A 461,373-nucleotide genomic window follows, 5' to 3' on the forward strand; every position below is an offset into this window, starting at 1 on the left:
TCTGCTGGCGCTTGCTCAGGCGCTGGAGCGGCTCTCACTGCAGTGGCCTGACGGCAAACTGACACTGCCGCGGGTGGAAGAGGCGGTCAGCGATGCAGCGCACTTCACCCCTTTCCACTGGGTGGATGCGTTACTGGCAGGCAAAAGCCGCCGCGCCCTGCATATCCTCCATCAGCTGGAGAAAGAGGAGAGCGAGGTGGTGATTCTGCTGCGTACGCTGCAGCGCGATATGCTGACACTGCTGCATCTGCAACGTCATCAGGCACAGCAGCCGTTGCGCACGCTGATGGATCAGCAGCGGATCTGGCAGAATCGCCGCGCGCTGTTCACCGAAGCGCTGCAGCGACTCGACGCTGCCCGTCTGCAACGCGCGATCCATCTGCTGAGTCAGATTGAGGTGACGCTGAAGCAGGATTATGGACAGCCGGTGTGGCCTCAGTTGCAGACGCTGACGCTGCTGCTCAGCAGCCGGGCTTTTCCCACGAGTTTTGCGCATGTCTGAGTTGCAGGCGCTGTTTGGCGGCACGTTCGATCCGATTCATTTCGGCCATCTGCGCCCGGTCGAAGCGCTGGCGCAGCAGACCGGTCTGCAGCGCGTGACGCTGCTGCCCAATAATGTCCCTCCCCATCGTCCGCAGCCGGAAGCCAGTGCGGCCCAGCGGGTCGACATGCTGCGCTGTGCCATCGCCGGTTTGCCGCTGTTTGATATTGATACCCGTGAGCTTGCGCGCGATACGCCCTCCTGGACCGTGACGACCCTGGAGGCCTGGCGCGCCGAACGCGGTGCCGCCCAGCCGCTGGGATTTATCATTGGTCAGGACTCCTTACTGAGCTTAGCCAGCTGGCATCGCTGGCAGGATCTGCTGTCACTCTGTCATCTGCTGGTGTGCCAGCGGCCGGGCTATGCCACGCGCTTTGAGGCGCCAGAGATGCAGCAGTGGCTCAATGAACACCTCGCCGGCGATATCCGGCAGCTGCACCAGCAGCCTGCGGGCCATATCTGGCTGGCAGACACGCCGCTGTATAACATTTCGGCAACCGAAATCCGCCGCCGCCGCCATCAGAACCTGCCCTGCGACGACCTGTTGCCCCCGGCGGTGATCGACTATATCGACCGCGAAGGCTTATATCGCGACTGATCCGGGCATGCTATACTGCGCCGCTTAATTTTCTGGCTGCACTTTCCGGGCTCGCAGCCGGCCCGATACCATCAGCTTCAGAGGGGAACCTTTTGCAAGGTAAAGCACTCCAAGAGTTCGTTATTGATAAGATTGATGATCTCAAAGGTCAGGACATCGTGACCATCGACGTTCAGGGCAAATCCAGCATCACCGATTTCATGATCATCTGCACCGGCACCTCTACGCGTCATGTGACCTCGATCGCAGAGCACGTTGAGCAGGAGTCCCGTTTAGCTGGCCTGATGCCTTTAGGCATTGAAGGTAAAAGCGCGGCGGACTGGATCGTGGTTGATCTCGGTGATGTCATCGTGCACGTGATGCAGGAAGAGAGTCGCCAGCTGTATGAGCTGGAAAAACTCTGGGGCTAATCGGTGAAACTGCAACTTGTTGCCGTCGGCACGAAAATGCCCGACTGGGTGCAGACCGGTTTCATGGAGTATCTGCGCCGCTTCCCGAAAGATATGCCACTTGAGCTGACCGAAGTCACCGCGGGGAAACGCGGCAAAAATGCTGATATCAAACGCATTCTTGAAAAAGAGGGTGAAGCGATGTTAGCGGCGGTCGGCAAAGGAAATCGCATCGTCACGCTGGATATTCCCGGTCATCCGTGGGAAACCCCGCAGCTGGCGCAGCAGCTTGAACGCTGGAAACTGGATGGCCGCGATGTCAGCCTGCTGATTGGCGGGCCTGAAGGCCTGGCCCCCGCCTGCAAAGCGGCGGCAGAGCAGAGCTGGTCCCTGTCAGCATTGACGTTGCCCCATCCGCTGGTGCGCGTGCTGGTTGCGGAAAGTCTGTATCGAGCCTGGAGCATCACGGCAAATCATCCTTATCATCGTGAATGACCGATCAGCCCACAGCAGACATGACAAGTAGCGGATGAAATTACAAAGCAACGCCTTTCGCGATTACAGCGCCGAACAGAAACTCTTTGTCCGTCGGGCGTTTTTCGCCTTCGTCGGTATTTTGCTGCTCTCTTCAATCCTGGTGGTGAACCTTTACCATCTGCAGATCCTTCGCTTTGATGATTACAGTACCCGCTCCAACCAGAACCGCATAAAACTGGTGCCTGTCGCGCCCAGCCGCGGCATTATCTACGATCGTACCGGCACGCCGCTGGCGCTGAACCGCACCATCTATCAGGCTGAACTGGTGCCGGAAAAAGTCGATAACCTGCAACAGACGCTGGAAAATCTGCGCCCGATTCTGGAGCTGACGGATGAAGATCTGGAAAACTTCCAGAAAGAGCGTAAACGCTCGCGTCGTTTTACCTCCATTCCGGTGAAAACCGCGCTGAATGAGGTGCAGGTCGCCCGTTTTGCGGTCAATCAGTACCGCTTCCCCGGCGTGGAAGTGAAAGGCTATCAGCGCCGCTACTACCCATACGGCTCCACGCTGACGCATGTGGTCGGTTACGTCTCCAAAATCAACGATCGTGATGTGGCCCGCCTCGATAAAGAGGGGATCTGGCCAAATTACGCTGCGACCCACGATATCGGCAAGCTGGGCATCGAAGCCTATTATGAAGATCTCCTGCACGGTAAAACCGGCTTTGAGGAGGTTGAGGTCAACAACCGTGGCCGGGTCATTCGCCAGCTGCATGAGGAGTCGCCTCAGGCGGGCCGTGATATCTATCTGACGATCGATCTCAAACTGCAGCAATATATTGAAACCCTGCTGGCGGGCAGTCGCGCAGCGGTGGTCGTCAGCGATCCGCGCACCGGCGAAATCCTCGCCATGGTTTCCACCCCCAGCTACGACGCCAACTTATTTGTCGACGGGATTTCCAGTAAGGATTACCGCGGCCTGCTGGAAGATGAAAACCGCCCGCTCTATAACCGCGCGATTCAGGCTGCCTACCCTCCCGCCTCTACGGTCAAACCCTATGTCGCCGTCTCCGCCATGAGTGCCGGGGTGATTAACCGCAACACCAGTGTTTTCGATCCCGGCTGGTGGCAGCTTCCCGGTTCCGAAAAGCGTTTCCGCGACTGGAAGAAATGGGGCCATGGTCGTCTCAACGTCACCAAAGCGCTGGAAGAGTCTGCTGATACCTTCTTCTATCAGGTCGCCTATGACATGGGCATCGATCGCCTCTCTGAATGGATGAACAAGTTTGGCTACGGCAGCCGGACCGGTATCGACCTGCCGCAGGAGAGCGCCGGCAATATGCCGACCCGAGACTGGAAGATGAGACGCTTCAAAAAGCCGTGGTATCAGGGTGACACCATTCCGGTGGGCATCGGCCAGGGCTACTGGACGGCCACGCCGCTGCAGATGAACAAAGCGATGATGATTCTGATTAACGATGGCATCATCCGTGTGCCGCATATCCTGCGCGCTACCCGTGAAGGCCGGACGCTGGTGCCCTATCGCCAGCCGCCTGCCGCCCCGATTGGCGATATCCATTCCGGCTACTGGGAAATCGCCAAAGATGGCATGTATGGCGTGGCAAACCGCCCTAACGGCACCGCGCACAAGAGCTTTGCGGATGCGCCCTACAAAATCGCCGCCAAGTCCGGTACGGCACAGGTCTTTGGCCTGAAAGAGAACGAAACCTATAACGCCCACAGAATTGCTGAACGATTACGCGACCATAAGTTAATGACCGCGTTTGCTCCCTATGACAAACCTCGGGTTGCCGTGACCATTATTCTGGAAAACGGTGGCGCCGGTCCGGCTGTCGGCACCGTCATGCGCCAGATTCTGGATCACATCATGTTAGGTGATAACAATACAGTCCTGCCGGACGCCGCCCCGGTGCCGCCCGGTTATGAAGGTGAATAAACATGTCGATGCAAGATAGTCCGCAGAAACGATCAATCTGGATGCGCATCCACATCGATCCGCTGTTTATGCTGATCATCCTCGGCCTGCTGACCTACAGCGCCGTGGTGATCTGGAGTGCCAGTGGTCAGGACCCGGGCATGATGGAGCGTAAACTGGGTCAGATCGCGATGGGCCTGGTGATCATGATTGTGCTGGCGCAGGTGCCGCCGCGTGTCTATGAAGGCTGGGCACCTTACCTCTATATTGTCTGCGTGATCCTGCTGGTAGCGGTAGATGCCTTTGGTCAGATCAGTAAAGGCGCACAGCGCTGGCTCGATCTTGGCTTTGTCCGTTTTCAGCCCTCGGAGATTGCCAAGATCGCGGTGCCGCTGATGGTCGCGCGCTTTATTAACCGTGACGTCTGCCCGCCGACGCTGAAAAATACCGGTATTGCGCTGGTGTTGATCTTCGTGCCTACCCTGCTGGTGGCCGCGCAGCCCGACCTCGGTACCTCCATCCTGATTGCCGCGTCGGGTTTGTTTGTGCTGTTCCTGTCAGGGATGAGCTGGAAACTGATTGGCGTGGCGGTGCTGCTGGTGGCCGCCTTTATCCCGATCCTGTGGTTTTTCCTGATGCACGACTATCAGCGCGATCGCGTCATGATGCTGCTCGACCCGGAAACGGATCCGCTGGGTGCCGGCTATCACATCATTCAGTCGAAAATCGCCATTGGCTCGGGGGGACTGCGCGGCAAAGGCTGGCTGCAGGGCACCCAGTCTCAGCTGGAATTTTTGCCGGAACGTCACACCGACTTTATCTTTGCGGTTCTGGCCGAAGAGTTAGGGCTGGTGGGCGTGCTGCTGCTGCTGACCCTTTATCTGCTGCTGATCATGCGCGGACTGGTGGTGGCCGCGCGGGCGCAGACCACCTTTGGCCGGGTCATGGCGGGCGGTTTAATGCTGATTTTATTCGTTTATGTTTTCGTTAACATTGGCATGGTTAGTGGTATCTTACCGGTGGTTGGCGTACCGCTGCCGCTGGTCAGTTATGGCGGCTCCGCGCTAATCGTGCTTATGGCGGGATTTGGCATCGTGATGTCGATCCACACTCACCGAAAAATGTTATCTAAAAGTGTCTAAGAGGCTGCAGATGCGTAAGGAATGGCTTGGCGTTGCACTGGCATCACTGGTTCTGGCGGCCTGTACCACGCCGGAACCCCAAAATACGGCGCCGCCGCAACCGGCATACAATGGACCGGTGGTAGAGATTCCGGGCGTTGAGCCACGTTATGAGCCGGTTAATCCGGGCACCAGCCAGGATTACAGCGTCAACGGCAAAAATTATCGCATCGTTAAAGATCCCTCCAACTTCAGTGAAGTCGGTCTGGCCACCTGGTACGGTGAAGAAGCGCAGGGCAATCGCACCGCCATCGGTGAAACCTACGATCCCGATGCGCTGACAGCGGCCCACCCTACCCTGCCGCTGCCGAGCTATGTGCGCGTCACCAATATCGCTAACGGTCGTCAGATTGTGGTGCGGGTGAACGATCGCGGTCCTTATACGCCGGGTCGTATTATCGATCTCTCCCGCGCCGCCGGTGACCGCCTGAATATCTCGAACAATTCGCGGGTGCGGGTCGACTTTATCAAGGTCGCGCCTGACGGCTCACTCTCCGGTCCTGGCACCATCGGCACCGTCGTAGCGAAACAGAGTTACGCCCTGCCCGCCCGTCCGGACCTGAGTGGTGGCGCAGTCATGAATGGCGGCAGCGCAGCGGCTGCTCAGCCGCCAGCGCAGAATGTGGATGCTATCAGTAACAGCACGCTGCAGAGCAGTGACAGCATGGGTGCACCGGTGCAGAGCAGCGGCTTTCTTGGCGCACCCCAGCCTTTAGCGAGCGGCGTACTGGAAGGCAGTGAACCGCCCGCTGCCGCCGTTGCCGCACCGGCAGCTGTTGCTGCTCCCGCCGCCAGCGCCGCGCCTGCGGCCAGCCGGGGAACCGCAGCGGGCTATGTCGTGCAGGTCGGCGCGCTGAACGATCCGGCGCGTGCACAGCAGATGATGAAAAGCCTGAGCCAGCGTTATGGTGTGCCCGGGAAAGTCGAAGACGCAGGCAACAATGTTTATCGCGTGCAGCTTGGCGGGTACGCTACCCGCGCCGAAGCCGCCGCGCTGCAACAGCGCCTGAGCAGTGAAGGCCAGACCGCTTCATTTATTACTAATACGCGTCGCTGATCCGTTTGTCAGACCGCTGCACGTTACGTCTGCTAACAACCCAATCATTTCACCCCATGCCAGCGCCCCTGGCATTGGGTATGATAAGTGACTTTTTTAAACCTCAAACTCACGGATGTTGTAGTCCTACACATGAACACGCTGAAATCCTCTCGTTTGCTGAAACGCCTGACAGTGGGATCACTGATCGCTTTCTCCCTCAGCCATGCTGCTATCGCTGATGACGTCAATCTCAAGACCATGATTCCGGGCGTACCGGACATTGATGCCGAAGCGTATGTCCTTATCGACTACAACTCGGGCAAAGTGCTGGCGGAGAAAAATGCCGATGCACGCCGCGATCCTGCCAGTCTGACCAAGATGATGACCAGCTACGTCATCGGTCAGGCCGTGAAAGCCGGTAAAATTCATCAGGACGATATGGTCACCATCGGTCAGGATGCCTGGGCCACCGGTAACCCGGTGTTTAAAGGCTCCTCGCTGATGTTCCTGAAGCCAGGCGACCGCGTACCGGTTTCTCAGCTGACCCGTGGGATTGTGCTGCAGTCCGGTAACGACGCCTGTGTAGCGATGGCTGACTATGTTGCCGGCAGCCAGGACGCGTTCGTTAATCTGATGAACAACTACGTCAAAGCGCTTGGCCTGCAGAATACCCACTTCGGCACTGTGCATGGTCTGGACGCTGAAGGTCAGTACAGCTCCGCACGCGACATGGCGCTGATCGGTCAGGCGCTGATCCGCGATGTGCCGGAAGAGTACGCCATCTATAAAGAGAAAGAGTTTACCTTCAACAATATCCGTCAGATGAACCGTAACGGTCTGCTGTGGGATACCAACCTGAATGTGGATGGGATCAAAACCGGTCACACCAATTCGGCAGGTTTTAACCTGGTGGCATCAGCGACAGAAGGCCAGATGCGCCTGATTTCTGCCGTCATGGGCGGGCACACCTTTAAAGGCCGTGAAACGGAGAGCAAGAAACTGCTGACCTGGGGCTTCCGTTTCTTTGAAACCGTCGCGCCGCTGAAAGCAGGTAAAGAGTTCGCCTCTGAGCCGGTCTGGTTCGGCGATAATGACCGCGTGCAGCTGGGTGTGGAAAAAGATGCCTACCTGACCATTCCACGTGGCCGCATGAAAGATCTGAAGGCAAGCTATGTGCTGAACAACACAGAACTGCATGCCCCGCTGAAGAAAAACCAGGTCGTCGGCAGCATCAACTTCCAGCTGGATGGCAAAACCATCGAACAGCGTCCGCTGGTGGTACTGAATGAAATTTCCGAAGGCGGTTTCTTTGGCCGTATCGTTGATTACATCAAGCTGATGTTCCATCACTGGTTCGGTTAAGCGTGACGGGTGATTGAAAAATCACCCTTCCGCCCCCATTACACGATATTATGATGCTCCCGCTCAGGCGGGAGCCTGTTTTTTATGCACCGGAGTTAATATGAAAACCAAACTGAATGAGCTGCTCGAATTTCCTACCCCGTTTACCTACAAAGTAATGGGTCTGGCGCAACCGGAGCTGGTTGATCAAGTGGTTGAAGTGGTGCAACGTCATGCGCCCGGCGACTACAGTCCTGAAGTTAAGCCGAGCAGCAAAGGTAACTATCACTCGGTTAACATCACCATCAACGCGACCCACATCGAACAGGTTGAGCGCCTGTACGAAGAGCTGGGCAAGATCGAAATTGTCCGGATGGTGCTGTAATTTACGGGTCGGCAAGGCGCCTGTGCCTGACGGTTTGCCGACATTATCCAGCGATTCTTCTTTAGCGGATTCTCGTTTTGTCAGTTGAAACCCTTCTCGTCCGTCAGTCCGGTCTGCGCGACTGGCAATCTGTCTCCGATGCCATGCACCACTACACCGACCAGCGCGATGAACAGAGTCGCGACGAAATCTGGCTGGTTGAACATCCGCCGGTCTTTACCCAGGGTCAGGCAGGAAAAGCGGAACATCTGCTGATGCCGGGAGAGATTCCGGTGGTGCAGAGCGACCGCGGTGGCCAGGTGACCTATCACGGTCCGGGACAGCAGGTGATGTATGTCCTGATCGATGTCAAACGCCGTAAGCTTGGCGTCCGCCAGCTGGTTACGATTCTGGAAGAGACGGTGATTGCCACCCTGGCGGAATCTGGCGTCAGCGCCCGCGCGCGTGCCGATGCCCCTGGCGTCTACGTGGGTGAAGAAAAGATCTGCTCACTGGGATTACGCATCCGCAAAGGCTGCTCGTTTCACGGTCTGGCGCTGAATGTAGCGATGGATCTCTCCCCCTTTCTGCGGATTAACCCCTGCGGCTACGCCGGCATGAGCATGACCCAGTTAAGTCATTTCCGGCCGGGCGTTACGACAGAACAGGTTCGTTCGCCGCTGGTCAGCGCGTTTGCGCGGCTGGCCGGTTACGACCATGTTGAGTGGACCATGGATGATCTGCCGGTTCAGCCTTAGCGCTGAATGCGAATTTACAAATATGTAACTTTTCCGCGCTGACGGTGGCTGCTTCCCAGGCCCTGAGATGATATAATTTTTGCACTTTTTTCAAATAAAGTTGAAAGCACCCTTCCCGGTTTGAATGGGAACGCTTTCAAATCGCAATCCGACCGGAACCTGCTGATTTATGAGTAAACCAATTCAGATGGAACGCGGCGTCAAATATCGTGACGCAGACAAAATGGCGCTGATCCCGGTGAAAACCGTGGCTGTTGAACGGCAGGAGATGTTGCGTAAGCCGGAATGGATGAAAATCAAGCTGCCAGCTGACTCCAGTCGTATTCAGGGCATCAAAGCGGCGATGCGTAAAAACGGGCTGCACTCGGTCTGTGAAGAGGCCTCCTGCCCTAACCTCGCCGAATGCTTTAACCACGGCACCGCCACCTTTATGATCCTGGGCGCAATCTGTACCCGCCGCTGTCCGTTCTGCGATGTGGCCCATGGGCGTCCCAACGCGCCTGATGCCGGTGAGCCCGCAAAGCTGGCGCAGACCATCGCCGACATGGGACTGCGTTACGTCGTGATCACCTCGGTTGACCGTGACGATTTGCGTGACGGTGGCGCTCAGCATTTTGCCGACTGCATCAGCGCGATTCGCGAAAAAAATCCGACGATCAAAATTGAAACGCTGGTGCCGGACTTCCGCGGTCGTATGGATCGCGCGCTGGAGATCCTCACCGCGACGCCACCGGATGTGTTCAACCACAACCTGGAAAACGTACCGCGCGTCTATCGTCAGGTTCGTCCCGGCGCTAACTACGAGTGGTCGCTGAAACTGCTGGAGCGTTTCAAAGAAGCGCACCCGGATGTCCCGACCAAATCAGGTCTGATGGTGGGTCTGGGCGAAACGAATGCCGAAATCATTGAAGTGATGCGCGATCTGCGTCGCCATGGCGTCACCATGCTGACGCTGGGTCAGTATCTGCAGCCGAGCCGTCACCATCTGCCGGTTCAGCGTTACGTCAGCCCGGCCGAATTTGATGAGATGAAAGAAGAAGCGATGGCGATGGGCTTCACGCATGCGGCATGTGGTCCGTTTGTCCGCTCTTCCTATCATGCCGATATGCAGGCGAAAGGGATGGAAGTGAAGTAATTCCCGTTTTGCTGCTGCATAAAAACAAAAAACCAGACTGCTGACAGTCTGGTTTTTTTATGTGTGCCTGAAATAAAAAGTAACAGTTATTTGCTGCAAATAACCGATTAATCTTTATGAACGACGCGTTCTGCAGGCACGTCTTCAGCCGTATTTCGGGTTGCACTGGTATCTTCATCTTTCATGGCTTTCTTGAAGCCCTTGATTGCGGAGCCCAGATCGCCACCCAGCGAGCGCAACTTGTTGGTACCAAAAAGCAGTACGATAAGCGCACCGATAATCAGCAGCTTGGCAATACTGATACCTTCCATATTTAACCTTTCAACTTTATCGAATAACGGTGACTGTTATTTACGCGCAGATTGCCTGTCACCACAAGCAGAATCTGTAACAGAGTAAGATCTGACACTCCTGCCGTCAGCGTATCCGCCTCAGGCTCTGTTTGTTTCACTCTCCGTCGAGTTCAGGCCGGGCAAAACGCCGGTTCTCCAGCACCGGCAGAACCTGACGGGCATAGGCAAGACGTTCGGGATCGAGGTCGGCAAACAGCAGTGCGGGCGCTTCCGCCGCGTTTGCTACCGCGACCCCCATCGGGTCCACCACCAGACTGTTGCCGATATTCCGTGGACCACACTCGCCCGCCGCCACCATATAGCAGGTGTTTTCCAGCGCACGGGCGCGGGTCAGCAGTTCCCAGTGCATCTCTTTCAGCGGGCCTTTCACCCAGGCGGCAGGCAGCACCAGGACGTCGGCACCGTCCAGCGCCAGCCGCCGCGCCATCTCCGGAAACCGCACGTCATAGCAGGTCATTAAGCCCACCTTCATACCGGCCACCTCAATCAGCGGAGGAATGACCTGGCCGGGATTGACCCGCTGCGACTCCTGCATCGTGAAAGCATCATAGAGATGCAGTTTTTCATAGACGGCGATGATCTCACCCTGTCGGAAGGCAACCAGCACGTTAAGCGCTTTCTGCGCGCCGTCGGGAACATGCAGACAGAGGATCGTCGTCAGGGCACGCTCTTTGCTGGCTGCCAGCAGCTGGCTCAGGAAAGGGCCATCCAGCGGCTGCGCCGCTTTCAGCACGATATCGGGATCGGTAATATCCCGCGCCAGCACGCCTTCCGGCAGGACCAGCAGATCGGCTCCCCCTTCCGCCGCCCGCTGCATCAGATCCAGACAGACAGCGGCGTTTTCCTGCCATTCACGACCGACGGCAAACTGCCCCAGAGCCACTCTCATCATTGTTCTTCTCCTGCTGTCGCCATCAACAGCCTTCCGGCGACCCTGTCAGAGGGATTCCCTCAGGCTGCCCCTGTTCACTGCCCTCATTGATCAACGCCGCGGCACTCTGCTCTGCGGTCGGGCTGAGGGAGCATCGTAACCTGAACACACCGGAAAAGTCTGCCGGAGAGAGCCTGTCAGCTCAGGCGGGCGCCTGAAGGACGTGCGCAGGGCAACCGTTTCTGCTGCCTGTCTGGCGCGGAGAGAGCAGAAAGCACTGACCACCGGCCGCTCTCCTGCGGGAGGCTCACCCGCCGGATGAAAATTAACTCGCCAGGGATTTAATATGATAACGGGGTGATTCGGCAAAGCCTTCACGGCCGTAGAAGAGATTCGCTTTCAGGCGCGACTGGTGGCAATGCACCTCCATGCGATCGCAGCCACGACGCGCGGCCAGCGCCTCAGCATGCTGAAGCAGCTGCTGCCCCATCCCTTTGCTGCGCTCGCCTTCGGCAATGCAGAAGTAGCTGATGCGGGCAAAGTCACCGGCCAGCGCCAGCTGTGGAATGAAATGCAGGGAAAGAAACCCCAGCACCTGGTTATCCTGTTCCGCTACTAAGAGTGCTTCACTGGGATCGCTGCATAACTGCGCCAGGCGCTGCTCAATAAAACCTTCGGTGCCGCCGTAGCCTAATTCGCTGAGCAACGCACTCAGCGCAAAACTGTCTTTTAACTCTGCCTGCCGTATATTCATCCTGCCTCCTCACCCACCGGGATCTGTCACTCTGTTATAACGCGTTGCCCGCAAAAAAGCGGCACTTCAGCTTGTTATAAATATGTTACGAGGATTTATTGTGAAGCGTCGCGCAGTTTGTGCGGCAGACGAGCCAGCAGCGCAGGATAGACAGGAGAAGGTGACGCGCAGATGACAGGCATAAAAAAACCCGCCATCAGGCGGGTTTTTAGAATTCTGACTGTTAACTTACAGGCTGATAACGTTAGCAGCAGATGGGCCTTTAGCACCGTCGGTGATTTCAAACTCAACGCGCTGACCTTCAGCCAGAGTTTTGAAGCCGTTGCTCTGGATTGCAGAGAAGTGTACGAATACATCTTTGCTGCCATCTTCAGGAGTAATGAAACCGAATCCTTTAGATTCATTAAACCACTTAACGTTACCTTTGATCTTAGACATCTATATTACCTTTACATGAAAAATGGACACTAAACTGTGTCGGCATCTAGTACAGCAATTGCGGAGGGATTTGTCCAGCACGATTTGATGAAAAAGTGATAAATATCGACTTTCTGTGCATCCATCACACTTTCCTGCTTTCCGACTTGCGAAATCGGTTTCAGCAGCTAGCGAACGCCTTTCCTCTTCTTCGCGCTAACACGCTGGAAAGTCATGCCTTTTTTGAATTTCAACTTAACAGGCGCTGTGGCTGAAAAAGAAAAATCTTATTGAGACGCGTTCCTGTTCTTTCTGACGATATGGCGCGTAAAAACGCCCTTTTTTTTCTCTGCCGGGTCAGCCAGGCGTCTGACGCTGGTGCAATTTTCAGGCGGCTGAAAGCTATAACAGGATAAAAAATCACTTATTGCAAAAAAATTGCGATTAGTTCACCGCCAGTTCGCCTTTCTTTCCGACAAAATTGAGCCTGCCGTGCCGTTTATCCGCGCCAGGACAGGCCATCTGCGGGCGTTTTAGCCAATAGATGACAATCTTTGATCATGATCAATGAAGTGGTTTTTACAGGCCGGATTCGCATTTGGCAGCAAACATTCATGCTCATAAGACACTACTTTTCTCATCGCAGTCCGGAATAATATTGCATAGCAATAGATTAAGTCTGCTTAACCGGTCAGGGAACGCGATCAGCACAGTGTCAGTCCAAAGGAGGTCATACGCAGGATGGTGATGAAAATACGCTGTAGTCAGTGTGGAAGCGCCCGGTTCGTTTTTGCTGATTACAAAGAGGGCCAGCGCACCTTTCATGGTGCCTGTTGCGCATGCTGTCGAAAACAGCTGGGCTCGCGGGATCTACTGCCGAATACGCCAATGGACCCGATTACACAGTGTCTGTTGGCCAGCCAGAAAACGTTTCGGGCACCTGATTAGGTGCCCGCTGTCGCAGAATCTTTAACAGAAATCAGAAAATCAGTTTGAACACCCCTGTCAGGGTCAGTAAGCCCACGATAAAAATGATCGCGATAATCCACAGAATAATTTTCATTTCCTTTTCCCTCGCTGGTTAAACAGGTTTCCTGTAAGCAGTATAGTCAGAAAACCAGGCTCTGCCGCTTCACTAAGTCGTTAACCGGTTACAGGTTCATCAACTTTTGCTTTTATTTGCATTCTGAGAGTGCGATCGCAACCCCGTCTTTTACCCGCCCTCTTTCTTCGTTTTACAGACGACTCCTGGCTAAAATTCAGGCGGCAAGGCAGATCTCAATCTCAATAGTGAGGAGATTGACATGAGTTGTGAGGAGATCGTATGAGCACGATTAATACCAGTATGGGCCGCTACAGCCTTAAGGCTAAAAACAGCGGTAACCACATTAAAGGTTCTTTCGCCATCAACGATGAGGGTGGCACTCAGCTCACGATGCAGGAGTTTGAAGAGCACTACCTTGATGATGTGGTGAATAATGTCATCTATCCCGTCACTGGCGGCAACCGCGAAATTGCGCGTGCGCTTCGGGAACAGATGGTGAAAGCCGGTTTTGAAGCGCCTCATTAAGCGGGCAGCGTTAACTGTTATCACCCATGGGCCGCATAGCGCGGCCCTCTTTATGAGCACCATCCTCTTCAGAGAGCCAGCAGAGGGCCGCTGGCAGGCGGTGTGCCAGCGGCAGGGGATCAGATTACCCAGGAGAGCAGCAGACAGCCCACCAGGCCGCACACGGAGATAATGGTTTCCAGCGCCGACCAGGAGCGAATGGTCTCACCTATCGTCAGGTTGAAATACTCCTTGAACAGCCAGAAGCCAGGGTCGTTAACGTGAGAGAAGATGACGCTGCCGGACCCTACGGCGATCACCATCAGTTCCGGGCTGGCACCACTGGTGACAATCAGCGGGGCCACAATGCCACCTGCGGTAATCGCCGCCACCGTTGCCGAACCCAGCGCGATACGCAGCACCGCCGCAATAGACCAGGCCATAAAGATGGGTGACAGCTGAGTCGAGTGCATCATGCTGGCGATATATTTATCCACGCCGCTGTCGACCAGTACCTGCTTAAAGGCCCCGCCGCCACCGATGATCAGCAACATCATAGCGATGATTTTGATCGAGTCGGTCAGGGTATCCATTACCTGTTCCATTGAGCGGCCGCGGTTGAGGCCAAACGTGAAGATGGCAATCAGTACGGCAATCAGGGTGGCCATGACCGGGTCGCCAAAGAACTCAGCATACGGCAGCAGCACATGCCCTTTTGGCAACAGCATCTCTGCCACCGCACGCAGGGCCATCAGCACCACCGGCACCAGGGCCGTCCAGACGCTGACCCCAAAGCTGGGCATTTCTGCTTCGGTGAACGTTTTCGGGTTATAGAGTCCCTGCGGAATCGGTTTGTCGATGCCCTTCAGGAAGCGGGCGTAAACCGGGCCCGCCAGAATCACCGTAGGAATACCCAGCAGGGTGCCAAACAGCAGCGTTTTGCCCATGTCAGCATTGAACAGCGTGGCGATGGCGGTCGGGCCGGGATGCGGTGGCAGAAAGCCATGCGTAACGGACAGTGCAGCCGCCATCGGCACGCCGACATAGAGCAGCGGCACGCGCGCCGACGCCGCCACGCTGAACACCAGCGGCAGCATCAGCACAAAGCCAACTTCATAGAACAGTGCAAATCCGACGATAAAACCGGTCAGCACCAGCGCCCACTGAATGTGCTTTGTGCCAAATTTTTCGATCAGCGTGGTCGCGATACGCTGCGCACCGCCGCAGTCGGCCAGCAGTTTACCCAGCATGGCACCAAAGCCCATGATCAGCGCCAGGCTGCCGAGCGTGCCGCCGACACCCGCTTTGATAGACGTAATCACTTTATTAACCGGCATGCCCTGCATCACGCCGACAGCCAGCGCCACCAGGATCAGCGCGATAAATCCATTAAGCTTAAAGCGAATCATCAGCAGCAGCAGTAACGCGACGCCGATCGCCACATAGAGTAATGGCATAGGTTTTCTCCACCTTGCGCACTGAATGGAATCCAGTGTCGGTTGTTATCATGGTCCCCTAAGGGCTGCAAAACAGTGCGCCTGTAAGAATTTTATACATCCGGACAAACGCTGTTACCGATAACATGTTAAGGGTAACATCCGCAGTAAAGCACCACCCCGCCGGGGTGAATTTCTGTTTTGCGAAGATGATCAACTTTTTACCGGGACGTTATCAGAAAGTTTGCCAGTGCCGGCGGCGCGCTTTTCGTTACACTCAGATTTTAGTGAAATGTAAAAAGGATGCGCTGGTGAGTGTGAACCTGAGTGAGCTGTACAGTAATCAACGAACCCTCTTTGGCCGCGGCAGCCTCGATAAACTGGTGCCGCTGCTGGCCGCCCGGTCACAGCCTACTTTGCTGTTTTGCGGGCAATCCTTTCTGCAGGGCGCGGCGTATGAGCGGATTAAAGCTGACCTGAACGCGCAGATTATCGGCTATGAAATTGTCAGCCATGAAGCCTCTCCTGCTGAGATTGATGGCTGGGTGGCACGCTGGCGGGGTCATGTGGATCGGGTGGTGGCCATCGGCGGGGGCAGCGTGCTGGATGCGGCTAAAGCGTTCAGCGCGATGATGCAACATCCATTGCCGACGGCCCGCTATCTGGAAAAGGTGGGCGACAGCGCGGTTCAGCCAGTCACGTTACCGCTGATTGCTATTCCGACGACGGCCGGGACCGGCAGTGAAGTGACGCAGAATGCGGTGGTGACCGACCAGCGCGATATTCAGATCAAAGCCTCACTGCGCCACCCGGTTTTTGTCCCGGAAGTGGCTATTCTCGATCCCGATCTGCTGAAGGGGGCACCTGATCACGTGCTGGCGACCTGCGGGATCGATGCCTTTACCCACCTGTTTGAAGCCTACCTCTCCGCGAAAGGTAATCTTTTCACTCAACAGCTGGCCGTGACCGGCCTGCGTCAGTTTATTCAGGCCTGGCCGGCGCTGAACAGTGAAGAGAGTGCGGGCGATGCGGCAAGAGAGTCGATGATGATGGCATCGTGGCTGGGGGGTGTTGCGCTGAGCAGCGCCGGTCTGGGGGTCATCCACGGTATTGCAGGCGAACTGGGCGCGATAAAACCATTTCACCACGGTGAAGTGTGCGGACGGCTGTTGTTCCCTTTCCTGGATCTGCTGGCCGACAGCGGTCATCCGCTGCAGCAGACACTGATGTCAGCGTTACATGGGCAGCTTTTCAGTGAAGCCACCGACTCACCCGCGCAGTTCCTCAAAACGTGGCTGCAGCAGCAGGCGATTCTGCCGTTCTGGCAGGGGGGTCCCACGCTGACGGGCGAAGAGGTGAAGTGGATTCTGGCGCGCGCCAACAGCAAAAATTCGCTGGTGAATTACAGCCGCGAACAGATGGAGACGATGATCGCCCAGGCCTGGCGCATCACGGCGTGAAGCGAGGCGGGCCAGATGACCCGCCTCTGCCCTGGTGAAAACCGCGTCTGTCCGTTACGCGGGCAGATTTGCGAATGGCCCCTCACCGGCCAGCATCTGCTCAATCACCTGCAGCACGCCCTCTTCGTTATTAGCAGGGGCAGCATAGCGTGCTGCCTGCTTCACCCGCTGTGGCGCGTTGGCCATGGCAAAACTGAAACCAGACTGCTTAAGCATCTCCAGATCGTTGCCGCCATCACCAAACGCCAGCACCTGGTCGTGTGTGATGCCCCAGCGCGTGGCGAGCAGATCCAGGCCGTGCGCTTTATGGTTGCCCGGCACAATCAGGTCAACGGAGCCGTGTCCGCTTGAGGTTGCGGCCACACGACCATGATGCAGCCGTTCGATATCCGCCATCAGCGGCTCGATAGCGTCGTCAGAGAGATTGAGTGCGAACTTGAACAACCGATCATGCTGCACCTCATCCAGATGCTGAATCGGCTTCAGGCGATGACAGTAGTGACGCATCTTTTTCAGCCAGCTCTCTTCCATGCCGTCAAAGTAGTACGCACTTTCGCGTCCACACAGCAGATAACGCAGGCCGGGATAGTTGCCGTTTTGCAGGGTGTTGATGACCGCTTCGACATCGCGGCGGTCAAAGGCGCCGCAGAACAGCTCCTCATCACGGTCGATAATCCATGCGCCGTTTTCCGCCACAAAGGCGATATCGCTGGAGACCTCCGGAAAAAAGGATTTGAGCTGGTAGTACTGATTACCGCTGGCCACGACAAATTTGATGTCGCGGGCGGTGAGTTGCTGGTAGCAGGCGAGAAACCGGGATCGATTGTACTGCTTGTTGTCGTCCAGAAAAGTGCCATCCATATCAACCGCAACCATCTTAACCGTCGTCATCATGACTCCTTACACAGGGAGAATGTCAGTGTGGAGTCTCAGGATAGACGCTGGCGGCGCAAAACGGAAAGAAAGCGGGATGGCCGCCGCCATCCCGTGGGATCAATTCAGTGCGTTGTTCATCAGCAGTGAGGTAATAATGCCGGTTGCCGCCGCAATCAGCACATAGTTGCCGTTGATGTCTGCCCAGTGTTCCCCCTGCGGAGGTTCAGGCAGTCCGCGCGCATCCCAGTCGTCAACGCGGTAACGGTCGTCACAATAGGCTCGCGGGATCGCATGGCCACGGCGAAACTCATGTCCCTGCCAGGCGAATGCGTCGCGCGGCTCATATCGCCCTCTGTCGTGACGGAAGCGCTCGTCATCATGACGCGCATGTTCAATCTCATGGCGTTCCCGCTCCTCATGACGATGGCGGTCGTCGCGGTCACGATCCGGATGCGGGCCGGGCCCCCACGCATCCGGGCCAGGGCCATCATTCTGATGCGGCACCGGCGGGCGGTGCGGATCGCCGCGATCGTCTGCCAGCGTGGTCTGAGAAAAGAGCGTGCTGCATGTCAAAAGTGAAGCGATAAGCGTTAATGTTGTTTTTTTCATGGTACTGCCTCCGAAAATAACGGCTGTCAGGCACCGTTGATCGGCATCATGGCAATAATCCTGTATGGCAACATCTGTATAATTCTTAAAAACCGCCAATTTACAGACCATTACGCGTAATTATCACTTTCTTAACACTGCAGACCGCCCTGCCCGCGGTCTGACCGGCGCATCAGACAAAACGCCGATCATCGCTGCCAGCGAAAACGTGTGTCAGGGTACGAAACCGCACCCTGACAGGGGCCGGTTATGGCGTACTGAGGATCACGGGCGCGTCAGGTAACCCCGTAAAGTGCGTCACGATGTGGTGGTAATCCGCCGTGGGGTCGAGGTCACGGAACTGTTGCGGATAGAGATCTTTCGCCAGAATTTCCATCCCGATAATGTTGTAGGGATGATTGTAGAAGTGATGGTAAACGCCATAGACGCGCTGCTCTCTGACCGGGGCGATCTGCGCCAGCCCCGTGCGGCTCTGTAAGCGCTTAAAGGTCGCGGTTACCTCGGCCTGATTCGCGCCATAACCAAACGGCAGCACATTGCTGTTCGGCCGCTTTGAGCCGGTCATGATGTAGACATCCGGCTTCATGGCGATGATCTTCTCCAGCGAAACAAAGCCGGAACTGCCGGGCAGCAGTGCAGAGCCAATATTTTTGCCGCCGACCGCCTCCACCAGCGCGCCCCAGCCGTTGTGTCCGTGGGTAAAGCAACAGTTGTCGCTGTTACCGGCAATCGGCTCGACAAAAACCGTCGGCTTGTGCGGAACCTGGGCGATCTTCTCCTGAAGCGCCTGCCAGCGCTGCTGATAAAAATCGGCGTAGTCTTTTGCTTCAGCTTCACGGTTCAGCACCGTGCCGAGCACGCTCACGCTCTTGAGGGTGTTCTCTTTCGGATGCAGCTCATCATCGAGGAACAGTACCGGGATGTGCAGATTTTTCAGGGTGGCCAGCACGCCTGATTGTGTCAGCGCGGGTTTAGCACGCAGCTGCGCAATCATCAGATCGGGCTGCTTCGCCAGCACGCTCTCCAGGTTGACCTGGCCCTGATCGTTAAAGCCCATATCCACAATTGAGGTCGCCTGAGGCCAGCGCTGCTTCAGCAGATCCCAGGTCTGGGTGTCCTGCTTTTTCGGCAGATTGTTCCAGGCCACGACCCGCTGAAACGGATTCTGTCGATCCAGCAGTGCCAGCGTCATGACGTCGCGGCCATCCTGCAGAATCACATGCTGAGGCTCTTTCTGCAGCGTAATTTTCTGTCCATCCATATCGGTCACGGTGACCGGATAAGTGGTGGCCGCGCAGGCGGTCGACAGCAAAAGTGTGGTGGCAGCAGCCATCCCGATCTTCATGTTCATCCTGTCCTTTAAAGGAATAATAATTATTCGCGTTAACTCTACCATGTCACTCTGTAACAACTGTAACCATTGCTAACCAGATACTTCAGTCAGGCAGGAGTGAGGGGATGAGCCGGATTCGGACGCGCGGGAGGCATGTATGACAGGGGGAACGGCAGGTGCTTCCCGGAGGAGGCACCTGCCGTGGGCAGGATTACTTCACCAGCGAATAGAAAATAGCGGAGATGGCAATCACTCCGATCAGCACCACAAACAGGTTGCTGAGTTTTCCGCTGTACTGACGCATTGCCGGGACTTTCTGAATGGCGTACATCGGCATCAGGAACAGGATCATGGCAATGACCGGCCCGCCCAGCGTCTCAATCATGCCGAGAATATTCGGGTCCAGCGTTGCCACCAGCCAGGTCGTCAGCAGCATAAAGAGTGACGTCAGGCGATTCAGTCTGGCCGGCGCGATCGCTTTACCGCGACTGCGCAGCGCTTTATTAACCATGCCGTTGAACCCTTCGCGCGCGCCAAGGTAGTGACCCAGGAACGATTTGGTGATCGCCACCACCGCGATCAGCGGGCCCAGCCAGGCAATCATCGGCACCTGAAAGTGGTTCGCCAGATAGGAGAGAATCGTGATGTTCTGCGCCTTGGCCGCATGCAGATCCTCAGGCGACAGGCTCAGCACGCAGCTGAAGACAAAGAACATCACTGTCACCACCATCATCAGGTGTGAGCAGGCCAGAATGCGCGAGCACTTTTTCTCAGCGGCGTCGCCATACTCTTCGCGCTTCGCCAGCGCAAAGGAGGAGATAATGGGAGAGTGGTTAAAGGAGAAGACCATCACCGGGATCGCCAGCCACAGCGTCATCCACAGGCTGCTGCCTGCAGGCTGAACGGTCAGCGTGGAGAGCGCCGCGCCGTGCCAGTGCGGGATCAGATAGCAGGCCATCAGCATCAGCACCGCGACAAAGGGGTAGACCAGCACGCTCATCGCTTTGACAATCATCTTCTCGCCAAAGCGCACAATGGTCATCAGCCCGACAATCAGCAGCAGCGACAGCAGCGCACGCGGCGGCGGCACCAGCCCCAGCTGATTCACCATCAGGCTCTCGACCGTATTGGTAATCGCAACGCTGTACATCAGCAGAATCGGGTAGATGGCGAAGAAATAGAGCAGCGTAATCAGCTTGCCCGCCCCGACGCCGAAATGCTCCTCAACAACCTCGGTGATATCACCGGCCGGGTTTTTGCCGGAGAGGACAAAGCGGGTCAGCGCGCGGTGCGCATAAAAGGTCAGTGGAAACGCCAGTATTGCCATAATGATCAGCGGGATGAGGCCGCCGACGCCCGCATTAATCGGCAGGAACAGGACGCCCGCGCCAATCGCAGTGCCGTATAAACCCAGCATCCACATGGTGTCGGTTTTACGCCATCCCGTATCGACGTCACTTTCAAGCGCGCCCAGCGTGCCAGTTTGCGTGGTTTTCATCAGATATTCCGTGTTAAAAGCGCCAGTACCCTGGACCGCTGAAAGAGGTGTCGTCCCCTGCTTTCCGGCCCGGTCGCAGCGGAACCTGCGCGCGTGATGCTGCCAACGCACATGCACAGGTAATCGTTTGCGTGCGCCACTTTTTACACTACCTGACGATAAAAGTTCAAGCCGCACCGATAAACGCGCACAGATTGCTGAAATAACCGTCAGGTTGTGCAGAGTGACTGCGGGGCAGATCATGCCATCTTTAAGGCCGCTTTACCGCACTAAAAAAGGTGATCCCTGTAACGATTAAGCGTAACGGACTACGCTTTAACTCTGACGGGTCGCGAAGGTGGCGACGCAAACACGGGAGAAGAGAATGAAAATTGCCTGTCTGGGCTGGGGATCGTTAATCTGGAAAACCGGCGCGCTGCCGGTCGCCAGTGAGTGGCATCATGATGGTCCCGCCGTACCGGTGGAATTTGTGCGCATCAGTGATGGCGGTGAGCTCTCCACGGCGATCTGTCTGAATGCCAGTCCGGTGCCGGTGTGCTGGGCCTGGCTGAATACCGCTTCACTGGAGCGGGCCTGCCAGGCGCTGCGGCTTCGTGAGGCCATTCCGGACAACCGCGTCGATGGCGTCGGGATGACCACGGTGACAGATAACGCCACAGGCCCGCTGGCGGCGTGGGCGCAGGCCAGAGGGATTGAAGGTCTCATCTGGACTGATTTGCCCGCCCGCATGGCCGGTGTCGAAGGCCAGATACCGACGCTGGGTCAGGCGCGGCACTATCTGCAGCAGCTGAGCGGTGAAACGCGGGAACACGCTTTCCGCTACATTGAACAGGTGCCGGCGCAAATCGACACGGCTTATCGTCGCGCCTTTGCCGATCTGATGCGGTGGCAGCCCGATGCGCCTCTTGTCACGGTTGCTGACACCCGGACACCCCCTCCCTGCCAGCCCGGCTGAGACGGGGCTTTCTCCTGCACCGCTCTGCTTACTCTTCTGAGGGTGACTACACTTCACGCAGGTTGAGGCTCAGATATCGCAACACTTCCCCGCGAGTGGTCACGGCTCACGGTCTGACCGCCCTTCCCTTATCAGCAGGAGATGAACAGATGAAAGCATTAACCTACCACGGCCCGCATAAAGTCAGCGTGGATAACGTCCCCGATCCCGGCCTGGAAGCCGCAGATGACATTATTCTGCGTGTGACCGCCACGGCCATTTGTGGTTCAGACCTCCACCTCTATCGCGGCAAAATTCCCGGCACCGGCCATGGTGATATCTTTGGCCATGAGTTTATGGGCGAAGTGGTTGAGACAGGCAGTGCGGTCACGGCCGTCGCCAAAGGCGATCGGGTGGTCATCCCGTTCGTTATCGCCTGTGGCGACTGCTTTTTCTGCCTGCTTAATCAGTATGCCGCCTGTGAGAACACCAACAGCGGCCGGGGTGCCATCATGAACCGCAAAAATATTACTCCGCCGGCCGCGCTGTTTGGCTTCAGCAAACTTTACGGTGGTGTGCCCGGCGGACAGGCTGAGTATGTCCGGGTGCCTAAAGCCAACACTGGCCCGTTTAAAGTGCCGCCGGTGCTGTCGGATGAGAAAGTGCTGTTCCTCTCCGATATCCTGCCGACCGCCTGGCAGGCGGTAAAAAATGCCGAGGTCAGACCCGGTTCCAGCCTGGCTATTTTCGGTGCCGGGCCGGTGGGGCTGCTCAGCGCCGCCTGCGCCCGTCAGCAGGGGGCCGAACAGATCTACATGATCGACCACAACAGCTACCGCTTAAACTTTGCCCGTGAACGCTATGGCGTTATCCCGATTAACTTCGATGAAATTGATGACCCGGCAGGCTGGATCATCGAACAGAGCGCTGGCAATCGCGGGGTGGATGCGGTGATTGACGCCGTGGGCTTTGAGGCGAAAGGCAGCCTGACGGAAACCGTACTCAGCAACCTCAAACTGGAGGGCAGCAGCGGTAAAGCGTTGCGCCAGTGTATTGCGGCGGTGCGGCGTGGCGGTATCGTCAGCGTGCCGGGCGTTTATGCCGGTTTTATTCACGGCTTCCTGTTTGGTGACGCCTTCGACAAAGGACTGACCTTTAAGATGGGGCAGACCCACGTTCACGCCTATCTGCCTGACCTGCTTAAGCTGATTGAACAGGGCCACCTGACACCGGAAGAGATTGTGACCCATCATCTGCCGCTGGAGGATGCGGCCCGCGGCTACGATATTTTCAACAAACGGGAAGAGGAGTGCCGCAAGGTGATTCTGGTGCCTGGCCTGTCACCCACGCAGGCCACCCTGTAACCTGCGGGTCTGACGCGTTCAGATTCGGCTCTCTGGTGCCCCGGCAGCGTGCTCTGCCGGGGCGTTATCTTAAAACGGCCTGCGTTGCAGAGTGCTCCGCCCCTCCCGTCCCTCCAGCAGATGTTCATCCGGCGTATCCGCCGTATCCACCTGGCTCCCCTGTTCCAGCAGTCGCGCACTGCGTGAATGGGGATGACTTTCGCTAATCACCTGTTGTGAAAACGCGCCAAACGATAACAGTAAAAAAAGTAACCCACTGGCCAGCCTCACTTTCATACGCACACCTCTTTGATAACGGTGACGCTATGCTGCCCGAAGCGTTTTCATTTTCTGTCAGTAACAGGCAAAGTTATGTGGCAACCGGGAACAAGCTGCAACGCGTTTAGCTGCGGTTCAGCTTTCCAGGCTGAGGCCATCAGTGCAACCGGCGCACGGTCAGCGCCACAGACCAGCGCTGGCGCTGGCAGCGCGGACAGACCGCCTGCTGCTCTGCCTCAATGGTCCGGGTCTGGCCGCAATGGGTGCAGGCATAAAGCCCGCTCGTCGGGACCGTGCTGTAATCCTGCCGGTGCGCGGGAGGCAGCACGCTTAACCCGGCGCGCATCGCATCGTCGTCATAGAAATAGAGGCTGAGCTGGCCATCGACCTCCACCAGCGCCAGGCGGATCTGCCCCAGATGTTCCACGCCGCTCTGCCGCAACTCCATATAGAACTCATCTTCGGAAATATTCAGCCGATCCAGACTTTCCAGCACATACAGCCCGTCTTTAATCAGGGTAATCACATCCCCCTGAATCAGCCGTGAAAAGCGCGGACTGAGCGCCGTCAGCCAGGTGGTCAGACGGTAGAGCGACAGCAGAACCACAAACACCATAATGACCGGCAGCACCGGCACATCATCATAAAACGTCACGTCACCCGAGGCGGAACCCAGCGTCAGGATCACCACCAGTTCAAACAGAGACAGCTGACGCACGCCGCGCCGCCCGGAGACTTTGAGAAAGGTAAATACCACCAGATAAGCGATCAGGACACGCGCCACCACCTCAAACAAAAAGGTGGCGGGCTGATCGTTGAGCATAAAACGGTGCCAGTCGAATGAGAACATAGTCTGCTAAACATCCTGTTTTAAAGGGGGCGTCTCTTCGCCGCCGCCGATTGATTGGCCCGCAGATCCAGGCCAGCGATACGTCAAGCTTGTCGCCTGTTCGCCAAAAGGCAAGCGAAGCTGTAAGCCTGAAGCGGGCGAGTCTGACCGTTCTGCAGGCTGCGGAAAAGGTTAACAAAGCTGAAAAAGGGACAGCCTCGCCTCACGCTGCGCTTATTTTGCTGGCGACTGAAACGGAAGCAAAAATTTCCTGTTTCTGGCTGGCTGCTTTTTGCCGCTGCGTTTTTTCTTTTTACTTCAATAATTTGCCAAGAACATTACCCAGCCTATACTTTCCAGTAAGGCTTCCACCTCATCACTTAACATTCAGAGAAGCCACTCTTTTTCCTGCCGATAGCGCTGTCTGTGAAACCTGCTATCTCACTCGTCCATTTTGCAACAGGTGCTGATGCCTGCCATTCAGCGTCTGTGGCTTATGGCAGGGATCGCCCGTTCGTTGAGAGTGGCCCGACCGGCCAGTCTGCTTTGCATACCCATAACGCCCTGACCCGTTTCACGACGGCGCGTCAGCGGGAAGCGTGTTGCTTTTTTTCGGGAGATGCCATGACGCCTTTTTCCAGTTTCTGGCAGGCGGGTTATGAAGGGGCCGATCATATCAATCCTGCCGGTCTTGCGCTGTCGATGAACGATCTGAATCAGCATCAGAGCCGTGCAGCGGCGGATTATGCCGCCCTGGCCCCCTTTTCCCTTCGCACGGTGCGCGAAAGCGTGGGCTGGCGGCTGTGTGAACGCAATGGACGCTATGACTTCTCGACCGTCGCAGCGCGGATGGTGGCCGCACGTGAGCAGGGTATTCAGCTCAGCTGGACACTCTGTCACTACGGCTGGCCCGCTGACGTCACGCTGTTCAGTGATGACTTTGTCAGCCGGTTTGCCGCCTTCTGCGGCGCTCTGGCCCGCTTTCTCGCCCCCTGGTATTCGTCTGCGCCGGTCTATTCACCGATGAATGAGATCTCTTTCCTCAGCTGGGGCATCTCCGTCGGGGTTTTCCCCTGTGAGGCGATCTCTGAACCCGATCGGGCGGATGCCGCCAAGCGTCAGCTGGTGCGGGCTACGCTGGCGGCCTGTGATGCGATCTGGCAGGCGGATCCGCGCGCCCGCCTGCTGCATTGCGATCCACTGATCCATATCGTGCCCGATCCCGCCGATCCCGACAGCGACGGGCTGGCACGCGCCCTGTGTGACACCCAGTACCAGGCGTGGGACATGCTGAGCGGCAGACGTCATCCGGAGCTGGGCGGCGCGCCCCGCTATCTCGATCTGGTGGGCGTCAACTATTACCACGACAACCAGTGGGAGCAGGGTTCGAACCAGCGACTCTGGTGGCATCTGGGCGACAGCCGCCGCCTGCCGCTGCATCAGATGCTGCAGCAGGTCTGGCAGCGTTATCAGCGGCCGCTGCTGCTGGCAGAAACCAGCCATGTCGGCAGCGGACGCGGAGCCTGGATCGGCGAGATCGCCGCCCAGGTGGCGCAGGCGCAGCTGGCGGGTGTTGAGATGCTCGGCATCTGCCTCTATCCGATTCTCGATCGTCCCCTCTGGGAGGAGACCACCTTCTGGACCCGCAGCGGGTTATGGGATCTGGACCTGTCAGGGCCCGATCCTTACGCCCGCCAGTTACAGCAGCCTTATGCCGACGCCCTGCGCCAGGCGCAGCGCTTTTTGCAGCACATCGTCCCTTCCTCATCCCCCTGTCAGGAGTCTGTCATGAACAAACCCGCTCTTATCGTTTTCAGTCATTTACGCTGGGGCTTTGTTTTCCAGCGCCCGCAGCAGCTTCTGACCCGTCTGGCACAGCACTATCGCGTGCTGTTCGTCGAGGAGCCGGTCTGGCAGGCGGGACCACCTGGCCTGCATCAGAGTTCGCCCGCAGCAAATATCACCGTGATCCAGCCGCATACCCACCACGACGCGCCCGGTTTTCACGACAGCCAGATTGCCCCACTGCTGCTGCTGCTCGCCCCGCTGCTGGAGGAGGATGAGGAGCCGCTGATCTGGTTCTATACCCCCATGGCCCTGCCGCTGCTCACCCCCTTCAAACCCCGGCTGGTGATCTACGACTGCATGGATGAGCTCTCCGCCTTCCACAACGCCCCGCGCCAGCTGCAACAGCGCGAATCGGCGCTGATGACCCGCGCCGATCTGGTGTTCACCGGCGGCTCCAGCCTCTATGAAGCAAAGCGCGATAAACATCATCAGGTTTACTGCTTCCCCAGTAGCGTGGATGCCGTCCACTTTGAGCAGGCGCGCGATCGCAGTAACCATCATCCGCTTCAGGATACGATCCCGGCAAAGCGGCTTGGCTATTACGGCGTACTGGATGAACGTATCGATCTGCCGCTGATTGCCGCGCTGGCGGACAGCCATCCGGAGTGGCAGATCATCATGGTCGGGCCGGTGGTGAAAATCGATCCCACCAGCCTGCCGCAGCGCGACAATATTCACTGGCTCGGCCAGCAGCCCTACCAGGCGCTGCCGCAGTTCCTGGCGGGCTGGGATGTCTGCCTGATGCCTTTTGCCATTAACGCCTCGACGCGTTTCATCTCGCCCACCAAAGTGCTGGAGTATATGGCGGCACAGCTGCCGATTGTCAGTACTGCCATCGTGGACGTGGCGCGGCATTACGCTGAAGAAGTGGCGGTGGCAGAGACCCCTGCCGCCTTTATTGCCGCCTGTGAAGAGGCGATGACCTTCAGTGCGGCTGAGCGACTGGCGCTGGCGGGCCGCATGCAGGTAAGAGTGGACGCGACCTCCTGGGATCGCACGGCAGAACAGATACAGGCCCTGATCCAGCAGGCTCTGACGCATCCGCAGCCTGCCGGTGAACCGGTCACGCCAGCCAGTGCCCAGGCGAACGTGACGCCGTTAACCCCGGCGATGCTGGAGAGCGAAGCGGTGCCCTGCCTGATTGTCGGTGCCGGGCCAACCGGACTGAGCGCCGGTTATCACTATGGTGAAGGCGCGGTGCTGCTGGAGAAAAATGCCACGCCGGGCGGCTGGTGCCGCTCCATCGACGATCGGGGTTTTACCTTCGACTATGCCGGTCACATTATGTTTTCGCAGGACCCCTATGTCCTGCAGCTCTACGAGATGCTGCTCGGCGACAATCTGCACTGGCAGGCGCGTGAGGCCTGGGTCTGGAATGACGGCATCTATACCCGCTATCCCTTCCAGTCGGCACTGCACGGTCTGCCGGTTGAGGTCGTAAAAGAGTGCGTGCTGGGCGCCATTGAGGCGCGCTATGGCGAAACGGCCGCGCCCGCGGTGCCGCTGGATCGGGCGCGGGCGCGACGGGACTGCTGTGCCGATGGCGCGATAGCGGATGAGGGCAGCCTGGCCGGTGAAGTGGAAGGCGAAGAGGATTTTCAGCACTTTATCCTGCGCACCTGGGGGAAAGGGATCGCACGCCACTTTGCCCTGCCCTATAACCAGAAACTGTGGAAAGTGCCGCTGACTGAGATGGAGACCTCGTGGCTGGGCGGACGCGTGCCGCTGCCCGACCTGGCGCAGATTATCGATGGCGCACTGCAGCCGCTGGCAAAACCGGTGGGGCCTAACGCCCGCTTCGGCTATCCGCTGCGCGGTGGCTTCCAGGCGCTGATGTCCGGCTTTCTGCCGCACCTGAAGTGCAAACTGGAAACGGATGCCACCCTGAGCCGGATTTATCCGCAGGCGCATGTCGCGCTGCTGGCGGATGGACGCCACTACCGCTATGAGCAGTTGATCAGCACCATGCCGCTGCCGGAACTGATTAAACTGATGGGCGATGAGGCGCCGGAGAATGTACAGCGGGCGGCACAGCAGCTGCAGTTTGTCTCGGTGCGCTGCGTGAACCTGGGCATCGGCCGGGCTGACCTGACCGAAAAACACTGGATTTACTATCCGGGCGACACGCTGTTTCACCGCATCTTTGTGCAGGGCAATGCCAGCCCGCACTGCAATCCCCCCGGCGGGTTCGGCTTAACCTGTGAAATCACCTACAACGCCGCCCATCCGCTGCCGCTGGCGGGCGATGCGCTGATTGAACGCTGCCGTCAGGATTGCATCCGGGTCGGGATGATCAGCGAGAGCGATCCGCTGCTCTGCGCCTCAGAGGTCGATATGCCCTACGCCTACGTCATCTATGACCATGCGCGCAGTGCGAACGTGGCGCTGATAAGGCAGTGGCTGCTGACGCAGGATATTCATCTGTCAGGCCGCTACAGTGAGTGGGAATATTACAATTCCGACCACGCTTTCCTCGCCGGTAAACGCGCTGCCGAAAATGTCCGGCTGCAGCATGTCAGCGAGCGGACACGCGGCTGACCCGACGCAGCCAGCTACGCAAGAGGCTGGCTGCACTTCGCGGCTTTCAGCGACTGCAACTGGCTGACGCGCCGCGCCACCTTCTGGCTGGCATTGTATTTCGCAATGCCATTGCCCAAGCCAAAATCGCCGACGAAGCCCAGCACGGTCAGGGCGTCAAACCGACCGGTCTGCTCAATATCGCTCTGTACGCCGTGCGCTTTCACCAGCTCCTGATCCAGCGCGCCACAACTGAGCATCGCCGTCTCTTCCGGCGTCACCGCCGTGGCCTGCGGATAGTGCTTGGTGGCACAGCCTGTCAGCGACAGCGCCAGCAGCGCCGCCAGAATTATCCTGTTATGCATTTTTCATCGCCCGATCTTCACCTCATTAACCGGGTTATCGGCAGATTCCGCCGCGATCATGAGTGACTGACCTACCAATAATGGTTGAAACCGCTACGCTAAGGTAGGATCCCGCGCGTGATGGTCAGTTGCCGGACGTGACTGTCCGGGCGCGACGCCGTGAACGCACATCCGCCGTTCCCCGCTTCTGCCCTGAATTTCAACGCGTTAGCCTGCATGAAGCTGCCACCGGCAGCGTTTAAAGAGTAAAGCCTGATCGATATTCAGTGATGAGCGGTCAGTGCAAGCGAAGCCAGACACGGAAAATTCGTGCTTCGGGTTTATCAGAGTATGTTCCAGATGAGGTTTTTCCATGCGTTTTAAAGGATTGAACATCGGATTTTTCATTTTGATTCTGGCGATCGCCACGTTCGCCTTTTTTGAGGTGCTTTCGCCCTATTTCTCGCCGATTTTATGGGCGGCAATTCTGGCGGTCATTTTCCATCCGCTGAAAAGTTATCTGCGGGGCCGGCTGGGGGAACGCAATGGCCTGGCCGCACTGCTCACCCTGCTCTGCATCTGTCTGATTGTGTTTACGCCGCTGGCCATTATCGCCTCATCGCTGGTGGTCGAAACCAATGCGGTCTATCACAAACTGCAGACCAACTCGGCGCAGTTCCCGGCGGTTTTCGCCGACCTGCTGCAGCATCTGCCGCGCTGGGCAAAACACTATCTGGCTGAAAATAATCTCGATACCGCCGGAGAGATTCAGCAGAAGCTCTCCTCGTTTGCCCTCAAGGGCGGTCAGTATCTGGCAGGCAGCGCATTCATCATCGGCAGGGGCACCTTCAGCTTTACCGTCGGTTTTGGCGTGATGCTCTATCTGCTGTTCTTCCTGCTGAAAGATGGCTCCTATCTGGTGCATCTGATCCTGGAAGCGCTGCCGCTTTCGACCTACGTCAAGCATCACCTGCTGGTGAAGTTTGCCGCGGTGGCGCGTGCGACGGTCAAAGGCACGGTTGTGGTCGGCATCGTGCAGGGTATTCTCGGCGGGCTGGCCTTCTGGTTCACCGGCATTGACGGCAGCCTGCTATGGGGGGCGCTGATGGCGTTCCTCTCCCTGATCCCGGCCGTCGGCTCCGCCATTATCTGGGTGCCTGCAGCGGTCTTCTTCTTCGCCACCGGTGCCGTGTGGAAAGGCCTCTTCCTGGTCGGTTTCTTCGTGGTGATTGTGGGGCTGGTGGATAACATCCTGCGTCCGCTGCTGGTCGGTAAAGACACCAAAATGCCTGACTACCTGATCCTGATCGCCACGCTGGGCGGGATGGAGATTTACGGCATCAACGGTTTTGTCATCGGTCCGGTGATTGCGGCGCTGTTCATCGCCTGCTGGAACCTGCTCTCCGGTCGCGATAATCGCGAGAACATCGAAGTCATCGATGAAGAGGTGATCGAAGAGGGCAAGAAACAGTCTGAGACCGCCGCCGAGGCTGCGGCAGAAGCCGCCGCCGTTGCGGCCGAAGCAGCGGCTGACGCAGAGATGAAAGTCTCAGCCTTAGCGGCGGCGGAGAAAGAAAAAGCCGCCGCCAGCAAAGCCTGATTTTCTCTGGAAATGAAAAAACCCACCTTTCGGTGGGTTCTTTTTTATCTGAAATGATAGCGAATCAGTTGGTCGCTTTGTTTTTCAGGTCTTCAGCGCCCTGCTTGGTTTTATCCCAGCCTTTCTCGGCACCTTCTTTCGTTTTGTGCCAGCCCTTCTGGGTACCTTCGCTGATTTTGCTGCCGGTGGTGTGGCTCTTGCCTTCCGCCGCGTGCTCAGATTTCAGCTTCAGTTCTTCGCCCTGATTCTGCGCATGATGCAGTTTTTCTTTAGCGGTATCCGCGCCTTTGTGCGCTTCCGCAACGGTGTTATCGGTAGTGGTAGCAGCAAATACCGGCGAGGCCAGCAAAATAGCAGACAGTGCAATAATTGATTTCTTCATAATTCCCTCTGTATTCATTGTTGCCGTGTAGGTTTTAATCCTGGCATAGCGATTCCAGGAAAGATTTAAGAATAAACCAGGAATGAAAAAGGGCCAGTTTTCACCAGAAAATTCCCTCCGGGGCAGCCTGATCGTCCGCTACCAGAGCGCGAGCTGCGGATCGTCATCCGGCTTCGTCGTCTTTCTGTCCACCCGCGCGGGCGGTGCGGGACGCTGCATCTGATCGCTGATCCACTGCAACAGCACTGACACCACATAGGCCTGCTGCTCTGCGCTCAGGGGCTGCTGCTGAGCAATATTGTGCCATTTGCTCAGACAGCCGCGACAGCAGGTCGCGGTGGCATGCTGGGCGATAAACACCGGATGACCGCGCATCGGCGTCTGTTTGCCATCACGCGCGGGCCGGGCAGGCGCCAGCCGCTGTGCAACAAACTCTGCGGCATGCTCACGCAACACCGGCTCGCCTTTGCTCAGCGCATAATCATACTCCGCGCGCCCCAGTCGAAAGCGCTGGCGGAATGGCGAGCGCGCCAGGCGGGCAAAGAGATCGTCAGAAACCGTCATACTGCCCGCCCGTCACTCATATTTCCGGCCCGCCAGGTAGCGCACGCCCTGCGGCCCGAACGCCTCACGATGCAGCTCATTCGGCTGCAGGTGAAACGTCTCTCCAGGATGGTAAGTGGTCTCGCCCTGTTCTGTACTGATGGTGATATCACCACTGAGGATCAGGGCCAGTGCTTCGAAGGGATGGACATGATTGTCGAGCTCGGTGGCGGGCGCACGTTCTACCAGCAGTGGCTCGTCAAACCCTTCTCCGGCTAATCGTTTTCTGAATTCATCTTCTGTCATTGTCACTCCTCGATATGGAACCGACCCTGGAAGTGTAGACGATTTTTATCGCCATTTATGGCACGCCGGTGGTTACGTAAAGTAGCGCAAGCAGGGTTGTTCACCGCGCATACCGATGCTGTACTTTCCGCCTCGTGCCAGCCATTTTGACATCAGGATGACGGAAAAATATGTCTCACCCTCTGAAAACCGCCCTGCTGCTGATCAATCCGCGTTCGCGTAAAGGCCGTGCGGCGGCCAGCAGGGCCAGGACGCTGCTGACTCAGGCGGGTATCACCCTGCTGCAACCGGCTGAGGAGGAGAGCCGCAGCTACTGCGAACTCATCGCGGCTTATGCCCCTCGCATTGATGCGGTGATCGTTGGCGGGGGGACGGCACGCTTAACGCCGCCGCGCCGGGCGTGATGCAGACCGGCCTGCCGCTGGGGATCCTGCCGCTGGGCACCGCCAACGACTTTGCCCGGACGCTCGGCATCCCCGCCACGCTGGAGCAGGCGGTGCAGATTATCACTGACGGGCAGCTGCGTGCAGTCGATCTGGGGGAGGTGAATCAGCATCTGTTCCTCAACGTCTCCAGCATCGGCTTTTCCGCCGAGCTGGCGCGCAATCTCACCGCAGAATCGAAAAAACGCTGGGGAGTCGGCGGTTATGCTCTGGCGGCGTTGCGGCTGCTGCGTCAGAGCCGTCCGTTCAGCGCCACCCTGATCCATGAGGAGCAGCGCATGCCCATCCGGACCGTTCAGGTTTCCGTGGGCAACGGCCGTTTTTATGGCGGAGGGATGACGGTCGAAGCGCGCGCCGCACCGGACGACGGGCTGCTGGACGTTTACAGTCTGGAGGTCCGGCACAGCTGGCAGCTGATTGCGCTGCTGCCCTTTCTGCGACGGGGTACGCAGGGTCGCTGGCGCAACGTGCGCACCTTCAGCACGACGGCGCTCACTATCGAAACGCGCCGCCCCCACTACATCAATGCAGACGGCGAGATTATCGGACAGACGCCCGCCCATTTCCGCCTGATCGCAGGGGCCATACAGGTTTATGCCCCTGCCGGTCCGACAGCGGAATAGCGGATGTCACATCGCGGGGTTAATGCTGAGTGCCGTTCTTTTCGGCGTCGTTGATCTGCGTGGTGAGAGTGCTGACCAGCTCTTTCGCCATCTCGATGGTCAGGCCGAAAAACAGCGATTCCTGCGCCGATCGCGCGCGCGGGACCTGAGGATCGAGATAGCTGAACTGCAGCACCAGCGCGGCGTGCCCGCTTAACGGGCCGATGTGCCAGCCGGTGACCGGATAGAACGTAAAACGGTTAAAATCATTCACTATATACCTGACTTGTTAAGCATAACGCTGATTGAGTGTCAGGCCAGCTCAGAAAATAAAACACGGTTCGGTTACTCAGCCTGGCGCAGATCGGCTGAATAGCAAGCGAAGCGAGATTCACCCCGCCCGCCAGGCGTGGCATCAGCAGCCCGGCGAATCCTGCCGTCTGAGGCGGTCAGCTGTCCGCGCGGGGGATAACCGAAATATGTCCGTTGACCTCCAGCACGGCATACTTAATCTGATCAAACCGTTCCAGTCCCGGTCCGGAACGCGCCGCCTCCAGCACATCGTCAGGATCAATCCCGGTCATCTTCATGCGTTCGGTCAGCAGGTTGCCGTTTTCCACCAGAATCACAGGACCGCCATCGATCGCCTGCTCCACCACCGGAAAGCGGCTTTTCAGTTTTCCCAGTACGATGTCAATCGTCACCAGCGTGATAATCGTCAGCGCCGCGCCCGTCACCGAGAAATCATCGCCCAGCAGCGCCTGCTGCGTGGCTTCGCTGATAATCAGCAGCAGAATCAGATCGAAAGAGGTCATCTGCAACAGCGTGCGTCTGCCCGCAATTTTGAACACCACCATCAGAACCAGGTAGATCGCTGCAGCGCGTAAAACCGTTTCCATAAAGTGCCTCTGTCAGGGATAGATCCATTGAGTAAATCGGGCCGGCGCGTGATCATCGCCCTGAATCGTGACGTGGATCAGGCCCGCATCGCGTGGCTGCAGGCCGAGCCAGATTGCGTGATCCGCCCCGGTGTCACCGGCGGAAAAGGTCAGCCGCAGATCGCTGCCGATCGTCACGGCTTCCAGCGGCTGCGGCTGCAGCGTCTGGATCTGCAGATTATTCAGCGCGCCGCCGCCAATCGTGATCGTGAAGCGATCGCCGGCGGGTGCGTTGTAGCCAATCCGCATATCCATATTGCTTTCGGTCCGGCCGAACCGTTCATATTCAACCTGAAGTGTGCCGTCTGGCGACCGGCTATGACCCTCGCTCAGCACCCCTTTAGAAAAGAGGCCGCACGCTCCCAGAATCACCAGCAGAATTAACAGATACTCCCCTGCCCGCTGAATCAGCCATTCACGCCGTACCCAGCGAAGATCTTCTTTTATCGGGTAGTCCCGACTCACAATGCGATCTTTCTTCACTCTCATTCCCTCTGGTAAGCGTACCCGCCTCTGCAGCACGCTGCCTGAAGCATAGCGGACGGGCATTATTTCGCGCGTCGCTCAACCCAGAACGACCAGCTGTGGTAGAGCAGCGTGAGCGGCATCGCAATCACCGCTCCCACCAGCACAAAACCCTGCGTGACCGGCGAGGCGGCGCTGTCGCTGAGCGTAAACTGATAGGGCACAAGCCACGGATAGAGGCCACACAATACGCCGCTAAAGAGTGCGCTAATCAGCATCAGCGTCAGAATGAGTTGCAGTAGGGGCCTGGCGCGCCACAAGGCCACCGGCAGGGCGATCCAGAGCAATACTATCGCGCCTGCTGCGATCCTGCCCGGTGGTCGCTGCCAGCTCTGCCGCCAGAGATCGGCATTGAGATAAAGGTCGGCCAGGAAAATAACCAGTGCCAGCAGCCACCACAGCCAGCTCAGTGCCGCCGCCAGCGGCTGTACCCGCTCACCAATGCGCCAGCCAATCCAGCAGCAGGCCATCAGCGAATTGATCGCTATCAGGCCTGCGCCACTGAGCAGCGGCACCAGGCTCAGCCCATCCGGCAGGCCGGTCTGCGGCTGAGCGCTGATGATCATGCCGGCGCACCAGCCCTGAATAAAGGTCGCCAGCGCGGAGCTGCCCGCCATGAGGCGATCCAGCCAGCGACGCAGGCGGGGAGAACTCTGAGCGCGATACTCCAGTGCCATCGCCCGCACCAGCAGCGCCAGCAGCATGGCAAACAGCGGGACACTCAGCTGACTGAACAGCAGCGCATAGACCGTCGGAAACAGCGCCAGCAGCCCACCCGCCGCCAGCACCAGCCAGGTCTCATTCGCATCCCACACCGGCAGAATGCTGTGCGTCATCAGTTCACGCTGTTCATCATCGTGAAACCAGCAGAAAAGCATCCCCACGCCCAGATCCGTGCCATCCAGTAGCAGGTAGAGCAGCAGAGAGAGACAGATAATCAGCGCAGAGAGATCGGCCATGGCACTCTCCTAATGGGGCGTTTTCAGCGCAATCACCACCGGTTCTCCCGATGGCATCTCACCCTTAACCCGGCGCAGCAGATAGCGTAAACCGAGGGCGAAGGTCAGCGCATAGATCAGCAGCACCGCCACGAAGATGCCCAGCGTGCTGCTGAGTGACAGCGGCGAGACGCTTTGTGCGGTGCGTAACAGGCCATAGACCGTCCACGGCTGACGCCCGACTTCGGTCACGACCCAGCCTGACAGCAGGGCAATAAAGCCCGCCGGTGAGAGCCATGTCAGCCAGCGCAGAAAGCGCCCCGACGTGGTCAGCCCTCCCCGCCAGCGCTGCAGATTCGCCGCCAGCGTGGTTACCAGGATAATCACCCCCAGCCCCACCATCAGGCGAAAAGCGAAAAAGACCGGGAGCACCGGGGGGATGGCATCCGCAGGAAATTCGCTCAGGCTTTTAATGTGGCCGGAGAGGTTGTGGCGCAGATAGAGCGATCCGAGTGCGGGCAGAGTGACCTCCAGAATGTTGCGCTGCGCCTGCTGGTCCGGCAGCGCAAACAGCCGCAGAGGCTCCCCCTCGCCGGGGGCTGGCTGGTGCCAGCTGCCTTCCATCGCAGCCAGTTTAGCGGGCTGGTAGTCGCGGGTGTTTTCACCGTGCAGATCGCCGAGAACGATCTGCAGTGGCACCGCAAACAGCAGCAACGTCAGCGCGCTGTTGAGCATCAGACGCGAAGCCGCCTCCCCGCTGAAATGGCGGAGCCGCCACGCCGCCACGCCCGCGATCATCACCGCCACGGCAATCAGCGAACCGACCACCATATGGCTGAAGCGCCACACAAAGGAGGGAGCCTGCAAAAGCGACCGCCAGCTGTCCGCCAGAAAAACCCCGTTCGGATCCCGCGTAAAGCCGACCGGCGTCTGCATCCATGAGTTAGCGGCCAGAATCCAGAAGGCGCTGAGCAGCGCGCCAAACGCCACCAGACAGGTCACAACAAAATGCACGCCGGGCCGGATTTTATTGAAGCCGAACAGCATCACTCCGGTCAGGGCCGATTCGAGAAAAAACGCGACCAGCACCTCATAGAACATTAACGGCCCAATCACGCCGCCGGCCTGCTGTGAAAAACGCGCCCAGTGCGTGCCGAACTGAAACTCCATGACGACGCCGGAGGCGGCACCTATCGCCACCGTCAGGGAAAAGAGCGTCAGCCAGAAGTGCAGCGCATCCCGTGCAGCCTGCTGCTTTCCCCACAGCCAGCGCGCCTCAAACCACACCAGAAAGGGGGCCAGTCCCAGCGTCAGCGCCGCCAGCGTAATATGCATGCCCATGGTCAGCGCAAACTGCGTCCGGGCAATTGCCAGCACCCAGTCGCTGTCAATCATGGCGGTATCGTCCCGAAGCCTCAGATCCGCCGGAGTGCATGAGGGATGAGGAGAGACACGCCGCAAGCCGTTCTTTCATCTGAATCTCTCCTGACAGGAATAGGATCTTATTGCCTCTCATCAGCGTCAGGCTTATTTCGCCAGACGGTAAGTCGCCTCTCGTTTTGTCAGTTTATCGTAGTGAAGAAATAAAAATTCAGCCAGCATCGACCGGGAAGGAATAACAGCACGTGCAGAACCGCGTTAATTGCCATCCGGTGAACAGCGATAAAAAAGATATTATCGCCCTATCGGATGCGCTGCGCTTAAATAACGAAAATAAGCATTAAGCGAGGCGGAGAATTAATTCGTCCGCCTCTGGATTGCCCTACAGCCAGCCGGAGCGACGCAGCCTGGCCCACAATCCGCCGCAGGCCAGCAGCGTCAGACCGACTGCCAGCGGATAGCCATAATGCGACTTCAGCTCCGGCATATGTTCGAAGTTCATGCCATACATGCTGAACACCACGGTCGGGATAACCAGGATGGCGCCCCACCCTGCCAGCTTTTTCACAACCTCATTCTGCTGTACCGTCACCAGCGCCAGATTGACCTGCATGGCACTGGTGAGCATCTCGCGCATATCTTCCGCATCGGTCACCACATGGCGGGCGTGATCCTGCACGTCCCGGATATAGGCGCGCAGCGGGCGCGGGATCAGATCCTCATGCAGGTGAATAAGCTGGTTGCAGATCTCCTCCAGCGGCAGTGCCGCATTGCGCAGCTTCAGCAGCTGCCGCCGCACGGTGTAGACCGCCTGTACCGACCGGCGGTCAAATTCGCTGGTGAAGAGATCATTCTCCATTTGCCCGACGCGTTCGTTCAGCGAGGTGGAGAGTTCGGCATAACGGTCGACAATAAAATCGAGCAGGCAGTAGAGCGGATAACCCGGCCCCAGTTTCAGCAGCGCCGGATTTTCAGCCGCCCGCTCGCGCACCGGACTGTAGCTCTCCGAAGCACCGTGACGGATGCTGATCAGGAAATTTTTTCCGACAAAGAAATGGGTTTCGCCCAGTTCACAGCTGTCATCTTTCGCACGCACCGTTTTCACCACGATAAACAGCGACTCGCCATAATGTTCGATCTTGGGCCGCTGGTGCGCATTCAGCGCATCTTCAACGGCCAGTTCGTGGAGTCCGAACTCTTCTTTGATCTTTGCCATAAACGCCGCGTCTGGCTGCCACAGGCCGAGCCAGATAAACGCCTCCGGCTCTTTAATCACGTCGCTGATATCCTCAACGTCTATCTCTTCGCCCGCGCATCCCGGACGATACACTCTGCTGCTTACGATCATCTTCTGTGTTCCCGTAGTGACAATAGAAGCAGCTTAGCCAATCCCGCGCCCGTAACCGGATAAAAACCGTAAGGATTTGCTGCAACAGTGTGTCGTCAGCGGGTTACCACTTCAGGCCTAATCCGGTGGAGAAGATCCCTTCGTTCAGGGTATCAGGAATGCCGCTGACCAGATTACGATGGTAGCCAACATGCAGGGTCGACCAGGAGGTCAGGCTGTAGCGCAGGCCAACTTCCGCATCCAGCATGAATACGCCGTCGTCATCCAGCGAATGACCGACATCACCGTTGCTGTAGAGCGTGACCGATTTGCCCAGCAGATAGCGCTGATAGTTCCAGCGCAGCGAACCGCCAAAGTGGCGCTCCTGCCGGTCATCGCTGTACCCATACTCAAAGGCGCCACCCAGCAGGGAGAGCGAGAAGCTGCTGAGTTCGGTGTCCCACAGCTGATAGCCGGGACCGGTGCCAATCAGTGCCTGGCGCGACAGATTCTCCACCCAGTCGCGCTTATAGGTGGCGCGGGCCTGCCAGAAGAACTGCTCCCGGAACAGATAGTCAACGGCGTAGCGCAGGCTGTAGTTGTCGGTGTTGACGCTCTCATTTTCCTGCTCGCGATTGTAGGTTGCGCCAATATCATGCCGCCATTTTCCCTGGTTCAGCTTGGTGTTGAGCGCAAAACTGTAGTCGTCCGTTTTGGTAGAGGCCTTTTTGACCTTCATACCGGCGTCGATGTTGCCGGTCCAGGCGAGCTGATCGCTGCGGACTTTGGCTTTCATAAACTCATCGATGCGCCTGACGGAGACCTGCTGCTCCTGCTCGTCGCGTTCCACCCAGACGTAGCCGGGATCAGAGGAGGAGAGCCGCACCTGATAATGTTCACCGGTTTTTTTGTTTTCAACATTCACCGGATTGTCGCTGGCGAGGGTGCTGACCGCATTCCAGTCCAGCGTGACCGTGCCGGCATAATGCGTCTCTAACGCCAGCTTGCCATCACTCAGGTAACGGATGGTGCCGGTGAGCCGGTCGCCATTATTCAGCCAGACGGTATCGGCGGCGGCCTGCTGAGCCCATCCGGCGCAGCAGCTGATAACCAGCAGTGTGGTAAACGAGGTGGCACAGCGCATAGCTTTCCCTGAAAAGGCGTCGTCCTGCATGGACGACGCGTCACCGCAAATTCTGACCTGACAATTAAGCCGATTCCGCGACGATATGCAATGTGCCGCCCCGGTTATGACAGGTCGTGCAGCTCTTTACTGAGGGGAGGCCCCAGCCTGAAGTCGGAAAAACGGATCGCCAGTCCCTGCCGCTCCGGCGAGCAGCCCATCACGCCGACAAAACGCCGCGCCTGACCGGGCCAGGGACAGAGCCGCAACAGTGGCCAGGTCAGGCCGTCGGTGGAGTACTGGATTCGCAATGCCGCCTTTTCCAGCGTCGCGCGCATCCAGAACTGACGCGCATCACCGGGGAAAACACCGGTAGACCAGTCAGAAAACTCGCGCGTGACCACGCTGCCGATGGCAGGCTGGTCATCATTAAACTCAATGCCTGCTTTAACCCAGTGCGTTTCACTGTCCTGAATAAACAGACCGGCCTGGTCATAAAGCTGGCTGAAGTCCGCCCTCACCTGCACCTGAACGGTAAAATCATTTTCCACCCAGAAGCCAAATGCATGGCCGCTGTGCCGTTCGAAGCCGTACCAGGTGCGCTGCCAGAAATCGCTGTTTAACGCGGTTTCAAACTGCAATGTTTCACCATCCAGACTGTGTACCGGCGGCTGATTAATCCAGACGCCGCCTTCGGCCGTTATTGAACTGACTGCTCTCATGGTCACTCCTTTCAGTAAGGTAAAACGCCTGCAGGCTGGCCTGCAGCGAGGTCATCGGTCTGATCATCATCGCCATCAGGGCCAGTCAGCTTAACTATTTCATTTTGTTAATCGCCTGGCTAAAACGGCATTTAACAGCCAGGCTTGTTTTGTCTGACGGCAACTGAACTCATTAAATATAAGGATTAAGCCACCATGGTAGATAAATCAGAAATTTTAGATCACGCCCAGGTTGTTGATGTTAACGGTGAACATGTCGGTATCGTCGATCATTTCGAAGGTGACGACAAAATTAAGCTGGCGAAAAGCGATCCGGAAGCGGGCGGCAAACACCACATTATTCCTTTCAGCTGGGTGAAAGAGGTTGACGATAATAAAGTCATCCTTTCTAAAGCCAAAGCTGACGTTGAAAGCGAGTGGCAGTCTGCATAATATCGTCGCCGTGGCACTCGCCACGGCGTATTTATTTCACGTACCTGTTTCTGCGCCCTGCCCCGCCCGTTCTCTCTGTCCCTTTAAATTTTTTACTGCATAAACTTTTGGCCACTAATAAAAAGTGCGTCTTTTACGAAGACAGGCTGATATTTTCCATTCGCGTTGTTGCGTAGCAGCCGAATACCCCTTCGATGAGTGGATAGCGCCCGGCATCGGGCAGTTCAAAATGCCACCATTCAGTTGCAATGCCGGTAAAGCCGCCTCCCAGCATAATGGCATTGAGCAGCAGCCGGTTGCGCTGCGCCTGCACGGCTACCGCAGGATGATAAGGATGGGAGTGCTCGCTCATCTCATCAAAGCCGGTGCCCATATCCATTATCTCGCCACGCTCGTCGATCAGCGTCACATCCACCGCCGTGCCCCGGCTGTGATTAGAGCCGAGTGCCAGGGGAACAACATAGTCCGGATTCGGGCACGCCTGCCAGAGGATCGCCTGCGCTTCAGGAGGACGGTATGCGTCGAGAATGAGCAGCGTATAGCCCGCGACCTCTGCAATATCGATACTTTTCGCCAGCGCTTTCGCCGCATTAACGTGTAGCAGACAGCGCGCATCGCGGTAGATTGGCTGCCCGGTGAGGTTGTCGGCGGTGGCATATTTGAGATCGATGGCTAACTGAGGAAAGGCGTCAGCGATGTCTGTCAGATGGTTATTTTCCATGGTGGTGAGTTCCCTGTTTATGCGCTAAGTCAGGCTGGCCATGAACGATGATGTTGAGGGGTATCATGGCACCGCGGCAGGGGGAAGGAAAGTGTGTGATAAGGCGTGCTGTGGCAGCGTGATTACTCAGTGTGGTGGCTGGCATATTTAAGGCTTCGCAATAGCTTCAGGATTCACCCACTCAATAGTGTCGACTCCGGTGTATGATGGGGATGCATACTGCCGCATTGATGTTCATCATTTCACAAAGGGTGTCGCGCAATGAAAATAGGGATATTTATGGCAATCCTGTTCACTTCCTGGGTTCTTATACCCGAAGGATTCATCAGCTCATTGATTGCAGGCCAGATCAATGGTGATGGTGAAAGTGCTATGGATAGCTTCGGATTCACAGTGATTCTACTAAAGGCCGTTTTTTCTGTGCTGCTTGCCTTCACTGGCATCTGTTTATATCACAAAGCTAAATGACGCTGTCTGTAAAAAGCGCGTCATCGGCAGCCATCAGAAACCCCGCTGAGCTTCAGGCGTAACCATAAAGACAAAAACAGGATGAGTGTAAGGAACAGCGGCATTTTTGAGAGGGGCTGAAGGCGAATAACACAGATTCATAATATGAATTTCCGCCCAGAACAGATATTACAGATCACATCACAAATAAGAGATAAGCAAAGTGTGAAACGGAAATAATTCATTCTTTCAGAGAGGCATCACAACATTATATTTAAGTATCAGCGCGTTTACCGGGCAGAAGTTGTATATTTAAACAGGTAATAACAGAACGGGAAGCGCGAAAAGAGAGATTTTTGCGCGGCTGAAGCGGGCGGCAACCCGCAGCAGCCGCTGACCATAAGCAACTAAGAAGGAGTTGATCATGGCTGACACGCATTATAAGTCAGAGACACGCACATCCACAACCGCCGCCAGCGAATCGCGGGCGCATTATTACAGAGTGAGATACCGACCCAATAAAGGTCAGCCGAACCCGCTGCCACAGCTCACCATCAAGGGGCGCTGGCTGGAAGCGCTGGGCTTTACCACCGGGCAAAAGATCGAGGTAATCACCGGGCCGGGACGGTTAATCATCCAGCTGGCCACTGAAGGGTAACTGGGTGACACATAATGTAAAATCCCGGCAATAAGGCCGTGATTTACGTACATCACTCAGGATTTGAAGGCGAGGACGGTTTCTCTTTCGACATAAGACATTGTCCTACGCCAATAATCACCCCACATCCAATTGATATTTCAGCTGCTCTGACTAAGTCATTTCGATAAAAATCAAAATCACCTGATAAAAAATAGGATGCCAGAGATATAAATATTCGACCACCTACAAGAATAATGAAAAGGCCCACTACCCATGAAGAAATCAATAATAATAAGAGTTTAATTTTCTTCTTTTGCATCACTCTTTTCTCCAGTTGCTGCTGAACTTTTTCAGCCAGGTTCTGTGCGGAACTTCCAGGATATTCAGAACCAGCAGATTCAGCTACTGCTCCTTTATTTTAGGTATAGAAAGTCTGGTAAGCCTGCCCGCTGATGTCCCCTGCCGTTGGCTTTTTACCCGGATTCGCCCCGCCTCTGCCGTCTTCAGCTGCCCCGGCGTGACATCCTTCACCCGTTCGTTCGCGGCCTTCGTCGCGGCTATCTGCTCCTCTTTCCGTGGGATGTCCGCCGCCCGGTTACTGATTTTACCTATCAGCTGCGTCTCACGCAGCCGGTTCTGCTCACGCTCCTTGTCAAATAGCGGCGACAGCGTCTGGTTCGCGTGCTCTGCGGCTCAGCGCGCCCCCACTCACCCGCCACCTTCGTCACCGAGCTGTCGCTGCTCATAACCGCCCCATCCAGTTGCGTGTGAAAGACTTCCGCTTATATACCCTGAGGCACACCTGGGCGAACTGCTTAATCCAGTCTGGCGTTCCGCTGTCCGCGCTGCAGGAAACAGGCGGATGGGAAAGCATCGAAATGGTGCGTCGATATGCTCATCTGGCACCTAACCATCTGACTGAACATGCGCGCAAAGTTGACTCACTTTTGGAGGAAAACAACACAAATATGACACAAGGAAAAAATCAGGTAGGGTGGAATCTGGCGTAAGCCACTGAAATCGATGCAGGATTATAACTTGCGAGCCAGTCATCTGTTGCATATGTGATTTTTTCATTTAAATTTGTGATCTGCCTCCAAATATGACTCTTTAGAAAATGACTACTCTCACGGCTAAAGTTCATCACTGCATGATCGTGTGGGCGTCGATGACTCTGAACAGAGATAAGAAAATTCTCAACCTACCTTACAAACAGAAAATGTATAATACTCAAACATTTGAATAAAAGGGATTGATTTTAAATGAAAGGAATCGATAAAAAACTGATCATCTTCACTACAAAAAAAGATTTAATGACAGAAATGCTGATGACATGCAAAGTGGCGATATGGATGTTAATTTACTGAGAAAGCATTATCATCTCGGGCAAGTTTCAACTTTCATCGATTGGACTACTTTTGGCCCATCCTATCAGCATCCTACTACTCACTCTATACAGCCGGTCAGTAGAGAAAAAGCTATTGCGATATTATATGATGAGCTACGATCTCAGTCCTATGCTTTTTCTTTCCGAGGACCATACCAAGGCTTGATTATAAATCTTTTCAATCACATGGAACGTAGTAATGGAAATGATTTTCAACATCCTTTTATGAACAATGCCTACAGAAGTCTCATATTGAGTGACAACTCTATCGATAGCACATTATCCATAATTAAAAGCACTATCGAGCAATTTTATTTTAATAAGTCACAATTGACGAAAGAGCATTTTTCAAATGTGTTGTCTAAAAGTCGCCTACCTAAATACACAAGATGGAAAGATTTCGTCAATGGAATGGGCATTACTGTTCACGATATAAACAGCACAGAAATCTCTATAGAAAGCCTGACCTTTCAGGGCAATAAATATAGTGCGACTGTCAAATACAGAGCACAAGATCATTTTGGCTTAGATAAAGAAGATATCTTAAAAGTTAAATTTAACTCTATTGCTTTCTTTAGAATATGGTTCGTTCTACAGAGAGCAAAGCATTTTTCTCAGAAGCCATTTTTCACAAATTTTGAGGCTACTATAACATTGACAGGAGAAAACAATGTTTAAATACAAAAGGATTAGCGTAGTTGTGATTTTTTTAATAACAGCATACTGCGTATGGATTGCTACAAAGCCAGCCAAAATAGTCAGAGTTGATAATGGTGCAGTTTTTGTAGAACATCTACCAATGACTACTGAAGGAAAACTAAACTGGTGGTTGGAAAATAAAGATTCACTTCAGAAAAAATATCATATTATCAGCACCCCCGATAATTACACAGTTATCGTCATGAATTTCGGCGGTTATGAACAATTACCAAAAGGAACCAGAGATGGTTCAATTGATGACTATACCTGCTTTGATGATAGTAATGGCGAGAATAAGAAATGTGTTTATAACAGCATAGCAATTATTGTTAGAGGAAGCCTTAATAGTAAAAGCTATATTAATTTAGACGAGCATACATACACCTTAACGCCAGATGGTAAATTAAAAGCTGAAGAGAAATAATAAAGATGAAACAGGCTTAACTTTCCTCTTTTTCAGCTTTTATCGTCACAGGGTTAAACTTAGTTTTCATCAACCTTTTCATGCGTTGAAACAGATAGTTTCCCTGCACTCATTGTAAGAGCCAGATACAAGAACAGGCCGCAATGTCGGCAACAAGTTTCCGGGAGATGGATCTGAATATATTGTCCGTGGGGTGCTGCATCTTACAGGCAGGGAAAATTATGACCGCTACGGCAAAATTCTACATAAGGATTTGGTCAATCATCCAGATTCCGTTGCCGTTTATCCGGACATTGCAGTCAGAACAGCGTGCGGGTTCTGAGTCTCACGGTTCGTTAATCCACGTGCGGATAAAGACGATTTGAAAGCCGTTACACTGCTTGTTAATGGTGGCCTGAATGGCTTTACTCAAAGGCATCTGGCGTTGGATCGTATTAAAAAGGAAATGGGGATTGCTCAATGAAAAACATTAAAGCTGCTGTCATTCTATCGGGATAACGATGACAGAATCTCTATTGATAAAAAAGTTACCCCGCTGGCAAAGATTAAGAATCCGCAAGGCGGCACCCGAAAATTAGACGCTCTTGAAATTTGGGGATATATCTATAAAGGTAAATACCGTATGCGCTTTATGTATTATTCGAACGTGGATTGTACGCTGATGGGTGAAGAAATACTGGAGTATGCGAACCTGTAAGATTCACATCACCCCAGAATATCGGTCTGAAAGCGGCAGGGATTGAAGACTTCCATTTGCATGAACTGAGGCACACCTGGGCGAACTGATTAATCCAGTCTGGCGTTCCGCTGTGAGCGCTGCAGGAAATGGGAGGCTGGAAGAATATCGAAATGGTACAGCGATACGCTCACCTTGCACCTAACCACTTAACGGAGCATGCACGGCAAATTGATGCGATTTTTGGCAGTCGTGTCCCACATCTGTCCCATGTGGAAAATCAGGTAGTCGGAGGAGGGGGGTAAGTCATTGAATTTATTTGGCACGCCCTACAGGATTCGAACCTGTGACCTACGGCTTAGAAGGCCGGTGCTCTATCCAGCTGAGCTAAGGGCGCATGGAGATGGCACGGATTATACGTCGGGAAGCGGGTACGTCAACGTTTTTGCCGTTTCCCGACAGCGAAGTGCTGATGTAATAACCAATTCACGTCAGTGACGCTTGCGCCATTCGCTGAGCGACACGAGTTTACTGCTGCCGGTGAATTCTCCTTCCAGCTCAATCCCTTGTGAAGTGAAATGCGCATTGTATTGCTCACGAAGTGCGTGCAGCTCCCGGCTATCTGGCTCCAGCTGTCGCAGAAAGCCCAGCGCGAGCAGCAGCTGCTGGCGGCTGATAAGCGGTGGAAAACCGGCATGCCTGAGAATCGCATGCCAGCGCTGGCTGTTCTCTTCGCTGCCGTCAACAATCAATACCTGCCAGATCAGCAGCACTGCAGCACCATTATGCAGATGCGTTTCATTGTCGCTGCTGAGATAGTCGGTAAACTCTTTCGCCGCCTCTTTGCCCATCATAGAGATCATCGATTCCACCTGTACCGGAGGCAGACGCAGCCGTTTGCTGAGCCGCTGGGCGGCGTGGCGTGAGCCAGCGGTGAGCAGCTGAAATCCAGCGACAAATACCACCGCCAGCGTAGCAAGCATTATCCAAATCATGACTTCGTCCCCGGGTTGTCCTGCCGATATCATACGCATGCAGGCTGGCTCTCGTCGCGACGAAAAAGCCGGAAGGCGCATACACGGCTGAAACTGTGACTGACAGCAGCCCGCGCTTCTGACAAAATAGCCCCCTTCCCCGATTCAACACAACACAGTGGATTTCCTCTCTGATGGCAGCAAAAATTATTGACGGTAAAACGATTGCGCAGCAGGTGCGCGTTGAGGTTGCGGAAAAAGTGAAGCAGCGCCTGGCGGCCGGAAAACGCGCCCCGGGCCTGGCTGTCGTGCTGGTGGGTGAAAACCCGGCCTCACAAATCTATGTGGCCAGCAAACGCCGTGCCTGTGAAGAGGTCGGATTCCACTCGCGCTCTTACGATCTGCCCGCCACCACCCGCGAAGATGAGCTGCTGGCGCTGATCGACACGCTCAATCAGGATGACGACATCGATGGCATCCTGGTTCAACTGCCGCTGCCAGCGGGCATCGATAACGTGAAGGTGCTGGAGCGCATCACACCTGATAAAGATGTCGATGGATTCCACCCTTACAACGTGGGTCGCCTGTGTCAGCGCGCGCCCACGCTGCGTCCCTGCACGCCGCGCGGTATCATCACGCTGCTGGAGCGCTACAACATCGACACCTACGGCCTGAATGCCGTGGTGGTCGGCGCGTCCAACATCGTCGGTCGCCCGATGAGCATGGAACTGCTGCTGGCGGGTTGCACCACAACCGTCACCCACCGTTTTACTAAAGATCTGCGTCACCACATTGAACACGCCGATCTGCTGGTGGTCGCGGTGGGCAAACCCAACTTTATTCCGGGTGACTGGATTAAACCCGGCGCGATTGTCATCGACGTGGGGATCAACCGTCTTGAGAGCGGCAAAGTGGTGGGCGACGTTGATTTTGAGAGCGCATCAGCACGCGCCTCCTACATCACGCCAGTGCCGGGCGGTGTGGGACCGATGACCGTCGCAACACTGATACAAAACACGCTGCAGGCGTGTGAAGAGTTTCACGATAAAGAGGTAGATTAAATGGCAACGTTTTCACTGGGAAAATTCCCGCATGTTGATCTGTGTGACCTGCTGAAGCTGGAAGGCTGGGTTCAGAGCGGCGCACAGGCGAAAGTCGTGATTGCCGAGGGTGAAGTCAGGGTCGATGGGGCGGTGGAAACCCGTAAGCGCTGCAAAATCGTGGCCGGTCAGACCGTTGAGTTTGCGGGTTACCGCATTACTGTGGTCGCGTAACCTTCAGGCGTCCCTGCGGGGACGCTGTTACAGCAACGCCTCTCCCCTGACCCTCGTCTCCCCTTCCCGCTGTTCCCATGCAATATGATTCACTGCCGTATGCGGCGCAATCAGCCTCAGGTTACGGACTGAACGGAAGCCGCGGATCTCGATCTGTTCAATCGTCACAATAAAAAAGGGCGATTGCTCGCCCTCTCCGGTTTATTTTCGACGCCAGCTGGAGCCCTGAGGCCCATCCTCGACAATCACGCCCAGCGCGTTCAGTTTGTCGCGGGCGATATCTGCTTCCGCCCAGGCTTTGGCCGCGCGCGCATCGGCACGGGCTTTCACCCAATGCTCAATCTCGGCAACCTCTTCATCATTCACCTGCGCGCCGCTCTGCAGGAAAAGCTCCGGGTCCTGCTGCAGAATACCCAGTACTTTGGCCAGCTCACGCAGCTTCGACGCCAGCCCATGCGCTGAGGCGCCCTCTTCGCTTTTCAGGCGGTTCACTTCACGCGCCATATCAAACAGCACCGAGTAGGCTTCCGGGGTATTGAAGTCATCATCCATTGCGCTGCGGAACCGCGCTTCAAACGCTTCACCGCCGCTGGCTGGCACGCTGCTTTCAGTGTGGCGCAGCGCCGTATAGAGACGCTCCAGCGCCGCACGCGCCTGATTGAGGTTATCTTCGCCGTAGTTGAGCTGGCTGCGATAGTGACCGGACATCAGGAAGTAACGCACCGTCTCCGCGTCATAGTGCTGCAGCACATCACGTACGGTGAAGAAGTTGCCGAGTGACTTAGACATCTTCTCACGGTCAACCATCACCATGCCGGAGTGCATCCAGTAGTTAACGTACGGACCGTCATGGGCACAGCCCGACTGGGCGATTTCATTTTCATGGTGCGGGAACATCAAATCGGAGCCGCCGCCGTGAATATCGAAATGGTTGCCCAGCTGTTTGCAGTTCATGGCCGAGCACTCGATGTGCCAGCCAGGACGACCGTTGCCCCACGGTGATGACCAGGCCGGTTCATCCGCTTTAGACATCTTCCACAGCACGAAATCCATCGGGTTGCGCTTCACGTCAGCGACTTCAACCCGTGCGCCTGCCTGCAGCTGTTCCAGATCCTGGCGTGACAGCGCGCCGTAGTCAGGATCGCTCAGCACATCAAACATCACGTCGCCGTTATCTGCCACATAGGCGTGACCACGGGCGATCAGCGTCTCCACCAGCGCAATGATTTCCGGGATGTGGCGGGTCGCACGCGGCTCCTGATCCGGCGGCAGAATCCCCAGCGCGGCGAAGTCATTGTGCATCTCGCCTATCATGCGGTTGGTCAGGGTTTCGATGCTCTCGCCGTTTTCATTGGCGCGTTTGATGATTTTGTCATCAATATCCGTAATGTTGCGCACATAATTGAGCTGATAACCCAGATAGCGCAGATAGCGCGCCACCACGTCAAACGCCACGAACGTCCGCCCATGACCAATGTGACAGAGGTCATACACCGTGATGCCGCAAACATACATGCCGATTTTCCCGGCATGAATGGGTTTGAATTCCTCTTTCTGTCGACTCAGGGTGTTATAAATCTTAAGCATTGAACGGTTCCGTTTTCGCGTGTGGTTGACACTTTTAAGTATCCAGACATTGTGCCGTATTTTTATCGCTCGCGCGACGCAAAGCAAGCCAACTGCGCCGTGCTGCTGACGCGTCATTGGAAATTATGATATAAGAACGGTCGACAAAAAGGGGGACGCCATCCGACAGAGCGACCCCGGCTACTGATCACAACCTTTACAGGACGACAAAAATGGTAACTTTCCAGACGAACCATGGCGATATCGTAATCAAAACCTTCGATGATAAAGCGCCAGCAACCGTACAGAACTTCCTGGATTACTGCCGTGAAGGTTTTTACGACAACACCATTTTTCACCGCGTAATCAACGGCTTTATGATTCAGGGCGGCGGCTTTGAGCCGGGCATGAAGCAGAAAGCGACCAAAGACGAAATCAAAAACGAAGCGAACAACGGCCTGAAAAACACCAAAGGTACGCTGGCTATGGCTCGCACCTCTGCGCCGCACTCAGCGACTGCACAGTTTTTCATCAACGTGGCTGACAACGACTTCCTGAACTTCCGTGACGAAAGCGTTCAGGGCTGGGGCTACTGCGTATTCGCTGAAGTGGTTGAAGGCATGGATGTGGTCGAGAAGATCAAAGCGGTCTCTACCGGTCGCAGCGGCATGCATCAGGATGTACCGAAAGATGACGTCGTTATCCAGAAAGTGACCGTCAGCGAGTAATGTCGCGCACCCTGTTTATCGCAGATCTCCATCTGTGTCAGGAAGAACCGGCGATTACCGCCGGTTTTCTGCATTTTTTACAGCGCGAAGCGCCCCACTGCGACGCGCTCTATATTCTCGGCGATCTGTTTGAGGCCTGGATTGGCGACGACGATCCCAATCCTCTGCATCAGCAGGTGGCCAGCGCCCTGCGCGCCCTGCCGGTTCCGGTTTACTTTATTCACGGCAATCGCGACTTCCTGGTGGGCCGACGCTTCGCGCGCGCCAGCGGGATGACGCTGCTGCCCGAAGAACAGGTGCTGACGCTGTATGGCCATCGCCTGCTGATCATGCACGGCGATACGCTCTGTACCGATGACGCCGGTTATCTGCGCTTTCGCGCCAAAGTGCACAATCCGTGGATTCAGCGGCTGTTTCTGGCCCTGCCGTTGTGGGTCCGCAAACGCATTGCTGCCCGGATGCGCGCCGACAGTAAACAGGCTAATCAGCACAAATCACAGAGCATCATGGATGTGAATCAGGATGCGGTGGTCGCGACGATGCAGCGCCATCAGGTGCCGCTGCTGATCCACGGGCACACCCATCGTCCGGCGATCCATACGCTGACCCTGCAGAGTGAGACGGCGCAACGCGCGGTACTCGGCGCCTGGCACAGCCGCGGCTCCATGATCCAGCTTGACGCTGCTGGCATTCAGCTTATCGATTTCGACTTTTAACCAGCGGGTAAATCCCCGACATCAGCCCGACGCAACCGTTTTCCTTGCGCCCTTCTCATGCTATTCTCTGTGCCCTTCAAAACCTGTCCGCCCGGCCAGGTCTGTTTGTTCATTCACAGGAGTTGACCGCATGTCATCCAACGCCCCGGCCCGCATCGCCATTGTCATGGGTTCCAGAAGTGACTGGGCCACCATGCAGTTCGCCGCTGAGATCCTTACCAGCCTGGACGTCCCATTTCATGTCGAAGTGGTCTCTGCGCACCGCACCCCGGATAAACTGTTCAGCTTCGCCGAATCGGCAGCCGAAAACGGTTTTCAGGTGATCATTGCCGGCGCAGGTGGCGCGGCACATCTGCCGGGTATGCTGGCGGCCAAAACCCTGGTGCCGGTACTGGGTGTACCGGTGCAGAGCGCGGCACTGAGCGGCGTGGATAGCCTCTACTCGATTGTTCAGATGCCGCGCGGTATTCCGGTCGGTACGCTGGCAATTGGCAAAGCGGGCGCAGCCAATGCCGCCCTGCTGGCGGCGCAGATTCTGGCCCTGCATGACGGCGCGCTGGCGTCACGTCTCGATCACTGGCGGCAGAGCCAGACCGATGAGGTGCTGAACCATCCCGATCCGCGGGTGGATGCATGAAGCCGGTCTGCGTTCTGGGCAACGGCCAGTTAGGCCGTATGCTGCGTCAGGCCGGTGAACCGCTGGGCATTGCGGTCTATCCGGTGGGTCTGGACGCCGACCCTGCCGCGCTTCCTATCGCCGACAGCGTGATCACCGCCGAAATCGAGCGCTGGCCGGAAACGGCGCTGACGCGGGAACTGGCCCGTCATCCGGCCTTTGTGAATCGCGATATTTTTCCACGTCTGGCCGACCGCCTGACGCAGAAACAGCTGCTGGATGAGCTGGGGCTCGCCACCGCGCCGTGGCAGTTGCTGGCGGATAAAAGCGAATGGCCGGCGGTGTTTAACTCGCTGGGCGAACTGGCCATTGTAAAACGCCGCACCGGGGGTTACGACGGGCGCGGTCAGTGGCGTCTGCGCGCCGGTGAGACGCACACCCTGCCGGAGGAGTGCTACGGTGATTGCATCGTTGAGCAGGGCATTAACTTTTCCGGTGAAGTCTCCCTGGTAGGCGCACGCGGCCACGATGGCAACGTTGTGTTCTATCCGCTGACGCATAACCTGCATCAGGACGGCATACTGCGCACCAGCGTGGCAATGCCGCAGGCGGATCAGGCGCAGCAACAGCAGGCCGAGGCGATGCTGAGTGCGATCATGCAGGCGCTGAATTACGTGGGCGTGATGGCGATGGAGTGTTTTGTTACGCCTGCCGGACTGCTGATCAACGAGCTGGCTCCGCGTGTGCATAACAGCGGCCACTGGACGCAGAACGGTGCGTCAGTCAGCCAGTTTGAGCTGCATCTGCGTGCCATTCTGGGGCTGCCCCTGCCGCAGCCGGTGGTGTTTGCCCCGTCGGTGATGGTCAATCTGATCGGCACTGCGGTGAACCTCAGCTGGCTGCAGCAGCCGCTGGTGCATCTGCACTGGTATGACAAAGAGGTACGTCCGGGCCGTAAGGTGGGCCATCTCAATCTGACCGACAGCGATGCAGAACGGCTTAAGGCCGCGCTGGATGCGCTGGTACCGCAGTTACCGGAAGAGTACGCCAGCGGCATCGCCTGGGCCGTTGAAAAACTGTAGTTCCCCGTTATCCGCTCGCGGGTACGGTCCGGATGAAGCTTAAAGGCGGCCTGGTGCCGCCTTTAAGCCATTATCCCTTATGCCGCATCAAACTTCCTGAACAGCGCCTTTCCTTTCAGTAACCGGATCCCCAGCCAGCCGCCGCACAGCGATAACAGCAGGGCACCGCACAACGGCAACGCCAGCCACAGTGTCCAGTCCGGCTGCCACGGGAAGTCGAAAATCTTACGCTGCAATCCCCACAGCGCCGCCTCCGCGCCTATGGCCGCCGCCACACCTGAAACCACCCCCAGCAGTGCAAACTCACACCACAGCGTGGTGCGCAGCAGTCGCCTGCCGGCACCCAGCGTGCGATAGACCACCAGCTCCTGACGCCGCTGGCGCATACCGACCTGAATCTGCGCCAGCAGCAGCAGGATGCCGCAGGCGGTGACCAGCACCACCATAATCTCCAGCGCCTGACTGACCTGCGTCAGCACCTGACCGACCTGCCGCATGATGCCGCCGATATCAAGCAGGCTCAGCGTCGGAAAGGCCCGGTTAAGCGCGGCCAGCAGAGCGGGATCGGACGCCATGCGGAAGCTGGTGAGCCAGGTCTGAGGCTGGCTGTCGAGCGCCCCCGGCGGAAAGATAAAGAAAAAGTTTGGCTTCAGGCTCTCCCAGTCCACTTTGCGCAGACTGCTGATGCGGGCACTGAAGGTCTGCGTATCGCCTTCAAACGTCAGGGTATCACCCAGCTTCAGGCCCAGCCTGTCCGCCAGTTCCACTTCCATCGATACTTCACCCGCGCCAGGCGGCCAGCTGCCGGCCACCAGCGGATTGTGATCCGGGCGCTCCGCCAGGGCCGTCAGGTTAAGTTCACGGTTGAGAGCGTTATCCCGTTCGGGGTCGGCAGGTTTGCCATTGAGCCCGGTGAGCCGCACCCGTGCAATCGGATAAAAGGTTTCGGGCCTGATCTGGTGCGACTGCAGGAAATCGCGCACCTGCGGCACCTGATCGGCCGTCATATTCAGCAGGAAGAAGTTCGGGCTGTCCGCCGGTAGCTGCTGCTGCCAGCGATCCAGCAGATCACCGCGCATCACCAGCAGCAGCGCCAGCAGCATAAACGAGAACGAAAAAGCCGCGAGCTGGCTCAGCGTCATGCCGGGCTGGCGCAACAACCGGTTGATAGCCAGCCGTAACGCCAGATTGCGTACCACCAGCCGGCGCAGCAGCAGCAGGGTTCCCCAGCCGAGCAGGGCCAGCAGTGCCGCCAGCACCACCACGCCTGCCAGCAGCGCCCAGAGCATTTTACTGCCGCCGACCAGCAGAGCGAGCAGCGCAACGACCACGCCGCTCATCAGCGGAATATAGATTTTCAGCGGCCAGAGGCTGGCGACCGCATCACGCCGCAGAACGCGGAGTGGCTGCGTCGCCAGCAGCAGCCGGTAGGGGCGCAGGCCGACCAGCAGCGAAATCACAAACAGCGATCCCACAGCCCAGATCCACGGCCAGAGGCTGGCGGCGGGTAAGCTGGCGGGCAGGACCGGTTTCAGCATCGCCATCAGCATCGCTTCCACGCCCTGCCCCACCAGGCCACCGGCTATCGCCGCCAGCAGCAGCACTGCCAGCCACTGACCGATAATCAGGCGCTGTAATGCGCCCTGCGCAGCGCCCAGGGTTTTCAGCACCGCCACCAGATCGTAGCGGCTGCGACAGTAGTGACTCATGGCGACCGCCACGGCGGCTATCGCCAGCATCAGCGTCAGCAGCGCCGAGAGCAGCAGAAACTGCTGCGCCCGCTGCATGGATCGCCCCAGCGCATCTTCGGAATTGTCGACGCTGATCCAGCGCTGGTCCGTTTTCAGCTGCGGTTCAATCCAGCGGTCATAGCGGGCCAGCGCTTCAGGATTACCCAGAAACTTATAGCGCCAGGTCAGGCGACTGCCGGGCTGAATTGCACCGGTTTTTGCGGCATCCGCCAGATTAATCAGCAGACGCGGCGCCATTTCAAAGGGGTTGAAGCCACCATCCGGCTCCTGGATCAGCTCCCCGGTTATCCGCAGCCGGGTGTCCCCCACGTCCAGCATATCGCCCACTTTCAGATTCAGCAGCGCCATCAGACGCGGCGCGGCCAGGGCGGTGCCCGCCTGCGGTTTCAGCCCTGGCGGGGCTGTCTGCAGCGTGCCAGCCATCGGATAGCGATCGTCTACCGCTTTTACGGCGGCGAGCTGAGGCGACTCACCGGCAAAGGTCATCGTCATAAAGGTCAGCTGACGGCTGACCGTCAGACCGCTCTGCTGCGCTTTCTCCAGCCAGGCTTCCGGTGCCGCATCTGTGCTGCGCAGCGTGCGGTCACCCGCCATAAAATCACGGCTCTGCTGATTCAGCCCTTTTTCCATCCGATCGCTGATCGATCCCAGTGCCAGCACGCAGGCTACCGCCAGCGTCAGGGCCAGCCAGACAATCAGCAGCGAGGGCGACCGCCACTCGCGCCAGAACCAGCGCCAGATCATTGCTCCTCCCACAATTTACCGTCACGCAGCCGGAGACGACGGTCGCAGCGCGCCGCCAGTTGCTCATCATGTGTCACCAGAATCAGGGTGGTGGCAAAGTCACGGTTAAGGGAAAAGAGCAGATCGGCGATGCGATCGCCGGTTTTGCGGTCGAGATTGCCGGTCGGCTCATCGGCAAACAGCAGACCCGGCCGCCCACTGAAGGCGCGTGCCAGCGCGACCCGTTGCTGTTCGCCGCCGGAAAGCTGAGCCGGCAGATGATGCAGACGTTCCCCCAGCCCCAGCAGCGTCAGAAGTTCACGTGCCTGTTCACGGCTCTGACGGTCACTGTCGCCACGCAGCAGCGAGGGCAGCTGCACGTTCTCCAGCGCGTTGAGGGTTGGCACCAGCATAAACGACTGAAAAACAAAGCCGACCTGCCGGGCGCGCAGGGCCGCTCGCTGCTCTTCGTTCATCTGGTGCAGCGGCTGCCCCAGCAGATGGACTTCGCCGCTGCTGCCATCATCCAGCCCGGCCAGAATGCCCAGCAGCGTTGACTTACCGGAACCTGACTCGCCTATCAGCGCAATGGTCTCGGCTGGTTTGACAACCAGCTCAACTCCGGTAAGGATGGTTAACTGATGCTCTCCCTGACCGACGGACTTAGTAAGATGATGAACTTCAACAATGTTTTCCGCTGGCATTATCCCTTCCTGTTATTGGTTCTTCTGCTGGTGTCGCGGTTTGCGGCTGCCGATACCCTGATGGTGCTGGGCGACAGCCTGAGTGCGGGCTATCGTATGTCCGCCACGACCGCCTGGCCCAGCCTGCTTAACAAGCAGTGGCAGCAGCAGCCTGAAGTCATCAACGCCAGTATCAGCGGTGATACCTCCGCTCAGGGGCTGGCACGTCTGCCCGCGCTATTAAAACAGCATCAGCCGCAATGGGTGTTAATCGAATTGGGCGGTAACGATGGCCTGCGTGGTTTCCCGCCCGCGACCATTACGCAGACGCTGAGTAAAGTGATCGAAGATGTCAAAGCCGCCAATGCGAAACCGCTGCTGATGCAGATTCGCCTGCCGGCCAACTATGGTCGCCGCTACACCGAGGCGTTCAGCGGCATCTATCCGGGATTAGCGCAGCAACACAATATTCCGCTGGTGCCCTTCTTCATGGAGCAGGTCTATCTGAAACCTGAATGGATGCAGCAGGACGGCATCCACCCCAATCCCGATGCCCAGCCTTTTATCGCCCGGTTCATGGCGAAAGAGCTGGCCCCTTTAGTTAAGCAGCCGTAGCGCGACCGGATAGGCGAAAAGGGTAAAGAAATGCAAAAAACCATCCTGATTACAGGTTGTTCCAGTGGCATCGGCCTTGTCGCCGCACAGGATCTGCTGGCGCGCGGCTATCGGGTGATCGCCGCCTGTCGCAAAGCAGATGATGTCGCGCGCATGAATTCGCTGGGCTTTACCGGACTTCAGCTGGATCTTGACGATCCGCAGAGCGTGGATCAGGCCGCAGACACGGTCATTGCACTCTGCGATAACCGTCTGTACGCGCTGTTTAACAACGCCGGCTTTGGCCTCTATGGCCCGCTTCGCACGCTGACCCGCCAGCAGCTGGAACAGCAGTTTTCCAGTAACTTTTTCGGTGTCCATCAGCTGACGCTGCGGCTGTTACCCGCGCTGCAGGCCAGCGGCGACGGACGCATTGTTAACACCAGTTCGGTGCTGGGACTGATCTCGACCCCCGGCCGCGGGGCGTATGCCGCCAGTAAATATGCACTGGAAGCCTGGAGCGATGCGCTGCGGCTGGAAGTACGCAGCAGCGGCATCCGGGTCAGCCTGATTGAACCCGGCCCGATCCAGACCCGCTTTACCGACAACGTGACGCAGGGCGAACAGCACAATCCGGTGCGCAATCCCGGCATCGCGGCCCGCTTTACCCTGCCACCGGAAGCCATTCTGCCGAAACTTCGTCACGCACTCGAGAGTCAGCATCCCCGTTTACGCTATCCGGTGACCCTGGTCGCACACGTGATGAGCCTGCTGAAACGGTTGCTGCCTGGCTGGATGCTGGATCGCATTTTGCGCAGCCATTAATCAGCCGCAGGCATTAGCGCTTGAAGCCGGGCCCGTTGGCCCCATATTCTTAGAACACTTTTTGCAAAGAGACTTCTCCATGTCACCACATGCTTCGATCATCGACATCAACGAATCTAACCTGCAGCAGACCCTTGAGCAGTCGATGCAGCTGCCGGTGCTGTTCTACTTCTGGTCTGAGCGCAGCCAGCACTGTCAGGAACTGACGCCGCTGCTGGAGCGACTGGCACAGGAGTATGCGGGTCAGTTTATTCTCGCCCGACTGGATTGCGACAGAGAGCAGCGCGTGGCGGCGCAGTTTGGTCTGCGCTCTATCCCGACCGTCTACCTGTTCCAGGATGGTCAGCCGGTCGACGGCTTCCAGGGTCCGCAGCCGGAAGAGGCGATCCGCGCCCTGCTGGAAAAAGTCCTGCCGCGCGAAGAAGAGCTGAAAGCCCAGCAGGCGATGGCGCTGATGCAGGAAGGGAAACCGCTGGAAGCGCTGCCGCTGCTGAAAGAGGCGTGGCAGTTAAGCAAACAGTCCAGCGAAATCGGCTTCCTGCTGGCGGACGTGCTGATTACGCTGAACCGCAGCGATGAAGCGGAAGCGGTGCTGAAAGTGGTGCCGTTGCAGGATCAGGATACCCGTTATCAGAGCCTGATGGCGCAGATCGATCTGCTGAAACAGGCGGCGGACACGCCGGAGATCCAGCAGCTGCAATCCCAGCTGGAAGCGGAGCCGGCTAACGCCGGGCTGGCTGCTAAACTTGCGTTACAGCTGCATCAGGTGGGCCGGAATGAAGAGGCGCTGGAACTGCTGTTCAGCTTCCTGAAATCCGATCTGAATGCGGCGGATGGCCAGGCGCGTAAAATGCTGCAGGAGATTCTGGCTGCGCTGGGCACCGGCGATGCACTTGCCGCGCGCTACCGTCGTCAGCTCTACTCCCTGCTTTACTGACCGGCAGACCCCGGGCCGAAGCGACTCGGCCCGTTATTCTGACAATGCGGAGGTTGTATGATAACAGTAATTCCTGCCCTGATTGTGCTGGCACTGGTGGCTGTCTGGGCGACAGTCAAGGTCGTGCCACAAGGTTTTCAATGGACGGTTGAACGTTTTGGCCGTTATACCCGCACCCTGCAACCCGGACTGAGCCTGGTGGTGCCGTTCATGGATCGTGTCGGTCGCAGGATCAACATGATGGAACAGGTGCTGGATATCCCCTCCCAGGAGATCATCTCCAAAGACAATGCTAACGTCACCATCGATGCGGTCTGCTTTATTCAGGTCGTTGACCCGGCGCGCGCCGCCTATGAGGTCAGCAATCTTGAGCAGGCGATTCTGAATCTCACCATGACTAACATGCGCACCGTGCTGGGCAGCATGGAGCTGGATGAAATGCTCTCTCAGCGCGACAGCATTAACACCCGCCTGCTGCACATTGTGGATGAAGCGACCAATCCGTGGGGCGTCAAGATTACCCGTATAGAGATCCGCGATGTCCGTCCACCGCAGGAGCTGGTTGGCGCGATGAATGCGCAGATGAAAGCGGAGCGCACCAAACGCGCTGATATTCTGACCGCCGAAGGGGTGCGTCAGGCGGCTATCCTGCGGGCTGAAGGGGATAAGCAGTCGCAAATCCTCAAAGCCGAAGGGGAACGGACCTCGGCCTTCCTGCAGGCTGAAGCGCGTGAGCGTCAGGCGGAAGCGGAAGCCAACGCCACGAAAATGGTCTCTGAAGCGATCGCCGCGGGCGACATTCAGGCCATCAACTATTTCGTCGCGCAGAAGTATACCGATGCACTGCAGAAAATCGGCGAAGGCAATAACAGCAAAGTGGTGATGATGCCGCTGGATGCCAGCAGCCTGCTCGGTTCGATTGCGGGCATCGGCGAACTGCTGAAAGAAACCCGCACTGAGTCGAAACGCTGATGCTGGTCGATATCATTGCGCATCCGCACTGGTTCTGGCTGACGCTGGGAGGATTACTGCTGGCGGCGGAGATGCTGGGCACCAGCGGTTATCTGCTCTGGATCGGGCTGGCGGCGGTGCTGGTCGGTGTCTTTGAATGGTTTGTTCCGCTCAGCTGGACGGCACAGGGGGCAACGTTTGCTGTGCTGACGCTGGTCTGCGTCTTCTTATGGTATCGCTGGATGCGGCACCGCGAAGCGCATCAGGCTCCGAATGCGCTGAATCAGCGGGGGCGTCAGATGATCGGATCGACGCTGACGCTGGATACCGCCTTGCAGAATCGTACCGGACACGTGCGCATCGGAGACAGCAGCTGGCGGGTGCAGGCCGATCGGGATCTGCCGGCGGGCACCCCGGTGATCGTGGTCGGCATTGAAGGCATTACGCTGCGTATTCAGCCACGCTGAGCGCAGCACCCGGCCAGATTGTTGATAATCGGGCATTCGGCGCTCTCATCGCCCGGACAGGCATCTGCCAGTGCCAGCAGACGAGCTCGCATCGCGTGCAGCTCTTCAATGTGCGCGGCTATTTCTTCGGCTTTCTGCAGGGTTCGGGCTTTAACATCGGCACTGTGGCGCGAGGGATTATTAAACAGCGCCACCAGCTCACGGCACTCATCCAGCGTAAAGCCCACCTGCCGCGCCTGACGTAACAGGTTCAGCTCATCAAGGTGGTGTCCGCTGTAGCTGCGGTAACCATTTTCACTGCGCACTGGCGGCGTGACCACCCCCTTCTCTTCGTAAAAACGGATCGCCTTGCTGGTCAGCCCGGTCTTTTTCGCCACATCGCTGATGTTCATTTTCGTCCCCTTGACCTTCCCCTTGATGGAAGGTTTATGCTTAAGCATGAATCGAAACTGGCTTAACGGTCAAATATGTTCACCTGAGGAGCTGATTATGTCACATACCCTTTCTCTGGCCCTGGACGGCCTGTCCTGTGGACACTGCGTCAAACGCGTGAAAGAGGCACTGGAACAGCGCGACGACGTCGACCACGTAGAGGTCACGCTGCAGGAAGCCCAGGTTTCCGGTCATGCGGAGGCCGCTGCGCTGATCGCCACCGTGGAGCAGGCAGGCTATCACGCGACGCTGAAACCGGCGGACACCTTCCCAAAGTCTGAACCGTTGACAGCATCGGAGCCGCCGCCGGAGGCGCTGACAACGGATAATGCCTCGCATCCGGCAGAAAAAACCGCTCCCACTCATGTGCTGCTGATCGACGGGATGAGCTGCGCCAGCTGTGTCAGCCGGGTAGAAAAAGCACTGCAGCAGGTTGCCGGCGTCACTCAGGCGCGGGTTAATCTCGGTGAACGCAGCGCGCTGGTGCTGGGTGATGCTGATCCGCAGTCGCTGGTGGCCGCTGTCGATGCCGCAGGCTATGGCGCGCAGGTGGTTGATGACGAACAGGAGCGGCGCGAAAAGCAGCAGCAGAGCGCCCGCAGCGCGATGCGCCGCTTTAGCTGGCAGGCGGCTGTCGCGCTGGCCTTTGGCGTGCCCCTGATGATCTGGGGCATGGTGGGCGACAACATGATGCTCACCGACAGCAACCACCGCCTCTGGCTGACGCTGGGCTGCCTGACCCTGCTGATCATGGTGCTTACCGGCAGCCATTTTTACCGCAGTGCCTGGCTCAGTCTGCGCAACGGCAGTGCCACCATGGATACGCTGGTGGCACTCGGCACCAGTGCGGCCTGGATCTACTCTTTCAGTGTGGTGCTCTGGCCGGGCTTCTTCCCGCCGCAGGCCCGCCATCTCTATTTTGAAGCCAGCGTCATGATTCTGGGCCTGATCAACCTGGGCCATGCCCTGGAGCAGCGCGCACGTCAGCGCTCGTCAGAAGCGCTGGAGCGCCTGCTCGATCTGACCCCGGCTCAGGCGCGCCAGGTCGGCGAACAGGGTGACCAGCTGATACCGGTCAGCGCGGTGCAGCCCGGCATGCGGCTGCGTCTGGTCACGGGCGACCGGGTGCCGGTCGATGGCGACATCGCCAGCGGTGAAGGCTGGTTTGATGAGGCGATGCTGACCGGCGAAGCGGTGCCACAAAGTAAAAGCCCGGGTGCGGCGATTTTTGCCGGTACCCTGGTGCAGGATGGATCGGTGGAATTCGTTGCGAAAGCCACCGGCGAGCAGACGACCCTGTCGCGCATTATCCGGCTGGTGCGGCAGGCACAGAGCAGCAAACCCGACGTGGGCCGGCTGGCCGATCGCATCTCTGCCATCTTTGTGCCGGTGGTGGTGGTGATTGCGCTTCTCAGCGCAGCCGTGTGGTATCTGTTCGGGCCACAGCCGCAGATTGCCTACACGCTGGTGATTGCGACGACGGTGCTGATTATCGCCTGCCCCTGTGCACTGGGACTGGCGACGCCGATGTCGATCATTGCCGGTGTGGGTCGCGCCGCTGAGCTGGGCGTGCTGGTTCGCGACGCCGATGCGCTGCAACGCGCCAGCCAGATCGACACCCTGGTATTTGATAAAACCGGCACCCTGACCGCGGGTACGCCGCAGGTCAGCGATGTTCAGGCCTGGGGCACAGCCAGCCGGGAATCGGTGATCGCAGCGGCCGCCGCGCTGGAGTCTGCCTCCGGGCATCCGCTGGCCAAAGCGATTGTGGCTGAAGCGAAACTGACACAGCCTCCTGCCGTTGCGCAATTTCGTACAATACGCGGCAAAGGTGTCAGCGGCATACTGGATGGCAGAACGCTGCTGCTGGGTAATGCGGCACTGATGCAGGAGAACGGCGTCGATTGCCGGATAGCGGAAGCAGAGATTGTGCGCCTGACGCAGCAGGGCGCCACCCCTGTGTTGCTGGCTGAACAGGGTGAGCTGGTCGGATTAATCGCGCTGCGTGACAGGCTGCGACCGGAAAGCCGGGCCGCCCTCCAGCGCCTGCATCAGCAGGGTTATCGTCTGATGATGCTGACCGGGGACCACGAAACGACCGCGCGCGCCATTGCTGCCGAAGCGGGCATTGACGAGGTCATTGCAGGCGTTCTGCCGGAAGGCAAAGCGGCAGCGATTACCCAGTTACAGCAGCAGGGGCATCGCGTGGCGATGGTCGGAGACGGTATCAATGACGCGCCCGCGCTGGCGCAGGCCGACGTGGGTATTGCCATGGGCGGCGGCAGTGATGTGGCTGTCGAAACCGCAGGGATTACCCTGATGCGCGCTGACCTTAACAGCGTGGCGGATGCGCTAGCCCTCTCATCGGCGACACTGCGCAATATCCGGCAGAACCTCTTCGGAGCCTTTGTTTATAACAGCATCGGTATTCCGGTGGCGGCAGGCGTGCTCTATCCGCTGACCGGCACGCTGCTCAGTCCGATTGTGGCCGGTGCGGCGATGGCGCTCTCCTCGATTACGGTGGTCAGCAATGCCAATCGCCTGCTGCGTTACCGGCCACCGCGCCCGTGATCGTCGCTCCGGCGCTGTTTTTCCCTCGCTGAAGTCGCTAGCATGGGGTTTTACATCGCAAAGGACCGGGAATGACAGGCAACCTCTGGCGCTCACTGCGCGGCTTTATCGGCCAGCTTTTCCCCGCCAGTTACCGCTGGCCGGCAATGGATGTCCGGCTTGGCGACCGTCAGCTGCATCTGGTTGGCAGCATCCACATGGGGACCCGCGACATGCAGCCGCTGCCCGCCCGCCTGTTGCGTCAGCTGCAGCAGGCTGATGCGCTGATTGTGGAAGCAGATATTACCCAGGGCGGCTCACCCTTTGATCACGCTGGCGATCGCCCTGCCCTCGCCTCCCGGCTCGATGACCAGGCGATGCAGAGGCTCAGCGCACTCTGTCAGGAGATGAGCCTGACACTGAGCCAGTTTGATCATCTGCCTGCGTGGCAGGTGGCGCTGATGTTACAGGCACAGCAGGCGCAGAGGCTGGGATTACGGCCAGATTACGGCATTGATTATCAGCTGTTGCAGGCCGCGAAAGGTCTGAACAAACCGGTGATTGAGCTGGAGGGCGCCGATGCGCAGATCGCCCTGTTGACCGCACTGCCCGATGACGGTATGGCCCTGTTACAGGATACGCTGCTGCACTGGCACACCAATGCCCGGCTGCTGCAGATGATGGTGAGCTGGTGGCTCGATACGCCACCCCGTCAGCCAGATATTACCCTGCCCTCCACGTTCAGCCAGACGCTGAACGATACCCTGATCGGTCAGCGTAATGCGCAGTGGTGTAAAAGCCTGCAGAGTCTGGCGGCGGGCAACTATGTGGTGGCGGTGGGGGCGCTGCACCTCTATGGCGAAGATAACCTGCCTGAGATGCTGAAGAGGCCCTGAAAAAAAAGAGAGCCGATAAGATTATCGGCTCGTCAAAGAGGAATTTGTTTATGATTTTGGTTATCGCTCAGCAACCGAATTGCTGGCGCGCGGCCAATTTTCACTCAAAGAACAAAATTCCGCCACCTTTTTCCATCATTAAGCGTAATAAGATTTTTCTGAGTAAGGAACCCGTATGACGCCCGCCGTAAAATTGCTGGAAAAACAGAAGGTCAGTTTTACCCTGCATCCCTATGAGCATGACAGCAACGAAACCCATTTTGGAGACGAAGCGGTGCGCAAGCTCAATCTGGATGCGCGCCAGGTCTATAAAACGCTGCTGGTCGCCCTTAACGGCGAGGCGAAGCAGCTGGCGGTGGCGATTACGCCGGTTTCGACGCAGCTGGATCTGAAGAAGGTGGCAAAGGCGCTGGGCGCAAAAAAAGCGGATATGGCCGACCCGCAACTGGCACAGCGGGTCACCGGCTATCTGGTGGGGGGGATCAGCCCGCTGGGACAGAAAAAACGGCTGCCTACCGTCATCGATCGCTCCGCCAGCGCGTTCAGCGCCATGTTTATCTCCGGCGGCAAACGGGGGCTGGATATCGAACTGGCACCCGGCGATCTTTCACGACTGCTGGATGCGCCGTTTGCGGATATTGCCCGCCACGATTAAACCCGTGGCTGAGCGCAGAGCTGGTCGATCATCCAGCGCCCCGCCGGACCGGGTGGCGTGCGGCGTGACCAGACCACCTCAACAGCGATATGCTGCGGCCAGCCCGGCAGCGACAGCTCTTTCAACACGCCATGCCCGAATTGTTTCACCAGCCAGCGCGGCAGAATCGTCCAGCCAAATCCCTGTTCCGCCATCTCCAGCAGTAACAGATAGGTGGGCGCAGACCAGATACGCCCCATCGGTTTTGGCTGGTGCGCTTCAACCCAGGTGTTAAGCCGCAGATGCCGGACCGGCTCCAGCTGGCTTTCGCTGAGGATCTCCGCCTGAGCCAGCGGGTGATCGCGATGTAAAAAGATGGCCATCTGTGCTTCAACCTGCAGTCGCGCCACCGCGATATCTACCGGCAGATTGGGTTGCGCCCGCACGACGCCCAGATGGACCCGTCCGGCCTGCAGCAGGTCCAGCACATCCTCATCTTCCGCAATCATGCACTCCAGTTCCAGCTCCGGGTAGCGGGCATCAAGCTGTTTCAGCAGCTGTTCATGATGATCGGTTTGCCAGAAATCGGACATGGCAAAACTGAGCCGGGGCTCAACCCCCTGCGACAGGCGTATTGCCAGCGCATCCAGCCGTTCACTGGCGGCCAGAATCTGCTGAACCTGAGGCAGCACGCGGTGCCCCTGTTCCGTCAGGATGGGCTGACGACCGGCACGGTCAAACAGCGCAAAACCGAGATCGTCTTCTAAACTGGCCACCGCTGCACTGATGGTGGACTGGCTTTTGCCCAGCGCGCGCGCAGCCGCAGAAAAAGAGCCGCTCGCCACCGTCTGCATAAAAGCCTCAAGGGATTCCGGGGAGTATCGCATTCGATCCATCGCTTTTTCCGATAGGTGTTCATTTTATCTTAGCACTCTGCGATGGGAAAATGCGCCGCATGATTGAAGGAGAAAAGACAATGCGTACCCGCTCACTTAAAGAACGTATTCTTCATGCCGTCTGTTTTGAGACGCTGGCGATTCTGACCGTTTCGCCGCTGGCGGCCTGGGTGATGAATAAACCGCTGTTTCAGATGGGATCGCTGGCGATTATGCTTTCAACCGCGGCGATGCTGTGGAACATGATCTACAACGCCGGGTTTGATCGGATCTATGCGCCGGGCGAGAAACGCGGGCCTGTCGTGCGTGCCGTTCATGCGCTGGGATTTGAAGGTGGCTTTATCCTGATCGGTCTGCCGATTGCCGCCCTGATGCTGGATATTACCCTGTGGCAGGCGTTTCTGGTGGAAGTGGCCTTTTTCCTCTTCTTCCTGCCGTTTACCCTCGCTTATAACTGGGGCTGGGACCAGCTGCGCGCCCGCTGGATCAGGCGTCGCCACTGTCGGGCATGACAAAATCGGGAGGCGCAGACGCCTCCCGGTGCGTTCAATGCGTGCGGGCTGTTTCGTTCCCCCACGGCCAGATCCACGCCAGAATCATTTTCGGGTAGTTACGCTTACGCGCTTTTTCGGCCGCCTCATCCCGCGCCCGGATCTGCTCATCGGTCAGATGTACGATCTGGCCTTTGGGCTTATAGTCACTGGCTTTAAGCGGCGAATGGGCGTGAATCCACTCACGCAGTACCTGCGCATCCACCGCTCCGCTGTTGCGATAGCCCGCGTGGTTATCCAGACGCGGATAACCGTCGCCGCCTGCCGCATTAAAGCTGTTGGTCGCCATACGATAGTGCTGCGTCTCCTGCAGCGGCTTGCCGTTGATCATGACGTCGCTGACCTGCTTTCCATCCGCGGTCAGGCTGATCCCGGCAAACTGGGCGTAGCCCCCCGTGTCCGGCTGAATATTGGCAACCACATCCAGATATTTTTTGATCTCCGCGCCGGTCAGGCTGACAGAGACCACCTGATTGCCAAACGGCTGAACCTGCAGCAGATCGCGCCAGCTGAGCTTGCCCGATTTCAGCGAGGTGCGAATGCCACCACCGCTCATCACGGCAAAATCCGCCTGCGTGTGCGCCATCTGGGCGCGCAGAATCAGCTGGCCGAGGTTGGTCTGCTCAAAGCGAACCTGCTCTTTTTCACCGCTGAACTCGCCGTCGGCGCTGCCGACATTGACGGTTAACTTCGCCTCCGCCCGCTTCTGGAACGGCATCAGCAGTTTCATCATCGCGCTGTTTTTAGGGATCTCCTCCTGCCAGGTGAGCCAGGTTTCGCTGCCATCGGCGTTTTTCACCCGGTGTTTAAGATTCACCGGCACCAGCTGATACGCCTCCAGCGTCACCTGACCGTTGCGGAAGGTAAAATCGCCGCGTCCGACATATCTGCCCCACTTGTCGGCCTGCATAATCCAGATGCCATTTTGCTTATCAGGCTGGCATGGCTGGCCAGGCTGATAATTTTTCACGCTGACGTTCTCTTTTTCCATACAGACGGCGTCATGCGAATGCCCGCCGACAATCAGATTGATTGTCCCGGCGGGCAGGCTGCGCGCCAGGGTGACATCGTCAATGCCGTTGCTGCCATGGTTGCCATCGTCATAGTGACCAAGATGGGTCAGCGCGATAATCACATCCGGCTTCTCTGTGGCGCGCAGTTCGGCTACCGCCTTCACGGCTTCAGCAATCGGATCGCGGAAGTCGGTATCTTTCAGTCCTTCAGGGTTAGCCAGCTTCGCCGTGTCAGGCGTGATCAGCCCGACAACCGCGATTTTCAGTCCAAGACGGTTAAAGACTGCCCAGGGTTTAAACATCCGCTGACCGGTGCTTTTCTGATAGACGTTGGCAGCCAGCAGCGGGAAGCGCGCCCACTTCTCCTGCTTGCGCAGCACCGCAATCGGCTTATCAAACTCATGATTGCCCAGCGCCATGGCGTCATAACCAATCAGGTTCATCGCCCGAAAATCAGGTTCTGCATCCAGCTCGTCAGACTCCGGCACCCCGGTGTTCACATCCCCGGCGGAGAGGATCAGTGCGCCGCCGCCTCTGGCCTGTACGTCATAGCGCATCGTGTCCATCAGCGTTTTCTGTGCCGCCAGACCATACTCGCCCTGGTCATTGAACCAGAAATGGCCATGCTCATCGTTTGTGTGCAGCACGCTGAAGCGATAGCTGCGATCGGCCTGGGCGGCCTGTGAAAACAGCGGAAACAGCGCCATCAGCAGCGCGACGCCCGCCCCTGTCCATTTTGAAATCACCACTGACATTCTCCTTAATTTTCCCCTGGCCCGAATTCCCGGCCGCATTGCCCCACTGTGTCGCACATTCTTCCGGCGAACTCAAGGCCAATGCGCATCACGCCAGCTGCACCGGTCCGCGCAATGCCGCCAGCAGAACCGGGGGCGGGCACCGTATCGCAGGCTCCCTGTCTGCCAGCGTCACCTCAACCGACAGTGCGCTCTATTGTTAACTGATTGTTTACTCCTGCAAAAAGAGGGGCTGACGGGTTTTAGCCGCTCTGAGAGGCCATTTACCGGCTATTTGCGTCAGACTGCCGACATTTACTCATGATAATTTTTATTTATCCTGCTCTGGCTGAACCGCAAATTCAGCCAGTATTGCTGATAATGAGCAGAAATGGCCTTCCGATTGTGTAATTGGCTTTTTTCCGGTTTTTTTACGCTATTCCCGCAAATTGCTCAGCGGAAGGTGTGATTTTACATTAAACTCGTTTGTTACAAGCGGATACATTTGCATACAAGGAGACAGGCATGCATCACACCACCCCGTTGATCACTACCATTGTCGGAGCGCTGGTTCTGGCATTTCTCCTTGGGATGCTGGCGAATCGCCTGCGTATCTCTCCGCTGGTCGGTTACCTGATGGCCGGCGTGCTGGCCGGCCCCTTTACCCCCGGTTTCGTTGCCGATACCAATCTGGCCCCTGAACTGGCTGAACTTGGCGTTATCCTGCTGATGTTCGGTGTCGGCCTGCACTTCTCAATGAAAGATCTCATGTCGGTAAAGTCGATCGCCATTCCCGGCGCCATCGCGCAGATCGCCGTCGCGACCTTACTGGGAATGGGATTGTCCTGGACGCTGGGCTGGTCATGGATGACCGGCCTGGTCTTTGGCCTCTGCCTCTCTACCGCCAGTACCGTGGTGTTGCTGCGCGCGTTAGAGGAGCGACAGCTGATCGATAGCCAGCGCGGGCAGATTGCGATTGGCTGGCTGATTGTTGAAGATCTGGTGATGGTGCTGACGCTGGTGCTGCTGCCTGCGATTGCCGGCATGATGGAACAGGGCAACGCCAGCGCCGGCCTGCTGGCCTGGGATCTGCTGTGGACCATCGGCAAAGTGGCGGCCTTTATGGTGCTGATGATGGTCGTGGGACGCCGGGCTGTGCCCTGGATCCTCGCCCGCAGTGCGGCGACCGGTTCACGTGAACTCTTTACCCTGGCCGTGTTAGCCCTGGCGCTGGGTATCGCGTTTGGCGCGGTTGAATTTTTCGATGTCTCGTTTGCGCTGGGTGCGTTCTTCGCCGGTATGGTGCTCAACGAGTCCGAACTGAGCCACCGCGCGGCACGCGATACCCTGCCGCTGCGCGATGCCTTTGCGGTGCTGTTCTTCGTCTCGGTGGGGATGCTGTTTGACCCTTCCATTCTGGTAACGCAGCCGCTGGCCGTGCTGGGTGCGCTGGTGATTATTGTGGTCGGCAAGTCAGTCGCCGCCTGGCTGCTGGTGTCATTGCTCGGCCATTCGCGTCGCACAGCGCTGACCATTTCGGTCAGTCTGGCGCAGATCGGTGAGTTCGCCTTTATCCTGGCGGGTCTGGGTATCTCACTCGGCCTGCTCAGCGATGAGGGGCGCAACCTGGTGCTGGCCGCCGCTATTCTGTCGATTATGCTCAACCCGATTCTGTTTACCCTGCTGGAGCGTTTTCTGGCGAAAACCGAAACCATGGAAGAGCAGACGCTGGAAGAGGCCATCGAAGAAGAGAAGCAGATTCCGGTCGATTTCTGCAATCACGCGGTGATTGTCGGTTATGGCCGGGTGGGCAGCCTGATTGGTCAGAAGCTGCTGGAGGCGAATGTGCCACTGGTGGTGGTTGAAAACTCCCGTCCGCGGGTCGAAGCGCTGCGCGAGCAGGGTATCAAAGCGGTGCTGGGCAACGCGGCCCGCGCTGAAACCATGGAACTGGCACGACTGGACTGCGCCCGCTGGCTGTTACTCACGATCCCGAATGGCTATGAGGCGGGTGAAGTGGTCACCGCCGCGCGTGAAAAACACCAGAACATTGAGATTATTGCCCGCGCCCACTACGACGATGAAGTGGAATACATCATGGAACGCGGTGCATCCCGCGTCGTGATGGGTGAGCGTGAGATCGCCAGCAGCATGCTGCAGATCCTGCAGGATGAGATGACGCAGGGAGAGGATTTACAGCCCTGTGATGTAGTGCGCTGATTGCTGTTCATAAAGGCCCTGCTGTTCAGAAGGGCCTTTTTTATATCCTGTCGCGACCCGCTTTACCGATCCCAGTAGGACTCTTCCAGGCTGTCCTCGCGTTCCGGCAGTCCGCGGGTTAAACGCGGCGAATGCTGGTTCAGCACCTGATAGCTGACACGGTTGGCGTACTTACACACCTGCGCCAGCGACGAGTAGGTCAGATAAGGACGCGCATGTTTACTGGAGTTGGGCACATTCAGACTGTGATAGGTGTTGGCGGTAATATCATGCAGTAACGCCGCCAGCGCCCCATCCCCCGCGCCATTGGTGTTCATGATCTTCTCCGGGCCGCCCATATAAGGCGCGATATGCGAGAAGACACGCAGCGGCTGCTGGCAATCCTGCTGGCGCATCACCCGGCTGAACTCATACTGATTGAACTCCGCAATCGCGCCAGGCAGCAGCGGGTGGTTGGTTTTGCGTTTGAACTCTTCCTCGGTGTACCCCGCCATATAGAGCCCGATTGGGCCAGCGGTACAGAGCACCAGATCCACCCACTCCAGCGCCATATCCGCGGCGAGCAGCGGATCGGACTCCCCGGTCAGCGCCAGCGCTTCCTCTTCATTCATCGCCACGATGCTGACATGGTCACGCAGGAAGTCACGCCAGAACTGAGGGTTGTCGCCAATCACATGTTTGGTGCCCAGCGTCAGCACCACCGGCACATGATGGCGTTTGGCATACTCAATCGCGCGCAGCGTCGCCTGCGGCATCGGCTCACCCTCGGCACAGCGCACCAGATAGGAGGTGAGAACCAGCGCCGAGGCCCCGGCAATTACGTCTTCCGGCACACTATCCGGATGAAGCTGATTCATCTGACCGGGGCTGATAGCAAAGGTGCGCTCGCCATGCTCGCCAATCAGCGTGAAGCAGCGACCGATCGCGCCATCCACCCCCTGAAGGAAGTTGAGATCTACCCGGCTTGAGGTGTTGCAGAGGTAGCGATAGGCGTAGCCGCCAATCTGGATGTTGTTACACATCACGCCCAGCAGGACCGAGCGATCATCGGCCAGCACCGAGAAGTTATGCAGCGTGTTACCGATGGTGCCACCGGCAAACTGATGGGTGATGAGCCCGTCACGCATCAGCTCGCTGTACAGCGCTTCCGCGACAGCATTGTCGATGACCAGTGAGTGCCCGGCACTCAGGCCGTATCGTGACAGAAAAGCGTCATCGACTTTTGCTTCGATATCCACCAGCGTCTGGTCGATACCCACCACCCAGCTGCCCGCATCAACGTCGGTCTGAGTCGGCTGTAACAGGGGATCGCGTGCGCTGACGGGAAAGTAGTGTTTAGATTTGCGTTTGCCGGGAAATTTCATCGGGAGTGCCGTCTGGAAAAACAGGCGGAGAATGATATCACACTCTCCGCCTCTGCTTTAACGACGTGCGTTGACCAGTTGCACCATCATGTCGATGTGCGCGTCATCGGCGTTCAGTGCGGGAATGTACTCAAACTTTTCGCCGCCGGCGTGCATGAAGATTTCGCAGTTTTCACCACTGATCTCCTCCAGCGTCTCCAGGCAGTCTGACGAGAAGCCCGGGCTCATCACCTGAACATGTTTAATCCCCTTCGCAGGCAGGCTTTCCATCGTTTTGTCGGTGTAAGGCATCAGCCAGGGCTCACGACCAAAACGTGACTGGAAGGTCATCATGTACTGATCCTCACGCAGGCCGAGCGCTTTCACCAGGGCCGCTGTGGTATCCGCGCAGCGCTGCGGATAGTCATCACCTTCGTTGGCAAAGCGCTGCGGAATGCCGTGGAAGGATAACACCAGCAGATCGGGCTGGCCGTGCCGCGCAAAGGATTGCTCGACAGAGGCTTTCAGCGCGGTGATATAGGCCGGATGCTCGGCGTAGTCGCGGATAAACTGCACCTCAGGCAATGAGCGATACGCTCTGAAGACGCTGGTCAGGCCATCCCACACCGCCGCCACGGTGGAGCAGGAGAATTGCGGATAGAGCGGCAGCACAATCAGGCGGGTCACGCCCTGCGCCATCAGCTTATCCACGGCGCTTTTCAGGCTGGGATTGCCGTAGCTCATACCGAGTTCAACCGGCATATCGACGCGGGCCGCCAGGGCGTCGCGCTGACGCTGGCTATAGACCAGCAACGGCGATCCCCCTTCCATCCAGACCGAAGCGTAAAGCTTCGATACGCGCGGTGAGCGAAACGGCAGAATGACGGCATTGAGAACCGGCCACCAGAGCCAGCGCGGCGCATCGACCACGCGAGGATCGCTTAAAAACTGTTTCAGATAACGTTTAACAGCAGGTGTGGTAGGGGCGTCTGGCGTACCTAAATTAACCAGTAACACGCCGGGCTTATCTTGCCTCATTGGAGTTCCTTGATAACAACGGGATGCGTGAAAACAGGGAAATTGTAGCGGAATTAGTGGGAGGTAAAAGCAATTACTGCAAAAGGGGCCGGTAATCCCGGCCCCGGTGAGCTTAGCCCAGAATCTTAGCCAGCTCAGCACTCACTTCGGACACCTTACGGGTGCCGTCGATTTTGTGATAGGCGGTGTTGCCCGCTTCCGCTTCTTTGCTGTAGTAAGCAATCAGCGGCGCGGTCATCTCATGGTATTCCACCAGACGCTTACGCACGGTCTCTTCCTGATCGTCTTTGCGCGTGGTGAGCTCTTCACCGGTCACATCATCTTTGCCTTCCACTTTCGGTGGATTGAAGGTGACGTGATAGACGCGGCCTGACGGCGCATGCACGCGACGACCTACGATACGTTCGACGATCAGTTCGTCCGGTACAGCGAACTCCAGCACGTGATCAACGGTGATCCCGGCTTCTTTCATTGCATCCGCCTGAGGAATGGTGCGCGGGAAACCGTCCAGCAGGAAACCGTTTTTGCAATCTTCCTGGGTGATACGCTCTTTAACCAGCGCAATCACCAGCTCATCGGTCACCAGTTTGCCAGCATCCATGATGGCTTTCGCCTGGTTGCCCAACTCGCTGCCTGCTTTCACTGCTGCACGCAACATGTCGCCAGTGGAGATTTGCGGAATGCCGTACTTCTCCATGATGAATTGGGCCTGAGTCCCCTTACCTGCGCCCGGAGCTCCGAGCAGAATAATACGCATTGCGTAAATCCCCTTGCGAATCGCATTGATCTATCTTGAAGGCGAAGAACATACCATTATGACCCGCTCATCACAAGGAAGGGCGCGGATCGCTCAGGGCTACTTTACTGGCTTTATGGCGCGAAACCAGACCCGGCTGGTCTGCCTGACGCTTTTTCAGATTTCATGCCGGTGCCGAGCAAATACTGCAGCCGGCGGCTCAGATAATGGGTCATATTCACGCTTTTTTTACCGCTGCCACGCACGTTGGCATTCAGCTGCAGCCGCGCCTGCTGCGGCCACTTCACCACGTCATCGGCGTCCGACAGCCTGGCGAACAGCGGTGCCGGGAGCGTAAAGCTGGCAAAGGGCAGACCGGGCTGATGGCTGGAGTTGAGCGACAGCGGCCCTGAAAGTGAAAGCGCATCGACGGTGGCGGCATTGTAAGGCCGCCACTGCGGATCGTTGAGGCGATGCAGCGCCTCGTCGATGGCGGGCAGCGTCAGCCCCTGTTCAAACAGACGCAGTTCACTGCGTACCAGGGTGCTGAAGTCGTGCGTTCTTAGCGCCACCAGCACCAGATCGCTGCAGATCTCCGCATGCCGATCCAGTCGGGTCACAAACAGACGGGCTTCGTCGATCAGTTTGTGATGCAGCACGCTGGCGAAGCTCTCGCTCGCTTCCGTCACGCCGTGGCGCTGGCACTCCCGCAGCGGGCGCACCCGGCCATCCGGTAAGTCGACGTGCGGCACCAGCGTGATGTTACCGGCTATCAGGGGGATCGCGGGCAGAACGCTGAGTTCGGTAACCGGATAGTGTGAGGCGTAGCGGGTCTGATTGCGCGTCTGCTCCTGGCGCAGAAACAGCTGAGAGAGCAGCACCTGAGCCACATGCAGTGAGGGGGTAAAGAAGAGGTCAAACTGCTCAAGTTTATAATAACGTGACAGCGCCAGGCGCAACCGATGACGCGCCTCTTCAGACGTTTCAGAGGATAAAGGGCCGTTTGCCATGGCAGTCTCGCTTGAATAATAGTGTGGCGTGAACGCAGGTGAAGCCAGGCGGAATAGCTGTGGAAAGTCACAGATATAAGGATGAGTCAACCCGCCAGAATTTGTCCTGTAGAGTAGGCCAATGCGGCTGGACTTTAAAATGATATAAATTGACAATCCCTGTTAGATTTTTGCACAGGGGATAAGGATGAACGGACTGCCGCCACTGAGAGCGCTGCACTATTTCCACCAGGCAGCCTTGCACAGCAGCTTCAGCGTGGCGGCTGAACATCTGCACGTCACGCACAGTGCTATCAGCCATCAGATTCGCCAGCTGGAGAGCTGGATGGGTAAACCGCTGTTTGTCCGCACTAATGGCCGCGTAAAGCTGACGGCACATGGCGACCGTCTGCTATTGAGCTGTCAGCAGGCATTCAGTGAATTACGCAGCAGCTGTGAAAATATCCGCACCGGTCTGCTTCAGCAGATTCGTATCTCCTGTGCCCCCAGTTTTTTATCGCAATGGCTGATCCCCCGCATCTCCAGCTTCTATCAGCGCTATCCGGAGATTGAGGTTCACTTTCAGCCGCTGGCTCAGGTTCCTCAACTGCGCAGCGAGCATGTGGATGTGCTGATCCTCAGCCATAGCGAGTCACCTGAACCCGATATTGACGCGATGCTGGTGAGCGAGGATGAGATCGGACCGCTCTGCGCCCCGCATTTCGCCTCACAGCTGCGGGTGGGCGAAGATTTATCGGCAATGCCGTTGCTGCATGCGGATACCCGTCTCCACGCCTGGTCAGAGTGGGCCTCAAAGGCAGGGGTCAGCGGCCGCTTCAGCAGCGGTAAGCACTTTGAGACGCTGACGCTGGCTATTCAGGCGGCACGCAGTGGTCTGGGCGTGCTGATGGCGCCGCGTCTGCTGGTTCGGCGGGAGCTGGAGGAGGGATCGCTGATCGCCCCACTCGGCTTTGTCCCGACCGATCGGGCAACATGGATGATGACGAAGCAGAGTCGCCGTGACGACAGCGAGATCACCCTGTTTCGGGACTGGCTGCGGGATGCCGCACAGCCATAAAAAAAGCCGGTGATGATCACCGGCTTGATGTTGTTGACTCTGCTCTGAACTGCCCTGCTCTACTCTGCTCGGCTGTCAGATCGAGCCCGCACAGGGAACACGGTCAGGCAGACGACACCAGAGCTAAAGCGATGGGAGCATACGCCAGGAGCAAAGCATAGCGGGCCATGGATGGCCCGCGCTGAGCCCGCCAGGGATGGCGGCGTTTGCGTCTTTGCGGAGGGCGTATGCTCCCTGAGCCAGCGCTGCACAATCCGCGTCAGGCCATTAAAATCGCCGCCCCGTTAACGTTTAAGCCGTCAGCAGCTGATTCATGCGACGGATAAACTGGTTTGGATCGTCCAGGGTGCCGCGCTCTGCCAGCAGTGCCTGATCCAGCAGCAGCTCAACCCACTCACCGAAGCGTGCTTCATCCTGAGTATCGGCAACCCGTTTCACCAGCGGGTGATCCGGGTTGATTTCGAACAGGTACTTCACTTCCGGTACCTCTTGTCCGGCCGCGGCAAACAGCTTCGCCATCTGCGTGGTCATCTCGTTGGCGTCGGTCGTAACAATGGCGGGTGTGTCAGTCAGACGGTGAGTCAGACGTACTTCTTTCACGCGTTCACCCAGCAGATTTTTCACCCGCTCAACAAACGGCTCCAGCGCTTTTTCCGCCTCTTTCTGCTCTTCAGTCTCTTCATCGGCCAGCTTGCTCAGCGACTCGTCCGCTTTGCTCACTGACTGGAAGGTTTTCCCGTCAAACTCGGTGAGATAGCTCATCATCCATTCGTCGATGCGATCGGAGAGCAGCAGCACCTCAATACCTTTTTTGCGGAACAGCTCCAGATGCGGGCTGCTCTTGGCAGCGGCATAGCTGTCAGCAGTGATGTAGTAAATCTTCTCCTGACCTTCCACCATGCGGCTGACGTAATCTTCCAGCGAAACGGTCTGTGCCGCGCCGTCGCTCTGGGTGGTCGCGAAACGCAGCAGCTTCGCGATCGCTTCCTGATTCGCGTGATCTTCTGCCGGGCCCTCTTTCAGCACCAGACCGAACTCTTTCCAGAAGGTCTGATACTTCTCACTGTCATCTTTCGCCAGTTTTTCCAGCATCTGCAGGGTACGTTTGGTCAGCGCACCGCGCAGGCTCTGCGTGACGCGGCTGTCCTGCAGGATCTCACGGGAGACGTTCAGCGGCAGATCGCTGGAGTCAATCAGGCCACGCACAAAGCGCAGGTAGTTCGGCATAAACTGCTCAGCGTCATCCATGATAAAGACGCGCTGTACATAGAGTTTCAGGCCATGCTTCTGATCGCGGTTCCACATATCGAACGGCGCACGCGCCGGAATGTAGAGCAGGCTGGTATATTCCTGCTTACCTTCCACCCGGTTGTGGCTCCACGCGACCGGATCGCTGAAGTCGTGGGCGATGTGCTTGTAGAACTCGTTGTACTCTTCATCGCTGATGTCAGATTTGTTGCGGGTCCACAGCGCCTGGGCTTTGTTGATCTTCTCCCAGTGCGTCGTGTCGCTCTCTTCATCTTTGCTTTCGATCTCAACCGGCAGCGCGATGTGATCGGAGTACTTGCTGATGATGTTACGAACCCGCCAGACATCCAGGAACTCATCTTCGCCTTCGCGCAGATGCAGGGTGATCTCGGTCCCGCGGTCGGCTTTCTCAATCTCCGCCAGGGTATATTCACCCTCGCCTGCTGACTCCCAGAAGACCCCTTCATCGGCTGAGGCGCCCGCGGCACGGGTGCGCACGGTCACTTTATCCGCCACGATAAAGGCGGAGTAGAAGCCCACGCCAAACTGACCGATCAGCTGGCTGTCTTTCGCCTGGTCAGAACCCAGGGATTCAAGGAAAGATTTGGTGCCTGATTTGGCGATAGTCCCGAGGTTCTCAATCACCTCATCACGACGCATACCGATACCGTTGTCGCTCAGCGTCAGGGTACGGTTGTCCTTATCAACAGAGAGACGAACGTGCAGCTCGCCATCACCTTCATACAGGCTGGAATCTGACAGGGCGCGGAAGCGCAGTTTGTCGGCCGCATCCGAGGCGTTGGAGATCAGCTCACGCAGGAAAATCTCTTTGTTTGAATAGAGAGAATGGATCATCAGGTGCAGAAGTTGTTTTACTTCCGACTGAAAGCCACGGGTCTCTTGTCCTTTCATGGTCATTGCTACCTCAACAAAACAGGTTGAACAAACGTTGAGGTTGATGTGGGGATGGCGGGGGGATTTTCAAGCCGGTGTCTGTCACAACACCGGCAAGTGATTAAAATTTAAACTTCTGGCGACCCGCCAGTGAATGGGAGAGCGTGGTGCCATCGACCATCTCCAGCTCACCGCCCACCGGCACGCCGTGCGCGATTCGGCTGGCGCTGACGCCATACTGGCCACAGAGCTCCGCGATATAGTTCGCGGTCGCCTCACCTTCCACCGTCGGGTTGGTGGCGAGGATCACTTCCTGCAGGGTTTCACTCCCCAGACGCTGCTCCAGACGATCCAGACCGATGTCGGCCGGACCGATCCCGTCGAGCGGCGAGAGATGGCCCATCAGGACAAAGTAGCGACCGCCAAACTGGCCGGTCTGCTCAATGGCGTGGATATCCGCCGGGCTTTCCACCACGCAAATCTGACCGTTCTGCTGACGCCGTGGGTTGGCGCAGATCGTGCAGATTTCCTGCTCGGTGAAGGTGCGGCAATCGGCACAGTGACCAATTTCCGACATCGCCCGGGTCAGCGCCTGTGCCAGCCGCATGCCCCCGCTGCGATCGCGCTGCAGCAGCTGAAACGCCATGCGCTGAGCCGACTTCGGCCCCACGCCGGGCAGACAGCGCAGCGACTCCATCAATGATTCAAGCAGTGGGCTGGTTTGCATCAGAATGGCATCTTAAAGCCTGGCGGCAGCTGCATGCCTGAAGAGACAGAAGCCATCTTCTCTTTCTGGGTTTCGTCAATGCGACGTGCGGCATCGTTGAACGCTGCGGCAACCAGATCTTCCAGCATGTCTTTATCATCTTCCAGCAGGCTGGGATCGATTTCCACGCGACGGCAGTTGTGCGCGCCGTTAATGGTGACTTTTACCAGGCCAGCACCGGACTCACCGGTCACTTCAAGCGCGGCGATCTCTTCCTGAACTTTGGCCATTTTGTCCTGCATCTGCTGGGCCTGTTTCATCAGGTTGCCCAATCCGCCTTTACCACCAAACATAGTTTTCTCTCTCAGCTAAGGCTACAACGCTATCGTGACGATAGCAGCAGCGTGTTCAAACAGGTCGGATACTCTCCTCATCCAGATCGGCATCGAAAAATCGCTGTAGCGTCTGGATGTGGGTATCACAGGTGATCGACTGACGCGCCTGCGCCAGTTTCTCTTCGTAAATGGCCTGACGCCACTCCAGTGGCGTCAACACCGATGAATTATCGTCTTCAACTACCGAGAGTTCAACTCTCTGCCCGGCGTGCTGACTCAGCGCCTCGCTTAACACCTGCTGCGCCGACGCTGAATTAAGATGCCGCTGGCTGCTGCGCAGATGCAGGCAGACGCCGCTTTCGGTCACCTCTTTCCACGCGTTTAAGGCCAGCTGCTGAACCAGCTTCGGCAGCGGCAGGAGAGCGATTTCTGCGGCCCAGGGATCGCGCTGCTGCGCCTCTTCCGCCAGACGCGCCGCCAGCTCAGGGGTTTTCTCATGCTCCAGCGCAGAACGCAAGGCCTTTGGCGTCGCCACCGGCTCCGCCACTTCCTCCGTCTGATTTACCGCCTTCCAGCGGTACGCTTCCTCTTTTAACGGCGCGGCAGGCTCGCGATCGCGGATCCGCTGCTGACTGCGCTCGGTAACGGAAGCCAGCCGCTCCAGCGCGGAGTTGGCCGGCCGCGCACCTGGCGCCGCCGGCTCACTCTTTTTTGGTTTGTTCGCTCCCTGACGCAGCAACTGAGTGCGCGCCTGCAGGAGCTGGCTGGTGGAACTCGACAGCGCGCTGTCCGGTGCGGCATCGGGCGGTGGCGAACGCGGTGGCTCCGCGTCGGGTGCCGCCATCTGTGGCTGCGCGGCAACCGGCTGCGGCGTTGCGGCTGGCTGCGGCTGTGGCTGCGGCTGTGCCGTCTGCGGCGGTGTCGCAGCGGCCGGTGACGGCGTGGCCGGTTGTCGGGCGGCTGGTGCCGCTGATGTCGATCCCGCAGCCGATCTTTGTGCCGGGGCCACTGGCGACATCTGCTCGGTTAATGCGGGACGCGCAATGGGTTCCGCCACGGCGGCTTTCGGATGAAACGCCAGTGCACGCAGCAGCGTCATCTCCACCCCCATGCGGCGGTCGGGCGCAATCGGCAGATCCTTGCGCCCCATCAGCAGGGTCTGATAGTAGAGCTGCAGATCGGCGGGCGGCACCACCCGGGCCAGTTCCCGCAAACGAAGCGCGCTGCTCTCGTCATCATCGTTGAGTGAGGCGGGCAGCAGTTGCACCATCGCAATCTGATGCAGCAGGCGCAGCATTTCTACCAGCAGCGCCTCCCACTCGACGCCGCGAGACGCCGCCTGACTCAGCAGGTTCATCACCTGCTGACCGTCACCCTCGACCAGCGCCTCCAGCAGCCCCAGCGGCTGCTCATCATCCAGCGTGCCAAGCATGACGCTGACCGTGCTGCTGGTCACCGCCCCCTGCCCCATGGCAATGGCCTGGTCAGTGAGGCTCAGCGCATCGCGCATACTGCCATCGGCAGCCCGTGCCAGGAGTTGCAGCGCACGGGTTTCACTCTCAATCTGTTCCTGCTTCAGGACATGCTCAAGCTGCTGACGGATTTGATCGACATCCAGCGCCTTGAGGTGAAACTGCAGACAGCGCGAAAGGATGGTCACCGGCAGTTTCTGCGGATCGGTCGTGGCCAGTAAAAACTTAACGTGTGAAGGCGGCTCTTCCAGCGTCTTTAACAGCGCATTGAAGCTGTGACGTGACAGCATGTGCACTTCATCGATCAGATAGACTTTGAAGCGGCCACGCGCCGGGGCGTACTGCACGTTGTCGAGCAGATCGCGGGTGTCTTCAACTTTGGTGCGTGATGCGGCGTCAATCTCGATCAGATCGACAAAGCGGCCCTGCTCGATTTCCCGGCAGTTGTCACACTGACCACAGGGGGTCGCGGTGATACCGGTTTCGCAGTTAAGGCCTTTGGCCAGCAGACGCGCAATGGTGGTTTTCCCGACGCCGCGGGTGCCGGAGAAGAGATAAGCATGATGGATGCGTCCCAGAGACAATCCATTCGCCAGCGCGGTCAGAACATGTTCCTGACCGACAACATCAGCAAAAGCCTGGGGACGCCATTTTCGCGCAAGTACCTGATAGCTCATGTGGATTCGACGAAGTTGGATGGAAAGATGAGCGCAGACGCTCTGCAACCCCTGTATAAGATTGCAGTAGTCTATCAGCTACGCTTTTGCCTGGCACTCGTTATCTTGACGCCAGGGGCGTGACGGCCTCGCGCGGGAGCAAGGCCGGAAGAGTGGCTTAGTGGCCGGGGAATTTAACCAGGCTGTAGCTCTCAACGCCCAGGGCAGTCAGACGCGATTCACCGGTCAGGTCGAACAGATTAATGATGAACGCCGCGTCTTTCACTTCACCGCCTGCACGACGAATCAGTTTCACTGTCGCTTCGATCGTGCCGCCGGTCGCCAGCAGGTCATCGACCACCAGCACCACGTCGCCAGGCTGAATGGCATCTTTGTGCAGTTCCAGCTGATCGGTGCCGTACTCCAGCTCATAGGCTTCGCTGTAGGTTTCACGAGGCAGTTTGCCCGGCTTACGCACCGGCACAAAACCGACGCCGAGGCCCAGCGCCACCGGTGCGCCAAACAGGAAACCGCGCGCTTCCGTGCCGACCACTTTGGTGATGCCTTTATTACGGTAACGCTCAACCAGCAGCGCAATCGACGCGGCATAGGCTTTGGGATCTTCCAGCAGGCTGGTGACATCGCGGAACAGGATGCCTGGCTTAGGATAATCGGGGATGCTTTTGATGCTGTTTTTAATGAATTCAAGCTGCTGCGCAGTGTCGGTCATGATGATACGCCTGGTAAAAAATTCTGTTTCGCGCAGCTTCAAAAGCGCTAATACCTGGTAAAAGGCTCAGCGGAAGTTAATTCACAAAGGGAAGCCACGCACGAAGACGCCCAAATCTAAGCAAATGACCGGCTAATTGCAACTTTATCCGGGTGGCGGCGGTGCGTCCGCTGTTTCTGCCACCACCGGAATCCGCCACATAAACAGCAGCAGTGCGGCCAGCATGATTAGCAGCATGACGCGAACCCAGACCTGGTGAACCAGAAACAGGGAGAGGCTAAAGGTCGCCACGATCAGACAGATGGCACGCACTTTGGCACCCGGCGGCATGGCGCGATGCTGCTGCCAGTGGCGCAGATAGCGGCCAAAAGGCGATTTCCACAGCAGCCAGTGATGAAAGCGCGGCGATGAGCGGGCGAAACACCAGGCTGCCAGCAGCATGAATGGCGTGGTAGGTAATAAAGGTAATACAATGCCCAGCGTTCCCAGCACAATGGCCAGCCAGCCGAGGGTTAATAACAGAATGCGTTGCATAAATGCCGCCCAGCTCTTTCTTCATCTGCTTACGTTAGCACAGTTGAGCGTGCCGCGATGAGGGCGATCGCTATTCAGCAGCGATTGCAGCAGCGATTGCAGCAGCTTATTCTCACCCTGCGTGAGACCCTGGCACGTCACCCGGACGGCGTCTGCCGCCTGCCACGTTTTGACAGCCAGCTGTTCCACACCAAAGGCACCCGGCTGGCGGATTATCTGCAGGAAGTGGAGCTGAATTTCGCCCGTCTGTGCGACAGCAGCCAGGATCTGTCTCGCAGCCGCTGGCTGGCGGAACGCCTGGTCGATCAGATTGCGGCTCTGCAACGTGAGGTGGGTACCCAGCAGTTGCGTCTGCGACGTGAACAGCCGGTGCAGGGACCCGCCCCGACAAAATATCAGGAGTACCGTGAATTTGAGCGGCGTCTGCTGGCGATGATCGATCAGTGTGAGCAGCGTCTGGCCCTGGCGGAAACCCTGATGATTCAGCAGCAGCTGAAGCAGGAGCTGGAAACGTTAGAGGGTCGGCTGGCTCGCTGCCGTCAGGCGATTCGCTCGGTGGAGTGGGCGGCCTCACTGCGCGGCAGCGAATAAAACGCAGCGCGACAAAAGCGCTTCTATACTGGGTGTGATTCTGCGCGGAGAAGAATAATGGGCTTATTCACCTGGCTGTTATGCGGGCTGCTACTGGGGTTGCTGAAACGTCTGCTGCTGCCGGGACGCCCTGGCGGGCTGGTGGCCACCCTGACACTGTCGATGATCGGCGCCCTGATTGGCGGCTATATTGCGACGTACTTTGAACTGGGTTCACTGGCCACGGTGCACTTCGGCGCGCTGGGGATGGCCATTGCAGGTGCGCTGCTGATGTTGATGGTCGTGGCCCGATTACGTATATAGGAGAAGCGATGTCACTGGAAAATGCTCCTGACGACGTCAAACTGGCCGTCGATCTGATTCAGCTGCTGGAAGAGCATCAACTGCCGGTGGAGACGGTGCTCTCAGCGCTGGCCATGGTGCAGCGCGACTTCGAGAACAAACGCGACCGTCAGCCCGATTAATGGCGGGCGGTCAGCGTCGGGCTGAGGCACAGCATATCGATAAAGGCATTTACCAGCGTCGGTGCGTCGGCGGCTAAATCAAAGCTCTCTGGCGCGAACAGCCAGCTTTCCATCATGCCGTTGACATACCCACGCAGAATAATGGCGGCCTGCCGCGTGCTGAGCGTGCCCGGAAGCTGTTCCGCTTCAATACACTGACGCAGGACATCTTCGATTTTGTCGTAGCACTCCAGCAACAGGCTCTGCTGCATACTCTTCATCGCCGACATTTCGCCAACAAATTCGCATTTGTGGAAAATGATCTCCATTAAGGCGCGGCGCTGAGGATCCTTTGCTGTCGCTTCAAAGATATAGACCAGCATTGCACGCAACACAGAGAGTGGATCACCAGGGTATTTTGTCTGATACTCAAGTTCCACATCATCCAGACCGGCATCACAACGAAGCCATATTTCATGTAAGAGATCGGCTTTATTTTTGAAGTGCCAGTAGATTGCCCCGCGCGTCACACTGGCAGCGGTTGCAATATCGGCCAGAGACGTGGCTGAGACGCCCTGCTGCGAAAACAGAACAAGGGCGGCATCAAGAATTTGATGCCGCGTTTCAAGTGCTTGCGCTTTGGTTTTTCGTGCCATAGGGGGCTTTTTTTACAAACGGGTAAGTTTACATACATTTGTGAATGTATGTACCATAGCACGACCTGCGACTTGACACAGCAATGGGTTTTTCAGTTTGTGATCCATTGACCAATTGATATCGGACACTAGAGGTTTATTTATGAATAAAATCAGAGGATTATCGCCTCTGGCGGCCGTCCTGATGCTATCAGGCAGCTTTTTGTTAACAGGATGTGACAACAATAAATCCGAACAAGCCGCCCAGCAACCGCCAGAAGTGGGTGTCGTGACCCTGAAAACTGAACCCCTGAAAATTTCGACTGAACTTCCAGGCCGTACCTCAGCCTATCGCGTGGCTGAAGTGCGTCCGCAGGTTTCCGGTATCATTCTCAAGCGTAACTTTATTGAAGGCAGTGATATCAAAGCCGGTCAGTCTCTCTATCAGATCGACCCGGCCACCTATCAGGCTGCTTATGACAGCGCGAAAGGCGATTTAACCCAGGCACAGGCCAACGCCCGTATCGCTCAGCTGACCGTTAAGCGTTACAAACCGCTGCTCGGCACGAAATATATCAGTCAGCAGGATTACGACACGGCGGTTGCCACGGCTGCGCAGAATGACGCAGCGGTCCAGGTGGCAAAAGCCAACGTGGAAACGGCCCGCATTAATCTGGCCTACACCAAAGTCACCTCCCCTATCAGTGGCCGCATCGGCAAATCGTCAGTCACCGAGGGTGCGCTGGTTCAAAGCGCCCAGACCACCGCGCTGGCGACCGTGCAACAGCTTGACCCGATGTATGTCGATGTGACCCAGTCGAGCGAGGATTTCATGCGCTTACGTTCAGAGCTGGAGTCAGGTCAGCTGAAGCAGACCGATGGCAAAGCCAGCGTGACCCTGCTGATGCAGAACGGCAACACTTTTGCGCAGAAGGGAACCCTGGAGTTCTCTGACGTCACCGTCGATGAGACCACCGGCTCCATCACCCTGCGTGCCATTGTCCCGAACCCGGACCATACCCTGTTACCGGGCATGTTTGTGCGCGCGCGTCTGGAGGAAGGGACCAATCCGAATGCGTTGCTGGTTCCACAGCAGGCGGTCACCCGCACGCCAACTGGCCAGGCGACGGTCATGGTGGTCGGCGCAGACAACAAAGTTGAATCGCGTCAGGTCACAACCTCACAGGCGATTGGCGACAAATGGTTAGTCACCGACGGCGTTAAAGCGGGTGAACGTGTGATCAGCACAGGTCTGCAGCGAGCCAAGCCGGGCGCACAGGTTACCCCACAAGAAGTCTCAGACGATGCGAAAGCGGCACCCGATTCTAAGCCGCAGTCTGACAAGTCATCGTCATAACAGGAGCCGTTGATTCATGGCTAAGTTCTTTATCGATCGCCCCATCTTTGCGTGGGTGCTCGCCATCATCATCATGCTGGCCGGTGCGCTGTCGATTCTCAAACTCCCGATCGAGCAATATCCCAATGTTGCGCCGCCGGCGATTGAGATTCAGGCCTCTTACCCTGGTGCGGATGCGAAAACGCTGCAGGACACGGTGACCCAGGTCATTGAGCAGAATATGAACGGTATCGATGGACTGATGTATATGTCCTCGAGCAGTGACTCATCCGGTACCCTGACCCTGACCATCTCCTTTGAGTCAGGCACGGATGCAGACATCGCGCAGGTTCAGGTGCAGAACAAACTGCAGCTGGCGATGCCACTGCTGCCGCAGGAAGTTCAGCAACAGGGGATTCAGGTTAAAAAATCCTCCAGCAGCTTCCTGATGGTCGCCGGCTTCATCAGCGACGATGACAATATGACTCAGAATGATATTTCTGATTATATTTCCTCGACCATTAAAGATCCGCTGAGCCGTACCAAAGGTGTCGGTGATACCCAGGTGTTTGGTGCGCAGTATGCGATGCGTATCTGGATGGACCCGCACAAGCTCAATAACTACAACCTGACGCCGGTTGACGTGATCAGCGCGCTGAACACGCAGAACGCCCAGGTTGCCGCCGGTCAGTTAGGCGGGACACCGCCGGTGCCGGGACAGCAGCTTAACGCCTCTATCATTGCGCAGACCCGCCTGACCTCGACCGATGAGTTCGGCAAAATCCTGCTGAAAGTGAATGAGGATGGTTCACAGGTTCGCCTGCGTGACGTGGCAAAAATCGAACTCGGTGCAGAAAACTACGAGATCATTGCCCGTTATAACGGCCGGCCCGCGTCCGGTATCGGTATCAAACTGGCAACCGGCGCCAACGCCCTGGATACCGCGAATGCGGTGAAAGCGGAACTGGCGAAGATGCAGTCCACCTTCCCGGCCGGAATGAAAGTGGTTTATCCGTATGACACCACCCCATTCGTTAAGATCTCTATTTTCGAAGTGGTGAAAACGCTGGCTGAAGCCATCGTGCTGGTGTTCCTGGTCATGTACCTGTTCCTGCAGAACTTCCGCGCGACGCTGATTCCGACTATCGCCGTGCCGGTGGTATTGCTCGGCACCTTCGCCATCATCAGCATTTTTGGCTACTCGATAAACACCCTGACACTGTTCGGGATGGTGCTGGCTATCGGCCTGCTGGTGGATGACGCCATCGTGGTGGTGGAGAACGTTGAGCGCGTGATGCAGGAAGAGGGCTTGCCGCCAAAAGAGGCGACCAGGCGTTCTATGGAGCAGATTCAGGGTGCGCTGGTCGGTATCGCGCTGGTGCTGGCCGCGGTATTTATCCCGATGGCGTTCTTTGGTGGTTCGACCGGTGTGATTTACCGCCAGTTCTCGATCACCATTGTGTCAGCCATGGCGCTGTCGGTGCTGGTTGCCCTGATTCTGACCCCGGCACTCTGCGCCACCATACTGAAGCCGGTGAAAAAAGACGGTCACGGTAAAACGACCGGCTTCTTCGGCTGGTTTAACCGGATGTTCGACAAAAGTACCAATCACTACGTCGACAGCGTTGGCCACATCATTCGCAGCACCGGCCGTTACATGGTGATCTACCTGGTCATCGTGGTCGGCATGGCGTATCTGTTCATGCGTCTTCCCTCTTCATTCCTGCCGGAAGAGGACCAGGGGTTACTGCTGGCTCAGGCGCAGCTGCCTGCGGGCGCTACGCAGGAACGCACCCAGAAAGTGCTGGATCAGGTCACCGACTACTTCCTGACGCAGGAGAAAGACACGGTTAAATCGGTGTTTACCGTTAACGGCTTCGGCTTTGCCGGTCGCGGACAGAACACCGGTATTGCTTTCGTCAGCCTCAAGCCGTGGGATGAGCGAACCGGCAGCGATATGAAGGTACCGGCGATTGCCGGGCGTGCGATGAAGGCGCTGGGTGCCATCAAAGATGCGATGGTCATCCCCTTCAACCTGCCAGCCATTATCGAACTGGGTAACGCCACCGGCTTCGACTTTGAGCTGATTGACCAGGCCAACCTGGGCCACGAGAAACTGACCGAAGCGCGTAATCAGCTGTTCGGCATGATTGCCCAGCATCCTGACACTCTGGTGGGTGTGCGTCCTAACGGTCTGGAAGATACGCCGCAGTACAAGCTGATCATCGATCAGGAGAAAGCACAGGCGCTGGGCGTATCGTTAAGCGATATCAACACCACGCTGGCGGCCTCCTGGGGTGGCTCCTACGTCAATGACTTCATCGACCGTGGTCGCGTGAAGAAAGTTTACGTCATGGGTAAAGCGGACTCCCGTATGCTGCCGGATGATATCGGCAAATGGTACGTGCGCAACAGCAACGGAACGATGGTGCCTTTCTCCGCCTTCTCGACGGCGAAGTGGCAGTATGGTTCACCGCGTCTTGAGCGTTACAACGGTCTGCCTGCGATGGAAATCCTGGGTCAGGCTGCGCCAGGCAAGAGCTCCGGTGCCGCCATGGATCTGATGGAGCAGCTGGCGGAGAAACTGCCTGCGGGTATCGGCTATGACTGGACGGGCATGTCTTATCAGGAACGTCTGTCGGGTAACCAGGCGCCTGCGCTCTATGCCATCTCGCTGATTGTGGTCTTCCTGTGTCTCGCCGCCCTGTATGAGAGCTGGTCGATTCCGTTCGCGGTTATGCTGGTGGTTCCGCTGGGGGTTATCGGTGCGCTGATCTTCACCACCCTGCGTGGCCTGAGTAACGACGTCTACTTTGTGGTGGGGTTACTGACAACCATTGGCCTCTCGGCGAAGAACGCCATCCTTATCGTCGAATTTGCTAAAGATTTGATGGATAAAGAGGGCAAAGGCCTGGTGGAATCGTCGCTGGAAGCCTGTCGTATGCGTCTGCGTCCGATCCTGATGACGTCACTGGCGTTTATTCTCGGGGTACTGCCGCTGGCGATCAGTACCGGTGCCGGTTCCGGTTCGCAGAACGCTGTAGGTACCGGCGTTATCGGCGGCATGGTTACCGCGACCGCGCTGGCTATCTTCTTTGTTCCGGTGTTCTTCGTGGTGGTTCGCCGCCGCTTCAGTAAGCACAAAGAGGAACCGCGCAGCGCTGAGCCGGTTGAGCACAACCAGACTCACTAAGCAGTAACACCTCTGAGGCCGCGCAAGCGGCCTTTTTTTTACCCTTCAGTTTCGCCCTCCTCTCCCCCTCGCCTTTCTGCCATCAGCAGACGTTGCATTCCGTTCCGCGGCGGCGCATAATGTTGTTATATTATAACATTACATAGGTGTGCATTATGAAAGCAAATATCCATCCTCACTATCGCCCGGTGGTCTTCCATGACACCTCAGCTGACGTTTACTACAAGATCGGCTCGACCATTAAAACCGACCGCACCGTAGAGTTTGAAGGTGAAACGCTGCCCTACGTCACGCTGGATGTGTCGTCGGCTTCACACGTTTTCTACACCGGTAAACAGAAAGATTTCGCTAAAGAGGGCAGCACCGCGCGCTTTAACCAGCGCTTCGGACGCTTCCTGGGTCGTAAATAGAGGAGAGGGTCATGCAGGTATTAAGCTCGCTGCGTTCCGCAAAAAATCGCCATCGGGATTGCAGGGTGGTCCGTCGCAAGGGGCGTATTTACGTCATCTGCAAAACGAATCCGCGCTTTAAAGCCGTACAGGGAAGAAAGAAGAAACGCTAGTGTGTGTCGTGATGACTGGCCGGGCTTGCCCGGCCTTTTTTATGCTTACTGCATGCTCTTCAGCATGGCGTTCACGTTGTGCTTAAAGGCAGCCTGATAGGTCGGTGCCGGACCAGAAGCCGGGGACAACGCCTCCGGATAGAGCTCACCGCCTGGCTCCGCTCCCGTAGCGCTGGCGATCTGTTTAACCAGACGCGGATCGGTCTGGTTCTCAATGAAATAGCGGGTGATGTGCTGCTGTTTCAGCTGAGTGATCAGATCACCGACGTTACTGGCACTCGCTTCCGCTTCGGTAGAGAACCCGACGGGCGCCAGGAACGTCACGCCATAGCGCTGGCCAAAGTAGCCAAAGGCATCATGGCTGGTCAGCACCTTCCGCTTCTCCACAGGAATTTTATCAAACGCCGTCTTTGCCCAGCTATCCAGCGCCTGTAACTGCTGAATGTAATTCTGTCCTCGCTGACGGATCGCCGCAGCATCCTCGGGGTCGGCTTTGACCAGCGCATTCATCACGTTGGTCGCGTAGATCACGCCGTTCTGCATGCTGTTCCAGGCGTGCGGATCGGTGATGGTTTTGCCCTCCTCTTCCATGCTGCGTGTGGTGACACCCGCAGAGGCGACTACCGGCTGACCGTGATAACCGGAAGCGCTGACCAGGCGGTCCATCCACCCTTCCAGTCCCAGCCCGCTGACAAAGACCAGATCCGCTTTTGCCAGCGCCTGGCTGTCCTGCGGCGTCGGTTCAAACGTATGGGGATCGCCATCCGGCCCTACCAGACTTTTCACCTTCACATGATCGCCTCCCACCTGGCTGACGATGTCTGCCAGCACGGTAAAGCTGGCGACAACGTCTACGGTTTTTGCCATCGCCAGCGGCGTGGCGAACAGCGCAGCGAGCGCCAGACTAACCGGTAATTTTTTCATAGATACCCCTTAAGATTAATGGCGGCGTAAAATTCCGCCGCACGGTCCTGTCAGAATCGAGAGAAAGAAGAGCATGGCGGCGCTCAGCACCACGGCGGGGCCGGCCGGCAGCGAGAAGTGCCAGGAGAGCATCAGGCCCGCCAGCGCAGAGAGGGTTGCCATGAAGATGGCGATGGCCAGCATCGCCGCAAGATGACGGCTCCAGAAACGGGCGCTGGCAGCGGGTAACATCATTAAACCCACCGACATCAGCGTGCCCAGCACCTGAAAGCCCGCGACCAGGTTCAGCACCACCAGCATTAAAAACAGGCCATGCACCAGCGGCGCGCTCCATTTCCCCTGCGCCCGCAGAAAGTCACCGTCAAAGGCATCGATGACCAGCGGGCGATAGATCACCGCCAGCATGATCAGCGTAAAGGCCGCGATGCCCCCGACCAGCAACAGCGCCGCGTTGTCGACCGCCAGCAGCGAGCCAAACAGAACGTGCAGCAGATCCACGCTTGAGCCGCGCAGTGAAACCAGCGTGACGCCCAGCGCCAGTGATCCAAGGTAGAATCCGGCAAAACTGGCATCCTCTTTCAATGGCGTGTAGCGACTGACTGCGCCAGAGAGCAGCGCGACCGCCAGCCCGGCAATCAGGCCGCCGATACCCATGGCCACCAGTGAGAGGCCGGAGATCAGATAGCCAATGGCCGCACCCGGCAGCACCGCATGGGATAAGGCGTCACCAATCAGGCTCATACGACGCAGTGAGAGGAACACACCGAGTGGCGTGGCACTGACGGCGAGCGCCAGGCAGGCCACCAGCGCTCGCCGCATAAAGCCAAATTCGATAAAAGGCTGAATCAGGGTCACGAGGCTCGACTCCGTGCCAGGACATCGGACCGGAAGGTATCGCTGAGATGATGTTCATCCATCGACAGGACGTTACTGAAGTAACGCGCCACCAGCGGGCGGTCATGCAGCACCACCAGCAGAGTGGTGCCTGCCTGCTGCTGCTGCTCCAGAATCGACATCAGCAGGGTAACCGTCTGGCTGTCTATGCCGTTAAAGGGTTCATCCAGCAGCCAGAGCGCGCTGCGCTGTAGCATCAGCCGGGCAAACAGGACGCGCTGAAGCTGCCCGCCCGAGAGGGTGGCCGGTTGCGCGTCCGCATAATCGCTCATCTGAACCGCCTCCAGCGCCTGCCCGATTTCCCGCCGCAGTGACCGGTTAATGCCGCCAAACCAGCCGCAGCGTGGCCAGCACCCCATGGAAACCAGTTCGAAGACCGTCAGCGGAAAGCGGGTCTCAAGTTCGGTGCGCTGTGGCAGCCAGCCGATATCCCGGCGCGCCACCTGCAGTTCGCAGCGTCCGCTTACCGGCGGCAGTAAGCCCGCAATGGTTTTCAGCAGGGTCGATTTCCCGCTGCCGTTTGCGCCGACCAGCGCAGTCATGGAGCCTGCTGCGAGCTGACCCGTGATCGCCGGGGTGACCCCCTCTCCCTGGTAGCCTGCACGCAGTGCGTAAAATCGGATCATGCGCTGATCCCCCAATATATCGCGACAGCCAGCAGCGCGATGATCAGCAGGGCGACGCCCAGCCGTCCGCCCAGCGACATAAGTAATCCACTCTGACGCATCAGTTCACCAATATGTTATAACATAACAATAAGAATACCGGATGCAGCCTGCGGTTCAAGAGCGGAATGTGTTTCAAAAGGTATCGGGAGTCCGGCGGCCCCGGGGGCGTTTAAGCCACACCCGCCGCACCGCTTTGCTGGCAAAACTCAGAAAATGACAGTTTTGTGCTTTACTGGCTTGCAAACCTGTTGCGTAAAACCAATGATAGGTTTATTAACGGTTAGGAGTAGACAAGATATGCTGTCACGGATTGAATGTGATATTGCGATGGGTGAAACAGACTGCGCAAAAATAGCTGAAGTTGTTCAGCGGAATATTCTCAAAATATCAGATTTGCTGACAGGGGATTTACGCTGGTACGCTCAGAATGCGCAGTTAGTACCAGACAGTTTAAAAATAGTTTCCGTTGAATACCTGGATCTGAATAGTTTTAAATTACTTTACGATTTTCAGTGGAATTTATTTAGTCCCTGTCAGGATCTGAATGAAACGGTGACCCAAACGGAGCGGGTAAACTTTTACATTAAGCCCGGTGCGCTTGAGTTTGATGTGATAGACAACCAGCAACCCTCTCCGGGTGATGAATTGTAATATTTAGTAATTGAGATGAGCAGAACTAATGGTTTTACACTATCTTTAACGTATCCCGTTTAATAACCACCTGAAAGATCGCTTCCTGGCCGCTTTATCCGAACTCGCCGCCCTGCGGCAACTGTGCAAGCTATGGAGGGGAAAAAGATGGACGAATACTCACCAAAACGGCATGATATTGCCCAGCTGAAATACCTGTGTGAGAGCCTGTTTGACGACAGCATGGCAACATTGACTGACAGCCACCATGGCTGGGTAAATGATCCCACTTCTGAAAGCAATCTGCACCTGAACGATCTGATTGAACATATCGCGTCGTTCACCATGAATTACAAAATTAAACACGTTGAAGATGAAGCGCTGATTTCGCAAATCGATGAATATCTTGATGATACTTTTATGTTATTCAGTAACTACGGTATCAATAATCCTGATCTTCTGCGGTGGCAACGTTCAGCAAAACGCTTATTTAATCTGTTCACTGAAGAGTGCGCTTTTCTCCAGCAACCGAGCCATTCATTATAGTACAGACGTGAGAACGCTTTATTTATGAACAAAACACTGACAAAAACTGATTATTTGATGCGACTGCGTCGCTGTCGCTCCCTGGATACCCTGGAGCGGGTGATCGAAAAGAATAAGTATGAATTACCGGAAGATGAATTAGCGGTATTCTATTCGGCAGCTGACCATCGTCTGGCCGAGCTGACGATGAATAAGCTTTACGATAAAGTACCGGGTTCGGTCTGGAAGTTTGTCCGCTAATCTGCTCACCTGCATCTGACGGCATTGTCCCCACATTAAGTACCGGATATTCCTGCCTGCCGGCAAAGGATCGGCCCAGGCGGGTTTTGCCTGTCTGTCATACTGGGGAAGAAGTTCAGGGGGGGAAAGTGGTGGGGGCCCTGCCAGCTACATCCCGGCACACGCATCACCTGCTACGGCTGCTTCCTTCCGGATCTGACCGAGTTCACAAGCTAGCATTGCGGGAGAACCAACAGGGCCCCCATTGACAAGCCCTCTTTACGAGAGCGGGGGCATTATCTGGGAAGGGGCTGGCAATTGCAAGCGTCGTCGGGACAACCGTTGTTTTCTTGAACAACCGCCGCGTTGATGCTTTCACCATCGCCTCTGCATGATAAAGTTAACCCTCTTTTTTCCTGACGAAATAAGCACATGAATCAGCCTGACACTTTCCAGCAACGCATCTGGCAAATTGTTGCCGCGATTCCATCCGGGTGTGTCACGACCTATGGCGATGTGGCACGACTGGCCGGTTCGCCGCGCGCGGCACGTCAGGTCGGCGGTGTGCTGAGCCGGTTACCCGAGGGAACCGCCCTCCCTTGGCATCGTGTCGTCAATCGTCACGGCATGATTTCGCTTCAGGGCGACCAGCTGATACGACAGCGGGATGCACTGGAAGCAGAAGGGATTGTGGTGAGTGATGCCGGTGAGCTGGATCTTGAAACGTATCGCTGGCGATTCGATGGCTGAAAAACGGGGCGGCTCTGCCGCCCCGTTTGCACATTACAGACGGGTGGGTGCAGGCACCGCCGCAGAAGGCGTGACCTGAGTCGGTGATGTCGAAGGCACGGTGGTCGCTGCGCCTGGCTGGGTTGGCATCGCCATTGAAGGCACCGGTACCAGCAGCAGTTCAGCTTTGGTGCCGCCCTGATTGATGACCGGTTTTACGCTGTCAGTGACAAAGGCCAGCTTGCCATCGATAGCGATGGCGGCGCTTAGCAGAATGCGTGCATTTGGCTGGATGTCAGCCGGGTTAAACGGCAGCACAAACTGGAACGGCGCCTGTTTGCCTTCCGTCCGCACCACGCGTTGTGACAGCACTTTTGACGGGGCGTCGGTAACAGACGCATCTGACAGCGTCACGGTTAATACCGCATCCGGCGGCAGCGCGATGCGCTGGCGAATAAAGACTGAACCGCTGACGTTAGGCTGCGCAATCGCCGCCGTCTGTCCGGCTACCGCAGAACCCAACGTTGGTGTTGGCACAGGTTTACTCTTGTCGGCACAGCCCGCAACAGCAACCGCCATAACTACCCCACTGAACACATGCCACAGTTTCATTGATGTCGTCTCCATTTGATCAAAATGATTGTCGGCAGCGAATCCTGCTTACAGCGTTTCACTCGCCGTATGTCCTTAATGTTGGCACAAAAATGAAATTTTGCCTGGCACAGGCAAAGCGGAAAGTCTGATTGACGTCAACTGGTCCGATCTTTCACACTGAGCAGGTCACTATATTGAGGAACGCGCCATGAGTCAGGCACTGCAAAATCTGCTGAATTTATTAAATCTGGAAAAACTGGAAGAAGGTTTATATCGCGGCCAGAGTGAAGATCTTGGCCTGCGCCAGGTGTTTGGCGGTCAGGTGGTGGGTCAGGCGCTCTATGCCGCAAAGCAAACCGTCGCGACCGATCGGACGATTCACTCCTTTCACAGCTACTTTCTGCGGCCCGGCGACAGCCAGAAAGCGATTATCTACGACGTCGAAACCCTGCGTGACGGCAAAAGTTTCAGCGCCCGCCGGGTCAGTGCCATACAGAATGGTCAGCCCATTTTTTATATGACCGCCTCATTCCAGTCACCGGAAAGTGGCTTTGAGCATCAGAATGTGATGCCACAGGTGGCAGGACCGGAAAATCTGGTCACGGAACAGGCGATGGCGCAGAAGATGGCGCACATGCTGCCGGAAAAACTGCGGGAGATATTTATCGCGGAACGTCCGCTGGAGATCCGCCCGGTGCAGATTCACAATCCGCTACGCGGGCATGTGGACAAGCCTGAGCGCCAGGTCTGGATCCGCGCCAACGGTCCGCTGCCTGACGATCTGCGCATCCATCAGTATCTGCTCGGCTATGCGTCGGATCTCAATTTCCTGCCGGTTGCGCTGCAGCCACACGGCAAAGGCTTTTTAGAGGCGGATATGCAGGTCGCCACGATCGATCACTCGATGTGGTTCCATCGTCCGTTCGACTTCAGCGAGTGGCTGCTCTACAGCGTGGTAAGTACTTCAGCGTCAGGTGCCAGGGGGTTCGTACGGGGTGAGTTCTACAATCAGCAGGGGGTGCTGGTCGCCTCTACGGTGCAGGAAGGGGTGATGCGCCAGCGAAGCGAATAAAAAAAGGGGCGATAGCTCGCCCCTTTTTCACTGCTTATACTCTCACGCATTACTGGTTGTAAGCGTTCTCGCCGTGGCTGTTAACATCCAGACCTTCGCGTTCGTGCTCTTCCGGTACGCGCAGACCGACAATCAGATCGGCCAGTTTGAAGCCGATGAAGGCCACCACGCCAGACCAGACGATTGTGACGCCGACGCTGAAGAGCTGAACCCAGACCTGATGGCCCATGGTCACACCCTGCGCATAACCGACGCCGCCCAGTGAAGAGGAGGCAAACACGCCCGTCAGGATACAGCCAACAATCCCGCAGACGCCGTGCACGCCGAACACATCGCAGGGGTCGTCCACACGCAGCCATTTCTTCAGAGAGGTCACACCCCACAGACCCGCCAGTCCGCCAACCAGACCGATAATCAGTGCACCACCGACGCCAACATAACCACAGGCTGGGGTAATCGCGACCAGTCCGGCGATAAAGCCTGAACAGGCGCCCAGCAGAGAAGGCTTACCGCGCACCGCCCATTCACCAAAGGTCCATGAGAGTACGGCACCCGCCGTTGCCACAACGGTGTTCAGGAACGCCAGTGCGGCAATTTCGTTTGCAGCTGAGGCAGAACCGGCGTTGAAGCCGAACCAGCCTACATAGAGGATCGCGGTGCCGGTGAAGACCATCGGCAGATTATGAGGTTTGAAAGCTTCTTTACCAAAGCCGGCACGTTTGCCAACCAGATACGCGCCCACCAGACCCGCTACCGCGGCGTTGATATGCACGACGGTACCGCCGGCAAAGTCCAGCGCGCCATCCTGCGCCAGGAAACCGCCCGCCCATACCATATGCGCGATAGGCAGGTAAGCCAGCGTCAGCCAGACACCGACGAAGATCAGTACGGCTGAGAAACGGATACGCTCTGCAATGGCACCCACAATCAGGCCCACGGTGATGCAGGCAAATGAGGCCTGGAATGCAACGTGGATATACTGATAGAAGCTGCCCATTACCGCGGTCAGCTGGATATTCTTCAGCATGGCCCAGCCAAATCCGCCAAAGAAGGCGTTACCTTCGCTGAACGCCAGTGAATAGCCGTAGACCATCCACAGGACGCACACCAGCGAGAAAGTGACGGCCACCTGCGTCAGCATCGACAGCACGTTCTTACCGCGAATCAGACCGCCGTAAAACAGCGCAATCCCTGGAATTGACATAAACAGCACCAGCGCGGTGCAAATCATCATAAATGCGTTGTCAGCCTTGTCCGCAACGGCAGGCGCAGCCATCGCGAGCGATGGTAACAGTGCCAGGCTGGTCAGGCCCAGCTTAGTCAGAACTTTATTCATTTTTATTCCATCCCATCACAATACTGAGTCGTAATTACAGAGCGGCTTCGTCGGTCTCGCCGGTACGAATACGAATGACGCGCTGCAGTTCAGCCACGAAAATTTTACCGTCGCCAATTTTTCCGGTGTAAGCCGCTTTACTGATGACATCCACAACTTCGTCCAGCTGATCGTCGGCAATAGCGATATCAATTTTGACTTTCGGCAGGAAGTTCACGCTGTACTCTGCGCCCCGATAGAGCTCGGCGTGCCCCTTCTGGCGGCCAAACCCTTTCACTTCGGAGACGGTCAGTCCCTGAATGCCGATAGAGGACAAAGCTTCACGCACATCCTCCAGCTTGAATGGCTTAATTACGACGGTAACCAGCTTCATTGGATCCCCTCCAGCGAGTAAATAGGTAACGTTTACGGACACACAGGGAGATAAGCAAAGGCTGTGCCAGTTAGCAAAAGCGGTGATAATCAGTGGGTCAGGCGGGATGGAGCAAGGAGGGGCTCTGCAGTGGCTCTGAAAAGGGGGAAAAGGAGAAAGCCGGTCAGCGCATCGGGATGCACTCCTTTGGTGCTTCAGGCGTCAAAGGAGTGCATTTATACAGATTAGTCCGATAAAACTGCGCAAAAAAGGTGCAGGTCAGGCTTCCGCGGTGGCAGGCACGCCCGACGCGAGATCATCCCCGGCCTGCTGAAGCTGATACATCTGCCAGTAGCGGCCCTGCATCGCCAGCAGTTGCTGGTGCGTGCCCTGCTCGACCACCCGACCGCGATGGAGGACCAGGATTTTGTCGGCGTCGATAATGGTGGAGAGACGGTGAGCAATTACCACCAGCGTGCTGTGCTGACGCAGTCTGGCCAGCGTCTGCTGAATCGCCTGTTCCGTGCCGGAGTCAATATTGGCCGTTGCTTCGTCCAGAATCAGTATCTGCGGCAGATCGACCAGCACCCGCGCCAGCGCCAGCAGCTGCTTCTGCCCGACCGACAGGTTATTCCCCTGCTCACCCAGCCGGGTGTGAATCCCCTCCGGCAGAGCCTGCGCCAGGGGCGCCAGCCGGACCTGTTCCAGCACCGTCCAGACCGCCTCTTCGCTGATATCACGGCCCAGCCGGACATTGGCCAGCAGCGTATCCGCCAGCACCACCGGGTCCTGCTGCACCATGGCGATCCCGTGTCGCAGCACGCTATGGCTCAGATCCCCAATCGGCCGATCATCAATGCGGATTTCACCGCGCGTCACCGGGTAGTAGCCCATTAGCAGGTTTGCCAGCGTGCTTTTGCCGCTGCCGGTATGTCCGACCAGCGCCACAAATTCGCGCGGCGCCACCTCAAGATTGATGTCACTGAGCACATCGCGGTTTTCACGGTAGGCGAAACTCAGATTGTTCAGCGAAATGCGGCCGGAAGCCAGCGGCTGCTGACTGTCGCCATACTGCTGCTGCGCGGCATCCATGAGTTCGAAGATGCGCTCACCGGAGACCACCGCCTGCTGCAACATCGACTGCTGTGTGGTCAGCTCAATCAGCGGCTCATTCAGGCGTCCCAGATAGGTGATGAAGGCATAAAGCACACCGACTTCAAATACGCCAGGCACGGAGAAGCTGAACAGGACCAGCAGGCCGCACAGCACCATCGCGGAAAAGAGGCTCAGCAACGGGCGCAGCAGAAAGCCGTCGAGACGCAGCGTTTCCATCCGCGCCAGGTAGTGAGAGCGACTGGCCTCGCCCATCCGCTCGCCGAAGCGGGCCTGCTGACGAAACTGCTGGATCACGCTCATGCCGCTGATCACTTCGTTAAAGCCGTTGTTGATATCGGCCAGATAACCGCGAACCCGGCGGGCGATCGGCGTGCTGAAGCGCTGATAGATCACCATCACCATCAGCACCAGCGGGAAGATCATCATCGCCACCAGCGCCATGCGCCAGTCAAGGCTGAACATCGCCACCATCATGGCCCCGACCAGCGCGGCACTGCGCAGCACGGTTGAGACCACCGTGACGTAGAGATCGCGGATGACTTCGGTGTCGTTGGTCACGCGTGAAATAATCTGACCGACCGGCTGGGTATCGAAGGCGCTCAGCGGCTGACAGAGCGCGGCATTCATCACATCGCTGCGTAACCGCTGCACCACGCCGATCGCCGCCCGGTTGAATAACAGCGCCTGCCAGTAGTGGAGCGCGGCGGCCAGTAGCTGAAGCAGAATGAAACTGACCAGCAGGCCGGCGACTAGCCCCCAGGGCATCTGATGTTTCGCCACCAGATTGTCGATAAAGTAGCTGACCAGCACCGGTCCGGTTACCTCAGCAGCGGCCGCGATCCAGAGCAGGCCGACGGCCAGCGACAGGGATTTACGCCAGGGCTTACCGTAGCTCAGCAGGCGCTTCAGGGTAGGCCACAAGCGGGCAGACTTAGCCATGCGGCACTCCTTTCTCATTTTCATCATCATCCAGTGCGGCTTCCAGCTGCTGATAACGGAACATATCCCGATACCAGCCGGGCGTTCCGCTCAGCGTATCGTGGTCACCGCGCTGGGCGACGCTGCCCTGCTGCATCACCAGAATTTCACTGGCTTCCGTCAGCGCCGATAAGCGGTGCGCGCTGATAATCAGCGTGCGTCCCTCTCCCCAGATGCGCAGGTTATGCAGAATTTCATGTTCGGTACGGCCATCCACCGCAGAAAGCGCGTCATCCAGAATCAGGATTTCGGCATTCAGCAGCAGTGCCCGGGCAATGGAAAGGCGCTGCTTCTGTCCCCCGGAGAGCATCACACCCCGCTCCCCGACTTCCGTTTCATAACCCTGTGGCAGACGCAGGATATCGTCATGCACGCAGGCGAGCCTGGCGGCCTGTTCGATCTCCTGCCGGGACGCGCCCGGTTTCCCCAGCGCAATGTTACTGGCCACGCTGTCAGAGAAGAGGAACGGCGTCTGGCTGACCACCGCAAGACGGCTGCGCCAGCTGTCGAGCCGCAGCTGCGGCAGCGGGATCTGGTGGTAGCGGATATCCCCCTGCTGAATGTCAAAGTGGCGCTGAATCAGGCTGAGCAGGGTGCTTTTGCCGCTGCCGGTCGGGCCGCACAGTCCCAGCATCTCACCGGGTTTCAGCTGAAAGCAGACATCGCTTAACACCGGCGCCGTGCTGGCCGGATAGTGAAAGGCTCGAATCGCCACCTGAAGCGTTCCGGGGTCAGGCGGCAGCGTTTTGTCACCATCTTCCACCGCCGGTGCTTCCGCCAGCAGCGCGCCGATGCGGCTCCACGCGGCGCTGCCGCGTTCGACAATATTAAACATCCAGGCCAGCGCCAGCATGGGCCAGATCATCAGGCCGAGATACATCACGAAGCTGGTGAGCTGACCCAGCGTCATCTGATCATGCCACACCAGCCAGCTGCCGCCGCCAATCGCCAGCAGGTTTGAAAAGCCGATGGCGATATAGATAGTGGGATCGAAACGGGCATCAACCCGCGCCACCCGCAGGTTTTTCTCACCGGTATCGCGGGCGATAGCGGAAAACTGCTGTGACTGATGCTGCTCAAGCCCAAAGGCTTTGATCATGCGGATGCTGGTCAGGCTCTCCTGCGTCTGGTCGTTAAGGCTGGAAAAGGCTGCCTGAGCCAGCTTAAAGCGATCGTGCAGTTGATTACCGTAACGATGGATGACGATCGCCATCACCGGCATCGGCACCAGCGAGAGCAGCGTCAGCTGCCAGCTGATCTGGGTGCTCATCACCAGCAGCACGCCACAGCCCATAACCAGCGAGTCCACCAGCGTCAGCACCCCTTCCCCGGCAGCAAACACCACCCGATCCACGTCGTTAGTGGCGCGCGCAATCAGGTCACCCGTGCGATGGCGCAGATAAAATGCCGGTTGCTGACGACTCAGCTGACGATAAAAATCTTCGCGCAGCTCGACCGCCAGCTGGTAGGAGGCGCCAAACAGCAGCACGCGCCAGACATAGCGCAGCAGATAGACCACAACTGCTGTTGCCAGCATGACCCCAATCCACATCATGATGCGACCGGTACTCATAGTGTCGCCTGTCACGCCGTCAACAATGATCCCCACTACATGCGGCGGCAGCAACTGCAGAACAGCAATAACAATCAGCAGGATGACCGCGCCCAGATAGCGTCGCCACTCCCGCAAAAAATACCAACTTAACTGACTGAATAATCGCACAGCGCTGTTCTCAATCTCAGGCCCCCAGAGGGGCAACGGGTAAAGCCGTGGTGTATTTAATCTCTTCCATGGCGAAGCTGGAGGTCACATCGATCAGGCCGGGCACGCCGTTGACTAATCGCTTATAGAAAGCATCATAGCTTTTCATGTCGGCCACCTGAATGCGCAGCAGGTAGTCATACTCGCCTGCCATACGGTAAAAGGCCATCACCTCCGGCATGCTATTGACCACCGAGACAAAGGCCTGATACCAGTCACGGCTGTGCTGCTGGGTTTTAACAAACATAAACGCCGTCAGTGACAGGCCGATTTTGTCACCGTCCAGTAACGCCACCCGCGCGCGAATAATGCCATCATCTTCCAGTTTTTTCAGTCGCTTCCAGCAGGGCGTGGTCGTGAGATTGACGGCATCTGCCAGCGCCTGCAGCGACAGCGTGCAGTCCTGCTGCAGCAGCACAAGCAGCTTAAGGTCAGTTTTGTCTAACATTTGCGTCTCCGGGAGAATCATTTTCTCCATTAACGCGATTTTAGCGGTAATTTTGCAATCTCTTTTTCCTGCACGTGCCATAAAATAGCCGGACTGTTTATAACCGGATGACTGAGATGCAGACCTGCTGGATTCGCCACGCTATCAACGAAATTAACGCCGATTTTCAGCGATCGGCCGAGACGCATCTGATCCGTTTCGATCTGGCGGATTTTCCCGGCATCTGGTTCTACCTGAAAGATGAGAGTACCCATCCCAGCGGCAGCCTGAAGCATCGCCTGGCGCGCTCCCTGTTTCTTTATGGCCTCTCTAACGGCTGGATTAAACAGGATACGCCGATTATTGAAGCCTCGTCAGGCAGCACGGCTGTTTCTGAGGCCTACTTCGCACGGCTGCTGGGACTGCCCTTTATTGCGGTGATGCCAGCCAGTACGGCAAAACGGAAAATTGAGCAGATCGCCTTTTATGGCGGGCGGTGTCATTTTGTCGAGGATCCCTGCCAGCTCTACGCGGAATCTGAGCGGCTGGCGCGAGAACTGAACGGCCACTTTATGGATCAGTTCACCTATGCTGAGCGTGCAACCGACTGGCGCGGCAATAACAACATCGCGGAGAGCATTTTCCGTCAGATGCAGCATGAACCCTATCCGATCCCTCATACGGTGATTATGAGTGCAGGCACCGGCGGCACCTCCGCCACGCTGGGGCGCTACATCCGCTATCAGGGACTCGAAACGAAACTGCTGGTGGTCGATCCTCAGCACTCGGTGTTTTTCGATTACTGGCAGCAGCGTGATGCCACCCTGACCAGCACCCGTGGCAGCCTGATCGAGGGGATTGGCCGTCCACGGGTCGAGCCGTCATTTATGCCCGATGTGATTGACGAAATGATCAAAGTGCCGGACGGCGCAACGCTGGCCGCGATGCTGAAACTGGAAAAGATTCTGGGACGCAAGCCGGGTGCCTCTACCGGCACCAACTTCTGGGGCATGATGCAGGTGGCGAAACGCTTACGGGCGGCAAATCAGTCGGGCGCGCTGGTCACGCTGTTATGTGACAGTGGCGAACGCTATCCCGACAGCTACTATCAGCCGGAATGGGTGGCAAAACATATCGGTGACATCACGCCGTGGCAGCGCGAGCTGGCGTAAAAAACCGGACTTCCAGTCCGGTTCACGGCAATCCTCAGCATTCGGGGGAATACGCGAGGTGGGGTGTCGCCAGCCAGTGATTTAAATAATGGGACACCGCCTGTGTCCCGCAATGCCCTAACACCGGCAGATGCGGAAGCGCCATCTTTAACTGCGCCATCGCATTGCCCATGATGAAACCCTGCCCGGCCTGAGCCAGCATCTCGCGATCGTTCATCGCATCCCCGAATGCCATACACTCAGCCATGGTCAGGGAGAGGTGGTCACACAGCAGCGCCAGCGCGCTGCCCTTATTGCAGTTTGCGGGCAGCACTTCCAGACAATCCTCCGCAGAGAAACAGATGTTGACCTGATCGCCCAGCACGGCATCCAGCTGCGTTTTAAGCTGACACAGGTGCTGATGCCGATCGATGAAGCAGATTTTTGTTACCTGATGCGCGGGCAGCGTTTTAAGGGCGCACAGCTGATAGCCAAATCCGCTCATCTGATGCGCCACCAGCAGTTCAGGCTGCGGCCGGTCGGTAAACCAGCCCTGGTCGTTAAAGATGTGCATCGTGGCAGTCGTCTCCCAGTGACGATGGATCACCTCTTCGGCGACGGCAGAAGGCAGATCGCATCCAAAGAGCCGCGTTCCCTGCCGGTCATGTATGCGGGTGCCATTCCCCGTGATAAGCCAGGCGGGCAGAATCATTTTTTCCCGCAGAATCTGCATCTCCAGCAGATGGCGGCCCGTCGCCAGCGCGAGATGAAGACCCCGTGAATGTAACGCCTGCAGACTCTCCAGTGTCTGCTGTCCCAGCTGGTGATCCGGCAACAGCAATGTGCCATCCATATCGAACGCGGCTAAACGCATCATGACTCTCCTCCTGCTGAAAAGATGAGTCCCACTATTGCCTGTTAATTACGGAACTAATAGTGAATACTTTTAAAAAATTGTTCCGGGTTTATGATGCGCGAACTTCACCGTATTCATCAGTTTCAGCGCCTGTGGCAGCAGAGTCAGGGGGCGCCTCAGCAGACCTGCGTGGCGGAGATGGCCCGTCACTGCATCTGCAGCGAGCGTCATCTGCGCACGCTGCTGTCACACTGGCAGCAGGCGGGCTGGCTCAGCTGGCGGGGTGAAGCGGGCCGGGGTAAGCAGGGCCAGGTCACTTTTCTGCGCACGCCTGAAGCGTTACGTCAGCAGCTGCTGCAACGGCAGCTCGATAGCGGCGCGGCGGCAGACGCCTTGCAGCTGCTGGATCTGCCGCCGGAGCGGCTGATGACTCTGCTGCGCCCGATGATGGGGGGACAGTGGCAGAACGATACGCCGGTGCTGCGCATCCCCTACTATCGCCCGATGGAGAGCACAGCACCGCATCAGATTACCGGTCGGGCTGAACAGCATCTGGTGCGCCAGATCTACTCCGGCCTGACCCGCTTTGAGCAGGATGCGCCGGTTGGCGATCTGGCTCATCACTGGCAGCACGATGAAACGGGATGTCACTGGCTATTCTGGTTACGGCCTCAGCTGAGGTGGCACAACGACGAGCCGGTTCAGGCGGAGCAACTGGTGTCGCAGTTTCGTCAGCTGTTGCAGGAACCGCGCGTCGCACTGCTGCTGGCCGACGTGGAGAGCGTGGAAGCGCCGCATCCGCTGGCCCTGCGTTTTGTGCTGCGGCAACCTGATTTCTGGCTACCGCACCGGCTGGCGCATCTGCTGTGCCTGCTGCCCCATCCCGATCATCCCGCCATCGGCAGCGGTCCGTGGAAACTGCGTCACTTCAGCCCTGAACTGGTCAGGATGGAGAGTCATGCGCAGTGGCACCTGCAGCGTCCACTGTTGCAGGCCGTGGAGTACTGGATTACGCCACAACTGTTCGACCCCCGCCTGGGCAGCAGCTGTCGTCATCCGGTGCAGATCGCCATCGGCGATGCCGCCGAGCTTAAGACGCTGCAACCGGTCAGCAACAGCATCAGTCTCGGTTTCTGCTATCTGCTCTGCCGCCCGCGTGACGGTTTTACTGCCGAACAGGCGCGCTGCGTCTTCCATCTGATCCAGCAAAGCGGCATCGTCAGCCGGCTGCCTCTTGATGAAGGCTTAATTACGCCCAGCAACGAGCTGCTGCCTGGCTGGCCGGTGCCGCCGATCGAGGCAGTGCCTGGCCCCCTGCCCGCCACGCTGACACTCCACTATCAGCTGCCGGTTGAGCTGCATCAGATGGCGCAGGCGTTATGTGAATTACTCAGGCAGCATGGCTGTCACCTCCAGGTGTTTTTTCATCCGGTCAAAAGCTGGCAAACCATTCATCAGCTTGATGAGGCCGACCTGGTGATGGGCGATCGACTGATAGGCGATGCCCCGGTGTTTACACTGGCGAACTGGCTGGCACTGGACCCGCTGTGGCGGCCTCTGTCAGCGACCCTGCAGGGCAAAGCGGTACAGAGACAGCTGCTGGCTATCCAGCAGATTGCTGACGGTGAGGCCCGCTCCCGCGCGCTGCATCAGCTTTATCATCAGCTGATGACGGACGGCATTCTGCTGCCGCTGTTTAACTATCGCTACCAAATCTACGCGCCGCCCGGCGTCGAAGGGATTGAACTCAATGCGCTGGGCTGGTTCGATTTCAGCCGCGCATGGATTCCGCCGCCGATTGATCCGCCGTGCAGCTGTTCAGCGGCGGAATGAGGCATTACCATAAGCGCAAAATTACTTATCAGGGAAATGCCATGAAACGCGCTGTTGTTGTTTTCAGCGGTGGACAAGATTCCACAACCTGCCTGGTTCAGGCTTTAGCACTTTATGATGAGGTGCACTGCGTCACCTTCGATTACGGACAACGCCATCGGGAAGAGATTGAGGTGGCCCGGGAACTGGCTATCAGGCTGGGTGCGCGCGCACACAAAGTGCTGGATGTCACTATGCTGAACGAACTCGCCGTCAGCAGCCTGACGCGCGATAGCATTCCGGTACCCGCCTACAATCCTGACGCCACCGGATTACCGAGTACTTTTGTGCCGGGTCGCAATATTCTCTTTCTGACGCTGGCCTCGGTTTATGCCTATCAGGTAGAGGCCGAAGCGGTGATCACGGGCGTCTGCGAAACCGATTTTTCCGGCTATCCCGATTGCCGCGATGAGTTTGTTAAAGCCATGAACCAGGCGGTCACGCTTGGCATGGCGCGCACTCTCCGCTTCGAGACGCCGCTGATGTGGCTCAATAAGGCGGAAACCTGGGCGCTGGCGGACTACTGGCAGCAACTGCCGCTGATTCGCGAAGAGACGCTGACCTGCTATAACGGTGTGAAAGGTGACGGCTGCGGTGAGTGTGCAGCCTGTCATTTACGGGCCAACGGCCTGCAGGGTTATCTCAGCGATCGTGCGGGCGTGATGGCCGCAATGAAAGCAAAGAGCGGCCTTAACTGAGGCCGACAGTGATGGCGGCAGCGATCGGGTTTGCCGCCTTTTTTTCTCTCATGCCATCAGACGCATCAGTCGCTCCCGCAACGCCCCTTCCAGGGTGACCGCCTTCTGGGTGCGCAAATCGATGCAGACAAAGGTCAGCGCAGCATCGGCAACCACTGTCTCCTGGCCTGCCAGCAGCACCCGCTGTGCGATGACGCCACTCCTGCCATTTAACTGCGTAATCTCACTGTCGATGGTGAGTACGTCGCCCAGTACGGCCGGGCGACGGTAGTTGATGTTAATATTGACCACCACAAACGCCAGTTTCTGCTCCTGCAGCCAGTGGAATGCTTCAGCCTCTTCCAGCCATTGCCAGCGCGCCTCCTCAAGAAATTCAAGATAACGCGCATTGTTAACGTGCTGATAGACATCCAGATGGTAGCCGCGCACTTTTATCGTGGTCTGCATGGTCATGCTCTCCTGCTTTGGGTGAACTGGTTGGACCTGTTCACTTTAGCAGAGCCGCCGGTTCAGCGCGGGTTATGCATCACAGATGCGTACTGCCTCACAATTTCAGCCGGCCTGCATTACGTTCTATCAGCGCATTCCCGATCCCCGGCACTTCGCTGAGTTGCTGGATCGCGCTGAACGGTCCGTACTGTTCGCGATAGCTGACAATGGCCTGGGCCTTTTTCAGCCCCACGCCGTTCATCACGGCAGAGAGCTGTTCCGCCGTCGCATCGTTGATGCTGACCTGACCCGGCTGAGCAACGTCGCTGATTGCTTTTTCCGGCGCAGGCAATGCGTTCTGGCTGATGGACGTGCTGGCAGGATCGGGGGCCGCAGCAACGCTGCTGTGGCAGAACGCGCCGCCCAGCGCGAGTGAGAGATAGAGGGCAACGACTTCATGTTTAGCCATGCTGTGTTTCTCCTTGTGTGTAAACAGCAGCGACAGCGTGTCACGACGGTGCACAAGCCACAAAAGCGGGATTTCAGAAATGGAAAAGGCCGCGAATGCGGCCTTGGATTATTACAGTGGTTTCGCGGTTTCTGCGAGGCTTACTGCATTTGTGCGGCTGCGCCGTACTTGATTTTTGCCTCTTTGCGCAGATTTTGCAGTAACGCTTCAAAGGTCAGTTGGGCATTGTTCTGCGTGACACCTTTGACCATTTCATCAATCTGCGCCTGTGGCATGGTGCCGGTTTTCACCTTATCCACTGCCACCAGCACCACGTTGCCCTGCATATCTTCGCTCACGCCCCACGACGGTTTGTTATCCGCAGGCTGAGGCAGATTAAAGGCAGCCTGTGCCACCGGATCCTGCACGTTGCGATCGACCGTTTTACTGGCGCTCAGCGTCAGGCCTGCTGCGGTCAGCGCCTCCTGCTTACCGGCTTTAAGCGCATCCAGCAATTTGTCCGCCTGGGCTTTCGCCTGCTGCGTCGCTTTATCATGCTTCAGCGTGTCGGTGATCTGCGCCTTAACCTGATCCAGCGGTTTTATCGCTTCCGGTTTGTGATCGCTGATACGCAGCACAAAGGCGCGGTCGCCATCCACTGTGATGATATCGGAGTTATTACCCGGCGCACCATTCTGTCCCACCAGGCCACCGTTGAAGATAGCCTGCTTCACCGGATCAAAGTTAAGCGCGTCTGGCAGTGAATCCTGACTGAACCAGCCGGTCTCCTGCGCCTTCAGACCGGAAGCCTGCTCGGCACCCGCCAGTGACTCATTATCGTTGCTCGCCGCTTCGCTGACTTTCTGCTGCAGTTTGTAGAAGGCATCAACGCCCTTCTCCTGCTTCACTTTCGCGGCAATCGCGCTGTGAACGTCAGCCAGCGGCTTAACCTGCTCTGCCTGGATATCGTCAAGACGCACGACCAGGAAGCCCACTGACGACTTGATCACACCCGACATCTGGCCTTTCTCTGTCAGGCCCGCATTTTTCAGCTCATCCGGTGTGGTTGACGGTTCCAGCCAGCCCATGTCGCCGCCCTTACGCGCGGAGATAGGGTCAATGGATTTGGCTTTTGCCACGTCCGCGAAAGAGGCGCCCGCTTTCAGCTGAGCCAGAACGGCATTAGCATCCGCTTCCGTTTTGGTCTGGATTACGCTGTAGCGAGTACGCTGTGGCTGCGTGTAGTCCGCTTTATGCTGATCGTACCAGGCCTGAATATCCGCCTCGCTGGCATCCTGCTGCATGCTGGCGGCATCCATCAGGATATAGCTGACGCGGAACTGCTCTGGTGCCATAAAGCTGCTTTTATGCAGCTGATAATACTGGCTGATTTCGTCATCGGTGACGGTCTGTTTCGCCGCCAGCGCGTTCACATCCAGCGTCGCCTGACGGATATCACGCTGCTGGGACACCAGGTCCACCAGCCGGCTCGCTTCGCCTTTCAGCGTGAAGTCGGTATTGGCAACGGCATTGATCAGCTGTTGATTGGAGAGCTGTTTACGCAGCGCTTCAGCATACTGGTCAGCACTGAAACCCATGCTGCCGATCAGATTGAGGTATTTCGCATTATCGAATTTACCGTTGGTCTGGAAAGCCTGCTGGTTGAAGATAGCCTGTTTGACCTGATCGTCGCTGATGCTGAGGTGGAGATCTTTGATATAGCTGTCAAGCAGCGCCCGGTCGATTAACTGAGACAGCGCCTGCTGACGCATCTGCTGCATGTAACCGTCGTTGCTGGCCAGCTGCGAGAACTGGTCCCCCAGCATCTGCTGCTGACGGCTGCGTTCGCTGTTGAACGCCTGCTCCAGCTGCGCGCGGCTAATCTCCTGACCGTTTACTTTGGCCGCATAGTCGTTATTGCCGCCAATCAGATAGTTGCCAACGCCCGTCAGCACAAAGGAGAGGATAATCAGCCCCAAAATAATCTTGAGCACGACATGGTTCGACGCCGCGCGTAAATTGTCCATCATGGTATGGCAACACTCCGCTGTAGTGTGAATGTAAAGCCCGGTCGCCCTTCGCCTCTGGCTGGCGACTCACGCAACTGCTGGCTTAGCTGGCAGTCTCAATCCGGTCCAGGTCCATCTAACGGCCCGATTTTCACCGATTAAAACAAAAAAGGCACATCTCATTGATGTGCCCGTATGTTACATGAGAACGCGTTCATCGTCCTCTCATCCACTGAAGAAAATGCGTCAATGAATCTGTTCGTTATTCTTAATTGACTGCGTCTTTCAAGGCTTTACCGGCACGGAAACCTGGCACTTTACCGGCCGGGATCGTGATCTCTTTACCGGTTTGCGGGTTGCGGCCAGTACGCGCAGCACGGTCACGTACAGAGAAAGTACCGAAACCGACCAGAGCCACTTCATCACCGTCTTTCAGCGCATCAGAAACAGAGCCCATAAATGCATCTAAAACACGTCCCGCTGCCGCTTTAGAAATGTCAGCATCAGCAGCAATTTTGTCGATCAATTGTGACTTATTCACTCTCTTCATCCCCTCTTTTATTATTTCACATCGTACCCCGGCTTCCCGCCGGGTACGAACGCGCAGCAAGTTATATCAAGCCTGTGGAGCCGAAACAACGGAATTTCTCTGAGAACGTCATGCCGGCAGCCACCTAAATTAGCGGCACAAAAAAAAGCTGGCAAGCGTCAATTGCCTTGCCAGCTTCGCTTTTTAACGGTTTATGCCGCTAATCACTATTTTGCTGTTGTGACCTGCATACCGTATGGCGCATTTTCCAGTGCCAGATTCAGCACCTCTTCAATGCGTTTCACCGGATGAATCGCCAGATCGGCAATCACGTTCTGAGGAATATCTTCCAGATCACGCTTGTTGTCGTCCGGGATCAGTACGGTTTTAATGCCACCACGGTGCGCGGCCAGCAGTTTCTCTTTCAGGCCGCCAATCGGCAACACCTGACCACGCAGGGTGATCTCACCGGTCATCGCCACATCGGCGCGCACCGGGTTACCGGTCAGACAGGAGACCAGCGCGGTACACATTGCGATGCCGGCGCTTGGGCCATCTTTTGGCGTCGCGCCTTCGGGAACGTGAACGTGAATATCACGTTTTTCGTAGAAGTCACCATTGATGCCCAGCTTCTCGGCACGGGCACGCACCACGGTCAGCGCAGCCTGAATCGACTCCTGCATCACTTCACCCAGCGACCCCGTATAAGTCAGCTTGCCTTTACCCGGCACACAGGCGGTTTCGATGGTCAGCAGATCGCCGCCCACTTCGGTCCACGCCAGTCCGGTCACCTGACCGACACGGTTTTCGCTGTCAGCACGGCCATAGTCGAAGCGCTGAACGCCCAGGAAATCCTTGAGGTTCTCGCCATCGATGGTGATGTGCTTTTTCGTCTTGTCCATCAGCAGTGACTTCACCGCTTTACGGCACAATTTCGACAGCTCACGCTCAAGGCTACGCACCCCGGCTTCGCGGGTGTAGTAGCGAATGATGCCGATGATGGCGCTGTCTTCAACCGTAATCTCACTGGCTTTCAGGGCGTTACGCTCAATCTGCTTCGGCAGCAGATGCTGCTTAGCGATGTTCAGTTTTTCATCTTCGGTGTAACCCGACAGACGAATCACTTCCATACGGTCAAGCAGCGGAGCCGGAATGTTCATGGAGTTTGACGTGGCCACGAACATCACATCGGAGAGGTCATAGTCGACTTCCAGATAGTGATCGTTGAACGCAATGTTCTGTTCCGGATCGAGGACTTCCAGCAGCGCCGACGCCGGATCGCCACGCATGTCAGAGGACATCTTGTCGATTTCATCCAGAAGGAACAGCGGGTTTTTCACCCCGACTTTTGCCATTTTCTGAATGAGTTTACCCGGCATTGAGCCGATGTAAGTACGACGGTGACCACGGATTTCCGCTTCGTCACGCACGCCACCCAGTGCCATACGCACATATTTACGTCCGGTCGCTTTGGCGATCGACTGACCGAGGGACGTTTTACCTACCCCTGGCGGTCCGACCAGGCAGAGAATCGGCCCTTTGATTTTGCTGACGCGACTCTGAACCGCAAGATACTCGAGAATACGATCCTTCACGCGCTCCAGGCCGTAGTGATCGGTATCCAGTGTCTCCTGCGCTTTACGCAGATCTTTCTTCACTTTGCTGCGTGCGTTCCACGGAACCTGCACCATCCAGTCGATGTAGCCACGCACCACGGTCGCTTCCGCCGACATCGGAGACATCATTTTCAGCTTCTGCAGCTCAGCTTCGGCTTTCTCACGCGCCTCTTCCGGCATTTTTGCCGCGTCGATTTTGCGTTTTAACGCTTCATATTCGTCCGGCGCGTCATCCATCTCGCCCAGCTCTTTCTGAATCGCCTTCATCTGCTCATTCAGATAGTACTCGCGCTGGCTCTTCTCCATCTGCTTTTTAACACGGTTGCGAATACGCTTCTCAACCTGCAGCAGATCGATTTCAGATTCCATCATCGCCATCAGATATTCCAGACGTTCGTTAACGTCGGACATCTCCAGCACAGACTGTTTGTCTGCCAGTTTCAGTGGCATATGTGCAGCAACGGTGTCGGCAAGGCGCGCCGCATCGTCAATATTGTTCAGTGAGGTCAGGACCTCAGGTGGGATCTTTTTATTCAGTTTGATGTAGCCTTCAAACTGGTTGATCGCCGTGCGCACCAGCACTTCCTGCTCGCGCTCTTCAATTTCCGGCGAAACCAGGTATTCAGCTTGTGCCACAAAATGGTCACCGTTATCGGCCAGCGTCGTGATATGGGCGCGCTGTAAACCTTCGACCAGAACTTTGACGGTGCCATCCGGCAGTTTCAGCATTTGCAATACTGATGCCACGGTCCCTACTGAAAAGAGATCGTTAATGCCAGGTTCATCCGTTGAAGCCTCTTTCTGTGCGACCAGCATGATTTTTTTATCATGATCCATTGCGGCTTCAAGGCACCGAATTGATTTTTCCCGGCCAACAAACAACGGAATTACCATGTGCGGATAAACCACCACGTCGCGCAGCGGCAACACGGGGATTTCAATGCGTTCAGAACGCTCAGGATTCATAGAGCTCTCTCTTTGTTTAATGTCCGCCAGGTGATGGGAACCGCATCAGGCAGGTATGCAGTTAAACCCACAGGTATCTGAGTATATGGGGATGATTGTCTGACATTCAACGTCACAGAGGCGAGAAAAGCAAAAGGGGAAACATTTTCCCCTTTTTTAAGATAACAATGTGGACGATCTGTTTAATTATTCGCCAGATGCCTGCGCTTCGTGCTTACCGTAAATCAGCATCGGTTCAGACTGACCGTCAATAACTGACTCATCAATCACTACTTTTTCGACGTCATCCATAGAAGGCAGGTCATACATCGTTTCCAGTAACGCACCTTCAACGATCGAACGCAGACCACGTGCACCGGTTTTACGTGACATCGCTTTTTTCGCAATAGCGGTTAACGCCTCGTCACGGAACTCCAGCTCAACGCCTTCCAGGTTGAACAGCGCCTGGTACTGTTTGGTCAGGGCATTCTTCGGCTCACGCAGAATCTGAATCAGGGCTTCTTCACTCAGCTCGCTCAGGGTCGCCACAACAGGCAGACGACCGATGAACTCAGGGATCAGACCAAATTTGATCAAATCTTCAGGTTCACACTGTGAAAGCAGTTCGCCTTCGCTGGCTTTCTGCGATTTCCCTTTCACGGTTGCGCCGAAGCCGATACCGGATCCGGTTTCAACACGCTGCGAGATCACTTTGTCCAGACCGGCGAATGCGCCGCCACAGATAAAGAGAATTTTAGAGGTATCAACCTGCAAAAATTCCTGCTGAGGATGCTTACGTCCGCCCTGCGGTGGAACCGCGGCTACAGTACCTTCAATCAGCTTCAGCAGCGCCTGCTGCACACCTTCGCCTGACACGTCACGGGTAATCGACGGATTGTCAGACTTACGTGAAATTTTGTCGATTTCATCGATGTAGACGATGCCGCGCTGCGCTTTCTGCACGTCATAGTCACACTTCTGCAGCAGCTTCTGGATGATGTTTTCGACATCTTCACCCACGTAACCCGCTTCAGTCAGCGTGGTTGCATCAGCCATGGTGAATGGCACATCCAGCAGCCGCGCCAGCGTCTCAGCCAGCAGCGTTTTACCACTCCCGGTCGGACCAATCAGCAGAATGTTACTTTTGCCCAGCTCAATACCGTTGCTGGTATCGCCATTACGCAGACGTTTGTAGTGGTTGTAAACCGCAACCGCCAGCACTTTCTTCGCTCTCTCCTGACCGATGACATAATCATCAAGGTGATGGCGAATTTCATGTGGGGTTGGCAACGCACTGCGTTCACGATGCGGGGCAACTTCTTTGATCTCTTCGCGAATGATGTCGTTGCACAGGTCAACACACTCATCGCAGATATACACTGACGGCCCGGCAATCAGCTTTCGCACTTCATGCTGGCTTTTGCCGCAAAAAGAGCAGTACAGCAACTTTCCTGAACCGTCTTTGCGCTTATCTGTCATCAGTTAACCTCTTCTTGTTCTCAGGCCGTACCTGCGTACGGCGCAGGCCGTGCAGTGACGGCCGAAATTCATTCAACCCGTAATAGTACCGTTGTCCTGTTAACTATAGACCAGGGACAAGGGTAAGTCGGGTCTTATTGGCGATGCGTCAGAATTGAATCGACTAAGCCATACTCTACCGCTTCACTGGCAGAGAGGAAACGGTCACGCTCGGTGTCGCGCTCAATTTCTTCCAGCGATTTACCGGTGTGCTCAGCCATCAGCTCATTCATACGCTGTTTCACCTTCAGGATCTCGCGCGCATGGATTTCAATGTCTGACGCCTGGCCCTGATAGCCACCCAGCGGCTGGTGGATCATGACGCGTGAGTTTGGCAGGCAGAAACGTTTACCTTTGGTCCCTGCGGTCAGCAGGAAAGCGCCCATGGAACAGGCCTGGCCCATACAGATGGTGCTGACGTCCGGCTTGATGAACTTCATGGTGTCGTAAATCGACATGCCAGCCGTGATCACGCCGCCCGGTGAGTTAATGTAGAGATAGATATCTTTTTCCGGGTTTTCCGCTTCCAGAAACAGCATCTGCGCGACGATCAGATTCGCCATATGGTCTTCGACCTGGCCGGTCAGGAAGATCACACGCTCTTTCAGCAGACGGGAGTAAATGTCGTAAGAACGCTCACCACGCGAAGTCTGTTCAACAACCATTGGCACCAGCGCATTGTGCGGTGCAGTATATTCACGATCGCCACTGTATGACATTACCGTCTCCTGGATAAATTTCATTGGCAACATTCTGTACCGATTCTACGAAAGACGCGCGGGAAACTCCACGCCACGTCTCTTTCCGACACCTTCAGGACGGTTAATCAGCCAGCCTCACTCTTCTTCCTGCATACTCCCTATATCTGGGGATAGTGCACGCCTGTTTCAAGCATAACAATCTTTTCCCTGTTCGCTAACCCGGAAAAAGCGATGCGTGAATAATTTGCTGGTTAATTAAGCAAATAGAGGGGAAGAATCGCGTGCTGCGCGTCAAAACAAAAAAGCCCGCGACTTTTCAGTCGCGGGCTTAGCACATACCGTTAAAGGTCTGATCAGGCCTGAGCGGTCTGGTTCATCAGATCCTGGAAGTTGGTCTCTTTCTCGGTCACTTTCGCTTTCGCCAGGACCGCTTCAACCGCCTGCTCTTCCAGCGCAACGTTGCGCATGTTGTTCATCAGCTCGTTATTCTTGCTGTAGAACTCGATCACTTCCTGCGGATCTTCATACGCAGAAGCCATCTCTTCGATCATGGTGTTAACGCGTGCTTCATCCGCTTTCAGCTCATGGGTACGAATCACTTCGCCCAGCAGCAGGCCGACAACAACACGGCGTTTCGCCTGCTCTTCGAACAGTTCGCGAGGCAGTTCCAGCGCCTGCTGCTCGTTGCCACCAAAACGCTGTGCAGCCTGACGACGCAGAACGTCGATTTCGCTATCAACCAGCGCAGCAGGAACGTCGATTTCGTTAGCCGCAACCAGACCGTCGATCGCCTGAGATTTGATGCGGTTACGGATAGCGCCTTTCAGCTCACGATCCATGTTCTTGCGGACTTCAGTGCGCAGACCGGCAACAGAACCATCTTCAACGCCGAAACGTTTGATGAACTCTTCAGTCAGTTCTGGCAGCTCGCGCGTTTCAACTTTCTTCAGCACGATCTCGAACTTCGCGTCTTTCCCTTTCAGGGTTTCTGCGTGATAGTCGTCCGGGAATTTCACGTCAATGGTGAACGTCTCGCCCGCTTTGTGACCCACGATGCCTTCTTCAAAGCCTGGGATCATGCGGCCCTGGCCCATGGCCAGAACGAAATCAGAGGCTTTGCCGCCTTCGAACTCTTCGCCGTCAACGGAACCGTTGAAGTCGAGGGTCGCGCGATCTTCTGCACCGGCCGCTGCGTCGCTTTCAATCCAGTTAGCCTGCTGCTTGCGCAGGGTATCCAGCATGGTGTCAACGTCAGCATCGGTAACTTCAACCAGAGGTTTTTCGACTTCGATGTTTTCCAGGCCTTTCAGCTCAACTTCCGGATACACTTCGAACTCAACCGCGTAGGTGAAATCCTGACCTTCTTTGTACTCGCCTGGCACGTAGTTAGGTGCGCCAGCCGGGTTGATTTTTTCTTTGATGATGGCGTCAACGAAGTTGCGCGTCATCAGCTCGCCCAGCACGTCCTGGCGGACAGAAGCGCCGTAACGCTGTGCGACGATGTTCATCGGCACTTTGCCTTTACGGAAACCATCGATGCGAACTTTCCTGGCAACGTCAACCAGTTCTTTTTTTACTGCGCTTTCGATGCTGTCAGCAGCGACAGTAATCGTAATGCGACGGCCCAGGCCCTGAGTGGTTTCTACAGAAACTTGCATCTTGTTACCTCAAAAAATCACGTGCTCGGTCAACTTCAGACACCACACATCGTGAAATGCGCCGTATCCAACAACCGGGACGGCTTCCGTGAAGAGAACCTGATCCCTGTTACCAGAAGCGTCCCGAAGACATTCCGGAAAAATAGACGCAGCATTATAGCGGCATCGCTGGAATGAGTCGAGGATGGTAACTCACCACTTTTCAGCAGCTTTGCTGCTTTTTTGAGCCAGGGATCGCGTTTTTCGCTAAATAAACGAAAAAACGGCCCGCAGGCCGTTTCAGAGAAGGGAGATCAGGCGAGGGTTCCGGCCCCACGACAGTTCGGCGAAGCCAGCACGGTATCCTGCAATCCTTCCCACTCTTTCAGTGTGTAGGTGTGCAGGGCTAAGGCATGGACGCTGCCGGCGAGTTCTGCCGCCAGTTCGCCATAAATCAGACGGTGACGCGCCAGAAAGCGCTGGCCTGCAAAGCAGTCGCTGACAATGACCACTTTGAAGTGACTTTCGGAACCGGCAGGCACATTATGCCGGTAACTTTCGTCATGCACTTCCAGATGAGCTGGCTGAAATGCCACACGCAGCTTTTCTTCTATTTGTTCGCGGATCATGGCTATTACTCCTCAATGGCGAGCGCGGTGCCCCATCTCATTCAATCTTAGTCGCTTTTACTGCGCTTACCCGTCAGCCGACACGAAATATTCGCTCAGGCGTCGGCCAGCTTCCGGCGCGCATCATAACGCAGCTGAAACGAACAGCAAACAGACCCGCCAGTGACCCCGCGCAAAACATCTTCAGAGACAATTTCCCCTGGCGCAGGGCTTTTTTCACTGCCGGGCAATGCTATGATGAACGCCATTTTTGCAAACAAACCCCCTGACACCAACGAGAAAAAGTATGTTGAAAAAACTGTTATTCCCCCTGTTGGCTGCGTTCATTTTAGCCGGCTGTGCAACCAGCAATAATACCCTTACCATTCAGCCTAAGATTGAGCTGCCACAGCGCGATCCGGGCCTGATGGCGGTCACCGTCAGCATCAACGGAGCCGATCAGCGTCAGGATCAGGCGCTGGCAAAAGTGAACCGTGACGGTCAGCTGGTGACCCTGACACCATCGCGCGACCTGCGTTTCCTGCTGCAGGAAGTGCTGGAGAAACAGATGACGGCACGTGGCTACATGGTGGGACCGAATGGCGCGGTCGATCTGCAGATCGTAGTGAACAACCTCTATGCTGACGTTACCCAGGGCAACGTGCGCTACAGCATCACCACGAAAGCGGACATCTCTATCATTGCTACCGCCAAAAACGGCAGCAAACAGGTTAAAAATTACCGCCAGACTTACAGCGTAGAAGGCGCGTTCAGCGCAACGAACCAGAAGATTACTAACGCGGTCAACGCCACCATGAGCGATGTCATCGCAGACATGGCACAGGACACCAGCGTCAACGACTTCATCAAACAGAACGCGCGTTAATTTCGTCTCTCCTCTGCCCGGCATGATGCCGGGCATCGTGTTTGTTACCGGCAGGATCCGCATGAACCACTATCTTCGCCTCTTCAGCCAGAAAAATGCCGCCGTACTGCTGCTGCTCGGTTTCGCCTCCGGCCTGCCGCTGGCCCTGACATCCGGCACGTTGCAGGCGTGGATGACAGTGGACAATGTCGATCTGAAAACCATCGGTTTCTTTTCGCTGGTCGGCCAGGCCTATGTCTTTAAGTTTCTCTGGTCGCCGATGATGGACCGCTACACGCCGCCGTTTCTGGGCCGGCGTCGCGGCTGGTTGCTGCTCAGCCAGCTGGCGCTGGTCGGGGGCATTGCGGCGATGGGGTTTCTGCAACCCAGCCGGGATCTGACCCTGATGGCAGCTCTGGCGGTGCTGATCGCCTTCTGCTCCGCCTCACAGGACATTGTCTTTGACGCCTGGAAAACCGATATTCTGCCGCCTGAAGAGCGCGGCAGCGGCGCGGCGATTACCGTGCTGGGTTACCGGCTGGCGATGCTGATTTCAGGCGGGCTGGCGCTGTGGCTGGCTGACCGCTATCTCGGCTGGCAGGCGACCTACTGGCTGATGGCGCTGATGATGGTGCCGGGCATTATCGCCACGCTGATGGCGAGCGAGCCGGACACCCATATTTCCACGCCCCACTCTCTGCGTCAGGCTGTCGTCGACCCGCTGAAAGATTTCTTTCAGCGCAATAACGCCTGGCTGCTGATTACCCTGATTATTCTCTACAAGCTGGGTGATGCCTTTGCCGCCTCACTGACCACCACCTTTCTGATTCGCGGCGTCGGCTTTAATGCTGGCGATGTCGGTCTGGTTAACAAGACGCTGGGCCTGCTGGCGACCATCATTGGTGCGCTCTATGGGGGTGTCGTCATGCAGCGCCTGAGTCTGTTCCGGGCACTGATGATTTTCGGCCTGCTGCAGGCTGCCTCAAACTTCGGTTACTGGCTGCTGGCGGTGACGGATAAACAGCTGTGGAGCATGGCCAGCGCGGTCTTTGTGGAAAACCTCTGTGGCGGCATGGGCACCGCCGCCTTTGTGGCGCTGTTGATGACCCTCTGCAACAAATCGTTCTCCGCGACCCAGTTTGCCCTGCTGTCAGCGCTTTCTGCGGTGGGCCGGGTTTACGTCGGTCCGGCTGCGGGCTGGCTGGTTGAACTCTGGGGCTGGCCAGCCTTTTATGCCTTCACCGTCGTGGCGGGCGTGCCGGGTCTGTTGCTGCTGGCATTTTGCCGTCAGACGCTAAATCAGGTCGAGCAGAGTGGCAAATTCCTGACACGAAGCTACTATCCTCTTGGCTATCGCTGGACGAATCGTCTGTTTGCAGCAGGCTGTGGCGTGCTGGGACTCTGGCTGGTGGCGCTGGCGCTGGATGCGCTGGGGCTCACTGTGCTGGCTGCCCTGCTGTCACCCCTATTTGGTACTGGCATGGTACTCGCGTTGCTGGCCGTATTGTCGGGTCTGCTGCTCGACTACCGGGCACTGAAACGAGCGCCTGCCCTGCCCGCGTCAGATGCTTAAGTGAAATCGATGGGTTAACGGCTGCGGCTTATTTTTTTGTCAACGGACCAGGCCGCCGTCATTTATCATCGTCTGTTATTTTTTGAAAATAAGAATATGGCCTGAGGAGGGGGAGCGGAAATACTAAAAACCGGTGAGCAATTACTTTAGTTAAATTTCATCACACAAATGATGCAGACTTGTTAAATATTTGGGCGTTAAAAGTAAGGGTTATTCCTTTCCCTGATTTTTTTGCGGTTACTTCCATTGGTTTTTGTTATATTGGTGCCAACTGCTTGTCTGCGTTAACTATTTGTCACCTGACGCAACATCTGTGACACCCTTAGCAAAAGGTGTCAACACGCATCTGACACATCCTTAAGCTGGTTTACACTGCATAAACCTTCCCGTAAAATGCGCGCACACTTAAACGACAATAGAGCCCTTTGTCATTGAGGTCGTTAAATGAGACTCAGTAAATACAATAAAAGTTTGGGGATTTTGTCATTAATTGCAGGCACTTTTTTAATGAGTGGCTGCGATAGTGCATTGTTAAATCCCAAAGGACAGATTGCACTGGAGCAACGTTCGCTGATACTGACTGCCTTTGGCCTGATGTTGATCGTCGTTATCCCCGCAGTCCTGATGGCCGTGGTGTTTGCCTGGAAATATCGGGCATCCAACACGAATGCGAAGTACAGCCCTAACTGGTCACACTCTAACAAAGTGGAAGCCGTGGTCTGGACCATTCCGATCCTGATCATTCTCTTCCTCAGCGTGCTGACCTGGAAATCGACCCATGCACTGGAGCCCAGCAAACCGCTGCAATCTGATGTAAAACCGGTTGAGATCGATGTGGTTGCACTGGACTGGAAATGGCTGTTCATTTACCCGGAACAGGGTATTGCAACCGTGAACCAGATTGCCTTCCCGGCAAACACGCCAGTGAACTTCAAAATCACGTCTAACTCCGTCATGAACTCTTTCTTCATTCCAACGCTCGGCAGCCAGATTTATGCGATGGCCGGTATGCAGACCAAGCTGCATCTGATTGCGAATGAGCCAGGGACTTTCGACGGTATCTCTGCGAACTTCAGTGGTCGCGGTTTCTCTGGCATGAAGTTCAAAGCCATTGCAACCAAAGACGATGCGGAATTCCAGCAGTGGGTAGCAAAAGTTAAAGCAGCACCTAACACGCTGACCACCATGGAAGATTTCGAGAAAGTTGCTGTACCAAGCGAAAACCACCCGGTGGAATATTTCTCTTCAGCGAATCCTGAACTGTTCAAGCAAGTTATCGCTAAGTTCATGACCAGCCACGGGAAGATGGACATGCCTGAACATGAAGGTATGGACATGAGTCACGCCGCTTCCGCGGGAGCCGAGGAATAATACGATGTTCGGAAAATTAACACTGGATGCAGTGCCGTACCATGAGCCGATTATCATGGTCACGGTCGCCGGTATCATTTTAGGTGGTCTGGCACTGATTGCCGCCATCACCTATTTTGGTAAATGGCAATATCTGTGGTCTGAATGGCTAACGTCTGTCGACCATAAAAAACTGGGTATCATGTACGTCATCATGGCATTCGTCATGCTGCTGCGTGGTTTTGCTGATGCCATCATGATGCGTACCCAACAGGTAATGGCGTCGGCCGGTGAAGCGGGCATTCTGCCACCGCATCACTACGACCAGATCTTTACGGCGCACGGCGTCATTATGATCTTCTTCGTGGCGATGCCTTTCGTGGTTGGCCTGATGAACATCGCCGTTCCGCTGCAGATTGGTGCACGTGACGTTGCGTTCCCGTTCCTGAACAACCTGAGCTTCTGGTTTACTGCGGTCGGTGTGATCCTGGTTAACCTGTCACTGGGTGTGGGCGAGTTCGCGCAGACCGGCTGGCTGGCTTATCCGCCACTGTCCGGCGCGGAGTACAGTCCCGGCGTCGGGGTCGACTACTGGATCTGGAGTCTTCAGCTCTCCGGTATCGGTACGACCTTAACCGGTATTAACTTCTTCGTGACCATCCTGAAGATGCGTGCACCGGGCATGAGCCTGTTCAAAATGCCTGTCTTTACCTGGACTGCGCTGTGCACCAACGTCCTGATCATCGCTGCGTTCCCGGTTCTGACCGTGACCCTGGCGCTGTTGACCCTTGATCGTTATCTCGGCTTCCATTTCTTCACCAATGAAATGGGCGGGAACATGATGATGTACGTCAACCTGATCTGGGTCTGGGGTCATCCGGAAGTGTATATTCTGGTTCTGCCGGTCTTTGGTGTGTTCGCAGAAATTACCGCGACCTTCTCCAAAAAACGTCTGTTTGGCTACACCTCACTGGTGTGGGCGACCATCGCGATTACCGTACTGTCGTTCATCGTCTGGCTCCACCACTTCTTCACCATGGGTGCGGGTGCGAACGTTAACGCCTTCTTCGGTATCATGACAATGATCATCGCGATTCCGACCGGGGTTAAAATCTTTAACTGGCTGTTCACCATGTACCAGGGCCGCATCCAGATGCACTCTGCGATGCTGTGGACCGTTGGCTTCCTGGTAACCTTCTCTGTAGGGGGTATGACCGGCGTACTGCTGGCCGTTCCGGGTGCTGACTTCATTCTGCACAACAGCCTGTTCCTGATTGCACACTTCCATAACGTTATCATCGGTGGTGTTGTCTTCGGTTGTATGGCGGGCGTGACCTACTGGTTCCCGAAAGCCTTTGGCTTTACCCTGAACGAAACCTGGGGCAAACGCGCCTTCTGGTTCTGGATCATTGGCTTCTTCGTTGCCTTTATGCCGCTGTACGCACTGGGCTTCATGGGTATGACCCGTCGTCTGAGCCAGGATATCGATCCACAGTTCCACCCTCTGCTGGTGGTCGCTGCGGTCGGTGCAGGTCTGATTGCAATGGGTATCCTGTGTCAGCTGACCATGTTCTACGTTTCGGTCCGTGACCGCGACCAGAACCGTGATCTGACCGGTGACCCGTGGGGCGGTCGTACGCTGGAGTGGGCAACCTCTTCACCACCACCGTTCTATAACTTTGCTGTGATCCCGCATGTGCATGAGCGTGACGCTTTCTGGGAAATGAAAGAGAAAGGCGAAGCGTACAAGCAGCCGGAGTCGTATGAAGAGATTCATATGCCGAAAAACAGCGGTGCTGCACTGGTTATCTGTGCGTTCGCGACGGTAATGGGCTTCGCGCTGATCTGGCATATCTGGTGGCTGGCAGGTCTTTCATTCCTCGGCATGATCGTTACCTGGATCGTGAAGAGCTTCGACGAAGACGTGGATTACTACGTTCCGGTTGCTGAAGTTCAGAAGATTGAAAACCAGCACTTTGACGAAATCAGCAAAGCAGGTCTGAAATAATGTCAACTGAAACTCTGATTAAACATCACCACGACGCCCATGCGGAGCATGGGCATCACGATGCAGGAGCCAATAAAGTCTTTGGCTTCTGGATCTACCTGATGAGTGACTGCATTATCTTCGCAACCCTGTTTGCGACCTATGCCGTCATGGTCAACAACACTGCCGGTGGCCCGGCAGGTAAAGATATCTTTGAGCTGCCGTTTGTTCTGGTAGAAACCGCCCTGCTGCTGCTGAGCTCCATCACGTACGGCATGGCTGTTATCTCCATGAACAAGGAGCAAAAAGGTGCCGTTATCGGCTGGCTGGCGCTGACCTTCCTGTTTGGTCTGGGCTTCATCGGCATGGAAATCTATGAATTCCATCACCTGATTGCGGAAGGCTTTGGTCCGGATCGCAGTGGCTTCCTGTCTGGCTTCTTTACGCTGGTCGGTACCCACGGTCTGCACGTGACCTCGGGTCTGATCTGGATGCTGGTGCTGATGTTCCAGATTTCTAAACGTGGCCTGAACGCGACTAACCGCACCCGTATCATGTGTCTGAGCCTGTTCTGGCACTTCCTGGACGTGGTCTGGATTTGCGTCTTCACCGTTGTTTACCTGATGGGAGCCATGTAATGAGTCATTCTGTTAACGAACATGGCGCTTCACACGGTAGCGTGAAGTCCTACATGATCGGCTTCATCCTCTCTATCATCCTGACGGCGATCCCGTTCTGGATGGTCATGGATGGCAGTGCATCTCACGGTACTATCCTCGGTGTTGTTCTGGTCTGTGCGGTTATCCAGGTGCTGGTTCACCTGGTTTACTTCCTGCACTTAGACAGCAAATCTGAGGGTGGCTGGAACATGGTAGCCATTGTTTTCTCGGCCATCATCATCCTGATTGTCGTAGTAGGCTCACTGTGGATCATGTGGAACCTCAACTACAACATGATGCCTCACTAAAGAGTCACGCGTAATGTTTAAGCAATACCTGCAAGTTACAAAACCAGGAATTATTTTCGGGAATTTAATTTCTGTGATCGGCGGATTCCTGCTGGCCTCTAAAGGCAACACGGATTACGCCCTGTTTCTCATCACCCTGGTGGGCGTGTCACTGGTGGTTGCATCGGGTTGTGTTTTCAACAACGTGATCGACCGCGACATCGACATCAAGATGGAGAGAACCAGGAATCGGGTGCTGGTAAAAGGCCTTATCTCCGCGAAAGTAAGCCTGGTTTATGCCACTGTGCTGGGTATTGCTGGCTTTGCGTTGCTCTACTTCGGTGCAAATCCGCTGGCCATGTGGCTGGCGGTGATGGGCTTCGTGGTTTACGTGGGCATCTACAGTCTCTACATGAAGCGTCATTCCGTTTACGGTACGCTGATTGGCAGTCTGTCGGGTGCTGCACCGCCGGTTATCGGCTACTGTGCGGTATCCAATGAGTTTGATGCCGGTGCCTTAATCCTGCTGGCGATCTTCAGCCTGTGGCAGATGCCGCATTCGTACGCGATTGCCATCTTCCGCTTTAAAGATTACCAGGCGGCGAACATCCCGGTACTGCCGGTGGTGAAAGGGATCTCCGTAGCAAAAAATCATATTACGCTCTATATCCTGGCGTTTATGATTGCCACGCTGATGCTGACGCTGGGTGGCTATGCCGGCTACAAATATCTGGTGGTGGCCGCTGCGGTCAGCGTCTGGTGGCTGGGCATGGCGTTATCCGGTTATAAAACCGCTGACGATCGTGTCTGGGCGCGTAAACTGTTTGTCTTCTCTATCGTGACGATTACCGCGCTGAGCGTGATGATGTCGGTAGATTCGATGGCTCCGGCCTCGAAGGACCTGCTGACTTACGTCTGGTAACGGACACCGTAAGAGCATGAAAAGGGCGCGATTTTCGCGCCCTTTCTTTTTGTTACGACTGCTTAAAAACTATTGTTTTACCCGCCCTGCCCCGCCCCCTAGAATAAATGCAGCACATTAACAGAGGTTGGAATGAACGATAATAAAATGACTCCGGTGGAGCTGCGCGCCACATGGGGCCTCGGTACGGTCTTTTCCCTGCGCATGCTGGGAATGTTTATGGTCCTGCCGGTACTGACCACTTATGGCATGGCATTACAGGGCGCGAGTGAAACGCTGATCGGCCTGGCGATTGGTATCTATGGCCTGGCCCAGGCGATTTTTCAGATTCCTTTTGGTCTGCTTTCCGATCGCATCGGGCGAAAGCCGTTGATCGTGGGCGGACTGCTGCTGTTTGTTCTGGGTAGCGTTATTGCTGCCTGCACGGACTCTATCTGGGGCATTATTCTGGGCCGTGCGCTGCAGGGCTCCGGCGCAATTGCCGCGGCCGTGATGGCGCTGCTCTCCGATTTGACGCGAGAGCAGAACCGCACCAAAGCGATGGCCTTTATCGGCATCAGTTTTGGTGTCACCTTCGCGATTGCGATGGTCGTCGGTCCGGTCGTTACGCACGCGTTAGGGCTGCAGGCGCTGTTCTGGATGATTGCGATCCTGGCCTCGCTGGGTATCGTCATCACGCTGCTAGTGGTGCCATCCACCCCGCATCATGTGCTGAACCGTGAATCGGGCATGGTCAAAGGCAGCTTTCGCAAGGTGCTGGCAAATCCACGTCTGGTGAAGCTGAATATCGGTATTTTCTGTCTGCATATCCTGCTGATGTCGAGCTTTGTCGCCTTGCCGGGGCAGTTTGAGCAGGCGGGTTTCCCGGCCCCGGAACACTGGAAAGTCTATCTCTCGACCATGCTGATCGCCTTTGCGGGCGTGGTGCCGTTCATCATTTATGCCGAAGTGAAGCGTCGCATGAAGCGCGTCTTTGTGGGCTGCGTCGGAATGATCGTTATTGCTGAGATCGTACTGTGGGGTGCGGAAGGCCATTTCTGGACGCTGGTCGTTGGGGTTCAGCTCTTCTTCTTCGCTTTCAATCTGATGGAAGCCATTCTCCCTTCGCTGATCAGTAAAGAGTCGCCTGCCGGTTACAAAGGAACGGCGATGGGCATTTACTCCACCAGTCAGTTCCTTGGCGTAGCCGTTGGCGGCAGCATGGGCGGCTGGGTGTTTGGTCATTTCGATGCACAGACCGTGTTTATGGTCGGCGCAATGGTGGCTGCGGCCTGGCTGTTTGTCAGTATGACGATGCAGGAACCCCCTTATGTGAGCAGCCTGCGAATTGTGCTGAGTGACGCGGCACTGGCTTTGCCGAATCTGGAGCAGCGCCTGAAAGCGCAGAAAGGGGTGAACTCCGTGTTTATCGTACCGGAAGAGAAAAGCGCGTATATCAAAATTGATAGCAAGGTCACCAGTCGGCCAGAGCTGGAAGCGCTGCTGGGGAGTTGCTGATAAAAGGCCGGTTTGCCGTGGTAGTGTTGAGATCGGGCTGGCTCAGGGAACAGGGTCAGATCGGAAAGTCGCAAAAGCCGCACCCCTCTTACAGAGGACTCATAAATTCAAAGGCTTAGGGAACCAGAACGTAATCATCCAGACGACATCCGGTTCGATAACAAAAAACCCGGCCTGAGCCGGGTTTTTCATAACTGCCTTCAGGCCCAAAAAACAGCCTGTCCCGCTTAATCGCGGAAGTTTTTAAACTGGAACGGCTGCCCCAGATTGCTGCCGCGCACAATCGCCATTGCGCTCTGCAGATCATCGCGCGCTTTGCCGGTCACTCGTAACGCTTCACCCTGAATCTGGGTCTGTACTTTCAGCTTACTGTCTTTGATCAGCTTCACCAGCTTCTTCGCTACGTCGCTCTCAATGCCCTTCTTCAGTTTGGCATCGACCGCCCAGCTTTTACCGCTGTGCTCAATCTCTTCCGGCACCTCTAAGGCACCGCCTTCAATCCCGCGCTTCAGTAACTTCTCACGCAAAATATCGACCAGCTGTTTAACCTGGAAATCAGACTCGCTGGTGATTTTAATGGTTTCATTCTTTTCGTTGAGCTCAAACTCGGCGCTCACGTTACGGAAATCGAAGCGGGTAGACACCTCACGGTTGGCATTCTCCACCGCATTGCGAATTTCCTGCAGATCGACTTCTGAAACGATATCGAAAGATGGCATCTCTTCTTCTCCTGACGCTAAAGTGACATGCATAATACGCGTCTTACGGTGCTAAATAAAATCAGGCTGTGCACGACGCTATACTCATGGTGTGACAGTAAATAATAAATGGATAGCCCGCCAGCGGGAGGCAGTATGAAAATTACCGTGTTAGGGTGCGGTGCTCTGGGTCAGGTCTGGCTGACAGCGCTCGCCCGTCAGGGACACGAGGTGCAGGGATGGTTGCGGGTGCCGCAGCCCTATTGCTCGGCCAATGTCGTCGACCCGGAAGGCAACATAGCCAACCGCACCTTCATCGCTAACGATCCGCTGTTTCTGGCGGAAAGCCAGCTGCTGCTGGTTACGCTAAAAGCGCCCCAGGTGTCGCCCGCCGTGAAAAATCTGGAAAGCGTTCTGCCGGAAAACTGTCCGGTGCTGCTGCTGCATAACGGCATGGGCACGCTGGAGGAGCTTAAAGGGTTAACACAGCCGCTGCTGCGTGGCGTCACGACGCACGCCGCGATGCGTGATGGCACCGTCATCAAACACATCGCCAGCGGCATCACCCACATCGGTCCCGGTAACCGCAAAAGCGCCGCTTACAGCGATCTGGCCGACATCCTGCACCATGCCCTGCCCGATGTCGCCTGGCATGACAACATCCGTGCGGCCTGCTGGCGCAAGCTGGCGGTGAACTGCGTGATCAACCCGCTCAGCGTGGAATATGAGTGCCAGAACGGCGCGCTGCGTGCGTATCCGGAACAGATTGCGCAGTTATGCGAAGAGATCAGCTGGGTCATGGAGCGCGAAGGTCAGAACGTAGCCAGCGAAAGCCTGCAGGATATTATCTTCGACGTGATTGAAAGCACGGCGGCGAACACCTCTTCCATGCTGCAGGATATCCGCGCGCAGCGGCTCACCGAAATCGACTACATCAGCGGCTTTTTACTGCGCCGCGCCCGGACGCACGGCCTGGTGCTGTCGGAGAACACCCGTCTGTATGACATTGTAAAACGCAAGGAGTCCCATTATGACCGCGAACGCATCGGTGCTGGTTTGCCTGGCACATGGCAGTGAAGAGACCGAAGCCGTCACCACCATCGACCTGCTGGTTCGTGCCGGGCTGAACGTCGTCACCGCCAGCGTCGAAAGCGATGGCAGCCGGGAGATCGTCTGCTCACGCGGTGTCCGCCTGCTGGCTGACGCCCCGCTGGTCGAGGTCGCCGACAACGATTTCGCCGCCATCGTCCTGCCTGGTGGCCTGAAAGGCGCGGAGACCTTCCGTGACAGCCCGCTGCTGGTTGAAACGGTGCGTCAGTTTCATCTCAGCGATAAAATCGTTGCGGCGATTTGCGCGGCGGCAGGTACGGTGCTGGTTCCCCACGATCTGTTCCCTGTCGGAAACATGACCGGCTTTCCCGGCTTAAAAGAGACCATTCCGGCGGAGAAATGGATGGAGCGCCGCGTCGTCTGGGACCCGCGGGTAAAACTGCTCACCAGCCAGGCACCCGGCACGGCCATGGATTTTGCGCTGAAACTGATCGATCTGCTGGTGGGAAAAGAAATGGCACGCGACGTTGCCGCACAGCTGGTGCTGGCACCCGGCATTTATGACTATCAGGCGTGATCAGGTTCATCAGTCAGACCCCGACAGGGTCTGACTGACCGTAAGCCAGCACTACGGGCGGTAGACTTTCACGTTCTTAAAGCCCTGCTCATGCAGATAGAGGGCCTGCAGACGGCTCATCACGCCGCGATCGCAGTAAAGCAGCCAGGTGCGGTTCTGATCGAGATCGCCAAACTGCGTGCTGAGTTTGTAGAACGGCAGTGATTTCACCTCCGTGGCCTTCAGCTCAAGCGGATTCTCTTCCTGCTCGTCGATGGCGCGGATATCCAGCACCACGTCGTTTTCACTCAGCAGCGCGACGGTTTCAACTTCCACCACCTCCTCTTCTGTCTGCTCAGCGATGGTGCGGATATCGACATTGGTCGCCTCTTCCACCACGCGATCCAGAATCGTGAAGTCGAAATTCTGCTCTTCTGCCTCGATCTTCGCTTTCACCGCCTTCACTGTCGGGCTTTTGGAAATCACCCCACAATATTCCGGCATGGTGCTGGCAAAATCTTCGGTGCCGATCTCCCGGGCGACTTTGATGATGTGCTCTTTGTCGTGAGAGATCAGCGGACGCAGAATCAGCGTATCGGAGGCGTTATCAATCAGACGCAGGTTGGTCAGCGTCTGGCTCGATACCTGCCCGACTGCTTCACCGGTGACCAGCGCCTGTACGCCGTAACGCTCAGCCACGCGGGAAGCGGCACGCACCATCATGCGCTTCAGCACCACGCCCATCTGACCGTCATCCACTTTTTCCAGGATCTCGCCGACGACCGGCTCAAAATTGATCGCCACAAAGCGCACCCGGTGCGAACGGCCAAAGCGGTTCCAGAGATAGTGCGCGACCTGACGGACGCCAATCTCATGGGCGGCGCCGCCAAGATTAAAGAAGCAGTAGTGTACGCGGCTGCCGCGGCGCAGCAGCATGTAGCTGGAGACGCCGGAGTCAAAGCCACCGGAAATCAGCGACAGCACATCTTCCTGTGTGCCGATTGGGAAACCGCCCAGCCCCTCATAGCGTGCAGTCACCAGCGTCAGCTGATTCTCGTCCACTTCGAGATTAACCGTTACCTCCGGGTTTTTAAGCTGCACACGGGCGCTTTCGATGTGCTGGTTCAGCCCGCCGCCCACATAGCGCTCCACATCCTGCGAACTGAAGCTATGCTTACCACGACGTTTAACCCGAACGCAGAAGCTCTTTCCTTCGAGGCTGTCGCGATACTGCGCTAAGGTCTGTTCGAAGATGTGATGAATATCTGTGTACTCGCGATCTTCAACCGCTAAAACGTGATGAATCCCCGGAATGCGCGTCAGCTCATCGGGAATAATGTCCCGCAGCGCGTCGTTTTTTGAGCGCACTTCAATGTGATCCCAGTAACGCACAACGGCGATGTCGTCGCTGACGGTTTTCAGGACGTTACGGATATTGCTGGCAAGAATCTTGATAAAGCGCAAACGCACCGACTGACTCTTGATGGTGATTTCAGGAAATAACTTGATGATAAACTTCATGGCGACACAGCTTCGTTGGGCAAATAAGTGCTAAAAGAGGCAGCACTTAGCTGGTAAAATCACAAAATTGCGGGCTGCAAGGCGCAACCGCATCCGAGGCGCGGGAGTATATCACCTTTGTCAGGTGACTGCTTCTTCATCAGCTGCCGCATTGATTATTTTGCTAATCATAGGGTCTCAGCTACCATGACCGATTGCGAGATAATGTCCCAACCGTGAGTCGACACGAAATATGCCGAAAAAAGCCGAACAGCCAGCCAGCTTTGAAACGTCATTGCAGCAGCTGGAGCAGATTGTCAGCCGTCTGGAAAGTGGTGAACTGCCGCTGGAAGAAGCCCTGAACGAGTTTGAGCGCGGCGTGCAGCTGGCGCGGACAGGCCAGCAGACGCTGCAGCAGGCTGAACAGCGTGTCCGTATTCTGCTGAACGATGATAAAAACGCCGACCTCACTGCTTTCACGCCGGAAAATGACTAATGGATTTTGTCCGATTACTCGACGCGTATCAGCAGCAGGTCAACGCCGCGCTGACGCGTTTTATAGCGCCACTTCCTTTTCAGAGTTCTCCTCTGGTTAATGCCATGCATTATGGGGCATTATTGGGCGGTAAACGCCTGCGCCCTTTTCTGGTCTACGCGACCGGTGAGATGCTCCGCGCCGACCCGGCGAGTCTGGATGCGCCCGCCGCCGCGGTTGAATGCATTCATGCGTACTCTCTGATTCATGACGATCTCCCTGCGATGGATGACGATGCACTGCGTCGCGGGCAGCCGACCTGTCACATTAAATATGGCGAAGATACGGCGATACTGGCAGGCGATGCCCTGCAGACGCTGGCCTTCTCAATTCTGACTGACGAGGCGATGCCGGGTGTCAGCGCGGAGTACCGGCTGCGGATGATCTCTGAACTGGCAAACGCCAGCGGCGTGGCCGGCATGTGCGGCGGTCAGGCGCTTGATCTGGCCGCAGAGGGTAAATCGGTGGATCTCGATCAGCTGGAGCAGATCCATCGCCACAAAACGGGCGCGCTGATCCGCTCAGCCGTCCGCTTAGGTGCTTTTACCGCAGGCGATGCGGGCCGTGAAGCCCTGCCGCTGCTCGACCGCTATGCTGAGGCTATCGGTCTCGCGTTTCAGGTGCAGGACGATATCCTGGACGTGGTGGGTGACACCGCCGTTATCGGAAAACGTCAGGGTGCCGATCAGCAACTGGGCAAAAGCACCTATCCTTCACTGTTAGGCTTAGAAAATGCCCGTGCCAAAGCGCGGGATTTGTATCAGGAAGCCCTTGATGCTCTGGAATTGCTCGCCGCGCACTCCTATAACACCACAGCACTGCAGGCGCTGGCGAGCTTCATAATTGAACGCGACAAATAACTTCCATAATGAGTCTCTGATGAGTTTTGATATTGCTAAATACCCGACACTGGCGCTGGCAAACACGGTTCAGGAGCTGCGTGCCCTGCCGAAAGAGAAGCTGCCTGCACTGTGTGATGAACTGCGTCAGTATCTGTTAGACAGCGTGAGCCGCTCCAGCGGCCATTTTGCATCGGGTCTGGGCGTTGTCGAACTGACTGTCGCGCTGCATTATGTCTACAACACTCCTTTTGATCATCTGGTATGGGATGTGGGTCATCAGGCTTATCCGCATAAAATTCTGACCGGTCGCCGCGATCGCATCGGCACCATCCGTCAGAAAAACGGCGTGCATCCGTTCCCGTGGCGCGGCGAAAGTGAATATGACGTGCTGAGCGTCGGTCACTCGTCGACCTCTATCAGTGCCGGTCTGGGCATGGCCGCGGCGGCAGAACGCGAAGGTCAGGGTCGTCGCACCGCCTGTATTATCGGCGATGGGGCTATCACCGCAGGCATGGCGTTTGAAGCGATGAACCATGCCGGTGATATCAAACCGGACATGCTGGTGATCCTCAATGACAATGAGATGTCGATCTCCGAAAACGTCGGCGCGCTGAATAACCGTCTGGCGCAGATCCTGTCAGGTAAAACCTACGCGCGACTGCGTGAAGGCAGTAAGCGCGTACTGACTAACCTGCCCCCGATTAAAGAGCTGGTTAAGCGCACGGAAGAGCACCTCAAAGGCATGGTGGTGCCGGGAACGCTGTTTGAAGAGTTAGGCTTCAACTACATCGGTCCGGTTGATGGCCACGATGTCCTGACGCTGGTCAATACGCTGAGTAACATGCGCAACCTGAAAGGGCCGCAGTTCCTGCATATTATGACGAAGAAAGGGAAAGGCTACGCCCCGGCAGAGGAAGATCCGATTGCCTGGCACGCCGTCCCTAAATTCGATCCGGCCATTGGCGAACTGCCGAAAAGTGCCGAAGGTCTGCCGAGCTACTCTAAAATCTTCGGCAACTGGCTGTGCGAAATGGCCGCCGACGATCCGAAGCTGATGGCGATTACCCCAGCGATGCGTGAAGGCTCCGGCATGGTGACCTTCTCCCGTGAGTTCCCGCAGCAATATTTTGATGTGGCGATCGCCGAGCAGCACGCGGTGACCTTCGCCGCCGGTATGGCGATTGGCGGTTATAAGCCGATCGTGGCCATCTATTCCACCTTCCTGCAGCGCGCCTACGATCAGCTGATCCATGACGTCGCTATCCAGAAACTGCCGGTCCTGTTTGCTATCGATCGCGGTGGTATTGTCGGCGCGGACGGTCAGACTCACCAGGGCGCATTTGATCTCGCCTATCTGCGCTGTGTGCCGGAGATGGTGATCATGACGCCCAGCGACGAAAATGAGTGCCGTCAGATGCTCTACACCGGCTATCACTATCAGGACGGGCCGAGCGCCGTGCGTTATCCGCGCGGCACCGGCGTTGGCACCCCACTGGCACCGCTACAGAGCCTGCCGCTGGGCAAAGGCGTGGTGAAACGTCAGGGTGAAGAACTGGCGATTCTGAACTTTGGTACGCTGCTGCCGGAAGCGGCCGCTGCGGCGGAAGCGCTGAATGCGACCCTGGTCGATATGCGTTTTGTGAAGCCGCTGGATGAGGCGCTGATTGCCGAACTGGCCGCCACCCACACGTCACTGATTACGCTGGAAGAAGGCGCAATCAAGGGCGGTGCAGGCAGCGGCGTCAATGAATTCGTCATGGCAAAACGCCTGGCTGTGCCGGTTCTCAATATCGGCCTGCCCGATGAATTTATCCCGCAGGGCACTCAGGAAGAAGTGCGCCATGACTACCTGCTGGACGCCGAAGGTATCCAGCAGCAGATCACCCGCTGGCTGGCGCAGTAACCTCTCCTCTCTGCGCTCCCTCCGGGGAGCGCAACGCCCTGCTATGCTGAAACCTTTGCACTTTCGCAGGAGCCTCCACCATGAAACTGATTCAACTGGGAACCACCGACCTTCAGGTTTCGCGCCTCTGTCTGGGCTGCATGACCTATGGCGAGCCGACGCGCGGCAACCACGCCTGGACGCTGCCTGAAGCGAGCAGCCGTCCGCTGATCCAGCAGGCCCTCAACGCAGGGATCAACTTCTTCGACACGGCCAACAGCTATTCAGACGGCAGCAGTGAAGAGATCCTGGGACGGGCGCTGAAAGATTTTGCGCGCCGTGAAGAGATTGTGGTCGCCACCAAAGTCTATTTCCCCCTGAGCAACCTCTCACAGGGTCTGTCGCGCAAAAATATCCTGCAATCCATTGATGACAGCCTGCAGCGCCTCGGCATGGAGTATGTCGATCTGCTGCAGATTCACCGCTGGGATTACGAGACGCCGCTGGAAGAGACGCTGGAAGCGCTGCATGATGTCGTACAGTCGGGCAAAGCGCGCTACATCGGGGCCTCATCCATGCACGCCAGCCAGTTTGCTCAGGCGTTGCAGATGCAGTCGCAACAGGGCTGGCATCGCTTTGTCAGCATGCAGGATCAGTACAACCTGATTCAGCGTGAAGAGGAGCGTGAAATGCATCCGCTCTGTCAGAAAGAGCAGATCGCCGTGCTGCCCTGGAGCCCGCTGGCGCGCGGTAAGCTGACCCGCCCATGGGGTGAAAACACCGCTCGCTCCACCTCTGATCAGGTCATGGCGAAGCTCTATGCCACCACCGAAGAGAATGATGCCGCCATTGCGCAGCGTCTGGCGCAGGTAGCAGAGAGTAAAGGCGTGACGCGGGCACAGGTCGCCCTGGCCTGGCTGCTGAGCAAACCTGCCGTCACGGCGCCAATCATTGGCGCGTCGCGTGCTGAGCAGTTTGCGGATCTGGTGAAGGCGGTGGATGTCACACTGAGTGACGACGAGATTACCCTGCTGGAAGAGGTCTATCAGCCGCATCAGGCGGTGGGATTCGAGTAACGCCGTCAGATGACGCCCTTGCCGGGCGTCATCTTATCGCGGGTGAGCGGATCAGCCCGCCAGCCAGACTCCGATGCCATACAGCATGGCAGCCGAAATGACCCCGGCAATGATGTCATCAACCATAATGCCCATGCCACCGTGCACGTTGCGATCAAACCAGCGAATCGGCCAGGGTTTCCACATATCCAGAATACGGAACAGCACAAATCCCCCGAGCACCCACTGCCAGCTGTTGACCGGAATCGCCATCAGCGTAATCCACATGCCGATAAACTCATCCCAGACAATACTGCCATGATCGTGAACGCCCATATCTTTGGCGGTGCGATGACAGAGGTAAACGCCGACGCAGATGCCGACCAGCACGACCAGCGAATAGAGGTCCTGCGGCAGAAACGTCATCAGCCACCAGAACGGGATCGCCGCCAGCGATCCCATGGTGCCAGGCACCACCGGGCTTAACCCGCTGCCAAAACCGGTCGCCAGCAGATGCCAGGGATTGCTCATCCGCAGGCGGCCTTTGGCCACATCGTTATTTCGTATCAAAGTGATCGAATCCTTTATGGCGGAAGGTGGCGGGCTTGCCATTATCCAGCAGCGTTAAGCCTTCCGACTCCGGTGCTATCTGACCGATGCAGGTGTAGGGCACGCCCAGATGACCCAGCGCCACATCCAGCGCGCCGCGATTCAACTCCGGCACGGTGAAGCAGAGCTCATAATCCTCTCCCCCACTCAGCGCCCAGCGCAGAACCTGCTCAGGGTCGAAATGGTCACGCAGCGCGCCAGAAAGCGGCAGAGCATCAAGATTAAGCCGTGCGCCACAGCCGCTGGCTTTCAGCACGTGACCGAGATCGGAAATCAGGCCGTCAGAGAGGTCTACCGCAGAGGAGGCCAGCGCACGCAGGGCCTGTCCCTGCAGAATGCGCGGCATGGGGCGCAGATGGCGTTTGATCAGCGCCTCATGCACCGCCGGATCGCTGATGCGGCAGTGATGCTGCAGCAGCGCCAGGCCCGCCGCGCTGTCACCCAGCGTGCCGGTCACGTAGATCCAGTCACCCGGCTTCGCGCCGGAGCGTTTCAGGGCCCGGCCCTGCGGCACCAGACCGTGAATCGCCAGCGTCAGGCTCAGCGGGCCGCGCGTGGTGTCACCGCCCACCAGCTGCATATCGTAATACTCCAGCAGCTCAAACAGGCTCTCACTGAACGCCGACAGCCAGCTCTCATCGACCTGCGGCAGCGTCAGGGCCAGCGTCAGCCACGCGGGATCGGCGCCCATAGCGGCGAGGTCGCTGAGATTAACAGCCAGGGCTTTGTAGCCGAGATCGGCGGGATGGATATCCCGTAAGAAGTGCACACCGGCAACCAGGGTATCGGTGCTGATCGCCAGCGTCTGTTTTTCCGGCACGCTCAGTAACGCACAATCGTCACCGATGCCGAGTTCGACATCACGGCGGCTGCGTGTTCTGCGGTTGAAGTAGCGTGCGATGAGTTCAAATTCACCACAAGACATAATTACGTTCCGCTTAACCCTCTATGAAAAAAGGCCGGCAAGCCGGCCTTTTTGTTTATTTGCGATGGGGTCGAATCTGTGGACCGGCTTTATCCAGCACGCCGTTAACAAATTTATGACTGTCTTCAGCGCCGAAGACTTTCGCCAGCTCAATCCCTTCGTTGATGGCCACTTTATAGGGCACATCATCACGTTTGCTCAGCTCATACAGTGAGATGCGCAGGATCGCTTTTTCTACCTGGCCCAGCTCTTCAAGCTGACGCGACAGGTAGGGCTTCATCAGTCCATCCAGATACGCACTGTTGGTCGCCACACCGGACAGCAGTTCGCGGAAATAGGTAATGTCGACGTCTTTGACGTCCTGTTCCGCCAGAAACTGGTATTCCACATCGGCAATGTCGTTATTCGACAACTGCCAGGAGTAAAGCGCCTGAACAGCGCACTCACGGGCGCGACGACGAGCAGCAGGTTTCACAAAATTCCCCTTACAAAAATCAGGCTTTAATGGCTTTCAATACGTTGATCATTTCGAGCGCGGTCAGTGCGGCTTCCGCACCTTTGTTACCGGCTTTGGTACCGGCACGTTCAATGGCCTGCTCGATGCTTTCGGTTGTCAGCACGCCAAATGCGACAGGAATATCGCTGTTAATGGCGACGCTGGCGATACCGGAGCTGGCTTCACCCGCCACATATTCGAAGTGGGCTGTGCCACCACGAATCACGGTGCCGAGGGCGATAATCGCATCATATTTGCCGGCGTTAGCCAGCGCGCGAGCTGCCAGAGGCAGTTCGTAGGCGCCGGGAACCCAGACTACGGTGATATTGTCATCTTTGACCTGGCCGATACGTTTCAGGGCATCAATTGCACCCTCCAGCAGGCTGTCATTAATGAAGTTGTTAAAACGCGCGATAACGATGGCAACACTGGCCTCAGGCGTTGCAACAGCAGCTTCGATAACTTTCATACTTATCCTTTCAGGGGTTTATTTAGCCCCGCGCAGGGGGGCGGATTCTATCATACTCTTCGGCGGCGTGCTCTCGCTTTTCCGCCCGTGTTATTGCGGCGTCAGGGTCAGGCGTAAATCGTCTCCGACCTGACGGACATCGCTGAAACGAAAGGCAGGCGCATCAGCCAGCTGACTGAGTCCGGGCAAGTGACACAGGCCGCGGCCTTCATCACCTAACAGCTTAGGTGCCACGTAGACGATCAGCTCATCGGCCAGTCCCGCCTGCAGCAGCGCACCCGCCAGCGTTGCGCCCGCTTCAACCCAGACGCTGTTGATCTGGCGCTGGCCCAGCAGCATCATCATCGCCACCAGATCCAGCTGATGCTCGCGCTGCGGAACGGCAATTTGCGTCACGCCTGCGGGCCAGCTCTGCTGATCCAGCTGATGGCGCATCAGCCAGGTTTCTCCTGGCTGCGAAATCAGGCGATGCCCGGACGTAACGCGATTCTGGCTGTCGATAATCACCCGCACCGGCTGACGCAGCTGCTGCTCATCCAGCAGCGCCTGGGTGTCCGCACTGAGTTCGGACCAGCGCACCGTCAGGGAGGGATCGTCCGCCAGCACGGTTGCGCTGCTGCTCAGGATAGCCGCACTTTGCGCCCGCAGACGCTGCACATCACGACGCGCAGCCGCAGAGGTAATCCACTGACTTTCGCCGCTGGCCATGGCGGTCCGGCCATCCAGCGACGCGCCCAGTTTGAGCTGAATCCAGGGAAACCCGGTGCGCATCCGCTTGAGAAAGCCGCGATTCAGCGCCTCCGCTTCCGGCATCATCAGACCGTGGCTGACCTCAATGCCCGCCTGCTGCAGGCGGTGCAGCCCGCGACCGGCGACCTGCGGATTCGGGTCCTGCATCGCGGCCACGACCCGCTTCACACCGGCGGCGATCAGGGCATCACAGCAGGGAGGCGTACGGCCATGATGACTGCACGGCTCCAGCGTCACATAGGCGGTAGCGCCGCGCGCTTTTTCGCCTGCCATACGCAGCGCGTGGACTTCCGCATGGGGTTCTCCGGCGCGCTGGTGCCACCCCTCCCCCACGACCTCACCATCGCGTACGATAACGCAGCCGACGTTGGGGTTGGGCATGGTGGTAAAACGGCCGCGTCGCGCCAGCTCCAGCGCGCGCGCCATATAGCGTTCATCCATACTTTAATCCTGTAAACGGGCGATCTCTTCGCCAAAATCCCGGATATCTTCAAAGCTGCGGTAAACCGAGGCGAAGCGGATGTAGGCCACCTTATCGAGTTTTTTCAGCTCATCCATCACCAGGTTGCCAATCAGCTTGCTGGGGATCTCCCGTTCACCCGTGGCACGCAGCTGGGTTTTGATATGGTTTACGGCGCTTTCCACCGCGTCGGCGCTGACCGGACGCTTTTCCAGCGCCTTCATCATCCCGCTGGCCATTTTGTCTTCATTGAAGGGTTCGCGCACGTCATTGCTTTTCACCACGCGAGGCATCACCAGTTCTGCCACCTCAAAGGTGGTAAAGCGCTCATGGCACATCAGACACTGGCGGCGGCGGCGCACCGAAGAGCCTTCACTAACCAGACGAGAATCAATCACTTTGGTGTCCACAGCGGAGCAGAATGGGCAATGCATGACGTTTCCTGACGCGAGAGTGATGGGTCAGACAGTGTAGCGCGAACTGCGAATCAACAAAATCTCTTCGTGCCTTTCAGAGGATTCACCTCTCAGGATAAACGATGCTAAATTTCGTCTGCAGCAAAAGGGACTACGCTTTAAGGGCTGCAATTGAAATTTTCCACTAACACACTGGAGGTTGTATGGGTCTGTTTAACTTTGTGAAAGAAGCGGGTGAAAAATTGTGGGATGCCGTGCATGGCGGTGATGACCAGAATAAAAAGCTGCAGGAGCACATCAACAAACTCGGATTACCCGACAGCGACAAGGTTGATGTCAAAGTGAATGGCGATACCGTCACGGTGACCGGCGATGGCCTCTCTCAGGAGCTGAAAGAGAAGATTCTGATCGCAGCGGGCAACGTCGCGGGCATCACCAAAGTGGAAGACAAGGTTACCGTCACCGACAGCGCAGCGGAGTCCGAACTCTACACGGTGAAAAAAGGCGATACGCTGAGCGCCATCTCGAAACAGGTCTACGGCAACGCCAATGAGTACAATAAGATTTTCGAAGCGAACAAACCGATGCTGTCGCACCCTGATAAGATCTACCCGGGTCAGGTGTTACGCATCCCGAAATAACGGACAAGGATAACTTATGAACAGGATGGTTTGGGTTCCGGTGGCGCTCTCTCTGATGACGCTGAGCGGGTGCAGCAGCACCGCCAGCACACCGCAGGTCAGAGAGCTGCATCAGGAAGTGAATCAGCTTAATCAGCAGATGCAGCACCTGACCTCGCAAGCCAGTGCGCTGGAGATTCAGGGACAGCTGAACAGCCAGTCTCAGCAGGGAGCATGGCTGCTGCCACAGGCCAATACGCCCGTGGCGTTGCAGACCCGGCTCGGTACGCTGCGACTGACGCTGTCGCCCGTCACGGCTGAAGCGAGCGGCTCGCGGGCAACCCTCACGGTGCGTTCGATGGATGAACAGCCGTTGCCTGCGCTGAACGCCACGGTGATCTGGGGCGAGCTCGATCCCGCCAGCGGCAAGCCGCTCGGCAATGACACGCTGAGTCAGACCATCACCGTGCCTGCCTCCCTGCTGCCGCAGCATTCGGTCACCGTTCCGCTGCGCCTCAGCGGTCTGACACCGGAGCAGCTCGGCTACGTCCGCGTGCATAACGTGACCGGTAACGTGCCGACCCAGACCCCACCTGCTGCACCGGCATTACCCTGACGGCCGGCGCAAAAAAAACGGGCAGCCCAAGGGCTGCCCGTTTTCATTTCTGTCATGCGATTACGGCAGGATAGAAGGCTGATCTGCGCCCTCTTTCTCAACCTTCTGCACCAGCATATGTTCACGCTTCATGCCCAGCTTCAGCGCCAGCGCCGAAGAGACATAAATGGATGAAATCGTACCGATCGTCACACCAATCAGCATGGTCAGTGAGAAGCCTTTCAGCAGCGCACCACCAAAGATGAAGAGGATGAGGATCATCGCCAGTGTGGTCAGCGAGGTAATCAGCGTACGGCTTAAGGTCTGGGTCAGGGACACGTTGGTAATATCGTAAGCGCTGCCGCGACGGATCTTGCGGAAGTTCTCACGAATACGGTCAGAGACCACGATTTTATCGTTAAGCGAGTAGCCAATCACTGACATCAGTGAGGCAACAATCGTCAGGTCGATTTCAATACGGAACAGCGCCAGCAGACCGCAGGTGATGATGACGTCATGCGCCAGCGCCAGCACGGTGCCCAGTGCCAGACGCCACTCAAAGCGGAAACCGATATAGATCAGAATCGCAATCAGTGCAGACAACAGCGCCATCGCCCCCGCCTGCGCCAGGTCGCTGCCCACGCTCGGGCCTACGAACTCAATGCGCTTAACGGTCGCGTTCTGCTGGGTGGTCTGGTTAATCACCGACACCACTTTATTGCCTATTTCGGTGCCTGCCGGACCGGTAACCGGTGCCATACGCACCATGACGTCACGGCTGCTGCCAAAGTTCTGCACCAGCGGCTCGTCAAAGCCCGCTTTCACCAGATCGCTGCGCAGCGTGTCGAGGTCGGCAGGTTTTTCCAGCGCAATCTCAATCACGGTACCGCCGGTGAAATCGAGGCCCCAGTTAAAACCGCGCACGCCCACGATCGCAATCGCAGCGACGATCAGCAGTCCCGAAATGATGAAGGCCAGCGTATCCCAGCGCATAAAGTCGACGACTTTACGCCCGTGGTTCAACTGCTCAATGTTATATTCCTGTGCCACAACGCACTCCTCAGATAGACAGCTTGTTGATGCGTTTGCCACCGTAAACCAGGTTAACAATGGCACGGGTACCGATAATCGCGGTGAACATTGAGGTCGCGATACCGATAGCGGTGGTAATCGCAAAGCCTTTGATCGAACCGGTGCCGACCGCGTAAAGAATGATCACTTTGATCAGGGTGGTCACGTTCGCATCGACAATACTGGAGAAGGCGCCTTTGTAGCCCTCATGGATTGCCTGCTGAACCGAGCGCCCGTTGCGCAGCTCTTCTTTAATACGTTCGTTAATCAGTACGTTGGCATCAACTGCCACCGCCAGGGTTAACACGATACCGGCAATCCCCGGCATGGTCAGGGTCGCGCCCGGCAGCAGGGACATGATGCCGACAATCAGCACCAGGTTTACCAGCAGCGCACTGGTCGCAATCAGACCAAACTTCTTGTAGAACACCACCATGAACAGGATCGACGCAAGCAGACCCCAGAGGCAGGCTTCCAGACCCTGAGTAATGTTCTGCTGACCCATGGTCGGTCCGATAGTGCGCTCTTCCACGATCTGGATTGGCGCAATCAACGCACCGGCACGCAGCAGCAGCGACAGCTGACGCGCTTCGTTCGGATTGTTGATACCGGTAATGCGGAAGCTGTTCCCCAGGCGAGACTGGATATTGGCGACGTTAATCACCTCTTCCTGTTTCACCAGAATGGAACGGCCATTGGCATCTTTCTTACCGCTGTCTTTGTACTCCACAAACAGGGTCGCCATCGGTTTGCCGATGTTGTCCTTGGTGAAGTTCGACATGATGTTTCCGCCTGCGCCATCCAGTGAAATGTTCACCTGTGGCTGGTTGTACTCATCCATGCTGGAGGTCGAGTCGGTGATGTGGTCACCGGTCAGAATCACCCGCTTGTAGAGTACGACCGGCTGGCCGTCACGCATCTTTTTGACTTCGGAGTCACCCGGCACCCGGCCACTGGCGGCTGCGCTCGGATCCACGGTGGTGTTCACCAGACGGAATTCCAGGGTTGCGGTCGCACCCAGAATCTCTTTGGCGCGCGCCGTGTCCTGAATCCCTGGCAGTTCCACCACGATGCGATCGGAACCCTGACGCTGAACCAGCGGTTCCGCCACGCCCAGCTGGTTCACACGGTTACGCAGAATCGTGATGTTCTGCTGAACCGCATATTCACGCGCTTCGCTGAGACGGGCATCGCTCATGGTGGCACGCAGCGCATCGCTGCCGCTGCTGTTGATCACCAGATCCTGATGACGGGAAGAGAGCCAGGAAATCGCCGCATCGCGGCTGGCGGCGTCACGGAAACGAATTTCCACGCCGTAGTTCGCGATTTTATTGACGTTGGTATAGGGGATATTTTTGGCGCGCAGGTCGCTACGCAGCGTATCAGCATTCTGCTCCTGCAGTTTGCTGAGTGCGGTGTCCATGTCCACTTCCATCAGGAAGTGCACGCCGCCACGCAGGTCGAGACCGAGTTTCATCGGTTCTGCTGACAGCATGGTCAGCCAGCGGGGCGTGGCAGGCGCGAGGTTCAGCGCCACGACGTAGTCTTCACCCAGCGCTTTCATGATCGCTTCACGGGCGCGTAACTGCACATCCGTATTGGCGAAGCGCGCGGTAATCGCACCATTTTCCAGCGCAACAGATTTGCTCTGGATATTGTCCTGTTTTAATGCGGACTGAATCTGATCCAGCGTCTGCTCACTGGCGGCGCTTCCGCGCGCACCAGTGATTTGAACGGCCGGATCCTCACCATAGAGGTTGGGAAGCGCATAGAGCAGGCCGACGATAATCACGACGACCAGCATCACATACTTCCACAAAGGATAACGGTTTAACACGGCAGTTCCCTTAGGGAAGAAAGAATTACAGCGCCTTAATGGTGCCTTTAGGCAGCACGGCGGCAACGAAATCACGTTTAATGACCACTTCGTTGGTGTCATTCAGCGCGATAGCGACGTAGCCCGTGTCAGAGACTTTTGTGACGCGACCGACCAGGCCACCGCTGGTCAACACTTCATCGCCCTTTGAGATGGAATCCATCAGCTTCTTGTGCTCTTTCGCACGTTTCTGCTGCGGACGCAGGATCATGAAATAGAAAATCAGACCAAACACCACCAGCATGATCACCAGAGAATACGGACTTCCCTGAGACGGTGCGCCTGCTGCGGCCACGGCGTCAGAAATGAATAAGCTCATTAAATTTCCCTCATTGATGAATTGTCAGACGTTAAAGGCGGAACTTCTTTACCCGTCCGTTGGTAAAACTCAGTTACAAAGCGCTCTAATCTACCCTCTTCGATAGCCTGGCGTAAACCAGCCATCAGACGCTGGTAGTAGCGCAAATTGTGGATAGTATTCAGACGCGCGCCCAGTATTTCGTTACAACGGTCGAGATGATACAAGTAGGCCCGGCTATAATTGCGACAGGTGTAACAGTCACACTCCGCATCCAGTGGCGCGGTGTCATCTTTGTAGCGGGCGTTGCGGATCTTCACCACGCCCTCGGTCACAAACAGATGACCATTGCGCGCATTACGGGTTGGCATCACGCAGTCGAACATATCGACGCCGCGACGGACGCCCTCAACCAGATCTTCAGGTTTGCCAACGCCCATCAGATAACGGGGTTTATCCTGCGGAAGCTGCGGACAGACGTGCTCAAGAATACGGTGCATGTCCTGCTTAGGTTCACCCACCGCCAGGCCGCCCACAGCGTACCCATCAAAGCCAATCTCTACCAGACCTTTAACCGAGACATCTCGTAAATCTTCGTAAACCGAGCCCTGGATAATGCCAAACAGTGCGTTTTTGTTGCCGAGGCTGTCAAAACGGTCACGGCTGCGTCGTGCCCAGCGCAGCGACATCTCCATTGAACGTTTGGCATAGTCCCAGTCCGCCGGATAAGGCGTACACTCATCGAAAATCATCACGATGTCGGAACCGAGGTCATACTGAATCTCCATCGATTTTTCCGGATCGAGGAAGATCGGATCGCCGTTGATCGGGTTACGGAAATGCACGCCCGCTTCGGTGATTTTACGGATGTCGCCCAGGCTGAAGACCTGGAAGCCACCGGAGTCGGTCAGAATTGGCCCTTTCCACTGCATAAAGTCATGCAGATCGCCGTGCAGTTTCATGATCTCCTGACCCGGACGCAGCCAGAGATGGAAGGTATTCCCCAGAATGATCTGCGCGCCGGTATCCTGTACCTCTTCCGGCGTCATGCCTTTGACGGTGCCGTAGGTGCCAACGGGCATAAACGCCGGGGTTTCCACCACGCCGCGATCAAAAATCAGACGGCCACGGCGTGCGCGCCCGTCTGTGGTATCAAGTTCAAATTTCACAAAGCCTCCATCGGAGAAACAGTCCGATGCAGATAGCCTTCTGTCACGCAGAGCGCGATTCCGGCTATCGGTTGATAAATCAGTCGCCCACTTTTTCCAGCGGCGCCTGCGGATTTTTGCTGATAAACATCGCGTCGCCATAACTGAAGAAACGATATTGCTCAGCCACGGCTGCGCGGTACGCGGCCATGGTGTGCTGATACCCGGCGAAGGCCGAGACCAGCATAATCAGGGTCGATTCAGGCAGATGGAAGTTGGTGATGAGCGCGTCGATCACCTGATACTCATAGCCCGGATAGATAAAAATCTGGGTATCGTCGAAGAATGGCGCGATCAGGGCATCCTGGCTCGCTTTGGCTGCGCTCTCCAGCGACCGGACGGAGGTGGTGCCCACCGCAACCACCTTATTGCCGCGCGCCTTGCAGGCCAGCACCGCATCAACCACCTCCTGCGGTACTTCGGCATATTCCGCGTGCATGTGATGCTCTTCGATGGTTTCGACACGCACCGGCTGGAAGGTTCCCGCCCCGACATGCAGCGTCACAAACGCCATCTCAATGCCCTTCTCTTTCAGCGCCTGCAACAGCGGCTCATCAAAATGCAGACCGGCTGTGGGTGCCGCGACGGCCCCCGGACGGGCGCTGTAGACGGTCTGATAAAGCTCGCGGTCGGCCTCTTCGTCCGGCCGATCGATATAGGGCGGCAGGGGCATATGGCCCACGCTGTTCAGAATATCGAGTACCGCGCGCTCATCATCAAATTCAATCTCAAACAGCGCATCGTGGCGGGCCACCATGGTCGCTTTCACGCTCTCATCTTCGCCCAGCAGCAGCGCTGCACCCGGCTTCGGCGCTTTTGAGGCGCGCACATGTGCCAGCACACGCTTGTCGTCGAGCATCCGCTCGACCAGCATCTCGATTTTGCCGCCGCTGGCTTTGCGGCCAAAGACGCGCGCCGGGATCACACGGGTATTGTTGAACACCAGCAGATCGCCTGGATTCAGCTTATCCAGCACGTCGGTAAAGACCCCGTGCGTCAGTGCGCCGCTGGGACCGTCGAGCGACAGCAGACGGCAGCCGCTGCGCTGCGCCTGGGGATAGTGAGCAATCAGGGATTCGGGCAATTCAAAAGCAAAATCGGCGACACGCATTGAAGTGTTCTTTCTCAGGCAAAAACAGGCGGCACAGTTTAGCGGAAAATCGACCAATTCTGAACAGCTGGCTGCGCAAAGGCAGTTCAGCCTATAATGCGGCATGAACTTTCTTGCTCATCTCCATCTGGCTCAGCTGGCCGACAGCTCCCTGCTCGGCAATTTAATGGCTGACTTTGTGCGGGGTAACCCGCACCAGCACTGGTCTGCGCCTGTCGCAGACGGCATCCTCATGCACCGGCGTCTTGACGTCATGACCGACACGCTGCCGGAAGTGCGCAGCGCCCGTCAGCTGTTCCGTGCTGAAACCTATCGCGTGGCCCCGATTACGCTGGACGTCATCTGGGACCATTTTCTGGCCCGTCACTGGCAGCAGTTCATGCCCGGCCAGACGCTGGCGCAGTTTTCTGCCGCCGCCGAGCGCGAAATCGTGCCGCACCTCGCGGAGACGCCGGTCGATTTTCAGGAACTTAACGCGGTGATGTGGCGCGAGCGCTGGTTTGAGCATTATGCCCAGCCCGCGCGGCTGGAGCGGGTTCTCCACGGCATGGCCAGCCGCCGTCCGCGTCTGGCGGCACTGCGCGACTCCTACCAGGATTTCACTGAACACTACGAACAGCTGGAAGCGCTGTTTTTTGTTTTTTATCCGCGTTTAATGGCGCTGGCGACCAGCCGCACCCTGTAAAACCCGATCCTCTGCTGCCGCACCGGGCGGGCGCAGGCGCCTGCCCGCTGAAAAAGCGCGTCGTCCGCCCCTGCGCCATCTTGCCATTGCCCGCTAACTGCGGCTTAATGAAGCCTTTCTTAACAATAGTTACGTTAACAGCACAGCCAGACCGCCTGTTCAGGCGCGCCTTCCGTTCGTTATGGCACAAAATCATAAGAGGAAAAGATGTCATCCGCTTCGCAATCTGAAATTGACGCGCGTTACCGTTACGCCTGCGACATCGCCCGTGCGGCGGGCAGCCGGGCCCTGTCATGGTATCAGCAGCGTCAGACACTGGTGGTGGAACACAAAAGGGATTTACAGGATGTGGTGAGCGAGGCTGACCGCAACGTGGAAGCGCTGCTTAAAACATTAATCGCTGAACGTTTTCCTGACGATGCCGTCTATGGTGAAGAGAGCGGTGGCGAGGTTCAGGGCGCCCCTTTTGTCTGGGTCATCGATCCCATCGACGGCACCGCCTGCTTCGTCAACGGCCTGCCTAACTGGTGCGTGTCGCTGGCGTTGGTCTGCGAGGGCGAACCGGTGATCGGCGTGATCTGCGACCCCAATCATCAGGAGCTGTTTCATGCCCGCAAAAACCACGGGGCGTGGCTCAACGAAAGCCGCCTGCAGGTCCATGCGGCAGAGCGGCTTAACGAAGGGCTGCTGGGTATCAGCAACTCCAGCCGCACCGGCGGCGAAAGCGTCTCGCGCCTCATCACCGGTCTGATTGAGCAGGGTGGCATGTTTATTCGGGTGGGGTCCGGCGCGCTGACCAGCGCCTGGGCTGCTGCTGGACGCCTGATCGGCTATTACGAAGCGCACATGCATCCCTGGGATAGTCTGCCGGGCATTGTCCTGATGCGCGAAGCGGGCGGCGTCACCAACGACTACCTGCGTAACGACGGGCTGAAAAACGGTAATCCGGTTCTGCTGGCCAATGCGGCCCTCTATCCACAGATTAAAGCGCTGGCGGGTAATCCCGCTCTGGATGAGTAGATGATCCGGTTACGGCTGCGTCGGTGCGCCCTTATTCTTGCCGCTCTCTGTCTGCTGAGCACGACGTCACAGGCGGCTGAGTATCAGCTGGAGAAGGTGGTCGAGCTGAGCCGCCACGGCGTGCGGCCACCGACGCCGGGAAACCGCAAAGAGATTGAGGCGGCCAGTGAGCAATCCTGGACGGTGTGGACCACCGCCGATGGGGAGCTGACCGGACATGGCTACAGCGCGGTCGTGAATAAGGGGCGCTGGCAGGGCGAACACTATCGCCAGCTCGGCCTGCTGGCGGCGGGCTGCCCCGATGCGGCGCAGGTCTACGTGCGGGCCAGTCCGTTGCAGCGCACCCGCGCCACCGCGGCGGCACTGACTGACGGCGCCTTTCCCGGCTGCGGCGTGCCGGTGCATCACGTCGCGGGCGAGGTCGATCCCCTGTTTCAGAGCGACAAACTGCCCCTCACCCACATCGATCCCGCCCGGGCGCTGGCGGCTAAGCAGCAGAAGGCAGGCGATCTGGCACAGCGGCAAAAGCAGCTGCAACCGGCAATTCAGCAGCTCAGAGCGGCGGTCTGCCCGCCTGCCTCCCGCTGCACGTTCTTCGATCGCCCCTGGCAGTTCAGACAGACCCGCAACGGCGGCAGTTACGTTGAGGGGCTGAGCGCGATGGCCAGCATGGTGGAGACGCTGCGCCTGGGCTACAGCGAAAATCTGCCGTCTAATCAGCTCGCCTGGGGACACATCACCTCGGCGGCGCAGATCACCTCGCTGCTGCCACTGCTGACCGCAAACTACGACCTCAGTAACGATATCCTCTATCTGGCTCAGCGGCGTGGCTCGATCCTGCTCAGCGCAATGCTGCAGGTGATTGGCTCCAACACGTCGCCGACCCGCTGGTTAATTCTGGTGGCGCATGACACCAATATTGCCATGGTCCGCACGCTGATGGGCTTTGACTGGGCGTTGCCAGGCTATTCACGCGGGAATATTCCGCCGGGCGGCAGTCTGGTGCTGGAGCGCTGGCGCGACACGCGGAGTGGGGAACGTTTTTTGCAGATCTACTTTCAGGCGCAAAGCCTGGATGATCTCCGCCGGCTGCAACCGGTTGATGAAAAACACCCGTTATTACATCAGGCGTGGCATCAGCCTGGCTGCAGGGATACCAGTGTGGGCCTGCTCTGCCCTTATCAATCCACGCTGACACAACTGCGGAAAAACATCGACAACAGCGCTACGCTGCCGGTTTCCGTTATATTGCCCTGAGTCTGTGGCTAATCATATTCAGGCCGCAACAAAAACGCGGTCTGAATAATGTTAATCCCTGTTAATTAGCGCTATTCCGCCCTTTTCTTAATTAAATCCGGCTGGCTTTCAGCGTCCCGCGTTTTGTTTTACGATAGCCCCGTCAATCATCCCTTTATACATTTTTTCCTATAATATTTAGATTCTTTCGGCGACTGGTTTCGCCGTTTTTTATTTCCTTTTACCCTCCCCTTCTCTGGCCATTCAGGCCTGTCTGCCGGGTAATGACTTTTATTCTGCGCTGACAGCGCGTCCTTTGAGAAATTAAGGCGGGAGGAAAAGAGAATGAAGGCGGGAGATTGCCGGTTCTGCTCCCCCGTGAATCGGGAGAGCAGAACGGAAGATTAGCGTGGCTTGCGCACCAGCTTATAGCCCAGCAGCAGCAGCACAATCCACACCATACCTACGTAGAGTGAAATGCGGGTATCGGGGAAATAACCAATCAGGCCGATAATAAAGCAGAGGAAGGCGACGCCGACGCCAGCGGTCCAGCTGCCGCCCGGCAAGGCGAACAGCAGCTTACCGGCCGCCTCTTTGCCAATTTTGCGGCGGAACGCGATCTGCGACAGCAGGATCATGATCCAGACCCACACCGTAGCAAAGGTCGCCAGCGAGGCGATCACCAGGAAGACTTTCTCTGGCATCAGGTAGTTGAGATAGACCGCGATCAGCATGGCGAACATCATCACCACGACCGTCACCCACGGAATGCCGCGTGCGGAAACCTTCATGAAGACCTTCGGCGCATGGCCCTGCTGCGCCATGCCGTGCAGCATACGGCCCACGCCAAAGACATCGCTGTTAATCGCGGAAAGTGACGCGGTCAGCACCACGAAGTTAAGAATCGAGGCGGCTGCAGCGATCCCCAGATGCTGGAAGGTCAGCACAAACGGGCTGCCCGACGTCCCCACCTGGTTCCACGGGTAGATCGACATAATCACAAACAGCGTGCCGACATAAAAGACCAGAATGCGCCATGGCACAGAGTTGATCGCGCGCGGAATCGACTTCTCCGGCTCTTTCGCTTCCCCGGCGGTGATGCCGATGATTTCGATGCCGCCGTAGGCGAACATCACCATCTGCAGCGACAGCAGCATGCCGACCACGCCGTGAGCGAAGAAGCCGCCGTTGGTCCAGAGGTTATGGATACCGGTTGGCTGCCCGCCGTTGCCAATCCCCCAGATAATCATGCCGAAACCGGCCAGAATCATCACGATAATGGTGGCGACCTTGAAGAAGGAGAACCAGAACTCCACCTCGCCAAACACCCTGACGCTCATCAGGTTAACCGCCCCGATGATCAGCACCACGCTCAGCACCCAGATCCAGTGCGGCACCTCCGGGAACCAGACGCCCATATAGATGCCAAACGCCGTCACATCGGCAATCGCCACAATCAGGATTTCAAAACAGTAGGTCCAGCCGGTGATGTATCCGGCCATCGGCCCCAGATAGTCCTGGGCGTAACGGGAGAAGGAGCTGGCCTGAGGATTATTGACCGACATCTCACCCAGCGCGCGCATGATGATGTAAGCCACTGCCCCGCCGATGATATAGGCGAGCAGCACGCTCGGCCCGGCCATTTTAATCGCGTCAGCGGAACCGTAAAAGAGCCCGGTGCCAATCGCCGATCCCAGCGCCATAAAGCGGATATGGCGCGTGCTCAGTCCGCGTTTGAGCTTATTGGTTTCTTGCATAACAACCTGTACCTGTGAAATGAAAAAACCACGGGCAAGCCCGTGGTTAAAGAAAAAACCGTGCTGACTGTTACGAGTGAGCCGTTACCTGTTCAGGCCCTTTCACCCGATCAACCACAGCGGCAATCAACAGCATCACCAGCGACGGCGGCAGCCAGGCGAGACCCTGGTCAGCCAGCGGCAGATGCTGGCTGAAAGCCGGCAGCAAATCTTTAAACCCGGTCGTTTTAATCGCATCGACAATGCCAAACAGCAGGCTTACCAGCATTGCAGGCGCGATAATCCGGCTGCTCTTGTTCCACCAGTTGAGGGTGAAACTCAGCACCACCAGCACGATACAGGGCGGATAGATCGCCGTCAGTACCGGGATGGAGATCTGAATCAGGTGGCTCAGGCCGAGATTCGACACCACCATAGAGAACAGACCCAGAATAAACACCAGCGTTTTATACGATAACGGCAGGTATTGCGCAAAAAATTCCGCACAGGCACAGGTCAGGCCCACCGCGGTCACCATGCAGGCGACGAAGATCAGGGCGGCCAGGAAGAAGCTGCCCATGTTGCCAAAGGTGTGCTGAACATAGGCGTGCAGAATCGCTGCGCCGTTAGCGTTTTGATCCACCAGCGCGCCGCTGCCCGCCCCCAGTTTAAACAGGCAGAGGTAGACCAGCGTCAGGCCCAGACCGGCAATCAGTCCTGCCAGTACGGTATAACGGGTCAGCAGTGCGGCATTGTCCACGCCACGCGAACGGGCGGCGTTAACAATCACGATGCCAAACACCAGCGCGCCCAGGGTATCCATGGTCAGGTAACCGTTGACGAAACCGCTGGAGAAGGCCGCTCGCTGATAATCAGCCGTGGCGGTGATCGTCCCGCCTGCCGGCCACAACAGCGCGGCGACGCCCAGTATGGTCAGCGCAACGATTTTCAGGGGTGCCAGGAAGTGCCCTACCGTGTCGAGCAGCTTGCCGGGATAGAGCGACACGCCAATCACCAGCACAAAGTAGATCAGGCTGTAGATAAACAGCGGCAGCGCGCCTTCACCGGTCAGGGGGGCGATGCCCATCTCAAACGAGACCGTCGCCGTTCGCGGGGTGGCAAACAGGGGCCCGACCGCCAGATAGCAGACGGTGGCCAGCACGATGCCAGCCACCTTGCCGATCGGGCTGCTGAGCGCATCCACGCCGCCGCCGACACGGGCCAGCGCGATCACGGTCATCACGGGCAGACCCACAGCGGTAAGCAGAAATCCGATAGCGGCAGTCCAGACGTGTTCGCCAGACTGAATACCCACCATAGGAGGGAAAATGATGTTGCCCGCGCCAACAAACAGGGCGAATGTCATAAAGCCCAGCGCGAGAATGTCCTTCGAAGTTAAACGATGTGTCATACGGCCTGTCACTGATGTTGCGGTGGAAGTTGGGTTTGTGTTGTCCCCCTCGCTGCATATAAGCCGCGACCTGACTGAGTGTCTCAGCGCATTATGCTCGTCGCAGGGAAAAGTGCAGGTGATTTGAGCTGCTTTTATTCTGTTCACAGAGGGATGGATCGACAACGGCGCTAAGTAAAACGTTTATAGCGGAGAAAGGCAATACGGGATCGGAAAACCAGAAGCTTATCCCGCCATTTTTTCAAATGACAGAGGATAGCGTTGATTTTTGGCACAGGCACACAAGATGATGTGCCTGAAAAACAGACAGACGGTGGGAAATATCCGCATAAACGCACCGGCAGATACACAAAAGGCGCGTTTTACGCGCCTGTCTGCACAACGTTACAGCCTTACCAGACCTGTTTCGCGATATCGACAACCAGTCGAATCTTCTGCCACTGCTCGGCTTCGCTGAGGCTGTTGCCCTCTTCGGTCGACGCAAAGCCGCACTGCGGGCTGAGGCAGATCTGCTCCAGACTCACAAACTGCGCCGCCTCCTCCAGCCGGGATTTCACCTGCACCGGATCTTCCAGCTCTCCCACTTTCGTGGTGATCAGCCCCAGCACCACCTGCTGATGACCGGGCTTGATGAAGCGCAGGGGCTCGAAGCCGCCGGAACGGGCATTGTCATACTCCAGGAAGAAAGCATCTACGTTAACGCTGCCGAACAGGATTTCAGCGACCGGTCCGTAACCGCCCTCTGAGATCCAGGTTGAGCGGAAATTACCGCGACAGACATGCAGACCCACGGTCAGATCGGCCGGTTTATCCTCCAGCGCTTTGTTCAGCACCCGGGCATAGGTCTGCGCCAGCTGCGCCGGATCGTCACCACGCGCCCGGATATCCCGTTTCTGATCTTCCGAGCAGAGGTAAGCCCAGACGGTATCATCCAGCTGCAGATAACGACAGCCCGCCGCGTAAAACGCCTGAATCGCCTGTTTGTAGGTCTGCGCCAGATCGTCGAAATAGTCCGCCAGATCGGGATAGACCTCCGCGTCGATCACTTTGCGACCGCCACGAAAGTGCAGCACGCTGGGGCTGGGAATGGTCATCTTCGGCACCGCATCACCGGCAATGCTCTGCAGGAAGCGGAAATGGTCCAGCATCGGGTGATCGGCCGGAAAGCCGAGCTTGCTTACCACTTTCACACCGTGCGCTTTGGTCTGCACGCCATTGAACTGAATGCCCTGCTCCGCTTCATAGCTCTCGACGCCGTCCAGGCCGTAGAAGAAATCGAAGTGCCACCAGCCGCGACGAAACTCACCGTCAGTCACGACTTTCAGGCCGTTCTCACGCTGCTTAGCCACCACATCACGGATGGCCTCATCTTCCACCTGACGCAGCGCTGCCGCATCAATCTCGCCGGCCGCAAACTGTTCGCGCGCCTGTTTAATCGCGGCGGGACGGAGGAAGCTGCCAACGGTATCGGCACGGAACGGGGCGGTTTCTCTTTGCATGATCACTCCTGTCTCTCCTGCCAATCATTGCGGCAGGAAATAATTGCACTCTGATATAAATAGCCATCTGGATGGCTATATGTCTGAATGCAGAGTGACATGAGTCGCCTCTGTCTGCAACTGAAGAAAATTCAGCGATGATGAAAAAAATTCAACTTAGAGGATTACTGCAGGGCTGCACGCGCCTGCGCCATCTGCGTGTCAGAGAGCGGCAGGTAGCCCGCTTCACTGACCCGACGCTGTCCCTGCGCGGAAAGCACCTGCTGCAGAAACGCGGCCACCAGCGGCGGCAGCGGCTTACCGGGCGCTTTATTGACATAGAGATAGAGCGGACGCGCCCAGGGATAGCGGCCACTGCGGATAGCCTCCGCATCCGGGGCAATCGCCTGCCCCTGATCGTTCTTCACCGCCAGCATTTTGACGCCGCTGAGATGAAAGCCAAAACTGGCGTAGCCAATGCTGCGCGGGTTCCCGGCTACCGCCTGCACCACCGCAGCCGAGCCGGGAAACTCCGCCACGTCGCGGCGAAAATCGCCCTTGCAGAGCGCCTGCTGCTTGAAGAAACCCCAGGTGCCGGAGGCGGAGTTGCGGCCATAGCGCTGAATCGGCCGTTTACGCCACTCAGCGCCGGTTAAGCCAAGATCGCCCCAGAACCGCGGCACGCTGTGTGCACCGCACAGGCGGGTCACAGAAAAGAGGGCATCAAGCTGCGAGGGCGCAATCTGTTGCAGCGGATTGCGCTGGTTGACCACGACGACCAGCGCATCCATGGCCACCGGCACCGCCAGCGGCGGGTAGCCGTAGCGCGCTTCAAACGCCTGGCGTTCATCCGCCTGCATCGGGCGGCTCATCGGGCCAAGCTGCGCCGCCCCCGCCGCCAGCGCGGTCGGGGCCGTAGAGGAGCCGGAGGCCTGCACCTGCACATTGACGCCCGGAGCCTGACGGCTGAAATCCTCGCTCCAGAGGGTCATCAGATAGCCCAGCGTATCAGACCCGACACTGCTGAGATTGCCGGCGAGCGTGCCGGGCTGAGCCAGCGCCAGACCCGGCAGCAGCGTAATGAGGAAGAGAAGAAGCAGGCGCATGGCAGAGTTCCGGCAGCGGTTAATGAACGGCATTCTCCTGCATCACGCTGCTGACAATCAACCTTGCCGGCAGCGTAAAGGTAAAGCAGGTCTCCTTATGCGGCACGCTGGTGATATCGAGCCGCGCGTTGTGGTGGCTCAGGGCATGTTTCACAATCGCCAGCCCCAGCCCGCTGCCACCGGTGGCGCGTGAGCGCGCCTTGTCAACCCGGTAGAAGCGCTCGGTCAGCCGCGGGATGTGTTCCGGCGCGATCCCCGGCCCGTTGTCACAGACCCGGAAAATCGCGCCCTGTTTGCCGCGCAGCCAGCTGATATCGATCCGCGTGCCCTCTGGCGTGTGGTTCACCGCGTTGTAAACCAGATTGGAGATGGCGCTGCGCAGCTGTTCATCGTTGCCGAACACTTTCAGATGGGGATCGGTGTGGAAATGGATGTCGTGGCGGCCGCCGCTCAGCGTCGCGGCTTCATGCTGTAGCAGTTTCAGCATCACCGGCACATCGACCTTCTCTTTCAGGTCGATCGCCGGGGCCGCTTCGATGCGCGACAGCGTCAGCAGCTGCTTAACCAGACTGTCCATGCGGCGCGTCTGCTCCGACATGGTGTGCAGCGCTTTGCTGCGCGAAGGTTCGCTCATCACTGAGTCGTTCATCATCTCCAGATAGCCCTGCAGCACCGTGAGCGGGGTGCGCAGCTCATGACTGACATTGGCAAAGAAGTTGCGGCGCGCCCCTTCCAGCTGATGCATCTGCGTCACATCGCGCGCCACCAGCAGCCACTGCCCTTCACTGTAGGGCATGACGCGAAATTCCATGTGCAGTTTATTGTTCAGCACCAGCGTCAGGGGTTTATCAAAATCGCGCTGGCGAAGATAGCGGGAGAATTCGGGGTAACGCAGCAGGTTGAGGATATTCTGGCCATTATCTTCCGGCCAGCGCAGGCCAAGGTGCTGCTGCGCCAGTCCGTTGCACCAGAAAATGGTGCCCTCTTCGGTGGTGAGGATGACCGCATCCGGCAGCGATTCGGCACCGCTGCGGAAACGCTTAATCAGATTGCCCAGTTCGCGCCGCCGCCGCCGGTTGCGCAGCTGCATCTGGTAAAGCCCATAGAAGAGCGGCTCCCAGCTGGCACGCCCGGCAGGCGGCGTCATGGTGCGGTCGAGCCACAGCCAGTGTGACAGCCGCATCAGATTATGAAAATGCCACAGCAGCACCAGCAGCACGCTCAGCAGCAGCCACCAGGCCAGCCCGCCAAACAGCAGGCCCGGCAGCAGCGCGGGCAGACAGGCCAGCAGCAGTTCTGTCAGTAATCTCTTCCAGGAGAGGCGTTCCAGCACGGTAAAGGCTCCGTTCAGTAGCGGGCAGAGAAACGATACCCTGTTCCGCGAACGGTTTGTACCATGCGATCGTGGCCGGAGATCTCCAGCGCTTTACGTAAACGGCGGATGTGAACATCAACGGTGCGATCTTCCACATACACATTGGTGCCCCAGACGTGGTTCAGCAGCTGTTCGCGACTGTAAACGCGCTCCGGGTGCGTCATAAAGAAGTGCAGCAGCTTATATTCGGTCGGGCCCATCTCCAGCGGCGTGGTTTCGGACATCACGCGATGCGACGAGGGGTCCAGACTCAGCCCCTGCATCTCGATCACTTCTTCCACCGCCATTGGTGAAATACGGCGCATCACCGCTTTAATGCGCGCCATCAGCTCTTTAGGGGAAAAAGGCTTGGTAATGTAGTCATCCGCGCCCACTTCCAGCCCGCGCACCCGATCTTCCTCTTCGCCACGGGCGGTCAGCATCATGACCGGAATGTCGCGCGTCATCGCCTCACGCTTCAGGTGTTTGATAAACTGAATGCCGCTGCCGCCCGGTAACATCCAGTCCAGCAGAATCAGATCGGGCCAGGGTTCGATCAGCCTGGCCACGGCGCTGTCATAATCTTCCGCCTCGATTGGCTGATAGTCGTTCTGCTCCAGAACAAAACACAACATTTCACGGATGGGGGCTTCATCCTCCACAACCAAAATGCGCTTAGCCATTATTTCTCCTGCTGATTATGACGGCTGTCACTGAGATTCGCGGCGCCATTATGCGTCAGATTTGTGACACTTTTATGAAAAACATAACCTGCCTGTAACCACATAGGTAATCAATTATGACAGTGCAGCGACTCTTTTTTGCTTTGGCCGCAGAGCCAGTATAATCGCCGGGCGAATCACAACGGCAGGGACTCATCATGCGCATTATTCACACTGCGGACTGGCATCTGGGGCAGTTCTTCTACAACAAAAGCCGGGCGGCCGAACATCAGGCGTTTCTCGACTGGCTGTTGATCCAGATTGAACAGCATCAGGTGGATGCGCTGATTATCGCCGGCGATCTGTTTGATACCGGCACGCCGCCCAGCTACGCGCGCGAAATGTTCAACCGTTTTGTGGTAGCGCTGCAGCCCAGCGGCTGTCAGCTGATTGTCCTGGCGGGCAACCACGACTCCGTGGCGACGCTGAATGAGTCACGCGAGCTGCTCGCCTGTCTCAATACCCGGGTGATCGCCACCCCGCAGGACGATGATGTGCTGCTGCTCAACACCCGTCAGGGTGAACCGGGGGCGCTGCTCTGTGCGATTCCCTACCTGCGCCCGCGCGACATCCTGCGCAGCCGGGCGGGTCAGTCGGGACGCGACAAACAGACCTCGCTGCTGGAGGCGATCGCTCACCACTATCAGCAGCGTTTCGCCGCAGCACAGGCACTGGGCCATACGCTACCGGTGATCGCCACCGGTCACCTCACCACCGTCGGCGTCAGCCAGAGCGATTCGGTGCGTGACATCTATATCGGCACGCTGGACGCCTTCCCGGCCAGCGCCTTTCCCGCCGCCGACTACATTGCGCTGGGCCATATTCATCGCGCGCAGTGCGTCGCCGGCAGCGAGCATATCCGCTACAGCGGCTCACCGATCCCGCTGAGTTTTGATGAGCTGAGCAGTGAAAAAAGCGTCTTCCTGCTGGAGCTGACGGCCAGCGGCCTGCAGGCGGTCACCCCGCTGGTGGTGCCGCAGACTCAGCCGATGCAGGCGCTGAAAGGATCGCTGGCGCAGATCGCTGAACAGTTAAACGCCTTCAGCGGGCAGCAGCCGGAGAAACCGATCTGGCTCGATATCGAAGTCACGACCCAGGAGTACCTCAGCGATCTGCAACGGCAGGTGGAAACGCTGACCGCCACGCTGCCCGTCGAGGTGCTGCTGTTGCGCCGCAGCCGTGAACAGCGGCAGCAGAGCCTGGCGCGGCTTGACAATGAAACCCTGAGCGAGCTGAAGGTGGAAGAGGTCTTCGCCCGCCGGCTGGCGCTGGATGAGGGCTTAGAGGCGGAGCAGATCGATCAGATGACCACCCTGTTTCGTCAGACGCTGGCCGCCATGGAAGAGACCCAATGAAGATCCTTACGCTACGTTTTAAAAATCTGAATGCCCTGCGCGGTGAATGGTTTATCGATTTCCGCGCCGAACCTTTTGCCAGCAACGGCCTGTTCGCCATTACCGGTGCCACCGGTGCCGGGAAAACCACCCTGCTGGACGCCATCTGCCTGGCGCTCTACCACCAGACGCCGCGCCTGGGCGCGATCTCCCAGAGCCAGAACCCGCTGATGACCCGCGACTGCGCGGAGTGTCTGGCTGAGGTGGAGTTTGAGATTAAGGGTGAGGCCTGGCGCGCCTTCTGGAGTCAGAACCGCGCCCGCGGTGCCGCCGACGGCAAGCTGCAGGCCCCGCGCGTTGAGCTGGCACGCTGCGCCGACAACACCATCGTGGCCGATAAGGTGGGTGACAAGCTGAAGCTGACGGAAACCCTCTCCGGGCTCGATTTTGAACGCTTCACCCGCTCGATGATGCTCTCTCAGGGCCAGTTCGCCGCGTTTCTCAATGCCAGAGCCAGTGAACGCGCCGAACTTCTCGAAGAGCTGACCGGCACCGAAATCTACGGCCTGATCTCAGCCGCCATTTATGAGCGCCACAAAGAGGCGAAAACCCAGCTGGACCTGCTGCGCAGCCAGGCAGGCGCGATGACCCTGCTGGAGAGTGAGGCGCGCGAGGCGCTGCAACGGCAGCTGACCGGGCTGACCCAGGCGGAACAGCAGCTCAGCAGCCACTATCAGCAGGCGCAACAGCAACAGCAGTGGCAGCAACAGGCGCAGCAGCTGCAGCGGGAGAGTGAGCAGGCGGAGGCGGCGGTGCAGCAGGCCAGCGCGGCCTTACAGGCCGCTGAGCCCGATCGCCAGCGGCTGGCACGCAGCGAACCGGCTGAAAAACTGCGGGGCGCGCTGCAGCAGCGCGACGCCCTGCGTACCGAGCATCAGCAGGTCTCGCATCGCTGTCAGCAGCTCACGGATCAGCAGCAGCAGGCGCAGAGCCAGCATCAGCAGCATCAGCAGCGCTATGCGGCCACCCAGCTTGCCCGCCAGCAGGCACAGCAGGAACAGCAGCAGCAGGAGACCCTGCTGACGGAACAGGTGTTGCCGCTGGATCAGCGCATCAGCGCCCTGCAGCAGCACAATGAGGAGCAGCAGCAGGAAAACGCCCGTCAGCAACAGCATCTTGATCAGACTCAGGCAACCCTGGCGGAGCAGACCCGTCAGGTGACCCGCCTGAAGCAGGCGATGGCTGAACAGCATCAGTTACGTGAGCAGTTGACCGATCTGGCGCACTGGGGTGCTTCGCTGCCGCTGTGGCAGGAGAATTTTGCCCTGCTGGCACAGCGTGAAGCGACGCTGGCGGGACTGACGCAACAGCGCAATCAGCAGCAGCAGCAGATCGCCACGCAGCAGGCGGAACAGCAGCAGCAGGCCCGACAGGCACTGCCGCGCCAGCAGGCGGAGCAACAGGCCCGCGAGTCGCTGTCGCAGGCGGAGCAAGCACTAACTTCGCTTCAGGAGCAGCATCCGCCTGCCGCACTGCGTCAGGCGTTAAGCCAGTTGCAGAGCAGCCGTCCGGCGCGTCAGCAACTGCTGCTGCTCTCAACGCAGTGGCAGCCGCTGCACCAGCAGCTGGACCAGCGCCAGCAAAGGCTAAATGCACTGGAAAAAGCGCATCAGCAGAGTGAAGCGGAATTGCAGACGCTGCGCGAGACGTGGAAACGCGAAAAACAGCAGCTGGATGATGTGGAAAAAATCTGCGCGCTGGAGCAGCAGATTGTCGATCTCAGCGACTACCGCGCCCGGCTCACCGCCGATCAGCCCTGCCCGCTGTGCGGCTCCTGCACCCATCCCGCCGTCGGGGCCTACAGCACACTGGAAGTCAGTGCTAACCAGCAGCGCCGGGCTGCGCTGCAACAACAAACCGAGGCACTGCGCGAAGCGGGCACGGCAAAAAACGAACAGCTGAAGCAGTCTGCGGTACAGCAGCAGACGCTGCGCGAGGAAATCGCCGGGATGCAGCAACAGCTTGAGCAGCTTGAGCAGCAATGGCAGGTTCTGAGCGGTGAGCTGGCACTTACTTTCCCGCTTGCCGATCGCGAGGCCTTAGCCACGTGGCAGCAGCAGCAAAGCGACCGTGAAAGTCAGCTTGAGCAGCAGCGACAGGCTCAGGAAGCCGCTCAACAGGCGCGTCAGGCTGCGAAAGATCACCATCTTCAGCAGCTACAGGCCTGGCAGCAGCAGCAGCAGGCCGAACAGCTGGCGCAGCAGTCGCTGACCAGCCTGCTACAGGCGCTGGATGTGCTGCAACAGCGTCAGCAGCAGGAACAGCAGGCCTGGGAGCAGTTGCAGAGCCGTCTGGAGCAGCAGTTCAGCGCACACCATCTTGTCCTGCCTGCTGCCGCCGATCGCGCTGCGTGGCTGGCGGAGCAACAGCGGCGCTGGCAGCGCTGGCAGGAGAGTGAGCAGTTGCTCGCTAACCTGCAGCCGCAGCTGTTGAAAGGGGAAACCCAGCTCACTGCCCTGCTGCAGCAGGCTGAACAGGAACAGCAGCAGCTCACGACTCGTCAGCAACAGCAGCAGCAGAGCCAGGCGCAGCTCAGCGAAATGCGTCAGCAGCGTCTGGCGCTGTTTGGCGATCGCGAGGTCACCCTCGCCCGTCAGCAGCTGCAGGCCCGCGTTCAGCACGCCGATGAACAGCTGGCACAGCAGCTCACCGCGCTGCAACAGGCGCAGGCCGAGGTCAGTCGCCTGCAGGGTGAGCTGGCGGGGCTGGAAAATCAGCGTCAGACCCTCAGCAGCAAACTGGCAGAGGCGGAAAGCACACTGCAGCAGTCACTGGCGCGCGCCGGATTTGCCGATGAAGCCAGCCTGCGCGCGGCGCTGCTGGATGAGCAGACTGCACTGCAACTGCGCCAGCAGCTGCAGCAGCTCGATCAGCAGTACCAGCAGCAGCAGGCGCGACGGGCGGATCTGCGTCAGCGGCTCAGCGCCCATCAGCAGGCAAAGCCCGACGCGATGCCGGAATCTGCGGAAGCGCTGGCGCAGCAGCTGGAGCAGTTACGGCTGGCGCTGCGCGACAACGCCAGCCAGCAGGGTCAGATTCAGCAGCAGCTGCACAGCGACGCCAGCCTGCGTGCCCGGCAGCAGAGTCTGATGACACAGATAGAACAGGATGGGGTGGCGCTGGCGCAGTGGAGCCTGCTCAACGACCTGATCGGCTCCGCCAGCGGCGATAAATTCCGGCGTTTCGCCCAGGGGCTGACGCTGGATCATCTGGTCGCGCTCGCTAACCGTCAGCTTGACCGGCTGCATGGCCGCTATCTGCTGCAGCGGCGGGCGCAGGATCAGCTGGAGCTGGATGTGGTTGACACCTGGCAGGCTGATGCCGCGCGCGATACCCGCACCCTGTCGGGCGGGGAGAGCTTTCTGGTCAGTCTGGCGCTGGCCCTGGCGTTATCCGACCTGGTCAGCCACAAAACGCGCATCGAATCGCTCTTTCTGGATGAAGGATTCGGCACGCTGGATGCCCAGACGCTCGACACCGCGCTGGATACCCTGGATGCGCTCAACGCCAGCGGCAAAACCATCGGGGTGATCAGCCACGTCGAGGCGATGAAGGAGCGTATCCCGGTGCAGATTAAAGTGCGCAAGATGAACGGGCTGGGTTACAGCCAGCTGGAGCTGCCCCAGGGATAACGGGCGCGTCAGCCGGGAGGTTAAGCGATGCGCGGCGCTGACATCCGGCGAGCCGTTATCCGCAGGCAGCACCAGAATCAAGGCGGGTTTGCTGGCATGGAAGGCACTGCCCGCCGTCAACCAGGAGAGTGCCGCAAAGGCCTGTTTTCTGCCTTTCTCATCCAAAACGTGAAAGAGAGATCGTCCGCACCGGGGCGATAAATTCTGGTTCTGCTGACAGTCGGAGGAATGCCATAGCATTCAGCAGGCCGGTCTGTAGACTGTCGGCAGCAGACCGGAAGATCTTTAAGGGGAGATGGGCCAGTTAAATGAATTTGATTAATGTAATGAGGCGGATATTGCCGGGTGTGATTGTTGCCATCTCGCTCAGCGCTTGCCAGCAAGCTGTGATAAAGCAACGGGATAGCGTGGCAAACCTCTGTCAGCCGGAGAAAGATCCTGACAGCAAATCCTGTCACTGGACGCATCAAATGCAGCCGGTGCTGAACCGGGACTTCCGGGATGCAGCCCGTTATGCGGGCCAGCAATGTCTGGTACGGATGGAGTGGCAACGGAGTGGACGTTATGCGGTGACCCAGACCCAGGGTGATGAAGCGCTCTGCCTGCGCGCATGGCAGCTGGTGGCGCAGACCCGCGGCCTTCCGCCACCGCCGGAGCCCGGACAACCCGCGTGGTTCGGCTTTGCGCCGCGCGGTTAGCTGGCCAGCCCCTCCTGACGCCACTGACGCGGACTGATACCAAACCAGCGACGGAACGCGCGCGAAAAAGCACTGACTTCCGAGTAGCCCAGCAGCAGCGCCATTTCTGAAATCGGCAGCTGCTTCTGTTGCAGGTAGTGTGTCGCCATTTCGCAGCGCACCTGATCCACCAGCGCGGTAAAGCTGCTGCCCTCTTCGCGCAGCCGCCGCTGCAGTGACCAGCTCGACAGCCCCAGCTTATCCGCCACCTCTTCCAGCACCGGCTCTCCCTGCATCAGCGACAGATTGACCTGCGAACGCGCCTGCTCAACCATGCTCTGCTGCGACGTGCCGCGATTAAGCCGCCGGATCGCATCCTGCATCACCGTCAGCAGGATCGGATCGCTCTCCGGCATGGCGCGCAGCAGATCGCGCTTCGGGATCACCAGTGAATTGAAGGGCTGATCGAACCAGACCGGCGCATCAAAGACTTTGCAGTGATCGTGCCACTGGCCGGGGCGCGGATGTTCAAAGTGCACTTCGCGCGGCGCCCAGTGTTTGCCCGCCACGTGGCGGATCAGATTCATAAACATGCCCAGCGTCAGCTCCGCATCCTGACGGCGCGACAGAATCGCCCCGTGGCGCACCTGATAGTCGAGCCGCCAGCACTCCCCCTTATCCACCAGACGCGTCAGCGTGTCGTGCTGATGCCAGGGAAACGCGTTGACCACATTGTGCAGCGCCTGTTCCAGCGTGGTGGAACAGAGACCGATGTAGCCAATCAGGCCTAATGACTGCGGTTTAAACTGCCTGCCGTAGTGCAAACCGAAGTTATCAGAACCGGAGTGTCGGGCCGCCTCTTCCAGTACCCGACAGTAGTTAACCAACCCGAGGCTCAGCGTCGGGCTGGCAAGGCGCTCCGGATCGATGCCGCTGATACCGAAGATGCGGTCCGCGTCGCCGCCCTGAGTATGAATAAAGTCGCTCAGGCCAGTCGCTGCCGCAGCCAGTACGCCGTGATTGCCAGCTTCTGCGGCTGCCGAGCAGGCAGCAAACGCATCGGGCTTGATCAGTGTCGGATTCATGGTCGCCTCTGTGAGTAGAAAGGTGGATCACCCCTGTTACTGACAGCAATTTCCATACCAGTTTCCCGAAGCCAGCCGCAGGCGGCACGGGCGCAACCGCATCCCGCCTCCCGGCCGCCTCTTCCGCTGCGCCACCCGGCTGTCGGGCACTGTGGCGGCGCAGCGACGCCCGTCGCTGGTGCATCAGACCCCTACCGGCAGTCGCTCCCCCTCCAGATAACGGCGGCAGAGACGCACTGAATGGCTCGCCCACTCGGGTCCCAGACTGCGCGCCATTTCCGTTTCGGCATGCGAACCGACCCACGCGGTGAGCTGAATACGACGCTGAACCAGCAGCGCAGGCAGCATAGCCATCTCCGCATCGCTGATGTGCGCCACCTGCTCATAACCGCGGATCCAGTGATCGATCCACTCCGGGGCGCGCGGATGGTGCTCAACAAAACTGATCGCCGCCGCCAGATCGTGCAGATACCAGCCCAGCCCGCAGTCATCAAAGTCGATCACCCGCGTTTCCCCTTTGTGCAGCAGCAGGTTGGTCAGGCGAAGATCGGCGTGGATCAGGCCGTAACGATCCGATCCCTTCCCGAACTGCGCCATCGCCGCGCCCACCTGCGCAATCGCCTGTTCGACCACGCCGTGATCGGCAGGGTTGAGGTTCGGCGCATCCTGCCAGCGTCCCCAGTGACTCTCCGCGCTGGTCATGGTGTGGTGGTCCCAGATAATGCGCTGAAAGCCCGCTGGCTTTTGCCACTGCTTACTCTGCTGGTGCAGCCGGGCGGTGATCTGCCCCAGCTGCTGAAAGGCGCGGGGATCGACATCGGTAGTCGGCATCTCGCCCTCGATCCAGTGAAACAGCACCACATAACGCTCGCTGCCATCCGGCAGCCGCAGCGTCAGCACCTGTTCACCCTCTTTATCCGGCACCGCTTCCGGCACCATGATGCCGGTTTCACGCAGCGCATCGAGCCACTGCAGTTCACTGACGATATCTGCTTTCTGATGGTAATCGCCACGATGCAGCCGCAGCGCATAACGCTGCCCGGCCGCCCTGAGCAGAAACGTGGCGTTCTCCGATCGGCACAGCAGGCTGAGCTGACCCTGCAGCGGATCGGGATAACAGGCCAGCGCCTGCTGCGCCATCAGGGTGAGTTGGGAATCAGTCAGGTTGTCATATTGTTTCGCGCTCATCAGTCCGGCTCCTGGTCACTTGCGTCATTTCAGCATGCGTGGCCAGCGTGTGTGCTGCTTGACTTCAGAGGAGACAAAGTTGACCGCAGCGTGCAACTGGCCCGGTTGTTGCGTGTGAGTTGACTCTGGAGAACAGAAGTCACTGCGCTGGCGTCAAGTCGTGGCGCGCAAGGCAGCGGCATCATCCTTCTACTGTAGCGTAATGGCGGTGTAACGCCGCATAAGACCAACAACGACGGGGATGGCAGTTATGACAAACAGACTCAAGCCCACGCTGGGCACCCTGCATCTGTGGGGGATTGCGGTTGGCCTGGTGATCTCAGGCGAATATTTTGGCTGGAGTTATGGCTGGGCGGTGGCGGGCACGCTCGGATTCCTGGTCACCACCGCGCTGATCGCCACGCTCTACACCTGTTTTATCTTCAGCTTCACCGAACTGACCACCGCGATCCCCCATGCGGGCGGGCCGTTTGCCTACAGTCGCCGCGCCTTTGGCGAAACCGGCGGGCTGATTGCCGGTCTGGCGACGCTGATTGAGTTTGTCTTTGCGCCACCGGCGATTGCCATGGCGATTGGGGCCTATCTCAATGTGCAGTATCCCGACCTTAACCCGAAAACCGCCGCCGTCGGCGCCTACCTGCTGTTTATGACGCTGAATATCCTCGGCGTAAAACTGGCCGCAATGTTCGAACTGGTGGTGACGGTGCTGGCGGTGATCGAACTGCTGGTGTTTATGGGCGTGGTCTCTCCCGGTTTCAGTCTGGCGAACTTCGCCGCACACGGCTGGGCCGGGAGCGACAGCTTCGGACTGCCCGCTTTCTCCGGCATTTTCGCCGCGATCCCTTTTGCCATCTGGTTTTTCCTCGCCATTGAAGGCGCGGCAATGGCGGCAGAAGAGGCAAAAGATCCCACCCGGACCATTCCCCGCGCCTACATCAGCGGCATTCTGACGCTGGTGGTGCTGGCGATTGGCGTGATGCTGATGGCGGGCGGTGCGGGCGACTGGCGCAAACTGGCTGACATTAACGATCCGCTGCCGCAGGCGATGAAAATGATCGTCGGGGAGCACTCAAACTGGATGCATATGCTGGTCTGGATCGGCCTGTTTGGCCTGATTGCCAGCTTCCACGGCATTATTCTCGGCTACTCACGGCAGTTCTTTGCGCTGGCCCGCGCGGGTTATCTGCCTCCTTCCCTGGCAAAACTGTCGCGTTTTCAGACCCCGCATCGCGCCATCATTACCGGCGGCGTGCTGGGCATTGCGGCCATCTACAGCGATGGCGTGGTCAATCTGCAGGGGATGACACTGACGGCGGCGATGATCACCATGGCGGTGTTTGGTGCCATCGTGATGTACATCATGAGCATGCTCAGCCTCTTCCGGCTGCGCCGTAGCGCGCCGGAGATGGCACGCAGTTTCCGTGCGCCGGGCTATCCGATTGTGCCGGGCATCGCCCTGCTGCTGTCGGTCATCTGCCTGCTGGCCATGCTGTGGTTCAACCCGGTGATTGGCGCGCTGTTTGTCGCCATTATGGTGGTGGGCTATCTCTATTTCCTCGCGACCAAAGCGCAGCGCGGACGCGCCCCGCAGGACAGTATGCTGGTGGGCGAGTAAACCGGCACAACAACGCTGACGGATCAACGGCTCAGCGCCTGGTACTTCAGGGGCTGAGCCGCCGCGGTCCGGCAAGCGCATGACAGAGCCAGCTCTCACCGGCATGCCGCATCAGCTCTGCAGCGGCCAGAGCCACGCCGCACCGCGCACGCCGCTGGAGTCGCCATGCTGCGCTTTCAGCACCGGCGTTTCACACTCGCCGCCAAACACCCACTTCTTCATCAGCAGCGGCACGGTCTGATAGAGGCGATCCACGTTGCTCATCCCGCCGCCCAGCACGATCACATCGGGATCGATCAGATTCACCACCTGCGCCAGCGATTTTGCCAGCCGCAGCTCATAACGGCTCATCGCCAGTTCGGCGATCGGATCCTGCTGCGCCAGCAGCGAGACGATTTCCGCCCCTTTGCGATGCATGCCGCTCAGCCGCTGATAGTCGATGCCAAAGCCGGTGCCAGAGACAAACGTCTCAATGCAGCCCTGCTGGCCGCAGTAGCAGGGCACTTCCTGGCGGTAGCGCAGCTCATCCTCATCCATCCAGGGCAGTGGATTGTGCCCCCACTCACCGGCATTGCCGTTGCCGCCAATGCGTGATTCACCGTTGATCGCCACGCCCGCTCCCGAGCCGGTGCCGATGATCACCGCAAACACCAGCGCCTGTCCGGCCCCGGCGCCGTCGATCGCTTCCGACACCGCCAGACAGTTGGCGTCGTTGGCGATACGCACTTCGCGGTTCAGCGCCTGTGCCAGATCTTTATCCAGCGGCTGACCGTTAAGCCAGGTGGAGTTAGCATTTTTTACCCGCCTGCTGTAAGGCGACAGTGAGCCAGGAATACCGATCCCGACCGTGCCGCTCTGGCCGGTTTTCTCTTCAGCCAGCGTCACCAGATCGACAATCGCCTGTACCGTCGCCTGATAGTCATCACGAGGGGTATTTACCCGGTGGCGGAACAGCGCCTGCCCTTCATCTGACAATGCAATCACTTCTGTCTTGGTGCCACCCAGATCGATACCTATGCGCACGGTTTATTCCTCATTATTCGTTCAGATGAGAGATACAGTAGAAGCCGCCAGCCGGAAAGGCAATGAAACCACTCCGATGTTTCGCTATCATGCGCGCTGACTCTAGCAGACTTGTGCGCCCGATCGCGCCACGGTAAGGAATCCCGATGTTGTGGTTTAAAAATATGATGGTTTATCGTCTGAATCGTGACATTCCGCTGTCCGCAGATGAGATGGAAAAACAGCTCGACGCCTTCACGTTTTCGCCGTGTGGCAGTCAGGATTTAAGCAAAACCGGCTGGGTCTCGCCGATGGGCAACCGCAGTGATGCGCTGACCCACGAGAACAACGGCCAGATCGTGATTTGCGCCCGTAAAGAAGAGAAAATTCTGCCCGCACCAGTGGTGAAACAGGCGCTGGAAGCCAAAATCGACAAGCTGGAATCTGAGCAGAGCCGCAAGCTGAAGAAGACTGAAAAAGATTCGCTGAAGGATGAAGTGCTGCACAGCCTGCTGCCGCGCGCCTTCAGCCGTTTCAGCCAGACTTACCTCTGGATCGACACGGTTAACAATCTGATTATGGTGGACTGTGCCAGCGCTAAGAAAGCGGAAGATACGCTGGCGCTGCTGCGTAAAAGTCTGGGTTCACTGCCGGTGGTGCCCCTGACGCTGGAAAGCCCGATTGAGCTGACGCTGACCGAATGGGTGCGCTCAGGCGATCTGCCGGCCGGTTTTGCACTGATGGATGAAGCGGAGCTGAAAGCGCTGCTGGAAGATGGCGGCGTCATCCGTTGTAAAAAGCAGGATCTGGTGTGCGATGAGATCGCCAACCACATTGAAGCGGGCAAGCTGGTGACCAAACTGGCGCTCGACTGGCAGGAGCGTATTCAGTTTGTGCTGGCCGATGATGGTTCAGTGAAACGTCTGAAGTTCAGCGACACGCTGCGCGACCAGAACGACGATATCGACCGCGAAGATTTTGCCCAGCGTTTTGATGCTGACTTTATTCTGATGACCAGCGAACTGGCCGCGCTGACCAGCAACCTGGTGGAAGCGCTCGGCGGCGAAGCCCAGCGTTAATCATCGGCAGGCAGCCCCATGCTGACAGGGGGTGTCTGACCATAAAAAAAGGGCCGCTAAGCGGCCCTTTTTTAATCTTTCAGGTAACGGCAGAGATAGGAGCTCGGCTCGCCCACCTGCAGATGAAATTCGCTGTGACCCGGCACGTTGAACACCGAACCCGCTTCAAACCATTTCCACTCCGTCTCACCCGGCAGTAACACCTTCAGCGAGCCGCTGACCACGGTCATCTCTTCCGGCTGACCGGTACCGAATGTGTATTCACCTTCAGCCATCACGCCCACGCTGGCACGGCCGGTGCTCGCACTGTCAAAACCGATAGATTTAACTTTTCCGTCAAAATACTCACTTACGTTGAGCATAATAGTCTCCAGAGCACATGTTGTGTGTCTGGCAGTGTAGAAGGGAACCCGCTGATCTGTCACGCGAAATCACAGGCGTTTGTGATCGCCTTCGTCAGGGAAGCAGCGCGGCCGCCAGCCGGGCCACCAGCTCATTAGAGAGGAGAACCGGCACGCCCAGCTGCTGCTGTAACGCAGCCCGATGCTGCTGGTGATACCCCATACAGTCCATTACCACCAGCGCCGCACCCTGCGCTTGCAGCGTGCATGCTGCACTGGCGAAGGTCGCCTGATCGCCCTCATAGGGGCTGGCAACCGCATAACAGGGGGTGACGGGCAGATGCTGCCACTTACCCGCCTGCTCGACAATCTGCTCCGTAACCGGCACCACGATCCCGATCTGCTGCTGCTGCACCATGGCGCCGATCAGCGGCGGGATAATACGGTCCGGCTCCAGCAGAAGCGCCTGTCGGGTGCGAAGCTGGCTGAATTCACCGGTGCAGAGCAGCAGGATGGTCTGATAGCCTGCAAGTTCCAGCGCGCTGATTTTGCGCTGCAATCCCTGCTCCACCTTTGACGCCGCCAGCCGCACCTGTTCGCCGCTTTGCAGCCGTGACACCAGCAACGCATCGCCTGCATCCGGCGCAAACTGCGCCTGGATCTCGGTGCTGCTCAGCCCATCCAGCAGTCCGGCGTGATCGGTCTGCGCATCCGGCAGATGCTGACGCAGCAGCGGCAGAATGTCGCTGCGTGGCGACTGACCGATGGTCAGCGTCACCAGGGAGGCCGTCATCTTAGTGGTTCCGGTGACGCAGATGCGCCAGGCTGCCATAGAGCGCGATCAGTCGCGCATATTCGTCGGCGTCGTAGAAGTGACAGGTTTCACGACCAAACTCCTTGGCGACCTCAATGGCAAACTTCGCGGCGGCCGCAATGTCCACTTCATGACTGGCCCCGGTTCCGCAGCCCGGCACCACCGACTCTGCCGTGATCGCCACGCCTACTACCGGGACATCGGTGGCGGTGGAAGGCTGCAGAATACTGTTGAGATGATAAATCCCGTTACCGTACGGCGTAATATCCTGAGTCGTGATCGGGAAGGTCACCGCCGGACGACCGCTGGTCATCTCCATGATGCGCAGCAGATCCTCCGACACCCGCAGGATGTAGCCCTCTTTTACCGTTGGCGACAGAGCAAAACCTTTGTGGTTGATGATGCGGTTGCCTTTGGTGGTGTCGATCGACAGAATCGCATCCACCCCCGCCACCACCTCATTGTCATTCATCGTGACATCATCAATCGGTGAATCCATAAAATCGACCGGCAGATGCGGCCGCGTGGGCGCATCGGGACAGATATGGGTGGTGATGATCACATCCCCCGTCAGCCTGTCGCCTTTACCCTGCATCTGCGCCAGCTTCAGCGCACAGGCGATCGCCGCGACGGCACCATCGGCATCGGAGACCATCCCGATCCGGCCAGGGCGGGCACCGATGCCGCCAAGCCGGCCAATAATTCCCAGCGTTGGCGCACGGCCTCCCGCGGCTTTGCCCTGCACGCCCGGGATATCGATGCGCACAAAGTCGGTCCGGCCTTTGGGACCGGTCACCCGGTTGAAACGGGCCGTGATCTCCGGCCAGGGCGCAAACAGATCCACCACCTGCTGCCCGTCGATATGGGCGCTGTCCAGTAATTCAAAAACCGTCAGGGTCTGCTGCAAACTCATCGTTAATCCTTTTATTTCTTGCTGCTGCTGGCAAACAGCGAATGGAAGAAGCTGTAGAGGGCATCACCGGCAATAAACCCTGCCGCCATGACTTCCATAGGCGACCGGCCCCGCTCGCCCCAGACGCGAATAATGACGATGCGCAGGGCAATCCCGACCATCACAGCCCAGCCCGCCATCGCGTTGTTGATTAACAGACCGGTGGCCAGCAGCACGCCCAGCTGCCGCTTCGGTCCGCCGACCAGCTGAATTATCGCGCCAGGAATCGCCCACAGCAGCAGGTTTCCGGCGATACCCGGCTCCGCGCCCGCCTGAATCGTTTTGGCATAGACCCGCGCCACCGGCGGCAGCAGGTTATCGGTAAAGAACAGGGTGTGGGCGTACCAGACCAGCGGAATCGACACCACAAAGGCGATCATGGCGGCGATCAGCTGAATGCGCCGTCCCCACAGCTCCTGTTGCAGGTCGGCACCGTTGCCGCGCAGGATAAAGCCCGCCTTCAGGTCATAGCCCATATCGGCGAACGCCGGCCCGGTGGCGGCGGTAAAGCCGCACAGCAGACAGAGTGCCAGCGGCGGAAAGCCGAGCAGAATGCCGATAATCAGCGTAATCAGCGCCACGGCAAAGGCCGGGAACCAGCCGGAGTGCATCGCGGCAATCCCGACAATCAGTTCATGGGCAAAGGCCGCAAAGGCGGCGTAGAGGACAAACAGCAGCAGCATCGCGATGCCCATCTCACTCCACAGGCCGCCCGCCAGCGCCAGCATCGCCGAAATCACGATGTAGCCCACGCTGCCGAAGCCCAGCGCCCGCTGCACCTCATTGCCGTTGCGGCTCACCCCCTGCGCATCATTTTTGCGACTGCGGATCACCATCATGACCTGAATCAGCGCCACCAGGCCGGCACCGACCATCACGCCATGCGGAATGTAGAGTGCATTGATATCAATACCGGCCACCGGCTGCGCGTAGGCCCGCAGCAGAAAACCGATGCCGAGCATCGACAGCGCCCAGATATTGCCGATAAACGCGGTGCCAAAGGCGGACATCGGGATCTTCAGCATCGCGCCGACAACGCCACCGACAATACCCGCCACCAGCAGCCAGGCCTGGCGCCCCCCTTTATCCCCTGCTTTGATCGCTTCAGCCGCCGCCACGCCCGGAGGCCAGGCATTGCTGGCCGGAAAGACGCGGGTATCAAACAGACGATAGAGCAGCCAGGCATCAAGCAGCATTGCGGCACTGACGCCACAGAAGAGTGGCAGGACCAGCTGTGGCTCTCCCAGCGCCCAGGGCACCGCAATCGGCATCAGCAGACTGTTGGCTGCCCCGAAGGTGGCTGAGGAGATAGCGGTCTGCGCCAGATTCTGGATTTCAATCGAACGATAGCGGCGGAAAGCCTGCAGCGGAATACGCGCCAGCAGCATGGCAAACAGCGCACCAATAATCGACGTGTTAGGCGTTACGCCAAGGGTGGTGATCAGCTGGATACCAATAATGGCACCCGCGATAGAAAGCAAAATTAAAACCAGTGCCACGCCAGCGTGCCTGATCGGATTTACCCGTTCCATATGTCCCCGCCAGTCCTTGTCCAGAAGAAATAGAAGAATGTCTGCCCGCCTGCTGACGGGTTGACGCCGCTTGTCTTTTTTACGGTTCTGATGCGCGCAGGCGCTGCCCTCCTGCCAGGAACGTCACCCGTGCACAAACACGCGAGGGGACGCACACAGGCAGCCAGGCTGCTGCGTAAAGCATGGCGATCAGATTGAAAGAAAAAGGCCCGAAGGCCCTGGTTTTCCCTGGTGTGGCGAAAGTATTACGCCGATAAAATCGTGGTGACGTTACGCGCCAAACTTTTCGGCCATCTCTGTGGCCGTTGCGCGTAATGCGTCAAGGAGCGCGGGCGGGTATCCCGGTTCCGACTCCTGCGACAGAAACGACAGGCAGAGCGCGACCGTTTCGCCATGATGTTTGTTGTGCACGATGACTGACAGTGAACTGATGCCAGGCAGAGACTCATTACGGGCCAGTGACCAGCCCTGCTGCCGGATTTCCGCCAGACTGGCAAGAAGCGCCTCCGGGCTTTGCGGCGAGTTTGCCGGGCCAGCCTGCCAGTGGTCACGAAAGCGCGCCAGCACCTCGTCATCGCTTAACTGCGCCAGCAGTACCCTGCCGGTTGAGGTGGCGTCAGCCGGCATCCGGCTGCCGGGTGGGGTGACCATCTGGGTAAAGTGACGGCCATGAAACATGCGCATCACTAATATTTCCCGGCCATCCAGCTTTGACACGTAGCCCATGCAGCCCGTTTTTGCGGCCAGCCTGACCATCGCGGCTGAGACGCTGTCCACCAACGGTGCAGACAGATAATGTCCGGCGGCGGCTAACAATACGCGGCCAATATGATAACCGCGCGTGTCGGCATCGCGCTCCAGCAGCCCCTGACTTTCCATCGTGGCGAGCAGACGCGATACCGTGCTTTTGGGCAGGCCCAGCGCCTCAACCACCTCACTGAAGGAGAGACCGACATGCCCCTGCGTCACGCCCTTTTGCTGAAATAACCGGAGTACGGCGGCGGCATTTTCGAGTGTGGTCATGTCACGGGTTCCACTATATGGAACAAAGTTCCTCTGCTGTTCCGACGAAAATAAAACGTGACGCTGAATCGGTCAAGCGACAATTTTGTCGCCGGCAGGATCGGCAGCAGAGAAAATACGGCGATAAAATTGATTAGCGGGGCTTTATAGGGCGACGCCGGGAGTGCGCAGAACAGACGCCCGGACAAAAAGCCAGTCGCAGTAAATCTGCGTAAATTTTGCGTGTTAATTGACCGGATGCGGTCGGGGAAAGAGAAAACTTTATCGCGCAGGGGCGACAGAAGAAGATGTTGCCGGCTATCACAGGATGAAACAGGCTGGCGTCCCTGCCAGCAGCAACGAATTACTCTTTTTCGACGTCTTCGTAGCGCGCTTTGGCATCATGCGCTTCTTCTTCCGTTTCGTGCTCGCTGATTAAGGAATTTGGTTTAGGGTGATCGGCACGTAACTCATAGGACGTGACTTTTTTACCCTCAGGACCCTTTTCTACAGGCACAACTTTCGCTTCACGTGGATACGGTGGTCTGGTCGGCATACTGTGTCCCTCTTCTCTCAATAACATTCCACAGGACAGGCCGCTGCCTGTCATGAGGTAAGTATAGACAACACCCACTGAAGCGGGATCAAAGCGGGAAAAATCTGAGGGTTAGCTGGCGCGCGCCAGGGAGAGGGAGAGCAGGATCTCCTCGACCACACGCTCGGGGGACTGCATGGCATTCACCTGATGATGGGCGGCGGCCTGATAGAGATGCGCGCGTTCGCGCAGGACATCGCTCATCTCATCGGCAATCGGACGGCCGGTTAAGGTCGGACGCTGGGCCGCCTCTGGTTCGCTTTGCAGCCGCTCTGCCAGCACCTCCGGAGAGGCGCTAAGCCAGATCACCTGTCCCTGCTCCCGCATAAAGCGGCAGTTCTCCTCGGCCAGAATCATGCCACCGCCGGTGGCTATCACGGTGCGCGGCGCCGTCACGGCCTGCAGTGATTCGGTTTCACGGGCGCGGAACCCCTCCCACCCTTCTGCCGCCACAATCTCGGCCACGCTGCGCTGCGTGCTGAGTTGCAGATGGTGATCGGTGTCGGTGAAGGCGTAGCCCAGCGCCTGCGACAACGCCACGCCGACTGTGGTTTTGCCGCAACCGCGAGCGCCAATCAAAAAGATGGGTAATGACATCAGGGCCGTTCCTCCGCCTGACCGCGCGATGCGGCTGCATGGTTAGCTGATTAATGCGACGCATCATAACTGGAAATTATTATGGCCTCCACCTGTCAGGCAGGTTTTACGCACTTTACTGCCCTGAATGGCGATAAGTCTCATCTTTTCAAGGGGAAATGCATGCACGATTTGTGCATCAGGGTCTGCGCTGCCCGGCAGAAATGGTGAAAAAGCGGGGCAAAACGGGTCTGGCAATATTTGCTTACCGCCACAGATTTACTTTTCTCTCAGCCGCCCACATATACTGATCACCATCGCCACAGGAGAGTCATCATGCAACGCGAAGAACAACAACTGATCGAAGGGCTGTTCACCCGCCTGAAACAGGCCGAAAGCCAGACCGCGGCACGTGATGCCGCTGCCGAACAACTGATTAACCAGCACCTGCAGGCGCAGCCTGGCGCACCTTACTACATGGCGCAGGCGATCCTGATTCAGGAAGCGGCGCTGAAAAAACTCAATGAGCGGGTATCGGCGCTGGAAAGTCAGCTGGCACAGCAGCAGCAACAGCAGCCCGCGCAGAGCAGTGGCGGATTCCTGTCAGGACTGTTTGGTGGCGGTTCACGTCAGCAGCAGCCTGCTCAGCAACAGCAGCAACCGTCACCTTGGAACAGTGCGCCTCAGCAACCGGCTCAGCCGCAATATGCGCCAGCCCCGGCGTCACGCGGCACCGGCTTCCTCGGCGGCGCACTGCAGACGGCGGTGGGTGTCGCCGGTGGTGTGGTGATGGCCGATATGCTGACCAGCATGTTCCACCACTCACAGCCGGAAGAGATCGTGAACATCATCAATGAGCCACCGCTGCCGGAGGTGAACGATAATCTCAACACCTTTAACGGCGGCGATGACAACCTCAACACCTTCAACGAGGGTAATGACAACGCCTTCCTGGATCAGAACAGCGGCTGGGATAACAATTTTGCCGACAACGGCGACCTTAACGATTTTGGCGGCGACGACTACGACGACGACAGCTTCGTTTAACGTCAGCGTTTCTGCTGTCTGAGCCAGCTATCCAGTTCATTTGCAAACTGCTGGCGGTCACGCGGACTCATTGCCGCGGGGCCGCCGGTCTGCACACCGCTTGACCGCAGGGTATCCATAAAGTCGCGCATCGTCAGCCGTTCCCGTATCGTCGCCGGTGAGTAACGCTCGCCACGCGGATTCAGCGCCGCCGCCCCCTTCTCAATCACCTCGGCCGCCAGCGGAATATCGGCGGTAATCACCAGGTCCCCTGGCTCAACACGTTTAACAATTTCATTGTCCGCGACATCAAACCCGGCAGGCACCTGCAGGGTGCGCAGATAGGGCGAAGGCGGCACACGCAGAAACTGGTTTGCCACAAAGGTGACCGTGGTGGCGGTGCGATCGGCCGCGCGGTACAGCACCTCTTTGATCACATTCGGACAGGCATCGGCATCGACCCAGATAGACATCATCACTCCTTACAGTCAGAGAAGTCTGCGATCTTGCCGGGTTCCCTTTAAATGGCAAATTTAATTTGCGGCACGCTTTCCAGGCTGCACGTGGCTGACTTGTTATTCGGGCTGACTGAAGTAAGCTAGCCGGAAGAAAACGCATAATGTCCTAAGGAGATGGCGATGCTGGCTAAGAAAATCGGGTTTATCGGCGGGGGAAATATGGCGAAAGCCATTATCGGCGGACTGGTCAACAGTGGCAAAATCGCCCCGTCTGATATTTTCGTTTATGACCGCAAAGCAGACACCAACCAGGCGCTGGCAGAGCAGTATGGCATCAGCGCCGCAGAGAGTGCTGACGCGCTGGCGCGCGAGGTGGACATTCTGTTTGGCGCGGTCAAACCCAATGTCATCCTGAAAGTGTTAAAAGAGCTGGCAGGCAGCCTGAAGAAAGAGGCGCTGGTGGTGTCGATTGCGGCGGGTGTGACGCTTGATTCACTCTCTTCGGTGCTGGGTTATGACCGCAAAATTGTCCGGGCGATGCCTAATACCCCCTCGCTAGTGAGTGAAGGCATGACCTCGGTCACGCCTAATGCGCTGGTGGAGTCCGCAGAAACCGACGAAGTGGTCGCGATTTTTGAGAGCTTCGGCAAGGCGGCGGTAGTGGATGAGTATCTGATTCACTCGGTCGTGGGCGTCAGCGGGTCCGCCCCGGCCTACGTGTTCATGTTTATCGAGGCGATGGCGGATGCGGCCGTCTCTGGCGGCATGCCGCGCGCGCAGGCCTATCAGTTTGCCGCGCAGACGGTGAAAGGGGCGGCGCAGATGGTGCTGACTACCGGCAAACATCCGGCGGAGCTCAAAGATATGGTCTGCTCTCCGGGCGGCACCACCATTGAAGCGGTGAAGGTGCTGGAAGAGAAAGGGATGCGTTCGGCGGTGATTGAAGCGATGCAGCAGTGCATGGCGAAGTCAGAGAAACTGAGCCGCAGCTAGCAAGCCACGATGAGCAGGGCGGCCCGTCGGCCCGCCCTGCATTCGGCCTACTCCATCGCTGCCTTGCAGTACGCCACGGCGTCGGCAAAGGTCATGGGTTGCTGCATCCGTTCCACCAGCTCAGCGGTCAGCGTATACATCCCGCACGAGCAGATCGCCGCCAGTTCACCCTGCTGTCCATAACACGCGATAAACTTTTTCTCCTCCAGCGAGCCGAGCAGCTGGAAATTATCCCACTCTCTGGCGTGGCCCAGATACTCATAACGGGTGCCATACTGAGTCGTCCAGAAAAAAGGCACACGTTCAAAGGCGACGTGCTGGTCCAGCATATTTCTGGCGACGGTCTGTCCCTGCTGATGCGCAACACGATAGTGCTCGATGCGCAGCGGCCCCTGCGCCGACGGATACGTCGCGATATCACCCGCGACCCAGATGTTCTCAGCGACCTTCAGCTCTGCATCGGCCTGCAGGCTGCCATCCTCTGCCAGCGGCAGATCGTGGATAAAGTCGGTGGCCGGTTTCACGCCGGTGGCAAACAGGACGACGGTGGCGGGCAACTGCCGCCCCCCTTTAAGCTGCACACTGCTCACCTGCTGATCGCCCTGCAGGGATTCAATTTCGCCCTGCTCCCATTTCACGCCATTTTTCTGATGCAGCTGATAGAAATAGCGGCCAATCTGGTCGCCAAACTGTTTCGCAAAGGGCAGCGTCTGGCGGGCAATCACCGTCACGTCAATGTCACGGTTACGCAGCGCCGACGCCAGTTCGGTGCCGATAAAGCTGTTGCCGATAATCACAATTTTATGGCTGGCATCTACCGCCTGAAGCAGCTGGTCGGTCTGGGCTTTGCTGCGCAGCAGATACACCCCCTCCAGATCGCTGCCGGGTATATCGGGACGAACAGGTGCCGCGCCGCTGGCGATCAGGAGTTTGTCGAAGGCGAGGCTTTCACCATCCTCAAAGATCAGCCGTTGCTGCTGAGCGTCAAGGCGGCTCACACTGGCCTGAATGCGCTCGACGTGATCCATCACATCCGCTTTCAGCAGCTGCGGTACCTCGCTGATATCCATCTTGCCTGATGGCACAAATTTGGTCAGTGCAGTGCGGTCGTAGGGTGCGTCCGCTTCCCGCTCCACCAGCACCAGACGCCCTTTATAGCCCTCATGCCGTAACCGCCACAGCGCAGCACTTCCCGCCGCGCCGCCACCCAGCACCACGAAAACCGGTGCGTCTGCACCGCTGCCAATAGGCGCGGCGGGCGACATCGCCTCAGGATTGACCAGCACACGCCCCTCTTCAATCCGCAGCGGATACTGTTTGAGATCGGCCAGCGCCAGCGGTTCACACATTTTGCCGTCGGCCAGATTAAATGCGGCTTTGTGCCACGGGCAGACCAGCCGGTCGCCACAGATCGCGCCCTGCTCCAGCGGCGCGCCAGCATGCGGGCATTTCGCCTGGTAAGCACGAACGCTCTCCCCCTCGCGGATCAGTAACACTTCCACCTCACCCAGCGTTTTTTTAACCGGCTGACGCTGCGGCAGGTCTTTCAGATCGACGGTAAATTGATAGTTCACAACGTGGCTCCTTTGACTGTTCCGGTTGGGCGCCGCGCCGTCAGACCCTGCGCAGCGCAAATCCCCACAAACAGTAAGTGTGGCAAAGGAAATTAAAAGCCTGACGCGGAATGTTTGTCAGAAGCGTAACGGGCTGTTACAGCAGGGAATTTAAACACAGGCCGGAAGGGAAACGGCCACCTGCGTGGCCGGGAGAAACATCAGCTTTTTTTCAGGCACTGGCTCATAAAGGTTTTACGTGCATCACCCGCCAGCTTTTTATCGCCAGCTTCGCCATTGCAGCTTTTCATTTTCATCTGCTGCGGAGACATCTGTGACAGCTTGCTCTCTTTTTTCAGGCATTCACTCATAAAGGATTTGCGCGCATCTCCCTTGAGATCCTGTGATTTGGCATGCTGGTTACAGATCGTCATTTTCTCCTGCTGCGGGGTCTTCTCCGCCGCATTTGCCAGCCCGCTGACCAGCAGGCCCGCCATCATCATTGCCAAAAAACCGACTTTCATCGTGTTATCTCCCATGTGGATGTGTTCTTTCTTATTCTGGCAGCGAATAAGCAAAGCGGGAAATGTTTCCGGTCAGCGTGATGGAAAGATCCCATTCCAGAGTGGGACTGTACTGCACGTTTAGCGCGGATCAACAAATCCATGGCCTGGCCCGCCACCCGGCCCGCCCCAGCCCCCTCCACCGCCGCCGCCAGGAGGCGGGAAAAGACATCCGCTCAGGATAAAACCTAATGCCACAACAGCAGCCAGCTTAACGATTCGTTTCATATCAACCTCAGGGTGTAAAAATCGGGCTGAGTGTATGAAGCCATCAGCGGGACTGACAAGTGAGATTTCTCTGCATCCTGCCGCTATTCATCTTTGCTGACCAGACTTAACATTTTACAGTCAGTAATCTGCTCTCTTCTCAACATCCCGACCGATTTGCAGACGAAACTATTTGTGCAAAACGGGAGGGCGAACGCTTTACAGCCTGGCATTTTTTGCGCATTGTGAGCGCATCACATTTACAGGATACCGACATGACTCTCTCTCAGGCTGCTCTCAGCGACATCCTCTCCCGGCGTGACTGGGAAAACCCGGTAGTGACCTCGCTGCATCGGCTGGATGCCCACCCGCCCTTTGCCAGCTGGCGCGATGAAGAAGCTGCGCGTGATGACGCCCCGTCCGCCTCACTGCGCAGTCTCAACGGTGAGTGGGGATTCAGTTACTTTGCGCAGCCTGAAGCGATTCCCGCCAGCTGGTTACTGCAGGATCTGCCGGATGCCGGTACGCTTCCGGTGCCGGCCAACTGGCAGATGCACGGCTATGACGCGCCCATTTATACCAACGTGCAGTATCCGATCCCGGTCGATCCGCCGCGGGTACCGGCAGCAAACCCGACCGGATGTTACTCGCTCACATTCAGCATTGAAGCCGCCTGGCTGGAGACGGGACAGACGCGCATTATTTTTGACGGCGTTAACTCCGCCTTTCACCTCTGGTGCAACGGTCACTGGATTGGCTACTCCCAGGACAGTCGTCTGCCCGCTGAATTTGACCTGAGCGAGGTGCTGCGTCCCGGTAAAAACCGGCTGGCCGTGATGGTGCTGCGCTGGAGCGATGGCAGCTATCTGGAAGACCAGGACATGTGGCGCATGAGCGGTATTTTCCGCGACGTCACCCTGTTGCATAAACCCCGGATTCATCTGGCTGACGTTCAGCTGGAAACCCGGCTCAGCCCGGAATTTTGCCGTGCGGATCTGCGCGCGCAGGTGCGTGTCGCGTTTCCTTCCGCTGTTACCTCGCGCTATCAGCTGCGTCTGACGCTGTGGCAGGGCGAGCAGCAGATTGCACAGTGTCAGCAGCCGCTGGGCAGCGCCATCATCGATGAACGCGGCCACTATCCCGAACGCGCCCTGCTCAGCCTGCCGGTTGAGCGGCCTGACCTGTGGAGCGCGGAGACGCCTCACCTCTACCGCGCCACGCTGGCCCTGCTGGATGAGCAGCAGCAGTTAATCGAGGTGGAAGCCTGGGATGTCGGTTTCCGCCAGGTCACTATCGACAATGGCCTGCTGTGCCTGAACGGCAAACCGCTGCTGATCCGCGGCACTAACCGTCACGAGCACCACCCTGAACGGGGTCAGGTGGTGGATGAGGCGATGATGCGCCGCGACATCATGCTGATGAAGCAGCACAATTTTAATGCGGTGCGCTGCTCGCACTACCCCAATCATCCGCTCTGGTACCGTCTGTGCGATCGGTACGGGCTTTATGTGGTGGATGAGGCCAACATTGAGACCCACGGCATGCAGCCCATGAACCGGCTCTCTGACGATCCGCGCTGGTTTGCCGCCTACAGCGAGCGGGTCACGCGCATGGTGCAGCGTGACCGTAACCACTGCTGCATTATTATCTGGTCGCTGGGCAACGAGTCCGGCCATGGCGCAACGCACGACGCGCTTTACCGCTGGGTGAAAAGCAGCGATCCGACCCGTCCGGTTCAGTATGAAGGCGGCGGTGCGGATACCGCCGCGACCGATATCATCTGCCCGATGTACGCCAGGGTGGATCAGGATCAGCCCTTCCCGGCGGTGCCGAAATGGTCACTGAAAAAGTGGATTGGACTGCCGGGCGAAACGCGCCCGCTGATCCTCTGTGAATATGCTCATGCGATGGGCAACAGCTTTGGCGGCTTTGCAAAATACTGGCAGGCTTTCCGTCAGTTTCCGCGCCTGCAGGGCGGCTTCGTCTGGGACTGGGTGGATCAGAGCCTGACCCGCTATGACGATCAGGGAGAGCCCTGGCAGGCCTATGGCGGCGACTTTGGCGATACACCCAACGATCGTCAGTTCTGTATGAACGGGCTGGTGTTTGCCGACCGTACACCTCATCCGGCGCTCTATGAGGCGCAGCGTGCCCAGCAGTTCTGGCAGTTCACGGTCGATCCCGATGATCCGCTGAGCTTTACGGTCAGCAGCGACTATCTGTTCCGCCACAGTGATAACGAAGTGTTGCGCTGGTGCATAGAGCAGGCCGGCCAGGTCGTGGCGCAGGGTGATATCCCACTTGATATCCCCGCCCAGGGCCAGCAGCGGATCACCCTGCCCTCCCCGCCTCCGTTGCAGGGCGAATGCTGGCTGAATGTTGCCGTGCATCAGGTGCAGCCGACCCGCTGGAGCGAAGCTGGCTGGCGTGTCGCCTGGGATCAGTGGGCGCTCCCCTCCGCGCTGGCACTGCCTTCCCTGCCGGAAACCGGTGAGGCACCGCAGCTACACGATAACGGCCGTGAGATTGTCGTCACCCACCGGCAGCAGCGCTGGCAATTTTCCCGTCACAGCGGCGAACTGGAACAGTGGTGGGTGGATGACGAGCCGACGCTGCTGACGCCGCTTCAGGCGTGCTTTATCCGCGCGCCGCTGGATAATGACATCGGCACCAGCGAAGCGGAACGGATCGATCCCAACGCCTGGTCGGAGCGCTGGAAAGCGGCAGGCTATGACCAGATGCAAAGCCAGCGGATAGCGATTGCGGCCGATACGCTGACCCGGGCGGTGCAGATTGAGACGCTGCACAGCTGGCACGCCGGGGGGCAGCTCGCCTTTATCAGCCGGATACGTTTTCTGATCAATGCACAGGGGGAGCTGACGCTGCAGCTTTCCGTTGAGCAGTCCCGCGGTTTGCCACCGCCCGCGCGCATCGGGCTACGCTGCGCGCTGGCGACGATCCCGCAGCAGGTGAACTGGCTCGGCCTCGGCCCGCACGAAAACTACCCTGACCGCCAGCTGGCCGCACAGTTTTCCCGCTGGCAGTTACCGCTGGATCAGCTCTTTACGCCCTATGTTTTCCCGGGTGAGAACGGCCTGCGCGGCGGCACCCATCAGCTTGATACCGGCAGCTGGCAGGTCAGCGGGGATTTCGCTTTCTCGCTGAGTCGCTTCAGCCTGGAGCAGCTGCGGGAGACGTCACACCGCCACCTCCTGCGCCCGGAAGCGGGCTGCTGGCTGCATCTGGATGCGTACCACATGGGGGTGGGCGGCGATGACTCCTGGAGTCCCAGCGTCAGTCCTGAGTTTCTGCTGACTCAGCAGCGCTGGCAGACGGAACTGACGATTTGCCAGCCGACGCGGGCAGCACGGTCTTCGGACGACGGTAAACGCGCTTCAGAAACAGCACATTAATCAGCACCACCACGGCGGTGGCAAAAAAGACCCAGCGGAAACCTGCCATCGCCGACACCGCCCCGCCCAGCAGCGGACCGGCAACGTTGCCGAGATACATAAACGACTGGTTGTAGCCGAAGATCCGCCCCGTAATGTTGTCGCGTGAATGGCGCACCAGCAGGGTCTGCACCGCAGGCATCATCGCACCATCGGCGAAACCCAGCAGAAAGCGCAGCACGCCCAGCTGCGTTGCGCTGGTCACAAAGGACATGGCGATAAACAGCAGCAGCGAGATAGCCATCGTCGCCAGCAGAATACGCTGTGTACCAATGCGATCGCCGAGTCGCCCCAGCCGGGGTGCGGCCAGCAGAGCGGACACGCCGGGCAGCGCGGCGATCACCCCGCTGAGAAACGCGATGTTCTCCGCATGGGGCGCCAGCTCCCGCACAAACAGCGTCAGGATGGGGTTAACCGACCCGTTACACATCTGAATCACCAGGGTGGTAAAGAACAGGCAGAGCACCAGTCTGGGGTTATCCAGCGAGCGGAACACCTCGCGTCCGCTGAGCTTCTCCTTTTTACTCACCGGGGTGTAGCCGGTCTCTTTAATCAGGAAGAGTGTGACCAGAAAACTGACCAGCAGCAGAGCTGCGGTGACCATGAAGACCATGCGCAGCCCCACCCCGTCAGCCAGCAGCCCGCCCAGCATCGGTCCCAGAATCACCCCGCCAATCTGGCCGGTGGAGACACAGCTCAGCGCCCAGCCGCTGCGTTCACGCGGCACCTGAGCGGCCACCAGCGCCATGGCGTTGGGGATATAGCCGGAGGTCAGCCCCATCAGGGCGCGCAGCAGCAGCAACTGCCAGGCTTCGGTGACGAAAGCCTGCAGCAGGATCACGATCCCCATGCCAGCAGCGGCGCGCAGCAGCATCAGTTTCCGCCCTTTGCGATCGGCCAGGCTGCCCCACAGCGGCGCAACCGCCGCTGAGATCACAAAGGTGATGCTGAACGTCAGTCCCGACCAGAGGCTCAATGAGGTGCCGCCGGTGACGCCCAGTTGCTCAAGGTAGAGTGGCAGGAACGGAATAATCTGGCTGATCGCCAGTCCGGTAAAAAAACAGCCAAACCAGACAGAGATCAGGTTTATCTTCCAGGGTTCAATAATGCGTGGCATGGGCAGAGGGCGTGAAGAGAAAGAGGGCTGAGTTTAACCCAGGCCCGCTGCGCGTGACCGCCAGAACATGGCAAAAACGGCAAGCATCTTGATTCTGCGCAATTTATGCCGCCGGACAGGTCGCGGATCTGTCGCCTGTCGATCTCCATCCCCCCCTCAGCAGGATGGAAAAATATGTCATTGTGTTACTGACAACCGTTTGCTTCGCTTCTATGTTTAAAAAACCGCCAGCCACGGCGGTATGGCGATCGTTCCGATCGGTGTGACGCCCTCCGCAAACAACGGTGCAGACCGTCCGGCTATGCTGAGGCGAACCCGCATATTGAGTAGATAAACGCCCCTGCACCCGGGTGTAAGGGAGAGGTCTGGGGTTTAGCGGAGGTGGGAAATGAGAGTGCAACCGAACAGCGCCAGCCGCGCTATCACCGACTATTTCAATGGCCCGAACTGGCGGACGCCGCCCGAGTCCGATCTGCTGGCGGTGATTATGCGCGAGATGATGGAAGCGGGTCAGCCCGCCACCAATAAAGCGATAATTGCCCGGGTAATTGAGAAACTGGAAGTCGAAGGGGACGAAACGCAGCTGCAACGTTATCGTACCCTGCTGGCTCAGTTAATCGACGCCCCGCCCCGGGCCTGAAGCGCTGGCTTATTTCACCCAGCGCAGCTTATCCGCTTCGCTGATGCTGGCCCGCCCGCTGCTGCGCTGAAACAGGCAGAGCTCCCGTCCACGCTTATTGTTCATATGACGCTGAGGATAGCGCCCCTCCAGCAACAGAGCGCTGTATCCTGTGCTGTCGTCATACTCAATCGGCTCGCCCAGCACCCTGACTTTGCTCAGGTGACTGGCGTTAATGCAGGCCTGGGTCATCACCTGACGGCTCTGTTGCCAGGCTTCGGCACTGGAGGCCTGCGCCGCTGCACTGCTGAGTAAGGCTACAGAGATTAGCGCGCCTTTCATCCGTTTCATGTTCGCTCCTGTTACCGCCCGCAGGCGCTAAAAAAATTCCCGCCGGGGCGGGAATAAACAAGACGAGCATTGTCAATCGCGTGACGAGAAGCGCATCGAAATGCAGCACCATTCTCGCCCGCCGTTATGACAAGGCTGTGACACCCAGGCCGTCAGCCGCAATAAACAGAGCTGATGTTGCCGTTTTTATCCGCCAGGAAGTTAAGCCGGTTGAGGTTAAAGTCCATGGTGACGGCAGAGTTATAAGGGATAGGACGCACCAGCTGATCGAAATGCTGTCCCTGCAGCGCGGTTAACGGTTTGCCGACATAGTGCTGAAACTGTGAGGCACCACAGCGATCATTCTCAGGATCCGGCTTCACGCTGGCCGTGTCAGAGTGGGAGGCGGATTGACAGGCGGTTAAGGCAAACAGACCCGCTACCAGCAGCCCTTTTCCATAAAATTTCACGTTTGATCTCCTGTTGGACGTGTAAAACCCTGTCCCCAAGAGTAGCAAAGCGTGCCGGCCAGGCTGAACTCTAAAAAAGTAAAGTTGTTACAGCCGCAGAAAATCGTAAGCGGTGGCGATCACAATTTAGGATTAATCGCACGCACTGCTTAAAAAAGAAACGCCCGGTGGCTACAATTAACTAAGATTATTCTTAGCTCTGGGAGTCCATAATGGAACTGATTATTTTTGTTGTCTGCGCCATGCTGATGACCGCCGTGGCGGTCAAAGTCCGTTAAGCGGACCCAGCCTGATTCTGCGCCGTTCTTTCCAGAAGCGTACTGAACGCAGCCAGCGGCATCGGACGACCGAGGAAGTAGCCTTGCCCCTCTTCGCACGAGAGCTGTTTTAACTGGTTCAGCTGCGCTTCTGTCTCAATCCCCTCTGCCGTGATGGTCAGCGCAAACGCGCGTGCCAGCGCAATAATGCCCGCTACCACTGACTGCGCCTGCTCCGACTCCGGAAAATCTTTCATCCAGGAGCGATCGATCTTGAGGCCGTTAAAAGGGTAGGTTTTCAGGTAACCCAGCGCGGCATAACCGGTGCCGAAATCATCCACGGTTAACCTGACGCCCAGCGCCCGTAAGCCCTGCATCATCTCCAGCGCACGCTGCGGATGTTCAAAGGTAACATTCTCTGTGATCTCCAGCTCCAGACGCGTTGCCGGCAGGCCGCTTCGGGCCAGCGCATCCGCCACCCGCTGCACCAGGTCGCTGGTGCGAAACTCCATCGGCGAGATATTCACCGAGACGTAGCGGTCGCCTCCCCACCCCAGCGCATCTTCACAGGCGCGCATCAGCACCCAGTCACTGATGGTGGCAATCAGTCCGCTCTCTTCCGCCAGCGGAATAAAGTGATCGGGTGTCATCCACTGATCCGGCGCAACCTGCCAGCGAAGCAACGCCTCGGCTCCCGCCAGCTGGCCGCTCAGCAGCTGATAGCGGGGCTGATAGTGAAGGCGAAATTCATTGTTCCTCAGCGCTTTCTCAATGCGGCGTGCCATTTCACGCTTATCCTCGCGCTGGCTGGCCATCTCGCTGGCATACCAGACCCACTGATTGCGCCCCGCTTCACGTGCTTCGGTGAGCGCGATATCGGCCATACGCAGCAGCGTTTCCGGGTGACTGGCATCCTGCGGGACGCAGGCAATGCCCATGCTGACCGTCAGATAGTGGACATGCTGGCCGGTGCTGATCGGCTGCTGAACCTCATGCACCAGCTGAGCACAGCGCTGATCGACCCGCTCGCGGTTCGTTTCACGCAGGACCAGCACAAACTCATCCCCGCCCAGTCGTGCCACCAGCTCCTGAGGCCCCGTGGCGCGCTTCAGACGCTGCGCGATCTGGCTCAGCACCTCATCGCCCGTCGCATGGCCCCAGGTTTCGTTGATCGGCCTGAACTGATCGAGGTCGAGCGTAATCAGCGTCAGCGGCACGATCCCTTCCGGCTGCTCAAGATGCTGTGTCAGAAACTCCTGCAGCTGCACGCGGTTCGACAGGCCGGTTAAGACGTCATGACGCGACAGGAACTGGATACGCGCCTCCGCTTCCATACTCTGCGTGATGTCTGAAACCGTGCCGCGGAATCCGATACGCCGCGTGTCATGCCAGATCGTTTTCGCCACCAGCTGACCAATACGGCGGTTGCCCTGCGCCGACATAAACTGGCAGCGCAACGGCATCTGCTGCCCCTCCTCCTCCTGGCGCAGCAGCCAGGCGACCAGCGAATGGCTGGGATGGGTCAGCAGCTGATCGATGTGTCGCCCCAGCCAGTGTGACATGTCGTGGCCGGTGACATTTTCAAAGCGCGCGGACAGGTAGATCAGGCGGCCCTTCTCATCCGTCTCCCAGATCCAGTCTGACGCCGCCTCAGCGAGATCGCGAAACCGCGCTTCGCTGCTGGCCAGCTCCTGCTGGCTGATCGCCAGCATGGCGAAGCGCCGGTCTGAGAGAATCGCATTCGAAAGCGCATGGCGGCTGACGCGGCGGGTGATCAGACCAATGATGATCGCCATCAGCGTCAGCAGGGGCAGCAGAAACAGGATCAGGCCCATTCCCGGCATCTTCGGTGTCCAGCGCAGGACAATAGGTTCGCCGTGCGGCAACGGCTGCACCATGCGCGGCTCGCGCAGCGCATCCTCTTCACTGTCGGGCAGACGCAGCTCGCGCACATCCAGCGAGGCACCCAGCGCCTGAAGCTTGGCGGGGGTAAACAGATTCACAAACACCATCACGGATGGCGGCCCCGCCTTTGACGGCGTGTTATCCACTCTGCCGCTGCTGATCGGGGCGGCCACCACGATGGCGGGCAGATGATTGATCTCTGCATCCTGCGTCATGGCCCTGTTGTTCAGCTGACGCGCGGCCGCAATCAGGCCGGGCGTCTGCTGACCCAGCCAGGCCTCCAGCGGCGTGTCCGTCAGCTGACCATCAATCACCGTGTAGGTGGTGTGACCTTTGCCATCCACCACGAACACGCCTTCATAGTGATACTCTTCATAAAGACCCGGACCAAAGTTCTCTTCGTCATACGCCCAGGCTTTGTTCACGCTGACGTGAAGATTACGCCACGCTTCGCCCCAGAAGGCATAATCCCGGATATCAGTGGCCATCGCCTCCTGACGACTCTTCCATGCCTGCTGCACCAGCAGCAGATCGTGCTCAGCCGATGTGCTGTTCTGCCGCTGGGCAATGGTCAGCACCATCACCATTGAGAGCAGCAGCACGCCAAACAGCAGCAGCGAAAGCGTACGCAGACTGCGGCGCGTAAAGCGCACAGTGCGGTCTTCAGCAGCCTGTCTGAATGGCGGTGAGGGCGGTGCCGGGGGGTTAAAATTCATTGAAAGTGCTCACTACACAACCAGGTTTTAGTCACGGGCCAGCCCTGTAATACGGGGGGCTGACCAGATAGTTTCCTCAGTTATCGGCCCGCCTGCTCCGGTGTTTAGTCTGCGGCAAAAATAAGCATGCAATATTGTCTCAAGGGCTGACTCGACAGCGATCAGGCGCATTGCTACTATGCGCTAACCTTCGCTGGCAGAGTCGCCTATGAACACCAATTCCGACAGAGTGACCCTGACGCTGTTCTACGTCGGCAGCTTTGTGGTTTATTACCTGGTTACCATGCTGATCACGCTGTTTCCCAACTACAGCGTGCTGCGCAATGACGGACTGCTGGTGCCGGTGCTCTGCCTGTTTGAATTTGCGGTTATCTACCCGCTGTATCGCTTCTACTGCCAGCGCCGCGCCGATCTGCCGCTGGGTGAACTCGGCATGCTGCAAACCCTGCTCTTTACCGGCGCGCTGTTTGTCCTGATGGCGGCCCAGATGCAGTTTATGCAGCCGGAAGGCTGGCTGGTGATGCAGGCCCAGCAGGGACGCAATTCGCTGCTGATTCTGCTACTCACCGCCGTGCTGCTGGCCCCGGTGTTTGAAGAGGTGCTGTTCCGCGGATTCCTGTTGCAGGGCTTTCTGCTGTGGGCGCCGCGCAGCCGCTTTGCCTGTATGCTGCTGACCTCGCTGCTGTTTGCGGTGATGCACACGCAGTATGTTCACTGGCAGACCCTGATCGCCCTGACGCTCTTTTCGCTGCTGCTCTGCTACGCCCGGCTGCGGAGTAACAGTCTTGCCCTGCCTATCTTTCTGCACACCCTGAACAATCTGATTGCGCTGCTGCCCGCCTGGTATTTCGCGGGCTGACGCCTCATCGCCTCTCTGCTGACGCACCGTTTTCCGGCCGTGTCGCGGGCCACCGCTCACACTGACAATGCTGCCCCGGCACGTTTGTCTATACTGGTGGATAAAAAGGGAAAAAAACGTCACAGTCCGGACCAGCAGACCGTGTAAAGGAGAAGAGCGATGTTGATAGGATTTGTGTTGTTAGTGAGCGCGTGTGGATATGATGCCTGTGAGGCGCTACCCGTCTCGGAGCGTATCTATCCGACCAAAGCCGACTGTGAAACGATGGCGCACCGTATTCACAAAGTCAGACCGAACGTGGTCCTGCTTTGCGGTGAGGTTCATCGCTGATTCAGGGCCAGTCGCAATAAAGCCGCGCTGCAACATTGCAAGCTGGCGATTTAGCGTACAAAATATAAGCTGTTGTTCACCATTATCGTTGTGAATCCCATGAAAACATCACGTCCCCGTCGTCCTGCCGGACGCTGGGTTTACTATCTTTTGTATGATGGCATTCTGTGGCCCTGCCCTGTCCGCTGGGAGTGGGAGAGCAGTTATGGCGGCTGGCTGCCGTTTTACTACACGCCTACCTTTGAGTTTGTGGTGGGCGATCCGCGCAAGGCTTATCGCATTGCGCGCAGCGACGTGCGGGTCAGACGGCGCGAAGATGCCTTTGTCTGAGCGAAATCTACCGCCACGGCAGCCATGAGGCTGTCAGCAGGAAGTAAATCGCCTCCAGCACGATAATCACCATCAGTAAGATGCCCAGCGTGTGGCGACCTGTTCCCTTCATCGGTTCAGGCCCAGACCATCGCAGCCCGACGTATCAGCGCAGGGCACCACAGATGCATAACAGCACCAGCCCCCTCTTCCACTGTTTTCTGGCCGCCCGGACTCTCATCATCGCGGTTTCCTCTCTGTCAGAAAGCAAAGATGCGCCTGAAGGCGCATCTGTTTCGGTCAACAGCAGGACCGGTTGTGCATAGCGTCGCGCCAGGGCCGCCAGGGGCGACCCGTTACCGGCATCAGTTATTCAGCGTGTAATCCAGTGTGATTTCCGCATTCAGTAACTGAGAAACCGGGCAGCCCGCCTTAGCGTTGTTGATGATTTCATCAAACGCTGACTCATCAATGCCTGGCAGAGAGACGGTGCTGGTCAGCGCCACTTTGGTGATGGCAAAGCCGTCGCCTTTCTTGTCCAGCGACACATCGGCCGTAGTATCAATGCTTTCCGGCTTGTGACCCGCATTGCCCAGCATCAGCGAAAGGGCCATGGAGAAACAGGCCGCGTGCGCTGCACCAATCAGCTCTTCCGGGTTGGTGCCTTTGCCGCCTTCAAAACGGGTGTTAAAGCCATAGGGCTGCTGGCTCAGCACGCCGCTCTCAGTGCTGACGGTGCCTTTGCCTTTGATATCGCCTTCCCAATGCGCCGAACCTTTCTTATGAATGGTCATCTCATTCCTCCTGTGGGTAAAGAAGCTAAGTATAGACAATGCATTCATTTTCGCAGGCTTAACTCACCGCGCGCGGACGGGGTGAGGCGCTCTGCGGCTCCAGCAGCGCCCCGGCCTGCACCAGCGAATCGCGCGTGATATCCGCGATGGACTTCGCGCCGGTCAGGGTCATGGCAACGCGCATCTCCTTCTCAATCAGGTTCAGCAGGTTTTCCACGCCGCGCTGACCGTGGGTCGCCAGCGCATAGATAAAGGCGCGTCCCAGCAGCACGCTGTCTGCGCCCAGCGCAATCATGCGCACCACATCCAGCCCGTTGCGGATACCGCTGTCTGCCAGAATGGCAAGATCCCCTTTGACGGCATCGGCAATCGCCGGTAACGCCCGCGCAGACGACAGCACACCATCCAGCTGACGGCCGCCGTGGTTAGACACCACAATCCCGTCGGCCCCGAAGCGCACCGCATCGCGCGCATCTTCCGGGTCCAGAATCCCTTTGATCACCATGGGCCCGTCCCAGAACTCACGGATCCACTCCAGATCGCGCCAGGAGATAGAGGGATCGAAGTTGTTCGCCAGCCAGCCGATGTAATCTTCCAGTCCGGTCGGCTTGCCGAGATAGGCAGAGATATTGCCCAGATCGTGTGGACGTCCCTGCAGGCCGACATCCAGCGCCCACTGCGGATGCGTGACCGCCTGCCAGTAGCGTCGCAGCGCGGCGTGTTTACCGCTCATGCCGGAGTGCGCATCGCGGTAGCGGGCACCCGGCGTCGGCATATCGACGGTAAAGACCAGAGTCGAGCAGCCCGCGGCTTTGGCGCGCTCTAGGGCGTTGCGCATAAAGCCGCGGTCGCGCAACACATAGAGCTGGAACCACATCGGGCGGTTAATCGCCGGTGCCACCTCTTCAATCGGGCAGACCGAAACCGTGGAGAGGGTAAACGGAATCCCTTTCAGGGCAGCCGCACGCGCCGCCTGCACCTCTCCCCGACGGGCATACATGCCACACAATCCTACCGGCGCCAGCGCAACCGGCATCGACAGGGTTTCCTTAAACAGGGTCGTTTCCAGGCTCAGTTCTGACATGTTCTTCAGAATACGCTGGCGCAGCGCCACGTCCGACAAATCCTCCACATTGCGACGCAGGGTATGTTCGGCATAGGCCCCGCCGTCAAGATAGTGGAACAGGAACGGCGGCAGGATACGTTGCGCGGCGGCGCGATAGTCACTGGCAGCTGAGATAATCATCAGTCGGATTCCTTAGGGTTGCGTGTGTCGTTATCCGGTAAGCGGGTGATGCGCGCCTGACGCGCTTCATCTTCATGCAGGCTTTTCATGGTGGTGTGAACAAACCCCAGGTGCTGCATCGCTGCCTGCCGGGCGGCGTCGGCGTCGCCCGCGAGAATGGCGTCGAGCAGCGCCTGATGCTGTTCCGTGAGGCGGGCAAAAATCGCAGGCTGGGTATACATCCGCTGACGGCTCTGCATGACCGAGGATTGCAGCAGTTCAAAAAAGCCCCGCATGGTCTGCAGCAGCACCAGGTTGTGCGACGCCTCGGCAATCGCCAGATGGAAGCGCACATCGGCCTGGGCGGCGAGATCGGGATCGTCACTCTCCTTCAGCTTCAGCGTGGCATCAAAGGCGTATTGCAGCCGCTCTCTGTCGGCGTCGGTGGCGCGCAGTGCCGCATGCCAGGCGGTGCTGGCCTCAATGGCGTGACGCGCCTCCAGAATGTCATAGCGGTAGTCGGGATCGTCATGCAGCAGCTGGCGAATCGGCTCCACGATGCGCTGTTCCGACCAGGGGGCCAGCTGCTGCCGGAGCCAGGTTCCGCCGCCACGCCGGCTGATCAGCATCCCGCTGCTGATCAGCTGCTGAATCGCCTCACGCAGCGAGGAGCGTGAAACGCCGAGTTCAGCCGACAGCTGTCGCTCGGCGGGCAGGCGCATGCCTGGCTCAAGTTGATGGTCGGTGATGTACGCCCGCAGGCGCGTCACCAGCGGGTCTGCCGGGTTTGTCATGGGATCATCCAGGGGAAAACGTAGGCCTGAAGCGTGGTAATGAGACCGACCATACAGGTGAAAATCAGGCTGTGTTTCACGGTAAAGCGGAACAGGTCGGACTCTCTGCCCACCAGCCCGACCGCCGCACAGGCGATGGCGATCGACTGCGGTGAGATCATCTTGCCGGTCACGCCGCCGGTGGTGTTGGCCGCTACCAGCAGGACATCGGAGACGCCAATCTGCTGCGCGGTGGTGGCCTGCAGGGCGGCGAAGAGCGCATTGGATGAGGTGTCCGATCCGGTCAGGAACACGCCCAGCCAGCCCAGAAACGGCGAGAAGAAGGTAAACGCGTGACCGGTGTGCGCGAGGGCCAGCGCCAGCGTGGCGGAGAGGCCGGAGTAGTTGGAGATAAAGGCAAAGGCAAGCACCATCCCGATAGAGTAGATGGGCAGCGCCAGCTCCTTCAGCGTAGCCGCAAAGGTCTGCAATCCGGCCCTGGGCTTCATGCGCAGGAAGATCATCGCCGCAATCGCCGCGATCAGAATCGCGGTGCCGGTGGCGGAGATCAGATCGAGCTTATAGAGGGCCGGATAAGGCGTGGTGCTGCTGACCACCGGCGGCACCCGCGCCACCAGCCCATTCAGCAGCGGAACCGGTATGTTCAGCACCCACTCATAGAGCGCGCCGCCCTGGGTGAACAGCGCCTTAAACGGCGGAATACTCCAGAGCGTTACGGTGGCGGTGAGAAACAGGAACGGCATCCAGGCGCGAACGATCTGGCCCAGCCGGTACCTCTGCGGCGGCGTCAGGGTGTCACCCTGCTTCGCCCCGGCATCAGCAAAGCGGAAGATGCGCACCGGCTTCCAGACCCGCAGGAACAGCGTCAGAGAGATCAGCGAGGCGAGCGACGAGATAATGTCAGGCAGCTCCGGGCCCAGAAAGTTGGAGCTGAGAAACTGGGCGACAGCAAAGGAACCGCCCGCCACCATGACTGCCGGCCAGGTCTCTTTTACCCCACGCCAGCCATCCATAATCGCCATAATCCAGAACAGCACAATCAGGGTCAGCAGCGGCAATTGACGCCCGGCCATCTGGCCGATGGCGAAGCTATCCAGCCCGGTGACCTGCCCCGCCACGATAATCGGAATTCCCATCGCGCCAAAGGCGACCGGCGCGGTATTCACGATCAGGCAAAGCCCGGCGGCATAGAGCGGGTTGAAGCCCAGCCCCACCAGCAGCGCGGCGGTAATCGCGACGGGTGCACCAAAGCCCGCCGCCCCTTCCAGAAAGGCGCCGAACGAGAAGCCGACAATCAGCATCTGCAGGCGCTGATCGGGCGTAATCGACAGGATAGAGGCGCGGATAATATCGAACTGGCCGGTTTTAACCGAAATTTTGTAGACGAAAACGGCGGCGACAATGATCCAGGCTATCGGCCACAGGCCGTAGAGAAAACCATACACCACGGCGGCCAGCGCCTGTGCCACCGGCATCTGATAGAGGAACAGCGCCACCAGCAGCGCCAGCACCACAGTCAGGGTGGCCGCCAGATAGCCCTTCATCTTAAGTTTAATCAGTGCAAAGAAGAAAAACAGAATCGGTATCAGTGCGACCAGGCTCGAAAGCCAGATGTTGCCCAGCGGATCGTAGTTTTGTTGCCAGATCTGCATGCCGTTATCTCCAGAGGAAAGATGAGATGGAACACAGTCGCTGTGCTGCATTCCCTCAGCCCGCCGGATTGGTCAGACCACATCCGGCTTTCGCGGGCCTTATGGCTGGAGATAGTTAATGCATTGTTAACCTGTGGCAACAAAAGTTGCGCGATTTTTCTGGTTGTGTGAACCAGGGAAAAATATTGCGCCGATTGGTCTGACCAAAATCAGGAATTTCCTTCGGGAAAGGCGTGCGGATAACTGCGCGGATGGAAACGCAGATTAAGCGCAATCAGCAGCAGCGTAACCGCCGCCTGCAGAACCCACACGCTGGTGAAGTGACCGGTAAGCGTGTGCAATTGTCCGGCGATAAACGGCATACTGCCCGCGATAATAAAGCCGACGCCCTGCATAAAGGCGACCAGCCGTGCACCCGCCTGCGGCTGCGCCAGATGATCCAGGGCCAGTACCAGCGCCAGCGGAAACGCCCCGCCCAGTCCTGCGCCCGCGATCCCCGCCCAGAGCCAGGGAGCCAGCTGCGGGGCAAACAGGAAGCCAAGCATGCCGCAGAGCTGCATCGCCAGCGTCAGCAGCAGCAGCGGACGGCGATCGCGCCCCCGCGCCAGCAGAGGCAGCAGCAGCGCCCCGGTCACCTGACAGCCGATCATCATGCCGAGCAGTGAGCCGCCCGCCTGCGCAGGCCAGCCAAGGTGATGATAGAAGTCGGGCAGCCAGGCGACACAGATGGCGTAACCGCCGTTCACCAGGCCGAAACTCAGCGCCAGTGTCCAGGCGCGCGGTTTACGCCAGAGGGAAGGCAGCGCTGCCCTCTCCTGGCGGGCGACCGGTCTGCTGGCGATAAACAGCCAGAGCAGCATAGCCAGCACCACCGGCAGCGCCCAGCTGCTCAGCGCGCCCTGCCAGCCAAGCTGCCCGGTCAGCCACGGCGAGATTGCCGCACCGATGCCACCGCCGCCCATCAGCGCCGCGGCCCACAGACCGGTGACCCCGGCACTGCGCTGGCCAAAGCGCTGACGGATCACTCCCGGCATCGCCATCTGCACGATGCCGATGCCCGCACCGCCCGGCAGGGTCGTCAGCACCAGTCCTCGCCCCTCCGTCACAAACAGCCGGCTCGCCAGGGCCAGCAGCAACAGCAGCAGCCCGCCCAACAGCAGTTTGCGCACGGAAAAGCGCTGCATCAGTGGCGCACTGACGAGGGCAATCGCGCCCATCATCATCATCGGCAGCGCCGGCAGCAGCGACGCCGCCAGCGGTGACAGGCCAATGCTCTGGCGTAACTGGCCGAGCAGTGGGCTGACGGAGGTCATCAGCGGCCGCATATTCAGCCCGGCCAGTACCAGTGCCGCCAGCAGCAGAACGTTATCTCTCTTCATCGGCAATCCATACGTTTAAAAGTTGTCAGCCTGACAGCAGCCGATACTATTGGGAAATGAAATATTACTCTGCCAGGTAGTGAAAAAATGAATCGTCAGCCGATGTTTACCCCGCAGCAGTTGCTCAGTTTTGTGGCCGTGTGCGAAACCACCAGCTTCACCCGGGCGGCCGACCGGGTGCACCTGTCGCAGTCCACCGTCAGCCAGCAGGTGCGGCGCCTTGAGGAGATGGTGGGAAAGGCACTGCTGGTTCGCTCCTCGCATCAGGTGCAGATCACCGAAGAGGGCGAGAAACTTTTGGGCTATGCCCGCCGGATTATTGCGCTGAACGGGGAAGCCCACGATGTCCTGAGCGATCAGTGGCGCGACGGCGTGCTGCGGCTGGGAGTGCCGGAAGATTTTGCCGCCCCCACCGCCGGTCTGCTGGCGCACTTCAGTCGCGCCCACCCTCAGCTGCGGCTGGATGTGATGAGCGGCATGCAGGTGGAGCTGAGGCGCGCCTGGCAGCGTGAAGAGCTGGATATCATGCTGATTAAGCAGCCCTATGGCGATCGTCCGCTGGCATCGCGGCCGGAACCGCTGCTGTGGCTCGACAGCGCGGAGTGGCCCTGCTTCGAACAGACGCCGGTGCCGCTGGTGTTGTTTCCCCAGCAGGGGCTTTATCGCGATGAGGTGTGTCAGACGCTCGATGCGCTGGGCCGAAGCTGGCGCATCAGTTACAGCAGCGCCAGTCTGGTGGCGCTGGCCGCCGCCAGTGCGCAGGGGCTGGGGCTGACGTTGCTGCCCGCCAGCTGTCGCCTGCCCGGACATCGGGTGCTGGGCCGTGAGCAGGGGCTGCCGGTGATTGATACTTTTGAACTGGCGCTGTTCTGCCGTCATCCACAGGATCCGTTGCAGCGCGCGCTGGCGGAATCACTGGCAGCGTTCGGTCAGCTGCGCTGGCAGTGAAATATCGAATAGTCACCAGTGAGAAATAGCGCAGCAGGGTAAGCCCGCCTTTGTCAGATTAACGGTCTGTTCCCCTGACTGGAGTTTTTATGCCTGTTTCCTCTTCATCGAGCCGCCGTGGCTTTCTCGGACACGGTGTCCGCTGGATCGCCGCAGGCGGCCTGCTCGCTGCCGGTCTCGGCTCGGCCAGTGCCGCGACGACTTCCGCCCCCTCCGTCTCCCATCCTGACACCCCCGCCCCGCTGCCTCAGCAGGATCACTATCTGCTGCGCAATGTGCGGCTGGAGGAGGGGTTTATTCGTGAGGAGGATGAGATCGTCGCCACGCGCACCGGCCGTTACGATATCAGCGTGCGCGACGGCAGCATTGATCGACTGACGCCCGCCGGTCAGGGTGATGCAACTCTGCCGTCATGGGATGCGCAGGATGCACTGCTGCTGCCCGCCACCCGGGATATGCACATCCACCTTGATAAGACCTTTTACGGCGGCCCGTGGCAGGCGCCCCGTCCCCGTCAGGGCAAAACCATCATGGATATGATTGCCCGCGAGCAGGTGCTGATTCCGCAACTGCTGCCGCACTCACAGGCGCGCGCCGAAGCGTTAATCGCCCTGCTGAACGCCAAAGGCACCACCCGCGCCCGCAGCCACTGCAATATCGATCCGGTCAGCGGCCTGCAGAGTCTGGAACATCTGCAGGCGGCGCTGGCGCGGCACCCCGACTTTCACTGCGAGATCGTGGCGTTTCCACAGCACGGCCTGCTGCACTCGCAGGTCGATGGCCTGATGCGCGAGGCGATGCAGCACGGCGTCGCAAAGGTGGGCGGGCTGGACCCCACCAGCGTGGATGGCGCGATGGAGAAGTCACTGGATGCGATGTTCCGGATTGCACTCGATTATCAGCGCGGCGTTGACATCCATCTGCATGAAACCTCCCCGGCTGGCGTAGCCGCGATCCAGTACATGATCGACACCGTCGCCAGGAACCCGGCGCTGAAAGGCAATGTGACACTGAGCCACGGTTTTGCGCTGGCGACGCTGGAGGGGAGCGCCCTGAACAAAATGATTGAAGGGCTGGCAGAGCAGCAGTTCAGCGTGGCCTCAACGCTTCCCCTCGGCAAACTGACCATGCCGATTCCGCAGCTGCAGGCGGCGGGCGTAAAAGTCATGACCGGCACCGACAGCGTTATCGATCACTGGTCACCCTTTGGCACCGGCAGCATGCTGGAAAAAGCGAATCTCTATGCCCAGCTCTATCGCGGATCGGATGAGTTTTCGCTGTCGCGGGCGCTGGGGATTGCCACCGACGATCGGCTCCCGCTTTCGGCTCAGGGCGAGAGACAGTGGCCGCAACCAGGCGATGATGCGAGCATGATGCTGGTAGCTGCCAGCTGCTCCGCCGAAGCCGTGGCACGGATTTCACCGGTAGTCGCAACCTTCTCGCGCGGTAAACCCGTGTTTGCGCTGTCATCGGCCTGAAATCGCAGGGCGGATCGTGGGCGTTTAGCCTGCTTAGTCATAGCGGAGAGATCGAGCCTGCTCAGGGAAGCGACTGCTGGACATAAAGCGAAGGGAGCATACGCCTGTAGCAAAGCATAGCGGGCCAGGGATAGCCCGCGCTGAGCCTGCCAGGGATGGCGGTTTTGCGTCTTTGCGGAGGGCGTATGCTCCCTGAAGCCTGCTCTGAGTGGAAGCTGAGTGGTATCGTGAAATGGATCGAGCCTGCTCAGGGAAGCCAGTCAGATCGGAAAGGCGCTTAAGCCAATCCCTGGCCGCTCGGCCCGCGCGATTACGCACCTCATCCATGAGGTGCGCCCGTAAACGGGCCAACGCGTTGCGTTGTTCAAAAACGCTCCCGGCGTTTTTGTCCCTGGCGCGGGACGCTTTCCTCTTCTGACTGGCTTCCCTGCGCTTTAAGCTTATTTATCGCTGATAGATTTCCGGTGCCCACGGTTTATCAGCAGCAACAGTCCTGAAACGGGAAGCGACTGCCGGACGTAAAGCGAAGGGAGCATACGCCTGTAGCAAAGCATAGCGGGCCAGGGATGGCCCGCGCTGAGCCTGCCAGGGATGGCGGTTTTGCGTCTTTGCGGAGGGCGTATGCTCCCTGAAGCCTGCTCTGACAGGAAGCTGAGTGGTATCTCGAAATGGATCGCGCCTGCTCAGGGAAACGACTGCCGGACATACGCCTCCCAGAAACGACAGAGCCTCCACAGGGGAGGCTCTGCATTTACCTGAGCGGAGTGCGTGTTACGCGCTTTTGGCCCATTGTTGATTCGACATTAATTCCATTGCCAGCGCGTATAAGCGACGATCTTCCTGATCACAGGGCTCATCTTCCGCATAACACCCGATCATCGAAGCGATCTTATCCGCAGATAAGCTCTCTCCATGAACGTGAAGTGTCAGTACGGCGCGGCCTACTATTTTAAGCACATTTTCATGTGGTCCCTGGATGCTATTACTCAATGCAAATACCCTCTACCGGTCGTTGTACCAGGAATATGGCGCGCTAAATATAAAGCAATTAGCTCAGGATTTTTATCGGCACCAGGAGTGATATTTTTTAATGATTAATTCTATTACTGGAGTCATGACAAAGGATTTATCTGATTAACAATGAAATAAATTTTTAAAAACGGCAGCTTATAAACCTATGACTGGCCTCATGAAATACCCTTTTTTGATTAGTCCCCTTCGGCGCCGGCCAATTAATTAAAAAAACCACCATTTTCAGGCAAACTTCAGTCTATTCCTAAGCGATACGGCAGGGATAGATTCACCCTGCTAACCATCGAGGTTCCCGTTGCCGTCTGGCGTGCTTTCTGCCAGACTTGCCCCGCAATCATGCCCTACACTTTCAGCCTCAGAGGCCGCGCCCGTGACCGCTTTTTCTACCCTCAATTCGCTTCCCGACAGCCAGCTCGATAACCTGCGCGAGATGGGCTACACCAGCATGACGCCGGTCCAGGCCGCTACGCTGCCCGCCATTCTGCAGGGACGCGACGTGCGCGCGCAGGCAAAAACCGGCAGCGGTAAAACGGCTGCGTTTGGTATCGGCTTACTGCACCATATCGACAGCACCCGCTTTCAGACTCAGGCCCTGATCCTCTGTCCGACCCGTGAACTGGCGGATCAGGTAGGCAACGTGCTGCGCCAGCTGGCACGCTTCACCCGCAACATCAAAGTCCTCACCCTGTGTGGCGGACAGCCGATGAGCGCACAGCGCGACTCCCTGGTGCATCCGCCGCATATTGTGGTCGGCACGCCAGGCCGTATCCTCGATCACATCCATCGTGAAAACCTCAAGCTCGACCAGCTCAACACGCTGGTGCTCGATGAGGCAGATCGGATGCTGGAGATGGGCTTCCTGAATGATATGGAAACGATCATTGAAGCCACCCCCGCGTCACGCCAGACCCTGCTCTTCTCCGCGACCTGGCCTGACGGCATCACGGCTATCAGCGCCCGCTTCCAGCGCGACGCGCTCAGCGTGGTGACAGAAGATGTCAGCGAACTGCCCGCTATTGACCAGCAGTTCTTTGAAGCGAGCCACAATGAAAAACTGGGCTTACTGATTGCCCTGCTCAGCGAGCATCAGCCCGCTTCCTGTGTGGTCTTCTGTAACACCAAACGTGAATGCGACGATGTTGCCGCGGCGCTCAACGCACGCGACATCAGCGCCCTGCCACTGCATGGCGATCTCGAACAGCGCGACCGCGAACGCGTCCTGATCCGCTTCGCTAACGGCAGCGGTCGTGTCCTGGTCGCTACCGACGTCGCCGCACGCGGACTCGACATCAAATCACTGGCGATGGTCGTCAACTATCAGCTCGCCTGGGACCCTGAAGTCCACCTGCATCGCATCGGGCGCACGGCACGCGCCGGTGAGCATGGCGTTGCGGTCAGCCTGGTGGCACCCGATGAGATGGCTCGCGCCCATGCGCTGGAAGATTTCCTGCAGCAGAAACTGCCGTGGATCGCGGCCAGCACGCTGAAAAAAGGCAGCAGCAAACCGCTGCCTGCGGCCATGATGACGCTCTGCATTGATGGCGGTCGTAAAGCCAAGATTCGTCCGGGCGACATTCTGGGGGCACTGACCGGTGAGGGGTATCGCGCGGAGCAGATTGGGAAGATTGTGCTGACGCCAACCCATGCCTATGTGGCCATTGAAGCCAGTCAGGCGAAAGGCGCGCTGGTGAAACTCAAGCAGGGCAAAATCAAAGGCAAAACCTGCCGGGCGATTCTGCTGAAGGATTGAAAAAACGGGCGAGGATAACCTCGCCCGTTTTTATTACGGCTCTTCGATTTGGGTCACGTGCAGCGTAGTCTTATCCCCTTTACCCTGCACCTTGCCGCTGACCCGCACTTTGTCTTCCGCAGTGTAGGTCTTACCATCAAAGGTTTTCTTCGGCGCGATAATCGGTAACGTCCCGGTGTTGTCGCGGAACTGATAACGTTCACCCTGCTCTTTCTTCACGATGTAGCCTTCCAGCGTCACGTAACCGCCCTGACGGAAGTCGCGGATCTGATCGATATGCGTCTGACCGGTATCTTCAGAGCCTTTATAGCCCGCATCCTGCTTGTGCTGTGGCGGTGGCGTTTCGCCCGCTTTGTATCCACCCTCTTCCGCTGCAACGCCCGCGCTCACCATCACCAGCAATGACGCTAAAATCACTTTTTTCATTTCACACTCCTTTATTGGAAAGGTGTCCATGTTGAACCTTCAGGGTTAAGCCTGGCACATTAATTGGCGATCGTTTTATTTCACCCTTCTCTTCTCACCTTTTTCCGTTTGCTGCCGATAACCTTTACACACCCTATTTCACCAGCTGCGTTAACGCAGAGGCAACCATGGATAATTTTCAAAAAGAGATTGATGAAAGAGCGAACCTCGCGTTATCGAACAAGTTTGAGCTGCTGCTTTTTCGCTTAGGTTCCGATCAGCTGAAAGGCAAGTCCGAGCTGTTTGGCATTAACGTCTTCAAGCTGCGTGAAATTGTGCCGATGCCGGCCATCACCAAAGCCGCTGGCATGCGGTCACCGCTGCTGGGGATGGCGAGTATTCGGGGTCAGTTCATTCCGGTCATCGACCTGCCTGCCGTGGCCGGTTGTGTGCCGGAAACCGGCCTTAACCTGCTGCTGGTGACCGAGTATGCCCGCAACACTCAGGCGTTTGCCGTTGAGTCCGTTGAGAACATCGTGCGTCTCGACTGGAGCCAGGTTCACACCGCGGAAGCGGGTATCGGCGGTCGCAACATCACCAGTATCGCCTGTCTGGACAGTGACAAGCAGAGCAATGAGCTGGCGATGGTGCTGGACGTTGAGCAAATCCTGTATGACATCATTCCGTCGGTGCGCGGCGTTGAGCCGGAAGCGGCGCGACCACGCACGTTCAACTATCGCCCTGGCGCCGTTGCGATTGTGGCAGAGGATTCCAAAGTGGCGCGTCAGCTGCTGGAACAGGGCCTGAAGAGTATGGGCATCCCGGCGCTGATGTATAACACCGGCCTGGAAGCCTGGGAAAAAATTAAGCAGATGAGCCAGGACGCGCAGGCAGCAGGCGAGTCGATCCATGACAAAATCGCTCTGGTGCTGACCGATCTGGAGATGCCGGAAATGGATGGCTTTACGCTGACCCGCAACATCAAGCGTGACCCGATTCTGAAATATCTGCCGGTGGTGATTCACTCCTCCCTCTCCGGCAGCGCCAACGAAGATCACGTGCGCAAAGTCGGTGCCGATGGCTACGTGGCGAAGTTTGAGCTGAACGAACTGTCAGACGTGATTTTCAACGTTCTCGACGCGGCCCGCTAAGCGAACGCGGGCACATTCGCCCGCGTTTACGGCTCACCTGACAAGGAACCGACTATGCACATTGAAACCTTACCCGTTACCCCTGCTCGCCAGAAGCTGCTGCGTGGCCGTTTACGCCAGCTGGCATGGATTACCGCCGTTACCCTGAGCCTCGCATTCTGGGCTGGCCTCTACTTTTTGATTTTCTGACGTTTAAGCCATTGCTTAAACCGGGCTGTCAGCGTTTCTGCTGACAGCCCTTTTTTTTGTCTTAATTTCGCCGCTCAATCATTGTTCATTTTTTCTGATGCTTAGACCCGATTATTTATTCACGCAACGTTATTACTTAAAAAATATTAAAGGTACATCTGCGCACTCCGATAACTGTATGCGCGAGACCCCCTTTTTGTCTGCGGTCCTGGCCTCAGGCATCAGCAAGGCACTGCGCACAACGGCAAGGCACCTGATTGTTGATAACTCATTGATTAATATTAAGACGGGAAGAGATTATGTTCATTATCAGTAATATGAAGGTGGGAATACGGCTCGCTGCAGCCTTTGGTATTATTGTCACGCTGCTGATCGTCATCGGCGTGACCTCGATAACGAGGATTAACAGTATTAATACGGCGATCGCCTCGATCGTTGACGATCGTTATGTAAAGGTCCGACTGGCCTTTGATGTACGCGACGGTGTTAACGATCAGATTAAATATCTGCGCGGCATGGTGATCGACACGCTGCACCCGGAAAAGAATGCGAAACGCTTTGGTCAGCTGGAAGAGGCGACACAACGCACTAACAACGCCATGAAGAAGATCGAGGCCATTCAGGTCACGGCGGTGGGTAAGAAAAAGATCGCCGGTCTTCTCGCTTCATCGCTGGCCTTCGAAAAGGTGAAAGCCGAGCTGATGGCGCTGGTACAGGCGGGTAATTTTGATGCTGCCAGCACCTATGTGCTGCAATCCATGACCGCCACACAGAATAAATTCCTGCAGGACGCCATCAATTTTGCCAACTCCCAGGACGCGCAGCTGCGCAGTGAGGGTCAGGGCATTATGGATAATGGCCAGTCGGCTATTACGGTCACGCTGATTTTCTCCGCCCTGGCGATTCTGGCTTCCATTGTGCTGGGCTACTTCCTGACCCGCTCTATCGTCCGTCCGCTGGTGGCGGCGGTTGACGTGGCTGAACGTGTTGCCGCAGGCGATCTGAGTTCGCAGATGCAGGTCACCTCGCGTGATGAGACCGGCATTCTGATGCAGGCGCTGCAGCGGATGAACGACAACCTGCTCTCTATTGTGACCGAAGTGCGCACCGGCTCCGACACGATCGCGGTGGCCTCCAATCAGATCTCCAGCGGCAACCTCGATCTCTCTACCCGTACCGAACAGCAGGCCAGCTCGCTGGAGGAGACCGCGTCGGCCATGGAGCAGATGACCTCGACGGTGAAGCACAACGCCGATAATGCGCGTGAAGCCAATCATCTGGTGTCGGCAACCTCCAGCGTGGCGCGTGAAGGCGGCGTGGTGATGGAGCAGGTGATTGAGAAAATGGAAGCGATTGCCCTCTCCTCACGGAAAATTGTCGATATCATCAGCGTTATCGACTCCATCGCTTTCCAGACGAACATTCTCTCTCTGAACGCGGCGGTTGAAGCGGCACGTGCGGGCGAGCAGGGTCGCGGTTTTGCGGTGGTTGCGACGGAAGTGCGCAATCTGGCGCAGCGTTCAGCGTCAGCGGCAAAAGAGATCAAAGTGCTGATTGAGGATTCTGTCGCGAAAGTCGATGAGGGCAGCAAGCTGGTCACACATGCGGGTTCTACTATCGGGGAGGTGGTGAACAGCGTGCAGAGCGTGGCGAACATCATGAGCGAAATCACTATCGCCAGCAGCGAACAGAGCAGCGGCATCAGTGAAATCAACCAGGCGATTACCCAGATGGAAGCGGTGACCCAGCAGAACGCCGCGCTGGTACAGGAAGCCTCAGCCGCGTCACAGGCGCTGCAGGATCAGGCAGAGCGGATGGCACAGGCCATGAGCGTGTTTAACACCGGTAAACTCTCCCTGCAGCCGGTACTGCGTTAACGCCCGAAGCGGCCTGCTGCGGCGGGCCTGTTTCCGGGTCGGGCAACAGCAGAAACAAAAAAGGCTGCCAGAGGCAGCCTTTTATTACTGTAAATGCAACAACGCTATATGGCTCACTAGCCTGTCAGAGTGCGCGAGGCTGGCTCTGAATCGCAATCCTTGCCGTGTTCACCTGAACAACAACAGATTTGCAGAAAATGCATTTCGCTCCATGCGGGTTGGCTCTTGTGACATCAAAATGTGATGTACGAAACTGTGAGCCATGACAGTGTGGACATTTAAAAGTAATTTTCAGTCCTTAGAGACCAACAACGTTCGCAGCAGCTGGGCCTTTGGCGCCATTTTCTACTGTGAATTCAACTTGCTGACCTTCGTCTAATGAACGGAAATCGGTGCCCTGGATTGCAGAGAAGTGTACGAATACATCTTTGCTGCCGTCCTGAGGAGAGATGAAACCGAAGCCTTTCTCTGCGTTAAACCATTTAACGGTACCGCGAATTTTGTTAGACATGCTTAAATCCTTAATATATCGAGCCTTCCGGCATAATGGCCTGAGAACAGATTTTAATCAGAACGTAAGAGAAGACTCAAAAAGAAGGGATGTCTCGCGACAAACTTAGAGATGAGAACTGCTTTGGTTACTTACTTTGATAGTGTCTGTTAATCAAACCGACGATTCATTAAGCCACACTTAACCAGGTGGCGCAAGCCGCAATTGAAATTAATCTCAAATTGTGCGGCCGCCCGTTTCAGCGGGCCGGCATGCGGGGAAACGTCTCAGCGATGCGTCCCGCATGCCACTCTTCTGCTCTGTCTGCCAGCGTGACTCAGGGTGTCAGATCGCCATTCAGCTCGCTCAGCAGGCTGTTGCGCATCCCACCCTCATCAATGGGATCGAGGTTAAGCCAGGTCAGCGTCTGACGCCGGCTTTTCTCATCATAATCGGAGTAGACGCCATGAATATCGCCCTTCTCCGGCGAGTAGAGGATGGCAATCGTCTGCGCCGGGCAGTTATGTGGCTTACATCCCGACAGCGCCTGATACTTCACCCCCTTAATGGTGACCTCCGTGGCCGGGGTACTGGTGCCGCCCTGCTTAACCCATGCCGGAAAAGCGTGCCCGGCGATCAGCTTGTGATACGCCTGGCCGGTCTGTTTGTTCTGGATAAAATCATACAGATAGGTTGGGGCCGCGGCACTCGCGAACAGCGGAACGGCAGCCAGCACCGCCGCGATAACACCTCTTTTCATCCTCTTTTTCTCCTCATATCTGGGTTTTTCTGCGCTGACCATGACCTTATCGGTTTTACCGCGCGCTGTCAGTATCGCCGGGGTGCCGTTACGGTTTCTGACGGCCGATCAAAAAAGGGCGAGGCCGGAGCCTCGCCCAAAACATGCCGATCATCAATCGTAGTAAGGGACCTTGCGGTCAACGCCGTTGATATTGATCAGCACAAACCCGGTTGGCGCGGTCTTGTTGGCGGGTGTTCCCGCTGCGGTAGCGAGTGTAACCACGCCTTTTTCGTTGGCCCCGATGCCCGCCAGTCCGTTGTGCATGCCGAAGCGTGCCGCGGGTTTCAGAGAGCCGACTTTGGTGACGTCTGTCACCACGGACATGTCGGACTGGAACAGCGAGCAGGAGCCGGTGTCGAAACGGGTCGGCCCGGTGGTCTTCAGGTTGAACATCGTCTCGCCGCTGTTGGCTTTCAGCTTGACCCAGATAACGGCATAGGTAGTCCCTACCCGGCCATAGCGGATGTCCAGCACCGACGGCTGCCCCATGTGGTACGCATCGGCCCAGACCGTCTCCAGACGCTGCAGGTTGATCAGCGTCTTACCCGTGCCGACGACGTTAACCGGCGAACCGGCGGTGCCGGAGGGCGTGGTGGCGTCCGCTTTCCCGATTAACTCCATCACCCACTGCTGGTTAGGCGCCGGGAAATAGAGCTGACCCAGCCGATACCAGTTATCGGTGTCGGTGTTGTTCACCACTTTATAGCCGCTGTAATAGCCAGCACGCAGCGAACCGGTCAGGAAGGAGCCGTAGTTTTCATCCCGACGATAGCCATATTCAAAGGTCGACAGCCACTTATTGCCGGCCACGTCATTGGTGATTTTCGCCCCGGCCTGCAGGTTAATTTGACGCATCAGGACGCGGGCATTGTTGAGATTGAGCGGCGTACCGCAATCTTCAATGTTGAGCGTATCGATGGTCCAGCCGCCGTCCGACAGATCCCCCGGGTTGGTGGTGTGCTCAATCCAGACGTTGCGCATGATCCCCTGGGTCACGCGCGGCATATAGAGCGTGGCGTCGCCATAGCCTGACTGGAAGTTGGCGTTGCACAACTCAATCGCAGTTGAGTGGTCCCAGTTCCCCTTCAGTGTGTTTGACCAGCCAACATCAAACACGCGTGAGAAGGTGCTTGAGCTGTAGACCTGATCAAACTTACTGTCGAGCGTATCCTGCAGCTTAAAGACGGTTCCGCCGGTGCTTTGCGCCTTGAAGCAGAAGATATTAACGATCTGGCCGCCCACAATCGTGTTTTCAAAGAACGGCTGAACGTTGCTGCACTGCTCTGGCGTGACGGTGACTTTGGCAGTGGTGTCGACGGTTCCGGCATTAGCCTGTCCATGCCAGCAGATGCCTTTGATGACGATCCGGCGCGCATTAACCTTAAACACCGTATTGGCGCTTTTGTCGGAAATGATGGTGGTACGCGGTGACGATCCGAGATCGCTGTCATCACCCTGGATACCAAAAAACGCCGTCTCCGTCGCGCTGAGATCGATGGGTGAAATCAGGAAGCGGCCACCCGGAAAACGCACCGGCAGCGATTTCACATAGGTGTTATAGCTCTGAGTCCATGCCAGCATCCGCATAAAGGCGTCGGTATCATCGGTAACACCATCCCCTTTCGCGCCGAAGTGCAGGATGTTCACTTCAGTGGGATCGTTGATGGTGCGCTTCCAGTAGAAACCGTTCCCCACCGCCACCGTGCCCCCATCATCCTTCAGCGGGGTGGTGCTGAGGAAGCCGACAAAATCAGCGCCGCCACGGAAGCTGGAATCTTTGTCGTAATAACGTTTCAGGCTCGCCACTTCACCTGATTTTGGTGGGACTGTGGTACGCAGTTCAGCAAAAGAGTTAACTTCGATCATAGAATCCTCCTCAGGATTATTGGGATATCGCGCTGACCATCAGCGCACTACTTCGCCGCAGCCGGATGGCCGCAAAGGGTGTCCCACATGTCGTTGTGGGTGTTGATGGCGCGCACCGTACGAACGTCCATTTTTTGCGCGTCATCGCCGTAGGTATAAAGAGGGGAAAAAAGAACGCAGGCAGAGTCGGTGATCGCCACCGGCTCAGGGTTTGTGGTATTTCGACTGCTGCAGCTTGTCGCGAGCAGCAGCGTCATCAAGGCTGTGGTTATCAGTCGCCACACGGTTAGCCTCCTCGCGGTTATGTTGTTGCTGTTGCGCCACCGCAGTCACGCGGGCCGCCTCCTGTTGCGCGTTATCGACGTCGTTCCGCGCTTTTTGCTGCACTTTGCCCACTTTCCTGCCACCAAAATAAGTGGCTCCCAGGGCCGCAATAACGGCGGCCAGCGCGGCAAGCCAGTGCCAGCCGCCTCCCAGTAATGTCGTAATCAGCGTCATGGCTGCGTTCCTCCGGCCTTCTGCTTCTCAATCAGCAGGTTTTTCTGACGAACAAACTGGGCGATGACGCCCATCGCCACCATGAAGGCGCCGACCAGCCCCAGATAGTTGTGCGGCAGAATCGTTTTGACGTCCTCCGGCAGCACGCTCCAGGCATCAACGGCGGCAGAAGGAAAGGATTGCGCCCAGGCGCTGAGCATCGATCCCAGCGACGCCAGCCAGACTGACCAGGTTCTGAAGAGCAGGCGGGCGTGCGAGACAAACTGGAGAGTGGTGAAACGCTGCAACAGCAGCAGGATGATGATCGCCGTCAGCACGGCGACCAGAAACATGAGCCATCTCATAGTAACCCCCTGTAAACCGCATAGGTTCCGCTGCGCATCATCTCGGCGTGACGTCTGGCCCGGCCCGGTGTCTGACGGGCCCACAGGCTGTTCATCATCGCGTCAGCCGCCTCATCAAACTTCTCAGCCACAATGGCGCTGAGCATGTTTTTAAACTGCATGACCCCGTCGACGCCCAGCTGATACGCCATGCTCAGCAACACATCGGTGCGGGCGTCATTGCACTTTGCCAGCGCGTTACGCAGCAGTTCCCGGCTCTGCATCTCCTGAATTTTGTTTTCGAGAATGCACTGCTTCCAGACATCCCCTACGCGCCGTGGCACCCGGAACGCATAGTTGTTCAGCGAGGCGCCCTTGGGTCCGATGCGGATGCCACCGGCTACCGTGGGGAACCCCAGCGTGTCGAGGTAAGGCGCGTCGACATACCCTTCTTCAAAGTTCAGTACTGCGATTATCTGGCTCATAACGACTCCTCAATGGCGGGTTAAACCCATTCAGCCCTGTGAACAGAAATACATAACGCCCACTGATCATTACCCTGTCCGGCGCAGCAGAATGCCCTGCTCACCCTGCAGCAAAACTGAACAGTAATTCAGCAGATTACGCCCAGCGAAAGCTGGAGAACGCAAAGCGTTATCCGGAACGAAAAGGTGTGTTTTTTTGCGCTTCAGCTCACGGCATAGAGATGGACGTGAGGCAGACAGCAGTTGTCGAAAGCGGGAGTCTCTTTGCTGATGATGCGGGGTGCAGTAATCGCGCGATCCACGCGCGGGATAACCTGACGCTGGCAGATTTGTTCTGCGCGCCGCAGGGCAGGTGTTTCAGCTGGAGAGTTCAGGGCCTGGTCAATACTCTGTTTCAGGCTGCTGAGAGGTTGGCGCCGCCGATGGCGACGAGTACGTGCGTTGCCCATAAAAACGCTTTTGCCATAGTGAATTATCGCCATAACTCCTCCTGTGAATGAGTCTTTGGCGATGGGGTGGCAGGCGCGAGCTTTCGGCGAACCGAACGGGCCCGAATGTCGCGATTCACGATCGCACGCTCGCCCCCCGGCTGCGTGAGCAGCCAGGTGGAAAGTAAGCGAAGGGGAAATAAACGGCATCTGACGACGCTGCATTTTGCGCATCCACCCCATCCCAAAGTTCACTGACTTTTGGGTGGTATGATTCGCGCTTGTGCAGCGCCTCAATTGTTTAAGAGCGGCTCATCCCTGAAAGAACGGCGTTGTTCATCCATATCCAAATTATTAACAGGTTCTTATGCATTATCAAACACTGTTGGTTAATTTTTTATTTACCGCTGGTTAAATTTATGAATTTATGCCGATTATTTTTTTGCGGCCCGCCTGAGAAACGCCTTAAAGGCGGGCTCAGCCGAGGATTTGATACTGTCGCGCCTGGCTCATGATCACTTTTGCCAGAACCTTCAGGCTGGTGACGTCATCATGATTGAGATACCAGGTCTCATAACGTTTATTGTCTGAAATCACAGCAATTTTCTTATGCTGAAGTTGCAGACGCTTGAGGTAGAGCTGCTCGTCAAGGGTAAAGATGTAGATGCCGTCGCCATCAAACATCCGCACGCTGATATCGACAAACAGCTGATCGCGCGGCGCAAAGGTGTCCGCCATCGAGTCGCTGTTAATCGCGATTAACCGGATGTTTTCCGCCGGGCGACCGTTGAACAGCACCCGCGCCTCATCCGGACCATATTCGATCGCCTGGATGGTTTCGACAAACTCGTCCCGCGCGGGCAGGCCCGCCGCGCTGCGCTGACCAATGTCCAGACTGTCCACCCGGAACACATTTTTCCGGGCGGCAAACGTGTTCAGCGTCACCGGCTCTGCGGGTTGATCCATCCCATACTGCAGCCACTCCACCCGGACGCCCAGCAGCTCGCTGAGCGCCAGTAAGTTGCCATCATCAGGCACTGACTGCGCGTTAAACCACTTCCACACTCCCGGCGTTGAAATTTTACAGCCCTGCTTCTGCAGGGCGCTGGCAACCTGTTTGTTCCGTCCATGTCCGGCAATGCCGGCACTCTCACAGGCCGCTATCAGCCTGGCGGTGAAAGCTTGTTTTGTACTTTCTTTTTTAACCATTAGTTAATAATCAGCCATAGAAGAGATACTGGATGTTATTTTCGTTATTGCTACCAGTTCATTTTATATTACCGCTCGTTTACTACCTAACCGCTTTATCAAGCGTTCCTGATTATCATTATCCGCTTCAGCCTGCGACGGGACAAAAAATATTGCCTCAGGCCGCATAGCGCCTTGTGTTTCAGGAATGTTCCGTAAGAAATTGCGTGAAATTCAGCCAGCAATCTGGCCTGCGATAAGGTGACCGGAACGGAATTGAAACTGAAGCGCAGAAAATCCTATCTTTCACTGGCCCGAAAAAGAGACGCTAAAAAAAACGGGAGCCTGTGAAAGACTCCCGTTTTGTTAAAAATTATCGCAATTATGAGCGGAGCGTATCGTCGCCCCAGGCTATCCATTTATAGGTGGTCAGCGCCTCTAATCCCATCGGACCGCGCGCATGCAGTTTCTGCGTACTTACCGCCACTTCAGCCCCCAGACCGAACTGCCCGCCATCGGTGAAGCGGGTGCTGGCGTTGACATAGACGGCTGACGAGTCAACCTGGCGTACAAAGCGCATCGCCTTGCGGGTGTCGCGGGTCAGAATGGCATCCGAGTGCTGCGTGCCGTGCGTGCGGATGTGATCAATCGCCTCATCCATATTCGCCACTAACCGGACGTTGAGATCCAGCGACAGCCACTCGTCGTCATACTGCTGCGGATTGACCAGCGAGACCGATGCCGGCCCCTGCTGCAGCTGCGTCAGCACGTTGCTGTCAGCATGCAGCGCGATCGCCTCCTGCGCCATACGCGCGCTGAAAGCGGGCAGGAAACGATCGGCCATAGCCTGATCCACCAGCAGGGTCTCCAGCGAGTTACAGGCGCTGGGACGCTGTTTCTTGGCGTTGACGATCAGATCTAGCGCCGGTTCGATCGCCATCGTCTCATCAATGTAGATATGGCAGACGCCGATGCCGCCGGTGATCACCGGAATGGTGGAGTTTTCCCGGCACAGCTTGTGCAGGCCAGCTCCGCCGCGCGGGATCAGCATATCGACGTAGCGATCCAGCTTCAGCAGCTGATTCACCAGTTCACGATCGGGGTTCTCAATGGCCTGGACAATTGCCGCCGGTAGTCCGTGCTGTTGCAGCGCCTTCTGGATCACCCGCACGGTGGCCGCATTGGTGCGCCAGGTCTCTTTTCCGCCGCGCAGAATCGCGGCGTTACCGGTTTTCAGGCAGAGGCTGGCAACATCCACGGTGACGTTTGGCCGCGCCTCATAAATCACGGCCACCACACCCAGCGGCACACGACGACGTTCGATGCGCAACCCGCTGTCGAGCTGCCCGCCATCAATGAGCTGGCCAACCGGATCGGCGAGCTGGCAGACTTTGCGCACATCGCTGGCAATGCTGCTCAGCCGCTCCGGATTGAGCGTCAGCCGATCCATCAGCGCGGCGCTCATGCCATTCTGACGCGCATCGGCTAAGTCCAGCGCGTTAGCCGCCAGAATCTCAGCGCTTTCCGCCTCCAGATAGTCGGCAATGGTCATCAGCACCTGGTTCTTTTCCGCCGTTGACAGATCGGCCACGGTATACGCTGCGGCACGCGCCGCTTTTCCCATCTCTTCAAGCATTGTCCGCTCCTTAACTGACGATCATGTCGTCGCGGTGAACCGCCACCGGGCCATATTCATAACCCAGAATGTCGCTGATCTGCTGGCTGTGATGCCCGGCGATCATCCGCATTGCGTCGCTGTTGTAGCGTGAAACCCCATGGGCGATGTCCCTGCCCTGCAGGCTGCGAATGCGGATTACTTCACCGCGCGAGAAATTTCCCTGGATGGCGCGGATCCCTTTCGGCAGCAGCGAGCTGCCGCGTTCGATAATGGCCGCCAGCGCACCATCATCGACGGTCAGCTCACCGGCCGGGGGTGCCCCGAAAATCCAGCGCTTGCGGTTTTCCAGCGGCGATTGCTGCGCATGGAAGCGCGTGCCCACCGGTTTCCCCTCAATCACATCGCTGATCACGCCGGTGCGGCTGCCTGACGCGATGATGACGTCGATGCCGGCGCGGCAGGCCACATCCGCGGCCTGAAGCTTGGTTGACATTCCACCGGTGCCCAGCCCGGAGACGCTGCCGCCCGCTAAGGAACGTAACGCGTCATCAATCACATGGACATCACTGATCAGCTCAGCGTCGGGATTATTGCGCGGATCGGCGGTGAACAGTCCCTGCTGATCGGTCAGCAGCAGCAGCTTGTCGGCCCCGCCAAGCATCGCCGCCAGCGCCGAGAGATTGTCGTTGTCGCCCACTTTGATTTCCGCGGTGGCGACGGCGTCGTTCTCGTTGATGACCGGCACAATGTGATTGTCCAGCAGCGCACGCAGCGTGTCGCGGGCATTGAGGAAGCGTTCGCGATCTTCCATGTCGGCGCGGGTCAGAAGCATCTGGCCGATATGGATACCGTAGATAGAGAAAAGCTGTTCCCACAGCTGAATCAGACGGCTCTGCCCCACCGCAGCCAGCAGCTGCTTTGAGGCGATGGTCGGCGGCAGTTCGGGGTAGCCCAGATGTTCGCGTCCGGCGGCCATTGCGCCGGAGGTGACGATCACAATGCGGTGGCCTGCGGCGTGCTGCTGCGCACACTGCCGAACCAGTTCCACCATGTGCGCCCGATTTAACCGGCGCGATCCGCCGGTAAGAACGCTGGTACCCAACTTGACCACTAAGGTCTGACTGCCACTCATATTTCCTGCCGTAGTGAAAAATTTTTACGAAAGGACGTTTTAACAGGAGTCGATAAGGAAGCCAACAGCCAGCGGGGGAAAAGCACGAAATTACGCGGACAGGGGCGTAGACCAAAAGTTCACCGTTAACAAGAAATCAGGAAAAGCGTCATAAAAAGTTCATCTCTGACGGGTAAAAAGTCGGTGCTTTACAAAAACTTTCATTTTTTTACGGCGTTCACACGGCGCTCACATTGGGATTGATAGCAAATGAAGAAAAGCACACTGGCCATGCTCCTCTCTACGCTGATGCTGGCTTCTGCCGCGCAGGCTGCCGAAATCTATAACAAAGATGGCAACAAGCTGGACTTATACGGCAAAGTGAAAGCGGAACATTACTTCAGCGACAACGCCAGCGCAGATGGTGACAAGTCCTATACCCGTATTGGCTTTAAAGGTCAGACACAGATTAATGACCTGATGACTGGTTATGGTCAGTGGGAATATCAGTACAACGTCAATAACTCCGAAGGCAGCGACGCCAACAATGGCAACAAAACCCGCCTCGGTTTTGCCGGTCTGAAATTTTCGCAGTACGGTTCGGTGGACTATGGCCGCAACTACGGTGTGCTGTATGACGTTGAGGCCTGGACCGACGTGTTCCCGGAATTTGGCGGTGACGGCACGGCCCGTTCAGATAACTTCATGACTCAGCGCGCCACCGGCGTCGCCACTTACCGTAATAACAACTTCTTTGGTCTGGTGGATGGACTGAAATTTGCGCTGCAGTATCAGGGCAAAAACGACGCCACCAGCGCCAACAGCCGCACCGATATTAACCGTCAGAACGGCGACGGTTACGGCGCCTCACTGGGCTATGCTCTGGGTGATAGCGGCGTGAGCCTGATGAGTGCCATCACCTCCTCTGACCGCACTAACCAGCAGCAGGCGCGCGCCTATGGCGGCGGTGACCGTGCCGACTCCTGGGGCGCAGGCGTGAAGTATGATGCCAACAGCGTCTACCTGGCGGCGATCTACACCGACACCCGCAACATGACGCCCATCAGCGGCACCAACCGCAACACGGGTGCCTCCGTTGCGGGCGCAGCCAACAAAGCGCAGAACATCGAACTGGTGGCGCAGTATCAGTTCGATTTCGGCCTGCGTCCGTCTATTGGCTATGTGCAGACCAAAGGCAAAGATATCGAAAACGGTATCGGCGATGTGGATCTGGTGAAATATATCGACGTCGGTGCGACCTATTACTTCAACAAAAATATGTCGGCCTTCGTGGATTACAAAATCAACCAGCTGGATGATGACAACGCGCTGTCGCTCAACAACGATGACATCGTCGCGGTGGGGATGACTTACCAGTTCTGATGTGGCGGTTGTGGCACGCCGGTCACAGCATAAAAAGGGCGAGTTTTCACTCGCCCTTTTATTGTTTGCACGATCTGACTCAGGCTGCGGTGAGATCGAGCCCGCTCAGGGAACCAGGTCAGAACGGAAAGTCGCTTAAGCCAATCCCTGGCCGCTCGGCCCGCGCCGTCCCTGGCGCGGGACGCTTTCCTTTTCTGACCCGGTTCCCTGCGCATCAGGTTTCGTTATCGCGGCCAGTTTCACTCTGCTTCAGGCTTCTCAGCACGCTGACGACGAGGTCCGGCCGCCCTTTTCCGCTGACTCAGGCGCTCAGCTTCACCGGTTTCTCATCGAAGTCGCTGGCCGGAATAAGGTCCAGATCTAACTCCTTCAGCATCGCCTTCAGACGGGTATGGAAGTTACGTAAGGTCTCCTCCACGCGCGCCGTGTTCTCTTTGCCCTTGATGGTTGCCACCGACCAGTCACCCTCTTTATCGAACAGGCCGATGTGGTAGACATAGGTAAAGTGGTCAGCCTGCGCTTCCAGTTCCATCCACCAGCCCCAGAACTCACGCAGTTCCGGTGCGGGTTTCACATTAACGCAGGCAGCCAGGCAGTCGAAGAAGAAACGGGTTTCGCCACATTTCCCATCGCGAATATAAGGTCCAAGCTCGGTAAAACGCTTAAGCAGGCGACTGCGGGGATGACCACTTGGTAACGTCATGCTGATTCTCCATTGGTTTTGACCGCTATACAGCCCTGATTTCCGGGCAGCCCGGAAAAATTCCGCTACTAGTTGTAGCAAACAGTGAAAATTTTGCCAGTTACCTTTTTAAACGCTTCTCCAGCCAGTCGCAAATCTCATTCAGCGCTTTGTCGAAACTGGCCATCACCGGCTTCACCGGAATCAGCAGGGCTTTCCCGTCCGATGAGGAGCGGGCGATCAGCCTGCTCTCCTCCTCCGGGCTGAAGAGGTCGTTTTGCCAGTAGCCCGAAAGCATCGGCGTGGGCGTGCGACGTCCCAGCAATCCCTGAGTTTTCAGCGAATAGCGATTGAGTTCGGTGCGCAGTGCGCTGTCAGAGGCGGTGGCCATGCCGAGACGGCTCGCCAGCATGTCCATGTACATATCCGGGATCTTATCCTGCAGCGCCGTCTGCGTCAGCAGCGCGTGTACAATCGGCCCCAGACAGGCAACGCCCCGCAGCCGCTGCGATTCAAGATAGGCCAGCCGAACGGCCACGTTGGCACCAAAGCGGTAACCAAACGCCGCCACACGCGTATGATCGACCCAGGGCACATTGGTCAGGTCACGCAGCACCTGCTGATGCAGGAAGCTGGTGTCCTGATTCAGCGTCCATTTCACCGAGTTACCCACGGACGGCACATCAATGGTCAGCATCGCGATGCCGCGAGGCGCCAGATAATCATGGAAAAGACGGTAGTGATCGCTCTGTAACGAGTCGAGCGCGCCGCAGAACAGCACGGTGGGATAAGGGGCTTCGACGCCGGGCGGCATGTGCAGAAAGCCGGTGACCGGGCTGCCGCCCGCGATGGCGAAGGTCAGGGTCTTCAGTTCACCGGGCAGGCGCTGCGTCGCCTCTTCATAGGCGCGATTGGCCAGCGTCTGTGCCTGATCGGCCAGCTCATCCCCTTTTATGTAGGGATAGGCGGCGACGCTGTAAAGGTGCGCCGCATGCAGCCAGAAGTCGCCTGCCTCACTGTCGTCGCCAGATTCCAGCGCCTTCTGCTGCCAGATCCCCGCCTGTCTGCACCACTCGAAATGCCAGTTGCCGCTGCGAAAACCGATCACCGTATCGAGCAGCGTCTCATCGGTATGCTCAACCTTGCTGATGGCGATACGGGCCAGCACTTCGCTGATCTCCTGCGGCGTCAGGCCGCGCCATGTCCACATCAGCTTATTCAGCATCCGATACCAGCCCCGCTGGCTCTCTCCGTCCAGCGTGGAGTGCACATCCGGGGTGGCATGATGCTGACGACGCACCAGGGAAGAGGTTTCAGGATGTTTGAAGCGGGGTTTGAACAGCTCCTCGCTAAGGTTTTTGCTCGTCATTCTCACTTCTCCTGCAACAGAAACGGCGATGGCTAAGTGTACTGTACGGCAATTCGGGGTGCGAGGCTCAGAAAGCACAACGCCCGGAAAACCGGGCGTTGTGACGTGAGGATGGCGTAATCAGCTTTTTACAATCGGCGGGATGTAGACCACGCCCATATCCCACGGCTGCTCGATCCAGGTATCCTGCGGGATATCGACGATGTAATCGTCAACCAGCGAGCGACCGGCCGGTTTTGCGAAAATGGTGCAGAAACGCGCTTTCGGGTACATCTCACGAATCGCCTGCGCCGTTCCGCCGGTGTCCACCAGGTCATCGATCACGATGAAGCCTTCACCGTCGCCTTCTGCGCGCTTCAGCACTTTCATTTCACGCTGATGATCGTGGTCATAGCTGGAGATGCAGACGGTATCGACATAGCGGATACCCAGTTCACGTGCCAGCAGCGAAGCCGGTACCAGACCGCCACGGCTCACCGCGATGATGCCTTTCCACTGTTCAACAGGCAGCAGACGCTGGGCGAGTTTACGGGCATGAATCTGAAGCATGTCCCAGGTGACGACGTATTTTTCGCTCATAGAATAGAAATCCCAGCCAACCGAAGTGGCTTAAAAATGTGCAACGGGGAAAAGGTTGCGCGAGATTATAAGGAGTTGACGCGCTAAAAACCAGCACCCGCGCGCTGGTTGCGGCTTTTTAGCGCGTCCGGGAGCGCACCCGGTGAAAAACAGTGATATTCTCGGGCCTGGCTCGTCAGATTCTCTGACGGCGATTTTTCACTGGAAACTCGCGATGTCCGGCCTCGCCGGTACACTGACACAGGAGACCTGTCGTGTCTGAATTGTCTCAACTCTCTCCACAGCCGCTGTGGGATATTTTCGCTAAGATCTGCTCTATTCCTCACCCCTCTTTTCACGAAGAAGCGCTGGCGAGCTACATCACCGGCTGGGCTAAAGAGCAGGGCTTCTGGTGTGAGCGCGATCAGGTCGGCAACATCCTGATTCGCAAGCCCGCCACCGCTGGCATGGAAAACCGGACCCCGGTCGCGCTGCAGGCGCACCTCGACATGGTGCCGCAGAAGAATAACGACACCGTGCATGACTTTACCAAAGACCCGATTCAGCCGTGGATTGATGGCGAGTGGGTCAAAGCGCGCGGCACGACGCTGGGTGCCGATAACGGCATCGGTATGGCCTCAGCGCTGGCGGTGCTGGCTGACAACAGCCTGACCCACGGCCCGCTGGAAGTGCTGCTGACCATGACCGAAGAGACCGGCATGGATGGCGCATTCGGTCTTCAGCCCAACTGGCTGCAGGCCGAAATCCTGATCAACACCGACTCTGAAGAGGAAGGTGAGATCTACATGGGCTGCGCGGGCGGTATCGACTTCGTCTCCTCCCTGCCGCTGACCCGTGAGGCCGTGCCTGCTGAGTTCCAGACCCTGAAGCTGACGCTGAAAGGACTGCGTGGCGGTCACTCCGGCGCCGATATTCACATGGGCCTCGGCAACGCCAACAAGCTGCTGGCGCGCTTCCTGGCGGCCCACGCGGCTGAACTGGATCTGCGTCTGCTGACCTTCACCGGCGGCACACTGCGCAACGCCATTCCGCGTGAAGCCTTTGCGACCGTTGCGGTTGAAAGCCACAAAGCGGATGCGCTGAAATCGGCGGCGGCGCAGTTCCTGAGCGCCATCCAGAACGAGCACGGTATCAAAGAGCCGAACATCGCCCTGGTCACCGAGCCACTGGCGCATCAGGGTGCCGCCCTGAGCGCTGACAGCCGCGATCGCTTTCTGAACCTGCTGAACAGCACGCCAAACGGCGTCATCCGCAATTCAGACGTGGCGAAAGGCGTGGTTGAAACGTCACTGAATATCGGTGTGGTGACGATGGAAGAGGATCACGCCGAGATCAACTGCCTGATCCGCTCGCTGATCGACACCGGCCGCGATTATGTGGTGCAGATGCTGACCTCGCTGGGCCAGCTGGCCGGTGCGCAGACCAAAGCGAAAGGCGGCTACCCTGGCTGGCAGCCGGATGCGGACTCCGCCATCATGGCGCTGACCCGTCAGACTTACATCGCCCTGTTCGACAAGACGCCGAACATTCAGGTGATCCACGCCGGTCTGGAGTGTGGTCTGTTCAAGAAGCCTTACCCGAACATGGATATGGTGTCGATTGGGCCGACCATCACCGGGCCGCACTCGCCTGATGAGCAGGTGCATATTGAAAGCGTTGGCCTTTACTGGAAACTGCTGACCACCCTGCTGAATGTGGTGCCAGAAAAGTAATCCGGTCGTCAGAAAAATGAACCAGGCTCCGGCCTGGTTTTTTTATGCCTGCCACTTTCCCCCAGCATAATTCGCTGCCTTCTTTTCGTTTTCCCCCGCTATTCCGCCACGTTCCCGCGCTTCGCTGGTTATAGCCGCCATTATGTCCGGATGTCTGGATGGCTAATAAGATTTCGTGCTAGCTTATGCGCTTTCGGCTGTTGCCGCGCCTGAAGGTTCAGGAAAAAATGCGGCCACTCATTCTTCAGGAGAGTCATCACATGCCAGGGTTAAATTGCCTTGAGATGCGTAACATCTCCATCGCTTTTGGCGGGTTTGCCGCGCTATCGTCGGTGGATTTCCGCAGTGAAGGCCATTCGGTTCATGCGCTCACCGGTGCGAACGGAGCGGGCAAATCCACGCTGATGGCGATCCTGTCCGGCGCGCACAGCCACTACAGCGGCGAGATCCTGCTTGATGGCCAGCCGGTCTCCATTCGCACACCGCGCGAGGCTAAGCAGCTGGGCATTCATCTGGTTCAGCAGGAAGTGGATGTGGCGCTGGTGCCGCAGCTCAGCGTGGCAGAAAACATCCTGCTGGACCGACTGGCCGAGCCGGGTCACCGCTATCGCTGGGGAGAGATCCGCCGTCAGGCGCGGGCGCTGCTGGCTCAGCTCGATGTGGCGCTGGATGTTAACCGGCTGGTGGAGCGCTGCACGCTGGCGGAAAAGCAGCAGATTCTGTTAGCGCGGGCGCTGTCGCACCACTGCCGCTTCCTGATACTGGACGAACCCACCGCCCCGCTGGACCAGCATGAAAGTGAACGACTGTTTGCCGTGGTCCGTCGCCTGCAGGCCAGCGGCATCGGCGTGGTCTTTATCTCTCACCGCATCCATGAACTGAAAGCCATCTGTGATCGTCTGACGGTGCTGCGCGACGGCCGCCTGATTGAAACCGGCCCGATGGCCGCGCTGAGCGGAGAGCAGATTGTTGAGAAGATGCTGGGTCATCAGCTGACCGACATCTTCCCGCCGCGTCGTCCACAGCAGGCGCAGCCGCTGCTGATGGCGGTGGAGGGACTTCACGATGCGCAGCGGCTGCAGGCTATCTCGCTGCGCCTGCACAAAGGGGAGATTCTGGGTATTGCCGGCCTGGCCGGCGCGGGGAAAACCGAACTCTGCAAAGCCCTGTTCGGCGCCACACAAAGTCGCGTCAGCCGGGGTGAATTGCACGGTGAGCCGTGGCAGCCCCGCTCGCCGCACGATTCGGTCAGCCGTCGCATGGCGCTGGTGCCGGAGGAGCGGCGCAAAGAGGGCATTTTCATCGATGAGTCGGTCGCGATGAACCTCAGCGTCAGCGCGGATGACAGCTTTTCGCGCTGGAGCCTGTTTGGTCATCGTCAGGCGTGGCGCTGGGCCGAGCAGATTATCCGGCAGCTGCAGGTGCGCACCACCGGTCCGGCTCAGACGCTGCGCCGCCTGTCGGGCGGCAATCAGCAGAAAGTGGCGATCGGTAAATGGCTGCGCAATAACGCCGACGTGCTGATTTTCGATGAGCCGACCAAAGGCGTCGATATCAAAGCCAAAACCGAACTGTTTACCCTCATCGACAGCCTGGCGCGGGAAGGGAAAGGGATTATCTACGCGTCGGGTGAATTTTCTGAACTGGTCGGCTTATGCGACCGGATTTGCGTGCTCTGGGATGGACGCATTGTGGCTGAACTGGCTGCAGACGACGTCACCGAAGAGACGCTTTTGCTCTATTCCACCGGAGGAACCCCTGCGTGAGCAGCAAAGAGACCCATCTTAAACTGACCGCCACCCCGTGGCATCACCAGCTATTCGACTTTCTCTATAAATGGGGCATGCTGCTCACGGTGGTGATCCTGATCGCCGCTTTTGGGCTGGCTTCCGACAGCTTCCTTGAACCCAATAACATCATCAACATTCTGCGTTCGATCGCGATTGTGACGGTCATTGCCGTTGGCGTCTCCATCTCCCTGACCGTCGGCGGCTTTGATCTGTCGGTCGGCTCGACCGCCTCGCTGGCTAATGCGCTGGTGATTTCACTGTTTGTCTGGTACGGCTTTGGCACCACTACCGCGATTCTGATCACCCTGGCGCTCTGCACGCTGGTCGGGCTGTTCAACGCCTTCCTGATTGTGATCCTGCGCATCCCCGACATGCTGGCGACGCTGGCGACCCTGTTCGTGATTCAGGGTGTGGCGATGACCTACAGCTTCGGCGGGTCGATCACCGAGAACATGGTGCTGCCGAGCGGTGATATGGCGGAAGGCACCATTCCGGCGGCGTTTGGCCTGCTCGGTCAGGTGCCGACCATTGTCATCATCATGCTGGTGGTGACCGTCGCGGCACAGCTGGCGCTCTCCCTGACCAAACATGGTCGCCGGATGTATGCGCTGGGCGGTAATCCGGAAGCGGCGCGCCTCTCCGGCATCCGCACCACCCGCTACCGGGTACTGGCTTACGTCATCGCCTCCCTGCTGGCGGGCCTGGGCGGCATTCTACTCGCCTCGCGCATCGGTTCATCCCAGGTCAACGCCGGCAGCGGCTACCTGATGGACGCGGTCGCGGCGGCGTGGATAGGCTTCTCACTGGCGGGCTCCGGCAAGCCGAATGCGCTCGGCACGCTGGTCGGCGCGGTGATCCTGGGCGTGCTGCAGAACGGTCTGGTCATGCTCTCTGTGCCCTACTACGCCATGGACATCATCAAAGGGCTGGTGCTGGCTTTAGCACTGGCGATCACCTATATCCAGCGCCGCTGAGGCGCGTCTATCGGAGTTGATAACAATGCAAAAAATAACGCTCTCGCTGCTGGCCCTGAGCCTGCTGAACGCCAGCGCCGCCTTCGCGGAGACCGTCACCCCGGTGCCTGCGGCCATCGCGGGTCATGACGGCCCCATCCGCATTGCGGTGATCCGCAATCTCGGCTCCGATGACAACACCACCCAGTTTGTTGCCGGTGCCATTCAGCAGGGTCGCCAGCTTGGCTTTAAGGTCAGCACCTTCCTCAGCAACGGCGACGACGCGCGCTTCCAGGACTTCGTTAATCAGGCGATCAGCCAGAAGTATGACGGCATCGTGCTGTCGCACGGTAAGGCGCCCTACGCCAGCGGGCTGGTGAAGCGGATTGCCGATGCGGGCATCAAACTGTCGGTGTTTGATACCCCGGTGGAGAGCCCGATTCCCGGCGTCACCGTTACCGCTCAGGATGATGCCTCGCTGGCGCAGCTGTCGCTGGGCCAGCTGATCAACGATTTCCACGGCAAGGCGAATATCGTCAAGCTGTGGGTCGCCGGTTTCCCGCCGATGGAGCGCCGTCAGGTGGTATATGAAAAACTGCTGAAAGAGAATCCGGGCATTCATCAGCTGGAGTCGATTGGGGCCGTTTCAACTGACGTGCAGGGCGACACCGCCAACAAGATTGGTGCGATTCTGGCGAAATACCCGAAAGGCAAAATCGACGCGATCTGGGGAGCCTGGGATGCGTTCAGCCAGGGGGCTTACAAGGCGCTGCAGGAGAATGGCCGGACCGAGATCAAGCTCTATAGCATCGATGTCTCGAACCAGGATTTGCAGCTGATGCGTGAGAAAAACAGCCCTTGGGTGCAGACGGTGGCGGTCGATCCTAAAACCATTGGCGCGGTCAATATGCGGCTGGTGGCGAAGAAGATTGCCGGTGAAGAGACACCAGCGACGTATCAGTTTAAAGCGGCGTCAATCTCTCAGCAGCAGCTGAACAGCCAGCCTGGCGCGGTGAACGTCGCCTCGCTGAACAAAATCATTCCGGGCTGGGGCAGCAACGAGGATTTTGTCGCGCCGTGGTTCGCCACCCTGGCCGCGAAATATCAGAAGTAATCTGGCGTCAGCCCTGCCGGCGGGTGAGGCTGACTTATAAACCCAGCAGGAGCTGACGTTCCAGCTGGGGATCTACCATCGTCACGTGCAGTCCCACCAGCCGCACACCGCGCCCGGCGCGGCGCTCATCCCAGGTCTTGCGGGCGATGGCGATCATGTCCTCTTTATTCAGCACCGGCCAGATATGCTCCTGGGTGGTCTGCTGAAAATCACTGAACTTCAGTTTGACGCCCTGACGCGCCACCTGTCTGTCGGGTCGGATCTGCGTCAGCCGGCGGTCGAGTTCGGCATAGAGAAAATCGATGATCTCCAGGCAGGCCTCCCAGTCGCTGATATCTTCCGCCAGCGTGCGTTCGACCCCCAGCGATTTTCGCTCGCGCTCAACGATCACGCCGCGCTCATCAATGCCGTGGCTGCGCTCCCACAGCACCCGGCCAAACTTGCCAAAGCGCTTCAGCAGCAGCGCTAAATCGGCCTTCTGCACGTCGCCACAGGTCACCAGCCCCATCTCTTCGAGCTTCTTTGCAGAGACTTTGCCTACGCCAGGGATCTTCGCCAGCGGCAGCGTCAGTAAAAAGTCAGGCATCTCTGCCGGGGTGATAACACACTGCCCGTCCGGCTTATTCAGGTCGGAGGCGATCTTGGCCAGAAACTTGATCGGGGCGATGCCGGCCGAGGCGGTCAGCCCGGTTTCACGGTAAATCGTGGCGCGGATCGCCTGCGCCATCAGCGTGGCCGAGCCGTGGCAGTGCGGGCTGTCGGTCACATCCAGATAGGCTTCATCCAGCGAGAGCGGTTCAATCAGCGGGGTATAGCGGGAAAAGATTTCGCGGATCTGCGCGGAGGCTTCCTTATAGGCGTCGAAACGTCCTGGCAGAAGGCGCAGATGCGGGCATAGCTTCAGGGCCATGCCGGTCGGCATAGCGCTGCGCACGCCAAATTTGCGGGCCGGGTAGTTGGCGGTGCTGATGACCCCGCGACGTTCGCGGCTGCCACCGATGGCGATCGGGATGTCGCGCAGCCGGGGATTGTCACGCATCTCCACTGCGGCATAGAAGCAGTCCATATCGACATGAATGATTTTACGCATACCCCCCCTCCGGCACTGGATAAGTATACAGCTGACAGGGGTAACTGCAATATTTGTTGCCCGGGCGAATAAAGTTTACAAATTTCTGGCCGAATAACCTTCAGTAAATCGCGAATTTGGCCGACGCCGTCTTGCTAAAAAAACAGACAATGTTTAATGTTGCGCTGCGGTAGCGGATAGTTCCGATAATGCCAACAAAGACGCAAAATTTGTGTCATGTTCTATTCACCTCAAGGTATACACAGCATGGGCAAAATCGCACTCCTGTTTGCGATGATTTTACTGCCAGCCCTCAGCATGGCAATGACACCCGAACCCGTTCAGTCAGCGGCACCGGTCAGCAAAGAATTAAAGAAGCAGTTACTCGGCACGCCGGTCTACATCCAGATCTTCAAGGAAGAACGCACGCTCGAACTCTACGGCAAAATCGGTAACGAATATCGCCTGCTGGATACCTACCGCATCTGCAACTTTTCTGGCGGCCTCGGCCCGAAACGCCGTGAAGGCGATTTCAAAAGCCCGGAAGGTTTTTACAACGTGAAGCTGAATCAGCTGAAGCCCGACAGCCGCTTTTATCGCGCCATCAACATCGGCTTCCCGAATCAGTACGATCGCAATCAGGGTTACAGCGGTAACTACCTGATGATCCATGGCGACTGTAAGTCGATTGGCTGCTATGCGATGACCAACGCCTATATGGATGAGATTTTTACCTATGTGAATGCCGCGCTGCGAAACGGCCAGCAGGATGTCAGCATCAGCATCTATCCGTTCCGCATGACCGACAGCAACATGCAGCGTCACCGCTACTCCACCTATGCCAGCTTCTGGCAGCAGCTGCAGCCGGGATACGCTTACTTTGCGAAGTATCACCAGCCGCCGATGGTCAATGTCGCCAGCGGGAAATATGTGATGAACAGCAGCCCGGCACCGGTTTTAGCCAGTCCCGAAGCCGCTTCCCATTCATTCCTGGCGCTCTCCAAGGCAGAATAACGCCCATTCACCTGGCGCAATCCGCTGCCAGGTTTCATTGGCCGTCAGAGGCTGCGTTGCAATCACCGTCACCACGTCATGCGGCGTGGTGTGCTGCTGAAAATCGACTTCCACATCCTGATCAAGCAGCTGTGCCCGGCCAAACGGGGCGCGACGGGTGATCCAGAAAAGGTTGGTCGAGCAGAAGGCCATCAGATAACGTCCGTCTGACAGCAGCATGTTAAATACCCCCTTCTGCCGCAGCGCGGTGGCCAGCTCGCCAATAAAGCGGAACACCGCCGGCCAGTTGCCCGGCGTGCGCGGATAGCGTGTCGCCAGCTGATGCAGGATCCAGCAGAACGCTTTTTCACTGTCCGTTTCCCCCACCGGCCGGAATGTGCCGGTCTCCAGCTGCTTATAGCCCTTCAGCTGCCCGTTGTGCGCGTAGGTCCAGTTGCGGCCCCACAGCTCGCGGGTGAACGGATGGGTATTCTCCAGCGACACCTGCCCGCGATTCGCCTGACGGATGTGCGCCACCACCGAGTGCGACTTGATCGGGTACTCCTGCACCAGACGCGCAATCGGAGAGTTAAAGCTCGGCAGCGGATCTTTAAACGTACGGCAGCCTTTATCTTCGTAAAAGGTAATGCCCCAGCCATCTTTGTGAGGCCCGGTTCCCCCGCCCCGCTGAACCAGTCCGGTAAAGCTGAAACAGATATCCGTGGGAACATTGGCGCTCATCCCGAGCAATTCGCACATAGCCACCGCCTCTGATTAAGCGGCCTCCCGTCAGACAGGAGGCCAGCGCAGTTACTTCACCATCTCTTTTTCGACCAGCAGCATCAGGATGTGGATCACCTTGATGTGGATCTCCTGAATGCGATCGGCATAACCAAAGTGTGGCACCCGGATCTCAATATCGGCACTGCCTGCCATCTTACCGCCATCTTTGCCGGTCAGGGTGATCACTTTCATCCCCTGCGCACGGGCGGCTTCAACCGCTTTAATGATATTGGCAGAGTTGCCCGACGTTGAGAGGCCCAGCAGCACGTCGCCCGGACGCCCCACCGCTTCCACATAGCGTGAGAAGACGTAGTCATAGCCAAAGTCATTACTGACGCAGGAGAGATGGCTGACGTCAGAGATGGCAATCGCCGGATAGCCAGGACGATTTTCACGATAGCGGCCGGTCAGCTCTTCGGCGAAATGCATCGCATCACAATGGGAGCCGCCGTTACCGCAGGAAAGCACCTTGCCACCCGCCTTGAAGCTGTCAGCCAGCAGCACCGCAGCACGTTGGATCGCATGAATATTGGCGTCATCGCTGAGGAATTTATTCAGCGTATCAGCAGCTTCATTAAGCTCAGAGCGGATGATGTCCTGGTACATAGGGATGTCCTTTATAAGAAGAGGTTAATCGCAGCAAGTTTAACGGAATGGCTGGTCAGCGCAAAGCTTCATGCCACGCCTGACCCGGCGGTAGCGGTGTGGATTCCGACACCGGTTGTCGAATAAAACGGCAAAAATCCGTTTTTGTGAGGCAGGTTGTAATTGCGATGTAAACAAATTGATAAATCCGCCCGGCTGCTCTAAACCTCTCTACATAACAGGTCAGACCTCTTACTACTTGCGGAGTGGTTCACTATGATGGTTGTTTCGATACTTGCCACGGTGGCGCTGATTGGCGCCCTCTTCTATCACCGCCTGTCGCTGCGGACCGCCAGCGCGATCCTGCTGCTGTGGACCGCCGCGATGGCGGTCGCGCATCTCTGGACGCCGTGGCTCCTGCTGCCGCTGGCGATCCTGCTGCTGCCGTTCAACCTGCCGTCGCTGCGTCGCAGACTCTTTTCACAGCCGATGCTACAGCGCTTCCAGCAGGTGATGCCGCCGATGTCCCGCACCGAGAAAGAAGCGATTGATGCGGGCACCACCTGGTGGGAAGGCGATCTGTTTCAGGGCAAGCCGGACTGGCAGAAGCTGCATAACTACCCGCAGCCGCGCCTGACGCCGGAAGAGCAGGCTTTTCTTGACGGCCCGGTTGAAGAGGCGTGCCGCCTGGCGAACGATTTCCGGATTACCCATGAGATGGCCGACCTGCCGCCGGAACTCTGGGCCTACCTGAAAGAGCATCGTTTCTTCGCGATGATCATTAAAAAAGAGTATGGCGGACTGGCCTTCTCCGCTTATGCGCAGGCCTGTGTTCTGCAGAAACTGGCGGGCGTCTCCGGGATTCTGGCGATCACGGTGGGTGTACCTAATTCACTGGGTCCGGGCGAACTGCTGCAGCATTACGGTACCGAAGCGCAGAAAAATCACTATCTGCCGCGACTGGCGCGCGGTGAAGAGATCCCCTGCTTTGCGCTGACCAGTCCGGAAGCGGGGTCAGATGCGGGTGCGATCCCGGATACCGGTGTGGTCTGCATGGGTGAGTGGCAGGGTGAGCAGGTGCTGGGCATGCGGCTGACCTGGAACAAGCGTTATATCACCCTGGCCCCGATCGCCACTGTGCTCGGCCTGGCCTTTAAACTGACCGACCCGGATCATCTGCTGGGCGATAACGCCAGCCCGGGCATCACCTGCGCCCTGATCCCGACCAGCACGCCGGGCGTGGAGATTGGTCATCGCCACTTTCCGCTCAACGTGCCGTTCCAGAACGGGCCGACGCGCGGCAAGGATATCTTTGTGCCGATTGACTTCATCATCGGTGGCCCGGAAATGGCAGGACAGGGCTGGCGGATGCTGGTGGAGTGTCTGTCGGTGGGCCGTGGCATTACGCTGCCCTCCAACTCAACCGGCAGCCTGAAGAGTGTGGCGCTGGCAACCGGCGCTTACGCGCACATCCGTCGTCAGTTCCGGCTCTCTATCGGTAAGATGGAAGGGATTGAAGAGCCGCTGGCGCGCATTGCCGGTAACGCCTATGTGATGGACGCCGCGGCCACGCTGATAACCGCCGGGATTATGCAGGGTGAAAAACCGGCGGTGCTGTCAGCGATTGTGAAATATCACTGCACCCACCGCGGCCAGCGCGCCATTATTGACGCCATGGACATTGCCGGCGGCAAAGGCATTATGCTGGGTAACAGTAACTTCCTGGCACGCGCCTATCAGGGTGCGCCCATCGCCATCACGGTGGAAGGCGCGAATATCCTGACCCGCAGCATGATTATCTTTGGTCAGGGAGCGATCCGCTGCCATCCGTATGTTCTGCAGGAGATGGCCGCCGCCGCCAGCAACGATGTTAATGCCTTCGATGATGCGCTGTTCAGTCACATCGGCCACGTCGGCAGCAGCACCGTGCGCAGCCTGTGGCTGGGATTCACCGCCGGACGCACCAGCGCCAGCCCGACCCGCGATGCCACCCGTCGCTACTATCAGCATCTGAACCGCATCAGTGCCAACCTGGCGTTGCTCTCAGATGTGTCGATGGCGGTACTGGGCGGCAGTCTGAAACGCCGCGAGCGCATCTCGGCGCGCCTGGGCGATGTGCTGAGCCAGCTCTATCTTGCCTCAGCCACCCTGAAACGCTATGACGATGAAGGCCGTAATGAAGCCGATCTGCCACTGGTTCACTGGGGCGTGCAGGATGCCCTGCATCAGGCGGAGGTCGCGATGGACGATCTGCTGCGCAACTTCCCGAACCGGCTGGTCGCGGGTGCCTTACGCATGGCTATCTTTGCGGGCGGACATCACTGCCCTGCCCCGTCTGATCGTCTGGATCACCAGCTGGCAAAACTGCTGCAACAGCCGTCAGCGACCCGCAGCCGTCTGGGCCGGGGCATCTATCTGACGCCGGGCGAGAATAACCCCGCCGGTCAGATGGAACAGGCGCTGCAGGAGGTGATGGCAGCCGAAGTGATTTATGACCGCCTGTGCAAACAGACAAAGCAGCATCTCTCCTTCACCCGTCTGGATGCGCTGGCAAAGCGTGCGCTGGAGCAGGGCTGGATCGATGCGAAGGAAGCAGAGGTGTTGCAGCGTGCTGAAGCCAGCCGTCTGCGCTCCATCAACGTGGATGAGTTTGAGGCAGATGCACTGGCGGTGCCGGTGGCGGAGAAAGCGCCTCAGCCTGCGTCGCGCACCAGCGAGGCGGCGTAGGGTTCAGGCCGGTGTGATAGCCGCACCGGGCTGCTGAACTTATGCTTCCTGAGCCAGCTCTGTTTCAGAGGCCGACATCATGTCGGCCTTTTTTATCCCGCCTGGCGGATGCGGGCAATCAGCGCATCCACATCTTCCACCTGATCGGCAGCCAGGATCAGCGTACGTCCTAAATTAATCGCGTTACCAATGCAGTCCGTGCGCATCGCCGGATCGGCAATCAGCTTCATATCCGCCACGTGGGACATCCCCACCGTGCGCCGAATCAGTTCGGTGCCGCAGTAACCGATGGTGTCCGCCCAGACCTTGCGCAGAAACGCCGCCGCATAGCCGGGCCAGGACAACGCCTCATCGCGGGTTTTCTCTGCCGCCAGCGCCAGAAAATGCGAAGCAAACGTCGACCAGAGACGATGGACATCACTCAGCCGCTGCTCGCGCGCATCGGCTGCCTCACGCGGAGCCAGCAGCCCCGGCAGCGCGCAGTAGTTAATCAGCAGGTTGCCAATCGCCGTTCCGACATCAAACCCAATCGGGCCAAAGTAACCGAACTCCGCATCAATTGCCTTCAGGCTGCCGTCAGCCACGAAAATCGAGCCACTATGAATATCGCCATGCAGCAGCGCTTCGGCATGCGCAAAAAAGCGATGCTTCAGCCCGCCGACGGCAATGCGCAGCGCATCGTCGTTGCGCAGGCTGGCCACCAGCGGCTCAAGCGCTTCAGGGTAGCTGTTACGCTCATGATCGGTGTAGGGATCGTTAAAGAAGAGATCTTCGGTGATTTCACACATTTCCGGATTAATGAAACGCGCCACTTCCGCCTTTTTCTGATGCGGATGCAGAACGAAATCGGAGGTATGAAACAGGGTCTGTGCCAGATAAACGCCTAACTGCGCTGCGGCTTCCGGGTAGTAAGCGCCCTTCACCAGCTCGCCGCGCCAGATACGGTGGCTGGAGAGATCCTCCATCACCATCACCGCCAGCTCCGCATCATAATGCGTCACCTGCACCGTATGCTGCGGACAATATTTATAGTGCTCGACCAGGGTCTGCGCTTCCAGCCTCGCCCGATCCAGCGTCAGCGGCCAGGACTCCCCGACGCAACGCACATAGGGCAATGCCTGCTTGACCACTACCCGGCTCCGGCCCTGATCGTCATAAACTTTGAACACCAGATTAAGGTTGCCATCACCAATCTCTTCAGCGCTGCAGAGCGCGGCAGGATCGTCCACGCCGCTAAATTGCCGGGCATACTCAACAGCATCAGCAGCAGTAAAGGTACGGTATTGCGACATTGCCTGTTCCTCATCAATCGAAGGCGGATAACCCAGGTGTAATAAGCCGTTCAGACGTCTATACATCCGTTCAGCATGTTGGCACAATACGCATCATTAACGCAACATGGATTTCACCCACAATGCAGACACTCAAAACCACCAGCTTAGAGGTTCGTGACAATCAGCTCTGGATTCTGGATCAGCAGGCGCTGCCGCAGCAAAAGAACTGGCTGCCCGCACACAGCGTCACGCAGCTGATTGACCATATTCATGCGCTGCGGGTGCGCGGTGCGCCGCTGATTGGCCTCTCTGCCTCACTGCTGCTGGCGCTGCTGGCTGAACAGGGGCAGACCCGCGCTGAACTGGCACAGGCGCTGGAACATCTGCGTGCCGCCCGGCCAACCGCCGTTAATCTGATGAACAATCTTGACCGGATGAAAGTGGCGCTGGCCCAGCCGGCGTTTGTCACTGCGCTGACGGACGAAGCCTGGCGGCTGGTGCAGGAGGATAAACAGCTCTGTGATGCGATTGCTGAAGCCGGTTGCACGCGGATCAAACCGGGCAGCCAGCTGCTCACCCACTGCAATACCGGCGGGCTGGCCACCGCGGGCGTGGGCACCGCGCTGGGCGTGATTGCCCGTGCGCATCAGCAGGGGTGGATCAAAAATGTCTGGGTGGATGAAACCCGACCGCTGTTGCAGGGCGGCCGGTTAACCGCGTGGGAGCTGGGCGAACTGGCGATCCCCTATACCCTGATCACCGATTCCATGGCCGCCAGCCTGATGGCGCGCGGCGAGGTGGATGCGGTCTGGGTCGGTGCCGACCGCATTGCCGCCAACGGTGACGTGGCCAATAAAATCGGCACCTACAGCCTGGCGGTGCTGGCCCACTATCACCAGATTCCGTTCTACGTCGCGGCTCCCCATACTACGCTGGATCGTCACTGCCCGGATGGCGCCGCCATCCCGATAGAGCAGCGCGCCGCCAGCGAAGTCACGGGCGTGGCGGGCAGTTTTGGCAGCGTGCAGTGGGCACCGGAAACGGCCAGGGTCTTCAATCCGGCGTTCGATGTGACGCCAGCCGCCCTGATCAGCGGCTGGATACTCGACACGGGGGTGGTCACGCCTGACCAGGTGCAGAGCGGCATCTTCCAGCCGCAGTAAGCGATATCAGGGGTTTGCGGCAGCGCGGAGGCTCACCGCAAACCCCTTTCCGGCCGTGGGCCGATCAGGCCAGACGCGGATAGGCATCGGCGATCTTATCGCCGGTGAAGTGCGCCACCCAGCCTTCCTGGTTGTCGAAAATCCGGATCGCCGTGAAGTGCGGTGACGATCCCATATCAAACCAGTGGGGCGTGCCCGCAGGCACCGAGATCAGATCGTTCTTTTCGCAGAGGATCTGCAGGATCTCACCGTCAAGATGCAGACAGAACAGCCCGGCCCCCTCGACAAAGAAACGCACCTCATCTTCGCCGTGCGTATGCTCGGAAAGAAACTTCTCACGCAGCACCGTTTTCTGCGGATTGTCGGCGCGCATACTGATCACGTCCCAGCTCTGATAGCCCTTCTCAGCCACCAGCCGATCAATCGCATGCTGATAGGCCTTAATGACCGTTTCCGCATCCGGGTTCTCACCCAGATCACGATCGGCTTCCCAGCGTTCAAAACGCACCCCTTTCGCGTTCAGGCGTTCCCGAATCGCCTCTGCTTCGGTACTGTGCCAGACCGGCTGGCTTGCTTCGCGGTCAGTAAAAATCGTCAGTGCGCTCATGCTAAATCGACTCCGGGTTAATCTGGGAAAAATCCGTCACCTGACGATGACGGCTCTCGCTGTCCGCCTCGCCACGCAGTAACTGTATCGTCTGCCAGCCCGCCTCCGCGGCGGCATCCAGCTCCTGACGAATATCAGAGAGGAACAGCAGCTGCTCCGCTGGCTGCCCGATCTCAGCGGCGATCGTGCGATAGGCTGTCACCTCGCGTTTAGCGCCGACGTGCGTATCAAAGTAGCCGCTGAAGATGTCAGTAATATCACCTTCGTCGCTGTAGCCAAATAACAATTTCTGCGCCGCAACCGAACCGGAGGAATATACATAGAGTTCAATGCCCTGCGCCTGCCAGCGGCGTAATGCAGGCAGCACATCGGGATAGAGATGGCCGGTAAAACTGCCGTTAAGATAGCCGTCGCGCCAGATCATGCCCTGCAGCGCTTTCAGCCCGGTGGATTTACGATCCTGATCCATAAAATCGGACAGGATCGCGATGACCGCCGCCAGATCGGCCTGCGGCTGCCCCGCTTCTTCCCGCACCGACTGCAGCGCCGCCGCGACCTCTGGCTGATGCTGATGCTCTCGCAGAAAGTCCGCCAGATGCTGACGGGCATAGGGGAACAGGATGTTGTGCACAAAGCGAATATCGCTGGTGGTGCCTTCAATATCAGTAACAATGGCGCGGATCATGCTTTCTCCAGCAGGCGACGTTGACGTTCACATTCAAATAAAAATTCCAGACCTTCCAGATGGCGGCGCGCTTCGCTGACATCCTCGCCCCAGCAGGTCAGGCCGTGGCCGCGCAGCAGGAAGCCGTAACGCAGCGGAAAGCGGGCGGCGTAATCTTCAATCTCTGACGCCAGCGCCACGATATCCTGACTGTTGTCGAACACGGGGATCGCCACCGTGTCCAGATGGGTATGCTGACCGCTTAGCGATTTTTGCATCTCATAGCCGTGCAGCAGCAGCGCCGCGCCCTGCTCCACCCGCGACAGCACCGTGGCATTGACCGTATGGGTGTGCAGCACCGCGCCCGCTTCAGGAAAGAGGCGATAGATCAGCGTGTGCAGGCCGGTTTCTGCCGAGGGCTTACGGCCCGACAGCGACTGGCTGGTGGCGATATCGACCTCGATAAAGTCATCACGCGTCAGCGTGCCCTTATCTTTGCCCGATTCGCTCAGCAGGCAGACATGCCCGTCGCGGCGTACCGACATATTCCCGCCGGTGGCCGGAGCCCAGCCTTTCATGCCTATCCAGTGACAGGCGGCAACCAGCTGATCTAACGGATGACTCTGCGACATAAAGGTTCCTTGCGGTGAAAGGTGATACCTCGTAAGCAGGCGCTGCCAACGCCGCTAACGCGCGAAGCATAAAGCAGTTAAAGGCGAAATGATCCGTGTGTCAGCAAGGCGGCAAGCGCGCTTATCCCGGGGAGCTTACATGAGTAAGTGACCCGGGTAAGCAAGCGCGGCCAACGCCGCTGACGCGCAGAGCATAAAGCATTTAGACGTCTAAGCGTCTTGATTGCCAAATACTACCATCCTGTTTATAGTGGCACAAACCCCGGGTGACCCCGCTTCTCTCTTCGCGCTTAAGGCCTGACATCATGACGCAGCACAACCTGATCCCCGAGAGCAAACTTCCGGCGCTCGGCACCACGATTTTCAGCCAGATGAGTGCGCTGGCGCAGCAGTATAACGCCATCAACCTCTCTCAGGGCTTCCCCGATTTCAGCGGCCCGGACTATCTGCAGCAGCGGCTGGCCTATCACGTCAGCCAGGGCGCGAACCAGTACGCGCCGATGACCGGGGCGCTGCCGCTGCGTCAGGCGATCGCGGAGAAAACCGCGCGGATTTATGACTATCAGCCTGATGTGGAAACGGAGATTACGGTGACGGCGGGCGCAACCGAAGCGCTCTATGCGGCGATTACCGCGCTGGTGCGTCCGGGCGATGAGGTGATCTGCTTTGATCCCAGCTACGACAGCTATGCCCCGGCGGTCACGCTCTCGGGCGGCGTCATGAAACGCATGGCGTTGCAGCCGCCCGCCTTCCGGCCAGACTGGCAGGCGTTTGCCGGGCTGCTGAGTGATAAAACCCGGCTGGTGATCCTGAACACCCCGCACAACCCGTCAGCCACCGTCTGGCAGCAGCAGGATTTTGCCGCGCTGTGGCAGGCGATTGCTGCGCGACCGGTCTACGTGCTGAGCGATGAAGTTTACGAGCATATCTGTTTTGATGAAGCGGGCCACGCCAGCGTGCTGGCCTATCCTGACCTGCGTCAGCGCGCCATCGCGGTGTCGTCGTTTGGCAAAACCTTTCACATGACCGGCTGGAAGGTGGGCTACTGCATCGCCCCGGCGGCGATCAGCGCTGAACTGCGTAAGGTGCATCAGTATCTGACCTTCTCGGTCAATACCCCGGCGCAGCTGGCGATTGCCGATATGCTGCGTGAGCATCCGGAGCACTATCAGGCCCTGCCCGCCTTCTATCGCGACCGCCGCGATCGGCTGGCGAATGCACTGCGTCACAGCCGCTTCAGGGTTTTACCGTGCCAGGGCACCTACTTTTTGCTGGTGGATTACAGCGCGATCTCCGATCTGGATGATGTCAGTTTCTGCCAGTGGCTGACCCGCGAAGTGGGCGTCGCCGCGATTCCTCTGTCGGTGTTCTGCGCCGATCCTTTTCCTCATAAACTGATCCGCCTCTGTTTTGCTAAACAGCCGGCGACGTTGGATGCTGCCGCGGAGCGCTTATGTCAGCTTTAAAAATCACGCTTTTGCAGGAGACGCTGAGCTGGATGGATGGCGAAGCCAACCTGCGTCATTTTGACGAACAGCTGGCCGGAGTCACCGGACGCGATCTGATTATCCTGCCCGAGATGTTTACCACCGGCTTTGCGATGGAGGCTGCGAAAAGCTCCCTGCCGCAGGCGCGGGTGGTGGAGTGGCTGCATCAGCATGCCCGCCGCAGCGATGCGCTGGTGGGCGGCAGCGCGGCGATCCAGACCGAAAACGGCGCGGTGAACCGTTTCCTGCTGGTGGAGCCGGACGGCACGCTGCACCAGTATGACAAGCGACATCTGTTCCGCATGGCGGATGAACATCACCACTATCAGCCCGGCGAAGCGCGTCAGGTGGTGGCGTGGCGCGGCTGGCGCATCCTGCCACAGATCTGTTACGACCTGCGCTTCCCGGTCTTCTCCCGCAACCGCAACGACTACGATCTGGCGCTCTACGTCGCCAACTGGCCAGCGCCGCGCGCCTTACACTGGCAGGCGCTGCTGTTAGCGCGGGCGATTGAGAATCAGGCATATGTCGCAGGCTGCAACCGCGTCGGCAGTGATGGCAATCAGCATCACTACAGCGGCGACAGCCAGATTATTTCGCCGCAGGGCGAGATCCTGAGTGCGGCGGAGCCACATCAGCGCGCCCGGCTGGATGCGACGCTGTCGCTGGAGGCGCTTCACGCTTACCGCGAACGCTTCCCCGCCTGGCAGGATGCGGATCGCTTTTCGCTGTAAACGGCCGGCTCAGCTGCCGCGGTAGGTTGACCAGGACCAGGGGGAAATCAGAAACGGCAGATGGAAATGGCTGCCCGCCTCGGCAATCATAAAATCGATCTGCGCGCTGACGTAGAGCGCATCCCGACCGGCGGCAGCAAAATAGTCGCCGATTTCAGCGGTCAGGCGGTAGTGCCCCGGCGTCAGCGGCTCCGGGGTCAGATCTTTCAGTCGTCCGTCGCTGTCCGTTTCACCCTGAGAGACGGGAAACCACCCCTCCGGGCTGTTCTGCTCCAGCGAGATGGCCACCCCACTGGCCGGTTTTCCCAGCGCCGTGTCGAGAATATGCGTGGTAACGGTACTCATTGAATCGTCTCCCTGAGGCGTAACAGTGTGATTTCACGCAGCTGATCCAGCGCCTCCTGCTGTTCAGCCTGATCGTCATTCTGCAGACGGCGCTGCAACGCTGCCAGCATCTCCTCGCCGCTGCGCCCTTTCGCGCGAATCAGAAAGACCCGGCCAAAGCGCGCCTCATAGGCCTGATTACCCTGCTGCATCGCCTGTTGCAGAGCGTGATCGGCCTGCTGCATGGCGGACTGCTCGCCGCGCGACAGGGTCGCCTCTTTGTCTGCGCCCCGCGCGCGTTCGCCGATGCGCGGATGCGCCGACAGCGCCGCCGCCAGATCGGGCTGCTGCCACTGGCGGGCCAGCGTGTCGGCGCGGGTCAGCAGCGCGTCTGTGGTGGCAAACGGACGAGCGGCCACCAGCGACTGCTGCCAGTGTGGGATCGCCACACAATGCCGGATAGCCGCCAGCGCCTCGTCGGCCGGCAGCTGATTAAACGTCGTTAATTCCATTTTCAGCTCCGTCCGGCGATCAGCGTGACCGCCTGCAGATAGGCCTGCAGCGCCGGTGCCACATCCTGCACCGCGACAGACTCGGCCGGATGATGGCTGATGCCGCGATGGTTTCGCACAAACAGCATACCGACCGGCCAGCGTTCAGCAATGGCGATGGCGTCATGTCCGGCTCCGCTTGGCAGCGACAGGCTGCGCCCCTGCACCGTTTCAACCGCATGGCTCAGCGCCTGCTGCAGCGCCGAGTCACAGGCGGTGGCCCCGATGCGATAAAATTCGTTCGACGTAAACTGCACTCCACGCCGCAGCGCAATCGCTTCGGCCTGGGTTAACAGCGTGGAGAGCAGGGTCTCCAGCGGATGATCGAGCGGGCCGCGCACATCCAGCGACAGCGACACCTCGCCAGGGATGACATTCACCGCCCCCGGGGCACAGCTGAGGGTGCCGACGGTGGCGACCAGCTGCGGGTCCTGCTCACGGGTGGTCTGCTCAATAAACACCATCCACTCGGCGGCTGCGGCCAGCGCATCTTTGCGGTGGGTCATCGGCACCGTGCCGGCATGGCCCGCCTCACCAGTAAAACGGCAGTGAAGACGACGCGCCCCGTTGATGGCCGTGACCACGCCCAGCGCCAGATCCTCCTGCTCCAGGCAGGGGCCCTGCTCAATGTGCAGTTCAAGATAGCCGACGATGTCCTCTATCCGTCGGGCCGCCGCGCCGATTTGCGCACTGTCGAGCCCGACATCCGCCATCGCCTGCGCCACGGTAATGCCGTTGCCATCGGGATGGGTCACCCAGCTTTGCGGCCAGCTGCCGGTAATACCGCGGCTGCCAAGCAGCGTGATGCCAAAGCGGGTTCCCTCTTCATCACCGAAACCGATCACCTCTATCGCCAGCGGCAGACGGCACTGGTGCTCATGAAGCCACTGTACGGTTTCGATGGCGCTGAGCACGCCCAGCATTCCGTCGTAGCGACCGGCGTTACGTACCGTGTCGAGATGCGAACCGAGCAGCAGCGCGGGCGCCCCCGCTTCGGCTGCCTCGTAGCGGCCACAGATATTGCCGACTTCATCCTGCCAGACCGTCATCCCCGCCGCCTGCATCCACTCCCCAACGCAGGCGTTGGCGCGCAGATGTTCCGGCGACAGGTAGACGCGGGTCAGGCCCTCCGTCGTTTCGCTAATCGCTGCCAGCGCATCACAGCGCGCCATGACGCGCTGTGCAGCAGCGAGGGCTTCGCTGGCGCTCATCATCATGCCTGGCTCCCGTAGTGATCCCAGGCGGCCTGAGCCCCCGCGCCCTGCGGCGTGCGATACCCCAGGTGAGTCAGCACCGTTTCCAGCGCGGCCAGCGTCTGCAGCACGCAATCTTTACGCGCGTTATAGCCCATGGTGCCGATGCGCCAGACCTTGCCATGCAGTGGGCCAAACGAGGTGCCGATCTCAATGCCGAAATCCTCCAGCATCAGCTTGCGCACCTGGTCGCCATTTACGCCTGACGGGATCATCACACCCAGCACGTTGTTCATTTTGTTTTTCAGGTCGCCGAAGGTTTCCAGCCCCATCCCCTGAATGCCCTTCAGCATCGCCTCACCATGCAGTTTGTGACGGGCGATGCCGTTGTCCAGCCCCTCCTGCAGGATCAGGCGGGCACATTCACGCGCGCCAAACAGCGCGCTGGTCGCTTCGGTATGGTGATTGAGTCGCTCCGGGCCCCAGTAATCCATGATCATGCCGAGATCGAAATAGTTGGAGTAGATCATCTCCTCCTCGCCATCCTGATGCGCCTCGGTGCGGATCCCCTGCTCCACGCATTTACGTTTGCGGATCACCGCGGCCATCTCTGCGCTCAGGGTGATCGGCGAGGTGCCGGAAGGCCCGCCCAGACATTTCTGCATTCCCGCCGAGACGGCATCCAGTCCCCAGGCATCCGTTTCCAGCGCGTTACCCGCCAGCGACGCGGTAGCATCGGTGTAGAACAGCACGCCATACTGCTTACAGATGGCACCCAGCTGCGCCAGCGGCTGCAGCATGGTGGTGGAGGTGTCGCCCTGCACCGTGAGCAGCAGGCGTGGCCGCACTTTTTTAATCGCCTCTTCAATCTGATCGGGGGTAAAGACCTCGCCCCACGGCACTTCGATGGTGTGGACGTCTGCCCGGCAGCGGCGGGCGATCTCGCACAGCAGATGGCCGAAGCGGCCAAACACCGGCACCAGCACCTTATCCCCAGGCCGGATAGCGGAGAGCAGAATCGCTTCGATACCGGCGCGGGAGGTGCCATCAACCAGCAGCGTCCAGCGGTTTTCGGTGCGAAATACGCCGCGATAGAGCGCCATCACTTCGTTCATGTAGTGGGTCATCGCGGGGTCGTACTGCCCCAGCAGCTGACTCGACATGGCGCGCAGCACGCGCGGATCGGCGTTGATCGGGCCGGGTCCCATCAGCAGACGCTGTGGCGGATTAATTTGCGGGTAATGATTGATATCCATGCGGGTTTCCTTTTTTAAGACTCAGAGACGCACTGAAGAGATAAACTGCTTCAGCTCCGGCGACTGCGGCTGCGCAAACAGCGTTTTGCTGTCGCCCTGCTCCCAGACGCGCCCCTGATGCATAAAGACCACTCGATCGCCCACGTCGCGGGCGAAATTCATTTCATGCGTGACGAGGATCAGCGTCATGCCTTCCGCTGCCAGCTGCTCCAGCACTTTCAGGACTTCGCCCACCAGTTCGGGATCCAGCGCAGAGGTGATCTCATCACAGAGTAAAACTTTGGGCGTCATCGCCAGCGCACGGGCGATCGCCACGCGCTGCTGCTGGCCGCCCGAGAGGCTGGCAGGGTAATAGTTAAGGCGCTCGCCCAGCCCCACCTTCTCCAGCATCTGCGTCGCCAGCGCCCGGCATTCAGCGTCGCTTTTCTTCAGCACGCGGCGCGGTGCCAGCATGACGTTTTCCAGCGCCGTCATGTGCGGGAAGAGGTTGAAGTTCTGAAACACCATGCCAATCGAGCGGCTGATTTCACGCGCCTGCGAGTCACGACTGGTGATGGTCATGCCGCCGAGCTTGATGCTGCCCTCCTGATAGCCTTCCAGCCCGTTCATACAGCGCAGCAGCGTGCTTTTGCCCGATCCGCTGCGACCGATGATCGAGATCACCTCTCCCATGTCGATATCCAGATCCACGCCTTTCAACACATGGTTGTCGCCGTAATATTTTTGCACCTGATTAATGGTGATGAGCGGCATTGAATTTTTTCTCCAGATACTGGCTGTAGCGAGACAGCGGATAACACATCAGGAAGTAGCCCAGCGCCACCAGCCCGAAAACTTTAAACGGCTGGTAGGTCACGTTGTTCAGAATCGTGCCCGCCTTGGTCAGCTCGATAAACCCGATAATCGACGCCAGCGCGGTGCCCTTGATAACCTGTACGGCAAAACCTACCGTCGGGGCGATGCCGATGCGGATCGCCTGCGGTGCAACCACCCGCCACAGCGTCTGACCAAAAGTCAGGCCGAGGCAGCGTGACGCTTCCCACTGCCCTTTCGGCAGGGCACGGATGCTGCCGTACCAGATATCCACCAGAAAGGCGCTGGTGTAGAAGGTCAGCGCCAGCGAGGCGGCCGTCCAGGGTGCCACATCAATGCCAAATAAGCCGACGCCAAAAAAGGCCAGAAACAGCTGCATCAGCAGCGGGGTTCCCTGAAACAGCGCGGTGTAACCCCGTATCGCACGCGTCAGCCATTTGCGCTGCAGCAGACGCAGCAGCAGCAGAGGCAGCGTCACCAGGGTTCCGCCGACAAAGGCCACCAGCGACAGTAACAGGGTCCAGCGCGCCGCCAGCAGCAGGTTGCGCACGATGTCCCAGTCGGTAAAGGTCGTCATCATGAGGGCTGCACTCCAAACCATTTACGGCCTATCGCCAGCAGCAGATGGCGCATCGCAATCGACAACGCCAGGTAGATCAGCGTGGTCACCAGATAAACCTCAAAGCTCAGAAACGTGCGCGACTGAATAAGGTTGGCGGCGAAGGTCAGCTCCTCGTAGGAGACCTGCGACACCACCGACGACCCCAGCATCACAATAATGCACTGGCTCACCAGCGCCGGATAAATCCGCTGCAGCGCAGGGGGTAACACTACCCGCAGAAAGGTCTGGCTGCGGGTCAATCCCAGCACCCGCCCCGCTTCCCACTGCCCTTTCGGGGTCACCTGGATGCCGGCACGGATGATCTCGGTGCTGTAAGCGCCCAGGTTGATCAGCATCGCCAGCAGCGCCGCCTCACCGGCGGTGAGTTTCAGACCCAGATTCGGCAGACCGAAAACGATAAAGAACAGCTGCACCACAAACGGCGTATTACGGATCAGCTCGACATAGAGGCCCCAGAGGCGGCTCAGCCAGCCCGGTTTACCGCTGCGCAGCGCCGCGCCTGCGATGCCAATCGCCACCCCACCGGTGGTCGCCAGCAGCGTCAGCTGAATGGTGACCCAGAGGCCGGAAAGCAGCTCCGGCCAGTAGGGCCACAACGCGGGAAAGTTAAGTTGCCCGGTCATGAATCTGTCCTCATGCGCCCAGGCTGGCGGGCAGTGGCGCTTTCAGCCACTCTTCGGACAGCTTGTTCAGGGTGCCATCTTTAATCCCCTGCTCAATCAGCGCATTCACCTTCGCCTTCAGCGCAGGCTCATCTTTCTTCAGACCGATAAAGCAGGGCGAATCTTTCAGCATAAACTGAGCGACCGGCGCTTTTTCCGGATTCTGGCGGGCAATGGCGGCGACCACCAGGTTGCCGGTGGCGACATACTGCACCTGGCCGGAGAGATATGCCGATAAGGTGGTGTTGTTATCTTCGTAACGTTTCACCTGCGCATCTTTCGGAGCCACTTCGCTCAGCACCATATCCTCCACCGCGCCGCGGGTAACGCCAATCGACTTGCCGCTCAGCGCGCTGGCCGCTTTGATCTCGTCACCTTTCGGTCCGAAGACGCCCAGGAAGAACGGCGCATAAGCGCGGGTAAAGTCGATCACTTTTTCACGCTCCGCATTTTTACCCATGCTGGAGATCACCAGATCGACCTTGTCGGTTTGCAGATAAGGCACCCGGTTGGCGCTGCTGACCGGCACCAGCTGCAACTTAAGTTTCATCTGCTTCGCCAGGTACTTCGCCATGTCGATGTCATACCCCTGCGGCTGCAGATCGGTACCGACCGAGCCAAACGGCGGGAAATCCTGCGGAACGGCCACGCGGATCACACCGCGCTTCTGAATGTCCTGCAGTTGATCGGCCAGTGCGCTTCCCGCCTGTGCCATCAGTAATGCCGCTGTTGCAACCGCCATTAAAACTTTTTTCATTATGCACCCCGGTGAAATGTCATGAAACAAAAGATTCTTTAACAGGCAATCTGCAACTAATGTGCCAACAAGGGCAGCGGCGGAAAAAGGGTTAAGCGGCAAAGAGTTCACTGAAAAAGGGGCGTAACCGGGGAGGATTACGCCGCGGGCGGGCGTGTGCTGAAATGGGGCAAAGCACCAAAATGGTGCCTGTTAACGGTGCTCCAGCTCGTCGAACTGCTGGTAGAGATCGGCGATCTGATGAATACGCTGCCGCCCCTGCGCCAGCATTTCATGCAGCAGCGCATTGGCAATCAGGTTAATCAGACTCATGGCCGAGCCGTAGCTGTCGAAGGCGGAAACGCTGTCGAGCGGCGTGCAGAGTTGCCAGCGTGCCAGCGCAGTGACCGTCTGCGCCTGCGGCTCACACAGCGCCAGCAGCGGTATTCCGGCCGCCTGAAGCTGCTGCATCAGCGGACGGATGATGCGGGTGCGGCGGCGAAACGCCATCACCACCACCATATCCTCCGGGGTGATATCCACCAGCTCCTCTGCCAGCGTCTGGCCTGGCTGCGGCAGGATAAAGACCTGCGAGCGCGCCTGCACCAGCTGCTGTCGCAGATGCAGCGCCACCGGATAGGCGTTGCGCATGCCGATGATAAAGACGCGCTTCGCCTGCGCCAGCTGCTGGATCACATCGTTAAACTGACGGGCATCCAGGCTGTTGACCCACTGTGTCAGGTTCGCCATCTCCTGCTTGTAGTGGCGCGCCAGCAGCGTGTTGCCCTGCACCGCATCCCGGTTATCGGTCAGCGGCATGCCGCTCTGACGCAGGATGCGCAGCTCATCGCGCATATCCTTGTATTTCTCGTAACCCAGACGCTTAAACAGCCTGCTGACCGTGGCTTTCGACACGCCGCTGAGCCGCGCCAGCTCGGCGCTGTTGTAGCTGATCAGATCATCGAAGTGGTCAAACACGAAGTCGGCAATGCGCTGCTCCTGCGGCGAGAGCTGGGGATAGTGACTCCGGAGTCGTTCATCAAGCTGTTTCATATCGCACCCTGTAACTTTTGTTTCAGCAGAAGCTAGCACAATTTACGCCAGGTTAACCGGCGCAATGTCAGCTCAGGCTAAAAACTGGAACAGCTCTTGCTTTGCTATCGGTTCTGTTACCCGAAGAACGAGAAAAAGATGATTCAGAGTAATATGGCGCCGATGGGCATGGCGGTGACGCCGCACCATCTGGCGAGTGAGAGCGCGCTGGCGGTGCTGCGTGACGGCGGCAACGCCATCGAAGCGATGGTGGCGGCAGCCGCGACTATCGCCGTGGTTTACCCGCACATGAATGGGCTGGGCGGGGATGGGTTCTGGCTGATCCTGCCACCCGGCGGCGATCCCGTCGCTATCGACGCCAGCGGTGCCGCCGGTTCGCTGGCGCATCCGGATTTCTATGCCGGTCACCCCAGAATCCCTCATCGCGGGCCGAAAGCGGCGCTGACCGTCGCCGGTACGGTCAGCGGCTGGCAGGAGGCGCTGACCCTCGCCGCAGAATCCGGCAGCCCGCTGCTGCCGCTGGCGCGTCTGCTGCGCGATGCGATTCGCTACGCCGCGGACGGTATTCCGGTTACCGCCTCTCAGACCGCCGCCACGACGAACTTCCGCAGTGAGTTACAGCATCAGCCCGGATTCAGCGCCACCTTTATGCCTGATGGCGAGGTGCCGCAGCCTGGCAGCCGTTTTACCCAGCCTGCGCTGGCACAGACCCTGAGCCAGCTTACCGAACAGGGGCTGGACAGCTTCTATCGCGGCCCGCTGGCGCACCATATGGCTGATGAAATGGCCACGCTTGGCATGCCGGTCACCCTGGCCGATCTGCAGCAGCATCGCGCCCGTCGCACCACGCCCCTGCACCTCGCACACAGCGAAGGCGACATCTGGAATATCGCCCCGCCGACCCAGGGCCTCGTCTCACTGGCGATCCTTGGCATTACCGATCGCCTGGAGATGGCCGGGGCTGACGAGGCGCAGACGGTGCACCGCATCGTGGAAGCCACCAAAAAAGCTTTTGCGCTGCGCGACCGGCACATTACCGATCCGCGTTATGTCACCGAAGATGTGCAGGCGCTGCTGGCTGAGGACGCCCTCGCCACCCTCGCCAGCCAGATCAAAGATGGCGAGGCGGCAAACTGGGGCAGCGGCCGCGGGCCGGGCGATACGGTCTGGATGGGTGTGATGGACAGCAGCGGGCTTGCCGTCTCCTTTATTCAGAGCATCTATCACGAGTTTGGCAGCGGGGTCGTCCTGCCTGGCACGGGCATCACCTGGCAGAACCGGGGAGCCGCGTTCAGCCTCGATCCTGAACATCTGCTGGCGCTGGCACCCGGCAAACAGCCCTTCCATACCCTGAACCCCGCCGCCGCACGGCTGAAAGATGGCCGGACGCTGGTTTATGGCGCAATGGGCGGAGATGGTCAGCCGCAGACCCAGGCAGCGATCTTTACCCGCCATGTGATTCAGGGGTTGCCGCTACAGCAGGCGGTCAGTGCACCGCGCTGGCTGCTGGGGCGTACCTGGGGCCAGTCATCAGACTCGCTGAAGCTGGAAGGCCGCATTGCCGACGAAACCGTCGCACAGCTGCGCCAGTGGGGGCACGAGGTAGAACGCCTGCCGGACTTCAGCGAATCCGTGGGTCATGCGGGTGCCATTGTGCGTCACTGCAACGGCATGTTTGAAGGCGCGAGCGATCCGCGCAGTAACGGCAGCGCCGCCGGTTTTTAAACAGGAGTGAATCATGAATGAACATGAGTGGGCCAGCTACATCGGCCATATGGAGCAGATCCTGCAACTGACGCTGGACGATCCCCGCCGCGCCGAGCTGCTGATCCAGCTGTCGCGTATCGCGGAGATGGCCGCACCGCTGATGGCGTTTCCGCTTGATGACCGGCTGGAAGTGGCGGGAGTGTATCAGGCATGAAAACAGGTGACGTTTCGATTCAGACGCTGCAGCAGGCGATCCGCCAGGGTGAGATCAGCGCTCGCGAGGTGGCCGAACAGACGCTGCAGGCGATTGAGCAGCACAACCCGGCGCTGAATGCCTGGACGGAAATCACCGGGCCTCGCATGTTGAAAGAAGCCAGCGCGGTTGATGCGCAGCGGCAGCGCGGTGAGCCCCTGCCCCCGCTGGCGGGCATTCCCTATGCAGTGAAGAACCTGTTTGATGTGGCGGGTCACAGCACGCTGGCAGGGGCCAGGCTGTTCAGCGACCGCCCCGCGGCGCAGGCAGATGCCTTCGCCATCGGCAAACTCCGCCACGCTGGCGCGCTATTATCGGGCATGCTGAACATGGATGCCTACGCCTATGGTTTCACCACCGAGAACAGTCATTACGGCCCGACCCGTAACCCACGCGATTTAAGCCGCGTCGCGGGCGGCTCGTCCGGGGGGTCGGCTGCCGCCGTGGCCGCCGGGCTGGTTCACTTTTCGCTGGGCACCGATACCAACGGCTCAATCCGGGTGCCCGCGTCGCTGTGCGGCATTTTTGGCCTGAAACCCACTTTTGGCCGACTGTCACGCAGCGGCAGCCACCCCTTTGTTGCCAGCCTCGATCATATCGGCCCGCTGGCCCGGCGGGTGGAAGACCTGGCGCTGGTTTATGACCTGCTGCAGGGCGCAGACCCCGCAGATGCGTTTCAGGCCGTCCGGCCGCCAGAGGCCACGCTGCCCGGCCTGTCGCAGGGCAGTGAAGGGCTGCGCTGTGGCGTGCTGGGCGGTTTTTTTGCCCGCTGGTGCGATGAGGACGCCCGCGCGGCGGTGGCCACCGTCGCAGCCGCGCTGGAGGCGCAGGAGGAGGTGGTGATGCCGGAGGCGGAGCTGGCGCGTTCGGCAGCCTTTATCATGACCGCCGCCGAGGGGGGGAATCACTATCTGCCTGCCCTGCGTCAGAAGCCTGAGGTGTTTGAACCTAACTCACGTGAGCGTCTGCTGGCCGGCGCGATGATGCCCGGCGCCTGGTATGTGCAGGCCCAGCGCTTTCGTCGTCATTTCCAGCAGCAGGTGCTGCCGCTGTTTGATCGCTTCGATGTGCTGATCGCCCCGGCAACCCCCTGCAGCGCGATCACCATCGGTCAGCAGACGCTGTCAATTCAGAGTGAATCGCTACCCGCCAAAGCGAGCATGGGCATGCTGACGCAGCCCATCTCCTTCCTGGGACTGCCGGTCTGTACCGTTCCGCTGGCGACCCGAAGCGGCCTGCCGATTGGGTTACAGCTTATCGCCCGCCCGTTTAATGAAGCGGCGGCATTACGTGCCGCCTGGACACTGGAACAACGCGGCATCACCCTGCCGCAAATCACGATGGCAGGAGCCTGATGAACAGAGAGATTAATTTACCGCAGGTGGTCAGCGAGGTGACGGCGCAGTTCTGGCGTTACGAAAAGGCGCTGGTGAGCAATGACGTGGCTGAACTGGATGCGCTTTTCTGGCACGACCCACGCACCGTACGCCTCGGGGCCGGTGAAAATTTGTATGGCATCGATGAGATTCGCGCCTTCCGGGCTGCGCGCCCCGCTGTGGGCCTCGACCGGAGGCTGCGGAATACGGTGATCACCACCTTTGGCGAGGATTATGCGGTCTGCAGCACCGAATTTACCCGTGCCGGCAGTGATAAAATCGGCCGTCAGCAGCAGACCTGGGTTCGCATGCCGCACGGCTGGTGCATTGTGGCCGCCCAGGTCAGTCTGATGAGCTGATTATCGCCGGTGCGTCGCCTGGCCCGAGGGAGGCGACGCACCGGAACCGGCTTAGGGTGCCGGGTGTGTCGCGATCCAGTGATCGGCGATCTGCTGGCGGGTACAGATCCAGACGTCGTCATGCTGCTGAATGTGGTCGAGGAAATTCTGCAGCGCACGGAATTTGCCCGGACGCCCCAGCAGGCGACAGTGCATCCCGATGGACATCATCTTCGGCGCGGTCTCCCCCTCTTCATACAGCACATCGAAGCTGTCACGCAGGTAGGTGAAGAACTGCTCGGCGGTGTTAAATCCCTGCGGCGAGGCAAAGCGCATGTCATTGCACTCCAGGGTGTAGGGAATAATCAGGTGCGGCTTAACCGTGCCATCCTGACAGGTCACCTGCGTCCAGAACGGCAGGTCGTCGCCGTAGTAGTCGCTGTCGTAGCTGAAGCCGCCCTGCTCCACCACCAGCCGGCGCGTGTTCGGGCTGTCACGTCCGGTATACCAGCCGGTTGGGGCTTTCCCAAACAGATCGGTCAGCACATCCACTGCCTGCTGCATATGCTGACGTTCGGTTTTCGCATCCACGCCCTGATAGTGGAGCCAGCGCCAGCCGTGACTGACCACATCGTAGTCCGCCTGTTTAATCGCTTCGACAACCTCCGGGTGACGCGCCAGCGCCATCGCCACGCCAAACACGGTTAACGGCAGACCGCGCTTCTGAAATTCATTGTGAATGCGCCAGAAACCGGCGCGCGAGCCGTACTCATAGAGTGACTCCATCGACATATGACGGTCGGCATAGCTGGCGGCACCGATGATGTCGGAGAGGAACTGCTCGGAGCCGGCGTCACCGTGCAGCACGCTGTTCTCCGCCCCCTCTTCGTAATTCAGGACAAACTGCACCGCCACCCGGGCGTTGTTAGGCCAGGCGGCGTGCGGCGGATGAGCACCATAACCGATCAAATCGCGCGGATAGTTTTTGTTAAAGCTGTACTCTTTCTTCTCTGCAGCGTCAGTCATTACTCGCTTCCTGTCTTCTGTCTGGAAAGTTCCGTTAGTTTAGATGCTGAAACGCACCTGAGAGAGGTTTCTGCAAAGGCCAGGCCAGATCGCCATGTTTGCTGGTGCCAAAGCCAAGCGCCACCAGCGACTCCACCATTTTTACGGCCGCGCCGACGCCATCAATCACCGGCAGACCCAGTTCCTGCGTCAGGGAAGCGGCCAGCGTCGCCATGCCGCCACAGCCGAGCACAATCGCGCCGCTGCCATCTTCCCGTTTGGCCTGGAGGCAACGCTCACGCACTTTTTCCTGTGCCAGTCCGCTGCCATCCTCCAGCGCCAGCACCGGCAGATCGATGGCATGCAGCGCGGCACAGTGATGGGTAAAGCCATACTGCTGCAGAAGATGACGGGCAATCACCAGCGTGCGCGGCAGCGTGGTGACAATCGAAAAGCGCGTCGCCAGCAGCGTGGCGGTGTGCATCGCCGCTTCTGCGATACCGATGACCGGCCCGCTGGCCAGTTCGCGCGCCGCCAGTAATCCCGGGTCGCCAAAACAGGCAATCACATGTCCGCTCACGCCCTGTTCCCGCCCCAGCCTGACCTGCTCCAGCACCCCGATGGCCGCGATCGCCTCATCAAAATGCCCTTCAATGGAAGGCACGCCCTGCGAGGGGGAAACGGCCAGAATGTCGGTGCCGGGTGCGGCAACCGCACGGGCAGCCTGAGCGATGGTTTCGGTCATCGCCAGGCTGGTGTTGGGGTTAATGACCTGAATCAGGCTCATGAGGCCGCTCCTTTGCCCGTGGCAAACAGACGTGAAAAGTCGGGCAGCGTTTCACCGCTGCGCTCAAAGTGCAGGCTGGAAACAATATGCTCAAAATGGTGCTGCAGCGCCTCAGTCAGCGGCTGCAGCGCACGTGCCCGTAACAGGGTCAGCAGATGCGTGTGATCGTCACAGCGGCAGCCGCGCTGCCACGGCGCGCCATAGGCGGCAATCACCAGCGACGAGCGCTGCGTCAGGCTGGTCACCATGCCGGTGAGCACCTGATTACCGGAAATCGCCTGCAGCTGAATATGAAAGGCTGCCGAAAGCCGGATGGCTGCCGGGCCATCATGCGCGGCGTGGGCCTGATTCTCCTGTGCGATAAGCTGTTCCAGCGCCACCAGATGCGGGGGCTGCAGATGGGCCAGCACGGCGTGCAGATTGGCGCACTCCATTAAACTGCGGGTGGCGAAGATCTCCCGTGCCTCTTCAACGCCAGGGGTGGCGACCTGCGCACCACGTTTGGGCGTCAGGGTGACCATTTGCACCGCCGCAAGGCGCTGCAGTACTTTGCGAATGCCGGTGCGGCTTACTCCAAACACGCCGGAGAGCGCCTCTTCCGGCAGTTTACTGCCCGGCGGCAGCTGATGCTCCACGATGGCAGTCATCAGCGCCTGGTAGATCCCTTCATCTTTATCCTGCGTTCTGGCGGCGTCTCGCTGGCCTGTTTTACTTGTCATTACCTGCTCCGGAAGCTCTCTGTACGCCACATATCGTATACGTGAACAGCAAATATTGTATACAGGAAAAGAAATCTGGCCTGAATCCTGCAATACCCCTTTACCAGATTATTCATTTCACTCTCGGGTAGAGGAGCAGGTTTCATGCCAAATCATTCCACGGTGGCCAGCACGGCCTCTGACGCTAACGCCAGTTACAGCCCACGTCTCTGTAACGACGATCTGGCGCCCACCCGCGACCAGAACTGGTCGTGGTACAACATTTTTTCGTTCTGGATGTCAGATGTCCACAGCATGGGCGGCTATGTGGTGGCGGCCAGCTTCTTCACGCTGGGATTAGCCAGCTGGCAGGTGCTGCTCTGCCTGCTGGCCGGAATCTGCATCGTGCAGATCTGTGCCAATCTGGTGGCAAAACCAAGCCAGATGGCAGGCGTTCCCTATGCGGTGATCTGCCGTCAGGCGTTTGGCGTGTTTGGCGCGAATATTCCGGCGGTCATCCGCGGGCTGATCGCTTTTGCCTGGTATGGCATCCAGACCTACCTGGCGGCGAACGCGCTGATGCTGGTTCTGCTGAAGTTCGCCCCGTCACTGAACTCAATGACCGAGCCACACTGGCTTGGCCTGTCGCTGCTGGGCTGGTGCTGCTTTGGCGTGATGTGGCTGCTGCAGGCGATGGTCTTCTGGCATGGCATGAGCGCCATCAAACGGTTTATCGATGTGGCAGGTCCGGCTGTCTATGTGGTGATGGTGGCGCTGGCGGGCTGGATTGTATACAAGACCGGTTTTGATGGGATCTCTTTTACCCTCGCCAGTAAATCACTCACCCCGGGCGAGCAGACGTGGCAGATGATTACCGCAACCGCGCTGGTCGTCTCCTACTTCTCCGGGCCGCTGCTGAATTTCGGTGACTTCTCCCGCTACGGCAAAAGCATGTCAGAGATCCGTCGTGGCAACCGCTGGGGCCTGCCGTTTAACTTCCTGCTCTTCTCCGTGGTGACGGTGGTCATCGTGTCGGGCACCCAGTCGCTGTTTGGTAAAATGATCACCGATCCGATCGAGACCGTGAGCATGGTCGGCAACGACCTGGCGGTAGCGATTGGGCTGCTGACGATGATTACCGCCACTATCGGCATCAACATTGTGGCGAACTTTGTCTCACCCGCCTTCGACTTCTCTAACTGTTCACCGCAGAAAATCAGCTTCCGCACCGGCGGGATGATCGCCGCGGTGGGCTCGGTGCTGTTAACGCCGTGGAACCTGTTCCAGTCGCCTGAACTGATTCACTACACCCTGGATGTCCTGGGCTCCTTTATCGGGCCGCTGTTCGGGATTCTGCTGACTGATTTCTACCTGATCAAACGCGGACGCATCTCGGTCGACGACCTGTTTAACGCCACGCCAGCGGGCCGGTACTGGTATCGCGGCGGGTTTAACCCTAAAGCGATCGCCGCGCTGCTGCCGTCGGTGGCCATCTGCCTGGTGATCAGCTTTATCCCTTCCCTGCATCAGGTGGCGAACTTCAGCTGGTTTATCGGAGCCGGTCTGGCGGCAGGCTGCTACCGCTTTATCGCCCGTGAAGAGCGGGAAGCGGCAGACAGTGCGCGCTGGCTGGGTGAGGTCGTGGCGCAGAAAGAGTAACCCGCCACGGAATCGCAGACAGCAAAAAGCCGATTCATTTCTGAATCGGCTTTTTTAAAGAGATTGGCGGAACGGACGGGGCTCGAACCCGCGACCCCCTGCGTGACAGGCAGGTATTCTAACCAACTGAACTACCGCTCCGCGCTTTGTTCCCCGTCGAGAACGAGGCGCATAGTAATGGCAGGCCGTTGCGGCGTCAACGCTTTTTCCTGACGACGCGATCGTTTGCCGTTTTTTTCAGCTCGCCGTTGATTTTATCCACAAATTTCCGTCATTCAGCCGCGCCACAGGCAGCTGCCGCCCTTTTTCATGACCAGATCCAGCCGTGACTCATGGGCAACGATCTCCTCGTCGCTGGCCGTCACCACGCGCAGTGCCGAAGCGGGACGTACGATGCGCTGAATGCTCTCGCCCTGCGCCTGACGGGCGCTTTCACTTTCGGATAAAAACGACAGTGAGGTCTGCCCGCCGGTCATGGTCAGGAACACGTCCGCCAGGATCTCGGCATCGAGCAGTGCGCCGTGCAGCGTTCGCTTGCTGTTGTCTATCTCATAACGCGAGCAGAGCGCATCCAGGCTGTTACGCTTGCCGGGAAACATGCGCCGCGCCAGCGCCAGGCTGTCGGTTACTTTGCAGAAGGTTTCGGTTTTCTCAATGCCCCGATTCAGCTTTGAGAACTCATAATCCATAAAGCCGATATCGAACGGCGCGTTATGGATCACCAGCTCGGCGCCGCGGATATAGTCGAGAAACTCATCCGCAATCTCGCTGAACATCGGTTTGTCGGCAAGGAACTCATCTGCAATCCCGTGAACGCCGAAGGCTTCCGGATCGACCAGCCGATCGGGCTTCAGGTACATATGGAAGTTGTTACCGGTCAGGCGACGGTTAATCACCTCGACCGCACCAATCTCAATGATGCGGTGCCCCTCATAATGGACCCCGATCATGTTCATGCCGGTGGTTTCAGTATCGAGTACGATCTGGCGGTTATTTGCAGTGCTCATAAGACCCGTTTTATGTCAGACTTGACGTTTTTGAGAGGAAGTCTACCAGAGATGCGCAAACAGGTAGAAATATTCACCGATGGATCCTGTCTTGGAAATCCCGGTCCCGGCGGTTACGGGGCGATTTTACGTTATGGCCAGCATGAGAAAACCTTCAGCGCGGGCTATCGCCTCACCACCAATAACCGGATGGAACTGATGGCGGCCATTATTTCGCTTGAAGCGCTGACGCAGCCCTGCGATGTGGTGCTCAGTACTGACAGCCAGTATGTGCGTCAGGGAATTACCAGCTGGATCCATAACTGGAAAAAACGCGGCTGGAAAACCGCGGATAAAAAACCGGTGAAGAACGTCGACCTCTGGCAGCGTCTCGACCAGGCCCTCAGCACCCACAAGATTCAGTGGGAGTGGGTTAAAGGCCACGCGGGACATCCCGAGAATGAGCGCTGCGACGTGCTGGCCCGCAGCGCGGCGGAAAATCCCGCCTTTGAAGATATCGGTTACAAGAGCGAGTCCTGATCGTCTGCCTGCCGGAACTGGCGGGTAGCATTGACGGTCTGGCGGATCTGGCTGGGACTCATGCTCTTCTTCGCCCGTGTCGGCAACAGCGGGAAGGTGCGTTTACGTGCCACGACAATATTCAGGCACCCCAGCGCCGGTAAGTGGGCGCTGATCAGTTTCCCCCCCTGCCGATGCCACGGCACCACCTGAAACCGGGTGCGGTAAACCACCTCATAGTTCAGCAGGCTCAGCCAGTCGAGCAGACGCATCTGGCTGAACATCCGTCCGCTCCAGGGCGCCTTACGGCCTAACCCCGGAATCATTTTCGTGACCCCGAGCAGGCTGAAGGGATTGAAGCCGCTGATGATCATCCAGCCGTCGTCAATGAGTACCCTGTCCACTTCCCGCAACACCCGATGCGGGTCCTGGCTCCAGGCCAGCGTATGCGCCAGCAGACAGGCATCAATCGACTTCGACTCAAAGGGAAGCTGCAGGGGGTCAGCCAGCACCTGTAACAGCTCGCCCTCGCTGCCCACGTTGACCTGATGTGAAATAGCACAGTGTTCGGTGTTGATTTCTGCGCTGAGGTTGCCAAGCTTAAGCATATGAAAGCCATAAAGCTTTCCGAGGTAAGGCTGAAGCTGCTGGGTCAGCGCGTCGCGGAAATAGTCTCCCCACGGCATATCGCGCCACGATAGCGGAGCGTTCAGAATCTGGCGTGTTGTCGCGGGCTTCATGCTTTACGCTCTTCCTTATTCCTACGACCTGCTAGAGGTGATGATGAATCTTACCAGTATTCCTGCGTTGCAGGACAACTACATCTGGACGCTGAATAATGATGAAGGTCAGTGTCTGATTGTCGATCCCGGTGAAGCTCAGCCGGTATTAGAAAAAATGGCCTCTAACGGCTGGCAGCCGGTGGCGATTCTGTTAACTCACCACCACAACGACCATACGGGTGGGGTGAAAACACTGTGTGAGCATTTCCCGGCGCTCGAAGTTTACGGCCCGCAGGAAACGGTCGCCAAAGGAGCCAGAACGGTGGTCAGCGAGGGCGATCAGGTAACGGTTCTCGGCCTGACGTTCGAGGTGATTCATACCCCTGGTCACACTTTAGGACATATCTCATATTACAGCTCACCTTATCTTTTCTGTGGCGACACACTCTTTTCGGGTGGCTGCGGACGTCTTTTCGAAGGCACAGCAGAGCAGATGTATGAATCCTTTCAAAAGCTTAATCAGCTTCCGGATGAAACGATGGTCTGCTGCGCGCATGAATATACTTTATCTAACCTGAAGTTTGCTGCGGCTATTCTGCCCCATGACCCGCAAATAATGGCCGAATATCAGAAAATTAAGGACTTACGCGCCGAAAATGGCATTAGTCTGCCCACAAAACTGGGGCACGAACGGTCAATAAATTTATTTCTCCGCACGCAAGATATTGATTTGCAAAGGGCGTTAAACGTTAACGTGAATGATGAACCGGTATGGCACACATTTGCCGTTCTACGCGAGAAGAAAGACGCTTTTTGATTTTTCGGGTTGTGTTGTGAAAAGTCGTCACGTATAGTTGCTCGTCTTTTAAGCGAACTATTGACACACACATGAAGGCTAAAGCGATCTTACTCGCCTCAGTCTTGCTGGTAGGATGTCAGGCGTCGAGGAACGATGCCAATATCCCCGAACAGCATGCACAGAGCCTGTCTTCAGCTGGTCAAGGTGAAAATGGAAAGTACGGAGACGAGTTTTTGTCGCCGCGATGGCAGGAAGATGGAACTGGCCTCGCAGCAGACGCAGATCTCTGGAGTTTCATTAGTGACGAGTTGAAGATGGGGATTCCGGAAAACCCGGCAATCCGCGAACAAAAAAGTAAATTTTTAAAAAATAAGAGCTATCTCCACGATGTAACATTACGGGCAGAGCCGTACATGTACTGGATAGTCGAGCAGATACAGAAACGTAAAATGCCGATGGAACTGGTACTGCTACCCATAGTGGAGAGCGCTTTTGACCCTCGCGCAACCTCATCCGCCAATGCCGCTGGTATCTGGCAGATAGTTGCCTCAACGGGTCGAAATTATGGACTGAAACAGAACCAGTATTACGATGGGCGACGGGATGTTGTCGCATCCACACGGGTTGCGCTGGATATGATGCAGCGTCTTAACACCATGTTTGACGGTGACTGGTTATTAACCATTGCCGCATACAACAGTGGTGAAGGACGTGTACTCAAAGCGATAAAACAGAATAAGGCGCGCGGTAAGCCGACTGACTTCTGGCACTTATCGCTGCCACGCGAAACCACGGTGTATGTGCCGAAAATGTTAGCTCTGAGTGAACTGCTCAAACATAACAAGCGTTACGGTATCAAACTGCCGACACCCAACGAAAGTCGTGCACTGGCACGGGTGGAAGTGGGTCAGCAGATACAGCTGACGCAGGCTGCCGAAATGGCAGGTATGTCGCTCACGAAACTGAAGAGCTTCAATACCGGCTACAAAGGCGGTGCAACCGCGCCAAACGGCCCGCACTATATTATGGTGCCGAAGTCGAACGTCGCCAGACTGCGTAACTCACTGGCGTCCGGTGACATCGCAGCGGTACAGCCAACTCAGCTTGCGAAAGCGAGTGCGAGCGGCGGGTACAAGGTGCGACGGGGTGATACGCTCTCGGGTATCGCCGCGAAGCTTGGCGTTAGCGTCTCCACACTGAAGCAGGATAATAACCTGCGCGGTGCCGATATCCGACCGGGTCAGACGCTGACTATCGGTTCGAATGGCACCCGACTGGCTGATAACGGCAACAGCATCACCTATCGTGTTCGTAAGGGTGATTCTCTTGACAGTATTGCACGGCATCACGGCGTCAATATTAAAGACGTGATGCGCTGGAACAGTGTGCTGGACAGCGCGAAAGATATTCAACCCGGCGATAATTTAACGCTGTTTGTGAATAATAACGCGACACCTGATACCTGATACGTTGAAAAGGCTGACAATTGTCAGCCTTTTTCTTTTATTCATCCGCAGCCGTCTGCGCTGTACCCTCGCTTTACTCTTTTCTGTCTGCCCCGGACTCCCGTCCTGAACTGAACTCCACCAGTAAAGGATTATGGTCGGAAGCCCGCGTCACCAGCACTGAGGCCTCACTCACCCTGAGATCGCGATAAAAGACAAAATCCAGCGGGCGACCAAACGCTTTACGGCGGTGGTCGGCAGTGAACATCACCTCTTCCAGCTTCATGCGCTGGGCAAAGCGGTAGAGCGCGTTAATGCGCTGACGGCTCCAGGCATTAAAGTCCCCGGCCATGATCACCGGACCGCGATGATGCATAATCTGCTCCCCTATCGGGCCCAGCTGTTTGCTGTAGACGTCGACGCCCAGGCTGAAGTTAACGGCGTGGATATTCACGACCATCAGCATTTCACCGGTGGGCAGAGGATAGGCCGTGACCAGTGCCGATTTAGCCAGCCTCAGCAGCGGCTCACGCTCACGCAGCGGGCAACAGTAGACCGGATGAGCAGAAGCGAGCGTCATCACGCCAGAGGGGTGCTGAGGCAGCACAAAGGCGGGAACCTGATCGGCAGCCAGATAATTACTCGTCGCAAACCGTACCAGCTCCGGCGTTGTCTGCGCCTCCTGAAGTAAAACCAGGTGCGCGTCCTTACCAAACCCCTCCAGCACCGACATCCAGTCTGCACGCTGCTGCTTGAAGATGTTCCACACCAGAACCTTAAGATTCGGATGCGCGGGCAAGGGAGCGCCGGGTGGCAGTGCCTGACCGAGATGGAGCATCGCACCCGGTGGAAAGATCTGTTCCACAGGTTGTCCCGCCACATATCGCATTGCATAAGTTTTTTTGCGCACTTTCCCGCCTGGCTGATGATTCAAAAACAGATAACACCTGTCTGTTATAGGGATTTTAGACCGGGGTTTCAATGGATGCAGGTCAATGTCAGAATTCAGCACCCTTTTCCAGAATAAAACAGCGCCTTTGCAGGCGTTGAACAAAACGCGGGGAGGCATGATTCGTGCGGTCATTGCTGACCAGACTTCTATACTGGAACCACAGCACTATCGGCCACCGCGTCGCGCCATCGCCACGTCCATGCAGGGAGGTTAAATGAAGGCATCTTCTGACGAACTGAAAGTGTTTGTCAGCGTAGTAGAAAGCGGAAGTTTCAGTCGCGCTGCTGAACAGCTGCAGATGGCGAACTCAGCCGTCAGCAGAACGATTAAAAAGCTGGAGAACAAGCTGGGCATCGCCCTGCTCACCCGCACCACCCGGCAGCTGGCACTGACGCAGGAGGGAGAGCGTTATTTCCGTCATGTTCAGCGCTTTTTGCAGGAGATGACGACGGCGGAGAGCGACCTGATTGAGAGCCTGCAGGAGCCAAAAGGCCTTTTGCGCGTTGATGCCGCGACGCCGGTAATTCTGCATTTGCTGATGCCGATGATTAAGCCTTTCCGTGCCCGCTATCCAGGGGTGAGGCTTTCGTTAATCTCCTCGGAAAGTTTTATCAATCTCATCGAGCGAAAAGTGGATATCGCTATCCGCGCCGGTAATCTGACTGACTCTACCCTGCGCGCCCGTCTGCTGTTTAACAGCTTTCGTAAACTGGTTGCGTCGCCCGCCTATCTTCGGGAGCATGGCGTGCCGCACACCGTGGCTGAGCTTGATCGTCATCACTGCCTGGGCTTTGAGGACTCGCCCCGGCTTAATCGCTGGCCCGTCGCCCGTGACAGCGGTGAGCTCTATGATATCGACTGGGCTCTATCCTCCAACAGCGGAGAGACGATTAAACAGCTCTGTCTCACAGGTAATGGTATCGCCTGTCTGTCGGAATATATGATCGATCGTGAAATTGCCGAGGGAACGCTGGTTGAAGTGCTGGCAGATCAACGCCTGCCGGTCGAGATGCCGTTCAATGCGGTTTATTACAGTGATACTGGCGTCAGCCAGCGTGTGCGCGCTTTTATTGACTTCCTCAGCGAGTGGAGTGCTGAACAACCGTGGCGCATCTGAGATGCGCCCAGGTCCGGTGAGGATGCCTGCGTTCAGGGAGGGCTTTCCGGGCAGTATTTGCTGCAATGGAAAAAGCCCTGACCGTTAAGTCAGGGCTTTCCAATTAAGTGGCGGAACGGACGGGGCTCGAACCCGCGACCCCCTGCGTGACAGGCAGGTATTCTAACCAACTGAACTACCGCTCCACCGGTTCTTTCACAGCTGTCAGCAGATGGCTGATAGCTGTTTGTTCCTGTTGTTTTCCTTGTCAGGGGAAAAGGAACTAATTTGATGCCTGGCAGTTCCCTACTCTCGCATGGGGAGAGCGGTTCAGATAGCGCAAGTGCAAATTAAGACTTTTTTTCCGTTCGTCTGAAATTTGCACAAAAGCGCCCTTTTATGCCTGTTTAATGCGCGCTGGCAGTGCGGCCAGGCTATCGATGACCCAGTCAGCGGCGGCTTCCCCTTCAGCGGTCACCGGTTTACCGCTACGTACCAGGACTTTGGTACCGACACCGGCAGCCTGCCCTGCCAGCATATCCTCCAGCTTGTCACCCACCATATAAGAAGCCGCCATATCAATATTCAGCTCTTGCTGAGCCATCACGAGCATACCCGGCTGAGGTTTACGACAGTCGCACGCCTGACGATACTCTGCAACGGCGGCGTCGGGATGGTGCGGGCAGAAATAGATGCCGTCCAGATCAACGTCGCGATCGGCCAGCGACCAGTCCATCCATTCGGTGAGCTGCATAAAGGTGTCTTCAGTAAACATACCGCGCGCGATGCCAGACTGATTGGTCACGACCACCAGCGCATACCCCATCGCCTTCAGTTGCTGCAGCGCTTCAATGGTGCCGTCAATAAACTGAAAGTTATCGATCTCATGGACATAGCCATTATCGACATTAAGGGTGCCATCTCGATCAAGAAAAATAGCGGGGACTTTATTCGCCACGTAGAAACTCCTGCTGTAAAAATTGCCGATCAGTATCGCATGATTGCTGTGAAAGGGAGAATGTCAGATTGAATCACTTCCATTGATTCAGACGTCTGGATGCCTTACCATCCATCCAGCTTTTACCCTTAATAAAAGCAACGAGGCTTCCCACACCACGGACAACGCAACACGATAATAAATAACCTAATGATTAAACTCGAAAATATCACCAAAGTGTTCCAGCAGGGTACGCGCACCATTTCGGCGTTGAAGGACGTCAGCCTGCACGTGCCTGCCGGACAGATTTATGGCGTTATCGGCGCTTCCGGTGCCGGTAAAAGTACGCTGATTCGGTGCGTTAACCTGCTGGAACGTCCGACATCAGGCCGTGTGCTGGTCGACGGTGCTGACCTGACCGCACTCAGCGAACGTCAGCTGACTCAGGCCCGTCGTCAGATTGGCATGATCTTCCAGCACTTCAACCTGATGACCTCCCGGACCGTCGCGGGTAATGTCTCCCTGCCGCTGGAGCTGGGAAATCTCTCCCGTGAACAGATCAACGCTCGCGTTAAGGAACTGCTGGAACTGGTGGGATTAGCCGATAAGCACGATGCCTGGCCTGCGAACCTGTCGGGTGGACAGAAGCAGCGTGTCGCGATTGCCCGTGCGCTGGCCAGCAATCCAAAAGTGCTGCTGTGTGATGAAGCCACCAGCGCTCTGGACCCGGCGACAACCCGTTCTATTCTGGAGCTGCTGAAGGACATTAACCGCCGGCTGGGCCTGACGATTCTGCTCATCACCCATGAAATGGATGTGGTGAAGCGCATCTGCGACCAGGTGGCTGTCATCAGTCAGGGTGAGCTGATTGAGAAAGATAGCGTCAGTGAGGTCTTCTCGCATCCTAAGACACCGCTGGCTCAGCAGTTCATTCAGTCTACCCTGCATCTGGATATCCCGGATGATTATCAGCAGCGCCTGTCAGCCACTGCCGCTGAGAACAGCGTGCCCTTGCTGCGACTGGAATTTACCGGTAAATCGGTTGACGCCCCGCTGCTTTCCGAAGCCGCACGGCGTTATAACGTGAATAACAACATTATCAGTGCGCAGATGGATTACGCCGGCGGCGTGAAGTTCGGCATTATGCTGGCCGAAATGCACGGCACTGAAAGCGATACCCGCGAGGCGATAGTCTGGCTGCAGGAGAATCATGTGAAAGTAGAGGTGCTGGGTTATGTCTGAAGCGATGATGTGGTTGCTGGGACGGGGCGTGTGGGAAACGCTGATGATGACCTTTGTCTCCGGCTTTTTTGGTTTTGTACTGGGTCTGCCAGTCGGCGTTCTGCTTTATGTCACCCGTCCGGGACAGATTCTGCAGAATCAGGGGCTCTATCGCGTGCTCTCCGCGCTGGTGAATATTTTCCGCTCCATTCCGTTCATTATCTTACTGGTCTGGATGATTCCTTTTACCCGCGTGATCGTCGGCACCTCCATCGGACTGCAGGCGGCAATCGTCCCGCTGACCGTTGGCGCCGCCCCCTTTATCGCCCGTATGGTGGAAAATGCCCTGCTGGAACTGCCTACCGGCCTGATTGAAGCGTCACGTGCCATGGGTGCCACGCCGATGCAGATCGTTCGCAAGGTGCTGCTGCCGGAAGCGATGCCGGGTCTGGTGAACGCCGCGACAATCACCCTGATTACCCTGGTAGGTTACTCTGCCATGGGCGGCGCGGTCGGCGCCGGTGGTCTGGGTCAGATCGGTTATCAGTATGGTTATATCGGATATAACGCCACCGTGATGAATACGGTATTGGTGTTGTTAGTGGTTTTGGTGTATCTCATTCAGTTCTGTGGCGACCGCATCGTACGTGCTGTGTCCCATAAGTAAGCCAGCAATATCACATTATTAAGGAAAGGATATGTCTTTCAAATTCAAAAAAATTGCCGCTGTGGGTGCACTGATTGGCGCGATTGCGCTGGCAGGATGCGATCAAAAAGAGAAAGATGCGAACCACATCAAAGTGGGCGTGATTGTCGGCGCTGAACAGCAGGTTGCTGAAGCCGCGCAGAAAGTCGCGAAAGAGAAGTATGGTCTGGACGTTGAGCTGGTCACCTTCAACGATTACGTTCTGCCGAATGAGGCACTGAGCAAAGGCGATATCGACGTTAACGCCTTCCAGCACAAACCTTATCTGGATCAGCAGATCAAAGATCGTGGCTACAAACTGGTTTCCGTCGGCAACTCTTTCGTTTACCCGATTGCGGGCTACTCGAAAAAGATCAAATCGCTGGATGAGTTGCAGGATGGCGCTCAGATCGCGATTCCAAACGATCCGACTAACCTGGGACGTTCGCTGCTGCTGCTGCAGAAAGCCGGCCTGATTAAACTGAAAGAGGGCACAGGCCTGCTGCCAACCTCGCTGGATATCACTGAGAATCCAAAGCATCTGAAAATTGTTGAGCTGGAAGCGCCACAGCTGCCCCGCTCACTGGACGATCAGCAGATCGCCCTGGCGGTCATCAATACCACCTATGCCAGCCAGATCGGCCTGACCCCGACTAAAGATGGGATTTTCGTCGAAGATAAAGATTCACCTTATGTGAACCTGATTGTCGCGCGCGAAGATAACAAAGATGCGGAAAACGTGAAGAAGTTCGTTCAGGCTTACCAGTCTGACGAAGTTAACGAAGCCGCCAACAAAGTCTTTAACGGCGGTGCAGTTAAAGGCTGGTAAGTCAGCCAACATTCTCCCCGGGGGCGGCGCTATGCCGCCCTTTCTGTTACGGCCTGCCCTGCCCGACTTGTTATTTATTCCTGTCCTTGTTTCAATAACGCCACTTTTGGAAACCTGAGGATGTTGCCATGCGTTTTTTACCGCTCGGCTTGTTAGCATTGATGCTGACAGGGTGTGTTCATGAGTATCACCCGATAACCAGCGCACCGTCCAGGCCGCAGCACTCCACTGAACCGACCCGCAAACCCGCTGCCCGCCCCGCACCGGTTAAGCTCTACACGGATGCCGCCGATCTGGTCAGCAAACCGTTCCGCGATCTGGGTGAAGTCTCTGCTGAAGATTGCCAGATCAGCAATCAGAACTCGCCCGCTAACATCGCCACGGCCCGTAAACGTCTGCAGATCCGGGCGTCACAGATGAAAGCCAATGCGGTGCTGCTGCACAAGTGTGAAATCGTGACGGGTACGCCAGGGTGCTACCGTCAGGCAGTGTGTCAGGGCTCGGCATTGAAAGTCAGCAATCAATGAGTGAATTCACCTTTGCGCAGATTGGGGTCATCCGCTCGCCGTGGAAAGAGAAGTTTGCCGTGCCGCGCCAGCCAGGCCTGGTGCAGGATGGCGGCGGAGAGCTGCACCTGCTGCCCCCGTACAATCAGCCGGAAGCGGTTCGCGGACTGGAAGCGTTCAGTCACCTCTGGCTGCTGTTTGTCTTTCATCAGACGATGGCAGGCGGCTGGCGTCCCACGGTTCGCCCTCCCCGACTGGGCGGCAATGCGCGCATGGGTGTCTTTGCAACCCGTTCAACGTTTCGTCCCAACCCGATTGGCATGTCGCTGGTCGAGCTGAAAGAGATCAGGCTTGAGAAGCAGCAGGTGATCCTGCAGCTTGGCAGTCTGGATCTGGTCGATGGCACCCCCATCGTGGATATCAAACCCTATCTGCCTTTTGCCGAAGCGCTGCCCGAAGCCCGGGCGGGATTTGCCCAGGCAGCACCGGCGGCCACAATGCCGGTGCGCTTTTCCGTGCTGGCGCAGGCGCAGCTGCAACAGCATGCCCGCTATCCCCATCTGGCGCGTTTTATCCGTGACGTGCTGGCGCAGGATCCCCGTCCCGCTTACCGTCAGGGCCAGGCAGAGGAGCGGGAATATGCGGCCTGGCTGATGGATTTTAATGTACGCTGGCGCATTGACGATGCCGGGACAGAAGTGATCGCTATCGACCCGCGTTAAAACCCGCTTTTGAGCCAGTGATCTCACTGGTACACTAGCCGCCAGCAAATTTCTGTCTGTGACTTTCCGATCAACTGGAACCGTAATCAATGCGTACTACTCAATATCTGCTCTCTACTCAGAAAGAGACGCCTTCCGACGCCGAAGTGATCAGCCACCAGCTGATGCTGCGCGCCGGTATGATCCGCAAACTGGCTTCTGGCTTGTACACCTGGTTGCCGACCGGGGTTCGCGTGCTGAAAAAAGTCGAAAACATCGTGCGCGAAGAGATGAACAACGCGGGTGCGGTTGAGATTTTAATGCCGGTCGTGCAGCCTGCCGACCTGTGGCAGGAGAGCGGTCGCTGGGAGGAGTATGGCCCGGAGCTGTTACGTATTGCCGACCGCCACGAACGTCCGTTTGTGCTGGGCCCGACGCATGAAGAGGTGGTCACCGACCTGATCCGTAATGAGCTGAGCTCTTATAAGCAGCTGCCACTGAACCTCTATCAGATCCAGACCAAATTCCGTGACGAAGTGCGTCCGCGCTTTGGCGTGATGCGTTCGCGCGAATTCACCATGAAAGATGCCTACTCTTTCCACGTGTCGCAGGAATCGCTGCAGGAAACCTATGATGCGATGTACCGCGCCTACAGCCAGATCTTCAGCCGTATGGGCCTGGATTTCCGTGCCGTACAGGCCGACACCGGCTCTATTGGTGGCAGTGCATCACACGAGTTCCAGGTGCTGGCCCAGAGTGGTGAAGACGATGTGATCTTCTCAACCGATTCTGATTACGCCGCCAACATCGAGCTGGCCGAAGCCGTCGCACCGGCCGGTGAACGCGCTGCGCCGTCGCAGGCAATGCAGCTGGTTGAGACGCCAGACGCAAAAACCATCGCGGAGCTGGTTGAGCAATTTGATGTGCCGGTTGAGAAAACCGTGAAAACGCTGATTGTTAAAGGCGCGGAAGAGAGCGGTCATGCGCTGGTTGCCCTGCTGGTTCGTGGCGATCATCAGCTGAACGAAATCAAAGCAGAGAAGTCAGCTATCGTGGCGTCACCGCTGGTCTTCGCGACTGAAGAAGAGATTCGCGCGGCAGTGGGTGCAGGTCCGGGTTCAATCGGGCCGGTCGGCCTGCAGATGCCGATCATCGCAGACCGTACCGTCGCGAAGATGAGTGACTTCAGCGCCGGTGCTAACGTCGATGGTAAGCACTACTTCGGCATTAACTGGGAGCGCGATCTGCCGCTGGCCAGCGTTGCGGATATCCGTAACGTGGTTGAAGGCGATCTGAGCCCGGATGGCAAAGGCACGCTGCAGATTAAGCGCGGCATCGAAGTGGGTCACATTTTCCAGCTCGGCACGAAATATTCGGACGCGCTGAAAGCCTCTGTTCAGGGCGAAGATGGCCGCAACCAGATAATGAGCATGGGCTGCTACGGTATCGGCATCACCCGTGTTGTCGCCGCGGCGATCGAGCAGAACCATGACGAGCGCGGCATCATCTGGCCGGCGGCACTGGCTCCGTTTGAGGTCGCGATTCTGCCCATGAATATGCAGAAATCCTTCCGGGTGAAAGAGCTGGCGGAAGAGCTGTATGCCACACTGCGCGCGAAAGGCGTCGACGTGATTCTGGATGACCGTAAAGAGCGTCCGGGCGTGATGTTCGCTGATATGGAACTGATCGGTGTGCCACACACCATCGTCATTGGCGATCGCAATCTCGATAATCAGGAGATTGAGTACAAATCACGTCGTGCCGGTGAGAAGCAGATGATTAAGCAGGATGAGATCGTCGATTTCCTGCTGAAGGCGCTGAATAAGTAAGTTCTCAGCGCGGGCTGGAACTCTTCGCGGCCCGCCCCTGAAGGTATAAGCACTCAAACGCCCCGCCTGCGGGGCGTTTTTTATTGCACTCTGCCGCGCATCGCTTTGGTACTGCTGCGGCGCGCTTTTCCTTCCAGTCGTCGCTCTTTTGACGCGCGGGTCGGCCGCGTGGCGCGACGCACTTTTTCGACCGTGCTCAGTTCGCGGATCAGATTGAGCAGCCGTTGCAGCGCGGCTTCGCGATTCATCTCCTGACTGCGGTACTCCTGCGCCTTGATCACCACGACGCCTTCAGCAGTGATCAGATGATGGCTGGCGGTAAGCAGCCGCTCTTTATAGAAGGCAGGCAGTGAAGAGGCGGCAATGTCAAAACGCAGATGGATAGCCGTGCTGGCTTTATTGACATGTTGCCCACCCGCTCCCTGAGCGCGTATCGCCGTCAGCTCAATCTCACTGTCCGGGATCTCAACCGAACGGGACAGCATAATCATCGCTCTCCTCTCCCCTGCTTCATGACCTTTACCTCTGATAACCTGTTCATCAACTTAACCTTTTGTGCGATCCCGCGTTGCGCGGCAGCCAGCGGAATCTGTCACTTTAGCAGTGTTTTACGTGCTGTTCCTGCTTTACGCAGGCTGATTTCCTGCAAATGGCTATGGTATAGTCGCCAGTTAATCAGAGTATCTACGCTCTGCCGAGGAGGATCATGTGCAAAATTATTGTGAGTTAGTTCGCCGCAAATATGCCGAAATCGGTAGCGGAGATTTAGGTTACATACCGGATGCGATTGGCTGCGCATTGAAGGCACTTGATGATATTGCCGCAAATAGTGAGCTAAACTCTTCTGTCAGGGAACAGGCGGCCTACGCCGCTGCTAACTTATTGGTGAGCGACTATGTTGATTAATGAAGCGTACCACCCCATCAATTGCGATGATTACGATAACCTGGAACTCGCCTGTCAGAAAAACTGGATGCTGTCACTGGACATGAAAGATGGCGAGCAGCTGAAGGCAAAGGCGAAAGAGATTTTTTCACGTAAGAACGTGGAATATCTGGCTATCGATCTCTCTGGTGAACATCGCGAGTTACGTCTCGACCACATCGCCAGCTTTACCCATCCTGAGCTGGGCACGGTGGTTGTCAGCGCAGAGTAATTCACTCCTTCCGGGCGGGACATCCCCGCCCCTGTCACACTCAGGGCTGCAGCGAACTGTAATACGCCGCCAGATCCGCCATATCGTCATCACTTAATCCCGCAACAAACGCCTTCATGACCTCAGCCTGACCGCCACTGCGCTCGCCCTTTTTATAAGCCTGCAGCGCATGTTCAAGATATGGGGCGTGCTGCCCGGCCAGACTGGGATAAAGCGGCACGGTCGCTTTGCCTTCCGCGCCATGACAGGCCATACAGCTGCCCGCTTTCTCTGCGCCACGCTGCGCATCGCCAGCGGCCCAGGCCGGTAATAAAGCGGCCATCAGGGCGCCGATCAGCCACGTTTTCATTGTTCAGCTCCTGTGCAGGTGGCCCTGTCCCAGACAATCTGCCAGCCCTGCTCATCGCATGCCGCACCCTCCCGGGTGATAAAGAGATCCGGAACACAGACCAGCGTCTGATTATAAAAAATTAGCGGCAGCCGCTCGCGCTGCCATGGAGGAATATGCAGTGCCTGCCAGAGCTTCTTCATCTCCCGTCCGCCTTCCCGCCCCACCAGATGCACCTGGCCCTGCGCGTGAAATCGCACGCTGACCTGCTCATCGGGCTGCGGATGGCGCAACAGGCTCTGCGCCTGGCTGGCACGCAGCGTGCCGAGGCTTTGCGGCAGCGTCAGCGGCTGGCAGCGTTCGGGCCACGTCAGCACCGTATCGCGCAGCGAACTGCGCACCGGCAGCCAGTAGAGCTGCTGCCGGTATCGCCGCAGTTCCGCCTGTCCGAATCGCAGACGAGGCTGCGCATCCTCACGACTCGCCATCACCTCATGGCGGATGCGCTGCAGCGCGTCGCGGGAGGGCATCGCTCCGCCCTGCCCGGCGATCCAGCGACGCAGTAAGGCGTTAGCGCGCGGCTCACTCATCGTCATCAGCGGCGGAAAGTGCAGACTGCCATCCGGCTGGACGCGCTCAGCCAGCTCTCCGGCGAGAAGTTCATCCAGCAGCTGCTCCTGCTCACTGCACAGGGCTGCGCTTCGGGCGGTCGCCTCGGCAAAGTGGGGCCAGCGCTGAGAGAGTTCAGGCAGCAGCCGCTGACGCAGAAAGTTACGGTCGTAGCGCAGATCCTGATTACTCTCGTCTTCGATCCACACCAGCTGATGGGCATGAGCATAGGCTTCAAGCGACTGTCGCGACTGATTAAGCAGAGGACGTAACAGCCGATGGGAACCCAGCCTGCGCACTGCGGGCATGGCCGCCAGCCCTGCCGGACCGCTGCCGCGCTTCAGCGCCAGCATAAAGGTTTCACACTGATCGTCGAGATGCTGCGCCGTCAGTAGCTGCTCGTCCGGCTGCAGGGCCGCACCCAGCGCCTGATAACGGGCGGTGCGTGCCGCCGCTTCAATGCCCTTTTCACTGCCGTCAACGGTGACGTGCAGCACGTCACACGTCAGCTGCCACTGTTCGCATATCGCCTGGCAGTGGGCCGCCCAGCGGTCAGCATTCGGGCTGAGTCCGTGGTGAACATGCAGCGCCCGCAGACGCGACTGAGGATGCTGCTGCTGCCAGTCGCGAAGCTGATGCAGCAGCACGGTGGAGTCAAGTCCGCCGCTGAACGCGACCACCAGGGCAGCGTCCGGTTGCAGCAGTGAGTCAAAAGCGGGCAAAGACATCGCAGAATCCAGAATATCGGGCCACTGAATGTCGCCCGCCGAGCGCGCTAGTTTACGCCTGATAGAGCTCCAGCGGCAAACCATCCGGGTCGGCAAAGAAAGTACAGGCTTTACCGGTGAGTTCATCAATGCGAATCGGCTCGCAGATCACACCTTTTTCAGCCAGCGTCGCCACCGCTGCGGCCACATCCGGCACGGTAAAGGCCAGATGGCGCAGACCGCACGCCTCAGGGTGACTGACCCGTGCAGGGGGTTCGGGAAACGAGAAAAGCTCAATGGTATAGCGATCCCCTAACGCAAGATCGCCTTTCCAGGAGTCGCGCGCTTCGCGGTAAACTTCGCCCATCAGTCGAAAGCCCAGCACATCGCAATAGAAGGCTTTGCTGCGCGGATAGTCAGAGGCGATGATGGCGATGTGGTGAATAGCGTTTAACTGCAACATGTTGAATATCCTGATTCGGGCAGGATGCCTGAGTCAGGCATCCCGCCGCTGATAAGATTTAAAAATTCATGCCGGGTCGTTTTTCAGCACGCGCACACGGTATTCGCCCTCTTCCGTCAGGCTGGCACCGTGAATGTCGGTTTCAAACCCCGGATAGTGCCGGCCAATGCTGCACAGCATCAGCAGGAAATCGAGCACCGCGCGACTCTTCTCAGTGATCATCTCTCCCGGCATCACCAGGGGAACGCCCGGCGGATAGGGCAGAATCATGTTGGCCGAAACCCGCCCGACCAGCTCACTGATATCCACCGTTTCGATGTTGCCCTTCACCTGCTGCTGAAACGCCTGATGCGGTGTCATCTTCATTTCAGGCAGCACGTCGAATGCCTGCAGCATCAGACGCGGCAGATCGTGATGGCGGATCAGCTGATGGATCCCCTGCGCCAGGGTCTGAATGCGCATGTTGCGATAGAAGTCGGGATCCTCTGCGTAGAGATCCGGCAGCATGTTTTTCACCCGCAGATTCAGATCGTAGGCGCGTTTAAATTCGGTCAGCCCGCGCAGCACGCTCATCGCCTTGGTTTTATCGATGCCGATACTGAACAGGAACAGCAGGTTATAGGGGCCGGTTTTCTCCACCACGATGCCGCGCTCATCCAGAAACTTCGCCACCAGCGCCGCCGGGATCCCCTCTTCCGCCATCTCACCCAGCTCGCTCATGCCCGGCGTCAGGATTGTCACCTTGATCGGATCGAGATACATGTGATCGCGATCGGCCTGCGTGAATCCATGCCACGCTTCGTCGCCCGGCTGGATCGGCCAGCACTGCGCTTCGTCAACCTGTTCCGGCTGCCAGATGTCAAAGAACCAGCTGTCAGACTCTTCACGCAGCCGCTGGATCTCACGGCGGAAATGAAGCGCGCGTTCGACCGAGCGATTGATCAAACGTTTACCCGGATTGCCGCGCAGCATGGCAGCAGCGGTTTCAATAGAGGAGACGATGGCGTAGTTAGGTGAGGTGGTGGTGTGCATCATGTAGGCTTCGTTAAACGTCTGCTCGTCGTAGTCGCCTTTAATGTGGATCATGGATGCCTGAGAGAACGCCGCCAGCAGTTTATGGGTCGACTGCGTTTCATAGACCACCTTGCCCGGAATGCGGTCTCCGCTCATGCCGCTTTTGCCCGCATAAATCGGGTGGAAATTGGTGTAAGGCACCCAGGCGGAGTCGAAATGAATCGACGGCACAGCCAGCGTCTCTTTGATGTACTGGGTGTTGTAGAGCAGCCCGTCATAGGTGGAGTTAGTAATGACCGCATGCACCGGCCAGGTGGCTCTGTCAGTCGATGCCACTTTATGCGCTATCGCGTCGCGGGTGAACTCCTGCTTCGGGATGCCGCCAAGGATCCCCAGCGCATTGCGGGTCGGCTTCAGCCAGATCGGGATCAGATCGCTCATCATCAGCAGATGGGTCAGCGATTTGTGGCAGTTGCGATCGATCAGCACGGTGCTGCCCGCCGGAGCGGCATACATCCCGACAATTTTATTTGAGGTCGAGGTGCCGTTGGTCACCATATAACTCTGCTCAGCGCCGAAGGTGCGCGCGATATACTCTTCCGCTTCCAGGTGCGGCCCGGTGTGGTCAAGCAGCGAACCCAGCTCGGTCACCGAAATCGAGATGTCTGATTTCAGGGTGTTAGCCCCGAAGAAATCGTAGAACAGACAGCCGACCGGGCTCTTCTGAAACGCGGTGCCCGCCATATGGCCCGGCGTGCAGAAGGTGTACTTGCCCTCTTTCACATAGGTGAACAGCGCTTTGGTTAGCGGCGGCGTGATGTGGTCAAGATAGTCATCCGTGTATTGCCGGATGTGCAGCGCGATATCCTCGGCGGCATTCAGCGCATACTCAAAAAAGTGCAGCGGCATACGCATCTCATTGATGCTGATATCCATCTGCGAGTGGGTATTGATAAAGGCATACAGAGGCAGGTATTCGTTTAGCTGATTAATCTCTCCGCACAGTTCGGGGCTGTTGTGCGCATCCCAGTCGAAGATAACGCCGCTGATACGCGGGTTGTGTTCGATCAGTTTCAGCAGATCGTCACTGTTTTTCGGGTAAAGCAGCTGGAAGGCCTGCAGATTTAACGCCGCGTCGAGTTCGCGTAACGGTTCATCTTTGTAAAACACGCCGTGCGCGCCCATGATCGCCAGAATATTCAATGCCTGTCTCCCTGATTGTGGTGGAACCGGTCAAGCATAACCGCTAACCCCCATAAGGTGTAGCGAGGCGGTGCCAGGAGGAAACTGAAAGCGGCGAGTGAGCGTGTGGAGGGAAAGTGCAGGCATAAAAAAAGCGGACCGGAGTCCGCTTTTATGGAAGTGCACTTATCAGGCGTAGCCGTAGCTCATCAGGCGCTGATAACGACGGTCCAGCAGCTCTTCAGTGCTTAACCCATCGAGTTCGGCCAGATCGGCCAGCAGCTGCTGCTTCAGAGACTGCGCCATGTCGACCGGACGGCGATGCGCGCCACCCAGCGGCTCCGGGATTACGGAGTCAATCAGCTTCAGCTCTTTCAGACGGTGAGCGGTAATGCCCATCGCTTCCGCAGCCAGCGGCGCTTTATCTGCACTTTTCCACAGAATAGAGGCACAGCCTTCCGGCGAGATAACGGAATAGGTGCTGTACTGCAGCATATTCACTTTATCGCCCACGCCGATGGCCAGTGCACCACCTGAACCGCCTTCACCGATGACCGTACAGATGACCGGTACTTTCAGGCCAGACATTTCACGCAGGTTGCGCGCAATCGCTTCAGACTGCCCGCGCTCTTCCGCGCCCACACCCGGATAAGCACCCGGGGTGTCGATGAAGGTGATGACAGGCATTTTGAAGCGCTCAGCCATCTCCATCAGGCGCAGCGCTTTGCGATAGCCTTCCGGTGCTGGCATGCCGAAGTTACGGCGAATTTTCTCTTTGGTTTCACGGCCTTTCTGGTGCCCGATGATCATCACCGGACGTCCATCCAGACGCGCAATACCGCCAACAATCGCTTTGTCATCCGCATAAGCACGGTCGCCCGCCAGCTCATCGAAATCGTCGAACGCGTTGCGGACGTAGTCAAAGGTATAAGGACGCAAAGGATGGCGCGCCAGTTGAGCGATCTGCCATGCGCCTAAATCGGCGAAGATTTTACGGGTCAGCTCAACGCTCTTCTCGCGCAGGCGCTGAACTTCTTCATCCAGATTAACGTGTTTATCATCCTGACGACCAATTGAAGTCAGCGAATCAATCTTCGCTTCGAGTTCTGCAATTGGCTGTTCAAAATCCAGGTAATTAAGACTCATAATGTTCCTGTTCTAGTCAAACTCCAGTTCCACCTGCTCCGATCCAATCAACGAGCGCAGATCGTTAAGTAAACGATCGCTGGGCGAAATTCGCCACGCTGCCCCAAAGCGCAGCTTCGCTCGCGCGTCGGCTCTCTGATAGTAGAGATGCACCGGAATCGTCCCTGATCGATGAGGTTCCAGGGACTGACGGAGTCGGTTTAATAGCTGGTCATCAATTTGCCTGTCCGTCAGCGAGATAGCAAGTCCGCGCGCGTATTTTTCGCGAGCTTCGTCGATGTCCATAACTTCACGAGCGGTCATTTTAAGGCCACCACTGAAGTCATCAAAGCTGACCTGTCCACTGACGATCAGGATTCGGTCTTTCTCCAGCAGCTGCTGGTATTTATCTAACGCATCGGTAAATAACATCACCTCAAGACGACCAGAACGATCGTCCAGAGTACAGATACCAATTCGGTTGCCGCGTTTGGTGACCATTACCCGTGCAGCGATCACCAGACCGGCCGCCACGGTAATTTTCCCCCGGTCGGTTGGATGCATATCTTTCAGCCGCACCCCGCCAACGTAACGCTCAATTTCTTTCAGATACTGATTAATCGGGTGCCCGGTCAGGTAGAGCCCCAGGGTTTCCCGTTCGCCATCCAGCTGCACCTGCTCCGGCCATCGCGTGACGCTGGCGTACGATTTCTCTACCTGCTCCGGCTCTTCCGCCAGCACGCCAAACATATCTGCCTGGCCAATCGCCTCCGCCTTCGCATGCTGATCGGCCGCTTTTAACGCGTCACCGAGCGCACTCATCAGCGCGGCGCGATGCGGCCCCAGGCGATCAAAGGCCCCGGACATGATCAGTTTTTCCATCACCCGACGGTTGATCTTTTTGGTGTCGGTTCGGGCGCAGAGGTCAAACAGCTCGCGGAAGTAACCGCCTTCGTTTCGCGCATCAATGATCGCTTCGATCGGGCCTTCACCGACCCCTTTTATCGCACCGATACCGTAAACAATTTCACCTGCGTCATTCACATGGAAGGGATAGAGGCCGGAGTTGATATCGGGCGGCAGCACCTTCAGTCCCATCCGCCAGCACTCATCGACCAGGCCTACCACCTTCTCGGTGTTATCCATATCGGCGGTCATTACCGCGGCCATAAACTCTGCCGGATAGTGCGCTTTCAGCCATAGCGTCTGGTAAGAGACCAGTGCGTAAGCCGCAGAGTGTGACTTGTTAAAGCCATAGCCTGCAAATTTTTCTACCAGATCGAAGATCTTCATCGACAGTTCGCCGTCGATGCCCATGCTTTCAGCACCGTCACGGAAAACGGAGCGCTGCTTGGCCATCTCTTCCGGTTTCTTTTTCCCCATGGCGCGACGCAGCATATCTGCGCCCCCCAGGGTGTAACCGGAGAGAACCTGGGCGATCTGCATCACCTGTTCCTGATAAAGAATGATGCCGTATGTCGGCTCCAGCACCGGTTTCAGGCTTTCATGCTGCCACTGGATATCGGGATAGGAGATCGCTTCACGACCATGCTTACGGTCGATGAAGTTATCCACCATGCCGGACTGAAGCGGCCCCGGACGGAACAGCGCCACCAGTGCGATCATATCTTCAAAGCAGTCGGGCTTCAGACGTTTGATCAGATCCTTCATGCCGCGCGATTCAAGCTGGAATACCGCGGTGGTTTCCGAGCGCTGCAGCATATCGAAGCTTTTCTTGTCATCCAGCGGGATAGAGGCGATATCGATCGGCTCCAGCCCCTGCTTTTCCCGGCGCGGGTTGATCATCTTCAGCGCCCAGTCGATGATGGTCAGCGTTCTCAGCCCCAGGAAGTCGAACTTCACCAGGCCGGCATATTCCACATCATTTTTATCGAACTGGGTCACCGGGAACTGGCCGTGCTCATCGCAGTAGAGCGGCGCAAAATCGGTGATCTTCGTTGGCGCGATGACCACGCCACCGGCATGTTTACCGGCGTTACGCGTGACCCCTTCCAGCTTACGCGCCATGTCGATCAGCGCTTTGACCTCTTCATCTGCCTCATACATGGCAGGCAGCTGCGGTTCAGCAATAAAGGCTTTTTCCAGCGTCATGCCGGGATCGGGCGGGATCAGTTTGGAAATGCGATCCACGAAACCATAAGGATGACCCAGCACGCGGCCAACGTCACGAATAACCGCTTTCGCCGCCATGGTGCCGAAAGTGATGATCTGTGAAACCGCTTCACGCCCGTACATGTCCGCGACGTGTTCAATCACCTGGTCACGCTTCTCCATGCAGAAATCGACGTCAAAGTCGGGCATTGAGACACGTTCCGGGTTCAGGAAACGTTCGAACAGCAGGTCAAACTCCAGCGGATCGATATCGGTAATTTTCAGCGCATAGGCCACCAGCGAACCGGCACCGGAACCACGACCCGGCCCGACCGGCACGCCATTATCCTTGGACCACTGGATGAACTCCATCACGATCAGGAAGTAGCCCGGGAAGCCCATCTGGTTGATTACGTTGAGTTCAACCTCCAGACGCTCATCATATTCCGGGCGTTTCTGCAGCCGCTCAGCTTCGTCCGGGAACAGGAACACCAGACGCTCTTCCAGCCCCTCGCGGGATTTCGCGACCAGATAATCTTCCGTGGTCATATCACCGGTCGGGAACTGCGGCAGGAAGTATTCGCCCAGCCGGACCGTGACGTTACAACGCTTAGCAATCTCTACGCTGTTTTCCAGCGCTTCCGGGATGTCCGAGAAGAGCTCGCACATCTCCGCTTCGCTGCGCATATATTGCTGAGGACTGTAGTTGCGCGGACGCTTGGGGTCATCCAGCGTATAGCCGTCATGGATGGCCACGCGGATTTCATGCGCGTCGAAATCCTCTTCATTGATAAAGCAGACTTCGTTGGTCGCGACCACAGGAATGCCTTCGGCAATCGCCAGCTCCACCGCCGCGTGCAGGTAGCTCTCTTCATCCGGCCGGCCGGTGCGGATCAGTTCCAGATAGTATCTGTCAGGGAAATGCTGCTGATAAAAAGAGAGGCACTGTGAAACCAGCGCGCTGTTTCCGCGCAGCAGGCTGCGGCCGACATCTCCGCGGCGTCCGCCTGACAGCAGGATTAACCCTTCCTGCAATTCCATCAGCCAGTCGCGATCGATAATCGGCCCGTCCACGCCATAGCCACGCTGATAGGCGCGGGAGATCAGCAGCGTCAGGTTCTGATAGCCGGTATTGTTCGCCGCCAGCACGGTCAGCTGCGTGAGTTCATCCCCCATCAGCTCGCTGGCAACCTTAAAATCGGCACCAATAACCGGTTTTATCCCTGCGCCGTGCGCCCCGCCGTAGAATTTCACCAGGCCACACAGGTTAGTGAAGTCGGTGATCGCAATCGCGGGCATGCCGAGCGCAGCCGCCTTTTTGATCAGCGGCCCGGTTTTCGCCAGGCCATCAACCATCGAATAGTCACTGTGGACGCGCAGATGTATAAAACGGGGTTCAGCCATATCAGTTTCCGGTTAAAACAGCGTCAGGCTATTAAAGCGTATGGGGCTGGCTGGCGGCCAGTACGTCCGCATCGATCAGCGCGTTGCGGACAGGAGCAAAACTGCGACGGTGGTGCGGGGTCGCGCCATATTGCGTCAGCTTTTCCATGTGCAGCGCTGTCGGATAGCCTTTGTGCTGTGCAAAGCCATATTGCGGGAACAGCAGATCGAGTTCAGCCATTTCACGGTCGCGGGAGACCTTGGCAATGATAGAAGCGGCGCTGATCTCAGCGACCAGACTGTCCCCTTTGACTACCGCCTGCGACGGCATCGGCAGCGCCGGGCAGCGATTACCGTCGATCAGCACATAGTCAGGCTGAATGCAGAGGCCAGCAACCGCACGCTGCATCGCCAGCATAGTCGCATGCAGGATATTCAGCTGGTCAATCTCTTCCGGTTCTGCCCGGCCCAGGCTCCACGCCAGCGCCTTCTCTTTGATTTCGTCAAACAGGGCCAGCCGGCGTTTTTCCGACAGCTTCTTCGAGTCCGCCAGCCCGGTAATCGGGTTGACCGGATCGAGGATCACCGCCGCCGTAACGACCGCGCCAACCAGCGGGCCGCGCCCGACTTCGTCCACACCGGCAATCAGCGTGGCGGCAGGATAGATAAAATCAGGCATTCACCAGCTCCAGTACCGCATCCGCCGCCTGTTCATCGGCGTTCCAGCGGATCTGTTGATGTAATTCATTGAACGTCTGCAGCAGGGTTTCGCGCTCAGGCCCGGCATGCAGCAGCGGATCTAACGCCGCGGCCAGGGCTTCGGGCTGACACTCATCCTGCAGTAACTCTTTCACCAGTTCCCGCCCTGCCAGCAGATTGGGCAGCGAAACATAGGGGGTCTTCACCAGCCGTTTCGCCAGCCAGAAGGTCGCCGGTTTCATACGATACCCCACCACCATCGGGCATTTTGCCAGCATGCACTCCAGCGCAGCAGTGCCCGACGCCAGAAGTGCGGCATCGCTCGCGATCATCGCCTCGCGTCCCTGACCATCCAGCAGATAAACAGGAAGGTCGGGAGCCGTTTCGGCTTTTATCTTCTCAAACTGTTCGCGCCGGCGGGCGTTAACCAGCGGAACGACGATTTCCAGCGCCGGATAGTGACGGCGCAGTAACCGGGCTGTCTTGAGAAAATCGGCGCTGAGCATGTCAACTTCTGCGCCACGACTGCCGGGCAGCAGGGCCAGACAGAGCGCATCATCGGCAATCCCTAGGTGACGACGCGCAGCCTGTTTGTCAGGGTGCAGCGGCATCGCATCCGCCATGGTGTGACCGATAAAACGGCAGGGAACATTGAAGCGATCGTAGAACGCTTTTTCAAACGGCAGGAAGGCCAGCACCAGATTGGTGTTACGACCAATCTTGAAGACGCGCTTCTGACGCCAGGCCCAGACAGAGGGACTGACGTAGTGAATGGTACGGATACCGGCGCGTTTCAGGTTACCTTCCAGCGTAATATTGAAGTCAGGCGCATCGATCCCGACAAACACATCGGGCTGGAGTTCGGTAAAGCGCCGGGTGAGATCGCGGCGGATCGTCAGCAGACGGCGCAGACGTCCCAGCACCTCCACAATGCCCATGACCGCCAGCTCTTCCATCTCATACCAGGCTTCACACCCTTCCGCCTGCATCAGCGGACCGGCTACGCCGACAAAACGCGCGTCGGGATGGCGCGCTTTCAGGGCTCGAATCAGACCTGCACCAAGAATATCGCCGGAGGTTTCTCCGGCGACCAGGGCAATCGTTAGAGGACGCGCTGACATGAATTAACGAATTAATCCACGGGTTGAACGGGCAAAGAAATCGTAGAAAGGCTGCACTTCGCTATGCTGCTGCGCAAGCGCTTCAATCTCCGGCTTCACTTCCTCCAGCGTTCTGCCGCTGCGATAGAGCAACTTGTAGGCGTTGCGGATCGCGTGCAACGACTCTTTGCTGAACCCACGGCGCTTGAGGCCTTCAATGTTGATCCCGAACGGCGTGGCATGGTTGCCCTGCGCAATAACGTAAGGCGGCACATCCTGCGCCACGCCGGAACAGCCACCCACCATCACGTGCGCACCAATAGTGCACCACTGATGCACCGCTGTCATGCCGCCAATAATGGCGAAATCATCGACCGTGACGTGACCACCCAGGGTCGCGTTGTTGGCGAAGATACAGCGGTTGCCGATGACGCAGTCGTGCGCAATATGAACGTTGACCATCAGCAGATTATCGCTGCCCACCGTGGTGACATGGCCACCCTGAGTGGTGCCGCGATGAATCGTCACGCTTTCACGGATGCGGTTGCGATCGCCGATTTCAACCCGTGTTGGCTCACCGGCATATTTCAGATCCTGGTTCACTTCGCCGATAGAGGCGAACTGATAGATCTGGTTATCTTTACCGATACGCGTGTGGCCGTTCACCACAACGTGTGACTTCAGTACCGTTCCTTCACCGATCTCCACATTCGCGCCAATAAAGCAAAACGGGCCAATGTGAACGCGGGCGCCGATAACCGCGCCCTCTTCGATGACAGAACTGGGATGGATAGTGGCGGTTGGATCAATCACGAATTATGCCTCCCGGCTGCGGGCACACATCATGGTCGCTTCACAAACGATTTTACCGTCGACAGTCGCCACGCCTTTGAAGCGGGTCAGACCACGGCGGGTTTTCTCGAAAGTGACTTCCATGATCATCTGGTCGCCTGGTACCACAGGGCGCTTGAAGCGGGCGTTGTCGATACCGGCAAAATAATAGAGTTCACCTGGCTCCAGTTTACCTACGCTTTTAAACGCCAGAATACCGGTGGCCTGCGCCATCGCTTCCAGGATAAGAACGCCAGGAAAAATCGGTTTACCAGGGAAATGCCCCTGGAAAAACGGTTCGTTAACAGAAACGTTCTTCACTGCACGCAGGTATTTGTGCTCTTCAAATTCCAGCACGCGGTCTACCAGCAGAAACGGATAGCGGTGCGGCAGCAGCTCTAAAATCTCTTCAATTTTCAGAGTATGAGTTTCAGTAGTCAAAATACTCTTCCTGTCCTAAAAATCTGATGACATCAATAACACAGCCTGCACAGATCAAAATGATCTTCCGCAGGCCGCAAATAGGTTCTGTGGCGCCGGGCTTCCCTGCTTAACATTTTTATTATGAAAGCCGGTCAGTTTTGGGATGGCGGTCAGTCGTCTTTGCCGACCTTGCGCTCGATGGCTTTTAAGCGTTTGCTCATGTCATCGATGTTCATCACCAGCGCTGCAGTTTTGCGCCAGGTTTTGTTGGGTTGCAGCGGAATGCCTGAGGAATAGACGCCAGGCTCTGTGATAGGACGCATGACCATGCCCATACCGGTCACGGTGACTTTGTCACAGATTTCCATATGGCCGTTAATGACGCTGGCACCGCCAATCATACAGTAACGTCCAATTTTCAAACTACCCGCCATGATCACACCGCCTGCAACCGCAGTATTGTCGCCAATAACTACGTTGTGAGCGATCTGGCACTGGTTGTCTATGATAACACCATTGCCTATCAGAGTGTTATCCAGCGCACCGCGATCGATGGTAGTGCAGGCACCAATTTCCACCCGATCGCCGATAATTACCGCGCCTAACTGCGGGATTTTCACCCAGTTACCGCGATCGTTGGCATAGCCGAAGCCATCAGAACCGATGACGGTGCCTGACTGAATCAGACAATCCTCGCCGATCTGAATCTCATGATAAACGGAGACGTTGGCCCAGAGGCGGGTGCCGCGACCGATGCGGGTTTTTTTGCCCACAAAGCAGCCTGCGCCGATCACCACGTTGTCGCCCAGCTCCACATCTGCTTCGATTACGGCGTTAGCACCAATCGCGACGTTGTTGCCGAGTCGGGCTGAAGGGTCGATCACCGCACTGGGCGCGATATTCTGCGCGGGCTGGGGGGTGGTATCGAGTATCTGTGCCATACGCGCATAGGTCAGGTAGGGATTTTTCACCACCAGCGCTGCCGTATTGCACCACTCCAGATCCGCTTCCGTCAGCACCACGGCTGAAGCCTTTATCAGGGCGAGTTGCTCGCGGTAACGGCTGTTTGCAAGAAATGTGATTTGGCCAGTTGTGGCGGATTGCATAGAAGCAATGCCGGAGATGACGATATCGCCATCTCCGTGCAATTCTGCATCCAACTGCTGGGCTAAATCAGCCAGTCGAATAGATGCCATGAATTATTTAACCTGTTTCAGCACGTCAGCAGTAATGTCTTTTGCGTTTGATGCATAAGCCACCGCGTTCGCGTCGATCACGACATCGTAACCATCGCTGTCAGCGACTTTCTTCACGGCGTCCTGAATGCGGCTCAGCAGCTTGTTACGCTCTTCCATCTGACGACGGCGGTTATCCTGCTCAAAGGCCTGGGCTTTTGAAGAGAAAGCTTCACGCTGAGACATGACATCTTTTTCCATACGGCTGCGTTCGCTGGCCTTCATGGTAGAGCCGTCACGCTGTAAACGCTGCATTTTAGTTTGCAGATCGCGTTCCTGGCTCTGCAGCTCAGTTGCACGGCCTTTGAACTCATTTTCCAGCTGTTTAGCAACAGTCGCACGTTGCGGTAACTGTTGGAAAATGCTGGACACGTTTACCACTGCAATTTTGTCAGCAGCCTGAACACCAGCGGAAACCGCTAAAGCAAGACCCAGACCTGCGGCACACAACAACTTTTTCACTATAAACTCCTTACCATCAACGTTTGTGTCAGCGACACAGTGTTTGCCCCGGAACAGCCTGCGCTGTCCGGCAGCAAGACTTCAGCTATGCATCCATGCTCAGAACATTACCAGGTTTTACCAATGTTAAACTGGAACTGCTCTGACTTGTCTCCATCCACTTTCTTTATCGGCTGGGCGTAAGAGAACACCAGCGGGCCGAGCGGTGACATCCACTGCAGCGCAACACCGCTTGAAACGCGTATATTGTTAGGATCGCTGTAGTCCGGAATGCCCGCCGCACGAGTTTCGGCCGTGTTTTCCCAGTGGGTATCCCATGCGGTACCGGTATCGACAAACACCGAGGTACGTACCGAGTTGGCATACTTCTCGCTCAGGAACGGCGTTGGCGTGATCAGCTCAAGGCTGGCAATCGCCATGGCGTTTCCGCCGACCGCATCGTCAGACTTACAGATGCCATCCGGATCGGCCAGGCGGCAATTCGACGAGTTGTTATTGTAGTAGGCAGCCTTCGGACCAATGGTATTGGACTGGAAGCCACGAACGGTACTGGAACCACCGGCGTAGAAGTTCTCATAGAACGGCATCTCTTTGCCGCCGAGACCATCGCCGTAACCCACACGGCCACGACCCAACAGCACCCAGGTGTGATCCTGGTTAATCGGCACATACTGCTGGGTATCCAGCGTGGCCTTGTAGAAGCTGTTGTCTGAGCCAGGAATCGTCACCTTACCGTTCAGGTTGGTGCGGTTACCCGCCGTCGGGAAGAAGCCACGGTCCAGCGTGTTGTAGGTCCAGCCGTAGTTGAAGGTGAAGTCATCAGCAGAGAATTCGCCTTTATCATCCAGCTGCTGCGGCTTGCCGACTGAATCCAGATAACGCCACATCGCCACCTGCGGCTGCATGTTAGAGAGGTCGTTGTGGACATAGCCCAGACCGACACGCAGAGTGTTGTTTTCGTTAACCGGGAAGCCCAGCGTGCCATCCAGACCATAACTCTTGTTGGTGTAGTCAGAGAGGTCTGCATTGTCCGCTTTAAAGTCGTTATAGAACAGACGACCACCCAGACTCACCCCATCTACGGTGAAGTAAGGGTCAGTCAGCGAGAACTCGGCATAGGTCTGGTAGTCATTTTTGGTGCCGCTGATGCCAACGGTATTACCGGTGCCCAGCCAGTTATCCTGCGTGACCCCGACCTGGAAGCTTACGCCACTCTCGGTGCCGTAACCGACGCCGAAGTTGAAAGTCCCGGTGTTGCGCTCTTTAACCTTGTAGACCACATCAACCTGATCCGGTGAACCTGGCACGCGCTGGGTATCCACATCGACGTTTTCAAAGTAACCGGTGCGGTTAAGACGCTCTTTGCCCTGCTCGACCAGGTCGCTGCCCAGCCAGGCCCCTTCCATCTGACGCATTTCACGACGCAGCACCGCATCTTTTGAGGTGTCGTTACCTTCAAAGCGAACATGACGCACGTAGTAGCGGTTACCGGCATCGACGTTGATGTGCAGTTTGACGGTCTTATCAGCATCGTTGATTTCAGGCTGTGTCACGACGCGCGGATAGGCGTAGCCGTAGCGGCCCAGCAGTTTCTTGATGTCATCTTCCATCTTCGTGACTTTGGCGCCGTTATAGAGCTCGCCTGCCGGAATTTTGGTCAGATGTTCAATCTCTGCTGAGTGGCCTGCCATGCTGCCATTCACGATCACGCCTGCGATTTTGTACTGATCGCCTTCAGTGATGTTGACCGTGATGTAGATGCCTTTTTTATCCGGCGTCAGGCTGACCTGGGTCGAATCGATATTAAAGCGGGCGTAGCCGCGATCCAGATAGAAGCTGCGCAGGGTTTCGAGGTCACCGGCCAGTTTCTGTTTCTGGTATTTACGGTCGCCGACCACGTTCCACCATGGCACTTCATCGCGCAGCTGGAAGCGGGAGATCAGTTCATCAGAACTGAACGCCTTGTTACCGACGATGTTGATCTGCTGAATTTTGGCAGACACACCCTCCGTAAAGACCAGCTTCAGATCGACACGGTTACGCGGCAGTGGCGTGACCACCGCTTTCACGTTGGCCGTATATTTACCGACGCTGTAGTAAAAATCCTCCAGGCCCTTTTCGATAGAAGAGAGCGTGGTACGGTCAAGCGCTTCGCCGACACGCACACCGGAGGCTTCCAGATTCTGTTTCAGCTGATCCTCTTTCACCGCTTTGTTACCGGTGAAGGTAATGCTGGCAATGGTAGGACGTTCTTTGACCTGGACAATCAGCGTTGTACCGTCTCGCAGGACCTGAACATCCTCAAAGTTGCCAGTCGCGAACAGTGAGCGAATGGTGTTTCTGACATCATCGTCATTCACCGTATCGCCAACCCGAACTGGCATGCTCAGCAGAGCCGCGCCGACGGCGACTCGCTGCAGCCCTTCGAAATGAATATCCTTCACCACGAAATCGTCTGCACCGTAAACGGTGGCGCTGCTAAACAGCAGCGACGCTATGAGCAACTTTTTCATCGCCATCGTTATTATGCGTTTTCCTAACACATCCCCTGAATGTTCGCGTTCCAGCGGTTACAAACGGGAGAAATCATTGAAAAGTGCAAGCCCCATTAACAGCACCAGCAAAATCGAACCGATGCGATAACTAAAGTCCTGAACTCGCTCGGACACCGGTCCACCTTTGATCTTTTCGATCGCCAGGAAGAGCAGATGCCCACCATCTAAAACCGGCAATGGGAACAGGTTGATGATGCCCAGGTTGACGCTGATCAGCGCCAGGAACATCAGGTAGTAAATCAACCCATACTCTGCTGACAACCCTGCACCCTGCGCAATCGAGATTGGCCCGCTCAGGTTGTTCAGCTTCACATCACCCGTGATTAACTTGCCCAGCATAGAAACGGTAAGCTTCATCAGCTGCCAGGTTTTTACACTGGCCTCACCGATAGCCGCAAACGCGCCATACTGTCTTACCGTTCTGTACTCTTCCGGCAGCGGGACAATGCGCGGGATAACACCCGCAAATCCTTCGCCTTTGCTGCCCGATCTGGCTTCTGGCGTCATGGTCAGCGTAATTGCATCACCGCCGCGATCCACCTCAAGCGCCATGCTTTTGCCCGGGTTATCCCGGACCTGCGTGACAAAAGTCTGCCACTGCGATAATGGCTGACCATCGACTTTAACGATCCTGTCGCCAGCTTGCAAACCGGCTTCACTGGCTGGCGAGTTCGCCTGCACTTCTGCCAGCGTGGTCTCAATCTGTGGACCACGTGGCCGGATGCCCAGCGCGACAACCGGATCCTGCTTGTCTGGCTCAAACTGCCAGTTACGCAAATCCAGCTGTTTCTCCTGGGTCGCGTCCTCGCCAAATCGTGCCACCGTCAGGGTTGTGCTGCTGTCGCCGATTTTACCCACCAACGCCATACGCACAGCATCCCAGTCAGGCGTTTCGATACCGTCAACCGCCTTAAGTTCCATACCGGGTGCAATTTGCGCTTCCGCCGCGACCGAACCGTTTAAAATTTCACCGATTACCGGGCGCACACCCGGCACGCCGTGAATAAACACAACCCAGTAGGCAAAGATGGCAAAGAGGAAGTTAGCGACAGGACCCGCCGCAATGATGGAAGCGCGCTGCCAGACGGCTTTGTTGTTGAAAGCCTGATGACGCAGTTCGGCGGGAACGCTCTCGACACGCTCGTCGAGCATTTTCACGTAGCCGCCAAGGGGAATCAGCGCGATGACAAACTCGGTGCCCTGGCGGTCACGACGCCGCCAGAGTGATTTACCGAAACCGATAGAAAAGCGTTCAACTTTGACGCCGCAGCGACGGGCGACCCAGAAATGGCCAAATTCATGGACGGTAATCAGCACGCCCAGCGCAACGATAAAGGCGACAAAACTCCAGATTATGCTCAACATCTTTGCCTGTCCTTAAAGGGTGCGAAACACCAGCAGCAATAAACAGGCAAACACCGGCACTGCCGCAGTCAGACTATCAATGCGATCCAGAATCCCGCCGTGACCGGGGATCAGATTACCGCTGTCTTTGATGCCCGCTTCGCGTTTGAACATACTTTCGGTGAGATCACCCAGCACCGACGCCAGGGTCGCAATCACCGCGCAGACCACCAGCGTGCCAGCTGACACCGTCAGAGGGGCCAGCGTTGCGAACAGCAGCGCAATCAGCGCGGAAGAGACCAGACCGCCCAGAAAACCTTCCCAGGTTTTACCCGGTGAGACCTTTGGCGCCAGCTTGTGTTTGCCGAACATCTTGCCAAACATGTAGGCCCCTGAATCCGCGCCCCACACCAGCAGCATGACAAACAGCAGCCACCAGGCCCCGGCAAAGTGATCGGTTTCATAGTGATACTGGCGCAGCGCCATCATGCCCCAGAAAAAAGGCACCAGGGTTAAGAGACCAAACAGCAGGCGAAGCGGACGTGAATGGCGCCAGAAGGCGGCCGAAGCGGGATAGGAGAGAACCAGCAGCAGCGCAACGACCCACCACACCAGCGACGCCCAGAGCGATGTCGCCACCTGCGGCAGATGCACATCATGCTGATAAGGAGGCAGAGTAAACTGCATCAGGGCCAGTAAGAGGCCACAAAGAACCGCCAGCCAGACGCGCTGCTGACGGGATGCCATCCCTGCCAGCTGACCCCATTCCCAGGCGGCCAGCATACAGATAATGATGGTGGTAATTGCGAAACCCACAGGTGGTAACCAGAACAGTGCAGCTATTACCAGCGGAATTAAAATTAACGCGGTAATCAGACGAGACTTCAGCAAAGGTTACCCCCAGATTGCTCAGGCGCCGCCTGGTGCAGCGCCGCCAAAACGACGCTCCCGCAGAGAGAATGCATTCAGTGCACCTTCAAAAACGTGTTCATCGAAATCCGGCCAGAGCACATCGGTAAAATAGAATTCAGCATAGGCAATCTGCCACAGCAGGAAGTTGCTAATCCGATGCTCTCCCCCGGTCCTTATCACTAAATCCACTGGCGCCAGCTCCTGCATACAGAGCTGCGACGTCAGGCTCTCTTCGGTAATCTGGTCAGGACGCAGTAAGCCTTCCTGAACCTGTTCAGCCAGTTTTTTCACGCCTTCGATAATATCCCAACGGCCGCCATAGTTGGCAGCAATGTTGAGCGTCAGGCCACTATTATTTGCAGTCAGCGTCTCAGAACGGCGAATACGTTCCTGAATACGCGGGCTGAATCGGCTGGTATCGCCAATGACGCGTAACCGGACGTTGTGTTTGTGCAGGCTCTTCACTTCACTGTCGAGTGCCCAGACAAACAGTTCCATTAACGCGGTGACTTCCTGCGCCGGACGGCTCCAGTTTTCACTGCTGAAGGCGTAAAGCGTCAGGGCTTCGAGATTGTTGCTGACAGCAAAGCTGACGGCACGACGTACCGACTTGACGCCCGCTTTGTGGCCTGAAATGCGCAATTTTCCCTGATTTTTGGCCCAGCGACCGTTGCCATCCATGATGATAGCGACGTGGCGCGGACCGTTTCCCTGCTGGTCATCAGTGTTGTTGTGATTGTTAGACGACATAACGCTTAACCAATTCCTTTCATCAGAAATGCTGTGGTTTCTGAATACATTGCGCCCGATTCAAATCCCGACAGATTCTCAGTGTCGGGCCACACCGAATTCGGTGACAGACCGTGAAACGCGAGCCAGCGACTATACCATTTTCACCTGAAGCGAACAAATGGCCTCATATCGATCGGCGTCACGACGTGAAGCGCGACAATATTTCTGTTGCCCGCGCGCGCGCAGAGCGATCGATTTCAAGGACAGCGTCCACCGAATCCGGTTCCGCACACACCTGTGCCGCCAGCACCGCACTGTTCAGCGCAGCGATGTCGGTAAAGCGGATCTGGTGATTCAGGAAAGCCGCAACGGCAACCTCGTTGGCTGCATTGAGCGTGGTGGTGGCCGCCTGCCCTGCTTCGCAGGCATCAATGGCCAGCTTCAGACAGGGGTAGCGATTAAAGTCAGGTTCAGCAAACGTCAGCGCCGACATGCGGGTGAAATCCAGCGGCGTCACGCCTGCATTGATGCGCGAAGGCCAGGCCATGCTGTGAGCAATGGGCGTACGCATATCCGGTGAACCTAACTGAGCCAGCACGCTGCCATCGCAGTATCGCACCATGGAGTGAATCACCGACTGCGGGTGAAGTATCACTTCCATCTGCGCTGCGCTGGCGTTGAACAACCAACGGGCTTCAATGTACTCAAGACCTTTATTCATCATGGTGGCCGAGTCGACAGAGATTTTTCTCCCCATCGACCAGTTCGGATGAGCACAGGCCTGATCGGGCGACATGGCGCTGAGATCGGCTAAATCTGTGTCACGAAAAGGACCACCTGATCCCGTAAGGATAATCGACTCAATGCCATTATCCCGCAGGTCAGCGTAACCTAACTGATGCTGGATGGTAGCCGGTAAACTCTGAAAAATGGCGTTATGCTCGCTGTCGACCGGTAGTAACTGTGCGTGATGATGACGCACGGCCTCCATAAACAAACGGCCGCAGGTGACAAGGGACTCTTTGTTCGCCAGCAGCACGGTTTTTCCGGCACGGATGGCTGCCAGCGTCGGCAGCAGGCCGGAGGCGCCAACAATCGCCGCCATCACCTGATCCACCTCATCCAGCGCGGCCAGCTCACAGGCTGCCTGAACGCCGGAGAGCACTTCAGTATTGACCCTGATTGCTCTCAGTCGCTCACGCAACGCAGCAGCGGAGGCTTCGTCTGCCATGCAGGCGTAGCGCGGGGTAAAGGCTGCACACTGTTCGGCCATCAGCGCCACGTTATGACCGGCCACCAGTGCTGTAATCTGATAGAGCGCCGGATTGGCGCGAACCACCGCCAGCGTGCTGGTGCCGATTGAGCCGGTTGATCCCAGCAGAGTTAATCGCTTCATGAAGCTATCCGTGTGAAGTCAGGGTGCACAGTGGCACAATGTAAAACGCCGCCAGATGTCGCATTCATACGAATACCTCTCTGTACGGCGTTTTTTCCGGCAGCGATGGGATTAGAAATCCATCAGCTCCGTCTCTTTTTCTGACAGTGCAGCATCCACTTTCTTGATGTAAGCATCCGTCATTTTCTGGATTTCATCCTGCGCACGACGTTCGTCGTCTTCGCTGATCTCTTTATCTTTCAGCAGCGCTTTGATTTTATCGTTGGCATCGCGACGGACGTTACGTACCGACACACGGCCCTGCTCGGCTTCGCCGCGCACGATTTTAATCAGATCTTTACGACGCTCTTCGGTCAGCGCAGGCAGCGGAACACGGATGTCGCTGCCGGCTGAACTTGGGTTCAGACCGAGATCGGACTTCATGATCGCTTTTTCAACTGCCGCACTCAGGGTGCGATCAAACACGTTGATTTTCAGCGTGCGTGAGTCTTCCACAGTGACGGAAGCCAGCTGACGCAGTGGCGTCGGCGTGCCGTAATATTCGACGACGATGCCGTCAAGCAGCGAAGGGGAAGCACGACCCGTGCGCACTTTGCTGATGGTGTTTTTGAATGCTTCAACGCATTTTTCCATGCGCGTGTCAGCATCTTTTTTGATGTCGTTAATCACGTTGAAACCCTTGGATTCGGTTTGACCTGGCCAGTTCCGGCCTGGCCGGAAGCGGGATCGATAATCATCGATAATCCTGACTGGTGCGCGATGCGTCATCATCGCGCTGACAGAATATACCTTATTTTATCTCGCCTCGGGTATTAATGCGTAATCAGGGTGCCTTCTTTTTCACCCATCACTACGCGACGCAGCGCGCCTGGCTTATTCATGTTGAAAACACGGATAGGCAGTTTGTGGTCACGCGCCAGGGTAAAGGCCGCAAGATCCATCACTTTCAGCTCCTGATCCAGCACTTCAGTATAGGTCAGTTGCTCATACAGGGTCGCATCCGGGTTTTTTACCGGATCGGCAGAATAGACGCCATCCACTTTGGTCGCTTTCAGGACCACATCCGCTTCGATCTCAATACCGCGCAGGCAGGCCGCAGAATCGGTGGTGAAGAACGGATTGCCGGTACCGGCGGAGAAGATCACCACGCGGTTGTTACGCAGCAGGCTGATCGCCTCTGCCCAGCTGTAGTTATCGCAGACGCCATTCAGTGGAATCGCTGACATCAGGCGGGCATTCACATAGGCGCGGTGCAGCGCATCACGCATCGCCAGGCCGTTCATTACGGTAGCCAGCATACCCATGTGGTCACCCACAACGCGGTTCATCCCGGCCTGCGCCAGGCCCGCTCCGCGGAACAGGTTACCCCCGCCGATCACAACGCCAACCTGGATGCCCAGCTCAACCAGCTCTTTTACCTCTTGTGCCATACGGTCCAGCACACTCGCGTCGATACCAAAACCTTCAGCGCCTTGCAGGGCTTCACCGCTGAGTTTAAGCAGGATACGTTGATAAACAGGTTTTGCGTTGGTCGCCATGGTCAGTTCTTCCTGGAAGATAGGGTGTAAAGGAGAAGTAAATTGTGATCGATCATCCGCTTACCGCAATGAAATTGCTATTGGGATGAAACTGAAAATGTGTCTGTTGCGGTTCACAGACAAAAAAGAACCGCCATCTGGCGGTTCTTTCAGAGCATTAAGACTGCTTGGACATGGCTGCAACTTCTGCAGCGAAGTCAGACTCAACTTTCTCGATGCCTTCGCCCACTTCGAAGCGGATGAAGTTGATGACGTCAGCGCCCTGCTCTTTCAGAGCCTGGCCAACGGTTTTGCTTGGGTCGATAACGAAAGCCTGACCAGTCAGAGAGACTTCGCCGGTGAATTTCTTCATGCGGCCTTCAACCATCTTCTCTGCGATCTCTTTTGGCTTGCCAGACTGCATCGCGATGTCCAGCTGAACCTGGTACTCTTTCTCAACCACGTCAGCAGAAACGTCTTCTGGCTTAACGAATTCAGGCTTGCTTGCCGCAACGTGCATAGCGATCTGTTTGATCAGATCTTCGTTAGCGCCTTTCGCTGAAACCAGTACGCCGATACGTGCGCCGTGCAGGTAGCTGCCCAGCTCTGCGCCTTCCAGGATTGCGACGCGACGGATGTTGATGTTCTCACCGATTTTAGCAACCAGTGCAACGCGCTCTTCTTCGAACTGCGCTTTCAGAACTTCTACATCGGTTACGCGATCGGCTGCAGCCGCGTCCAGAACTTTGTCTGCGAATGCCTGGAAACCGCCATCTTTTGCGACGAAGTCAGTCTGGCAGTTTACTTCCAGAATCACGCCGTAGTCGCCAACGATCTTGGTTTTGATCACGCCATCAGCCGCAACGTTACCTGCTTTTTTCGCTGCTTTGATTGCGCCAGACTTACGCATGTTCTCAATCGCCAGCTCAATGTCGCCGTTCGCTTCGGTCAGCGCTTTTTTGCAGTCCATCATGCCAGCGCCAGTACGCTCGCGCAGTTCTTTTACCAATGCAGCGGTAATGTCAGCCATTCCAGAATCCTCGGTTCGTGCCTGAGTACATGTGCACCAGCAGACACTTATTTGCGGAAAATTTACTCTGTCCCGCCGTCCGACTGGGGGCGTTACAGACTTAGATAAAATAAAGGGGCCAGTACAGGCCCCTTACAGATCACATCTGAATACTAAGGGCTCTTATGCAGAGCAAACCTTATTAAGCGTTTTCTAAAGACGCTTCTTCAGCTTGCTCAGCCAGATCCTGAGAACGGCCTTCGCGAACGGTGGTCGCAACGGCATTCAGGTACAGGCTTACAGCACGGATTGCGTCGTCGTTACCTGGGATAACGAAATCAACGCCATCTGGATCAGAGTTGGTATCAACGATAGCAAATACCGGGATACCCAGGTTGTTTGCTTCTTTGATTGCGATGTGTTCGTGGTCAGCATCAACAACAAACAGCGCGTCTGGCAGACCGCCCATGTCTTTGATACCGCCCAGGCTGTTTTCCAGCTTGGCCAGCTCACGCGCACGCATCAGCGCTTCTTTTTTGGTCAGTTTGTCGAAAGTACCATCCTGAGACTGAGTCTCCAGATCTTTCAGACGCTTGATTGACTGACGCACGGTTTTCCAGTTAGTCAGCATGCCACCTAACCAGCGGTGGTTTACGAAGAACTGGTCGCAGCTCAGTGCAGACTCTTTTACCGCTTCAGCAGCAGCGCGCTTGGTACCTACGATCAGGATCTTACCTTTACGGGAAGCGATCTTGTTCAGTTCAGCCAGAGCTTCGTTGAACATAGGAACGGTTTTTTCCAGGTTGATGATGTGAACCTTGTTACGTGCACCAAAAATGAATGGCTTCATTTTTGGGTTCCAGTAACGGGTCTGGTGACCGAAGTGAACACCAGCCTGGAGCATGTCGCGCATGGAAACAGTTGCCATGATTACCTCTGAAATTTGATTTGGGGTTGGGCCTCCATGTATCCCATACGACCGACCTCTTTCAAGGCACCCCGGCGTATGTGTCGATACATGTGTGTTTTATTACACATAATGAGAGTTATGCGTTTCCTGCTGACCAAAACGGCCATACAGAGAATCGTCGGCGCGCTTTATACCACAAACCGCCGGGGGACGCCAATAAATGATCGCTGACGGAAGCCCGCGCGTTCTCTATTTGGCAGCCCATTTTCTGGCTGCTAACATGACAGCACAGAACTTATTATTGTCGAAAATTTCGACAAATGCGGATTAATTTAATGCCAATTTCAATCAAAACAGCTGAAGAAATCGAAAAAATGCGCGTCGCGGGCCGCCTGGCCGCCGAAGTGCTGGAGATGATCGAACCGCACGTTAAACCGGGTGTGACCACCGGTGAACTGGACCGCATCTGCCACGATCACATTACCCAAAAGCAGCAGGCTGTCTCTGCCTGCCTCGGCTATCACGGCTTTCCAAAGTCGGTCTGCATTTCGGTAAACGAAGTGGTGTGCCACGGTATCCCGAGCGACGATCGCCCGTTAAAGGATGGCGATATCGTCAACATTGACGTCACCGTGATCAAAGATGAGTACCACGGCGATACCTCGAAGATGTTTATTGTCGGCAAACCGACCATTCAGGGCGAGCGCCTCTGCCGCGTGACCCAGGAGAGCCTCTATCTTTCACTGCGTCTGATCAAGCCAGGTATCCGTCTGCGCGAGCTGGGCCGGGCTATCCAGAAGTATGTAGAAGCGAATGACTTCTCCGTGGTGCGTGAATATTGCGGTCACGGCATCGGTAAAGGGTTCCACGAAGAGCCGCAGGTGCTGCATTACGATGCGGATGACAGCGGCGTCGTGCTGCAGGCGGGCATGACCTTTACCGTTGAACCGATGGTCAATGCCGGCGATTACCGCATCCGCACCATGAAAGATGGCTGGACGGTAAAAACCAAAGATCGCAGCTTGTCCGCGCAGTATGAGCATACTATTGTGGTGACGGAAAACGGCTGCGAGATTTTAACCCTGCGCAAAGACGACACGCTGCCTGCTGTGCTCGTCGCCGAGGGGTAATTCCCCGGATAGAGATCAAGCCGGCCATGTGCCGGCTTTTTTTTGGCTAAAAAAGAGAAGAGCAGCATGAGCGTGAGCCTGTCGGAAGAGGTAAAAAACGGTCTGGTCGATTCACCGGCCGAATGGGGTGACGATCAGCTGACGCGCGAGCTGCTGAAGCCGCGGCTGGAGCAGTTTCAGCAGCATCTGGCTGCAGCATTCGACGCCGGTGAAGCCGTGGAACAGCTGATTGATGCCCGCACGCTGTTTATCGATCGGCTGCTGCGCCGCCTGTGGCGCTTCTTTGGCTTCGATGCGATGCCCGCCATCGCGCTGGTGGCCGTGGGCGGCTATGGGCGGGCCGAACTCCACCCGCTCTCTGACATCGATGTACTGATCCTCAGCCGTCAGCCGCTGGATGAGCAGGCGGCGCAGCGCACCAGCGAACTGCTGACCCTGATGTGGGATCTCCGGCTGGAAGTGGGCCACAGCGTGCGCACGCTGGAGGAGTGTCTGCTGGAGGGGTTATCTGACCTCACCGTCGCCACCAATCTGATTGAGTCACGCATGCTGACCGGCGACGTGGCGCTGTTCCTGGAGTTGCAGAAGAACGTCTTCAGCGACGGCTTCTGGCCCTCATCCCGCTTTTTTGCCGCCAAAATCGAAGAGCAGCAGGAGCGCCACAAACGTTATCACGGCACCAGCTACAACCTTGAGCCGGATATCAAAAGCAGCCCCGGCGGCCTGCGTGACATCCATACGCTGCAATGGGTCGCCCGACGCCATTTCGGTGCCACCACGCTGGATGAGATGGTCGGCTTTGGCTTTCTCACTGAGGCTGAGCGCAGCGAACTCAACGAATGCCAGGCGTTTCTCTGGCGCATCCGCTTTGCGCTGCACCTCTCCCTGCCCCGCTACGATAACCGCCTGCTGTTTGATCGCCAGCTCAGCGTGGCGCAGCGCCTGAACTATCAGGGCGAAGGCAACGAGCCGGTCGAGCGGATGATGAAGGATTTCTACCGGGGCACGCGACGTATCGGTGAACTGAATCAGATGCTCTTACAGCTGTTTGATGAGGCGATTCTGGCGCTCTCCACCAATGAGAAGCCCAGACCTGTCGATGACGACTTTCAGCTGCGTGGCGACCTGATCGACCTGCGTGATGAAACGCTGTTCACCCGTGAGCCGCAGGCGATCCTGCGCATGTTCTACGTCATGGTGCGCAACGAGAACATCAAAGGCATCTACTCTACCACCCTGCGTCACCTGCGCCATGCACGCCGCCATCTGAAACAGCCGCTGTGCCAGATCCCGGAGGCGCGCCGCACGTTTATGTCGATTCTGCGCCACCCTGGCGCGGTCAGCCGGGCGCTGGTGCCGATGCATCGCCACAGCGTGCTGTGGGCCTATACGCCGCTGTGGGGCCATATTGTCGGCCAGATGCAGTTTGATCTGTTCCACGCCTACACCGTGGATGAGCACACCATTCGCGTCCTGCAGAAGCTGGAGAGCTTTGCCAGCGAGTCCACCCGTCCGCAGCATCCGCTGTGCGTCGAGCTGTGGCCGCGCCTGCCTCAGCAGGAGCTGCTGCTGATGGCCGCGCTGCTGCATGACATCGCCAAGGGGCGCGGCGGTGACCACTCGATTCTCGGCGCACAGGACGCGCTCGACTTCGCGGAAAGGCACGGCCTCAACTCGCGGGAAACGCAGCTGGTGGCCTGGCTGGTGCGCCATCATCTGCTGATGTCGGTCACGGCTCAGCGGCGCGATATTCAGGACCCGACGGTCATCCAGCAGTTCGCAGAGGTGATGCAGAACGAAAACCGGCTGCGCTATCTGGTCTGCCTGACGGTGGCCGATATCTGCGCCACCAACGAGAGCCTCTGGAACAGCTGGAAGCAGAGCCTGCTGCGCGAACTCTTTTTCGCCACGGAGAAGCAGCTGCGTCGTGGCATGGAGAACAGTCCGGATCTGCGCGAGCGGGTGCGCCATCATCGTCTGCAGGCGCTGGCGCTGCTGCGGATGGACAATATAGATGAGGAGCGCCTGCATCAGATCTGGAACCGCTGCCGCGCTGACTACTTCCTGCGCCATACGCCAAATCAGATCGCCTGGCATGCCCGCCATCTGCTGGTGCATGATCTGAAGAAGCCGCTGGTGCTGGTCAGCCCGCAGGCCACGCGCGGCGGAACGGAGATTTTTATCTGGAGCCCTGATCGCCCCCACCTGTTTGCCGCTGTCGCCGGTGAACTGGACCGCCGCAATCTCAGCGTCCATGACGCCCAGATCTTCACCAGCCGCGACGGTATGGCCATGGATACCTTTATTGTGCTGGAACCCGATGGCAGTCCGCTCTCCCCGGATCGCCATCCGATGATTATTCAGGCGCTGGAGCAGGCGATAACCCAGTCGCAGTGGGTGCCGCCGCGCACCCGCCGACCGTCAGCCAAACTCCGGCACTTCAGTGTGGACACCGAGGTCAACTTCCTGCCGACCCACACCGACCGGCGCAGCTACCTGGAACTGGTGGCGCTGGACCAGCCGGGTCTGCTGGCCCGGGTTGGTGAAGTCTTTGCCGATCTCGGCGTTTCACTGCACGGCGCGCGCATCAGCACCATCGGCGAACGGGTCGAAGATCTCTTTATTCTGGCCAACAGTGAGCGGCAGGCGCTGGACGAAGAAATGCGCAAAGCATTGCAACAACGGTTGACAGAGGCCCTTAATCCAAACGATAAAGTGTGACCAGACACGATTTATCATCCTCTATTTTTATTTGTGCCGGGAGAGTGCCCGGCATTGCACATGACCGATCAGGAAAAAAATATGCAACAGTTACAGAGCGTTATCGAATCCGCCTTTGAACGTCGCGCGGACATCACCCCCGTCAGCGTTGACAGCGAAACCCGTGATGCCATCAACCAGGTGATCGCCCTGCTGGACAGCGGCGAACTGCGCGTTTCTGAAAAGATCGATGGCGAGTGGGTAACGCATCAGTGGCTGAAAAAAGCAGTGCTGCTCTCTTTCCGCATCAATGACAATCAGGTCATGGAAGGGGCAGAAACCCGTTTTTACGACAAAGTGCCGATGAAGTTTGCTGGCTGGGATGAGGCGCGTTTTAAAGCCGCCGGTTTCCGCGTGGTGCCGCCTGCGGCAGTGCGTCAGGGCGCGTTCATTGCCCGTAACACGGTGCTGATGCCCTCTTATGTCAACATCGGCGCTTTCGTGGATGAAGGCACCATGGTGGATACCTGGGCGACCGTCGGCTCCTGTGCGCAGATCGGCAAAAACGTTCACCTCTCAGGTGGCGTGGGAATCGGTGGCGTGCTGGAGCCGCTGCAGGCAAACCCGACCATTATCGAAGACAACTGCTTCATTGGCGCACGCTCTGAAATCGTTGAAGGCGTGATTGTTGAAGAAGGCTCCGTGATCTCAATGGGCGTCTATATCGGTCAGAGCACCAAAATTTATGACCGCGAAACCGGCGAAGTCCATTACGGCCGCGTTCCTGCCGGTTCGGTCGTCGTTTCCGGTAACCTGCCTTCTAAAGATGGCAGCTACAGCCTCTACTGTGCGGTGATCGTGAAGAAAGTTGACGCGAAAACCCTGAGCAAAACCGGTATCAACGAACTGCTGCGCACCATCGACTGATGTCAGTGACGGGCTGGAAACCAGCCCGTCATCTTTTCTTTACAGCCATTCCAAATCAACCTGATTCGCGCCGCGAAGGAACGGGTGCGTTTAGATTTCATCCAGGTCATAATCCGCGCCAGTTAAATCCTGTCGCGCAATGTTCATCCCGCTGATTTATGTCTACAGTTGTCTGACGTCATGAACAAGACTGCGCGCTTCTCACTTTTGATGGAAAAAACGCCATGTATGACAATCTGAAAAGCTTAGGAATCAGTAATCCGGACGACATCGATCGCTACAGCCTGCGTCAGGAAGCGAATAACGACATTCTGAAAATCTACTTCCGCAAAGATAAAGGTGAATTTTTCGCGAAAAGCGTCAAATTCAAATATCCGCGTCAGCGCAAAACCGTCGTGGCCGATCACGCGACCCAGGGCTATAAAGAAGTTCAGGAGATCAGCCCGAATCTGCGTTATGTCATCGACGAACTGGACCAGATTTGCCAGCGTGACCAGGTTGAAGTGGATCTGAAACGCAAAATTCTGGATGACCTGCGTCATCTGGAAAGCGTGGTTTCTCACAAAATCAGTGAGATTGAATCGGACCTGGAAAAATTAACCCGTAACGGTCGTTAATTCCCTGCCCGATCGGAAAGGCCAGCACTGCTGGCCTTTTTTATGCCCGCTGTTTGCGTGTTATCCCTGCTCATCCAGCTGCAGCGCCACATAGAGCAGCAGCCTGTCATCAAACTGCCCCAGGTTAAGCCCGGTCAGTTCAGAAATCCGGTTCAGCCGGTACTCCAGCGTGTTGCGATGGATAAACAGCGCGCGCGCAGTGGCGCCCGGCTGCACGTTGTGGGTAAACCAGGCCATCAGCGTACGACGCAGCAGGCCGTTGTTATCCATGCTTTTAAGCTTTGCCAGTGGCCGCGCCAGCTCATTCGCCTGCCAGCCGCCTCGCAGGCTGTCGAGCAGCACCGGCAGCACCAGATCCTGATAGAAGTAGCTGCGTAATCCCGGCATCCGCTGCTTGCCGACCATCATGGTGGTGCGGGCAGTGCGATAGGAGCGCGCAATGCTGCCAGGCCCGGTAAAAACATTGCCGAGTGCAATACGCATCCGCAGATGCCCACGCTCTTTCATCCGCTGCAGCAACTGCTCGATGCGGCGGCGATGATCCTCCTGATCGTGGCGTCCATGCGCATTCAGGGCGGGTTTCAGCACCACCATTTCGGTCAGCGAAACAATGGCGATCAGATTATCGCGCTCCGGCGTGGTCAGCAGTGTCTGCAGCTGCTGCAACTCTGACATGGCGCTGTCCACGCCGAGCTGGCCGCTGTCCACCTCGATGACAGCGGCAACGCGAGGCTGATTGAGGTCGATGCCGAGCCGCTGCGCCCACTCGGTCAGCTGCGGCGACAGCGTGTCACTGCGGATCAGATTCAGCACCAGCTCTTCACGCAGACGGCTATCCTGGGCCAGCATGTGCAGCAGCCGCGCCTGCTCCAGCATCATCTCTGCCGCCATACAGACCAGCTCGCCATAATGACGCAGCGACAGCGGTTCGCCGGTCAGGCCAATTACACCCGCAATATCGCCATCCAGGCGCAGCGGCAGGTTGATGCCTGGCCGCACGCCGTGCAGATGTTTAGCCACGGCGTCATCAATGTCCACCACGCGTCCCTGAGAGAGCACCAGCAGTGCGCCTTCGTGCAACTCTCCAACGCGTTCAGGATCGCCGCTGCCAATGATGCGGCCCCGCGCGTCCATCACGTTGACATTGCTGTCGATAATTCTCATGGTGCGCGCCACGATATCCTGCGCCAGCCGGGCATCAAGGTGATAGGCAGCCATCCATTACTCCTGAAAAAATAGGGGAGCAACAGAATACGCAGGCGTCGCACGCGGAGCATTGTGCAATTGCACAGAGGCGGGCGCTGATTTCCCGGATTTGCGGTCACTATCACACTCTGCCACGGCGGAGAGCGGGCATAAAAAAGGCGGACCGCAGTCCGCCTGAGAGGTTATTACGCGTCGCTTACTGCATCAGCAGATAGAGCGTATTGTCGCCACGCTTCACGTTCAGCGCCAGAACCGATGGTTTGGTGTCGAGGACTTTACGCAGCTCGCCCAGGTTGGTCACCACCTGCTGGTTAACGCCCTGAATCACGTCGCCCTTCTTCAGGCCGATACGCGCCGCGGCACTGCCCGGTTTGACGTTATCCACCCGCACCCCTTTGGCACCCGCTTCGATGTTGCTGAGATCGGCGCCTTCAATGCCGGTGTAGATGGTCGCAGACTGAACTTTCGCCTGGCTGCTCTGCTGCAGCTGGACAGAGACGTCGAGCGGCTTGCCGTCACGCAGCAGGCCCAGCTTCAGCGTAGTGCCCACCGGCAGTGAGCCCACTTCCGCACGTAACGAGGCAAAGCTGCTGAGCGGTTTGCCGTTCATGGAGACGATCACGTCACCGGCTTTGATCCCCGCTTTGGCGGCAGCTGAGTCCGGCAGCACCTGGCTGACAAAGGCACCGCGCTGCGCGTCCACCTTCATCGCTTTAGCCAGCTCGGAGTTCAGCTCTGTCCCCTGCACGCCCAGCTCACCCCGTTTCACCTGACCAAACTCCACCATCTGCGCCGTCAGGTTTTTCACCATGTTGCTGGGGATAGCAAAGCCGATACCGATGTTGCCGCCATCCGGTGCCAGAATCGCGGTGTTAATTCCGATCAGCTCACCGTTAAGGTTAACCAGCGCGCCGCCGGAGTTACCCCGGTTAATCGCCGCATCGGTCTGAATAAAGTTCTCATAATTTTCCACGTTCAGGCCGCTGCGTCCCAGCGCAGAGACGATACCTGACGTCACGGTTTCACCCAGTCCGTAAGGGTTACCGATCGCCACGGTGTAGTCACCCACACGCAGGCTGTCAGAGTCGGCGATCTTCACCGCGGTCAGGTTTTTGGCGTCCTGCAACTGCACCAGCGCAATATCGGAGCTCGGATCTTTGCCAATGACTTTGGCGTCATAGCGACGGCCATCGCTCAGCTGCACCTGAATTTTGGTGGCGTTGTTCACCACGTGGTTGTTGGTGACCACATAGCCTTTTTCGGCGTTAATGATGACGCCCGATCCCAGCGCGCGGAATTTCTCCTGCTGGGTATCCGGGCCTGGCGCTCCGCCGTTACCGCCTGCTCCACCGTCCTGGCACATTGGTGAGCCCTGGAACGGCGAGCCGTCCTGGCAGAAAGGCGAATTGTCGCCAAAGAATTGCTGAAACTGTTGTGGCATGCGGGGAGTTTTAACCGTGGTGGTGCCCTCGACGCTGATACTGACCACAGACGGCATGACCTTCTCCAGCATTGGAGCCAGACTTGGCAGTTGCTGGCTATCTGAAGAGGCCGTTTGCGCAGCAGAAACAGTAACAGGGGCGAGCGCCATGCTCAGGCTTAACGCCAGCGCACTTAATACTAAGGTCTTTTTTTTCATTTTTCATTTCTCTGTAAGATTACTGTTCAGACCATTGCTGTGGTCGAAAGGTGAGATAAATGTTTTAGCGCGAAGTTCCTTAAAAAGTTTCAGGCAAAAGTAAAAATTTATTCGCGCTCTTTACAATTGGCGGCTTATTCTACGGCCATCAGCCGCCGGTACTCATCCCAGGCATAGAGATCGGTCATGCCGCTGATATAATCCTGAATAAGGCGGAAGCGATAATAACGCTCCCACAACAGCCGCTGATATTTATGCTCCACCACCAGGTTACGCATCTTATGTAAATACGCTTTGCGGTGTTTACCGGAGAGCTTATGAAAAAGCCGGGTTTCGATGGGATGCTGACGCAGGAAATCTTCATTTATCAGCGTGGTAAAGGCTTCGTAGTTGAGGCGCATCAGCGGCTGATAGATCTCCAGCAGGCCCCTGATGACGCGGTAACCCTGCAGTTCCAGCTGTTCCACTTCAGAATGGTTAAAGACCTGCTGACGGGCGACGGTCTTAAACAGTTGCAGCAAACGCCCCTCTTCACCCTCATCTTCCAGCAGCGCATGGTTGAAACTACCGTCGAATATGGCCGGCAGATTATCAACAAAACGCTTGACCGCATAGCTGACCAATACACTCTGAACATTTACGCGTAATGACATAAAAAATTGATCGCTGCGGCTGCGGCGTTTTTTATTACAGGCTTCACGCCAGGCTTCGCCAATCGTCCGGCTGAAAGCGTCATTATTTTTAACCGGCCCCCAGGCTTTATTGAGAAATTCATACAAACTCTCAACATTGAAGATATCTTTTTCTACAGCGTCGTCCAAATCGGCAATACAATAGGAGATATCATCCGCGGCTTCCATTATATAGGTGAGCGGAAAGCGGTGGTGCTCTTTCATATTGGTGGCAGCACGCAGCTCGGTAATATAATCCTGTTCAGAGAGATAAAAACCCGGTTTCTTCATCAATACGCTAAATTCGGCGGGTTTTTCACCCTGCCACCAGGCGGGGGCCGTATATTTCAGGATGCAGGCAACCTGAGAATAGCTGAGATTGAGTTGCAGCAGCGTATGCACCATGCGAATGGCCTGGGCGTTGCCTTCAAAATGGCAGAGATCCTGGCGGATGGTGGCGTTGAGCTGATCAAAAGCCTGACGCTGCGCCTCCCCTTCCACACCGGCCACCAGCGGATCGACCAGTTCGGCAGGCAGATTTTCTTCAAACCAGTCGTTGATCGCCGCCTCGCCAAAGTGGCCAAACGGCGGATTGCCGACGTCGTGCAGCAGACACGCCATCTCTATCAGGCTTTCAAACGCCCCCTCTAACTCATCCAGACCATACTGCGCCAGACCGCCCTGCATCTTCAGCGTCTGCAGGATCTCTTTGGTGATGTAGCGGCCGGTCTGCTGGACCTCCAGCGAGTGCGTTAAGCGGGAGCGGACGGCGGCGTTGCGCTCCAGCGGGAACACCTGGGTTTTCTGCTGCAGGCGACGGATAGCGGCGGAGTTGATAATCCGCCCGCGGTCGCTCTCAAAATGGCGGGTAATGTAATATTCGCCTTCCGGATCTTTTCGACTGGTATAAGGGCGCGAGAAGCTGATCTTCTTCCTGAAATTGATCGCCGACATGGATTACCCCTTATTTTTTCGTGAATTAATCCCCTGAATGCCATGCTAAACTATGCCCTAATTTTTCATTTTTTACATTAGCGGGACTCACTATGAAAGCAGGCATTATTGGCGCGATGGAGCAGGAAGTCACACTGCTGCGCGACAAAATTGAAAACCGTCAAACGCTGTCGCTGGCGGGTTGTGAAATTTATACCGGCACCCTGCAGGGCGTTGAGGTGGCACTGCTGAAATCGGGCATTGGTAAAACCTCTGCCGCGCTGGGTACCACGCTGCTGCTGCAACTCTGCAAGCCTGACGTCGTGATCAACACCGGCTCTGCGGGTGGATTAGCGCCGTCGCTCAGCGTGGGCGATATCGTGGTCTCTGAAGAAGTGCGTTATCACGATGCGGACGTCACGGCCTTTGGCTATGAGCCGGGTCAGATGGCGGGGTGTCCGGCCGCGTTCGTGGCAGACAGCACCCTCATCGCCGCAGCGGAAGCCTGCATTAAACAGCTTGATCTGAATGCCGTGCGCGGCCTGGTGGTCAGCGGAGATGCCTTTATCAACGGCGCCGAACCGCTGGCGCGCATTCGCAGTCAGTTCCCGCAGGCGATTGCGGTTGAGATGGAAGCGACCGCCATCGGTCACGTCTGCCATCAGTTCCAGGTGCCGTTTGTGGTGGTGCGGGCCATCTCTGACGTGGCCGACAAAGCGTCGCACCTCAGTTTTGATGAGTTCCTCAGCGTGGCAGCAAAGCAATCTTCACTGATGGTGGAGAACCTGCTGGCGCAGCTGGCGCGTGGCTAAAACCCTGCTCTTCTGCTGGCTGCTGCTGTTGAGCGGCAGCCTGCTGGCTTCCCCACCCCGCGTTATTACCCTTGCTCCCCATCTCACCGAACTCGCCTTTGCCGCCGGGATCACCCCGATTGCGGTCAGCGCCTGGTCCGACTTTCCGCCACAGGCAAAACAGATTGAACAGGTTGCCGACTGGCAGGGCATCAGAACAGAACGGATCCTGCAGCTTAAACCCGATCTGGTTCTGGCCTGGCGGGGCGGCAATCCGCAGCGGCAGATCGCCCAGTTGCAGCAGCTCGGTGTACCGGTTAAGTGGATCGATCCGCGGACGCTGGATGAGATGATCGCGGCGCTGGCCGATCTGGGTCACTGGAGCCCCAGGCCGGAGCAGGCGGCCCGCGCGGCCCGGCAGTTACATCAGCAGGCGGCGGCGCTGCGCCAGCGCTATACTCACCTGGCTGCGGTTCCGCTTTTTTTGCAGTTTGGCCAGCAGCCGCTGTTCACCGCCGCCAGAGAGACGATGCAGAATGAGATGGTTACCCTCTGCGGGGGCAGGAATATCTTTGCTGACAGCCGCGTCAGCTGGCCGCAGGTGAGCCGCGAGCAGGTTCTGATGCGCCATCCTCAGGCGATAGTGACGGGCGGCGATGCGCAGCAGGCGGAGAATATCCGGACATTCTGGCAGCCGCAGCTCAGGGTGCCGGTGATCGCCATCAACGAGGACTGGCTTAGCCGCCCTGGCCCGCGACTGCTGCTGGCGGCGCAGCAACTCTGTGCGGCCCTGCATCCCGATCGATAAATCAGCGAATTGATTAAAGCCGCCGCACTTTTTGCCGTTAATCAATAACAGAGACGAGCGAGCCACGTATGCTCGCCCTCCTTTTAGCGCCCCGGCGCCTTTTTAAACACCAGGAACTTCACATGACCAGAGCACTGCTGCTGGCCATAGGGCTGACGATCGCCGGATCTGCCTGTGCGGGATCGATCACTGGCTCTATAGGCGCCAGGCTTGTCATCTATTCACGCTGTGAAATCAACACGGCACGTGGTCAGCCCGCACCGCAGGTTGACTGTGGCAGACAGGCCAGTGCGCAGCCGCGCATTACAGAGAGCCAGAGCCGGACAGAGGGAAGTCAGAAGCAGGGAATCCGTCTGGTAACGGTAGAGTGGTAAACGAGGCCGTCAGCGTGACGGCCTGCATCATCAGATACTGAAAGAGGAGCCACAGCCACAGGTGGTTTTCGCATTCGGGTTGGTCACGATGAAGCGCGAACCTTCCAGCCCTTCGGTGTAATCCACCGATCCACCCACCAGATATTGCAGGCTCATCGGGTCAACCACCAGCGAGACGCCCTGCTTTTCAATCGTCATGTCGCCATCGTTCAGCTGGTCATCAAAGGTGAAGCCATACTGGAAACCACTGCAACCGCCACCGGTGATATAGACACGCAGTTTCAGCGCCGGGTTCTCTTCATCGGCAATGAGGTTCTTGACCTTGTTGGCTGCGGCGTCGGTAAACTGCAACGGCAGTGCTACTACTTCATCACTCATGTTTTACTCCGCTAAACGTCCAGGTCAGAAAACGACCTTAATTACGCTATTATCAGTCAGCACCTCAGCGCAATCAAGCTCTGCCCTTCGCACTCTGTGCCGCTTTCCCCTCTGTAAGGGGCGCTGCGGGTGAAACCACCTTTCGCAGGCTGCCCCTCTTCCGTAGAATGGCACCCTATTTTTCTGAACCGCTGGAGCCGAAAATGAGTAAGTCCGAACAACTGTTTGCCGAGGCACAACGCCTGATCCCGGGTGGCGTAAACTCGCCAGTACGCGCATTTACCGGTGTGGGCGGCGTTCCGCTGTTTATCGATCACGCTGACGGAGCCTGTCTCTATGACGCCGATGGCAAAGCCTATATCGATTATGTCGGCTCATGGGGCCCGATGGTACTGGGTCACAACAACGCGGCGATCCGCGATGCGGTGATTGAAGCGGCCGGGCGTGGCCTGAGCTTTGGCGCACCGACGGGCATGGAAGTGACCATGGCGCAGCTGGTGTGCGATCTGGTGCCGAGCATGGAGATGGTGCGGATGGTGAACTCCGGCACCGAAGCGACCATGAGCGCTATCCGTCTGGCGCGTGGCTTTACCGGCCGCGACAAAATCATCAAGTTTGAAGGCTGCTATCACGGCCACGCCGATCATCTGCTGGTGAAAGCGGGTTCCGGTGCCCTAACCCTCGGTCAGCCAAACTCGCCGGGTGTCCCGGCCGATTTCGCCAAACATACCCTGACCTGCACCTTTAACGACCTCGACTCGGTGCGCAGCGCGTTTGAGCAATACCCTGAGGCGATTGCCGCCATTATCGTTGAGCCGGTCGCGGGCAACATGAACTGCATTCCGCCACAGCCTGAGTTTCTGCCGGGCCTGCGCGCCCTGTGCGACGAGTTTGGTGCGCTGCTGATTATTGACGAAGTGATGACCGGTTTCCGCGTTGCGCTGGGCGGCGCGCAGGCTCACTACAATGTCCGTCCCGATCTTACCTGCCTGGGTAAAATCATCGGTGGCGGTATGCCGGTAGGCGCATTCGGTGGCCGTCGCGAAGTGATGGCGGCGCTGGCCCCGACCGGTCCGGTTTATCAGGCGGGTACGCTCTCTGGTAATCCGATCGCGATGGCGGCGGGCTACGCCTGTCTGACTCAGCTTGCTCAGCCGGGCACCCATGAGAAACTGGATGCGCTGACCCGTCAGCTGGCTGAAGGTCTGCGTGACGCGGCGAAAGAGCAGAATATCCCGCTGGTGGTGAACCACGTTGGCGGCATGTTCGGCTTTTTCTTCACCGACGCTGACAGCGTGACCTGTTACGCGGACGTCACCCGTTGCGATGTGGAGCGCTTTAAAACCTTCTTCCACCTGATGCTGGAGGAAGGCGTTTACTTTGCTCCATCGGCTTATGAAGCGGGCTTTATGTCGCTGGCCCACAGCGAAGTGGATATTCAGCACACCATCGATGCCGCGCGTCGTTGTTTCGCGAAGCTCTGATTTCGACAGCGTTAATGACAAAGACCGGCCTCTGCCGGTCTTTTATTAATAACGTTTGTCCGGGTTAGCGATAAGATCGAGCCTGCCCAGAAAACAGGGTCAGATCGGAAAGTCGCTTAAGCCAATCCCTGGCCGCTCGGCCCGCGCCGTCCCTGGCGCGGGACGCTTTCCTCCTCTGACCCTGTTCTCTGCGCGTCAGGCTAATCGGTGACTGCCAGAATCACCTTGTTCTGGATGTGTGCGCCGGTCTTATTAAACTGAACGCCGCAACAGCCAGATAAAGTAAGGCGCGCCTAAAAACGTCGCCATCAGCCCGGCTGGGATCTGATCCGGAAAGGCCAGCATCCGACCGCACCAGTCCGCCACCACCATTAACCCCGCTCCCAGCAATCCTGACAGCACCATCTGCGGCAGAGCCCGCCGGAAGCCCAGCATGCGCGCCATATGCGGAGCCATCAGCCCGACAAAGCTCAGCGGACCGATAGTCAGCGTCGCGCTGGCAGTCAGCGCGGCCGCCAGCAGCAGCAGACTCAGCCGCACCGGTGTTAATGCGATGCCGGCCGAGCGCGCGGTGACACTGCCCAGCGGCAGCAGGGTCAGCCAGCGACTGGCGAGCGGCGCCAGCGCGACCAGCACCAGCGCGCAGAGCGCGCTCTGCATCGCCTGACGGCCGCTGATGTTATAGGTCGAGCCGGAGATCCAGCTCAGCAGGTCGCCCATGCGCGGATCGCCACTGGCCAGCAGCAGCATCAGCAGCGTGACAAAGGCGCTGTTCAGCGCCATACCTGCCAGCAGCATCCGCTCCGGCGAGAATCCCCCCCGGCTGGCGAACAGCATAATCACCAGCAGCGTCAGCGCCGCCCCCAGCGCACCGGCAGGCAGCAGCCACGCCAGAGCATCCCCCGGCACGAGAAACATCATGACGACCACACCACAGGCGGCACCGGAACTGATGCCCAGCACTTCCGGGCTGGCCATCGGATTGCCGGTCAGCCGCTGGATCAGGCTGCCCGCCACGCCCAGCATCAGGCCGGTCACCAGCGCAGCCAGCACCCGCGGCGCACGCCACGGCAGCAGTGAATGCAGCATCTCACCTGCTGACCAGCTCCAGCCCTGCGCATCCCGTCCCCCGGCCAGGCCGACCCAGGCCAGCAGGGCCAGCACGGCGATGCCAATCAGCGCCCAGCGCAGCAGGTTCTGCCGCTCGGCGGGCACGTTGTCACCCTGATTCAGGGCGGGCGGCACGGAGCCGGTTCGCAGACGCGGTAGCAGCCACAGCAGGATGGGCACGCCCAGCAGCGCGGTGGCTGTACCGGTCGGAATATCACGCCAGTGCGTGCTGAGCCATAGCACGCCGCTGTCCGCCAGCCAGAGCAGCAGCGCGCCCGTCAGGGGAGCCAGCACCATCCGGGTGATCAGACGTCTTCCCCCCAGCAGCTTCGCCAGCAGAGGAGCGAACAGCCCGATAAAACCGATGACCCCGGCCACATTCACCAGCTGGGCGCTGAGCAGGATGGCCAGCGCAAGGCCGCCAATGCGCGCCACAGAGAGCGCGAGGCCCAGATTCTTCGCCACACTATCATCCAGCCCCATCAGCGTCAGCGGACGCAGCAGCGCCAGGGCCAGCACAAAGGCCAGCAGCAGGCGCGGCCAGAGTTGCTGCACATTGTCCCAGCTCATCTGATTCAGTGCGCCGGTGCTCCACAGAAACATGTTCTGCAGCTGATCGTGATTGAAGATAGCGAAGATTTGATTGACCGAGCCGCTGTAGAGGCTCAGCACCAGGCCGGCCAGAATCAGCGTGACCGGCGACAGACGCTTGCCCCAGGCCACACCCAGCACCAGCGCCCCCACCAGCACCGCGCCGCTGAGCGCGGCAAACTGCTGGGTCAGCGCGCCGCCGGGCAGATGCCAGAGCGTCGCTACGGTGATCCCAAGCTGCGCCCCGGACGAGACGCCCAGCGTGGTCGGCTCCGCCAGCGGATTGCGCAGGATCTGCTGAAACAGCAGACCGGCCAGCCCCAGTCCGGCACCGACCAGCAGCGCCAGTACGGTGCGCGGCAGCAGGCTGTAGTGAAACACCATCTGCGACAGGTTATCGACAGCCGGTGACCAGAGCGCCTGCGCCCAGTCGGCGGGCGGCAGGACCTGTTGCAGATTGACCAGCGTCAGGCTGAGCGCCAGCAGAAACAGCAGGCTAAGCAGCAGGAGAGGAAACAGGGCATGGCGCATCATTGCGTCTCCAGCGCGCGTTCCAGCACGCGAACAAAGTGCAGCGCGGAGAGCGTCGCACCGTAATACCAGACCGCCGGAACGCGCTGAAAACGTCCGGCGCGCACAAACGGCAGCGACTGCCACAGCGGACTGCGCATCAGCTGTGCCATATCGGCATCGTTGTCGTGATCGAAGCAGATTGCCTGCACATCCCCGGCCTGCGCCAGCTGTTCGATGCCAACCACCGCGCTGCCCCAGAAGTTGGTTTCGCCCTGCCAGCCATTTTTCAGGCCCAGCAGCGTCATCACTTCCAGAAACAGACTGTTTTTGCCGAAGGTGATGGCATGACGGCTGTCGAGCAGCGACATCAGCAGGAGGGTGCGTCCGGCATAGGGTGCCAGACGCTGCCGCGCTGCCGCCAGCTGAGCGTCGACCTCGCGCAGATGCTGCTCCGCCCGCTCGCTGACCCCAAGCCGTGCAGCCAGCTGGCGCAGCGATGCCCGGGCGGCGGTCAGGGGTTTGCCGTCGCCGCTTTGCAGGTCAAAGCCCATGATCGGCGCGATGCGCATCAGTTTTTCTTTCGAAGGGCCGTAGCCGTTGGAGCAGAGGATCAGCGACGGCTGCATCTGTACCATCAGCTCAAGATTGGGTTCCGTGCGCAGACCGACATCCGTCACGCCCGCCGGCAGCGGCGGCTCCCCGACCCAGATGTTGTAGTTATGCAGATCGGCCACGCCGTAAGGCGTGATACCCAGCGCCATCAGCAATTCGGTGGGTAACCACTCCAGCGCGATAATCCGGCTAAGGTTCGGCGTCGCGGCACGCAGGGGAAGCGCACAAAAGAGTGGCGAGGCCGCCAGTGCCAGCATCAGGCGGCGGCGAGAAAGATCGGGCATCATCCTTTCCTTAACAGACAAAACTGACCGGTGCGCCACCCTGCGGGTGCGGTAAAATCCCCATCGGGATGCCGTAAATTGCCCCCAGCACCTCAGCCTGCATAATGGCCTCTGCGTCACCTTCGGCAATCATCGTTCCCTGACGCAGCGCCACCAGATGATCGCAATAGCGTGCTGCCATATTGATATCATGCAGTACCGCAATCACGGTTAAGCCGCGCTGCTGACTGAGGTTTTTGATCAGCGCCAGCACCTCAACCTGATGAGCAATATCCAGCGCCGAGGTGGGTTCATCCAGCAGCAGGCAGCGGCTGTTCTGCGCCACCATCATGGCCAGCCAGGCGCGCTGGCGTTCACCGCCCGACAGGCTGTCCACCAGCCGACCGGCAAAGGGTTTAAGCCCCACCTGCGTAATCGCATCCTCCACCCGGTCGCGATCTTCCTGACCAAAGCGGCCCAGCGCGCCGTGCCAGGGATAGCGGCCAATCGCCACCAGCTCACGAACCGTCATGCCTTCGGCTGCCGGTAGCTGCTGCGGCAGATAGGCGACCTGACGGGCAAAGGCTTTACTGTTCCAGCGCCCGACCGGCTGCTGATTCAGACGAACCTCGCCGTGGCTGGCACCATGATGACGACCCAGCATTTTCAACAGCGTCGACTTACCTGAACCGTTGTGACCAATCAGCGCAGTCATTTTGCCTGGTGGAAAAGTCAGTGAAAGTGGCTGGAGGAGGGTTCGGCCCGGGACCTCAAAGCTGGCGTTATCCAGCGTAAAGGTGGCCTCTTCTGCGTGCGGATACGGCATGATAATCCCTGTGAACGGGCGCCGAAGCGCCCGGTTAAATCAGAATCTGAAGGTGGCGGTACCAACAATCTGGCGCTCTGCACCCCAGTAGCAGGCGTATTCACGGTAGCAACTGGCGACATACTCGCGGTTAAACAGGTTGTTGACGTTAACGCCCACCGACGAGCCTGGCAATCCGAAACGGCCCAGATCATATTTCAGCGCCGCATCCACCGTGGTGTAACCGGCAACCTTAAAGTTCTGGTTCTGCTCAGAGCCAGTGCTGTAAAGCCCCTGACTTTCGCCTACATACCGTACCCCAGCGCCCAGCGTCACGCCTGACAGCGCAGTTTCGTGGAAGGTGTAGTCGCTCCAGAGTGAGGCCATATGCTTCGGCACCTGCACCGGCGTTTTGCCTTTCAGCAGGGTGTCTTCGGTATATTCCGCATCGGTGTAGGTATAGGAGGCGGTCAGGTTGACGTTGGCATTCAGCGCCGCTTTGGCTTCCAGCTCAACGCCGCGCGAACGGATCTCACCGCTCTGTACGCTGAAAAGAACATTACCGGGTTCGGCTGTCAGGTTTTTGGTTTTGGTCAGCTGATAAACCGCCGCCGTCACCACGACCGGACGATCTTTCGGCACATATTTCACGCCTGCTTCATATTGCTTAGCGCGCGCCGGATCGAAAGGCTGACCGTCAGACGTTGTGCCTGCCGTTGGTATGAACGATTCGCTGTAGCTGAAATAAGGCGCGATCCCGTTATCAAATACGTAATTAAGGCCACCACGCCAGGTAAACGCCTGATCATGATTTTTAACCTCCGTATCCCCATTACGATTCAGCGCTGATGTCATTGCATAATCGTAACGGCCACCCAGGGTCAGTACCCAGCGATTCCACTCCATCTGATCCTGCGTATACAGGCCTGTCTGCTCCTGTTTATTCAGGTACTGATAAGGGAATGGGGTGCCGATATTCGCATCATTACCGTACTGCGGATTAATGGCATTCAGTGGCGCAGCGCTACCAAAAGCTGCATCAATGTCATTGCGCGTCCGCTGATAATCCACACCCAGCAGCAGCGTATGATCCACCAGGCCGGTGGCAAATTTCGCCTGCGCCTGCGTATCCACGGCAAACTGATTCAGCTTCTCGCTGGAGGCTGCTGACCCACGGGTGATCTCCTGCGTCGCGGCGTTGAAACCATTGCCATAAATACTGCGGTAGTCGGTACGCAGATCGGCGTAGCGCAGGTTCTGACGCAGCGTCCAGGTGTCGTCGACGCTGTGCTCGGCGCTGTAGCCCACCATTTTGGTGGTGCGGGAGATCTTGTTGCTCTGCTCGCCTTCATCGAAGTTGGTCGGCAGCTTATATTCACGGCCATCCGCGCGGGTGATCGGCACGATCGTGCCCTGCCGCGGCAGCCAGCCGTAATAGCCGGTTTCCGGCTCGTTCTGGAAATAGGTCAGCAGGTCAACGCGGGTCCGCTCATCGGGACGCCAGCTGAATGCGGGCGCGATGGTGTAGCGCTTCTCTTTGTTCATCGCCTGCTGCGCATCCTGACTGCGCGCCTGCCCGGTCAGTCGATAGCTGTATACACCGTCATCATCCAGCGCGCCGCCAAAATCAAAGCCGGTGGAGAAGAGATTGTCGTTACCCATCTGGAACTGAACTTCACGCAGGGTCTCCTGCGTCGGACGCTTACTCACCAGCGCGACCACGCCACCAGGGTTACTTTTGCCGTAGAGCACAGACACCGGACCACGCAGCAGCTCGGCGCGCTCCAGGAAGTAAGGGTCGAGGGCAAACTCCGAGTAGTTATCCCCCTGCAGTTTCAGGCCATCCAGATACTGGTTGGTGTTGGTTTCGCTGAAGCCGCGGATCGACAACGCATCAATCACGTCTGAGCTGCCCCGGTTGCCGGTCAGCACGCCAGGCGTGTAGTTAAACGCTCCTTTGACGCTGGTCACGTTGCGCATCTCCATCTCTTCGCGGGTCACCACGGAGACGGACTGCGGATTTTTTTCGATTGGGGTATCGGTTTTGGTGCCGGTAGCGCTGCGCTTCGCGGCGATCGTCGGCGCCGGGCCCCAGGGGCTTTCGGCTTCGACCCCACTGCCGCCTTCTGCCGAGACGACCATCGTCTCCGTCTGCGCGGCATACAGCGAGGTGCTCAGGCTGAGTGAAATCATGACGCCCAGAAGCGGTCGGGAAAATGTTTTTTTGGTGTTGTCGGCAAAACGCGTTCGCGCATTCATAAAAGTGTCTCTTAAAATAGGCTCAGGCGAGCGAATCGAAACGATAATGATTATTATAACGGATTAGATAATATGCGAACTGCAGCGGGCACTGCAAGAACAAATCCCAGCGTTGACGCCGTTTGCGGGGCGATTGAAGAGTAATAAAAGACCACAAAAAAAGGGCGCCGAAGCGCCCTTTTTAACCCATCTGGCCGATTTATTTGCCAAACATATCTTTTATCCACCCTGCTACGCCGTCGCTCTCTTTCTGCTCCTGCGGTTGCTGGGTCGGCTGCTGCTGTTGCTGCTGTTGCTGCTGCTGATCGAACAGCTGTTGCTGCTGCTGAACCTGTTGCTGCTGTTGCTGACACAGCGCATTCGGATCCAGCGCCCAGACCGGCAGCGCGCGCCAGGTACTGCTGCCCGTGCCGCAGACAAAGTTACCGGCAGAGTCGATGTTCATCAGCGAGACATCTTCCGGCGGCGTCAGCTGCAGCGGCATCGGCGCCTGATTATCGAGGTAGCGACGGTAGATCTGCATCGCACCGCTGGCACCGTAGAGTTTGGTCGGCTGGTTGTTGTCGCGTCCCACCCAGGTGATCGCCACTTCTTTGCCATCAATACCGGCAAACCAGCTGTCGATCAGATCGTTGGTGGTCCCGGTTTTCCCGGCCAGATGCGCATTCGGGAAACGCGCGCCCAGCGCACGGGCGGTGCCGTGATCGGCGACCTGCTGCAGGGTATAGAGTGTCAGATAGGCGGCCTGAGCCGGTTCCACGCGCTGCGCCTGCGGATAGCTCTGATAGAGCACGCTGCCATCTTCGGCGATCACCGACCGCACCGCCGAGAGCTCAGCGCGGTTACCGCCGCTGGCAATCGACTGGAACGCCTGCGCTACTTCAACCGGCGTCAGGTTCAGTGCACCCAGCAGCATGGCAGGCACCGGATTGAGCTGATCCTTCGCCACGCCCAGCTTCGTCCAGGTGTCCACCACCGCATCCAGCCCCAGCGTCATACCGAGGTTCACCGTCGGCACGTTCATGGAGTTGGTGAGCGCATCCACCAGCATCACTTTGCCGCTGAAGCGACGATCGTCGTTCATCGGTTTCCAGAGGCTGCCGTTGGGCTGCTTCAGCGCAATCGGCTCATCGGCGATCCAGCTGTTGAGACGGTAGCTGTTAGGCTGGCTCAGCGCGGTCAGATAGGTCGCCGGCTTCGCCAGTGATCCAATTGAACGGCGCGCCTGCAGCGCACGGTTGTAACCGGCGTACTGCGGATCGGCACCGCCGACCATGGCGCGCACTTCGCCACTGAAGCGGTCAACCACCACCATCGCCGTTTCCAGATCCTTCAGGCCGCGCTGTTTTTTCAGCGTCGGAATTCCGTCAACCACCGCTTTTTCCGCCGCATCCTGCGACACCGGGTCCAGCGTGGTGAAGATTTTCACCCCGGAGAGATCTTTGATCTTATCGCCCAGTTTCGCCTGCAGTTCGTTACGCACCATCTGCATAAAGGCAGGCTGTGGCGTGATCACGCCGCCTTTTGGCTGCACGCCCAGCGGACGCGCCGACAACATGTCATATAGCTCCTGATCGATCACCTTCTGCTGCTGCAGCAGGCGCAGCACCAGGTTGCGTCGCTCCAGCGCCAGTTTCGGGTTGCGCCATGGGTTGTAGAGCGAGGCGCCTTTTACCATGCCGACCAGCATCGCCTGCTGATCCAGACTCAGCTCATCGACCGGACGGCCAAAGTAATAGAGGCTCGCCAGCGGGAAACCGCGGATCTGATCGCTGCCCGCCTGGCCGAGATAGACCTCGTTCAGGTAGAGCTCCAGGATGCGGTCTTTGCTGTAGCGCGCATCCATGATCACCGCCATGTAGGCTTCACGCGCTTTTCGCCACAGCGAACGCTCGTTGGTGAGGAACAGGTTCTTCACCAGCTGCTGCGTCAGCGTACTGCCGCCCTGCACCGCTTTGCCGGCGGTGATGTTCGCCAGGAAGGCACGGCCAATCGAGTAAGGGCTGATGCCGTCATGCTCATAGAAATGGCGATCTTCTGTGGCAATCAGCGTATCGACCAGCAGATCCGGGAAACCGGCGCGGGGCACGAAGAGTCGCTGTTCGCCATTTGGCGACTGCAGCATGGTGATCAGCCGGGGATCGAGGCGGAAGAAGCCAAAATCGCGACCGGTTTCGAGGTTTTTAATCTCGCTCAGCTCATCCTTGCTGAAGCTCATGCGTGCATGGATCTGCCCCTCTTTACTGTCGGGGAAATCAAACGGACGACGCAGCAGCTCGATCGTGTTGCCCTTCACCGAAAACTCGCCGGGACGGGTAATGCGCGACACTTCGCGATACTGGGTGCCTTCCAGCAGGGCGACCATTTCACTTTTGTTGTAGGCCATGCCCGGTTCCAGGCTGACCATGCGGCCATAGACGGTGGCGGGCAGTTGCCACACTTTACCGTCGATACGGCTGCGAATTTCCGAGTCGAGGTAGATGCCCCACGCGGCCATAACCACCACAAACACCAGGAACAGTTTAATTACCCATCCCAGCCAACGGCGTTTGCCGCGCGGCGGTTTTCCACCTTTACCTTTACGTGGCACCGGCGCTTCCTCCTCGTCATCATTAAAATCGTCCTGGTCGATATCCTGTTCGATATCCCTGCGTCGTCCCCGCCCCGCACTGCTGCGCGGCGGCAACGCTTTACCTTTGCGCCCTATTGGTTCGCGATCGTTCCCAGACATTACTTTTCTTCTCCAGGCAGTGCTTACGGCAGCGCCGCTACTCTAACTGCTTTCTCGCATAACGCATGGCAGAACCCTCTGAATTCGATCCAGTGGACTCAACCCTGCGGGGACATTTTTTTGGTTCGCCTTGTTGGCAAGGCGGTAGCCGGATCGTCGGGCCAGAGGTGTTTCGGATAACGTCCCTTCATCTCTTTCCTGACCTCCGGCCAGGCACCGCGCCAGAACGCCGCCAGATCGCGGGTGATCTGCAACGGCCGCTGGGCGGGCGATAACAGCTCCAGCACCAGCGGGATGCGGCCTTCCGCTACGGTGGGGTTCTGCGCTTCACCAAACATCTCCTGAATCCGTACCGCCAGCGCGGGCGGCTTCTCCGCATCGTAGCGAATCGGCAGCCGGCTTCCGGTCGGCACAGTGTAATGAGTTGGCAGCGCACTATCCAGCCGCTGACGTTGTGACCATGTGAGTAAATGTAAGAGTGCGGAGGTCAGGTTTACCGCCTGCAGGCTGCGGAGATCGCGCACCGTGGTCATCTGCGGCAGCAGCCACTCCGGCAGACGCTCAAGCAGTGCCGCATCATCGACACCAGGCCAGCCCTCTTCCGGCAGCCACTGCGCCGCACACTGGATACGCACCCGCAGCTGCTCTGCCTCTGGCGTCCAGCCGAGCACGGACAGCCCCTTGTCCGCAATCCAGCGCAGCATCGCCGCGTGCAGTACCGCCGGTTCCGGCTTTGCCATCGGCTGCGTCCGGAGTATCAGTGCGCCAATCTGCTCACGCTTCAGGGCGCGCAGCGTGCCCTTCTCTTCATCCCACTCAACCTCGGTGCGGCGCTCAACCAGGGCGGGCCGCTGCTGGCACAGCGCCTCAATGTCGACCGGCAGAGCCAGCAGCATCCGGGCATCCGGCGCGGCGCTGCTCTGTAACAGGGCAGGCGCGATCAGCCATTCATGACGCGTCAGGCCATCCTGCTCATCCAGTCTGGCCCCCAGCCCGTTGGCGAGCTGATAGCGGCCGCTCTGGTCGCGTCGCCGCGCCAGCCGATCGCCAAACCCCACCGCCAGCAAGCCAGCGAAACGATCCTCATCGACCCGTCCGCCGCGTACCTTCAGTCGCTGCTGCCACTGCTGCGCCCGCCGCTGCCACTGTGCCTGAGGCCGGTGCAGTGCATCGCGCAGATCGGCGCTGCCGCTGCGGGGTGGCTCTTCCAGAATCGCCACCAGCAGTGCGGCGCTGGCGACCGCATCCGCCTCGTCGCCCGCCGCACAGAGCATCGCCGCCAGGCGCGGATCGCTGCCCAGCTGTGCCATGCGCCGCCCCAGGGTATTCAGCAGGCCATGTTCATCCAGTGCCCCGAGACGGGTTAACTGCTGCCGGGCCGCCGCCAGGTTTTTCACCGGTGGCTGATCCAGCCACTGCAGCTGTTGCGGCTGGGTGCAGCCCCACTGCAGCAGATCCAGCCACAGCGAGGAGAGATCGCTGTTCATGATCTCCGGCTCGCTCTGCGCGGCCGCGCGGGCGGCCTGCTCCTGCGGCAGTAAATGCAGGCAGATCCCCGGCATCAGACGTCCGGCGCGGCCTGCACGCTGGATCATCGACGCCTGGCTGATGCGCTGGGTCTGCAGACGCGTCACGCCACTGCGGGCATCGAACAGGGCGCTGCGTTCCAGTGCGCTGTCGACCACCAGCCGGATCCCCTCAATGGTCAGACTGGTTTCGGCAATATTGGTGGCGAGCACCACTTTGCGGCGTCCGGCTGCGGCGGGCTGGATTGCCCGGCGCTGTGCCGCCAGCGGCAGCGCACCGTAGAGCGGCGTCAGATCCACGTCGTCGCTGATGCGCGCTTCCAGTTCACGCTTCACCCGTTCGATCTCCGCCACGCCCGGCAGAAACAGCAGCAGCGAACCGCTCTCCTCCCGCAGCAGCTGGGCAACTTCACGCGCTACCGCCTCTTCGAAACGCACCGTCTGGTTCAGCGACGCATAGCGCCGCTCCACCGGAAAGCTGCGTCCTTCTGAGACGATCAGCGGGGCGTCGGGCAGCAGCGCCGCCAGCCGGGCATTGTCCAGCGTGGCGGACATCAGCAGGATTCTGAGGTCGTCGCGCAGCCCCTGCTGCACATCAAGCAGCAGCGCCAGCGCCAGATCGGCCTGCAGGCTGCGCTCGTGAAACTCATCCAGGATCACCAGCGACACACCCTCCAGCATCGGGTCGTGCTGAAGCATGCGCGTCAGCATGCCTTCGGTCACCACTTCCAGTCGCGTCTCTGGTCCGACGCAGCTTTCGCCGCGCATCCTGAATCCTACCGTCGCCCCCGGCTGCTCGCCGAGCTGCTCCGCCAGCCGTTGCGCTACGTTGCGCGCCGCCAGCCGCCGTGGTTCCAGCATAATGATTCGCCCCGGCAGCGCCGCCTGCTGTAATAGCTGCAGCGGCAGCCAGGTCGATTTGCCCGCCCCCGTCGGTGCGGCCAGCAGGATTTGAGGGGCGTGGCTCAGCGCCGCCAGAATGTCAGGCAGCACCGCGCTGACTGGTAAATCGCTCACAGCAAACTCCGCTTCTGCCTGTGCTAAGATGGCGCGCATTGTAGCATCCATCCGTGATATTTGCCGGAGAGCGCCATGGCGACACAACGCTTATTTTTTGCCATCAGCCTGCCTGACGCGATGCAGCAACAGCTGGTGCGCTGGCGGGCCGACACCTTCCCTGCAGAGGCGGGCCAGCCGGTGGCCGCCGCCAGCCTGCACCTGACGCTGGCGTTTCTCGGCGAGGTCGCGCCGGAGACCTCGCAGCGCCTGCAGACGCTGGCATCGCGCATTGATCAGCCCGGCTTCGATCTCGAGCTGGATGATGCCGGACACTGGCCGCGCCCCGGCGTGGTCTGGCTCGGCTGCCAGCGCGCCCCACGCGGTCTGTTACAGCTCGCCAGCCTGCTGCGGGCCCAGGCTGCCCGACACGGCTGCCACCAGAGCCCGCAGCCGTTTCATCCGCACATTACGCTGTTACGCCAGGCGACACAGCCCGTGGCGCTGCCGCCGCGCGGCTTTCACTGGCGTTTTCATGTCCCGGCGTTTTCGCTGTTTGCCTCGGAGTACAGCCGGGGCCGTACCCGTTATCGCACCCTGGCCAGCTGGCCGTTACGCTCTCAGGATCCCCATGCACTTCTCTCCTCCTCTTAAACCCGCCCGCCTGATCGCCCGCTACAAGCGCTTCCTGGCCGATGTCGTGACGCCCGAGGGCGAGCAGCTGACGATTCACTGCGCCAACACCGGCGCCATGACCGGCTGCGCCACCCCAGGCGACCGGGTCTGGTACTCCACCTCCGGCAGCCTGACGCGGAAATACCCGCACAGCTGGGAGCTGACCGAGACGCAGGCGGGAGCGTGGATCTGCGTCAACACGCTGCGCGCGAATCAACTGGTAGCCGAAGCGCTGGAGCAGAACCGGATAGCGGAACTGACCGGTTATGCCCAGCGTCAGGCGGAAGTCAGATATGGCAGTGAAAAAAGCAGAATTGATTTCCTGCTCAGAGCAGAGGGCCGACGCAACTGCTATATTGAGGTGAAATCCGTAACCCTTTTACATGAAGGTAAAGGTTATTTTCCGGATGCGGTGACGATTCGAGGACAGAAACACCTGCGCGAACTGGCGACGGTTGCGGCAGAGGGTCATCGGGCCGTTTTGTTGTTTGCCGTTCTGCACTCGGGGATTGAGGACGTTTCCCCGGCACGCCACATTGATGCGGCGTATGCAGAACAACTGGCTCAGGCGCAGCGAGAGGGTGTAGAGGTTTTCGCGTATCAGGCAGACTTATCCGCGGCGGGAATAGTTCTTAAAACGCCGGTTAACGTAACCTTGTAATATCTTTTGCAATTTTATGTGGTAAGAATGCTCGGAATCGGGGACCAACTACGCTGTTCCTCACAGGCTTGTCAAGGTGTGTTCACGAAGAATTGCCAACCCTGACTGCTTCTGTTATTTATAGCGGCCTGTTTTTTTCCCCAATGGGGGATCGATGTACCCCGCAGATGTCAAATGCAGGCTGGCAGCAACGCCCCTGCGAGACGCAAGTCGAAGGGTATAGTGCGTGTTATCCAGGAGAAGCAACATGCAAGAAGGTCAAAACCGTAAAACATCGTCCCTGAGTATTCTCGCTATCGCCGGCGTCGAACCTTACCAGGTGAAACCGGGCGAAGAGTATATGAACGACGCGCAGCTGACCCATTTTCGCAAGATTCTGGAAGCCTGGCGTAATCAATTGCGGGACGAAGTCGATCGTACCGTATCGCACATGCAGGATGAAGCTGCTAACTTCCCGGACCCGGTAGACCGTGCCGCGCAGGAAGAGGAGTTCAGCCTGGAGCTGCGTAACCGCGATCGCGAACGTAAACTGATTAAAAAGATCGAGAAGACGCTGAAGAAAGTGGAAGATGACGACTTCGGCTATTGCGATTCCTGTGGCGTAGAGATTGGTATCCGCCGTCTCGAAGCGCGTCCTACCGCCGATCTCTGCATCGACTGTAAGACCTTAGCAGAAATTCGTGAGAAACAAATGGCCGGCTGATGCCGCGTCCAGCCTGTTGCCACGCAGCGGTACACCTGTTGTCCTGTCCGCTGCGTGGTCACTTCTGAAACCTATGTCATCCTCCTGTATCGGTCGCTTCGCCCCCTCTCCTTCTGGTGAACTCCATTTCGGCTCGCTGATTGCTGCGCTGGGCAGTTACCTGAGCGCGCGTGCGCAGAACGGGCTCTGGCGGGTGCGGATTGAAGATATCGACCCGCCACGCGAAGTGCCGGGGGCTGCAGATCGTATCCTGCATCAGCTGGCGCACTATGGACTGGAGTGGGATGGTGAGGTGCTGTGGCAGTCGCAGCGTCATGAAGCCTACCGGGAGGCGCTGGCCTGGCTGCAGCAGCATCGTCAGAGCTATTTCTGCACCTGCCCGCGGCGCCGCATTCAGGAGATTGGCGGTTTCTATGATGGCTACTGCCGCGATCGGCATCGCGGGCCGGAGAATGCTGCGCTGCGTTTACGTCAGCATGCCCCGGTTTTTGCCTTTGAGGATCGGCTGCGCGGTCACGTTGAGGCGGACAGGGGGCTGGCAGAGGAAGATTTTATTATTCACCGGCGCGACGGGCTGTTTGCCTATAACCTGGCGGTGGTGGTTGACGATCACTTTCAGGGGATTACTGAAGTGGTGCGCGGCGCCGATCTCATTGAGCCGACCGTGCGGCAGATTGCGCTTTATCAGCAGTTCGGCTGGGCGGTGCCCGCCTGGCTGCACCTGCCGCTGGCGCTTAATCACGACGGTAATAAGCTGTCGAAGCAGAATCATGCGCCGTCGCTGCCGGATGGCGACGCCCGGCCGCTGTTAGTGGCGGCGTTGCGCTTTCTCGGACAGCCTGTTTCACCCGGCTGGCAGGACTTAACGCAGGACAAACTGCTGTCTGATGCGGTGTCGCAGTGGAATATCGCTTTGATGCCGCAGGAGAACGCCCTGAAACCGGATGCATAGACAACAGCATTCTCAAACGGTTCTCAACAGGCTATGATTAGCCGCTGATTTTACCTACACCCTTTTTATGCCACTGTCGAGGTGTCCCATTTTTACCCGAGTAGCTAATTTTTGCCGGAAAGTCCTGAAGCGTGATGAAGAGGAAGCCCCAGCAGAGGTTGAACCAGAGCGTCTTATGACCATCATCCCTCGTGAAAGCCATACCATCTCACGTAAAGACATCAGCGAAAATGCCCTCAAAGTGCTCTATCGCCTCAATAAAGCCGGTTATGAAGCCTATCTGGTAGGCGGTGGCGTGCGCGATTTGCTACTGGGGCAAAAACCGAAAGATTTCGACGTGACGACCAACGCCACACCTGAGCAGATGCGCAAGCTGTTCCGCAACTGCCGTCTGGTCGGTCGCCGTTTCCGTCTGGCACACGTGATGTTTGGCCCGGAAGTGATCGAAGTTGCCACCTTCCGTGGACATCATCAGGCGGAAGAGATGGCTGAGGATCGCAACAGTTCGCAGCGCGCCCAGAGCGGCATGCTGCTGCGCGACAACATTTTCGGTTCGATTGAAGATGATGCTCAGCGCCGCGATCTCACCATCAACAGCCTCTACTACAGCGTGGCGGATTTCACCGTGCGTGACTACGTGGGCGGCATCAGCGATCTGGAACAGGGCATCATCCGCCTGATTGGCGATCCGGAAACCCGTTACCGCGAAGACCCGGTCCGTATGCTGCGCGTGGCGCGCTTTGCTGCGAAGCTTAATATGCGCATTGCGCCGGAAACGGCAGAGCCGATCCCGCGTCTGGCCTCGCTGCTGCGTGATATTCCACCGGCTCGCCTGTTTGAAGAGTCGCTGAAGCTGCTTCAGGCGGGCTACGGCTACAGCACCTATCTGAAGCTCTGTGAATATCAGCTGTTCCAGCCGCTGTTCCCGACGCTGGCGCGCAACTTCACGGAAAACAGCGACAGCCACATGGAGCGCATGCTGGCGCAGGTGCTGAAAAACACTGATAACCGCATTCAGAATGATATGCGCGTGAATCCGGCGTTTCTGTTTGCCGCGATGTTCTGGTATCCGCAGCTGGAAGCGGCAGAGCGCATTGCGCAGGAAAGTGGCCTGACCTACTTTGAAGCCTTTGCGATGGCGATGAATGATACGCTGGATGAAGCCTGCCGTGCGCTGGCGATTCCGAAGCGCATCACCTCGCTGATCCGCGATATCTGGCTGCTGCAGCTACGCATGTCGCGCCGTCACGGTAAACGCGCCTGGAAACTGATGGAGCATCCGAAATTCCGCGCCGCTTACGATCTGCTGGCGCTGCGGGCGGAAGTAGAAAATAACCCGGAACTGCTGCGTCTGAGCCAGTGGTGGGGCGAATTCCAGGTCGCCGCGCCGCCGCAGCAGAAAAACATGCTGAACAACCTCGGCGACGATCCGGTGCCGCGCCATAAATCGCGTCGTCCGCGCCGCCGTTCTTCCGCGCCGCGTCGTGACAACCAGAACGCCTCATGACCCGGGTTTACCTGGCATTAGGCAGTAACCTGGCCGATCCGCTGCATCAGGTTGATGCAGCGCTTCGCGCCCTGGATGCGTTGCCGCAGACGCAGCGCATTGCCACCTCGCCCTTCTACCGCACGCCACCCTATGGCCCGCCTGATCAGCCCGACTTCCTGAATGCCGCCGTGGCGCTGGAGACCGATCTCAGCGCAGAAGCGCTGCTGGACCACACCCAGCGGATTGAGCAGGAGCATGGCCGGGTGCGTAAGGCGGAGCGCTGGGGACCGCGCACGCTGGATATCGATCTGATGCTGTTTGGCGAGGCGGTGATCAACAATGAACGCCTGACGGTGCCGCACTATGACCTGCTGAATCGGGCGTTTATGCTGGTGCCGCTGCTGGCGATTGCGCCGGATGTTCGCCTGCCGGATGGCCGTGCGCTCAGCACGATTCTGGCCACGCTCGACAGTAGCAGCATCACCCTGTGGCCGCGCTGAGCAGACAAACACAACTCTCTGATTCCGCTCTCTGACGCTATCCAGTAAACTGCGCCCATCAGAATTCCTGAGTTGAGAGCGCCATGAAACCCACCACGATTTCACATCTGCGTCAGGCGAAAGCCAGCGGTAAAAAATTCGCGACGCTGACCGCCTACGATTTCAGTTTTGCCCGCCTGTTTGCCGATGAAGGCATTCAGGTGCTGCTGGTTGGCGATTCGTTAGGTATGACGATTCAGGGGCATGACTCAACGCTGCCGGTGACGGTCAGCGACATCGCCTATCACACCGCCGCCGTGCGCCGTGGCGCGCCGCAGGCGCTGCTGCTCGCTGACCTGCCCTTCATGAGCTATGCCACGCCGGCACAGACCTTTGACAACGCTGCGCAGCTGATGCGCGCCGGAGCCAACATGGTCAAACTGGAAGGCGGCAGCTGGCTGGCTGAAACCGTCCGGATGCTGACCGAGCGGGCGGTGCCGGTGTGTGGTCACCTGGGGCTGACGCCGCAGTCGGTCAATATCTTTGGCGGTTATAAAGTCCAGGGGCGTGATGAAGCGGGAGCCGAGCAGCTGCTGGCCGACGCGCTGGCGCTGGAAGCCGCGGGTGCACAGCTGATGGTGCTGGAGTGCGTGCCGGTCTCGCTGGCCCAGCGGATCACCGCCGCCCTCACTATTCCGGTGATCGGCATTGGTGCCGGTAACGTCACCGATGGACAGATTCTGGTGATGCATGACGCTCTGGGCGTGACCGGCGGCCACATCCCTAAATTTGCCAAAAATTTCCTGGCGGAGAGCGGCGATGTCCGCGCGGCGATTCGCCACTATATCGCTGAAGTTGAAGCCGGCACCTACCCGGCGGCCGAGCACAGTTTCCAGTAATTCGGGAGAATCACCGTGTTGATCATTGAAACGCTGCTGATGCTGCGCCAGGAAGTCCGTCGCTGGCGTCAGCAGGGTAAACGTATTGCGCTGGTGCCGACCATGGGCAACCTGCATGAAGGGCATCTGACGCTGGTGGATGAGGCGCGGGCGCGCGGCGACATCGTGATTGTGTCGATCTTCGTGAATCCGATGCAGTTTGACCGGGCAGACGACCTGGCCCGTTATCCGCGCACGCTGCAGGAAGATTGCGAAAAGCTGAACCGCCATCAGGTGGATGTCGTCTTTGCCCCCTCGCCGGCTGAAGTCTATCCGGAGGGCGCGCAGAATCAGACCTTTGTTGAGGTGCCGGTGCTCTCCTCTCTGCTTGAGGGCGCGACCCGTCCGGGCCATTTTCGCGGCGTGGCGACCATCGTCAGCAAACTCTTTAATCTGGTGCAGCCCGACATTGCCTGTTTCGGTGAAAAGGATTTTCAGCAGCTGGCTATCATTCGTAAGATGGTGGCCGATATGGGCTTTGACATTGAAATTGTCGGCGTGCCTACCGTACGGGCTGCGGATGGTCTGGCGCTGAGCTCGCGCAACGGCTACCTGACGGCCGATGAGCGTCAGCTGGCCCCGGTGCTGAGCCAGGTGATGCGTCAGATGGCGACGCGGCTGGAAAACGGCGAGCGCCATGTTGAAGAGATTATCGAGGCGGCCAGTGAGGCGCTGGTCGCGCAGGGATTGCGTCCTGATGGCCTGGCGATCTGCGATGCGGAAACGCTGCAGCCGCTGACGGTGGACAGTCAGCGCGCTGTCGTACTGATGGCCGCCTGGTTGGGCAATGCCCGCCTGATTGACAACCAAACCGTTGACCTGACGCTGTAAGCACACCCGCTACAGATTATTTTATTTCTCTGACAAGGTTTCTGGCTATGATTCGCACTGTTCTGCAAGGCAAATTACACCGCGTGAAAGTGACGCAGGCGGACCTCAATTACGAAGGTTCCTGCGCAATCGATCAGGATTTCCTGGATGCTTCCGGCATTCTGCAATATGAAGCGATCGATATTTATAACGTCACCAACGGTCAGCGTTTTTCCACCTATGCTATCGCGGCTGAGCGTGGCTCAAAAATCATTTCGGTAAATGGTGCGGCCGCCCGCTGCGCCTGCCAGGGCGATATTTTAATTATCTGCTCCTATGTGCAGGTTGAAGATGCGGAAGCGCGTCAGTGGCAGCCTAAGGTCGCCTATTTTGAGGGTGACAACCAGATGAAGCGTCTGGCAAAAGCGCTGCCAGTACAGATCGCCTGATAAAAAAGGGCCGCCCGTGATACGGCCGGCCCTTTTTCTTTGCGGTTATTTCCGTTAAACCGGTTTGGCCGCCAGCGGCTTCGACGGTTTTTTCATCGTAAAGAGGAAATTAAACCAGCCACGCTTTCTCATCAGGCAGAGCGTCCAGGGTAACGCCAGCGCCACCAGGAAAGCCGAAATAAACTTCAGATCGTTAACCCAGGCGGACGGGCTTTCAAATTTCACAATCTTACTGAAGAACTGAATCGCCAGATAATGCGACAGGTAAAAGACGATAGAATTGACGCCGATATAATAAACCAGTTCAGACTTCAGCTTCAGCGCAATCCAGACAAAGAACGGAACCGACAGCAGTGCCAGCGGTGACAGTAATGCCTGCGAATGACGATCCAGCACAAAAATATTCAGGCAGGAGAGCAGCGCAAAACTGGCCACTGAAATGAGCAGGGTCGGACCGTGCTGCACTTTCTCCGCGATATCCACCTGCTTTCTCACCACGTAATCGCCCAGATAGAAGAAAACAAACAGATAAAGGGATTTATTAATGTGGCTGTTATCGAAACTGGCAAACACGCCGTCCGGGTCAATGGCTGGCAGTGCCCAGCTCAGCGCCATACAGATGCCGAACACCAGCAGGAACGGCAGATGGCGGGCAAAGATAATCACAATAAAGAAGATAAACAGCGAATGCAGGAACCAGGTCATATCGCCGCCACCGGTCAGGTGAGAGAGAATAATATTCATCGGCGATTGCGGCGTATTGGCCATTGAGCTGAACAGAATTTTCAGCCCGCCATATACTGCCACCCAGACCACGAACGGATAGAGAATACTGCGCACCTTGTTATTAAAAAAAGGACCCAGGCCTTTTCTTAATCCGGCATCGACAAATAAGCCCGACACAAAAAACATCAGCCCCAGCCTTACCGGTGCCAGCATCTCATTTAGCAGGCTGCTGAAGGCGGTAAAATGACCGGCATTGTTATGGACAGCGATAGTACTGTGCAAAAAAATGATTGCGAGAATACTCAATCCCCGCAGATTGTCGATCCACGTTATACGATTCATCTTTTCCTGCCTTTGATTAAAAACTGGCCCTGAATGTGCGACCATTCTTCTTATTACAGACACTCCATTCCCGCCCTTTCGTCCCTGAGCAGAGGAATAACCTTATTCGGCGGTATTCTGATCACTCGCGCTGAAATAAACAACAGTCGGGGCTTAAGGCTAATCTTAAAAAAAATTTAACAGTGGAGAATCATTAAGATAGAAACCGGTTCCACTTTAATATCAGATAATGCTTAGGGTTATTTTTTATCAGGAGGGCGAAAAAGGCAGCTATTTTCCGCAATCGCGTGAAAAAAGAGAGGCGGAGCAGAAGAAAGGATCGTTTTTTAAGGCCAGTGACAACCGGAAAAGGCGGCGATTTTTTATCCGATAATAAAAAAGCCACGCGCGTTTCGCTGCGTGGCTTCGGTAAAGGTTTCGTCAGGTGCGTAATCCGCGTCCGCGCTGAATCAGCGCATAGACCAGCCCGTAAAAGACCAGAATAAACGCGATCAATACCGAAAGCGTAAAGGCCAGCGGCACGTCATTAATGCCCAGGAAGCCATAGCGGAACCCGCTGATCATATAGACGATAGGGTTCAGCTTCGAAACGGCCTGCCAGAATGGCGGCAGCAGACTCAGCGAATAGAACACGCCACCCAGATAGGTCAGCGGCGTCAGCACAAAGGTCGGGATCAGGCTGATATCGTCAAAGGTCCGGGCAAACACGGCGTTCAGCAGACCGGCCAGTGAAAACAGAATCGCGGTCAGCAGCAGCGTCACCGCCACCATCGTCCAGGAGTGAACGTGAAACGGCACGAAGAAGAGCGAAATGGCCGTGACCAGAACCCCGACGCAGACGCCACGCGCCACGCCGCCGCCAACATACCCCGCAATAATGATGTGGGTCGGCACTGGCGCGACCAGCAGCTCTTCAATGTTGCGCTGGAATTTGGCACTGAAGAATGAGGATGCGACGTTAGCATAGGCGTTGGTAATGACCGCCATCATGATCAATCCCGGCACGATAAACTGCATATAGCTGAAGCCGTGCATCTCACCAATGCGTGACCCGATCAGGTTACCGAAGATGATGAAATAGAGCGTCATGGTGATTACCGGCGGCACCAGCGTCTGGATCCAGATGCGGGCAAAACGGTTAATCTCTTTGGCCCAGATACTTTTCAGCGCCACCCAGTACAAATGTGTCATGCTTTTGCTCCTGTTTTTCCCTGCGTCGTCAGGCCAACGAACAGCTCTTCCAGACGGTTCGCTTTATTTCGCATACTCAGTACCTGCACCCCCTGCGCACTCAGCTGGCTGAAGACGCTGTTCAGCCCCTGCTCACGCAGCACTTCCACCTCCAGCGTGGAGGTATCCGTCAGGCGATACTGGAATCCTTCCAGCGCGGGCAGCGGACTGCGCGGCGCCAGATCGAGGATAAAGGTTTCTGATTTCAGCTTGGACAGCAGCCCTTTCATCGAGGTGTTTTCCACCAGCTCACCGCTCTGGATGATGCCGATGTTGCGGCACAACATCTCCGCCTCTTCCAGATAGTGGGTGGTGAGAATGATGGTGGTGCCTTTGGCATTGAGATCTTTCAGGAACCCCCACATTGAGCGCCGCAGTTCGATATCGACCCCCGCCGTCGGCTCATCCAGAATCAGCAGTTTGGGCTCATGCATCAGCGCGCGGGCGATCATCAGACGGCGTTTCATCCCGCCGGAGAGCATGCGCGCCCGTTCACTGCGTTTTCCCCACAGATCGAGCTGTTTCAGGTACTTCTCCGCCCGCTGATTGGCCTCACGCCGTCCGACGCCGTAGTAACCCGCCTGGTTAACGACAATCTGCATCACCGTCTCAAACGGGTTAAAGTTAAACTCCTGTGGCACCAGGCCGAGCTGGCGCTTGGCATTCACCACATCTTTTTGCAGGTCGTAGCCAAACACCCGCACGCTGCCGCCGGATTTATTGACCAGCGAACTGATAATCCCGATGGTGGTGGATTTACCGGCACCGTTTGGCCCCAGCAGCGCATAAAAGTCACCCGCTTCAACGTTAAGATCGATGCCCTTCAGCGCCTGTACGCCGCCGGGATAGGTCTTGGTCAGCTGAGAAAGTTCCAGTGCATATGTCATTCTGCATCCATACCCTGTTTTGGTGGCATCGTAATGCCGTTTAAATTTAGTCAGCCCTGGCATATAGTACGCGCGCGCACCTTGCGCAGTAACCGGTCGCTCAACGCCATGACAGACATTAACACCCTGATCAGTAACAACCGCGAATGGTCAAAATTACTGATTGAAGAAGATCCCGGCTTTTTTGAGCGGCTCGCCCAGGCACAAAAACCGCGCTTCCTGTGGATCGGCTGCTCAGACAGTCGTGTTCCTGCCGAACGCCTGACCGGACTGGAACCGGGCGAACTCTTTGTTCACCGCAACGTCGCCAATCTGGTGATCCACACCGATCTGAACTGTCTGTCCGTGGTGCAGTACGCTATTGAAGTGCTGGAAGTTGAACACGTCATCGTGTGCGGCCACTACGGCTGCGGCGGCGTGCAGGCCGCGATGGATAACCCGGAGCTGGGGTTGATCGACAACTGGCTGCTGCACATCCGCGACCTCTGGTACAAGCATAGCGTGTTGCTGGGGGAACTCCCGCCGGATAAGCGCCTGGACAAACTGTGTGAAATCAACGTGATTGAACAGGTCTATAACCTGGGACACTCGACCGTAGTGCAATCTGCCTGGAAACGCGGGCAGAAAGTCTCACTGCACGGCTGGGTTTACGGCATTCAGGACGGCTGCCTGCGTAACCTTGATGTCACGGCAGACAGCCGGGAGATCCTGGAACAGCGCTACCGCAATGGCATCGCCAGTCTGCAGATGAAGGTCGAAGCCTGAACCGATCGCGGCGCAAAACGCGACATAGCCTACACCAGTCGGAGGGTGCAGGCCTTGGAAGAATGTGCGGTTATGTGCTGTCAGGATTCCAGCGGCACCACTTTGCCGATGTAAGGCAGATGGCGATAGTGCTGGGCGTAGTCGATACCAAAGCCCACCACAAATTCATCGGGAATGGCGAAGCCAACATACTCAACGTTAACCTCGACTTCGCGGCGTTCAGGCTTATCCAGCAGGGTGCAGATCGCCAGTGATTTTGGCTGACGCAGCTGCAGGATCTCCCGCACTTTGCTCAGGGTGTTGCCGGAATCAATGATATCTTCGACGATCAGCACATCCTTGCCGCGAATGTCCTCGTCCAGATCTTTCAGGATTTTCACATCACGTGAGCTGGACATGCCGCTGCCGTAACTGGAGGCGGTCATAAAATCGACTTCATGCGGCACCTCAATGGCGCGACACAGGTCAGCCATGAACATGAATGAGCCGCGCAGCAGCCCCACCAGCACCATATCGCTGCCGCTGTCGCGGTAGTGATCGGTAATCTCTTTGCCCAGTTCAGCGATGCGCGTGGCGATTGCCTGTTCAGGGATCATCACTTCAACAGTGTGTTTCATTGCGTTCAGCCCGGTTACGTCAGAAAAGCCCCGAAGTCTATCACAGACGCCGCCACGTCGGCTGCGCCGCAGCGCAGGCAAACGATTACGTCGCGAAAATTGTTCACAGTCGTCTGCGGCTGGCTCAAATGCGCATTACCTTAGAACATTACGGCATTTACCAGCATGATTCGCTGCATGGTAGCCTTTATCCAACATATCGTTACCCTACTCGCGCCGCAGGCCGGAGATCACAATGACTTCACCTTCAAGCAAGAAAACGCATATCGGCGACAGGCCGCTGCACCCTGAAACGCAGATGCTGAACTATGGCTACGATCCCCGCCTGTCAGAAGGCGCGGTGAAGCCGCCGGTCTTTCTGACCTCCACCTTTGTCTTCGACAGCGCCGAAGAGGGACGCGATTTCTTCGATTACGTCTCCGGCCGGCGCGAGCCGCCAGAGGGCAAATCGGGCGGGCTGGTCTACTCCCGCTTTAACCACCCTAACAGCGAAATCGTGGAGGATCGGCTGGCCGTCTATGAGCAGGCGGAGAGCTGTTCGCTTTTCTCCTCCGGCATGGCCGCTATCGCCACCACCCTGCTGACCTTTGCCCGTCCCGGCGAGGTGATCCTGCACTCCCAGCCGCTGTATGGGGGCACCGAAACTCTGCTCAGCAAGACGCTGCACAATCTGGAGATCGGCGCGGTTGGCTTCAGCGACGGCAATGATGAGGCTAGAGTGCGTGAAGCGGCACAGCAGGCGATGGCGCAGGGCCGCGTGGCGATTATCCTGATTGAAACCCCGGCGAACCCCACCAACAGCCTGGTCAACATTCGTCTGATGGCGCGTATCGCTGATGAAATTGACCAGCAGCAGGGCTCCCGACCGATTATCGCCTGTGACAACACGCTGCTCGGCCCGCTGTTCCAGCAGCCGCTGACCCTGGGCGCGGATCTCTCGCTCTACTCGCTGACTAAATATGTGGGGGGGCATTCGGACCTGATTGCGGGGGCGGCGATGGGCAGCAAAGCACTGATGGCAAAAGTGCGCGCCCTGCGCAGCGCCATCGGCACCCAGCTGGACCCGCACTCAAGCTGGATGCTAAGCCGATCGCTGGAAACGCTGTCGCTACGCATGGAAAAGGCCTGGCAGAATGCGGAAGCCGTAGCGGCGTTTCTGCGCGATCACCCGAAAGTGGCGAAGCTGCACTGGCTGCCCTATCTCGACGCGGAGAGCGCGGAGGGCAAAACGTATCGCGAGCAGTGCAGCGGCGCCGGTTCGACCTTCTCGTTCGATATCGTCGGCGGCCAGCCTGCGGCGTTCCGTTTCCTCAACGCGCTGTCGCTGTTCAAGCAGGCGGTGAGTCTGGGCGGCACCGAGTCGCTGGCCAGCCATCCGGGCAGCACCACCCACTCCGGCGTGCCGCAGGCGGTGCGTCAGCGAATCGGTATCACTGACGCCACGGTGCGGCTGTCGATTGGCATTGAGAACGCGGGCGACCTGATTGAAGATGTGAAGCTGGCGCTGGAGCAGGCGTAATCAGCTCACGGTAAAGCCCAGCATCATGCCGGTATCTTCATGCTCCAGCAGATGACAGTGGGCCATATAAGCGTGTTCGGCGGCGGCGACATAGTTGAAGCGCACCAGCACTTCACTGCGCCAGCCGTCGACATTGACCATATCTTTCCAGCCCTGCCGATGGGGCGCTGGCGGTTTGCCATTCTCGGAGAGAATGCGGAACTGCGTGCCGTGAATATGAAACGGATGCAGCATCGCATCGCCTTCGCCGGAGATCGTCCACTTCTCATAGTCGCCCAGCTTCACCGCAAACGACGGTTTCGTCATATCAAACGCCTGACCGTTGATTTTATTGCCGTTTCGGAAATCATAACCCGCTGGCTGCGCCATACCCGCCATACCGTGCATGCTGTGATCCATCGGCGCGGCGGATGAGCCGTGCGCCTGCGCCATCGCCGGATGGTCGCCCGTCTCCCCGGCTTTTCCCTGCCTCTGCGGCATCGCGTGATGCCCGCCTTTGCCCATCGCTTTCTCGCCATAGCGCTGCATCAGCGCCTGCATCCCCTGCTGGTCCAGCTGCGGATCCATCATCAGCTGCAGCCAGCGGGTGTGCAGCCCCTCTGTCGCGGGCAGAGCGGGCAGCGTCGCCAGCCGATCCGGCAGCGTGGCACTGGCCATCACCCGCAGCGGCAGGATCTGCACCAGCGGCAGCGGCTGATCGAATGGCGGCAGCGTCATCCCCATCTGATCGGTGGGCAGCGTCACCAGATCAAAGGCTTTGCCGTCAGAGGTGTCGATCATCACCTCAAAGCGCTCGCCTGGCAGGATCGGCAGCGCCTCGACGCTGACCGGCTCCGCCAGCAGACCGCCGTCGCTGGCGATCACATAGAGAGGACGTTTATCACTGGCGGCAACGTGCAGCGACCGGGCATTACAGCCATTGAGCAGGCGCAGCCGCAGCCAGCCGCGCGGCACCGCATGCTGCGGATAGTGCGCCCCGTTAGTCAGCATCATGTCACCAAACCAGCCTACCGCCGCGCGCATTACGTCGAGCTGATAGTCGATATGGCGGCCATCCTGAGTCAGCTGCTTATCCTGAAAAATCAGCGGCACATCATCCACGCCCCACTGCACAGGCAGCCGCAGTGTGCCGCTCTCTTTATCTTCCAGCAGGATCAGGCCCGCCAGCCCCTGCGCCACCTGATGCCCGGTTTTGCCGTGCAGATGAGGGTGATACCAGCAGGTTGCGGCGGGCTGATCGGGCGTGAAGGAGACCTGACGCGAGCCGCCGGGGGCTATCGCCGCCTGCGGTCCGCCATCCACCGCGCCAGGGATTTCCAGCCCGTGCCAGTGCAGCGTGGTCGCTTCGCTGAGCCGGTTATGAATGTTCATCGTCACCGGCTGGCCGCGCTGTAGCCGCAGTACCGGCCCCAGCAGGCTGCCGTTGTAGCCCCAGGTCGGCACCGCTTTGCCGTTCCACTGCGTGCTCCCCTGCATGGCGGTGAGGCTGTATGTGCCTCTGGCGTCGGGTTCCAGCAGAGAGGGAATCGGCAGCAGCGGACGGGGTGCCGCCATCAGCGAACGGCTCCAGAGCGGTAACGCTCCGGCTGCACTCAGTGCGGCGGTGAGTTTCAGGAAGTGGCGACGTTGCATGGTGATCATCCTTGTGGCATCAGAGCGCACAGCCTAAACCCTGACCTTATGGGAAGGTCAAGCGCTACCCGTGAGAATCTGACGAAAAAAGGCGGCGCAGCGGCTCACCACGGCAAATTAATCGAAAACCTGAGAGCAACTGTGCTAACGTCATTAACAATACCCATTGAAGAGAACGACTATGAAGCAAAGCATCAAGATCCTGCTGCTGACGGGACTCCTTGGCTTCTCCTCCACCAGTTTTGCCCTGAGTGAATCCGAAGCGGAAGATCTGGCGGATCTCACGGCGGTTTTCGTCTATCTGAAAAATGATTGTGGCTATCAGGATCTTCCGGACGCGCAGATTCGCAAAGCGCTGGTCTTTTTTGCTCAGCAGAACCGCTGGGATTTAAGCAACTACAGCAACTACAACATGAAAGCGCTGGGCGAAGAGAGCTATCGCGACCTCAGCGGCATCGCCATCACCAACGACAAAAAGTGCAAGTCTCTGGCCCGCGATTCACTGAGCCTGCTGGCCTACGTCAGGTAACGCCCCCGCCCTCTGCTGCCGGACATTTGACCGTGCAACCACGGTCAGTGTTAGCTATGATGTGCCGCCCATCTTCATGGCGACATCAGAGGAGAGCACCATGGCCCACAATGAAACGTGGCATGAAACCCTTCATGCCGGTTTTGGCCAGTATTTTACGGTAGACAAAGAGCTGTACCGTGAAAAGACTGCGCATCAGGATTTAATCATTTTCGAAAATGCCGCGATGGGTCGCGTCATGGCGCTGGACGGTGTGGTTCAGACGACCGAGCGTGACGAATTTATCTATCATGAAATGATGACTCACGTTCCCCTGCTGGCGCATGGCGCCGCGAAGAGCGTGCTGATCATTGGCGGTGGTGACGGTGCGATGCTGCGTGAAGTGTCGCGTCATTCTCAGGTCGAAAAGATTACCATGGTGGAGATCGATGCGGGCGTCGTGACCTTTTGCCGCCAGTACCTGCCGAACCACAGCGCAGGCGCCTACGACGATCCGCGCTTTACGCTGGTGATCGATGACGGGGTAAACTTCGTCAATCAGACGCAGGAAAAATTCGATGTGATCATCTCCGACTGTACCGATCCGATTGGCCCGGGCGAGAGTCTGTTCACCTCTGAATTTTATGCCGGCTGCAAAGCGGCCCTTAATGAAAATGGCATCTTTGTGGCACAGAATGGCGTCTGCTTCCTCCAGCAGGATGAGGCGGTGAACAGCCATCGCAAACTGGGTCACTACTTTGCGGATGTCAGCTTCTATCAGGCCGCGATCCCGACCTACTACGGCGGCATCATGACGTTTGCCTGGGCGAGCGACAATCCGGCGCTGCGCCACCTGGATACCGCCACGCTACAGGCGCGTTTCGAGGCCGCTGGCCTGGCCTGCCGTTACTACACGCCAGCCATCCATACCGGCAGCTTTGCCCTGCCACAATATCTGTTGAATGCGCTGTCTGCCGCGTGCTGACAGCACATTTCTAAGGGGGTGAATGAAATTGCAAAAGCTAAAACTACATGGCTTCAACAACCTGACGAAAAGCCTGAGTTTTTGTATTTACGATATCTGCTATGCGAATACTGAAGCTGAACGCGATGGGTACATCGCCTATATCGATGAACAATATAACGCGAATCGCCTGACGGAGATCCTGACCGAGACCTGCTCCATCATCGGTGCCAACGTGCTGAACATCGCGCGTCAGGATTATGAGCCGCAGGGAGCCAGCGTCACGATTCTGGTCAGCGAAGAGCCGATCGATCCAAAAGATATCGATAACTCAGAACATCCGGGTCCCCTGCCCAACTCGGTGGTAGCCCATCTGGATAAGAGCCATATCTGCGTGCACACCTACCCGGAGAGCCACCCTGAAGGCGGACTCTGCACGTTCCGCGCGGATATTGAAGTCTCAACCTGTGGCGTGATCTCACCGCTGAAAGCGCTGAACTACCTGATCCACCAGCTGGAGTCAGACATCGTCACCGTCGATTACCGGGTGCGCGGCTTTACCCGTGACGTGAAAGGGATGAAGCACTTTATCGACCACGAGATTAATTCGATTCAGAACTTCATGTCTGAGGATATGAAGGCGATGTATGACATGGTGGATGTGAACGTCTATCAGGAAAACATCTTCCACACCAAGATGTTGCTGAAAGAGTTTGAGCTGAAGCACTACCTGTTTAACACCCGTCCGGAAGATCTCAGCCCGCAGGAGCACAAACGCATCACCGATCTGCTGTGGAAAGAGATGCGTGAGATCTACTACGGCAGAAACATCCCTTCTGTTGGTCTGAAGACGCTGTAACCCTCAGGCGCGCAGCGTTACCGGCGGTAACCTGCGCGTGCTGTCTCTCAGGTCGTCAGCGCGAGCGCAATGCCGCGCTCGCGCAGCGTGCGGCAGACCGCGTCCTCTAAACCGCTGTCCGTCACCACATCGGTCAGCTCATCCAGCGGTGCCGCGCAGAACAGCGACCAGGAACCATATTTGCTGCTGTCCGCCAGCAGAACCCGGCGAGCCGCATTGGCCAGCAGGTCATGTTTCAGCCCCGCTTTCTCCTCGGTCGGCGTGGTGATGCCGCGCTCCAGGCTCCAGGAGTTACAGCTGACGAAGGCGATATCGGGATTGATGCTGCGCAGCAACCGGCGTCCATGTTCGCCCACGCAGGACTGACTGGAGTCATCAATCCGCCCGCCGATAATCGTCACTTCAATCTGCTTAAATTCTGACAGAAACAGCGCAATGTGCAGATCGGCCGTGATCACCCGCAGCGGCAGATGCGTCAGCTGACGCGCCAGTTCCAGCATGGTGGTGCCGGCATCCAGCACGATGGCATCGCCTGCCCGGACAAAGCTGGCGGCGCACTCCGCGATGGCCTGCTTCTCCGCCAGGTGACGCTGCATCTTCTCCAGGGTGGTCGGCTGGGCGGGAATAAACCGATTCAGGGTGACACCACCGTGACTGCGGCTGATCACGCCCTCTTTATCCAGCTTGATCAAATCACGGCGAATCGTGGCGGGTGAGGCGGAGATCGCACTGACCAGTTGCTCAACAGTCACCAGATTATGGCTTTTCAGATAATCCATAATCTGGTCAAGACGGCTCTGTCCCTTCATATTTCCCTATGCGAGCTGCATCGCGAGTTTGATAGAGATCGCCATGCTCTCAGACTTCGCTTTACCTGTCCAGGCGATATCAAAGGCGGTGCCGTGGTCCGCAGAGGTGCGGATAAACGGCAGGCCGGCAGTAATGTTGACGCCGTCATAGAAGCCCAGCAGCTTCAGCGGGATATGCCCCTGATCGTGGTACATCGCGACCACCATGTCATAGTGTCCCTCCTGGCATTGCAGGAACACCGTGTCCGGCGGGCACGGTCCGGCGACATCAATCCCCTGCGCTTTCATCGCCTGAATGGCAGGTGCAACGGTGGTGATCTCCTCATCGCCAAACAGTCCGTTCTCTCCGGCATGGGGATTGACGCCCGCCACGGCGATGCGCGGAGCCTGATAACCGACGCGCCGCAGGAAAGTGTCCGCCATACCAATGACCGTTTTAATGCGCGGCTGGTTCAGCGTGTCGAGGAACTTACGCAGGGCAATGTGAGTGGTGACGTGAATCACCTTCAGCTTATCGGTGTAGAGCACCATGGCGTAATCCCGGGTGTCAGTGAGGTGGGCCAGCAGCTCCGTATGCCCCGGGTAGAGATGACCGGCCGCATGCATCGCCTCTTTGTTCAGCGGCGCGGTGGCAATCGCCTGCACGTCGCCCGCCAGCGCCAGCGCCGTGGCACGTTTCACACAGCGCCACGCCAGATCGCCCGCCTCTTTCTGCACCACGCCGGGTTTCAGCGCGTCGGGGTCAGCCAGCGGCTCGTCAATCACGTTGATGATGCCGGGAGCAAAGCGTGCATCCTGCACCCGGTCAAGGACCCGCAGCTCGGCCTGGGGCGTAATGTTCATCGCCAGAATACGGCGCAGCGTACTGGCGCAGCCAATCACCACGGCAGGAATGCCATTCAGCTCACCTTCAGAGAGCGATTTAATGATGATTTCCGGACTGATGCCCGCCGGGTCGCCCATGGTGATCGCAATAATTTTACTCACTCGACTTCTCCTCAATAAAATCAATGGCTGCTACCAGGGTGTTTTCATCACCAAAGCCACCCGCTTTGGTCATCACCGGCAGAGTAAATTCACTGTTAAGCAGAACCCCGTGCGGCACACAGCCCGCCACCAGACCCTGAATGGTAAAGCCGCTGGCACCCAGTGCCCGGGCGACGGCCATCGCCACATCCCCTCCCGACAGATAGAGCGCATGCGGCTGCGCAGTGCGGCAGAGCCGGTAGGTGATCTCGCCAAGAAACTGGCAGATCGCCTCCCCCAGCTGCTGGCGCGTCATGCTGAAGTGCTGACAGAGCTGCGCAATCTCGTGCCGCTGCGCCTCGTGCTGGCAGGTGGTGATCACCGTATGGCGACCGGCCCGCAGTGCCGCAGCCGCCTCGTCGATCCAGCGATCCCGATCGGGCCAGGCGGGCTGCCGGAACAGCTGCCGGATATCGACATCCACTCTCGCTGCGTCACGCCGGCTGATCAGCGTGGCAACCTGCTGCTGCCCGCTCTCGCTCATCGATCCCACCACCGCCAGCACCGGCCGGGGCGTTCGCACCCGGAGCGCGGCGCCCAGCGCATCGCTTAATCCGGCGGCACCGACCAGCAGCGGCGTCTCGCGCAGCCGCGCAGCCGCGGCGATCAATCGCGCCAGGTCCGCCCCGGTTTCGGCATCCACGACGACGATGCCGTGCGCCGCCGCCAGCACCGCATCAAGCCGGTCGCTGCGCAGCGTGGCAAGATCGAGCACGCTGCCGGCGATCTGCATCTGTTCGAGAACGCTGGCGCTGGCGATCGGGGTTTTCGGATCGCTGGCAAATTCGGTGTCCGTGAGCAGACGCTGATGGACCCGGACGTGACCTCCGCACGTGGTGCGGCCCAGTCGTGGCACCGCCGGTGCAACCAGCGCCAGCGTTTTCGCACTGGCCTTCAGTGCCGCCACCGTTTCAGCGCCGATATTGCCGCGCAGCGTGGAGTCGATCTTTTTGAACAGCCAGCCGTGCTGAAACTGCGCCGCGAAGTGCCGCACCGCCTGCGTGACGCGCTCTGCCGCCTGGGTGGCGCTGATCGCCCGACTCTCCGTGCTGACGACCAGCACATCTGCCGTCTCTGGCAACGCGCCCCGGGTGTCGAACAGCACCTGAACGCCTGCGCCGGCCTGCGCCAGTCCGCTTCCCGCATCGTTGGCACCGGTAAAGTCATCGGCGATGACCAGTACCGGCGTTTTCCATAATGATGAGCCCATCCTCACTCCTGTCAGGCGATTGCTGCTGCCATTGATTATATTCAATCATAATTGATTATATTTGAGCAACTTCAAATTAATCGAAATCGATATGCCCTATAAAATGAGCCATACAGAGTGACTGACCTCGCATTGAGATGAGCAAAGTTAATCATCGTCTCAGACGCGATCGACATAAGGGTATGAAATGAACATTAACAGCACGGTGATAAGCGGCTATCAGGCGTTAAACGACATGCGCTATCTGCTGGAGGGGGTTTCATCCGCGGTAGTGGTAACTGACCGGAACATTGAAGCGATTCCGGCTGTGCAGGCGCTGCTGGGGCAACTCCGGGAGCAGATCCCCCACATCAGCGTGGTGAACAGTGTTCCCCCCGAGCCGAGCCAGCATGATGTGGCCGCCCTTCTTGCCGCACTCACGTCGCGCAGGGCTGACATGGTGATCGGTATCGGCGGTGGCAGCGTGCTGGATGTGGCAAAGCTGCTGTCGGTGCTGTGCGTGGATGCGGCCCCGTCGCTGGAAGCCCTGCTGGCGGGGGAGAAACCGCAGCACCGCACCCGCTCCATGCTGATTCCGACCACTGCGGGTACCGGCTCAGAAGCCACGCCCAATGCGATTCTGGCGATCCCGGAGAAGGAGACCAAAGTCGGCATTATTTCCCCGATCATGCTGCCCGATGTCGTCGCGCTGGTGCCGGAACTCACCACCAGCATGCCCGCACACATCGCCTCCTCAACCGGTATTGATGCCCTCTGCCACCTGATCGAGTGCTTTACCGCCTGCGTTGCCAATCCGGTCAGCGATAACTATGCGCTGATCGGGATGAAGAAGCTGTTCGCCAATCTCGAAACCACCCTGCGGGAGCCGGAGAATCTGCAGGCACGACTGGAGATGTTGTGGGCCTCGTATTATGGCGGCGCGTCGATTGCCCATGCCGGCACGCATCTGGTGCACGCCCTCTCCTACCCGCTCGGCGGCAAATATCATCTGCCGCACGGCGTGGCGAATGCCATTCTGCTGGCCCCCTGCATGCGCTTTGTCCGTCCGGCGGCGGTGAGTAAATTCGCTCAGGCCTATGACCTGCTGCCCGATGCTGACCACCGTTTAAGTGATGAAGCGAAGTCCCATGCGCTGGTCGACTACTTCACCGCACTGGTGGCGCGTCTGCAGCTGCCTGCCAGTCTGGAAGCGCTGGGTATCGGCCCGGATCACCTGCCCTATCTGGTGGAAGCCGCGCTCGACGTGCAGCGCCTGATGAAAAATGTCCCGATGGCGGTCACCGCTGACGATGTGCGCGCGGTCTATCTGACCCTGTTTCCTTCCTGCCAGGCGTAATGAGGATTGTCATGAATAAGAAAATAAGCGGCGTACTGACCGCCATCGTCACCACCTTCGATCGTGACGGCGCTTTTGATCCGGTGAGACAGCGGGAGCAGGTCAGACGACAGCTCCGGTCCGGTAACGGCATCTTCTGCGGCGGCACCAACGGCGAATTCTTTGTGCTGAACGAGCAGGAAAAGCTCGCCGTCACCGCCACCTGTGTGGATGAAGTCAGCGGCCGCGCGGCGGTGGTGGCGCACATCGGCGAAATCTCGACGCGTGAAACGATCCGGCTCGGCACACAGATCGCCCGCCTGGGCGTGGATGCCGTCTCCGCGATCACCCCCTGGTTTGTGCCGCTGAAACAGCAGGAGCTGATCGATCACTACCGGCGCGTGGCTGACGCGCTGACGGTGCCGCTGTTCCTCTACAACATCCCGGCGCGCACCGGCAATACGCTGCAGCCGGAGACGGTGCGCACGCTGGCCGCCCATCCCAACATCATCGGCATCAAAGATTCGGCGGGCAGTTATGACAGCCTGCGCGGCTTCCTGCAGGCCACCGCCGACTGTGACGGTTTTGATGTGCTGAATGGCCCCGACTCGCTGATCCATCAGGGGTTTGTTGAGGGCTGCTCCGCCGCCATTTCCGGGCTGGCCAACGTGGCCCCGGAGGCGATTAACGCTATCTGGGCGCGCTTCGCTGCCGGCGATATTGCCGGTTCGCAGCAGGCTCAGGAGAACGTCACCGCTCTGCGCACGGCGCTCTACAGCATCGGTTTCTCACCGGCCGCCGTGAAAAAAGCGGTCAGCCTGCTGGGCTTCGAGGTGGGTGAAAGCCGCTATGCGGTGCAGTTCAGCGCCGAAGAGCAGCAGCAGATCCGTCAGATCGTCACCCACTACCTGCAATAAACGCCATCGCCTTTGTCTCCTACCGGTCAGATGAGAACGAACCTGATGGTCGCCATCTGCCAGCACAATCGAGGTTATGATGAACGCATTTTCAACTGAGAGCACCTTACTGATCGTAGGCATGGTGGTCGCCTATATCCTGTTCACCACCTGGCTGACCTGGCGGCTGCGCAGTAAAAGCAGCGGTGACTTTATGGAAGGCTCCCGCGCCATGCCCGCCTTTATTGTCGGCATCATGCTGATGTCGGAATATATCGGGGCAAAATCCACGATCGGCACTGCGCAGGCCGCCTTTGAAAATGGCTTCGCCGCTTCCTGGTCAGTGATCGGCGCGGCGATTGGCTTCCCGCTGTTTGGTCTGATCCTGGTGAAGCGCATCTACAACACCGGTAAGATCACCATCTCCGGGGCGATTGCCGAAAAATATGGCAGTTCGACCAAAAACATCATTTCGCTGATCATGATCTATGCGCTGCTGCTGGTGAACGTCGGCAACTACATCAGCGGCGCAGCGGCGATCTCTACCGTGCTGAAGATCGACCTGACCCAGGCGGCCTTTATTACCGCGGTGGTGAGTACCTTCTACTTCGCATTTGGCGGCATGAAAGGGGTGGCCTGGGTGACGCTGCTGCACAGCGCCATTAAGTACATCGGGATCCTGATTATCCTCTACGTAGCGCTGAAGATGACCGGCGGCGTGGCCCCGATGATCGAGAAAATGCCCGCCTTCTACTGGACGTGGGACGGACACGTCGGGGCCAGTACCATTGTGGCCTGGCTGATCGGAACCGTGGGCTCGATCTTCTGCACCCAGTTTGTGATCCAGGCGATCTCCTCGACCAAAGATGTCAAATCCGCTAAGCGTGCCACGTGGGTCGCCTTCTTCTTCTGCCTGCCTATCGGCCTGGCGATGGCACTGATCGGCGTGGCGGCGAAGTTTGCTCATCCCGACATCAAGAGCCTCTATGCCCTGCCGGTGTTTTTGCAGGATATGTCACCCTGGCTGGCGGGCATCGTGACGACCTCGCTAGTGGCATCGATTTTCGTCAGCGTCGGCACCGTGGCGCTGGCGATCGCCTCGCTGGTGGTGAAAGATTTTTATGTTCCTTACCGTCACCCTACGCCAGAGCGCGAGTTCAAAGTGACGCGCTGGTTCTCGATTGCCATCGGCTTCTTTCCGCTGCTGTTTGTGCTGTTCTTCCCGGAAGTGCTGAAGCTCTCCTTCTTTACCCGCGCGATTCGCCTGTCGATCACCGTCGTGGCGATCATGGCGTTCTATCTGCCCTGGTTTAAGAGCACACGCGGTGCCAACGCCGGTCTGATTGGTTCCTGTCTGGTCACCTCCGTCTGGTTCCTGATGGGGAATCCGTTTGGCATCGATAATATGTATGTGGCGCTGGCCACGCCGGCGATCATTATGGTGATTGACCGCTGCATCCCGTCACGCCAGTCTCAGCCTCAACCGCAACGCAATGCACAAAAGAGTGGAGCCTAATATGACTCAGGAAACCGTCACCGCCGAACGCACCGGCCAGCTTGCGCCGCATCCGCAGGATAGCGCGCAGCAGGTTGCGATGCTGCCCTCCTCCTGCCCGCAAAACCATGCGGCTAACCTGCTGCCGCTGCCGGATGGCGATCTGCTCTGCGTCTGGTTTGGCGGCACCCAGGAGGGGATCGCCGATATCTCTGTCTGGTGTTCACGGCTGCAGAAAGGCAGCGATCGCTGGAGTGAGGCGCAGAAACTCTCTGAGGATCCGACGCGGTCCGAGCAGAATCCGGTGCTGTTCCTCGATCCCGATCAGGTCCTGTGGCTGCTCTGGACGGCGCAGAAGTCCGGTAATCAGGACACCGCCATCGTGCGCTATCGTCAGTCTCACGATCTGGGCCGGAGCTGGGGCGCGATCGACACCCTGCTGGATAAGCCTGGCACCTTTATTCGTCAGCCGATCGTGGTGCTGCCGAATGGCAACTGGCTGCTGCCGGTCTTTTACTGCCTGACGCCGCCCGGTGAAAAATGGGTGGGTAACTATGATGTCAGCGCCGTGAAGATCTCGGAGGATAAAGGCCGGAGCTGGCGCGATGTCAGCGTGCCTGACAGTACCGGCTGCGTCCATATGAACGTCACCCTGCTGGAGGATGGCTCGCTGCTGGCGCTCTACCGCAGTCGCTGGGCCGATCACATCTACCAGAGCCGCTCGTTTGATCAGGGAGAGAGCTGGAGCGCACCCGAAGCGCTGTCGCTGCCAAATAACAACTCCTCTATTCAGGTCACGACGCTGCGCAACGGTCATCTGGCGCTGGTGTTTAACGCCATGAGCGCTGAAGGTGCCAGCGAACGTCGCCTGTCGCTCTATGACGAAATTGAAGATGATGAAGAGGACGGTGAGGTGGCGGTGGCCGCCGAAGCGGTGGTACACAGCGGCCGTACCGCCTTCTGGGGTGCGCCCCGAGCGCCCATGACGCTGGCGATCTCAACAGATGGCGGCAAAAGCTGGCCGCTGCAGCGCAATCTGGACGAAGGCGATGGCTACTGTATGACCAATAACTCGCAGCAGAAGTTAAACCGTGAGTTCTCCTATCCCAGCATCAAAGAGGGTCTGCATGGCGAACTGCATATCGCCTATACCTGGTATCGTCAGGCGATCAAATATGTGCGGATTGAGGAGTCATGGGTGCAGGGAGGTGACGCGTGAATGAACGGATGGCGCTGGTGACCGGTGCCAGCTCCGGCATCGGTCAGGCGATTTGTGACCGCTTACTGAGTGACGGCTGGCAGGTGATCGGCCTGAGCCGTTCGGCGGTCTGCCGCACAGAACCGGGCTGGCAGAGTCATCAGATCGATATCAGTGACAGCGCTGCCCTGCAGGTGCTGCTGGAACAACTGCCTGTGCCGCAGGCGGTGATCCATGCCGCGGGTATGATGCAGGCCGCGCCGCTGGGGGAACTGGATTTGGCGACCAGCGCCCGTCTGTGGCAGCTGCACGTGGCCGCTGCGGAACAGCTGGCGAACCATTTTGCGCCGCGGATGGCGGCAGGCGGGAGAGTGCTGCTGCTGGGGAGCCGTACGTCAGGCGGTGCCGCAGGCCGCAGTCAGTACGTGGCGACCAAATCAGCGATGATCGGCATGGTGCGCAGCTGGGCGGCAGAACTGGCTCCGCGTGGCATTACCGCCAATATCGTGGCCCCCGGTGCGACCGAAACACCGATGCTGCACCAGCCGGGCCGCGCCAGTTCACCGCCGCGCCTGCCGCCGATAGGCCGCTATATTCAGCCGCAGGAAGTGGCCGATCTGGTGGCGTTCCTGCTCTCTCCCTCAGCAGCGGCAATCACCGGGCAGCAACTAGTGATCTGCGGTGGCGCCTCGCTGAGCTAACCTGCCCCGGCCGCCGGGCGGTTTCACATCCCGGCCAGACATGAAGTGCCACCTGTCCGGCATTTAGCGCCGGACGGGATTGCCATACTGGTTCACAAACTGGCGGTACGCGGCGATGACCAGCAGAAAATCTTCAATGCCGCAGAATGAGAGGCTCTCTTCGTCGTAGTAGTTCATCCCCTCCTCCATGCCGTCATCTTCCAGCGCCAGCAGGTTGGCGCGAATCATCACCTCCTCCTCATCCACCAGGATGGTGTATTCGCTGCCGATGCGCTGCCACTGTCGCACGCTGCCCTTGACGTCTTCGATAGCAGCTTCGACTTCATCCAGCAGACCCGGATCGTTTTTCACCTCTTCGTTGAACCAGTGGCCGACCGCTTCATGATCCATCGACATGCGGACCTTAATCTGTCCGGTCACATCGCGTAAAAATTCATATTCCATCGCCCGTTCCTCTCAACGTCGTCGCGTCACTCAATGAGTGTCACGGCTGGCTTTGCAGCATAATGTGACACGTCGCGCATTATTACAGGCTGTCAGGCGAAATCCAGCTTTTGATCGTGCCGGTGACCGGCGCGAAGACGAAAAAAAGGGGCGAATCATCGCCCCTTATGCATGCTTACAAGGTGAAGGATCAGACTGCGGTCTGGAAAATCACGCCTTCCGCTTTGTCGGTGTACTGCGCCAGCTGGTCGAAGTTGAGATAGCGATAGGTGTCGCTGGCCGTTTTATCGACCTGCGCCATAAATTGCTGATACTCATCAGGCGTGGGCAGCCGGCCCAGCAGTGACGCAACGGCAGCCAGCTCGGCAGACGCCAGATAGACGTTAGCGCCGGTACCGAGACGGTTCGGGAAGTTACGGGTCGAGGTGGAAACCACTGTCGAACCGTCTGCCACACGTGCCTGGTTACCCATGCAGAGTGAACAGCCCGGGATCTCGATACGCGCACCGCTTTTACCGAAGACGCTGTAGTAGCCCTCTTCAGTCAGCTGTGCGGCATCCATCTTGGTTGGCGGTGCCACCCACAGGCGGGTTGGCAGCTGACCTTTGTGGCTGTCCAGCAGCTTACCGGCAGCACGGAAGTGACCGATGTTGGTCATGCACGAGCCGATAAACACTTCGTCGATCTTCTCGCCCTGAACGTCCGAGAGCAGACGGGCATCGTCAGGATCGTTAGGGGCACAGAGGATCGGCTCTTTGATATCAGCCAGATCGATCTCGATCACGGCGGCGTATTCCGCATCCGCATCGGCTTCCAGCAGCTGAGGATCGGCCAGCCATTTCTCCATGCTCTCCACGCGACGCTCCAGCGTACGACGATCGCCGTAACCTTCTGCGATCATCCACTTCAGCAGCACGATGTTGGAGTTGAGATATTCGATGATTGGCGCTTTATCCAGCTTAATGGTACAGCCCGCCGCAGAACGCTCTGCTGACGCATCGGACAGTTCAAACGCCTGCTCAACTTTCAGATCCGGCAGACCTTCAATCTCCAGGATGCGGCCAGAGAAGATGTTTTTCTTACCTTTCTTCTCAACGGTCAGCAGGCCCTGTTTGATGGCATAAAGCGGAATGGCGTGAACCAGATCGCGCAGGGTAATACCGGGTTCCATCTTGCCTTTGAAGCGCACCAAGACCGATTCCGGCATATCGAGCGGCATGACGCCCGTTGCCGCGGCAAACGCCACCAGGCCCGAACCGGCCGGGAAAGAGATGCCGATAGGGAAACGGGTATGGGAGTCGCCGCCGGTTCCTACGGTATCCGGCAGCAGCATACGGTTCAGCCAGCTGTGAATAATGCCGTCACCCGGACGCAGTGAGACACCGCCACGGTTCATGATGAAGTCTGGCAGCGTGTGGTGCGTGTTCACATCGACCGGCTTAGGATAGGCGGCGGTGTGGCAGAAGGACTGCATCACCAGATCGGTAGAGAAGCCCAGGCAAGCCAGATCTTTCAGCTCGTCACGGGTCATCGGACCGGTGGTATCCTGCGAGCCCACGGAGGTCATCTTCGGTTCGCAATACGCGCCCGGACGCACACCGGTTACGCCACAGGCGCGGCCGACCATTTTCTGCGCCAGTGAGAAGCCACGGGTGCTCTCCGCAACATCTTTCGCCTGACGGAATACGGTGCTGTGCGGCAGACCCAGCGACTCGCGCGCTTTGGTGGTCAGGCCACGGCCGATGATCAGCGGAATACGGCCACCGGCGCGCACTTCGTCAATCAGCACTTCGGTTTTCAGTTCGAAGCTGGCCAGCAGGTCGTTGGTTTCGTGGTTACGCACTTCCCCTTTGTAAGGGTAGATGTCGATCACATCGCCCATGTTCAGGTCGTTGACGTCCACTTCGATAGGCAGTGCGCCCGCATCTTCCATGGTGTTGAAGAAGATAGGCGCAATTTTGCTGCCCAGCACCACGCCGCCGCCTTTTTTGTTTGGCACGTTCGGGATGTCGTCGCCCATGAACCACAGCACCGAGTTGGTGGCGGATTTACGGGATGAGCCGGTTCCGACTACGTCACCGACGTAAGCCAGCGGATAGCCTTTGGCCTGCAGCGCTGCGATCTGTTTGATCGGGCCGATATTGCCCGGCTCATCCGGCTCAATGCCTTCGCGGGCATTTTTCAGCATCGCCAGGGCGTGCAGCGGGATGTCAGGACGTGACCAGGCATCCGGGGCCGGAGAGAGGTCGTCGGTGTTGGTTTCGCCCGTTACCTTGAATACCGTGACCGTGATCTTTTCGGCCAGCTCAGGACGTGACAGATACCATTCCGCATCGGCCCAGGATTGCATGACCTGCTTCGCGTATTCATTGCCCGCTTTAGCTTTCTCTTCGACATCATAGAAGTTGTCGAACATCAGCAGGGTGTGTGAAAGGGCTTTGGCCGCGATGGGGGCCAGTCGGCTGTCGTCCAGCGCCTCGATCAACGGATGAATGTTATAACCGCCCTGCATGGTACCGAGCAGTTCGACCGCTTTTTCAGGAGAGATCAGAGGAGAGGTTGCTTCGCCTTTGGCAACAGCCGCCAGGAAACCGGCTTTGACATACGCCGCTTCATCGACGCCAGGTGGGACTCGGTTGACCAGTAAATCGGTCAGAAATTCTTCTTCACCCGCAGGTGGATTTTTCAGCAGTTCAACCAGCGCGGCCATCTGGGAAGCCTCTAAAGGCTTAGGAACAATTCCCTGGGCAGCACGCTCGGCAACGTGCTTACGGTATTCTTCTAGCACGACGTTATCCTCGCTCTCATTATGTAGGGCTTTCCGACCACCTTGCTCACTTATGGAGAACAACCTTCCCTTTTCTTGTCCAGGTTGAGGTGCCCGGTTTCGCGGAGGGCAGAATAGCAGGATTTCGTCTGTTTGTTAATCTGTTTACAAAAATACAACATAATCGACTACGCCCATTCTGCCCGTCCGGTTCGCCGTCTGCGCGGGCTGACTGTGCGTAAACGGACGGTCCCGAGCGTACCGCATGCCGGGGAAATTAGCCCTGGAAAATGTCTGGTTTATCGCGGTTTAAGAGAAGTATCAGTGCGGAATCGATAACGGACAGGAATAGAAAGGTGCGGTTTGTGGGACTGGCCATCGATGCCACCGGCCAGACACAGCGGTGCAGAAGAGGCCTTAATGGCCTCTTCTGCCTGCTATCAGTTTTTCAGATTTTCCGGGAAGTCAGCGGGCAGCTGATCGGGCGGGCAGTCGATCACGCTTTCGTTATTTTCGCCCACATCGCGGATCACGGTCAGCGTCGCGAACTCGTCAATGACTTCGGTTGGGTAAGCCGGACCTGCTTCGCGGAAGGCGGCCATCTCTTCCAGATGGTCATTCTGGAAACAGACGGTTTTTTCCGGATTGTTCATTACCCAGCGCGGGAAGAAGATGGTGCCGTGGAAGATTTTATCCGCCAGGTTGACGGCCAGGCTGACATCGGTGCCGGTAGGTTCAGTCCAGGAAACTTTATAGACATCCTGCGCCAGACGGACGACATAGACATGCTGATTTTTAACCCAGCGATTACCCACCATGCCGCTGTGGATGCGATAGTCGATCGTGCTGGCATTTTTGATGTAGAGCTCGTAATTCCAGCCGTTGTCGTAGGTGTAAACCAGGTGTTTGCCAACGATGCCTGACAGATCATGTTTATCAAAAGTGCTCATGGTCAATTCCTCATTTATTTGCCTTGAGGAGATTATTACGCGTTACAGATGAGATGAATAACGCTATTTTTAGCACTGAATAATCCAATTTTTCGATGAGTTGCCATGTATAAAACGACACTGGAACAGTGGGCGCTGCTCGACGCGGTGGTGAATGAAGGGAGCTTTGCGCTGGCCGCAGAAAAGCATCATCGCAGCCAGTCTTCACTGAGCTATCAGCTTAGCCTGCTTCAGCAGCGGCTGGGTCTGACACTGCTGCAACAGGAGGGGCGTCGCGCCGTCCTCACTGCCGAGGGACATCAGCTACTGGCTCAGATTCGTCCATTGCTGGAGGGGTTCGGCGCGCTTGAAGCTAAGGCGCATGCGCTGCAGCGGGGCGAACGTTCGCGCATCGATCTGATGGTGGACGCGACGCTGCCTAAACCTCTGCTGTTTGATGTGCTGCAGACCTTTCAGCAGCACTACCCCCATGTCCGCATCTGGTTCAGCGAAATCGTTCGCAGCGAAACGCCGGAAAGGCTGGCTGAGCAGCAGGCTGACCTCTGGCTGGTTGCGCAATATGGCGATGCCCCTGTTGCCGGCGAGAGCCTGATGAGCGTCGATTTCGTGGCCGTTGCCCATCGGGATCACCCCCTGCACAGTGAACCCGCCCCGCTGAGTGTTGCCACGCTGGCTCGCTGGCCCTGCATCACCATCCTGGATCGGCAGCAACAGCACCAATCCGAGGTCAGTGGCGATCAGGCGGAGAACTGGTCCTTCACGACGCTCTCCGCCGCGATTGAAGCAGTCCAGCATCAGCTGGGCTATGGCTGGTTACCGGAACAGAATATCGCCGGGCTGCTGAAGAGCGGTGAACTGCGCCCCCTGCCGCTGTTGCAGGGCCGCCGACGCAGCAGTTCGCTGGTGATGTATATCAATGAAGAGAGGCTGCCCGGCAACAGCGCCATTGCGGCCCTGGCGCAGATGTTTGTGGAGCGGGTGGCGGTATGGGAAGCGCGTCGCTGAGCGGTGATCAGAAGGTTTACAGGACGCCGTGGAGGAGAGGTGATGGGGTTATTTCCACTGACGCAGGGAACACAGATATAAGCAATGACACCTGCCTGCTAACCCCGCTTTATCCCCGCTGGCGCGGGGAACACGCGCACAGCAGATGATCGAGGGTATCAGATACCCTTGTTAAAACCTCTGTTACCGAACTGATGCCCGAAGCATCTGCCGGTGTTCACATCGACGTAAATATTCACGGGAGTAGAGGTCTCGATTTCCATCCATGATTTGTTTTCCGCATCTTCGCTCGATGTTTCGACGATATAGCATTCAACGCCGTCAAAAGAGGACGTTTTAATGAAAGTGAATTTCTCACTCCATCCCAGTTTATGTCGGAATGCGTAGTCGCGTGCGGCATCCTTTGCATCTTCTGCGTTGATCATTGCTGAATTCCATAATAGACATTGTACATTGCCCCGCCGACAACAACCGGCCCCAGAAGCACGCCAGCTGCTTCATGTCGCAGAGCGGTAAAGGTGATCTCATAGTTGTTGGTCAACGGGAATTTGAAACCGTCAATAACATAACGGGGTGACATCCCTTTCGCTCTCATTAACCCAACCAGCTCTGCAAATGCCTCTTCCAGATACCGTAAGATATATGATTTGTGATAGGCGCTAACATGCATGAAAGCTCTAAGCTCGCGAAGCAGATAAAACTTCGGCGCAATGGATGAATGCACCCGCTCATGATATAGGGTCACCAGAACATCCTCAGCAGCCTGCTCTGCTGTTTTTACCGTACGGTCGTAGGCACGGCCAATGGTAATGTCACCCCACATGTTAGTTGAGCCTAATCCGGCACTTTGCTTATCAGTAAAGCGAATTTTAGGGCGATACCGCCAGGATGGAGAACTGTTCCGGGGGCCATTCATTGCGCGTCCCACTGATGCGCTGTATCTGGGCATACGAATATTTCGGTATGAATGCCTGAAGGCGTCACGAGGGTTCTTTTTCAGTAAAATCGCCATCACAGTATCGACGCCAATTAGAGTGATAGCTGCCGCTAAACAGGTCGCTGCTTCATCCAGGTCACTTTCAGTTCTGGCGCTGTATGTGGTCTTAACGAATTCATAGAGTTTTTTTGAAGCCTCAACAGCCACACCACCAACGGCAACCCAACCCGCCACTATCAGAATGAGATCGGCTAACTCTCCAATGCCAAAAAAGTGTGCGCCTGCCCATACCCCCGTGATCGCGGCCATTGTGGCCAGAGCTGATGGGGTTAGCATTGCCAGCAATTGTTCACCAACATCACCTGGCAGTAGTTTTGCAGCCTTAGTTATGGCAAATTCAAGTTTCTGATGCATATCCATATTTGCAACATTCATCTAATCACCTTAGAGGGCTATTTAGGTCCATGTAGTTCAGGATTGTATTGCTCCTGGCAGGTTAGGGGTATAAGAAATGACTGTCAGACCTGTTACCTTCAAAAATCTGATGTTCCTGGATCTGGCGAGATATCCTGACGGCATGGTCGGCTGATTGTAGGGATGCCTTTTAACACGGACTCAGGTAAGTGCTGGCTCTGCCTGCCGGTGTACGGGCAGTCCTGACATAGACATTCACAATCCCACTATTTAAGCCTGCTGGCACAGCAGTTTTCTATGAAATCCTTCTTCATCACGCCGGTATCGGTAATTTGCAAAATTAGCATCATGTGACTTACTGTTGATCCGGGTCTTAAATGCGATCTACCAGATTTTTACCCTGACTTACCCCAAATGCATACTTAATATACTGCCCATAATCCAGACCAAAAAAAAGCCTCCATATCGGAGGCTTTTTCGTCAGCAGCGGAAACTTACTTCTTCTTCGCTTTCGCGTTAGGCAGATCGGTGATGCTGCCTTCGAAGATTTCTGCTGCCAGACCGACTGACTCATGCAGGGTCGGGTGAGCATGGATGGTCAGCGCGATATCTTCCGCATCACAACCCATCTCAATCGCCAGACCGATTTCGCCTAACAACTCGCCGCCGTTAGTGCCGACAATCGCGCCACCGATGACACGGTGCGTCTCTTTGTCGAAAATCAGTTTGGTCATACCGTCTGCACAATCTGAAGCGATAGCACGGCCAGAGGCAGCCCACGGGAAGGTGGAGGTCTCGTAGCTGATGCCCTTCTCTTTCGCTTCTTTCTCGGTCAGACCGACCCAGGCAACTTCTGGCTCAGTATAGGCAATGGATGGGATCACTTTCGGGTCGAAGTAGTGCTTCAGACCGGAGATCACTTCCGCCGCAACGTGGCCTTCGTGCACGCCTTTGTGCGCCAGCATCGGCTGACCGACGATGTCGCCGATAGCATAGATGTGTGGCACGTTGGTACGCATCTGCTTGTCGACACGGATAAAGCCGCGATCGTCCACTTCCACGCCCGCTTTACCGGCATCCAGACCTTTACCGTTCGGCACACGACCGATAGCCACCAGCACGGCGTCATAACGCTGCGCTTCACCCGGTGCCTTTTTGCCTTCCATTGAAACGTAAATGCCATCGTCTTTTGCTTCAACGGCGGTCACTTTGGTTTCCAGCATCAGGTTGAATTTCTTGCTGATTTTCTTGGTAAAGACTTTGACGACATCTTTATCCGCAGCCGGGATAACCTGGTCAAACATCTCAACCACATCGATCTCTGAACCCAGCGCATGATACACCGTCGCCATTTCCAGACCGATGATACCGCCGCCCATAACCAGCAGACGCTTCGGCACTTCTTTCAGTTCCAGCGCATCGGTTGAATCCCAGACGCGGGGATCGTCATGAGGAATGAAAGGCAGTTCGATTGGGCGTGAACCCGCAGCGATGATGGCATTATCGAAGTTGATGGTGGTCGTGCCGCCTTCACCTTCCACCACCAGGGTGTTAGCACCGGTGAATTTGCCGAGGCCATTAACCACTTTGACTTTACGACCTTTTGCCATTCCTGACAGGCCGCCAGTCAGCTGGTTAATCACCTTCTCTTTCCAGCTGCGAATCTTGTTGATATCAGTAGAGGGCTGACCAAACACAATGCCGTGCTCTTCAAGGGCTTTCGCCTCTTCGATCACTTTGGCAACGTGCAGCAGCGCTTTAGAGGGGATACAACCGACGTTCAGACACACACCGCCAAGGGTGCTGTAACGCTCTACCAGTACGGTTTCCAGACCTAAATCCGCACAACGGAAGGCTGCAGAGTAACCTGCAGGACCTGCCCCAAGTACCACGACCTGGGTTTTAATCTCTGTACTCATCATGACCTCTTATTTGATATCCGGCGGGTCAGACGTTCTTATAATGCCCTTGTTCCACCGGGACTTTCACCGCAAGAGTTTACAGAATTGTTAACAAACTGCCAACCGTGACGCGACGAAACGTTAAAGGAAGGCCGGCATCCGCCGGCCTTCTTCACATTTACATAACTAAACGACGTATGTCTGAGAGCATATTGCCAATAATGGTGATGAATCTTGCACCATCAGCTCCGTCGATCACGCGGTGGTCGAAGGAGAGAGAGATTGGCATCATCAGACGCGGCGCAAACTCTTTACCGTTCCACACCGGCTCCATCGCCGATTTAGAGACACCCAGGATAGCCACTTCCGGCGCGTTAACAATCGGCGCGAAGTGCGTGGTTCCCAGGCCGCCCAGGCTGGAGATGGTGAAACATCCGCCCTGCATGTCGCCCGCAGTCAGCTTACCGTCACGCGCCTTCTTCGACACCGCCATCAGCTCACGCGACAGCTCGGTAATGCCCTTTTTGTTCACGTCTTTGAAGACCGGAACCACCAAGCCATTTGGCGTATCGACCGCCACACCGATGTTGATATATTTCTTCAGCGTCAGCTTCTGCGCATCTTCGGAAAGCGAGCTGTTGAAGCGTGGCATCTGCTCAAGCGCGGCAGCGACAGCTTTCATGATGAACACCACCGGGGTGTACTTCACATCGAGCTTACGCTTCTCTGCTTCGGCATTCTGCTGCTTACGGAACGCTTCCAGATCGGTGATATCGGTTTTGTCGAAATGCGTAACGTGGGGGATCATCACCCAGTTACGGCTCAGGTTCGCACCCGAAATTTTCTGGATACGACCCAGTTCGACTTCTTCAACTTCACCGAACTTGCTGAAGTCCACTTTCGGCCATGGCAGCATGCCTGGCAGGCCGCCACCGCTTGCCGCAGCCGGTGCCGCTTCAGCGCGTTTCACCGCCTCTTTCACGTAAGTCTGCACGTCTTCTTTCAGAATGCGACCTTTACGGCCGGTGCCTTTGACTTTCGCCAGATTCACACCGAACTCACGCGCCAGGCGACGGATCACCGGGGTGGCGTGAACGTACGCATCGTTCTCGGCAAACTCACCTTTGCTGTCCGCTTTGGCTGCCGGAGCAGGCGACGCAGATTTAGCTTCAGGTTTCGCAGCCGGGGCCGGTGCGGCTTCCTGCTTCGCTGCCGCCGGGGCCGGTGCGGCACCTTCGACTTCAAACACCATGATCAGTGATCCGGTGCTGACTTTGTCGCCGGTCGCCACTTTCAGCTCTTTGACGGTACCCGCGAATGGCGCAGGCACTTCCATTGACGCTTTATCGCCTTCCACCACGATCAGTGACTGCTCAGCGTCAACTTTGTCGCCCACTTTCACGAGGATCTCGGTGACTTCTACTTCATCACCGCCGATGTCCGGGACGTTAACCTCTTTTGCGCCCGCCGCTGCGGCGGGTGCCGATGCCGCTTCTTCTTTCAGTTCTGGCTTCGCATCAGCGGCCGGTGCAGCCCCTTCCGCTTCAAAGACCATGATGGCAGAACCGGTGCTGACTTTGTCGCCAGTCGCAATGGTGATTTCTTTAACCACACCCGCGAACGGAGCCGGCACTTCCATTGACGCTTTATCACCTTCCACCACAATCAGTGACTGTTCGGCTTCAACTTTATCGCCAACCTTCACCAGAATCTCAGTGACTTCGACTTCGTCACCGCCGATATCCGGCACAGCCACTTCTTTGCTGGCGGTGGCTGCTGCCGCGGCGGGTGCAGGTGCCGCGTCCGCTTTCTTCTCTTCGGCGGCGGCAGGTGCCGCTTCTGCGGCCCCTTCTGCGTCAAACACCATGATCAGCGAGCCGGTTTCTACTTTGTCACCGGTGGCGATTTTGATCTCTTTCACAACGCCAGCCTGCGGGGAAGGCACTTCCATTGAGGCTTTGTCGCCTTCCACGGTGATCAGCGACTGCTCGGCTTCCACCTTGTCGCCAACTTTCACCAGAATCTCGGTGACTTCAACTTCGTCAGACCCGATATCCGGTACCTTAATTTCGATAGCCATTACTCTCTTACCTCTTAAGCCAGACGCGGGTTAACTTTATCGGCATCGATGTTGAATTTGGTAATGGCATCCGCCACCACTTTCTTCTCGATCTCGCCGCGTTTAGCCAGCTCACCCAGCGCAGCAACCACCACATAAGATGCATCAACTTCAAAGTGATGACGCAGATTCTCACGGCTGTCAGAGCGACCAAAGCCATCGGTACCCAGCACGCGGTAATCGCTGGCTGGAACATAGCTGCGAACCTGTTCAGCGAACAGTTTCATGTAGTCGGTTGAGGCAACCGCTGGCGCGTCATTCATCACCTGAGCGATGTAAGGCACGCGTGCTTCTTCTGTCGGATGCAGCATGTTCCAGCGCTCACAATCCTGGCCATCACGCGCCAGTTCGGTGAACGAGGTGACGCTGTAGACATCAGAGCCGATACCGTAATCTTTCGCCAGGATCTGTGCCGCTTCACGTACGTGACGCAGGATAGAACCTGAGCCCAGCAGCTGCACTTTGCCTTTGCTGCCTTCTACCGTTTCCAGCTTGTAGATACCCTTACGGATACCCTCTTCCGCACCCTGCGGCATGGCTGGCATATGGTAGTTTTCGTTCAGCGTGGTGATGTAGTAGTAGATATTCTCCTGCGCTTCGCCATACATACGCACCAGACCATCATGCATGATGACAGCCACTTCATAGGCGTAAGACGGGTCGTAAGAGATACAGTTCGGGATGGTCAGCGACTGAATATGGCTGTGGCCATCTTCATGCTGCAGGCCTTCGCCGTTCAGTGTGGTACGACCGGAGGTTCCGCCGACCAGGAAGCCGCGCGCCTGCTGGTCACCCGCCAGCCACATCAGATCGCCGATACGCTGGAAGCCGAACATCGAATAATAGATGTAGAACGGGATCATCGGCAGGTTGTTGGTGCTGTAAGAGGTCGCCGCTGCCAGCCAGGATGAACCTGCGCCCAGCTCGTTGATCCCTTCCTGCAGAATCTGGCCTTTCTCATCTTCTTTGTAGTAAGCAACCTGCTCACGGTCCTGCGGAGTGTACTGCTGGCCGTTCGGGCTGTAGATACCAATCTGACGGAACAGACCTTCCATACCGAAGGTACGCGCTTCATCAGCGAGGATCGGAACCAGACGATCTTTGATCGACTTGTTCTTCAGCATCACGTTCAGGGCACGAACGAAGGCGATGGTGGTGGAGATCTCTTTGTTCTGCTCTTCCAGCAGCGCACCGAACTCTTCCAGCGCTGGCATTTCCAGCTTCTCGGTGAACTTCGGCTGACGCGTTGGCAGGTAGCCACCCAGCTTCTCACGCTGACCGTGCAGGTAAGTGTGCTCTTCTGAGCCTTTTTCGAAGGTCACGTACGGCAGATCTTCGATTTTATCGTCAGCAACCGGCACGTTGAAGCGATCACGGATATAGCGCACGCCATCCATGTTCATCTTCTTCACCTGGTGAGCGATGTTTTTGCCTTCCGCGGTGTCGCCCATACCATAACCTTTGATGGTATGCGCCAGGATCAGCACCGGCTTGCCTTTGGTGTCCTGCGCTTTTTTCAGTGCCGCGTAGATTTTCTTCGGATCGTGACCGCCACGGTTCAGTGCCCAGATTTCATCATCGGACATGTCTTTAACCAGCGCGGCGGTTTCCGGATATTTACCAAAGAAGTGCTCACGCACATAGGCGCCATCACGGGATTTAAAGGTCTGGTAGTCGCCGTCGACAGTTTCGTTCATCAGCTGAATCAGCTTGCCGCTGGTATCTTTGCGCAGCAGCTCATCCCAGCGACCGCCCCAGATGACTTTGATCACTTCCCAGCCAGCACCGGCAAAGATGCCTTCCAGCTCGTTGATAATCTTGCCATTACCGGTGACCGGGCCATCCAGACGCTGCAGGTTGCAGTTGATGATGAAGACCAGGTTATCCAGTTTTTCACGGGTCGCGATGGTGATCGCACCTTTGGATTCTGGCTCATCCATCTCACCATCACCCAGGAAGGCGTAGACGGTCTGAGCAGAGGTATCTTTCAGGCCACGGTGTTCCAGATATTTCAGGAACTTCGCCTGATAGATCGCTGACAATGGACCCAGACCCATAGAAACGGTCGGGAACTGCCAGAACTCCGGCATTAATTTCGGGTGCGGATAAGAAGAGAGACCTTTACCGTCAACTTCCTGACGGAAGTTGTTCATCTGCTCTTCGGTCAGGCGACCTTCAAGGAACGCACGGGCATAGATGCCCGGAGAGATGTGGCCCTGGAAATAGACCAGATCGCCGCCATCTTTGTCATTACGCGCGCGGAAGAAGTGGTTGAAGCACACTTCATAAATGGTCGCAGAAGACTGGAAGGAGGACATATGGCCGCCGAGTTCCAGATCTTTCTTCGATGCGCGCAGCACCGACATGATGGCGTTCCAGCGGATAGCGGAACGGATACGACGTTCAAGAGAGGTGTTGCCCGGATAGTCGGGTTCATCTTCAACGGCAATAGAGTTGATGTAGTTGCTGATAGCAGACGAACCTGCAGCAACGTTCACGCCGCCTTTGCGGGCTGCACCCAGTACCTGATCGATCAGATACTGTGCACGTTCAACACCTTCTTCACGGATGACCGATTCGATCGCCTGTAGCCAGTCACGAGTTTCAATCGGATCCACGTCATTGTGTAAACGTTCTGACATGGGTGTGTTCCTTATCTGTGTCTAATACGTTGAATAATCGGGAGCCTGTCAAAGCACAAGCAGGCAGGCTCGTCGCACATGTCCGTACGATCTTTGTCGCACGTTATTCCTTACGTTGCTGTAAACGACGCAGGGAGCGTTCTCGACGGCTCTGCTCCCGACTTCTGTCCAGCAAGATTTCCTCTATGAACGCCAGGTGACGGTGTGAAGCCTCGCGCGCTTTTTCTGGCTCACGGGCCACAATCGCCTCAAAGATTCTGGCGCGGTGACCGCTCACTTTTGCCAGCATTTCCCGGCGAGAGTAGAGCAATTCGAAATTCTGACGGACGTTTTGTTCCAGCATAGGGCCCATTGAGCGTAGCAAATGCAAAAGCACCACATTATGGGCCGCTTCTGTGACAGCGATCTGATACTGCATCACGGCGTCCGCTTCAGCGTCTAAATCGCCGCTGTCCTGCGCCTGCTGGATGTGAACATGGCAGTCACGAATGCGCAGCAGATCTTCTTCTGTGCCGCGCAGCGCCGCGTAATAGGCGGCGATGCCCTCTAAGGCATGACGCGTTTCCAGCAGGTCAAACTGTGATTCCGGATGGTCTGCGAGAAGCTCAACGAGTGGATCACTCAGGCTTTGCCAGAGATGCTCCTGTACGAATGTTCCGCCGCCCTGACGGCGCAGCAACAATCCTTTCGCTTCTAAGCGCTGGATCGCTTCGCGGAGAGACGGACGTGAGACATCGAATTGTTTGGCGAGTTCGCGCTCAGGGAGCAGCTTCTCTCCCGGACGCAGTGTCCCTTCCATAATCAGGGATTCGAGCTGTTGCTCGATAGCATCTGAGAGCTTGGGTTGGCGAATCTTACTGTAAGCCATCATCCCTTCTTATTAAGCCAGTCGTCCGGAGTAAATTGGTAATACCAATTGTACAGAGGTGGCGGTAAAGTAACAAAGTATTCACCTTGTGTCTATATGGTGTCTGTGACATTCCCCTGCCTCTGAAGCCCGCCCTGACGCTAACTTGCGGTTAAAAAAATGAAAAATTCGCGTTGGGCTGAATGTTAAATAAATTCACTTTTACCAAACCTTACACCTGCTTAGCCCCGAAGCGCAGCGGCATCCATAAGTGAAAGCTATTCGTCATGAACCGCATTTCATGGCAGAAATTTCTCTGGCCTGACGTGACCGGGATGGCGTTTTTTCAGTCAACTCTCAGCACGAAAGGCGAAAGCAGGTGCAAAGCGATTCGCTTATCACTATTCTTGTCGCCAGGGTAGCGCATGGCAGCACTCAGCACGCCAGATACCGTAAAATAATCAATACGTTAATGTAACTACTTCCTTACAGCGAACCGCGCTGGGAACGAAGAATAAAAACATCACGAGGTTTGTATGGAACAACAGCAAGGCGAGGCGCTGAAACGTGGTCTTAAGAACCGCCATATTCAGCTCATCGCGCTGGGTGGAGCAGTAGGAACCGGCCTGTTTCTGGGCAGCGCATCGGTCATCGAATCCGCCGGTCCGGCCGTTATTCTGGGCTATGCCATTGCCGGTTTTATTGCCTTTTTAATCATGCGCCAGCTGGGCGAGATGGTCGTTGAGGAGCCGGTTGCCGGCAGCTTCAGCCACTTCGCCTATAAATACTGGGGCAACTTTGCCGGCTTCGCCTCGGGCTGGAACTACTGGGTACTTTACGTGCTGGTCGCCATGGCAGAGCTCACTGCCGTCGGCAAATATATTCAGTTCTGGTGGCCCGACTTTCCGACCTGGGCCTCGGCAGCCATCTTCTTCGTCATGATTAACGCCATCAACCTGACCAACGTGAAAGTCTTTGGTGAGATGGAGTTCTGGTTCGCCATTATTAAAGTGGTTGCGGTCATTGGCATGATCCTGTTCGGCGGCTGGCTGCTCTTCAGTGGCAACGGCGGCCCGCAGGCGACGGTACGTAACCTCTGGGAACAGGGCGGCTTTTTCCCGCACGGTATTGGCGGTCTGGTGACGGTCATGGCGATCATCATGTTCTCATTCGGTGGGCTGGAGCTGGTGGGGATCACCGCCGCTGAAGCCGATAATCCGGAAGTCAGCATCCCGAAAGCGACCAACCAGGTGCTGTGGCGCATCCTGATTTTCTACATTGGTTCACTGGCGGTGCTGCTGTCACTGATGCCGTGGAGTCGTGTCACCTCTGAAGTCAGCCCGTTTGTCTTTATCTTCCACGAGCTGGGCGATGCCATGGTGGCGAATGCGCTGAACGTGGTGATCCTGACGGCCGCCCTGTCGGTCTACAATAGCTGCGTTTACTGCAACAGCCGTATGCTGTTTGGTCTGGCTCAGCAGGGCAACGCGCCCAAATCGCTGCTGAAAGTTGACCGTCGCGGCGTTCCGGTCTTAACCATTCTGGTTTCTGCGGTCGCCACGGCGCTCTGCGTGCTGATCAACTACCTGATGCCCGGTGAAGCGTTCGGCCTGCTGATGTCACTGGTGGTCTCTGCACTGGTCATCAACTGGGCGATGATCAGCCTGGCGCACCTTAAGTTCCGTCGTAAGAAAGATCAGCAGGGCGTGACCACCCGCTTCAAAGCGCTGCTCTATCCGGCCGGTAACTGGATTTGCCTGATCTTCCTGGCGGCAATTCTGGTGCTGATGGCAACCACGCCGGGCATGGCCATCTCTGTCTGGCTGATCCCGGTCTGGCTGGTGATTCTGGCGCTGGGTTACTTTATTAAGAACCAGACGCAGAAAGTCTGATCCCTTCTCATATCCGGTGCGCCTGCTCAGGCGCACCGTCCACTTTCGTTCTGTTACTATTTTTATTGCTGACGGGTAGTGATAATTTTTTCCTGCTTCTCACCCAATAAAGGAAAAAATAACTATGCGTGAACTCGCACCTTCAGAAATTATGGCCGTCAGCGGATGTGGCCTGATTCAGGATATCACCACCGCCGTCGGCCAGCAGGCCGGTTCGCTTTTGGGCAGCGTGATGGGTTCCCTGATACCGATTCCCTTTCTCAACGGCGTGATCTCCTCGGTGGCTAGTACGCTTTTCAGCACCATTGGTGGCTGGATTGGCAGTCTGCTCGGTGGCCTGGTTGAAGGACAGAATAACAGCGCAGCTTAACGATTCTCTGCCGTCCTGCCCCGCTTAATGTGATGTGAACGGGCCCGCGCCTGCGTGCCAGTTCACATTTTTTTGCGCCCGCCCGTTTTGTCCATCTCTGTGACTCAATACTGCCACGCCGTGAGTGACTTAAGCGCTGATAATCATTAGCTTCATGGTTTGCAGGAGAAGCACAATGAAGCCCGCGGCACTCACATTCAAAGAAAAACTGGGTTATGGCATGGGCGATGCCGGATGCAACATGATTGGCGGTGCCATCATGCTATTCCTCAACTACTTCTATACCGACGTGTTCGGCCTGGCTCCGGCGCTGGTGGGCACACTGCTGCTCTCGGTCAGGGTGCTGGATGCGGTCACCGACCCGATTATGGGCGCGATTGCCGATCGCACCCAGAGTCGCTGGGGCCGTTTTCGTCCCTGGCTGCTGTGGGTCTCCGTTCCCTACGTGCTGTTCAGCGTACTGATGTTTACCACGCCAGACTGGACCTATCACAACAAGGTGATCTGGGCATTTGTCACCTACTTCCTGATGTCACTGACCTACACCGCCATTAATATTCCTTACTGTTCACTGGGCGGCGTGATTACCAGCGATCCCGGCGAGCGCGTCTCCTGCCAGTCCTACCGCTTTGTTATGGTGGGCATCGCTACATTGACCCTCTCCCTGTCACTGCTGCCGATGGCGGAGTGGTTTGGCGGCGCGGATAAGGCGCGCGGCTATCAGATGGCGATGGCGGTGCTGGCCACCCTGGGCCTGGCGATGTTTCTCTTCTGCTTTGCTACGGTGCGTGAACGCATCCGCCCTGCCGTTCCCAGCAATGATGACCTGAAAAAAGATCTGCGTGATGTCTGGAAGAATGACCAGTGGGTCCGGATCCTGCTGCTCACCTTCTGCAACGTCTGTCCCGGCTTCATTCGCATGGCGGCGACCATGTACTACGTAACCTGGGTCATGGGTCAGTCAACGCACTTCGCCACCTTGTTTATCAGCCTGGGGGTAATCGGCATGATGGTGGGCAGCACGCTGGCGAAAGTGCTCACCGACCGCTGGTGCAAACTCAAAGTCTTTTTCTGGACCAATATCGCGCTGGCCCTTTTTTCCAGCGGCTTTTACTGGATCGATCCGCACGCCACCCTGATGGTCGTGGTGGCTTATTTTGTGCTGAATATTCTGCATCAGATCCCCTCTCCCCTGCACTGGTCGCTGATGGCCGATGTGGATGACTACGGCGAATGGAAAACCGGTAAACGCATTACCGGCATCAGCTTCTCCGGCAACCTCTTTTTCCTCAAGGTGGGTCTGGCTGTCGCAGGGGCGATGGTCGGTTTTCTGCTCTCAATGTATGGCTACAACGCGGGCGCAAAACAGCAGTCAGCCGAGGCGATTAACGGCATCATGCTGCTGTTTACCGTTATTCCGGGCGTCGGCTACCTGATCACCGCCGGTGTGGTACGGCTGATGAAGGTTGACCGCAAAATGATGCTCACCATCCAGCAGGATCTGGCGCTGCGTCGCGAAAACTTCCACGACTTACACACTGTTCATCTGCACAACCGTGCTGCCACGCCAACCGGAGATGTAAAATGAGCCCAACCTGGCCGAATCCTTTTATTGAGCAGCGCGCTGACCCGTTTATTCTGCGCCATGAACAGCACTACTATTTTGTCGCCTCAGTACCGGAATATGACCGGCTGGAGATTCGCCGCGCCACCACGCTGGCTGACCTGCGCAGCGCAGAACCGGTGGTGGTCTGGCACAAGCCGGAGAGCGGCCCCTGCAGCGAACTCATCTGGGCACCCGAGCTGCACTATATCGACGGGCTGTGGGTGATCTATTTCGCGGCGGCACCGACGCGCGACATTAAAGAGGGATTATTCCAGCATCGTATGTACGCACTGGTGTGCGAGGCCGGCGACCCGCTGCAGGGCGAATGGCAGCCCTGCCGGCGCGTCTTCAGCCAGCTTGACAGCTTTTCACTGGATGCCACCCACTTCGTGCATCAGGGTAAAAACTGGTATCTCTGGGCACAGAAAGATCCCGCCATTCCCGGTAACTCCAACCTCTATCTGGCGGAGCTGCTTAATCCCTGGACGCTGAAAGGCACGCCGGTAATGCTGAGCCGGCCTGAATATGAGTGGGAGTGTGCAGGATTTAGCGTGAATGAAGGACCGGCGGTCATTCGTCATGGTGACAGGCTGTTTGTTACCTACTCCGCCAGCGCCACCGATGAGAATTACTGCCTGGGCATGCTGTCGATTGCCGCAGAGGCGGACCCGCTCGATGTGACCGCATGGCAGAAATCGGCGCGGCCGGTGTTTGTGTCCAGCTGGGACAATCATCAGTATGGGCCGGGGCACAACAGTTTTACGCAGGATGAGTCGGGGCGGGACGTGCTGGTCTACCATGCGCGAAACTACACGGAGATTGAGGGCGATCCGTTATGGGACCCGAACCGCCATACCCGACTGAAATATTTCAGCTGGCGCAGCGATGGCACGCCCGATTTTGGCGTGCCCCCTGCTGATCACACCAGCGTGCCATAAATCGTCAGCAGCGCTACGGCCACCACCAGCACCAGTGAGGTCCGTTTCGCCAACGCCACGGCCACCCGTGGCGTTTCAACTTTATCCGTGTGCGGATCGCGGGACAGCGAGAACTGCGCCAGGGTGGTCAGCACCTGATACTGAGAACGGTGACGATCGGTCAGTGAGACAAACCAGGCGGGCAGCGCCTTTTCACCGTGGCCCAGCAGAGCGTAAGCCACCCCCGCCAGCCGGACCGGTATCCAGTCGAGCAGATGCAGAATACCGTCGACCCCCGATTGCGCCCGCGCCATCGGTGTGCCGTGCTTTGCCAGCCAGCCCTGCCAGGCTCGCAGGAAGGCGTAACCCACCAGCAGCACCGGTCCCCAGGGACCACCCACCACCAGCCAGAACATCGGTGCCAGATAGAAACGGAAGTTTATCCAGATCAGCGCATTCTGCAGCTCGCGCAGAAATTCGCGTTCGCTGCACTCCACCGGCACACCATGAATCAGCGTCAGCTCCGCCGCCATCGCCTGATGCGCCGCATCGTCGTCATGACTGGCCGCCTTCAGATAGTGATGGTAGTGCTGCCGCACTGAACCGGCCCCGATACAGAGCAGCCCAACCACAATCCAGAACAGCAATAGCACCACGCCAAACAGCACGCCTTTCAGCGTCACCAGCACCAGTGCCGTCAGCGCCATCGCCAGCATGGTCATCAGCAGCGTCCGCATCATGGAGAAGTGGCGGCGATGGCGAAAAATCGGCTCCAGCCGGTGTTCGAGCTGCCAGTGCTCGCCCAGTTTAAACAGGCGCTCCCAGCCCAGAACCAACAACAAGGTAAACAACGTCATACTGACCCCGCAAAAATCAGGATTTTTGCTGCGTTAACAGCTCTCTGTAGTACTCCCAGTCAAAAGCAGGACCAGGATCGGTTTTGCGCGCCGGAGCGATGTCGCTATGCCCGGTAATACGTGCAGGCGTGACCGGATAGTGCTGCAGCAGCAACTGCGTAACCTGCTGCAAAGCCCGATATTGCGCCCCGGTATAAGGCTCGCTGTCAGTTCCTTCCAGCTCGATGCCAATAGAGAAGTCATTGCAGTTTTCCCGGCCCTCAAACTGCGAAACCCCCGCATGCCAGGCGCGCTTATCAAAGGGAACATACTGCACAATCTCGCCGTCACGGCGAATCAGGCAGTGTGCCGCCACTTTCAGTGCCGCGATATCGGCAAAATAGGGATGCGCATCCGGCGGAAGCGTACCGGTGAACAGCTTATCGATCCACGGTCCGCCAAACTCTCCCGGCGGCAGGCTGATATTGTGAATCACCAGCAGCGACGGCGCCTCATTGTCAGGTCGTTCATTGCAATGTAATGAGGGCACCTGACGTACACCGGTCAGCCAGCCCTGTTTGATTTTCATACCGGATTTCCTTGTTCTGCCTGGCTGAGAATAGCATGAATAATAAAGGATTCTTGCCCCTTAGTGTGTCGGCAGCGTGACATTATCTGATTCCTTGTTAAGGATACTAAACAAAATACGGTTTATGGCTGGCACCGCGTGGCAGTTCAGGCTATTGTGACCGCCTCAGACATCCCCTTTTCTGGAGTGTAAGCCTATGTCTTCTCGTGGTTATGATCCCGACAGCCGCCGTCAGGCGCTGATTAAACGCATTGAAAGTGACATCCCGGATGCCGTTGCGCTGGCGTTAAAGGAGGATCTCGGTGGGGAGATCGACGCCGACCGCGATATCACCGCACAGCTGTTACCGGCCGACACCCAGGCCCATGCGCAGGTCATTACCCGCGAAGCCGGTGTTTTCTGTGGTAAACGCTGGGTCGAAGAGGTGTTTATTCAGCTGGGCGCGCACGCCACCCTGAACTGGCACGTCAGTGATGGCGATCCGATCAAGGCTGACCAGCTGCTGTTTGAAATTGAAGGCCCGGCGCGCCTGCTGCTGACCGCCGAGCGGACGGCGCTCAATTTTGTGCAGACGCTCTCCGGCGTGGCGACCGAAGTCAGCCGCTATGTCGCGCTGCTGGCAGGCAGCCAGACCCAGCTGCTGGACACGCGTAAAACCCTGCCCGGCCTGCGGACGGCGCTTAAATATGCCGTGCTCTGCGGTGGCGGCAGCAATCACCGGCTCGGCCTCTCTGACGCCTATCTGATCAAAGAGAATCATATTATCGCCAGCGGGTCGATTGCTCAGGCGGTGGAAAGAGCGCAGTGGTTACAGCCAGACGTGCCGGTTGAAGTTGAGGTGGAATCGCTGGAGGAGTTACGCCAGGCGCTGGAGGCCGCCGCTGACATTGTCATGCTGGATAACTTCAGCCTGGAGGAGATGCGTACCGCCGTCGAACTGAATCAGGGGCGGACGCTGCTGGAAGTTTCCGGCAACGTTACCGAAGCCACCCTGCCGCAGATCGCCCTGACCGGCGTGGACTACGTTTCGGTTGGCGCACTGACCAAACATGTCCGGGCGCTGGATCTCTCGATGCGTTTTCAGCAAAAGTAAACCGCAGCGGCACGGTCAGTGCCGCTGCCTCTGTCCGCGCACTCTGCTGACCTGCCCGCGCGGCCACACGTTTTGCGACCTCGCTTACAGCGCCATTGCTACTGCGCTGTAACGACGCACATTCTTTCGGTGATCCTTTCCAGCCTGAAAACTCGCCACTGTTTTTCATTGCCCCCGCTTTCTACCCTGTCGACTTCTTAATCAGGAGACGATGGAATGAACTATCAACGTGGATTTACGCTGGTTGAACTGATGATTGTGGTCGGCATTGTGGCGATTCTGAGTGCCATCGGCCTGCCCGCCTATCAAAACTATCTGCAGCGCGCCGCGCTCACCGACATGCTGCAAACGATGGTGCCCTATAAAACCGCCGTCGAACTCTGTGCCATGGAGCGCGGCGGCCCGACGCAGTGTCAGGCCGGACAGGCTGGTATCCCTGCTGCGAAAGGATCGCGCTACGTTTCGGCACTGAGCGTCACTAACGGGGTGATTACACTGACCGGCCAGGAGAGTCTGAATGGCCTGAGCGTTGAAATGGTGCCGATTCATGATGCCACGGATGGCAGTATCAGCTGGCAGCGCAGCTGCACCAGCAGCAACAACAATCTGCGCGACAATTGCCTGGAACAGTTCCGCTTTGCGGATAAAGGGGCCAGCGATGAATCCGCCTGACGACGCAATAACAGCACTCTGCCAGCGCTATCGCGCGCTGATTTTGCAGCATGATGCCGATCGGTTACGCGTTGCCGTAGCGGAGAGCGTTCCGCCCGGCCTCTCTGAAGCGCTTCACTTTGCCAGTCAGTGTCAGATTGACATTGAATGCTGGCCGCAGGCCCGCCTGGATCAACGTCAGCATGCCGACACGGGGCGGGTCGCGCGCGAAGAGACACCCGCTGAATCGGCGATTGAAGCCGCCGAGCTGATTCTGCGTCAGGCGCTGGAACGTCGCGCCTCGGATGTGCATATCGAACCCGGCGCTGAGGGGATGCGGGTGCGGCTGCGCATTGACGGTGTCCTTCACCCGCTCTCTTCCCTGCCTGTGACCCAGCCTGCGGCGCTGCTGGCGCGCCTGAAAATCCTCGGCGGACTGGATATTGCCGAACGCCGGTTGCCCCAGGATGGTCAGTTCAGTCTGGCGATCGCCGGTCAGTCAGCCTCCTTTCGTCTGGCAACGTTACCCGTGTATGGCGGTGAAAAAGCGGTCATCCGGCTATTGCAGAGTGAAAGCGCGGCGCTGTCACTGGATAAGCTCGGTCTCCCCCCTGCGCAGCTGCGCCTCTTCACGGCGGCGCTGGCCCAGCCGCAGGGGATGATCCTGGTCACCGGGCCGACCGGCAGCGGCAAGACATTTACCCTCTACAGTGGACTCAGCGCCCTGAACCGGCCAGAAAAAAACCTGTGCAGCGTGGAAGATCCGATTGAGATCCCGCTGTCCGGCATTAATCAGACGCAGATCCATAACCGCAAGGGGCTGGATTTTAACCGTGTGCTGCGGGCGTTACTGAGACAGGATCCGGATGTCATTATGGTCGGAGAGATCCGCGATGCCGAAACGGCAGAGATTGCAGTGAAGGCAGCGCAGACCGGCCATCTGGTGCTTTCAACCCTGCACACCAACTCCACCGCCGAGACGCTGACGCGGCTGCGGCAGATGGGCATCCCCGGTTATCTGCTGGGCCCGGCGCTGAAGCTGATCGTGGCTCAACGCCTGGTCCGGCGCCTCTGCCCCCATTGCCGTCAGCCGGCCCAGGCGGTGGCGCACTACCCCACAGAAATCTGGCCCGGCACGCTGCAAACCTGGCGGGCACCCGGTTGCGATCACTGCTTCTCCGGCTACTTTGGCCGGCTGGCGCTGTTTGAACTGCTGCCGATCAATGCCAGGCTACAGAATGCCATTGCTGCTGAGATGCCGCTGGAGAATCTGCTCACGCTGGCAAAACAGCAGGGATTGCGCCCCCTGCTGGTTTCCGGTCTGGAAGCCGTAAGCCGGGGCGACACCTCGCTGGAAGAGATGCAGCGGGTCATCGGGCTGGACGATGGCTGATGCAGCGCTGTTCCGCTGGCAGGCGGTAGATAGCCAGGGGCAGTTGCGCAGTGGTCAGCTGCTGGCGGTTGACAGTGAAACTCTGCTGCGGGTGCTGGCGCAGCGCGACCTGCTGCCCGTGAGCTGGAAGCGGGAAAAGGGCTGGCGTCAGTCGGAATGGAAGTGGCAGCAGAAGAGCGATCTGATACGCCAGCTGGCAACCCTGCTCAAAGCCGGTCTGCCGCTGGCAGAGAGTCTGGCGTTGCTGGCAGAGGGGCATCCGCATGCAGGCTGGCGGGCATTGCTGCTCGCCCTGCATTATCGGGTGCTCAGCGGCACCCCTTTTTCTCAGGCATTACGTGAATGGCCACAGATTTTTCCGGCGCTCTATCCGGCACTGATGGAGGTGGGTGAACTGACCGGTCAGCTTGATGTCTGCTGCGATGAGCTGGCCCGTCAGCAGATCCGGCAACAGCAGTTAGGTCACCAGGTGGTGAAAGCGTTGCGTTATCCGCTGTTCATCCTGCTGGTGGCCCTCGCTGTCACCTGCGGCATGCTGCTGTTTGTGCTGCCTGAGTTCGTTGCCGTCTATGACGCCTTTGACGCGCCCCTGCCCGCCTTTACGGCAGCGGTGATGCAGCTATCAGCCCAGCTTCAGGCATGGGGAGGCGTCCTCGCTTTCGGCGTAACGCTGATACTGGCGATTGTGTTTCAGTTGCGACGGCGCTCTGCGGACTGGCAGCGCCGCGAACAGGCGCTTTTGCTGCGCCTCCCCCTGCTTGCCGGATTATGGCAGGGGATGCAGCTGACGCAGATCTATACCATCCTGACGCTGACGCAGCGTGCCGGGTTGACCCTGTTGCAGGGACTGGCCGCCGCAGAAGTGACGCTCTCTGCCCTGCTCTGGCGGGAGGCCATGGCCGCCCTCCAGCAGCACATTGCTCAGGGTCATCCCCTGCATCAGGCATTGATGCATCATTCGCTGTTCACGCCGTTATGTGGTCAGCTGATTCGGGTCGGCGAAGAGGCGGGAGCACTGGATGTGATGCTGGCGCGTCTGGCGGAGTGGCACGAGGCAGAGACCCGCAAACGTGCTGATACCCTGGCGGCGTCGCTGGAGCCGGTGATGATGGTGGTCATTGGCGCTATCGTCGGCTCGCTGGTAGTCGCGATGTATCTGCCCGTATTCGGTCTGGGTGATGCGATGCATTAAGGGGCGCCGGATGCGCCCCGGACGATTACCGGTTGAATACGCGGTTTTCCTGCTCATTGACCCGGATGAAGGTCGTGCGTTTGGTCAGCTCTTTCAGACGCTCAGCCCCGACGTAGGTGCAGGCGGACCGCAAACCTCCCAGAATATCCCGTGCAGTATCAGCCACCGGGCCACGTAATGGCAGCTTCACCGTTTTACCTTCGGCGGCCCGATACTGGGCGACACCGCCGACATGACGTTTCATCGCCGATTCAGAACTCATGCCGTAAAACAGCATGAAGCTTTCGCCATTTTCTTCGACGACCTGCCCTTCACACTCATCGTGTGCCGCCAGCATGCCTCCCAGCATCACAAAGTCCGCTCCGCCGCCAAAGGCTTTCGCAATATCGCCTGGCACCGAACAGCCGCCATCACTGACAATCTGTCCACTTAAGCCATGGGCCGCATCGGCACATTCGATGACGGCAGAAAGCTGCGGATAGCCCACGCCGGTTTTCACCCGGGTCGTGCAGACTGACCCCGGACCGATGCCAACCTTGACGATATCCGCGCCCGACAGAATCAGCTCTTCCACCATTTCCCCTGTCACCACATTACCGGCACAGATGGTTTTCGCCGGGAACATCTCACGAGCGCGCTGCAGAAAATCAACAAAATGCTGCGAGTAGCCGTTGGCCACGTCGATGCAGATAAACTGTAAATCGTCGGACAGCGCCATAATGGCGACCAGCTTGTTCAGATCGTTTTCAGAGGTGCCGGTTGACACCATCACATGCTTCAGAACCGTGGCGGGGACGCGCTGAATAAACGCCCGCCACTCCTCCACGCTGTAGTGCTTGTGAACGGCAGTGAGAATAGCAAAACTGGCCAGCGCCTCAGCCATTAAAAAGGTGCCGACGGTATCCATGTTAGCCGCGATAATCGGGACGCCGCTCCAGCTCAGGCGGGAGTGGCGGAAGGTGAAGCTGCGTTCCAGCTCGACCTGCGAGCGGCTTTGCAGCGTGGAGCGTTTGGGCCGGATTAAGACATCTTTAAAGCCCAGTTTCAGATCTTCTTCAATACGCATAAACAGTGTCCTGGTAGGTGGCAACAACTCGCCGTTCGCGAAATAAGCACGGTTCCAGTGACGTTATATTACGCGCCTCTGGCGACGCGACAAGACTGCGAATTTCACTTTATTTACGCTACAATCCGTAAAATTTATTGCTGCTTTATTGGTGTGATCTGTCGCTCATTTTTGCGTTTTTTGTTCAGATCATTACCCTGAACCTATGTCCATATGAGAAGCCAGGTGAGAAACATGCCCTATACCGTCGCGCTCACAGGAGGAATCGGCAGTGGTAAAAGCACGATAGCCGGAGCCTTTGCTGCGCTTGGTGTGGAAATTATTGATGCTGACCTGATCGCACGCGAAGTGGTCGAGCCAGGCACTCCCGCTCTGCAGGCCATTGAGGCGCGCTTCGGCGCATCGATCGTGACCGGACAAGGAACGCTTGACCGTGCTCGCCTGCGCGAAATTATTTTCCAGCAGCCCGAAGAGAAAAGCTGGTTAAACGCGCTGCTGCACCCGCTGATTAACGCCCGGACGCGACAGCTGATCGCCCAGGCGGCCTCACCTTATGTGCTCTGGGTGGTGCCACTACTGGTAGAAAATCAGTTACAGCACCAGGCTGATCGGGTGCTGGTCGTGGATGTTGATGAGGAGACGCAGTTAGCCCGTACCCGACAGCGCGATGGGCTCTCCCTGGAGCAGGCGCAACGTATTCTTTCCGCGCAGGCGACGCGCCAGCAGCGCCTCGCCTGTGCCGACGATATTATTGATAACAGTGGCGAGCCCGATGACGCCTTGCCACAGGTTGCCGGACTTCACCAGCGCTACCTCCGGCTGGCGGCAACGAAACAGGATTAATAACATGAGCACACCCGTTCTGTTTGAACACCCACTGAATGAAAAAATGCGGACCTGGCTACGGGTTGAGTTTTTAATTAATCAGTTAGACGAAACGACCCCGCTGGATAAAACCGTCAACGCGCTGACCTTTTTCCGCCTCACTGGCGAGTTGCTCGACATTTTCGAGCGGGGCGATATTCGCACAGAGCTGCTGAAAGAGCTGGAGCGTCAGCAGCAGAAATTACGCGCCTGGGCGGATGTGCCGGGTGTCGATATGACGCGGGTAGATGCCCTGAGCGATAAACTCAAAAGTCAGTCAACCCGGTTGATGAATGCGCCACGGATGGGGCAGCAACTCCGCGAGGATCGTCTCATTGCCCTGGTGCGCCAGCGTCTGAGCATTCCTGGCGGCTGCTGCAGTTTTGATTTGCCGGGTCTGCACATCTGGCTGCATCTGCCACAGGAAGTCCGCGATGCGCAGGTTGAAGCCTGGATGCAGACCCTGGAGCCACTCCATCATGCCCTGGCGATGGTGCTGGATTTGATCCGCCAGTCGGGTTCGTTCCATACGCAGACCAGCCTCAATGGCTTTTATCAGGATAATGCCGAGGATGCCGATCTGCTGCGACTGCAGCTGTCGCTGGACGATGCGCTCTATCCACAGGTGTCCGGCCACAAAAGCCGCTACGCCATTCGTTTTATGCCGCTGGACAGCGAGCGCGGCGAAGTGCCCGCCCGTCTTAACTTCCAGCTGGCCTGTTGTTAGAGGTAACTATGCAGCAAGAAGTCATGACCGTCTCCTGTCCGCAGTGTGGCAAAGAGGTGATCTGGGACGAACTCAGCCCGTTTCGGCCGTTTTGCAGTAAGCGCTGTCAGCTTATCGATTTAGGGGAATGGGCTGCCGAAGAGAAACGCATTCCCAGCAGCGATGATATGAACGACAGTGAAAACTGGAGCGAAGAAGATCGCTGACAGAAGGATGGGGCGCACTGCCCCATCTGCTCAGAGCTCGCCGGCGACCAGACGCGCAATCAGCTGATGATTCGCGGCCGGAAATTCGTCGGCGACCAGCGCCTGCTGATCAACCCAGCGCTGCGGCTGCCCCTCTTTACCCCACGGCTCTCCCTTCCAGCCTTCGACCAGAAAGAAATGCAGCGTTACGCGCAGATCGTCATAGGTGTGGTCGGCATGACCAATCGGGCGCGCATCGGTCACTTCAATACCGGTTTCTTCATGGAGTTCTCTGACGAGCCCCTCCTCCGCGCTTTCGCCCGCTTCAATCTTACCGCCGGGAAACTCCCATTTGTTCGCCATGTAAGACGTTGACGCGCGCTGGGCAAGGAAAATTTGTTTACTGGCATTGCGAATGATGCCAACCGCAACCTGCAGGTGCTTCATGGAAACTGTCCGGTCGTAATGAGTGAGGGCTGATTTTAGAACATGCTATAGCGGAAGTTAACCGCTTTACGTCTGCTCTGGCGAGATGGGCCGCGGGCATAAAAAAAGGAGCCAGCGGCTCCTTTTTCATCAGCATTGCGTATCAGGCGATACGGCCATGACACTGCTTGTATTTCTTACCGGAACCACACGGGCAGGGATCGTTGCGGCCGACTTTACGTTCACCGCTCTGCTCTGCCGCCGGTTCTGCCAGCGCATCCTCTTCTACGTGGCTCAGCTGCTGCTGCTGCGCCAGACGCTCGGCTTCTTCACGACGCTGCTGCTCCATCGCTTCAACCTCTTCAGGCATACGCACCTGAACCTTGCTCAGGGTACTGATCACTTCATACTTCAGTGATTCCAGCATCGCAGCGAACATGGCGAAGGATTCGCGCTTGTACTCCTGCTTAGGATCTTTCTGCGCATAGCCACGCAGATGGATACCCTGACGCAGATAGTCCATCGCAGCCAGATGCTCTTTCCACAGCGAATCCAGCGTCTGAAGCATCACGCCTTTTTCGAAGTTACGCATCATCTCGGCACCGACGATCTCTTCTTTGGCAGCATAGCTCTCGGTCGCGTGGGTCATGATGCGCTCACGCAGCACTTCCTCGTGCAGATCCGGCTCTTTATCCAGCCATTCCGCTATCGGCAGGTTAAGATCGAAGTCGGCGCGCAGACGCTCTTCCAGCCCTGGCACGTCCCACATCTCCTCCAGTGACTGCGGCGGAATGTAGGTATCGATGGTCGCTTTGTAGACATCGTGGCGAATACTGTTAATGGTTTCGCTCACATCAGAGACATCCAGCAGCTCATTACGCTGGCTGTAGATAGCGCGACGCTGATCGTTTGCCACATCATCATATTCCAGCAGCTGCTTACGAATATCGAAGTTACGGCTTTCAACTTTGCGCTGAGCATTGGCGATCGCTTTGGTGACCCATGGATGCTCAATCGCCTCGCCAGGCTTCATGCCCAGTTTACGCATCATATTCGACACGCGATCGGAGGCAAAAATACGCATCAGCGCATCTTCCATTGAGAGGTAGAAGCGTGAGGAGCCGGCATCACCCTGACGACCTGCGCGACCACGCAGCTGGTTGTCGATACGGCGGGACTCATGACGCTCGGTACCGACGATGTGTAAACCCCCTGATGCCAGAACCGCATCGTGACGAACCTTCCAGGCCGCTTTGATCTCTTCGATCTGCGCTTCGGTCGGATTCTCCAGCGCCGCCACATCGGCATGCCAGCTGCCGCCCAGCATAATGTCTGTACCACGACCCGCCATGTTGGTGGCGATCGTTACCGCACCCGGCTGACCCGCCTGCGCCACGATATCCGCTTCGCGGGCGTGGAACTTGGCGTTCAGAACGTTGTGTTTAATACCCGCACGGGTCAGTTCGTTAGAGACCACTTCCGATTTTTCAATCGAGATCGTCCCTACCAGCACCGGCTGACCGTTAGCAGTACGCTCACGGATATCTTCGATAATCGCATCGATCTTCTCTTTCTCGGTCATGTAGACCAGGTCAGCCAGATCTTTACGTACCATCGGACGGTTGGTCGGCACCACGATAGTGTCGAGTTTATAGATGGAGCTGAATTCGAACGCTTCAGTGTCTGCGGTACCGGTCATACCGGCCAGCTTCTCGTAAATACGGAAGTAGTTCTGGAAAGTGATAGAGGCCAGCGTCTGGTTCTCGTTCTGAATCTCTACCCCTTCTTTGGCTTCAATCGCCTGATGCAGACCATCGGACCAGCGACGACCCTGCATGGTACGGCCGGTGTGTTCATCAACAATCACGACCTCGCCATCTTTGACGATATAGTCCACGTCGCGGGTAAAGAGCGCATGAGCACGCAGCGCCGCCGTAACGTGATGCATCAGCATGATGTTGGTCGGTGAATAGAGTGACTCACCCGCTTCCATGATGCCCTGGCTGACCAGCAGCTCTTCCACCTTAACCAGACCGCGCTCGGACATGTGAGCCTGACGCGCTTTCTCATCGACCCAGAAGTCACCTTCACCCTGATGAGTTTCGTTATCTTCCTTATCCTGACGAACCAGATGAGGGATGATTTTGTTCACTTTGGTGTAGAGGTCAGAACTGTCTTCTGCCGGACCGGAGATAATCAGCGGCGTACGCGCTTCATCGATCAGGATGGAGTCGACCTCATCCACCAGTGCATAGTGCAGTTTACGCTGTACGCGCTCTTCCGGGCTGAAAGCCATATTGTCGCGCAGGTAGTCGAAGCCATACTCGTTGTTGGTGCCGTAGGTGATGTCTGCAGCGTAGGCTTCGCGCTTCGCTACCGCAGGCAGGCCCGACATGTTGATACCAATGCTCAGGCCAAGGAACTCGAACAGTGGACGGTTGTTTTCCGCATCGCGCTGAGCCAGATAGTCGTTGACGGTCACCACGTGAACGCCTTTGCCGGAGAGTGCGTTCAGGTAGGCTGGCAGGGTCGCGGTCAGGGTTTTACCTTCACCGGTGCGCATCTCAGCGATGCAGCGGTCGTTCAGCACCATGCCGCCAATCAGCTGAACGTCGAAGTGACGCATGCCAAACACACGTTTACTGGCTTCACGCACTGTCGCAAAGGCTTCAGGAATCAGGCTCTCCAGCGATTCGCCTTTTTTCAGGCGCTCGCGGAACTCGTCCGTTTTGGCTTTCAGTTCATCATCAGAGAGCTTCTCGAAATCAGGCTCCATCTTATTGATGACATCTACCACTTTGCGCATGCGGCGCAGCGTACGATCGTTGCTGCTGCCAAAAACCTTGGTCAATATTTTGCTTAACATAATCAATAGTTTCTCAATTCAGCCGGCGCTTGCCGGACTGCGAAATCTTAACAGAGTGAATAAAACCAAAAATATTAGCAGAACAATCGGGCAGGTCCGGCGCGAATGCCATGCACGCTGGCATGCCACTCAACCCATGAGCGGGTTACGGCGGTGAAAAGCGGGGGTGCCGTCATCAGCTGCGGGGCGGTATGCTGCGCAGAATGGGACGTCAGTAAGTTATGCAGTGAATCAATCAGCGCCAGCTTTTGTGCCGCCAGCGGTAAAATCTGTGGCTCCGCCTGGGCCTGTGGCGCCAGCGTGAACGAAAGATGACGGATAACCGTACGGATGGCATGCTGATGCCAGTAATCCACGCTGAAGCTGGGACGGCGGGACGCTTCCTGAAGCCGTATCAGGTGGTCAAAACGTGCGGCACTGCCCAGAAAAAGGCTGCTGGCCGGAGATTCTGAAGAGGTGCTGAGTTCGGAGTTTTGCGCACAGGCTGGCAGGCCAAAGCTGGCCGCGACCATCCCTAACAGGAGATGGGGCCAGAAATAGCGTCTACCCAATTGTCGCCAGCGCTGAAGAATCCCGATCACACCCTTTCCATTGCGCATGCTCCTGCGCCTTTGTTTTCGTTCAACCGCCGCATGCTGCAACGGATTTCGGCCTGTAAAAGCGCCACAGATAGTATCATTAATGTGGGGCATCCACACCTGAGATTAAAGTGGCGGTGTGAGAAAAGGCGAGCGATTGTTCAGCAATTCAGCAGAACAGACAAGGCGTTACGAGAGAGGTCACACAATTGCGACGGAGAACAGGAGGGCAATAAAAAACGGCTGGTGCCGCTGACCGGAGAGGGTGTCAGCATAACCAGCCGTTTCGCGTTCCGGGGTAATTAAGCCAGAACCAGATTCGGTGCTTTGAATGCCAGCGGCAGTTCAGCTTCGTCTTCGAAGGTTGCCCATTCCCAGGCTTCCTGCTTAGCCAGAACCGCTTGCAGCAGCTTGTTGTTCAGTGCGTGGCCTGATTTGAATGCAGTAAATGCACCAATGATGTTGTGACCACACATAAACAGGTCGCCGATAGCGTCCAGCATTTTGTGACGGACAAACTCGTCTTCAAAACGCAGGCCTTCTTCATTCAGTACGCGGAAATCATCCAGACCTATCGCACAATCTAAGCTACCGCCCAGGCACAGGCCTTTAGACTGCAGATATTCGATTTCACGCATAAAGCCAAATGTACGCGCCCGGCTGATCTGACGAACAAAGGCATCAGCAGAAAAGTTCATCGCATAACGCTGTGAGCTGGAATCGATAGCCGGGTGTTTGAAGTCGATGGTGAAATCTAGCGAGAAACCGTTATACGGTTTGATCTCGGCCCATTTATCACCCTCTTCCACACGCACGGTCTGCTTAACGCGCACGAATTTCTTCGCGCTGTTGAGCTGTTCGATACCCGCATCCATCAGCAGATAGATAAACGGTGCTGCGCTGCCATCCATGATCGGAATTTCCGGAGCATCGACTTCAACAATAATGTTATCGATACCCAGACCGGCCAGGGCGGCATTGAGGTGTTCGACCGTTGAAATACGCACGCCGTCATCATTCACCAGGCAGGTACTCAGCATGGTGTCGCGCACGTATTTTGCATCAGCCGGAAAATCTACCGGTGGATTCAAGTCGGTGCGACGATAGATGACCCCGGTGTTAGCCGACGCAGGGCGTAATGTCAGGGTGACTTTTTTGCCGGTATGCAAACCGACACCCGTCGCCTGAACAATACGTTTTAATGTCCTTTGTTTGATCATCGCATTATCTCGCAATATTACCTTTCCGACCGCCAGTATACTTTACCAGCGGGCAGACACTTTAGCACAAAGAGCGGAGAACCCCAATTATAGGGTTAATCCTAATCGGCCTGCTTGCGTAAAAAGGCCGGAATATCAAGATAGTCGGGCTCTTTGTTCGACTGCGCAGCCTGGTCGTTAACCACTTTAGCAGCGGGTTTCTGCTCCTGCGGCAGCGGTGACATACCGTGCTGCTGATAGCGGTGATCCATCACAGGCTGGCTGGCTGGCTTGTTAGTGACCAGCGTGATTTCCGGACGCTTGTCCATGCCGATACCGGTTGCCACCACGGTGACGCGCAGTTCGTCGTTCATTTCCGGATCCAGCGAGGTGCCGATAACCACGGTTGCGTTGTCAGAGGCGAAGGCGCGGATGGTGTTACCCACGGTTTCGAACTCATCCAGACGCAGATCGAAGCCTGCCGTAATGTTGACCAGCACGCCACGTGCACCAGACAGGTCGATATCTTCCAGCAGTGGGCTGGAGATCGCCATTTCAGCCGCTTCTTCCGCGCGATCTTCACCGCACGCAACGCCTGAACCCATCATCGCATAGCCCATTTCAGACATGACGGTACGCACGTCAGCAAAGTCGACGTTCATCAGGCCCGGACGGGTGATCAGCTCGGCAATACCCTGGACTGCGCCTTTCAGCACGTCGTTGGCTGCGCCAAACGCATCCAGCAGGGAGATTCCGCGACCCAGCACTTTCAGCAGCTTGTCGTTAGGAATGGTGATCAGTGAATCGACATGCTTAGAGAGTTCAGCGATCCCCTGCTCGGCAAACGCCATGCGTTTTTTGCCTTCGAAGTTGAACGGCTTGGTGACCACGGCCACCGTCAGGATGCCTAAATCCTTTGCCACTTCAGCCACGACAGGCGCTGCACCGGTACCGGTACCGCCGCCCATGCCGGCTGCGATGAACACCATGTCTGCCCCTTCCAGCGCAGAACGCAGTGCTTCGCGATCTTCTTCTGCAGAGTTACGGCCCACTTCCGGGTTCGCACCCGCACCCAGACCTTTGGTAATGTTGTTACCGATCTGGATCGTCTGGCCAACCGCTGTTTTACGCAGCGCCTGAGCGTCGGTATTCACAGCAAAGAATTCCACACCTTCGATACGCTCGCGTACCATGTGCTCTACGGCGTTACCGCCGCCGCCACCGACGCCGATGACTTTAATCACCGCGTCGTTGGTTAATTCCATAGGTTCAAACATGATTTCTCTCCGTTATGTGCCTGTCGCCTGGAGATCACTAAAGAAAACAGCATGATCTCCTTTCACAAAAATTAAAACTCTTTTTTTAACCAACTGTTAAAACGCTTGAACCAGTTACCTACTGAGACACGCTTTTCGGTCTCTGCATCACCGTTCATGTGCGACTCTTTGCCATAGTGCAGCAGTCCCACCGCGGTCGAGTAGTACGATTCCTGCGCATAATCAGTCAGGCCAGTAATATTCAGCGGCTGTCCGATACGCACCTGCGTATGGAATACGCGTTGCGCACAGGCCGCCAGTCCTTCAATTTGCGCGGCGCCACCGGTCAGGACAATGCCTGCGGCTAAGTGGTGCTTCACGCCCTGCTGACGCAGTTGTTCCTGTAACTGCAGAATCTCGTCGTTGACCAGATTCAAAAGTTCGGTATAACGCGGCTCAATCACCTCTGCCAGCGTCTGACGCTGCAGGCTGCGCGGTGGACGTCCACCCACGCTTGGCACTTCAACGTTCTCATCTTTGCCGACAATCGATCCCAGCGCACAGCCATGGCGCACTTTAATCGCCTCCGCATCGGTTGGCGGTGTGCCAAACGCATAGGCGATATCGCTGGTGACGACGTTGCCCGCATACGGAATAACCTTAGTGTGCCGTAAAGCGCCGCCGGTATATACGGCAATGTCCATTGTACCGCCACCAATGTCGACAACACACACGCCCAGCTCACGTTCGTCTTCCGTTAAAACGGCAAAACTGGAGGCGAGACCGGCAAAAATCAGCTGATCGACTTTCAGCCCGCACCGCTCAACGGCTTTTACGATGTTCTTCGCCATGTCGTTGTGACAGGTGATCAGGTGCACTTTCGCCTGCATACGCACGCCGGAAAGGCCGACCGGGTTCTTAATCCCTTCCTGATAGTCGATGGCATATTCCTGAGGAATCACGTGCAGGATGCGATGCTCATCACGCACACGCACCGATTTGGCGGTATGCACGACGTTCTCCACATCATCCTGAGTCACTTCCTCTTCCGAAATCGGAACCATCCCGATTTCGTTCTGACAACTGATATGTTTGCCCGATAAAGCAAGGTAGACAGAGGAGATCTGGCAATCTGCCATCAGCTCAGCCTGGTCGATGGCACGCTGAACGCATTTCACCACCGACTCAAGGTCGTTTACGCCACCTTTATCCATACCGCGGGAGGGACAGCTGCCCACCCCAATAATGTTGACCATACCATCGGGCAGAATTTCCCCAACCAGGGCGGCGACCTTCGCAGTGCCGATTTCGAGTCCAACTACCAGTTTTCTGTCCGTTGCCTTGATCATTGTTGTTTAGCCTGTGCCTGGTTCTGTTGCTGATTACTGTCCTGTGGCTCCATCACAACCGGTGTCCAGCCAACAGAAGCGCCCGAGTCGTATCGCAAATCCACGTAGCTGATACGTTTGCTCTCGTTCTGACCTTGCTGTTCCAGCACCGGGTAGAGCTCAATAAAGCGATTCAGTCGTTTCATGGTGTCGCTGCGGCCCAGCTCGATACGAACATCATCGCTGGTGACCAGCTGCCATGAACGCCGGGCCGTCATCGACGCCACCTTCAGAGTAAACTTCCGGGCTTTCAGCACATCATCCATGCTGTGATAGCCCGCCAGGACCTCTTTCTCACTCCCTTCAGGTCCATACAGCATTGGCAACGTCTCTTTACCAATGTGGCTGGCAGGCACACTGAAGGAAACCCCATCAGCATCCACCATATGCACATCGTTCCAGCGCGCCACTGGCGTGTACTCCACCAGATGAATCTTCAGCTCGTCCGGCCACTGTTTACGCACGCTGACCTGCTTGATCCACGGCAGCCGCTCGATCTGCTGCTGCAGGATGTCGACATTCTGCGACATAAAGGTGCCCGGTGGGCCAAGCGACAGGATCGCCTGGCGGATATCATCGTGCGTGGTGTAGTGCGTCTGCCCCGTTACCACCAGTCTGGATAACGGCAACCGGGACGCATCATTCATCCACTTCAGCACCACCAGCCCGCCGGAAATCATAATCCCGATGACAATCAGCAGGAAAACAATACCGAACAGTCGGGCTCCGTTACTGCGCCCGGTGCGAGTACGCTCCTGCGGTTCACGGTTTCGAACTCTCATCGCCGCCTGTGACATATCAGTCGGCCAGCTCCAGAATATGGGCAACCAGCTGCGGGAAACGCATACCCGCCTGTTTCGCCGCCATCGGCACCAGACTGTGGCTGGTCATGCCCGGTGAGGTGTTGGCTTCCAGCAGCTGAAAGTTCCCCTCTCCGTCGGTCATCACATCAACCCGTCCCCAGCCACGGCATCCCAGCGCACGCCAGGCTGCCAGCACCAGCTGCTGCAATTCTGCTTCCCGTTCGGCACTTAAATCGGCCGGACAGAGATACTGAGTATCGTCAGAAATGTATTTAGCTTCATAGTCATAGAACTCGCTGGCGCTCTTAATTTCAATGGCAGGCAGAATACGATCGCCCACAATCGCGACGGTATACTCCGCGCCGCTGAGAAACGCCTCGACCAGCACGTCATTGTCGTGCTTAAACGCCAGTTCCAGTGCAGCAGGCAGCGCGCTCAGATCGTTGACCCGGCTGATGCCCACGCTGGAGCCTTCACAGGCTGGCTTAACAAACAGTGGCAGGCCAAGCGCCGCAATCGCCGCGTCGCTCTCGGCATCCAGCCCGGCATCAAATTGCTGACGCGTCAGCCAGACAAAGCGTCCTGAAGGTAAGCCGCGCCCCTGCCACAGCAGTTTGGTGCGCAGCTTGTCCATGGTGACGGCTGAGGCCATCACGCCGCTGCCCGTGTAGGGTAGTTGCAGAAACTCCAGCACCGCCTGCAGCGAGCCATCTTCGCCACCCCGGCCATGCAGAGCGATAAAGGCTTTGGTAAAGCCCTGCTCTTTCAGCGTGAGAACCGAAACATCACGGGTATCGATGCCATATGCATCAATGCCCATTTCCCGTAATCCGGCTAACACAGCCTGACCCGAGTTGAGTGACACCTCACGCTCTGCCGAGGTACCGCCCATTAATACGGCAACTTTATCCGCCATGACGATCCTCCGCTTTCTGCTCCGGCTGGAGCTTCGCGTCAGCCAGCTTGCGGGCAACCTTACCGACGTTACCGGCCCCCTGCACCAGAATCAGATCGTTGCCTGACAGCAGCGGTGCCAGCATCTCCGGCAGCGCGTCATGTTCCGGCACCAGAATCGGATCCACTTTGCCCCGATTGCGAATCGCACGGCAGAGCGAACGGCTGTCTGCGCCCGGAATGGCCGTCTCACCGGCAGAGTAGACATCCAGCATCAGCAGGACATCGACATGTGACAGCACGTTGGCGAAATCATCGAAGAGATCGCGGGTTCGGCTGAAACGGTGCGGCTGAAATACCATGACCAGTTTTTTGTCCGGCCAGCCTGCACGTGCCGCTTTGATCGTCGCCTCAACTTCAGTCGGGTGATGACCATAGTCATCCACCAGCATTGCGCTGCCCGGCTGCCCGTTTACCGGTTCGGTCGGGAACTCACCCAGCAGATCAAAGCGACGGCCCGTGCCCTGGAAGCTCTCCAGCGCGGCCAGAATGGCGTTGTCTTCAATGCCCTCTTCGCTGGCGACGGCAACCGCGGCGGCCGCATTCAGTGCGTTGTGGCGGCCCGGTGCGTTCAGCGTAATCTGCAGCGGCGCTTTATCCTGACGGATCAGGGTGAAATGTCCCTGCGCACCACTCTGCTCATAATTCTCAATGCGCAGGTCAGCGTCATCACTGAAACCGTAGGTGGTAATGTGCCGTCCTACACGTGGGATCAGATCGCGGATCACCGCATCATCCACGCACATCACTGCGCGACCATAAAACGGCAGGTTGTGCAGGAAGTTAATAAAGGTCTGCTTCAGGTTCTCAAAATCGCCCTGATAGGTGTCCATGTGGTCCGCTTCGATGTTGGTTACAATCGCCACCATCGGCTGCAGATGCAGGAACGACGCGTCACTCTCATCCGCTTCGGCAATCAGATAGCGGCTGTTGCCCAGACGGGCATGGGTGCCTGCTGCTTTGACCAGTCCGCCGTTCACAAAGGTCGGATCCAGCCCGGCTTCCGCATAAATGCTTGAGACCATCGCCGTGGTGGTGGTTTTGCCATGGGTGCCCGCAACGGCGATGCCGTGACGGAATCGCATCAGCTCCGCCAGCATCTCCGCGCGACGAATGACCGGAATGCGCTGTTCACGCGCCGCCACCAGTTCAGGGTTGTCCTGCGAGACCGCGCTGGAAACCACCACCACGCTGGCATCGTTCACGTTTTCAGGGCGATGGTTAAAATAGATGGTCGCACCCAGCGCTATCAGGTTCTGCGTCACCGGGTTAGGGGCCAGATCTGAACCGCTGATATGGTAGCCTTCATTTGCTAACACTTCGGCAATACCGCCCATGCCAGCACCACCGATGCCGACAAAGTGGATGTGCCGGACGCGACGCATCTCGGGCACGATAGAACGCAGTTTTGCCAATTGTTGTGTATTCATCGCTCTCAATTACCTGCTCTTTCAGTTTGTACCCGGCCCGGGTACAGGTCAGACACGCTGACCGGAATGATTACTTTGCGGCGCGAGCCACTTCCTGTGCGACCCGATCGGTCGCATCGGGGATCGCCACCTGACGGGCCTGCTCAGCCATCGTCAACAGGGTTGCGCGATCCCAGTGGCGTAGCAGATCCGCTACGGCCTCCGCAGTAAACTGCGGCTGCTCAAAAATTCTGGCGGCGCCCGCTTTTTCCAGCGGCAGCGCGTTCCAGTACTGCTGGCGATCCTTGTGCTGAAACGGCACGAAAATCGCCGGTAAACCAGCGGCAGCGACTTCACTCACGGTTAACGCTCCGGAGCGGCAGACCACCACATCGGCCCAGGCATAGGCCGCCGCCATATCATCGATAAACTCGGTGACCCTGTGCTGCGTCTGACCCGCCTGCTGATAGGCTTTCTCCGTTTCGGGCAGCGCCCCTTTACCGGTCTGATGCCACAGGGTGATCTCATCACCCACCAGCGCCGCAATCTGCGGCAGCGTCTGATTCAGTATCCGCGCGCCCTGACTGCCGCCAATCACCAGCACCCGGATCGGGCCTGACCGGTCGGCCAGCCGTTGTGCCGGCAGAGGCAGCGCCAGCACATCCGTACGCACCGGATTGCCCACCACATCGGCAGCAGGAAAAGCCCCCGGAAACGCCTGCAGCACTTTGGTGGCGATTTTCGCCAGCCATTTGTTAGTCAGTCCGGCAATCCCGTTCTGCTCATGCAGTACCACCGGAATGCCGCAACTCCAGGCCGCCAGGCCACCCGGACCGGAAACGTAGCCGCCCATGCCCAGCACAACATCGGGCTGCCAGGCTTTCATAATGCGGCGCGCCTGACGCCATGCATTGAAGATGCGCATGGGCGCCAGCAGCAGCGCTTTCAGGCCTTTACCGCGCAGTCCGCTGATGCGGATAAAGTCGATCTCAATGCCGTGCTTCGGCACCAGATCGGCCTCCATGCGGTCGGCGGTGCCTAACCAGCGAACCTGCCAGCCCTGTTCCATCAGATGATGGGCGACAGCCAGACCGGGAAAAACATGTCCGCCGGTTCCGCCTGCCATCACCATCAATCGCTTACCGCTCATCGACCACCTCGGGTAAACGCCTGCGCTTTCGCCAGGCGCGTTTCATAATCTATGCGTAATAAAAAGACGATGGCGGTCGACATAATGATCAGACTCGAACCACCGTAACTGATCAGCGGCAAGGTCAGGCCTTTAGTCGGTAACATACCGGCTGCAGCCCCGACGTTAACCAGCGCCTGGAAGCTGAACCAGACGCCAATTGAACAGGCTAAGAAGCCGGAAAAACGCTGATCCAGCTCCAGCGCGCGTCGGCCAATCGACATCGCACGAAAAGCGACGAAGAATACCATTAAAAGTGCCAATACCACACCGATGTAACCGAGTTCTTCCCCTATGATGGCGAAAATAAAGTCGGTGTGCGCCTCCGGCAGATATTCCAGCTTTTGCACGGAGTTACCGAGTCCCTGCCCCCAGAACTCACCGCGGCCAAAGGCCATCAGCGACTGGGTCAGCTGGTAGCCACTCCCAAACGGATCTTCCCAGGGATTCCAGAACGACGTCACGCGGCGCATACGGTAGGGTTCTGCAATGATAAGCAGGATCACCGCAAAGATACCGGAGCCGATAATCGCCATGAACTGCCACAGCTTGGCCCCCGCCAGGAAGAGCATCGCCAGCGTCGTAACAAACAGCACCACCACCGTTCCCAGGTCGGGCTGCGCCAGCAGTAACACCGCCAGCACGACCATGACGCCCATCGGTTTACAGAAGCCCCAGAAGTTATTACGCACCTCTTCCACTTTGCGCACCAGGTAACTGGCGAGATAGCAGAACAGGGAGAGCTTCGACAGCTCCGCAGGCTGGATACGCAGCGGACCCAGCGCAATCCAGCGCGATGCACCGTTAACCGAGCTGCCGACCACCAGAACAATCAGCAGCATAACGATCGTGACCATCAGCATCACGTTGCTGTAGCGCTGCCAGAAATCCATTGGCACCCGCAGCGTGACCAGCGCCATGCCCAGCGCCAGCGCAATGTAGAAGGCGTCACGCTTGGCAAAGTAAAAGAGATCGTCATTCAGACGCTGACCGACCGGCATAGAGGCCGAAGTCACCATCACAAAACCAATCACTGCCAGACCGAGCGTCAGCCATAACAGCGTGCGGTCATAGAGCACCAGTGAAGTGTCATCACTTTCACGCGCTCCCATGACCCAATCTTTCAGGCGTCCTGAGAAATAGTGAGCCAGTCCGGCGCCAGGAATACGCATCAGCTCAGCTCCTTCGCCAGCTGCGCGAACTGATCGCCGCGCTGCTCAAAGTTACGGAACTGGTCCAGGCTGGCACAGGCGGGCGACAGCAGAACCATATCGCCGGATTTAACCTGAGGCGCGATCTGCTCCATTGCCTGACGCATCGTCTCCGTGCGTACGGCGATCTCAGGACGCAGCGCCGCCAGTGCATCGCCATCGCGGCCAAAACAGTAGAGACGCACATTGTCACCCTGCAGCCAGGGGATCAGCGGCGTAAAGTCGGCTGATTTGCCATCGCCGCCCATCAGCAGCCATAACGTGCCGTTCACCTGCAGACCATTCAGCGCCGCTTCGGTGCTGCCAACATTGGTGGCTTTAGAGTCGTTAATCCAGCGCACGCCCTGATGCTCATGCACCAGCTGGAAGCGATGTGCCAGACCGTTAAAATGCGTTAAAGCGGCCAGGCTGGAGGCGCGTGGCAACCCTACGGCGTCAGCCAGGGCCAGCGCCGCCAGTGCATTGGTGTAGTTGTGCTGGCCGGTCATTTTCATTTCAGCGGTGTTCAGCACCTTCTCACCCTTCACCCGCAGCCAGATACTGCCCTGCTGCTTGTTAAGGTGATAGTCACCGAAATCGATGCCAAAGCTGACACAACGGGTGTCCGCCCCGCGAACCGGCATCGTCAGGGCGTCATCGGCGTTAACGATGCAGGTCTGCGCATTCTCGTAAACCCGCAGTTTGGCGGCACGATACTGCTGCATCCCCAGCGGATAGCGATCCATATGATCTTCGCTGACGTTCAGCACGGTTGCCGCCGCGGCTTTCAGGCTGTGCGTAGTCTCAAGCTGAAAACTGGAGAGCTCCAGCACGTAGAGCTGCGCCGGAGACTGTAACAGGCTCAGTGCGGGCAGGCCGATGTTGCCGCCCACGCCCACCTGCCAGCCTGCGGCTTTGGCCATCTCGCCCACCAGCGTCGTCACCGTGCTTTTGCCGTTAGAACCGGTAATCGCCACGACAGGCGCCTGCGCCTCGCGGCAAAACAGCTCGATGTCGCCGACGATTTCGATACCGGCATCTGCTGCTTCGCTGAGAAGCGGATGCGCCAGCGCGATACCCGGACTGGCAACAATCAGATCGGAGGTCAGCAGCCAGTCGCCGTTAAGACCGCCCAGATGGCGTTCAACCTGCCCGGGCAATTTATCCAGCCCCGGCGGCGAGACACGGGTATCCATCACGCGAGGCGTTACGCCCTGCGCCAGAAAGAAATCAACACAGGAGAGCCCGGTCAGGCCCAGCCCGATGATGACGACTTTTCTACCCCGATAGTCAGCCATGATTAACGCACCTTCAGCGTGGCCAGGCCAATCAGCACCAGCATTAGCGAAATAATCCAGAAGCGCACAATCACGCGCGGTTCCGGCCAGCCTTTCAGTTCATAGTGGTGATGGATCGGCGCCATGCGGAAAATACGCTGACCGCGCAGCTTGAACGATCCCACCTGCAGGATCACCGACAGCGTTTCAACCACAAACACGCCGCCCATGATCACCAGTAAAAATTCCTGACGCAGTAACACCGCGATGGTTCCCAGCGCGCCGCCCAGTGCCAGCGAGCCCACATCCCCCATAAAGACCTGTGCCGGGTAGGTGTTAAACCACAGAAAGCCCAGCCCTGCCCCGACGATAGCGGTGCAGACAATCACCAGTTCACCGGCATGACGCAGGTAAGGGATGTGCAGATATTCTGCGAATTTCACGTTACCCGTTGCCCAGGCAACCAGCGCGAAGCCGGCCGCCACAAAGACGGTCGGCATAATAGCCAGACCATCCAGGCCATCGGTCAGGTTGACCGCATTACCCGTTCCGACAATCACAAAGTAGGCCAGCAGCACATAAAAGAGGCCGAGCTGCGGCATGATGTCTTTGAAAAATGGCACCACCAGCTGGGTCGCCGGCGTATCTTTGCCTGCCGCATACAGCGCGAACGCCACGCCCAGCGAAATCACCGACATCCAGAAATATTTCCAGCGGGCGATGAGTCCCTTCGTGTCTTTACGTACGACTTTACGGTAATCGTCGACAAAGCCGATGATGCCAAAGCCGATTAACACCACCAGCACACACCAGACATACGGATTCGACGGATAGGCCCACATCAGCACCGAAATGGTGATGGAGGTCAGGATCATGATGCCGCCCATAGTCGGCGTGCCGCGCTTGCTGAAGTGAGACTCCGGGCCGTCGTTGCGGACAACCTGACCGATCTGTAACTTCTGCAGCCAGGCGATCAGGCGCGGTCCCATCCAGAGCGAGATAAATAACGCGGTCAGCAGGCTGACAATGGCGCGAAACGTCAGATAGGAAAAGACGTTAAAACCGGAATATAAAGCGACCAGATGCTCGGCCAGCCAAACTAACATGTTCCTTTCTCCTGTAAGCTCTGTACTACCTGCTCCATGGCGGCACTACGCGAACCTTTTATCAAGACAGTAATTTCTGAGTGTTCGGACAACAGCTGGCGTAAACGTTCAGTCAGCGCCGTCTTATCGCTGAAATGTTCGCCAGCTTTGCTGCTTTCGCTGATGAAATGGCTGAATCTGCCGGTCGTCAGCACGCGATCGATGCCTGCGTCACGTGCCGCCTCGCCGACTTCGCGGTGACACTGTTCGGTCTCGTCGCCCAGCTCGGCCATATCCCCCGCCACCAGCACCCGATAGCCCGGCATCTCGGACAGCACCTGAACCGCTGCGGTCATTGAACCGACGTTAGCGTTGTAACTGTCATCCAGCAGCAGCTGCTGCGCAGAGAGGCGCACCGGGAACAGACGGCCAGGCACCGACTGCAGGCTTTTCAGCCCCTGCTGAACGGCGCTCAGCGGCGCGTCCACTGACAGGGCCAGCGCCGCAGCGGCCAGAGCATTAGCGATGTTATGGCGACCCGGCAGCGGCAGAACGATCTCCACTTCGCCACGCGGAGTCACCATGACAAAATGGGTGCCGTCCTGAGCAATGCGGATATCGCGGGCGGAGAAGTCGCACCCTGCCGCCTGTGGTGCAAAGCGCCACACGGTTTTATCCTGCAGATTCGCCTGCCACTTTGGCCAGTCATTGCTCTCGGCATTCAGAATCGCAATGCCGTGCGGCGGTAAGCCCTGAAAAATTTCGCCTTTAGCTTTGGCAACGCCCGCCAGTGAACCAAAGCCTTCCAGATGTGCTGCCGCCAGGTTGTTAACCAGCGCACTCTCCGGCCGAACCAGATCGGTGGTATAGGCGATTTCGCCCTGATGATTCGCGCCCAGCTCGATCACCGCATACTGATGTTCAGGTGTCAGGCGCAGCAGCGTCATCGGGACGCCATAGTCGTTATTGAGATTACCGGCGGTATAGAGCGTTTCACCGCACTGACGCAGAATCGCCGCGGTCATCTCTTTCACCGAGGTTTTTCCGGATGAGCCGGTCAGCGCCACGACGCGGGCGGTGGACTGCTGGCGAACCCAGGCCCCCAGTCTGCCAAAGGCGAGACGGGTATCCTCAACGACCACTTGCGGTACAGCGACAGGTAAATGCTGACTGACCAGCAGCGCCTGTGCGCCATTCGCAATCGCATCGCCGACAAAGTCATGCGCATCAAAACGCTCACCCACCAGCGCGACAAACAGGCTGCCAGCCGTCACCTTGCGGGTATCTGTGGTGACCTCATTCAGAGTGAGGTCGCTGCCATAAAGCGTGCCGCCGGTGATCTGTGCCAGGGTCTGTAATGAAACCGGAATCATGCTGTGCCTCCCAGCAGAGCCGCGACCGTTGCACGGTCGGAGTAATCAAGCCGGTGTGTACCGATGATCTGATAATCTTCGTGGCCCTTGCCCGCGACCAGCACGATGTCGTCAGGCTGCGCCTGCATAATGGTGTTAGTCACCGCCTGCGCACGACCGGAGACCACACGGGCGCGGCCCGGGTCCAGCAAACCGGTCAGAATATCGTTGACGATGGCCTGCGGATCTTCACTGCGCGGGTTGTCATCGGTAATCACCACCACATCGGCAAACTGCTCGGCAATCGCCCCCATTAACGGGCGTTTCCCTTTGTCACGATCGCCACCGCAGCCAAACAGGCACCACAGTTTCCCTGTGCAGTGCAGGCGTGCCGCTTCCAGCGCTTTTTCCAGCGCGTCTGGCGTGTGAGCGTAATCGACCACGACCGTGGGTTTACCTGCGGCACTGAACACTTCCATACGCCCGTTGACCGGCTGTAACCGGGGGGCGGCGTCGATCAGCGTCGCCAGCGGATAGTCGAGCGCCAGCAGGGTCGCCAGCGCCAGCATCAGATTGCTGACATTGAATGCGCCCATCAGCGGGCTGGCAATGTCGCCATTGCCCCAGCTGGAGCTGAAACGGATATGGGCGCCGTTGTCGTGGTACTCCACCGTGTCGGCTTTCAGCCAGCGGCCATGGCAACCCGGCTGGAGGTTATTCTCCATGGTGACTGCGACCGCATCCGGTAAGCGCGCGAGCCAGCGACGCCCCACTTCATCATCCGCGTTGAGGATCGCCTGACCGACCTGATGCTCAGAGAAGAGCAGCCATTTGGCGGACTCGTAGCTCTCCATGTCACCGTGATAGTCGAGGTGATCGCGGCTGAGATTGGTGAAGACCGCAGCGGCAAACGGCAGTGCCGCGACGCGATGCTGAACCAGCCCGTGTGAGGAGACTTCCATGGCGGTCAGGGTCGCCCCTTTTTCAGCCAGATCGTGCAGCAGATGCTGTACGTCTACCGCAGAGCCGGTAGTATTTTCGGCGGCGGCCAGCTGGCCTACCAGGCCATTGCCGACCGTGCCCATGACCGCGCTGGTTTCACCCAGCAGCATTGCCCACTGCGCCAGTAACTGCGTGGTGGTGGTTTTGCCGTTGGTACCGGTCACGCCGATCAGCTTCTGTTTTTCACCTGGCTGCTGGTAAAAGCGTCCGGCTAATGCCGAAAGACGCTGATGCAGCTGCGCCAGATAGATAACCGGCACACCGTGCATTTCACGGATTTCACCGTCGGCGGCTTCGCCTTCGGCTTCCGCAACAACGGCAGCGACGCCCTGCGCAATCGCCTGCGGGATAAAGCGGCGTCCATCAACCTGATGGCCTGAAACAGCGACAAACAGATCGCCAGAAGCCGCAAGGCGGCTGTCCAGGGTCATGTCACGCAGTGGGCGCGCCGGCGCGCCTGGCACCCAGGGGCCGAGTAAGTCGCGCAGGTTACGATCTGTCACTTGATTCCTCACTTCTGTTAGTCACCAGCTCGTTTCTGTCATTGGTCGGTAACGCATCCGGTTCGATGTTCATGGTGCGCAGTACGCCGCCCATGATGGCACCAAACACCGGAGCAGAAACCGCACCACCATAATATTTGCCGGCCTGGGGATCGTTGATCACCACCACCAGCGCGAACCGAGGATGACTGGCAGGTGCAACACCTGCGGTATAGGCGATGTATTTGTTGACGTAGCGACCATCCGGTCCGACTTTTTTCGCCGTACCGGTTTTTATCGCAATGCGATAGCCCTTGATGGCCGCTTTGACACCGCCGCCACCGGGCAGCGCCACGCTTTCCATCATATGCATCACGGTTTTCACCAGCGACTCATCGAAAACGCGCTCTCCCGCGACGGGCGGGTCGACTTTGGTAATCGACAGCGGGCGATTAATGCCATAGCTGCCAATGGTTGCGTAGACTCGCGCTAACTGTAACGGCGTTACCATTAGCCCGTAGCCGAAAGAGAAGGTGGCCCTCTCTATGTCAGACCACCGTTGTTTTTTAGGGTATAAGCCACTGCTTTCCCCGACCAGCCCCAAATTGGTCGGTTTGCCCAGTCCAAAACGCGAGTAAGTTTCTACCAGCGCTGAGGAGGGCATCGCTAACGCCAGACGTGAAACCCCGACGTTACTCGACTTCTGCAGAACCCCTGTCAGGGTCAATTCGTTGTAGCGCGCCACATCTTTGATCTCATGACCATTGACGCGGTACGGCACGGTATTCAGAACGCTGTTCTCTCTGACCACGCCGCGTTGCAGCGCCGTCATCACCACCATCGGCTTCACGGTTGAGCCAGGCTCGAAAATGTCGGTGATGGCGCGGTTGCGCATCAGATCTTTGGAGGTATTACTGAGATTGTTCGGGTTGTAAGCCGGGCTGTTAGCCATCGCCAGCACTTCACCGGTGTTCACATCCACCAGCACCGCCGTGCCCGACTCCGCTTTGTTGAACGCCACGGCGTTATTCAGTTCGCGGTAAACCAGCGCCTGCAGACGTTCATCAATGCTCAGGGTCAGGTTGTGGGCCGCCCGGCTGTCGACGGAAGAGATATCTTCGATGACCCGACCGTAACGGTCTTTACGCACCGTTCGTTCGCCCGGCGCACCGGTCAGCCACTTATCAAAGCTCTTCTCGATGCCTTCAATGCCCTGTCCGTCGATATTGGTAAAACCAATCAGATGGGAGGTGACCTGCCCGGCAGGATAGTAGCGGCGCGACTCTTCGCGCAGATGAATACCGGGAAGTTTGAGTTTTTTAACGTACTCGCCGATAGCCGGATTGACCTGGCGCGCCAGATAGACGAAGCGGCCTTTCGGGTTGGCGTTAACACGCGCCGCCAGCTGATCCAGCGGAATCGAAAGCGCATCGGAGAGCGCCTTCCAGCGGCTGTCCAGTGTGACGCCGCCGCCGGCGTGGAGCTCTTTGGGATCGGCCCAGATGGCATTTACCGGGACACTGACGGCGAGCGGGCGTCCGGCTCGATCGCTGATCATCCCGCGCGACGTCGGCACCGCCTGCACGCGCAGCGAGCGAAGATCGCCCTCTTTGACCAGCTTGCCTGGATTGATCACCTGCAGCCAGGCAACGCGTGACAGCAGTCCACCCAGCGCCAGCAAAATACAGCCGCACAGCAACGCAAAACGCCAGCTTACAAAGCTGGCCTTATCTTCCGGTTTCTTTAACTTCAGCGTTCTGCCTGTACCGCTCATTCGCTATCTGAGGTCCTTATTTCTGCACCACGATATTTTCTTGTGAAGGATCAACGTGCTGCAGCTGCAGCTTCTCGGTGGCGATGCGTTCGACACGGCTGTGATCGCCCAGCGCATTCTCTTCCAGAATCAGGTTGCGCCATTCGATATCCAGCGCGTCGCGCTCCAGTACCAGCTGTTCACGCTGTGCGGTTAACAGTCGGGTTTTATGGGTGGTGGTGACCACCAGCACGGCAGAAACCACCACAGCGATCAGCAACAGCACCGGGATCTTGCCCTTTCGCAGCAGATCCCCGCCGATAACGGCGGGCAGACTGTGACGCTCATTACCGATCATGCGTCGGTTTTCTCCGCAATACGTAATACCGAACTGCGCGCGCGCGGGTTCTCAGAAACTTCGGCATCGCCCGGCGACATTTTGCCGAGTAATTTCAGTTCACGACCGCCCAGGGCACGCAGCTGATGTTCCGTCATTGGCAGCCCGGCTGGGACCTGCGGCCCGCGACTCTGATCGCGCATAAAGCGTTTCACCAGCCGATCTTCCAGCGAGTGGAAGCTGATCACCGAAAGGCGCCCTTGTGGTGCCAGCACCTCAACTGCCCCTTTCAGCGCAATATCGATCTCTTCCAGTTCACTGTTAATCCAGATACGGATCGCCTGGAAACTGCGCGTCGCCGGATGCTTGAACTTATCTTTAACCGGCGTGGCAACGGCGATCACCTCAGCCAGCTCCCGTGTCCGGGTCATCGGCGCTTCGCGATTGCGCTCAACAATGGCGCGGGCGATACGTTTGGCGAACCGCTCTTCACCGTAGGTTTTCAGAACGAAAGCGATGTCTGCCTCTTCCGCCTGCAGCAACCACTCGGCGGCGGAGTGGCCGCGCGAAGGATCCATACGCATATCCAGCGGTCCGTCACGCATAAACGAGAAGCCGCGCTCTGCGTCATCCAGCTGCGGTGAGGAAACCCCCAGATCCAGCAGGATGCCGTCAATTTTTCCGACCAAATCCCGCTCAGAGACATACTCTGCCAGGGCGGAAAAAGGGCCATGAATAATAGAGAAGCGGGGATCTGTAATCTCAGCGGCAGCGGCGATAGCTTGAGGGTCGCGATCGATGGCGATCAGTTGTCCCTTCTCTCCCAGTTGCGAAAGAATCAGACGTGAATGACCACCACGACCAAACGTGCCGTCGATGTAGATACCGTCTTCCCTGATATTGAGGCCGTTAACCGCCTCATCCAACAGCACGGTGGTATGTTTGAAATTTTCCTGCATAGCTATAGCGACAAGTCCTGCAACCGCTCAGATAAAGGCTCCTGAGCTGACTGTTCTGCGTCAATATCGTCCCTGACCTGTTGATACCAGGTCTGTTCATCCCACAGCTCAAACTTGTTGAACTGTCCGACCAGCATCACTTCTTTGGTTAATTTTGCGTGCTGCCGAAGCGTATTCGCCAGCAGCAGGCGTCCTGCATTATCCATCTGACATTCACTGGCATGTCCCAGCAACAGACGCTGCACACGGCGCTCAAGTGGATTCATACTGGATAAGCGGGCGAGCTTTTTTTCAATGATTTCCCATTCGGGCAGGGTATAAAGCAACAGGCATGGCTGGTGGAGGTCGATGGTACAGACCATCTGCCCCTGAGATTCCCCGATCAGCAAATCGCGATATCGCGTGGGTACGGCAAGCCGCCCTTTACTGTCGAGATTGACTAACGTTGCTCCGCGGAACATGCCAGTCTCTCCCCCTGGTCACCCGTTTGCACCACTTTATCCCACTTTTTACCACGAAACGAGTTTAAGGATTCGATGAAATCCTTGTCAAGCCGGAGCGGCAGTTGAATATCACTATTTACAGAGCGCCGAATTAATGGCTGCCGACGCCCTGATCGAATAAAAAGAGAAAGAAAAAATTAAACCAATGAATACCTGAATAAAAAAAACGGGCGCGGAAAAAACGATTAAAAATGAAACAGCATCACACGCTGAATATTTCTCATGGTTTCTGAGACAGCGGCGGCATTTTAAGGGATTTCCGAAAAAAAGCCCAGCGGCTCAGGGCGGACAGGAAAGCGGCATTTGTTGAAGTTGTAAGCAGATAATAAAAATAACCCTTTCTGCTTTGTTAGAATTGATGAGCAGAATTTACGCTTTTTTACGTCGACCTGTTTATTTAATCAGTAATTCGGAAAAAAATAAACGTGGTGGGCAGCGTAATACTGCCCTTCCCTCATTTAACTCTTCGGCTTAATTGTCCGCGACGATATAAATTACGGCGGATACGGGTTAAACCGGGTTTAGGTTTTCTTGGCTCATCCAGCGAGGCTAAAACTAATTCCAGTACCCGTTCGGCGACGTCACGATGGCGTTGTCCTACGGCCAGCACCGGGCACTCAAGAAAGTCCAGTAATTCGTGGTCGCCAAAGGTGGCAATCGCCAGCTCGGTAGGCAGCCGGCCGTCTCGTTTCAGCGTGACATCCATGACGCCCTGCAGCAGCCCGAAAGAGGTAGTAAAAAGCGCCTCCGGCATCGGATGCTCTTCAAGATAACGCTCAAACAGCGCGGCGGCAGCGGTGCGTTCGAAGCTGTTGCAGTAGATGTAATCTATCGGCCGCGGGTCATCTTTCCACGCATCACGGAATCCCATCTCACGCAGGAAGCTCACTGACAGCTCAGGCAGGGCGCCGAGGAACAGCACGTTTTTGACCTCAAGCTGACGCAGTTCAGCCGCCAGCGTATGGGCATCGTCCTGGTCGGCGCCCACGACGCTGGTGAAATGTTCACGATCCAGCGCACGGTCTAACGCAATGATCGGCAGCGGATCGTTGACCCAGCGCTGATAAAAGGGATGCTCAGGCGGTAACGAGGTGGAGACGATGATCGCGTCGACCTGACGCTGTAGCAGATGCTCAATGCAGCGCATCTCGTTATCAGGCTGATCTTCTGAGCAGGCGATCAGCAGCTGATAGCCTCGCTGACGCGCCTGACGTTCAAGATAGTTTGCAATACGGGTGTAACTGGTATTCTCCAGATCGGGAATCACCAGCCCAATAGAGCGCGTTCGCCCGGCGCGCAGCCCGGCGGCCACCGCATTGGGGTGATAATTATGTTCACGCACGACCGCCATCACTTTCTCAACGGTTTTGTCGCTGACACGATACTGCCGCGCTTTACCATTGATCACATAACTGGCCGTGGTGCGCGACACGCCTGCCAAACGCGCAATTTCATCCAGCTTCACGATAACCCCACCATCAAATCCGCTTTTACGGCAGAAATAGCCGCAGTTAAGCTATGGATAACTCATGGCTATCATCTAACAGCAGAAAAGTGCGCGGAGCAACCGCTTTTCTGAATGTAACCAGCCTGGCGCATAAAAATAAAAAAACCCGGCATTTCGCCGGGTTAGGTGAGGTTCGATGGTGACGCAGCGTGATTAACGCATGATGCGATCGCCGCGTGATACGCCCACAATACCGGAGCGGGCCACTTCAACGATTTCGGCAACCTCACGTACGGAATTGAGAAACGCGTCCAGTTTGTCACTGGTGCCTGCCAGCTGAACCGTGTACAGCGTGGGCGTTACATCAATAATCTGACCACGGAAGATCTCAGCGTTGCGCTTCACCTCTTCACGGCCATAGCCACTCGCCTGGATCTTCACCAGCATGATCTCACGCTCAACGTAGGCACCCTGCCCCAGTTCGGTCACGCGCAGCACATCCACCAGCTTGTGCAGCTGCTTTTCGATCTGCTCCAGCACCTTCTGGTCGCCTACCGTCTGAATGGTCATCCGCGACAGGGTGGGATCATCGGTAGGCGCAACGGTCAGGCTTTCGATGTTGTAGCCGCGCTGCGAAAAGAGACCGACGACACGGGATAATGCGCCAGATTCGTTCTCCAGCAGAACTGATAAAATGCGACGCATAATTATGTCCTCTCCGTTTTGCTTAACCACATCTCATCCATGCTGCCACCGCGAATCTGCATCGGGTAAACATGCTCGCTACCATCCACGGCGACATCCACAAACACCAGACGCCCCTGTGCCAGTTTCTCCAGCGCCAGCGTCAGCTTCTCTTCCAGCTCAGCCGGATGCTCAATGGCAATCCCGACGTGGCCGTAGGCCTCAGCCAGACGCACGAAGTCAGGCAGTGATTCCATATAGGACTGCGAGTGGCGGCCGGAGTAGATCATATCCTGCCACTGTTTCACCATGCCCAGAACCCGGTTATTCAGGCTCAGTACCAGCACCGGCAGATTGTACTGCAGTGCGGTTGAGAGCTCCTGAATGTTCATCTGGATACTGCCATCGCCCGTCACGCAGATAACGGTTTCGTCCGGCAGAGCCATCTTGACACCCAGCGCAGCGGGCAGGCCAAAGCCCATCGTGCCCAGCCCCCCGGAGTTGATCCAGCGACGCGGTTTATCAAACGGGTAATAGAGCGCAGCAAACATCTGATGCTGGCCCACATCGGACGTGACGTAGGCGTCGCCGTGGGTCAGACGGCTGATGGTTTCAATGACGGCCTGCGGCTTGATTTTGTCGCTGGTCCGATCAAACTCCAGGCACTGACGACTGCGCCAGCCCTCAATCGCGCTCCACCACGCCTGCAGACTCTCAGAGCGCGGCTCGCTGTCGTTTTGCGCCAGCAGCTCCAGCATCTGCTGCAGCACCTGCTTCGCATCACCCACGATCGGGATATCCGCCGCTACCGTTTTGGAGATAGAGGTCGGGTCGATATCAATGTGCATGATGGTGGCGTTGGGGCAATACTTCGCCAGATTATTGGTGGTGCGGTCGTCAAAGCGAACGCCGATACCAAAAATCAGATCGGTGTTGTGCATCGTCATGTTGGCTTCATAGGTGCCGTGCATGCCAAGCATCCCGACGCACTGACGATGCGTCCCAGGAAACGCGCCCAGTCCCATCAGCGACGTGGTGACCGGAATGTTCAGGCTTTCGGCCAGCTGTAACAGTTCTGCTTCACAGCCCGCGGTGATGGCACCGCCACCGGCATAAATCACCGGCTGTTTTGCGGCCAGCAGTGTCGTCAGCGCACGCTTAATCTGACCTTTATGGCCCTGGATGGTCGGATTGTAGGAGCGCATGCTGACAGCGTCCGGCCAGTGATAAGGGAGCTTATTGGCCGGGTTGAGAATATCTTTCGGCAGATCGATAACCACCGGTCCCGGACGTCCGCTGGCGGCGAGCCAGAACGCCTTTTTCAGCACGGTGGGGATCTCTTCGGTGCTTTTCACCAGAAAACTGTGCTTCACCACCGGCCGTGAAATGCCGACCATGTCGCACTCCTGAAAGGCATCATAGCCAATCAGCGAGGTAGGCACCTGGCCCGACAGAATCACCAGCGGAATAGAGTCCATATAGGCGGTGGCGATCCCGGTGATCGCATTGGTCGCGCCGGGGCCTGAAGTGACCAGCACGACCCCGACTTCACCCGTGGCGCGTGCGAGGCCGTCAGCCATATGCACCGCAGCCTGCTCGTGGCGTACCAGAATGTGATCGATACCCCCGACGGTTTGCAGCGCATCATAGATATCTAATACCGCGCCACCCGGATAACCGAATACCTGCTTAACGCCCTGATCGATTAACGAACGGACGACCATTTCGGCTCCTGACAACATCTCCATCTTCTGCCTCCAGGCTTCAGGACCGGGCGCCATGAATAGGGCCGTTTGCACATATCGCGTCACGCCGGTGCCTGCTCTGCCAATCAAAATCTTATGTTTATGCACGACAGCGGAAACCTGTGCCGCTGTCCGGTTACAGAGAAATCTGTCGAGTTCATTGTTCTGAGAGTAGGTCGATTACCATAACCGCACTTCAGCGGGCAGGCAAACCGCAAAGCCGTGTAAATTAAATGGCAGGGACGTAAAGGCTCTGCCCGATAAGAATTGGCTGCGCGGATTAAACTAATTACGCCGCAGAACCGCAGAGGAAAATGCTGACTAAGAAATTATTTTTAGCGTGATCTAAGAAATAACGAAAACTTATTGTGACCTGCCCCAGCCCACAATCGCCCCGCCGTTTTATTTTCTGGGTTAATTAACCAGAAAATCGCTAAAGTGCATACGATTATGCTAAGCAAGCGGACATAAATTCTGCGTCACGCCTGAGAAGCATAAAAATAAAATTATTATTTTTCAAATAGATAAGACAGTCACCACACTGCAACAGCGTACTTATCCTGCCTGACCGGCGCGGCACTCACTTCTGCGCTATTCATTACGCTGTCAGGCCGTAAAATAACAGACGATCTTCCTTTTACTCGCTGGAGAATAACCCTGCACAGAAGGTTGACATCCCTGAGTGATTGCAGTACCAATATAGGCAGCACAACAATTTATAAGGTTTGAATCCATGTTTCGTTTTGCTCGCCTTCTCGGTCTACTACTAAACGCATACAGCTTGCGCGGTAGACTTGTGGGCGGAATCAAACACTGATTCAAACCTGCTGAAAGTTAAAAACCCGCGCCTGTCGCGGGTTTTTTTATGCTCGTTGCCAGGCCAGAAAATGCATAAGGATGAATACGATGAGTCAGCAAGTCATTATTTTCGATACCACTCTGCGCGACGGTGAGCAGGCATTACAGGCCAGCCTGAGTGTGAAAGAAAAATTGCAGATTGCATTAACGCTGGAGCGTATGGGCGTGGATGTCATGGAAGTGGGTTTCCCGGTCTCCTCACCTGGCGATTTTGAATCCGTACAGACCATCGCGCGCACCATTAAAAACAGCCGGGTCTGCGGTCTGGCCCGCTGTGTGGAGAAGGATATTGATGCGGCATACGAATCACTGCGCGTTGCCGAAGCCTTCCGTATTCATACCTTTATCGCCACCTCACCGATGCACATCGCCACCAAACTGCGCAGCACGCTGCCCGAGGTGATTGAGCGCGCGGTTCACATGGTGAAACGTGCCCGTAACTACACCAATGACGTTGAATTCTCCTGCGAAGATGGCGGCCGCACCCCGATTGATGACCTGTGCCGGATGGTTGAAGCCGCAATTAATGCCGGTGCCAATACCATCAATATCCCGGACACCGTGGGTTACACCCTGCCAGGCGAATATGCTCACATCATCAGCCAGCTGATCAACCGCGTACCTAACATCGACAAAGCGATTCTCTCTGTCCATACCCACGATGACCTGGGTATGGCGACCGGTAACGCCCTGGCGGCTGTCCAGGCGGGTGCACGTCAGGTTGAAGGCACGCTGAATGGTCTGGGTGAACGTGCCGGTAACTGTGCGCTGGAAGAGGTGATCATGGCGATCAAAACCCGCCAGCAGATCATGAATGTGCACACCAACATCAATCATCAGGAGATCTACCGCACCAGCCAGATGGTGAGCCAGATCTGCAATATGCCTATCCCGGCTAACAAGGCGGTGGTCGGCTCCAACGCTTTCGCCCACTCCTCCGGTATTCATCAGGATGGCGTGCTGAAGAATCGCGAGAACTATGAAATTCTGACGCCGGAGTCGATCGGCTTACACAAGATTCAGCTGAACCTGACCTCACGTTCTGGCCGCGCGGCGGTAAAACATCGTATGGAAGAGATGGGCTATGCAGAGCAGGATTACAATCTGGATGCCCTGTATGACGCCTTCCTGAAGCTGGCTGACAAAAAAGGTCAGGTGTTCGACTACGACCTGGAAGCGCTGGCCTTCATCAATAAACAGAATGAAGAGCCGGAGCATTTTCAGCTGCATGAATTTAACGTTCAGACCGGTTCCGGCATCACCGCTACCGCCTCTGTCAAGCTTGGCTGCGGCGATGATGCCAAAGCGGATGCGGCCACCGGCAACGGCCCGGTTGACGCGGTCTATCAGGCTATTAACCGTATTACTCAGTTCGACGCAGAGCTGGTTAACTACAAACTGACCGCCAAAGGCCACGGCGAAAACGCGCTGGGTCAGGTCGACATTGTGGTGAGCTACAACGGCCGTAAGTTCCACGGCGTCGGTCTGGCGACCGATATCGTGGAATCGTCCGCCAAAGCGATGGTGAATGCGCTGAACAATATCTGGCGTGCCCGCCAGGTTGAACAGGAATTGCAACGCAAATTTAAAGATCAGAAGGAAACCGTATAACTATGTCCAGCTCTTCTCATATCGCAGTTTTACCCGGTGACGGCATTGGCCCGGAAGTGATGGCACAGGCAATGAAAGTGCTGGACGCCATTCGCCAGCGCTTTGATATGCAGATTACCACTCAGGAATATGCGGTCGGCGGCATCGCTATCGATCAGCACGGCGAACCCCTGCCTCCTGCGACCGTGGCGGGCTGCGAGCAGGCGGATGCGATCCTGTTTGGTTCGGTTGGCGGACCGAAGTGGGAACATTTGCCACCGGCCTCGCAGCCGGAACGCGGTGCCCTGCTGCCCCTGCGCAAACACTTCAGACTGTTCAGTAACCTGCGCCCGGCGGCACTCTACAGCGGTCTGGAAGCTTTCTGCCCGCTGCGCGCCGACATCGCGGCGAAAGGCTTCGATATCCTGTGCGTGCGTGAACTGACCGGCGGCATCTATTTTGGTCAGCCTAAAGGACGCGAAGGCAGCGGCCCGGAAGAGCGGGCATTCGATACGGAGGTTTACCACCGCTTCGAGATCGAGCGCATCGCCCGTATCGCGTTTGAGTCTGCGCGTAAACGCCGCAATAAAGTGACCTCAGTAGATAAAGCCAACGTCCTGCAGACCTCAGTCATGTGGCGTGAAATCGTTAATGAGGTCGCTAAAGAGTATCCGGACGTACAGCTGAGCCACATCTATATCGACAATGCCACCATGCAGTTGATCAAAGATCCGTCACAGTTTGACGTGCTGCTCTGCTCCAACCTGTTCGGCGACATTCTCTCTGATGAGTGCGCCATGATCACCGGTTCGATGGGGATGCTGCCTTCCGCCAGCCTGAATGAAGCGGGCTTTGGCCTGTTTGAACCGGCAGGCGGCTCCGCACCGGATATCGCCGGACAGAATATTGCTAACCCGGTCGCGCAGATCCTGTCGCTGTCCCTGCTGTTACGCTACAGCCTGAATGCCGATGAGGCTGCCGACAGTATCGAACGCGCCATCAGCCGTGCGCTGGAACAGGGCTACCGCACTAAAGATTTAGCCGGTGATGGCCCAGCGGTCAGCACAGATGAGATGGGCAGCATCATTGCCCGCTTTATCGCCGAGGAAAAATAAAAAATGAAAACCTTATACCAGAAGTTATTTGATGCACATGTCGTCCACGAAGCGCCGAACGAAACGCCGTTACTCTATATCGATCGCCACCTGATCCATGAAGTCACCTCGCCACAGGCTTTTGATGGTCTGCGCGCGCATGGACGCAAGGTGCGTCAGCCGGGCAAAACCTTTGCCACCATGGACCACAACGTCTCTACTCAGACCAAAGACATCAATGCGTCGGGCGAGATGGCGCGGATTCAGATGCAGGAGCTGATGAAGAACTGCGCTGAATTTGGTGTACAGCTCTATGACCTGAACCACCCGTATCAGGGAATCGTGCACGTTATCGGCCCTGAGCAGGGCATGACGCTGCCAGGCATGACCATCGTGTGCGGTGACTCGCACACGGCGACGCACGGTGCCTTCGGCTCACTGGCCTTTGGTATCGGCACCTCCGAAGTAGAGCATGTGTTTGCCACCCAGACCCTGAAGCAGGGCCGGGCGAAAACCATGAAAATCGAGGTACTGGGCCAGGCTTCAACCGGCATTACGGCAAAAGATATTGTCCTGGCGATCATCGGCAAAACCGGTAGCGCAGGCGGAACCGGCTATGTGGTTGAGTTCTGCGGTCCGGCCATTCAGGCGCTGAGCATGGAAGGTCGTATGACGCTGTGCAACATGGCGATTGAAATGGGCGCGAAAGCGGGCCTGGTGGCACCGGACGAGACCACCTTCAGCTACCTGAAAGGCCGCCAGTTCTCCCCACAGGGTGAGAAGTGGGAGCAGGCCGTAGAGTACTGGCGCACATTGAAGTCAGATGAAGGCGCAACCTATGATGCGGTGGTCACGCTGCATGCAGAAGAGATTGCGCCACAGGTCACCTGGGGCACCAACCCGGGTCAGGTGATCGCCGTTGATCAGGTGATCCCGAACCCGGCCTCATTCGCCGATCCGGTAGAGCGCGCCTCAGCGGAAAAAGCGCTGGCGTATATGAATCTGCAGCCGGGCATCCGACTGACCGATGTCGCGATTGATAAAGTCTTTATCGGCTCCTGCACTAACTCACGCATTGAGGATCTGCGTGCCGCCGCCGCTATCGCCAAAGGCCGCAAAGTTGCGCCGGGTGTGGTTGCGATGGTGGTGCCCGGTTCCGGTCCGGTAAAAGCACAGGCGGAAGCGGAAGGTCTGGATAAAATCTTCCTGGAAGCGGGCTTTGAGTGGCGTCTGCCAGGCTGCTCCATGTGTCTGGCGATGAACAATGACCGCCTCAACCCCGGCGAGCGTTGCGCGTCAACCAGCAACCGTAACTTTGAAGGTCGTCAGGGCCGCGGTGGACGAACCCATCTGGTCAGCCCGGCAATGGCCGCAGCGGCAGCCGTCACCGGCCACTTTGCCGACATCCGTGAACTGACGACAGGAGCATAAGTCATGGCGAATAAATTTACTCAGCACACCGGCATCGTCGCGCCGCTGGACGCCGCAAACGTCGATACCGACGCGATCATCCCTAAGCAGTTTTTGCAGAAGGTGACCCGCACCGGTTTTGGTCAGCACCTGTTCCATGACTGGCGTTTTGAAGATGACGCCGGCACGGTCCCGACTCCCAGCTTTGTGCTGAACAAGCCAGAGTTTAAAGGCACCAGCATTCTGCTGGCGCGCGAGAACTTTGGCTGTGGCTCCTCTCGTGAGCATGCGCCCTGGGCGCTGACCGATTTCGGTTTTCACGTGGTGATTGCGCCAAGCTTCGCCGATATCTTCTACGGCAACAGCTTCAACAATCAGCTGCTGCCGGTGAAGTTAAGCGAAGAGGAAGTGGATGAGCTGTTCCGGCTGGTTGCGGCTCAGCCAGGCATCAGCTTTACGGTCGATCTGGAAGCGCAGACGGTGACCGCAGGCGATAAAGTCTACCCGTTTGAACTCGACAGCTTCCGTCGCCACTGCATGATCAACGGCCTCGACAGCATCGGTCTGACCCTGCAGCATGAAGCGTCAATTTCGCAGTATGAGCAGAATCAGCCCGCCTTCCTGCGCTGATTGCGTTAAGACAGGGCTAATCTGACAGCAACAATTAAGCTTAACGCGCAGGGAACACGGTCAGAGGAGGAAAGCGTCCCGCGCCAGGGACGGCGCGGGCCGAGCGGCCAGGGATTGGCTTAAGCGCCTTTCCGATCTGACCGTGTTCCCTGAGCAGGCTCGCTATCACAGCGACCGGTCCAGATTCCTCGATCGTTAAAAAAAGGGCGACATCCTGTCGCCCTTCTTCTTTATACGTCGCGCACCCGCGCCGACATCACCAGCGCCACAATCGCCAGCCCGAATGCCAGCCAGTAGACCGCCTCATGTCCCAGCCGCTCGCTCAGCGTACCCTGAATCACCCCGGCCAGAATCATGCCGGTTGAGATGGAGTTGGTGAACAGGGTGGTTGCGGCGCCAGGCCGTCCCGGCATCAGATCCTGGAACCACAACATCCCAATCCCGGCAATAATCCCGACAAACACCGCATTAAACAGCTGCAATACCATCAGTGACGTGCGGGAGTTAAACAGCATCAGCCCCAGATAAAACAGGACTCCGGCGGCCACCGCCACCAGCATTAACCGGCGCTTGCCCATGCGGCGGGCGTAATGCCCGGCCAGCAGCATCACCGGGATCTCCAGCCCGGCGGCCGTGCCCATCAGCAGACCCGCCAGCTTTTCCGGCAGGCCAAGCGTCGTACTGATATAGAGCGGCATATCAATGATATACATGGTATTGCAGGTCCACATCACCACCGAGGCAATAAACAGCAGGCGCACATCCCGGTCGCGCCAGCCGCTTAGCGGCAGACCGCCGCTTTGCAGCAGAGGCTGCGCACGGGGCACTGACGGCAGGGTAAACCAGACCAGCAGGATACAGATCAGAAACAGCGCGGCGGCCACCATAAACAGCGTGACAAAACCATAGTTCAGCGCCAGCGCAAATGAGAGCGGTGGCCCGATGACCCACGCCAGTGACAGCTGCGCGCGCATCACCGAACTGAACATGACCGCTTCACGCGCCGACTGATCGGCATATTCCCGGGCCAGCGCAAAGAGCTGAGGCATTGAGACGCTGGCGAGCGCCGACAGCAGCACACCCAGCGTAATCAGCGTCAGGTAGTGGCGACTGAAGGCAAACAGCAGCGCATTAACCAGCGCCATCAGGCAGCAGAACAGAATGATATTACGGCGGTCCCCCACGCTGTCCGAACGCTTCGCCACCAGCATGCTCACCAGGATACCGGCCACCGCATTGATGGTAAAAAACAGTCCGACCCAGAAAGGGCGGGCCTGCACTTCGCGCGTCAGAAACAGGCTCAGCGTCGGTGCCTGCAATGCGCCCGCCACGCCCAGCATGAACGAGGCAACCATAAAAGCGAGGTAAACCGGATTGATGCGGCGCTGCCGCGTTAACAGCGATTTCATAGCGAAATCCCTTAGAGGCTAAACAGAGAGGAAAAAAAGAAGGGTAGACCATACCGCGCACGATGAAAAAAGCCAGCAGAGATCCTCTGCTGGCGGTGTAAATGCACCCTACTCAGAAAAGCACTCCGCTGAACAGCGAAGTCAGGGTTGAACGCCATTCCAGACTGAATGCCTCCCGCTCTTCCCATAGCGCAAAGTTTGCTCTTAAAATGAGGCAGAAAAAACAGAGCGCTTTTCAGCAGGAGTTCCTCTTTTATGTCCTCGTCACGTCTGAAGCAGCAATTCATTCGCCTGTGGCAGAGCTGCCAGGGCCAGTCGCAGGCCATTACCCTCAGCGAACTGGCTGACCTGCTGCACTGCTCGCGCCGCCACATGCGCAATCTGCTCAACCGGATGCAGGCGGCAGGCTGGCTGGTCTGGCAGGCAGAAGCGGGACGCGGCAGGCGGTCACATCTGACGTTCTGCTATACCGGGCTGGCTTTACAGCAGCAGCGTGCCGAAGATCTGCTGGAGCAGGATCGCATCGATCAGCTGGTCCAGCTGGTGGGCGATAAGGATCAGGTGCGGCAGATGATCAGTGCGCATCTCGGCCGCAGTTTCCGGCAGGGCAAGCATATCCTGCGGGTGCTCTACTATCGTCCCCTGCTCAATCTGCTGCCTGGCTCGCCGCTGCGGCGCTCTGAAACGCACATCGCCCGGCAGATTTTTAATGGCCTGACGCGGATAAATGAGGAAAACGGGGAAATCGAGCCCGATATCGCGCATCACTGGCAGCAGACCTCCCCGCTTCACTGGCGCTTCTTTCTGCGTCCGGCTATTCGTTTCCATCACGGTCGGGAGCTGGAGATGGCGGATGTCATCGCCACCCTGGAGCGTCAGCGCCCTCATCCGCTCTTTTCCCACATTGCAAAGATCTCCTCACCCGCCCCCTGGACGCTGGATGTGCATCTGAGCCAGCCCGACGACGGCCTGCCCTGGCTGCTGGGCAGCGTCAGCGCGATGATCCTGCCGCGCGAGTGGCCGACGATTCAGGATTTTGCCCGCCAGCCAGTCGGCACCGGCCCCTACCGGGTGATCCGCAATCATGAGAGCCAGCTGAAGATTGAAGCCTTTGATGATTACTTTGGCTTTCGCGCCCTGATCGACGATGTCTCTATCTGGGTGCTGCCCGACATCAGCGATGAGCTGGTCTATGCCGGTGTGCGCCTGCAGGGGGACGCTGCGGATGAGATTCAGGAGGAGAGCCGCCTTGAAGAGGGCTGCTACTATCTGCTGTTTGACCAGCGTTCAGAGCAGGGCCGCAGCGAGGCAGTCAGGCGCTGGGTCAGTTATCTCTTCAACCCTATCGCCCTGCTCAACCACGCGGGCGTCGGCTATCAGCGATACTGGTTTCCGGCTTATGGCCTGCTGCCGCGCTGGCACCACCGCCGGGACCTGACCCCGGTCGAAAAGCCGCCCGGCCTGACCCATCTGACGCTGACCTGGTACAGTCAGCACGTGGAGCATGAGGGCATCGCCAATGCGCTGCGTCCCCTGCTGGCCCAACAGGGCGTCACCCTGGAAACCCGTGAGATCAGCTATGAAAGCTGGTATCAGGGCGACGCGGAGAGTGATATCTGGCTCGGCAGCGTCAACTTTACCCTGCCGCTGAACTGGTCGCTGTTCGCCCAGCTGTATGAGATCCCGCTGCTGCATCACTGCCTGCCGATTGACTGGCACAGTGACGCGGCCCGCTGGCGCGAGAAAACGCTGCCGCTGGCCGAGTGGAGCAAACAGCTGGTTGAAGAGGCGGGTCTGCATCCGCTGTTTCATCACTGGCTATTGCTGGAGGGCCAGCGCAGCATGCGTGGCGTGCGGATGAATACCCTGGGCTGGTTTGATTTTAAATCGGCCTGGTTTGCGCCGCCGGCACTGTGACGCTTTCGCCACGGCGCTGAAATGACTAGAATGTGACGTTCTCAACGGGGTGCCGCCTGCCACCAGCAAGCAGCTGAGAGAGACCCGTCGAACCTGATTCGGTTAATACCGACGTAGGGATTTGAGAGGCCGCTGTGCTCAGATCCTTTGCGACTCATCCCCTATTCTCCTGAAGGAGCGCAAAGTGTTAAACAAAGTTCTGCCGGTATTGCTGTTACTCTCCGCCCCCGTTCTGGCGGCTAAGCCGGTCCTCACGGTCTACACCTACGACTCCTTCTCTGCCGACTGGGGCCCTGGCCCGGCGGTAAAAAAAGCCTTTGAGGCGCAGTGCAACTGTGAGCTGAAATTCGTCACGCTGGAAGATGGCGTCTCGCTGCTGAACCGCGTGCGGATGGAAGGCAAAAACAGCAAAGCGGATCTGGTGCTGGGGCTGGATAACAATCTGGTGCAGGCGGCGCAGAAAACCGGTCTGTTTGCTGAAAGTCAGGTCGACACCGCAAAACTTACCCTGCCTGGCGGCTGGCACAACACCACCTTTGTGCCGTTTGACTATGGCTACTTCGCCTTTGTCTATGACAAAACCCGGCTGAAAAACCCGCCCAGGAGCCTGAAAGAGCTGGTCGACAGCCCGGAAAAGTGGCGGGTAATCTACGAAGATCCGCGTACCAGTACTCCCGGCTTAGGCCTGCTGCTGTGGATGCAGAAGGTCTACGGCGACCAGGCTCCGCAGGCGTGGCAGAAGCTGGCGCAGAAAACCGTGACGGTGACCAAAGGCTGGAGCGAAGCCTATGGCCTGTTCCTGAAGGGCGAAGGCGATCTGGTGCTGAGTTACACCACCTCTCCGGCTTATCACATCATCGAAGAGAAAAAAGAAAACTACGCCGCCGCCCCGTTTGCCGAAGGACACTATCTGCAGGTGGAAATGGCCGCACAGTTAGCCAGCAGCAAACAGCCTGCGCTGGCACAGCAGTTCATGCAGTTTATGGTCTCGCCTGCGTTCCAGCGCACCATTCCCACCGGCAACTGGATGTACCCGGTGATCGATACGCCGCTGCCTGCCGGTTTTGCCAGCCTGACGGTGCCGTCCACCGCCCTGCAGTTCTCGCCTGAAGAGGTGGCCACACAGCGTTCAGGCTGGATCAGCCAGTGGCAACGCGCCGTCAGCCGCTGATGCCGCGCTGGCTGATCCCCGGATCGCTCGCCACGCTGCTGTTAACCGGCGTGGCGCTGCTGGCCTTTGGCGCGCTCTGGATGGCCGCGCCAGGCCTGGAGTGGCGCAGCGTGCTGCAGGATGCGTATCTGCGGCATGTGATCGGCTTCTCTTTCGGTCAGGCGCTGCTCTCCGCCCTGCTCTCCCTGCTGCCTGCGGTGCCGCTGGCGCGGGCGCTCTATCGACGCCGTTTTCCCGGCCGTCAGCTGCTGCTGCGTCTCTGTGCCATGACCCTGGTCCTGCCGGTACTGGTGGCGGTGTTTGGTCTGCTGACCGTCTATGGCCGCGTTGGCTGGCTGGCCCAGCTCTGTCAGCTGCTGGGCATCGGTTATCACTTCTCACCCTATGGTCTGCCGGGCATTTTGTTGGCGCACGTCTTCTTTAATCTGCCGCTGGCGACGCGTCTGATGCTGCAGGCGCTGGAGAGCATTCCGGCCGAGCAGCGTCAGCTCGCGGCGCAGCTCGACCTGCGCGGCTGGCACCATTTTCGCCTGCTGGAGTGGCCGTGGCTGCGGCGTCAGTTGCTGCCGACCGGCGCGCTGATCTTTATGCTCTGCTTTGCCAGCTTTGCCACCGTGCTGTCACTGGGGGGCGGGCCGCAGGCTACCACGCTCGAACTGGCGATTTTCCAGGCGCTGAGTTATGACTACGATCCGGGCCGTGCCGCGCTGCTGGCGCTGATTCAGCTCGGCTGCTGCCTGACGCTGGTGCTGCTCAGCCAGCGCTTCAGTAAGGCGATCCCCGCCGGAACCCGTCAACTGAAGGGCTGGCGCGATCCGCAGGATTCATGGGTCGCACAGCTCAGCGATGCGCTGCTCATCCTGCTGGCGCTGCTCCTGCTGCTGCCTCCGCTGGCGGCGGTGATTGTGGAGGGCCTGCATGGCGGAGTGCGCGGTGCGCTGGCTCAGCCTGCTCTCTGGCGGGCAACCCTGACCTCATTACGCATCGCCACCGGGGCCGGATTGATCTGCGTGGTGCTGACCATGATGCTGCTCTGGAGCAGCCGCGAGCTGCGTCTGCGCCAGCATCTGGCGGCGGCCACGCTTATCGACACCAGCGGAATGCTGATTCTGGCGATGCCGGGCATTGTGCTCGCCACCGGCTTTTTCCTGCTGTTCAACGCCACCATCGGCCTGCCCGACTCCGCCGAAGGGCTGGTGATGTTTACCAATGCGCTGATCGCCATTCCCTATGCGCTGAAAGTGCTGGAAAACCCGATGCGCGACACCGCAGAGCGTTACGGCAGACTCTGCGATTCACTGGATATTCAGGGCTGGAACCGGCTGCGGCTGATCGAGTTGCGGGCGCTGAAACGTCCGCTGGCCCAGGCCCTGGCCTTTGCCTGCGTGCTGTCGATTGGTGATTTTGGCGTGGTGGCGCTGTTTGGCAGCGCCGACTTCCGCACGCTGCCGTTCTACCTCTATCAGCAGATAGGTGCCTATCGTGGCGCTGATGGTGCGGTTACCGCCCTGCTGCTGCTGCTGCTCTGCTTATTGCTGTTCACGCTAATGGAAAAATTACCGGGCCGCCATGCTGACTCTTGATAACCTTACCTATCTCTACCAGCATCTGCCGATGCGCTTCAGCTTCAGGGCCACACGCGGTGAACGCATCGCGATTCTCGGCCCCAGCGGCGCGGGTAAAAGCACCCTGCTGAGCCTGATTGCCGGTTTTCTGCCGGTGAATCAGGGCACCCTGCTGATTGACGGTCAGGAGCACACCCACACTGTCCCGGCCCGACGACCGGTTTCCATGCTGTTTCAGGAGAACAACCTGTTTCCGCACCTCAGCGTGCAGCAGAACATGGCGCTGGGGCTGCACCCGGGGCTACGACTCAGCGCGGAACAGCAGCGGCAGCTGACTGCGCTGGCTGAACAGGTGGGATTAGGCGATCTGCTGTCACGCCTGCCAGGCGAACTGTCGGGCGGCCAGCGCCAGCGCGTGGCGCTGGCCCGTTGCCTGCTGCGTGACCGACCGGTGCTGCTGCTGGATGAGCCCTTTTCCGCGCTGGACCCCGCCCTGCGCGGCGAGATGCTTCAGCTGGTGCGTTCGGTGTGTGAGGCGCGCAGCATCACGCTGCTGATGGTGTCACACAGTCTGGAAGATGCGCAGCAGATCGCGCCGCGCAGCGTGGTGATTGTGGATGGCCGGGTTTACTGGGATGGCGAAACCCGACAGCTGCTGTCGGGCGACACGCGGGAGGCCGACGTACTCGGCATCCCGCGTCGTTAAGCGGCTCAGGCGATGAAAACCTGCCACAGCAGATGGCGGAAAACCGGCATCATCGGATGGAACTGGATCGCGACGAACGCCGCCACGGCGATCGCCAGCCCCAGCGGGCCAGCCCAGCGCAGGCGCGCCGGGGGCAGCCAGGCGGTGGCCCAGTCGCGGCTCTTGCCACTGCGCCACCAGCGCCAGCCTAACCAGCCGCCAAGCCAGATCAGCAGCGCTGCGCCGAGTAACAGCCATTTAAAGCTGCCGCCCTGCGCCGCTTTTGGCACGTCAATCGCCACCCCGGCCAGAATGCCGGGCAGCAGATAGATCGGCGGCCAGAGAAGACAGCCGATGAGATTAGGCGGCAGAAATTTACGTACCGGCAGCTCCAGCATACCGGCCGCCAGCGGGATTAGCGGCCGCGTGGGGCCGACAAAACGTCCGACCAGGATGGTAAACATACTGTGCTGATGCAGGGCATGCTCGGTTTTATCCAGCAGACCTTTGTACTTTTGCAGATACTTCCAGCGGTGCAGCGGCCCCTGAAATTTCCAGCCGATACCGTAGGAGACCCAGTCACCGATCAGGCAGCCCGCAAAGCCCGCCGCCCAGGCAGGATAAAGACCAAGCTCGCCACTGCCGACCAGCGCGCCCAGGCTGGCCATCATCACCGTACCTGGCAGCAACAGCCCGACCAGCGCCAGCGACTCCAGAAACGTCACCAGCGCAACGGCAAACAGCGCCCACTCCAGGGACTGCGTAATCAGTTGTTGAATCCAGGCTTCCATAGTGGTCCTTAGTCAAAGCAGAAGGCTGGATTGTCCAGAGCCAGCCACACAGCGTCAAGGCAAGAATTGTAGGACAATGTTGACAAATCGTGGCGACAGGAACTGTATAAATATCCATGATATACTCAGGTTGTTTACTTATCCCTGAAACACGGCGTCCGGAGAACATCTGACTATGCCCCGCACAGGTTTTCTGCTCACCCGCCACTGGCGGGACAGCCCGAATGGCACCGAAATTATCCTCTGGCTCGCCACCGATGCGGGCGCGCAGCGCGTGGTGCTGCCTGTGCAGGAGTCTGTCGCTTTTGTGCCTGCGGAATATCAGCCGCAGATCAGCGAGTTGCAGAGAGAGGAACGCCAGCTGCGTATCCAGCCGCTGGCGCTGAAAGATTTTCGTCACCGTCCGGTGCTGGGCCTCTACTGCCAGCAGCATCGTCAGCTGCAGCGCATCGAAAAACGGCTGCGCGAACAGGGGATTCCGATCTACGAGGCAGATATCCGCCCGCCGGAACGCTATCTGATGGAGCGCTTTATTACCGCCCCCGTCTGGTTTGATGGCGAGCAGCAGGGCGACACGCTGGTCAACGCGCGGCTTAAGCCCCATCCAGACTATCGCCCGCCGCTGAAATGGGTCTCGCTGGATATTGAAACCACCCAGCATGGCGAGCTCTACTGCATCGGACTGGAGGGCTGCGGTCAGCGCCAGGTCTATATGCTCGGCCCGGCTAACGGCGATGCCAGCACGCTGGATTTCGACCTGATCTATCTCGACAGCCGGCCACAGCTGCTGGAAGCCCTGAACCAGTGGTTTGCAGAGCATGACCCGGATGTCCTGATTGGCTGGAACGTGGTGCAGTTTGACCTGCGGGTGCTGCAGAAACATGCCGACCGCTACGGCATTCCGCTGCGTCTTGGCCGCCAGCAGACGGCGCTGGAGTGGCGGGAACATGGCTTCAAGCCAGGCGTTTTTTTCGCGCAGGCCAGCGGCCGCCTGATCATTGATGGCATCGACGCACTGAAATCGGCGTTCTGGGATTTTCCGTCGTTCAGCCTGGAGTCGGTGTCGCAGCAGCTGCTGGGTGAAGGCAAAGCGATCGACAATCCCTGGCACCGCATGGAGGAGATCAACTGGCGGTTTGCCAACGATAAACCGGCGCTGGCGCGCTACAACCTGAAAGATTGTGAACTGGTGACGCGCATCTTCCACAAAACGGCGATCATGCCGTTTCTGCTGGAGCGCGCGGCGGTCAATGGTCTGGCCGTGGACCGCCATGGCGGTTCGGTGGCGGCGTTCAGTCACCTCTATATTCCGCGCATGCACCGTGTCGGGTTTGTCGCGCCCAATATGGGTGAGGTGGCCCCGGAAGCGAGTCCGGGCGGTTATGTCATGGATTCGCGTCCCGGTCTCTACGACTCGGTGCTGGTACTGGATTACAAAAGCCTCTATCCGTCGATTATCCGCACCTTCCTGATCGACCCGGTGGGTCTGGTGGAGGGTCTGGCCCATCCTGATGATGCGGATTCGGTTGCCGGTTTCCGGGAAGCGCGCTTCTCTCGCCACACCCACTGCCTGCCGGCGATGGTTGAACAGATCTGGCTGGGGCGCGAAGCGGCGAAAAAACAGAACAATCAGCCGCTGTCACAGGCACTGAAGATCATCATGAACGCCTTTTACGGAGTGCTGGGCACCAGCGCCTGCCGCTTCTTCGATCCGCGACTCGCCTCCTCAATTACCCTGCGCGGTCACGCCATCATGCAGCAGACCCGCGCGCTGATCGAAGCGGAAGGCTACGACGTCATCTATGGTGACACCGACTCCACCTTTGTCTGGCTGAAGTCGGCCCACGATGAGGAGCAGGCCGCTGCCATTGGTCATCAGCTGGTGCAGAAAGTGAATGCCTGGTGGCGCGATCACCTGCAGCAGACGCTGGGACTGACCAGCGCACTGGAACTGGAGTATGAAAACCACTTCTGCCGTTTTCTGATGCCGACCATTCGCGGCGCGGAACAGGGCAGCAAGAAACGCTACGCCGGACTGATTCGTGACGCCGACGGTGCGCGCATGGTCTTTAAGGGGCTGGAGTCGGTGCGAACCGACTGGACGCCGCTGGCCAAAACATTTCAGCAGCAGCTCTACCACCGTATTTTCCACCGCGAGCCGTGGCAGGATTACATCCGGGAGACCGTGGCGCAGCTGCTGGCGGGCGAGCTGGACGATCAGCTGATCTACAAAAAGCGCCTGCGGCGTCCGCTGAAGGAGTATGAACGAAATGTGCCCCCGCACGTGCGCGCCGCCCGGCTGGCTGATGAGCAGAATCGCAAACTGAACCGGCCACTGCAGTATCAGAACGGCGGCCGGATTCGTTACGTCATGGCTACGGCTGGCCCCGAACCGCTGGAGGCGCGCAGTACGCCGCTCGACTATGACCACTATGTGACGAAGCAGCTGCAGCCGGTGGCAGAGGGGATCCTGCCCTTTGTCGGAGGAGATTTTGCTACACTGATTACGGGGCAGCTGGGGCTTTTTTGACAGGTGACGAATGCCCTGCCATCCAGTACCATAGCGCCCTTCCTGAAACTCACCGCTCTTATGCACGCTCCAGACCTTGTTGTCTGGCGGTAACGCTATTGCCTGAGATTCGGGAACACCTCTAAAAACGTTAAAATTCGAGCTAAAAATATATGGTTTTTACATTAGGTCAGCGCTGGATTAGTGATACGGAAAGTGAACTGGGACTGGGCACCGTGGTGGCGATCGATACCCGCATGATCACCCTGCTGTTTCCGGCCACGGGGGAAAACCGCCTCTACGCCCGCAACGATTCGCCGGTTACCCGCGTCATCTTTAACCCGGGTGATACCATCACCAGTCACGAAGGCTGGCAGATGCGCGTCGATGAAGTCCGCAACGAAAATGACCTGATGACCTATATCGGTACCCGACTGGATACTGAAGAAAGCGATGTGATCCTGCGTGAAGTGATGCTCGACAGCAAGCTGGTGTTCAGTAAGCCGCAGGATCGTCTGTTTGCCGGTCAGCTCGACCGTATGGACCGCTTTGCCCTGCGCTTCCGCGCACGCAAATACCAGAGTGAGCAGTACCGTCTGCCGATCAGCGGGTTACGCGGCATGCGCACCAACCTGATCCCTCATCAGCTGCATATCGCACACGATGTGGGTCGTCGCCACGCGCCACGCGTACTGCTGGCCGATGAAGTGGGCCTGGGTAAAACCATTGAAGCCGGGATGATCATTCAGCAGCAGCTGCTGGCGGGTCGTGCCGAGCGGGTACTCATCGTGGTGCCTGAAACCTTACAGCATCAGTGGCTGGTCGAGATGCTGCGCCGCTTTAACCTGCGTTTCGCCCTGTTTGATGATGACCGCTACACCGAAGCGCAGCACGACAGCGATAACCCGTTTGAAACGGAACAGCTGATCATCTGTTCGCTCGACTTTGTTCGCCGTAACAAACAGCGCCTTGAACTGCTGGCCGATGCCGAATGGGATCTGCTGGTGGTGGATGAAGCGCACCACCTGGCCTGGTCCGAAGGCGAACCCAGCCGTGAATATCTGGTCATCGAAAAACTGGCTGAGAAAACGGCCGGGGTGCTGCTGCTGACGGCGACGCCGGAACAGCTCGGCATGGAGAGTCACTTTGCCCGTCTGCGTCTGCTCGATCCGGACCGTTTCCACGATTTTGCTGCCTTTGTTGAAGAGCAGCAGCATTTCCGTCCGATTGCCGATGCGGTAACAGCGCTCCTGGCTGACCAGGCGATCTCCCAGGAAGAGATGAACCGGATCAACGATCTGGTGGGCGAAGAAGATATCGAGCCGCTGCTGCAGGTCGCCAACAGCGATCGTGAGGGCAAGCTGGAGGCGCGTCAGGAGCTGATCGCCATGCTGATGGATCGCCACGGCACCAGCCGCGTCCTGTTCCGCAACACCCGTAACGGTGTGAAAGGTTTCCCGAAACGCGAACTGCATCAGATCCGCCTGCCACTGCCTGCGCAGTATCAGACGGCCATCAAAGTCTCCGGCATTATGGGCACGCGCAAAAGCGCCGAGGAGCGGGCGCGTGACCTGCTCTACCCGGAGCAGATTTATCAGGAATTTGAAGGCGACAGCGGCACCTGGTGGAACTTCGATCCGCGCGTGGAATGGCTGATGGGCTATCTCACCAGCAACCGTAAAGAGAAAGTGCTGGTCATCTGCGCCAAAGCGGCCACGGCGCTGCAGCTGGAGCAGGTACTGCGCGAGCGCGAAGGCATCCGGGCGGCGGTGTTCCACGAAGGCCTGTCGATCATTGAGCGTGACCGGGCTGCCGCGTGGTTTGCCTCGGAAGAGAATGGCGCGCAGGTGCTGCTCTGCTCTGAAATCGGTTCTGAAGGCCGTAACTTCCAGTTTGCCAGCCGCCTGGTGATGTTCGACCTGCCCTTTAACCCGGATCTGCTGGAGCAGCGTATCGGCCGTCTGGACCGTATTGGTCAGGCGCACGATATTCAGATTCTGGTGCCGTGGCTGGAGCAGACCGCTCAGGCGGTGCTGCTGCGCTGGTATCATGAAGGTCTGGACGCGTTCGAGCACACCTGCCCGACCGGTCGTACCATCTACGACAGCGTGCATCAGCAGCTGATCGGCTATTTAGCCGCGCCAGAAAACAGTGAAGGCTTTGACAGCTTTATCGCGGAGTGCCGTAAACAGCACGAGGCGCTGAAATCGCAGCTGGAACAGGGCCGCGATCGTCTGCTGGAGCTGAACTCTAACGGCGGCGAATCGGCTCAGCTGCTGGCGAACGCCATCAGCGAGCAGGATAACGACACCGGTCTGGTGAACTTCGCGCTGAACCTGTTTGATATTGTCGGTATCAATCAGGAAGACCGCAGCGATAACCTGATTGTGCTGACCCCTTCCGACCACATGCTGGTGCCCGATTTCCCTGGCCTGCCGGAAGATGGCTGCACCATCACGTTCAACCGCGATCAGGCGCTCTCCCGCGAGGATACCCAGTTCATCACCTGGGAACATCCGCTGATCCGTAACGGCCTGGATCTGATCCTGTCGGGTGACACCGGCAGCTCCGCGCTGTCACTGCTGAAGAACAAAGCGCTGCCGGTGGGCACGCTGCTGGTTGAGCTGATCTACGTGGTGGAAGCGCAGGCACCGAAGCATCTGCAGCTGACCCGCTTCCTGCCACCGACGCCTGTCCGTCTGCTGCTCGATCGCAACGGCACCAACCTGGCCGGGAAAGTGGAGTTCGAAAGCTTTAACCGCCAACTGAATGCGGTTAACCGCCATACCGCCAGCAAACTGGTCAATGCGGTGCAGCAGGATGTGCATGCGATCCTCACCCAGGGTGAAGAGAGCGTGGTCAGCGAGGCACGTGCGGTGATTGAAGCGGCGCGGGCCGAGGCGAATGAAAAGCTGGGCGCAGAGCTTTCCCGTCTTAACGCGCTGAAAGCGGTGAACCCGAACATCCGTGAAGATGAGATCGAGGCGCTGGAAAGCAACCGTGAACAGGTGCTGGAAAGCCTGGATCAGGCCAACTGGCGTCTCGACGCGCTGCGCCTGATTGTGGTGACTCACCAGTAAGCTCAGGGGCCTTCCGGCCCCTTATTTTTGGAAAGCCCTATGGAACCTTACAATCCACCGCGTGAACCCTGGCTGCACATCCTTTATCAGGATGCGCATATCATGGTGGTGAATAAACCCAGCGGTCTGCTCTCGGTACCCGGTCGGCTGGATGAGCACAAAGATAGCGTGATGACGCGGATACAGCGTGATTTCCCGCAGGCGGAATCGGTTCACCGGCTGGATATGGCGACCAGTGGTGTGATGGTCGTCGCCCTGACCAAGGCGGCTGAGCGTGAGCTGAAACGGCAATTTCGCGAGCGGGAACCCGCCAAGACCTACGTGGCCTGCATCTGGGGTCATCCGGAGAAGGAGGAGGGAGTGGTTGATCTGCCGCTGATTTGCGACTGGCCTAATCGTCCGAAGCAGATGGTCTGCTTCGAGAACGGCAAAGCCGCGCAGACGGAGTATCAGGTGCTGGAATATCGTGCGGATAACAGTGCGCGCGTTTCGCTGAAGCCGATTACCGGCCGCTCGCACCAGCTGCGGGTGCATATGCTGGCCCTGGGCCATCCGATTCTGGGCGACAACTTCTATGCCCATCCGGACGCCAGGGCGATGGCACCGCGCCTGCTGCTGCACGCGGAGTCACTGACTATCACCCATCCGGCATTCGGTAATGCCATGACGTTTCGTCAGCCCGCCGATTTTTAAGGGAGGCGGTACGCCTGGCCGCCTCCTTCTGAGAGGCGGAGAGAGGCGCGATTACTTAAAGCCTTTTTCTTTGCGAATCAGATCGTACGCCGCCTGAATTTCCTGCGCCTTCTGCTTCGCCATCTCCATCATCTCTGGCGGCAGCCCCTTCGCCACCAGCTTGTCGGGATGATGCTCGCTCATCAGCTTGCGGTATGCGCGCTTGATGGTGGTGGCGTCATCGCTGCTCTTCACACCCAGCACGCTGCAGGCATCTTCCAGCGTTGGTCCACGTTGCGCCTGCTGAAAGCCACCATTGCCACTGCGCTGTCCGCCGCCGAACTGCTGGCCGCCTTCCATCATGCGCAGGAACTGATCGAACTGAACGCGTGAAATGCCCAGTTCCTCGGCGATGACATAGAGCACCTGCCGCTCATTGGGATGCAGGGAACCATCGGCAAAGGCAGCCTGAATCTGAATTTCCAGGAACATGCGAATCAGATCGAACCGGCCAAAACAGGCGCTGCGCAGTTCCCGCAGTTTGCTGCGTAACGGGTAATCTGCCTGCTTGCCTTCGCGAAATGCGCGCTGGGCGGCGGTGCGCGAGTCACCGTGCAGCTGCATCCGCTCCATGAGCAGCGACGCAATCTGAATATCCGCTTCGGTAACGCGCCCTTTTGACTTGGTCAGATGGCCCATGACCTGAAAGGTGGTGCTGAAAAACAGCGTCTGTCGGGTCTGATTATTTGAGAAGTAAGCCTTGCCTTGTGCGCCGCGCACTTTGTCAAACATATGGCCAATGATCAAACCGATCACAATACCCCAGAAGCCTGCACCGGAAAGTAATCCCAGCGCCAGACCCACAACTTTTCCCCAGTAGCGCATAAACTCCTCAATTCGCCATGCTTGCGGCTGAAAATTGCATTATCATACCTGTCATTTATCTCAGCGCCTAACGGCAACGCTGACTGACCAGGATTAACACTGGCGCAACGCCGGGCAGTAAGTTAGTCTCTGACCCGATTGTCGGCATGATGCCAGTTTTCATGGAATTCTCGATACCGCGTATGAAAAAACATATACCTACCCTGCTGGCCACACTGATCGGCGCAGCCATTAGCCAGCAAGCCGTTGCCGACGATCTGATGTCGCAGTGTATGTTAGGCGTGCCGAGTTACAACCGCCCGCTGGTGAATGGCGATACCAATCAGCTGCCTGTCACCATTCACTCCGACGCTGCCAAAGGGAACTATCCCGATGATGCGGTCTTCACAGGCAATGTGAATATTGAGCAGGGCAACAGCCGTATGCAGGCCGATGAAGTTCAGCTTCATCAGCGTCAGCAGGAGGGCCAGACCACGCCGGTTCGTACCGTCGATGCCCTGGGTAATGTGCATTACGATGATAACCAGGTCATCCTGAAAGGTCCGAAAGCCTGGTCAAATCTGAACAGTAAAGATACCAACGTCTGGAACGGTCAGTACCAGATGGTGGATCGTCAGGGTCGCGGCACCGCCGATCAGATGAAACTGCGCGGTGATAACCGCTACACCATTCTGGAAAATGGCACCTTTACCTCCTGTCTGCCCGGCTCCAACAGCTGGAGCGTGGTCGGTTCTGAAGTGATTCAGGACCGCGAAGAGGAAGTGGCCGAGATCTGGAACGCCCGCTTTAAACTCGGTTCCGTTCCGGTGTTCTACAGTCCCTATCTGCAGTTACCGATTGGCGACCGTCGTCGCTCCGGCTTCCTGATCCCGAATGCCAAATATGGCAGCAACAACGGCTTTGAGTTCATCCTGCCCTACTACTGGAACATCGCGCCGCAGGCCGATGCCACCATTACGCCGCACTACATCAGCAAGCGCGGCATGAAGTTTGAGAATGAATTCCGTTATCTGACAGAGCTGGGCGCAGGTCTGATGGAGTTCGACTACCTCGGCTCAGACAAGCAATACGACAAAGATAAAGCGCTGCGCGGCATCGCCGAAGATGACAGCTCCGATCGCTGGCTGTTCTACTGGCGTCATGCAGGTGTTTACGATAAACACTGGCGTTTCAGCGCGGACTACACCAAGGTCAGCGATAGCTACTACTTCAACGACCTCGACTCGAAGTACTACAGCTCGACTGACAACTATGCCACGCAGAAATTCAGTATTGGCTACGCGGACACCAACTGGGATGCGACGCTCTCCAGCAAAGATTTCCAGGTATTTGGTAATACCAGTAATAGCAACGTTTACCGCGCCATGCCGCAGCTGGACGTCAATCTCTATCAGAATGACATCGGTCCGTTTGATGGCCGGATATATGCGCAGGCGGTGAAATTCACTAACGTCAGCGATCGCTATCCTGAAGCGACCCGTTTGCACGTTGAGCCAACGCTGAACCTGCCGCTGTCTAACGGCTGGGCCAGCCTGGATACCGAAGCGAAATTCCTGGCAACCCACTACCAGCAAACCAATGTTGATTACTACAACAACAACTTTGCGAACCGCAACGGCAAAAGTGGCGATCTGGATGAGTCGGTAAACCGCACCCTGCCGCAGTTTAAAGTCGATGGCCGTCTGGTCTTTGACCGCGATATGGACTCAGCGGCGGGCTACACCCAGACGCTGGAGCCGCGGGTGCAGTACCTCTATATCCCGTACCGCAATCAGAGCAACATCTATCCATACGACTCAACGTTGCTGCAGACCGACTACACCGGCCTGTTCCGCGACCGCACGTATAGCGGCCTGGATCGTATCGCCTCGGCTAACGAAGTGGCCACCGGTGTCACCACACGCATTTATGATGCCGATCTGGTTGAACGTTTTAACGTTTCTGTAGGTCAAATCTACTCGTTTACCCCTTCTCGTACTGGTGTGAATCAAACCAGTAAAGAAGATGATACCGGCAGCCTGATCTGGGCTGGCGATACATACTGGAAAATCAGCGATCGCTGGGGTGTCCGGGGTGGGTTGCAGTATGACACCAAACTCGACAACGTTTCCCAGGGCAATACCGTACTGGAATATCGTCGTGATGCCGATCGCATGGTGCAGCTGAGCTACCGTTACAGCAGCCCGGAATATGTCGCAACCGCGCTGAACGACAGCAGCCTGGTGACCAATCCTATCTTCAAAAATGGGATTTCACAGGTAGGCACCACGGCCAGCTGGCCGATTGCGGATGCATGGTCCGTAGTAGGCGCGTACTACTACGATACCCGCAACAGCCGTCCGGCTTCGCAGCTGGTAGGCCTGCAGTACAGCTCATGCTGTTATGCCATTCGGGTCGGTTACGAACGCAAAATTAACGGTTGGGAAAACGACGACAGTAAATATGACAACCAAATCTCATTCAACATTGAGCTGCGTGGTCTGAGCTCCAACTATGGCTTAGGCACCAACGATATGCTGCGTCAGGGAATTATCCCTTACCAGCCCGCTTTCTGATGTTGTGATGTTTGACAGGCAATCCCGCAGTGCGGAACCAACAATGGATAAAGTATGAAGAACTGGAGAATGCTGATTCTTGGTGTGGCAATCAGTGCCAACACCGCGTTCGCAGCACCACAAGTCGTTGATAAAGTTGCCGCCGTCGTCAATAACGGCGTGGTTCTTGAGAGTGACGTGGACGGCATGATGGGCACGGTGAAATCTCAGGCCCGGCAGGCAGGTCAGCAGTTGCCAGATGATAAAACGCTGCGCCATCAGATTCTGGAACGCCAGATCATGGACAATATCATTCTGCAGATGGGTGAAAAAGCGGGGATCCAGATCAGCGATGAGCAGCTGGACCAGGCGATTAAGAACATCGCCGCACAGAACCGCATGACGCTGGATCAGCTGCGCAGTCGTCTGGCTTATGACGGCATGAACTATGGCGTCTATCGCTCACAGATCCGCAAAGAGATGATGATTGCCGAAGTCCGCAACAATGAAGTGCGTCGTCGCGTGACCATCCTGCCGCAGGAAGTGGATACGCTTTCAACCCAGATTGCTGCCCAGAACAGCCAGGGAACCGAGCTGAATATCAGCCACATTCTGCTGCCGTTGCCGGAAAACCCGACGCAACAGCAGGTCGATGAGCAGGAAACGCTGGCGAAACAGCTGGTTGGCGAACTGAAAAATGGTGCGGATTTCGGCAAGATGGCCGTGACCTACTCCGCCGACTCGCAGGCGCTGAAAGGCGGCAACATGGGCTGGGGTAAAATCGAAGAGTTACCGACCCTGTTTGCCCAGGCGCTGGCAACGGCGAAAAAAGGCGACATCGTCGGGCCGGTGCGTTCAGGTGTGGGCTTCCATATCCTGAAGGTGAACGACCTGCGTGGCGAAAGTAAGAACGTCTCGGTCACTGAGGTGCACGCTCGTCATATTCTGCTGAAACCATCGCCGATTCTCACTGACGATCAGGCCAGGGCGCAGCTGGAACAGATCGCGGCCGATATCCGCAGCGGAAAAACCACCTTTGCCGCCGCAGCAAAACAGTACTCTGACGACCCGGGATCGGCGAATCAGGGTGGCGATCTCGGCTGGACCTCTCCGGAAGTCTTTGATCCCGCCTTCCGCGATGCGCTGCTGCGTCTGCAGAAAGGCCAGACCAGCCAGCCGGTGCACTCCTCTTTCGGCTGGCATCTGATTCAGCTGCTGGATACCCGCCAGGTGGACAAAACCGACGCGGCCCAGAAAGAGCGCGCTTATCGCATGCTGTTTAATCGTAAATTTGCTGAAGAAGCGCAGACCTGGATGCAGGAACAGCGCGCCAGTGCCTATGTGAAGATTCTGGATGGCAATGCACAGTAACCAGCGTGTGGTGATCACTCCCGGCGAGCCCGCCGGGATTGGTCCCGATCTCACCGTTCAGCTGGCTCAGCACGCCTGGCCGGTGGAACTCGTCGTCTGCGCCTCCCCTGCCCTGTTGCAGCAGCGGGCAGCGCAGCTCGGTCTGCCGCTGACCCTGCGTCACTACCAGCCTGAGGCGGACCCCGTGCCGCAGCAGGCGGGGACGCTGACCATTCTGCCGATTGAGACGGCACAGCCGGTCACACCAGGCGAACTCTGTGTCGCTAACGGTGATTATGTGCTGGCCACGCTGGCCCGCGCCTGTGACGGCTGTCTGCAGGGTGAATTTGCGGCGCTGATTACCGGTCCGGTGCACAAAGGCGTGATTAACGATGCCGGTATCGCCTTTACCGGCCATACCGAATTCTTCGCCGACCGCGCAGGCGGTCATCGCGTGGTGATGATGCTGGCAACCGAAGCGCTGCGTGTGGCACTGGCCACCACGCATCTGCCGCTGAAAGAGGTGCCTGCGGCGGTCACCCGCGAATGCCTGCATGAAGTGATCACCATTCTTCATCGTGATCTGCAGCAGAAGTTCGCCATTGCCGAGCCGCATATCTATGTCTGTGGTCTTAACCCCCACGCCGGTGAAGGCGGTCATATGGGACGGGAAGAGATTGAGACGATTACGCCGGCCCTCAATGAACTGCGTCAGCAGGGCATTAAACTGACCGGCCCGCTGCCTGCGGATACACTGTTCCAGCCCAAATATCTGCAAAACGCCGATGCGGTGCTGGCGATGTATCACGACCAGGGCCTGCCGGTACTGAAGTTTCAGGGGTTTGGTCGCGCGGTAAATATTACCCTGGGCCTGCCCTTTATCCGGACCTCCGTTGACCACGGCACCGCGCTTGAACTCGCCGGGCTGGGTCAGGCGGAACCGGGCAGCTTTATCACGGCGCTTAACCTCGCCATCACTATGATCAAGAGCAGTAATGAATAATCGCGTCCATCAGGGGCACTACGCCCGTAAACGTTTCGGGCAGAACTTCCTGAACGATCAGTACATTATCGACAGCATTGTCTCCGCCATTCATCCCCAGCGCGATGAAGCGCTGGTGGAGATCGGCCCTGGCCTCGGCGCCTTAACCGAGCCGGTGGGCGAACGCCTCGATAGCTTAACGGTGGTGGAGCTGGACCGCGATCTCGCGGCGCGTCTGCAAACGCATCCGTTCCTTGGCCCGAAACTGACCATCTTCCAGCAGGATGCCATGACCTTCGACTTTGCCGCGCTGGCACAGGAGAGAGGCCAGCCGCTGCGGGTATTTGGTAACCTGCCTTACAATATTTCGACCCCGCTGATGTTCCACCTTTTCAGCTATACTGGTTCGATCAAAGATATGCACTTCATGCTGCAGAAAGAGGTGGTTAACCGTCTGGTTGCGGGCCCGGGCAGCAAAGCGTATGGTCGCCTGACGGTGATGGCGCAATATTACTGCCAGGTTATTCCGGTGCTGGAAGTGCCGCCACACGCCTTCACCCCGCCACCGAAAGTGGACTCGGCTGTCGTGCGTCTGGTGCCGTTTGCCGAGCCACCGCATCCGGTCAGCGACGTGCGTATCCTGAGCCGTATCACGACAGAAGCCTTTGGTCAGCGCCGTAAAACATTGCGCAACAGCCTGAACCACATGGTGGCGGCAGGTGCGCTGGAAGAGTTATCCATTGATCCTGGTCTGCGTGCTGAAAACGTCTCGGTCGCGCAATATTGTCAGCTGGCTAACTGGCTGGCGACGCATCAGGGAAAATCGCAGGAGTAAGTCATGAGTGAAACGGCCCGCGTCTCCGTTCATGTGCAAAGCCAGTACGTCGCCTCCCAGTCCTCGCCGGATGAGGATCGCTACGTCTTCGCCTATACCATTACGATACGCAATCTGGGCCGTTCCGCCGTGCAGCTGCTGGGGCGTTACTGGCTGATTACCAACGGTAACGGCCGCGAAACAGAAGTTCAGGGCGAAGGCGTGGTCGGTGAGCAGCCGCTTATCCCGCCGGGCAACGAATTCCAGTACACCAGTGGTGCTGTCATCGAAACGCCGATGGGCACCATGCAGGGACACTACGTGATGGTCGACGATCAGGGCGACACCTTTCACGTTGAAATCCCGGTGTTCCGCCTCGCCATCCAGACGCACATTCACTGATTTTCACGCCTTTTGCCCGATACGTCGGGCACATTCCCGATGGATAAAACGTTATGAGCACATACCTGATTGGCGACGTCCATGGTTGCTACGATGAATTACGTGCCTTGCTGCAGCAGGTCGATTTCAATCCCGAGCATGACACGCTGTGGCTGACCGGTGACCTGGTGGCGCGCGGTCCCGGCTCACTGGAGGTCCTGCGCTATGTGAAGTCACTGGGCGACGCCGTGCGCCTGGTGCTGGGCAACCACGATTTACATCTGCTGGCGGTCTACGCCGGAATCAGCCGTAACAAGCCTAAAGATCGCCTCACCACCCTGCTGGAAGCGGACGATGCTGATGAGCTGATCAACTGGCTGCGCCGGCAGCCGCTGCTGCAGGTGGATGAAGAGAAAAAGCTGGTCATGGGACACGCCGGTATCACGCCTCAGTGGGATATCGACACCGCGAAAAAATGTGCGCGGGAAGTGGAAGCGGTGCTCGCCAGCGACAGTTATCCGCTGTTCCTGGATGCGATGTATGGCGATATGCCAAATAACTGGAGCGAAGATCTGACCGGTCTGGCCCGACTGCGCTTCAGCACCAATGCCTTTACCCGTATGCGCTACTGCTTCCCCAATGGTCAGCTGGACATGATCTGCAAAGATGCCCCTGAATCGGCGCTGCCACCGCTGAAGCCCTGGTTCAACATCGACGGACCGGTCGCCCGGGACTACACCATCGTTTTCGGTCACTGGGCTTCACTGGAAGGCAAAGGCACGCCAGAGGGAATTATCGGCCTGGATACCGGCTGCTGCTGGGGCGGCGCGCTGACCCTGCTGCACTGGGAAGAGCAGCGCTATGTGGTTCAGCCCTCTAACCGCGAGAAAGCGCTCGACTCCAGCGAAAGTCTGGCGCCTCCGGCGCTATAACCCTGAGGCTGGCCTGGCGGCCAGCCTGCTGTTTTATGCGCCGATAATGCCGCCATCCTCCCGGGTGATCATGATCACCGACGAGCGCGGGCGCGGACTGTTGTCAGGAAAATGTGAATCCCCCTCTTCGCCAGGGTGCTGCACGTTCACGAACAGCGTTCTGTAGTCAGGCGTAAAGGTAATGCCGGTCAGCTCGCAGGATTTAGGGCCGACCATAAACCGGCGAATCTCGCCGCTGTCCGGGTCTCCTGCCAGCATCTGATTATTCCCCTGCCCCTGATAATCCTCTTTGTTGCTGTATTTGCCATCAGTAAGGATCCAGAGCCGCCCCTGCGCATCAAACCCCAGGCCATCCGGGCTGTTAAAGGTGTTTTCAGCAGTGATGTTCGGTGTGCCACGATAGATGCCTTCGGGATGGGCAATCGGATTGCCGCATAACGCGTAGATGTCCCAGGCAAACGACGTGGCCGTGGCATCGCCCTTCTCATCCCAGCGGATAATCTGGCCATAGATATTTTTAGGGCGCGGGTTGGCGGCATTAACCGGCATCCCCTCATTGCCGCGCTTGTTGTTATTGGTCAGCGTACAGTAGGCGCGGCCATCATGCGGGTTAACGGCGATCCATTCCGGCCGATCCATCCGCGTGGCGTTAACCACATCGGCAGCAGCACGCGCATTGATCAGGACATCGGCCTGGCTATGAAATCCTTTCTCAGCAGTGAGTCCATTTTCCCCCCACTTCAGTGCCAGCCAGCGACCACTGCCTTTCAGGGGTGTGCCCTGTTCATCGCCGTTAAACTGCGCCACATAGAGCGTGCCCCGATCGAGCAGTCCGTGATTCGCTTTCGCGTCGTCCGGGTTAACCTTATCGTCCGAGACATATTTATAAATGTACTCGCCACGCTCATCGTCGCCCATGTAGACCACCAGCTGGCCGGTTTTAGCAACCGTCACCGCAGCATTCTCATGCTTGAAACGTCCCAGCGCGGTTCGTTTGACCGGCACCGATTGGGGATCGAAGGGATCGATTTCGACTATCCAGCCGTGGCGGTTAAATTCGTTAGGATTTTTTGCGATATCGAAGCGGGGATCAAAATCGGACCAGTTTCGCTCCGGCTCGGTGGCGTTCAGGGTGTAGCGCTTCTGCTGGGCGGTCGGCGTAAAATTCGCGTCATGCGTGCCAAAGTAGGTGTCGTAGTTCTCTTCGCAGGTCAGATAAGTGCCCCAGGGCGTTTTACCGTTGGCGCAGTTACCAAAGGTGCCGAGAACCTGCAGGCCCTGAGGATCGGCGGCGGTCTGCAGCGCTTTGTCGCCTGCGGCCGGACCGGAAAAACGCATCGGGGTATTGGCGGTAATGCGGCGGTTGTAATCTGAAGGACGGACAACCTGCCAGCGATTGCCTTCGCCGCGTTTAATCTCAACGACAGAAACGCCGTGCGCCGCCTGTGATTTCTTCACATCCTCCAGGCTGGTCGCTTTGCTGCCGCCATGGGCGAATAGCGTCGGCTCATTCACATACTCATTGTTGATTGCCATCACGCCACGATGCTCATCAATGGCGAAGAAGCTCATCCCGTCATTGTTGTCACCGAACTGCTTTTCCTGATCCTCCGCGCTGTTGTTGCCATGCGGATCGAACTCAGCCGCGCCATTAACCAGCGGATCGCCCCAGGAGATCAGTACTTCAGCGCGATAGCCTGGCGCCACAACAATCTCATCCGCGGTCGAAGCGGCAATCGCCTGAAAGCCCAGCAGCGGGCTGCCGGCGGGTTTTTCCTGCGCCAGTGCGCCGGAGGAGAAAGTCAGGCCGCCGCTGAGAAAGCCGGTCAGCCCGAGTGCGCCGGAACCGGCAAGGAACTTACGTCGCTGCGAATCGGGCAGGCGGTCTGTGCTTAACGCGGAGAGTTCGATCTTCATCAGTGATTGCTTCCTTTATGTCGGTCCCGGAAAAGAAGCAATGCTAATGAATAAAGATGACAGCCAGGTTACAGGCGGGCGGACAAGGAATCAGCGACGGCGATCCAGGATCTCAAAGCAGTAGCTGTGGGAGTTATGCTCATCAGCGTCGTGGAACTCGCTGAACGTTGACTGCCACTCATCCGGCTCGTAATCCGGGAACTGCGTGTCGCCTTCTACTTCTGCATCGATGTGGGTCAGATAGAGACGATCGGCACGCTTCAGCATCTGCTCATAAACGCGTCCGCCACCGATCACCATGATCTCTTCGGCTTCACCGGCAGCCTGAACCGCCTCATCCAGCGAAGTGACCCAGGTGACGCCTTCGGCGGTGCCGGGCTGGCTGCTGACCACGATATTCAGTCGGCCAGGCAGCGGGCGACCAATGGATTCAAAGGTCAGCCGGCCCATAATCACCGGTTTTTTCAGGGTGTTACGCTTGAACCACGCCAGATCTGCAGGCAGGTCCCACGGCATGGCGTTCTCCATTCCAATAATGCGATCTGCTGCTAATGCCGCGATAAGACTAATCATGTTAACTACTCACAGGAAAAAAATTGGCGCCATGATACGAGAAGGTGAAACTTTCGTCGATAGGGGGGAAGGTCTAATTGCGTAAAGCTTTTTATGATGTCGCATTTCACTGCCTGCGCAGCGTTTTTCACCGCGAAATCGCGTCTGTTAGCCGCAGCTCGCCAGTAATCTGACGCCGGCTGGCACAAAACCGGGCGAATAAGAAAACGGCTCCCGCAGGAGCCGTCGGGGTTATCAGAAGTCGTAGCGCAGACGCACCAGATTCATATCACCCAGGTTATCGGTGCTGGAGGTAAAGACATGTTCGTAATCGACACGGAAACCGTAGTCGAGGAACAGCGTCACGCCCAGACCGTTGTCGATGCGCTGATAATCACGGCCGGTCGCATACTCAATGCGATCGCCCATGACATATGGCTGCACCGCTTTCAGGCCATACTGCGCCACCGGGATTTTATAACCGGCAAAGTATTCCACGCCCCATGCATCGCCAGCAAAGTAGTCATGCACATCTTTGCGTTTGGTGGTCATGAAGTTCTGATACCAGCCGCCGCCCGCTGACAGCGTCCAGTTGCCCGGGGTCCAGCTCAGCGCGGTGCCATAAATGTTCTGATCGTAATCGCCGCTGTCGCCGTTGTTCGGGTTACGCATCGTCGCGCGGGTGTAGTTCCACGCCGTGCCCCAGCTCAGATCGTCGGTAATGTGATAATCCACACCCAGCGAACCGCCGCCTTTGCGCTTGTAGCGCAGGCCGTTGCCTGGCAGGAACTCATTATCGTCGAACAGATAAGAGGCGTAGAGATCCAGATCGCCGAAGGTGTTTTTATACTTCAGTTGCTTACGCGAACGGTAAGAGCCATCGTAGTCGCCATTGATCCCGTTGCCTGGTGCCTGACCGATCATGTCGTAGTCCCAGATATCGGTCTTGGCGCCTACGGTGTCGTAGTAAACGCTGTTCTGCTGACCAAAGGTCAGCTGGCCCCAGGTCTTGCTTTTCAGACCGGTGTAGAGCTGGCGGCGCGTGGTGTTATTCGCACCATCTGCATAGTGACGATCCCAGCTGAATACCGCCGGAATATTCACGCCCAGCTCGTAGTAGCTGATCCAGCTGACGTCATCGAACAGATAGTAATCCGCGCCGAAACGGAAACGGGTGCCGCCATCGAATCCGTCACGTTTGTACGATTTGTCATCCACGCCGGTCTGGTGATTGACCTGAGCACGGATGCTGCCGCCAAAGGTAAAGTTGAGGCGGCTAAGCGGATCGCCAGCCTGTGGGTCCTGTTTTAACAGGGTGATTTCCGCCTGGCTGGCGAAAGGAAGAATAGCCATCAGTGCAGCCACTGCACTCAGAGAAAAAGTACGCATTTTCATTTTTATAGGTGTCCTTGCACGCTCCGGTGATGAGCGGCAGGCATATTACTGGCGAAAAATCCGGACAGGAAGTGTTTATCTTATAAATTTGTGCGAACGGGGCTGATTCGCACCTATAGCTAAAAAACTAAGTCAAATCAGTGACTTTAAGGCAAATCCGTTGCTTTACGCGAGCCTGATTTTCAGATTATCGCCAGGTGAGAGGCAAAAAAAGCGGCTCCCGCACGAGCCCTTCAGACAGCTGACAAATTCAAATTCCGGGGGGGACCACAACGTATCAGCACAACGCGCAGGGAGCACGGACAGAGGAGGAAAGCGTCCCGCGCCATGGACGGCGCGGGCCGGGCGGCCAGGGACTGGGTTGAGCGACTTTCCGATCTGCCCGTGTTCCCTTCGCAGGCGCGATCTCACCGCTGATATGGCCAGAATATAAAAAAAAACGGCTCCCGCAGGAGCCGCTTTTCACACTACTTTGTCTTACATCGCCTTAATCTGCGCGTGCATCTCCTGAACGGAGATGACCTGCTCCGTCGGGTCAGCATTCAGCGCCATCGCAGTGGCGAAACCGCCATTCAGCGTGGTGTCATAGTGCACTTTATACTGCAGAGCACTGCGGCGAATCAGCTTCGAATCTTCAATCGCCTGACGTCCTGCCGTGGTATTGACGATATAGCTATATTCGCCATTCTTCAGACGGTCCTGAATGTGCGGACGACCTTCATGCACCTTGTTCACCAGGCGTGGGTTAATTCCCGCCTCGCCCAGCACAACCGCCGTGCCGTGTGTCGCATCCAGCTCGAAACCAAACTTCTGCAGCTTGGCAGCCAGGTCGACGATACGTTTCTTGTCGCCTTCACGTACCGACAGCAGTGCACGGCCTGACTTCTTCATGTTGCTCTGTGCGCCCAGCATCGCTTTAGAGAAGGCCTCAGCAAAGGTGCGGCCCACGCCCATGACTTCACCGGTCGAACGCATTTCCGGTCCAAGAATCGGGTCAACGCCCTGGAACTTGTTGAACGGCAGTACGACCTCTTTCACGGAGTAGTAAGGCGGAATCACCTCTTCGGTAACGCCCTGCTCTGCCAGCGTTTTGCCTGCCATCACGCGTGCGGCCACTTTCGCCAGCGGCACACCGGTCGCTTTCGAGACGAACGGCACGGTACGCGCGGCGCGCGGGTTAACTTCGATCAGGTAGACTTCGTTGTCTTTGACCGCGAACTGGACGTTCATCAGGCCGCGGACGTTCAGTTCGAACGCCAGCTTCTCAACCTGCTGACGCATCACATTCTGAATCTCCTGATTCAGAGTGTAGGCCGGCAGTGAACAGGCGGAGTCACCGGAGTGAACGCCAGCCTGCTCGATATGTTCCATGATGCCGCCAATCAGCACCCGCTCACCGTCGCAGATCGCATCCACATCCACTTCGACCGCATCATCCAGGAAGCGATCCAGCAGCACCGGCGCATCGTTAGAGACGGAGACCGCTGTCTGGAAGTAGCGCTTGAGGTCGGTTTCGTCGTAGACGATCTCCATGGCACGGCCGCCCAGTACATAAGAAGGACGCACCACCAGCGGATAGCCCAGGCCAGCGGCTTTCTCAACGGCCTGCTCCAGCGTTGCGACCGTGGCATTGGCTGGCTGTTTCAGGCTCAGACGATCGACAGCCTGCTGGAAACGTTCACGGTCTTCAGCACGGTCAATAGAGTCCGGGCTGGTGCCGATAACCGGCACACCTGCCGCTTCCAGCGCACGCGCCAGCTTCAGCGGGGTCTGACCGCCATACTGCACGATTACGCCTTTAGGCTGCTCGATACGGACGATTTCCAGCACATCTTCCAGCGTTACCGGCTCAAAGTAGAGACGGTCGGAGGTGTCATAATCGGTCGACACAGTTTCCGGGTTACAGTTGACCATAATGGTCTGGTAACCATCTTCACGCAGCGCCAGCGCGGCGTGAACACAGCAGTAGTCGAACTCAATACCCTGACCGATACGGTTTGGCCCACCGCCCAGAATCATGATCTTATCGCGATCCGTCGCCGGGTTGGCTTCGCACTCCTCTTCATAGGTGGAGTACATGTAAGCGGTATCGGTGGCGAACTCGGCGGCGCAGGTATCCACACGCTTATAGACCGGGTGCAGGTTAAACTGCTGACGCAGCTTGCGAATTTCGCTCTCAGCCACGCCAGCCAGCGCAGCCAGCCGGGCGTCGGCAAAGCCTTTACGCTTCAGCGCACGCAGGAAGGTCGCATCCAGGCTGTTTACCCCTTCACGAGCCACCTGGTCTTCCAGCCGGATCAGCTCTTCAATCTGCACCAGGAACCAGCGGTCAATGTTGGTGAGATTGAAGACGCCATCGACCGACATCCCGGCGCGGAACGCGTCAGCGATATACCAGATACGGTCTGAACCGGCATCTTTCAGCTCGCGGCGGATGCGGGTCAGGGCTTCCGGGTCGTCCAGATGCACTTTCGGATCGAAGCCGTGCGCGCCCACTTCCAGGCCGCGCAGCGCTTTCTGTACGGACTCCTGGAATGTGCGGCCAATCGCCATCACCTCACCGACCGATTTCATCTGGGTGGTCAGGCGGTCGTTGGCACCGGCAAATTTTTCGAAGTTGAAGCGTGGAATTTTGGTGACCACGTAGTCAATCGACGGCTCAAATGAGGCGGGCGTTAAACCACCGGTGATGTCATTCATCAGCTCATCGAGAGTAAAGCCGACCGCCAGCTTGGCCGCAACTTTCGCAATCGGGAAGCCGGTCGCTTTTGAAGCCAGCGCAGAGGAGCGAGAGACGCGCGGGTTCATCTCGATAACAATCAGGCGACCATCTTTCGGGTTCACCGAGAACTGGACGTTAGAGCCACCGGTTTCCACACCGATTTCACGCAGGACCGCCAGCGAGGCGTTACGCATGATCTGATACTCTTTATCCGTCAGCGTCTGAGCGGGGGCGACCGTGATGGAGTCACCGGTGTGAATCCCCATCGCATCGAAGTTTTCAATCGAGCAGACGATGATGCAGTTGTCGTTTTTATCGCGAACCACTTCCATCTCATACTCTTTCCAGCCAATCAGCGACTCATCAATCAGCAGCTCATTGGTTGGTGAAAGGTCGAGGCCCCGTTCACAAATCTCTTCAAACTCTTCGCGGTTATAGGCGATGCCGCCACCGGTGCCGCCCATGGTAAAGGAGGGACGGATGATGCAGGGGAAACCGACATCTTCCGCCACGGCCAGCGCTTCTTCCATGGTGTGTGCGATACCGGAACGGGCGGTGTCCAGCCCGATGCTTTTCATCGCGACGTCAAAGCGACGACGATCTTCTGCTTTATCAATGGCATCTGCAGTCGCACCAATCATGGTCACGCCAAACTCTTCCAGCACGCCCTGACGCTCAAGCTCCAGTGCGCAGTTCAGCGCAGTCTGGCCGCCCATGGTCGGCAGTACGGCATCCGGACGCTCTTTTTCAATGATTTTGCGCACCACTTCCCAGTGAATGGGCTCGATATAGGTGGCATCGGCCATCTCAGGGTCGGTCATGATGGTCGCCGGGTTGGAGTTCACCAGGATGACCCGGTAACCCTCTTCACGCAGCGCTTTACACGCCTGTGCACCGGAATAGTCAAATTCACAGGCCTGACCGATCACAATCGGACCGGCACCAAGAATCAGGATTGATTTTATGTCTGTACGTTTTGGCATGAATTAGCTCCTGATTACTTCGCTTGCAGACGGAAGGCGTCAATCAATTCAATAAAGTGGTCAAACAGCGGCGCAGCATCACCCGGTCCCGGGCTGGCTTCCGGGTGTCCCTGGAAGCTGAAGGCTGGCTTGTCAGTGCGGTGAATGCCCTGCACCGTTTTATCGAACAGCGAAATGTGGGTGACACGCAGGTTCGCGGGCAGATCGTTCTCATCGACGGCAAAACCGTGGTTCTGGGCGGTGATCATCACACGATTATTGTCGAGATCCTTCACCGGATGGTTGCCGCCGTGGTGGCCAAGCTTCATCTTCACGGTCCGGGCTCCGCTGGCCAGCGCCAGCAGCTGATGACCCAGGCAGATACCGAACACCGGAATCTCGGTTTTCAGGAAGGCCTGAATCGCGCTGATGGCGTAGTCACATGGCTCCGGGTCACCCGGGCCGTTGGAGAGGAAAATGCCATCCGGATTCATTTTCAGCACCTCTTCCGCCGGTGTCTGAGCCGGTACAACGGTCAGACGGCAGCCGCGGTCAACCAGCATACGCAGAATGTTGCGCTTGGCACCGTAATCGTAAGCCACGACATGATAAGGCAGGGCTTCCGCTGAGGATTGTTCCGGCAGACCACTGCCCAGCGTCCAGCTGCCCTGCTGCCAGCTATAGGTTTCCGTCGTGCAGACCTCTTTCGCCAGATCCATCCCTTTCAGCCCGGGGAACGCCTGGGCTTTCTGCAGCGCCAGCGCGGCATCCGGATTATCACCGGCGATAATGCAGCCATTCTGAGCGCCTTTCTCACGCAGCAGACGCGTCAGCTTGCGGGTATCGATATCGGCAATGGCCACAATGTTGTTGCGCTGCAGGTAAGCGGAGAGTCCCTCTTCGCTTCGGAAGTTGCTGGCAATCAACGGCAGATCACGGATGACCAGGCCCTGAGCATGAATCTGGCTTGATTCTTCATCAGCGGCGTTGGCACCGACATTACCGATATGGGGATAAGTGAGAGTAACGATTTGGCGGGAATAGGAAGGATCAGTGAGGATTTCTTGATAACCGGTCATTGAGGTGTTGAAAACGACTTCCCCCACTGCCGACCCCGTTGCCCCGATGGCCCGACCGTGGAATTGGGTTCCGTCTTCCAGAACCAGGATTGCTGACTTAATCAAAACATCCTCCAGGGAATAAACAGTCATAATATCTGCATATTAATTCAAAATAGCCGCCTGAATCAATGCAAAAACCGCCTGAATTGTCGATTTTTGGCAAATTGCGCGCATTCTAATGATCACCCTGGGGCTTGTCTACCCTGAGGCCCGTTTTTTTCATCTTTATCTGACTTATGAGGTCAGAAACGGGCTTAAGCGGTAAAAACAGGAGAAAACCCGGCCGAATAATCGTTTGCCAGGCAGTAAAAATAAGAACGCGAGGCTGTCAGGCTGATTTTTTTGACCAAATGGTCAAAAATGGCATCTTAACGGAGATAAAACGCGGGAAAAGTGATAAAAACAGATGGCTTAATCTGTTTTGACATCATAGCGAGGATTTAAGACAAAATTAAGGGCAATAAAAATATTGCCCCTTTTCAATCAATTGGTTAACGATTGAAATAACCACATCACGATGGTTCACAACACGCACAACATCACAGATCCAGCACATCCCGCATATCAAACAGGCCTGCTTTTTTCTCTTTCAGCCACAACGCCGACTTAACCGCACCTTTTGCGAAGGTCATACGGCTTGAGGCCTTGTGGGTTATCTCAACCCGTTCGCCGATATCCGCAAACATTGCCGTATGCTCACCGACGATGTCCCCGGCGCGGACCGTGGCAAAACCGATTGTCTGAGGCTGACGTTCGCCGGTGTGTCCTTCACGCGTATAGACCGCGTGCTCATCCAGTTTCCACTGCATCGCATCGGCAATCGCTTCACCCATCGCCAGTGCGGTGCCCGATGGCGCATCCACTTTGTGGCGATGGTGCGCTTCAGTAATCTCAATATCCGCATACTCCCCCATTACGCTGGCGGCTTTCTCCAGCAGCTTCAGCACCAGGTTGACGCCCACACTGAAGTTTGCGGCGAACACAATGGCGATATCTTCTGAGGCGGCGCGAATAGCTGCTTTGCCTGCGTCATCGAACCCTGTGGTGCCGATCACCATCGCTTTGCCGTGCTCACGGCAGATCGCCATATACTCCAGCGTGCCTTCCGGACGGGTAAAGTCGATCAGCACATCAAAGTCATCAATCACTGCACGTAAATCGTCAGCAATCAGGATGCCGTTTCTGCCGATGCCCGCTAACTCTCCGGCGTCGCTGCCGGTCAGCGATGAACCCGGACGGGCGAGCGCAGCACCCAGCTCCACGCCTTCAGCCTGCTGTGTCGCCTCAATCAGATTACGGCCCATACGGCCCGGCGCGCCCACAACGGCAATGCGGATATTCTTCATATTTATTCATTCCTAAAACAAAACTATGCATCCAAAGCGTCATCAGGTTAACGACGAGTTAACAGTCACGCCACTATTAATCAGGGATAATAAGAATTTTATGCCAGCCGCCTGCGATTATCAGTAAAAGCAATCGCCATGGCAAAAGGTGGGCTTTTCATCGGCCGCTAAAAACAAAAAAGGCCGAACGGAGTCGGCCTTTTTATCAGGATTAACGTGTGGTTACTGCACGTTGCGCACCTCGACGCGCAGCTCTTTTGGCACTTCAAAGACGATGTTCTCTTCACGGCCAATCAGCTCGATCGCGGCTTCGCCGCCCAGCTCACGCAGTCGCTGAATCACCTGCTGCACCAGAATATCGGGCGCTGAGGCACCGGCGGTGACACCGATACAGGCCACGCCTTTGACCCACTCTTCCTGAATATCATCAGCAGAGTCGATCAGCTTCGCCAGCTTACCGGCGCGCTGCGCCAGTTCAGCCAGACGGTTCGAGTTGGAGGAGTTCTTCGACCCCACCACCAGCACCACCTCGGCATCTTTCGCCAGGGTGCGAACCGCTTCCTGCCGGTTGGTCGTGGCATAGCAGATATCATCTTTACGCGGCCCGATAATCGCCGGGAAGCGCTGACGCAGAGCATCGATGATGTCTGACGTATCATCCACTGACAGCGTGGTCTGCGTCATGAAGCTCAGGTTGTTTTCATCCTTTACCGTCAGCCGGAAAACATCTTCCGGTGACTCGACCAGATACATCCCGCCATCGGGGTTGTTGTACTGCCCCATGGTGCCTTCCACTTCCGGATGACCCGCATGACCGATCAGTATTGCCTCAACGCCTTTACGGCTGGCGCGTGCCACTTCCATATGCACTTTTGTCACCAGCGGACAGGTTGCATCAAACAGCATGGTCAGATTGCGCGCTTTGGCTTCTGTACGCACCGCCTGCGAAACACCATGCGCAGAGAAGATCAGAATCGCGTTATCCGGCACTTCACTGATCTCTTCGATGAAGATCGCCCCGCGCTCACGCAGGCTGTTGACCACGTAACGGTTATGCACCACTTCGTGACGCACGTAGATGGGCGCGCCATACATCTCCAGCGCGCGCTCAACGATACTGATGGCGCGATCAACGCCGGCGCAGAAACCGCGCGGATTAGCTAACAGGATTTGCATCGTTCGCCTCCAGTGCCGGATCGATCTCCAGCACCTCTACATCAAACTGAATACGATGACCTGCCAGCGGATGGTTAAAATCTACGGTGATCGAATCACCGGAGACTTCACGGATCACGCCTGGCATTTCACTGCCGCCCATGCCGCTGAACAGCATGATGGCCCCCACTTCCGGTTCACCGGCATCGATAAAGTCACGACGCGAGAAATACTGGATCAGGTCAGGGCTGACGCCACCAAATGCCTCTTCCGGCGCCAGAGTGAACTGTTTAGTTTCACCCGCTTTCAGCCCCAGCAGTGCCTCCTCCAGTGCCGCAGAGAGGCTGCCATCACCGAGACGGAACAGCGCAGGCTTACCGTTTGCACGGGTCGATTCCGCCGTCGAGCCATCTTCCAGCTTCAGCGTAAAATGCACCAACACCGCGCTGTCGCGCTGTACGGACTCAGTCATCACTTACCCTTTCTGTTTAGCCTGTTTGCCGTTCGGGCTGAAAAAGCCCTCCAGCACCACCAATGCGGCACCAATACAGATGCCGCAGTCAGCGATATTAAATGTAGCGAAGTGCCAGTTACCGACATAAAAATCGATAAAATCGACCACAAAGCCATGCCAGGAGCGATCAAATAAATTGCCTATCGCACCGCCGATAATCAGGGCATACGCGATGTTTGAAATCTTCTGGCTGGCCTGATTGCGATACATCATCAGCACCAGTGAAACCACGATCGCCAGCGCAATACCGGCAAAGAACCAGCGCTGCCAGCCGCCTTTGTCCGCCAGGAAACTGAACGCCGCGCCGTAGTTGTGCGCATAGAACAGGTTCAGATAGGGCATCAGCGGCTGCGTTTCATGCAGCATCATATTGTTCATCACCCACTGTTTACTGGCGAAGTCGACAACGATGACCACCAGCACCAGCCACAGCCAGCGCAATCCGGTTGAGAGAATAGGTTTACGCATCAGGCAAATTCACGCTGTTCACCGTCACCGGCTACGTTAGTGTAACAACGACCACAGACCGCAGCGTGCTCCGGATTCTGGCCGACGTCGGTAGTGTAATGCCAGCAGCGCTGACATTTCTCGCCTTCCGCCTTGTGCAGCGCAATTTTCAGACCTTTCAGCAGTTCGCTCTGCTGCGCTTCATCGTTTGCCAGCGCATAATCGGCCACCTGGGCACCTGAGGTCAGCAGCACAAAGCGCAGCTCGTTGCCCAGCGCCTGCAGCTTAGCGGCCAGCTCCGCATCGGCATAGAGCGTCACGGTGGCTTCCAGTGCGCCACCGATACGTTTGTCGGCACGCGCCTGCTCGATGACCTTGTTAACTTCGCCACGCACTTTCAGCAGCTCAGCCCAGTAGGCATCGTTCAGGGCTTCATCTTCCGCCAGGCCAAACAGACCCTGATACCACTCTTCGGTGAAGACATACTGCGCGCGTTCGCCAGGCAGATAGCCCCAGATCTCATCCGCGGTAAAGGACATGATCGGCGCCATCCAGCGCACCAGCGCTTCAACGATGTGCCACAGCGCGGTCTGACAGCTACGACGCGCCAGGCTGTCGCCCTTCGCGGTGTACTGGCGATCTTTGATGATGTCGAGATAGAAGCTGCCCATCTCAACAGAACAGAACTGCATCAGACGCTGGATCACTTCATGGAAATCGTAGTTCTCATAAGAGGCGACGATATCGGCCTGCGCCGCCTGCGCACGTCCCACGGCCCAGCGATCCACCACGACCATCTCTTCCGGTTTCACCAGGTCGGTGGCCGGATTGAAGCCGTTAAGGTTCGCCAGCAGGAAGCGGGCGGTGTTACGGATACGGCGATAGGCATCGGCGGAACGCTTCAGGATCTCATCGGAGACCGCCATTTCACCCGAATAGTCGGTTGATGCCACCCACAGGCGCAGAATGTCAGCACCCAGCTTGTTCATCACATCCTGCGGCGACACGGTGTTGCCGATCGATTTCGACATTTTGCGGCCCTGACCATCCACGGTGAAACCGTGTGTCAGTACCTGACGATAAGGCGCTTTGCCTTTCATCGCGGTGCCGATCATCAGCGAGGACATAAACCAGCCGCGATGCTGATCGGACCCTTCCAGATAGAGGTCCGGCGCCTGTCCTTCGAATTCCGGACGGGCATCCACGACGGAATAGCTGGTTGACCCGGAGTCGAACCAGACATCCAGGGTATCCGGAACCTTGACGTAATGATCGGCGTCATCGCCCATCAGCTCGCGCGGATCGAGATCCCACCAGGCCTGAATGCCATCCTGCTCAACACGCTGTGCCACTTTCTCCATCAGTGCCAGGGTATCCGGGTGCAGCTCTTCGCTCTCTTTATGAACGAACAGCGCCATCGGCACGCCCCAGGTACGCTGACGAGAGATACACCAGTCAGGACGGTTCGCCACCATCGATTCAATACGCGCCTGACCCCAGTCCGGGATCCACTGCACGCCTTTGATCTCTTTCAGCGACTGCGCACGCAGGCCTTTCTGATCCATGCTGATGAACCACTGTGGCGTGGCACGGAAGATGATAGGCGTTTTGTGACGCCAGCAGTGCGGATAGCTGTGCAGCAGTTTTTCAACGTGCAGCAGCGCCTGCTTCTCTTTCAGCAGCTCAACGATCATATCGTTGGCTTTAAAGACGTTAACCCCATCCAGCGTCGGATAAGTGCCTGGCAGATACGCGCCATCTGGCCCGACCGGGTTAGCGGTTTCGATGCCATACTTCTGGCCGATCACATAGTCATCCGGGCCATGGCCGGGTGCCGTATGGACCGCACCGGTACCGGCATCCAGCGTGACGTGTTCACCCAGCACCACTTTCGACTGAATCTGCTCAAGGAACGGATGCTGGAACAGCTGCAGCTCCAGCGCGGCACCTTTGCATTCGCCCAGCACCTGCCATTCGCTGACACCGGCACGCTTCATGACGCTTTCCACCAGCTCTTTTGCCAGGATCAGGGCACGGCCCTCGATCTGGATCAGCTGATAGTCAAATTCCGGGTGCAGGGAGATAGCGCGGTTAGCGGGCAGCGTCCACGGAGTGGTGGTCCAGATAACCAGTGAAATCGGGCCGTTAACCGCGGTGACGCCGAACGCCTGACGCACAGCGTCGGCATCGACGGCGTTGAACATCACATCAATCGACGGTGAAGTCTTGTCGTAATATTCCACTTCCGCTTCGGCCAGGGCAGAACGGCAATCCAGGCACCAGTGCACCGGCTTCGCGCCCTTGTGCAGGTGACCGTTGCCGATGATTTTACCCAGCGCACGGATGATGTTGGCTTCCGTGTTGAAGTCCATGGTCAGGTAAGGACGATCCCAGTCGCCCAGTACGCCCAGACGGATAAAGTCCGCTTTCTGGCCTTCAACCTGTTCTGCCGCATATTTGCGGCACGCTTCGCGGAATTCAGCCGCCGTGACTTTCTCGCCCGGCTTGCCGATCATCTGCTCAACTTTATGCTCGATAGGCAGACCGTGACAGTCCCAGCCCGGCACATAGGGCGCGTCATAACCCGCCATGCCTTTCGACTTAACGATAATGTCTTTCAGAATCTTGTTAACTGAGTGACCGATATGAATGCTGCCGTTCGCATAAGGAGGGCCATCATGCAGGATAAAGGTTTTTTCCCCTTTTTGGCTTCGCGGATAACGCCATACAGGTTGTCGGCATACCAGCGTTGCAACATTCCCGGTTCGCGTTTGGCCAGATCGCCACGCATCGGGAATCCCGTTTCCGGCAAATTCAGGGTAGATTTATAGTCACTCATCAGATTCTCGATTCCGTTTTTCGCTCAGGTTAAAGCAGCCCAAAGAACTGCCGGGCCGTTACCACATCATTCGCAATTTGTTCTTTCAACGCCTCCAGTGAGGCAAAGCGCTGCTCGTTTCGTATTTTCTGTTTCAGCACCACATCAATGTGACGACCATAAAGATTGATATTGATGTCGAGCAGGTGAACTTCAAGCTGCTGGCGTAAACCTTTTACCGTCGGACGGGTGCCGATGTTCGCCACGCCCGGCAGCGGCTCCGGCGTCAGCCCTTCCACTTCCACCGCATAGACCCCTTTCACCGGCGACACGCTGCGGCGCAAAGGCAGGTTGGCGGTTGGGAAGCCCAGCGTGCGTCCCAGTGCATCACCGTGCACGACGCGGCCGGAAATCGTGAAAGGATGGCCTAACAACGACTGCGCCAGCGCTAAATCATCGGCGGCCAGCGCCTGGCGCACGGCGGTGCTGCTGATGCGCTTTCCGCCCTCACAGAAGGTTTCGGTGCTGATAACCTCGAAGCCATACTCCACACCGGCTTTCTGCAATAACCGGAAATCCCCCTGGCGACCGGCGCCAAAGCGGAAATCATCGCCCACCGCAAGGTATCTGACGTCAAGCTTTTCAACCAGCAGGTCGCTGATAAAACGCTGGGCGGATAACGCCGCAAAGCGACGGTCAAACCGCACGCAGAGCACTTTATCGACGCCGGCTTCAGCCAGGTAGCGCAATTTTTCACGCAGGCGCGTCAGGCGAGCCGGGGCTTTATCGCCAGCAAACAGCTCCAGCGGCTGTGGTTCAAAGACCATGACCACCACCGGCAGATTACGTTTGCGTCCCTCTTCACACAGCCGGGCCATCAGTGCCTGATGCCCGCGGTGTACGCCATCGAAATTACCAATGGTCAGAACGCAGCCGCGATGCTGCTCGTTAAGATTATGAATACCGCGGATAAACTTCATGGCTGACCCAAACCGGTGGAAATCGGCGGATTATACCCTTGAAACCGGTTCAGGTTAACCCGTCAGCACGCCTTTCATGCTTAACGTGCTGCATTTCCTGTTACAGAAGCACGTGTTGAGAATTTTGTCGCGAAATACTGTATTCAGGAAGGCGAAGCTGGTAGAATCTTGCGCCATCAAATACGTAACCGAGTGCTGCTCATAGAGCGACGCTTATTTGCACAAATCCATTGACAAAATCAGGTTGGAAGGGCATAGTCCTCGGCCTTTGATTTGTCTCTATAGAACACATTTGGGAGTTGGACCTTGGCTAATATCAAATCAGCTAAGAAACGCGCCGTAACATCTGAGAAACGCCGTAAGCATAACGCTAGCCGCCGCTCTATGATGCGTACCTTCGTTAAGAAAGTATACGCGGCGATCGCTTCAGGCGACAAAGCTGCTGCGCAGAACGCATTCAATGAAATGCAACCAATCGTGGACCGTCAGGCTGCTAAAGGTCTGATCCACAAAAACAAAGCTGCACGTTATAAAGCAAACCTGACTGCACAGATCAACAAACTGGCTTAATCGCCTGTTGTTTATCGCTTTGTTGAAAGAACCGGCGCTTACGCCGGTTTTTTTTTCGCCTGTCATTTGCCGCACCGCCACTCCTCGTGAGGGTGATGCAACGCGAAAAAAGGAGGCTTTCGCCTCCCCTCTCTTAACGCAGCCTGACCCGTAACAGGCTATATCCCAATACGGCGGAGAGCAGAGAACCGGTCAGAATCCCCAGCTTAGAGAACGTCACCAGCTGCTCATGGGCGGCATCAAAGGCCAGTGAACTGATAAATATCGACATTGTGAAGCCGATACCGCACAGCACGCCGATCGCCATGATATCGCGGATGGTGGTGCCGCCAGGCAATACCGCCAGCCGCAATCTGACGGCCAGCCAGCAGAAGAGCGTAATGCCCAGGGGTTTGCCGATTAACAGGCCAAAGATGATGCCTGCCGGTTCCGGTGACAGGATATCGCCCAGCGTAATACCGGCGAGGGAAATACCGGCATTGGCAAAGGCAAACAGCGGCAGAATCAGCCAGTTCACCCACGGCATCAGGCCGTGCGCCAGATGCTCTGCTGGCGAGTGCCCCTCTCTCTTCTCCAGCGGCACAAAGAAGCCCACGATAACGCCTGCCAGCGTTGCATGAACACCCGACTTAAGGACGGCGGTCCAGAGCACAATGCCCACCAGAATGTAGATCGAGATTTTGCGGACGTTGAAGTAATTCAGCAGGGCCAGCACCACAATCGCCGCTGCCGCCACGCCCAGAGAGAGCATAGACAGGCCGCTGGTATAGAACAGGGCGATAATCACAATCGCCCCCAGGTCATCGATAATCGCCAGCGCCATCAGAAAAACTTTCAGCGCAGCGGGAACCCGGCTGCCGAGCAGGGCCAGCACCCCCAGTGCAAACGCGATATCCGTTGCCGTGGGAATCGCCCAGCCGTTGCGGGCAATCTCATCACCGTGGTTGAAAGCCAGAAAGATCAGGGCGGGCAGCGCCATGCCTCCCAGGGCTGCGATAACCGGAAAAATTGCCTTCTCCCGGCTTGCGAGTTCACCGACCCTCAGCTCACGCTTCACTTCCAGCCCAATCAGCAGGAAAAACAGCGCCATCAGCGCATCGTTTATCCATAACAGCAGATTTTTGCTGATATCCAGCGCACCAAAGCGGATCTGGACAGGCTCATTCAGTAACGCCTGATAGCCTTCGGCCGTCGCAGCGGTATTGGCGAGGATCATGGCCGCCACGGCCGCCAGGATTAATATCATGCCGTTACTGGCATCACTTTCAATGAAGCTCCTGAGGAGGTTTCTGAGTTTCCGAGGCTTATTCAACGTTTATCTTCCTGATCGGCGAGTGAAAGTGAATAAGTGTAACGACTCATATCGCCCGTTAACAGCAGCTTGTGCCCGGCGTTGTCGCTCGCATTGACCGGATCATCCGCAGGCCCGTCTACGCTGCGGGGCAGTCGGTGTGCAGCATCCCTGATCAGAGGCCAAAAAAAACGGAGCCCAGGGCTCCGTTTTATCTTTCCCGATTTATCGGGTCAGGTCGTCAAAGAATTTTTTCACACCGTCGAAAAAGCTCTTGGAGCGCGGGCTGTTGTGCTCGCCGCTCGGACCGCCAAAACTCTCTTCCAGTTCACGCAGCAGCGATTTCTGTTTCTCGTTCAGGCTGACCGGTGTTTCCACCACGACGCGACACAACAGGTCACCAACCGCACCACCGCGAACAGATTTCACGCCGCGTCCGCGCATGCGGAACAGCTTGCCGGTCTGGGTTTCTGACGGCACTTTCAGCTTCACGCGTCCATCCAGCGTCGGCACTTCAATCTCGCCGCCCAGCGCCGCCATCGCAAAGTTAATCGGCACTTCGCAGTAGAGGTTGTTCTCTTCACGTTCGAAAATCGGGTGTTTCTTCACCGAGACCTGAACATAGAGATCGCCCGCTGGCGCGCCCTGCTCGCCCGCTTCGCCTTCTCCGCTCAGACGGATACGATCGCCGGTGTCGACCCCGGCCGGGATTTTCACTGACAGCGTTTTCGACTTCTCAACGCGACCGTGACCGTGACAGGCGTTGCACGGATCTTTAATCACCGAGCCGCGACCGTGGCAGGTCGGACAGGCCTGCTGAACGGTGAAAAAGCCCTGGCGCATCTGCACCTGGCCTGCACCGTGACAGGTCGAACAGGTTTGTGGCTGCGTGCCCGGTTTCGCGCCGCTGCCGTGGCAGACATCACACTCTTCCAGCGTTGGAATGCGGATCTCTTTGGTCACGCCGCGTACCGCTTCTTCCAGCGTCAGCTCCATGTTGTAGCGTAAATCGGCGCCGCGGGATGCGCGCTGACGGCGTCCACCACCAAAGATGTCACCGAATACGTCGCCAAAGATATCGCTGAAGTCTGCACCGCCGCCGCCAAAGCCGCCGCCGCCGAATCCACCGCCACCCATGCCGCCCTGTTCAAAGGCTGCATGACCATATTGATCGTAGGCCGCACGCTTCTGCGCATCGGTCAGGATTTCGTACGCTTCTTTAGCCTCTTTGAATTTGGCTTCGGCTTCTTTATCTCCGGGATTACGATCCGGGTGAAATTTCATTGCCAGGCGTTTGTACGCCTTTTTGATTTCACGCTCGTCCGCGGATTTGGCGACGCCTAAAATCTCGTAGTAATCACTCTTCGCCATGTTTATTTAGCCCTTAACATGATCGCACGGGCGTGGAGAGATCTCCGACGCCCGTGCTGGTTTCAACGGCTGTCAGGCCAGCCGTCGCGCCCGGTCAGGGGCAATTATTTCTTGTTGTCTTTTACTTCTTCGAATTCAGCATCGACAACGTCGTCATCTTTCTTCGCTGACGCATCACCGGCATCGGCTGCACCTGCCTGAGACTGCTGTGCGGCTTCCATCAGTTTGCCGGACACTTCCATCAGCGCCTGCATTTTGGCGTCGATTTCCGCTTTGTCTTCGCCTTTCAGCGCAGTTTCCAGCGCGGCCAGTGCGGCTTCGATTGGCGCTTTGTCGTCTGCTGACAGTTTGTCGCCGGCTTCTTCCAGCTGCTTACGCGTGCTGTGGGCAATCTGATCGCCCTGGTTGCGCGTCTGTACCAGCTCTTCGAACTTACGGTCAGCTTCTGCGTTCGCTTCCGCATCACGCACCATTTTTTCGATCTCTTCGTCGTTCAGACCGGAAGAGGCTTTGATGGTGATTTTCTGCTCTTTACCGCTGTTCTTATCTTTCGCCGACACGTGCAGGATACCATCCGCATCGATGTCGAAGGTGACTTCGATCTGCGGCATACCGCGAGGGGCAGCCTGGATACCGTCGAGGTTAAACTGGCCCAGTGACTTGTTGTCATTGGCGCGCTTACGCTCACCCTGCAGCACGTGAATGGTCACGGCTGACTGGTTATCTTCAGCAGTCGAGAAGACCTGGCTGTGCTTGGTCGGGATGGTGGTGTTTTTGCTGATCAGCGACGTCATCACGCCACCCATGGTTTCGATACCCAGTGACAGCGGGGTTACGTCCAGCAGCAGCACGTCTTTCACGTCGCCACCCAGTACACCACCCTGAACCGCAGCACCGACAGCAACGGCTTCGTCCGGGTTCACATCTTTACGTGGCTCTTTACCAAAGAACTCGGTGACTTTCGCCTGAACCAGTGGCATACGGGTCTGACCACCGACCAGGATAACGTCGTTGATGTCAGAAACCGACAGGCCCGCATCCTGCAGCGCAACTTTCAGTGGCGCGATTGAGCGTGCAACCAGATCTTCAACCAGTGACTCCAGCTTAGAGCGGGTCACTTTGATGTTCAGGTGCTTAGGACCGGTCGCATCTGCAGTGATGTACGGCAGGTTAACGTCGGTCTGCTGAGCAGAAGAGAGCTCGATTTTCGCTTTCTCTGCGGCTTCTTTCAGACGCTGCATCGCCAGAGGATCGTTGTGCAGATCGATGCCCTGATCTTTCTTAAATTCAGCTACCAGATAGTTAATCAGACGGCTGTCGAAGTCTTCACCACCCAGGTGGGTATCACCGTTGGTTGCCAGAACTTCAAAGGTTTTTTCGCCATCAACTTCATCGATCTCGATGATGGAGATATCGAAGGTACCGCCACCCAGGTCATACACGGCGATGGTGCGGTTACCCTGACCTTTGTCCAGACCGTAGGCCAGTGCAGCAGCGGTTGGTTCGTTAATGATACGCTTAACTTCCAGACCCGCGATGCGGCCTGCATCTTTGGTCGCCTGACGCTGTGCATCGTTAAAGTATGCCGGAACGGTGATCACCGCTTCGGTCACTGGCTCACCGAGGTAATCTTCGGCGGTCTTTTTCATTTTCTTCAGCACTTCAGCTGAAATCTGCGGCGGTGCCATTTTCTGGCCTTTCACTTCCAGCCAGGCGTCGCCGTTGTCAGCGCTGGCGATTTTGTACGGCATGATTTTAATATCACGCTGAACTTCTTCGTCCTGGAAGCGACGACCGATCAGACGCTTAATTGCGAACAGGGTATTCTGCGGGTTGGTCACTGCCTGACGTTTAGCCGGTTGACCGACCAGAATTTCGCCATCCTGTGTGTACGCAATAATTGAAGGCGTGGTGCGATCGCCCTCGGCATTTTCCAGCACGCGTGCTTTGGTGCCATCCATGATCGCAACACAAGAGTTGGTTGTACCCAGGTCAATACCAATAATCTTACCCATCTAAACATCTCCCACTTAAATTCGTTGCCAATTTGGGTTGTGAACCTTTTATGTGGGCGGGTTGTTTGCATTCAACCTGCCAGCACATGCTTTTTTTCCAACGTTCACAACGCTCGATGAGAAGTAAATGGGGCCGCTTCGATGCGCATCAAGGGTTAAACCAAAAAAATTTTCACCTCTGGCCCGGTCGGGATCAAAGAACCCAGGCAGAACGCTGAATATGATGCGCCGCTCCGCTCGATGGAGTGAAGCGGAGTGCTTTTTATCATCAACGTTTACTGACCGCCGAGGAACTATGGCAAATTCAACACTGGCCAACCCTGCCCCGCTGGGATTAATGGGATTTGGCATGACAACGGTTTTACTTAACCTGCACAACGCGGGCCTGTTCACGATGGACGTCGCGATTCTGGCCATGGGGATTTTTTATGGTGGGATTGCGCAGGTGCTGGCAGGCCTGCTGGAGTTTAAAAAGAATAACACCTTTGGGCTGACGGCCTTTACCTCTTACGGGATGTTCTGGTTAAGCTTTGTGGCGATTCTGCTGCTGCCGGAAATGGGCCTCGCGAACGCCCCCGACGAACGTTTTCTGGGGGCCTGGCTGCTTCTGTGGGGCATCTTCACGCTGTTTATGTTTGTCGGCACGCTGAAAGGTGCGCGGATGCTGCAGTTTGTTTTCGCCACGCTCACGCTGCTGTTTCTGCTGCTGGCCGTAGCGCATCTGATGCATCTGCCTGCGCTGGTCACCACGGCAGGCTGGGTTGGCCTTCTCTGCGGCGCCAGCGCCTGCTATCTGGCCATGGGGGAAGTGCTGAACGAAACCTTTGGCCGTACCGTTCTGCCGATTGGCGAGAAGCCGCATCAATCATAATAAGACGCGGAGTCAGGCTCCGCGTCCTCTCACTACAGCGAATTAACCCCCTGATGCAGTTCTGGCTCGTGGCTGATATCGCGCCGCAGCCAGATCCCCGTCACCAGTCCCACCAGCGCCAGTGCCATCACATACCAGCATGGGGCCATCACCGACACATTCATCAGCAGCGACACAAAAATCGGTGTCAGGCCGCCGAAAATCGCATAGGCGAGATTGTAGGAGAAGGAGATACCGGTAAAACGGACTTCCGCCGGAAAGGCACGCACCATCACGAACGGGACGGCGCCCACGGCGCCAACACTGAGGCCGGCCAGTCCATACAGCAGGAAGAGCTGCTGCGGATAGAGTGCAGTCAGATGATAAAACTGCCAGCAGCAGATCGCCAGCAGCAGGCTGCCGACACACAGCGTGCGGCTGGCACCGAAGCGATCGGCCGCCAGGCCGGCAATAATACAGCCGAAGCAGAGCATGACGGTGGCCAGGCTGTTGGCCTGCAGCGTCAGCGCAGGCGCAATGCCCAGCTGTTTTTGCAGCCAGACCGGGGACATCAGGATCACCACCACAATGCAGGCGGAGAGCAGCCAGGTCAGCAGCATGGAAATGACGACCGATTTTTTATGTTCAGCCAGCACTGTTTTCAGCGGCAGCTTACTGGAGAGCGCTTTACGCTGCTGCATCTCCACAAACACCGGCGTCTCATGCAGCCAGCGGCGCAGCACCATCGCGCCCAGCCCGAACAGGCCGCCGAGGAAGAACGGGATGCGCCAGCCGCCATCATGAATCGCCTGGGGTGAGAGTAAGGTATTGATCAGCGTTGCCACCAGCGACCCCAGTAAAATTCCGATGGTCAGCCCGGCCGTCAGTGTGCCACAGGCGATACCGATGCGTTTATAGGGCACATGCTCAGCGACAAACACCCAGGCTCCCGGCACCTCGCCACCAATCGCCGCCCCCTGCAGCATCCGCATCAGCAGCATCAGTAACGGTGCGGCCACGCCGATAGTCTGCCAGGTGGGAAGCGCGCCCATCATCAATGTCGGCAGCGCCATCAGCATAATGCTCAGGCTGAACATCTTCTTACGCCCCACTTTATCGCCAAAGTGGGCCATCACGATGCCGCCCAGCGGACGTGCCAGATAGCCGGCGGCAAAAATGGCAAAGGTCTGCAGCTGGCGCAGCCACTCGGGAATATCGGCGGGGAAAAAGAGTTCGCCAATGACGGTGGCGAAGAAGACAAAAATGATGAAGTCGTAAAATTCCAGCGCGCCGCCCAGTGCGGCCAGCGCCAGGGTTCTGTAATCCTTACCGGTCAGACGCTGCGTAGAGGTCAGGTTCATAATAGTCCAGAGGCAAAAGATCGGGTTGTAAAGATCTAATTACTATACCGTCAATCTTTTGCCACACCAGCCGGGCTATAGCTTATGCCTGAAATGGACAATATTTAGTTGTTTATCTCACGTATCGCGCTTTTAGGCCGAAATGCTGCTACCACGTCGCGATGGGTTTCGACATACGGTCCTTCCAGCAGCTGTAAACAATAAGGTACAGAGGCAAAAATGCCGTGGACTTTGACGTTGCCCTGCTCATCTTTCAGCCCCTCCAGCGTCTCCCTGATCGACTTTGGCTGACCAGGCAGATTGAGGATCAGTGACTGCTTACGGATCACGCCGACCTGACGCGACAGAATCGCGGTCGGCACAAACTGCAGGCTAATCTGACGCATCTGCTCACCGAATCCGGGCATCTCCCGATCGGCGACGGCTAAGGTGGCGTCGGGAGTGACGTCGCGCCGGGCCGGGCCGGTGCCGCCAGTGGTCAGCACCAGATGGCAAAAGCGTTCATCGACCAGCTCGCAAATCGCCTGCTCAATCATCGGCTGCTCGTCCGGCACCAGTCGGGACTCCATTTCGAACGGGCTGCTGATGGCCGTGCTGAGCCAGCTCTCCAGCGCGGGAATCCCCTGATCCTGATAGATGCCGTTCGCGGCGCGATCGGAAACCGAGATCAGGCCAATGCGTAATGTATTCATGGTTAGCTTCGCTGTGAATGACCGCGGTGCGGTGGAGTAAAAGGGGAATAGCCGAAAGGATAATACAAAGTGAAAGGGTCGGAAAAGGGAAAACCGTGACGGCCTGCGCCGTCACGATCGGAGGATTACAGCAGTTCTGCCAGCATCTTCTCAAGTTTGCCCTGATCAACGGCAAAGTTGCGGATGCCTTCTGCCAGCTTCGCTACCGCCATCGGATCCTGGTTGTGCTGCCACAGGAACTCAGACTCGGTCATGCGGGCCGGACGTGCTTTCACTTCACCGCTGTAGCTCAGTTTACGCTCCAGGGTTCCTTCGCTCTCGGCCAGCTCTTTCAGCAGCGCAGGCGAAATGGTCAGACGGTCACAGCCAGCCAGCTCGATGATTTCACCGGTGTTACGGAAGCTGGCGCCCATCACGACGGTTTCATAGCCGTGCTGCTTGTAGTAGTTGTAGATTTCAGAAACAGAAACCACGCCGGGATCTTCGTGTGCCGCGTACTCTTTTTTGTCGGTGTTGGCTTTGTACCAGTCGAGAATACGACCCACAAACGGAGAGATCAGGAAAACGCCCGCTTCGGCACAGGCACGCGCCTGAGCGAAGGAGAACAGCAGCGTCAGGTTACAGTTGATGCCCTCTTTTTCCAGCTGCTCCGCGGCGCGGATACCCTGCCAGGTTGAGGCCAGTTTGATCAGGATGCGGTCATTGCTGATACCGGCATCGTTGTAGAGTTTGATCAGACTACGGGCTTTATTGATGCTGCCTTCGGTGTCGTAAGAGAGACGCGCATCCACTTCGGTCGAAATACGGCCCGGGATCAGTTTGAGAATTTCCAGACCAATGTTTACGGCCAGCTTGTCAGAAACCAGCTGCAGCTGCTCATCTTTATCGCTGCTCTGCTCACGCGCCCAGCCGATCGCTTCATCGATCAGTTTACGGTATTCAGGGATTTGCGCGGCGTTAAGAATCAGAGAAGGGTTAGTCGTGGCATCCTGCGGCTGATACAGCTTCATGGCTGCGATATCACCGGTGTCGGCAACGACGGTGGTGAGCTGACGCAGGGAGGTAAGTTTGTCCGTCATGTTCTTTTCTCTTAGTTAACTGTCAGTGTGAAAAAAGGCTGTTGCGATAATATCACGCGCCAACGGTGGCGCAAGGTCAGGGAATGCCGTTTACGATAGCGCGAACAAATAGGTGTGATTCGTCATTCTTTGCGGCTTTTTTGCTACACTGCGGAGCCTGATAAGCCGCCAATATCCTGTTAAAGCAGGCATTAAACGAGGAAGCAACTATGTTGATGGTGATCTCTCCCGCCAAGACGCTGGATTATGACAGCCCGCTGGCGACAACCCGCTATACCCAGCCTGCGCTGTTAGAAAAGTCACAACAGCTGATTGAGATTGCGCGTGACCTGTCACCGGCCAGCATCGCCTCGTTAATGGGCATCAGCGACAAACTGGCGCACCTGAATGCCGAGCGGTTTAACAGCTGGCAGCCCGACTTCTCGCCGCAGAATGCCCGCCAGGCGATTCTGGCGTTTAAAGGCGATGTTTATACCGGTTTGCAGGCGGAGACGTTCAGCGATCAGGATTTCGATTTTGCCCAGCAGCACCTGCGTATGCTGTCTGGCCTGTATGGCGTGCTGCGCCCACTCGATCTTATGCAGCCTTACCGGCTGGAGATGGGCATTCGGCTGGCGAATCCGGCAGGTAAAGACCTCTATACCTTCTGGGGTGACCTCATCACCGAAACGCTGAACGCCGCGCTGGCGGAACAGGGCGACAACGTCCTGATCAACCTCGCCTCAGATGAATATTTCCGGGCGGTCAGACCGAAAGCGCTACAGGCGCAGATGATTAAGCCGGTGTTCCTGGATGAGAAAAATGGCAGCTACAAAGTCATCAGCTTCTACGCCAAAAAGGCGCGCGGCCTGATGAGTCGCTATGTGATTCAGGAGCGCCTGACAAAGCCGGAGCAGCTTAAGGCGTTTGATCTGGAAGGCTACCGTTTTGATGCAGTCAGCAGCAGCGAAAGCGAGCTGGTGTTCAAGCGCGCGGAGCAGTAGCCCCGCGCGTCTTCTCTTTCCCGCAGCCGGGAAAGATTATTTCAGCAGGAATGCCCGCAGCGCGGCAAAGTCCGCCTGCATCTGGTGCGACAGCAGCGGGAGTTCCGCACGCTCCGCCAGCTCCGGCGGCAGCGTCAGGGTCTGCTCAAGGATCGCTTCCACGCTTTCACGGAATTTGGCCGGATGGGCGGTGCCAAGGAACAGGCCATACTCGCCCTCCTGCAGCTGATCGCGCAGCAGACGCCAGGCGATGGCGGCGTGGGGCTCAGAAATGTAGCCAATCTCAGCCAGTTCACGCATGGCGGCACGGGTGGTTTCGTCAGAGACCGCACCGCAGGCCAGGTCGGTCAGCCGCCAGGTTTTACGGCGGAACAGCTCTTCCACACGCGGCCAGTTGTTCGGCTGGCTGACATCCATCGCATTCGACAGGGTCGCGACCGTCTGGTTAGGCTGCCACTCGCCGTTTCCGAGGAAGCGCGGCACCGTGTCATTGGCGTTAGTGGCGGCGATAAAGCGCTTGATCGGCAGCCCCAGTGATTTCGCCAGCAGACCCGCCGTTAAATCCCCGAAGTTGCCGCTTGGTACGGAAACCACCAGCTGATTGCGTTTTTCCTGCGGCAGCTGCGCCACCGCTTCAAAGTAGTAGCAGATCTGCGCCAGCAGGCGGCTGATGTTGATGGAGTTCGCTGAGTTCAGGCCAATCGTCTTTTTCAGCACTTCATCATCGAACGCCTGCTTGACCAGCGCCTGACAGGCATCGAAATCGCCGTCGATGGCGATAGTTTCGATGTTGCCGCCCAGCGTACAGAAGAGTTTCTCCTGCAGCGGGCTGATCTTGCCCTGTGGATAGAGGATCACCACACGCACATTCTCCATGCCGTAGAAGGCGTGGGCCACGGCCGCACCGGTATCACCGGAGGTCGCGGTCAGAATCGTGATCTGCTCGTCTGAACCGGAAACATAGGAGAGCATCTGCGCCATAAAACGGCCGCCGAAATCTTTAAACGCCAGCGTCGGGCCGTGGAACAGCTCCAGACAGGCCACATCTTCACTGACCGCTTTGACCGGTGCCGGAAACGCAAACGCGGCTTTAACACGCTCATGCAGCTGTTCGGCCGGGATCTCATCACCAATATAAGCCGACAGAATTTTGCTGCTGCGGCTGACAAAATCCATCTCCAGCATCGCGTCGATGTCTGTCAGTTCAAACTCCGGCAGTTCCAGCGGAAAGAACAGACCCTGCTGTGATCCCAGACCCTGTTTCACCGCCTGGGCGAAGCTGACCTGCTCGTTGTGATCCTTAAGATTGTAGAGTTTCATGCGTTATCCCAATTGTCGTGCGCCAGCCGTGTCGAGACGGCAGATATGGACGAAGCCTTCATCGTTCTGCAGATAGTGCTGGCTCAGCCAGTCAGCCATCCGCTGTGCCGTTTCCATCTGATTGCAAACGGCGAAAAGTGTCGGACCAGAGCCTGAGATACCGCACGCCAGTGCGCCGATATCGTTGGCCGCCTGTCGCGCCTCGGCGAAGCCCGGCAGCAGTCTGGTGCGATAAGGTTCAGCAATGACATCCTGCATAAGTTTAGCGGCCAGCAGCGGCTGACGCGTGTGGCAGGCGTGAATGAAGCCCGCCAGCAGGCGGCCATGCTTGATGCACTCCTCTTTGCGGTACTGCGCCGGTAAAATCGCGCGCGCTTCGGCGGTCGAGACTTTAATGCCCGGATAGGCCATGACCCACAGCCAGTCATCAAAGCCGGGCACGGCCTGGCTGATAATCTCATTCTCCTGCAGCATCAGCTGAATGCCCCCGAGGAAGCAGGGCGCGACGTTATCGTAATGAACGCTGCCGGAGATGCGCCCTTCCAGCTCGCCCATCAGCGTCAGCAGGGTGCTGTCATCGAGGGGCTTACCGCAAAATTCATTCATCGCGACCAGACCGGCCACCACCGAGCAGGCGCTGGAGCCCAGCCCGGAGCCGATGGGCATGTTCTTCTCCAGCGTCATCGCCACCGGGATCTCTTTGCCCACCGCCTCGCAGAAGCGCTGCCAGCACTGATAAACGATATTCTCTTTAGGATCGGCGGGCAGCTTACTGACAAAACGTCCGGCGTTGGTCAGTGAAAAGTGCTCTGCCGCCTCCACGGAGACGCAGTCACCCAGCAGGGAACCGTCCACCGGCGAAACCGCCGCGCCCAGCACATCGAAGCCGACGCTGACGTTACCAATCGAGGCCGGTGCGTAAATTTTTACCATTTTTAAACTCCCAACTTCCATGACAGCGTGCGCAGCAGGTCGGCAAAGACACCGGCCGCTGTCACATCATTTCCTGCACCGTACCCGCGCAGCACCATCGGGATCGGCTGATAGTAGCGGCTGTAAAATGCCAGCGCATTCTCGCCATTTTTCACCTTAAAGAGCGGATCGTTGCTGTCTACGGCGTCAATTCTGACTTTGCAGACGCCGCCCTCTTCGATCACGCCGACATAGCGCAACACTTTACCCGCATCACGCGCCTGCGCAACCCGCGCGGCAAAGGCGTTGTCCAGCTCGGGCAGGCGCTGCATAAACTGCTCAACGTCTGCAATGTCGGTCAGGCTGGCGGGCAGCAGCGGCTCAATCTCAATATCCGTCAGCTCCAGCTGATGACCCGCTTCGCGCGCCAGGATCAGCAGCTTACGCGCCACGTCTGTGCCGGCGAGATCGTCACGCGGATCGGGTTCGGTAAAGCCCATCTCCCGCGCCATCTGAGTCGCCTGAGACAGGGAGACGCCTTCATCCAGCTTGCCGAAGATAAAGGAGAGCGAGCCAGACAGAATGCCGGAGAAGCGCAGCAGCTCATCACCCGCATTCATCAGGTTTTGCAGATTTTCGATCACCGGCAGACCGGCACCAACGTTAGTATCATAAAGGAATTTGCGGCGCGATTTGGCTGCGGCGGCACGCATCTGCTGGTAGTAGTTCCAGGATGAGGTGTTAGCCTTTTTGTTCGGCGTCACCACGTGGAAACCTTCGCTGAGAAAATCGGCATACTGATCGGCGACCGCCTGGCTGGAGGTACAGTCCACAATCACCGGATTAAGCAGATGATACTCTTTGACCAGCCGGGTCAGACGCGCCAGATTGAAAGGCTCTTTGGCTTCGCTTAATGCCGCTTCCCAGTGGCTCAGATCGATGCCGTGAACATTCGTCAACAGCGCATGCGAGTTGGCGATGCCGCAGACCCGCAGGTCGATATGCTTCTGCTTCAGCCACGCCTGCTGGCGATGTAACTGATCCAGCAGCGCACCGCCGACGCCGCCGACACCCACCACAAAGACTTCGATAACCTGATCGGTGGCGAACAGCATCTGATGCACCACGCGCACGCCGGTGATCACTTCATCGTTGTTAACCACGACGGAGATGGAACGTTCAGAGGAGCCCTGCGCAATCGCCACGATATTGATGTTGGCGCGCGCCAGCGCCGAGAAGAATTTAGCTGAGATGCCGCGCAGGGTGCGCATGCCATCGCCCACTACCGAGATCACCGCCAGATTTTCAATGATATCCAGCGGGTCCAGCAGGCCATCTTTCAGCTCCAGATAGAACTCCTCTTCCAGCACCTGACGCGCCCGCGCCAGCTCGCTCTGCGGCACGCAGAAACTGATGCTGTATTCAGACGAGGATTGGGTGATCAGCACCACGGAAATGCCGGTGCGCGACATCGCCGCAAACACCCTGGCCGCCATCCCGACCATCCCTTTCATGCCGGGACCGGAGACGTTAACCATCGCCATGTTATTCAGGTTGGTGATGCCTTTCACCGGATTTTCATCCTGCTCGCCTTCTGCCCCAATCAGGGTGCCGGGCGCCTGCGGATTGGCGGTGTTTTTGATCAGGCACGGGATCTGGAACTGCGCGATGGGCGCAATGGTGCGGGGATGCAGCACCTTGGCGCCGAAATAGGAGAGCTCCATCGCTTCCTGATAGGACATCGATTTCAGCAGGCGGGCATCCGGCACCTGACGCGGATCGCAGGTATAAACGCCATCGACATCGGTCCAGATTTCACAGCAGTCGGCGCGCAGACAGGCTGCCAGCACGGCCGCCGAGTAGTCTGAGCCATTACGGCCCAGCACCACCAGCTCACCGCGCTCGTTGCCGGCGGTAAAGCCCGCCATCAGGATCATATTCTGCGGCGGGATCTGGCTGGCTTCGATGCGACGGGTCGATTCGGCGATGTCGACGGTGGACTCCAGGTAGTGACCGACAGCGAGCAGCTTCTCTACCGGATCGATCACGCTGACCTCATGACCGCGTGCCTGCAGCAGCGCTTCCATAATGGCAATCGAGAGCTTTTCACCGCGGCAGATGATCGCCGCGTTGACGCTGTCCGGGCACTGCCCCAGCAGGCTGATGCCGTGCAGCACCTGCTTCAGCTGCGCAAACTCCAGGTCCACGCGGGTTTTCAGCCGCTCATATTCAAAGCCAGGCTGTGACTCAGCGAGGCCCTGCAGCAGCTCGCTGAAGATGCGCTCAGCGTCGCTGATATTCGGCAAAGCGTCCTGACCACTGATGGTTTTTTCAATCATCGCCACCAGGTGGTTAGTGATCTTTGCTGGCGCAGAGAGCACGGTTGCAACCTGTCCTTGTTGCGCATTACTTTCCAGAATGTCAGCGACGCGAAGAAACCGCTCCGCATTCGCTACCGAGGTCCCGCCGAATTTCAGCACTCGCATGATATAAACTCTCCTGAATTTAAGCCGAAAAAAAAGCCCGCACTGGTTAGGTGCGGGCTTTTTTTCTGTTTTTCCTGTATGCGTCAGCCCGCACCGTTACCTGTGGTAATGGTGATGGTAATAATTGTGGTGTTCAGGCTGATTTTACGCATTGAGATTTTTTTCTGTCTGTCTTTGTCTGTCCGTCTGGCATCCAGAAGTAAAGCAAAGCGCACATTAAGTCAACCCGATTTGTCCGGCGGGCCCGTTTCCCTGACTGCGCAGAGCCACCGGCGAAATCGTAAAACTCTCTTTGATCGTTTGCGATGCTGAACTTCTCTGCGATCTGTTACTGCAAAATCAGATTTTCGCCGAGGATTAATCTGCGAGTTTTTTTTCAATATCGTGCAGCAGACGATGCAGCATCGCCGTGTCGCGCTGTTCCAGCAGCCCCACCCGCTGATCGATCCAGTCAGAGAGTTTCTCATCATCACTCACCTCCAGCTGCGCCAGCAGCTGATGCAAACGCTGCCGCAGCGCCTGTAACTGCTGCCCGTCTGCGGCGGCGGTAAGCGGAGCCTCAACCTGGTTCAGCTTCGACAGCTGATAGCAGTAGACCATCACCGCCTGGCCGAGATTGAGTGACGGATAGTCATTCGCCATCGGGATGCCGGTCAGCAGATCGACCTGCTCCAGCTCCTCATTGGTCAGCCCGCTGTCTTCGCGACCAAATACCAGCGCCATACTCTTTACCCACTGACGCTTCTCCAGCAGCTGTGTTTCAACCTGCTCTGGCGTGGCGTAGTAGCGAAACTTTGCCCGACTGCGCGCAGTGGTGGCGACGGAGAAGTCGATGTCAGCTAATGCGTCAGCCAGCGTTGCAAACGTCTGGACGTTATCAAGGATCTCACCCGCGCCATGCGCGACCCGGCGCGCGGCCGGGTCCTGCCAGGCGTCGCTGGCGACAATGCGCAGCTGGCTGAAGCCCATGGTTTTCATGGCGCGCGCCGCAGCGCCGATATTTTCTGGCCGCGCGGGCGAGACGAGAATCAGGGGGAAGAGCATATTTATTCCATTGGTCCATTTACATAACGCCATATTAACATGACTGTTCAGGATTCAGCGGGCGGAAGCGAATAAGAAAAGCGGTGATTAACATTGTTAAAACCGGTTAAAAAAGCGGTCCGAATCTTTTTACCGGCGAAGCGGCCTTTATTAAAGAAACCACTATTAAAACATTTAAGTTCAACAAGATAGAATGTGATTACCAGTGGGTTTCATTTTGGAACCGAAGCGTGAAAAATGTAATGAAAATGATGCTTTTTGTGAGCTAAACGGGCAATCTACGAGAAGTTTTTCACAAAAGTGTTAACGTGCTACAATTGCATTTGATATAAGTCAACGAAGCGTTGTTTTTATGCTTATCGGTTGTAGTTGGTGCTGTTAGGTTGCTGTTAATGCAGTTAGGATATGCGCCATTATCATTCTCGCCTGGGGCATGCAATTTTCATCCTGACTGGCTGAGCTAATACTGTTGTTGACGTTGATAGATGGCTTATCAAAATATGATTTCGTACAACGGTTCAGCGCGGCCCGCTGCTCTCGATGATGGAGAACGCCATACCGCTGTACGCCCTGTTTTCAATTTGTTGGCAAATTTTAGGTAGCTAAACATGCAGACCCCGCACATTCTTATCGTTGAAGACGAACTGGTCACGCGTAACACCCTCAAGAGCATCTTCGAGGCAGAAGGTTATGTGGTGTATGAGGCGACTGATGGTGCAGAAATGCATCAGGTGCTGACCGACAATGACGTTAACCTGGTGATCATGGACATCAACCTGCCGGGTAAAAACGGCCTGCTGCTGGCCCGTGAACTGCGCGAACAGGCCAATGTCGCCCTGATGTTCCTGACCGGCCGTGACAACGAAGTTGATAAAATTCTCGGTCTGGAAATTGGCGCTGACGACTACATCACCAAACCGTTCAATCCGCGTGAGCTGACGATTCGTGCCCGTAATCTGCTGTCGCGCACCATGAATCTCGCCATGCCGGGCGAAGAGCGCCGTCAGGTTGAGAGTTACAAATTCAATGGCTGGGAGCTGGATATCAACAGCCGCTCACTGATCAACCCGAACGGCGAGCACTATAAACTGCCACGCAGTGAGTTCCGCGCCATGCTGCACTTCTGCGAAAATCCGGGCAAGATTCAGACCCGTGCCGATCTGCTGAAAAAAATGACCGGCCGTGACCTTAAGCCGCACGACCGCACCGTGGATGTGACCATCCGTCGTATTCGTAAGCATTTCGAATCGACGCCGGACACGCCTGAAATCATCGCCACCATCCATGGTGAAGGTTACCGCTTCTGCGGCGACCTGCATGAGTAAGCTGCGGTAAGCCTGAAAAAAACGCCCCTGCGGGCGTTTTTTTATGTTCAGTGCCACGGCATAATCGGCACGGCGCTGATCGCATTCTTCGGTGAACCATCGACGACTTTATCGGAGTAGGTCAGATAGACCAGGGCGTTACGCTTTTTATCGAAGAAGCGCACCACCTGCAGCTTTTTGAAGATCAGCGAGGTACGCTGGCGGAAGACCACCTCCCCCTCCGCCTTGCCCTGCGCGATTTTCTCACTCAGCTCCACTGGCCCAATCTGCTGGCACGAAATCGCCGCATCGGAGGTATCCTCAGCCAGCCCCAGCCCGCCTTTAATCCCACCGGTCTTCGCCCGGCTGATATAGCAGGTTACATTTTTAACATCCGGATCGTCGAAGGCTTCAACGACAATCTTGTGGTCAGGCCCGAATATCTTAAACACCGTGTCGACAGAGCCGATCTGTTCGGCGAGCAGCGGGCTGGAAAAGGTCAGTGCGGTCAGCGCAGCGAGGATAAGACGAGGTCTTGTCATGGGGTTACCATTGCAAATTGAATAGATGAACATGTAATGTACTGTCAATCGATATAATGACAAAACCAAAACGGGTTATGCCCGCACTGATTTAGCACAATCTTCCCCGGAAAACGGCCCACGTCTTTTGAGCAATGAGTGCTAATATTCTTCGATGCATTTAGCTGCACCACCAGAGTATGAGGATGTTTTATGGACCAAGCCGGTATCATTCGCGATTTGCTTGTCTGGCTGGAGAGCCATCTGGATCAACCCCTTTCACTGGACAACGTTGCCCAGAAAGCCGGTTACTCTAAATGGCACTTACAAAGGATGTTTAAAGACGTGACCGGACATGCGATCGGCGCCTATATCCGGGCGCGTCGCCTGTCTAAAGCGGCGGTGGCGCTGCGCCTGACCAGCCGTCCGATTCTGGACATCGCACTGCAGTATCGTTTTGATTCACAACAGACTTTTACCCGCGCCTTCAAGAAGCAGTTTGCGCAGACGCCGGCCTGGTATCGTCGCGCTTCCGACTGGAATTCCTTCGGTATTCGTCCCCCTATCCGTCTGGACAATGAGACGCAGCCGGAACCGACCTTCGTCACCCTGCCGGAAACGGTGCTGGTGGGTCAGACCCAGAACTACACCTGTATTCTGGAGCAGATTTCCAGCTACCGTGACGAGATGCGGATTCATTTCTGGAAGCAGTTCCTGCTGGAAACGGATACCGTGCCGCCGGTGCTGTATGGCCTGCATCAGGTGCGCGCCAGCCAGGAAAAAGATGACGAGCAGGAGATCCTCTACACCACGGCGGTACCGGCTGACAGCGCGGGCAGCCTGCACTCCGGTCAGAACGTCATTCTGGAAGCGGGCGATTATGTGCAGTTCACCTACACCGGCCCGCGCGTCAATCTGCAGGAGTTCATCCTGCTGCTCTACGGCACCTGCATGCCGACGCTGGGGCTGACCCGCCGTCAGGGGCAGGATATTGAACGCTTCTATACCCACGGCGGTAAAAAGCGTGCCGAGCCGCCGACAGAGATCCGTTGCGAATATCTGATTCCGATTCGCCGCCAGACCCCGGTCAGCTGATATTCAGGCTGCCGTCCTCATGACGGCGGCCTGCAGACCTTCAGCGCTGCAGCTCGTCGAGTGCGGGCGCATCCAGATGAGAGATATCACCCGCCATCTCCACAATCCACCCTTCGGCCAGCCAGGCGCTCTGCTGATAATCGACCCGCGAGAGCGAGCAGTTTCGCAGACGCAGCCGGCGTTCCGCCCAGGCAGGCAGACCGAGAATGGTGCTGACCAGCGATCCCAGCGCCATACCGTGACTGACCAGCAGCGGACAGCTCCCGGCCGGCAGGTCGAGACAGGCATTCAGCGCGGCGTGCATGCGCGCTGCCAGTTCGGACATGGACTCCCCTTCCGGGATGCGCCCGCCTTCGGTGCCGTTCACCAGCGTGGCACGCCACTGCTCTTCTGCGGCGGTTAAGCCATCCAGCGGACGCTTCTCCAGCACGCCCATATTGAGCTCCCGCAGGCGCGGATCGAGCGTCACCGTGCAACCACAGGCATCCGCGATAATCTCAGCGGTGCGGCGCGTGCGGCCCAGATCGCTGGTGATAACGTGGGTAATACCCAGATGTTTCACGCGTTCACTCACCTGATGCGCCTGCTGTTCACCTTTTTCCGTCAGCGGACTGTCGGACTGCCCCTGAATGCGACGTTCCGCATTCCAAACCGTTTCACCGTGACGAACAAGATAGACCTGTAACATAGTAGTTTCCGTTATACTGCGACCAGAATCGCCTTAGAGCCTGTCTGTAGCCTGATGGGCCAGGCGCTTAACCATCTGAGGGTTCAATTAATTATGTACCATGTTGTCGCAGCCACCACCAATCCAGCGAAGATTCACGCGATTGCGCAGGCATTCAACGACGTTTTCGGCGAAGGATCCTGCCATATTGAAGGGGTCGGGGTCGATAGTGGTGTTGCCGCCCAGCCGCTGAGCCACCTCGAAACGCGAACGGGCGCACGTCAGCGCGTAATGAATGCCCGTCAGGTGCGGCCTGAAGCGACATTCTGGGTGGCGATTGAGGCGGGGATCGAAGAGGACAGCGCCTTTGCCTGTATCGTGATAGAGAATCAGAAGCAGCGTGGCGAATCGCGGTCAGCCAGCTTTACGCTGCCACCGGCGGTGCTGGCGGGTCTGCGCGAAGGGCGGGAGCTGGGCGAAGAGATGGCGCGGTTAACCGGCATTGAAAATATCAAACATCAGGGCGGGGCTATCGGGGCGTTCACGCACGGCCTGCTCAGCCGCGCCAGCGTCTATCATCAGGCCCTGATTCTGGCGCTCTGCCCGTTTGTTCATCCGCTCTATCAGTCGTAATTACTTGCCGTCCAGATGCGCCTGCAGCCAGCGTTTCAGCTCCGGCGGCGCCTCTTTCAGACTGTTAGAGCCACGGGTGATGGTGGCGATACCCACGCCAAGTTCGTTTTTCAGCTCGCGCTGGCTCATCTCCCCCTTCATCAACTCTTCGATAATCCGCAGTCGTGTGCCAAACGCTTCCCGCTCATCCGCCGTCATCATCAGTTGCATCAGCGGCAGCGCGTGACCATCGGCAAAGGCCTGCTGCATCAGCCTGACAAAGCGCTGCCAGCTATCGTCGGCCGGAGGGGTTTCGGCTGAAGGGGAATGAGAATGGGTCATGAAGAGGCTTCCGTACTCGCTAAAGAGTACGGAAGCTTAGCACAGCTAGTAACGGCGATTCCACTCACCATCTGACAGGATTTTGTCAGGCTTGCCCATGAAGTGACGATAGTAGGCGTCATAGGCCAGCACGTTCTTCACGTAACCGCGCGTTTCAGAGAACGGAATGGTCTCGATAAATGCCACGGCGTCGAGATTACCTGCACTGGTTTTCAGCCAGCTTCGCACCCGGCCCGGACCGGCATTGTAAGCCGCAGAGGCGAAAATCCGGTTCTGGTCAAACTGCTGGTAGACATACTCCAGATACTGGGTACCAATCTGAATATTGGTTTCCGGATCGAGCAGCTGACTGCTGTTACTGTAGCCGGGGATGTCATACATCTTCACGGTGTGCGCCGCGGTGGCAGGCATGATCTGCATCAGACCACTCGCCCCGACCGGCGAACGCGCTTTCGGGTTCCAGGCGCTCTCCTGACGCGAAATCGCCATCGCATAGCTTGGCGGGATCTGCTTCACCTGGGTGTTGCGCTCGTAAACGCTCTGCCACGCCAGCGGGAACCGCTCTTTCAGACTGTCCCACATTTTGGCCGTGATCGTGGCCTGCACGCTGAGATCCCACCAGTCCTGCTCATTGGCGTAGCGCGCCAGCATCTGCTGCTGCGTATGTGTGCGGCTGCCGATCAGATTGCTCCACTCGCTGCGCGCCAGGTTATCCAGCCCCCAGTACATCAGTTCACGGACGCGCGCCAGCTCGGGGCCCTGCACCGTAGCACTGTCAGGCTTCGGTGCTTCATCAATCTGCAGCGGATAATCCACCCCCAGACGCTGAGCGGCCACCATCGGATAGAAGCCACGCGCCTGCATCAGTTTACGCAGGATCTCTTCCGCTTCCTCTTTGCGATCTTTCTCAAACAGCAGGTCAGCCTGCCAGTACTGCCACTCATCCTTCTCTTTGGCCTCCACCGGCAGACGGGCGATCCAGGTGTTCAGACCGCGCCGATCGTGCTGCGACAGCGCCAGCCGCACCCGGCGTTCCACCAGCGCGGTGGACTCACTGTTCATCACCACCGCATCGCGCCAGCGTGCCTGTTCAGCGGTCAGATCGCTGCCCATCATGCGCCAGACCACGATCTCTTTCAGCGCCTGCTCATCTTCCGGCCCCATTTTCTGCGCCCGGACCAGAATCGGGATCAGGCTTCGGGCGTTTTCCATATCCTGCCGCGCCACGCGGGTAAAGGCGTAAATCGTCGCCTGGCGGGTAAAGTCGGTGGGTCCGACGGCGCTGGCGAAGGTGCTGACCGTCAGCGGGTCCTGCTGCAGCGCCTGCACCGCGTCAGACATGGTCTGATAATCTGCCGGCAGGGTTTTCGCCAGATAGCTGACCAGGCTGTCGTTACCCGCCTTCATCGCCAGACGGATACGCTCCAGGATCGTGATCGGTGAAAGCTGACCCGATGACTGCCAGACCGAGAAGAGCTTATCGCAGTCGGCAGGCAGCGCAGTGCCGCGCAGCCAGATCTGCTTCGCGCCATCAAACGCGGCCTGCTGCTGACCCGTGGCCCATTTGGCGTAGTACCAGTTGCAGCGCGCCTGCACCGGTTTCGGTTCGGTCGGGCTGAAATTCAGCACGCCCTGCCAGTCCTGCCGGTAAGCCAGCACATTGATAAAGCGGGTGCTGAGCGAGCGCGCAGGCGGCAGTGTGGGATACTGGCGAATAAAATTCTGTACGGCCAGGGCGGTCTCCTGATCGAGATCCTGTGCCAGCAGGCGATATTGCAGATAAGGATAGAGCGGATAATCCTGAAGCGTGGGCAACAGCTGCTCCACGGTGGCCATCTGATTGCTGTCCCACGCCTGTTTAATTTGTTGATAACGTTGCCGTTGTTGATCAAGCGAATCGGCCCATGCGCTGCTGGCCGTACCGACCAGGCAGATCCCTATCATCCAGTTACGCCACTTCACCACGTAAATCTCCTCTGTTGCTGGGCGCCGGCGAGTTGCCAGGCAGTCTTCATGCTAACCAGGGCATCAGACTCTTGCCATGTTCTTCACAATATTTACGCACGCGACGGTTAAACGCACCGTCATCGTTCAGCCTGCGCGCCGTCATTGTGCAAATAATCATCAGAAAAACTTATCACCTGTCACTTTAAGGCGTTGAATCATCAGCTTAAAAAAGTGGCACACCCTTTGCTGTGTTGAATTCCATCTTGTATACCAGCTGGAATCCTTCTTATGACTTCGACCACTGGCCTGACACTGCACGCCTGGCAACAACGCTACCAGCAGGCGCCACATCAGATTAGCGCACTGCTGAGCGCACACCTTGCCGCCCTGGATCCCCAGGATAATGCCTGGATTATGCTGGCGACCCCGGATCAGCTGGCGGCGCAGATTGAACCGCTGCTGGCTCACTATCAGCGCGATCCCGCATCGCTGCCTCTGTTCGGCGTGCCGTTCGCGGTCAAGGACAATATCGATGTGGCGGGCTGGCCCACCAGCGCCGCCTGCCCCGCCTTTACCTATACCGCCAGCGAGGACGCGGTAGCGGTAGCCAGACTCAAAGCGGCCGGGGCCGTGGTCATCGGTAAAACCAACCTCGATCAGTTTGCCACTGGTCTGGTCGGCACCCGCTCACCTTTTGGCGCGGTCAGTAACACCTTTGATCCCGATTATGTCAGCGGCGGCTCCAGCTCCGGCTCGGCGTCGGTGCTGGCGCGCGGACTGGTCGCCTTTTCCCTGGGCACCGATACCGCCGGTTCGGGCCGCGTCCCGGCCGGTTTCAACAATATCGTTGGCCTGAAGCCGACCAAAGGCTGGTTCTCTGCGCGCGGCGTCGTGCCCGCCTGCCGCCTCAATGACACGATTTCCGTGTTCGCCCTGACGGCAGAAGATGCCTGGAGCGTCGCCAGCGTGATCGGGGGCTACGATGCCGGGGACGCCTATTCGCGCGTGAATCCGCGCACCGCCCCCGCCAGCCTGCCGGTTCGCCCCCGCTTTGCCGTTCCTGACACGCCGGAGTTTTTCGATGATGCCGCCGCTGAAGCCGCCTGGGATCGGGCGCTGGAGGCCCTGCAGGCGAGTGGCGCGACGCTGCACCCCATCGACTTCACCCCGTTCCGGCAGCTGGCAGAGCAGCTCTACTACGGTGCCTGGGTCGCTGAGCGTACTGTGGCGGTAGGCGGGATGCTCGATCGCCCCACCGATATGGACCCGGTGGTGCATGAGATCGTCGCCAGCGGCCTGAAATACAGCGCCGTCGATGCCTACAAAGCGGAGTATCTGCGGGCCGGGCTGACGCGCCAGATTCAGCAGACCCTGGCGCAGTTTGACGCGCTGGTGGTGCCGACCTCGCCCACCATTCATACCCTCGCAGAGATGAAGCAGGAGCCGATTCACTACAACTCACAGTTTGGCACCTACACCAACTTTACCAACCTCGCTGACCTCGCCGCGCTGGCGCTGCCTGCGCCGTTCCGCAATGACGATCTCCCGGCGGGTATCACGCTGATTGCGCCCGCCTGGCACGACCGGGCGCTGGCTGAATTTGGCATCCGCTGGCAGCGCCAGCTGGCGCTGCCGCTGGGGGCAACTGGCCTGCCCTGCCCGCCGCCCGCCGCTCTCCCCGTCTCCCCCGATCATGTCCGGCTGGCTGTGGTGGGGGCACACCTCACCGGCATGCCGCTGAATTTCCAGCTCACCGAGCGCAGGGCGGTATGGGTGGAAGAGACAAAGACCGCCCCTCACTACCGCCTGTTCGCCCTGCTGGACGGGCCGATTAAAAAGCCCGGCCTGATGCGGGACGAACAGGGTGCCGCCATCACGGTGGAGCTGTGGGACATTCCGCTGGCACGCTTCGGCGAATTTGTGGCGGAGATCCCCGCCCCGCTGGGTATCGGCAGCCTGACGCTGGCGGATGGGCGGATCGTCAAAGGCTTTATCTGCGAAGGCGCTGCGCTGAACAGCGCGCTGGAAATCACCGAATCGGGCGGCTGGCGTAACTGGCTGACCTCACAGGGGAGTCACTGATCATGTTCACCACCGTACTGATTGCCAACCGGGGCGAGATTGCCTGCCGCGCCATTCGCACCCTGAAGCGCCTGGGCGTCAAAAGTGTCGCGGTCTACTCTGACGCGGATCGCAACGCGCAGCACGTTAAGCAGGCGGACAGCGCGATCGCCCTCGGCGGCGACAAAGCCAGTGACTCCTACCTGCGCATCGACAAAATTCTGGCGGCGGCGCAGCAGAGCGGCGCGCAGGCGATCTGGCCAGGCTACGGATTTCTGTCGGAAAGCCAGGCCTTTGCCGAAGCCTGTGAGGCGGCGGGCATCGCCTTTGTCGGCCCGACCGCGCAGCAGATTGGCGAGTTCGGCCTGAAGCACCGCGCGCGTGAGCTGGCGGCCAGTGCAGGCGTACCGATGACACCGGGCACTCCGCTGCTCGCCTCGCTGGAGGAGGCGATTCAGGCTGCCGACGAGATTGGCTACCCGGTGATGCTGAAAAGCACCGCCGGTGGGGGTGGCATTGGCCTGACGCGCTGCGCCGACGCCGACGCGCTCGCCAGCGCCTGGGAGAGCGTGCGCCGCCTTGGTGAGCAGTTCTTCAGTGATGCAGGCGTGTTTCTGGAGCGCTGCATCGATCGCGCCCGCCATATTGAGGTGCAGATTTTTGGTGACGGTAACGGCACCGTCGTCGCACTGGGTGAACGCGACTGCTCCCTTCAGCGCCGCAATCAGAAGGTGGTGGAAGAGACACCCGCGCCCGGGCTTTCGCAGGAGACACGCGACGCCCTGCTCGCCTCGGCGGTGCGGCTGGGCGAACAGGTCAACTACCGCAGCGCAGGCACCGTGGAGTACATCTACGACGTCAGCCAGCAGGCGTTCTATTTCCTTGAAGTGAACACCCGCCTGCAGGTTGAACATCCGGTCACCGAATGCGTCACCGGGCTCGACCTGGTGGCGTGCATGCTGCAGGTGGCGGCGGGTGATCCGGTGGAGTGGTCACGCCTGCAGCAGCCGCCTCAGGGCGCGGCGATCGAAGTGCGGCTTTATGCGGAAGATCCCCTGAAAAACTTCCAGCCCAGCCCTGGCCTGTTAACCGCGGTCAGCTTTCCTGACGGCGTGCGTGTCGACAGCGGCGTCGAAACCGGCAGTGAAGTCTCCAGCTTTTATGACCCGATGATCGCCAAGCTGATTGTGCATGCCGACAACCGTGAAGCGGCGCTGGAAAAACTTCATCACGCGCTGGATGCGACCCAGCTGCACGGTATCGCCACCAACCTCGACTATCTGCGCCAGATTACCACCAGCGAGGCGTTTCGCAGCGGCAACGTCTGGACGCGCTATCTCGACAGCGTGGTGCCTGCCGCCACCGTGGTGGAGGTGCTGCAGCCCGGCACCTTCAGTTCGGTGCAGGACTACCCCGGCCGCCTCGGCTACTGGGACATCGGGGTGCCGCCTTCCGGCCCGATGGATGACTTTGCGTTCCGGCTGGCTAACCGCATCGTCGGAAACCATGAGGCGGCGGCGGGGCTGGAGTTCACCCTGCAGGGCCCCACCCTGCGCTTCCACTGCGATGCGATTGTGGCGCTGACCGGCGCAGAGTGTGACGCGCAGCTTGATGGCGAAGCGGTCAGTTACTGGCAGCCGCTGACAATAAAAGCGGGACAGACGCTGACGATGGGACGCGCCCGCAAGGGCTGCCGCAGCTATCTGGCGGTGCGCAACGGCTTTGACGTGCCGGAATATCTGGGCAGCCGCAGCACCTTTTCGCTGGGCCAGTTTGGCGGTCACGCCGGACGCACCCTGCGGGTCGCCGACATGCTGCCAGTCTCACAGCCTGCGCGCGCCGCCTGCACCACACCGGCCCCGACTGGCGCGCCGCAGCCGCTTGATGCGTCGCTGATTCCGCACTACGGCAGTGAATGGCGCATCGGTGTGCTCTACGGTCCGCACGGCGCACCGGACTTTTTCACCCAGGCCGCCATCGACGAGTTCTTTGCCAGCGACTGGCAGGTGCACTACAACTCTAACCGCCTCGGCGTGCGGCTGGTCGGCCCGAAACCGACCTGGACCCGCGCCAACGGCGGTGAGGCGGGCCTGCATCCCTCCAACGTTCACGACTGTGAATATGCCATCGGTGCGGTCAACTTCACCGGCGACTTCCCGGTGATCCTGACGCACGACGGCCCGAGCCTCGGCGGCTTTGTCTGTCCGGTAACCATCGCCAGAGCCGAGTTGTGGAAAGTGGGCCAGGTCAAACCCGGCGACACCATCCGCTTCCATCCAATCAGCGCGGAGGAGGCGCTGGCGCGGGAAAACGCGCAGCGTCATCTGATTGAGACACTGCGCCCGGAACATCCCCCGGCCTTTGCCGTGCCGTCACTGGCTGAAACCGCTCACGGCTCCGCCACGATTCTCGCTGCCCTCGACGCCACCGACACCACCCCGAAAGTGGTCTATCGCCAGGCGGGCGACAAATATGTGCTGATTGAATATGGCGACAACGTGCTGGATCTGGCGCTGCGTCTGCGCGTGCATCTGCTGATGAATGCGCTGACGGCGCAGGCAGAACCCGGCGTCGAGGAGCTGTCGCCGGGCGTGCGCTCGCTGCAGGTGCGCTACGACAGCCGCATCATCAATCAGTCCGCCCTGATGACGCTGCTGCTGGCGCTGGAGGCGACGCTGGGCGATGTCAGCACGCTGAAGGTGCCCTCCCGCGTGGTGTGGATGCCGATGGCCTTTGAGGACAGCGCCACGCTCGGTGCCGTCAGCCGCTACCAGGAGACGGTTCGCGCCAGCGCCCCCTGGCTGCCGAACAACGTGGACTTTATCCAGCGTATTAATGGCTTAAGCAGCCGGGAGGAGGTGCGCGCGACCCTGTTTGACGCCAGCTATCTGGTGCTGGGGCTGGGCGACGTCTATCTCGGCGCGCCCTGCGCTGTGCCGGTCGATCCACGCCATCGTCTGCTGAGTTCCAAATACAGTCCGGCGCGCACCTTTACCGCCGAAGGCACCGTCGGCATCGGCGGCATGTACATGTGTATCTACGGTATGGACTCGCCTGGCGGCTATCAGCTGGTGGGCCGGACGCTGCCGATCTGGAACACTTTCCTGAAAAATCCGCAGTTCGCGCCCGACGCGCCGTGGCTGCTGCGCTTCTTCGATCAGGTGCGCTTTTATCCCGTCAGTGAAGAGGAGCTGACCCGGCTGCGCGAAGATTTTCGCGAAGGTCGTGGCAGCCTGCGTATCGAAGAGACGCAGTTCGATTTTGCCGCCCACCAGCAGTTCCTCACCGATCACGCTGCTGAGATCGCGGCGTTCCGCCAGCGCCAGGCCGCCGCTTTTGAGCAGGAGGTGCAGCTATGGGCGCAGGAAGAGCAGAGCGCGCCGCAGGCTGAGGAGGCGCTGGCCAGCGTCAGCGAGGAGCAGGAAAACGGCGTGGCGGTGCAGGCTGACCTCAACGGCAATATCTGGAAAGTGCTGGTGCAGCCGGGCGACGCGGTCAGCGCCGGTCAGACCCTGATCATCGTGGAAGCGATGAAGATGGAGCTGGCGATTGTCGCCCCGCAGGCCGGTCGGGTCACGCGTATCGCCTGCCAGGCGGGCCGCCCGGTCAGCCCGGGCGATAACCTGCTGTGGCTGGAATAAGGAGCAGCAATGACAAGGCAACCTCAATCCCCAAAAGCGCGCCCGGAGGCGCTGGCAGAGCGGGTCTATCAGGCGCTCAAGGCCGATATCTTCGCCTTTCGCCTGATGCCGGGTGACCGCTTCAGTGAAAGCGAAATCGCCGGACG

General features: G+C 57.7%; 427 protein-coding genes, 3 tRNA genes, 1 other RNA gene, 6 pseudogenes, 1 riboswitch and 2 other annotated features (2 of these 440 running past the window's edge). Of the genes and pseudogenes, 188 read left to right on the forward strand and 249 right to left on the reverse strand.

Annotated elements, in window-relative coordinates; translation table 11 throughout:
- The 11 genes from holA to lipA all read left to right on the forward strand — a co-directional run.
- On the forward strand, window positions 1-502 hold the final stretch of the coding sequence (gene holA / locus S7A_RS13860) for a DNA polymerase III subunit delta (RefSeq protein WP_009091495.1). It extends 530 nt beyond the left edge of the window; only the last 502 of its 1,032 coding nucleotides appear in the window; its start codon lies beyond the left edge, outside the window; it ends in the stop codon at window positions 500-502.
- Entirely contained in the window at window positions 495-1,139 is a 645-nt protein-coding gene (nadD, locus tag S7A_RS13865; protein WP_009091497.1) for a nicotinate-nucleotide adenylyltransferase, read from the forward strand. The genes holA and nadD overlap by 8 nt, the downstream gene beginning before the upstream one ends.
- Before the next feature lie 92 nt (window positions 1,140-1,231).
- Window positions 1,232-1,549, forward strand: coding sequence for a ribosome silencing factor (rsfS, locus tag S7A_RS13870; protein ID WP_009091499.1), 318 nt, complete (start codon window positions 1,232-1,234; stop codon window positions 1,547-1,549).
- Window positions 1,550-1,552: 3 nt separating this feature from the next.
- Window positions 1,553-2,023 (forward strand): 23S rRNA (pseudouridine(1915)-N(3))-methyltransferase RlmH, encoded by a 471-nt coding sequence (gene rlmH, locus S7A_RS13875; protein WP_009091501.1) that lies wholly within the window; start codon window positions 1,553-1,555, stop codon window positions 2,021-2,023.
- A gap of 34 nt (window positions 2,024-2,057) precedes the next feature.
- Complete coding sequence (gene mrdA, locus S7A_RS13880; RefSeq protein WP_009091503.1) at window positions 2,058-3,962, forward strand: peptidoglycan DD-transpeptidase MrdA; 1,905 nt, start codon at window positions 2,058-2,060, stop codon at window positions 3,960-3,962.
- Window positions 3,963-3,970: 8 nt separating this feature from the next.
- On the forward strand, window positions 3,971-5,083 hold the full coding sequence (gene mrdB, locus S7A_RS13885; RefSeq protein ID WP_033736585.1) for a peptidoglycan glycosyltransferase MrdB: 1,113 nt from the start codon (window positions 3,971-3,973) through the stop codon (window positions 5,081-5,083).
- A 10-nt stretch (window positions 5,084-5,093) separates the two neighbouring features.
- On the forward strand, window positions 5,094-6,179 hold the full coding sequence (rlpA, locus tag S7A_RS13890) for an endolytic peptidoglycan transglycosylase RlpA (protein WP_009091508.1): 1,086 nt from the start codon (window positions 5,094-5,096) through the stop codon (window positions 6,177-6,179).
- A gap of 132 nt (window positions 6,180-6,311) precedes the next feature.
- Window positions 6,312-7,523 carry a D-alanyl-D-alanine carboxypeptidase DacA gene (dacA, locus tag S7A_RS13895; RefSeq protein ID WP_009091510.1) on the forward strand — a complete coding sequence of 404 codons (1,212 nt, stop codon included), beginning with the start codon at window positions 6,312-6,314 and terminating at the stop codon, window positions 7,521-7,523.
- A gap of 100 nt (window positions 7,524-7,623) precedes the next feature.
- Complete coding sequence (gene ybeD / locus S7A_RS13900) at window positions 7,624-7,887, forward strand: DUF493 family protein YbeD (RefSeq protein WP_009091513.1); 264 nt, start codon at window positions 7,624-7,626, stop codon at window positions 7,885-7,887.
- Between the two features lie 77 nt (window positions 7,888-7,964).
- The gene (lipB, locus tag S7A_RS13905) at window positions 7,965-8,624 is read left to right on the forward strand and encodes a lipoyl(octanoyl) transferase LipB (protein ID WP_009091515.1); all 660 of its coding nucleotides are present in this window, start codon (window positions 7,965-7,967) and stop codon (window positions 8,622-8,624) included.
- A gap of 169 nt (window positions 8,625-8,793) precedes the next feature.
- A complete protein-coding gene (gene lipA, locus S7A_RS13910) occupies window positions 8,794-9,759 on the forward strand; it encodes a lipoyl synthase (protein WP_009091517.1) in 966 nt (321 codons plus the stop codon).
- Window positions 9,760-9,866: 107 nt separating this feature from the next.
- Here the strand turns inward: lipA and tatE are convergent, their stop codons facing one another.
- The 4 genes from tatE to cspE form a co-directional block, all read right to left on the reverse strand.
- Entirely contained in the window at window positions 9,867-10,070 is a 204-nt protein-coding gene (gene tatE, locus S7A_RS13915) for a twin-arginine translocase subunit TatE (protein ID WP_009091518.1), read from the reverse strand.
- Between the two features lie 136 nt (window positions 10,071-10,206).
- A complete protein-coding gene (locus S7A_RS13920) occupies window positions 10,207-11,001 on the reverse strand; it encodes a deaminated glutathione amidase (RefSeq protein ID WP_009091520.1) in 795 nt (264 codons plus the stop codon).
- Between the two features lie 307 nt (window positions 11,002-11,308).
- Window positions 11,309-11,737 carry a GNAT family N-acetyltransferase gene (locus S7A_RS13925; RefSeq protein WP_009091522.1) on the reverse strand — a complete coding sequence of 143 codons (429 nt, stop codon included), beginning with the start codon at window positions 11,735-11,737 and terminating at the stop codon, window positions 11,309-11,311.
- A gap of 228 nt (window positions 11,738-11,965) precedes the next feature.
- A complete protein-coding gene (gene cspE, locus S7A_RS13930) occupies window positions 11,966-12,175 on the reverse strand; it encodes a transcription antiterminator/RNA stability regulator CspE (protein ID WP_006118399.1) in 210 nt (69 codons plus the stop codon).
- A 1,303-nt stretch (window positions 12,176-13,478) separates the two neighbouring features.
- Between cspE and S7A_RS13935 the strand changes: the two genes are divergently transcribed.
- Entirely contained in the window at window positions 13,479-13,724 is a 246-nt protein-coding gene (locus S7A_RS13935; protein WP_009091526.1) for a hypothetical protein, read from the forward strand.
- Between the two features lie 119 nt (window positions 13,725-13,843).
- Here the strand turns inward: S7A_RS13935 and gntT are convergent, their stop codons facing one another.
- Window positions 13,844-15,160 carry a gluconate transporter gene (gene gntT / locus S7A_RS13940; protein ID WP_009091528.1) on the reverse strand — a complete coding sequence of 439 codons (1,317 nt, stop codon included), beginning with the start codon at window positions 15,158-15,160 and terminating at the stop codon, window positions 13,844-13,846.
- Between the two features lie 290 nt (window positions 15,161-15,450).
- Here gntT and S7A_RS13945 point away from each other — a divergent pair, with 290 nt between their 5' ends.
- Window positions 15,451-16,599 (forward strand): iron-containing alcohol dehydrogenase, encoded by a 1,149-nt coding sequence (locus tag S7A_RS13945; protein ID WP_033736587.1) that lies wholly within the window; start codon window positions 15,451-15,453, stop codon window positions 16,597-16,599.
- 54 nt (window positions 16,600-16,653) lie between these two features.
- On the opposite strand, the gene S7A_RS13950 is transcribed toward S7A_RS13945, so the two are convergent.
- The 4 genes from S7A_RS13950 to S7A_RS13965 form a co-directional block, all read right to left on the reverse strand.
- A complete protein-coding gene (locus tag S7A_RS13950; RefSeq protein ID WP_009091531.1) occupies window positions 16,654-17,490 on the reverse strand; it encodes a Cof-type HAD-IIB family hydrolase in 837 nt (278 codons plus the stop codon).
- 102 nt (window positions 17,491-17,592) lie between these two features.
- Window positions 17,593-18,084, reverse strand: a complete 492-nt coding sequence (locus S7A_RS13955) for an RcnB family protein (protein WP_009091532.1) — start codon at window positions 18,082-18,084, stop codon at window positions 17,593-17,595.
- Window positions 18,085-18,331: 247 nt separating this feature from the next.
- Complete coding sequence (locus S7A_RS13960; RefSeq protein ID WP_009091533.1) at window positions 18,332-19,429, reverse strand: ABC transporter substrate-binding protein; 1,098 nt, start codon at window positions 19,427-19,429, stop codon at window positions 18,332-18,334.
- A gap of 199 nt (window positions 19,430-19,628) precedes the next feature.
- Window positions 19,629-20,915 carry an HAAAP family serine/threonine permease gene (locus S7A_RS13965; RefSeq protein ID WP_009091534.1) on the reverse strand — a complete coding sequence of 429 codons (1,287 nt, stop codon included), beginning with the start codon at window positions 20,913-20,915 and terminating at the stop codon, window positions 19,629-19,631.
- A 364-nt stretch (window positions 20,916-21,279) separates the two neighbouring features.
- Here S7A_RS13965 and S7A_RS13970 point away from each other — a divergent pair, with 364 nt between their 5' ends.
- Both S7A_RS13970 and S7A_RS13975 read left to right on the forward strand, forming a co-directional pair.
- Window positions 21,280-21,870, forward strand: a complete 591-nt coding sequence (locus tag S7A_RS13970) for a hypothetical protein (protein WP_009091535.1) — start codon at window positions 21,280-21,282, stop codon at window positions 21,868-21,870.
- 149 nt (window positions 21,871-22,019) lie between these two features.
- Window positions 22,020-23,213 (forward strand): zinc-dependent alcohol dehydrogenase, encoded by a 1,194-nt coding sequence (locus S7A_RS13975; protein WP_009091536.1) that lies wholly within the window; start codon window positions 22,020-22,022, stop codon window positions 23,211-23,213.
- Between the two features lie 69 nt (window positions 23,214-23,282).
- Here the strand turns inward: S7A_RS13975 and S7A_RS20895 are convergent, their stop codons facing one another.
- Both S7A_RS20895 and S7A_RS13980 read right to left on the reverse strand, forming a co-directional pair.
- Complete coding sequence (locus S7A_RS20895; RefSeq protein WP_009091537.1) at window positions 23,283-23,489, reverse strand: hypothetical protein; 207 nt, start codon at window positions 23,487-23,489, stop codon at window positions 23,283-23,285.
- A gap of 139 nt (window positions 23,490-23,628) precedes the next feature.
- Window positions 23,629-24,321: a DUF421 domain-containing protein gene (locus S7A_RS13980; RefSeq protein ID WP_009091539.1), complete on the reverse strand. Its 693-nt coding sequence runs from the start codon at window positions 24,319-24,321 to the stop codon at window positions 23,629-23,631.
- Between the two features lie 603 nt (window positions 24,322-24,924).
- On the opposite strand from S7A_RS13980, the gene S7A_RS13985 reads away from it, so the two are divergent.
- Complete coding sequence (locus S7A_RS13985) at window positions 24,925-28,686, forward strand: NAD(P)-binding protein (protein ID WP_009091541.1); 3,762 nt, start codon at window positions 24,925-24,927, stop codon at window positions 28,684-28,686.
- Between the two features lie 14 nt (window positions 28,687-28,700).
- Here the strand turns inward: S7A_RS13985 and S7A_RS13990 are convergent, their stop codons facing one another.
- Complete coding sequence (locus S7A_RS13990; protein ID WP_009091543.1) at window positions 28,701-29,030, reverse strand: hypothetical protein; 330 nt, start codon at window positions 29,028-29,030, stop codon at window positions 28,701-28,703.
- A 352-nt stretch (window positions 29,031-29,382) separates the two neighbouring features.
- On the opposite strand from S7A_RS13990, the gene S7A_RS13995 reads away from it, so the two are divergent.
- Window positions 29,383-30,609: an AI-2E family transporter gene (locus S7A_RS13995; protein ID WP_009091545.1), complete on the forward strand. Its 1,227-nt coding sequence runs from the start codon at window positions 29,383-29,385 to the stop codon at window positions 30,607-30,609.
- Between the two features lie 64 nt (window positions 30,610-30,673).
- Here the strand turns inward: S7A_RS13995 and S7A_RS14000 are convergent, their stop codons facing one another.
- The 3 genes from S7A_RS14000 to S7A_RS14010 form a co-directional block, all read right to left on the reverse strand.
- Entirely contained in the window at window positions 30,674-30,991 is a 318-nt protein-coding gene (locus tag S7A_RS14000) for a hypothetical protein (RefSeq protein ID WP_033736382.1), read from the reverse strand.
- A gap of 138 nt (window positions 30,992-31,129) precedes the next feature.
- Entirely contained in the window at window positions 31,130-31,555 is a 426-nt protein-coding gene (locus S7A_RS14005; protein WP_009091547.1) for a DUF4186 domain-containing protein, read from the reverse strand.
- Between the two features lie 12 nt (window positions 31,556-31,567).
- Window positions 31,568-31,840, reverse strand: a complete 273-nt coding sequence (locus tag S7A_RS14010; RefSeq protein ID WP_009091548.1) for a cupin domain-containing protein — start codon at window positions 31,838-31,840, stop codon at window positions 31,568-31,570.
- 170 nt (window positions 31,841-32,010) lie between these two features.
- On the opposite strand from S7A_RS14010, the pseudogene S7A_RS14015 reads away from it, so the two are divergent.
- Window positions 32,011-32,906 (forward strand): annotated as a pseudogene (locus S7A_RS14015) (lipid kinase).
- A gap of 19 nt (window positions 32,907-32,925) precedes the next feature.
- Here S7A_RS14015 and S7A_RS14020 read toward each other — a convergent pair.
- The 8 genes from S7A_RS14020 to S7A_RS14055 form a co-directional block, all read right to left on the reverse strand.
- The gene (locus S7A_RS14020; RefSeq protein WP_009091549.1) at window positions 32,926-33,159 is read right to left on the reverse strand and encodes a hypothetical protein; all 234 of its coding nucleotides are present in this window, start codon (window positions 33,157-33,159) and stop codon (window positions 32,926-32,928) included.
- Window positions 33,160-33,334: 175 nt separating this feature from the next.
- On the reverse strand, window positions 33,335-33,784 hold the full coding sequence (locus tag S7A_RS14025) for a DUF421 domain-containing protein (RefSeq protein WP_009091550.1): 450 nt from the start codon (window positions 33,782-33,784) through the stop codon (window positions 33,335-33,337).
- Between the two features lie 12 nt (window positions 33,785-33,796).
- Window positions 33,797-34,306: a hypothetical protein gene (locus S7A_RS14030; protein ID WP_009091552.1), complete on the reverse strand. Its 510-nt coding sequence runs from the start codon at window positions 34,304-34,306 to the stop codon at window positions 33,797-33,799.
- A 65-nt stretch (window positions 34,307-34,371) separates the two neighbouring features.
- Entirely contained in the window at window positions 34,372-35,307 is a 936-nt protein-coding gene (locus S7A_RS14035) for a cytochrome d ubiquinol oxidase subunit II (RefSeq protein WP_009091554.1), read from the reverse strand.
- A 9-nt stretch (window positions 35,308-35,316) separates the two neighbouring features.
- Window positions 35,317-36,681 carry a cytochrome ubiquinol oxidase subunit I gene (locus S7A_RS14040; RefSeq protein WP_009091556.1) on the reverse strand — a complete coding sequence of 455 codons (1,365 nt, stop codon included), beginning with the start codon at window positions 36,679-36,681 and terminating at the stop codon, window positions 35,317-35,319.
- Window positions 36,682-37,048: 367 nt separating this feature from the next.
- Window positions 37,049-38,014 carry a magnesium and cobalt transport protein CorA gene (locus S7A_RS14045; RefSeq protein ID WP_009091558.1) on the reverse strand — a complete coding sequence of 322 codons (966 nt, stop codon included), beginning with the start codon at window positions 38,012-38,014 and terminating at the stop codon, window positions 37,049-37,051.
- Window positions 38,015-38,117: 103 nt separating this feature from the next.
- Window positions 38,118-39,137: a DUF481 domain-containing protein gene (locus S7A_RS14050; RefSeq protein WP_009091560.1), complete on the reverse strand. Its 1,020-nt coding sequence runs from the start codon at window positions 39,135-39,137 to the stop codon at window positions 38,118-38,120.
- Between the two features lie 104 nt (window positions 39,138-39,241).
- Entirely contained in the window at window positions 39,242-39,838 is a 597-nt protein-coding gene (locus tag S7A_RS14055; RefSeq protein ID WP_009091561.1) for a DUF1349 domain-containing protein, read from the reverse strand.
- A gap of 195 nt (window positions 39,839-40,033) precedes the next feature.
- Here S7A_RS14055 and S7A_RS14060 point away from each other — a divergent pair, with 195 nt between their 5' ends.
- The gene (locus S7A_RS14060) at window positions 40,034-40,270 is read left to right on the forward strand and encodes a DUF2171 domain-containing protein (protein ID WP_003854080.1); all 237 of its coding nucleotides are present in this window, start codon (window positions 40,034-40,036) and stop codon (window positions 40,268-40,270) included.
- A 133-nt stretch (window positions 40,271-40,403) separates the two neighbouring features.
- Here S7A_RS14060 and ddpX read toward each other — a convergent pair whose 3' ends face one another.
- Complete coding sequence (gene ddpX / locus S7A_RS14065) at window positions 40,404-40,991, reverse strand: D-alanyl-D-alanine dipeptidase (protein ID WP_009091564.1); 588 nt, start codon at window positions 40,989-40,991, stop codon at window positions 40,404-40,406.
- 279 nt (window positions 40,992-41,270) lie between these two features.
- On the opposite strand from ddpX, the gene S7A_RS14070 reads away from it, so the two are divergent.
- Both S7A_RS14070 and S7A_RS14075 read left to right on the forward strand, forming a co-directional pair.
- Window positions 41,271-41,459: a hypothetical protein gene (locus S7A_RS14070; RefSeq protein ID WP_237712316.1), complete on the forward strand. Its 189-nt coding sequence runs from the start codon at window positions 41,271-41,273 to the stop codon at window positions 41,457-41,459.
- Between the two features lie 403 nt (window positions 41,460-41,862).
- Complete coding sequence (locus S7A_RS14075) at window positions 41,863-42,096, forward strand: SymE family type I addiction module toxin (protein ID WP_009091567.1); 234 nt, start codon at window positions 41,863-41,865, stop codon at window positions 42,094-42,096.
- A 52-nt stretch (window positions 42,097-42,148) separates the two neighbouring features.
- Here S7A_RS14075 and S7A_RS21295 read toward each other — a convergent pair whose 3' ends face one another.
- Entirely contained in the window at window positions 42,149-42,397 is a 249-nt protein-coding gene (locus S7A_RS21295) for a hypothetical protein (RefSeq protein ID WP_141629824.1), read from the reverse strand.
- A gap of 448 nt (window positions 42,398-42,845) precedes the next feature.
- On the opposite strand from S7A_RS21295, the pseudogene S7A_RS20900 reads away from it, so the two are divergent.
- From S7A_RS20900 to S7A_RS20920, 5 genes and pseudogenes are all read left to right on the forward strand, one after another.
- Window positions 42,846-43,088: pseudogene (locus tag S7A_RS20900) on the forward strand (tyrosine-type recombinase/integrase); the annotation flags it as partial.
- A 323-nt stretch (window positions 43,089-43,411) separates the two neighbouring features.
- Entirely contained in the window at window positions 43,412-44,143 is a 732-nt protein-coding gene (locus S7A_RS20905) for a DUF3289 family protein (protein ID WP_071987812.1), read from the forward strand.
- A complete protein-coding gene (locus tag S7A_RS14090) occupies window positions 44,136-44,588 on the forward strand; it encodes a DUF943 family protein (protein WP_009091574.1) in 453 nt (150 codons plus the stop codon). Before S7A_RS20905 ends, S7A_RS14090 begins: the two co-directional genes overlap by 8 nt.
- A gap of 178 nt (window positions 44,589-44,766) precedes the next feature.
- A pseudogene (locus tag S7A_RS21815) lies at window positions 44,767-44,910 on the forward strand (glycoside hydrolase family 19 protein); the annotation flags it as partial.
- Between the two features lie 395 nt (window positions 44,911-45,305).
- Window positions 45,306-45,569, forward strand: a pseudogene (locus S7A_RS20920) (tyrosine-type recombinase/integrase); the annotation flags it as partial.
- A 15-nt stretch (window positions 45,570-45,584) separates the two neighbouring features.
- Here S7A_RS20920 and S7A_RS14100 read toward each other — a convergent pair.
- Window positions 45,585-45,661 (reverse strand) — tRNA-Arg (locus S7A_RS14100).
- A 94-nt stretch (window positions 45,662-45,755) separates the two neighbouring features.
- Complete coding sequence (locus S7A_RS14105) at window positions 45,756-46,259, reverse strand: DUF1198 family protein (RefSeq protein WP_033736388.1); 504 nt, start codon at window positions 46,257-46,259, stop codon at window positions 45,756-45,758.
- 173 nt (window positions 46,260-46,432) lie between these two features.
- Between S7A_RS14105 and folD the strand changes: the two genes are divergently transcribed.
- Both folD and ybcJ read left to right on the forward strand, forming a co-directional pair.
- Complete coding sequence (gene folD / locus S7A_RS14110) at window positions 46,433-47,299, forward strand: bifunctional methylenetetrahydrofolate dehydrogenase/methenyltetrahydrofolate cyclohydrolase FolD (protein WP_009091578.1); 867 nt, start codon at window positions 46,433-46,435, stop codon at window positions 47,297-47,299.
- Window positions 47,300-47,512, forward strand: a complete 213-nt coding sequence (ybcJ, locus tag S7A_RS14115) for a ribosome-associated protein YbcJ (RefSeq protein ID WP_009091579.1) — start codon at window positions 47,300-47,302, stop codon at window positions 47,510-47,512. It abuts the gene before it with no gap.
- 201 nt (window positions 47,513-47,713) lie between these two features.
- Here the strand turns inward: ybcJ and cysS are convergent, their stop codons facing one another.
- Window positions 47,714-49,099, reverse strand: coding sequence for a cysteine--tRNA ligase (gene cysS, locus S7A_RS14120; RefSeq protein ID WP_009091581.1), 1,386 nt, complete (start codon window positions 49,097-49,099; stop codon window positions 47,714-47,716).
- A 212-nt stretch (window positions 49,100-49,311) separates the two neighbouring features.
- On the opposite strand from cysS, the gene ppiB reads away from it, so the two are divergent.
- The 4 genes from ppiB (at window position 49,312) to purK (ending at window position 52,220) form a co-directional block, all read left to right on the forward strand.
- Entirely contained in the window at window positions 49,312-49,806 is a 495-nt protein-coding gene (gene ppiB / locus S7A_RS14125) for a peptidylprolyl isomerase B (protein ID WP_009091583.1), read from the forward strand.
- Window positions 49,806-50,522 carry a UDP-2,3-diacylglucosamine diphosphatase gene (lpxH, locus tag S7A_RS14130; protein WP_009091586.1) on the forward strand — a complete coding sequence of 239 codons (717 nt, stop codon included), beginning with the start codon at window positions 49,806-49,808 and terminating at the stop codon, window positions 50,520-50,522. The genes ppiB and lpxH overlap by 1 nt, the downstream gene beginning before the upstream one ends.
- 130 nt (window positions 50,523-50,652) lie before the next feature.
- Window positions 50,653-51,159 carry a 5-(carboxyamino)imidazole ribonucleotide mutase gene (gene purE / locus S7A_RS14135; protein ID WP_009091589.1) on the forward strand — a complete coding sequence of 169 codons (507 nt, stop codon included), beginning with the start codon at window positions 50,653-50,655 and terminating at the stop codon, window positions 51,157-51,159.
- Window positions 51,156-52,220 carry a 5-(carboxyamino)imidazole ribonucleotide synthase gene (purK, locus tag S7A_RS14140; RefSeq protein ID WP_009091591.1) on the forward strand — a complete coding sequence of 355 codons (1,065 nt, stop codon included), beginning with the start codon at window positions 51,156-51,158 and terminating at the stop codon, window positions 52,218-52,220. Before purE ends, purK begins: the two co-directional genes overlap by 4 nt.
- Window positions 52,221-52,297: 77 nt before the next feature.
- On the opposite strand, the gene ybbP is transcribed toward purK, so the two are convergent.
- Window positions 52,298-54,715: a putative ABC transporter permease subunit YbbP gene (ybbP, locus tag S7A_RS14145; RefSeq protein WP_009091593.1), complete on the reverse strand. Its 2,418-nt coding sequence runs from the start codon at window positions 54,713-54,715 to the stop codon at window positions 52,298-52,300.
- On the reverse strand, window positions 54,712-55,398 hold the full coding sequence (gene ybbA, locus S7A_RS14150) for a putative ABC transporter ATP-binding protein YbbA (RefSeq protein ID WP_009091595.1): 687 nt from the start codon (window positions 55,396-55,398) through the stop codon (window positions 54,712-54,714). Before ybbA ends, ybbP begins: the two co-directional genes overlap by 4 nt.
- On the opposite strand from ybbA, the gene tesA reads away from it, so the two are divergent.
- The 5 genes from tesA (at window position 55,366) to S7A_RS14175 (ending at window position 59,151) form a co-directional block, all read left to right on the forward strand.
- The gene (tesA, locus tag S7A_RS14155; protein WP_141629825.1) at window positions 55,366-55,992 is read left to right on the forward strand and encodes a multifunctional acyl-CoA thioesterase I/protease I/lysophospholipase L1; all 627 of its coding nucleotides are present in this window, start codon (window positions 55,366-55,368) and stop codon (window positions 55,990-55,992) included. The two genes, ybbA and tesA, sit on opposite strands and share 33 nt — an antisense overlap.
- Before the next feature lie 30 nt (window positions 55,993-56,022).
- Window positions 56,023-56,796: an SDR family oxidoreductase gene (locus tag S7A_RS14160; protein ID WP_009091599.1), complete on the forward strand. Its 774-nt coding sequence runs from the start codon at window positions 56,023-56,025 to the stop codon at window positions 56,794-56,796.
- Window positions 56,797-56,875: 79 nt separating this feature from the next.
- On the forward strand, window positions 56,876-57,733 hold the full coding sequence (locus S7A_RS14165; protein WP_009091602.1) for a co-chaperone YbbN: 858 nt from the start codon (window positions 56,876-56,878) through the stop codon (window positions 57,731-57,733).
- Between the two features lie 57 nt (window positions 57,734-57,790).
- The gene (locus S7A_RS14170) at window positions 57,791-58,705 is read left to right on the forward strand and encodes an SPFH domain-containing protein (protein ID WP_009091604.1); all 915 of its coding nucleotides are present in this window, start codon (window positions 57,791-57,793) and stop codon (window positions 58,703-58,705) included.
- Window positions 58,705-59,151 carry an NfeD family protein gene (locus S7A_RS14175; RefSeq protein WP_009091607.1) on the forward strand — a complete coding sequence of 149 codons (447 nt, stop codon included), beginning with the start codon at window positions 58,705-58,707 and terminating at the stop codon, window positions 59,149-59,151. The genes S7A_RS14170 and S7A_RS14175 overlap by 1 nt, the downstream gene beginning before the upstream one ends.
- Here S7A_RS14175 and cueR read toward each other — a convergent pair.
- Complete coding sequence (gene cueR, locus S7A_RS14180) at window positions 59,139-59,543, reverse strand: Cu(I)-responsive transcriptional regulator (protein ID WP_009091609.1); 405 nt, start codon at window positions 59,541-59,543, stop codon at window positions 59,139-59,141. The genes S7A_RS14175 and cueR overlap by 13 nt on opposite strands.
- Before the next feature lie 97 nt (window positions 59,544-59,640).
- Between cueR and copA the strand changes: the two genes are divergently transcribed.
- The 3 genes from copA (at window position 59,641) to ybaK (ending at window position 63,684) form a co-directional block, all read left to right on the forward strand.
- The gene (gene copA / locus S7A_RS14185) at window positions 59,641-62,154 is read left to right on the forward strand and encodes a copper-exporting P-type ATPase CopA (RefSeq protein ID WP_009091611.1); all 2,514 of its coding nucleotides are present in this window, start codon (window positions 59,641-59,643) and stop codon (window positions 62,152-62,154) included.
- A gap of 71 nt (window positions 62,155-62,225) precedes the next feature.
- A complete protein-coding gene (locus S7A_RS14190; protein WP_009091613.1) occupies window positions 62,226-63,029 on the forward strand; it encodes a TraB/GumN family protein in 804 nt (267 codons plus the stop codon).
- A gap of 175 nt (window positions 63,030-63,204) precedes the next feature.
- Window positions 63,205-63,684, forward strand: coding sequence for a Cys-tRNA(Pro)/Cys-tRNA(Cys) deacylase YbaK (gene ybaK / locus S7A_RS14195; RefSeq protein ID WP_009091615.1), 480 nt, complete (start codon window positions 63,205-63,207; stop codon window positions 63,682-63,684).
- On the opposite strand, the gene S7A_RS14200 is transcribed toward ybaK, so the two are convergent.
- Window positions 63,681-64,550 carry a LysR family transcriptional regulator gene (locus S7A_RS14200; protein ID WP_009091617.1) on the reverse strand — a complete coding sequence of 290 codons (870 nt, stop codon included), beginning with the start codon at window positions 64,548-64,550 and terminating at the stop codon, window positions 63,681-63,683. The two genes, ybaK and S7A_RS14200, sit on opposite strands and share 4 nt — an antisense overlap.
- Before the next feature lie 89 nt (window positions 64,551-64,639).
- Here S7A_RS14200 and S7A_RS14205 point away from each other — a divergent pair, with 89 nt between their 5' ends.
- Complete coding sequence (locus S7A_RS14205) at window positions 64,640-65,071, forward strand: multidrug/biocide efflux PACE transporter (protein WP_009091619.1); 432 nt, start codon at window positions 64,640-64,642, stop codon at window positions 65,069-65,071.
- 34 nt (window positions 65,072-65,105) lie between these two features.
- Here S7A_RS14205 and ushA read toward each other — a convergent pair whose 3' ends face one another.
- Window positions 65,106-66,878, reverse strand: coding sequence for a bifunctional UDP-sugar hydrolase/5'-nucleotidase UshA (gene ushA / locus S7A_RS14210; RefSeq protein ID WP_009091621.1), 1,773 nt, complete (start codon window positions 66,876-66,878; stop codon window positions 65,106-65,108).
- Between the two features lie 504 nt (window positions 66,879-67,382).
- Between ushA and ybaL the strand changes: the two genes are divergently transcribed.
- Entirely contained in the window at window positions 67,383-69,077 is a 1,695-nt protein-coding gene (ybaL, locus tag S7A_RS14215) for a YbaL family putative K(+) efflux transporter (RefSeq protein WP_009091623.1), read from the forward strand.
- 62 nt (window positions 69,078-69,139) lie between these two features.
- Here ybaL and S7A_RS14220 read toward each other — a convergent pair whose 3' ends face one another.
- The 4 genes from S7A_RS14220 to S7A_RS14235 form a co-directional block, all read right to left on the reverse strand.
- The gene (locus tag S7A_RS14220) at window positions 69,140-70,441 is read right to left on the reverse strand and encodes an inosine/guanosine kinase (protein WP_009091626.1); all 1,302 of its coding nucleotides are present in this window, start codon (window positions 70,439-70,441) and stop codon (window positions 69,140-69,142) included.
- Between the two features lie 57 nt (window positions 70,442-70,498).
- Window positions 70,499-71,458 (reverse strand): ferrochelatase, encoded by a 960-nt coding sequence (gene hemH / locus S7A_RS14225; protein WP_009091628.1) that lies wholly within the window; start codon window positions 71,456-71,458, stop codon window positions 70,499-70,501.
- 112 nt (window positions 71,459-71,570) lie between these two features.
- On the reverse strand, window positions 71,571-72,215 hold the full coding sequence (gene adk, locus S7A_RS14230) for an adenylate kinase (protein ID WP_009091630.1): 645 nt from the start codon (window positions 72,213-72,215) through the stop codon (window positions 71,571-71,573).
- Between the two features lie 113 nt (window positions 72,216-72,328).
- Window positions 72,329-73,204, reverse strand: coding sequence for a DUF6024 family protein (locus tag S7A_RS14235; protein ID WP_009091632.1), 876 nt, complete (start codon window positions 73,202-73,204; stop codon window positions 72,329-72,331).
- Between the two features lie 187 nt (window positions 73,205-73,391).
- Here S7A_RS14235 and S7A_RS14240 point away from each other — a divergent pair, with 187 nt between their 5' ends.
- The gene (locus S7A_RS14240; RefSeq protein WP_009091634.1) at window positions 73,392-74,261 is read left to right on the forward strand and encodes a LysR substrate-binding domain-containing protein; all 870 of its coding nucleotides are present in this window, start codon (window positions 73,392-73,394) and stop codon (window positions 74,259-74,261) included.
- 291 nt (window positions 74,262-74,552) lie between these two features.
- On the opposite strand, the gene htpG is transcribed toward S7A_RS14240, so the two are convergent.
- The 6 genes from htpG to S7A_RS14270 all read right to left on the reverse strand — a co-directional run bounded on the left by htpG (window position 74,553) and on the right by S7A_RS14270 (window position 80,836).
- Window positions 74,553-76,427, reverse strand: a complete 1,875-nt coding sequence (gene htpG / locus S7A_RS14245) for a molecular chaperone HtpG (RefSeq protein ID WP_033736390.1) — start codon at window positions 76,425-76,427, stop codon at window positions 74,553-74,555.
- A gap of 97 nt (window positions 76,428-76,524) precedes the next feature.
- The gene (gene recR, locus S7A_RS14250) at window positions 76,525-77,130 is read right to left on the reverse strand and encodes a recombination mediator RecR (protein ID WP_009091639.1); all 606 of its coding nucleotides are present in this window, start codon (window positions 77,128-77,130) and stop codon (window positions 76,525-76,527) included.
- Window positions 77,130-77,462, reverse strand: a complete 333-nt coding sequence (locus S7A_RS14255) for a YbaB/EbfC family nucleoid-associated protein (protein WP_009091641.1) — start codon at window positions 77,460-77,462, stop codon at window positions 77,130-77,132. The genes recR and S7A_RS14255 overlap by 1 nt, the downstream gene beginning before the upstream one ends.
- Window positions 77,463-77,517: 55 nt before the next feature.
- Entirely contained in the window at window positions 77,518-79,593 is a 2,076-nt protein-coding gene (gene dnaX / locus S7A_RS14260) for a DNA polymerase III subunit gamma/tau (protein ID WP_009091643.1), read from the reverse strand.
- Window positions 78,115-78,176, reverse strand: a sequence feature (DnaX frameshifting element). (Overlaps the previous gene by 62 nt.)
- A gap of 157 nt (window positions 79,594-79,750) precedes the next feature.
- Window positions 79,751-80,302, reverse strand: coding sequence for an adenine phosphoribosyltransferase (gene apt / locus S7A_RS14265; protein ID WP_009091646.1), 552 nt, complete (start codon window positions 80,300-80,302; stop codon window positions 79,751-79,753).
- 144 nt (window positions 80,303-80,446) lie between these two features.
- Window positions 80,447-80,836 (reverse strand): DUF454 family protein, encoded by a 390-nt coding sequence (locus S7A_RS14270; protein WP_009091649.1) that lies wholly within the window; start codon window positions 80,834-80,836, stop codon window positions 80,447-80,449.
- Window positions 80,837-80,893: 57 nt separating this feature from the next.
- Here S7A_RS14270 and priC point away from each other — a divergent pair, with 57 nt between their 5' ends.
- Genes priC through rsmS form a run of 3 tightly spaced genes read left to right on the forward strand, consistent with a single transcriptional unit; the run spans window position 80,894 to window position 81,891 of the window.
- A complete protein-coding gene (gene priC, locus S7A_RS14275; protein WP_033736392.1) occupies window positions 80,894-81,427 on the forward strand; it encodes a primosomal replication protein PriC in 534 nt (177 codons plus the stop codon).
- A 57-nt stretch (window positions 81,428-81,484) separates the two neighbouring features.
- The gene (locus tag S7A_RS14280; RefSeq protein ID WP_009091654.1) at window positions 81,485-81,730 is read left to right on the forward strand and encodes a membrane protein; all 246 of its coding nucleotides are present in this window, start codon (window positions 81,485-81,487) and stop codon (window positions 81,728-81,730) included.
- Window positions 81,731-81,738: 8 nt separating this feature from the next.
- A complete protein-coding gene (gene rsmS / locus S7A_RS20925; RefSeq protein ID WP_009091656.1) occupies window positions 81,739-81,891 on the forward strand; it encodes a pleiotropic regulatory protein RsmS in 153 nt (50 codons plus the stop codon).
- On the opposite strand, the gene acrR is transcribed toward rsmS, so the two are convergent.
- Window positions 81,888-82,526, reverse strand: coding sequence for a multidrug efflux transporter transcriptional repressor AcrR (gene acrR, locus S7A_RS14285; protein ID WP_009091658.1), 639 nt, complete (start codon window positions 82,524-82,526; stop codon window positions 81,888-81,890). The two genes, rsmS and acrR, sit on opposite strands and share 4 nt — an antisense overlap.
- Window positions 82,527-82,668: 142 nt before the next feature.
- Here acrR and S7A_RS14290 point away from each other — a divergent pair, with 142 nt between their 5' ends.
- The 4 genes from S7A_RS14290 (at window position 82,669) to ykgO (ending at window position 87,596) form a co-directional block, all read left to right on the forward strand.
- Complete coding sequence (locus S7A_RS14290; protein ID WP_009091659.1) at window positions 82,669-83,862, forward strand: efflux RND transporter periplasmic adaptor subunit; 1,194 nt, start codon at window positions 82,669-82,671, stop codon at window positions 83,860-83,862.
- Window positions 83,863-83,878: 16 nt separating this feature from the next.
- A complete protein-coding gene (locus tag S7A_RS14295; RefSeq protein ID WP_009091661.1) occupies window positions 83,879-87,034 on the forward strand; it encodes a multidrug efflux RND transporter permease subunit AcrB in 3,156 nt (1,051 codons plus the stop codon).
- 155 nt (window positions 87,035-87,189) lie between these two features.
- Window positions 87,190-87,444, forward strand: coding sequence for a type B 50S ribosomal protein L31 (locus tag S7A_RS14300; RefSeq protein ID WP_009091662.1), 255 nt, complete (start codon window positions 87,190-87,192; stop codon window positions 87,442-87,444).
- Between the two features lie 11 nt (window positions 87,445-87,455).
- Entirely contained in the window at window positions 87,456-87,596 is a 141-nt protein-coding gene (gene ykgO / locus S7A_RS20930; RefSeq protein ID WP_009091664.1) for a type B 50S ribosomal protein L36, read from the forward strand.
- Window positions 87,597-87,641: 45 nt separating this feature from the next.
- Here ykgO and S7A_RS14305 read toward each other — a convergent pair whose 3' ends face one another.
- The 3 genes from S7A_RS14305 to S7A_RS14315 are packed head-to-tail and all read right to left on the reverse strand — an operon-like array spanning window position 87,642 to window position 90,040.
- The gene (locus tag S7A_RS14305; RefSeq protein ID WP_009091665.1) at window positions 87,642-88,520 is read right to left on the reverse strand and encodes a metal ABC transporter substrate-binding protein; all 879 of its coding nucleotides are present in this window, start codon (window positions 88,518-88,520) and stop codon (window positions 87,642-87,644) included.
- 15 nt (window positions 88,521-88,535) lie between these two features.
- Window positions 88,536-89,375, reverse strand: a complete 840-nt coding sequence (locus S7A_RS14310; protein ID WP_009091667.1) for a metal ABC transporter permease — start codon at window positions 89,373-89,375, stop codon at window positions 88,536-88,538.
- Window positions 89,372-90,040: a metal ABC transporter ATP-binding protein gene (locus tag S7A_RS14315; protein ID WP_009091668.1), complete on the reverse strand. Its 669-nt coding sequence runs from the start codon at window positions 90,038-90,040 to the stop codon at window positions 89,372-89,374. The genes S7A_RS14310 and S7A_RS14315 overlap by 4 nt, the downstream gene beginning before the upstream one ends.
- A 339-nt stretch (window positions 90,041-90,379) precedes the next feature.
- Between S7A_RS14315 and S7A_RS14320 the strand changes: the two genes are divergently transcribed.
- The 3 genes from S7A_RS14320 to S7A_RS14330 all read left to right on the forward strand — a co-directional run bounded on the left by S7A_RS14320 (window position 90,380) and on the right by S7A_RS14330 (window position 91,498).
- Complete coding sequence (locus tag S7A_RS14320) at window positions 90,380-90,733, forward strand: hypothetical protein (RefSeq protein ID WP_009091670.1); 354 nt, start codon at window positions 90,380-90,382, stop codon at window positions 90,731-90,733.
- 147 nt (window positions 90,734-90,880) lie between these two features.
- Window positions 90,881-91,258 carry an Hha toxicity modulator TomB gene (gene tomB / locus S7A_RS14325; protein WP_009091672.1) on the forward strand — a complete coding sequence of 126 codons (378 nt, stop codon included), beginning with the start codon at window positions 90,881-90,883 and terminating at the stop codon, window positions 91,256-91,258.
- A gap of 24 nt (window positions 91,259-91,282) precedes the next feature.
- Window positions 91,283-91,498: an HHA domain-containing protein gene (locus tag S7A_RS14330; protein WP_003850458.1), complete on the forward strand. Its 216-nt coding sequence runs from the start codon at window positions 91,283-91,285 to the stop codon at window positions 91,496-91,498.
- A 138-nt stretch (window positions 91,499-91,636) separates the two neighbouring features.
- On the opposite strand, the gene ffs is transcribed toward S7A_RS14330, so the two are convergent.
- Window positions 91,637-91,733: signal recognition particle sRNA small type (ffs, locus tag S7A_RS20935), an RNA gene on the reverse strand.
- Window positions 91,734-91,909: 176 nt separating this feature from the next.
- Here ffs and S7A_RS14335 point away from each other — a divergent pair.
- Window positions 91,910-92,227: an MGMT family protein gene (locus tag S7A_RS14335; protein WP_009091674.1), complete on the forward strand. Its 318-nt coding sequence runs from the start codon at window positions 91,910-91,912 to the stop codon at window positions 92,225-92,227.
- Between the two features lie 33 nt (window positions 92,228-92,260).
- On the opposite strand, the gene S7A_RS14340 is transcribed toward S7A_RS14335, so the two are convergent.
- On the reverse strand, window positions 92,261-92,818 hold the full coding sequence (locus S7A_RS14340) for a YbaY family lipoprotein (RefSeq protein ID WP_009091676.1): 558 nt from the start codon (window positions 92,816-92,818) through the stop codon (window positions 92,261-92,263).
- Window positions 92,819-93,008: 190 nt separating this feature from the next.
- Between S7A_RS14340 and tesB the strand changes: the two genes are divergently transcribed.
- Complete coding sequence (gene tesB, locus S7A_RS14345) at window positions 93,009-93,872, forward strand: acyl-CoA thioesterase II (protein ID WP_009091678.1); 864 nt, start codon at window positions 93,009-93,011, stop codon at window positions 93,870-93,872.
- Between the two features lie 49 nt (window positions 93,873-93,921).
- Here tesB and amtB read toward each other — a convergent pair whose 3' ends face one another.
- The 5 genes from amtB to S7A_RS14370 form a co-directional block, all read right to left on the reverse strand.
- Window positions 93,922-95,208 carry an ammonium transporter AmtB gene (gene amtB, locus S7A_RS14350; protein WP_009091680.1) on the reverse strand — a complete coding sequence of 429 codons (1,287 nt, stop codon included), beginning with the start codon at window positions 95,206-95,208 and terminating at the stop codon, window positions 93,922-93,924.
- A 34-nt stretch (window positions 95,209-95,242) separates the two neighbouring features.
- Window positions 95,243-95,581, reverse strand: a complete 339-nt coding sequence (glnK, locus tag S7A_RS14355; protein ID WP_003850469.1) for a P-II family nitrogen regulator — start codon at window positions 95,579-95,581, stop codon at window positions 95,243-95,245.
- Window positions 95,582-95,839: 258 nt separating this feature from the next.
- Entirely contained in the window at window positions 95,840-97,615 is a 1,776-nt protein-coding gene (locus S7A_RS14360) for a SmdB family multidrug efflux ABC transporter permease/ATP-binding protein (protein ID WP_009091682.1), read from the reverse strand.
- The gene (locus S7A_RS14365) at window positions 97,608-99,377 is read right to left on the reverse strand and encodes a SmdA family multidrug ABC transporter permease/ATP-binding protein (RefSeq protein ID WP_009091683.1); all 1,770 of its coding nucleotides are present in this window, start codon (window positions 99,375-99,377) and stop codon (window positions 97,608-97,610) included. Before S7A_RS14365 ends, S7A_RS14360 begins: the two co-directional genes overlap by 8 nt.
- A gap of 16 nt (window positions 99,378-99,393) precedes the next feature.
- Window positions 99,394-99,864: an Lrp/AsnC family transcriptional regulator gene (locus S7A_RS14370; protein ID WP_009091686.1), complete on the reverse strand. Its 471-nt coding sequence runs from the start codon at window positions 99,862-99,864 to the stop codon at window positions 99,394-99,396.
- A 116-nt stretch (window positions 99,865-99,980) separates the two neighbouring features.
- On the opposite strand from S7A_RS14370, the gene S7A_RS14375 reads away from it, so the two are divergent.
- Window positions 99,981-101,015, forward strand: coding sequence for a PLP-dependent cysteine synthase family protein (locus S7A_RS14375; RefSeq protein ID WP_009091687.1), 1,035 nt, complete (start codon window positions 99,981-99,983; stop codon window positions 101,013-101,015).
- Between the two features lie 34 nt (window positions 101,016-101,049).
- Here the strand turns inward: S7A_RS14375 and cof are convergent, their stop codons facing one another.
- Window positions 101,050-101,871 carry an HMP-PP phosphatase gene (gene cof, locus S7A_RS14380; protein WP_009091688.1) on the reverse strand — a complete coding sequence of 274 codons (822 nt, stop codon included), beginning with the start codon at window positions 101,869-101,871 and terminating at the stop codon, window positions 101,050-101,052.
- 93 nt (window positions 101,872-101,964) lie between these two features.
- Here cof and S7A_RS14385 point away from each other — a divergent pair, with 93 nt between their 5' ends.
- Entirely contained in the window at window positions 101,965-103,683 is a 1,719-nt protein-coding gene (locus tag S7A_RS14385; protein WP_033736393.1) for an SgrR family transcriptional regulator, read from the forward strand.
- Between the two features lie 41 nt (window positions 103,684-103,724).
- Window positions 103,725-104,420 carry a 7-cyano-7-deazaguanine synthase QueC gene (gene queC, locus S7A_RS14390; protein ID WP_009091692.1) on the forward strand — a complete coding sequence of 232 codons (696 nt, stop codon included), beginning with the start codon at window positions 103,725-103,727 and terminating at the stop codon, window positions 104,418-104,420.
- Between the two features lie 48 nt (window positions 104,421-104,468).
- Here the strand turns inward: queC and S7A_RS14395 are convergent, their stop codons facing one another.
- The 9 genes from S7A_RS14395 to bolA all read right to left on the reverse strand — a co-directional run bounded on the left by S7A_RS14395 (window position 104,469) and on the right by bolA (window position 114,881).
- A complete protein-coding gene (locus tag S7A_RS14395) occupies window positions 104,469-104,867 on the reverse strand; it encodes a thioesterase family protein (protein WP_009091695.1) in 399 nt (132 codons plus the stop codon).
- A 97-nt stretch (window positions 104,868-104,964) separates the two neighbouring features.
- Complete coding sequence (locus S7A_RS14400) at window positions 104,965-105,318, reverse strand: helix-hairpin-helix domain-containing protein (protein ID WP_033736593.1); 354 nt, start codon at window positions 105,316-105,318, stop codon at window positions 104,965-104,967.
- Window positions 105,319-105,458: 140 nt separating this feature from the next.
- Window positions 105,459-107,327, reverse strand: coding sequence for a peptidylprolyl isomerase (ppiD, locus tag S7A_RS14405; protein WP_009091699.1), 1,869 nt, complete (start codon window positions 107,325-107,327; stop codon window positions 105,459-105,461).
- Between the two features lie 247 nt (window positions 107,328-107,574).
- A complete protein-coding gene (gene hupB, locus S7A_RS14410) occupies window positions 107,575-107,847 on the reverse strand; it encodes a nucleoid-associated protein HU-beta (RefSeq protein WP_009091701.1) in 273 nt (90 codons plus the stop codon).
- A gap of 215 nt (window positions 107,848-108,062) precedes the next feature.
- Entirely contained in the window at window positions 108,063-110,417 is a 2,355-nt protein-coding gene (lon, locus tag S7A_RS14415; protein WP_009091703.1) for an endopeptidase La, read from the reverse strand.
- Between the two features lie 186 nt (window positions 110,418-110,603).
- Window positions 110,604-111,875, reverse strand: coding sequence for an ATP-dependent protease ATP-binding subunit ClpX (gene clpX, locus S7A_RS14420; RefSeq protein WP_009091705.1), 1,272 nt, complete (start codon window positions 111,873-111,875; stop codon window positions 110,604-110,606).
- Between the two features lie 134 nt (window positions 111,876-112,009).
- A complete protein-coding gene (clpP, locus tag S7A_RS14425) occupies window positions 112,010-112,633 on the reverse strand; it encodes an ATP-dependent Clp endopeptidase proteolytic subunit ClpP (RefSeq protein WP_009091707.1) in 624 nt (207 codons plus the stop codon).
- Window positions 112,634-112,968: 335 nt separating this feature from the next.
- Window positions 112,969-114,273: a trigger factor gene (gene tig / locus S7A_RS14430; protein ID WP_009091709.1), complete on the reverse strand. Its 1,305-nt coding sequence runs from the start codon at window positions 114,271-114,273 to the stop codon at window positions 112,969-112,971.
- A 293-nt stretch (window positions 114,274-114,566) separates the two neighbouring features.
- Complete coding sequence (gene bolA / locus S7A_RS14435; protein ID WP_008924895.1) at window positions 114,567-114,881, reverse strand: transcriptional regulator BolA; 315 nt, start codon at window positions 114,879-114,881, stop codon at window positions 114,567-114,569.
- 286 nt (window positions 114,882-115,167) lie between these two features.
- On the opposite strand from bolA, the gene S7A_RS14440 reads away from it, so the two are divergent.
- The 8 genes from S7A_RS14440 to S7A_RS14475 all read left to right on the forward strand — a co-directional run bounded on the left by S7A_RS14440 (window position 115,168) and on the right by S7A_RS14475 (window position 124,000).
- Window positions 115,168-115,746 carry a lipoprotein gene (locus S7A_RS14440; protein WP_009091711.1) on the forward strand — a complete coding sequence of 193 codons (579 nt, stop codon included), beginning with the start codon at window positions 115,168-115,170 and terminating at the stop codon, window positions 115,744-115,746.
- Between the two features lie 61 nt (window positions 115,747-115,807).
- Window positions 115,808-117,298, forward strand: a complete 1,491-nt coding sequence (ampG, locus tag S7A_RS14445) for a muropeptide MFS transporter AmpG (protein ID WP_009091713.1) — start codon at window positions 115,808-115,810, stop codon at window positions 117,296-117,298.
- Window positions 117,299-117,742: 444 nt separating this feature from the next.
- Window positions 117,743-118,669, forward strand: coding sequence for a cytochrome o ubiquinol oxidase subunit II (cyoA, locus tag S7A_RS14450; protein ID WP_009091715.1), 927 nt, complete (start codon window positions 117,743-117,745; stop codon window positions 118,667-118,669).
- Window positions 118,670-118,673: 4 nt separating this feature from the next.
- Window positions 118,674-120,656 carry a cytochrome o ubiquinol oxidase subunit I gene (cyoB, locus tag S7A_RS14455; protein ID WP_009091717.1) on the forward strand — a complete coding sequence of 661 codons (1,983 nt, stop codon included), beginning with the start codon at window positions 118,674-118,676 and terminating at the stop codon, window positions 120,654-120,656.
- A complete protein-coding gene (locus S7A_RS14460; RefSeq protein WP_009091720.1) occupies window positions 120,656-121,273 on the forward strand; it encodes a cytochrome o ubiquinol oxidase subunit III in 618 nt (205 codons plus the stop codon). Before cyoB ends, S7A_RS14460 begins: the two co-directional genes overlap by 1 nt.
- Window positions 121,273-121,602 carry a cytochrome o ubiquinol oxidase subunit IV gene (locus S7A_RS14465; protein WP_008924889.1) on the forward strand — a complete coding sequence of 110 codons (330 nt, stop codon included), beginning with the start codon at window positions 121,273-121,275 and terminating at the stop codon, window positions 121,600-121,602. The genes S7A_RS14460 and S7A_RS14465 overlap by 1 nt, the downstream gene beginning before the upstream one ends.
- A 13-nt stretch (window positions 121,603-121,615) precedes the next feature.
- Window positions 121,616-122,503 (forward strand): heme o synthase, encoded by an 888-nt coding sequence (gene cyoE / locus S7A_RS14470; RefSeq protein WP_009091722.1) that lies wholly within the window; start codon window positions 121,616-121,618, stop codon window positions 122,501-122,503.
- A gap of 132 nt (window positions 122,504-122,635) precedes the next feature.
- Window positions 122,636-124,000 (forward strand): MFS transporter, encoded by a 1,365-nt coding sequence (locus S7A_RS14475; protein ID WP_009091724.1) that lies wholly within the window; start codon window positions 122,636-122,638, stop codon window positions 123,998-124,000.
- Between the two features lie 227 nt (window positions 124,001-124,227).
- On the opposite strand, the gene S7A_RS14480 is transcribed toward S7A_RS14475, so the two are convergent.
- Window positions 124,228-124,719 (reverse strand): YajQ family cyclic di-GMP-binding protein, encoded by a 492-nt coding sequence (locus S7A_RS14480; protein WP_009091726.1) that lies wholly within the window; start codon window positions 124,717-124,719, stop codon window positions 124,228-124,230.
- Between the two features lie 135 nt (window positions 124,720-124,854).
- On the opposite strand from S7A_RS14480, the gene panE reads away from it, so the two are divergent.
- Complete coding sequence (gene panE, locus S7A_RS14485) at window positions 124,855-125,775, forward strand: 2-dehydropantoate 2-reductase (protein ID WP_009091728.1); 921 nt, start codon at window positions 124,855-124,857, stop codon at window positions 125,773-125,775.
- Window positions 125,729-126,325 (forward strand): protein deglycase YajL, encoded by a 597-nt coding sequence (gene yajL / locus S7A_RS14490; RefSeq protein WP_009091730.1) that lies wholly within the window; start codon window positions 125,729-125,731, stop codon window positions 126,323-126,325. Before panE ends, yajL begins: the two co-directional genes overlap by 47 nt.
- A 51-nt stretch (window positions 126,326-126,376) precedes the next feature.
- Here yajL and thiI read toward each other — a convergent pair whose 3' ends face one another.
- The gene (thiI, locus tag S7A_RS14495; protein ID WP_009091733.1) at window positions 126,377-127,825 is read right to left on the reverse strand and encodes a tRNA uracil 4-sulfurtransferase ThiI; all 1,449 of its coding nucleotides are present in this window, start codon (window positions 127,823-127,825) and stop codon (window positions 126,377-126,379) included.
- A gap of 232 nt (window positions 127,826-128,057) precedes the next feature.
- Between thiI and xseB the strand changes: the two genes are divergently transcribed.
- From xseB to S7A_RS14515, 4 genes are all read left to right on the forward strand, one after another.
- Window positions 128,058-128,300, forward strand: a complete 243-nt coding sequence (gene xseB / locus S7A_RS14500) for an exodeoxyribonuclease VII small subunit (RefSeq protein ID WP_009091735.1) — start codon at window positions 128,058-128,060, stop codon at window positions 128,298-128,300.
- The gene (gene ispA, locus S7A_RS14505; protein ID WP_009091736.1) at window positions 128,300-129,199 is read left to right on the forward strand and encodes a (2E,6E)-farnesyl diphosphate synthase; all 900 of its coding nucleotides are present in this window, start codon (window positions 128,300-128,302) and stop codon (window positions 129,197-129,199) included. Before xseB ends, ispA begins: the two co-directional genes overlap by 1 nt.
- A gap of 19 nt (window positions 129,200-129,218) precedes the next feature.
- Entirely contained in the window at window positions 129,219-131,084 is a 1,866-nt protein-coding gene (gene dxs, locus S7A_RS14510) for a 1-deoxy-D-xylulose-5-phosphate synthase (RefSeq protein ID WP_009091737.1), read from the forward strand.
- Window positions 131,085-131,164: 80 nt separating this feature from the next.
- Entirely contained in the window at window positions 131,165-132,139 is a 975-nt protein-coding gene (locus S7A_RS14515) for an aldo/keto reductase (RefSeq protein WP_009091739.1), read from the forward strand.
- 51 nt (window positions 132,140-132,190) lie between these two features.
- Here the strand turns inward: S7A_RS14515 and pgpA are convergent, their stop codons facing one another.
- From pgpA to nrdR, 6 genes are all read right to left on the reverse strand, one after another.
- Window positions 132,191-132,730: a phosphatidylglycerophosphatase A gene (gene pgpA, locus S7A_RS14520; protein ID WP_071987814.1), complete on the reverse strand. Its 540-nt coding sequence runs from the start codon at window positions 132,728-132,730 to the stop codon at window positions 132,191-132,193.
- Entirely contained in the window at window positions 132,675-133,652 is a 978-nt protein-coding gene (gene thiL / locus S7A_RS14525) for a thiamine-phosphate kinase (protein WP_009091743.1), read from the reverse strand. The genes pgpA and thiL overlap by 56 nt, the downstream gene beginning before the upstream one ends.
- A 55-nt stretch (window positions 133,653-133,707) precedes the next feature.
- A complete protein-coding gene (nusB, locus tag S7A_RS14530; protein ID WP_009091744.1) occupies window positions 133,708-134,127 on the reverse strand; it encodes a transcription antitermination factor NusB in 420 nt (139 codons plus the stop codon).
- A 19-nt stretch (window positions 134,128-134,146) separates the two neighbouring features.
- On the reverse strand, window positions 134,147-134,617 hold the full coding sequence (ribE, locus tag S7A_RS14535) for a 6,7-dimethyl-8-ribityllumazine synthase (RefSeq protein WP_009091746.1): 471 nt from the start codon (window positions 134,615-134,617) through the stop codon (window positions 134,147-134,149).
- 90 nt (window positions 134,618-134,707) lie between these two features.
- A complete protein-coding gene (gene ribD / locus S7A_RS14540; RefSeq protein ID WP_009091748.1) occupies window positions 134,708-135,808 on the reverse strand; it encodes a bifunctional diaminohydroxyphosphoribosylaminopyrimidine deaminase/5-amino-6-(5-phosphoribosylamino)uracil reductase RibD in 1,101 nt (366 codons plus the stop codon).
- 3 nt (window positions 135,809-135,811) lie between these two features.
- On the reverse strand, window positions 135,812-136,261 hold the full coding sequence (nrdR, locus tag S7A_RS14545; RefSeq protein WP_009091750.1) for a transcriptional regulator NrdR: 450 nt from the start codon (window positions 136,259-136,261) through the stop codon (window positions 135,812-135,814).
- A 185-nt stretch (window positions 136,262-136,446) separates the two neighbouring features.
- On the opposite strand from nrdR, the gene lysM reads away from it, so the two are divergent.
- Window positions 136,447-136,884, forward strand: coding sequence for a peptidoglycan-binding protein LysM (gene lysM, locus S7A_RS14550; protein ID WP_009091752.1), 438 nt, complete (start codon window positions 136,447-136,449; stop codon window positions 136,882-136,884).
- Window positions 136,885-136,900: 16 nt separating this feature from the next.
- Window positions 136,901-137,479, forward strand: a complete 579-nt coding sequence (locus S7A_RS14555) for a DUF3251 domain-containing protein (RefSeq protein ID WP_009091754.1) — start codon at window positions 136,901-136,903, stop codon at window positions 137,477-137,479.
- A gap of 60 nt (window positions 137,480-137,539) precedes the next feature.
- On the opposite strand, the gene secF is transcribed toward S7A_RS14555, so the two are convergent.
- The 5 genes from secF to queA all read right to left on the reverse strand — a co-directional run bounded on the left by secF (window position 137,540) and on the right by queA (window position 143,022).
- Window positions 137,540-138,508 carry a protein translocase subunit SecF gene (gene secF, locus S7A_RS14560; protein ID WP_009091756.1) on the reverse strand — a complete coding sequence of 323 codons (969 nt, stop codon included), beginning with the start codon at window positions 138,506-138,508 and terminating at the stop codon, window positions 137,540-137,542.
- A gap of 10 nt (window positions 138,509-138,518) precedes the next feature.
- Complete coding sequence (gene secD / locus S7A_RS14565; RefSeq protein ID WP_009091758.1) at window positions 138,519-140,366, reverse strand: protein translocase subunit SecD; 1,848 nt, start codon at window positions 140,364-140,366, stop codon at window positions 138,519-138,521.
- Between the two features lie 25 nt (window positions 140,367-140,391).
- Complete coding sequence (gene yajC / locus S7A_RS14570) at window positions 140,392-140,724, reverse strand: preprotein translocase subunit YajC (protein ID WP_009091760.1); 333 nt, start codon at window positions 140,722-140,724, stop codon at window positions 140,392-140,394.
- Entirely contained in the window at window positions 140,724-141,872 is a 1,149-nt protein-coding gene (gene tgt, locus S7A_RS14575) for a tRNA guanosine(34) transglycosylase Tgt (protein ID WP_009091761.1), read from the reverse strand. Before tgt ends, yajC begins: the two co-directional genes overlap by 1 nt.
- Before the next feature lie 79 nt (window positions 141,873-141,951).
- Window positions 141,952-143,022: a tRNA preQ1(34) S-adenosylmethionine ribosyltransferase-isomerase QueA gene (gene queA, locus S7A_RS14580; protein ID WP_009091763.1), complete on the reverse strand. Its 1,071-nt coding sequence runs from the start codon at window positions 143,020-143,022 to the stop codon at window positions 141,952-141,954.
- A 103-nt stretch (window positions 143,023-143,125) separates the two neighbouring features.
- Between queA and S7A_RS14585 the strand changes: the two genes are divergently transcribed.
- From S7A_RS14585 to S7A_RS14595, 3 genes are all read left to right on the forward strand, one after another.
- Window positions 143,126-143,707, forward strand: coding sequence for an ACP phosphodiesterase (locus S7A_RS14585; protein WP_009091765.1), 582 nt, complete (start codon window positions 143,126-143,128; stop codon window positions 143,705-143,707).
- A gap of 207 nt (window positions 143,708-143,914) precedes the next feature.
- Window positions 143,915-144,727 (forward strand): inositol monophosphatase, encoded by an 813-nt coding sequence (locus S7A_RS14590; RefSeq protein WP_009091766.1) that lies wholly within the window; start codon window positions 143,915-143,917, stop codon window positions 144,725-144,727.
- A complete protein-coding gene (locus S7A_RS14595) occupies window positions 144,728-145,984 on the forward strand; it encodes a histidine-type phosphatase (protein WP_009091768.1) in 1,257 nt (418 codons plus the stop codon).
- A gap of 383 nt (window positions 145,985-146,367) precedes the next feature.
- Here the strand turns inward: S7A_RS14595 and proY are convergent, their stop codons facing one another.
- From proY to phoB, 6 genes are all read right to left on the reverse strand, one after another.
- Window positions 146,368-147,720 (reverse strand): proline-specific permease ProY, encoded by a 1,353-nt coding sequence (proY, locus tag S7A_RS14600; protein WP_009091770.1) that lies wholly within the window; start codon window positions 147,718-147,720, stop codon window positions 146,368-146,370.
- 70 nt (window positions 147,721-147,790) lie between these two features.
- Window positions 147,791-149,110 carry a branched-chain amino acid transporter carrier protein BrnQ gene (gene brnQ / locus S7A_RS14605; protein WP_009091772.1) on the reverse strand — a complete coding sequence of 440 codons (1,320 nt, stop codon included), beginning with the start codon at window positions 149,108-149,110 and terminating at the stop codon, window positions 147,791-147,793.
- 392 nt (window positions 149,111-149,502) lie between these two features.
- Window positions 149,503-150,609, reverse strand: coding sequence for a cobalamin-independent methionine synthase II family protein (locus S7A_RS14610; RefSeq protein ID WP_009091774.1), 1,107 nt, complete (start codon window positions 150,607-150,609; stop codon window positions 149,503-149,505).
- A gap of 164 nt (window positions 150,610-150,773) precedes the next feature.
- Complete coding sequence (locus S7A_RS14615) at window positions 150,774-151,694, reverse strand: PstS family phosphate ABC transporter substrate-binding protein (RefSeq protein ID WP_033736598.1); 921 nt, start codon at window positions 151,692-151,694, stop codon at window positions 150,774-150,776.
- Between the two features lie 19 nt (window positions 151,695-151,713).
- Entirely contained in the window at window positions 151,714-153,027 is a 1,314-nt protein-coding gene (gene phoR / locus S7A_RS14620) for a phosphate regulon sensor histidine kinase PhoR (protein ID WP_009091779.1), read from the reverse strand.
- Between the two features lie 14 nt (window positions 153,028-153,041).
- The gene (gene phoB / locus S7A_RS14625; RefSeq protein ID WP_009091780.1) at window positions 153,042-153,731 is read right to left on the reverse strand and encodes a phosphate response regulator transcription factor PhoB; all 690 of its coding nucleotides are present in this window, start codon (window positions 153,729-153,731) and stop codon (window positions 153,042-153,044) included.
- 197 nt (window positions 153,732-153,928) lie between these two features.
- Between phoB and sbcD the strand changes: the two genes are divergently transcribed.
- Window positions 153,929-155,125, forward strand: a complete 1,197-nt coding sequence (gene sbcD / locus S7A_RS14630) for an exonuclease subunit SbcD (RefSeq protein ID WP_009091783.1) — start codon at window positions 153,929-153,931, stop codon at window positions 155,123-155,125.
- Window positions 155,122-158,796 carry an AAA family ATPase gene (locus tag S7A_RS14635; protein WP_009091785.1) on the forward strand — a complete coding sequence of 1,225 codons (3,675 nt, stop codon included), beginning with the start codon at window positions 155,122-155,124 and terminating at the stop codon, window positions 158,794-158,796. Before sbcD ends, S7A_RS14635 begins: the two co-directional genes overlap by 4 nt.
- 48 nt (window positions 158,797-158,844) lie before the next feature.
- Here S7A_RS14635 and S7A_RS21820 read toward each other — a convergent pair.
- Window positions 158,845-159,036: pseudogene (locus tag S7A_RS21820) on the reverse strand (hypothetical protein); the annotation flags it as partial.
- A gap of 146 nt (window positions 159,037-159,182) precedes the next feature.
- On the opposite strand from S7A_RS21820, the gene S7A_RS14640 reads away from it, so the two are divergent.
- The gene (locus S7A_RS14640) at window positions 159,183-159,494 is read left to right on the forward strand and encodes a cell envelope integrity TolA C-terminal domain-containing protein (RefSeq protein ID WP_233501035.1); all 312 of its coding nucleotides are present in this window, start codon (window positions 159,183-159,185) and stop codon (window positions 159,492-159,494) included.
- Here the strand turns inward: S7A_RS14640 and S7A_RS14645 are convergent.
- Both S7A_RS14645 and S7A_RS14650 read right to left on the reverse strand, forming a co-directional pair.
- Window positions 159,491-160,558, reverse strand: coding sequence for an AraC family transcriptional regulator (locus S7A_RS14645; protein WP_009091789.1), 1,068 nt, complete (start codon window positions 160,556-160,558; stop codon window positions 159,491-159,493). The genes S7A_RS14640 and S7A_RS14645 overlap by 4 nt on opposite strands.
- 183 nt (window positions 160,559-160,741) lie before the next feature.
- Entirely contained in the window at window positions 160,742-161,746 is a 1,005-nt protein-coding gene (locus tag S7A_RS14650) for a phosphotransferase enzyme family protein (RefSeq protein ID WP_009091791.1), read from the reverse strand.
- Between the two features lie 250 nt (window positions 161,747-161,996).
- On the opposite strand from S7A_RS14650, the gene eat reads away from it, so the two are divergent.
- Entirely contained in the window at window positions 161,997-163,361 is a 1,365-nt protein-coding gene (eat, locus tag S7A_RS14655; RefSeq protein ID WP_009091793.1) for an ethanolamine permease, read from the forward strand.
- Between the two features lie 111 nt (window positions 163,362-163,472).
- Here the strand turns inward: eat and mak are convergent, their stop codons facing one another.
- Window positions 163,473-164,384 (reverse strand): fructokinase, encoded by a 912-nt coding sequence (gene mak, locus S7A_RS14660; protein WP_009091795.1) that lies wholly within the window; start codon window positions 164,382-164,384, stop codon window positions 163,473-163,475.
- Between the two features lie 146 nt (window positions 164,385-164,530).
- Between mak and rdgC the strand changes: the two genes are divergently transcribed.
- Window positions 164,531-165,442: a recombination-associated protein RdgC gene (gene rdgC, locus S7A_RS14665; protein ID WP_009091797.1), complete on the forward strand. Its 912-nt coding sequence runs from the start codon at window positions 164,531-164,533 to the stop codon at window positions 165,440-165,442.
- A gap of 71 nt (window positions 165,443-165,513) precedes the next feature.
- Here rdgC and ppnP read toward each other — a convergent pair whose 3' ends face one another.
- From ppnP to aroL, 7 genes are all read right to left on the reverse strand, one after another.
- Entirely contained in the window at window positions 165,514-165,804 is a 291-nt protein-coding gene (gene ppnP / locus S7A_RS14670; protein ID WP_009091800.1) for a pyrimidine/purine nucleoside phosphorylase, read from the reverse strand.
- 94 nt (window positions 165,805-165,898) lie between these two features.
- On the reverse strand, window positions 165,899-166,576 hold the full coding sequence (locus tag S7A_RS14675) for an AroM family protein (RefSeq protein WP_009091802.1): 678 nt from the start codon (window positions 166,574-166,576) through the stop codon (window positions 165,899-165,901).
- A 1-nt stretch (window position 166,577) separates the two neighbouring features.
- The gene (locus S7A_RS14680; RefSeq protein WP_009091804.1) at window positions 166,578-167,510 is read right to left on the reverse strand and encodes a DUF1177 domain-containing protein; all 933 of its coding nucleotides are present in this window, start codon (window positions 167,508-167,510) and stop codon (window positions 166,578-166,580) included.
- 11 nt (window positions 167,511-167,521) lie between these two features.
- Window positions 167,522-169,081 (reverse strand): OPT/YSL family transporter, encoded by a 1,560-nt coding sequence (locus S7A_RS14685; protein ID WP_009091806.1) that lies wholly within the window; start codon window positions 169,079-169,081, stop codon window positions 167,522-167,524.
- Between the two features lie 270 nt (window positions 169,082-169,351).
- Complete coding sequence (locus S7A_RS14690; protein WP_009091808.1) at window positions 169,352-170,104, reverse strand: IclR family transcriptional regulator; 753 nt, start codon at window positions 170,102-170,104, stop codon at window positions 169,352-169,354.
- 343 nt (window positions 170,105-170,447) lie between these two features.
- Window positions 170,448-170,639, reverse strand: coding sequence for a YaiA family protein (locus tag S7A_RS14695; protein ID WP_009091809.1), 192 nt, complete (start codon window positions 170,637-170,639; stop codon window positions 170,448-170,450).
- Between the two features lie 111 nt (window positions 170,640-170,750).
- Window positions 170,751-171,275 carry a shikimate kinase AroL gene (gene aroL, locus S7A_RS14700; protein WP_009091811.1) on the reverse strand — a complete coding sequence of 175 codons (525 nt, stop codon included), beginning with the start codon at window positions 171,273-171,275 and terminating at the stop codon, window positions 170,751-170,753.
- A 315-nt stretch (window positions 171,276-171,590) separates the two neighbouring features.
- Between aroL and S7A_RS14705 the strand changes: the two genes are divergently transcribed.
- A complete protein-coding gene (locus tag S7A_RS14705) occupies window positions 171,591-172,301 on the forward strand; it encodes a DUF2076 domain-containing protein (RefSeq protein WP_009091814.1) in 711 nt (236 codons plus the stop codon).
- 2 nt (window positions 172,302-172,303) lie between these two features.
- Here S7A_RS14705 and S7A_RS14710 read toward each other — a convergent pair whose 3' ends face one another.
- Entirely contained in the window at window positions 172,304-172,753 is a 450-nt protein-coding gene (locus S7A_RS14710; protein WP_009091816.1) for a YaiI/YqxD family protein, read from the reverse strand.
- A 165-nt stretch (window positions 172,754-172,918) separates the two neighbouring features.
- On the opposite strand from S7A_RS14710, the gene proC reads away from it, so the two are divergent.
- Window positions 172,919-173,731, forward strand: coding sequence for a pyrroline-5-carboxylate reductase (gene proC, locus S7A_RS14715; protein WP_009091818.1), 813 nt, complete (start codon window positions 172,919-172,921; stop codon window positions 173,729-173,731).
- 47 nt (window positions 173,732-173,778) lie between these two features.
- Here the strand turns inward: proC and S7A_RS14720 are convergent, their stop codons facing one another.
- Window positions 173,779-175,305 (reverse strand): FAD-dependent oxidoreductase, encoded by a 1,527-nt coding sequence (locus tag S7A_RS14720; protein ID WP_009091820.1) that lies wholly within the window; start codon window positions 175,303-175,305, stop codon window positions 173,779-173,781.
- 200 nt (window positions 175,306-175,505) lie between these two features.
- A complete protein-coding gene (locus S7A_RS14725; protein WP_033736600.1) occupies window positions 175,506-175,808 on the reverse strand; it encodes a PsiF family protein in 303 nt (100 codons plus the stop codon).
- A 521-nt stretch (window positions 175,809-176,329) separates the two neighbouring features.
- On the opposite strand from S7A_RS14725, the gene S7A_RS14730 reads away from it, so the two are divergent.
- Window positions 176,330-179,467: a beta-galactosidase gene (locus tag S7A_RS14730; protein WP_009091825.1), complete on the forward strand. Its 3,138-nt coding sequence runs from the start codon at window positions 176,330-176,332 to the stop codon at window positions 179,465-179,467.
- Here S7A_RS14730 and S7A_RS20945 read toward each other — a convergent pair.
- Window positions 179,349-180,623, reverse strand: a complete 1,275-nt coding sequence (locus S7A_RS20945; RefSeq protein ID WP_071987815.1) for a multidrug efflux MFS transporter — start codon at window positions 180,621-180,623, stop codon at window positions 179,349-179,351. The genes S7A_RS14730 and S7A_RS20945 overlap by 119 nt on opposite strands.
- A gap of 388 nt (window positions 180,624-181,011) precedes the next feature.
- Between S7A_RS20945 and S7A_RS14740 the strand changes: the two genes are divergently transcribed.
- The gene (locus S7A_RS14740; protein ID WP_009091829.1) at window positions 181,012-181,263 is read left to right on the forward strand and encodes a biofilm development regulator YmgB/AriR family protein; all 252 of its coding nucleotides are present in this window, start codon (window positions 181,012-181,014) and stop codon (window positions 181,261-181,263) included.
- Between the two features lie 9 nt (window positions 181,264-181,272).
- Here S7A_RS14740 and S7A_RS14745 read toward each other — a convergent pair whose 3' ends face one another.
- The 3 genes from S7A_RS14745 to S7A_RS14755 all read right to left on the reverse strand — a co-directional run bounded on the left by S7A_RS14745 (window position 181,273) and on the right by S7A_RS14755 (window position 184,920).
- The gene (locus S7A_RS14745) at window positions 181,273-181,593 is read right to left on the reverse strand and encodes a hypothetical protein (RefSeq protein WP_009091831.1); all 321 of its coding nucleotides are present in this window, start codon (window positions 181,591-181,593) and stop codon (window positions 181,273-181,275) included.
- 152 nt (window positions 181,594-181,745) lie between these two features.
- Window positions 181,746-182,042 (reverse strand): I78 family peptidase inhibitor, encoded by a 297-nt coding sequence (locus tag S7A_RS14750; protein WP_009091832.1) that lies wholly within the window; start codon window positions 182,040-182,042, stop codon window positions 181,746-181,748.
- 274 nt (window positions 182,043-182,316) lie between these two features.
- Entirely contained in the window at window positions 182,317-184,920 is a 2,604-nt protein-coding gene (locus S7A_RS14755) for an EAL domain-containing protein (protein ID WP_009091833.1), read from the reverse strand.
- Window positions 184,921-185,128: 208 nt separating this feature from the next.
- On the opposite strand from S7A_RS14755, the gene S7A_RS14760 reads away from it, so the two are divergent.
- The 3 genes from S7A_RS14760 to S7A_RS14765 all read left to right on the forward strand — a co-directional run bounded on the left by S7A_RS14760 (window position 185,129) and on the right by S7A_RS14765 (window position 186,439).
- On the forward strand, window positions 185,129-185,779 hold the full coding sequence (locus S7A_RS14760; RefSeq protein WP_009091835.1) for a CPBP family intramembrane glutamic endopeptidase: 651 nt from the start codon (window positions 185,129-185,131) through the stop codon (window positions 185,777-185,779).
- 159 nt (window positions 185,780-185,938) lie between these two features.
- Window positions 185,939-186,109, forward strand: coding sequence for a hypothetical protein (locus tag S7A_RS21530; protein ID WP_009091837.1), 171 nt, complete (start codon window positions 185,939-185,941; stop codon window positions 186,107-186,109).
- Window positions 186,110-186,208: 99 nt separating this feature from the next.
- The gene (locus S7A_RS14765) at window positions 186,209-186,439 is read left to right on the forward strand and encodes a hypothetical protein (RefSeq protein WP_033736603.1); all 231 of its coding nucleotides are present in this window, start codon (window positions 186,209-186,211) and stop codon (window positions 186,437-186,439) included.
- A gap of 344 nt (window positions 186,440-186,783) precedes the next feature.
- Here S7A_RS14765 and S7A_RS14770 read toward each other — a convergent pair whose 3' ends face one another.
- The 5 genes from S7A_RS14770 to S7A_RS14790 form a co-directional block, all read right to left on the reverse strand.
- Entirely contained in the window at window positions 186,784-187,212 is a 429-nt protein-coding gene (locus S7A_RS14770; protein WP_009091842.1) for an OsmC family protein, read from the reverse strand.
- A 58-nt stretch (window positions 187,213-187,270) separates the two neighbouring features.
- Complete coding sequence (lldD, locus tag S7A_RS14775) at window positions 187,271-188,458, reverse strand: FMN-dependent L-lactate dehydrogenase LldD (RefSeq protein WP_009091844.1); 1,188 nt, start codon at window positions 188,456-188,458, stop codon at window positions 187,271-187,273.
- Window positions 188,458-189,231, reverse strand: a complete 774-nt coding sequence (lldR, locus tag S7A_RS14780; RefSeq protein ID WP_009091846.1) for a transcriptional regulator LldR — start codon at window positions 189,229-189,231, stop codon at window positions 188,458-188,460. Before lldR ends, lldD begins: the two co-directional genes overlap by 1 nt.
- Window positions 189,228-190,883, reverse strand: coding sequence for an L-lactate permease (lldP, locus tag S7A_RS14785; protein WP_009091849.1), 1,656 nt, complete (start codon window positions 190,881-190,883; stop codon window positions 189,228-189,230). The genes lldR and lldP overlap by 4 nt, the downstream gene beginning before the upstream one ends.
- A 209-nt stretch (window positions 190,884-191,092) precedes the next feature.
- On the reverse strand, window positions 191,093-192,262 hold the full coding sequence (locus tag S7A_RS14790; RefSeq protein ID WP_009091851.1) for a cyanate transporter: 1,170 nt from the start codon (window positions 192,260-192,262) through the stop codon (window positions 191,093-191,095).
- Window positions 192,263-192,349: 87 nt separating this feature from the next.
- On the opposite strand from S7A_RS14790, the gene S7A_RS14795 reads away from it, so the two are divergent.
- The 3 genes from S7A_RS14795 to dbpA all read left to right on the forward strand — a co-directional run bounded on the left by S7A_RS14795 (window position 192,350) and on the right by dbpA (window position 197,470).
- Window positions 192,350-193,210, forward strand: a complete 861-nt coding sequence (locus S7A_RS14795; protein WP_009091854.1) for a LysR family transcriptional regulator — start codon at window positions 192,350-192,352, stop codon at window positions 193,208-193,210.
- Between the two features lie 89 nt (window positions 193,211-193,299).
- On the forward strand, window positions 193,300-194,688 hold the full coding sequence (locus tag S7A_RS14800) for an amidohydrolase (RefSeq protein WP_009091856.1): 1,389 nt from the start codon (window positions 193,300-193,302) through the stop codon (window positions 194,686-194,688).
- A gap of 1,402 nt (window positions 194,689-196,090) precedes the next feature.
- Complete coding sequence (gene dbpA, locus S7A_RS14805; RefSeq protein ID WP_009091857.1) at window positions 196,091-197,470, forward strand: ATP-dependent RNA helicase DbpA; 1,380 nt, start codon at window positions 196,091-196,093, stop codon at window positions 197,468-197,470.
- Window positions 197,471-197,503: 33 nt separating this feature from the next.
- On the opposite strand, the gene S7A_RS14810 is transcribed toward dbpA, so the two are convergent.
- The gene (locus tag S7A_RS14810; RefSeq protein WP_009091859.1) at window positions 197,504-197,896 is read right to left on the reverse strand and encodes a YgiW/YdeI family stress tolerance OB fold protein; all 393 of its coding nucleotides are present in this window, start codon (window positions 197,894-197,896) and stop codon (window positions 197,504-197,506) included.
- 167 nt (window positions 197,897-198,063) lie between these two features.
- Between S7A_RS14810 and S7A_RS14815 the strand changes: the two genes are divergently transcribed.
- The 3 genes from S7A_RS14815 to S7A_RS14820 all read left to right on the forward strand — a co-directional run bounded on the left by S7A_RS14815 (window position 198,064) and on the right by S7A_RS14820 (window position 201,092).
- Entirely contained in the window at window positions 198,064-199,026 is a 963-nt protein-coding gene (locus tag S7A_RS14815; protein ID WP_009091860.1) for a chemotaxis protein, read from the forward strand.
- A gap of 54 nt (window positions 199,027-199,080) precedes the next feature.
- The gene (locus S7A_RS21740) at window positions 199,081-199,215 is read left to right on the forward strand and encodes a hypothetical protein (RefSeq protein WP_255348909.1); all 135 of its coding nucleotides are present in this window, start codon (window positions 199,081-199,083) and stop codon (window positions 199,213-199,215) included.
- Window positions 199,216-199,514: 299 nt separating this feature from the next.
- Window positions 199,515-201,092, forward strand: coding sequence for a methyl-accepting chemotaxis protein (locus S7A_RS14820; protein ID WP_009091862.1), 1,578 nt, complete (start codon window positions 199,515-199,517; stop codon window positions 201,090-201,092).
- Between the two features lie 124 nt (window positions 201,093-201,216).
- Here the strand turns inward: S7A_RS14820 and S7A_RS21665 are convergent, their stop codons facing one another.
- From S7A_RS21665 to proB, 11 genes are all read right to left on the reverse strand, one after another.
- The gene (locus S7A_RS21665) at window positions 201,217-201,387 is read right to left on the reverse strand and encodes a cold-shock protein (RefSeq protein WP_140028666.1); all 171 of its coding nucleotides are present in this window, start codon (window positions 201,385-201,387) and stop codon (window positions 201,217-201,219) included.
- 3 nt (window positions 201,388-201,390) lie between these two features.
- The gene (gene cspA / locus S7A_RS14825; protein ID WP_009091867.1) at window positions 201,391-201,603 is read right to left on the reverse strand and encodes an RNA chaperone/antiterminator CspA; all 213 of its coding nucleotides are present in this window, start codon (window positions 201,601-201,603) and stop codon (window positions 201,391-201,393) included.
- A gap of 316 nt (window positions 201,604-201,919) precedes the next feature.
- Complete coding sequence (locus S7A_RS14830; protein WP_009091870.1) at window positions 201,920-202,342, reverse strand: Ivy family c-type lysozyme inhibitor; 423 nt, start codon at window positions 202,340-202,342, stop codon at window positions 201,920-201,922.
- Window positions 202,343-202,495: 153 nt separating this feature from the next.
- Window positions 202,496-204,250, reverse strand: a complete 1,755-nt coding sequence (locus tag S7A_RS14835; protein WP_009091871.1) for a glycosyl hydrolase family 28-related protein — start codon at window positions 204,248-204,250, stop codon at window positions 202,496-202,498.
- A 204-nt stretch (window positions 204,251-204,454) separates the two neighbouring features.
- Window positions 204,455-204,748 (reverse strand): hypothetical protein, encoded by a 294-nt coding sequence (locus S7A_RS14840; protein WP_009091873.1) that lies wholly within the window; start codon window positions 204,746-204,748, stop codon window positions 204,455-204,457.
- The gene (locus S7A_RS14845; RefSeq protein ID WP_009091875.1) at window positions 204,745-205,092 is read right to left on the reverse strand and encodes a hypothetical protein; all 348 of its coding nucleotides are present in this window, start codon (window positions 205,090-205,092) and stop codon (window positions 204,745-204,747) included. The genes S7A_RS14840 and S7A_RS14845 overlap by 4 nt, the downstream gene beginning before the upstream one ends.
- Window positions 205,089-205,556 (reverse strand): glycoside hydrolase family protein, encoded by a 468-nt coding sequence (locus tag S7A_RS14850; protein WP_009091877.1) that lies wholly within the window; start codon window positions 205,554-205,556, stop codon window positions 205,089-205,091. Before S7A_RS14850 ends, S7A_RS14845 begins: the two co-directional genes overlap by 4 nt.
- A 203-nt stretch (window positions 205,557-205,759) precedes the next feature.
- Complete coding sequence (locus S7A_RS14855) at window positions 205,760-206,038, reverse strand: hypothetical protein (RefSeq protein WP_009091881.1); 279 nt, start codon at window positions 206,036-206,038, stop codon at window positions 205,760-205,762.
- A 423-nt stretch (window positions 206,039-206,461) separates the two neighbouring features.
- On the reverse strand, window positions 206,462-207,193 hold the full coding sequence (locus S7A_RS14860; RefSeq protein WP_009091882.1) for a S24 family peptidase: 732 nt from the start codon (window positions 207,191-207,193) through the stop codon (window positions 206,462-206,464).
- Between the two features lie 361 nt (window positions 207,194-207,554).
- Window positions 207,555-208,808 carry a glutamate-5-semialdehyde dehydrogenase gene (gene proA / locus S7A_RS14865; protein ID WP_009091884.1) on the reverse strand — a complete coding sequence of 418 codons (1,254 nt, stop codon included), beginning with the start codon at window positions 208,806-208,808 and terminating at the stop codon, window positions 207,555-207,557.
- Window positions 208,809-208,818: 10 nt separating this feature from the next.
- Window positions 208,819-209,922: a glutamate 5-kinase gene (gene proB, locus S7A_RS14870; RefSeq protein WP_009091886.1), complete on the reverse strand. Its 1,104-nt coding sequence runs from the start codon at window positions 209,920-209,922 to the stop codon at window positions 208,819-208,821.
- Between the two features lie 249 nt (window positions 209,923-210,171).
- Between proB and ompC the strand changes: the two genes are divergently transcribed.
- A complete protein-coding gene (gene ompC, locus S7A_RS14875; RefSeq protein WP_009091888.1) occupies window positions 210,172-211,284 on the forward strand; it encodes a porin OmpC in 1,113 nt (370 codons plus the stop codon).
- Between the two features lie 301 nt (window positions 211,285-211,585).
- Here ompC and crl read toward each other — a convergent pair whose 3' ends face one another.
- The 3 genes from crl to gpt form a co-directional block, all read right to left on the reverse strand.
- Window positions 211,586-211,987: a sigma factor-binding protein Crl gene (gene crl, locus S7A_RS14880; RefSeq protein WP_009091890.1), complete on the reverse strand. Its 402-nt coding sequence runs from the start codon at window positions 211,985-211,987 to the stop codon at window positions 211,586-211,588.
- Window positions 211,988-212,087: 100 nt separating this feature from the next.
- Window positions 212,088-213,335, reverse strand: a complete 1,248-nt coding sequence (frsA, locus tag S7A_RS14885; RefSeq protein ID WP_009091892.1) for an esterase FrsA — start codon at window positions 213,333-213,335, stop codon at window positions 212,088-212,090.
- Between the two features lie 120 nt (window positions 213,336-213,455).
- Window positions 213,456-213,914 carry a xanthine phosphoribosyltransferase gene (gpt, locus tag S7A_RS14890; RefSeq protein WP_009091894.1) on the reverse strand — a complete coding sequence of 153 codons (459 nt, stop codon included), beginning with the start codon at window positions 213,912-213,914 and terminating at the stop codon, window positions 213,456-213,458.
- Window positions 213,915-214,168: 254 nt separating this feature from the next.
- Here gpt and pepD point away from each other — a divergent pair, with 254 nt between their 5' ends.
- From pepD to S7A_RS14910, 4 genes are all read left to right on the forward strand, one after another.
- On the forward strand, window positions 214,169-215,626 hold the full coding sequence (gene pepD, locus S7A_RS14895) for a beta-Ala-His dipeptidase (RefSeq protein ID WP_009091896.1): 1,458 nt from the start codon (window positions 214,169-214,171) through the stop codon (window positions 215,624-215,626).
- A gap of 260 nt (window positions 215,627-215,886) precedes the next feature.
- Window positions 215,887-217,392 (forward strand): sugar ABC transporter ATP-binding protein, encoded by a 1,506-nt coding sequence (locus tag S7A_RS14900; RefSeq protein ID WP_009091897.1) that lies wholly within the window; start codon window positions 215,887-215,889, stop codon window positions 217,390-217,392.
- Window positions 217,389-218,390: an ABC transporter permease gene (locus S7A_RS14905; protein ID WP_009091899.1), complete on the forward strand. Its 1,002-nt coding sequence runs from the start codon at window positions 217,389-217,391 to the stop codon at window positions 218,388-218,390. Before S7A_RS14900 ends, S7A_RS14905 begins: the two co-directional genes overlap by 4 nt.
- A gap of 25 nt (window positions 218,391-218,415) precedes the next feature.
- Window positions 218,416-219,483 carry a sugar ABC transporter substrate-binding protein gene (locus S7A_RS14910; protein WP_009091900.1) on the forward strand — a complete coding sequence of 356 codons (1,068 nt, stop codon included), beginning with the start codon at window positions 218,416-218,418 and terminating at the stop codon, window positions 219,481-219,483.
- Between the two features lie 34 nt (window positions 219,484-219,517).
- On the opposite strand, the gene dinB is transcribed toward S7A_RS14910, so the two are convergent.
- The gene (gene dinB, locus S7A_RS14915; protein ID WP_009091901.1) at window positions 219,518-220,573 is read right to left on the reverse strand and encodes a DNA polymerase IV; all 1,056 of its coding nucleotides are present in this window, start codon (window positions 220,571-220,573) and stop codon (window positions 219,518-219,520) included.
- Between the two features lie 246 nt (window positions 220,574-220,819).
- Here dinB and dpaA point away from each other — a divergent pair, with 246 nt between their 5' ends.
- Window positions 220,820-221,566: a peptidoglycan meso-diaminopimelic acid protein amidase gene (gene dpaA / locus S7A_RS14920; RefSeq protein ID WP_009091902.1), complete on the forward strand. Its 747-nt coding sequence runs from the start codon at window positions 220,820-220,822 to the stop codon at window positions 221,564-221,566.
- On the opposite strand, the gene S7A_RS14925 is transcribed toward dpaA, so the two are convergent.
- Both S7A_RS14925 and lpcA read right to left on the reverse strand, forming a co-directional pair.
- Window positions 221,537-222,304 carry a class II glutamine amidotransferase gene (locus S7A_RS14925; protein ID WP_009091903.1) on the reverse strand — a complete coding sequence of 256 codons (768 nt, stop codon included), beginning with the start codon at window positions 222,302-222,304 and terminating at the stop codon, window positions 221,537-221,539. The genes dpaA and S7A_RS14925 overlap by 30 nt on opposite strands.
- 51 nt (window positions 222,305-222,355) lie before the next feature.
- A complete protein-coding gene (gene lpcA, locus S7A_RS14930) occupies window positions 222,356-222,934 on the reverse strand; it encodes a D-sedoheptulose 7-phosphate isomerase (protein ID WP_009091904.1) in 579 nt (192 codons plus the stop codon).
- A 255-nt stretch (window positions 222,935-223,189) separates the two neighbouring features.
- Here lpcA and fadE point away from each other — a divergent pair, with 255 nt between their 5' ends.
- Window positions 223,190-225,640, forward strand: a complete 2,451-nt coding sequence (gene fadE, locus S7A_RS14935; RefSeq protein ID WP_009091905.1) for an acyl-CoA dehydrogenase FadE — start codon at window positions 223,190-223,192, stop codon at window positions 225,638-225,640.
- A 92-nt stretch (window positions 225,641-225,732) separates the two neighbouring features.
- Here the strand turns inward: fadE and mtnK are convergent, their stop codons facing one another.
- On the reverse strand, window positions 225,733-226,932 hold the full coding sequence (gene mtnK, locus S7A_RS14940) for an S-methyl-5-thioribose kinase (protein WP_009091906.1): 1,200 nt from the start codon (window positions 226,930-226,932) through the stop codon (window positions 225,733-225,735).
- Window positions 226,933-227,054: 122 nt separating this feature from the next.
- On the opposite strand from mtnK, the gene mtnA reads away from it, so the two are divergent.
- Entirely contained in the window at window positions 227,055-228,077 is a 1,023-nt protein-coding gene (gene mtnA / locus S7A_RS14945) for an S-methyl-5-thioribose-1-phosphate isomerase (RefSeq protein WP_009091907.1), read from the forward strand.
- Between the two features lie 64 nt (window positions 228,078-228,141).
- Here the strand turns inward: mtnA and S7A_RS14950 are convergent, their stop codons facing one another.
- The 3 genes from S7A_RS14950 to S7A_RS14960 are packed head-to-tail and all read right to left on the reverse strand — an operon-like array spanning window position 228,142 to window position 229,980.
- A complete protein-coding gene (locus S7A_RS14950; protein WP_009091908.1) occupies window positions 228,142-228,684 on the reverse strand; it encodes an acireductone dioxygenase in 543 nt (180 codons plus the stop codon).
- A 1-nt stretch (window position 228,685) separates the two neighbouring features.
- Complete coding sequence (mtnC, locus tag S7A_RS14955) at window positions 228,686-229,369, reverse strand: acireductone synthase (RefSeq protein ID WP_009091909.1); 684 nt, start codon at window positions 229,367-229,369, stop codon at window positions 228,686-228,688.
- Complete coding sequence (locus tag S7A_RS14960) at window positions 229,366-229,980, reverse strand: methylthioribulose 1-phosphate dehydratase (protein ID WP_009091910.1); 615 nt, start codon at window positions 229,978-229,980, stop codon at window positions 229,366-229,368. Before S7A_RS14960 ends, mtnC begins: the two co-directional genes overlap by 4 nt.
- A 305-nt stretch (window positions 229,981-230,285) precedes the next feature.
- Here S7A_RS14960 and S7A_RS14965 point away from each other — a divergent pair, with 305 nt between their 5' ends.
- Both S7A_RS14965 and S7A_RS14970 read left to right on the forward strand, forming a co-directional pair.
- A complete protein-coding gene (locus S7A_RS14965) occupies window positions 230,286-231,446 on the forward strand; it encodes a pyridoxal phosphate-dependent aminotransferase (RefSeq protein WP_009091911.1) in 1,161 nt (386 codons plus the stop codon).
- Complete coding sequence (locus S7A_RS14970) at window positions 231,434-232,201, forward strand: amidohydrolase (protein WP_009091912.1); 768 nt, start codon at window positions 231,434-231,436, stop codon at window positions 232,199-232,201. The genes S7A_RS14965 and S7A_RS14970 overlap by 13 nt, the downstream gene beginning before the upstream one ends.
- A 9-nt stretch (window positions 232,202-232,210) precedes the next feature.
- On the opposite strand, the gene uraH is transcribed toward S7A_RS14970, so the two are convergent.
- From uraH to hpxU, 9 genes are all read right to left on the reverse strand, one after another.
- Window positions 232,211-232,546, reverse strand: a complete 336-nt coding sequence (gene uraH / locus S7A_RS14975; RefSeq protein WP_009091913.1) for a hydroxyisourate hydrolase — start codon at window positions 232,544-232,546, stop codon at window positions 232,211-232,213.
- A complete protein-coding gene (uraD, locus tag S7A_RS14980; RefSeq protein WP_009091914.1) occupies window positions 232,543-233,037 on the reverse strand; it encodes a 2-oxo-4-hydroxy-4-carboxy-5-ureidoimidazoline decarboxylase in 495 nt (164 codons plus the stop codon). The genes uraH and uraD overlap by 4 nt, the downstream gene beginning before the upstream one ends.
- Window positions 233,038-233,039: 2 nt before the next feature.
- A complete protein-coding gene (gene hpxK, locus S7A_RS14985) occupies window positions 233,040-234,293 on the reverse strand; it encodes an allantoate amidohydrolase (RefSeq protein ID WP_009091915.1) in 1,254 nt (417 codons plus the stop codon).
- Window positions 234,290-235,525, reverse strand: a complete 1,236-nt coding sequence (locus tag S7A_RS14990; protein WP_009091916.1) for an alanine--glyoxylate aminotransferase family protein — start codon at window positions 235,523-235,525, stop codon at window positions 234,290-234,292. Before S7A_RS14990 ends, hpxK begins: the two co-directional genes overlap by 4 nt.
- Before the next feature lie 21 nt (window positions 235,526-235,546).
- Complete coding sequence (locus S7A_RS14995; RefSeq protein ID WP_009091918.1) at window positions 235,547-236,278, reverse strand: amino acid ABC transporter ATP-binding protein; 732 nt, start codon at window positions 236,276-236,278, stop codon at window positions 235,547-235,549.
- Complete coding sequence (locus S7A_RS15000; protein WP_009091919.1) at window positions 236,259-236,915, reverse strand: amino acid ABC transporter permease; 657 nt, start codon at window positions 236,913-236,915, stop codon at window positions 236,259-236,261. The genes S7A_RS14995 and S7A_RS15000 overlap by 20 nt, the downstream gene beginning before the upstream one ends.
- Window positions 236,915-237,583 (reverse strand): amino acid ABC transporter permease, encoded by a 669-nt coding sequence (locus tag S7A_RS15005; protein ID WP_009091920.1) that lies wholly within the window; start codon window positions 237,581-237,583, stop codon window positions 236,915-236,917. The genes S7A_RS15000 and S7A_RS15005 overlap by 1 nt, the downstream gene beginning before the upstream one ends.
- 10 nt (window positions 237,584-237,593) lie before the next feature.
- Window positions 237,594-238,379 carry a transporter substrate-binding domain-containing protein gene (locus S7A_RS15010; RefSeq protein ID WP_009091921.1) on the reverse strand — a complete coding sequence of 262 codons (786 nt, stop codon included), beginning with the start codon at window positions 238,377-238,379 and terminating at the stop codon, window positions 237,594-237,596.
- A gap of 192 nt (window positions 238,380-238,571) precedes the next feature.
- Window positions 238,572-239,411, reverse strand: coding sequence for a MurR/RpiR family transcriptional regulator HpxU (gene hpxU, locus S7A_RS15015; protein ID WP_009091922.1), 840 nt, complete (start codon window positions 239,409-239,411; stop codon window positions 238,572-238,574).
- Window positions 239,412-239,549: 138 nt separating this feature from the next.
- Here hpxU and S7A_RS15020 point away from each other — a divergent pair, with 138 nt between their 5' ends.
- The 4 genes from S7A_RS15020 to hpxZ are packed head-to-tail and all read left to right on the forward strand — an operon-like array spanning window position 239,550 to window position 243,106.
- Window positions 239,550-241,136, forward strand: coding sequence for a gamma-glutamyltransferase family protein (locus tag S7A_RS15020; RefSeq protein ID WP_009091923.1), 1,587 nt, complete (start codon window positions 239,550-239,552; stop codon window positions 241,134-241,136).
- A 13-nt stretch (window positions 241,137-241,149) separates the two neighbouring features.
- On the forward strand, window positions 241,150-241,332 hold the full coding sequence (gene hpxX / locus S7A_RS15025; protein WP_009091925.1) for an oxalurate catabolism protein HpxX: 183 nt from the start codon (window positions 241,150-241,152) through the stop codon (window positions 241,330-241,332).
- On the forward strand, window positions 241,329-242,726 hold the full coding sequence (locus S7A_RS15030; protein ID WP_009091926.1) for an AtzE family amidohydrolase: 1,398 nt from the start codon (window positions 241,329-241,331) through the stop codon (window positions 242,724-242,726). The genes hpxX and S7A_RS15030 overlap by 4 nt, the downstream gene beginning before the upstream one ends.
- Window positions 242,726-243,106 (forward strand): oxalurate catabolism protein HpxZ, encoded by a 381-nt coding sequence (gene hpxZ, locus S7A_RS15035; protein WP_009091928.1) that lies wholly within the window; start codon window positions 242,726-242,728, stop codon window positions 243,104-243,106. The genes S7A_RS15030 and hpxZ overlap by 1 nt, the downstream gene beginning before the upstream one ends.
- 51 nt (window positions 243,107-243,157) lie before the next feature.
- On the opposite strand, the gene puuE is transcribed toward hpxZ, so the two are convergent.
- The 3 genes from puuE to S7A_RS15050 are packed head-to-tail and all read right to left on the reverse strand — an operon-like array spanning window position 243,158 to window position 245,596.
- Window positions 243,158-244,111 (reverse strand): allantoinase PuuE, encoded by a 954-nt coding sequence (gene puuE, locus S7A_RS15040; RefSeq protein ID WP_009091930.1) that lies wholly within the window; start codon window positions 244,109-244,111, stop codon window positions 243,158-243,160.
- Between the two features lie 34 nt (window positions 244,112-244,145).
- Window positions 244,146-244,877 (reverse strand): allantoin racemase, encoded by a 732-nt coding sequence (gene hpxA / locus S7A_RS15045; protein WP_009091932.1) that lies wholly within the window; start codon window positions 244,875-244,877, stop codon window positions 244,146-244,148.
- Window positions 244,874-245,596 (reverse strand): GntR family transcriptional regulator, encoded by a 723-nt coding sequence (locus S7A_RS15050; RefSeq protein WP_009091934.1) that lies wholly within the window; start codon window positions 245,594-245,596, stop codon window positions 244,874-244,876. Before S7A_RS15050 ends, hpxA begins: the two co-directional genes overlap by 4 nt.
- A gap of 144 nt (window positions 245,597-245,740) precedes the next feature.
- On the opposite strand from S7A_RS15050, the gene S7A_RS15055 reads away from it, so the two are divergent.
- Entirely contained in the window at window positions 245,741-247,234 is a 1,494-nt protein-coding gene (locus S7A_RS15055) for an NCS1 family nucleobase:cation symporter-1 (protein WP_009091936.1), read from the forward strand.
- 64 nt (window positions 247,235-247,298) lie between these two features.
- Here S7A_RS15055 and S7A_RS15060 read toward each other — a convergent pair.
- Together S7A_RS15060 and dnaQ are read right to left on the reverse strand one after the other, a co-directional pair.
- Window positions 247,299-247,375, reverse strand: a tRNA-Asp gene (locus tag S7A_RS15060).
- Between the two features lie 134 nt (window positions 247,376-247,509).
- Window positions 247,510-248,241 carry a DNA polymerase III subunit epsilon gene (dnaQ, locus tag S7A_RS15065; RefSeq protein ID WP_009091938.1) on the reverse strand — a complete coding sequence of 244 codons (732 nt, stop codon included), beginning with the start codon at window positions 248,239-248,241 and terminating at the stop codon, window positions 247,510-247,512.
- Window positions 248,242-248,292: 51 nt separating this feature from the next.
- On the opposite strand from dnaQ, the gene rnhA reads away from it, so the two are divergent.
- Window positions 248,293-248,760: a ribonuclease HI gene (rnhA, locus tag S7A_RS15070; protein WP_009091940.1), complete on the forward strand. Its 468-nt coding sequence runs from the start codon at window positions 248,293-248,295 to the stop codon at window positions 248,758-248,760.
- Here the strand turns inward: rnhA and S7A_RS15075 are convergent.
- Window positions 248,742-249,479, reverse strand: coding sequence for a class I SAM-dependent methyltransferase (locus tag S7A_RS15075; protein WP_009091942.1), 738 nt, complete (start codon window positions 249,477-249,479; stop codon window positions 248,742-248,744). The two genes, rnhA and S7A_RS15075, sit on opposite strands and share 19 nt — an antisense overlap.
- Before the next feature lie 43 nt (window positions 249,480-249,522).
- Here S7A_RS15075 and gloB point away from each other — a divergent pair, with 43 nt between their 5' ends.
- Together gloB and mltD are read left to right on the forward strand one after the other, a co-directional pair.
- Window positions 249,523-250,278 (forward strand): hydroxyacylglutathione hydrolase, encoded by a 756-nt coding sequence (gloB, locus tag S7A_RS15080; RefSeq protein WP_009091944.1) that lies wholly within the window; start codon window positions 249,523-249,525, stop codon window positions 250,276-250,278.
- A gap of 71 nt (window positions 250,279-250,349) precedes the next feature.
- Entirely contained in the window at window positions 250,350-251,726 is a 1,377-nt protein-coding gene (gene mltD, locus S7A_RS15085; protein ID WP_033736400.1) for a murein transglycosylase D, read from the forward strand.
- 73 nt (window positions 251,727-251,799) lie between these two features.
- On the opposite strand, the gene S7A_RS15090 is transcribed toward mltD, so the two are convergent.
- Complete coding sequence (locus S7A_RS15090) at window positions 251,800-252,615, reverse strand: endonuclease/exonuclease/phosphatase family protein (protein ID WP_033736606.1); 816 nt, start codon at window positions 252,613-252,615, stop codon at window positions 251,800-251,802.
- 256 nt (window positions 252,616-252,871) lie between these two features.
- Here S7A_RS15090 and yafC point away from each other — a divergent pair, with 256 nt between their 5' ends.
- Entirely contained in the window at window positions 252,872-253,774 is a 903-nt protein-coding gene (yafC, locus tag S7A_RS15095) for a DNA-binding transcriptional regulator YafC (protein ID WP_009091951.1), read from the forward strand.
- 108 nt (window positions 253,775-253,882) lie between these two features.
- Here yafC and S7A_RS15100 read toward each other — a convergent pair.
- Both S7A_RS15100 and gmhB read right to left on the reverse strand, forming a co-directional pair.
- Window positions 253,883-253,959, reverse strand: a tRNA-Asp gene (locus S7A_RS15100).
- Between the two features lie 191 nt (window positions 253,960-254,150).
- Entirely contained in the window at window positions 254,151-254,711 is a 561-nt protein-coding gene (gmhB, locus tag S7A_RS15105) for a D-glycero-beta-D-manno-heptose 1,7-bisphosphate 7-phosphatase (protein ID WP_009091953.1), read from the reverse strand.
- Between the two features lie 189 nt (window positions 254,712-254,900).
- Here gmhB and metN point away from each other — a divergent pair, with 189 nt between their 5' ends.
- The 6 genes from metN to proS all read left to right on the forward strand — a co-directional run bounded on the left by metN (window position 254,901) and on the right by proS (window position 260,461).
- Complete coding sequence (gene metN / locus S7A_RS15110; protein ID WP_009091956.1) at window positions 254,901-255,932, forward strand: methionine ABC transporter ATP-binding protein MetN; 1,032 nt, start codon at window positions 254,901-254,903, stop codon at window positions 255,930-255,932.
- The gene (locus S7A_RS15115; RefSeq protein WP_009091958.1) at window positions 255,925-256,578 is read left to right on the forward strand and encodes a methionine ABC transporter permease MetI; all 654 of its coding nucleotides are present in this window, start codon (window positions 255,925-255,927) and stop codon (window positions 256,576-256,578) included. Before metN ends, S7A_RS15115 begins: the two co-directional genes overlap by 8 nt.
- Window positions 256,579-256,609: 31 nt before the next feature.
- The gene (locus S7A_RS15120) at window positions 256,610-257,425 is read left to right on the forward strand and encodes a MetQ/NlpA family lipoprotein (protein ID WP_009091959.1); all 816 of its coding nucleotides are present in this window, start codon (window positions 256,610-256,612) and stop codon (window positions 257,423-257,425) included.
- A 128-nt stretch (window positions 257,426-257,553) separates the two neighbouring features.
- Window positions 257,554-257,952 (forward strand): Rcs stress response system protein RcsF, encoded by a 399-nt coding sequence (gene rcsF / locus S7A_RS15125; RefSeq protein ID WP_009091960.1) that lies wholly within the window; start codon window positions 257,554-257,556, stop codon window positions 257,950-257,952.
- A complete protein-coding gene (gene tsaA, locus S7A_RS15130; RefSeq protein WP_009091961.1) occupies window positions 257,949-258,653 on the forward strand; it encodes a tRNA (N6-threonylcarbamoyladenosine(37)-N6)-methyltransferase TrmO in 705 nt (234 codons plus the stop codon). Before rcsF ends, tsaA begins: the two co-directional genes overlap by 4 nt.
- 89 nt (window positions 258,654-258,742) lie before the next feature.
- Window positions 258,743-260,461 carry a proline--tRNA ligase gene (gene proS, locus S7A_RS15135; protein ID WP_009091962.1) on the forward strand — a complete coding sequence of 573 codons (1,719 nt, stop codon included), beginning with the start codon at window positions 258,743-258,745 and terminating at the stop codon, window positions 260,459-260,461.
- An 80-nt stretch (window positions 260,462-260,541) separates the two neighbouring features.
- On the opposite strand, the gene arfB is transcribed toward proS, so the two are convergent.
- On the reverse strand, window positions 260,542-260,952 hold the full coding sequence (gene arfB, locus S7A_RS15140; protein WP_009091963.1) for an alternative ribosome rescue aminoacyl-tRNA hydrolase ArfB: 411 nt from the start codon (window positions 260,950-260,952) through the stop codon (window positions 260,542-260,544).
- Window positions 260,953-261,169: 217 nt separating this feature from the next.
- On the opposite strand from arfB, the gene S7A_RS15145 reads away from it, so the two are divergent.
- Both S7A_RS15145 and rof read left to right on the forward strand, forming a co-directional pair.
- Window positions 261,170-261,367, forward strand: a complete 198-nt coding sequence (locus S7A_RS15145) for a YaeP family protein (protein WP_009091964.1) — start codon at window positions 261,170-261,172, stop codon at window positions 261,365-261,367.
- Window positions 261,357-261,617: a Rho-binding antiterminator gene (gene rof, locus S7A_RS15150; RefSeq protein ID WP_009091965.1), complete on the forward strand. Its 261-nt coding sequence runs from the start codon at window positions 261,357-261,359 to the stop codon at window positions 261,615-261,617. Before S7A_RS15145 ends, rof begins: the two co-directional genes overlap by 11 nt.
- 40 nt (window positions 261,618-261,657) lie before the next feature.
- On the opposite strand, the gene S7A_RS15155 is transcribed toward rof, so the two are convergent.
- From S7A_RS15155 to rpsB, 21 genes are all read right to left on the reverse strand, one after another.
- Window positions 261,658-261,966: a cytochrome c gene (locus S7A_RS15155; protein ID WP_009091966.1), complete on the reverse strand. Its 309-nt coding sequence runs from the start codon at window positions 261,964-261,966 to the stop codon at window positions 261,658-261,660.
- The gene (gene tilS / locus S7A_RS15160; protein ID WP_009091967.1) at window positions 261,963-263,282 is read right to left on the reverse strand and encodes a tRNA lysidine(34) synthetase TilS; all 1,320 of its coding nucleotides are present in this window, start codon (window positions 263,280-263,282) and stop codon (window positions 261,963-261,965) included. Before tilS ends, S7A_RS15155 begins: the two co-directional genes overlap by 4 nt.
- Window positions 263,283-263,334: 52 nt before the next feature.
- Window positions 263,335-263,724 (reverse strand): VOC family protein, encoded by a 390-nt coding sequence (locus S7A_RS15165; protein WP_009091968.1) that lies wholly within the window; start codon window positions 263,722-263,724, stop codon window positions 263,335-263,337.
- A 66-nt stretch (window positions 263,725-263,790) separates the two neighbouring features.
- A complete protein-coding gene (locus S7A_RS15170; protein WP_009091970.1) occupies window positions 263,791-265,941 on the reverse strand; it encodes a lysine decarboxylase LdcC in 2,151 nt (716 codons plus the stop codon).
- A gap of 168 nt (window positions 265,942-266,109) precedes the next feature.
- Entirely contained in the window at window positions 266,110-267,066 is a 957-nt protein-coding gene (accA, locus tag S7A_RS15175) for an acetyl-CoA carboxylase carboxyl transferase subunit alpha (protein WP_009091971.1), read from the reverse strand.
- A 12-nt stretch (window positions 267,067-267,078) separates the two neighbouring features.
- A complete protein-coding gene (gene dnaE, locus S7A_RS15180) occupies window positions 267,079-270,561 on the reverse strand; it encodes a DNA polymerase III subunit alpha (RefSeq protein ID WP_009091973.1) in 3,483 nt (1,160 codons plus the stop codon).
- Window positions 270,562-270,592: 31 nt separating this feature from the next.
- A complete protein-coding gene (gene rnhB / locus S7A_RS15185) occupies window positions 270,593-271,219 on the reverse strand; it encodes a ribonuclease HII (protein ID WP_009091975.1) in 627 nt (208 codons plus the stop codon).
- The gene (gene lpxB / locus S7A_RS15190) at window positions 271,212-272,360 is read right to left on the reverse strand and encodes a lipid-A-disaccharide synthase (protein WP_009091977.1); all 1,149 of its coding nucleotides are present in this window, start codon (window positions 272,358-272,360) and stop codon (window positions 271,212-271,214) included. The genes rnhB and lpxB overlap by 8 nt, the downstream gene beginning before the upstream one ends.
- A 3-nt stretch (window positions 272,361-272,363) precedes the next feature.
- Window positions 272,364-273,152: an acyl-ACP--UDP-N-acetylglucosamine O-acyltransferase gene (lpxA, locus tag S7A_RS15195; RefSeq protein ID WP_009091978.1), complete on the reverse strand. Its 789-nt coding sequence runs from the start codon at window positions 273,150-273,152 to the stop codon at window positions 272,364-272,366.
- Window positions 273,153-273,155: 3 nt separating this feature from the next.
- Window positions 273,156-273,611: a 3-hydroxyacyl-ACP dehydratase FabZ gene (gene fabZ, locus S7A_RS15200; protein WP_009091980.1), complete on the reverse strand. Its 456-nt coding sequence runs from the start codon at window positions 273,609-273,611 to the stop codon at window positions 273,156-273,158.
- Window positions 273,612-273,763: 152 nt separating this feature from the next.
- Window positions 273,764-274,789, reverse strand: coding sequence for a UDP-3-O-(3-hydroxymyristoyl)glucosamine N-acyltransferase (gene lpxD / locus S7A_RS15205; protein ID WP_009091982.1), 1,026 nt, complete (start codon window positions 274,787-274,789; stop codon window positions 273,764-273,766).
- Window positions 274,790-274,792: 3 nt separating this feature from the next.
- Window positions 274,793-275,290, reverse strand: a complete 498-nt coding sequence (gene skp / locus S7A_RS15210) for a molecular chaperone Skp (protein ID WP_003852644.1) — start codon at window positions 275,288-275,290, stop codon at window positions 274,793-274,795.
- A 107-nt stretch (window positions 275,291-275,397) separates the two neighbouring features.
- On the reverse strand, window positions 275,398-277,809 hold the full coding sequence (bamA, locus tag S7A_RS15215) for an outer membrane protein assembly factor BamA (protein WP_009091984.1): 2,412 nt from the start codon (window positions 277,807-277,809) through the stop codon (window positions 275,398-275,400).
- A gap of 51 nt (window positions 277,810-277,860) precedes the next feature.
- A complete protein-coding gene (gene rseP / locus S7A_RS15220) occupies window positions 277,861-279,210 on the reverse strand; it encodes a sigma E protease regulator RseP (protein WP_009091986.1) in 1,350 nt (449 codons plus the stop codon).
- A 12-nt stretch (window positions 279,211-279,222) separates the two neighbouring features.
- Window positions 279,223-280,080, reverse strand: coding sequence for a phosphatidate cytidylyltransferase (gene cdsA, locus S7A_RS15225; protein ID WP_009091988.1), 858 nt, complete (start codon window positions 280,078-280,080; stop codon window positions 279,223-279,225).
- A gap of 18 nt (window positions 280,081-280,098) precedes the next feature.
- Entirely contained in the window at window positions 280,099-280,851 is a 753-nt protein-coding gene (gene ispU / locus S7A_RS15230; RefSeq protein WP_009091989.1) for a (2E,6E)-farnesyl-diphosphate-specific ditrans,polycis-undecaprenyl-diphosphate synthase, read from the reverse strand.
- 181 nt (window positions 280,852-281,032) lie between these two features.
- Window positions 281,033-282,229: a 1-deoxy-D-xylulose-5-phosphate reductoisomerase gene (gene ispC, locus S7A_RS15235; protein ID WP_009091990.1), complete on the reverse strand. Its 1,197-nt coding sequence runs from the start codon at window positions 282,227-282,229 to the stop codon at window positions 281,033-281,035.
- A gap of 111 nt (window positions 282,230-282,340) precedes the next feature.
- Entirely contained in the window at window positions 282,341-282,898 is a 558-nt protein-coding gene (gene frr, locus S7A_RS15240; protein WP_009091992.1) for a ribosome recycling factor, read from the reverse strand.
- A gap of 143 nt (window positions 282,899-283,041) precedes the next feature.
- A complete protein-coding gene (pyrH, locus tag S7A_RS15245) occupies window positions 283,042-283,767 on the reverse strand; it encodes a UMP kinase (RefSeq protein WP_009091994.1) in 726 nt (241 codons plus the stop codon).
- A 157-nt stretch (window positions 283,768-283,924) separates the two neighbouring features.
- Window positions 283,925-284,776, reverse strand: a complete 852-nt coding sequence (gene tsf, locus S7A_RS15250; RefSeq protein WP_009091996.1) for a translation elongation factor Ts — start codon at window positions 284,774-284,776, stop codon at window positions 283,925-283,927.
- A 181-nt stretch (window positions 284,777-284,957) separates the two neighbouring features.
- A complete protein-coding gene (rpsB, locus tag S7A_RS15255) occupies window positions 284,958-285,683 on the reverse strand; it encodes a 30S ribosomal protein S2 (RefSeq protein ID WP_009091997.1) in 726 nt (241 codons plus the stop codon).
- Between the two features lie 317 nt (window positions 285,684-286,000).
- Between rpsB and map the strand changes: the two genes are divergently transcribed.
- The 4 genes from map (at window position 286,001) to S7A_RS15275 (ending at window position 291,039) form a co-directional block, all read left to right on the forward strand.
- The gene (gene map, locus S7A_RS15260; protein ID WP_009091999.1) at window positions 286,001-286,795 is read left to right on the forward strand and encodes a type I methionyl aminopeptidase; all 795 of its coding nucleotides are present in this window, start codon (window positions 286,001-286,003) and stop codon (window positions 286,793-286,795) included.
- A 66-nt stretch (window positions 286,796-286,861) separates the two neighbouring features.
- Window positions 286,862-289,516, forward strand: coding sequence for a bifunctional uridylyltransferase/uridylyl-removing protein GlnD (glnD, locus tag S7A_RS15265; RefSeq protein ID WP_009092001.1), 2,655 nt, complete (start codon window positions 286,862-286,864; stop codon window positions 289,514-289,516).
- An 81-nt stretch (window positions 289,517-289,597) separates the two neighbouring features.
- On the forward strand, window positions 289,598-290,422 hold the full coding sequence (dapD, locus tag S7A_RS15270) for a 2,3,4,5-tetrahydropyridine-2,6-dicarboxylate N-succinyltransferase (protein WP_009092003.1): 825 nt from the start codon (window positions 289,598-289,600) through the stop codon (window positions 290,420-290,422).
- Between the two features lie 224 nt (window positions 290,423-290,646).
- Window positions 290,647-291,039: a DUF3461 family protein gene (locus tag S7A_RS15275; protein WP_009092005.1), complete on the forward strand. Its 393-nt coding sequence runs from the start codon at window positions 290,647-290,649 to the stop codon at window positions 291,037-291,039.
- Window positions 291,040-291,099: 60 nt separating this feature from the next.
- On the opposite strand, the gene S7A_RS15280 is transcribed toward S7A_RS15275, so the two are convergent.
- The 3 genes from S7A_RS15280 to dgt form a co-directional block, all read right to left on the reverse strand.
- A complete protein-coding gene (locus S7A_RS15280; RefSeq protein WP_009092007.1) occupies window positions 291,100-292,257 on the reverse strand; it encodes a CdaR family transcriptional regulator in 1,158 nt (385 codons plus the stop codon).
- Window positions 292,258-292,441: 184 nt separating this feature from the next.
- Window positions 292,442-293,884 carry a serine endoprotease DegP gene (gene degP / locus S7A_RS15285; RefSeq protein WP_009092009.1) on the reverse strand — a complete coding sequence of 481 codons (1,443 nt, stop codon included), beginning with the start codon at window positions 293,882-293,884 and terminating at the stop codon, window positions 292,442-292,444.
- 134 nt (window positions 293,885-294,018) lie between these two features.
- Entirely contained in the window at window positions 294,019-295,509 is a 1,491-nt protein-coding gene (gene dgt, locus S7A_RS15290) for a dGTPase (protein ID WP_009092011.1), read from the reverse strand.
- A 92-nt stretch (window positions 295,510-295,601) separates the two neighbouring features.
- On the opposite strand from dgt, the gene mtnN reads away from it, so the two are divergent.
- The 3 genes from mtnN (at window position 295,602) to S7A_RS15305 (ending at window position 297,461) form a co-directional block, all read left to right on the forward strand.
- Entirely contained in the window at window positions 295,602-296,300 is a 699-nt protein-coding gene (gene mtnN, locus S7A_RS15295; protein WP_009092013.1) for a 5'-methylthioadenosine/S-adenosylhomocysteine nucleosidase, read from the forward strand.
- Entirely contained in the window at window positions 296,293-297,087 is a 795-nt protein-coding gene (btuF, locus tag S7A_RS15300; RefSeq protein WP_009092015.1) for a vitamin B12 ABC transporter substrate-binding protein BtuF, read from the forward strand. The genes mtnN and btuF overlap by 8 nt, the downstream gene beginning before the upstream one ends.
- Window positions 297,088-297,209: 122 nt before the next feature.
- On the forward strand, window positions 297,210-297,461 hold the full coding sequence (locus S7A_RS15305; protein WP_009092016.1) for a hypothetical protein: 252 nt from the start codon (window positions 297,210-297,212) through the stop codon (window positions 297,459-297,461).
- A 30-nt stretch (window positions 297,462-297,491) separates the two neighbouring features.
- Here the strand turns inward: S7A_RS15305 and erpA are convergent, their stop codons facing one another.
- Window positions 297,492-297,839 (reverse strand): iron-sulfur cluster insertion protein ErpA, encoded by a 348-nt coding sequence (gene erpA / locus S7A_RS15310; protein ID WP_009092018.1) that lies wholly within the window; start codon window positions 297,837-297,839, stop codon window positions 297,492-297,494.
- Window positions 297,840-298,042: 203 nt separating this feature from the next.
- On the opposite strand from erpA, the gene hemL reads away from it, so the two are divergent.
- The gene (gene hemL, locus S7A_RS15315; RefSeq protein ID WP_009092019.1) at window positions 298,043-299,323 is read left to right on the forward strand and encodes a glutamate-1-semialdehyde 2,1-aminomutase; all 1,281 of its coding nucleotides are present in this window, start codon (window positions 298,043-298,045) and stop codon (window positions 299,321-299,323) included.
- Between the two features lie 252 nt (window positions 299,324-299,575).
- On the opposite strand, the gene fhuB is transcribed toward hemL, so the two are convergent.
- The 6 genes from fhuB to hrpB form a co-directional block, all read right to left on the reverse strand.
- On the reverse strand, window positions 299,576-301,555 hold the full coding sequence (gene fhuB / locus S7A_RS15320) for a Fe(3+)-hydroxamate ABC transporter permease FhuB (protein WP_033736609.1): 1,980 nt from the start codon (window positions 301,553-301,555) through the stop codon (window positions 299,576-299,578).
- Window positions 301,555-302,433: a Fe(3+)-hydroxamate ABC transporter substrate-binding protein FhuD gene (gene fhuD, locus S7A_RS15325; protein WP_009092023.1), complete on the reverse strand. Its 879-nt coding sequence runs from the start codon at window positions 302,431-302,433 to the stop codon at window positions 301,555-301,557. The genes fhuB and fhuD overlap by 1 nt, the downstream gene beginning before the upstream one ends.
- A 10-nt stretch (window positions 302,434-302,443) precedes the next feature.
- Entirely contained in the window at window positions 302,444-303,238 is a 795-nt protein-coding gene (gene fhuC / locus S7A_RS15330; protein ID WP_009092026.1) for a Fe3+-hydroxamate ABC transporter ATP-binding protein FhuC, read from the reverse strand.
- Window positions 303,239-303,277: 39 nt separating this feature from the next.
- A complete protein-coding gene (fhuA, locus tag S7A_RS15335) occupies window positions 303,278-305,476 on the reverse strand; it encodes a ferrichrome porin FhuA (protein ID WP_009092028.1) in 2,199 nt (732 codons plus the stop codon).
- Window positions 305,477-305,675: 199 nt separating this feature from the next.
- Window positions 305,676-308,207, reverse strand: a complete 2,532-nt coding sequence (gene mrcB / locus S7A_RS15340; RefSeq protein ID WP_009092030.1) for a bifunctional glycosyl transferase/transpeptidase — start codon at window positions 308,205-308,207, stop codon at window positions 305,676-305,678.
- 98 nt (window positions 308,208-308,305) lie between these two features.
- Window positions 308,306-310,789, reverse strand: coding sequence for an ATP-dependent helicase HrpB (hrpB, locus tag S7A_RS15345; protein WP_033736402.1), 2,484 nt, complete (start codon window positions 310,787-310,789; stop codon window positions 308,306-308,308).
- Window positions 310,790-310,825: 36 nt separating this feature from the next.
- On the opposite strand from hrpB, the gene thpR reads away from it, so the two are divergent.
- The 9 genes from thpR to panD all read left to right on the forward strand — a co-directional run bounded on the left by thpR (window position 310,826) and on the right by panD (window position 317,885).
- Window positions 310,826-311,383, forward strand: coding sequence for an RNA 2',3'-cyclic phosphodiesterase (gene thpR / locus S7A_RS15350; RefSeq protein WP_009092036.1), 558 nt, complete (start codon window positions 310,826-310,828; stop codon window positions 311,381-311,383).
- Window positions 311,361-312,065, forward strand: a complete 705-nt coding sequence (sfsA, locus tag S7A_RS15355) for a DNA/RNA nuclease SfsA (RefSeq protein ID WP_009092038.1) — start codon at window positions 311,361-311,363, stop codon at window positions 312,063-312,065. Before thpR ends, sfsA begins: the two co-directional genes overlap by 23 nt.
- 247 nt (window positions 312,066-312,312) lie before the next feature.
- The gene (dksA, locus tag S7A_RS15360) at window positions 312,313-312,768 is read left to right on the forward strand and encodes an RNA polymerase-binding protein DksA (RefSeq protein WP_008925615.1); all 456 of its coding nucleotides are present in this window, start codon (window positions 312,313-312,315) and stop codon (window positions 312,766-312,768) included.
- Between the two features lie 73 nt (window positions 312,769-312,841).
- Entirely contained in the window at window positions 312,842-313,720 is an 879-nt protein-coding gene (gluQRS, locus tag S7A_RS15365) for a tRNA glutamyl-Q(34) synthetase GluQRS (protein ID WP_009092040.1), read from the forward strand.
- Between the two features lie 88 nt (window positions 313,721-313,808).
- Complete coding sequence (gene pcnB / locus S7A_RS15370; RefSeq protein ID WP_208971008.1) at window positions 313,809-315,227, forward strand: polynucleotide adenylyltransferase PcnB; 1,419 nt, start codon at window positions 313,809-313,811, stop codon at window positions 315,225-315,227.
- Window positions 315,224-315,709, forward strand: coding sequence for a 2-amino-4-hydroxy-6-hydroxymethyldihydropteridine diphosphokinase (folK, locus tag S7A_RS15375; protein ID WP_009092044.1), 486 nt, complete (start codon window positions 315,224-315,226; stop codon window positions 315,707-315,709). Before pcnB ends, folK begins: the two co-directional genes overlap by 4 nt.
- Window positions 315,710-315,792: 83 nt before the next feature.
- Window positions 315,793-316,587: a 3-methyl-2-oxobutanoate hydroxymethyltransferase gene (panB, locus tag S7A_RS15380; RefSeq protein ID WP_009092046.1), complete on the forward strand. Its 795-nt coding sequence runs from the start codon at window positions 315,793-315,795 to the stop codon at window positions 316,585-316,587.
- 15 nt (window positions 316,588-316,602) lie between these two features.
- The gene (gene panC / locus S7A_RS15385; RefSeq protein WP_009092047.1) at window positions 316,603-317,457 is read left to right on the forward strand and encodes a pantoate--beta-alanine ligase; all 855 of its coding nucleotides are present in this window, start codon (window positions 316,603-316,605) and stop codon (window positions 317,455-317,457) included.
- A gap of 47 nt (window positions 317,458-317,504) precedes the next feature.
- Entirely contained in the window at window positions 317,505-317,885 is a 381-nt protein-coding gene (panD, locus tag S7A_RS15390; RefSeq protein WP_009092050.1) for an aspartate 1-decarboxylase, read from the forward strand.
- 54 nt (window positions 317,886-317,939) lie between these two features.
- Here panD and S7A_RS15395 read toward each other — a convergent pair whose 3' ends face one another.
- The 3 genes from S7A_RS15395 to S7A_RS15405 form a co-directional block, all read right to left on the reverse strand.
- The gene (locus tag S7A_RS15395; protein ID WP_009092052.1) at window positions 317,940-318,953 is read right to left on the reverse strand and encodes an acyltransferase family protein; all 1,014 of its coding nucleotides are present in this window, start codon (window positions 318,951-318,953) and stop codon (window positions 317,940-317,942) included.
- Between the two features lie 420 nt (window positions 318,954-319,373).
- Complete coding sequence (locus S7A_RS15400) at window positions 319,374-320,144, reverse strand: ABC transporter permease (RefSeq protein WP_009092055.1); 771 nt, start codon at window positions 320,142-320,144, stop codon at window positions 319,374-319,376.
- A complete protein-coding gene (locus S7A_RS15405; protein ID WP_009092057.1) occupies window positions 320,141-321,070 on the reverse strand; it encodes an ABC transporter ATP-binding protein in 930 nt (309 codons plus the stop codon). The genes S7A_RS15400 and S7A_RS15405 overlap by 4 nt, the downstream gene beginning before the upstream one ends.
- Window positions 321,071-321,178: 108 nt before the next feature.
- On the opposite strand from S7A_RS15405, the gene can reads away from it, so the two are divergent.
- The gene (gene can, locus S7A_RS15410) at window positions 321,179-321,835 is read left to right on the forward strand and encodes a carbonate dehydratase (RefSeq protein WP_033736612.1); all 657 of its coding nucleotides are present in this window, start codon (window positions 321,179-321,181) and stop codon (window positions 321,833-321,835) included.
- Window positions 321,836-321,915: 80 nt separating this feature from the next.
- On the opposite strand, the gene hpt is transcribed toward can, so the two are convergent.
- A complete protein-coding gene (hpt, locus tag S7A_RS15415; protein WP_009092060.1) occupies window positions 321,916-322,452 on the reverse strand; it encodes a hypoxanthine phosphoribosyltransferase in 537 nt (178 codons plus the stop codon).
- 235 nt (window positions 322,453-322,687) lie between these two features.
- Between hpt and S7A_RS15420 the strand changes: the two genes are divergently transcribed.
- Window positions 322,688-323,971 (forward strand): cystathionine gamma-synthase family protein, encoded by a 1,284-nt coding sequence (locus S7A_RS15420; RefSeq protein WP_009092062.1) that lies wholly within the window; start codon window positions 322,688-322,690, stop codon window positions 323,969-323,971.
- Here the strand turns inward: S7A_RS15420 and cueO are convergent, their stop codons facing one another.
- Window positions 323,972-325,603 (reverse strand): multicopper oxidase CueO, encoded by a 1,632-nt coding sequence (gene cueO, locus S7A_RS15425; RefSeq protein WP_009092065.1) that lies wholly within the window; start codon window positions 325,601-325,603, stop codon window positions 323,972-323,974.
- Between the two features lie 181 nt (window positions 325,604-325,784).
- Between cueO and S7A_RS15430 the strand changes: the two genes are divergently transcribed.
- The 3 genes from S7A_RS15430 to speD all read left to right on the forward strand — a co-directional run bounded on the left by S7A_RS15430 (window position 325,785) and on the right by speD (window position 327,934).
- The gene (locus S7A_RS15430) at window positions 325,785-326,132 is read left to right on the forward strand and encodes a YacC family pilotin-like protein (RefSeq protein ID WP_009092068.1); all 348 of its coding nucleotides are present in this window, start codon (window positions 325,785-325,787) and stop codon (window positions 326,130-326,132) included.
- 100 nt (window positions 326,133-326,232) lie between these two features.
- Window positions 326,233-327,096 (forward strand): polyamine aminopropyltransferase, encoded by an 864-nt coding sequence (gene speE / locus S7A_RS15435; protein ID WP_009092070.1) that lies wholly within the window; start codon window positions 326,233-326,235, stop codon window positions 327,094-327,096.
- Window positions 327,097-327,118: 22 nt separating this feature from the next.
- Window positions 327,119-327,934, forward strand: coding sequence for an adenosylmethionine decarboxylase (speD, locus tag S7A_RS15440; RefSeq protein ID WP_009092072.1), 816 nt, complete (start codon window positions 327,119-327,121; stop codon window positions 327,932-327,934).
- 47 nt (window positions 327,935-327,981) lie between these two features.
- On the opposite strand, the gene S7A_RS15445 is transcribed toward speD, so the two are convergent.
- Genes S7A_RS15445 through S7A_RS15455 form a run of 3 tightly spaced genes read right to left on the reverse strand, consistent with a single transcriptional unit; the run spans window position 327,982 to window position 330,979 of the window.
- Complete coding sequence (locus S7A_RS15445) at window positions 327,982-328,743, reverse strand: DeoR/GlpR family DNA-binding transcription regulator (protein ID WP_009092075.1); 762 nt, start codon at window positions 328,741-328,743, stop codon at window positions 327,982-327,984.
- Window positions 328,744-328,749: 6 nt separating this feature from the next.
- A complete protein-coding gene (locus S7A_RS15450; RefSeq protein WP_009092077.1) occupies window positions 328,750-329,730 on the reverse strand; it encodes a D-threonate 4-phosphate dehydrogenase in 981 nt (326 codons plus the stop codon).
- On the reverse strand, window positions 329,723-330,979 hold the full coding sequence (locus tag S7A_RS15455; RefSeq protein WP_009092078.1) for a four-carbon acid sugar kinase family protein: 1,257 nt from the start codon (window positions 330,977-330,979) through the stop codon (window positions 329,723-329,725). Before S7A_RS15455 ends, S7A_RS15450 begins: the two co-directional genes overlap by 8 nt.
- Window positions 330,980-331,166: 187 nt before the next feature.
- Between S7A_RS15455 and S7A_RS15460 the strand changes: the two genes are divergently transcribed.
- The 5 genes from S7A_RS15460 (at window position 331,167) to S7A_RS15480 (ending at window position 336,584) form a co-directional block, all read left to right on the forward strand.
- Window positions 331,167-332,315 (forward strand): iron-containing alcohol dehydrogenase, encoded by a 1,149-nt coding sequence (locus S7A_RS15460; RefSeq protein WP_009092080.1) that lies wholly within the window; start codon window positions 331,167-331,169, stop codon window positions 332,313-332,315.
- Between the two features lie 11 nt (window positions 332,316-332,326).
- Entirely contained in the window at window positions 332,327-333,211 is an 885-nt protein-coding gene (locus S7A_RS15465; RefSeq protein ID WP_009092081.1) for a dihydrodipicolinate synthase family protein, read from the forward strand.
- 79 nt (window positions 333,212-333,290) lie between these two features.
- Window positions 333,291-334,706, forward strand: coding sequence for a sodium:solute symporter family protein (locus S7A_RS15470; RefSeq protein ID WP_009092082.1), 1,416 nt, complete (start codon window positions 333,291-333,293; stop codon window positions 334,704-334,706).
- Between the two features lies 1 nt (window position 334,707).
- A complete protein-coding gene (locus S7A_RS15475; protein WP_009092083.1) occupies window positions 334,708-335,904 on the forward strand; it encodes an exo-alpha-sialidase in 1,197 nt (398 codons plus the stop codon).
- A gap of 8 nt (window positions 335,905-335,912) precedes the next feature.
- Complete coding sequence (locus S7A_RS15480) at window positions 335,913-336,584, forward strand: SDR family NAD(P)-dependent oxidoreductase (protein ID WP_185185204.1); 672 nt, start codon at window positions 335,913-335,915, stop codon at window positions 336,582-336,584.
- Window positions 336,585-336,647: 63 nt separating this feature from the next.
- On the opposite strand, the gene yacL is transcribed toward S7A_RS15480, so the two are convergent.
- The 3 genes from yacL to S7A_RS15495 all read right to left on the reverse strand — a co-directional run bounded on the left by yacL (window position 336,648) and on the right by S7A_RS15495 (window position 340,745).
- Entirely contained in the window at window positions 336,648-337,028 is a 381-nt protein-coding gene (gene yacL, locus S7A_RS15485) for a protein YacL (RefSeq protein WP_009092085.1), read from the reverse strand.
- 190 nt (window positions 337,029-337,218) lie between these two features.
- Window positions 337,219-339,816 carry a bifunctional aconitate hydratase 2/2-methylisocitrate dehydratase gene (gene acnB / locus S7A_RS15490; protein ID WP_009092086.1) on the reverse strand — a complete coding sequence of 866 codons (2,598 nt, stop codon included), beginning with the start codon at window positions 339,814-339,816 and terminating at the stop codon, window positions 337,219-337,221.
- A gap of 419 nt (window positions 339,817-340,235) precedes the next feature.
- Window positions 340,236-340,745, reverse strand: a complete 510-nt coding sequence (locus S7A_RS15495) for a phenolic acid decarboxylase (protein WP_009092087.1) — start codon at window positions 340,743-340,745, stop codon at window positions 340,236-340,238.
- A 105-nt stretch (window positions 340,746-340,850) separates the two neighbouring features.
- Between S7A_RS15495 and S7A_RS15500 the strand changes: the two genes are divergently transcribed.
- Window positions 340,851-341,750 (forward strand): LysR family transcriptional regulator, encoded by a 900-nt coding sequence (locus tag S7A_RS15500; protein ID WP_009092088.1) that lies wholly within the window; start codon window positions 340,851-340,853, stop codon window positions 341,748-341,750.
- A gap of 158 nt (window positions 341,751-341,908) precedes the next feature.
- Here S7A_RS15500 and S7A_RS15505 read toward each other — a convergent pair whose 3' ends face one another.
- The 6 genes from S7A_RS15505 to pdhR form a co-directional block, all read right to left on the reverse strand.
- Window positions 341,909-342,175, reverse strand: coding sequence for a hypothetical protein (locus S7A_RS15505; protein WP_009092089.1), 267 nt, complete (start codon window positions 342,173-342,175; stop codon window positions 341,909-341,911).
- Complete coding sequence (locus S7A_RS15510) at window positions 342,172-343,122, reverse strand: hypothetical protein (RefSeq protein WP_009092091.1); 951 nt, start codon at window positions 343,120-343,122, stop codon at window positions 342,172-342,174. The genes S7A_RS15505 and S7A_RS15510 overlap by 4 nt, the downstream gene beginning before the upstream one ends.
- A 473-nt stretch (window positions 343,123-343,595) precedes the next feature.
- Entirely contained in the window at window positions 343,596-345,020 is a 1,425-nt protein-coding gene (gene lpdA / locus S7A_RS15515) for a dihydrolipoyl dehydrogenase (protein ID WP_009092092.1), read from the reverse strand.
- 160 nt (window positions 345,021-345,180) lie between these two features.
- On the reverse strand, window positions 345,181-347,082 hold the full coding sequence (gene aceF / locus S7A_RS15520) for a pyruvate dehydrogenase complex dihydrolipoyllysine-residue acetyltransferase (RefSeq protein WP_009092094.1): 1,902 nt from the start codon (window positions 347,080-347,082) through the stop codon (window positions 345,181-345,183).
- A 14-nt stretch (window positions 347,083-347,096) separates the two neighbouring features.
- Window positions 347,097-349,763 carry a pyruvate dehydrogenase (acetyl-transferring), homodimeric type gene (aceE, locus tag S7A_RS15525; protein ID WP_009092095.1) on the reverse strand — a complete coding sequence of 889 codons (2,667 nt, stop codon included), beginning with the start codon at window positions 349,761-349,763 and terminating at the stop codon, window positions 347,097-347,099.
- 103 nt (window positions 349,764-349,866) lie between these two features.
- Window positions 349,867-350,631 (reverse strand): pyruvate dehydrogenase complex transcriptional repressor PdhR, encoded by a 765-nt coding sequence (pdhR, locus tag S7A_RS15530; RefSeq protein WP_009092096.1) that lies wholly within the window; start codon window positions 350,629-350,631, stop codon window positions 349,867-349,869.
- 515 nt (window positions 350,632-351,146) lie between these two features.
- On the opposite strand from pdhR, the gene aroP reads away from it, so the two are divergent.
- From aroP to S7A_RS15550, 4 genes are all read left to right on the forward strand, one after another.
- Window positions 351,147-352,502: an aromatic amino acid transporter AroP gene (aroP, locus tag S7A_RS15535; protein WP_009092097.1), complete on the forward strand. Its 1,356-nt coding sequence runs from the start codon at window positions 351,147-351,149 to the stop codon at window positions 352,500-352,502.
- A gap of 124 nt (window positions 352,503-352,626) precedes the next feature.
- A complete protein-coding gene (locus S7A_RS15540; protein ID WP_009092098.1) occupies window positions 352,627-352,872 on the forward strand; it encodes a hypothetical protein in 246 nt (81 codons plus the stop codon).
- 175 nt (window positions 352,873-353,047) lie between these two features.
- Entirely contained in the window at window positions 353,048-354,460 is a 1,413-nt protein-coding gene (locus S7A_RS15545) for a glycoside-pentoside-hexuronide (GPH):cation symporter (protein WP_009092099.1), read from the forward strand.
- A complete protein-coding gene (locus S7A_RS15550) occupies window positions 354,457-355,416 on the forward strand; it encodes a family 43 glycosylhydrolase (RefSeq protein WP_009092100.1) in 960 nt (319 codons plus the stop codon). Before S7A_RS15545 ends, S7A_RS15550 begins: the two co-directional genes overlap by 4 nt.
- Here S7A_RS15550 and ampE read toward each other — a convergent pair.
- Complete coding sequence (gene ampE / locus S7A_RS15555) at window positions 355,398-356,252, reverse strand: beta-lactamase regulator AmpE (protein WP_009092101.1); 855 nt, start codon at window positions 356,250-356,252, stop codon at window positions 355,398-355,400. The genes S7A_RS15550 and ampE overlap by 19 nt on opposite strands.
- Before the next feature lie 16 nt (window positions 356,253-356,268).
- Window positions 356,269-356,820, reverse strand: coding sequence for a 1,6-anhydro-N-acetylmuramyl-L-alanine amidase AmpD (gene ampD, locus S7A_RS15560; protein WP_009092102.1), 552 nt, complete (start codon window positions 356,818-356,820; stop codon window positions 356,269-356,271).
- A 196-nt stretch (window positions 356,821-357,016) separates the two neighbouring features.
- Between ampD and nadC the strand changes: the two genes are divergently transcribed.
- From nadC to hofC, 4 genes are all read left to right on the forward strand, one after another.
- Window positions 357,017-357,913: a carboxylating nicotinate-nucleotide diphosphorylase gene (gene nadC / locus S7A_RS15565; protein WP_009092105.1), complete on the forward strand. Its 897-nt coding sequence runs from the start codon at window positions 357,017-357,019 to the stop codon at window positions 357,911-357,913.
- 216 nt (window positions 357,914-358,129) lie between these two features.
- Entirely contained in the window at window positions 358,130-358,585 is a 456-nt protein-coding gene (gene ppdD, locus S7A_RS15570) for a prepilin peptidase-dependent pilin (RefSeq protein ID WP_009092106.1), read from the forward strand.
- Entirely contained in the window at window positions 358,572-359,957 is a 1,386-nt protein-coding gene (gspE, locus tag S7A_RS15575) for a type II secretion system protein GspE (RefSeq protein WP_009092107.1), read from the forward strand. The genes ppdD and gspE overlap by 14 nt, the downstream gene beginning before the upstream one ends.
- Window positions 359,950-361,149 carry a protein transport protein HofC gene (gene hofC / locus S7A_RS15580; protein WP_009092109.1) on the forward strand — a complete coding sequence of 400 codons (1,200 nt, stop codon included), beginning with the start codon at window positions 359,950-359,952 and terminating at the stop codon, window positions 361,147-361,149. The genes gspE and hofC overlap by 8 nt, the downstream gene beginning before the upstream one ends.
- Window positions 361,150-361,174: 25 nt before the next feature.
- On the opposite strand, the gene S7A_RS15585 is transcribed toward hofC, so the two are convergent.
- A complete protein-coding gene (locus S7A_RS15585; protein WP_009092110.1) occupies window positions 361,175-362,215 on the reverse strand; it encodes a GMP reductase in 1,041 nt (346 codons plus the stop codon).
- A gap of 234 nt (window positions 362,216-362,449) precedes the next feature.
- Between S7A_RS15585 and coaE the strand changes: the two genes are divergently transcribed.
- From coaE to yacG, 3 genes are read left to right on the forward strand one after another with little or no spacing between them, the layout of a single operon-like run.
- Window positions 362,450-363,058, forward strand: a complete 609-nt coding sequence (gene coaE / locus S7A_RS15590; RefSeq protein WP_009092113.1) for a dephospho-CoA kinase — start codon at window positions 362,450-362,452, stop codon at window positions 363,056-363,058.
- A 4-nt stretch (window positions 363,059-363,062) separates the two neighbouring features.
- A complete protein-coding gene (gene zapD, locus S7A_RS15595) occupies window positions 363,063-363,806 on the forward strand; it encodes a cell division protein ZapD (RefSeq protein WP_009092116.1) in 744 nt (247 codons plus the stop codon).
- Window positions 363,807-363,814: 8 nt separating this feature from the next.
- Window positions 363,815-364,012 (forward strand): DNA gyrase inhibitor YacG, encoded by a 198-nt coding sequence (gene yacG, locus S7A_RS15600; RefSeq protein WP_009092117.1) that lies wholly within the window; start codon window positions 363,815-363,817, stop codon window positions 364,010-364,012.
- 30 nt (window positions 364,013-364,042) lie between these two features.
- On the opposite strand, the gene mutT is transcribed toward yacG, so the two are convergent.
- From mutT to ilvI, 22 genes are all read right to left on the reverse strand, one after another.
- Window positions 364,043-364,438, reverse strand: a complete 396-nt coding sequence (mutT, locus tag S7A_RS15605; protein ID WP_009092119.1) for an 8-oxo-dGTP diphosphatase MutT — start codon at window positions 364,436-364,438, stop codon at window positions 364,043-364,045.
- A gap of 142 nt (window positions 364,439-364,580) precedes the next feature.
- A complete protein-coding gene (gene secA, locus S7A_RS15610) occupies window positions 364,581-367,283 on the reverse strand; it encodes a preprotein translocase subunit SecA (RefSeq protein WP_009092121.1) in 2,703 nt (900 codons plus the stop codon).
- Window positions 367,284-367,357: 74 nt separating this feature from the next.
- Window positions 367,358-367,864, reverse strand: coding sequence for a secA translation cis-regulator SecM (gene secM / locus S7A_RS15615; RefSeq protein ID WP_237712321.1), 507 nt, complete (start codon window positions 367,862-367,864; stop codon window positions 367,358-367,360).
- A gap of 299 nt (window positions 367,865-368,163) precedes the next feature.
- Window positions 368,164-369,081, reverse strand: coding sequence for a UDP-3-O-acyl-N-acetylglucosamine deacetylase (gene lpxC / locus S7A_RS15620; RefSeq protein WP_009092125.1), 918 nt, complete (start codon window positions 369,079-369,081; stop codon window positions 368,164-368,166).
- Between the two features lie 101 nt (window positions 369,082-369,182).
- Entirely contained in the window at window positions 369,183-370,337 is a 1,155-nt protein-coding gene (gene ftsZ / locus S7A_RS15625; protein WP_009092127.1) for a cell division protein FtsZ, read from the reverse strand.
- A 71-nt stretch (window positions 370,338-370,408) separates the two neighbouring features.
- Window positions 370,409-371,665 carry a cell division protein FtsA gene (gene ftsA, locus S7A_RS15630; RefSeq protein WP_009092129.1) on the reverse strand — a complete coding sequence of 419 codons (1,257 nt, stop codon included), beginning with the start codon at window positions 371,663-371,665 and terminating at the stop codon, window positions 370,409-370,411.
- Complete coding sequence (gene ftsQ / locus S7A_RS15635; protein WP_009092131.1) at window positions 371,662-372,501, reverse strand: cell division protein FtsQ; 840 nt, start codon at window positions 372,499-372,501, stop codon at window positions 371,662-371,664. The genes ftsA and ftsQ overlap by 4 nt, the downstream gene beginning before the upstream one ends.
- A 1-nt stretch (window position 372,502) precedes the next feature.
- Window positions 372,503-373,423, reverse strand: coding sequence for a D-alanine--D-alanine ligase (locus S7A_RS15640; protein ID WP_009092132.1), 921 nt, complete (start codon window positions 373,421-373,423; stop codon window positions 372,503-372,505).
- Window positions 373,413-374,891, reverse strand: coding sequence for a UDP-N-acetylmuramate--L-alanine ligase (murC, locus tag S7A_RS15645; RefSeq protein ID WP_009092134.1), 1,479 nt, complete (start codon window positions 374,889-374,891; stop codon window positions 373,413-373,415). Before murC ends, S7A_RS15640 begins: the two co-directional genes overlap by 11 nt.
- Before the next feature lie 70 nt (window positions 374,892-374,961).
- Window positions 374,962-376,020, reverse strand: coding sequence for an undecaprenyldiphospho-muramoylpentapeptide beta-N-acetylglucosaminyltransferase (gene murG, locus S7A_RS15650; protein WP_009092136.1), 1,059 nt, complete (start codon window positions 376,018-376,020; stop codon window positions 374,962-374,964).
- Window positions 376,017-377,231 (reverse strand): cell division protein FtsW, encoded by a 1,215-nt coding sequence (ftsW, locus tag S7A_RS15655; RefSeq protein WP_009092138.1) that lies wholly within the window; start codon window positions 377,229-377,231, stop codon window positions 376,017-376,019. Before ftsW ends, murG begins: the two co-directional genes overlap by 4 nt.
- Entirely contained in the window at window positions 377,231-378,547 is a 1,317-nt protein-coding gene (gene murD / locus S7A_RS15660) for a UDP-N-acetylmuramoyl-L-alanine--D-glutamate ligase (protein WP_009092140.1), read from the reverse strand. Before murD ends, ftsW begins: the two co-directional genes overlap by 1 nt.
- A 2-nt stretch (window positions 378,548-378,549) precedes the next feature.
- Window positions 378,550-379,632, reverse strand: a complete 1,083-nt coding sequence (gene mraY / locus S7A_RS15665; protein WP_009092141.1) for a phospho-N-acetylmuramoyl-pentapeptide-transferase — start codon at window positions 379,630-379,632, stop codon at window positions 378,550-378,552.
- A complete protein-coding gene (murF, locus tag S7A_RS15670; RefSeq protein WP_009092142.1) occupies window positions 379,626-380,984 on the reverse strand; it encodes a UDP-N-acetylmuramoyl-tripeptide--D-alanyl-D-alanine ligase in 1,359 nt (452 codons plus the stop codon). Before murF ends, mraY begins: the two co-directional genes overlap by 7 nt.
- Window positions 380,981-382,468 (reverse strand): UDP-N-acetylmuramoyl-L-alanyl-D-glutamate--2,6-diaminopimelate ligase, encoded by a 1,488-nt coding sequence (gene murE / locus S7A_RS15675; RefSeq protein ID WP_009092144.1) that lies wholly within the window; start codon window positions 382,466-382,468, stop codon window positions 380,981-380,983. Before murE ends, murF begins: the two co-directional genes overlap by 4 nt.
- Window positions 382,455-384,221 carry a peptidoglycan glycosyltransferase FtsI gene (locus tag S7A_RS15680; RefSeq protein WP_009092146.1) on the reverse strand — a complete coding sequence of 589 codons (1,767 nt, stop codon included), beginning with the start codon at window positions 384,219-384,221 and terminating at the stop codon, window positions 382,455-382,457. The genes murE and S7A_RS15680 overlap by 14 nt, the downstream gene beginning before the upstream one ends.
- Before the next feature lie 16 nt (window positions 384,222-384,237).
- Entirely contained in the window at window positions 384,238-384,558 is a 321-nt protein-coding gene (ftsL, locus tag S7A_RS15685; RefSeq protein ID WP_003854764.1) for a cell division protein FtsL, read from the reverse strand.
- Entirely contained in the window at window positions 384,555-385,496 is a 942-nt protein-coding gene (gene rsmH, locus S7A_RS15690; protein WP_009092147.1) for a 16S rRNA (cytosine(1402)-N(4))-methyltransferase RsmH, read from the reverse strand. The genes ftsL and rsmH overlap by 4 nt, the downstream gene beginning before the upstream one ends.
- 2 nt (window positions 385,497-385,498) lie before the next feature.
- Window positions 385,499-385,957 (reverse strand): division/cell wall cluster transcriptional repressor MraZ, encoded by a 459-nt coding sequence (mraZ, locus tag S7A_RS15695; RefSeq protein WP_009092149.1) that lies wholly within the window; start codon window positions 385,955-385,957, stop codon window positions 385,499-385,501.
- A gap of 496 nt (window positions 385,958-386,453) precedes the next feature.
- Window positions 386,454-387,464 (reverse strand): catabolite repressor/activator, encoded by a 1,011-nt coding sequence (gene cra, locus S7A_RS15700; protein ID WP_009092150.1) that lies wholly within the window; start codon window positions 387,462-387,464, stop codon window positions 386,454-386,456.
- Between the two features lie 195 nt (window positions 387,465-387,659).
- Entirely contained in the window at window positions 387,660-388,151 is a 492-nt protein-coding gene (ilvN, locus tag S7A_RS15705) for an acetolactate synthase small subunit (RefSeq protein ID WP_009092152.1), read from the reverse strand.
- Between the two features lie 2 nt (window positions 388,152-388,153).
- Window positions 388,154-389,878, reverse strand: a complete 1,725-nt coding sequence (gene ilvI, locus S7A_RS15710) for an acetolactate synthase 3 large subunit (protein WP_009092154.1) — start codon at window positions 389,876-389,878, stop codon at window positions 388,154-388,156.
- Between the two features lie 730 nt (window positions 389,879-390,608).
- Here ilvI and leuL point away from each other — a divergent pair.
- From leuL to leuD, 5 genes are all read left to right on the forward strand, one after another.
- Window positions 390,609-390,692 carry a leu operon leader peptide gene (gene leuL / locus S7A_RS21825; RefSeq protein ID WP_111208305.1) on the forward strand — a complete coding sequence of 28 codons (84 nt, stop codon included), beginning with the start codon at window positions 390,609-390,611 and terminating at the stop codon, window positions 390,690-390,692.
- An 89-nt stretch (window positions 390,693-390,781) separates the two neighbouring features.
- Window positions 390,782-392,344, forward strand: a complete 1,563-nt coding sequence (gene leuA, locus S7A_RS15715) for a 2-isopropylmalate synthase (protein ID WP_009092156.1) — start codon at window positions 390,782-390,784, stop codon at window positions 392,342-392,344.
- 2 nt (window positions 392,345-392,346) lie between these two features.
- Window positions 392,347-393,438: a 3-isopropylmalate dehydrogenase gene (gene leuB / locus S7A_RS15720; protein ID WP_009092158.1), complete on the forward strand. Its 1,092-nt coding sequence runs from the start codon at window positions 392,347-392,349 to the stop codon at window positions 393,436-393,438.
- Window positions 393,439-393,441: 3 nt separating this feature from the next.
- Window positions 393,442-394,848 carry a 3-isopropylmalate dehydratase large subunit gene (gene leuC / locus S7A_RS15725; RefSeq protein ID WP_009092161.1) on the forward strand — a complete coding sequence of 469 codons (1,407 nt, stop codon included), beginning with the start codon at window positions 393,442-393,444 and terminating at the stop codon, window positions 394,846-394,848.
- Between the two features lie 3 nt (window positions 394,849-394,851).
- Window positions 394,852-395,457: a 3-isopropylmalate dehydratase small subunit gene (gene leuD / locus S7A_RS15730; RefSeq protein WP_009092163.1), complete on the forward strand. Its 606-nt coding sequence runs from the start codon at window positions 394,852-394,854 to the stop codon at window positions 395,455-395,457.
- A 230-nt stretch (window positions 395,458-395,687) separates the two neighbouring features.
- On the opposite strand, the gene S7A_RS15735 is transcribed toward leuD, so the two are convergent.
- Entirely contained in the window at window positions 395,688-396,866 is a 1,179-nt protein-coding gene (locus tag S7A_RS15735) for an MFS transporter (protein ID WP_009092166.1), read from the reverse strand.
- A 255-nt stretch (window positions 396,867-397,121) separates the two neighbouring features.
- Here S7A_RS15735 and sgrR point away from each other — a divergent pair, with 255 nt between their 5' ends.
- The 4 genes from sgrR (at window position 397,122) to thiQ (ending at window position 402,225) form a co-directional block, all read left to right on the forward strand.
- Window positions 397,122-398,783, forward strand: a complete 1,662-nt coding sequence (sgrR, locus tag S7A_RS15740) for an HTH-type transcriptional regulator SgrR (protein ID WP_009092169.1) — start codon at window positions 397,122-397,124, stop codon at window positions 398,781-398,783.
- Between the two features lie 35 nt (window positions 398,784-398,818).
- A riboswitch (TPP riboswitch) is annotated at window positions 398,819-398,921 on the forward strand.
- Window positions 398,922-398,967: 46 nt separating this feature from the next.
- Window positions 398,968-399,954, forward strand: coding sequence for a thiamine ABC transporter substrate binding subunit (gene thiB, locus S7A_RS15745; protein WP_009092171.1), 987 nt, complete (start codon window positions 398,968-398,970; stop codon window positions 399,952-399,954).
- Window positions 399,930-401,537, forward strand: a complete 1,608-nt coding sequence (gene thiP, locus S7A_RS15750) for a thiamine/thiamine pyrophosphate ABC transporter permease ThiP (protein ID WP_009092173.1) — start codon at window positions 399,930-399,932, stop codon at window positions 401,535-401,537. The genes thiB and thiP overlap by 25 nt, the downstream gene beginning before the upstream one ends.
- Complete coding sequence (gene thiQ / locus S7A_RS15755) at window positions 401,524-402,225, forward strand: thiamine ABC transporter ATP-binding protein ThiQ (protein ID WP_009092175.1); 702 nt, start codon at window positions 401,524-401,526, stop codon at window positions 402,223-402,225. The genes thiP and thiQ overlap by 14 nt, the downstream gene beginning before the upstream one ends.
- A gap of 5 nt (window positions 402,226-402,230) precedes the next feature.
- Here the strand turns inward: thiQ and S7A_RS15760 are convergent, their stop codons facing one another.
- Window positions 402,231-402,995, reverse strand: a complete 765-nt coding sequence (locus S7A_RS15760) for a DedA family protein (protein WP_009092177.1) — start codon at window positions 402,993-402,995, stop codon at window positions 402,231-402,233.
- Between the two features lie 175 nt (window positions 402,996-403,170).
- Between S7A_RS15760 and polB the strand changes: the two genes are divergently transcribed.
- From polB to rluA, 3 genes are all read left to right on the forward strand, one after another.
- The gene (gene polB, locus S7A_RS15765; protein WP_009092179.1) at window positions 403,171-405,525 is read left to right on the forward strand and encodes a DNA polymerase II; all 2,355 of its coding nucleotides are present in this window, start codon (window positions 403,171-403,173) and stop codon (window positions 405,523-405,525) included.
- Between the two features lie 152 nt (window positions 405,526-405,677).
- Window positions 405,678-408,584 (forward strand): RNA polymerase-associated protein RapA, encoded by a 2,907-nt coding sequence (rapA, locus tag S7A_RS15770; RefSeq protein ID WP_009092181.1) that lies wholly within the window; start codon window positions 405,678-405,680, stop codon window positions 408,582-408,584.
- A 39-nt stretch (window positions 408,585-408,623) separates the two neighbouring features.
- Window positions 408,624-409,277 carry a bifunctional tRNA pseudouridine(32) synthase/23S rRNA pseudouridine(746) synthase RluA gene (gene rluA / locus S7A_RS15775; protein ID WP_009092184.1) on the forward strand — a complete coding sequence of 218 codons (654 nt, stop codon included), beginning with the start codon at window positions 408,624-408,626 and terminating at the stop codon, window positions 409,275-409,277.
- A 51-nt stretch (window positions 409,278-409,328) separates the two neighbouring features.
- On the opposite strand, the gene djlA is transcribed toward rluA, so the two are convergent.
- On the reverse strand, window positions 409,329-410,141 hold the full coding sequence (gene djlA / locus S7A_RS15780) for a co-chaperone DjlA (protein ID WP_009092186.1): 813 nt from the start codon (window positions 410,139-410,141) through the stop codon (window positions 409,329-409,331).
- Between the two features lie 182 nt (window positions 410,142-410,323).
- Between djlA and lptD the strand changes: the two genes are divergently transcribed.
- From lptD to apaH, 6 genes are read left to right on the forward strand one after another with little or no spacing between them, the layout of a single operon-like run.
- A complete protein-coding gene (lptD, locus tag S7A_RS15785; protein ID WP_009092188.1) occupies window positions 410,324-412,696 on the forward strand; it encodes an LPS assembly protein LptD in 2,373 nt (790 codons plus the stop codon).
- Window positions 412,697-412,750: 54 nt separating this feature from the next.
- The gene (gene surA, locus S7A_RS15790; RefSeq protein WP_009092189.1) at window positions 412,751-414,046 is read left to right on the forward strand and encodes a peptidylprolyl isomerase SurA; all 1,296 of its coding nucleotides are present in this window, start codon (window positions 412,751-412,753) and stop codon (window positions 414,044-414,046) included.
- Complete coding sequence (gene pdxA, locus S7A_RS15795; RefSeq protein WP_009092191.1) at window positions 414,036-415,028, forward strand: 4-hydroxythreonine-4-phosphate dehydrogenase PdxA; 993 nt, start codon at window positions 414,036-414,038, stop codon at window positions 415,026-415,028. The genes surA and pdxA overlap by 11 nt, the downstream gene beginning before the upstream one ends.
- Entirely contained in the window at window positions 415,021-415,842 is an 822-nt protein-coding gene (rsmA, locus tag S7A_RS15800; protein WP_009092193.1) for a 16S rRNA (adenine(1518)-N(6)/adenine(1519)-N(6))-dimethyltransferase RsmA, read from the forward strand. Before pdxA ends, rsmA begins: the two co-directional genes overlap by 8 nt.
- A gap of 3 nt (window positions 415,843-415,845) precedes the next feature.
- Window positions 415,846-416,223, forward strand: a complete 378-nt coding sequence (apaG, locus tag S7A_RS15805; protein WP_009092195.1) for a Co2+/Mg2+ efflux protein ApaG — start codon at window positions 415,846-415,848, stop codon at window positions 416,221-416,223.
- A gap of 53 nt (window positions 416,224-416,276) precedes the next feature.
- Entirely contained in the window at window positions 416,277-417,134 is an 858-nt protein-coding gene (gene apaH, locus S7A_RS15810) for a bis(5'-nucleosyl)-tetraphosphatase (symmetrical) ApaH (protein WP_009092197.1), read from the forward strand.
- Window positions 417,135-417,167: 33 nt separating this feature from the next.
- Here apaH and S7A_RS15815 read toward each other — a convergent pair whose 3' ends face one another.
- From S7A_RS15815 to ribF, 11 genes and pseudogenes are all read right to left on the reverse strand, one after another.
- Window positions 417,168-419,051 carry a PhoX family phosphatase gene (locus S7A_RS15815; RefSeq protein WP_009092199.1) on the reverse strand — a complete coding sequence of 628 codons (1,884 nt, stop codon included), beginning with the start codon at window positions 419,049-419,051 and terminating at the stop codon, window positions 417,168-417,170.
- A 90-nt stretch (window positions 419,052-419,141) separates the two neighbouring features.
- Entirely contained in the window at window positions 419,142-419,624 is a 483-nt protein-coding gene (folA, locus tag S7A_RS15820) for a type 3 dihydrofolate reductase (protein ID WP_009092201.1), read from the reverse strand.
- A 234-nt stretch (window positions 419,625-419,858) separates the two neighbouring features.
- On the reverse strand, window positions 419,859-420,992 hold the full coding sequence (locus S7A_RS15825) for a porin (RefSeq protein ID WP_369750599.1): 1,134 nt from the start codon (window positions 420,990-420,992) through the stop codon (window positions 419,859-419,861).
- A gap of 483 nt (window positions 420,993-421,475) precedes the next feature.
- A complete protein-coding gene (gene carB, locus S7A_RS15830) occupies window positions 421,476-424,703 on the reverse strand; it encodes a carbamoyl-phosphate synthase large subunit (protein WP_009092204.1) in 3,228 nt (1,075 codons plus the stop codon).
- Window positions 424,704-424,717: 14 nt separating this feature from the next.
- Window positions 424,718-425,866: a glutamine-hydrolyzing carbamoyl-phosphate synthase small subunit gene (gene carA, locus S7A_RS15835; RefSeq protein ID WP_009092206.1), complete on the reverse strand. Its 1,149-nt coding sequence runs from the start codon at window positions 425,864-425,866 to the stop codon at window positions 424,718-424,720.
- A gap of 476 nt (window positions 425,867-426,342) precedes the next feature.
- Window positions 426,343-427,149, reverse strand: coding sequence for a 4-hydroxy-tetrahydrodipicolinate reductase (gene dapB / locus S7A_RS15840; RefSeq protein WP_009092207.1), 807 nt, complete (start codon window positions 427,147-427,149; stop codon window positions 426,343-426,345).
- A 222-nt stretch (window positions 427,150-427,371) separates the two neighbouring features.
- The gene (gene ispH / locus S7A_RS15845; RefSeq protein ID WP_009092209.1) at window positions 427,372-428,325 is read right to left on the reverse strand and encodes a 4-hydroxy-3-methylbut-2-enyl diphosphate reductase; all 954 of its coding nucleotides are present in this window, start codon (window positions 428,323-428,325) and stop codon (window positions 427,372-427,374) included.
- Window positions 428,306-428,776 carry an FKBP-type peptidyl-prolyl cis-trans isomerase gene (fkpB, locus tag S7A_RS15850; protein ID WP_009092210.1) on the reverse strand — a complete coding sequence of 157 codons (471 nt, stop codon included), beginning with the start codon at window positions 428,774-428,776 and terminating at the stop codon, window positions 428,306-428,308. The genes ispH and fkpB overlap by 20 nt, the downstream gene beginning before the upstream one ends.
- Window positions 428,777-428,779: 3 nt before the next feature.
- Entirely contained in the window at window positions 428,780-429,286 is a 507-nt protein-coding gene (gene lspA / locus S7A_RS15855) for a signal peptidase II (protein WP_009092212.1), read from the reverse strand.
- Window positions 429,286-432,104 (reverse strand): annotated as a pseudogene (gene ileS, locus S7A_RS15860) (isoleucine--tRNA ligase). Before ileS ends, lspA begins: the two are co-directional and overlap by 1 nt.
- A gap of 29 nt (window positions 432,105-432,133) precedes the next feature.
- Window positions 432,134-433,063 carry a bifunctional riboflavin kinase/FAD synthetase gene (gene ribF, locus S7A_RS15870; RefSeq protein WP_009092217.1) on the reverse strand — a complete coding sequence of 310 codons (930 nt, stop codon included), beginning with the start codon at window positions 433,061-433,063 and terminating at the stop codon, window positions 432,134-432,136.
- Between the two features lie 306 nt (window positions 433,064-433,369).
- Between ribF and rpsT the strand changes: the two genes are divergently transcribed.
- Window positions 433,370-433,633, forward strand: coding sequence for a 30S ribosomal protein S20 (rpsT, locus tag S7A_RS15875; protein WP_006117633.1), 264 nt, complete (start codon window positions 433,370-433,372; stop codon window positions 433,631-433,633).
- Window positions 433,634-433,766: 133 nt separating this feature from the next.
- Here rpsT and nhaA read toward each other — a convergent pair whose 3' ends face one another.
- From nhaA to dnaK, 3 genes are all read right to left on the reverse strand, one after another.
- Complete coding sequence (nhaA, locus tag S7A_RS15880) at window positions 433,767-434,945, reverse strand: Na+/H+ antiporter NhaA (protein ID WP_033736405.1); 1,179 nt, start codon at window positions 434,943-434,945, stop codon at window positions 433,767-433,769.
- Window positions 434,946-435,149: 204 nt separating this feature from the next.
- On the reverse strand, window positions 435,150-436,295 hold the full coding sequence (gene dnaJ, locus S7A_RS15885) for a molecular chaperone DnaJ (RefSeq protein WP_009092225.1): 1,146 nt from the start codon (window positions 436,293-436,295) through the stop codon (window positions 435,150-435,152).
- 104 nt (window positions 436,296-436,399) lie between these two features.
- Entirely contained in the window at window positions 436,400-438,310 is a 1,911-nt protein-coding gene (gene dnaK / locus S7A_RS15890; RefSeq protein ID WP_009092227.1) for a molecular chaperone DnaK, read from the reverse strand.
- A gap of 295 nt (window positions 438,311-438,605) precedes the next feature.
- Between dnaK and satP the strand changes: the two genes are divergently transcribed.
- Window positions 438,606-439,181, forward strand: a complete 576-nt coding sequence (satP, locus tag S7A_RS15895) for an acetate uptake transporter (protein ID WP_009092229.1) — start codon at window positions 438,606-438,608, stop codon at window positions 439,179-439,181.
- A 32-nt stretch (window positions 439,182-439,213) separates the two neighbouring features.
- On the opposite strand, the gene S7A_RS15900 is transcribed toward satP, so the two are convergent.
- From S7A_RS15900 to tal, 3 genes are all read right to left on the reverse strand, one after another.
- A complete protein-coding gene (locus S7A_RS15900) occupies window positions 439,214-440,521 on the reverse strand; it encodes an MFS transporter (protein ID WP_009092231.1) in 1,308 nt (435 codons plus the stop codon).
- Between the two features lie 104 nt (window positions 440,522-440,625).
- Window positions 440,626-441,213, reverse strand: a complete 588-nt coding sequence (gene mog, locus S7A_RS15905; protein WP_009092232.1) for a molybdopterin adenylyltransferase — start codon at window positions 441,211-441,213, stop codon at window positions 440,626-440,628.
- Window positions 441,214-441,338: 125 nt separating this feature from the next.
- Window positions 441,339-442,292 (reverse strand): transaldolase, encoded by a 954-nt coding sequence (gene tal, locus S7A_RS15910; protein ID WP_009092233.1) that lies wholly within the window; start codon window positions 442,290-442,292, stop codon window positions 441,339-441,341.
- 209 nt (window positions 442,293-442,501) lie between these two features.
- On the opposite strand from tal, the gene yaaA reads away from it, so the two are divergent.
- Window positions 442,502-443,275, forward strand: a complete 774-nt coding sequence (yaaA, locus tag S7A_RS15915) for a peroxide stress protein YaaA (RefSeq protein ID WP_009092234.1) — start codon at window positions 442,502-442,504, stop codon at window positions 443,273-443,275.
- 36 nt (window positions 443,276-443,311) lie between these two features.
- Here yaaA and thrC read toward each other — a convergent pair whose 3' ends face one another.
- The 5 genes from thrC to S7A_RS15935 form a co-directional block, all read right to left on the reverse strand.
- The gene (gene thrC / locus S7A_RS15920; protein WP_009092235.1) at window positions 443,312-444,595 is read right to left on the reverse strand and encodes a threonine synthase; all 1,284 of its coding nucleotides are present in this window, start codon (window positions 444,593-444,595) and stop codon (window positions 443,312-443,314) included.
- A gap of 3 nt (window positions 444,596-444,598) precedes the next feature.
- Window positions 444,599-445,528 (reverse strand): homoserine kinase, encoded by a 930-nt coding sequence (thrB, locus tag S7A_RS15925; protein WP_009092236.1) that lies wholly within the window; start codon window positions 445,526-445,528, stop codon window positions 444,599-444,601.
- 2 nt (window positions 445,529-445,530) lie between these two features.
- Window positions 445,531-447,993 (reverse strand): bifunctional aspartate kinase/homoserine dehydrogenase I, encoded by a 2,463-nt coding sequence (thrA, locus tag S7A_RS15930; RefSeq protein WP_009092237.1) that lies wholly within the window; start codon window positions 447,991-447,993, stop codon window positions 445,531-445,533.
- A gap of 26 nt (window positions 447,994-448,019) precedes the next feature.
- Window positions 448,020-448,138: a sequence feature (Thr leader region), on the reverse strand.
- Window positions 448,077-448,145 (reverse strand): thr operon leader peptide, encoded by a 69-nt coding sequence (thrL, locus tag S7A_RS21315; protein WP_111209051.1) that lies wholly within the window; start codon window positions 448,143-448,145, stop codon window positions 448,077-448,079. (Overlaps the previous feature by 62 nt.)
- 205 nt (window positions 448,146-448,350) lie before the next feature.
- Window positions 448,351-449,037, reverse strand: a complete 687-nt coding sequence (locus S7A_RS15935; protein ID WP_009092238.1) for a tRNA/rRNA methyltransferase — start codon at window positions 449,035-449,037, stop codon at window positions 448,351-448,353.
- 608 nt (window positions 449,038-449,645) lie between these two features.
- Here S7A_RS15935 and arcA point away from each other — a divergent pair.
- The gene (arcA, locus tag S7A_RS15940; protein WP_009092239.1) at window positions 449,646-450,362 is read left to right on the forward strand and encodes a two-component system response regulator ArcA; all 717 of its coding nucleotides are present in this window, start codon (window positions 449,646-449,648) and stop codon (window positions 450,360-450,362) included.
- Window positions 450,363-450,409: 47 nt separating this feature from the next.
- On the opposite strand, the gene creA is transcribed toward arcA, so the two are convergent.
- Entirely contained in the window at window positions 450,410-450,883 is a 474-nt protein-coding gene (creA, locus tag S7A_RS15945; RefSeq protein WP_009092240.1) for a protein CreA, read from the reverse strand.
- Window positions 450,884-451,075: 192 nt separating this feature from the next.
- Here creA and robA point away from each other — a divergent pair, with 192 nt between their 5' ends.
- On the forward strand, window positions 451,076-451,957 hold the full coding sequence (gene robA / locus S7A_RS15950) for an MDR efflux pump AcrAB transcriptional activator RobA (protein ID WP_009092241.1): 882 nt from the start codon (window positions 451,076-451,078) through the stop codon (window positions 451,955-451,957).
- A gap of 40 nt (window positions 451,958-451,997) precedes the next feature.
- Here the strand turns inward: robA and gpmB are convergent, their stop codons facing one another.
- Window positions 451,998-452,645 (reverse strand): 2,3-diphosphoglycerate-dependent phosphoglycerate mutase GpmB, encoded by a 648-nt coding sequence (gpmB, locus tag S7A_RS15955; RefSeq protein ID WP_009092242.1) that lies wholly within the window; start codon window positions 452,643-452,645, stop codon window positions 451,998-452,000.
- 93 nt (window positions 452,646-452,738) lie between these two features.
- Between gpmB and yjjX the strand changes: the two genes are divergently transcribed.
- Window positions 452,739-453,257, forward strand: a complete 519-nt coding sequence (gene yjjX, locus S7A_RS15960; RefSeq protein WP_009092243.1) for an inosine/xanthosine triphosphatase — start codon at window positions 452,739-452,741, stop codon at window positions 453,255-453,257.
- Here yjjX and trpR read toward each other — a convergent pair whose 3' ends face one another.
- The gene (gene trpR, locus S7A_RS15965; RefSeq protein ID WP_009092244.1) at window positions 453,258-453,578 is read right to left on the reverse strand and encodes a trp operon repressor; all 321 of its coding nucleotides are present in this window, start codon (window positions 453,576-453,578) and stop codon (window positions 453,258-453,260) included.
- 45 nt (window positions 453,579-453,623) lie between these two features.
- On the reverse strand, window positions 453,624-455,543 hold the full coding sequence (gene sltY / locus S7A_RS15970; RefSeq protein WP_009092246.1) for a murein transglycosylase: 1,920 nt from the start codon (window positions 455,541-455,543) through the stop codon (window positions 453,624-453,626).
- Between the two features lie 270 nt (window positions 455,544-455,813).
- Between sltY and atzF the strand changes: the two genes are divergently transcribed.
- The 3 genes in view from atzF to S7A_RS15985 are tightly spaced (at most 9 nt apart) and all read left to right on the forward strand, a layout consistent with a single transcriptional unit that may run on beyond the window.
- Window positions 455,814-457,607, forward strand: a complete 1,794-nt coding sequence (atzF, locus tag S7A_RS15975) for an allophanate hydrolase (protein ID WP_009092247.1) — start codon at window positions 455,814-455,816, stop codon at window positions 457,605-457,607.
- A 2-nt stretch (window positions 457,608-457,609) separates the two neighbouring features.
- Window positions 457,610-461,227, forward strand: a complete 3,618-nt coding sequence (uca, locus tag S7A_RS15980; RefSeq protein ID WP_009092248.1) for an urea carboxylase — start codon at window positions 457,610-457,612, stop codon at window positions 461,225-461,227.
- 9 nt (window positions 461,228-461,236) lie between these two features.
- Window positions 461,237-461,373: the 5' portion of a GntR family transcriptional regulator gene (locus S7A_RS15985; RefSeq protein WP_009092249.1), read on the forward strand. The gene runs 565 nt beyond the window's last position; the window shows 137 of its 702 coding nt (coding positions 1-137); it begins with the start codon at window positions 461,237-461,239; its stop codon lies beyond the right edge, outside the window.

Origin of the sequence: Pantoea sp. Sc1 (genome assembly GCF_000255315.1) — a bacterium.
Lineage (GTDB): Bacteria > Pseudomonadota > Gammaproteobacteria > Enterobacterales > Enterobacteriaceae > Pantoea > Pantoea anthophila.

Coding starts and splice junctions, on each gene's coding strand:
- queC (WP_009091692.1), top strand. CDS start 103,725: ATGAAACGCGCTGTTGTTGTTTTCAGCGGTGGACAAGATTCCACAACC.
- S7A_RS14000 (WP_033736382.1), bottom strand. CDS start 30,991: ATGAAGAAATCAATTATTGCACTGTCTGCTATTTTGCTGGCCTCGCCG.
- S7A_RS15455 (WP_009092078.1), bottom strand. CDS start 330,979: ATGGGCTCATCATTATGGAAAACGCCGGTACTGGTCATCGCCGATGAC.
- gpt (WP_009091894.1), bottom strand. CDS start 213,914: ATGAGCGAAAAATACGTCGTCACCTGGGACATGCTTCAGATTCATGCC.
- gntT (WP_009091528.1), bottom strand. CDS start 15,160: ATGCCATTACTCTATGTGGCGATCGGCGTCGCGTTACTGCTGCTGCTG.
- lipA (WP_009091517.1), top strand. CDS start 8,794: ATGAGTAAACCAATTCAGATGGAACGCGGCGTCAAATATCGTGACGCA.
- S7A_RS14360 (WP_009091682.1), bottom strand. CDS start 97,615: ATGGCTAAGTCTGCCCGCTTGTGGCCTACCCTGAAGCGCCTGCTGAGC.
- S7A_RS15280 (WP_009092007.1), bottom strand. CDS start 292,257: ATGGCTGCCTATCACCTTGATGCCCGGCTGGCGCAGGATATCGTGGCG.
- S7A_RS14695 (WP_009091809.1), bottom strand. CDS start 170,639: ATGCCGACCAGACCACCGTATCCACGTGAAGCGAAAGTTGTGCCTGTA.
- S7A_RS15430 (WP_009092068.1), top strand. CDS start 325,785: ATGAAGCAAAGCATCAAGATCCTGCTGCTGACGGGACTCCTTGGCTTC.
- S7A_RS14220 (WP_009091626.1), bottom strand. CDS start 70,441: ATGAAATTTCCCGGCAAACGCAAATCTAAACACTACTTTCCCGTCAGC.
- proY (WP_009091770.1), bottom strand. CDS start 147,720: ATGCAAGAAACCAATAAGCTCAAACGCGGACTGAGCACGCGCCATATC.
- S7A_RS14790 (WP_009091851.1), bottom strand. CDS start 192,262: ATGAAGAGAGATAACGTTCTGCTGCTGGCGGCACTGGTACTGGCCGGG.
- cyoE (WP_009091722.1), top strand. CDS start 121,616: ATGTTTAAGCAATACCTGCAAGTTACAAAACCAGGAATTATTTTCGGG.
- rpsB (WP_009091997.1), bottom strand. CDS start 285,683: ATGGCAACTGTTTCCATGCGCGACATGCTCCAGGCTGGTGTTCACTTC.
- ybcJ (WP_009091579.1), top strand. CDS start 47,300: ATGGCAACGTTTTCACTGGGAAAATTCCCGCATGTTGATCTGTGTGAC.
- ppiD (WP_009091699.1), bottom strand. CDS start 107,327: ATGATGGACAATTTACGCGCGGCGTCGAACCATGTCGTGCTCAAGATT.
- S7A_RS13950 (WP_009091531.1), bottom strand. CDS start 17,490: ATGACGACGGTTAAGATGGTTGCGGTTGATATGGATGGCACTTTTCTG.
- folK (WP_009092044.1), top strand. CDS start 315,224: ATGACCCGGGTTTACCTGGCATTAGGCAGTAACCTGGCCGATCCGCTG.
- S7A_RS15735 (WP_009092166.1), bottom strand. CDS start 396,866: ATGAAATCGCTGTTAACGCGGCAGCGCCGCATCAATCCGGTTTACCTC.
- sbcD (WP_009091783.1), top strand. CDS start 153,929: ATGCGCATTATTCACACTGCGGACTGGCATCTGGGGCAGTTCTTCTAC.
- S7A_RS14595 (WP_009091768.1), top strand. CDS start 144,728: ATGATCCGGTTACGGCTGCGTCGGTGCGCCCTTATTCTTGCCGCTCTC.
- ppdD (WP_009092106.1), top strand. CDS start 358,130: ATGAACTATCAACGTGGATTTACGCTGGTTGAACTGATGATTGTGGTC.
- map (WP_009091999.1), top strand. CDS start 286,001: ATGCCAATTTCAATCAAAACAGCTGAAGAAATCGAAAAAATGCGCGTC.
- hrpB (WP_033736402.1), bottom strand. CDS start 310,789: ATGCGCGCCATCTTAGCACAGGCAGAAGCGGAGTTTGCTGTGAGCGAT.
- dapD (WP_009092003.1), top strand. CDS start 289,598: ATGCAACAGTTACAGAGCGTTATCGAATCCGCCTTTGAACGTCGCGCG.
- purK (WP_009091591.1), top strand. CDS start 51,156: ATGAAGCCGGTCTGCGTTCTGGGCAACGGCCAGTTAGGCCGTATGCTG.
- S7A_RS14335 (WP_009091674.1), top strand. CDS start 91,910: ATGAATCAGCCTGACACTTTCCAGCAACGCATCTGGCAAATTGTTGCC.
- panB (WP_009092046.1), top strand. CDS start 315,793: ATGAAACCCACCACGATTTCACATCTGCGTCAGGCGAAAGCCAGCGGT.
- sgrR (WP_009092169.1), top strand. CDS start 397,122: ATGTCCTCGTCACGTCTGAAGCAGCAATTCATTCGCCTGTGGCAGAGC.
- fhuA (WP_009092028.1), bottom strand. CDS start 305,476: ATGAATGCGCGAACGCGTTTTGCCGACAACACCAAAAAAACATTTTCC.
- S7A_RS15470 (WP_009092082.1), top strand. CDS start 333,291: ATGAACGCATTTTCAACTGAGAGCACCTTACTGATCGTAGGCATGGTG.
- S7A_RS14480 (WP_009091726.1), bottom strand. CDS start 124,719: ATGCCATCTTTCGATATCGTTTCAGAAGTCGATCTGCAGGAAATTCGC.
- arcA (WP_009092239.1), top strand. CDS start 449,646: ATGCAGACCCCGCACATTCTTATCGTTGAAGACGAACTGGTCACGCGT.
- aceE (WP_009092095.1), bottom strand. CDS start 349,763: ATGTCAGAACGTTTACACAATGACGTGGATCCGATTGAAACTCGTGAC.
- S7A_RS14090 (WP_009091574.1), top strand. CDS start 44,136: ATGTTTAAATACAAAAGGATTAGCGTAGTTGTGATTTTTTTAATAACA.
- rof (WP_009091965.1), top strand. CDS start 261,357: ATGTTGATTAATGAAGCGTACCACCCCATCAATTGCGATGATTACGAT.
- proC (WP_009091818.1), top strand. CDS start 172,919: ATGCTGGCTAAGAAAATCGGGTTTATCGGCGGGGGAAATATGGCGAAA.
- thiQ (WP_009092175.1), top strand. CDS start 401,524: ATGCTGACTCTTGATAACCTTACCTATCTCTACCAGCATCTGCCGATG.
- proA (WP_009091884.1), bottom strand. CDS start 208,808: ATGCTTGAAGAGATGGGAAAAGCGGCGCGTGCCGCAGCGTATACCGTG.
- fhuB (WP_033736609.1), bottom strand. CDS start 301,555: ATGCGCCATGCCCTGTTTCCTCTCCTGCTGCTTAGCCTGCTGTTTCTG.
- S7A_RS15460 (WP_009092080.1), top strand. CDS start 331,167: ATGAACATTAACAGCACGGTGATAAGCGGCTATCAGGCGTTAAACGAC.
- S7A_RS14060 (WP_003854080.1), top strand. CDS start 40,034: ATGGTAGATAAATCAGAAATTTTAGATCACGCCCAGGTTGTTGATGTT.
- acrR (WP_009091658.1), bottom strand. CDS start 82,526: ATGGCACGAAAAACCAAAGCGCAAGCACTTGAAACGCGGCATCAAATT.
- yajL (WP_009091730.1), top strand. CDS start 125,729: ATGACCGCGAACGCATCGGTGCTGGTTTGCCTGGCACATGGCAGTGAA.
- leuC (WP_009092161.1), top strand. CDS start 393,442: ATGAAAACCTTATACCAGAAGTTATTTGATGCACATGTCGTCCACGAA.
- puuE (WP_009091930.1), bottom strand. CDS start 244,111: ATGACTGACGCTGCAGAGAAGAAAGAGTACAGCTTTAACAAAAACTAT.
- ppnP (WP_009091800.1), bottom strand. CDS start 165,804: ATGCTCAACGTAAGTGAGTATTTTGACGGAAAAGTTAAATCTATCGGT.
- ribD (WP_009091748.1), bottom strand. CDS start 135,808: ATGGATGAACGCTATATGGCGCGCGCGCTGGAGCTGGCGCGACGCGGC.
- lpdA (WP_009092092.1), bottom strand. CDS start 345,020: ATGAGTACAGAGATTAAAACCCAGGTCGTGGTACTTGGGGCAGGTCCT.
- amtB (WP_009091680.1), bottom strand. CDS start 95,208: ATGAATAAAGTTCTGACTAAGCTGGGCCTGACCAGCCTGGCACTGTTA.
- lptD (WP_009092188.1), top strand. CDS start 410,324: ATGAAAAAACATATACCTACCCTGCTGGCCACACTGATCGGCGCAGCC.
- thrC (WP_009092235.1), bottom strand. CDS start 444,595: ATGAAACTCTACAATCTTAAGGATCACAACGAGCAGGTCAGCTTCGCC.
- yaaA (WP_009092234.1), top strand. CDS start 442,502: ATGTTGATGGTGATCTCTCCCGCCAAGACGCTGGATTATGACAGCCCG.
- recR (WP_009091639.1), bottom strand. CDS start 77,130: ATGCAAACCAGCCCACTGCTTGAATCATTGATGGAGTCGCTGCGCTGT.
- ybeD (WP_009091513.1), top strand. CDS start 7,624: ATGAAAACCAAACTGAATGAGCTGCTCGAATTTCCTACCCCGTTTACC.
- tesB (WP_009091678.1), top strand. CDS start 93,009: ATGAGTCAGGCACTGCAAAATCTGCTGAATTTATTAAATCTGGAAAAA.
- bolA (WP_008924895.1), bottom strand. CDS start 114,881: ATGATCCGCGAACAAATAGAAGAAAAGCTGCGTGTGGCATTTCAGCCA.
- S7A_RS14010 (WP_009091548.1), bottom strand. CDS start 31,840: ATGACAGAAGATGAATTCAGAAAACGATTAGCCGGAGAAGGGTTTGAC.
- yacL (WP_009092085.1), bottom strand. CDS start 337,028: ATGGAATATGAATTTTTACGCGATGTGACCGGACAGATTAAGGTCCGC.
- cspA (WP_009091867.1), bottom strand. CDS start 201,603: ATGTCTAACAAAATTCGCGGTACCGTTAAATGGTTTAACGCAGAGAAA.
- S7A_RS13925 (WP_009091522.1), bottom strand. CDS start 11,737: ATGAATATACGGCAGGCAGAGTTAAAAGACAGTTTTGCGCTGAGTGCG.
- dapB (WP_009092207.1), bottom strand. CDS start 427,149: ATGAAGAATATCCGCATTGCCGTTGTGGGCGCGCCGGGCCGTATGGGC.
- S7A_RS14840 (WP_009091873.1), bottom strand. CDS start 204,748: ATGACGCTGATTACGACATTACTGGGAGGCGGCTGGCACTGGCTTGCC.
- S7A_RS14995 (WP_009091918.1), bottom strand. CDS start 236,278: ATGCCGCTCATCACCATTAATCAGGTGCAAAAATATTACGGCGACAAC.
- ybbA (WP_009091595.1), bottom strand. CDS start 55,398: ATGCCAGCGGAAAACATTGTTGAAGTTCATCATCTTACTAAGTCCGTC.
- S7A_RS14810 (WP_009091859.1), bottom strand. CDS start 197,896: ATGAAAAAAGTGATTTTAGCGTCATTGCTGGTGATGGTGAGCGCGGGC.
- S7A_RS14820 (WP_009091862.1), top strand. CDS start 199,515: ATGTTCATTATCAGTAATATGAAGGTGGGAATACGGCTCGCTGCAGCC.
- xseB (WP_009091735.1), top strand. CDS start 128,058: ATGCCGAAAAAAGCCGAACAGCCAGCCAGCTTTGAAACGTCATTGCAG.
- cyoA (WP_009091715.1), top strand. CDS start 117,743: ATGAGACTCAGTAAATACAATAAAAGTTTGGGGATTTTGTCATTAATT.
- mltD (WP_033736400.1), top strand. CDS start 250,350: ATGAAGGCTAAAGCGATCTTACTCGCCTCAGTCTTGCTGGTAGGATGT.
- tal (WP_009092233.1), bottom strand. CDS start 442,292: ATGACGGACAAACTTACCTCCCTGCGTCAGCTCACCACCGTCGTTGCC.
- queA (WP_009091763.1), bottom strand. CDS start 143,022: ATGCGTGTCGCCGATTTTGCTTTTGAATTGCCCGAATCCCTGATTGCT.
- dacA (WP_009091510.1), top strand. CDS start 6,312: ATGAACACGCTGAAATCCTCTCGTTTGCTGAAACGCCTGACAGTGGGA.
- lldP (WP_009091849.1), bottom strand. CDS start 190,883: ATGCAGATCTGGCAACAAAACTACGATCCGCTGGGCAACATCTGGCTT.
- uraH (WP_009091913.1), bottom strand. CDS start 232,546: ATGAGTACCGTTACCACGCATATTCTCGACACGGCGCTGGGAAAACCG.
- adk (WP_009091630.1), bottom strand. CDS start 72,215: ATGCGTATTATTCTGCTCGGAGCTCCGGGCGCAGGTAAGGGGACTCAG.
- lldR (WP_009091846.1), bottom strand. CDS start 189,231: ATGACAAACCCGGCAGACCCGCTGGTGACGCGCCTGCGGGCGTACATC.
- ampE (WP_009092101.1), bottom strand. CDS start 356,252: ATGACGTTGTTTACCTTGTTGTTGGTTCTGGGCTGGGAGCGCCTGTTT.
- S7A_RS14585 (WP_009091765.1), top strand. CDS start 143,126: ATGAACTTTCTTGCTCATCTCCATCTGGCTCAGCTGGCCGACAGCTCC.
- S7A_RS14965 (WP_009091911.1), top strand. CDS start 230,286: ATGACGCAGCACAACCTGATCCCCGAGAGCAAACTTCCGGCGCTCGGC.
- S7A_RS15420 (WP_009092062.1), top strand. CDS start 322,688: ATGACTTCACCTTCAAGCAAGAAAACGCATATCGGCGACAGGCCGCTG.
- S7A_RS14850 (WP_009091877.1), bottom strand. CDS start 205,556: ATGAGCCAGATAATCGCAGTACTGAACTTTGAAGAAGGGTATGTCGAC.
- dnaJ (WP_009092225.1), bottom strand. CDS start 436,295: ATGGCGAAGAGTGATTACTACGAGATTTTAGGCGTCGCCAAATCCGCG.
- ftsA (WP_009092129.1), bottom strand. CDS start 371,665: ATGATCAAGGCAACGGACAGAAAACTGGTAGTTGGACTCGAAATCGGC.
- S7A_RS14635 (WP_009091785.1), top strand. CDS start 155,122: ATGAAGATCCTTACGCTACGTTTTAAAAATCTGAATGCCCTGCGCGGT.
- polB (WP_009092179.1), top strand. CDS start 403,171: ATGCCCCGCACAGGTTTTCTGCTCACCCGCCACTGGCGGGACAGCCCG.
- brnQ (WP_009091772.1), bottom strand. CDS start 149,110: ATGACACATCGTTTAACTTCGAAGGACATTCTCGCGCTGGGCTTTATG.
- tomB (WP_009091672.1), top strand. CDS start 90,881: ATGGACGAATACTCACCAAAACGGCATGATATTGCCCAGCTGAAATAC.
- S7A_RS14040 (WP_009091556.1), bottom strand. CDS start 36,681: ATGATTGACAGCGACTGGGTGCTGGCAATTGCCCGGACGCAGTTTGCG.
- S7A_RS14855 (WP_009091881.1), bottom strand. CDS start 206,038: ATGGCGATAATTCACTATGGCAAAAGCGTTTTTATGGGCAACGCACGT.
- S7A_RS14170 (WP_009091604.1), top strand. CDS start 57,791: ATGATAACAGTAATTCCTGCCCTGATTGTGCTGGCACTGGTGGCTGTC.
- ybbP (WP_009091593.1), bottom strand. CDS start 54,715: ATGATCTGGCGCTGGTTCTGGCGCGAGTGGCGGTCGCCCTCGCTGCTG.
- S7A_RS15305 (WP_009092016.1), top strand. CDS start 297,210: ATGACCAGAGCACTGCTGCTGGCCATAGGGCTGACGATCGCCGGATCT.
- thiL (WP_009091743.1), bottom strand. CDS start 133,652: ATGTCTTGTGGTGAATTTGAACTCATCGCACGCTACTTCAACCGCAGA.
- lspA (WP_009092212.1), bottom strand. CDS start 429,286: ATGCGTAAACCTATTCTCTCAACCGGATTGCGCTGGCTGTGGCTGGTG.
- S7A_RS15275 (WP_009092005.1), top strand. CDS start 290,647: ATGTATGACAATCTGAAAAGCTTAGGAATCAGTAATCCGGACGACATC.
- dnaK (WP_009092227.1), bottom strand. CDS start 438,310: ATGGGTAAGATTATTGGTATTGACCTGGGTACAACCAACTCTTGTGTT.
- nrdR (WP_009091750.1), bottom strand. CDS start 136,261: ATGCATTGCCCATTCTGCTCCGCTGTGGACACCAAAGTGATTGATTCT.
- S7A_RS15055 (WP_009091936.1), top strand. CDS start 245,741: ATGCCAAATCATTCCACGGTGGCCAGCACGGCCTCTGACGCTAACGCC.
- uraD (WP_009091914.1), bottom strand. CDS start 233,037: ATGGAATTAACGACGTTTAATCAGCTGCCGGCCGACGAGGCGCTGGCG.
- panD (WP_009092050.1), top strand. CDS start 317,505: ATGATTCGCACTGTTCTGCAAGGCAAATTACACCGCGTGAAAGTGACG.
- purE (WP_009091589.1), top strand. CDS start 50,653: ATGTCATCCAACGCCCCGGCCCGCATCGCCATTGTCATGGGTTCCAGA.
- S7A_RS15120 (WP_009091959.1), top strand. CDS start 256,610: ATGTCTTTCAAATTCAAAAAAATTGCCGCTGTGGGTGCACTGATTGGC.
- S7A_RS14765 (WP_033736603.1), top strand. CDS start 186,209: ATGAAAACATCACGTCCCCGTCGTCCTGCCGGACGCTGGGTTTACTAT.
- S7A_RS14160 (WP_009091599.1), top strand. CDS start 56,023: ATGCAAAAAACCATCCTGATTACAGGTTGTTCCAGTGGCATCGGCCTT.
- S7A_RS14045 (WP_009091558.1), bottom strand. CDS start 38,014: ATGATCGTAAGCAGCAGAGTGTATCGTCCGGGATGCGCGGGCGAAGAG.
- S7A_RS14795 (WP_009091854.1), top strand. CDS start 192,350: ATGAATCGTCAGCCGATGTTTACCCCGCAGCAGTTGCTCAGTTTTGTG.
- S7A_RS14835 (WP_009091871.1), bottom strand. CDS start 204,250: ATGATCGAAGTTAACTCTTTTGCTGAACTGCGTACCACAGTCCCACCA.
- S7A_RS15640 (WP_009092132.1), bottom strand. CDS start 373,423: ATGGCGGATAAAGTTGCCGTATTAATGGGCGGTACCTCGGCAGAGCGT.
- priC (WP_033736392.1), top strand. CDS start 80,894: ATGAGGGCGATCGCTATTCAGCAGCGATTGCAGCAGCGATTGCAGCAG.
- eat (WP_009091793.1), top strand. CDS start 161,997: ATGACAAACAGACTCAAGCCCACGCTGGGCACCCTGCATCTGTGGGGG.
- S7A_RS14760 (WP_009091835.1), top strand. CDS start 185,129: ATGAACACCAATTCCGACAGAGTGACCCTGACGCTGTTCTACGTCGGC.
- S7A_RS14320 (WP_009091670.1), top strand. CDS start 90,380: ATGCTGTCACGGATTGAATGTGATATTGCGATGGGTGAAACAGACTGC.
- mtnN (WP_009092013.1), top strand. CDS start 295,602: ATGAAAGCAGGCATTATTGGCGCGATGGAGCAGGAAGTCACACTGCTG.
- rcsF (WP_009091960.1), top strand. CDS start 257,554: ATGCGTTTTTTACCGCTCGGCTTGTTAGCATTGATGCTGACAGGGTGT.
- S7A_RS14035 (WP_009091554.1), bottom strand. CDS start 35,307: ATGGCCGATCTCTCTGCGCTGATTATCTGTCTCTCTCTGCTGCTCTAC.
- zapD (WP_009092116.1), top strand. CDS start 363,063: ATGAGCACACCCGTTCTGTTTGAACACCCACTGAATGAAAAAATGCGG.
- gspE (WP_009092107.1), top strand. CDS start 358,572: ATGAATCCGCCTGACGACGCAATAACAGCACTCTGCCAGCGCTATCGC.
- rsmS (WP_009091656.1), top strand. CDS start 81,739: ATGTCACTGGAAAATGCTCCTGACGACGTCAAACTGGCCGTCGATCTG.
- glnK (WP_003850469.1), bottom strand. CDS start 95,581: ATGAAGCTGGTTACCGTCGTAATTAAGCCATTCAAGCTGGAGGATGTG.
- S7A_RS14860 (WP_009091882.1), bottom strand. CDS start 207,193: ATGGTTAAAAAAGAAAGTACAAAACAAGCTTTCACCGCCAGGCTGATA.
- S7A_RS14200 (WP_009091617.1), bottom strand. CDS start 64,550: ATGCGATACTCCCCGGAATCCCTTGAGGCTTTTATGCAGACGGTGGCG.
- S7A_RS15155 (WP_009091966.1), bottom strand. CDS start 261,966: ATGAAAACGTGGCTGATCGGCGCCCTGATGGCCGCTTTATTACCGGCC.
- ispA (WP_009091736.1), top strand. CDS start 128,300: ATGGATTTTGTCCGATTACTCGACGCGTATCAGCAGCAGGTCAACGCC.
- rseP (WP_009091986.1), bottom strand. CDS start 279,210: ATGTTGAGCATAATCTGGAGTTTTGTCGCCTTTATCGTTGCGCTGGGC.
- mtnA (WP_009091907.1), top strand. CDS start 227,055: ATGCAGACACTCAAAACCACCAGCTTAGAGGTTCGTGACAATCAGCTC.
- S7A_RS14240 (WP_009091634.1), top strand. CDS start 73,392: ATGAACGGACTGCCGCCACTGAGAGCGCTGCACTATTTCCACCAGGCA.
- S7A_RS14925 (WP_009091903.1), bottom strand. CDS start 222,304: ATGTGCGAATTGCTCGGGATGAGCGCCAATGTTCCCACGGATATCTGT.
- erpA (WP_009092018.1), bottom strand. CDS start 297,839: ATGAGTGATGAAGTAGTAGCACTGCCGTTGCAGTTTACCGACGCCGCA.
- hpxA (WP_009091932.1), bottom strand. CDS start 244,877: ATGAGCCTGATTCAGGTCATTAACCCCAACACCAGCCTGGCGATGACC.
- S7A_RS20905 (WP_071987812.1), top strand. CDS start 43,412: ATGCAAAGTGGCGATATGGATGTTAATTTACTGAGAAAGCATTATCAT.
- uca (WP_009092248.1), top strand. CDS start 457,610: ATGTTCACCACCGTACTGATTGCCAACCGGGGCGAGATTGCCTGCCGC.
- S7A_RS14730 (WP_009091825.1), top strand. CDS start 176,330: ATGACTCTCTCTCAGGCTGCTCTCAGCGACATCCTCTCCCGGCGTGAC.
- ybaL (WP_009091623.1), top strand. CDS start 67,383: ATGCATCACACCACCCCGTTGATCACTACCATTGTCGGAGCGCTGGTT.
- S7A_RS14845 (WP_009091875.1), bottom strand. CDS start 205,092: ATGAGATGGCTCATGTTTCTGGTCGCCGTGCTGACGGCGATCATCATC.
- S7A_RS15445 (WP_009092075.1), bottom strand. CDS start 328,743: ATGAAGGGACAGAGCCGTCTTGACCAGATTATGGATTATCTGAAAAGC.
- S7A_RS15495 (WP_009092087.1), bottom strand. CDS start 340,745: ATGAGCACTTTTGATAAACATGATCTGTCAGGCATCGTTGGCAAACAC.
- S7A_RS20895 (WP_009091537.1), bottom strand. CDS start 23,489: ATGAAAGTGAGGCTGGCCAGTGGGTTACTTTTTTTACTGTTATCGTTT.
- dxs (WP_009091737.1), top strand. CDS start 129,219: ATGAGTTTTGATATTGCTAAATACCCGACACTGGCGCTGGCAAACACG.
- clpP (WP_009091707.1), bottom strand. CDS start 112,633: ATGTCATACAGTGGCGATCGTGAATATACTGCACCGCACAATGCGCTG.
- metN (WP_009091956.1), top strand. CDS start 254,901: ATGATTAAACTCGAAAATATCACCAAAGTGTTCCAGCAGGGTACGCGC.
- rapA (WP_009092181.1), top strand. CDS start 405,678: ATGGTTTTTACATTAGGTCAGCGCTGGATTAGTGATACGGAAAGTGAA.
- S7A_RS14235 (WP_009091632.1), bottom strand. CDS start 73,204: ATGGCAAACGGCCCTTTATCCTCTGAAACGTCTGAAGAGGCGCGTCAT.
- S7A_RS14900 (WP_009091897.1), top strand. CDS start 215,887: ATGCCAGGGTTAAATTGCCTTGAGATGCGTAACATCTCCATCGCTTTT.
- ddpX (WP_009091564.1), bottom strand. CDS start 40,991: ATGGAAAATAACCATCTGACAGACATCGCTGACGCCTTTCCTCAGTTA.
- S7A_RS14340 (WP_009091676.1), bottom strand. CDS start 92,818: ATGAAACTGTGGCATGTGTTCAGTGGGGTAGTTATGGCGGTTGCTGTT.
- S7A_RS14300 (WP_009091662.1), top strand. CDS start 87,190: ATGAAAGCAAATATCCATCCTCACTATCGCCCGGTGGTCTTCCATGAC.
- surA (WP_009092189.1), top strand. CDS start 412,751: ATGAAGAACTGGAGAATGCTGATTCTTGGTGTGGCAATCAGTGCCAAC.
- S7A_RS14315 (WP_009091668.1), bottom strand. CDS start 90,040: ATGATCCGATTTTACGCACTGCGTGCAGGCTACCAGGGAGAGGGGGTC.
- secA (WP_009092121.1), bottom strand. CDS start 367,283: ATGTTAAGCAAAATATTGACCAAGGTTTTTGGCAGCAGCAACGATCGT.
- fkpB (WP_009092210.1), bottom strand. CDS start 428,776: ATGACTGAGTCCGTACAGCGCGACAGCGCGGTGTTGGTGCATTTTACG.
- cyoB (WP_009091717.1), top strand. CDS start 118,674: ATGTTCGGAAAATTAACACTGGATGCAGTGCCGTACCATGAGCCGATT.
- ribF (WP_009092217.1), bottom strand. CDS start 433,063: ATGAAGTTTATCCGCGGTATTCATAATCTTAACGAGCAGCATCGCGGC.
- dksA (WP_008925615.1), top strand. CDS start 312,313: ATGCAAGAAGGTCAAAACCGTAAAACATCGTCCCTGAGTATTCTCGCT.
- S7A_RS15540 (WP_009092098.1), top strand. CDS start 352,627: ATGCGTGAACTCGCACCTTCAGAAATTATGGCCGTCAGCGGATGTGGC.
- atzF (WP_009092247.1), top strand. CDS start 455,814: ATGACTTCGACCACTGGCCTGACACTGCACGCCTGGCAACAACGCTAC.
- ampD (WP_009092102.1), bottom strand. CDS start 356,820: ATGAAAATCAAACAGGGCTGGCTGACCGGTGTACGTCAGGTGCCCTCA.
- creA (WP_009092240.1), bottom strand. CDS start 450,883: ATGACAAGACCTCGTCTTATCCTCGCTGCGCTGACCGCACTGACCTTT.
- hemL (WP_009092019.1), top strand. CDS start 298,043: ATGAGTAAGTCCGAACAACTGTTTGCCGAGGCACAACGCCTGATCCCG.
- hpxU (WP_009091922.1), bottom strand. CDS start 239,411: ATGAAACAGCTTGATGAACGACTCCGGAGTCACTATCCCCAGCTCTCG.
- crl (WP_009091890.1), bottom strand. CDS start 211,987: ATGACGTTACCAAGTGGTCATCCCCGCAGTCGCCTGCTTAAGCGTTTT.
- cueO (WP_009092065.1), bottom strand. CDS start 325,603: ATGCAACGTCGCCACTTCCTGAAACTCACCGCCGCACTGAGTGCAGCC.
- S7A_RS14675 (WP_009091802.1), bottom strand. CDS start 166,576: ATGACGGCCTCCCTGGTGACGCTGACCATCGGTCAGTCGCCACGCAGC.
- dinB (WP_009091901.1), bottom strand. CDS start 220,573: ATGCGTAAAATCATTCATGTCGATATGGACTGCTTCTATGCCGCAGTG.
- hpxK (WP_009091915.1), bottom strand. CDS start 234,293: ATGATGATGAGCGCCAGCGAAGCCCTCGCTGCTGCACAGCGCGTCATG.
- rlpA (WP_009091508.1), top strand. CDS start 5,094: ATGCGTAAGGAATGGCTTGGCGTTGCACTGGCATCACTGGTTCTGGCG.
- lysM (WP_009091752.1), top strand. CDS start 136,447: ATGGGTCTGTTTAACTTTGTGAAAGAAGCGGGTGAAAAATTGTGGGAT.
- S7A_RS15510 (WP_009092091.1), bottom strand. CDS start 343,122: ATGAATGTTGCAAATATGGATATGCATCAGAAACTTGAATTTGCCATA.
- S7A_RS14475 (WP_009091724.1), top strand. CDS start 122,636: ATGAACGATAATAAAATGACTCCGGTGGAGCTGCGCGCCACATGGGGC.
- robA (WP_009092241.1), top strand. CDS start 451,076: ATGGACCAAGCCGGTATCATTCGCGATTTGCTTGTCTGGCTGGAGAGC.
- S7A_RS13990 (WP_009091543.1), bottom strand. CDS start 29,030: ATGCATAACAGGATAATTCTGGCGGCGCTGCTGGCGCTGTCGCTGACA.
- dgt (WP_009092011.1), bottom strand. CDS start 295,509: ATGTCGGCGATCAATTTCAGGAAGAAGATCAGCTTCTCGCGCCCTTAT.
- leuA (WP_009092156.1), top strand. CDS start 390,782: ATGAGTCAGCAAGTCATTATTTTCGATACCACTCTGCGCGACGGTGAG.
- htpG (WP_033736390.1), bottom strand. CDS start 76,427: ATGACCATGAAAGGACAAGAGACCCGTGGCTTTCAGTCGGAAGTAAAA.
- apaH (WP_009092197.1), top strand. CDS start 416,277: ATGAGCACATACCTGATTGGCGACGTCCATGGTTGCTACGATGAATTA.
- murG (WP_009092136.1), bottom strand. CDS start 376,020: ATGAGCGGTAAGCGATTGATGGTGATGGCAGGCGGAACCGGCGGACAT.
- tesA (WP_141629825.1), top strand. CDS start 55,366: ATGATGAACTTCAACAATGTTTTCCGCTGGCATTATCCCTTCCTGTTA.
- S7A_RS14740 (WP_009091829.1), top strand. CDS start 181,012: ATGAGAGTGCAACCGAACAGCGCCAGCCGCGCTATCACCGACTATTTC.
- S7A_RS15400 (WP_009092055.1), bottom strand. CDS start 320,144: ATGACACATTTGTACTGGGTGGCGCTGAAAAGTATCTGGGCCAAAGAG.
- S7A_RS14970 (WP_009091912.1), top strand. CDS start 231,434: ATGTCAGCTTTAAAAATCACGCTTTTGCAGGAGACGCTGAGCTGGATG.
- S7A_RS15465 (WP_009092081.1), top strand. CDS start 332,327: ATGAATAAGAAAATAAGCGGCGTACTGACCGCCATCGTCACCACCTTC.
- S7A_RS15005 (WP_009091920.1), bottom strand. CDS start 237,583: ATGACCGGGCAACTTAACTTTCCCGCGTTGTGGCCCTACTGGCCGGAG.
- S7A_RS15935 (WP_009092238.1), bottom strand. CDS start 449,037: ATGCTCTTCCCCCTGATTCTCGTCTCGCCCGCGCGGCCAGAAAATATC.
- S7A_RS14950 (WP_009091908.1), bottom strand. CDS start 228,684: ATGAGCGCACTGACGATTTTTACTGACCGCGAAGCAAGCCAGCCGGTC.
- hemH (WP_009091628.1), bottom strand. CDS start 71,458: ATGAGGCAAGATAAGCCCGGCGTGTTACTGGTTAATTTAGGTACGCCA.
- rnhA (WP_009091940.1), top strand. CDS start 248,293: ATGCGCAAACAGGTAGAAATATTCACCGATGGATCCTGTCTTGGAAAT.
- mraY (WP_009092141.1), bottom strand. CDS start 379,632: ATGTTAGTTTGGCTGGCCGAGCATCTGGTCGCTTTATATTCCGGTTTT.
- yacG (WP_009092117.1), top strand. CDS start 363,815: ATGCAGCAAGAAGTCATGACCGTCTCCTGTCCGCAGTGTGGCAAAGAG.
- tilS (WP_009091967.1), bottom strand. CDS start 263,282: ATGTCTTTGCCCGCTTTTGACTCACTGCTGCAACCGGACGCTGCCCTG.
- S7A_RS15020 (WP_009091923.1), top strand. CDS start 239,550: ATGATTCAGAGTAATATGGCGCCGATGGGCATGGCGGTGACGCCGCAC.
- S7A_RS13980 (WP_009091539.1), bottom strand. CDS start 24,321: ATGTTCTCATTCGACTGGCACCGTTTTATGCTCAACGATCAGCCCGCC.
- thrA (WP_009092237.1), bottom strand. CDS start 447,993: ATGCGAGTGCTGAAATTCGGCGGGACCTCGGTAGCGAATGCGGAGCGG.
- bamA (WP_009091984.1), bottom strand. CDS start 277,809: ATGGCGATGAAAAAGTTGCTCATAGCGTCGCTGCTGTTTAGCAGCGCC.
- S7A_RS14615 (WP_033736598.1), bottom strand. CDS start 151,694: ATGCGCCTGCTTCTTCTCTTCCTCATTACGCTGCTGCCGGGTCTGGCG.
- nadD (WP_009091497.1), top strand. CDS start 495: ATGTCTGAGTTGCAGGCGCTGTTTGGCGGCACGTTCGATCCGATTCAT.
- ispC (WP_009091990.1), bottom strand. CDS start 282,229: ATGAAGCGATTAACTCTGCTGGGATCAACCGGCTCAATCGGCACCAGC.
- carB (WP_009092204.1), bottom strand. CDS start 424,703: ATGCCAAAACGTACAGACATAAAATCAATCCTGATTCTTGGTGCCGGT.
- tsf (WP_009091996.1), bottom strand. CDS start 284,776: ATGGCTGACATTACCGCTGCATTGGTAAAAGAACTGCGCGAGCGTACT.
- fadE (WP_009091905.1), top strand. CDS start 223,190: ATGATGGTTGTTTCGATACTTGCCACGGTGGCGCTGATTGGCGCCCTC.
- sfsA (WP_009092038.1), top strand. CDS start 311,361: ATGCACTTCTCTCCTCCTCTTAAACCCGCCCGCCTGATCGCCCGCTAC.
- folA (WP_009092201.1), bottom strand. CDS start 419,624: ATGATTAGTCTTATCGCGGCATTAGCAGCAGATCGCATTATTGGAATG.
- leuB (WP_009092158.1), top strand. CDS start 392,347: ATGTCCAGCTCTTCTCATATCGCAGTTTTACCCGGTGACGGCATTGGC.
- S7A_RS14460 (WP_009091720.1), top strand. CDS start 120,656: ATGTCAACTGAAACTCTGATTAAACATCACCACGACGCCCATGCGGAG.
- S7A_RS15500 (WP_009092088.1), top strand. CDS start 340,851: ATGTATAAAACGACACTGGAACAGTGGGCGCTGCTCGACGCGGTGGTG.
- S7A_RS14745 (WP_009091831.1), bottom strand. CDS start 181,593: ATGAAACGGATGAAAGGCGCGCTAATCTCTGTAGCCTTACTCAGCAGT.
- S7A_RS14800 (WP_009091856.1), top strand. CDS start 193,300: ATGCCTGTTTCCTCTTCATCGAGCCGCCGTGGCTTTCTCGGACACGGT.
- S7A_RS15680 (WP_009092146.1), bottom strand. CDS start 384,221: ATGAGCGGTACAGGCAGAACGCTGAAGTTAAAGAAACCGGAAGATAAG.
- S7A_RS14385 (WP_033736393.1), top strand. CDS start 101,965: ATGCGCGAACTTCACCGTATTCATCAGTTTCAGCGCCTGTGGCAGCAG.
- tsaA (WP_009091961.1), top strand. CDS start 257,949: ATGAGTGAATTCACCTTTGCGCAGATTGGGGTCATCCGCTCGCCGTGG.
- ompC (WP_009091888.1), top strand. CDS start 210,172: ATGAAGAAAAGCACACTGGCCATGCTCCTCTCTACGCTGATGCTGGCT.
- murC (WP_009092134.1), bottom strand. CDS start 374,891: ATGAATACACAACAATTGGCAAAACTGCGTTCTATCGTGCCCGAGATG.
- S7A_RS14400 (WP_033736593.1), bottom strand. CDS start 105,318: ATGGCTAAACATGAAGTCGTTGCCCTCTATCTCTCACTCGCGCTGGGC.
- ampG (WP_009091713.1), top strand. CDS start 115,808: ATGAACCACTATCTTCGCCTCTTCAGCCAGAAAAATGCCGCCGTACTG.
- folD (WP_009091578.1), top strand. CDS start 46,433: ATGGCAGCAAAAATTATTGACGGTAAAACGATTGCGCAGCAGGTGCGC.
- djlA (WP_009092186.1), bottom strand. CDS start 410,141: ATGCGCTACTGGGGAAAAGTTGTGGGTCTGGCGCTGGGATTACTTTCC.
- pgpA (WP_071987814.1), bottom strand. CDS start 132,730: ATGGCAAGCCCGCCACCTTCCGCCATAAAGGATTCGATCACTTTGATA.
- S7A_RS14255 (WP_009091641.1), bottom strand. CDS start 77,462: ATGTTTGGTGGTAAAGGCGGATTGGGCAACCTGATGAAACAGGCCCAG.
- S7A_RS14105 (WP_033736388.1), bottom strand. CDS start 46,259: ATGATTTGGATAATGCTTGCTACGCTGGCGGTGGTATTTGTCGCTGGA.
- S7A_RS14685 (WP_009091806.1), bottom strand. CDS start 169,081: ATGGAACGGGTAAATCCGATCAGGCACGCTGGCGTGGCACTGGTTTTA.
- S7A_RS15030 (WP_009091926.1), top strand. CDS start 241,329: ATGAAAACAGGTGACGTTTCGATTCAGACGCTGCAGCAGGCGATCCGC.
- pyrH (WP_009091994.1), bottom strand. CDS start 283,767: ATGGCGACCAACGCAAAACCTGTTTATCAACGTATCCTGCTTAAACTC.
- rnhB (WP_009091975.1), bottom strand. CDS start 271,219: ATGCCTGATTTTATCTATCCTGCCGCCACGCTGATTGCCGGTGTGGAC.
- phoB (WP_009091780.1), bottom strand. CDS start 153,731: ATGGCTAAGCGCATTTTGGTTGTGGAGGATGAAGCCCCCATCCGTGAA.
- speD (WP_009092072.1), top strand. CDS start 327,119: ATGAAATTGCAAAAGCTAAAACTACATGGCTTCAACAACCTGACGAAA.
- ppiB (WP_009091583.1), top strand. CDS start 49,312: ATGGTAACTTTCCAGACGAACCATGGCGATATCGTAATCAAAACCTTC.
- gpmB (WP_009092242.1), bottom strand. CDS start 452,645: ATGTTACAGGTCTATCTTGTTCGTCACGGTGAAACGGTTTGGAATGCG.
- rluA (WP_009092184.1), top strand. CDS start 408,624: ATGGAACCTTACAATCCACCGCGTGAACCCTGGCTGCACATCCTTTAT.
- lldD (WP_009091844.1), bottom strand. CDS start 188,458: ATGATTATCTCAGCTGCCAGTGACTATCGCGCCGCCGCGCAACGTATC.
- S7A_RS13995 (WP_009091545.1), top strand. CDS start 29,383: ATGCGTTTTAAAGGATTGAACATCGGATTTTTCATTTTGATTCTGGCG.
- cueR (WP_009091609.1), bottom strand. CDS start 59,543: ATGAACATCAGCGATGTGGCGAAAAAGACCGGGCTGACCAGCAAGGCG.
- S7A_RS15395 (WP_009092052.1), bottom strand. CDS start 318,953: ATGAATCGTATAACGTGGATCGACAATCTGCGGGGATTGAGTATTCTC.
- S7A_RS15815 (WP_009092199.1), bottom strand. CDS start 419,051: ATGAAGATCGAACTCTCCGCGTTAAGCACAGACCGCCTGCCCGATTCG.
- dnaQ (WP_009091938.1), bottom strand. CDS start 248,241: ATGAGCACTGCAAATAACCGCCAGATCGTACTCGATACTGAAACCACC.
- S7A_RS14070 (WP_237712316.1), top strand. CDS start 41,271: ATGGCAATCCTGTTCACTTCCTGGGTTCTTATACCCGAAGGATTCATC.
- S7A_RS14165 (WP_009091602.1), top strand. CDS start 56,876: ATGTCACCACATGCTTCGATCATCGACATCAACGAATCTAACCTGCAG.
- S7A_RS14960 (WP_009091910.1), bottom strand. CDS start 229,980: ATGTCGCAGAGTCATCCGTTAGATCAGCTGGTTGCCGCCTGTCACTGG.
- aroP (WP_009092097.1), top strand. CDS start 351,147: ATGGAACAACAGCAAGGCGAGGCGCTGAAACGTGGTCTTAAGAACCGC.
- S7A_RS15585 (WP_009092110.1), bottom strand. CDS start 362,215: ATGCGTATTGAAGAAGATCTGAAACTGGGCTTTAAAGATGTCTTAATC.
- S7A_RS14270 (WP_009091649.1), bottom strand. CDS start 80,836: ATGCAACGCATTCTGTTATTAACCCTCGGCTGGCTGGCCATTGTGCTG.
- mrdA (WP_009091503.1), top strand. CDS start 2,058: ATGAAATTACAAAGCAACGCCTTTCGCGATTACAGCGCCGAACAGAAA.
- nadC (WP_009092105.1), top strand. CDS start 357,017: ATGTCTTCTCGTGGTTATGATCCCGACAGCCGCCGTCAGGCGCTGATT.
- thpR (WP_009092036.1), top strand. CDS start 310,826: ATGGCGACACAACGCTTATTTTTTGCCATCAGCCTGCCTGACGCGATG.
- S7A_RS14680 (WP_009091804.1), bottom strand. CDS start 167,510: ATGAGTTTGCAGCAGACCCTGACGGTTTTTGAATTACTGGACAGCGCC.
- arfB (WP_009091963.1), bottom strand. CDS start 260,952: ATGATTATGCTGTCCCGTTCGGTTGAGATCCCGGACAGTGAGATTGAG.
- S7A_RS14710 (WP_009091816.1), bottom strand. CDS start 172,753: ATGTCTATCTGGGTCGATGCCGATGCCTGTCCGAATGTGATCAAAGAG.
- lpxC (WP_009092125.1), bottom strand. CDS start 369,081: ATGATCAAACAAAGGACATTAAAACGTATTGTTCAGGCGACGGGTGTC.
- panE (WP_009091728.1), top strand. CDS start 124,855: ATGAAAATTACCGTGTTAGGGTGCGGTGCTCTGGGTCAGGTCTGGCTG.
- fhuC (WP_009092026.1), bottom strand. CDS start 303,238: ATGCCGTATCCGCACGCAGAAGAGGCCACCTTTACGCTGGATAACGCC.
- S7A_RS13960 (WP_009091533.1), bottom strand. CDS start 19,429: ATGAAGATCGGGATGGCTGCTGCCACCACACTTTTGCTGTCGACCGCC.
- S7A_RS14590 (WP_009091766.1), top strand. CDS start 143,915: ATGTCATCCGCTTCGCAATCTGAAATTGACGCGCGTTACCGTTACGCC.
- apt (WP_009091646.1), bottom strand. CDS start 80,302: ATGACCGACACTGCGCAGCAGCTTGAATTCATTAAAAACAGCATCAAA.
- ushA (WP_009091621.1), bottom strand. CDS start 66,878: ATGTCAGTGGTGATTTCAAAATGGACAGGGGCGGGCGTCGCGCTGCTG.
- gluQRS (WP_009092040.1), top strand. CDS start 312,842: ATGTCATCCTCCTGTATCGGTCGCTTCGCCCCCTCTCCTTCTGGTGAA.
- ispU (WP_009091989.1), bottom strand. CDS start 280,851: ATGTCGTCTAACAATCACAACAACACTGATGACCAGCAGGGAAACGGT.
- S7A_RS14190 (WP_009091613.1), top strand. CDS start 62,226: ATGACAGGCAACCTCTGGCGCTCACTGCGCGGCTTTATCGGCCAGCTT.
- ilvI (WP_009092154.1), bottom strand. CDS start 389,878: ATGGAGATGTTGTCAGGAGCCGAAATGGTCGTCCGTTCGTTAATCGAT.
- S7A_RS14705 (WP_009091814.1), top strand. CDS start 171,591: ATGCAACGCGAAGAACAACAACTGATCGAAGGGCTGTTCACCCGCCTG.
- pdxA (WP_009092191.1), top strand. CDS start 414,036: ATGCACAGTAACCAGCGTGTGGTGATCACTCCCGGCGAGCCCGCCGGG.
- S7A_RS14075 (WP_009091567.1), top strand. CDS start 41,863: ATGGCTGACACGCATTATAAGTCAGAGACACGCACATCCACAACCGCC.
- S7A_RS13955 (WP_009091532.1), bottom strand. CDS start 18,084: ATGAAAAAAACAACATTAACGCTTATCGCTTCACTTTTGACATGCAGC.
- trpR (WP_009092244.1), bottom strand. CDS start 453,578: ATGACCCATTCTCATTCCCCTTCAGCCGAAACCCCTCCGGCCGACGAT.
- S7A_RS14295 (WP_009091661.1), top strand. CDS start 83,879: ATGGCTAAGTTCTTTATCGATCGCCCCATCTTTGCGTGGGTGCTCGCC.
- mraZ (WP_009092149.1), bottom strand. CDS start 385,957: ATGTTCCGCGGAGCAACGTTAGTCAATCTCGACAGTAAAGGGCGGCTT.
- S7A_RS14330 (WP_003850458.1), top strand. CDS start 91,283: ATGAACAAAACACTGACAAAAACTGATTATTTGATGCGACTGCGTCGC.
- hpxZ (WP_009091928.1), top strand. CDS start 242,726: ATGAACAGAGAGATTAATTTACCGCAGGTGGTCAGCGAGGTGACGGCG.
- leuL (WP_111208305.1), top strand. CDS start 390,609: ATGTTTCGTTTTGCTCGCCTTCTCGGTCTACTACTAAACGCATACAGC.
- satP (WP_009092229.1), top strand. CDS start 438,606: ATGGCAAATTCAACACTGGCCAACCCTGCCCCGCTGGGATTAATGGGA.
- aceF (WP_009092094.1), bottom strand. CDS start 347,082: ATGGCTATCGAAATTAAGGTACCGGATATCGGGTCTGACGAAGTTGAA.
- thrB (WP_009092236.1), bottom strand. CDS start 445,528: ATGGTAAAAATTTACGCACCGGCCTCGATTGGTAACGTCAGCGTCGGC.
- S7A_RS14290 (WP_009091659.1), top strand. CDS start 82,669: ATGAATAAAATCAGAGGATTATCGCCTCTGGCGGCCGTCCTGATGCTA.
- lpxH (WP_009091586.1), top strand. CDS start 49,806: ATGTCGCGCACCCTGTTTATCGCAGATCTCCATCTGTGTCAGGAAGAA.
- S7A_RS14910 (WP_009091900.1), top strand. CDS start 218,416: ATGCAAAAAATAACGCTCTCGCTGCTGGCCCTGAGCCTGCTGAACGCC.
- S7A_RS14725 (WP_033736600.1), bottom strand. CDS start 175,808: ATGAAAGTCGGTTTTTTGGCAATGATGATGGCGGGCCTGCTGGTCAGC.
- S7A_RS14175 (WP_009091607.1), top strand. CDS start 58,705: ATGCTGGTCGATATCATTGCGCATCCGCACTGGTTCTGGCTGACGCTG.
- proB (WP_009091886.1), bottom strand. CDS start 209,922: ATGAGTGGCAGTCAGACCTTAGTGGTCAAGTTGGGTACCAGCGTTCTT.
- mtnK (WP_009091906.1), bottom strand. CDS start 226,932: ATGTCGCAATACCGTACCTTTACTGCTGCTGATGCTGTTGAGTATGCC.
- ilvN (WP_009092152.1), bottom strand. CDS start 388,151: ATGCGTCGCATTTTATCAGTTCTGCTGGAGAACGAATCTGGCGCATTA.
- gloB (WP_009091944.1), top strand. CDS start 249,523: ATGAATCTTACCAGTATTCCTGCGTTGCAGGACAACTACATCTGGACG.
- mutT (WP_009092119.1), bottom strand. CDS start 364,438: ATGAAGCACCTGCAGGTTGCGGTTGGCATCATTCGCAATGCCAGTAAA.
- S7A_RS15165 (WP_009091968.1), bottom strand. CDS start 263,724: ATGTTGCAGTTAAACGCTATTCACCACATCGCCATCATCGCCTCTGAC.
- mog (WP_009092232.1), bottom strand. CDS start 441,213: ATGAATACATTACGCATTGGCCTGATCTCGGTTTCCGATCGCGCCGCG.
- S7A_RS13975 (WP_009091536.1), top strand. CDS start 22,020: ATGAAAGCATTAACCTACCACGGCCCGCATAAAGTCAGCGTGGATAAC.
- glnD (WP_009092001.1), top strand. CDS start 286,862: ATGAGCGTGAGCCTGTCGGAAGAGGTAAAAAACGGTCTGGTCGATTCA.
- S7A_RS15010 (WP_009091921.1), bottom strand. CDS start 238,379: ATGAAAAAAGTTTTAATGGCGGTTGCAACAGCGGCATTACTGATGGCA.
- S7A_RS13935 (WP_009091526.1), top strand. CDS start 13,479: ATGAGCACGATTAATACCAGTATGGGCCGCTACAGCCTTAAGGCTAAA.
- S7A_RS14830 (WP_009091870.1), bottom strand. CDS start 202,342: ATGAAAAGAGGTGTTATCGCGGCGGTGCTGGCTGCCGTTCCGCTGTTC.
- S7A_RS15075 (WP_009091942.1), bottom strand. CDS start 249,479: ATGAAGCCCGCGACAACACGCCAGATTCTGAACGCTCCGCTATCGTGG.
- lpcA (WP_009091904.1), bottom strand. CDS start 222,934: ATGTACCAGGACATCATCCGCTCTGAGCTTAATGAAGCTGCTGATACG.
- yajC (WP_009091760.1), bottom strand. CDS start 140,724: ATGAGCTTATTCATTTCTGACGCCGTGGCCGCAGCAGGCGCACCGTCT.
- S7A_RS21740 (WP_255348909.1), top strand. CDS start 199,081: ATGCACATTGAAACCTTACCCGTTACCCCTGCTCGCCAGAAGCTGCTG.
- leuD (WP_009092163.1), top strand. CDS start 394,852: ATGGCGAATAAATTTACTCAGCACACCGGCATCGTCGCGCCGCTGGAC.
- S7A_RS14370 (WP_009091686.1), bottom strand. CDS start 99,864: ATGTTAGACAAAACTGACCTTAAGCTGCTTGTGCTGCTGCAGCAGGAC.
- tig (WP_009091709.1), bottom strand. CDS start 114,273: ATGCAAGTTTCTGTAGAAACCACTCAGGGCCTGGGCCGTCGCATTACG.
- ybaK (WP_009091615.1), top strand. CDS start 63,205: ATGACGCCCGCCGTAAAATTGCTGGAAAAACAGAAGGTCAGTTTTACC.
- S7A_RS15825 (WP_369750599.1), bottom strand. CDS start 420,992: ATGCGTACTTTTTCTCTGAGTGCAGTGGCTGCACTGATGGCTATTCTT.
- rdgC (WP_009091797.1), top strand. CDS start 164,531: ATGTTGTGGTTTAAAAATATGATGGTTTATCGTCTGAATCGTGACATT.
- S7A_RS14770 (WP_009091842.1), bottom strand. CDS start 187,212: ATGACCATTCATAAGAAAGGTTCGGCGCATTGGGAAGGCGATATCAAA.
- S7A_RS14650 (WP_009091791.1), bottom strand. CDS start 161,746: ATGAGCGCGAAACAATATGACAACCTGACTGATTCCCAACTCACCCTG.
- S7A_RS15550 (WP_009092100.1), top strand. CDS start 354,457: ATGAGCCCAACCTGGCCGAATCCTTTTATTGAGCAGCGCGCTGACCCG.
- can (WP_033736612.1), top strand. CDS start 321,179: ATGACAGACATTAACACCCTGATCAGTAACAACCGCGAATGGTCAAAA.
- rsmA (WP_009092193.1), top strand. CDS start 415,021: ATGAATAATCGCGTCCATCAGGGGCACTACGCCCGTAAACGTTTCGGG.
- S7A_RS14465 (WP_008924889.1), top strand. CDS start 121,273: ATGAGTCATTCTGTTAACGAACATGGCGCTTCACACGGTAGCGTGAAG.
- S7A_RS14055 (WP_009091561.1), bottom strand. CDS start 39,838: ATGAGAGCAGTCAGTTCAATAACGGCCGAAGGCGGCGTCTGGATTAAT.
- ftsW (WP_009092138.1), bottom strand. CDS start 377,231: ATGCGTATTCCTGGCGCCGGACTGGCTCACTATTTCTCAGGACGCCTG.
- dnaE (WP_009091973.1), bottom strand. CDS start 270,561: ATGGCTGAACCCCGTTTTATACATCTGCGCGTCCACAGTGACTATTCG.
- clpX (WP_009091705.1), bottom strand. CDS start 111,875: ATGACAGATAAGCGCAAAGACGGTTCAGGAAAGTTGCTGTACTGCTCT.
- aroL (WP_009091811.1), bottom strand. CDS start 171,275: ATGTCATTACCCATCTTTTTGATTGGCGCTCGCGGTTGCGGCAAAACC.
- S7A_RS15505 (WP_009092089.1), bottom strand. CDS start 342,175: ATGATCAACGCAGAAGATGCAAAGGATGCCGCACGCGACTACGCATTC.
- S7A_RS14555 (WP_009091754.1), top strand. CDS start 136,901: ATGAACAGGATGGTTTGGGTTCCGGTGGCGCTCTCTCTGATGACGCTG.
- hofC (WP_009092109.1), top strand. CDS start 359,950: ATGGCTGATGCAGCGCTGTTCCGCTGGCAGGCGGTAGATAGCCAGGGG.
- cysS (WP_009091581.1), bottom strand. CDS start 49,099: ATGCTTAAGATTTATAACACCCTGAGTCGACAGAAAGAGGAATTCAAA.
- S7A_RS14690 (WP_009091808.1), bottom strand. CDS start 170,104: ATGACCACACTCGAAAATGCCGCCGCCGTACTCCGGTTATTTCAGCAA.
- S7A_RS15050 (WP_009091934.1), bottom strand. CDS start 245,596: ATGACAAGTAAAACAGGCCAGCGAGACGCCGCCAGAACGCAGGATAAA.
- thiI (WP_009091733.1), bottom strand. CDS start 127,825: ATGAAGTTTATCATCAAGTTATTTCCTGAAATCACCATCAAGAGTCAG.
- S7A_RS13970 (WP_009091535.1), top strand. CDS start 21,280: ATGAAAATTGCCTGTCTGGGCTGGGGATCGTTAATCTGGAAAACCGGC.
- S7A_RS14440 (WP_009091711.1), top strand. CDS start 115,168: ATGTTGAAAAAACTGTTATTCCCCCTGTTGGCTGCGTTCATTTTAGCC.
- apaG (WP_009092195.1), top strand. CDS start 415,846: ATGAGTGAAACGGCCCGCGTCTCCGTTCATGTGCAAAGCCAGTACGTC.
- S7A_RS20945 (WP_071987815.1), bottom strand. CDS start 180,623: ATGCCACGCATTATTGAACCCTGGAAGATAAACCTGATCTCTGTCTGG.
- S7A_RS14990 (WP_009091916.1), bottom strand. CDS start 235,525: ATGGATATCAATCATTACCCGCAAATTAATCCGCCACAGCGTCTGCTG.
- S7A_RS15000 (WP_009091919.1), bottom strand. CDS start 236,915: ATGACGACCTTTACCGACTGGGACATCGTGCGCAACCTGCTGCTGGCG.
- ispH (WP_009092209.1), bottom strand. CDS start 428,325: ATGCAAATCCTGTTAGCTAATCCGCGCGGTTTCTGCGCCGGCGTTGAT.
- proS (WP_009091962.1), top strand. CDS start 258,743: ATGCGTACTACTCAATATCTGCTCTCTACTCAGAAAGAGACGCCTTCC.
- S7A_RS15545 (WP_009092099.1), top strand. CDS start 353,048: ATGAAGCCCGCGGCACTCACATTCAAAGAAAAACTGGGTTATGGCATG.
- hpxX (WP_009091925.1), top strand. CDS start 241,150: ATGAATGAACATGAGTGGGCCAGCTACATCGGCCATATGGAGCAGATC.
- ribE (WP_009091746.1), bottom strand. CDS start 134,617: ATGAAAGTTATCGAAGCTGCTGTTGCAACGCCTGAGGCCAGTGTTGCC.
- S7A_RS15760 (WP_009092177.1), bottom strand. CDS start 402,995: ATGGAAGCCTGGATTCAACAACTGATTACGCAGTCCCTGGAGTGGGCG.
- mtnC (WP_009091909.1), bottom strand. CDS start 229,369: ATGATCCGCGCCATTGTTACTGATATTGAAGGCACCACCAGCGATATT.
- S7A_RS14755 (WP_009091833.1), bottom strand. CDS start 184,920: ATGAATTTTAACCCCCCGGCACCGCCCTCACCGCCATTCAGACAGGCT.
- fhuD (WP_009092023.1), bottom strand. CDS start 302,433: ATGCCCGATCTTTCTCGCCGCCGCCTGATGCTGGCACTGGCGGCCTCG.
- S7A_RS15480 (WP_185185204.1), top strand. CDS start 335,913: ATGGCGCTGGTGACCGGTGCCAGCTCCGGCATCGGTCAGGCGATTTGT.
- S7A_RS14815 (WP_009091860.1), top strand. CDS start 198,064: ATGGATAATTTTCAAAAAGAGATTGATGAAAGAGCGAACCTCGCGTTA.
- S7A_RS21295 (WP_141629824.1), bottom strand. CDS start 42,397: ATGCAAAAGAAGAAAATTAAACTCTTATTATTATTGATTTCTTCATGG.
- S7A_RS15475 (WP_009092083.1), top strand. CDS start 334,708: ATGACTCAGGAAACCGTCACCGCCGAACGCACCGGCCAGCTTGCGCCG.
- mrdB (WP_033736585.1), top strand. CDS start 3,971: ATGCAAGATAGTCCGCAGAAACGATCAATCTGGATGCGCATCCACATC.
- S7A_RS14375 (WP_009091687.1), top strand. CDS start 99,981: ATGCAGACCTGCTGGATTCGCCACGCTATCAACGAAATTAACGCCGAT.
- ykgO (WP_009091664.1), top strand. CDS start 87,456: ATGCAGGTATTAAGCTCGCTGCGTTCCGCAAAAAATCGCCATCGGGAT.
- degP (WP_009092009.1), bottom strand. CDS start 293,884: ATGAAAAAAAAGACCTTAGTATTAAGTGCGCTGGCGTTAAGCCTGAGC.
- S7A_RS14205 (WP_009091619.1), top strand. CDS start 64,640: ATGCGTACCCGCTCACTTAAAGAACGTATTCTTCATGCCGTCTGTTTT.
- cof (WP_009091688.1), bottom strand. CDS start 101,871: ATGATGCGTTTAGCCGCGTTCGATATGGATGGCACATTGCTGTTGCCG.
- lon (WP_009091703.1), bottom strand. CDS start 110,417: ATGAATCCTGAGCGTTCTGAACGCATTGAAATCCCCGTGTTGCCGCTG.
- copA (WP_009091611.1), top strand. CDS start 59,641: ATGTCACATACCCTTTCTCTGGCCCTGGACGGCCTGTCCTGTGGACAC.
- S7A_RS14305 (WP_009091665.1), bottom strand. CDS start 88,520: ATGAAAAAATTACCGGTTAGTCTGGCGCTCGCTGCGCTGTTCGCCACG.
- lpxB (WP_009091977.1), bottom strand. CDS start 272,360: ATGTCAGCGCGTCCTCTAACGATTGCCCTGGTCGCCGGAGAAACCTCC.
- coaE (WP_009092113.1), top strand. CDS start 362,450: ATGCCCTATACCGTCGCGCTCACAGGAGGAATCGGCAGTGGTAAAAGC.
- S7A_RS14005 (WP_009091547.1), bottom strand. CDS start 31,555: ATGACGGTTTCTGACGATCTCTTTGCCCGCCTGGCGCGCTCGCCATTC.
- pdhR (WP_009092096.1), bottom strand. CDS start 350,631: ATGGCTTACAGTAAGATTCGCCAACCCAAGCTCTCAGATGCTATCGAG.
- frsA (WP_009091892.1), bottom strand. CDS start 213,335: ATGACGAGCAAAAACCTTAGCGAGGAGCTGTTCAAACCCCGCTTCAAA.
- accA (WP_009091971.1), bottom strand. CDS start 267,066: ATGAGTCTTAATTACCTGGATTTTGAACAGCCAATTGCAGAACTCGAA.
- dnaX (WP_009091643.1), bottom strand. CDS start 79,593: ATGAGCTATCAGGTACTTGCGCGAAAATGGCGTCCCCAGGCTTTTGCT.
- S7A_RS15900 (WP_009092231.1), bottom strand. CDS start 440,521: ATGAACCTGACCTCTACGCAGCGTCTGACCGGTAAGGATTACAGAACC.
- S7A_RS13985 (WP_009091541.1), top strand. CDS start 24,925: ATGACGCCTTTTTCCAGTTTCTGGCAGGCGGGTTATGAAGGGGCCGAT.
- S7A_RS14645 (WP_009091789.1), bottom strand. CDS start 160,558: ATGAATCCGACACTGATCAAGCCCGATGCGTTTGCTGCCTGCTCGGCA.
- dpaA (WP_009091902.1), top strand. CDS start 220,820: ATGGGCAAAATCGCACTCCTGTTTGCGATGATTTTACTGCCAGCCCTC.
- murF (WP_009092142.1), bottom strand. CDS start 380,984: ATGATTCCGGTTTCATTACAGACCCTGGCACAGATCACCGGCGGCACG.
- S7A_RS13920 (WP_009091520.1), bottom strand. CDS start 11,001: ATGAGAGTGGCTCTGGGGCAGTTTGCCGTCGGTCGTGAATGGCAGGAA.
- S7A_RS13965 (WP_009091534.1), bottom strand. CDS start 20,915: ATGAAAACCACGCAAACTGGCACGCTGGGCGCGCTTGAAAGTGACGTC.
- S7A_RS14395 (WP_009091695.1), bottom strand. CDS start 104,867: ATGCAGACCACGATAAAAGTGCGCGGCTACCATCTGGATGTCTATCAG.
- hpt (WP_009092060.1), bottom strand. CDS start 322,452: ATGAAACACACTGTTGAAGTGATGATCCCTGAACAGGCAATCGCCACG.
- speE (WP_009092070.1), top strand. CDS start 326,233: ATGGCCCACAATGAAACGTGGCATGAAACCCTTCATGCCGGTTTTGGC.
- lpxD (WP_009091982.1), bottom strand. CDS start 274,789: ATGGCATCTATTCGACTGGCTGATTTAGCCCAGCAGTTGGATGCAGAA.
- murD (WP_009092140.1), bottom strand. CDS start 378,547: ATGGCTGACTATCGGGGTAGAAAAGTCGTCATCATCGGGCTGGGCCTG.
- mrcB (WP_009092030.1), bottom strand. CDS start 308,207: ATGTCTGGGAACGATCGCGAACCAATAGGGCGCAAAGGTAAAGCGTTG.
- ftsQ (WP_009092131.1), bottom strand. CDS start 372,501: ATGTCACAGGCGGCGATGAGAGTTCGAAACCGTGAACCGCAGGAGCGT.
- tatE (WP_009091518.1), bottom strand. CDS start 10,070: ATGGAAGGTATCAGTATTGCCAAGCTGCTGATTATCGGTGCGCTTATC.
- yafC (WP_009091951.1), top strand. CDS start 252,872: ATGAAGGCATCTTCTGACGAACTGAAAGTGTTTGTCAGCGTAGTAGAA.
- S7A_RS14050 (WP_009091560.1), bottom strand. CDS start 39,137: ATGCGCTGTGCCACCTCGTTTACCACACTGCTGGTTATCAGCTGCTGC.
- S7A_RS15405 (WP_009092057.1), bottom strand. CDS start 321,070: ATGACATATGCACTGGAACTTTCTCAGCTGACCAAGACCTATCCCGGC.
- S7A_RS14025 (WP_009091550.1), bottom strand. CDS start 33,784: ATGGAAACGGTTTTACGCGCTGCAGCGATCTACCTGGTTCTGATGGTG.
- yjjX (WP_009092243.1), top strand. CDS start 452,739: ATGTACCATGTTGTCGCAGCCACCACCAATCCAGCGAAGATTCACGCG.
- S7A_RS14515 (WP_009091739.1), top strand. CDS start 131,165: ATGAAACTGATTCAACTGGGAACCACCGACCTTCAGGTTTCGCGCCTC.
- cspE (WP_006118399.1), bottom strand. CDS start 12,175: ATGTCTAAGATCAAAGGTAACGTTAAGTGGTTTAATGAATCTAAAGGA.
- rsmH (WP_009092147.1), bottom strand. CDS start 385,496: ATGCAGGAAAATTTCAAACATACCACCGTGCTGTTGGATGAGGCGGTT.
- ftsL (WP_003854764.1), bottom strand. CDS start 384,558: ATGATCGGTAATGAGCGTCACAGTCTGCCCGCCGTTATCGGCGGGGAT.
- S7A_RS14610 (WP_009091774.1), bottom strand. CDS start 150,609: ATGCAAAGAGAAACCGCCCCGTTCCGTGCCGATACCGTTGGCAGCTTC.
- S7A_RS15115 (WP_009091958.1), top strand. CDS start 255,925: ATGTCTGAAGCGATGATGTGGTTGCTGGGACGGGGCGTGTGGGAAACG.
- S7A_RS21530 (WP_009091837.1), top strand. CDS start 185,939: ATGTTGATAGGATTTGTGTTGTTAGTGAGCGCGTGTGGATATGATGCC.
- S7A_RS14280 (WP_009091654.1), top strand. CDS start 81,485: ATGGGCTTATTCACCTGGCTGTTATGCGGGCTGCTACTGGGGTTGCTG.
- ftsZ (WP_009092127.1), bottom strand. CDS start 370,337: ATGTTTGAACCTATGGAATTAACCAACGACGCGGTGATTAAAGTCATC.